This is a genomic window from Streptomyces sp. YKOK-I1 (assembly GCF_054660435.1).
Map to the genome: position 1 here is coordinate 3679310 of NZ_BAAGDR010000001.1, position 459222 is coordinate 4138531.

Here is a 459222-nt window from a genome sequence, read left to right on the forward strand (position 1 = left end):
GCGGCGACGCCAACATTACACGGTCCAGGGGGTGGACCACCAAATCGTTTCCGTTCTGTCCATTTTGGCCGGAATGTCAAGCGGTGACGAACGAATAGAACCGCTTGAGCGTGCAGTGCTCCTCGAGCAGCCGGCCGTAGATCGGCTCGCCCTCCAGCTCGCGGTACGTCTCGATGGGGTCGCCTTTTATGATCAGCGCCCGTGCGCATTCCTCGCACCAGTACTGGTAGTCGGGGTTGACCGGCTCCATGTCACGGACGATCGGGGTGCCGCTGCCGCACCAGTCGCACTTCCGCCTGTGTGCACCCATGAATCAGCTCCAGCTGTGGCCGCAGGCCGTGCACACGTAGGAGATCCCGCCGTTGTCGCCGAGAACCTGGGCCACGAACGCCGAACCGCAGGAAGGGCAGCTGAGCCGGGTGGCCTTGCCCCGTGTCAACGCCGCTCCGGAGAGGTGGCCGACCTCTCCGAGGATGCTCGCAGGCATCGCTACTCCCTCCCGTCGGGCCGCGCCCCCTTCCGGCCGTTTGATTCTGCCACGGCCGGGCCAATACGGTCAGCGACGCCGCAGTACCAGTCCGGACACATCGGCGCCTCCGCAGAGGTATACGCCTGGTGAGGCGCTTCCGACTCAAGTGCGCTTCGCTCAGAGGTGGCAGGAACGAGAAGGACCCCGTCCGATCGAGTCGATCGGACGGGGTCCTGTCGCTGTGGAGCTAAGGAGAATTGAACTCCTGACCTCCTGCATGCCATGCAGGCGCTCTACCAACTGAGCTATAGCCCCATCTGTTCTCCCCGCTCCCGCGGGCCGAACAAGAAGAACTTTAGCCTGCGACCTGCCGGAAAGCGAAATCGGCTCAGTCGTCGTCGCCGAGCACCGGTTCCGGCAGGGTGCCGGCGTTGTGCTCGAGCAGGCGCCAGCCGCGGGCACCGTCACCGAGGACGGACCAGCAGCAGTTGGAGAGGCCGCCGAGGCTCTCCCAGTGGTGTGCCTCCAGGCCGAGGAGGCGGCCGATCGTGGTGCGGATGGTGCCGCCGTGGCTGACCACGACGAGCGTGCCGTCCTCGGGCAGCTTCTCGGCGTGCCGCAGCACCACGGGCGCGGCCCGGTCGGCGACCTCGGTCTCCAGTTCGCCGCCGCCGCGGCGGACCGGCTCGCCGCGCTTCCACGCCGCGTACTCGTCGCCGTACCGGTCGACGATCTCCTCGTGCGTCAGCCCCTGCCACACCCCCGCGTAGGTCTCGCGCAGGGCCTCGTCGTGGGTGATCTCCAGACCGGTGAGCACGGCCAGCTCGGCGGCGGTGGCCGCGGCGCGCGAGAGGTCGGAGGCGACGATGGCGTCCGGCTTGAGGGAGGCCAGCAGCCGGGCGGCACGGCGGGCCTGGGCGACGCCGGTCTCGGTCAGCTCGACGTCCGTGGTGCCCTGGAAGCGCCGCTCCACGTTCCACGCGGTCTGGCCGTGCCGCCACAGGATGACGCGCCGGCCCCGGCCGGGGCCGCGGTCGGCGGCGCTCACCGCGGTTCCCCGAAGCCGGCGGTGTCGTCCTCCTCGGCCCGCAGCTTGGCGTACTCCGCGGCCTTGCCCTTGGTGGCCCGGGCGTCCTCGGGCAGCTCCAGCTCGGGGCAGTCCTTCCACAGCCGCTCCAGGGCGTAGAAGACGCGCTCCTCGCTGTGCTGGACGTGGACGACGATGTCGACGTAGTCGAGGAGGACCCAGCGGGCCTCGCGGTCGCCCTCGCGGCGGACCGGCTTGGCGCCGAGCTCCTTCTGCAGCCGCTCCTCGATCTCGTCGACGATCGACTTGACCTGACGGTCGTTGGGCGCGGAGGCCAGCAGGAAGGCGTCCGTGATCGACAGCACGTCGCTGACGTCGTAGGCGATGATGTCGTGCGCGAGCTTGTCGGCGGCCGCCTGGGCGGCGGCGGTGATGAGCTCGATGGAGCGGTCGGTGGCGGTCACTGCGTGGCTTTCCGTCGGCGGTCGTTTGCCCTCAAGGGTCTCACGGACCACCGACGGCCCCCCACGCGATTAAGGGATCACCAGGTCGCGAGGGGGGGTGCTGCCGCAGGGGGACCTAGGACGACGAAGGGTCGTAGTCCTGGCCGAGGACGACGGACACGTCCGCGTTCCCGGAGACCTTCCCCTTCTTCACCGTGCTGGTGGGCAGGCCCAGGGTCTTGGCGACCTCGGTGGCGTTCTCCTTGTCGGCGGCGTCCGCGTACAGCACCTGGGAGGCGCTCTGCGCGGCCGAGGCCGTGCCGCCGTCCAGGAAGGTGAAGCCGCCGTTGAGGAGCACCACGCGCGCGTCCTCGGTGTCGGCCTTGGTGCCGCTGGCGTTCTGCACGGAGACGCTGACGGCCGCGTCCTTGTCGGGGCTCTTCGCGGTGCCGCCGAGGACGTCCTTGACGACGCTCGCGCTGTCGTCGGCGCTGAGCGTGCCGTCCGCCTGGACCGGCAGCAGGGCGGTCTTGTAGTCGCCGCCCTTGGCGAGGTCGGAGAGCTTGGCGAGGAAGGTGCCGAGGTCCTTGTCGGTGAGGGAGGGGTCCAGGATCTGGGCGAGCGTCTCGACGGTGGTGGTCGCGGCCGACGCGTCGGAGGACACCTTGCGCAGGATGCCCTGCATGACCTGCCCGAACCGCTCCAGCTGGGCGTTCTGGGCCTCGCCGGAGGCGCGGTAGGTGGCGTAGGCGACGGCCATCTTGCCACTGAGTGTCTGGTCCTCGCCCTTGTTGACGAGGGGGGCCTGGCCCTTCTTCTTGGCGGCCGGGTCGGGGACGTCGGTGTCGGTGTCGACCTCGATGTTGCCGACGAGGTCGACCAGGTTCTGCAGATAGGGGGTGTCCAGCCGCCAGGTGCCCTCGATGTCGGTGCCGAGGACGGTGTCCAGGGCGTCGCGGGTGCCGTCGGAGCCGTCGTCGTCGACGGACTTGGCGAGGGTCGTGGTGGTGCCGTCCGTGTCGGTGAGGACGAGGGAGTTGGGCAGCAGGACGGTGGTGCCCCGCTTGGTGGTGGTGTTGTCGACCAGCAGCGCCGTGCTGGTGCCGCCCCCGGAGGTGTTGTGCAGGTGGACGACGATCACGTCCCGCTTCTGGGCAGAGCTCGCGGTGGTGGTGCCGGCCTTGGAGCCGGAGGACGAGGACAGTCCGGGCAGCTTCCCGGCGAACCAGAGGTAGCCCACGCCGCCGACCGCCACCAGGGCGAGGACGACGGTGAGCGCGACGATCCGGCTGCGGGCGCGGCGCTTGGCCTCCTCGCGGCGCTCGGTGCGGTTCTCGGTGAAGTTCAGCCAGTCGATGACGTCCTCGGAGTCGCCGTCGGGCTCCTCCACGAACGCGAACTGCGCGGTGTGGTACTCCCGGCCGTCCCCCTCGGGCGTCTCGTCACCGGCCCGCTCGTCCGTCCCCGCCGTCTCGTCCTCGGCCGGTGGTCCGGCCTGCTGCGGGATGTACGCGGTCTGCTCGGCGGTACGGGGCTGCTCGGCCCGCGGCTGCTGTCCGCCCACGACGGTCTGCCCGTAGGGGTCGTAGGAGGCGTAGCCGGCACCGGTCTGCTGCACCCCGGTGTCGTACGGGTCGTAGGGGGGTGCCTGCTGACCGCCCTGGGCGTACATGTCGTACCCGTAGCCCTGCTGGTTCTGGTACCCCTGCTGCCCCTGCTGCCCGTAGGGGTCGTAGCCCTGCTGCTGGGGCGGCTGGGCGGGCGTCACCTGCCGGTAGACCGGCTGCCCGTACTCGTCGTAGCCCACGAGCTCGTAGGGGTCGCCCCCGTACGGGTCGCCCCCGTACCCCGCGTCATATCGGTCGTTCACCGGTACCCCTCTCGGCTCACTCGCCGCGGTACAGCTCGCGCTTGTCGATGTAACGCACGACTCCGTCCGGCACCATGTACCAGATGGGGTCTCCCTTGGCGACTCTCGCACGGCAGTCCGTCGAGGAGATGGCCAGCGCGGGAACCTCCACGAGGGAGACGCCGCCCTCCGGGAGACCGGGGTCCGTGAGGTGGTGGCCGGGCCGGGTGACCCCGATGAAGTGCGCCAGGGAGAACAGCTCCTCGCTGTCGCGCCAGGTCAGGATCTGGCCGAGGGCGTCGGCACCGGTGATGAAGAAGAGGTCCGTGTCGGGGTTGAGGGCCCGCAGGTCGCGCAGGGTGTCCACGGTGTAGGTGGCACCGCCGCGGTCGATGTCGATACGGCTGACCGAGAACTGGGGGTTCTCGGCGGTCGCGATGACCGTCATCAGATAGCGGTCCTCGGCCGGGGAGACCCGGCGGTGGCTCTTCTGCCAGGGCTCACCGGTCGGGACGAACACGACCTCGTCCAGGTGGAACTGCGCGGCGACTTCGCTGGCCGCCACGAGGTGTCCGTGGTGGATCGGATCAAACGTTCCGCCCATGACGCCCAGACGGCGCTTGCCCGGGTTCGACGGGCCGGTAGGCATGTCCTGCTCTCCCATGCGTGCAGACCCTACCGGCCCGTCCTGAGGGCACCGGCCGGCCGATGCCCGAAGTACCCCGGTATCCACCCCGGTATGAACACGGTGTGCCTCAGCGGTCGCGGTTGAAGCGCGTGGTGATCCAGAGCAGGAGCATCAGGACGATGAAGGCGCCACCGCCGGTGACCAGCGGGTTCAGGCTCTCGTGGTTGCCACCGTGCTCCTCGCCCTCGGCGGCGAGGGTGACCAGCTGGGCGGCGGCGCTGTGAAGGCTCATCTTCGGGACGACCTATCCGGTGTGGGCGGGATAAAGATGTCGGCCCATCGTATGCGGGGCGCTCCGCGGCGATCACGCCGACTCCGCCAATGGGAACCTTCGCGCGGACTCAGTCGTCCTTCCGCTTGTAGCCCCGCAGTACGAACCACGCGGTGAGCACACAGCCCAGGATCATCACGATCAGTACGACACGGAGAAGGTTCCCCGCCCCCTGCTGCTGGGCGGCCTCGGTCAGCCAGGCGGCCGCGGGGTGCTGCTCCATGGTTCGGGACTCCTTCGGTGTAGTGCCCGTCCACGGTAACTCCGCCTAGGCTGGGCTCTGCTTCGGGGGCGCAAAGGGCCGCACAAGGGTCCGCAAAGGGCGGGCCGCACCACAAGGGCCACACAGACGCACATGGGGGAGTACATGTCCGACGACGGCCGCCAGAACAACGGCTCCGAGAACGTGCCGAGCAGGCAGCGCACCCGGTTCCCCGGGATCTCCTCGCGCGCGTACGAGCACCCGGCCGACCGCTCCGCCCTGGTGGCGCTGCGCAAGCTGAGCGGGTTCGACACGGTGTTCAAGGCGCTCAGCGGGCTGCTGCCCGAGCGGAGCCTGAGGCTGCTGTTCCTGTCCGACTCGGTGCGGGTCTCCGACCAGCAGTTCACGCACCTCAACGACATGCTGCGGGACGCCTGCTACATCCTGGACCTGGAGAAGGTCCCGCCGATGTACGTCAACCAGGACCCGCAGCCGAACGCGATGTGCATCGGCCTGGACGAGCCGATCATCGTGGTCACCACCGGTCTCGTCGAGCTGCTCGACGAGGAGGAGATGCGGGCCGTCATCGGCCACGAGGTGGGCCACGCCCTGTCCGGGCACGCGGTGTACCGCACGATCCTGCTCTTCCTGACGAACCTCGCCATCCGGGTCGCCTGGATCCCGCTGGGCACCATCGCGATCATGGCGATCGTCACGGCGCTGCGCGAGTGGTTCCGCAAGTCGGAGCTGTCCGCCGACCGCGCGGGCCTCCTCGTCGGCCAGGACCTGAAGGCCTCGATGCGCGGCCTGATGAAGCTGGCCGGCGGCAACCATCTGCACGAGATGAACGTGGACGCGTTCCTGAAGCAGGCCGAGGAATACGAGGAGAGCGGCGACCTGCGCGACTCCGTCCTGAAGATCCTGAACGTCCTGCCCCGTACGCACCCGTTCGCCACGGTCCGGGCGGCGGAGCTGAAGAAGTGGGCCGAGTCCCGCGACCACCAGCGGATCATGGACGGCCACTACCCGCGCCGTGACGAGGACAAGAACACCTCGGTCTCCGACTCCTTCCGCGAGTCCGCCTCCCACTACGCGACCAACATCAAGACCTCCAAGGACCCGCTGATGAAGCTGGTCACCGACATCGCGGGCGGCGCCGGCGGCCTGGGCGGCCGGGTGCGGCGGGGCTTCGACGGCTTCACGAGCACGCCGGAGAGGAACGAGGGGAACGAGGGGAACGAGGAGCCCCCGGCGGCCAGCGCCCCTTAAGGGCGCGAGGCCGTATCGATGTGCGGCTCCGCCGCGTGGGCGCGACCAGCCCCCACCGGCCCGCAGCCTCAGAACTTCGGCTCCGCACTGGCCGCCAGCGTCCCGCACAACTGCATCGCACCGCCGGTCGCAAAGGGGTCGGTCCCGGCCGGACCGCCCGCCTCGGCGGTCTGGCCGGCCAGCAGCGGCCGCAGACGGTTCGCGGAATCCTCCGCGCAGGACAGCGGCCCCGCCTGCACGGTCGCCGAGACGATCTGTGTCTGGCGGGTCCGCAGATCCTCCCGGTCGAACCGGAACAGCAGCTCACGGTGGACGGTGAACAGGGAGGCCGGCGCCTTCGCGTCGGCCCCGGCCGGCCGCAGCGCGTACACGAAGGTGTGGTCCGCGGTGACCTCCAGCGTCGCCGAGTCGGTCTCGGTGACGGTCAGCGTGCCCTGGACCCGGACCTTGCGGTCGGCCAGCTCCACCCGGGCGGGGTCGAAGCGCACCAGCCAGCCGGTCGGCGCGTGCCGCCCGTCGGCCGCCGGACGGCTGAAGCTCTCGTCGAACTGGTCGAGCTGCTCGGCGTCGATCAGCCCGCGCACCGGCTGTACCTCCTGCCCGGTGAGCACCTCCGGGTAGAGGGAGGAGCGCACCAGGTACTCCTTGGCGGTGGTCAGGGCGGTGACGACCTGGCTGTCGGAGAAGTGCGCGGTGCGCCGGGCGGCCGGCAGCGGGATCCCCTCGGCGCCGACGCGGAACTGCGCGGCCGGGCTGTGGGCGAACAGCGTCCCGGTGTCGGCGGTGCCGGGCACCGCTCCCTGCGGGGCCAGCGGGACGACGGTCATCCGCAGGGGTTCCACGGCCCGCCGGGTGGCGGAGCTCTGGTACGGGTTGCGTACGCCCATGTAGATCGCGGTGCCGAAGGCGACGGCGATCAGCAGGACCAGGATCAGGGCCTGCCGGGACAGGCCCCGGTGCAGGGGCGGGCGGCGGCGGACGGCGGGCGCGTGGTCGGCCATGCGCTCCAGGGCCGAGTACTCCTGGAGGCGGGCAGCGCGGACGAACGATTCGTCGAAGACGACGGATCGGTACTCGTCCTCTCCACCTCCGGGAGCGCCCTCGGGGGTCCCCTCCGGTGGGTCGCCAGGCCCGCTCATACTTTCAGGGTAGGTCGCGCGGGGCCCGGGTAAACGCCCCGCTGCGCGACAAGTTCTGACAGGTTCTCACCAGGTTGGCCGCGCCGGACGGGCCCGGGCCTCAGGGAGTGCGGGGTATCGCGGAGACCGTCGACCGGGACGGGGCGGCGGAGGCGGAGGGCGTGGCCGCGCCGCCTTGTTCCAGCCCCGTGGAGGCGGGCGGCGGCACCTGGTCCCGGCTGCTGGAGGAGGAGCCCCGGTAGACCGCCGCGAAGGCCAGCGCGACCATGCCGACGCCCATCACGACGGCGAGCATCCAGGCGACGGGGCGGTGCCAGCGGACCTGTTTGCCGTACGGCCCGAAGGGACCGTGGTGGCCGTCCGGGTCGTCGTCGTCCAGATCGTCGAAGTCCGGATCATGGCCGAAATCGCCGGGGCCGTCGGGGCCGTACGCGTCGTCGTAGCGGTCGCCGCGCGCGCGAGCGCGGCGGGCCTCGGCCTCGGAGGCCTCGGCTCTCGCCTCGGCGGCGGCCAGGAGGCGCTCCACGGCGGACGGCTCGTGCACCACGGCCGCCCGTACGAAGGCCTCGTCGAAGACCACGGAGGCGAACTCTTCGTCCGACACCCCGCGGTCGTGGTCGTCGTCGGGCTCCCAGCCGTCAGGGAACGGCGTGCCCCCCACGTCCTCCGGCACGGTTCCAGAGTAGACCTGGGGGGTCAATTTGGGCAGGCGGTAGGGAAATTCGTCCACCGGATGAGACGCCTCTCACGGCCCTTTCACGGCCGTCCCACAGCCGTCCCACGGCCGCCGCCCACGGCCGTGCGTCAGCGCCGTACGTGTCCGTCGCCGGTGACGATGTACTTGGTGCTGGTCAGCTCCGGCAGGCCCATCGGGCCCCGGGCGTGCAGCTTCTGGGTGGAGATGCCGATCTCCGCGCCGAAGCCGAACTGGCCGCCGTCGGTGAACCGGGTGGAGGCGTTCACCGTGACCGTGGTGGAGTCGACCAGCTGGGTGAACCGGCGGGCCGCCTGCTGCGAGGTGGTGACGATCGCCTCGGTGTGGCCGGAGGTCCACAGCCGGATGTGCTCGACGGCCTTGTCGAGGGAGTCGACGACGGCGGCGGCGATGTCGTAGGAGAGGTACTCGGTCTCCCAGTCCTCTGCCGTGGCCTCCACGACGGTCGCCTTGGAGTCCTTGGCGTACGCCAGGACCCTTTCGTCGGCGTGGACGGTGACCCCGGCCTCGGCGAGGGCGTCCAGGGCGCGGGGCAGGAACTCGGCGGCGATGTCCTGGTGCACCAGGAGGGTCTCGGCGGCGTTGCAGACGCTGACCCGCTGGGCCTTGGAGTTGATCAGGATGTCGATCGCCATGTCGATGTCGGCCTGGGCGTCGACGTAGACGTGGCAGTTGCCGGTGCCGGTCTCGATGACGGGGACCTTGGACTCCATGACCACGGTCTGGATCAGGGAGGCGCCGCCGCGCGGGATGAGGACGTCGACCAGGCCGCGGGCGCGCATCAGCTCGTGCACGGACTCCCGGCCCTCGCCGGGCACCAGCTGGACGGCGTCGGCGGGCAGCCCGGCGCCGCCGACGGCGTCCCGCAGGACCCGGACGAGGGCGGTGTTGGACTCGTAGGCGGAGGCGGAGCCGCGCAGGAGGACCGCGTTGCCGGACTTCAGGCAGAGGGCGGCGGCGTCCACCGTCACGTTCGGGCGGGCCTCGTAGATGATGCCGACGACGCCCAGCGGGACGCGGACCTGGCGCAGGTCGATGCCGTTGGGGAGGGTGGAGCCGCGGACGACCTCGCCGACCGGGTCGGGCAGGGCGACGACGTCCCGTACGTCGGAGGCGATGGCCCGGACCCGCTCCGGGGTGAGGGTCAGCCGGTCGATGACGGACTCGGCGGTGCCGGCCTCGCGGGCCCTGGCGATGTCCTTGGCGTTGGCCTCGACGATCTCGCTCGTACGGACCTCCAGCGCGTCCGCGATGGCGAGCAGCGCGTCGTCCTTGGCGGCCCGGGGCAGTGGCGCGAGGTCGGCGGCGGCCGCCTTGGCACGGTAGGCGGCCTGGGTGACCGGGGACATGGCGTCGTACGGGGAGAGCGTGGTCATACGGGAAGGGTAGTGCGCCGGGCGGAGGGGGCCATGGTTGTCCACAGGCCGTCCCAAGCACCGAGACGTACGCGGCGGGACGGCGGACGGAGACAGGGAGGTCAGAAGGGGTGAACGCCGACCGGGCTGGCCGGTCGGGGGCCGTAGCCCTCGGCGATGCGCTGGTGGTAGGTCTCCCGGTCGATCACCTCGAGGCCGACGATCTCCCAGGGCGGCAGCTGCGAGGTGCGCCGGTGCTCACCCCACAGGCGCAGCGCGACGGCGGCGGCGTCATGGAGGTCGCGGGCCTCCTCCCAGTAGCGGATCTCCGCGTGATCGCCCGCGTAGCGGCTGGTCAGGAGGAAGGGGTGGTCGTGGGCGAGCTGTTCGAGGGCGCGCCGGACCTCCCCCAGCGGGGCCTCCTCGCCGGAGACGCTGAGGGTGACGTGCCAGAGCCGGGGCAGATCGGCCGGTCCCTCGTACCGCTCCCCCGCCGCCACGCTGGTCAGCGCGCGTTCCTCGCCCGCCGCGCCGCCGCTCCCACGCGCCGCTGCCACCCCGGGGCGCACTCGTCTCACGACGGCCTCCTTTACGCAGCGCTCGTGCAACTGGTCTCCCTGAGACAAAGTTGAGCAGGCCGCACGGCTCCATGGGGCGGTTTCACGGAACGTCCCCCACCGGTACGGACCGTTCGGGGCTCTCCGCAGACAGCCGTTCGACGGCCTCAGGGGTGGAGGATCACCAGGTCGTCGCGGTGGACGACCTCCCGCTCGTACTCCGCGCCCAGCTCGCGCGCCAGCTCGCGGGTGGACCGCCCGATCAGCCGGGGGATCTCCTTGGCGTCGAAGTTGACGAGGCCGCGGGCCACCGCGCGTCCGGCGGTGTCGCGCAGCTCGACGGGGTCGCCCGCGCTGAACTCGCCCTCGACCCCGGCGATCCCGGCGGGCAGCAGCGACGTGCGCCGCTCGACGACGGCGCGCACCGCGCCGTCGTCCAGGGTGAGCGAGCCCTGTGGGGTGGAGGCGTGCTGCAGCCAGAGCAGCCGCTCGGCGGAGCGCTTGCCGGTGGGGTGGAAGTAGGTGCCGGTGTCCTTGCCGGCGAGGGCGTCGGCGGCGTGCACGGCGCTGGTGAGGACCACGGGGATGCCGGCGCCGGTCGCGATCCGGGCGGCCTCGACCTTGGTGACCATGCCGCCAGTGCCGACGCCCGCCTTGCCGGCGCTGCCGATCTCGACGTCCGCGAGGTCCTCGGGGCCGCGCACCTCGGCGATCCGGGAGGTGCCCGGCCTGCTGGGGTCGCCGTCGTAGACGCCGTCCACGTCGGACAGGAGCACCAGCAGGTCGGCGTGGACGAGGTGGGCGACGAGCGCGGCGAGGCGGTCGTTGTCGCCGAAGCGGATCTCGTCGGTGGCGACGGTGTCGTTCTCGTTGACGATGGGGAACGCGCCCATCGCGAGCAGCTTGTCGAGGGTGCGCGAGGCGTTGCGGTGGTGGGCGCGGCGGCTCATGTCGTCGCTGGTCAGCAGCACCTGTCCGACGCGGACGGCGTAGCGGGCGAAGGAGGCGGTGTAGCGGGCGACGAGGAGGCCCTGGCCGACGCTGGCGGCGGCCTGCTGGCGGGCCAGGTCGCGGGGGCGGCGGCGCAGGCCCAGCGGGGCGAGGCCGGCGGCGATGGCGCCGGAGGAAACGAGGACAATCTCACGTTCGCCGCCGCTGCGGATCTTGGCGAGGACGTCGACGAGGGCGTCGACGCGGTCGGCGTCCAGTCCCCCGGCTGCCGTGGTCAGCGACGAGGAGCCCACCTTGACGACGATCCTGCGGGCCTCGCCCACGGCCTGCCTTACGCCTGCCACCTTGTTCTTCGTCCCCTCGCGCGGCTGTTCCGGGCCCTTCCGGGCCTGCTCGCAATCTACGCGAACGGACCCCGGGGCCGCGCGCGAGTTCCAGCCCCCGGACGGTCCGTCAGCGTAATCGTTTGCTCACTCTTCGCGTACGGCAAAAAGGTTGTACCGGTTCCACATGGAATCTGAAGGGAATACAAATTTATTTTGAAGTTTGTGTCACCTACAGTTCGCCCTGTGAAGCGCATACTCCTCAGGTCGGGGAAGAGCCCCTTCGACGTGGTCCCCGTCGAGGAAGCCCTCCACCGCGACGTCTTTGCCACCAATTCGGGCAATCTGATATTCAGCGATGCCACGCACAAGATCCTCACTGTGCCCGGCAGCGCCGAGGTGGTGTCCAACGGCATCGCGACCCAGGTCAGCGCCGCGGGACGGATCAACGAGGAGTACGACGCGTTCGTCGTGCCGTTGGCCAACGCCTTCCGGCCGACGTTCGAGGCCCCGCTCAAGCGGCTGACGCAGCTGATCTCGAAGCTGAAGATCCCCGTCGTGGTGGTCGGCGTCGGCGCCCAGGCCGGACTGGACAACGACCCGGCGCGGCTGAAGTCCATGGAGTCCACCGTGAAGGGCTTCGTCTCCGCGGTGCTGGACCACAGCGCCTCCATCGGCGTGCGCGGCGAGTTCACCGCGAAGTACCTCACCGACATGGGCTTCAAGGACGTCGAGATCATCGGCTGCCCGTCGCTGTTCATGCACGGCGAGCGGCTCGAGGTGACCAAGCGGGTGGCGGCCATCACCCCCGAGTCCAGGATCTCCACCAACGGCTCGCACACCGCGGTGCGCGGCGGCCTGAGCAAGATCCTCAGACGGGCCCACGAGAACTACCCCCACCTGCGCTACATCGGGCAGAACCTCACCGACGCCCGTCAGCTGCACTGGCGCGACACCGACTCCCCGGCCGGCCGGGTCCGCGAGATGCCGTCCCACCCCGACCACCCGATGTACCGGGAGGACAAGGTCCGGGTGTACATCGACCCGGTCACCTGGATCGACGACCTGAAGGAGTTCGACTACTCGTTCGGCTCGCGCATCCACGGCAACATCGCGGCCCTGCTGGCGGGGACGCCGGCCACCGTGCTGGCCTTCGACTCGCGCACCCTGGAGCTGTGCCGCTACTTCGAGATCCCGCACCGGCTGCTGAGCGAGGTGCCCGCGGACATCGACCCGGCCGAGCTGTACGAGGAGGCCGACTTCAGCGCGCTCACCGGCAACCACCAGGAGCGGTTCGACCGGTTCACCTCGTTCCTCGACAAGAACGGGCTGGAGAACACCTTCACGCACGGCGACGGCGGCAAGGCCTTCGACGAACAGCTGCGCGCGCTGCGCTTCCCGGAGGGGCTGCGCCCCTGGAACGACGCGGATGTCGCCTCGCTGACGAGCCGGTTCGGCTGGCTGCAGCAGCGCATCACCGAACTGGACACCCACAACACCCAGTTGAAGCGGGAGCTGGCGAAGTCCCGGGCGGGGGCGAAGGCGGCCGCCAAGGCCGCCGCCGCCCTGACCTCCCCGACGCCCTCGATCTACCGCAGGGCGCGCCGGGTGATGGGCCGGGCGCTGAAGCCCGCGAAGTGACACCCCGGGCCCTCAGGCGGCCACCCGGCCGTGCGGCCCGGTCACCCGCTTCTTCAGCCGCCGCAGCTTGCGCCGCACCTTGCGGGTCGCGCCGCGCAGGAAGGTCTCGGCCGGGGTCGCCCGCCATCCCGGGTACGCCTTGGCCTCGCGCGGTTCGGCGAGGTAGACCCGGTCGGGGATCCCGTCCTTGCGGGAGCGGTAGCCGGGGTAGGCCAGATAGAGCTGGGTGCCGCCCTTCTTCAGGACGGCGCCGGGCTCGCGCTTGGCCTTCATGAACTCCAGGACGTCCACCAGGAGGTCCGGGCGCCGCATGGCCACCAGCTGGAGCCGCAGCCGCTCGTGGACCTTCAGCCGCTGGGCGACGCCCTCGTTCCAGTAGGCGTCCATCAGCGGTTCGGCCAGCTCGAACTTGGTGCGCCGGACGTCCTCGTCCTGCCGGAGGAAGACCGGGCCGAACTGCGGCAGCAGCGTGACCTGGAAGGGCCGCACCATGAGCACGTCCCGCTTCGGGCCGGGCGGGACCATCCGCTCCAGCAGGCCCATCAGGGCACGCGCGGAGTCGAAGCGCAGCTGGTAACCGCCGCTCTTGGTCACGTGTTTGCCGTCGTCGCGGCCCACCAGGTAGTAGCAGGTGTAGTCGGCGACGATCGAGACGCCGTCGGCCCGCAGATAGGCCTCCATCGTGAACAGCGCGTCCTCGCCGGTCCACAGCGACTCGTCGAAGCGCATGTGGTGGCGCTCCAGCAGGGCGCGGCGGAACAGCTTCTGGGCGCTGAGCGTGAACTTGATGTTGGAGGAGAAGACGTCCGTACGGTCCTGGTTCCTGCCCCACATCGACCGGGGGGCCTTGCGGTTGACGCCCTCGACCCTGCCGAGGCAGACATCGGTGCCGTTGCGGTCGGCCATGGCGACCATCCGCTCCAGCGCCTCGGCGCCGAGCCGGTCGTCGGCGTCCAGGAAGAACACGTACCGTCCGGTGGCTCTCTCCAGGCCGACGTTGCGCGGGCCGCTGGGCCCGCCGGAGTTCTCCTGACGGATCACCGTGACCCGCATGGGAGCGCGTGCGGCGAACTCCTCCAGGTGGTCCCCGGTGCCGTCCTCGGAGCCGTCGTCGACGGCCACGACCTCGATCCGCTCCGGGTCCAGCGTCTGTGCCTCGACCGACGCGAGGCATTCGACCAGATACGGCATCGCTTCGTACGCCCCGATGATCACCGTGACGTCAGGCTGGGCAAGAGTCACTTTTCCCTCGCATCACGCAACGGTTCCCCCTGTTCAATGTTCCGGCAACCCGATAGACGGTCGGCTCGGTCAAGGGGTTGTCCCCGCATCGGAAGGTGTTCCACATCACAGGACGCCGAAGGGCCCGGTCTCCGGAGAACGTCTCCGGGGACCGGGCCCTTCGTCACAGGGGCGTCAGCCTGCCGTAACACCGTTGGTCAGTTCAGCGCCGCCGCCGGTCGCCGTACCGGCCGCGCCGGCCGCGTCCTCCGCGGCGGCGGCCCGGGAGGCCTGGCCGACATTGCGGGCCTCGGCCTTGAGGGCGAGGTCGGCGACGGCGGTGTTGAACTGCGCGAGGGAGGTCGGCTCGTCGGGACCGAGCAGGTACTCCTTGAGCTCCTTGCGGTCCTCCGCCAGCGCGTCGGCGGCCGGGTCGCGCACCGCACCGAGCAACTGGTCCAGCTCCGCGGCGGAGTTGGTGAGGATCACCGCCGCGCGCACCGCGGTGTTCTGCCGCCGGAACTCCTCCGTCCCCAGCTCCGCGGAGTCCGTGACGGCGTACGGCTTGCCGCTCGCGATGAAGTCGGAGACCACGCTGGAGATGTCGGAGACCATCGCCTCGGCGGCGTTGAAGCAGTCGTACAGGCGCGGTTCGGCGCCGGTGACCACCCGGTGCTCGAAGTCGGGGAAGGACCGCCAGTAGGCGTCGTTCCACTCGGTGCGCAGCCGGGCCGCCTCCTCGTGCTTGCGCACGTCGACGATGCCGTCGCGGCTGGTCACCGCTTCGTCCGCCTTCTCGTCGAAGGAGAGCGAGAGGTCGTCCAGGCGGGCCTTGAGCCGGGTCAGCTCGGTCTGCGCCGCGGCCTGGGCCGCCGCGTCGCCCTGGAAGCGGGAGTCGCCGGCGCGCTGCTCGGCGGCCTTCTTGATGAGGCCGGTGATGCGGCGGTGCGCGGCGCCGGCCGCGGCGCTGCGGGTGCCGGTGAACGGGTGCGGCTTGTACAGGACGCGGACCGGGGGCTCGGCGGCGATCAGCTTCTTCACGATGTTCTCGCCGGCCAGCAGGATGGAGGTGTTGCCCGGGTTGTCGTCCCAGCCCTCCCAGGTGGGCGCGTACAGCACGGTCGGGATGCGGTCCTTCGGCGCGCCCTCCCAGGTCCTGATGGGCGCGAGCTGCGGGCGGCCGACCTCGACGATGTCCTCGTCGCGGATGCCGACGTCGGCGATGGCGTAGCGGTCGCGGCCGGCCCGGCCGGCGGTCCACACCTCGTCGTACACCTTGCTGAACGGGTTGACGCTGGCGAGCTTGTCGCTGTCGCCGTGGCCGATGAAGACGTGCTTCATGGTGGGCACGCGCAGCATGTGGATGTTCTTGCCGACGTTCGCGGCGTACAACGTGACCCGCACCATGGAGAGGTCCATGTTCATCAGGTGCACCCCCCCGGGCACGCAGATGACAGGGACCGTCGTGGGCGCCATCCGCTCCAGGACGGAGCGCTCACGCAGGATGATCAGCGGCCGGGTGTCCAGCTGCTCCATGGTCTCCAGCCACATGTTGACCTGGTAGGCGGACTCCTTGGAGCCGGAGAAGTACAGCACGGTCTCCGGGCGGTACTCGCGCAGCCAGGCGCTCACCGTGGCCAGCACCTTGTCGGGCTTCGGCGGCAGTCGGCGGGCGCGCAGGTGCGGCACCAGCAGGGCGACGTACAGCGCGCCGAGGAGCAGGGTGACGGCGACGCCCGCGTAGCCGGCGAGGTCGACGTCGGTGACGGCGCAGACGAGCAGACCGGCGACGGCCGCGAGGTCCAGGTGGAGCATCTTCTGCCCGGCCCGGGTCAGCAGCGCGCGCGGCGGGGCGTCCGGGACGGTCAGCCGGGAGGCCAGGTCGACGTTGCGGGTGACGACCGGCATCTGGCGGCGCTTGCCGATCAGGGTGACCAGGGCGCCGTGCGGGGCCTGGAGACCGAAGAAGAGCGTGAAGCAGGCGATCGCCGCGTAGAAGACCGGCTCCTCCGACAGGTCGAGCCGGGCCAGCAGCAGAATGAGCAGCAGCTCGCGGACCAGGAACCGGGTGGACAGGCCCGCCCTCACCTTGTTCAGCAGGCTGATGAGGTAGGTGCCCTTGCGGTGGAGATAGAGGTCCGCCAGGTACGTCACGGCGGCCACGGCGGCGAAGGCGGGGGTGCTCGGGACGAGCGCGGCCAGCATGAGGCAGGGGTAGCCCAGCATCATGAGGACCGCCGCGGCCAGTTCGGCCGCGCTGCCCACCCGGGCCACGCGAATGGCAGTGGATATCACGGAGAAACCTGCTCTGGGAGGGGTGCCGGTCATAGAAGCCTAAAAAGTCCGGAAAGTCCTTTGTGGAGGTCTCGGATTTCTTACGCTTCAGGCCTCTGTGAATTCTCCGTAAACAGGGAGCCACAGAGGCCTGAAATTCGATGGCTATTTGCGGTTGATTATGCCACGCCGTCCTGTCGGTCGAGCACCGAGGCCAGGGCCTGCTCGAAGCCGGAGGCCTTGCCCGCGGGGGCCGTGGGGTCCTGCTGGCGGACGTCGATGACGTGCCCGGTGAGCTCGGAGAGGAGGACGTCGAGCGAGGTGCGGGCGACGGCCTCGGAGGAGAGCAGGCTGCCCGCGGGCTCCTGCCCGAAGGCCTTGGTGCGCATGGGGGTGGCCGTGCGCTCCGGGTTCACGCAGTTCACCCGGATGCTGTCGCCGGCCCACTCGTCGGACAGGGCCTGGGTGAGGTTCACCATGGCGGCCTTGGTCGAGGAGTAGAGGCTGTACTCGGCGCGGCCGCGGGTGTAGCTGCTGGAGGTGTACAGCAGCAGCTGGCCCTTGGTCTCGGCGAGGTACTTGTAGGCCGAGCGGGCGATCTGCACCGGCGCCAGGTAGTTCACCTTCAGCGCTTCCTCGATGGTCGCGTTGTCGGTCTCGGCCAGCTTGCCGATGCGCAGCACCCCGGCGGTGTTGACGACGTAGTCGATGCGCCCGGTCTCGCTGTAGGCCTTGGACAGCGCGTCGTCGACCTCCTCCGGGTTCTCCACGTGCGTGCCGGTGGTGGAGCGGCCGAGGGCGTACACCGTGGCGCCGTAGGACTCGGCGAGCTCGGAGATGTCCTTGCCGATGCCGTAGGAGCCGCCGAAGACGACGACGGTCTTGCCGGTCAGCAGCTCGCGGTAGACCTCCTCGCCGTACGGCTCGGGGGTGGCGGTGGAGGCCAGCTGGAACAGCTTGTCGGCGATGAAGACGTCGACCGGCTGAGTGACCTTCATGTTGTACTCGTCGCCCGCGACGACGTGGATCGGCACGTCCGGCAGGTAGCGCAGGACGACCGTGCAGTCGTCCGTGGCCTGGAAGTTGGGGTCGCCGGCCGCGACCGCGTAGGCCCGCTTGATGGTGGACAGCTTGAAGGCCTGCGGGGTCTGGCCGCGGCGCAGCCGGGAGCGGTCCGGGATCTCCGTGATGAACTCGCCGTCCTCGCCGTGCGTCCGGGTGACGATGATGGTGTCGGCGGACGGGATGGCGACGTCGACGGCCTGGTAGCGCTCCAGGGCGGTCACGCAGTCGTCGATGACGCGCTGGGAGAGCAGGGGGCGTACGGCGTCGTGGAAGAGGACGTTGAGGTCCTCGCCCTCGGCCAGGCCCTCGCCCAGGGCGGTGATGGCCCGCTCGGTGGTCTCGTTCCGGGTGGCGCCGCCCTCGATGATCCTGGAGACCTTCTTGAACCCGGCCTTGGCGACGATCTTCTCGATGTCGGGCACATAGCCCGGCGCCATCAGCACGATGATGTCGTCGACCGAGTCGGCCTTCTCGAAGGTGGTCAGAGTGTGTTCGATGACGGCCTTGCCTGCGATCTTCAGCAGCTGCTTGGGGATCGACAGACCCACACGCTGACCGGTGCCACCGGCCAGGATCACTGCGGTCGTACGGGGCTTGGCTATGTGCTGGGACACCAGAGACCTACCTTGGGGCGACAGGGAACGGGGAAATGGTCCCACTTGCGGTTACCGCGATGCAAGGTGAGCGCCCTTCACTGCATATGTGCGCGCCACCCACCATTCACCTTGAACCGCTGGTGATTGGTAAGACGTGTACGGGACCCATGGGGATGCTCCCTGGAAATCCTGTGAGTAACTCCACAGGGGCGGAGTGATACCTGAGAGTAACGATGAACGATGCTCAGCGACGGCGCAGCCGCTTGAGGCAGCGATGCCCGAGGACTCGCACCAGTTCCCGGGAGGAGGTCTGGTGCACCCCGCGCGCGCCGGGCCGGCCCGCCCCCGCCTCGGCCACCGCGGCGAGCGCCCCGTACAGGGCCTGAGCGGCCACCTCGGGAGCCATTCGGGGGACCTCGCCGCCGTCGGAGGCGGCCGGTTTGGGCACCGCGGACAGCAGCGCCGGATCGCCGATGACCCGTACGCCCATTGCGGTGATGCGTTCGGCCATCTCGGCGCCGATCCCGGCGGCCGCCTCCACCGCCCACGCGGGGGTGGAGATCTTCACGTCCCGTGACGTCGGGCTGCACGCGTTCTTCATATGCATCACCGCGCCGTTGCGGATAAGTTTCGAATAAAGTTCGTCCGGCAGCCCATTGCCCCGGAATTCTTTATTGAGATTCCGCAGCATTTCGGTCTCGGCAAGGGTGAGAGAACGATTCGCGGTGTCCGGAACCGGCTGCAGCAGTTTGTCCGGAAGACCCAGCAGCGCCTCGAAGGTGCGCATCAGCCCCTCGCGGTCCCGGTCGTCCACCACGACGACGGTGACCCGGTCGGCGCCGACCACCCGCACCCACCGCTCGACGAGCCGGTCGTGCCGGTGACGCCGCCAGAAACTCGGGTTGGGCTTCTCGTACGGGGCCTTGCGGAGCATGTGCTCCAGCCACTCCTCGTAGCCCATGCGCAGCCCGTTCTGGACGTACTGCTGCCACTGCGAGGGCATGATCTTCGCCAGCGGCCGCAGGGTGACCAGGACATGCACCCGCTCACCGCCGAGCTGCTCGACGATCCGCTCGATGGCGGCGTCGTCGGGGGCGTCGGCGAAGAACTCGCTGCTGATCACGGAGGTCTTCCGGCCGCCGGCGGCCACCTGCTCCACGAGCTGCTGCCAGTGCCGCTCGGTGGGGGTGGTGTCCCCGATCATCCCGCCCCGGGAGCAGGCCGCGAGCACGGCCTGCATGGGGTGCCTGCTCGTGGCCGGGAAGTCGACGCCGTACTCCGGCATCGTCTCCTTGGCCCCGAAGAGGGCGCCCTGGATCGAGGTGGTCCCGGTTTTGTGCGGGCCGATGTGCAGCAGGCGGGTGCCGGCGGGCAGCGGGGCCGGTCGCGCGCTCTGCGGGGTGCGCTGCGCGGGCATGGCCGCGAGCTCGGCGCGCGCGTTCACCGGGGCGTCGTCTCTCGTACAGTCCGTCTCCATGGTCAAGGGACGGTAAGAGATGTTCCTGAGAGTGCGCTGAGAGGAGCCTGGGGCACAGATGAGCCTCAGGCTCCGGTCACACAGACTTCACGGCGTGCGGAGGGAGAAGAGCTCGTAGTGGCCGCGACGAGCCGGTAACCGCGAACCGGGAGTCGGCCGGGTTCTCCGGCCTGCACGGCGCCGTTCACCGGCGGTGCGGCGACAACGGCGGTCCGGGGACGAAGAACCCGCTGCGGGGCGAGCCGCAGCGGGTCCGTGAAGCGTGCCTCAGAAGGGCTCGAAGCCCTCGAACTCCTGGGTGGCCTCGTCGCGTTCGGCCTGGCGGTCGCGGCGGCGCTGGGCGGCCGGGCGGGGCTCGTCGAGGCGGTGGTCCTCACCGCGGCGGCCCAGCATCTCGGCGCCGGCCATGACGGTCGGCTCCCAGTCGAAGACGACCGCGTTGTCCTCGGGACCGATCGCCACCCCGTCACCGGCGCGGGCGCCCGCCTTCATCAACTCCTCCTCCACACCGAGGCGGTTGAGGCGGTCGGCGAGGTAACCCACGGCCTCGTCGTTGTTGAAGTCGGTCTGCCGCACCCAGCGTTCGGGCTTCTCGCCCCGGACGCGGTAGAGGCCGTCCTCCTCCAGCGAGACGGTGAAGCCGGCGTCGTCCACGGCCTTGGGCCGGATGACGATCCGGGTCGCCTCCTCCTTCGGCTTGGCGGCACGCGCCGCGCCCACCATGTCGGCGAGGGCGAAGGACAGCTCCTTCAGCCCCATGTGGGCGACCGCGGACACCTCGAAGACGCGGTAGCCCCGCGCCTCCAGATCCGGGCGGACCATCTCGGCGAGGTCCTTGCCGTCCGGTACGTCGATCTTGTTCAGCACCACGAGCCGCGGCCGGTTGCCGAGCCCGCCGTACTGCTTGAGTTCCTCCTCGATGATGTCGAGGTCGGAGAGCGGATCGCGCTCGGACTCCAGGGTCGCCGTGTCCAGCACATGCACGAGCACACTGCACCGCTCGACGTGGCGCAGGAACTCCAGGCCCAGCCCCTTGCCCTGGCTGGCGCCCGGGATGAGACCGGGAACGTCGGCGACGGTGTAGACGGTCGACCCGGCGGTCACGACACCGAGGTTCGGCACGAGGGTGGTGAACGGGTAGTCGGCGATCTTCGGCTTGGCTGCGGAGAGCACGGAGATCAGCGAGGACTTGCCGGCGCTCGGGTAGCCGACGAGGGCCACGTCCGCGACCGTCTTCAGTTCCAGGACGATGTCCTGGAAGTCACCGGGCTCGCCGAGCAGCGCGAAGCCGGGCGCCTTACGGCGGGCCGAGGCCAGCGCCGCGTTGCCGAGCCCGCCGCGACCGCCCTGGGCGGCGACGTACGAGGTGCCGTGGCCGACCAGGTCCGCCAGCACGTTCCCGGCCTTGTCCTGGATCACCGTGCCGTCCGGCACCGGCAGGATCAGGTCCTGGCCGTCCTTGCCGGAACGGTTGCCGCCCTCGCCGGGCTTGCCGTTGGTCGCGCTGCGGTGGGGCTTGTGGTGGTAGTCGAGGAGGGTGGTGATCGACTGGTCGACGACCAGGATCACATCACCGCCACGGCCGCCGTTGCCGCCGTCCGGGCCGCCGAGCGGCTTGAACTTCTCACGGTGGACGGAGGCACAGCCGTGGCCTCCGTTACCCGCGGCGACATGCAGCTCGACGCGGTCCACGAAGGTGGTCATGGTTCAGTGCCTCCAGAGCAGTACGGGTATTACTGGGTTAACACGCGAAAGGCGGACCCGCCTTCCCACCAGGGAAGTGAGGTCCGCCTCGCGAAAGGTTTCCGATCAGCCGACTCAGGCGACCGGAACGATGTTCACGACCTTGCGGCCACGGTGGGTGCCGAACTGCACCGAACCGGCCTCGAGCGCGAACAGCGTGTCGTCGCCACCGCGGCCGACACCGGCGCCCGGGTGGAAGTGGGTGCCACGCTGGCGGACCAGGATCTCACCCGCGTTGACGACCTGACCGCCGAAGCGCTTCACGCCGAGCCGCTGGGCATTGGAGTCGCGACCGTTCCGGGTGGACGATGCGCCCTTCTTGTGTGCCATGTCTCCTCAGTCCCTTACTTCGCAGCCGCGGGGATCTCAGTGACCTTGATCGCCGTGTACTGCTGGCGGTGGCCCTGACGACGGCGGTAGCCGGTCTTGTTCTTGTAGCGCAGAATGTCGATCTTCTGGCCCTTGTGGTGGTCCACGACCTCGGCCTGGACCTTGATGCCGGCCAGCACCCACGGGTCGCTGGTCACGGCGTCGCCGTCGACAACGAGCAGGGTCGAGAGCTCGACCGTGTCGCCAACCTGGGCGGTGGAAATCTTGTCAACCTCAACGATGTCGCCGACAGCAACCTTGTGCTGGCGACCACCGCTGCGCACGATGGCGTACACGCGGATCTCACTCTCTCGCTCGGAAACGGCACCCCCGCAGTCCAGCCGCCCGGGAAGAGTCACGGACGGCCTCTCCCTGTGCCACCGGCGGACCGGTGTCCGGGAGGAAGAGGTTTACGGGGATGTGGCGCGCCTAGGGGACACACCGACGGTCAAGGTTACGGGGCGGCTTTGCGGGGGTCAAACCGAGCCCCGCTCCTCTTACCGCTGCTCGATCTCCGGGTCCACGCACTCCTCGACTCCGAACTCCGCCGTGTCGAGTTCGAAGTCGAACGGCGCCGGAATACGCACCGGCCGCCCGAACGGCACGTTGGTCCGGGACCGGTACCCCTTGGGAGACGGATCCCACATGACATTGATCTCCCCGATCCGCATGTCGAGCAGCAGATACACCGGGACGATCTGTCCGTACGTCGCCATCTTGTCGAGCCAGTCGACGTCCTTGGTGGAGTCGGAGGTCAGCTCGGCGACGAGGGAGAGGGCGGAGGCGTCGGCGTGACGGCCGTCGGCTTCGAAGGCGGCTTCGTCGGCGACGAAGAGGTCGGGGCCGCAGGCGCGCCCGGAGTCGGGGAAGGTGAAGAGGAAGGGTGACGTCTCCGTCACGTACCCGTCAGGAGCATGGGCTTCCACCTGCGCACGCAGCTTGCGCATCGGACGCAGGTAACGCAGCCTCGACCACGGCGACACAACGATCTTCCCCCGGATGAGCTCGGCCCTGTAGCCGACAGGTGTATCCATCTCCTCCACGATCTGGAGCATCTCCTCGTAGGAGCCACTCGGCGGGGCGTCTATGGCCCGAGGACGCTCGGTCATGATGGTCACCACGATCCTCCACTGGTCACAGAGCGTGTCACTTTCACCACGATAGCGTTGGGTCACGGCCGCCGCGCGACCCTCGGCAAGGCTCACACCCCAGTCACCGGACGCTCGCTCCTCACCCCGACCTCGCACCACAGCAGCTTCCCGCCCTGCCCGGACGGGCCACCGCCGAGCGGATACCCGCCCCACGCTTGCGCGTAATGACATACGAGAAACAGTCCGCGCCCGCCGTCCGCCTCCGCCGGGACAGGTCCGACGGGCCCGGACCGCTTGCCGAAGGGTGGCGGAATGTGCGGGTTGGCGTCCCAGACGCCCACCCGGAGCCGGGTGCGGGTGAGGCCGCGCAGGCGGAGGGTGGCGGGGCCGGTGGAGTAGCGGTAGGCGTTGGTGACGAGTTCCGACGCCAGGAGTTCCGCCGGGTCCTGGAGTCGAGACATGTCATGGCTGGCGAGTACTGCTCTGAGCGTGACACGGGCGATGCGGGCGGCTCGGGGATCGTGGGGCAGTTGGAGGCTGTACGCCCAGTTTGGTGACGCTTCGCACTCCGACAGGGATACGGTGACCATGAACGCCTCCTGCGGTGGGGGGTGTTGGTCCGCTCGACAGCCCGGCCAGGCGGTGGCAGTGCCGCGACGCGGTGCGCTTCCGGCTTGCGGGCGGGGCCGGTTGGGCGGCTTGACCCTCACCGTAGGGCACTTGATGGACTACATTCCATTAAGTGCGGGGAAAGTAGCCCTTATTACCTTCGTGCGGGTGACCCACACGACGTACGTACAAACGGGAAGTCGCATCCCATGCCGCAACCGAGCCCTCTCCCCACCGCCCGGCGCCGCCGTCTCGGGGTCGAGCTGCGCAGGCTGCGAGAGCGGGCCGATCTGTCCGCCACCCAGGCTGCAACGTTGATCGGAGCAACCCAGTCACGTGTGAGCAACATCGAGGCTGGACGCTACGGAGTCAGCGCCGACCGCGTCCGCACCATCGCCCGGCACTACGACTGCACCGACGAACCCCTGATCGACGCCCTTGCCGCGCTGACGGGCGAACGCCGGCGCGGCTGGTGGGAGGAGTACCGGGACATCCTGTCCCCCCGCGTACTGGACCTGACCGAGGTCGAACACCACGCCACCGCGCTGCGCGTGGCCCACGTGATCAACACCCCCGGCCTGCTCCAGACATCCGACCACGCCCGCGCTCTGTTCAGCCACACGGTGCCGCCGCTGAAACCGCACGAGATCGAGCACCGCGTCTCACACCGCATCAAGCGCCAGGAGATCCTGCACCGCGACCAGCCCCCGCCCTACTCGGCGATCATCCACGAGGCCGCACTCCGCATGCGCGTCGGCGACCGCGCCATCGTCCGAGCCCAGCTCCGCCACCTCAACGAGATCAGCGAACTGGACCACGTCACGATCACGGTGATTCCCTTCGAGAGCGGCCCCTTCCACACCTCGGGCCAGGGCATCGACTACTTCCACGGCCCGGTGCAGCAACTGGACACTGTCCAGCTCGACACCGACCACGGAGCCGAACTCATCGACTCCCCAGCCCAGTTGGAGCGCTACCGCCTGATCCTGGACGGCACCACCCAGGCGGCCCTGGCTCCGGCCAAGTCCCGCGACTTCATCTCCCAACTCGCCCAAGACCTCTAAAGGAGCCCTCCATGCCCGAACTGCACTGGCAGAAGTCCACGTACAGCCAGGAGGCCTCTGCCTGTGTCTACCTCGCCGCCTCCCCCACCGGAACAATCCTCCTCCGGGAAAGCGACGAACCTGAGGCCTGCCTGGCCACCAGCAAAGATCCACTCGCTGCTTTGATAGCCAGCCTGCGAATACCGCCGAACTGATCAGCCATACCGTTTGCTCGCGACCCCGCCTGTCAACTTCTCGACTGTGTAGGCACGGAACTTTTCAACGCTCGGGGGTCTGGCGAAATGGGCAGAGCCAACCAGGTACATATCAACGAAATAGAAACGCGCCGCTTCGGCCTCGGCGAACAGCACTTCTCCACACTTGTCCACAGCCGAGACCGCGACAACAAGACCTTCCGCCGACGAATCAGACGTTGAATTCTCTTCCTTGACTGCGCGGACGGCCGTGCCGGGCAGGAAATCGGTGAGCTCCATGCCGCCGCCGAGCCGCACCCTCCAGAACACCCCCACCACCACAGCCGTCAGCTCCGAACGCCGGATCGCCGTGCCCACCTCCTTGTGGGCATGGCCCGGTTGGACATTGGCCACGTCTTCATCCAGCCCGACGGTCACCGGATCGAGAGCTCACTGCCAAAGACGTCCGCACCTGGCTCAACCAGCTCCGCACCACCTGCCAGTGCTGCGCACGTGGCATCGACGCCCGGCGCGATCAGCCCCGCTGCTGCGCCGCCGGCCTGTGCTGCCGCAAGGTGCTCTCCCCGCTGACGCTCACCTACATCCACTCGGTGCTCAAGTCCGCCCTGGAGCATGCCGTGCGTGAGGAAGAGATCCCGCGCAACGCCGCCCGCAACGTCCGCACCGGCACACCCCGGCCCCGACGCTCCGAACCCCTCACCACCGACGAAGCCCGCCGACTCCTCACCACGACCCGGGGTCACTGGCTGCACGCGCTGTTCGAACTCGCCCTCCACACCGGACTCCGCAAGGGCGAACTCCTCGGCCTGCGCTGGGAAGACCTCGACCTCGCCGCGGGCACCGCCGCAATCCGCCGCACCCTCCAGCGCATCAGCGCAGGCGGGCTCACCACGCTGCCCACCAAGACCCGGGCCTCCGAACGCCGTATCGCCCTCCCCGCCCGCTGCGTCCAGTCGCTGAAGCGCCACCACGGACAGCAGCAGATTGAGCGCGAGGCAGCAGGCACCGCGTGGCAGGACAGCGGACACGTGTTCACCACCGCGCAGGGCGCCCTGATCGACCCGACCAACCTCACCCGCGCCTTCACCACGCTCCTCCGCTATGCCGGCCTCCGCCGCATCCGATTCCACGACCTCCGCCACTCCACCGCCGCCCTGCTCCTGGAACAAGGCGTCGAACTCGTCGTGATCAAGGAACTCCTCGGGCACGCCCACATCGGCGTCACCGCCACTGTCTACGCCCACGTCAGGCTCCGCCTCCAACGCCAAGCCATCAATGCCCTCAGCACCTCGCTCGATGGCTCGGCGACCACCCAGACGGTCAGTAACGATGGTGACGAACTGCCGCCCTGCACCGCCCCCGTCCGCTGACGTTGCCGTCAATTGCTGCCGTCACGCGTCCCTGAGGCCCCGCCAGATCGAATCTGACGGGGCCTCATATTAGCTACCGGAACTTCAAGGAAATCAACTCGCCATTACAGACCGCACCCCAAGTCCGATCGGTTCGAAATGCAGTGGATCACCAAATTCGGAAGCCCGAGCCAAGCGTTCACCGCCAGATCTGAATTCAATCCGAATTTCCCATCCCTTGAAGCGCCCCAAAGATCGCCCACCCCACAGCCTGCACGTTTTCGCTGTAGAACCCATACCTATTGTGAAACGCCTCTTCCGATGAGCGGTTCAGGAAGGCGAATGCCAAGGAACCACACAGTGCCTGAAGGTCAGGGTGGGTTAGCGTCAAATCAATGCTTCCTCGCGACCGAAACTCCACTTCGCGCCGCCTCAGTTCAAGGAAACCCTCCGAGACTTCTCCGGCCACGACGGCAACGACTTCTGAAGAGTGACTGCCGCCGTAGAGATCGACAAGAACCCTTCTGACCAGCTCGAACTGACTCGGAGTAAGTGTGAGGACGTAGACATCACCCGAGCTCCTGAGCCCAACTCTTCGATACATGCGCCCTCACTTTACCGAATTGAAGATGCTATTGAACTCCTCCAACGACTGATGGTAGGCGTGAACCATGTAGGAGTTTTGGACGATCGTCACGCCTCGCCCGTTGGAGTCTTTTCTGGTCTCATCCCGCCTGGCTGTTGTTCCTGGCTTCCTCCGGTCGACATGCGTCATACCCAAATCCCGCTGACCGGTCAGGTAATTGGCCAAGCCGTTTACGTTGTCACCGATTCCGTTGATGGTGTGATCTGCGGCATCGCTGGCCGAGTTGCAACTCGGGCACATGCGCTGGATGTTGTAGTCAACTCCATCGGCAATATCGTTCCCGTAGGTGTCCTGAATTCTTGCATGCGCTGCGTCGTCGAGCCCTCCGCAGTTGTGAACCAGGACCGGTGTGGCGCCCGCCAGCACATAGTACGTATGCAGGTCGTCGACCGTCAGGTTGTACATGTGCTGGTCACCGGGGCGAGCAGTCACGGAGGCCACGTAGACGTGCTTGTTCGTGGCGGTGTTGAGTGCGTGGCCGACGGCCAGTTTCCCGGTGGGTACCCACTTGTGGAGGGTGTCGTCCCAGACCAGGTGCTTGGCTGTGGTGTGCAGAACGCTCAGCTTGCCGTCTTCCTGGCGGATGCTGAGGTCGACAAGGTCGTAGTCGTGGTTGATCCACACTGCGGAGACAGCACGTGAACCCTTGTGCTTGCCCGTTTTGGGATCTGCTGCTTGGACTTTGTCGCCGGGCTTGATCTCTCCGATGGGCTTCGACTTGCCGTCGGCGAGCAGCACCGGCGTAGCAGGGGTGAAACTCTTGCACGCGCCCCCTCGTCCGCGTGTGAGGAGAGCCACCAGCACGAAGGCGCTGATGCGACCGCTGGCATGTGCGCCGTCACCGTTCTTGTACTCGGTGTAGATGCTGACGCCGGTGTCCCACATGCCCTCGGCGGCAGGGATGCCTTGGAGGATCAGGGCGCCCAGAGGTGTGACGTTGGCACAGCTGATTGGAGCGCTTCCAGTGAGGCAGGACCCGGCTATGTCCAGGTCATTGAGACCTTGGTCGACCAAGCCCACGACCATGTCTGTGCCTTGGTCGATGAGTCCGGAGAGGAAGCCGCCGAGCCCGCTCGGGTGGTGGCCGCGGCCTCCGCCGCCTCCGCTGTGACTGCCACCGCCGCCCCCACTGCTGTGGTGGGTGCCGTAGTTGCAGGTGTAGTAGCAGCCGCCTGTTCCGGTACCGCCTCGGGGAACACCTGGTGTCGGGCTCGCCGCGCCGGCCGCGCCGTTCTTGCGCGGTTCGCTGTGGCCGGTGCCGTCGTCGATCCACAGTCCGGCGGGGTCGCTGTTGGTGACGGGGTTGTTGCGGGCGTACGCGTAACCGGCGAGTTGTTGGTCGTCGGTGGCTTCGAAGACGGGGTCCAGGCTGGCGAAGCGGCCGAGGGTGGGGTCGTACTGGCGGACGCCGAGCTGGGTGAGGCCGGTGTTGGCGTTGTCGGGGGCGTTCAGGAAGCCGCGGTTGTCGAGCCAGCTGACGGCGGTGCCGCGGGTGCCGCCGTAGGGGGTGAACTGGCGCCAGGTCGGGGTCTGGGCGGTGTTGTCCAGGTAGAGGCCGCTGGTGCCGTGGGGGTCGCTGATCTCGAACTTGTAGTTCGTGGTGGTGCCCGTGCGGACCACGGTGCCGCCGCCCGGCAGGGGGAGGTAACGGACGCCTGTGGTGGTGCTGCCGGTGAGGGTGAGCTGCTCGCCGGGGAGGTAGAGGGTGGTGCTGGAGGGGTCGGTCTGGAGCAGGACGTTGCCGTCGGCGTCGTAGATGTAGCCGGTGGTGCCCGTCTTGCCGCCGCTGACCTGGGTGAGCTGGCCGGCGTCGTTCCAGGTCAGGGTCTGGTTGCCCGACGCGACGGTGGTGCGGCCGGTGGTGTTGCCGGCCTTGTCGTAGGCGTAGCTGGTGGTCGCGGTGCTCGCGCCGCTGGCCGAGGTCGAGGACAGGGCGTGGGGCTGGACCGTGCCGTTGCCGTTGTAGTCGTAGGCGTAGCTGGTGGTGGTATCGCTGCCGCCGGTGGTGGAGTGCTCGATCTGGTGCTGGCGCTGCCCGAGGGCGTCGAAGTCCCAGCTGGTCCAGTACGCGGTGCCGCCTGCGAGCGGGTCGCCGACCTGGGCGTGGGAGCTGGAGGTCGGGGCGGCGTTGCAGTCGTCGGTGGCGGTCCAGGCCTGGGTGAGGCGGTCGAGTTCGTCGTACTGGTAGCACTGGGTCTCGGGGGTCGCCGTGGCGCCCAGGCGGGTGGTGATCTGCTTGGTGATGTTGCCGGCGGGGTCGTAGGTGTAGTTCTGCTCGTCGACCTTGGTCGGTGTGGTCGAGCGGGTCACCAACTGGTCGGTCAGTGCTCCCGTGTGGGGGTCGTAGGTGTTGGTGAGGAAGGCAGGGTTCGCGCTTGCGCCCAGGGTCTCCTGGAGCACCTGGCCGTAGGCGCTGTAGGTGGTGTTCTGGGCGTAGCCGTAGGAAGTGGTGCCCATTCCGTTGGGCAGGTCCAGGGCCGTGGCGTAACCGTGGCTGACGATCTCGTTGGGGAGGCCGCCGCCGAGGGGGTAGTTGTCGGTGTAGAGCAGGCCGGTGTCGGCGCTGTAGGTGTGGCGGAAGGTGTAGGTCTTGCCGCCCAGTGCACCGTGCACGGCGGGGATGGTGACGGACTGGCCGAGCGATTCACCGAAGGCGTTGAAGCCCAGTTGCTGAGTGGTGTAGGTGTTGCCGGCGTTGTAGGAGGTGGCGGTGGTGGTCTGCCCGATCGGGTTGGTGACGCCGGAGACTGCGTTGTCGTTGTCGTAGGTCCAGGCGGCCATCTGGTTGCCACTCGCGCCCGGGGCCTGTGCGGCGACCGTGGAGGCGTACTGGCCCAGCTTGCGGTTGAGGACGTCGTAGGTGTACGAGACGGTCTTGCCGCGGGCATCGGTGGTCTGGGTGAGGTTGCCCGCGGCGTCGTGGAGCATGCTGGTCGTGCCGGCGTCCGGGTCGGTCTTGGACGTCACCTGGCCCAGCAGGTTGGAGACCGTGGTCCAGGTGGTGCCCTTGGAGGTCACGGTGTTCTGCTTGCCGTGCCCGTCGTAGCCGTAGGTGATCGCGTTGTAGGTGCCACCGGTGACGGAGAACTGGCCGGTGAAGGTGTTGAGCGGGGTGGTCAGGGTCGGGCGGGCGCTGTAGGAGTCGACCTCGGTCGTGCGCCCCAGGGGGTCGGTGCGGGTGGTCTTGACCGTGCCGCCCGTCGGCGGGATGACGGTGGTGGCGTCCCCGCTGTAGACGGTGGTGGTCTTCTGCTTGAGCACCGAGTACTGCTCGGAGTCGTCGACGACCACGCGGCCCAGGCCGTCGAGGGTGTAGCGGTCCTGGTTGGGGACCTGGGAGTCCTGTATGGAAGCCGGTGCCAGGGCGGGGAGGGTGGTGGAGTCCCAGTAGGCGTTGTTCTTCTTCCACACCCAGCCGTGCGAGTCGTAGAACGACTCGGTGATGAGCCGACCGCCCTGCGGGGTCGGTGTCTGGGTCTGCCGGGTACGGCCGAGGGAGTCGACGAGGGTGTACGAGGTGACGTAGCCCAGGGAATCGTTCAGTGCCTGGGTGGTGGTGCCGGACTGGGCGGTCTGGGAGACCGTGTAGGTGTACTTGGTGTCGGCCGGGGCGGTGGTGGCGCGGTTGTGCTGCCAAACCTCGGTGGTGCGGCCGAGCGCGTCGTAGTGGACGGTGTCGGTGATCCCGTTGGCGTCGGTGGAGGTCAGAGCGAGGCCACGGGTGGGGTCGGTGGTGGTGCCGGTGGTCTGGTTCTTGGCGTTGGTGATCGTTGTGCCGGTGGTCAGACCGACGCTGTCCACGGTGTAGTCCGTGGTGGTCTTGTTGCCGCGCGCGTCGTAGCCGTCCTTGGGGCGGCCGTAGGTGTCGTAGGTGGCGCGGGTCTGGGTCTGCCAGGTGAACGCACCGCCGCTGTAGTCCGCGGCGTGCCGGGTCATGGTGATCTCGCCCTTGGTGGGCGCGGCCGTCTGCGGGAAGGCGGTGGCGAAGCTGGTGTCGTCGTAGTAGGTCCGGGTCGCGGAGACGACCTGGTCAGGACGGGAGACACCGGTCGGCGCGGTGAGGCTGTTGAGGGTTTTCGGCACGGTGGCCGGGGAGTTCTGGGTGAAGCCGGCGCAGGCGACCGAGTCGGTCTCCTTTGAGGCTTCCAGTCCGACCAGGTTGGCGGTCGTGTTGGCCGGGGCGTAGGTGATCGCGGTGCACTGGTCGTACTTGGCGTCGGCCGGCACCGTGTGGGTGTAGCTGTAGGTCAACAGCCCGAAGTTGTCGTTCGTACGGCTGGCCTCGTAGGTGTTGTCGGTCTCCGTGACCCGCCAGGTGGTGGTGCCGTCGCTGGTGACGGCCTGGCGGCCCCAGGTCTCGGCGACCGCGGTGGCGTGAGCGGTCAGGTCCGGCATGCCCGAGCGGGTGCGGGTGGCGGTGGCAGCGGAGATCCAGTACGAGGTCACGGTGGAGTTGTCCACGCTGCCGCCGACCCCGGTGTAGGCGGTGGTCTCCAGCGCGTTGCCCGCCAGTTGGTCGCTGTCGGCGTGCACGCCGCCCTGGGAGTCGGTGACGTTCACGGAGCGGCGACTGGAGGAGGAGAGCCAGTCGTCGTCCATGCCGCGGTAGTACGACGTGACCGCCTTGGTCTGGGGGTCGTTGGCGCCGTCGCCAATGCGGGTCTCGACGCTCGCGTAGCCGCGGAACTGGCCCCAGGTGCGGTACTTGGCCTTGACGACCTCGTTGTCGTCGTGGTGCCAGGCCGCGCCGCCGTTGTAGAGGTAGTTCGTCTGCTTGACGAGCGCTCCGCCGGTGCTGTCGGTCTCCAGGACCTGGGTGACGGCGTACTTCTCGAACCAGTCGGTGATCGGGTTGAGGTAGTCCTTGGGCGTCCAGGACACCGGATAGCACGACTTGGTGTTGGTCTTGGGGTCGGCCGAGGCCACGTACGCGGCGGTGCAGGTGTCCGGCGTGTCGTACGTGACGGAGGTCAGTCCGCCCATCTCGTTGGTGATGCCGGAGATGCGGTAGCGGTAGAGGCCGGGGAAGTTGGCTGTATCGACCCGGTTCTTGAGGTCCACGCCTGCGAACTTCACGTCCGGCAGGGTGATCGGCGAGGCGGAGCCCCCGGCCGTGGTGTCGTCGCCCTCGTGGGTGATCGAGGCAAGCCAGAGCGTGGGCGAGGTGCCGTCCCCGGTCGCCGGTTCCGTCTGGTGCAGGGTGTAGGTGTCGACCGCCTGGTACTTGGCGGCCGCGACGCTGTACTGCTGCACCTTGATCGAGGACAGACGGACGGTGGAGAAGAACGACGGCGCGTGTGCGGAACAGATCGCCCCCGAGATGCAGACCAGGTCATAGGGGACGTCCGGGTACTGGCTGGAGGCGTTGCCCGGCAGGAGCACGTCGCACGAGGCGAGGACACAGCGTGAGGCGGTGGTGAAGACGATCTGGTCAGGGACCGTGCCGTACGCCCCGGTGTCGCGGAAGCCGTAGTCGATCCGGGCCAGGTACGAATCCCGGACGTAGGAGACGTTGCGGGCGCCGTTCTCCTCGCCGTAGTAGTTGGTGTCCTGGGTGTAGTAGTACGCCATGGCGTTGGAGTGCGGGTCCACGACGTAGTCGAGGTGCCACTTGTAGGCCATGGTGCACACCGAGTCGCTGAACCCGGACGACTTGTAGCAGGGGTCACCGGAGTGCGCGGAGTACACCGGGACGCTGTCCACCGACTTGGTGGTGGCCTTGCCGGAGGACCACCCGGGCAGTTGGTTGCGGCCGAAGTAGTACTGGGTGCCATCCCGCTCGGTGACGATCCAGTAGTCCGTGTTGTAGGTACCGGATCCGTTGTTCGAGTCCGTGACGTGCTTGACGGTTGAGCCGTTGTCGTCGGAAGGCTTCCATGTCCCGCTGGTGCCGTCCTTCACCAGGGAGGTCGACGAGCCGTTCAGCGACAGGGTCAGGACCGGCCCGTCGTAGCACTTGTCGTCACTGGACACCGGTGAGGCACTGCCCTCCGGGCTGTCCGAGCAGGAGGTGAAGCTCTGCTCGACGTAGGAGTCGGGAGTGCCCCACCCGTCGCCCACCCAGGAGGACTGGGCCTGGGTGGAGGAGGTCTGTCCGTCCACCGAGCCCGAGTCGTAGGCCAGGCCGACCGACGGGTTCAGTGTCCCGGACGAGGTCACCGGCGCGATGGGGTAGCTGTAGGTGAACGAGCCCGACGAACTGCCGCCCGCCCAGGAGCCGGACGGTGCGAGAGCGGTCGCGTCGTAGCTACCCGCTCCCCCGCCTTCCGTGGTGCTCGTGGCGGTCGCCGCCAGCACCATCGCCTCGGCGCTGCCGGCAGAGGACGCCGTGTATGAGGCGGGCACGGCAGTCGTGCGGCCCGACGCTGAGGCAGGGGTGGGGGATGCCTGGGGCTCGGCGCCCTGAAGGGTGAGGGTGGTCGCCAGTTCGTGTGTGGTGACACCCTGGTCGGTGGCCAGAGGAGTCTGAGTGCGGCAGGCGGCACGCTTGGGGGTGGTCAGCGCGCAGGCGGGAAGCCTGACCAGATGGAGGCGGTCGGCGTAGTTACCGCCGTAGGCTCCCGCGAAGGCGCTGTAGTCCAGGCCCAGTTGCACCTTGCCCCGGCCGCCGGTCGCGGGCTGGACGGCAAGGACGACGCCTGCCACGCCGAGCTGGGTGGCGTCCTGGTGCGGCAGGACGCGTACCGAGACCTTGTCCGGTCCCTGGTAGGAGCCCTTGGTCGGGCCCACAGAGCGGGCCCACACCGGCGTACCGGCGGCCGACCCCTTGACTCCTTGCTTCGCTCCCGTCTTCGGGGCGGACAACGTGGCGGTGCCGGTCGCGGCCTCCGGCCAGTGGGCTTTCGCCGCGTGGAAGACCTTCTTGGTGTGGTCCTTGACCTTGAGCTTGCGCGGGTTGAGGGTCGTGACCCCCTTGACCGACCGGGTCTGCTGCACTGCCGGGGCGCCAGCGCGGTCCTTGGTCGCGGCGGCCGCAGGGACCGCTGTCGGTACGGCCAGAGTCAGTGCCACCACGGCGCCGACGATCCGTTCCCGTGTGCCGATCTGACGTGCAGTCCGTCTCAGCCACGCTGTCCTGGCCATGATCGTTCCCCCCAACTCGCCCCGTACGCAGGCACAACGGCACCGCGACTTGATCAAGCCGCAGCTGCGCGGGCGACTATCGCAGAACACCTGAGCCGCGGGACAGTGACCAATTCCGACAACTCCCCGCAACCGGACACCAAGAATTCACAAAACTTCACTCTCGACTCGGACATGTACGGTCATCCAGCAATCAATCAGGTCTGCCGCAGATAAAGAAAAGTCGGTCCACTGGATCACCGATCGACATGAACGGTCCTGTCCGACCTGACCCGGGGGTATCCAAAGGTGAGACCGACCCTGCGCAGCAAGATGCTCAGTGCGGCACTGGCTGCCGCGCTGAGCACGCTGTCCCTCTCCGGCGCGGTGACAACCGCCCGCGCCGACGCCATAACTGAGACCCCGTCATCGCAATTGCCCCTGGGCGAGGCGAAGGCCTCGGCGCAGGCGCAGGCCACCGGCAAGGCCGTGTCTGTGGCCGCGGCGACCACGTCGACGGAATCGGAAGTGGCCAATCCGGACGGCACGTTCACCTTGACCCAGTCGGTCGCCCCGGTACGCAAGTACGAGTCCGGCGACTGGAAGACGCTGGACTCCACCCTGGTCCGGCACGATGACGGCACCGTCACCCCGGCCGTGACCACCTCGGATCTGACCCTGTCGGGGGGCGGGGACGACCCACTGGCCGTGATGTGGGACCGCGGCCGCTCGCTGTCCCTGACCGTGCCGACCTCGATCGGCACGCTGCCCGCCCCGGTCCTGAGCGGTTCCAGCGCCACCTACCCCGACGTCCTGGACGGGGTGGACCTGAAGGTCACCGCCGATACCCAGGGCGGCTTCTCCGAGGTCCTCATCGTCAAGAACGCCGACGCGGCCGATGATCCGGCCCTGGACACGCTGGCCTTTCCGGCCGAGACGAAGAACGTGGCGCTGGCCACCGACGCCGCAGGCAACATCATGGCCACGGACGCCGCCGAACGCACCGTCTTCTCCGCCCCGGCGCCGCTGATGTGGGACTCCGCCACCGCACAGGCAGCCACCCCGAGCGCACTGTCCACCGGCAAGCAGGCCCTCTCCGCCGCCACCGAGCAAACCCTTGCCGACACCGGCGGGCCGGTGGCCTCCTCCGCCGAGGAGCCGGGCGCGGGAGCGCACATCGCGCCGGTCGCCGCGTCCTACGCCTCCGGTCACATCCGCCTGACCCCGGACGAGGCCCTGCTGTCCGCTTCGTCCACCGTCTACCCGGTGTACATCGATCCGACGTACAGCGCCGGCGGCACGCTGACCAGCTGGACCTGGGTCAACTCCGCCTACCCGGACGTCAGCTACTGGAAGGACACCAGCGCCACCGGAATGCACGTGGGCTATCAGGGCTGGGAGACCCCGTACCACAAGTCGCGGGCGTACGCGAAGCTCTCGGTGGACAGCCGGATCTTCGGCTCTCACATCATCGACTCAAGCGTCTACGCCACCGAGACCTATGCGCCCTCGTGCACCGCAACCGCGGTGGAGCTGTGGCAGACCGACTCGATCAACTCTGCAACCACCTGGAACAACCAGCCGGACTGGAACACCCAGTGGGGCACAAAGACCGTGGCCTACGGCTACTCCCCCTCCTGCCCGGCGCACTCGCTCGGCTTCGACGTCCGGTCGCACATGCAGGACATCGCCACCGCCGCGAACCTGAGCAACGTCACCCTGGGGCTGCGGGCCGACGACGAACTGGACAAGTACGGGTGGAAGAAGTTCGACCACGCCACCATCTCGATGTCCACCACCTACGACCACGAGCCCAACAAGCCCTCGTCGATGGTCACCTCACCGGCCACCACCTGCACCAGCACCGTCAAGACCACTGGTGACGGAGACATCACGCTCTACGCGAAGGTCTCCGACCCCGACGGCGGCACCCTGTCCAACACCTTCAACGTCATCAAGACGTCCGGCAGCACTCAGATCGCCAAGTCCACCGTCTCCGCCGCCTCCGGGAAGAACGCCGCCTACATACTGAAGAAATCGGTGCTGGAGGCCGCAGCCGGCGGCTCCGTCCTCGGCGTGTCGTGGAACGTGACCTCCTCCGACGGAAGCTACTCGTCACCCGTCTCCTCCACCTGCAAGTTCAAGTTCGACCCCAGCCGGCCCGGCGCTCCGGTGATCACCGACGCCTCCTCGAACGAATGCGGCAACGACGCCAGCACCACCACCTATCAGGTCGGCGCCGTAGCCGGCTTCACCCTCGCGCCCAACGACTCCGGTGGAGCCACCGCCGGCTACCTCTACCAGCTCAACGGCGCCACCCCCGTCTCCGTGGCCAGCGCCGGCGCCAGTACCTCCATCAGCGTCACCCCGACCCGGGGTACGAACGTGCTGACCGTCACCGCGGTCTCGGCCGGTGGCAACATCGGCGACACCGCCAACTGCATCCTCGCCGCCGCGCCCGCTGCCACCGCCGCCGACGGCGACCTGACCGGTGACGGCCTGCCCGACCTGACCGCCGTGGGCGCCCAGGCGGGCCTTTCCAGCGGGTTGTGGCTGGCCCACGGGATCTCCGACGGACAGCTCACCACCAGCGCCAGCGACCTCGGCGCCGAAGGCACCGGAGTCAACTCGGCCGGCTCGCCCACGGACTGGAACGGCACCCAGGCCATCACCGGCCACTTCAACACCGGCGACGGATTCAACGACGTCCTGGACTACAACCCCGCCACCGGCCGCGGCACCGTGCTCTACGGCAGCGGCGACGGCTCACCCCTTTCGCCCGACAGCGGCAACCAGGCGAACGTCAACTCCATCACCTTCACCAACGGCAGCGGAGACAAAGCCACCAGCATCGCCGCCGGCGGCAACCTTTACCACACCCTCAACGACGAGCCCCCCACCGGCTACCCCGACCTGCTCCTGATCGTCGACGGTGTGCTGTGGGACGAGCCCGGCGTCACGTTCCCCGGCACGTTCGTCGGCATCGACAACGCGGTGTGGCTGACCGACACCAACCCCACCGGCTCCGGCGACTGGACCGGCTGGAGCCTCACCACCAGCCTCGTCGGCGGAATGCCCGCGCTGTTCGCCCGCAACACCAGCACCGGCGCGCTGTACTACTACACCCCCGACCAGCTCAAGGGCCTTGCCTTCGGAGAAACGGTCACCCCTCTGCAGGTCGCGAGCAGCGGTTACAGCTCCGCAGCCCTGCCCGTCCTCCAGGCCTCCGACCTCAACAACGACGGCACCCCGGACCTGCGCACCGTCTCCGTCGGCGGAAGCAGCACCACACGGATCTTCAACGCGACCGCCAACACCCTGACCGCGCAGACCGCCCAGACCCTCGTCGCTCCCACCCACACCTGGCCTCTCAACGACGGCGCCGAGGGCAGCGCGGCCACCGCCGCCGACACCGCCGCCGGCCTGGATCTCACCGGCGGCACCGCAGCCACCTGGGACACCGACGACAACGTCTTCTTCCCCTCCAACCTGGCTCTGGACGGCACCTCCACCAGCGCCATGACCTCGAGCGCGGCACTGTCGCTGTCGAGCGCGTTCACCCTGTCTGCCTGGGTCAAGCCCGCTGCCGTGGGCGGCGTCATCGCCTCCCAGGACGGTGTCCACAACTCCGGCTTCCTGCTCTACACCCAGTCCAACAAGGAATGGGCCTTCTGCCTCGCCACGTCCGACGCCACCCGCGCCTACGACTGCATCGCCGGCGGCACCGCCATCATCGGCCAGTGGAGCCACCTCACCATCACCTACGACCCGACCACCAAGGCGATGACCCTGTACGTGGACGACCGGCCGGTGGCCCGCGGCTCCCACACCGCGATCGCAGGCTTCACCGGAAACTTCGCCCTGGGCAACGACCTGGCCAACGACGTGCGCGCCGCATACTTCCGCGGCAATCTCGCGGACGTGCAGGTGTGGAACGGGACAGCTCTCACCAGCACCCACGTCGCCGCCATGGCCAATGTCGCCCTCCCCAAGGCCCCGTTCGCCTTCACCGACGTCGCCGACTACAACGGCGACGGCAAGGTGGACGTGGTCGCCGCCGACGCGGCAACCGGCAGCCTGTGGCTGTACCCAGGCAACGGCAGTGGTGGCTGGTCCACCTCAGCCGTGTACATCGGCTCCGGCCTCTCCGGCTACACCTCAGCCGGAATCGGCGACTTCAACACCGACGGCTACGCCGATATCGTCGCCATGGCACCCAGCGGCACCCTGCGCCTGTTCCCGGGCGATGTGGGACACGATCTGCTCACCCCGGTCGCCAACTTCGCCAGCGGCTGGAGCGGCTACGCCTTCGTCGGCGTCGCCGACTTCAACCGTGACGGCAAACCCGACGTCATCGGCCGCCACCCCGACGGCACCCTGCGCATGTTCCCCGGAACCGGCACCGGCGCCGGCCTGGGTTCGGCCGTGCAGATCGGCACCGGCTGGACCAACTACACCTTCGCCGGCGTGGCCGACCTCAACGGCGACTCCAACCCGGACGTCATAGCCCGCGACACCAGCGGCGACCTGTGGCTCTACCCCGGCAACGGCAGCAACGGCTTCGGCACCCGCAGCCAGATCGGCAGCGGCTGGAACCCGTACACGTTCGTCGGGATCGGCGACTTCAACAGCGACGGCAACCCCGACGTCATCGCCCGTGACGACGCCACCGGCATCCTCTGGCTCTACCCCCGCACCGCCACCGCCTTCAGCACCCGCCAGCAGATAGGCACCGGCTGGTAGGCCCGAGGCCCCCGGGGCCACCGAGCCTTCGTGACGAGGTCTCGGCGGCCCCGGGCCATGCTCGTGGCGTGGTCCGCAGAACGAAGTGGGTCGTCTACTGCTCTGTGACGCCGACACTCATCAACGCGCGGCGCCGCATTCAGGGCGCGGGCACGAGGTACCCGATCAGCGCCGGGCACTGATCACGGCCTTTGCCGACGGGCCGCCCGCCCCGGGCGGGTGTCCCCTCCCCGTATGCTCGCCGGATGAGGGACGCACACCGGAAGGCGAACAAGTGAACTACAGGGTCCAGCCCAGCGCGCAGGTCGACGAGAGTGCCGAGATCGGTGCCGGCAGCAGTGTCTGGGACCTCGCGCAGATCCGTGAGGGCGCCCGCCTCGGCGAGGGCTGCGTGATCGGCCGGGGCGCGTACGTCGGCTCGGGCGTGCACATGGGCGACAACTGCAAGCTGCAGAACTACGCGCTCGTCTACGAACCCGCCGAACTCGGCGACGGTGTCTTCATCGGCCCCGCCGTGGTCCTCACCAACGACCACAACCCGCGGTCCGTGGACCCCGACGGCAAGCAGAAGCGCGGCGGCGACTGGGAGGCCGTCGGCGTGAAGATCCTCGACGGGGCCTCGATCGGCGCCCGCTCGGTCTGCGTGGCGCCGCTGGTCATCGGCCGCTGGGCGATGGTCGCCGCGGGCGCCGTCGTCACCAGGGACGTGCCCGACTTCGCCCTCGTGGTGGGCGTCCCCGCCCGGCGGATCGGCTGGGTCGGCCGCGCCGGCGTCCGCCTCACCGAGCACGAGGGCGAGAGCGGCGTGTGGGAGTGCCCGAGGACGGGCGAGCTCTACGACGAGAAGGACGGCGTCCTCATCGAGCGCGCCGGCTGAGACGGGCCCGCTGAGCCCCGGGGCCCGTACCGGGCCTCATCCCGCTGGGCGTGGCTCCGAACCCCGTACCGGGTGCCATGCCCAGTGGCGGTCCACGACGAGGGGCAGCCCCAGGACGACCGGCATCCACATCAGCACCCCGAGCCGGTCCGCCTCCTGCACCAGCGGATGGCCGGCGACCGCGAACGCCCCGCTCAGAGCGGTCGCCGCGGCGAGCAGGCCGAGCCCCTCGCCGTACCGGGCCAGCGCCCACACCGCGAGCGCGGTCAGGACCAGGAAGTAGGGCAGCCCGGCCTGCTGGGCCACCCAGTCCCGCCAGAACCGGACGGAGAGGCCGAACAGGTCGCCCCACGGGTCGGCCACCTCGGGCAACCGGAAGTGGTGGGTGAAGGTGTCCTGGAGGGTCACCTCCGTGGACGGCAGCGCCAGCGCCTTCATCGCCACGGCCACCGATGCCGCGGCCACCGCCGACACCCCCGCGAGGACGGCCGTCCCCCGGTGCCGCAACGGGCGCGACCAGCACAGGGCACCCGCCGCGGCCGCCGCCACGAGTCCCGCCAGCGCCAGGACCGACGAGTAGCGCGTCACCGCGCCCACCCCGTACCCCAGGACCGTGACGGCCGCCGCCACGGGCAGGGCCCGGCGGCGCAGCAGCATCAGGCCGCCCCAGAGCACGGTGAGCGTGCACAGGGTGAACAGCCCCTCGCTCAGCGCCTGGTTGCTCCACCAGCCCAGCGGACTGGCGAGGAACGCCACCTGCCCGGTGAGCGCGGCCGCCCGGCCGAGCCCCGCGCCGCGCCGCAGCAGCCCGAAGACCAGCAGGGAGCCGCCCGCGGCCGTGAGCAGGCCCAGCACCCACATGCCGTCGAGCACACCGAAGGCGCCGACGAAGGGCGTCGCGAGCAGCGGATAGCCGGGGCGGGCGGCGAAGATGGCCTGGTAGCGGGGGTCGGCGGTGGTGATGTCCCGGGCGTCCGCCCAGCGCTCGCGGCACTCGCGGACGGCGGCCGCCACCAGGGCCCGCTCGCTTTGGAGGTTCACCGGCTGGAGCCGTGCCTCCTGCGCCTCGCGTTCGGCCCGGCTGGTGCAGAACGCGGCGAGCGCCGTGCGATGGGCCTCCGCGCGGGATGCGCCGAGGTACTGCTCGGCCGCGCGGGCATAGCGGTAGGAGTCGGGGAAGAGCGTCCACCGGGGACCGGCGGCGAGCTGGAGGACGGCGTACACGACGCAGACCAGCAGGGGGAGGGCGGCCCGCAGCCGACGGGCGCGGGCCGCGGCACGCACCGAGGCGGACACGGTGCGGACGTCCGACACGGACGACTCACCCGGCATGCGACGGACACCCCCGAGAACGACAAGAGAACGGCAGGAGAAACGACAAGAGAACGGCAAGGGAAACGGCCCCGGTCCACGTGGCCGGGGCCGCATCCTACGACGGTCGGCTGTGTCAGCCGCCGATCACGACCCGGCGCACACCCTTCCACGCCTGCGGGTCCGTCGTACGACGTCCGTCGACGAGGACCGTGACGTCCGGCAGGTCCGCCGGGGCCAGGGTGCGGTACTCGGCGTGGTCGGCCTGGAGGATCGCCGCGGTGACCTTCTCGCCCGCGTGCGGGGTGAGACCGTGCGCGGACAGCTCCTCGGCCGTGTACATCGGGTCCGAGACGTACGGCACCGCGCCGCGCGCCTTGAGGGCCTCGACCGTCGGGAAGACGCCCGAGAAGGCCGTCTCCTTCACCCCGCCGCGGTAGGCGGCGCCCAGGACGAGGACGTTCACGCCGGTGAGGTCGCCGTAGGCGGCCGCCAGCAGGTCCACCGCGTACTCCGGCATCGCGGCGTTCGCCTCACGCGCGGAGCGCACGACGGTCGCCGACGGGTCGTTCCACAGGTACATCCGCGGGTAGATCGGGATGCAGTGGCCGCCGACCGCGATGCCCGGCTGGTGGATGTGGCTGTACGGCTGCGAGTTGCAGGCCTCGATGACCTTCTTGACGTCGATGCCGTTGCTGTCCGCGAAGCGCGCGAACTGGTTCGCCAGACCGATGTTGACGTCCCGGTAGGTCGTCTCGGCCAGCTTCGCCAGCTCGGAGGCCTCGGCGGTGCCCAGGTCCCACACCCCGTTGGCCTGCGGCAGGTCGGCGCGCTCGTCGAAGTCGAGGACCTGCTCGTAGAACGCGACGCCACGGGCGCTCGACGCCTCGTCGATGCCGCCGACCAGCTTGGGGTAGCGGCGCAGGTCGGCGAAGACCCGGCCGGTGAGGACGCGCTCCGGGGAGAAGACGAGGTGGAAGTCCTCGCCCGCGGTCAGGCCCGAGCCCTCGGCGAGCATCGGCGCCCAGCGGGTGCGGGTGGTGCCGACCGGGAGGGTCGTCTCGTACGAGACCAGCGTGCCGGGCCTGAGGCCCTGGGCGATCGCCTTGGTCGCCGCGTCCATCCAGCCGAAGTCCGGGGTGCCCTCGGCGTCCACGAACAGCGGGACGACCACGACGACGGCCTCGGACTCGGCGACCGCGGACGCGGTGTCCGTGGTCGCGCTCAGCAGACCGGCGTCGACGGCCTGCTTCAGCTTGACGTCGAGGTCGTGCTCACCGGGGAACGGCTCGACACCGGCGTTGACCAGCTCGACGACCTTCTCGTTGACGTCCGCGCCGATGACCCGGTGGCCCTTGGAGGCGAACTGCACCGCCAGCGGGAGCCCGATCTTGCCGAGCGCTACTACACAGATGTTCATGGAGGGTCGCTACTTCTTCCTTTTGGAACGGGACTTCAGTTTCCGGACAAGGCCCCCCAGCGCCCGCCGGACCACAGTCCTCTTCGGGGGGTACATCTGGGCCGTGTCGACGACCACGCGCCCCTTCGGGTTGACCAGGGCCGACGCGCGGTACGGGTCGTCGTCCCGGCCCCACTTGCGGGCCAGCGGCATGGGCAGCCCCTTGCCGCTCACCGGGATCTCGTACGTCGAACCGGCCACGTCGACGTACACGCGCACGCCCCACTTGCCGGTGGCCGGCTGCAGCGGGACACGGGCGTGCAGGACGGTTCCGGCACCGTTCTCGGCGGGCTCCACCCGCATCTCGCCCACCACGGGCGCGAGTTCGTGCCCCGGCTTCAGCCGGCGCGCGCCCGGCTTGTCCGCCGACTTGGGCATCGCGCCCTTGACCAGGCGCAGGGACAGGCCGGCCCCCTCGACATCGCCCAGGACCGGCACCCGTACGGACGCGGTGTAGGCGAGCTTCTCGCCCTCCTGCTCCCAGGCGGAGTCCAGCAGCACGGTGGCCTTGGCGAGACGGCCCGGCACGGCCTCCCCGACCAGCTCGTAGACCCGGTCGGACACCCCGATCCGGGGGTCGCGGAAGCCCGGGTAGCGGGCGTAGGCGCGCTCGCCCTCCACCACGAACGGGGGCGCCCCGTGCTCCTTCTCCGCGGAGATCGCCTCGGCGAGCTCGTCGATGGCGACGGCCTGCGCCAGCGCGATCCGCACCCGGCGCTTGACGTCCATGGCGTCCCGGACGCCGTCGGTGAAGTAGGCGTCCGCGAGCCGGCCGACGCCCGTGCAGAGCTGCCGCTGCAACTCCCGGTCCAGGGACGGGAAGTCGTCCTGGACGAGCTTGGCCAGTTCCCAGGTGAAGTGCCGGCGCAGTACGGCGTCCCGGTCGGGGCCCGCCTCGATCAGCCCGGCCGTGAAGTCCACGATCTCGGCCGCCGCCCGCAGCCGCGCCAGATGGTCGGCGCGGTAGGTGATGTTGCTGGCGTCGCCGCGCTTGACCGCGTAGTAGCAGGTGTAGTCGGCCACCACCGAGATCTTCCGGGCGCGCACGCACGCCTCGATGGTGAACGGCTGGTCGCTGCCCACGGGCAGGTGCTCCGGGAAGCGCAGGTGGTACTTCTCCACCATGTCCCGCCGGAACAGCTTGGTGTTGGCCAGGGTGAACGGCAGCGCGGAGGCGTACAGGCTGACGTCCGCGACGTTCTCCTTGTACAGCGCCTGGTGCACGTACCGGCCGTTGGTGCCGACCATCTTGCCGACGACGACGTCCGAGTCGTTCGCGTCGGCGCACTTCACCATGCGCTCCAGCGCCTCCTCGCCGAGGTAGTCGTCGGAGCCGATGAAGTAGACGTAACGGCCGGTGGCCACGTCCAGCGCACGGTTGCTGGGCGCGGCCGGGCCGCCGGAGTTCGGCTGGTGGATCACCTTGACGGTGTCCGGGTACAGCGCCGCGAACCGGTCCAGCTCGCGGCCGCTGTCGTCCGTGGAGCCGTCGTCGACGGCGACGACCTCCAGGCGCTCTCGGCCGATGCTCTGCCCGATCAGGGAGTTCAGGCACTCCGTCAGGTAGGGCATCGTGTTGTACACCGCGACGACGACGCTGACGTCCGGTGTGCCGCTCATGCCCCCGCCTCCACCGGTCTGCGCTCGGCCGCCGGACGGACCGCGCTGCCGGGGAGCAGCCGGGTGTAGACCTGGTCGAGCAGCTCGGCCTGGGCCTCCCAGGTCCACTCGTCGAGCAGACCGTCCTTGTCGTACACGTCCCGGTAGCGGGCCGTGTCACCGAGCACGGACTTGACCGCGCGCACGTAGTCCTCGATGTCCTCGGCCTTGAAGACCTCGCCCTGGCCGGTGCGCTGGACCATCTCGCCCATCGTCTTCACATCGGAGACGATCAGCGGCAGCCGGGCGTGCGAGTACTCGAAGAACTTGGTGATGAGCGCGATCTCGTGGTTCGGCCAGTGGTGGATCGGGATGACCCCGAGGTCCGCCGAGGCGAGGAAGCGCACCACCTGGTAGTGCGGCACGTACGGCAGGATGTGCAGCCGGTCGGAGACGCCCAGTTCCTCGGCGCGCTCCCGCAGGCCGCGCATGTACTCGGACTCGGTGTTGAGCACGACGAACGCGGTGTGCACCTCGGCCAGCTGCGGCAGCGACTCGACCATGATGTCGAGACCCCGCTGCGGGGCGGCGGCACCGCTGTACACGGTCAGCGGCACGTCCAGGCCGATGCCGCACAGCTCCCGCAGGTCCGGGACCGGCTCGGCGGCCTGCTCCGGGGAGATCTCCGCGTCGGGCGCGTTGAGCACGACCGACGGACGCTCCTTGAGGTGGTGCCGCTCCTGGAGCATCCCGGCGAGCGTGTCGGACACCGTGGTGACGGCGTCGGCGTGGCGCGAGTACTCCAGCTCGTGCGCGACCTGCGCCTTGTGCCAGCGCGGGTGCGGGTTCCACGGCTTGATGCCGGGCAGGAACTCGTGCGCGTCCCACACCAGCTTGACCTTGCTGCCACGGGCCCGGGCGCGCAGGGCGGCACGGGCGCCGACGCCCAGCATGCGGAAGTCGTTGGCGTGGATCAGGTCCGGGTCGAGGTCGTCGATGACCTTGCCGTACGCCAGCTCCAGGTCCCACAGGTGCGGGTCGAGCTTGCGCCAGCTGCGGGTGCCCATCGTCCGGTGCCAGAACGCGGTGGTGAACCGGTCCAGCGGACCTTCCATCTCCTTGCGGCTCTTCTCCAGCTTGGCGGTCTTGCGCGCCCGCAGGTTCACCCAGTTCTGCACGAACCGGGAGGCCACCCGGGGCAGCACCAGCCGCAGCCTGGTGAGGAACGAGCCCTCCTGCTGGGCGAGGATCAGCCGGATGTTGAGGTCCGCGCGCCAGGCCTTGATCTTCTGCCGGCGGTACGCGGCCAGCGGGCCCGGCTTGTACGCCAGCGGCGAGCGCAGCACGGCCCGGCGGTACTCATGACGGCGGCGGTGCATCGGACCCGGCACCGGCAGCAGACGCACCTGCGCCTTGCCGATCTCCCAGGTCGTCTCGCTCTTCCCCTTGCCCTTGCCGAGCAGGATCACGTCCCACCCGGCCTCGGCGGCCGAGCGTGCTTCCTTCTGCACGCGCGAGTCGCCGTTCACCCCGTTGTCGACGAGCATGACGATGCGTCCACGCACCGCCGGCTGCGCCGACGTTTGTTCAGCTGCCATGAGTTGCCAGGTCCTCCACCTGAAGGGAAACGCTGCGGTTCTGTGTAGCCGACTCCAGCACGGCGGCCGCCACCTGAACAGTGCGCATTCCCTGGCGCAGGGTGCAGATGTCGGCGTCCTTGCCGAGCACCGCGTCCCGGAACAGCTCGTGCTCGACGAGCAGCGGCTCACGCTTGGGTATGGCGTACCGGATCATGTCGCCCTCGGACACCCCGCGGAAGGCCTGCAGGGCCTCCCACTCGGTGGTGACCGCGGCATTGGAGTGGAAGGTCAGGTCGGCGGTGAGGGTGTCGGCGATGAAGCAGCCGCGCTCCCCCGTCACCGAGGTGAAGCGCTCCTTGAGCGGGCTGAGCCAGTTCACCAGGTGGTTCACCATGGTGCCGTCGTCGAGACGGCCCACCGCGGAGACCATGTCCTCGTGGACGCGGCCGCTCTTGGAGACGGTGTGGGCGGCGATGGACACGTACTCGCGTCCGGTCACCCAGCCGGTCAGGTCGATGTCGTGGGTGGCGAGGTCCTTGACCACGCCGACGTCCGCGATACGGTGCGGGAACGGGCCCTGACGGCGGGTCACCACCTGGTAGACGTCACCGAGCTCACCGGCCTCCAGGCGGGTGCGCAGCGAACGCAGCGCCGGGTTGCAGCGCTCGATGTGGCCGACACCGGCGACCAGGGAACGCGACTCGAACGCCTCGACGAGGCGGCGGGCGCCGTCCACGGTCTCCGCGACGGGCTTCTCGATGAGCGCGCACACCCCGGCCTCGGCGAGCGCCAGACCGACCTGCTCGTGCAGGTGGGTGGGGCAGGCCACGACCGCGTAGTCGACGCCGAGGGCGATGAGCTCCTCGACGGTGTCCAGGATCGGCGCGCCCTGGGCGGCGCCGAACTTGTCGCCCATCGGGTCGACGACACCGACCAGGTCGACGCCCTCCAGACCGGACAGGACGCGGGCGTGGTGGCGGCCCATGGAACCGAGGCCGACGAGCCCCGCGCGCAGCGGCTTCCCGTTGCTCACAGCTGCTCCCCCAGCGTGTTCACGGCGGCGGCGATCCGCTCGAGGTCGCTCGCGGACAGCGAGGGGTGCACGGGCAGCGACACGACCTCGGCGGCGGCGCGCTCCGTCTCGGGCAGGTCCCAGGTGCGGCCCGCCTTCTGGTCCGGCTCCCAGTACGGCTTCAGCCGGTGGATGGGGGTCGGGTAGTACACGGCGTTGCCGATGCCGGCCTCGGTCAGCCCGGCCATGACGGCCTCGCGGTCGCCCTGGATGCGCACGGTGTACTGGTGGTAGATGTGCCGGGCGCCCTCGGCGACCTTCGGCGTGACCACGTTCGGCGCGCTGATGTGCTCGGTGAGGTACGCGGCGTTGGCGATGCGCTGCTCGGTCCAGCCGTCGAGCTTGCCGCGCTGGACGCGGCCGATCGCGGCGGAGACGTCCGTCATCCGGACGTTGGCGCCGACGATCTCGTTGGCGTAGCGCTGCTCCATGCCCTGGTTGCGCAGCAGGCGCAGGGTGCGGGCGACCTCGGCGTCACCGGTGGAGATCATGCCGCCCTCGAGGCTGTGCATGTTCTTCGTCGGGTAGAAGCTGAAGGTGCCCGCGGCGCCGAAGGCACCGACGGGGGTGCCGTTCAGGGCGGCGGCATGGGCCTGGCAGGCGTCTTCGACGACGGCGAGGCCGTGCTGCGCGGCGATCGCCATGATCCGGTCCATCGCGGCGGGGTGCCCGTACAGGTGGACCGGCATGATCGCGGCGGTGCGCGGGGTGATGGCCGCCTCGACCGCGGCGGGGTCCAGACAGAAGGTGTCGGCGTCGATGTCGGCGAAGACCACGTCGGCCCCGACGAGCCGCACCGCGTTGGCGGAGGCCGCGAAGGAGAACGACGGCACGATCACCTCGTCGCCCGGACCGAGGCCGAGGGCCAGCAGCGACAGGTGGAGGGCGGAGGTGCCGGAGTTGACCGCGACGCAGTGACGCCCGGCCACCAGCTCCGAGAACTCCTCCTCGAAGGCGGCCACCTCGGGACCCTGGACGACCCGGCCGCTGCGCAGAACGCGCACCGCTGCCTCGATCTCGTCCTCGTCGATCACGGGTCTGGCGGCCGGTATGAACTCATGGGCGTCGGTCATCGACGTACCCCTCCTCTACGGCGACCTCTAAGGCGCACCACGTCATGCGGTCGGGAAGGGCCATGTCGATGTTCAGCACGGCCGCATCCCTGGTTGTCCATGGCCGCCTGTGGGCGGATGGACGGCTTGTACACAGGAGCCCGCCCCCCGAGGGTTCCTTGCGGGATTCAGCCGTACCCGGTACGGGACCGGTTGTGCTCATCGGCTGTGGTCACGGTGTGCATGTCTTTGGCCACCGGGACCAGACTGCACGTTACCAGCACGGGGACGGCAATTTTCCCGAGTGTTACCACAGAGAAACCACCGCCCCGGGTGCCCGATATCACAAGCAAGACACAGCGTAACTCTACGGTAAACACAGTGCGACGCGAGGTGAGCAGGTGGGCGGGGCGGACGGACGGCGACGCGGGCGCCCGGTTCGCACCGGACGCCCGCGTCGTGGTCGCACCGCAGGTGAGAGGGTCAGTCCTCGGTCGCCTGCGCCGCCGCCGTCTTCTTCGCGACCGTCGCCTTGGCGGCCTTCTTGGCCGTCGTCTTCTTGGCGGCGGTCTTCTTCGCGGCCGTCTTCTTGGCCGTCACCGTCTTCTTGGTGGCGGCCTTCTTCGCCGTGGCCTTCTTCGCCGTCTTGCGGGCGGCCGTCTTCTTGGCGGGAGCGGCCTCCTCACCGGCGACGCCCTCGGCCTCGGCGGCCTCCGCCCCGGTGACCTCCGCCGTCACGGGCTCCGCCTCGGCGGCCTCCGCGTCGGTGGCCTCCGTCGTGGCGGACGGGACGACCACGACGGCCGTCTCCTCGGGCGCGGTCGGCGCGGTGGCCTTGCGCACGGCACGGCGCCGCGGGCGGGCCGGGGCCGCGCTCTCGGCGACCGGCTCGGCCTCGACGACCGGCTCGGCCCCGACGGGCTCCGCCTCGGCGGCCGGGGCCTCCACGGCGGGCTCGACGACCGTCACCACCGCGGCCTCGGCACCGGCGGGCGAACCGGCCGGCGCGGACACCTTGCGGGTGGCGCGACGACGGGTACGGCCCTTGGGCGCGGCCTCCTCCGCGGCGGGCGCCTCGACGACCGGGTCCCCCACCGCGACCGGCTCGGCCTGCGCGGCCGGGGCCTCGGCCGGCTGCACCGGACGCGCGGCCTCCGCCTCGGCGGTCACGGCCTGCGCGGTGGGCACCTCCACGAGCGCCTCGACAGGGGCCTCGGCAGGCGACTCGACCGGGGCCTCGACCGGGGCCTCGGTGAACTCCTCGGCCGGCTCCTCCGTGGCGAACACCTCGCCACGGCCTCCCCGGCGCGCGGCGCCCTTCGGCGCACCGGCCGGAGCGGACGCCCGGCGGCTCGCCCTACGGCGGCTGCGCCCACGCGTGGCCGCGGCCTCCGCCTCGGCGACGCTGCTGTACAGCTCCTCGTCGGGGGCGAACTCCGGGGGCGTCAGCGCGATCGGTGCAGCCACCTCGGCGGCGACCTCGGCCTCGCTCTCGGCCTCCTCCTCGGCGCCCACCAGCGGCTCGGCGGTCTCGACGGCCACGGCCTCGTGCTCGTGCTCATGGGCGTCGCCGCCCCGGCCGCGCTTCTTGCGCTTGCCGCCGCCACCGACCGAGGTCGGCTGCTCCATGTGGACGATGACACCGCGGCCGTTGCAGTGGACGCAGGTCTCGGAGAAGGACTCCAGCAGACCCTGGCCCACCCGCTTGCGGGTCATCTGCACGAGGCCCAGCGAGGTCACCTCGGCGACCTGGTGCTTCGTACGGTCGCGGCCCAGGCACTCCAGCAGACGGCGCAGCACCAGGTCCCGGTTGGACTCCAGCACCATGTCGATGAAGTCGATCACGATGATGCCGCCGAGGTCGCGCAGCCGCAGCTGGCGCACGATCTCCTCGGCCGCCTCCAGGTTGTTCCTGGTGACCGTCTCCTCGAGGTTGCCGCCCTGGCCGGTGAACTTGCCGGTGTTGACGTCGACGACGACCATCGCCTCGGTCCGGTCGATCACCAGCGAACCGCCGCTGGGCAGCCAGACCTTGCGGTCCAGCGCCTTGGCGAGCTGCTCGTCGATCCGGTAGGTGGCGAAGACGTCGACCTCGGAGGTCCACTTCGACAGCCGCTCGGCCAGGTCGGGCGCGACGTGCGAGACGTACCCGTGGATGGTCGACCAGGCCTCGTCGCCGCTGACGACGACCTTGGAGAAGTCCTCGTTGAAGATGTCGCGGACGACCCGGACGGTCATGTCCGGCTCGCCGTACAGCAGCGACGGCGCGTTCGAGCCGCCGCCGTTGCGGGACTTCTTCTGGATGTCCTCCCACTGCGACTGGAGGCGCTCGACGTCACGGCGCAGCTCGTCCTCGCTCGCGCCCTCGGCGGCGGTGCGCACGATGACGCCCGCGTCCTCGGGGACGATCTTCTTCAGGATCGTCTTCAGCCGGGCCCGCTCGGTGTCGGGCAGCTTGCGGCTGATGCCGGTCATCGAGCCCTCGGGGACGTACACGAGGTAGCGGCCCGGGAGGGAGACCTGGCTGGTCAGCCGGGCGCCCTTGTGCCCGATCGGGTCCTTGGTCACCTGAACGAGCACGGACTGCCCGGACTTCAGCGCGGACTCGATGCGGCGCGGCCCGTTGGCCATGCCGAGCGCCTCGAAGTTGACCTCACCGGCGTACAGGACGGCGTTGCGGCCCTTGCCGATGTCGATGAACGCGGCCTCCATCGACGGCAGCACGTTCTGGACCTTGCCCAGGTAGACGTTGCCGACGTACGAGGTGGACTGCTCCTTGTTGACGTAGTGCTCGACGAGCACGCCGTCCTCGAGGACGCCGATCTGGGTGCGCTCGCCGCTCTGGCGGACGACCATCACGCGCTCGACGGCCTCGCGGCGGGCCAGGAACTCGGCCTCGGTGATGATCGGGACGCGTCGGCGGCCCTGCTCACGGCCTTCGCGGCGGCGCTGCTTCTTGGCCTCCAGACGCGTGGAGCCCTTGATGGACTGCACCTCGTCGGACGGCTCGGCGGGCTTGCGGGGCTCACGGACCTTGACGACGGTCCGCTCGGGGTCGCCGTCGCCCGGCTCGACGTCGGCGCCGCTGTCTCCGGCGCGACGACGACGGCGGCGCCGGCGACGGCTGCCCGCGGTGGAGCCGCCGGCCTCGTCCTCGGCGTCCTCGGCGTCCGCGGCGTCCTCTTCGGTCTGCTCGGCCGTGTCCTCGGCGTCCTGCTCGGCCTGCTCGGCGGCGAGTTCGTCGGACTCGGCGTCCACGCCGTCGGTCTCGTCGGCGGCCTCGCCCCGGCGGCGGCGACGCCCACCGCGGCGACGGCGACGGCGCGAACCGGTCTCCTCGCTCTCCTCGTCGCCCTCGCCCCCGTCCTCGGCGGCCTCGTCGGCCTCCTCCGGCTCGGTCTCGTCCGCCGCCTCGGCGACGGGCGCGGGCTCGGGCTCGGCCCGCTCGGCGGTCTCGGTGTCCTCCGCGAAGGCGGCACCCCGGCGACGACGGCGACGGCGCGAGCCGGCCTGCTCCTCGGCGGGAACCTCCTCGGTGGGCAGCTCCTCGGTCTCCTCGGCCTCGACCGGCTCCTCGGCGGACGCGGCGGCAGCCTCGGCGGCGGCGCGCTGAGGCGTCTGGAACTGCGGCTCGGCGAACACGGGCGCCTGGAACACGGCGACCGCGGGCCGCGCGGGCCGGCGCGGCGCGTCGCCCTCGCCGTTGCGCACGGGCGCGGGCTCGGAGAACCCACCGGCGGCCCGGCGCACGACGCGCCGACGGGCCCGTCGGCCACCGGCCTCCTCCTCGGCGGGAGCCTCGGAGACGACCGGGGTACGGATGGTGGCACCGACGGCCGGGGCCTGGGCGGCGGCGGTCCGAGCGGTGGAGACCGGAGCCTGGGCGGCGGCCTCGGGGGCCTTCGCCTCGGCGGCGGGCTCGGTGACAGCGGGCTCGGCAGCGGCGGGCTCGGTCACGGCGGTCGCGGCCGGCTCGGCCTCGGCCTCGGCGGGCGCGGTCACCCGGCGGGTGGCACGACGCCGGGCACGCGGCGCGGGGGCGGCCTCCTCGGCGGCCTCCGCGACGACCTCGGTGACGACCTCCGCGGGGGCGGCCGGGGCCTCGGCGGGCTCCTCGGCCACGGACGGCTCCGTCTCCGCGCTCACGGCGGTCTCGGCCTCGGCCGAAACCGGCGCACCGGCGGGCGCGGACGCCCGACGGGTGGCCCGACGGCGGGCACGCGGCGCGGCAGCGGCCTCCTCGGCCACCGGAGCCACGGCCTCCACCTCGGCGGGAGCAACGGCCTCAGCCACAGCCTCGGTCTCGGCCTCGGCCGAAACCGGCGCACCGGCGGGCGCCGACGCACGACGCGTGGCCCGACGGCGGGCACGCGGCGCGGCAGCGGCCTCCTCGGCCACCGGAGCCACGGCCTCCACCTCGGCGGCGGCAGCGGCCGCCGGCACCACCGTCTCGGCAGCGGCCTCGGCCGCCTCGGCATCGGCCTCGGCCGAAACCGGGGCACCGGCGGGCGCCGACGCACGACGCGTGGCCCTACGACGGGTACGCGGCGCGGCAGCGGCCTCCTCGGCCTTCTCCACCGCGGCCTCCTCGGCCTCTTCGGTCTTCTCGATGTGCTCGGTCACGGCGACCTCTTCGGTCTCGTCGACCTCGTCCGCCAGCTTCTCGGCGGTCTCCACGGCCGGTATGGCCGGCGCGGTGATCTCCGCCGCGGCCTCGGCGCCGCTCGGCGGTCCGGCCGGGCGGGAAGCGGCACGGCGCCGACGACGCGGCGGCAGGGTGTCGCTGGGGGTGTTGTTCTGTTCTTCGGAACCCTGGGTGGGTTCGGTCGGTTCGAGCATGCGGGTGGGTCTCCCGTCAGGCTCCCGGGCGCCGCACCGGGCCCGGCGCCGATCACGAGGGATCGGTCGCCGTTGACGTCCGCGGCTCGCGCACCTGCGCGCTGCCGCCGTCCGGGGCGCGGCCGCCGCACGGGAGCTCTCTGTGTCCTGTCTCGCCGGTTCCGTAGCCCTGTTGCGACGGCCTGGCGAAAGTCTTCTGGTGGGTGCGCTGCCCGACCCAGGTGGCTCCCGAGTACGAGGGCTGCGCTACGACGCCCGTCCCGATGCGGAACCTTCCGTGCGTCGACGCCTTCGCGGCGGCAGTCGTCAGGCCGTTGTCAGGGCCTCGGCTGCCTCGCGGTCGGGCGCGAGCGGGTCGGTCACGGCGCCGGTCTCTTCATCGAGCAGCCCCTGCGCCAGCCTGGTCACCGCTGCGGGGACCGGCGGCGCCAGGTCGGCCACGGCGCGGAGACCGGACAGGACGTCGTCGGGTCGTACGGCAGGCGTCACGTGCCGAACAACCAGCCGCAGTATCGCACAGGCCCGGTCGGTCGGCCTATCAGCCGCTTCACTCTGTGTTTCGAGACGGACGACCGCCGGGCGGGCGTCGAAGGTGCGCATGCCGTTCTTGGTCATGCGCTGGACCTCGACGGACCCGGCGGAGTTGAAGACCTGGACGGCGCGTTCGGCGTCGGCCGGGTCGACTCCGTCGAGCCGCAGCTCCCACACCGAGGCCGTGAGCCGGTCGGCGAGGCCCGAGGTGCGGGCCTCGACCGCGTCGACGATGTCGAGCCCGGTGGGCAGCGACTCGTCGAGCAGCGCACGCAGCGTCTGCGGTTCGCGGGCCGCGGTGAGCGCGATCTCCAGGTACTCCGCCTCACTGCCCGTGCCGGTGGGTGCGGCATTGGCGTACGACACCTTCGGGTGCGGCGTGAACCCCGCCGAGTACGCCATCGGCACCTCGGCACGGCGCAACGCGCGCTCGAAGGCACGCTGGAAGTCACGGTGGCTGGTGAACCGGAGGCGGCCGCGCTTGGTGTAGCGCAGTCGGATGCGCTGCACCGCGGGTGCGGGCGGCGGGCCTTCGGGCTGTCGCTTGCCCAGTGTCGTTCAGTCCTTCGTGAGGTTCGTGAGAGCGGTCGTACTGCTATCAAGAGTACGTGTGCCGAGCGGCGTCGGTTCCCGCCGGAGCACCGCTTCCCTCTCCCGGGTCCGCACGCCCCGCTCCCGGGGTTCCCCGAACAGCATCCGCCGTGCGTCGGCCCGTGTCCGCCGGGCCGTCTCGCGCGCGGAGGCGAGGACCTGCCGGGTCACCCGGCCCACGGCGCGCACGGCCTGCGCGGCGGGCTTCAGGACGGTGTCGCGCACGGCGTGTCCGACCGGGGTGAGCACGGTCCGGTACACCCAGCGCACCGGCTCCACGAAGACCCACCGCAAGAGGGTGGCGAGGAACCGTCCCACAGCGCGCGAGAGGTGCCCCGCGATCCGCCAGGCGTGCCCGAGCGCGTCGGCGACCTCACGGGCGAGGACACCCAGGAAGCGCCCGACGGGGACGAGCACCCACCGCCACAGCCCGAGCGCGCACCGGGCGGCGGTCCGTCCGACCGGCGCGAGGATCCACTCGTACGCCCACCGCGCGGGGACCACGACCAGGTACCGGACCAGCCACAGCACGGGCACCACGACGGCGTACCGCACGCACCACAGGACGGGCACGACGATCCCGTACCGCACCAGCCACACGACCGCGTGGCCCGCGGGCGTCAGCACGCGCGCGTACAGCCGGACGATCCCCGCTCCTACGCCCAGCGCCAGCCACCGGGCGGCGTGGCCGACCGGGGTGAGGACGTACCGGTACAGGGCGACGGCGGGGACGACCAGCAGCACCTTCCCGAGCCGGACCAGGGCCCGGCCGGCCGGGACGAGGACGTACCGCCACAGCCCCACCAGCGGCCGTACGAACAGCACCTGCCCCAGCCACAGCAGGGCCCGGCCCAGCGGCCGGAGCAGGGTGTCCCGCAGGAGGCGGCCGGTGACGACCAGCGCGTCCCAGGCCATCCGCACGGGCACGACCAGCACGAGCACCACGATCCGCACCGGCAGCCGGATCGCGACGACGAGACATCCCTCCGGCTGATCCGGCTCGGCGGGCGGTTTCTGCAGGTCCATACCGGTGTGGACGCCGCGGACCGCTCACTGGATGCACCGGATCAGCCGGACGGATGACAAGAGTGTGCCCGGCGTGGGCGGTTCAGGACCTGCCGCGGCCCTGCGCCTCGGCGTTGGCGTTGGCGATGGCTTCCGCCTCGGCCTCGGCCAGTTCGATGGCCACGCCCAAGGCCTGCGCGATGTGGCCGGCCGCCGACATCACGCGTGCGCTGCCCACGACGGGCGCGATGGCGACGAGGACGTCCTGGAGCTCCTCGACGGTGAGTTCGGCCTTGACCGCCGGGTCGATGTGCGCCAGGTAGGAGACGGCCGGAGCGTCGACGGCCACCAGGGCGGCGATACGGGTGAGGATGAGCGTCCGTTCGTCCATGTGACAGCGCTCGATGGAGTCGACGGTCATGGCGGCGAGCGTGTCGAGGACGGGGGTGTCGGATGCGGTTGCCATAACGGGTCACCTTTCTGTGTGGTGCGGGGTCGTTGTCGGCTGTGAGCGGCCCCTGACCAGGGCCTTTCCCAGCTCCCACAGCGCCAGCAGGGCCACGGCCGGAAGCAGCGCCCAGCCGAACTGCTCCAGGTCGATCTCGGTCGTCCCGAGGAGCCGCTGGAAGCCGTCCATCTGGGTCACCAGCACGGCGAGCACGAACTCCACGAGCATCGCGATGTTCATCTGCCTGCTGTCGAAGCTGGCGGTGGTGAGGACGGTGTCCGTCTCGCTGCGGCACTCCAGCGCGGCCACGATCAGACAGAGCGCGAACGACGTGAACGCCATGGACTGGCCGATCTCGACGCTGTCGAAGCGCGAGGTGCCGAGCTGGATCAGACAGAGCAGGCCGATCGTGATCGCCAGTCCGGAGAGCCCGACGGTGGCCATCACTCCCGTGGTCAGCACCGGTTCGCCGCGCGGGCGCGGCCGGCGCGCCATGAGTCCCGGGCTCTGGCGGTCGAAGCCGAGCGCGAAGCCGAAGGCGGCGTTGACGAAGAAGTGGATCCACAGGACCTGCGCCGGGGTGAACGGCTCGCCCGCCGCGATGTCGAACAGCGTCGCGCCGAGGAAGGTCAGCACGAACACGACCAGCAGCACCAGCACGAACCGGATGTACTTGGTGAGGTTGTCGTAGATCTTGCGGCCCTGTTCGACGGCGAAGACGATCGTGGCGAAGTTGTCGTCGGACAGCACCACGCGGCCGGCGTTCTTGGCGACCTCGGTCCCGGACCCCATGGCGATCCCGACGTCGGCGGCCTTGATGGCCGGGGCGTCGTTGACGCCGTCCCCGGTCATCGCCACCACATGCCCCTTCGCCTTCAGCGTGTCGGCGAGCAGCACCTTGTGCTCGGGGGCGACCCGCCCGACCACGCCGATGTCGTCGATCCGCGCGAGCCGCTCCTCCTCCGGCAGCGCGGCGAAGTCGGCGCCGAGCATGGCCTCGCCCTCGATGCCGAGCTGCCGGGCGATGGCGGCCCCCGTGACGACGTCGTCGCCGGTGACCATCCGCACCCGGATGTGGGCCGCCTGCGCGTCGGCCACCGCGGCCCGCGACTCCTCCCGGGGCGGGTCGACCATGCCGACCAGGCTCGTCATCTGCAACTCGGTGACATACGCGAGGAGGTCGCCGTCGGCGTCGAAGTCCGCCGGGTCGAGGTCCCGCCGCGCGGCCGCCATCACCCGCAGGCCCTCGCCGCCCATCCGCTCGACATGGGTCTGCGCCCGCGCCCCGGCGTCCTCGTTCCACGGCACCGCCGTCCCGCCCGCGAGCGCCGTCGCGGCCCGGTCGATCACCGCGGGCGCCGCCCCCTTCACGAAGCAGCGCACGACCGGGCGGCCCGTCTCGTCCGTCGCCTCGTTGAAGGTGGCCATCAGTTTGTACGACGGGTCGAAGGGCAGCGTGGCCAGCCGGGGCAGGCGCTCCCGGGTGGCGTCGATGTCCAGCCCGGCCTTGTGCCCGAGCACCAGCAGCGCGCCCTCGGTGGGGTCGCCGACCACCTCGCCCCCGACGAGTGTGGCGTCGTTGGCGACCAGGTACGGCAGGATCGCCTCCTCCATGTCGGGCGCCGAGCCGACGGGGTGCCGGATCCTGCCCTCCAGGCTGTACCCGGTGCCGGAGACGGTGTAGCGGTCGCCCGGGTCGAGCACCTCGACCACCGTCATCTGGTTCATGGTGAGCGTGCCGGTCTTGTCGGAGTTGATCGCCGAGGTGAAGCCCAGCGACTCCACCGACGGCAGGTCCTTCACGATGGCCTCGCGCTTGGCGAGGTCGACCGCGCCGATCGACAGGATCGTCTGTGTCACCGTCGGCAGGGCCTCCGGGATGGCGGCGATGGCCAGCGAGACCGCGCTCACGAACAGCGCGTCCCACGCCGTACCGCGGCTGCGCCCCAGCACGAACATCACGATCATCGTCAGTCCGGCCGTCCCCGCGATCCACAGGGTGAGCCGGTCCAGCTCCCGGGTCAGCGGCGAGGCCTCCCGGCCGGTGCTCGACAGCATCCCGGAGATACGCCCGAGTTCCGTCTCGGCCCCGGTGGCCGTGACGATCACGGTCGCGCTGCCGTGGGTGACGGGGGTGTTCATGAACGCCATGTTCGTGCGGTCCCCGGGCGCCGGATCCGCCCCGAGATCCGCCCCGGTCAGCGTCCCGGCATCCTTCACGGCGGGCACGCTCTCGCCGGTCAGCGCGGACTCGTCGATCTGGAGGGCGTTCGCCACGACGATCCGCCCGTCGGCCGGCACCTCGTCGCCCGCCGCGAGCAGCACCACATCGCCGACGACGACCTCCTCGGCCGGGATCTCCGACTCGGCCCCGTCCCGGCGCACCCGCGCGGTCGCCTTCATCATCGACTTGAGGGCGTTCATGGCGCTCTCCGCCTTGCCCTCCTGCCGCATCCCGACGACCGCGTTGAGGACCGTGAGCACCAGCAGCAGGACGCCGGTGCTCCACTCCTTGATCGCCAGGGAGACCACGGCGGCGGCCACCAGCACGAGCTGCATATAGCTGCGGTACTGGGCGAGGTAGCGGCGCCAGCCCGGCACCGGCTGCTCCTCCGGCAGCGCGTTCGGGCCGTTCGCCCGGAGCAGTTCGGCCGCCCGGCCGGCGGACAGCCCTCGCTCGGGCTCCGCCCCGAGGGCGGCGGCGACCTCGTCCGGGGGCAGCGCGTACCAGGCCCGACCGCTCGCGACCCGCCGGCGTGGCTGCGGCTGCGGCTGCGGGGCGCGGGCCGGGGCGCTCATACCCGCCCCCCGCGCTTCTTGCCCTTGCCCTTCGCGGCGTACGGGTCGGCCGGCTCGCCCTCGGGGGCCTGGCGCTCCAGTTCGCGTTTGACCTCGGCCAGCTCCCGCCGGGTCTCGTCGTCGACCTCCGGATAGCGGGGGTCGATGCCGATCAGCGTGTGGGCCAGCACCGCGCTCACACACACCCGCGCGAACCACTTCCGGTCGGCGGGAATGACGTACCAGGGCGCCCAGGTGGTGCTGGTCGCCGACAGCATCTTGGAGAACGCCTTCTGGTAGTCGTCCCAGCGGGCGCGCTCACGGACGTCGGCGGGCGAGAACTTCCAGTTCCGCTCGGGGACGTCGATGCGCTTGAGGAAACGGGTGCGCTGTTCTTCCTTCGACAGGTTCAGGAAGAGCTTGACGACGGTGAAGCCGTTGTCGGTGAGATAGCGCTCCCAGTCGTTGATCTCCCGGTAGCGCCGCTTCCACACGTCCGCACCGCGGGCCGCGTCGGGCAGCTTCTGGCGTCCGAGGTGCTCCGGGTGCACCCGCACCACCAGCACCTCCTCGTAGTGGGACCGGTTGAAGATGCCGATCTCCCCACGCCCGGGCAGTTCGCGGTTGTAGCGCCAGAGGAAGTCGTGGTCGAGCTCCTCGTCCGAGGGCACCTTGAAGGAGGCCACGCGCACACCCTGCGGGTTGACCCCGCTCATCACATGCCGGATCGTGCCGTCCTTGCCGCCGGCGTCCAGCGCCTGCAGACACACCAGCAGCCCGTGCGTGTCCTGCGCGGCCAGCCGCTGCTGATAGTCGGCGAGCAGCTCGACCCCGCTCCGCAGCAGCTCGACGCCTTCCTTCTTCTTGCGGATCCCCGCCTTGTACCGCGGATCGAAGTCCTTCCCGAGCCGCACCCTGCGGCCGGGCGCGACCCGCAACGGACTGACGAACTCCGCGATCCGCTCGGCCCTCTCGTCGCCCATCGCCCGCTCGTCCCTTCGCCACCGTGTCCCCCGATCCCCTCAGCAGGATCACCGCCCGGGCCGTCGCCGACCTCACCCGCCAAGGGTGGTTCCCCCCGGCGGTCGGGCGGGCTGCCGGGAGGCTTTCGAGGCGCGTTCGCCCGGCGCCCGACGGCCGCCGATGACCCGTGGCTAGGTTGGGGCCATGGCGGGTGACTGGAGGACGGATCGGATCGGGGCTGCGCTGCGAGGCGAGAACCCGACCGTGCTACGGCGGCTCGAGTCGGGGTTCGCGGTGATCGGCGACGTTCAGTTCCTGCCGGGTTACTCGGTTCTCCTCGTGGACGAACCAGGGGTTCAGCGGCTGTCGGATCTGCCGAGGGCGGGGCGGCTGTCGTTCCTGTCCGACATGGACCGTCTCGGAGAAGCCGTCGAGCGCGTCTGCCGACGCCTGGACCCCGGCTTCCGCCGGGTCAACCTGGAGATCCTGGGGAACACCGACCCGTTCCTGCACGCCCACGTCTGGCCACGGTTCACCTGGGAGCCGGCCGAGCTGGTGGGCAAGCCCGTGTGGCTGTACCCGGCCGACCGGTGGAGTGACGAGGGGTTCAGGCTGGGGCCGCAGCATGACGTGCTGCGGGACGAGATCGGGAGCGAACTCGATCGCCTGTGTTCGCAGGCTTGAGGGAAAGGATCGCCTGTTCCCTTCCCGCTCCAGGCATCACAGGCAGCTCGGCCACTTCAGACACTTCAGAACGTCAGATACTTCAGGCGCTGAGGCGCTCGACGAGCCTCGTCAGGGTGTCGAAGGCGGGCTTGGGAGAGTAGTCGTCCGTGGTGAGCCCGAATTGATGGAACAGCCCCGTTCGGGCGCTGTCGGCATCTCGCAGCGCGAAATGCGTGTAGCCGCTCAGACGCAGCCGCTTCGACTGGGCGGCGATCACCTCCACCACGGTCTCGACGACGTCGGCCTGCCGGCGCGGGTGGCGTTCGGGTCCGGTGGGCCAGCCGTGCTCGGTGATGTGCAGCGGCAGGTGTCCCAGGCCGGCGGGCGCCAGCACCGAGTCACGGTGGTGACGCAGCAGTGCCTCGACGGTGCGCGCGAGGTCGGACGCGTCGACGGGTCGGAAGACGTCGGGAAAGAAGTCCAGGCCCACGTAGTCCAGATCGGCGCGGAAGTCCTCTCCCCCGAGGCTGGTCAGGTCGGTGACGAAGGAGACCGCCGGCCCGAAGAGAGGGGCGGTGTTGAATCCGGCCCGCAGGTCGGTGTACCCGAGTTCACGTGCTCGCGCCTTGACGACGGAGACCCCGCGGACGATCGCCTCGCGCACCGCCGGGTAGTAGCCGTCCAGCGTCGGGTTCGACGTGACGTCGGGCTCTTCCGCCACTTGCAGCGTGCTCGTGACCGCGCCGTACTGCTCGACCAGCTCGCGCAGGAAGGCGCAGTAGCCGTCGACGTCCCCGGCTGCCGACCGGTACTGCGCCACCAGGTCCAGACGGCGCCCCCGGACCGCGTATCGGGCTGCGGCGACCGGCGCCGCGGTGGCGTGCGGCTCACCGAGGCGGGTGGCGTCGTCGAAGCTCAGGTAGGCGCGCACCAGGAACGGGCGCCCCGGTCGGCCCTGAAGACGGTCGAGCGCACTCGACACGAGGGCCGGGTCATCGGGCGGACCGTCGGCCAGGCCCCCGGTGTCGTCACCCGCGGCTCCGCCCGGATAGATCCCGAAGAGCAGGCCGTCGTACACCGTCGATGTCATGCGTCGGCTTCCTTCCGGTCGGGCGTCTCAAGGGGTGCGGAGATCGCTGCCGCAGCGGTCGGCCACGCCAGTGAGCCGGTGCGGATCTCGTCCATGACCGAGTCGATCCATGTCATCTCGGCGCGAGCGAGGCACAGCGCGTATTCGGCTTCGATGACGTGCAGTCGGGGTACGCCGGCCGCCAGGGCCGCCGCGAGACGGTCCTCATCGGCGGCCGTGCGGTGCCGGAGGCGTTGGGCGCGCTCGCCCAGTGCCTCCACCGCGCCGCTCGGCCCGAGGGCGCCGAGATAGGTGACCGCGCCCAGGAACTGCGAGAACTCGCGCTCCGGGTTGCGAATCTGGGAGTCCAGCCGTCGTACGAGTTCCTCGTGGCCCTGTTCCGTGAGGGCGTAGACGGTCCTCTCCGGACGGTTTCCCGAGCGCTCCTGCCCCTGCGAGGCAAGCCATCCGGCTTCGGTCAGGGCGGAAACGGTGTTGTAGAGCGTGCCCCGCGTGATCGCGGACGCGTGGCTGTCGCTGCGTTGTCGCAGTTCGGCAAGCATCTGATGCGGGTGCGAGGGCTGTTCCAGCAGGAGTCCCAGCACGGCCAGGACGACGGGGTTGTCGAGAGCGCGACGTGGCATAGTCGAACTCTACCAGTCCAAATAAACTATTCAGGTCGCCGGGACAGGATCAGCCGGCGTCGCTCCCGGTCGACGTCCATGACGACGACCGACACCTCCTCACCGACCTCGACGACATCCTCCACAGCCGCCACAGGCGCCGAACTGAGCTCGGGCAGTCGCACCAGACCCTCGACACCGTCCTCGACCTGGACGAGAACGCCGAACGGGACCAGCAGGGTGACGCGCCCCCGCAGTCTCTGCCCCACTGCGACGCGGTCGGCGAACGCAAGGAACGGGTCCGGCCGCATGGCCTTCAAAGACAGCCGGGCCTCACCGTTCGTGGTGTCGAACAGCAAGAACTCACACCGCACCCGCTGCCCGACCTCGACGACCTCGGACACCGTCTCGGAACACCGCCAGGACAGTTCGGGGTACGTGACGAAACCGACGCCGGGATGGACCGGATGGGCAGGGCCCTCGTCCAGCGCCACGAACACGCCGAACCGCTCGATCGACGCCACCGTGCCGGCCAGGCTCTCACCACGCCGAAGCCGCTTGAGGAACCCCCAGAGCTCCGGGTGCTCGGTGGCCGCCATCGACAGCTGTACCCGACCCGCGTCCCGGTCCACGGCCATCACCTCGGCAGTGATCCGCTGCCCCACCTCCGCCACCTCGGCCAAGCGCCGACGCCAGGAACCGTCCAACGCCCCGACCCGCCCGAGCGGCCGGGCGGCGAAACCGTCCAGGATCACCGACGCCTCGGACCGGGTGACCTCCGCGACCGTCCCGGAGCGGAGATCACCGACCTGGACCCCCGCCAGAAACCGCACGACACTCTGATCAACCGACGCATCCCCCATGCAGCCCAGGCTCGCACAGGAGCCGTGAACGGACTCCACGTCGTCGCACGGAAGACCGTCACCCCTCGTCGGCGATGCGCGCGCCGGTGGAGGCATCGAGCGCAACGTCCCGCCGGCCACTGGCCAGTCGAGGCGCATGGGCGTCATGACCTGGTCCGTGTACCGCCGATACACCACCGTGTGGACCATGGCCGGACCGTCACCGAGGGATCGGATGCGCTGATGAACCACGTGCGGGCGCGGTTCGCCCCAGCGGTGATCTTCAGGCGGCTTCCGTCCCTCAGGCACCCCACTCGTTGCGGGAGGGAAACGACTGGGCCGAGACCCACGGCGGTTGACGTGACGTCAGGCCAGGTCGGGCCAGGACCTGTCGACGCAGCTCGGCCAGCGTGGACGCGTGGTCCATCTCAGGCAGCCGCGGTTGTCCGGACTCGGGCGGAACCCGGCCGCTCCTGAGTCTGGGCACCTCGCTCCATATGGACGATCGATACCTCGAAGCTCAGGAACTCTTCCACACGGCCCTCAACGTCCCACCCCTTCATCCCTTCACCAAGCCGACGCCACCAAAGGCCTCGCCGAAGTCCGCATTACCCGGTGGGTCGAAATGTGCCAACAGGCCCTCGACAAGATCGACGGCAGTACGTGAAGGGCCGACTGGCACACGGCTCGCGCTCTCCAGGACCGCGCTCCCCCATCCCGCGACGAGACGGCGACTACGGCTGAGTCAAGAGCGCACTCGAGCGCTGGACCCACTCCACCTCGGACCGAATGCCCGCACGGCCCCCAGGAGTCGGCAGGGGCTTTCCGGGGCCCTCTCGGGCGGGCGTACCTTCACGGTTCCGAGAGAACCGAGCGCCGCGGCCACCTCATCCTCTGTGACCTCCGCCGCAGCGCCTCACTCACCTCAGTGCCCGTGCGCGTGCCCGTGCCCGCTCGTCGCCGTCTCCTTCTTGACCGTCAACGGGAGCAGAAGGAGGCCAAGGCCCTGCTGCCGGACGACGCGCCCAGGGCGTTGCTCTCCATCCGCCTGTCAGTCCTCACCGACGAGACGACCTCCCCCATCCGACAGGAACTCGATCTGCGGAAGCTCGCCCTGGAGCGAGGCCGCCGAGTCATCGGTGTCGCCAGCGACCTGAACGTGTCGGCGACGAAGGTCCCGCCGTGGAAGCGCAAGGAGCTGGGCGACTGGCTCAACAACCGCGCGCCGGAGTTCGACGAGATCCTTTTCTGGAAGCTGGACCGCTTCGTACGACGCCTCACGGACCTCAGCACCATGATCGAGTGGTGCCTGAAGTACGGGAAGAACCTGCTGTCCAAGCACGACTCGATCGATCGGACCACGACGGCCGGAAAGATCATGGTCACGATCATCGGCGGAATCGCCGAGATCGAGGCGGCCAACACCAGCACGCGCATCACGAGCCTGTGGGACTACGCCAGGACTCAGACGGATTAGGTCGTGGGCAAGCCGACGTACGGCTACGAGACGACGGAGAACGAGGACGGCAGAGTCGTCCTCGCCATCGATGAAGAGACATACAGAGCACTGCACTGGTGTCGCCGCGCCGCCCTGCGGCCGAAGCCCGCATCCGCGCGACGCATGTCCAGGGTGCTCATCCGTGCCGGAATCTGCGGACCGGGCCTGACGCTCCGCCGGCTCAGGAACCCCGGGCTGATGGGGTACCGAGTGGAGGAGAACAAGGTCGGTGGCGTACGCCGCTCGAAGATCGTGCTGGGCAACGACGGGAAGCCCATCCGTGTCGCGGACCCGATCTTCACGGAAGAGGAGTTCGAGACCCTGCAAGCGGCCCTGGACCGGCGAGGGAAGAACCAGCCCACCCGCGCCCCCGGCGGAGCGACACGGTTCCTGGGGGTGCTGCTCTGCGACGACTGCGGCAGCAACATGACCGTTCAGAAGACCACGCACAAGGGCCGGCAGTACGAGTACTTGCGATGCGGCATGTGCAAGAGCGGGGGCCACGGCGCACCGAACCCCCACCACATCTACAGCAAGTTCGTCGAAGACGTCCTCAAGGTTCTCGGCGACGACCCCGTCATGGTGCGGGAGTACCGCCAGGGCGCCGAAGCCCGCAAGGAGCAGAAGCGTCTTGAGGAGTCCATCAGCTACTACATGACCGGCCTCGAACCCGAAGGGCGTTTCACGAAGACCCGCTTCACGCGGGAGCAGGCCGAGAAGACCATGGACGACCTGATCAAGCAGTTGGAGGCCATCGACCCCAAGTCGACCAAGGACCGGTGGGTGGCCGTGCACAACGGCAAGTCGTTCCGGGAACGGTGGGAGGAGGGCGGCATGGAGGCCATGGGCGCCGATCTTCTCCGGGTGGGCGTGAAGTGCAGGATCACGCACCAAGGTGAAGGGGGTACGCGCTCCGCACGTCCATATGAAGCTCTTGATCCCCAAGGACGTTCGGGACCGTCTGATACTCAAGGAAGACGACTTCGCGGAAGCCTTCTGAACTCAGTCGCGACGACAGAGCGCAGCCGCCTGCCGAATGAACGGGAGGCGGCTACGGAAGGCCCTTGATCGCGGGTGAAGTGGTCACCCCTCGCCAGCGATGCGTTCGCCGGTAGCAGCGTCGATCACTATGTCCTGCTTGCCGCTACCGACCAGCCAGACCGGTCGCCACTTCCCCTTGATCTGCTGAGCAAGGAGCGAGGTGGAGTCACTCGGAAGTCCCGTCGCGTCCTCTGCCAGGGTCCTGGCCTTGGCTTCGTCGACAGTGACTCGGGGAAGTGCCGGATCGTCGACAGTCCGGGCGGTGAATCCGATCACCCGTCCTGTGGTGGTGATGGTGAGGTCGAGGCGCATGGGCATCATGACCTTGTCCGCGTAGCGCCGGTACACCACCGTGTAGGCCATGGTCGGACCGTCGCCAATGGAGCGGATGCGCTGATCGCTCCCTGCGACGTTCTGCGGGAACCACTTACGAGCGAACCGTTCAGCCTCTGCCGACACTTCCTTCTCATTGAGGCTGCCCTCATCTCCACGGGTGTTCGAGGACCAAGCACTTTCCAGGGTCTTCTCCGGCCATGTCCCAGAGATGGTGCCGCGGTTCGTCTCAGCGGTGATCTTCAGACGGCTTCCGTCCTTCTCGGTCGCAGTCCCCCGCACCTCCGTGTCGCTCCCGAACACGCCCTTGGCCGCCGTAGCAATCCACTCGTCGGCTTCAACGGCGGATTCGGCAAGGTCGCGCCTCTCGTCATCCATGGCGACGACGTCGACCGAATCGATCCGCGACTGGAAGACGCCCCCGACGGCCGCCACGGCGACCACAGTAAGCGACAGCCCCCAGACCAGGTCGCGCATGGGCTTGACCGGCGATTGCCGCCGCCAGTACAGCCATACGGCGCCTGCCAAGGCCCCCAGCGCAGCGCCGGTCGCGTTGGCCGCGAGGTCGGTCACACTGCACGAGCGCCCCAGATGGCCCACCGACTGGGCGAGTTCCACCACCCCGCTGAGGGCCCCGAAGGCAGCCGCAACCGTCACCGGCCTCCGGAAGAGCAGGACGGCCAGAAACGCACCAGGTGCGAAGAGCGCGATGTTCAGCAGAGAACTCGCCGACGTGAACAGGTGGGTGGGCAACCCGGTGTCACACTGCCAGGACTCCAGACCGGCGTCACCCGGCAGCAGAGTCACAGCCAGGATGCCGGCCAAGTAGGCCGCCAGAGCCGTCCTCAGGGGCCACGGCTTCTTCCTCGCCTTAGCCACAAGCGCCGTGGGCACCGCGACTAATACAGCGAGGATCAGGAAGGAGGCGATGAGGCCCGGTACGGCGGAGATGGACGCTTCAATCACGTTGGAGCCTTCGAAACACACAGCCGGGGTGCTGGTCAGGCACCCCGGCCGTTGCGGAAGTGGGCTAGCAGACCTCGAGGTTGGGCGTGTAGTAGTTGCCGGTGCTCGCCTTCATGTAACCAGCGATCGAGCAGTCCTCAACTTCGGACTTCCGCTTGCCGCCCCAGCTGTGCGACAGCGTCTGGCCTGAGGAGATCGACTTCTGGGTGTCCAGGAACAGCGCGTTCCCCGTCGTCATCGCGAGCTGAATCGTGACCTTACTGCCACCGGTCTTCTTGTAGGTGGTGGACGAGTAGTACAGAGCGCAGTTGCCGCTCACGAGACAGCCATCGTCTCCGTTGATGGTCAGCACCCCGTTGGACAGCTGCGTGCTCTTGGAGCCGAAGGCGAAGGCGCTCGTTCCCGTCAGTACGAGCGCGCCCGTCATCGCAGCGACAATCAGCTTCTTCCTCAACACTCTCTTTCCCCCTTCGTCTGGCTCAGATCATGCATTGATTGCAAGATCAACAACACGAGACACTAGACAGCCGAAACTTGACAGGACAAGGTCAAATGTCAAGGTTGACTCAAAGGCGATTCACAGACTGGCGTGATCTCGCTGGCCGGGGTACGTACGGGCGGCAGGCATGCACAGAGCTGCTGGCAGCTTCGACATCCGTCACCCACGCTCACGCAAACCACGAAGCCGGGTCGAACGGCTCTTCGGTGCCATCGTCGTCCACGATCACGATTTCACTTTCGATCACGGTGGCGGCACTACTCTCGGCGTTCCCCGGCGAGGGCAAGGGGCTGACGTGGGTACCGCGCTTGGGGAGAAAAGTCGTCGTCAGAGCAATCCCCCCGCTCGTTGGGCTTCCACAGCAAGCCGTCTGGAGTCCGCAAGGTCTTCGGCGATCCCGGCGGCAATGAGGGCAGCGGGGGGCCGGAGCCGACGTAGCGCCAGTTGTGTTCGGTGATCGCGTCGGGGTGTCGGTATGGCCCTTGTGGTGGGCGCGTTCGGCGCGCAGTGCTGCGTAGGTGGTGGAGTAGGCGCGGGATTTGGTGAGGATGTGGCCGCGGTAGCCGAGGGTGTGGGTCCACGGGCGGAGGCGGAGGGGTTCGTACTCGGGGAGGCCGCCGAGGCGCCAGCAGGCGCGCATGAGGGTGCGGACGTGGGTACTGACGGGTACCGACTCGATATCGGCCCAGGTGGTCAGGGGATGGTCGAGGCCGGCGCCGGTTTCGCTCGCTCCCTTGGTCACGTACTTGGCGACGTACGCGGCCACGGCGTCGCCATCAGGGCCTTCGCCGTCGGTGCGCAGGGGCCGGGCGTCGATCTGCTCACCCCAGCGCAAGACCCGCTCACCCACGGCCGGGCTGTAGGACGAGTGGACCAGGACGCGCCGGGCCGACTTGCGTACGGCATCGATGAGGAGCGGAACAGTGCCCCAGGCCGGGGGTTCGCCGTCGCATCCGATCGGTCCGTCGAGGCGCACGACGGCATGGACATGGACGGCCTCCCGTTTCTGGTACTCGGCGACGCGGGCGAAGGAGAGCCGGGCGTGTTCGGCGAAGCGGGACTGCACGAGGTCGGCTGAGGAGGCGAGGCGCCGCCGGACGTCGATGACGAAGCGGTCCCACAGCTTCGAGGCGTGCGCGTGCCAGAGGACGTGCCGGAGAGGTGGACCGGGTGGGCGCATCCGCCGGTTGCGGTGATCTGCTCCAGCCAGCGGGCGAACTTGGGGTCTTGGGCGAGGCGGATGGCGTCGCGGTCGGTTTCGGGGAGTTGACGCAGGCGCGCCGCGCGGTCAAGGGCGGCGCGCCGGTCAGCCGGGGTGTGCTCCGGGGTGATGGTGGTGACCTTCCAGGGCGAGCCGCCGAAGCGGCACAGATGCGAGTTGGTGGCGCGGGGTCGGTCATGGGGACCAATCCCTTGCGGTCGGGTGGCGGGGGGCAGCGCACTCGATTTCGACGGTGAAGATTGCTGCGGGGACACTCTGGAAGTCATGTCGAATATTCGGGAGGGGATACCCTTCCAAGATGCCCTGGCAGGGGACTTTCCGGGGGTGATCGCGATCATTTCCGGCACGATTTACCGTGAAGAAATTATGACCCTGACTCCCGACTCCTTTTTTGCAGCGTGGATAGGCTGGTTCACGACCGACGGATCCAATGGGGTTGCATGCGTTTATTCGCGCACTTCGCCGCCCTCAGCAAGTTGAGGGCCGCAGAAAGAGCCTCATAGCGCGCATCCACTACCGGTCACGCAATCGCTAGGCCCCTCGATAAGCCAATTCACGGGCACTGATGGCACAATATATTTCAGCTTCTTTGGCCCCCTCGATCGATTTACAAGAAAAGAAAATCTAGCCAAGGCGAGAACCGCAGCTTATCCCGCTAGTCCATCCGCGGTGGCACGTGGTTCGGGCTGGCGAGATGAACCGATGCCGAATGCGGATCCTGGCTGCCACTTCGACGCGGTGAACTTCGAGCCCTAGGGGTCCAACCTAAACTCAGTGCTGGTTGTTACTCCTCGACTAACCATAAAAGGACTAATTTCCTGCGCGGCGCTCGCCCCACGCTTACCCTTTGGGTCCCAATCGGAGATCTGAAATTTCGTAATAAGATCTGGTGCCGATTTCGACGAAAATGTAACGATGGTGCGCACCACCGGCCTGTCGCCAAGGTATTCACGGAACCAGTTAGAGGCCGGCACCGACGCTTCGAGGCAACTTGGGAAATTCCAATCGCGCCCACTACCCTTCGGGCATTTCTTAATATTCAGCTCATCCGCATACACTAGCAGCGAAAGTTGAACGGTAAGCCTCAATTTCTGCTGCTCATCATTCCTGACATCGAATACAACCGTTGTCGAGATCTTCTGACCAGGGGTTAGATGTCCCCCAGGTCTGATCAATCGACCAACTTTCAAAACTCCTCTATATGGACCGCCATCCGCCCACGGAACACGGTTCCTCTTAACGGCACCCCGAACTTCACTAAGCATCATAGGGTGGTCCCCTGCACCCACATCGTGCCCGCTTACAGAATAGACGGAGCCGAGAGTGCTCAGTGCAGCCTTCCCTACATTCTCCAGGGTGACAGTGCCACGCATTTGACTCACCACCCCTTCACGTCGCACCTCTTCGAGTTCAGCCTGAACATTCACGGTAGGACGCTCATGGGCCGGAAGGTAGAAGGTTTGATACCAGAATTGAATTAGACTCGCGAGCGGAAGTAGTGCGATGGCTGCAGCCCAGGCTGAATGCAGGTACTCAGGTCTAGTGACAAGGGCCGTGAAGGAAATTGCCACTGCCACAAAAAGCAGCGCACCAAAGAGGACAGTTAGGGCAACGTCACCCAAATCGTGCACCAAGCTTTTCATTTCCAACAAGATCGGCACAATGAACATCGGAATCATTGACGCCTGCCCGACCAGAACAGAGGGGAATCCCCAGGGCTTTCTCCGGACGGCAGGATTGAGCCTGACCTCCCTGAAAAGCTCAACGGCGGCAGCGAGATTAACGAACGCGACGATGACTCGCAGAAATCCCCAAGGGATTTGGGGATCACCATATGCGGTAATATCAACCATTCCGCTGACCACAAGAATTACAGAGTCCAATACGAGCGCGCAGCAAAGTACCCATAGCATGCAGCCAGGCTAGTTCGACCCGAAGATTTACCAGACAGCCATGCCGTTAGCGCTCCAGGAATTACGCCGTTGGAGGCACGCCCAGTAATCCGTCCGGCCAGGTGTCACGTGTGGCCACGAGAGTCTGTGGTGGGCCTGATTAGAACGCTTTGCATGAGCAGTGTCAGCAGCATCCTTCCGTGCTGTCAAAGGCTTATCGGTCGGGCGCAAATCGGGCAGGCAAGAACAACCCCCCTCTCCGCGTGCGCTGACGTGGCCCATTCAGTGGACCCGACTTCTGTCCAAAAAGATGAGCTGCTGGCGCCGAGAAGCATCCAACTGCCCGCCTATCCAGGCCCGCGCTTGCTTCGTACTCTCCACATCGGCAACGGCGGCCCCATCGTGTCCTGAGCAGTCCCTGCCGTAGCCCCATGGCGAAGGGCTCGCACGGGCTGCCGCCAGGTCGCTCCACAGGCGGCTGAGACGTTTACAGGCTTCAGATCCACTCCACCTCAGACTGGATTCCCAAAGAGCTCCCAGGCGGCGGCAGCGGCGTTCTAGGAACGTCCTGGGCAGTCGGCCGAGCCTCCACCAACCCGAGAGAGCCGAGCGCCGCGGCCACCTCATCCTCTGTGACCTCCGCCACAGCCTCAGCGATCCGCCGCAGCGCCTCGCTCACCTCAGTGCCCGTGCCCGTGCGCGTGCCCGCTGGTCGCTGTCTCCTTCTTGACCGTCAGCGGGAGCAGCTTCTTGCCCGTGGGGCCGATCTGGATGGTCGTGTCCATGGCGGGGCATACACCAACAGCTCTAAATCCAGTACCGTGGAGCCATGGGAACACGGACGAGGAAGCGCAGCACAACTCACTTACCGGCGTACGACGTTGAGACCGAGTGGACCGCGGCGGACATGACGGTCCTGGAGGACCTGAAGAAGGCCGAGACGCTGTTGCCGGACGACGCCCCGAGGGCGTTGCTCTCCATACGCCTCTCGGTGCTCACCGACGAGACGACCTCCCCCATCCGCCAGGAACTCGATCTGCGGAAGCTCGCCCTGGAGCGAGGCCGCCGAGTCGTCGGAGTCGCCAGCGACCTGAACGTGTCGGCGACGAAGGTCCCGCCATGGAAGCGCAAGGAGCTGGGCGACTGGCTCAACAACCGCGCGCCGGAGTTCGACGAGATCCTGTTCTGGAAGCTGGACCGGTTCGTACGACGCCTCACGGACCTCAGCACCATGATCGATTGGTGCCTGAAGTACGGGAAGAACCTCCTGTCCAAGCACGACTCGATCGACCTGACCACGACGGCCGGAAAGATAATGGTCACGATCATCGGCGGTATCGCCGAGATCGAGGCGGCCAACACCAGCACGCGCATCACGAGCCTGTGGGACTACGCCAGGACGCAGACGGATTGGGTCGTGGGCAAGCCGACGTACGGCTACGAGACGACGGAGAACGATGATGGCAGGGTCGTCCTCGCCATCAATGAAGAGGCGTACAGAGCACTGCACTGGTGTCGCCGCGCCGCCCTGAGGCCGAAGCCCGCATCTGCGCGGCGCATGTCCAGGGTCCTCATCCGTGCCGGAATCTGCGGACCGGGCCTGACCACGTCGACGATGCTCCGTCGGCTCCGGAACCCCGGCCTGATGGGGTACCGCGTGGAGGAGAACAAGGTCGGAGGCGTACGCCGCTCGAAGATCGTGCTGGGCAACGACGGGAAGCCCATCCGGGTGGCAGACCCGATCTTCACGGAAGAGGAGTTCGAGAGCCTGCAAGCGGCCCTGGACCGGCGAGGGAAGAACCAGCCCACCCGCGCCCCCGGCGGAGCGACACGGTTCCTGGGGGTGCTGCTCTGCGATGACTGCGGCAGCAACATGACCGTCCAGAAGACCACGCACAAGGGCCGGCACTACGAGTACCTGCGATGCGGCATGTGCAAGAGCGGGGGCCACGGCGCACCGAACCCTCACCACATCTACAGCAAGTTCGTCGAAGACGTCCTGAAGGTTCTCGGGGACGACCCCGTCATGGTGCGGGAGTACCGCCAGGGCGCCGAAGCCCGCAAGGAGCAGAAGCGCCTTGAGGAGTCCATCAGCTACTACATGACCGGTCTCGAACCTGAGGGGCGCTTCACGAAGACGCGCTTCACTCGGGAACAGGCCGAGAAGACCATGGACGACCTGATCAAACAGTTGGAGGCCATCGACCCCGAGTCGACGAAGGACCGGTGGGTGGCCGTACACAACGGCAAGTCGTTCCGGGAGCGCTGGGAGGAGGGCGGCATGGAGGCCATGGGCTCCGATCTTCTCCGGGTGGGCGTGAAGTGCAGGATCACGCGAACCAAGGTGAAGGGGGTACGCGCCCCGCACGTCCACATGAAGCTCTTGATCCCCAAAGACGTGCGGGACCGCCTGATCCTCAAGGAGGACGACTTCGCCGAGGCTTTCTAGTCTGCCGAGATCCTGGACGCCAGCGAGACAATCGCGGTGCGAAGTCGGTCGTCGTCCTCCTCATCACGCCATCGCACGACAGAGATCAGGACGCCGTTATCGCGAGCCTCGGCCGCTGCACGTGCACCATGCGGGCCGAGGCGAGCGTTCGACACGACCAACAGAGGTGCCGCGGAGGACGCCGCCCTACCAACGAATTCTTGGACCCGTGTCAGGGGAATCGCCGCGTCCTGTCGCTGGTGCCCGAGCACAGCGACAGCGATCACACGGTCTACTGGCATGTGTATGAGGTAGTCGTGACCGTAGTCGTAAGACGACTGCGTGATGGTGACTCCCGCGTCTACACAGCGAAGGATCGCTTCGTGGACGCGTCGCTCGTACAGCTCTCGCGAGAACTCACGCACCGCTGGATCTCTCTCAGCGGCGGGATCGACTGTCGTGAGCGTGTCGACTACGCGTTGAGCTTCTTCCGTCGGCGCATCCCTGGCATCGACGAGTACCTGACGTCTGCGGGCACGGGCGAACTGCACCTGTGTCTCACCATGCCCAAGGCTGTACAGCGGATTCCCGCTGATCAGCATGAACACCAGGATGACGCCAGCGATGATCAGAACGGCGCTGCCTGCCTGATTGTCCGAGAGGAAGACCGCGACTGCCCCTGCGCCCACCATGGGGAGCCCGACAACACCTGCCGTGACACGCCCCCAAAGGGGAAGAGGATCGGTATCGAGCGGGTCAGGCCCCTCTTCGGCGTTCTCCTCATTCTCTGCGGGCATGTCGTGACCATAGCGCCGCTCAGCCCAGCATCAAGTGGGTTGGAACCACGACGCCGGATCAAACGGTTCTTCCGTCCCGTCCTCGTCCACAATCACGATCTCACTTTCAATCATGGTGGCCACACCGCCCTCACTGCCCCCTGGCAAGGGCAAGGGGCTGCATTGCGGCGAAGCACGGTTGGGAGGTGCGGTTGTCAGCCCCATCCCCCCTCTTGCTGTGCCTCCACACCAAGCCGCCGGGACTCCGCAAGATCTTCGGCAACGCCTGCCGCGATGAGAGCAGCGCCCGGGGTGTGGCCGGAGCCGACGTATCGCCAGGCCCGTTCCGTGATCGCGTCGGGGGTGTCGTCGTGACCCATGTGCTGGGCGCGTTCGGCGCGGAGTGCGGCGTAGGTGGTGGAGTAGGCGCGGGATTTGGTGAGGATGTGGCCCCGGTAGCCGAGCGTGTGAGTCCAGGCCCGAAGGCGGAGAGGTTCGTATTCCGGGAGGCCGCCGAGGCGCCAACAGGCGCGCATGAGGGCACGGACGTGTGCGCTCACGGGGGCCGATGCAATGTCGGTCCAACTGGTAAGCGAGTGGTCGATGCCGGCGCCGGTCTCGCTCGCTCCCTTGGTGACGTACTTGGCGATGTACGCAGCCACAGCGTCGTCATCGGGGCCGTCGCCGTCGATGCGCAGTGGCCGGGCGTCCATCTGCTCACCCCAGCGCAAAACCCGATCACCCACGGCCGGGCTGTAGGGAGAGCGGACCAGGACCCGCCGCGCGGAGGCGCGTACGGCATCGGTGAGAAGGTCGGTTGTGGCCCAGGCCGGGGGTTCGTCGTCGGATCCGTTCGGCCCGTCGAGGCGGACGACGGCATGGACGTGGACGGCCGCGCGCTTCTGGTACTCGGCGACGCGGGCGAAGGAGAGCCGGGCGTGTTCGGCGAAGCGGGACTGCACGAGGCCGGCGGAGGAGGCCAGGCGCCGCCTGACGTCGATCACGAAGCGGTCCCACAGCTTGGAGGCGTGTGCGTGCCAGAGGACGTGCGCCGCGTAGTCGTAACAGTCGGGGCAGAGCGGTTGTCCGACGACCGGGGCATCCGGGGCGTGGGGGGTGCCACAGCCGAGGGGACGTCCATGCTCGCAGTTGCGGCGGTCGTGTCGGGGTCGACAGATGTCGCCTGCCCGGTGGACCGGGCCGAAGGACGGTGCAGTCAGGGTGACGAAGAGCCGGGGCCGGTAGCGGACCGTCGCGGGGACGTTCTTGCCGCCGAGAAGTCCGACGCGGACCAGGTGGAAGGTGTCGCCCGCGTGGAGACGGGAGCAGGCCGGGCAGATGGTTGCACGGCGGTTGCGGCAGCGGACGAGGAGCCGTTCGCCGGGTTCGTCGCGGGTGTCGTAGTGGCGGAGGATCTCGCCTGTCGCGCCGTCCAGGATGGTGGTGGAGCCGGAGAGGTGGACGGGGTGGGAGCATCCGCCGGTTGCGGTGATCTGCTCCAGCCAGCGGGAGAACTTGGGGTCTTGGGCGAGGCGTAGGGCGTCGCGGTCGGTTTCAGGAAGCTGACGCAGGCGCGCCGCACGGTCGAGGGCGGCGCGCCTGTCAGCCGGGGTGTACTCCGGGGTGATGGTGGTGACCTTCCGGGATGGGCCGCCGAAGCGGCCGGGACGATGGTGGGTGGTGCGCCGTGGGGCATGCGGATCACTCCCTTGCGTTGGTCGGGTGTGGAGACGGGTTCAGCGGATGGTGCCGGTGCCCCGGCAGACGCGGCAGCGCCGGATGCGTCCGGTCCAGGTCCTACGGGCTCCGTCGCCCTTGCAGTACGGGCACCTCACACGAGGCATAGGCATGGCGGGACGTCCTCTCTGCTCAGGTGTGGGAGAAGCCGCTGATGAACCAGGTCACGAGCCCGTGGATGGTGAAGATCACCGGGGTCTGGCCGAGGTAGACGCCGAAGAGGCCGACGCAGACCGCTTCCCAGGCGCGCACGTCGCGGGAGCGGACGAGGAGGACGGTGACGATCCCGAAGATCACCGCGAACGTGAACGCCGTACCTTCGCTGATCACTTGCTCTCTCCTTCCAGCGCCACGAGTGCGCGGGTGACGAGGGACAGTTCCGGAGTCATCGCCGAGTACTTGCGGGCCGTGGCCACGGCCTCATCCGTCGGGGTGAGGTGGGAGCGGGCGCGGCTCCAGCCACCCTCCGGACCGGTGCACACCGCCACCCCGCGCTCTTCCGATGTGATGGCTTGGGCGACGGCCACGGCGTCCTTGTTGAGGTCGCCGAGGGTCATCTCGGCGGTGCCGGGGTCGTTGACCCGGTGGCAGATGCGGCCGCCGAGCTGGGCGCGCAGGGCGGTGACGCCGGGGCCGAGGTCGGATCCGACGCGTTGGCCGGCCACCACCAGGTGGATGCCGAGGGCGGCACCGAGCTGGGCCAGTCGCAGCAGGAGCGTGGAGCACTGTTCGGCTTCCGCCTTGCTCTCGCGGGTGCCGTCGGACAGGTACAGTTCCGCGATCTCGTCGACCAGGACCACGACCGGCACGGGCCGGAGCTTGTCGGGCAGCTCCCAGATGGAACGGACCCCGGCCGACCGACAGGCACTCATCCGGTCCTGCATGTCGACCACCAGCGCGGACAGCACCGCTACCGCCTCACGGCGGCAGGTGGCCAGCGCGGTCAGCCGTGCGGTGAACAGGCCGAGTTCCATGCCGCCCTTGCAGTCGATGCCCACCAGAGCGACCCGCTGTGTGGCGAGCTGGGTGATGAGCCGCGCCAGCAAGGTTGACTTGCCCGAGCGAGTGGCCCCGGTGATCAGCCAGTGCGGCACCAGCCGCAGGTTCATCACCCACGCCCCGCCCGTCTCCAGCGCGCCAATCAGCGCGGAGAGAAGTTCGGCCGGAGCCGTGGCTAAGCCCGGCCGCTCCAGCGGATCACTCGCCATGGCGGTCAGCAGCACGAGGCCGCGTTCCGGCGAGGTCACCCGCACGGCATGGACCTTCCACGCGTGCACGAAGGCGTCCGCCGCCTTCAGATAGGTCGCCGGGGTCTGGCCCGCGTGCAGCCGCACCAGCACCGACAACCCCATCGGGGTGACGTGCGGGAAGGAGCAGCGCGGAGCCACCGGCCGCACCGGGTCACCCTTCACCAGCAGGTGACCGACGAGCGTGCGCGCCGGAAGCCGGGACACCGCCAGGTCGTTGAGCACGGCGACCCGCCGCCAGGTGGACACCACCCGCCACGCGGTCAGCGGGTAGCCGACGAGGTACCAGTGCCAGACGGGCCGGTGCCGGCGCACCAGGTCACCGGCCACGAGCATCCAGGCGAGTACCGCCAGGGCGAGGGCGATGATGTACGGCTCCATCACGCCTCACCGCCCTTGCGCTGCGCCGCCGGGGTGGCGGGCACGGGCGTGATCGCATCGGCGCGGAAGCTGACGCCGTGCCGGTCGCCCATCGACCACATGAACGCCACCAGTCCGGTGACCTTCACGATCTGTCCTTCCTCGATCCCGGTCGGCTGACCGCTGACGGCGATCTCGATGACGGAGATCCGCCGCCGGTCCTGCCGCACGGTCACCGCCACGGTGTAGACGGGGTTGCCCTCCCGGTCCTTCTTCACCTCCTGCGTCTCGGAGTTGCTGATCTTCACTTCCGGCGCGATGGCGCACCGCAGTACGCCCAGCCGCGCCGTGTCCACGGGAATGGACTGCATTTCTTCGGCCTCCATAGCCAGTCGAGACGCCAGACCTCTCCTGACGTCACTCGTCCTTACGAGTGAAGAGTGTGGAGTACTGTACGGCGAGAGCGCAACTACTTATGCTGACGAGTGACGCCGCACGTGCGACGTGCCTATGACCCCGACCCGTCGGAGATGCCCAGATGTCGGAGATCCAGCGCCCCGGAGCCCTCTACCAACAGGTGGCCGCCGCCATCCGCGAAGCGATCCTCAAGGGCGAGTACGAACCCGGCGCCCCGCTCCCCTCGGAAACGCAACTCATGGCCCGCTACCAGGTGTCGCGTCCGACTGTCCGCAACGCCGTCGCTGCCCTGCGTGCCGAAGGCCTGATTGACGTCCGCCACGGCAAGGGCAGCTTCGTACGCTCTGACAGCGGACCCGTTGCCGGTATCTCCCGCTACGTTGGCAAGACACCTGCCGGGCACTTCACGCTGTACGGCGTAGCCGCCTGGCGGCAGACCGAAGAGCCGAGTACCTACCGCACCCACGCCACCGAAGTCACAGCCCACCAGCTGGAACTCAAGGTGGAAGAAGCACTGTTCGGCTGTGACCGGCTGTTGATCGACCCGGCCACCGGAGCGCGGGCGATGCACCGCATGCTGATCCCGTTCGCCACGGCCGAAGCCGTACCCGCTCTCGCCGAGGCACCGGACGCCGACCCAGCAGCGGTGTACGCGCTGCTGACGAAGGCCGGGCACGAGCTGTGGTGGTCCGAGTCGGTACGGGCCCGCATGCCGCTGCCCGACGAGCGCACCGCCCTGCGCCTGCCCGATGCGACCCCGGTCCTGCACGTCTCCCGCGTCACCTGCGGCACCGACGACCAGGCCCTGATCCTCGAAGAACTCCGCATCGGAGCCGACCGCACCGAGCTCACCTACCGGATCACCGCCGACAAAGAGCCCACCCAAGGCCGCCCGGCGTGATCGCCAATGGCAATCGGTCGAAACACTCTTCACTTCCTCAAGGGCGCGCCTGCGGCGCGCCGGGGCGCCCGGCCGCCCCGGCCGGGCGTGCGGCGTGACCGCCGGTCCCGGCCGAGCGCCGGACGCCCCACACGACAGCACGCCCAAGGAGTCGAGGCGGCGACCGGCCGCCGAGGGCCGGAGCCCACGGGGCCGGGGGTCGCCGGCCGGAGAGGCTTTAGGCAGCCACCATGGGGCGAGCCTCGAAGAACAGGGGGCCCATCGGGCACAACCGCGGGCAGGTGCACCACCTGCCCGATTCGCCTGAGCAGCGTAAGGCCCCCTGTTCACTCGCCCCATGGCAGCTCCCGCCCAAAGTCTCTCCGGCCGACGACGTGCCCACGTTCCCCACCCACCAGCGGGAACACCACTCATCGCGCACCGCCGTCACTATCGGCAAGTGCCTCCAGGAGCCCGGCAAGTCGATCCATGGCGCCCGGCAGGCCGACCAGCCGCACGACTCCGCGCCCGTCGTCACCCGCCGACGCGACGGCCCGCGCCTCCGACAGCTCCAGCCCGACCCCGAGCAGGGCCGTGTTCAACCGGTCCGCAACCACACGCGCTGCCCGCCAGCCCGCCATGTAGTCGACGCCGGGTACCCAGAGATCGAAGTCCTCCCCCACCACGTTCAGGCCGTCATCCGGCCCATTCTCGCCAGTACCGATTGCCTCGCTCACTTCAGACCCCGATCTAGGTAACGGATCGTCAACTTCCTTTGACCGGGGCAGAAATGCAGCACGACGGCCCCGGTACCATCAGGCACCGGGAACCGCCGTGTTCCCAGCCGGGCCACCCTTCGCTTTCCAGGGCTGATGGGGTGGCCCGGTCTCGGTATTGGGTTGTGAAGCGCGGCCCCTCAGCTCAGGGGATTGGGAGAGCCCCGGCGAGGGGCCGCGCCTCTTGGCCGGAGTGGTCGCCTCCAGCCGGGACCGGGCCGTCGTCCGCTCCCGATCGCGTGGGAGTGGCAGGGGTGACGGCCCGGAGATCAGCAGGGTTTTCGTTCACTGGCGTCGCCGTCACGGTCGAAGCGGCACCAGATGGTCTTGCCGCCCTGATCACCGGGGCGCCACCAGACCGACGAGGCCAGACGCTGCACGATGAACAGTCCACGGCCGTTGTCCGGCAGGACCGCTTCCGACAGCTCACCCGCCAGACCGGGCGAGAACGCGTCTCCCAGCGGCAGGAGTGGAGGCGAGGAGTCCTCATCCGCGACGCCGATGAACACCCACCTGGGCCAGACCTTGAACGTCATGTCGATGCGCCGGGCACCTCCAGGACGAGCGAGGCCGCGTTCCGGCACCACGTGGTTCACCACGTTGCCAACCAGCTCGGAGACAACCAGCCGGGCGTCTTCCACGAACTCGACCGCGCCAGCGTCGTTCAGGAACACGGCCGTCATGTCGCGGGCGACCCGCGCCGTATTGGGTGACTCGGCGAACAGCGTGGCCGACAGGAAGTGCCCGCCGTCCGACGGATTCGGCGCGGCGAACCAGTGGTCGAACGCGTCCACCTCACGTGCAAGGCGTTCAGCTCTGCTTGCCTCCATCACATCCCTCTCCGGGCCCGGTACGACCTCTCACGGCATGGCTTGCATCACGCAAGCCAGTACACGGGCAGAAGGGCATGACCGGGAGCGTTCACCAGGGGGTTCACATGAACACCGGCAAACGTAAAGGGGGTTCACCAATGAACCCCCTTGAGTGAAACTCCTGTGACAGGATGAACACTCGCCGTCATTCTCGGGTTGGCAGGGGAGCATGAACCGGGAGCCGAACGCGCACTTAATCGCAGCCATGGCCGAAGCCCAGGTCTCGAACAAGGGACTGGCCAAGCGCATGCAGGACGCTGCCGCCCAACGCGGCATCAGTCTCGGCACAACCCACATCGCGGTGCAGCGATGGCGCGACGGTTCAGGCATCAAGCCGGAGACAGCAGCGGTCATGGCGGACGTGTTCTCCGTCAAGCTCGGACGACGAGTCTCCCCCGGCGATCTCGGCTTTTTCGACCACACCAGGGCAAGCGCACCGGAGCCGACCGGCTATCCCAGCACGCTTCCCGAAGCCCTCTCCGTCCTTGACGGACTTGCCCAGGAGCGCGCCGACGCGCCCGCCCCAGACCGGCTGATGGTGGCGGACGCCGACCTCAGCTCAGCAGTCCTGTCATGGATGATCGCCCGCCCCGACGGCATCGAGGCCGACCGGCCGGCGCAACAGCGCGTCGGTATGCGCGACGTACGCGCGATCAGGGACGCCGCCGCCACCTTCATGCAACTCGACTTCAAGTACGGCGGAGGCCACGGTCACCGCGCGTTACGGCACTACTTCCGCTACGAGGTCCTGCCCCTGCTGAGCGTGAGCTACAGCGAGAAGGTGGGAACGGCTCTGTTCGGCGCCGCAGCCGAGGTCTCCCAGTTACTGGCGTGGACCGCGTACGACACCGGCAACCACCGGCTCGCACACCGCTACCTAACATCCACGCTGCGCCTGTCCCAGGTCATCGACGACCGCATGTTCGGCGCCCGCATCCTCGGCAACCTCAGCCACCAGGCGAACTACCTGGGCAACCACACCCAAGCCATCCAACTCGCCCGCGCAGCCGTCGAGGGCGCCAAAGGACGAGCCACCCCACGCGCCATGGCGAACTACTCGGCCATGGAAGCCCGCGCCCTGTCCAACGCAGGCGACCGCGTCGCAGCCACCCGCGCCATGAACGAAGCCGCACGACACTTCGAGGCCGCCGACACCGCCGAAGACCCGGCATGGCTCGCCTACTTCGACGAAGCCGAACTCATGGGCGAACTCTGCCACTGCTTCCGCGATCTCAAGATGCGACGCGAAGCCGTCGAACAGGCCCAGCGCGCCGTGGACAGCACCGACCCGAAGTACGCCCGCACCCTCGGCTTCTGCCGCATGGTCCTGGCCCAGAGCCAGCTACTCAACGGCGAATTGGAAGCCGCCCTCACCACCGCAAGCCTCGCAGTCGAGGGCGGCGACTCCCTTCAGTCCTCACGCTTCCAGCGCTACGTCACAGACTTCCAGCGCGAGGCCGGCGCGCACGCCACGGGCCCTGCCATAGCCGCCTTCAACGAGAAGGTACGCGACGCTTTCGCCCGCCTGGACGACGACGACTAACAGCTACCAGGGCCGCCAGTCCCGAGGCGCCTGATCATCCCGGAGGCCGGCAATACGCCGCCGGTACTCAGCCGCAGTCTCCTCGTTCTCCCGCACGTTCTGCATCAGCCACGTCGTCATACCGAACTCTTGCAGCCCGCGCAGAGTCTCGTACCCATGCCAGTCGTACAGATCCCGCCCGTACGCCGCAACGAAATCGCCGTACTGCACGTCGGTCTGCCAGCCAAGACTGTGATGCTCAACCGCCGTCACCATGAGATCCCACTCAGGATGATCGAAGCAGAACGCCTCGAAGTCGATCAGGACCACGCGCCCCTGGTCGTCCACCATGAGGTTCTGCACATGCGCATCCCCGTGCACCGGCCCCTTGGGCGACTCAAACCGCAGCTCCGCGTACTTGTCCCGCAGTTCCCGCCACCGCTTCCGCAGGAAGGCCCGGTCATCCTCAGGGATCGCAGCCTTGTCGATCCGCAGTTCCTGCTTCCCGAAGGGATCGAACGACGGCAAAGCGAGGCCGGCGGGAACGGTCAGCGAGTGCAGATCCCGCAAGATGCCCCCCAACTCCCCATACGTCGCCTTGCGGTCCCCCTCAACGATCAGATGCCAGAACGTCACCGGGTGCCCGTCGATCAGGAGAGGCTGTTCCACATCCTCAACGATGCGAGCAGCCGAGAACCCCTCCGCCGCCAACCACCGGGCAACAGCCACCTCTTTACGAGCCGTGGACGCCCACTCCGCGCCCCGCGCGATACGAACGACCACCGGCACCGAGGCCAGCCGGAACAGCGCGTTCTCCCCGAAGCGGATCAGCCCCGCGCCCCTGTCATCAAGCCCCGCCCTCCGGCACGCAGCACGTAACACCCGCGCAGCCCCAGCCGACGTGAACCCCTCATCCGTGCGAGCAGCGTCAACCGCCATGCCCGTACCAGCTCCCCTAGTCGCGCGCGATCAACCAACGCACGCCCACGGGTGACCAACCCGACGCACGCCGGACACGACAACGACCGTACCGAGGAAACGGCCACAAAAGCGAGGGAGCACAGTGAGCAAACACGTCCCACGCTCCGGAATCGGTTGTCAGAGGCGACGTGCTACTCGGAGTTTGGAACGGCTTCTAGGAGATTCGGAATCCCACACGCACTGGCGAGCAGATCGGCATAAGCCGTGAGAATGCGGCGCGTCTCCCGTAGAGCCGCGCGCAGCTCTTCAGACTCGGACCAGGCGCGTTCGTGATCGCGACGGGATCGGTCGCCAGGGCGACGGCTCTCCCAGTCTTCCAAAGCCGGATGCCAGCTAGCCAGCAACGGACGGATACCGAAATTGAGCATCGCAACCGAAAGGTAGCCGAAGTTGTACTGCCCGTTGCGCTTTGGTTCAGCTACTTCAGGTCCGTGCCTGCGCAACACATCACGTGTTGTCTCGAACAGGGAATAGAGGCTGTTCATTGCCTCCCGCAACAGGCCTTCCTCAGCCCGCAAGGGGACTACCGACACACGGGTAACCAATTCCACATACAGTTCCCAAGCGGCGAGCCGCTCAGCGTCATTCGGCTCCCAAGTGCCCGAAATTTCCAGTACATGCAGATTAAGCTTCACATCGACACTTTTAGGCGCTCGCACCATTCCCACACCTCAAATCCAATAGATGACTTCGAGATCGACACGGAGAATTGTTGACTGATTCGACCGACACGTGGGCGGGCACGACAGGAATCACGTAGACGTCATTTTACCCCGCCTAAAAATCCTGAAATTCCATTCAGAACCCCATGTCGTCATCCAGATACGACCACTGAGCTTCCCTAGCAATCTTAATTTCAATATCCTTGAGGGACTCCTGCAGTTCAACCCTTTCACTGCGGGACACAGCTTTATTATCGAGAATACCGCGAATCGCATCGCGTTTCAGCATGAGATGTACCGGCAGGTCTTGCTGCGAGATCTTTGCGATATATCCAAGCGCTTCATCGAATTGCCCTTGCGTGATAGACAAGCGCGCGCGTAGACCATGGCGGACATCAGGCTTCTGCAGACGATAACCCTGGTCGAGACGATCCAGAACCTCAACCGCTTCACTTGCTCGATTCGTCCTTATTGCGCAACGGACAAAGTTGGCAAGGATCTCGAACGAAGGCCGGTCCGAAGAATTGCATGCAGTCTCAGCTTTTTTGTACGCTTCTTCTGGGTTATTGAAGGCATATTCAACCCGAGAGGCTCGATGATTCCAAAAAACTGGCTCATCCACCTCATACAGCAAGCCGAGTAGCTCCCGGGCCTGCTCTTCGTCCTTCCGCATACAGGCAATCCTGATGCGTAGGTCAATTAGAAACTTGTTATCTGGTTGCTTGGATTGCGCCAGCGCGATGTGCTCCTCCGCGCGGTCGAGATTTCCCAGTTGCAGATAGCAGTCCGCCATATCGCGGTGTACCGCAACACCTCCCCGGCCGAAACTCAGGGCCTTTTCGTAGCAGTGGACCGCTTGTCTGTGGTTTCCTCGATGCCTATCCAAAAACCCGTTGAGATAAAAGGCATCCGCAAATTGCCCCAGGCGCTTAAATTGGCCGATTTGAGTCTCCGCAGACTCGTAGTCCCCCAGCTTGATCATGGACTGGGTCAGCAGGATCCGCGCGGAGTGCAGGTTTGGGTGGGACTCAATAACGGTCTGAGCCGCATTCCGTGCACTCTCGTAATCGCGATTCTCGTGGTAAAATCGCTCGGCTAGGCGCACATAGTCGGCGGCGAACGAATGAGCTCGCCTCGATTTCTCACGTCCGGCCAAGTTAAGAGCTCGGAAGAGGACACGCTGCAATGCAAGGTAGTCGCTTCCGCCAACTGACACCTTGAGGAAATCATCGAGCGCCTCAGACACCGCAGCATATTCTGCTGGAGTACACGACCTATATTCCCGCTGGACGGCTGTAGCAACTGGGCCCGAGATTTCGTACCATCCTGCATCGCTCGGGACTATCAATGAAACATCAATGAGGCGCATCAACGCCTCGCCAATTTCTTCCTCGCTCACTCCTACCACAGTTTGCAGAATGGGAAGCGGGAGCGGGCTGTTAGCGGAGATGATGCGCAGGATCTTCCGCTCCAACTCACTTATGGAGCTGTTCCGCAGGTACTTAACAAAGGGCCGCGCGCCAAACTCGCTGAGCAGAGCGTTCTGCCCGATCGCGACGTCTGGCCCGTATGAGCGGACAAGCTCCAAGGCATACGTCACCGAGGGGGGATAACCGCGCACCGCAGCGGTTATCTTACGAGCAGCATCGGTCGCAATTTTGAGCCCCCAGGCTCGGGACACGAGGGCAATTAGCTGGTTGACGTCTGAGTCGGTCAACTGACGGACGTCGACCACAGGCAGACTCAGATCATATTCCAACAATGATCTTCGATCCGGGCGGCGATTTGTCATCAATGCCATGGTCACATCGGAATAATCCTTCAGTGAGGTAAGGATCAGCCGGATAGCCTCAGAGATTCTCCCGTCCGCATCAAGTAGTCCCCCTTCGTCATAAAGAACTGGCATCTCTCGAAACTGCGCAGTCATTTTCACAAAGGCGTCAAAAGCGAGCCTCAATGCATCTCTGTCGGTGTATCCTTCAACCTCTCTGACAATGGAGATCGAATCTTCAGGTGTTCCCGCAGATTGGATCTGGGCCTCGACCTTTGCTGCAAGTGTCTGAATGCTATCACCTGGCTCGACCTGGATAGGGACCAAGCGTTCAAAATTCAAGGACGTGCGAGCAACATTGGAAAGTACGGTCTTACGTCCGATCCCTAGCAGCCCGCACACACAGACAACCTGGGGCAACTCCATTGATTCAAAGGGAACAAAAGCTCTTTGCAGTTCCGTGATCTCTTTCCCTCGTCCGACGAAGAAGGAGTGCTGATTCTCACGTACCAGATCATCTACAAGACTGCTGATCTTCCGAGCCACTGGGGCCGAAGATGCCGAGGTGATTGACTTAGCTCGATTCAACCAGTCGGGGATCTCATCCCGCCTGATTGTTTGATCCATCAGCACAACAAGGGTTTTCTTGATTCTACCAAGAGCGCTATGCAACCTCGCTTCATCCACTTCATGCCGCACCCATTCGGAATTTAAAGAGCTTCGAGTCAGGAAGAGCACGAAGAGACCGGACTCTCTGATAGCGACATCGATGGAAGACAGGATGTCGTACCCTGAGGAGAAACTGTGCTTATCGATATGAACGAACGGGCGACCTACCTGTGAAGCGACTTCGCTGACGAATTTCTCATCCTTCGTCGAATAAGAGAAGAATGCTTTGATCACGATTCGCTCACCCCGATAGGCTTGGGCGGAACTCGAACTAGCGGGTCCTCGGCTCCAGTTAGAGAGAATCCGCTCCCCCTCAGGCTACGCCTAATGAGGGCAACTTGGCAGCTCCGTCACGATAATTCCTACAAAGGGTCACGGTGAAGACACGTGCACCGCTGAGGCGAGATTCGCCCTGCACACCCCCGACAGGGCTGCGTTGCCGCAGGCTCACTCCCGTGTGAGGCCCTACGCCGATGACGATGCCACTCGCCCATCGGCACGAACAGCCGAACCGCTCGATCGCCGCTACCGTGCCGCCTGAATCTCGCCAAGACGAAGCCGTTTGAGAAATGCTCTGGGCTCGAGGTTCTCCGCGGGTCCCATCGGCAGCCTGCCCGACCCGCGTCCAGATCCACAGCAACTCCTGACGGCCCGATAGTCCGATGCTTCCCCCCATACCGCCCAGGCTCCCATGAAGGGCCACTAAACCCACTCCACCTCGGACTGAATGCCCGTACGGCTCCCGGGTGCCGGCAACGGCGTTCTCGGAACGTCCCGGGCAACCCGCCGCGCCTGCTGTACCCCGAGAGAGCCAAGCGCCGCGGCCACCTCATCCTCCGTGACCTCCGCCACAGCCTCAGCGATCCGCCGCAGCGCCTCACTCACCTCAGTGCCCGTGCCCGTGTCCGCTGGTCGCGGCGTCCTTCTTGACCGTCAGCGGCAGCAGCTTCTTGCCGCTGTTGCTCAGTTGTGGCCATGTGTCGTACTGGGGACACACGCCGCAATCGAAGCACGGGGTCCAGCGGCAGTCCTCGACCTCCGTCTCGTCGAGGGCGTCCTGCCAGTCCTCCCAGAGCCAGTCCTTGTCGAGGCCCGAGTCCAGGTGGTCCCAGGGGAGGACTTCCTCGTAGGTGCGCTCGCGGGTGGTGTACCAGTCGACGTCCACGCCGAAGGGGGCGAGGGACTTGTCGGCGCAGGCCATCCAGCGGTCGTAGGAGAAGTGCTCGCGCCAGCCGTCGAAGCGGCCGCCGTCCTCGTAGACCGCGCGGATCACGGCGCCGATGCGCCGGTCGCCGCGGGAGAGGAGGCCCTCGACGATGCCGGGCTTGCCGTCGTGGTAGCGGAAGCCGATCGAACGGCCGTACTTCTTGTCGCCGCGGATCTTGTCACGCAGCTTGGTGAGGCGGGCGTCCGTCTCCTCCGCCGAGAGCTGCGGGGCCCACTGGAAGGGGGTGTGGGGCTTGGGGACGAAGCCGCCGATCGAGACCGTGCAGCGGATGTCGTTGGAGCGGGAGACCTCGCGGCCCTTGGCGATCACGTTCATCGCCATGTCGGCGATCTGGAGAACGTCGTCGTCCGTCTCCGTCGGCAGGCCGCACATGAAGTACAGCTTCACCTGGCGCCAGCCGTTGCCGTAGGCCGTCGCGACGGTACGGATCAGGTCCTCCTCCGAGACCATCTTGTTGATGACCTTGCGCATGCGCTCGGAGCCGCCCTCGGGGGCGAAGGTGAGGCCGGAGCGGCGGCCGTTCCTCGTCAGCTCGTTCGCCAGGTCGACGTTGAAGGCGTCGACACGGGTGGAGGGGAGGGAGAGGCCGATCTTGTCCTCTTCGTAGCGGTCGGCCAGGCCCTTGGCGATGTCGCCGATCTCCGAGTGGTCCGCCGAGGACAGCGACAGCAGGCCGACCTCCTCGAAGCCCGTCGCCTTCAGGCCCTTCTCGACCATCTCGCCGATGCCCGTGATGGAGCGCTCGCGCACCGGGCGGGTGATCATGCCGGCCTGGCAGAAGCGACAGCCGCGCGTGCAGCCGCGGAAGATCTCCACCGACATGCGCTCGTGGACCGTCTCGGCGAGCGGGACGAGGGGCTGCTTCGGGTACGGCCACTCGTCGAGGTCCATGACCGTGTGCTTGGAGACACGCCACGGCACGCCCGAGCGGTTCGGTACGACACGGGAGATACGGCCGTCCGGGAGGTACTCGACGTCGTAGAACGCCGGGATGTAGACGCCGCCGGTCTTCGCGAGGCGGAAGAGGACCTCCTCGCGGCCGCCGGGACGGCCCTCGGCCTTCCACTCCTTGATGATCCGCGTCATGTCGAGCACGGCCTGCTCGCCGTCGCCGATGACGGCGGCGTCGATGAAGTCGGCGATCGGCTCGGGGTTGAAGGCGGCGTGGCCGCCTGCGAGGACGATCGGGTCGTCCAGCCCGCGGTCCTTGGACTCCAGGGGGATCCCGGCCAGGTCCAGGGCCGTCAGCATGTTCGTGTAGCCCAGCTCCGTGGAGAAGGACAGGCCGAACACGTCGAAGGCCTTCACCGGGCGGTGGCTGTCGACCGTGAACTGCGGGACGCCGTGCTCCCGCATCAGCGCCTCCAGGTCCGGCCACACGCTGTAGGTGCGCTCGGCGAGGACGCCCTCCTGCTCGTTCAGTACCTCGTAGAGGATCATGACGCCCTGGTTGGGCAGACCGACCTCGTAGGCGTCCGGGTACATGAGCGCCCAGCGGACGTCACAGGACTCCCACGGCTTGACCGTGGAGTTGAGCTCGCCCCCGACGTACTGGATCGGCTTCTGCACGTGCGGGAGCAAGGCTTCGAGCTGCGGGAAGACCGACTCGACAGACATCGCGGCGTTACCTTCGTGAGCTGACAGGGTGGCCATCCAGCCTAACGCGCCCGGAGCACTCCCCCGCCCGCGAAAATCGCGATCAAAGCCGGTCTAAACCTCCATCGAGCCGATGGTCTTCTTCCACTCCCCGGGGACGGCCTCCTCGACCCGCTCCGCGCGCCGCTCCTCACGGGCGTAGAGCACGCCGTACGTGAACCCGTTCTCCCCCGCCGCGTGCGCCACGGCGGACAGCTCGCGCAGGGTCGTCCGGGCCATCACGCTGTCCTGGTGGTCGCCGAGCAGGCTCTGCAGCGACTTCATGGACTTGACCAGGTCCTTCGCCGGCCGGCCGAGGGCGGGCCCGGACGTCTCCGCCGCGTAGCGCGTGCGCTTGGCCTTCTTGCGGGCCTCGTGCAGGGCGAGGTCGCGGTCCGTGCCCGGCGGCTGCTCCACGGCCTCCTCGATCAGCGCGGACACCTTCGCGAAGTCCTTGCGCACGGCCTTGGCGAGCACGCTCTCCGGCTTCTTGGCGGCCGCCTTCAGCACCGGCGGATCGGCGACGAGCGCGTCCAGGGTGTCGAGGAGCGTCAGATAGCGCGCGGAGTCCAGTACGGCGAGCAGCCGGCGCCTCGACCCCTTCTCGCCGGCCTTCGACCATTTCCTCAGCCGTTCCCGGACCGGGCCGGCGACCAGGGTGGGCGGCAGTTCGTCGAAGGCGGCCGTCAGCCGCTCGGCCAGCACCTCGTGGTCGCGGCCCACGCCCAGCTCCCCGGCCAGCCATTTCAGCTCGGCGGCGACCGGGTCGGTGACGTCCTGGTCGAGGACCCTGCCGAAGGAGCGGAAGGTGCTGCGCAGTCGGCGGGTGGCGACCCGCATGTCGTGCACCGACTCCTCGGCGTCCTGGCGCACCGCCGGGTCCAGCTCGACGATCGCGTCGCGCTGGGCGCGGACGTACGCCAACACATGGTCCCCGGCGGTGACGGGCTCGCCGGGGCCGTCGTCCTCGGGGCGCGGATGTCCGCCCTTGGTCTCCGCGAGGGCCCGCGCCAGCTTCGACGCCGACTTCGACGGCCGTACGCCCGCCTTGCGCAGCCGTTTCTCCACCTTGTCGAGGAGGGCCGGGTCACCGTCGTCGGCCAGCTCCACCTCGATCTCGCTCCACTGGGCGCTGCCCTGCCCGCCGAACAGCCGCTCCGCCCGTACGGTGTCCACGCTCGCCTCGGCCAGCAGTCTGCCGTCGGCGTCCACCAGGTCCCGTACGTCCCGTGCGGAGCGCAGCCGGACCACCGCCACCAGCTGTCCCTCGCGCACCCGGGAACGCACCAGTCCGGCCAGCTCGTCCGGGACCGTGTCGGAGAGCGGGGCGCGGATCTCGTCCCGGACCCCGGGGCCGACCGGCAGCTTCAGGTGCCAGCCGGCGTCGGAGCCGCCCGTGCGGCGGCGCAGGGTGATGGAGGCCGAGGCCAGGCGCAGGTCGGAGGTGTCGTAGTAGGTCGCGTCCAGCTCGGCGGTGCCCTTGTCGAGGACGCTCGCCACTCCGGCGACGCCGGTCAGGTCGGGCAGCCCGCTGTCATCGGATTCGTACTTGCGCTCGATCTCGCGTTTCGTCTCCGCCATGAAATGAATCTAGTCGCAGTCGGGCCGGGACGGCAGGGTCAACTTCCGTTGAATTCGCGACCAAAGGCTGGAAAACCCACGTTCACGCGGACATCGGCCGCTGCACCCGGATCGACTGCAACAGCCCCATCGCCACCCACACGGCGAACATCGACGAGCCGCCGTACGACACGAACGGCAGGGGCAGACCGGTCACCGGCATGATCCCGAGCGTCATCCCGATGTTCTCGAACGACTGGAACGCGAACCACGCCACGATCCCGGCGGCGACGATCGTGCCGTACAGCTCGGTCGTCTCGCGGGCGATGCGGCAGGCGCGCCAGAGGATCACCCCGAGGAGCACGATGATCAGGCCCGCGCCGACGAAGCCGAGTTCCTCGCCCGCCACGGTGAAGACGAAGTCCGTCTGCTGCTCGGGGACGAACTGGCCGGTGGTCTGCGAGCCGTGGAACAGGCCCGCGCCGGTCAGCCCGCCGGATCCGATCGCGATGCGCGCCTGGTTGGTGTTGTAGCCGACGCCGGCCGGGTCGAGGCTGGGGTTGGCGAAGGCGGCGAAGCGGGCGATCTGGTACTCGTCGAGGATGTGCAGCTGCCAGACGGCGACCGCGCCGGCCGCGCCCGCGCCGAGCAGTCCGAAGACCCAGCGGTTGGAGGCGCCGGAGGCCAGCAGCACCCCCAGCACGATCATCACCATCACCATGACCGACCCGAGGTCGGGCATGAGCATCACGATCAGCATCGGGACGGAGGCGAGACCGAGCGCCTGGACGACCGTGCGGTGGTCCGGGTAGAGCTTGTCGCCGGCGTCGACCCTCGCCGCGAGCAGCATCGACATGCCCAGGATGATCGTGATCTTCACGAACTCCGAGGGCTGGAGCGAGAAACCGCCGCCGAACACGATCCAGGAGTGCGCGCCGTTGACCGTCGAGCCGAGCGGGGTCAGCACCAGCAGGATGCCGAGCAGCGAGAGGCCGTAGAGGACGGGCACCGCGTTGCGCAGGGTGCGGTGGCCGAGCCAGATGGTGCCGATCATCAGGGCGATCCCGATGCCGGTGTTCATCAGATGGCGGATCAGGAAGTAGTACTGGTCGCCCTGGTTGATCTCGGTGCGGTTGCGGGTCGCGGAGAAGACCAGCACCGAGCCGATCAGGGAGAGGGCGACGGCCGACAGCAGTATCGGCCAGTCGAGTCGGCGGGCCAGCGAGTCACGGGCGAGGACCCGGGTCCAGCCGGCCCGCGCGGGCCCGTATCCGGAGACGGAGAAGCTGTTCACGCCGGTCATGCGAGCGACCTCCTGCCGACCGACCGCCGGCCTGCGGCGCCCCCGCATCCGTCCCGTCGCCGCCGTCGTCGTCGGCGGGTGTTCTGGTTCGTGGTGTTCTGCTGGGTGGTCCCGGCCGGCTGCGAGGCGTCCGCCTCGGGGGCCTTCTCCTGGCTGGCGCGCTGGTCCTTGGCCGGGTCCTTGGCGACCTTCGGGGCCTTGATCGTGCCGTCTGTCTGCACGGTCGGCAGGCCCTTCTGCGGGGTGGGCAGCAGGGCGTTCTTCTTGTCGATCGAGCCGTCCGCGGAGACGCCGTAGAGGGCGTTGTAGATGTGGCGCACGGCCTCACCGGAGGCGCCCGAACCGGTACCGGCCTGGGCGATGGTCATGATGACCGTGTAGTCCTTGCTGTAGGTGGCCAGCCAGGACGTGGTCTGCTTGCCGTAGACCTCCGCGGTACCGGTCTTGGCGTGCAGCTCGATCTTGTCCTGCGGCCAGCCGCCGAACTTCCAGGCGGCCGTACCCCGGGTGACCACGCCCGCGAGGGCGTCGTCCATGCCGGCCAGGGTCGCCTTGCTGATGGGCAGCTTGCCCGTCTTCTTCGGCTTGATCTCGGTGACGGTCTTGCCGTCGGCACTGATGACCGCCTTGCCGATGGACGGCTGGTACATGGTGCCGCCGTTGGCGAGGGCGCCGTAGATCACGGCCTCCTGGATCGGTGTGACGAGGGTGTCGCCCTGGCCGATGGAGTAGTTGATCGAGTCGCCCTCACGCATCTTGTTGCCCTCGAGGCAGTTCTCGTAGGCGATCTTCTCGACGTAGGTGCCGTTCTTCTTGCCGTACTTGCACCAGGCGCTCTTGTTGGCCTTCCAGTAGGACTCCTTCCACTGGCGGTCCGGGACCCGGCCGGTGACCTCGTTCGGCAGGTCGACGCCGGTCTCCTTGCCGAGGCCGAACTGGTGGGCCGCCTTGTAGAAGTAGTCCTTGGGCTCACCCTTCTTGGGGTTGATGCCGCCGTCCTTCTTCCACTCGCGGTCCGCGAGGGCGTAGAAGACGGTGTCGCAGGAGACCTCCAGGGCGCGGCCGAGCGAGATCGGGCCGAAGTTCTCGCCCTCGAAGTTGTTGAAGACCTGGCCGCCCACCGAGTACGAGCTGGTGCACGGGTAGCCGCCGTCCCAGACATAGCCGGCCTCGACGGCGGCGGCCGTGGAGACCACCTTGAACGTCGAGCCGGGCGCGGCCTGACCCTGTATGGCCCGGTTGAGCAGCGGGTAGTCGGAGTTCTTCCCGGTGAGCTTCTTGTAGTCCTTGGCCGAGATGCCGCCCACCCAGACGTTCGGGTCGTAGGTGGGCGCGGAGGCCATGGCGACGATCCGGCCGGTCTTGGCCTCCATCACGACGACGGCGCCGGAGTCGGCCTTGTAGTTGGTGCCGGTGATCTTGTCGAACTGCTGGCGGGCGACCTTCATCGCGTTGTTCAGCTCGTACTCGGCGACGCGCTGGACGCGGGAGTCGATGCTGGTGACCAGGTTGGAGCCGGGCTCTGCCGGGGTGGCCTCGGCCTGGCCGATGACCCGGCCGAGGTTGTCGACCTCGTAGCGGGTGACGCCGGCCTTGCCGCGCAGCACCTTGTCGTACTGGCGCTCCAGACCGGAGCGGCCGACCTGGTCGGAGCGCAGATAGGGCGAGTCGGTGTCCTGGGCCTTGGTGATCTCGTCGTCGGTGACCGGTGAGAGGTAGCCGAGGACCTGGGCGGTGTTGGACTTGCCGGGCGCGGGGTAGCGGCGCACGGCCTCCGGCTCGGCGGTGATGCCGGGGAAGTCCTCGGCGCGCTCACGGATCTGCAGGGCCTGCTTGGCGGTGGCCTCGTCGGTGATGGGGATCGGCTGGTAGGGCGAGCCGTTCCAGCAGGGCTGGGGGGTCTTCGCGTCGCACAGCCGGACCTTCTGCATGACCTCCGTGGGGTCCATGCCGAGGACGCCCGCGAGCTTGGTCAGGACCGCCTTACCGTCGTCGTCCTGCTTGAGCAGGTCGGTGCGGGAGGCGGAGACCACCAGCCGCGTCTCGTTGTCCGCGAGGGGCACTCCGCGCGCGTCCAGGATGGAGCCGCGCACGGCGGGCTCGACGACCTGCTGGACGTGGTTGCCGGAGGCCTCCTTGGCGTAGGCCGCGCCCTCGCGGATCTGGAGGTACCACAGCCGGCCGCCGAGGGTGCCGAGGAGGGAGAGGACGAGGATCTGGATCACGACGAGCCGGATCTGGACACGTGGCGTCCGGCCGGTCTCGGGAATGTTGGTCACTGCGGCTGCCTCCCCCTCTCAGTGAGCGAACACATGTGCGCGGCTGGATGTGCGTACGAATGATGAACGATCAGCCTGTGAGGCCGCGTTCCGCCCAAAGTGACCCGTTCGGGTGAACTCATGCGCTCTCACAGCCGCTTGACCCCCTTGATGCGCCCGGCCCGGGTCGCCCGCGACTTCGCCGCCTTCAGCTTGAGGCCGCCGCGCTGGCCGCCGATCTTCAGGCCCGTCCCGGAGGACAGCCAGCCCGAGGAGATGTCCGAGCCCTTGGACGCGGAGTTGGTCTCGGCGAGCGGATCGTTCTCGGCCCGCCGGGCCAGGAACATCACGCCCGGGACCACGAAGGGGGCGAGCAGCAGGTCGTACAGGGCGGCCGAGAACAGCAGCCCGGTCAGGCCGACATGACGGGCCGCCGTGTCGCCGACGAGGGCTCCGACGCCGGCGTAGAGCAGGGTGGAGCCGACCGCGGCGGCGACCACGACGACCATCGGGCCGGTGGCCGACTTGATCTGGCCGGTCTCCGGCTTGACCAGTCCGGCGAGATAGCCGATCACGCAGAGCACCAGGGCGTACCGCCCGGCCGCGTGGTCGGCGGGCGGCGCGAGGTCGGCGAGGAGGCCCGCGCCGAAGCCGATGAGGGCGCCGCCGACATGGCCGTACACCATGGCGAGGCCCAGGACGGTGAGGAGCAGCAGATCGGGGACCGCGCCCGGGAGGTGGAGGCGGGCGAGGACGCTCACCTGGATCACCAGGGCGACGACGACCAGCGGGACGGAGAGCAGGATCCGGTTGACGCGCATGGGGGTTGTCAGCTCCTACTGCTGCTCTTGCTGGCCATCGGCGTTCGGGGTCACGGTGACGGTGACCGTCGGGGTGGGCACCGGCTTGGGTTTGGCCGGGAGCACGGTGTCGCGCGGGTCCTTCTTCGGGGTCTCGACGACCACGCCGACGATGTCCAGCTTGGTGAAGCTGACGTACGGCGTGACGTAGAGGGTGCGGGTGAGGTCGCCGCCGGAGGGGTCGACCCGGGAGACCACGCCGACCGGGACCCCCGGCACGAACGGCTTGTCGGCCTGCGAGCCGAAGGTGACCAGACGGTCGCCCTTCTTCACGTCCGCCTTGCCGTTGAGGAGTTCGACGCGCAGCGGGCTGTCGCCCTGTCCGGAGGCGAAGCCGAGTTCGTCGTTGCCCTCCATGCGGGTGCCGACGGTGAAGTCGGGGTCGTTGGCGAGGAGCACGGTCGCGGTGTGCGGGCCGACCGTGGTCACCCGGCCGACGAGCCCGTCGCCGTTGAGGACGGTCATGTCGCGCTTGATGCCGTCGCTCGCGCCGACGTCGATGGTGATCGTCCAGGAGAAGCCCTGGGCCGCTCCTATCGCGATGACCTCGGCGCCCTTGATGCCGTACTGGCCCTCGCCCGCGATCTTCAGCATCTTGTCGAGCTGGGCCAGCCGGCTGCGGTTGCGGTCGTCGCTGCCGAGCTTCGCCTTGAGGGCCGCGTTCTCCTTCTCCAGCAGCGCCATCCGGTCGTGGCGCTCACCGGAGTCGCGGACCGCCGAGACGGCGTTGCCGACCGGGTCCACCGCCGAGGACACCCCGTCCTCGATCGGGCCGAAGACCGCGGCCGCGGCCTGCCGGGCACCGTCGACCGGGGAGTCCTCACCACCGCGGATGTCCACCGTGATCAGTGCGAACGCGATGGCGATCAGCAGCACCAGGAGCAGCCGGCTCTCTCGTGTGTCCCTCACGTGCGGCGGCCGTGCCCTTCCTCGATAGAGAAATCACTACACAGGAATTCGGGTAGCCCCGGGCCAGGATGACCAAGGGCGCTTTGTGGGAGCTTATGCCGGAATGTCAACGATCCGCCGCACGAGAGGGGATCATCCCGTACGGCGGAACCGAAGCGTTACGTCATCTGCGGGGCGCGGCGTCCAGAACCTGCTGGAGCGCCTCGAACTCCTCGACGCACTTGCCGGAACCGAGCGCCACGCTGTCCAGCGGGTCCTCGGCGATGTGGATCGGCATACCGGTCTCCCGGCGCAGCCGCTCGTCCAGACCGCGCAGCAGTGCTCCGCCGCCGGTCAGAACGATTCCGCGGTCCATGATGTCGCCGGACAGCTCCGGCGGACACTTGTCCAGCGTGGTCTTGACGGCGTCGACGATCGCGTTGACGGGCTCCTCGATCGCCTTGCGCACCTCGGCGGCCGAGATGACGACGGTCTTGGGCAGCCCGGAGACGAGGTCCCGGCCACGGATTTCGGTGTGCTCGTCGGAGTCGAGGTCGTACGCCGAGCCGATGGTGATCTTGATCTGCTCGGCCGTGCGCTCACCCAGCAGGAGGCTGTACTCCTTCTTGATGTGCTGGATGATCGCGTTGTCCAGCTCGTCGCCCGCGACACGGATGGACTGGGCGGTGACGATGCCGCCGAGCGAGATGACCGCGACCTCCGTGGTGCCGCCGCCGATGTCCACCACCATGTTGCCCGTCGCCTCGTGGACCGGCAGGCCGGAGCCGATGGCCGCGGCCATGGGCTCCTCGATGATGTGCACCTGACGGGCGCCGGCCTGGGTCGACGCCTCGATGACGGCGCGGCGCTCGACGCCCGTGATGCCCGAGGGCACACAGACGACGACCCGCGGACGAGCCAGATACCGCCGCTTGTGGATCTTCAGGATGAAGTAGCGGAGCATCCGCTCGGTGATCTCGAAGTCGGCGATCACGCCGTCCTTCAGCGGCCGCACGGCCACGATGTTGCCCGGCGTGCGCCCGATCATCTTCTTCGCTTCGGCGCCGACCGCGAGGATGCCACCGGTGTTGGTGTTGATCGCGACGACGGACGGCTCGTTGAGTACGATCCCGCGACCCCTGACGTACACCAGCGTGTTGGCGGTCCCGAGGTCGACAGCCATGTCACGGCCGATGAACGACATTGAGTTCCCCATCAGGATTCGACTGGCCTTCCATGAGCTTTTGAGGGCTTTTCAGGTCGGCGAGGTGGGTGCTGTGACGTGAAGGCTTCCATCGTAGACGCGCCTTCTCGGACACTGCGGAAGGGTCCTGGCCATTGTCAGCAGATGCTGTGTGGGTTCGCTTCCGGAGACGGGCGTTCGGGGAGTCTCGTTCCCTCGATCGCCCGTCTCAGTCGTCTCGGAACGGTTACGCGCGCCCCGGGAAGAAGATCTTGATCTCGCGCTCGGAGGACTCCTCGGAGTCGGAGGCGTGGATCAGGTTCTCGCGGACGATGACGCCGTAGTCGCCGCGGATCGAGCCGGGAGCCGCCGCGATCGGGTCGGTCGGGCCGGCCAGCGCGCGCACACCCTCGACGACCCGGTCGCCCTCGACGATCAGCGCGACGACCGGACCGGACGCCATGAACTCCACCAGCGGCTCGTAGAAGGGCTTGCCCTTGTGCTCGCCGTAGTGCTGCTCCAGCGTTTCCTGGTCCAGGGTGCGCAGCTCCAGCGCGGTGATCCGCCAGCCCGCCTTGCGCTCGATACGGCTGATGATCTCGCCGGTCAGGCCGCGACGGACCGCGTCGGGCTTGAGGAGGACGAGGGTGCGCTGGCTCACGGGGGGCTCCTAATGGATCAAGGGTCGTGCGGGGTGTTCGAAGGTTACAGGGCGTGTCCGAAAACCTGTTACGCAGCGTCAGGCGCGGAGGAGCCGGACTGCGCCGCGAATCTCGCCTTCGCCTCGTCGACCTTGCGCCCATAGTGCACCGACGCCCACCACAGGCCGGCGAACAGCACCCCGATGATGAACATCATCGGGACGAAGTAACCGGACGCGACCAGCGCGATCTGGAGCGCCCAGCCGAGGGCGACGCCCCCGGGCCGGGTGACCACGGCGCACAGCAGCACGCTGAGGAGCATCGCGATCCCGCACACCGTCCACACCGTGGCCATGGACAGGTCGGGTTCCTTCATGGCGACCAGACCGGCGAATCCGATGATGAAGAACTCGCCGATCAGGGTCGAGGAACAGAGCGTACGCATGACGGGGTGTTCAGCCCTTCCCGAGGAGCAGCCGGGCCTCGCCGACCGTGATGACGGAACCGGTGACCAGCACACCGCCGCCGGCGAACTCGCCCTCCTCCTCGGCGAGCGTGATCGCCGCCTCCAGGGCGTCCGGCAGCCGCGGCTCGACCTGGACGCGTTCGTCGCCGAACACCTCCACGGCGATCGCGGCCAGCTCGTCGGCGTCCATGGCGCGGTGGCTGGAGTTCTGGGTGACGACGACCTCCGCGAAGATCGGCTCGAAGGCCTCCAGCACGCCGCGGACGTTCTTGTCGCCGCTCGCCCCGACCACGCCGATCAGCCGGCTGAAGTCGAAGGCCTCGCCGATGGCGTCGGCGGTCACCCGCGCGCCGGCCGGGTTGTGGGCGGCGTCCAGGACGACGGTAGGGGAGCGCCGTACGACCTCCAGCCGGCCCGGCGAGGACACGGCCGCGAAGGCCTTGCGGACGGCGTCGACGTCGAGCGGTTCGGGCCGCTGGGCGCCGACGCCGAAGAACGCCTCGACGGCGGCGAGCGCGACGGCCGCGTTGTGCGCCTGGTGCTCGCCGTGCAGCGGGAGGTACACCTCGGGGTACTCGCCGCCCAGCCCGCGCAGGGTGACCAGCTGTCCGCCGACGGCGACCTGGCGCGCCACGACACCGAACTCCAGCCCCTCGCGGGCCACCGTGGCGTCGACCTCGACGGCCTTCTTCAGCAGCACCTGGGCCGCGTCGACCGGCTGCTGGGCCAGGATGACCGTGGCGTCCTGCTTGATGATCCCGCCCTTCTCCCCCGCGATCTCGCCCGGGGTCTCCCCCAGCCGGTCGGTGTGGTCGAGGTCGATGGGCGTGACGACGGCGACGTCGCCGTCGATGACGTTGGTGGCGTCCCAGGAGCCGCCCATGCCGACCTCGACGACGGCGACGTCGACCGGGGCGTCCGCGAAGGCGGCGTACGCCATGCCGGTCAGCACCTCGAAGAAGGAGAGCCGGTACTCCTGCTGGGAGTCGACCATCTCGATGTACGCCTTGATGTCGTCGTACGTCTCGATGAAGCGTTCGGCGGAGATCGGGGCGCCGTCGAGGCTGATGCGCTCGGTGATGGACTGCACGTGGGGGGAGGTGTAACGGCCGGTGCGCAGTTCGAAGGCGCCGAGCAGGGCCTCGATCATGCGGGCGGTGGAGGTCTTGCCGTTGGTGCCCGTGATGTGGATCGAGGGGTACGTCCGCTGCGGCTCGCCCAGGACATCCATCAGCGCGGCGATCCGGCTGACGGACGGCTCCAGCTTGGTCTCGCCCCAGCGGGTGGCCAGGTCGGCCTCGACCGCGCGGAGGGCCTTGTCGACCTCGGGGTCCTCGGGGCGGGTCGGGACGTCAGCGCTCGGGGCTCCGCCCTGGGTGCGCAGGGTGCGGCTGCCGGCCTCGATGACCGCGAGGTCGGGGTCGCGGTCCGTCTCGGCTTCGATGATCTCGTCGAAGGGGTCGCTGTCGCTCACGAGGTCAGTCTAGGCCGGGGCCTACGGAGGAGGGTGGCTGGTCCCGTCCCGCGGGCGCGGGGAGTCTGTGGCTGGTCGCGCCCACGCGGCGGGGCCGCATAGTGATGCGGCCCCGCGCCCCTTCAGGGCGCTTACGCCTCGGGCAGCCTTTCCAGCTGGGCCCCGATGCGGGCGATGTCCTCCTCCGCCTTCGCCAGGCGGCCCCGGATCTTGTCGACCACGTTGTCCGGGGCCTTCGCCAGGAAGGCCTCGTTGCCGAGCTTGGCGTTCGCCTGGGCCTTCTCCTTCTCGGCCGCCGCGAGGTCCTTCGCGAGCCGCTTGCGCTCGGCCGCCACGTCGATCGTGCCGGAGAGGTCGAGGGCGACCGTGGCGCCGGCGACCGGGAGGGTGGCGGTGGCCGAGAATGCCTCGCCCTCCGGCTGGAGGCGCAGCAGCTGGCGGATGGCGGCCTCGTGGGGCGCCAGCGCCGTGCCGTCGAGGGTCAGACGGGCCGGGACGCGCTGGCCGGGCTGGAGGCCCTGGTCGGCGCGGAAGCGGCGGACCTCGGTGATCACCGACTGGAGGCTCTCGATCTCCTGCTCGGCGGCCGGGTCCCGGAAGCCCGAGTCCGTCGGCCAGTCGGCGATGACGACCGACTCGCCGCCGGTCAGCGTGGTCCAGAGGGTCTCGGTGACGAACGGGACCACCGGGTGCAGCAGCTTCAGGGTGACGTCGAGGACCTCGCCGAGGACGCGCTGGGAGACCTTCGCGGGCTCGCCGCCCGCCTGGAACGTCGTCTTGGACAGCTCGACGTACCAGTCGAAGACCTCGTCCCACGCGAAGTGGAAGAGGGCGTCGGAGAGCTTGGCGAACTGGAAGTCCTCGTAGAACGCGTCGACTTCGGCGATGACCGAGTTGAGGCGGGAGAGGATCCAGCGGTCCGTCGCCGACATCGCGGAGGCGTCCGGCAGGGGGCCGTCCACCGTCGCGCCGTTCATCAGCGCGAAGCGGGTGGCGTTCCAGATCTTGTTGGCGAAGTTGCGGGAGCCCTGGACCCAGTCCTCGCCGATCGGGACGTCGACGCCCGGGTTGGCGCCGCGGGCGAGGGTGAAACGGAGGGCGTCGGAGCCGTACTTGTCCATCCAGTCGAGCGGGTTGACCGCGTTGCCGAAGGACTTCGACATCTTCTTGCCGAACTGGTCGCGGACCATGCCGTGCAGGGCGATGGTGTGGAACGGCGGGGTGCCGTCCATCGCGTACAGGCCGAACATCATCATCCGGGCGACCCAGAAGAAGAGGATGTCGTAGCCGGTGACCAGGACGGAGTTCGGGTAGAACTTCGCGAGCGACTCGGTCTGTTCGGGCCAGCCCAGGGTGGAGAAGGGCCACAGGCCGGAGGAGAACCAGGTGTCGAGGACGTCGGTGTCCTGACGCCAGCCCTCGCCGCTCGGCGCCTCGTCGTCCGGGCCGACGCAGACGACCTCGCCGTTCGGGCCGTACCAGACGGGGATGCGGTGGCCCCACCACAACTGCCGCGAGATGCACCAGTCGTGGAGGTTGTCGACCCAGTCGAAGTACCGCTTCTCCATCTCCTGCGGGTGGATCTTGACGCGGCCGTCGCGGACCGCGTCACCGGCGGCCTTGGCGAGCGGGCCGACCTTGACCCACCACTGCATGGACAGGCGCGGCTCGATGGTGGTCTTGCAGCGGGAGCAGTGGCCGACGCTGTGGACGTACGGCCGCTTCTCGGCGACGATCCGGCCCTCGGCGCGCAGGGCGGCGACGATGGCGGAGCGGGCCTCCAGCCGGTCCAGTCCCTGGAAGGGACCGTGGGCGGTGATGACGGCGTGCTCGTCCATGACGGTGAGGGACGGCAGGTTGTGGCGCTGGCCGATCTCGAAGTCGTTCGGGTCGTGCGCCGGGGTCACCTTGACGGCGCCGGTGCCGAACTCCGGGTCGACGTGGGTGTCGGCGACGACCGGGATGGAACGGTCCGTCAGCGGCAGCCGGATCAGCTTGCCGATCAGGTGCCGGTAGCGCTCGTCGTCGGGGTGGACGGCGACGGCGGTGTCACCGAGCATCGTCTCGGCGCGGGTGGTGGCGACGACGATGGTGTCGTCCCCCTCGCCGTACTTCATGGAGACGAGCTCGCCGTCGTCGTCCTGGTACTCGACCTCGATGTCCGAAATGGCGGTCAGACAGCGCGGGCACCAGTTGATGATGCGCTCGGCGCGGTAGATCAGCTCGTCGTCGTAGAGGCGCTTGAAGATGGTCTGGACGGCCTGGGAGAGGCCTTCGTCCATGGTGAAGCGCTCACGGGACCAGGCGACGCCGTCGCCGAGGCGGCGCATCTGGCCGCTGATCTGGCCGCCGGACTCGCCCTTCCACTGCCAGACCCGCTCGACGAACGCCTCCCGGCCGAGGTCGTGGCGGGACTTGCCCTCCTTGCCCAGTTCGCGCTCGACGACGTTCTGGGTGGCGATGCCGGCGTGGTCCATGCCGGGCTGCCACAGCGTCTCGAAGCCCTGCATGCGCTTGCGGCGGGTGAGGGCGTCGATGAGGGTGTGCTCGAAGGCGTGCCCGAGGTGCAGGCTGCCCGTGACGTTCGGCGGCGGGATGACGATGGTGTACGGCGGCTTGTCGCTCTTCTCGTCCGCCTCGAAGTAACCCCGCTCCACCCAGCGCTCGTACAGCGGCCCCTCTACGTCGGCCGGCGCGTACTGGGTCGGCAGTTCGGTGGGGGGCGCTGATGGCTGCTGATGAGCGTTCTCGGTCACGGGGCCAGTTTAGGGGTGTCACGGGGCCGTCCCGAAACGTGTTTGCCGTGTAACGGTCGGGCCCCCACCGCCGAGCAGGTACTGGGTTTAAGCCAGGATGTGAAAATCACATAAGCATCTGGAGGGGAACCCAGAATGAGTCAGCACCAGCCGGGCCCGTACGGCGGGCAGCCCCAGCAGCCCGGCCCGTACGGCGGCCAGCCCGGCCCCTACGGCCAGCCCCCGCAGGCGCCCCAGCCCGGCTACGGCTACCCCCAGCAGCCCCCGGCCCCGCAGCCCGGTTACGGCTACCCGACGCAGCCCCCGCAGGCCGGCCCCTACGGCCAGCCCCCGCAGCCGGGACCCTACGGCCAGCCCCCGCAGCCGGGACCGTACGGCCAGCAGCCGCCGACCGCGGCCGGCTACGGCCAGCAGCCCCCGTACGGCCAGGCCCCCTACGGCGTCCCGCAGCCCCCGGTGCCGAGCGGAGGCGGCGGCAAGAAGGCCGGCATCATCCTCGGCGCGGTCGCGGTGGTCGTCGCGATCGGCGTGGGCGCGTTCTTCGTCCTCGGCACGGGCAGCGGCTCGGGCGGCCTGGAGGACGACGGCGCCCACAAGCTGGCCACTCCGGCCACCGTGCTCTCCGACTACAAGCGGGCCTCCGACGACGGCGCGAGCGCCGGTGACGACTCGGCGTCCGATCTGGAGAAGAGCGGCGTCAAGAACGGCAAGACCGTGCTCGGTGTCTACTCCACGGCCGACCTGAGCGGCTACGACCCCTCCGACCCGAGCACCGCGCCCGACGCGACCGAGCTGGCCACCGCCAAGGGCATCACCTTCGCCGGCGCCTACGGCACGATCGCCGACCCCGAGAAGGCGCTCGACACGTTCTTCGCCAACTTCAAGAAGTCGTCCGAGGAGAGCTCCTCCTCCAGCAGCAGCGGCTCGGACGCCAAGCTGGTCGGCGAGCCCGAGGAGGTCGACCTCGACGGCGCGGTCATGAAGTGCCAGGCGGCCACCGGCACGAACACGCTGACCAAGCAGGAGAAGACCGACTGGTTCTGCGCCTGGGCCGACTACAGCACCATCGCCATGGTCTCGCCGGGTGACGCCACGAAGGGGGTCACCAAGGACGTGGCGGCCGACCTCACCACGAAGCTGCGCGACGAGGTCCGCGTCAAGGCGTGACCCGTCGGCGGTACATGCGAAGGGGCCCCGGTCGGTCGACCGGGGCCCCTTCGCATGTACCGCGGGTGCTCTGTCCCTGCCTTACGCCGTCTTCTGCTCGCCCGAGCCACGGCCGCCGCGCTGCTCGCGCGGGATCAGGGTCGGGTTGACGTTGGAGCGGACGACGTCGGCCGTGATGACCACGCGGGCCACGTCCTTGCGGGAGGGGACCTCGTACATCACCGACATCAGGACCTCCTCCATGATGGCGCGCAGACCGCGGGCGCCGGTCTGGCGGAGGATGGCCTGGTCGGCGATGGCCTCCAGCGCCTCGCGCTCGAAGTCCAGCTCCACGCCGTCGAGTTCGAACAGCCGCTCGTACTGCTTGACCAGCGCGTTGCGCGGCTCGATCAGGATCTGGAGCAGGGCCTCGCGGTCGAGGTTGTGGACGCTCGTGATGACGGGCAGACGGCCGATGAACTCGGGGATCATCCCGAACTTGACCAGGTCCTCGGGCATGACGTCCTCGAACTGGTCCTTGGCCTCCAGCTCCCGCTTGGAGCGGATCGTCGCGCCGAAGCCGATGCCCTTGGCGCCGGCCCGGGACTCGATGATCTTCTCCAGGCCCGCGAAGGCGCCGCCCACGATGAACAGCACGTTCGTCGTGTCGATCTGGATGAACTCCTGGTGCGGGTGCTTGCGTCCGCCCTGCGGCGGGACGGAGGCCGTGGTGCCCTCCAGGATCTTCAGCAGCGCCTGCTGCACGCCCTCACCGCTCACATCGCGCGTGATGGAGGGGTTTTCGCTCTTCCGGGCAACCTTGTCGATCTCATCGATGTAGATGATCCCGGTCTCGGCCTTCTTGACGTCGTAGTCGGCGGCCTGGATGAGCTTGAGGAGGATGTTCTCGACGTCCTCGCCAACGTACCCCGCCTCGGTCAGCGCCGTGGCGTCGGCGATGGCGAACGGCACGTTCAGCATGCGGGCGAGGGTCTGTGCGAGGAGGGTCTTGCCCGAGCCCGTGGGGCCGAGCAGGAGGATGTTGGACTTCGCCAACTCGATGGCGTCGTCGCGGCCCTGGGCTCCGCCGTTCTCACCGGCCTGGACCCGCTTGTAGTGGTTGTACACCGCGACCGAGAGGGCTTTCTTCGCGGCCTCCTGGCCGACGACGTACCCCTCCAGGAACTCGTAGATCTCGCGGGGCTTGGGGAGTTCCTCCCAGCGCACCTCGCTCGTCTCGGCGAGTTCCTCCTCGATGATCTCGTTGCAGAGATCGATGCACTCGTCGCAGATGTACACACCGGGCCCTGCGATGAGCTTCTTGACCTGCTTCTGGCTCTTGCCGCAGAACGAGCACTTGAGCAGATCGCCGCCGTCACCGATGCGTGCCACGGTGTGCTTCCCCTTCGCCTGGGAGACGCCTGGACACTTTCGAATCCAGCGGCTCCTGGTGCTGCCTTATTCCGACGGTACCTTGCCGGGACCCCCGTTCGGGCCCCCCTTGGCACGGTTCACTTCCGCGTGGACCGTGTCACACCGTGCCAAGGGGTACGGACGAGAGGGCCCAGTGCGTCAACGCAGAGAGCTGTTGTTCATCTTCCGGGTGGAGATGATCTGGTCGATCAGGCCGTACGACAGGGCGTCCTCGGCCGTGAGGATCTTGTCGCGCTCGATGTCCTCGCGGATCTTCTCGATCGGCGTGGTCGAGTGCTTGGCCAGCATCTCCTCCAGCTGCGCACGCATCCGGAGGATCTCGTTGGCGGCGATCTCCAGGTCGGAGACCTGACCGCGGCCCGTCTCACTGTACGGCTGGTGGATCAGCACGCGCGCGTTCGGCAGGGCCATGCGCTTGCCCGGCGTACCGGCCGCCAGCAGGATCGCGGCGGCGGACGCCGCCTGGCCCATGCAGACCGTCTGGATGTCGGGCTTGACGAACTGCATCGTGTCGTAGATGGCCGTCAGCGCGGTGAAGGAACCACCGGGGCTGTTGATGTAGACCGAGATGTCCCGGTCGGGGTCCATCGACTCCAGGCACAGCAGCTGCGCCATGACGTCGTTGGCGGAGGCGTCGTCGATCTGCACGCCGAGGAAGATCACGCGCTCCTCGAAGAGCTTCGCGTACGGGTCGTACTCGCGGATGCCCTGGGAGGTGCGCTCGACGAAGCGGGGGATGACGTAGCGGGACTCGGCGCGGGGGCCGGTGTACTCGGCCGCCGTGCGGGCGTAGAGGCCGCTGCCGGGGAAGTCGTTCACGGTGTCTCCTGGAGAGAGGGTGGGGCGGTGGGCTGGGAGGGGCGGGCGGGACTCTGACGGCAGGGTCCCTCTGGGTCTTCGACGGCGGCGTCCGACCGGGTTCCGGGCGGGTTCCGGTCCCGGCGGCCTCGGCCACCACGGCGGGTCCGGGCCGTTTGCGGCGGCCTCGGTCCTTCCGGTGGCCCGGGTCCTTCCGTGGCCTCGGTCGATCCGTGGCCTCGGCCGATCCGTGGCCTCGGCCGGTTCCCGGTCGGCTCCACGAGGGCCTCGGGGACTCCGTGGGGGCCCTGACGGGCTCCACGGGCTCCACGGGGGCCTCGTGACCCCTGCGGGGCCCGTGAAGGCCTTCACGGGGCTCATGGGGCCTTTAGGAGGCCTCATGGGGCCTCATGGGGCCTGCCGAGCTCTCGCGGGACCTGCGGGCCACCCGGGGGCGCCGGCCCTTCCGGAACCCGCGAGCCCTGTCGGGACCCGCGGGCCCTGTCGGGACCCGCGAGCCCTTCCGGAACCTGCGAGCCCTTCCGGAACCTGCGAGCCCTTCCGGAACCTGCGAGCCCTTCCGGAACCTGCGAGCCCTTCCGGGACCTGCAAGCCCTTCCGGAACCTGCAAGCCCTTCCGGGACCTGCAAGCCCTTCCGGGACCTGCGAGCCCTTCCGGAACCTGCAAGCCCTTCCGGAACCCGCGAGCCCTTCCGGGTCGGCCCTTGCGGGGCGTGAGGCCTTTCGGGGGTCGCGGGGCGGGACCGTCCGGGTTGTCGGGCCGCCGGGACTGCCGGGACCGGTGAGGTCCGGTGAGGTCCGGTGAGGTCCGTGACACCCACAAGTCTCCATCGACCGTGGTGGGATCGTGCGGACCCGGCGTCCCGGGAGGTCACCCGGGTTCGACCGGCCTTGCCCCCGGAGGGAACCGGTGCCGTCGGTCGTGGTCCTACGCCGCCCCGGTACCGCCACCGCCCGGCATGCCCGCGGCCGTGGGGATGACGTCGTCGATGAGGCCGTACTCCTTGGCCTCGAACGCGTCGAACCAGCGGTCGCGGTCCGAGTCGCGGGTGATCTGCTCGACCGACTGGCCGGTGTGCTGCGAGGTGAGCTCGGCCATGCGCTTCTTGGTGTGCAGCAGCCGCTCGGCGTGGATCTTGATGTCCGAGGCCGAGCCGGCCAGGCCGGCGGAGGGCTGGTGGATCAGGATCTCGGCGTTCGGCAGCGCGAAGCGCTTGCCGGGGGTGCCCGCGCTGAGCAGGAACTGGCCCATCGAGGCAGCGAGGCCCATGGCGATGGTCACCACGTCGTTCTTGATGAACTGCATGGTGTCGTAGATCGCCATGCCGGCCGTGATCGAGCCGCCGGGGCTGTTGATGTAGAGGTAGATGTCCTTGTCCGGGTCCGCGGCAAGGAGCAGCAGCTGTGCGGTGATCTTGTTCGCGATGTCGTCGTCGACCGGCTGGCCGAGGAAGATGATCCGCTCGCCGAGCAGCCGGTTGTAGACCTGGTCGCCGAGGCCACCACCGATGGAAGGCTCGCCGGCGGCGTAGGGCATCAGATTCGTCACGTCTCCACCTGCTCGTCTTACGACGGCGCCGGGCCGTCTCACGTGTACTGCCGGGGGCAACGGGGACTCCCCTGCCCTCGTATTCATGGACCCTAACGCGCGGGTCCCGCCGGAGAATCCCGGAGAGGTGGGTGTTCGCCGGGGGCGTAGCGGCGCGTAGTCGCGCGAGTAACGGAACGAGCCCCGGAACACAAGGTTCCGGGGCCCGTCACAGCGAGGCGGTGGTGCGGATCAGGCGTCGGCCTTCTCGTCGCCCTCGGCGTCGGTCTCGGCGGCACCCTCGACGGCCTCGACCGTCTCGGTGGCGGCCTCGACCTCGTCCTCGTCGTCCAGGTCGACGATCTCGCCGTTGGTGTCCTTGACCGTGGCGGACTCGACGACCGTGGCCAGGGCCTTGCCGCGGGCGACCTCGCCGACGAGCAGCGGAACCTGGCCGCCCTCGACGACCGCCTGGGCGAACTGGTCGGGGGACATGCCGGAGGAGGCGGCGCGGCGCATGAGGTGCTCGGTGAGCTCCTCCTGGTTCACGTTCAGCTTCTCGCGCTTGACGAGCTCGTCCAGGACGAACTGGGTCTTGATGCCCTTGACCGCGGCCTCACGGGTCTCGGCGTCGAACTCCTCGGCGGTCTTGCCCTGGATCTCCAGGTACTTCGCGAGGTCGAGGCCCATCTGGCCGAGCTGGTGGTGCTCCAGGTTGTGCTTGCGGGTGTTGATCTCGTCCTCGAGCAGCTTCTCGGGGACGGGCACCTCGACGAGCTCCAGCAGCTTCTCCAGGACGCGCTCCTGGGCCTGCGTGGCCTGGTCGTACTGCTTCATGTTCTCGAGGCGCTTGCGGCTGTCCGCCTTCAGCTCCTCCAGGGTGTCGAACTCGGAGGCGAGCTGCGCGAACTCGTCGTCCAGCTCGGGCAGTTCGCGAGCGGCGACCTGGGTGACCTTGACGGTGACCTCGGCCTCCTTGCCGGCCGCCGAGCCGCCCTTGAGCTCGGAGGTGAAGGTGGCCTCGCCACCGGCCTCCAGGCCCTTCACGGCGTCGTCGATGCCCTCGAGGAGCTCGCCGGAGCCGATCGTGTAGGAGACGCCCTCGGCGACGCCGTCCTCCAGGACCTCTCCGTCGACCTTGGCCTCGAGGTCCACGGTCACGACGTCGCCGTCCTCGGCGGCGCGCTCGACCGGGGAGGTGGAGGCGAAGCGCTCACGGAGCTGCTCGACCGACTTGTCGATGTCCTCGTCGGTGACCTCGACGGCGTCGACCTCGACCTCGATGGAGGAGAAGTCCTCGGGGAGCTCCAGGGCGGGGCGGACGTCGACCTCGGCGGTGAAGTTCAGCGTCTCGCCGTCCTTCAGCTCCGTGATGTCGACCTCGGGCTGGCCGAGGACGTCGATCTCCGCCTCGTTGACCGCCTCGGTGTAGAACTTCGGAAGCGCGTCGTTGACCGCCTCCTCCAGGACCGCACCGCGGCCGAACCGCTGGTCGATGACGCGGGCAGGGATCTTGCCCTTGCGGAAGCCCTTCACCGTGACCTGCTGGTTGATCTTCTTGTACGCCGCGTCGAGGCTGTCCTTGAGCTCCTCGAAGGGCACCTCGACAGTGAGCCGAACCCGGGTCGGGTTCAGGGTCTCCACGGCGCTCTTCACGGTTCGGTCTCCTTGTGGCTGACTTCTTGGGGTTCGCCGGAGCCCGACAGGCCCGGCGATTCGCCGCCCGGGAGAGTTCACCGGCCGGGTGGGCCGGGACACACGAGCGCGCAGCTTGCATAGTAACCGCAGCGGGTGAGCCACCCAAAAGTCGATCACCGGCCAGGTGCGGGGGGCGATCACGCAGGTGGACGACGCGGGTGATCGCGCAGGTGGTCGGGGTGGCGGGATTTGAACCCACGGCCTTCCGCTCCCAAAGCGGACGCGCTACCAAGCTGCGCCACACCCCGTCTGGTGCGACACGTAGGGTACATGCCCGCAGGCCGTCTGACCGCCGCATTTGCCGAGCACGGGGGAGCGGGCGGGGGCGCGCGCCGGGAAGGGATGTGCGGGCGGCGGCGTCGACCCGCTACGATGCGTGCAGTGCCGCGGTCTGCTGACCTGCGGCGCGCGCTGTGCGGGCGTAGCTCAATGGTAGAGCCCTAGTCTTCCAAACTAGCTACGCGGGTTCGATTCCCGTCGCCCGCTCTCTACGGCTCAGGGCCAGGTCAGAGGATCACTCCTCCGCCTGGCCCTGATCGCTTTCCGGGGCGGCGTTCAGTCCGTCGCGCCCCCTGCGTGCCTCTTGCGCTTTCGATCCTGCTCTTTCTTGGCTTTCCGCTTCTTCTTCCGGCCCTTGTCGACGAGGCCGCTCACCGCATCAGCGTCCAGGCGATCGCGCTCGGCACTGGTGTGCTGATAGGTCAACGCGGCACGGGCGCTGCTGTGACGCATGCGCGCCATCAACTGCGGCGCCAGGGGCAATCACCCCCATGACATCCGAGATGCTCACCGGCACGGAGGCCGACCCGCGCCGACAGGTCAGCTCGACAAAGGCACTCCGCCCTGTTCACACCTTCGGCCAGTGCGCCGCGACCAGCACATGTACGGTGTTCGGCCCTCCACGGCGTTGATGCTCAAGGCCCACAAGGTCTGACTCCAGGCCGCCACGTCCGCAACCGCGCCCCGAACAGTCGACGCCGTAATCCGTATAGCCGCATTTGCCCCTCTTGGGGTAGCCGACCGTGCCTTGAGGTGGGAGATCTGTCTTGTAGCGCCCAACCATCCCTCGACGCCCTCCTGAGAGAGGAAGTCCCGCCCATGGCTTCGATCCCTGTAAAGCCCGGCAGGTACAAGATCCACGCCCACATCATCGGCCCCACCAGCCTGTTGACCGCCACCGAGTACGCCGTCAAGTACGGCGCCCCCGTCATCACCGACCGCTTCAACCCGCTCCCGATCGAGCAGGAGTGGGTCATCGACCACCCCGAGGCCGGGCAAGAGATCGAGCCCGGGTCACCGTACGTGATCCACCTCGCCTACCACCCCGCCGCAGGCCTCGCCGTCACGGAGGAGAAGCTCTTCGTCAACAGCGTGCCGCGCACTGAATGGACCAAGTTCACCTTCGATTCGGTCGTCGGCGGAGTCAAGATCCTTTCGGACAAGGGCCTCAGCATGCGCGCCGGACACCGCGGCGCCCAGATCGAACTCGTCGCGCCCAAGCCCGAATTTCAGGAGACCTGGACCCTGGAGTACGCGGGCCCGATCCCGGTGGAGTAACACCGGACCACGGGGTGGCCGACTGTCGCACCGTCAGCCACCCCATTTTGCGTTTTGTCCCAAAACCCGGCAATCCTGCGGTCTCGCACCGGGCCCAGCTCTTCGAGTGACGCACACCGCGACCCTGTGCAGGCGCCCGTGGATGCGCAATCACCGGGGTGGCGCTGAAACGGCACGCATGCCAGATGGCCGGTCCGAGCCCAGCTCCGAAAACCGTCCGTCTCCGGCATGGCCGACGCAACGTCGGATGAGACGGTCACAACCACGTCAGTGTCCAATGAAGGACTGTGGCGTCATCCTGCGTCTTGCCCCGTGGCCAGCGCCGCCCCCAAGGATCGGCGACCTCAGCTTCCCGCACGCGGCAGATCAACTCATCAGGCCCAGACGAGCCGAGAACGGCCAGCGTCTCTTGCCAGGTGACGAGTTCGAATCGGTCGACGAGCCGGGTCGCGCCGTCGCTCAGCAACGTGACGGACGCCAGCGATTCCAGCGGCACCCCCCCGGTGAGAGCACGTTCGGCCGCTTGCGGATCAGGGCCAGCGATCCACAAGCCACCCGGCCGGTTGCGGAGCCCCGTAAGGGCGTCCCGGTAGTCGGCCAGGGCGGCGGCATGCTCGGGTGAGCCGGTAGGCGGCGCGTCGACCGGTCTGCGCAGCCGCTTGCCGACGTCGTCCAGACGCCGGTCTGTGACGACGGTCGTCCCTGCGCCCCTGTCCGCCAGGAGGAGGGACGAGTCACCGAGCACGAGGTACTGCAGAGCTCCCGCGTCGGCACGGACGGCGACGACCGTACTCGTCGGACTGGCCCTATAGGCGAGGTCGCAGCCGTCCTCGTGCAGGGACCGGACGGTGCGGATCGAGTCGGCCAGGCACTGAGCCAGAGGGCCGGGCGGGATGCGCCGTGATGGTGCTCAGCAGCAACCCGCCCAGCGTCGCGGAGAACCAGGCGACGCCATGTGTGCACCCGGTCTCCGCCCCAGCCACGCCGGCACCGTCGAGCAGGACAGCCGCACCGGGAGCGGCAGCGGCGAAGTCCTCGTTCTCCCGGCCCGGCTCGGCGGGCTGTGAGGCGAGGGTGACCCTCACGCCGAGGTCTCCTCGTCGTGCCGGTAGAGGGGGGTGAGGAGTTCGACGGATTGCGGTTCGCTGCTCTGCGGGTCGTACTCGACACCCACCAGAGTGGAGAACCGGTGGTCGCCCACCTGGCCCCACAGGGCGTTCAGGTCGGACGCGAGGAGCTGGACCACACCGAGTGATCCTTGCGTATGGATACCGGCGATCGCGAGCAACGAGCCCTTGCCGTCGGAGCGGGGCAGCCTGCCGAGGTACCCGACGTCGCATGAGCGGGCCGGGTCGCTGTCCTGCCCTGATCGGTACACGGTGCCGGTCCGCCGGTCGGAGACGGGGGTCCTGGGCGTACGTATCCCACATCTGCTGAGACATCCGCGGATCGCAGACGACGACCAGGCCATCACGGTTGAGGTCAATCTCCCCGCTCACCGGCACGTGCTCCGAGATGACGTCGAGGCCGTACGACCGTGCGAGGTCTTCCAGGCTCTTGCCCGAGCTGACGTCGTCCACGGCGACAACCGTGCGCCCGCGTTCGTCGTCGCGCCGCAGCGGAGTCGCGACCGTGACCGCGCCCCGACCGAGGAAGGCACCTTCCGGCGCCGGTCCGGTGTGGCGGATCTGGTGGATTCGCCCACGGCTCAGACCGGCCTTCACCGCGATCTGCGCGTACGACAGCCCCTGCGCATGGAGGTCCTGAACCACGCGCCGACGGAGGCGGGCGAGTTCGGTCACCTCCTGCTGTGCGTCGGCCAACCGGGTCGTGACCTCACGCAAGAGCAGGTACGGATCATCGATCGCCATGATCCTCTGCAACTCGTCCGGCATGACCACACCTCCAAGAAGGGCCGCCCTCCTCCACCGGGCTTCTCACGCTGCGGACCTGGGGCTCATCTGGGGCACGCTCTCGAACACGTGCCGGGCGTACTCCGCACTTTGGAGCATGGCCGGCAGGACGACGCATGGGAACGAGCGGATCAGCCGAGCGGACCGGACCGCTCCATCGAGGACGGCCCCGGCCTGAGCCTCGTCCGCGGTTACCTCGGCGGTGTCCGGCGCAGCTTCCGCCGCGGCCAGGATGTCGCGCACCTCGCGAGCGGTCGAGTCGCCGAGGTCGAGGGCACGCGACAGGCGGCCCAAGACGTCGTTGCTGGGGACCATACGGCCGTTCTCCACCTTGGAGACGGTCGGTTGCCCCACACCGGCCCGTTGCGCCAGCACGGCGCCAGTCAGACCGGCTCCCACACGAAGTCCTCGAAGACGCACCCCAAGCGCCTGCATGCGCTCCCGCCGCTCACTCCCCATACCCAGGGTTCTACACCACGGGGCAGCGGACGCCGGATGCATGAGCAGTGATGATCGCCAGTTTCAGACGCCCGACGAAGGTTGTCCAGTCCCAGGTGATGCTTTACGGGTTGGCGTCGGGTGATGCTTGACGTCTGCCCTAGACGGTCTTCCGGCGGTTGTGTTCGCCGGACTTGCGGACGACCACCTCCTTCCTGGTCACGCGAGGAACGGTGGTGATCAGCTCGGTTCCGAGGAAGACCCGGATGGAGTCCTCCGCCAGGTGGGCGGTGACGACCTGCCGGGCATAGCCGCGGCCGAGCTGGAGGCGCTGGAGCTACGGTGATCACAGCGGCCGTGAGAGCGGCGTACGAGAAGCTGAAGGGCAGGTCAAGGGGGGACGCCTGGAGCTCCGTACCTTCCGCCGACGAGGCAACCAGGTTGGCCATGTCCCGCCTGAGTCAGCATTACGACGTTGCCATCGAGAAGCTCACAGTCGTGCAATCGAGCGTCGATACAGAGAGCCAGCGATACGAGTTGGCGTTCGTCCACGAAGACGGCAGGAAGTTTGGGGCCACCGTGGGGGCTCTCGCCGAGATGCCATCTTGCACACGGGTATGGAGTGAAGCAACGACACCGATGCCTCGCCCTCTGCCGACACCGCCGGATGCAGGTCACTGACGCCAGCGGTTCGACTCGGTTGCCGAGGTTCCATCGGCTCACGGGTTCGTGATCGCCAAATGAGGCTAAATCGCGACCTACTAGGACCCGGTCAGATCCGCTCACACTCGAACACATGGGGGCGACGAGGGATGGTGACCAGTCCGTATGTCTTCGCTGCGGGGAGGCCGGCGGCTCCGTGCACGAGCGCGGGCGGATCAACCTCATGGCGAGCTACTGCGAGAAGTGCTGGAACGTCCTCGCCAACGAGATGGCCGAGGCCGACGGTGCCACAGCCGCCCCCAGGCCCGATCCCGACCCCGACGACACGACTTGGATCGAGCCACCGGTTTGCCCCGAATGCGGCGCTTCCGTCCGCGTATACCCCACCAACTACGACCGATGGGTCAGCCTGGCCATGGGGGAACTGCCCGCCAAAGACGTCCCAGAGGCCTTCAGATGGCGTTTGACAAGGCTTCCGACCCGATCCCCCATCCCGGCCGATATCGTCGCCGTACGGGTCCGTGGAATCGATCCGTTGCCGAGCGAACCCGTGGTGCCGGCCCACAGCATGATGTGCGTCCCCGAGTGGGGCGAGCCGTAGATCACGCCACACCGAGCGGGAGCACGGCCCGAGGGAGCGCAGGTCAGCGAGTCGCCAGCTCAGGACCGGTCCACGTACGCGATCTTCCAAACTAGCTACGCGGGTTCGATTCCCGTCGCCCGCTCTGAAACCGAAGGCCCGGCCGGGAGGCTTGATTCCTCCCCCGGGCCTTCAGTGTGTCCCGGGGCCGCCGCTACCGTGGGGGGTACGGGTGGGTCGCACACGGACGGGGGCTGTGGTGGTCGAGCTGGGGGTTCTGTTCGGGGTCATGATCGCGTCGGCGGTCTTCCTGATCGTCAAGCTGCTGCGCCGGGGGAACCGTGCCACCGAGAACGCCGACGGGCTCCTCATCGAGCAGGACCGCCGGCTGCGGGCACACCACGACCGCGTCTCCTACAACGCGATGTCGATGGGCGGCACCTCGCCGACCCAGAGCGACAGTTACCGCCACCTCTAGGTGCCCCCGGCCTCAGAAACTGATCGAGTTGATGGTGTCGGCCAGCGAGTTGAGGAAACGGTTGATCGACGGCGCCATACCGCTGGAGGCGAGGAAGAAGCCGAAGAGGATGGCGACTATGGCGGGGCCCGCCTTGATGCTGCCTCCTCTGATCAGCACCACCAGGATGATCGCCAACAGCAGCACCACTGACAGTGAAATCGCCACGACTGATCACACACCCTCGATTGGTCCGCACTCCCGAGACCATCGTGCCACCAACACGGCCTTCCCATGCGGCCCGTGACGCATCATCGCGGTGACCGTTCGGGGACGGCCGTGTCGCACAGTAATTCGCGGCGTGCCCGGCTCGGGAATTGAGGGAGATCGTTTCCGTCTCCACACACCATGTGCGCGACTAATTCGAATTGAGGCCGACGGCACGTCAACAACGGCCACACAACGGGTGTTATGCACCTTTTAGTACGGATTAATCCTGACATCTAGGACAGATGCCGGGTACGGACGCAGCCAAGCGCGCGCCATTATCGAGAATGACCTGGGGCGTTTTACGAATACGCACAAGCAACGCTAGGGTGCCTCAAATGTTCCACGCCGTCTCGTCTCTTGTTCCAAGCCCGCGCCCGCCGAAGAACCTGAACGACCAGCACCACCCGTCACGCGACGCGTTCTTCGACAACGCCAAGTACCTGGCGATCGTGCTGGTGGCCGTGGCCCACGCCTGGGAGCCGCTCAAGGGCGACAGCCGGCTGCTCCAGGCGGCGTACCTGGTCGTGTACACCTTCCACATGCCGGCGTTCATCGTCGTCTCCGGGTACTTCTCCCGGAGCTTCGACGCGAGCCCGAGCCGGGTGAAGCGGCTGGTCACCGGGGTCGTCGTGCCGTACGTCGTCTTCGAGACCGGCTACTCGCTCTTCAAGCGCTACGGCGACCACAGCCCGGGTCAGGAGATCAGCCTCCTCGACCCCTACTACCTGACCTGGTTCCTGATCGCGCTGTTCATCTGGCGGCTGACCACTCCGCTGTGGAAGACCCTGCGCCATCCGCTGCCGGTCGCGCTCGGCATCGCCGTGCTGGCGTCCGCGAGCCCGGACATCGGGGACGACCTCGATCTCCAGCGGGTGCTGCAGTTCCTGCCGCTCTTCGTGCTGGGGCTGTGTCTGCGGGCCGAGCACTTCCGGCTGGTGCGGCGGCGTGCGGTACGCGTCGCGGCCGTGCCGCTGTTCGCCCTCGCGCTGGCCTTCTCCTGGTGGGCGGTGCCGCGGATGAACCCGGCATGGTTCTACCACCGGGACTCCGCGCAGGAGCTGGGCGCCCCGTGGTGGGTCGGGCCCGTGATGCAGCTCGCGCTGTTCGGGTGCTCGTTGGTGCTGACCGCCTGTTTCTTCTCCTGGGTGCCGGGGCGGACGCTGTGGTTCACCTCGCTCGGGGCGGGGACGCTGTACGGGTATCTGCTGCACGGGTTCCTCATCAAGGGGGCGGAGTACCGCGGGTGGTTCGACCAGCCCTGGTTGCATCGGCATGCCGGTGAGGTCGCCGTGAGTGTCCTGATCGCCGTGGCCGTCACGCTGTTGTGCACCTCGCCCGTGCGGCGGGTGTTCCGGTTCGTGATCGAGCCGAGGATGGAGTTTGCGTTCAGGGGGGATCCCGTACGGGGTGCGCGGGCGCGCGAGCGGGAAAAGACGTCCGCCTGAGGTAGGGGTGGGGGCTGTGCATCGGCGGGTGCGGGTGGTGCCTCGCTTCTCGCGCCCACGCGGCGGAGCCGCATATCGATACAGCCCCGCGCCCCTTACGTCAGTTGCCCTTGAGGTGTCTCATCAGTTGCTCGAAGTCCTTCCAGCCCGACAGGTCCGACGGGTTGCCCGGGAAGGGGTAGTACAGGGCCGGGCGGGTCTTGGGGCCCAGCTCGCGGGGCTTCTCGCGCGAGGGCGTGCGCCTCGCCCGGTCGCCCGGCATCGTGCGGACCTCCTCGGCGCCGAGGACGAAGGCGTACGGGACTCCCGGGCCCTCGAAGCGGGGCGGGACCGCGAGGTCGCGGCGGGCCCTGCGGACCTGGACGAGCATCGACTGGAGGTCGTGGCGGGTGGCCAGGGTCTCCGCCGCCTTCATGATCGAGGCGTCCATGGGGACGGTCTCGCCCGGGCCGTAGCCGAAGGCGAGGGTGACGTCCTCCTCGACGCCTCCCTTCGTGCGGGAGACACGGACCGTCGCCAGGGCCGGGCGCTCCGGGGTGCCGACGACCACCAGCCAGGTCGGCGCCGGTGCGCGCTCGAACGCCACGTCCGTCACCTGGCGCAGCGACCAGGGCAGATTGGCGGGTTCCTCGGTGCCCCAGCCGGCCGGCGGCTCGCCGGTGATCTCGCGCCAGACCGCCTCCAGGGCGCCGCCGAGGACCAGCCGGTCGTCGGCCGGGTGGACGCAGCGGAAGGAGATCGCGAGCTGGCGTTCGCCGGAGTCGGCGATCTCCCGGGTGAAGGACTCGGCGACCGGGGTGCGGGGGTCCTCGGGGGTGGCCTCGGCGGACTCGACGGTCACGAACAGGCCGTTCGCCCACCGCAGGACCGCGCCGGACAGGCCGTCGTAGTAGCCGCACTGCTCGTCCTGCACCACCCAGCGCGAGGGCCAGCCGGGCAGCGCGTTACGGACCGTCGGGGAGAGGCGGGTGCCCGCCGGGGTGACGATCTGGAGGCCCAGTCCGGCGTCGGCGGCGGCCCGGAAGGTGTCGGCCAGCCAGGCCGTCATCGCCACCACCGGGCGGTCCTGGATGACCACGGCGACCTTGTCGGTGAGCACGTCGACGGCGGGCTGCGCGGCGGCGGGCACGGGGACGGCGGTCATGCCCTCGGTGTTCACCACGGCGAGGGAGGAAGCGGCCTCGCGGGGCCAGGCCGTGCCGCCGACCAGAGTGGCCACGCGGGCCGCGAAGGTGCCGGCCAGGGCCTCCGCCTCGCGCACCCCGGTGGTGGCGCGGGCCTCGGTCCACCAGTACGGGACCTCCGGTTCGTCGGCGCCGAGGAGCCGGTGGGCCTCTCCCCTGACCTGGACCAGCAGCGGGGCCTCCACCGAGAGCAGGGGGCGGCCCTGCTCGTCGTGCAGCCGGACCAGCGCGCCGTCCTCCTCCGCGCCGACCAGGGTGTCGGGGCCGCCGGAGAGCAGTCCCGCGATCACGCTGAGCGGATCGGGCATCCTCTTCGTCAGCACGACGACGTCCTTCGTCATCGGTTCTCCCCCTCGGCGCCGCGGTCGTTCGTCATGGGTCTGTCTACCTCGTCCCCGCGTGGACGGTCTGGATCAGTCGGTTCGGCTCGCCCCTGCGGACCAGCACACCGCGGCCGGGCGGCTGCTGGGAGGCGTAGACACCGGTGAAGAGCTGGCCCTCGCTGCGGTCGCCGGACATCACCAGCGCCGCCGCGCCGGACTCGCGCAGCCCCATCAGCAGCGGCTCGTACAGGCCCCGGGAGGCGCCCGCGACCCGTCGGGTCAGGACGAAGTGCAGGCCGATGTCCTGGGCCGAGGGGATGTACGGGAGGAAGGGGGCGAGGGGCTGCTGGCCCGCGGTGGTGAGGACGTCGTAGTCGTCGACCAGGATCACGATCCGCGGGCCGGAGAAGCTGCCGGGCTCCAGGTCGGAGGCGTCCGTGCTCTCGTCGGGCAACCGCTTGTCGAGTTCGGTGGCGATGCCCGCGGCCAGGCCGGCGGCGAGCTTGGCGTTGTAGGCGTAGCCGCCCCGGTACTCCTCCGGGATCGCCCCGCGCAGACCGCGCCGCGGGTCCATGATGCCGAAGACCAGCTCGTCGTCTCCGTAGCGCTCGATCAGGCCCCGGGCGATCACCTTGAGCAGGTTGGTCTTGCCGCACTCGCTGTCGCCCATGATCAGCAGGTGCTGGTCGTGGTGGAACAGGTCGAGCAGGACCGGCGCCAGGTGGGTCTGGTCCAGGCCGACGGCCACCCGGCGGGGTTCGGCGGACGGGCCGGGCAGCAGGTGCGGTTCGAGGAGGTGCGGCAGGACCCGGACGGGCTGGGCGACCTCGCCGGTCCAGGTCGCCCGGACGGTCCGGGCGGCGCGCTCCAGGACCGCGCCGAGGTCGGCGGTGTCGGCCAGACCGTCCGTGCGGGGCAGCGCGACCTGGGCGAACAGCTTGCCGTCGGTGAGGACCCGGCCCTTCTCCTCGGGCGAGAGGGTCTGGGCGAGCTTGCGCTCGATGCTGGACTCGCTCGGGTCGTTCAGCCGCAGCTCGACCCGGGTGCCGAACTGGGACTGGGTCGCGATCCGCACGTCGTTCCAGCGGAGCATGCCCGCGACGACGTGGATGCCGTAGCCGCCGCCGCGCTTGAGGATGTCGACGACGGCGTCGTCCAGGTCCTCGAAGTCGTCGCGCAGCGCGCCGAAGCCGTCGATCAGCAGCACGATCTCGGTGGAGGCCAGCTCGGGGAGGCGGCCCGCCGCGCGCAGGGTGCGCAGCTGTTCCAGCGAGTCGATGGTGTGGATCCGGAAGAGTTCCTCGCGCTGGTCGAGCATGCCGCGCACGGAGTCGATGGTGCGGGCGGCGCGCTCGCGGTCGGCGCGGCCCGCGACCCCGCCGACGTGCGGGAGTCCGGCGAGCGCCTGGAGGCCGCCGCCGACCAGGTCGAGGCCGTAGATCCCGACTTCCCGCGGGGTGTGGGTGAGCGCCAGGGAGAGGGCGAGGGTGCGCAGCAGGGTGGTCTTGCCGGACTGCGGGCCGCCGATGACCGCCGCGTGGCCGCCGGCCATGGTGAGGTCCAGGTACCACTGGCCCTGCCACTGCCTGGTGGGGTCGTCGAGGACGCCCAGCGGGACCTGGAGCGGTCCGCGCCGCTTGGCGAGCTGGGTGCCGCGCGGGCCGACCTCGAGGGGGCCCGCCACCTTGTCGAGGGCGACCGCGTCGGGCAGCGGGGGCAGCCAGATCTGGCGTACCGGGCGGGCCCCGGCGCCCTCGATCTGCCCGACCATGACCCCCATCTCGGTCGGCCCGGTCTCCCGGCGCCGCATCTGCGGCTCCTGCGGGGCGGCGCCCTCCTCCTGGCCGAGGGTGTTGTACGCCTCGTACTCCAGGGCGAGCGGGCCGGTGTCCTCCTGCTCGCGGCGCACCGGGCCGCTGTAGGCGCCGGAGACGTAACCGGCCTTGAAGCGCTCGTAGTGGCTGGTGTCGACCTTGAGGTAGCCGAAGCCGGGCAGCGGCGGCAGGTGGAAGGCGTCGGTGGTGTCGAGGACCGTGCGGGACTCGTCGGCGGAGAAGGTGCGCAGACCGAGCCGGTACGACAGATAGGTGTCGAGGCCCTTGAGCTTGCCGCCCTCGATGCGCTGGCTGGACAGCAGCAGGTGGACGCCGATGGAGCGGCCGATACGGCCGATGGACAGGAACAGGTCGATGAAGTCGGGCTTGGCGGTGAGGAGTTCGCCGAACTCGTCGATGACCACGAAGAGGTGCGGCAGCGGGTCGAGGTCGGGGCGCTTCTCGGCGCGCAGGGCGGCGTAGTGGCCGATGTCGGCGACGTTCCCGGCGTCCTTGAGGACCTGCTGGCGGCGCTTGACCTCGCCGGCCAGGGAGGCGTGGACGCGTTCGACCAGGCCCGCCTGGTTCTCCAGGTTGGTGATGACGCCGGCCACGTGCGGGAGGTCGGCGAAGGGGGCGAAGGTGGCGCCGCCCTTGTAGTCGACGAGGACCATGGCGAGGTCCTCCGGCGGGTGGGTCGCGACCAGGGCGAGGACGAGGGTGCGCAGCAGTTCGGACTTGCCGGAGCCGGTGGCGCCGACGCACAGCCCGTGCGGGCCCATGCCCAGCTCGGAGGACTCCTTCAGGTCGAGCAGGACGGGTTCGTGGGAGTCGCTGACGCCGATGGGGACGCGCAGGAAGGCGCGTTCGCCGCGCGGCGCCCACAGCCGGGTCAGGTCGAGGTCGGCCACGTCCTCGATGCCGAGGAGTTCGGCGAAGTCGACCGGCCCGGAGAGCGGGGCGTCGGCGGCCATCGAGTCGGCGGACAGCCTGAGCGGGGCGAGCATGCGGGCGAAGCCCTCGGCGAAGGGCACGCCGATCTCGTCGACCGTGCCGTGGGCGCCGATCGGCTCCTCCTCGCGGAGGTCCTCGATGGCGATCCGCTCGCCGTCGACGGTGATCCGCACCCCGACGCTGCCCGGTTCCTGCACCCGTTCGTCGAGCAGGTGCAGGATGGTGATGCCCATCTCCCGCAGACCGACGGCGTCGTCGGGGCGGGGCAGGTCGACGGCGTCGTCGCCGTGCGCGTCGGCGACGACGAGCAGCCGGGAGGTCATGCCGAGGGCGTCCTTGCCGGAAAGACCGCGGCGCACCTCGGCCGCGAAGGAGGCGCGGCGGCGCAGCTCGGGGCCGATCTGCCGGGCCAGTTGCGGCACGGAGGGCGCGATCCGGCGGGCGGCGACGGGGCCGTCGTACTGCTCGGAGTCGAGGAGGTGGGGCAGCCACTTCGCCCATTCCCAGTCGGCGATCCGGTCGCCGGGCGCGGCGAGCGCGAACGCCACGTCGTCGGGGGCGTGGGTGGCGGCGGCCTGGACGAGCAGCGCGCGGGCGACGCGGAGGGTGTCCTCGCGGTCGCCGATCACGCTGATGTTGCCGACGCGGTCCAGCGGCACGGTGAGCGGCAGGTCGGTGCCGGTGCGGAAGCGGGTCATCAGCGCGGACGCCTCGTTCAGCATGAACTGGTCCGGCGGGGTCAGCACGGACGAGCCCTGCTGACCGACCTTCAGGTCCCGGACCGGCATCTCGCCGGTGCCGACCCGCACCCGCAGGAAGTCGCCGTCGACCCGGCGGCGTTCCCACAGCCGGGCCGGGTCGCGGACGATGTCGTAGAGCGCGTCCGGCGGCGGGTTGAGCACCTGGGCGGTCTCGGCGCGCTCCCGCTCCTCCTTGGACAACTCCTCGCGCAGGTCCTCCAGATAGGCGAGGTAGGCCTCGCGCTGGGTGCGGCGGGTGCGCTGGGCCTTGCCGCGCTGGGAGAAGACCAGGGTGAGGGAGCCGACGAGGGTGACGACGAGGATGATCGCGCCGAGCCCGGCGAACTGGCTGTTGCGCACGACCGTCATCATCACGACGGAGGACATCACGCCGGCGACGGGCAGCAGCGAGGTGGCGACGGAACCCGCCTTGCCCTCGGGCAGGTTGGGCGGGGCCTCTATGGTGCGCGGCTCGGAGGCGGCCGGCGGGCGGGTGGTGCGCGCCGGGCGGTGGATCAGTCGGGTACTCATCGTCTGTCCTTCGGGGTTCCCTGCGAGGGGGCCTTTCGAGGGGTCCTGTCGAGGGTCAACGGCGCTTCTGGGACAGTTCGAAGACCTCGGCGGCCAGCCGGGTGGCGGCCAGCCGGGTCGGGCGGGCGAGCAGATCGGTGCGGATGGCGCCGCCGGCCGCGAGATGCCGGTCGTACGGCAGGACGCGGACGCTCGCCCCGGTCGCCTTGAGCTGCTCGGCCGCCCTGTCCAGGTCGAGGCCGGGGTGCGGGGCCGTCTCGGTGAGGACGACGACGGTCGTGGTGGTGATGTCGCGGGGCAGTGCGCGCATCCACTCCAGCACCGAGCGAGTGCTGGCGACGCCCTCCAGGGTGGCGGGCGCGGTGAGCACCCGGGCCTGCGCGGCGGACAGCGCGGTACGGGCCACCTCGGCGGGCAGCGTCTCGCAGTCGACGACGGTCACGCCGAAGTAGCGGCGCAGCGAGACCATGACCCGCTCGTAGCCGCGGGTGTCGAGCATCGCGCCGACCTGCCCCTGGCTGCCGGGCAGCAGCCAGGCGTTCTCCGGGAGCTGGACGAGGTAGCCGGTGATGTCGAGCAGTGACATCTGCGGCTCGACGAGGGCGGCGAGGTCGCCGGTGGTCCAGCGCAGGCTCTCCGCGCCGAGCCGCAGCGGCAGCGAGCCGAGCGCCGGGTCCGCCTCGACCAGCAGGACCGGGTCCTGCCGGTAGTGGGCGTAGGTCGCCCCGAGGAGGGCGGCGACGGTGGTCTTGCCGGAGCCGCCGCGGATGGAGGTCACGGCGATCTGCCGGCCGGTGGTGACCGTCCGCTGGAGCGTCTCGGCGGTCGCGGTGGTCTCGGCGACCTCGCGCGCGGCGGAGGACGAGACGGTCCGGCGTACGGCGCGCAGGGCGCGGGTGGCGAAGGGCTCGCCGTGCCGCGGCTTGAGCCCGGTGGCGGCGAGCCGCTTGTCGACGACGGGGCGGGTGTCGGGGGCGGCACGGCGGGGGCTCTGCTGCGGGGCGGTCTGCGGGTGCTGTTCGGCGTACGACTGCTGGGGCTGGGGCTGCTGCGGAGGGTAGCCGTAGGCGGGCTGCGGCGGGTGCTGATGCTGTTGTTGCTGCTGCTGCGGGTAGCCGTAGCCCGGGGTCTCGGCCTGCGGGCCGGGCGCCTGGGGGTTCTCCGCCGCAGGCTGCTGCGCGGGTACGCCGGGCCGCGGACCCTGCGGTCCGCCGCCCCTCAGGTCGCGCAGCACGTCGTTCTGCCAGTTCTCACCGCTCGGCATGTCGCCCTTCTCCCAGACCTCAGAACTTGTCGAGCAGTTGCCCGTAGATGCCGAACACGCCGACGGCCAGCGGGAAGAGTCCGATCACCCCGAGGGACTCGACGAGATCGGCCAGCCGCCGCAGCCGGATCCGGACGTGTTCGGGCGGTTCGATCGCGAGGACCAGCAGCGGCAGCAGCGCGGCGGCCCCCAGCAGGGCCAGCGCACCGGCGCCGCCGGCCTGGTCCAGCCACAGCACGGCGAGCCGTACGACGAGGACGGCGGCCGCCCCGAACAGCGCCACGACCTCCACGACCAGCGGGAAGGCACGGGCCCGGGACAGCAGCACCACGGCGGTGAGCGAGGCCAGGGTCACCGTCCAGGCGCTCGGCCGGTCGGCGGTGGTCAGCAGCCAGCCGCCGCCGGCCGCCGAGGCGGCGGTGACCACGGTGGCCAGCGCGAGCCCGCGGTGCGTGGCGGCGAGCGCGTTGGAGACCTGATGCCGGCTCACCGACACCCCGGTGGACCGCTTGTCGTCCAGGCCGGTGAGCCCGGAGGCCATCAGCGCGAGCCGCGGCAGCAGCCCGAGCAGCACCACCGAGAACACCGTCATCACGGCGCCGAGCCGGTCCGGACGGTCCTGTACGGCGGCGACGGCCTCCCACACGGCGGCCATGGCGACGGCCGCCCCGGCCCCGATGAGCCCGCCCCGGCCGAGGGGCGAGAAGTAGGCGAGGAGGACCATGCTGAGCACGGCCGCGGCGACGACACCGGCGAGCCGGGCCTCACCGGACCAGTCGTAGGCGTCGGCCGCGGTCCACGCGGTGAGCAGACCGAGTCCGCCGGAGGCGGCCAGCAGCGCGGTGGCGAGTCCGAGGTTGCCCCCGCCGATCTTCGCGACGACCGCGCCGGCCAGCAGGAACGCCACGGTGGCGACGGCGAGCGCGGTGGCGACGGACTCGGGCGCGAACTCCCCGCGGGCCAGGACGGCGGCGGCCACGGCGAACACGACGGTGGCGACCCCGGCGCTGATCCGGCGTGCGGCCGGGCGCCAGCGCCAGGCGTGCAGATCGAGGTCGTCGGCGACGAGGTCGGTCACGTCGTGCACGACGGGTGCGGGCGGCGCGGCGTGGGCGCGCACCAGCTGGAGCACGGCGCCGTCGGCGACCTGGGCCGAGGACAGCGTGGCGTCGTTCGGCAGCACCGAGCCGTCGGAGGTCACCAGTTGACGGGTGGTCGGCCGGGAGGCGACCCGGTCGTCGAGCAACCGCAGTATGTCGGGGAGCAGTTGGCCGATCGGCGTGTCCGACGGAAGTACGAGGTCGGCGCGCCGCCGTTCACCGATCAGGGTGATACGGCTGAGCTGGGTCCGAGACGTCGTCGCAGTGCTCACCACTCACCGGAACCTATCATCGCGTCTTTCCGGCCAACGGGCCGATTTACCGTGCACCGGTCACGCATGCTCGTCCTCTGCTCGTCCTCTTCACCGCTTCTCCCCACTCGCGCCTGCGGAGGGGCTGTTGCTCGCGGGGTCGTACACCTGCTCCTGCTGCTGTTGCTGCTTCTCCTGCTCGGCCTTCTGCTTGGCCAGCGTGGCCTGCAGGAAGGACCAGCCGACGCAGCCGGCGCAGAGTACGGCCGCGATCGCTATGCCCGCGAACACCTTGCCGAGCCGTTCGTCCAGCGTGCGCCGGCCGCGCTGGGCGCCGAACAGCAGCGCGTCACGCATCCGGCGGCGCCGCACCGCCACCGACTCGAGCAGTTGGCTGTCGTAGTCCCGTGCCATTCGTCGTCGTCCTGTGCGTAGCTTTTTGTGGTGTGCCGTCAGTCCTGCGGGGTGAGGCCGAGGTACTGCCTCATGGCGCTGTACTTCCGCTCCAGCCGGGTGCGGGTCGCCTCGTCGAGTACGGCGAGCCGGTCCGGGTCGGCGTTGTGCGCGAGGTCGGCCGCCTTGACCAGCCGGGCGCCGGGGGTGGCGAGGATCCGCCGCGCGTACGCCTCGGGCGGTTCACCCGCCCGCTTGGTCATGGCGAGGACGACGTCCTTGGTCCGCGGATCGAGGTCGGCCTCGCTCAGCCACTCCTCGCTCAGCGCATGGTCCTCGACGGCGTCGTGCAGCCAGCCCGCGGCGATCAGTTCCGCACCGCCGCCCCGGGTGCGTACGCCCTCGGCGACGGCCCGCAGATGCTCGGTGTACGGCCGTCCGGCCTTGTCCGTCTGCCCGGCGTGCGCGGCACACGCGACGGCCTCGATCTCGGCGAGGCTCATCGTCACGGCGCGCACCTCGGGTCGTGCCCGTGGTGCAGCATGCAAATTCCCCCTTACTTTGCCCGTGCAACATAAGGCACGGGAGGCGGGGGCGTACACCCGGGGTGCGGGTTGTTTCCCCCGACGGCCTCCGATGCACGGGAAACCCCGGGGCCGGCTTGCGGCCCGTGCTGCCCCGGCCCGGTCTGCTTCCTGAAGGTCATCAGCATCAGGGAGGGGGTCGTCGTACGTGCCAGGCGCGCAGTGACGCTCCGACGGCGTCCAGGAGGCCGTCCTTCGCCGCGTCGGCGATCATGCCCTCGCTGATGCGTTCGCCGACCAGCACCGTGGTGGCGGCGCGGACGGCGTCCGCCGGAGCGAGCCGGCCGTCCGGGTCCGGCGTGGGCAGCGGGGCCTCCGTCCACCGGTACTCGGGCGTGACGGCACCGACGGCGTACAGCGCCGCGCGGACCCGCATCAGCGCCTCGCTGTAGCGTGGATACGCCACGTGGATGGTCCCGTTGGGCTGCTTGCCGCCTCCGGCCCACTCGACGGCTCGGTCCTCGTCGGTAAGCGCGTCGTAGGCGTCTGCCAGCTCACGCCAGCTGTGGTGGGCGGCATCGCGGAGCTGGGCCAGCAACCAGTGGTCGTCGGCCTCGGTCACGGTGCGGGCGAGTTCCCCGACGACCTCCTTCGAGGAGGCACCGACGACCTTCCCGGCGCCCTTCGCCCGGGCGAGCCCGGCCACCACGACGGCCGGCGCGGCCTTCCGCTGCCCGGCCTCGAACACCTGCTGCGACCACTTCCCCTCCAGCTCCCGCACCCGGGAGGTACGCGCGGCACGGCGCGCCCAGCCGATGTCGGGGGCGGTGTGATCGCCCCAGACGTACCCGACGGTCTCTCCGTCGTCGGCGGTGACGGGGAAGTACCAGACGGGATGGCGGGGGTCGGGGAGGGGTACGGGGGCCGGTTGCCCGCTACTCACTCGCGGCCAGGTCCTCGACCACTCCGGCGTTGGGTGCGTCGGTCAGGGAGTCCGGCAGAGCCCTCCCCTTGTTGCCCTCCGGGTCGGCCAGCAGCTCCGCGAGGGCCTGGGACGGCAGAAGTCCTCGCTCCTTGGCGTCCTCCAGCCTGGCGTGCCAGATGCCGCCTTCGGAGTACGCCCGGGGCCCGGCGGCCTGTCGCGGCTCCCAGGTGGCGGCATCGTCCTCGTCGCCGGCCCACACGTACCCGAGGACCACACCGGTCTCCTTGTCGACCACGGAGAAGTACCGCACCGGCTTGTCGGTGCCGGTGGCGTAGCGCGGCGGTCCCGGCGACACGAGGTTGAACATCATGTCGTCGTCGAAGCGCGGGTTGATCGGTTGTTCACTGCTCATGGTGTCCACGTTCCTTTTCCTCGGGTCGATCTGCAACGCAGGAGGCTACGGCCTCGGCAGAACCTCCCCGTAGACGTGCCATTTGCCGTCGGCCTCGTCCATGAACACCCGCGTCACCTTGAACTGCGTACCGCGGGCGAGGAGCAGTTCCCGCTCACCCTTGACCAGGGTGATGGACTCCAGCCAGAGAGCCGGGGTTCCCTTCGGCACCCGCAGATGCATCCGCACCGGTTTGGCGTCGAAGGGCGGTGGCGGCGTCTTGCCGAGCGCTGTGGAGGTGAACGCCTTGTCGTCGAAGACACCACCCTGCATGTCCAGCGGCGACTTCAGGTTGAGGTGGTCGATTCCGGTGCCACGCACCACCATGATGTCCTCGGGCACCGGACGGGCGTGCATGACCTCGTCCATGTTGTCGATGGTGTCCAGGATGTGCTGGGGCGCGTCCGTGCCGTAGCGGAGACGGTTGTTGATCGGGTCGTAAGCCGAACCCGTGTAGGTGACCAGCCCGCTCTTCCTCTCCGCGGGGAGGCCGTCCATGAAGTCTTTCCAGTTCGCGTGGCCGTAGTCCAGCCCTGCCTTGTTGCTGACGCTGGGCGCGGGGTTCGTGCCGTGCGCGAGTTCGGCCTCGGCCACGGCGTGCTTCTGGGCATCGCTCAGACCACCGAACTCTGCCTTCGACATGGCCGGCTTGTACTCGAACGGCTCCCCCGCCCCGGGGTGCCCCGGCACGTCCGTGCCCGGGTGGCCCGAGGTGACCGGTACGTCGCCGCCGTGGTGGGCGCCGGCGTCCGCGGCCCCGTCCCCGACGTCCACGTGGTCCCAGGCGCCTGCGTGGTCACCGGTGTGCGCCGCGCCGTCGCCGTGGTCGGCGCCGTGCGAGGCGTCGTCGGTGTGGCTGGCGCCGTGCGAGCCGTCGTGCGGGTGGGCGGCAGGGCTGTCGTGGCCGCCGGTGTGGGGGGTGGTGGGGTCGTGCGGGGTGCTGGTCGGCACGTCGTGTGTCGCGGTGTTCGCCGGGGTGTCGTGGTACCAGGCCGACGGGGTCGTACCGGAGTGCGCACCCGCCGCGACCGCGTCGCCCGTGCTGTGCGGGATGCCGCCGTGGATACCGTCGCTCGTCGCGTGCACACCGCCGGTGTACGACCCGGTGCTCGCCGTGGAGTGCGGGGTACCCCCGTAGATGCCGTCGTTCGTCGCATGCGCCCCGGCGTACGCCCCGCTGTCGGCCGTATGCGCGGCGTACGACGGTGTGGCGCCCGGGGTCTGGGTCGTCCAGTGGGACGGGAGCCCGGAGGGGGTCTGGTACGACGCCGGTACGGACTCGTGCGGGACCGGCGTGGTGTCGATGGTGCCGTCGGGCGAGAGGAGGTTGCCGTTCGGGTCCAGCAGACGGCCGTCGGGAAGGTGGACCGAGCCGTCCGGCAGTGTGGGCATGTCGATCTTGCCGAGGCCCTTCAGCCCCTTGGCGATGTCGCCGATCTTCGACAGCCCGGCGCCCGCGCCCTTGGCGATGTACGTCATCGGGTCGATCACGCGACCCGCCTTGCCGGCTACCGACAACACCTTCGCGACCGCGCCCGCCTTGCCGGCGCCCGCCGCGGCGCCGCCCGCGCCGCCGGTGAAGACCGTGGTCAGGACGTTGAAGGTGACCGCACCGGCCGCCCGGCCGGGGTTCTTGCCCCACTCGTCCCAGGCGACCAGCGCCTTGCCCGTCTCCTTCATCGCCGTACGCGAATCACGGATCCAGGAGGGCAGTTTGTCGTCGGGGATGAGCCAGAAGGCCGTGCCCACCCCGGGGATGGACGCCAGCGCGAGACCCGTCGCCAGCTGCGCGAGGCCCTTCCACGCCTGGCCCATCGCGTCCCAGCCGCCGAAACCGACCAGCGTCCCCAGGCCCTTGATCGTGCCCCAGATGCCGTCCACGATCAGGCCGTCCCACACGAAGGACTTCACCCAGTGGCCGACCTCGTACCAGTGGTGCTTCTCGTCCACCGGGTCACCCCAGGGAAGCTTCGCGTTCTTCAGGTCCTCCGCGTTGAAGCCGTACTGGTCCTTGCGCTCCGAACCGTCGCCCGCGACCATCTGGGTCCCGCCCCAGATCCCGGTGATCTTGTTGTGGCAGGTCCGCTCCGCCGCCCAGAACGCCGCCACCGTCGCCGTGATGTCGTCCCGGATGCCGTTGTGCTCGTCGACCTTGTCCTCGTCGTACTCCCACTCGTCGTCGTCCTTCACGGAGTCGACGAAGGTGGTCGCCTTGGTCTTGAGCTCCTTGAGCTTGGAGACGAGGGGGCGGATCTCGGTGGCGTAGGAGGAGAGGGCGGACGACACCGTCTCCAGGTCCGTCCCGAAGTCGTCGGCCCGGTCCTGCACCGGCTTGGTGGTGCCGAAGAGCTGCTCGGCCTCGGGTGCGTGGTAGAACGCCGACAGGCCCTGGAACTGGGTGTTGACGTCCTTGCCGGTGTCCCGGACGTTCCCGGCGTCCTTCTTCAGACTCGCGTGGTCCAGTTCCAACTGCGCCAGGTCACCGGTGAACTGGGGGATCTGCTCGGGCTTGATCACGCCTTGCCCGCCCCCGGGATGTCCAGCTTCGGCGCCTTCAGCGTGTTGCGCTGCGCCTCCAACGCCATCTGCTCATCACCGTTCAAGTACGCGGTGGTGGCGTCCACCACGCCCTGGAGCGACTTCCCGGCACGGGCCGCCACGAACGACAGGTCCTTCGACGCACGCTCCGCGTACTGCGACAACGCCAACGCCACCAGACCACCCTGCGCCTGCTCACCACCCGCCGCCGGAGCATCCGCCGAAATCGTCCCCGCACTCGACGCCGCCGACGTCAGATGCTCACCGAACGCCGTCGCATGCTTCTGCAAGTGCGACGCCGTCTCACCCGTCGTCTTCACCACACCCGAAATACCCTGCGGTTGCAGATCCCAGCCCGGCATCAGTCAGTCCCCCGTTCTCCGACGACTCAGCCGATGTTGTCCACCGCGGACTTCGCCCGCTGGATCGTCGACTGCGCCGTACCGTCGTTCTGCTCCAACGTCGACTTCAACAGCCCGATGATGTTCCGCACCTCAGTCGACGCACGGTTCCACCGCTGCTCCTTGCCGTGGTACTCATCCGCCACACCATCAGCCGTGAAGTCAGCCATCGCCGCCTTCACCTGACGATCACGCTGACCGATCACCTCCTCCAGCCGCGCCACCACCGCCTGGATGTTCCCCTGCGCATCCGCCGACGCACCCGTGTCGTACGACCGACGATCCGAACCCGCACCAGCCATCACAAACCACTCCCCCTGGACTCAGCGAGCGCCGAACCGCGCCGCGTCGAAGTTCGCCGCCGACATCTGCTGCCGCGCGTTGTCACCCTGCTCCTGATCACCCGACGAGAACGCCGAGTCCATCCCCGACTGACCACCCAGGATCCCCGACAACGACGCGTTCAGATCGTTCGCGATCTCATCCGCACGCGCCTTGAACTGATCGAACATCGCACGGCCCGTACCGTTGAACTTGCCCTCCAACGGCGTCGCCGCCTGCACCAACTGCTTGATCAACGAACCCAGATCATCACTCGACCCACGCGAATCACGCTGCAACGTCGACAGCGTCTGCGCACCCATGTCGAACTTCATGAAGGCCCCCGTTCGGCTCACTTGACTCACATCACGCGCACTGCACGCAGACCCATCCCTATCAACTGACCGATTGCCTATGCAATCGAGGGTGACGATCCGCACAGAGACACCACAAGCCCATGACCAACACATGGGGACACACAGGCCAGTTCACCCTGAACCGCCCCCCACTGGCTCCACGCCCTCGTCCCGGTTCGGACCGTGCCGCAGGCCGTCCTCGTAGCATTCCAGGCTGACGAGCGCACCATCCTGGTGCTCCACGGCCTCGCCCGTGAAGAGCTCGCCCCGGAACAGCAGGCGCTGATACGGATCGGTGCAGCCGGTTCACGTCCGCTCAGAGCATGTCGGTGAGGTCGGGGCCCAACCCGTCGATCAGGTCGGGCATCTCCAACCCGTACCCCTCCGCCCGCCCGAAGTACGTCGGATCACCGGCCTCGGCGGCCACACCGAGCATCGATTCGAGTTCCTGAAGGGCGGCGGCAAGACGAGGAGCATTTCGCCTCTGCACATCCGGGTGCGGAACCCCACCGAAGTCGCAGTAGCCCCAGACATCATGGAACACGGCGACTTCCGCGGCCAGATGGCGCTCATCGGCGTAGACGGTGAGTCCGACGAGACCGGGCTCGCTGTGCTCCGCGCCTCCCGCGTCGATCCAGGTGCCCGTGCCGGAAACGCTCAGCGCGCCGATCTCGGCGTCCGGGAACCCCACAGGGCGACACTGCTGAATACGCTGAGCGAGTTCAGCCTCATTCAGTTTTCCCCGAAGCGCGAGACCCGTGGTGACACCGACACTGCCACGCCCGGCGACGAGCCACTGCCACTCCAGCGTGTCCGGCTCCAACAGACCATGGTCACGCAGGAGGGAAGACATCCGTACAGCGGTCACCAAGGCGGAGTCCAGACCTGGCGGCGCGAACGCGTCCAGCTCCCATTCCCACGAGGCGCACTCAGCAGGTGCGCGCATCAACGTAGACATGCGGATTCCTTAGGGATAGATCTGGCCGCCGGGCGGAATGGTGACCGAGCCGTCCCGGAATCGGATCTGGAAAACCGCTCCGGTCTTCTGAGCGTAGAACTCGACGTCCTTGACGGTTGACTCGGTGAGAGCGGCTCGCGTGTCGTGCACGTCCAGAATGGCGACCTTGGGGCCGTCGATCTCGCCGCCCAGCTGCTTCTGAGCGATCTTACGCGCCGCGGAACCGATGCCGTGCTCATGCTGCACGTCCTTGAGCTGGCATCCGTACTTGATCTCGTCTCCCGACTTCACGAGAACGTCGAGATCCAGATTCTCCTTCGGCAGCTTGTGCTCGAAGGCCAGATCCTCCACCCCGTGCGCTCTCAGTTCTGCCGCGTACTCCATCGCCTGGTGAACTGCGGGGAGCATCCCCTTCTGCTTGGTCTGGTTGAGCAGTTCCCGGTAGCCCGGGCAGTCGGCGAAGTCCCCGCGAGCGATGTGCTCGGCCACTCCGGCACCGTAGTCCCCCTTGCGCAACTGGGTGAGCAGGCGCTGCTGATCCTGCGCCGACATCTTCGCTCGGTCCAGCGCCGCCTGGACCCCGGCTTCCTGGTCCAGCGTCATGGGGCCGGTCGGAGGACTGGCCGCGTGGTCACCCTCGCCGACCCTTTCGGGGTCATGGAAAGGTTCGTGCCCGCCACCCGGGGTGTCTCCCGGAACACCGCCCTCGCCGGATCCGCCCGGGCTGCCCTCGTGGCCGCCTGGCGTGCTGCCGCCCTCATGACCGTGTCCCGCCGAGCCGGTCTGCTCATGTGTGCCGGTGGTCGGGCCGTCGTGGTGTGATCCCGGACCGTCGCCGTGATGGGTTCCGGGGCCATCGCCGTGGCCGGTGGGTGACTCATGGCTCGCGGAGGGGCCCGCACCATGCTCGTGGGCCGAGCCACCGGGGAGGTGGTCGCCCGTGTGGGCAGCCGGTGTGGTGGTCACGTCATCGCCGACGCGGCCGACGTCGCCGAGGTTGGTGTCGAGGCTGTTGCCGAGGTTGATGTGCTGGGCCCCGGACTCCGCCGCGTGGGTGCCGGCGCCGACGAGGGCGGGTTCCTTGGCCGGGGTGTCGACTCGGGGGACGTCGGAGCCCGAGGTGGGGTTGTCGGGTTGGTCGACGATGTCGCCGGGGCCGTCCTGGGCCTCCTTGAGGACGGTGCCGTTCTCGTCGAGGAGGTTGCCCTGCGGGTCGTAGTAGCGGGCCGGGGCGCCCGCGTCCGTGGGCAGCTTGACCGAACCCTCCGGCAGGGCGGGGGTGTTGTCGGGCAGTTTGAAGTTGCCGTCCGGGAGCCTGGTCACGCCGTCCGGGACCGCCGCGCCCTCGGGCAGGTGGATCGTGCCGTCGGGGAGGTGGACCGTGCCCTCGGGGAGCGTGATCGCGTTGTCGGGCAGCTTCGGGATCTCGATGTCGCCGATTCCCTTGAGCCCTTTGGCGATGTCGCCGATCTTCGACAGGCCCGCACCCGCGCCCTTGGCGATGTACGTCATCGGGTCGATCACGCGACCCGCCTTGCCGGCCACCGACAACACCTTCGCGACCGCGCCCGCCTTGCCGGCACCCGCCGCGGCGCCGCCCGCGCCGCCGGTGAAGACCGTGGTCAGGACGTTGAAGGTGACCGCACCGGCCGCCCGGCCGGGGTTCTTGCCCCACTCGTCCCACGCCACCAGCGCCTTGCCCGTCTCCTTCATCGCCGTACGCGAATCACGGATCCAGGAGGGCAGTTTATCGTCGGGCAGGAGCCAGAACGCCGTGCCCACCCCCGGGATCGAGGAGATGACCAGGCCCGTCGCGAGCTGCGCGAGGCCCTTCCACGCCTGGCCCATCGCATCCCAGCCGCCGAAACCGACCAGCGTCCCCAGGCCCTTGATGGTCCCCCAGATACCGTCCACGATCAGGCCGTCCCAGACGAACGACTTCACCCAGTGGCCGACCTCGTACCAGTGGTGCTTCTCGTCCACCGGGTCACCCCAGGGAAGCTTCGCGTTCTTGAGGTCCTCCGCGTTGAAGCCGTACTGGTCCTTGCGCTCCGAACCGTCCCCGGCGACCATCTGGGTCCCGCCCCAGATCCCGGTGATCTTGTTGTGGCAGGTCCGTTCCGCCGCCCAGAACGCCGCCACCGTCGCCGTGATGTCGTCCCGGATGCCGTTGTGCTCGTCGACCTTGTCCTCGTCGTACTCCCACTCGTCGTCGTCCTTGACCGACGCGACGAACGTCGACGCCTTCGTCTTCAGCTCCAGCAGCTTCGAGACGAGGGGGCGGATCTCGGTGGCGTAGGAGGAGAGTGCGGAGGAGACCGTCTCCAGGTCCGTCGCGAAGTCGTCGGCCCTGGTCTTCACCGGCTTCGTCGTCGCGAAGAGCTGTTCCGCCTCGGGTGCGTGGTAGAACGCCGACAGGCCCTGGAACTGGGCGTCCACATCACTGCCGGTGGTCCGGACGTTCCCCGCGTCCTTCTTCAACGCGGCATGATCCAGCTCCAGTTGGAACAGATTGCCGGTGAACTGCGGAATTTCCTCCGGCTTGATCACGCCTTGCCCGCCCCCGGGATGTCCAGCTTCGGCGCCTTCAGCGTGTTGCGCTGCGCCTCCAACGCCATCTGCTCATCACCGTTCAAGTACGCGGTGGTGGCGTCCACCACGCCCTGGAGCGACTTCCCGGCACGCGCGGCCACGAACGACAGGTCCTTCGACGCACGCTCCGCGTACTGCGACAACGCCAACGCCACCAGACCGCCCTGCGCCTGCTCACCACCCGCCGCCGGAGCATCCGCCGAGATCGTCCCCGCACTCGACGCCGCCGACGTCAGATGCTCACCGAACGCCGTCGCATGCTTCTGCAAGTGCGACGCCGTCTCACCCGTCGTCTTCACCACACCAGAAATACCCTGCGGTTGCAGATCCCAGCCCGGCATCAGTCAGTCCCCCGTTCCCCGACGACTCAGCCGATGTTGTCCACCGCGGACTTAGCCCGCTGGATCGTCGACTGCGCCGTACCGTCGTTCTGCTCCAACGTCGACTTCAACAGCCCGATGATGTTCCGCACCTCAGTCGACGCACGGTTCCACCGCTGCTCCTTGCCGTGGTACTCATCCGCCACACCATCAGCCGTGAAGTCAGCCATCGCCGCCTTCACCTGCCGATCACGCTGACCGATCACCTCCTCCAGCCGCGCCACCACCGCCTGGATGTTCCCCTGCGCATCCGCCGACGCACCCGTGTCGTACGACCGACGATCCGAACCCGCACCAGCCATCACAAACCACTCCCCGTGAAAAGAAGAAAGAACCCGACCGACCAGAAGCGCCGAGTCTCAGCGAGCGCCGAAACGCGCCGCGTCGAAGTTCGCCGCCGACATCTGCTGCCGCGCGTTGTCACCCTGCTCCTGATCGCCCGACGAGAACGCCGAGTCCATCCCCGACTGACCACCCAGGATCCCCGACAACGACGCGTTCAGATCGTTCGCGATCTCATCCGCACGCGCCTTGAACTGATCGAACATCGCACGGCCCGTACCGTTGAACTTGCCCTCCAACGGCGTCGCCGCCTGCACCAACTGCTTGATCAGCGAACCCAGATCATCACTCGACCCACGCGAATCACGCTGCAACGTCGACAACGTCTGCGCACCCATGTCGAACTTCATGTCGAAACCGCCTCCCCCGGTGAGGTCTGTCTGTCACGTCCGTGACCGTACGCACCTCCATCTGTAGCAAGTCCTCGGTTGCCGGTGCAATCGCGAAGCCGCAGTAGTTACAGGGGTGGCACAAACGGACGTTCAGGGGACCGGATGCGCTGCCGGTGCCACCGCCGTCGGGCCCTCACGGCACACCAGCAGCAGAGCCCGGTCATCGTTGACGTCCTTGGCGACCGCCTCGATGAGATGCCAGGCGGCGCCCTGGAAGCCGCCGGCGACATAGCGGTCGGCCTCGCCGGTGAGACGGTCGATGCCCTCGACGATGTCGCGGTCGGAGGTCTCCACCAGTCCGTCGGTGAAGAGCATCAGGACGTCTCCAGGGCGCAGGGAGCCCTTCACGGGGTCGAACTGGGCGCCCTCGTAGACGCCCAGCAACGGTCCCTCGGCGGCCTTCTCCTCCCAGCGGCCGCTGCCCGCGCTGAGCTGGAGGCCCGGCGGATGTCCGGCCGAGTAGAGCTCGTAGTCGCCTGAGTCGAGGTCCAGGACCAGGTGGATGGAGGTGGCGAAGCCCTCGTCCCAGTCCTGGCGGAGGAGGTAGCCGTTGGCGGCGGGGAGGAAGGCGTGCGGCGGCAGGGAGCCGAGGAGGCCGCCGAAGGCACCCGACAACAGCAGCGCCCGCGATCCGGCGTCCATGCCCTTGCCGGAGACGTCCGTCAGGACGACCTCCATGGTGCGGCCGCCGTTGGTGCGGGCCGCGACGACGAAGTCACCGGAGAAGGACTGGCCGCCGGCCGGGCGCAGGGCCATCTCGCGGTGCCAGCCGTGCGGCAGCTTCGGCAGCTTGCTCTGGACCCGGATGCGTTCGCGCAGGTCGAAGAGCATGGTGCCGCCGCGTCTCCAGGGCACGCCGACCCGGCTGCGGAACTGGGCGATGAGCAGGCCGAAGAAACCGCATGCGGCCACGACCAGGACCACGCCCGGGGTGACCCGGGAGGGTCCCTGGGTGTACGGGCCGAGCTGGACGGACTCGACGATCAGCGCGGTGGCCGCCGCCGCGTACAGCCCGAGCAGGCTGGACGGGCGCAGCAGCAGACCGCCGGCGACGATCGGCAGGACCAGCGCGGCCGGTGAGCACCACACCGAGTTGGCGAGCGTGGTGGCCGCGATCAGCGGGACGGTGAGCAGCAGGAAGGCCAGCGCGATCCAGTCCGAACCGTCGCCGCGGAAGTAGTCGACGGCGCTCCGGCGCACGCCGGTGCGGACCCGGTGCATCAAGTGCTTCAACCGGGCCGTCAACGTCTCGGCTTCCGCGCGCCGCTGTCGTCCTTCTGCCATTAGTTCGGGACCCTATCCATCCAACCCGCCGCTTGGCACGGGAGGTCCCACTTGTCCCCCGTCCGAGGTTCAACTTCACAGTGAACTTCATGGAAAGCGCTCACGTGGCACGGAGGGAGAAATTCCCTGGCTCGTCCCGCAGTGGACTGCTAGGCATGGATGCATGACGACTGGGGCGACGACGACAGGGTCTACGGGCCGCGCGACCTCTTCTGACGCTGCCACGGCTCCTGGGGCCGAGCTGCGCGTGCTGCGGTCGGAGGACTGGGACCGGTGGTACGACGTGCTGCTGCGCGCCTTCGGCGGGGCCGCGGAGCCGGCCGAGGAACGGGAGTTGTGGCGTCGGCTCACCCCCTGCGAGCGGTCCGTGGGCGCCTGGGACGGTGCGGAGCCGGTCGGTACGGCGGGGGCGTTCGACTTCCGGCTGACCGTGCCGGGCGGGGCCTCGGTGCCCGCGGCGGGCGTGACCATGGTCGGGGTGAGCGCCACCCACCGGCGGCGGGGGCTGCTGACGTCGATGATGCGGCGCCAGCTGGACGACGTCCGGGCCTGGGGCGAGCCGCTCGCCGTCCTGACGGCCTCGGAGCCGGTGATCTACGGCCGGTTCGGCTACGCGGCGGCGACGTTCGGCCTGCACGCCGAGATCGACACCGGCCGGGTCCGCCTGTCCGTACCGGCCGGTACGGACGACGTACGGCTGACGTACGCCGATCCGCGCGCGACGCTGGACACCTGCGAGGCGGTGTACGCGCGCACGGTGACCCTGCGGCCCGGGATGCTGGACCGGCGGCCCGGCTGGGAGGAGCTGGCGGTGCTGGCGGCGGAGGCCGAGCGGGACGGGGCGTCGCCTTTGCAATGCGTGCTCGCGGAGCGGGAGGGGCGGGTGACCGGTTACGTCCGCTTCCGGGTGCGGCCGCAGTACACGGACAGCGGGCACAACGGTCAGGTGCAGCTCCAGGACCTCGTGTCGCTGGACCCGGTGTCGGAGGCGGCGCTGTGGCGGTTCCTGTTCGGGATCGACCTGACGAGTTCGCTGAAGGTACGGGGGCGGCCGCTGGACGAGGCGTGGCAGTACCAGGTGTCCGACATCCGCCGGTGCGAGCTGCGGGTGCGCGACCAGTTGTACGTACGGCTGGTGGACCTGGGCGCGGCGCTCCAGGCGCGGACGTACCAGGCGCCGGTGGATGTGGTGCTGGAGGTCGAGGACGCGTTCTGCCCGTGGAACGCGGGGCGTTGGCGGCTGTCCGGCGATCCGAAGGGCGCGGTGTGCGAGCGTACGACGGACGCGGCCGACCTCGCCGTGTCGGTGCGGGAGCTGGGGGCGGCGTATCTGGGCGGGGTGAGCCTGGCCGCGCTCGGGGCGGCCGGGCGGGTGCGTGAACTGCGGGAGGGGGCGCTGGCGGCGGCCGCCGCGGGGTTCGGTTCGGCGGTGGCGCCCTGGCTGCCGCACGGCTTCTGACGTCCCGCCGGTCCCGCCGGTTTCAGTTCTGCTGGCAGGTGGGGCACCAGAAGAGGTTGCGGGCGGCGAGGTCGGCGGTGCGGATCCCGTCGCCGCAGAGGTGGCAGGGCAGGGTGGCCCGGCGGTAGACGTACACCTCGCCGCCGTGGTCGTCGACGCGCGGCGGGCGGCCCATCGCCTCGGGCGTGTGCTCGGGGCGGACGGTGTCGATGCGGTTGTTGCGGACGCCCTCGCGCATGAGGGCGACGAGGTCGGCCCAGATCGCGTCCCACTCGGCGGGGGTGATGTCCCGGCCGGGGCGGTACGGGTCGATGTGGTGCCGGAAGAGGACCTCGGCGCGGTAGACGTTGCCGACGCCGGCGATGACCTTCTGGTCCATGAGGAGCGCGGCGATCGTCGTACGGCTGCGGGAGACGCGGGCGTAGGCCCTGGCGGGGTCGGCGTCGGGGCGCAGCGGGTCGGGGCCGAGCCGGGCGTGTATGGCCTCTTTCTCGGCGTCGGTGACCAGGGCGCAGGTCGTGGGGCCGCGCAGATCGACGTAGGCGGTGGTGTTCGCGAGGCGCAGACGGACGGTGTCGGTGGGTGGTGGCGCGGGGGCGGGGCCGAAGGCGACCTTGCCGAAGAGGCCGAGGTGGATGTGGATCCACTCGTCGTCGCGGAAGCCGAGGAAGAGGTGCTTGCCGTGGGCCTCGGTGCCGGTGAGTCCGGCGCCGTCCAGGAGCGCGGCGGCGTCGGAGAACTTGCCCTGCGGACTGGTCACCCGGGGTGCCGTTCCGCGGAACCGGTCACCGTAGTCCAGCGCGAGCCGGTGGATCGTGTGCCCCTCTGGCACGGTCGCCGTGTCCTTCCTCGGTGGGAGGGCGGAGGTCCTCGGACCCCCGCCCCCGCCGCCTGCCGCTCTCGGTCCTGGCTGTCAGTCCTGCTGTCAGTCCTGCTGTCAGTCCTGCTGCGGGTGGTGGGCCGGGATCGCCGGGAGGTCGCCCGTCGTCTCGTAGCCGGCCAGCATGTCGATACGGCGGATGTGGCGCTCGTCGCCCGAGAACGGGGTGGCGAGGAAGGTCTCGACGAACTTGGTGGCCTCGTCGGTGGTGTGCATCCGGGCGCCGACGGCGACGACGTTGGCGTCGTTGTGCTGGCGGCCGAGGGACGCGGTCTCCTCGCTCCAGGCGAGGGCCGCACGGACGCCCTTCACCTTGTTCGCGGCGATCTGCTCACCGTTGCCGGAGCCGCCGATCACGATGCCGAGGGCGTCCTTGTCCGCGGCCGTCCGCTCCGCGGCGCGGAGGCAGAAGGGCGGGTAGTCGTCCTGGGCGTCGTAGATGTGGGGGCCGCAGTCGACCGGGTCGTGGCCCGCCGCCCTGAGCCATTCGACGAGGTGGTTCTTGAGTTCGAAGCCGGCATGGTCCGAGCCGAGATACACGCGCATGGGACGAGTGTGTCATGCGGGTCGCCGGGCAGCGGCGCCGGGCGGCGGCGCCCGCCCTCGCGCAAGCCGGAGCACCGCGCAGGTCAGAGCACCGCGCAGGTCAGAGCACCGTGAAGCTCTCCTTCACCTCGTCGTACGTCTTCAGGGCGTCCGCCTCCACCGCCGGCCGGTACCAGGTGTTGATCTGGTACGACTTCCCCGCCTGGTCGAAGCCGAGGAGCCGGGCGTGCCAGCGGGCGCCCTGGAGCGTGAAGGTGTACTCCCAGACGACCGCCGGGCGGCCCTTGTACGTCGTCTCCTCCAGGCGGATCTTGCGGTAGTCGCGGCCTTGCCGGGCGTTCTGCTCCGAGGTCCGCCAGGTGTCCATCAGATCGCCGCGGGCGAGGGCGGACTTGGCGGCGAGCTCCTGGGTGCCGTCGGGCGAGGTGTAGTGCACCTCGGCGCCCGTCTTCACGTCCCGCCGCCAGCCCTTGGGGGTCGCCCAGGCGTACCCCCCGGCCTCCTGGTGCGCGCCCGGCGGCAGACTCGGCGGCCTGGACGTCCCCTCGACGGTGGCCGAGGGGCTGCCGGACGCCGGGGAGGCCGGCGCGGACGGTGACGGCTTCGGCGAGGCCCCGCCGCCCGCCCGGTCCCCGTCCCCGCCCGACCAGGGCGCCAGCACAAGGACGACGCCGACGACCACCGCGACGAGCCCGGCCCCGGCCAGGACCCACCCCCTCCCGCGGGCGGCGACGGCGGGACCGGAAGCGGATTCCGCCGCCCGCGCCCGCCCGTCCGGCGCCTCCGGAGGCACCCCCGCCCGGGTGGGGCTGCGCAGGGCGCGGGTCGGGGGTTCGTCCGGGTGGGCCACCGGGCGGAGGGACTCCTCCAGCGCGGGCAGGGAGGGGCGGGCCTCCGGGGTCTTCTCCAGGAGGGCGCGCAGGACGCCGGTCAGCGGGCCCGCCCCGGCGGGGAGGGTGGGCTCCTCGTAGAGGACCGCGTGCAGCGTCGCCAGCGTGGTGTCGCGGGAGAACGGGGAGTGACCGGCCAGCGCCGCGCAGAGGGTCGCGCCGAGGGACCAGACGTCGGACGGCGGTCCCTGCGGGCGGCCCGAGATGCGCTCCGGGGCCATGTAGTCCGGGGAGCCGACCAGCATGCCGACCATGGTCAGCGCCTTGGCGTCCTGGATCGCCGCGATGCCGAAGTCGGTGAGGACGACCCGCCCGCCCCGCTCCACCAGCACGTTCCCCGGTTTGATGTCCCGGTGCAGGACGCCCCCCGCGTGCACCTGCCGCAGCGCCTGCACCAGCCCGAGGCCGATCCTGGCGGTCTCGCGCGGCCCCAGCGGCCCCTCCTCGGCCATGACCCGCTCCAGCGAGCGGCCGGCCACCAGCTCCATGACGATCCACAGGCGTTCGCCCTCGTCGACGACGTCGTAGACCCGCACCACGTTGGGGTGGTCGATACGGGCGGTGGCCCGGGCCTCGCGCAGGGTGCGCTCCCGGCGGGTGCGGCCGTCCTCGGGGTCGAGTCCGTCGATCCGCATCTCCTTCACGGCGACCTGCCGGTCGAGCACGTCGTCGGTGGCCCGCCACACGCGTCCCATTCCCCCCTGGCCGATACTCTCGACCAGCCGGTAGCGCCCCGTCACCAGCAGCCCCGGAACACCCCCGCTCACCGAATTCCCGGGATTCCCAGAATTCACCGAACTTCTCGGGTCTTTCGGACTCCCCCCCATTCCCGGCAATTCCCTGCGCCCCCTCCCCTTTCCCATACCGCCAACACAATGGTCACACTTCGCGGCGTATCTGCATAGTGCGGAGAAATCTTGTGGTACCTCTTCAGGTACTGCGCATTCTGACGCAGCCAAAGGGGGGACGAACATGAGTTCTCGCCGTTCGGCGACCATCGTCGGCTCACTCACCGCCGCTTCACTGGCGACGGTGCTGATCTTCGCCGCCCCGGCAGGCGCGGACAGCGACAAGGGGGGAAAGGCCGTCGACGAGGCTCCGACGGGCGTGCGGCTGACCACACTGCTGCCCGAGCGGATCTCGGTCGACAACGACTCCGGAAAAACCTCCCTCACCGCCACGGTGAAGAACGGGGGGACCAAGGACAGCGGAGAGATCAGGATGTGGATCGTCGGATTCGACGGCCTCACGGTGACAAACGTCCAGGGCTGCACGGCGATCGCCGAGAAGGATCTCCCGGACGGTTCGAACAGCGGTTTCTCCTGCACCGTCGACCGGCTCGCGGCGGGCGACTCGAAGTCGTACTCCGTCGACGCCACCTTCGCGCTCGACAAGACCGGAAGGATCTGTCTGCCCGTGCAGAGCGCCGACGGGAAGAAGACGTTCTGGCAGCAGGGCCCGGTGCCGTTCGGTACGACGAACCCGGCGCCGAACGCCCCCGCCACCCCGCTGCTGCTCGGCACGGACAACACCCCCACGGCACCCGGCGGCGACGAGCTGCCGAAGACGGGCGCGGGCGAGGACCTGCTGCCCCTCGGCGCGACCGGGATCGCCCTGCTCACGGCGGGCACGGCCGGACTGTGGTGGACCCGGCGCCGCCCGCAGGGCTGACACCTGTTCCCTCCGGAAACGCGGAAGAGGTCCGCCGGGTCGCGTCACGACCCGGCGGACCTCTTCCGCACCGACCGAGTGTCAGCGGTCGGCGAACTTCCAGGCCGTGGGCAGCAGCCCCATCGCCAGCAGCGCCTTGACCGCGTCGCCGATCAGGAACGGGGTGAGGCCGACGGAGACGGCGGTGGTGAAGGGGATACCGGCCGCGTAGGCGAGGTAGGGGACGCCGACGGCGTAGATGATCGCCTCGCCGACCAGCATCGCGCCCGCGGTGCGCCACACGCCGCGGTCCGCGCCCCGGCGGGCCAGCGCGCCCACGGCGGCGGACGCGAGGATCATGCCGACGATGTAGCCGAAGGAGACGGACAGGCCGGAGGAGCCGTCCGCGAACCACGGGACACCGGCGAGGCCGGCCAGCGCGTACAGCACGAGCGCGGAGACACCGCGGCGGGCCCCGAGGGAGGTGCCGACGAGGAGCGCGGCGAAGGTCTGTCCGGTCACCGGGACCGGGGAGCCGGGGACGGGCACCGCGATCTGGGCCGCGAGGCCGGTGAGCGCGGCTCCGCCGAGCACGAGCGCGACGTCACGGACGCGGGACGCGGGCAGGAGGTCGGCGAGGACCCGTCCGGGGCTGGCGCTGGCGGCGGCGGTGCTCATGGGGACTCCGCGGGGAGAAGGGGAGGTCGGGGACACCGTGACGCTATCCCAGGGGTCCTCGGGCACCCACCGTCAGTGGTCGACAAAGAGGGCGGCGGGAGCTTGATGGGATCTTCACAAAGGATGCCCGCTACACCGTTCCGGGCGTGACAACGATCACTGAGGTGACGAGGTGTGTCTCACCGGCCGCCATGTCAGGGGATTGTGAACACTCACCAAAGGAATCCTAGTGCTCTGGTCGGATTCACCTTTCCTGCCCTACGCTTCCAGACATGGTTGCCCAGGCCCTGAACCACACGTCGCGTCGCTATGTCGACCTGCGACGCCAGGGCACGGCCACCTGTCGCCGCCCGGTCTGAGGCGGGCCCGGCCCGCCTCGGCCTCCGAGACATGTCGGCCCCCCCCTGCTCCGAGGACGGTCAACCATGCCCCGTACCGCGGCACCCCCCGCTCCCCGTACATCCCCCGTCCCCCGGGTCGCCGACAGCGACCGGCGGCGCACCAGTGCCAGTGTGATCCTGCGGTCCGTGCTGGAACACGGCCCGGTCGCCCGCTCCACCATCGCCCGGCTGACCGGGCTGTCCCCGGCCGCTGTCACCGACCACTGCACCCGGCTCACGGCCCTCGGCCTGATCCGGGAGTCGGCCGCGCCCCGGCGCAGCAACGGGGCCGGCCGGCCGCACGTCCCCGTCGACCTGGACGACTCGCGGTGGGTGGTCGGCGGGGTCCATGTGGCCGTGCCGTACACCACGGTCGCGCTGCTCGACCTGCGCGGACGGGTGCTGGCGCGCCGCGAGGTGAAGCACCGCGGCACCGAGCCGTACGAGGTGCTGGCGCGGGCCGCCGAGGGGCTGGCGGCGCTGCTGACGGAGGCGGCGGACAGCCGGCCGCTGGGGGTCGGGGTCGCCGTCGGCGGCTGGGTGGACCGGGACTCGGGGACCGTCGTCGAGCATCCGCTGCTCGGCTGGCGCGAGGTGCCGGTGCGGGAGCTGCTCGGCGCGCACACCGGGCTGCCGGTCCATGTCGACGGGCACGCGCGGGCGTTGGTGAACGCGGAGCGGCTGTTCGGGCGGGTGCGCGGCAGCCGCAGTGTGCTGCATCTGTTCGTGGGGAACGTGGTCGACGCGGCGTTCGCCACCCATGACGAGGTGCACCACGGGCCCCGTTCCCAGGCGGGGGCCGTCGCGCATCTGCCGCTGACCGGCGGCACCGAGCCCTGCTCCTGCGGCCGGACCGGCTGCCTCCAGGTCGAACTGAGCGAGCGGACGCTGTGCCGGCGAGCCCGGGAGGCGGGGGTCGCGGACGGGGTGAACCCGATGGCCGTGCTCGCCGCGGCGCAGGCGGGGAACCCGGTGGCGGTCCGGCTGCTGCGGGAGCGGGCCCGGATGACGGGACGGGCGGCGGGGCTGCTGCTGGACGTCCTCAACCCGGAACGGGTCGTCGTCACCGAGGTGGGCGTGCTGCACCGGGAGGACTGCCTCGCGGCGCTGCGGGCGGAGGTGGGGGCGGAGCGGGCGGGGAGTGTCGTGCCGACGAGCTTCGGGAACTCCGTGCTCGCCGTGGCGGGCGGCGCGGTGGCCCTCGACGTGCTGTACCGGGATCCGCTGACCGCGTCGCCCGTACCGAATTAATTCAGAAACTCCGAATGTTGACAGGCATCGCACGCGGAACGGACGATGATTCCATGAGCTGTCGCACTCTCTGTTGCTGACGCCCCGGTGCGCCGGGAGCGCGCCCTTCCTCCTGCGTTTCCCGCAGTCTTTTCCCGCGTGAGTTCCCTTTTCCGCCCGTGGAATTCCGCATGCCTTTTTTCACCGCTTTCCCCTGAGGGGTACTCCCATGTCTTCGTCCCTTGACCGCCGCCTGTTCCTCACCTCGCTGCTCGGTGCCGCCGCCGGTGTCGCCGGGCTCAGCGGCTGCGCCGAGAGCAGTGCCGCCGCCACCGGCAAGGGCACCGCCACGGCCCCGCTCGCCACGAAGGTGCCCGCCGGCACCAGCCTGAAGATCGCCTCGTACCTGAACACGCAGCAGCTCCAGTTCAAGCTGGCGAAACTGCCGGACCTGCCGTTCACGGTGTCGAGCTGGGTGAACATCGGGGCCGGTCCCGATGTCATCAACGCCTTCCGGGCGAAATCCCTGGACCTGGCGAACAACGCGGGCATCCCGCCGATCCAGGCGCATTACCAGGGCTATGACGCGAAGATCGTCGCGATCAACATCACCCGGAAGCCGAATTATCTCTTCGCCACCAAGCCCGGCAGCGACATCCGCACGGTCGAGGACTTCAAGGGGAGGAAGCTGGCGTTCTCGCAGGGCCAGGCGCAGGGTGTCGTCCTGCTGCGGGCGCTGAAGAAGGCCGGCCTGAAGTACGACGAGGTCACGCTGGTCCCGCTGACCAGCAACCAGTTCCTGACCGCCCTGCAGTCCGGTCAGGTCGACATCGCCCCGCTCGCCAACAGCCAGGCTCCCGCCTACCTCCAGCAGTACGGCTCCAAGGGCGCCCGCTCGATCACCACCGACGTCGTCGACCTGCTGAACCTGCTGTGGGCGCCGGTGTCGGTGCTGGGCGACAAGGCGAAGGCGGCCGCGATCGCCGCGTACGTCCCGCAGTGGGCCAAGGGCCAGGTATGGCAGTACGAGAACCCCGGCATCTGGAACGAGGAGTTCTACGTCAGGACGCAGAACCTGACCTCCGCCCAGGCCGAGGCGATCTCCGACCTCGCCAACAAGCCGCTGTTCCCGCCGAGCTGGGACGAGGCGATCGCCTGGGAGCAGGAGACCGCCGATCTGCTCGCCGAGGGCGGCTTCGTGAAGAAGTTCGACGTCTCCTCCCTCTTCGACCACCGCTTCGAGGGCATCGCCGCGAAGTCCGTACCCGCCGAGTACCGGAGCTGACCGCCATGACCACCACCACGCTGGGCACGGCCGCCCCCGTCGCCGTGGCCGAGCGGCCGCCCCGCCGGCGCCGCCGCAGCCTCTCCCCCGGTAAACGCCTGCCCGCCGCCCGGCTCGCCGGGCCCCTCCTGCTGATCGCCCTGTGGGCCGCCGCCTCCGCCGCGGGCCGGCTCGACCCCGGCGCGATCCCGGCGCCCTGGACCGTCCTCGGGACGGGCGCCCGGCTGTGGACCGACGGGACCCTGCCCACCGATGTCCTCACCTCCCTCGAACGCGCCGGGTACGGCTTCGCGATCGGGCTGACCGCCGGGGTGGTGCTGGCGCTCGTGTCCGGGCTCAGCCGGACCGGGGAGGCGCTGATCGACGGGACCGTGCAGCTCAACCGGGCGATCCCGGTGCTCGGGCTGATCCCGCTGTTCATCCTGTGGCTGGGCATCGGCGAGACCTTCAAGATCGCGATCATCGCGATCGTCGTCTACATCCCGATCTATCTGAACACGCATGCCGCGCTGTCCGGCATCGACCACCGGTTCGTCGAACTCGCCGAGGTGCAGGGCCTGTCGAGGCTGCAGTTCGTCCGGCAGATCGTGATCCCCGGCGCCCTGCCCGGATTCTTCGTGGGACTCCGGCTCGGCGTCACCGGATCCTGGCTCGGTCTGGTGGTCCTGGAGCAGATCAACGCCACCAGCGGCCTGGGCTACATGATGTTCCAGGCCCAGAACTACGGCCAGTCGGACGTCATCCTGGTCGGTCTGCTGATCTACGGCGTCTTCGGCCTGGTCTCCGACAGCGCGGTCCGCATCGTCGAACGGAGGGTGCTGTCGTGGCGCCGCACACTGAGCAACTGACCCGTCCCGCCGTACGGTTGCGGGGCCTGGCCCGGTCCTTCGACGGACGGACCGTCCTCGACGGCATCGACCTGGACATCCCCGCCGGACAGTTCGTCGCCCTGCTCGGGCACAGCGGCTCCGGCAAGTCCACCCTGCTCCGGGCGGTCGCCGGCCTGGACCACGAGGTCGCCGGGAGCGGGGAACTGACGGCGCCCGAGCGGGTGTCGGTCGTCTTCCAGGACTCCCGGCTGCTGCCCTGGCGGCGGGTGCTGGACAACGTCCTGCTGGGCACGGACGGCGAGGAGAAGGGGCGGGCGGCCCTCGCCGAGGTGGGGCTCGCCGGCCGGGAGCGGGCCTGGCCGAACGAGCTCTCCGGCGGCGAGGCACAGCGCGCCGCACTCGCCCGCTCGCTGGTCCGGGAGCCCGAACTGCTGCTGGCCGACGAGCCGTTCGGCGCGCTCGACGCGCTCACCCGGATCAGGATGCACGCCCTGCTGCGGGAGCTGTGGAAGCGGCACCGCCCGTCGGTGCTGCTCGTCACCCACGACGTGGACGAGGCGATCGTGCTCGCCGACCGGGTCCTCGTCCTCGACCACGGCCGGATCGGCCTCGACCTGACCATCGACCGCCCCCATCCGCGCTCGTACCGCGATCCGCTGCTGGGCGAGTACCGCGAGCGGCTGCTGGCCGCGCTGGGCGTCACGGAGGACCACCAATGAGTTCGAGAAAGCTGCACCTCAACGCGTTCCTGATGAACACCGGGCACCACGAGGCGTCCTGGCGGCTCCCGGAGAGCGACCCGCACGCCCATGTGGAGCTGGACCACTATGTCGAGCTCGCGCGGACCGCCGAGCGCGGCACCTTCGACTCCCTCTTCCTGGCCGACGGACCGCAGCTGTGGAGCAGTGTCGCGCAGCGCCCGGCCGGGGCGCTGGAGCCGCTGACGCTGCTCACCGCGCTGGCGACCGCGACCCGGCACATCGGGCTGATCGCGACCGCCTCCACGTCCTACAACTCCCCCTACAACCTGGCCCGCACGTTCGCCTCACTGGACATCATCAGCGGCGGCCGGGCGGGCTGGAACATCGTCACCACGGCGGGCGCGGAGGCCGCCCGCAACTTCGGCCTGGACGCGGAGCCCGCGCACGCCGAACGGTACGCGCGGGCCGCCGAGTTCCTGGACGTGGCGCTGAAGCTCTGGGACAGCTGGGAGGACGACACGATCCTCGCCGACAAGGCGTCCGGGGTGTGGGGCGACGACGCCAAGATCCATCCGCCCCGGCACCGGGGAACGTACTTCAGCGTCGAGGGCGCCCTCAACGTCCCGCGCAGCCCGCAGGGTTACCCGCTGCTGGTGCAGGCCGGGTCCTCGGAGGACGGCAAGGCGTTCGCGGCCCGGTACGCGGAGGCGGTGTTCACCGCGCAGCAGACGCTGGCCGACGCGCAGGCCTTCTCCGCCGACCTCAAGGCGCGCACGGCGGCGGCCGGCCGCGACCCCGGGCACCTCAAGGTGCTGCCGGGCATCGTGCCGGTGCTCGGCTCCACGGAGGCGGAGGCCCGGGCGAACGAGCAGCTGCTGGAGGACCACATCGTCCACCGGCACGGGGTGGCCAACCTGGAGCGGCTGCTGCAACTGCCCCCCGGCGCCCTGGAGCTGGACGCCGAGCTGCCGGACGGCCTGCCCTCCGAGGACGCCGTCGAGGGCGCCAAGAGCCGCTACACGCTGGTGGTGGAGCTGGCCCGCCGTGAGCGGCTGACCGTACGGCAGCTGATCGGGCGGCTCGGCGGCGGGCGCGGGCACCTCACCTTCGCGGGGACGCCCGAGCAGGTCGCCGACAAGATCGAGACCTGGTTCACCCAGGGCGCCGCCGACGGCTTCAACATCATGCCCGCCGTGCTGCCCTCCGGTCTGACCGCCTTCGTCGACCAGGTCGTCCCGATCCTGCGCGCCCGCGGCCTGCTCCGTACGGAATACGGCCCCCGCCGGACCCTGCGCGAGCGCTACGGCCTGCCGCGCCCCGCCAACCAGTACGTCAAGACACCCGCCCTGGTCTGAGAGGACACCCCCATGACACTCGACATCCGCAAGCTCACCGCGAACATCGGCGCCCACGTCTTCGGCGTCGACATCTCCAGGCCCCTCGACGAGGAGACCTACGCCGCGCTCCGCGAGGCGCTCAACGTCCACAAGGCGCTGGTCTTCGACGAGGTGAACCTCGACGACGAGTCCCACCAGGCCTTCGTGCGGCACTTCGGCGAGGTCACCACCGCCCACCCGACCGTGGCCTCGGTCGACGGCGCGCCGAACGTGCTGCCCGTCGACAGCGAGCGCGGCCGGGCCGCCAACCACTGGCACACCGACGTGACCTTCGTCCTCAACCCGCCCCAGGCCACCACCCTGCGCAGCCTGACCGTCCCGCCGTACGGCGGCGAGACGCTGATCGCCAGCTCCGCGGCGGCCTACCGCGATCTGCCCGAGCCGCTGCGGCGGCTGGCCGACACCCTGTGGGCCGAGCACACCAACGACTACGACTACGCGGTGCCCGACGAGGCCCTCGACGAGGCACAGGCCGCCGCCCGCGCCCAGTTCACCTCCATCACGTACCGCACGGTCCACCCGGTGGTCCGCGTCCACCCGCTGACCGGGGAACGCGGCCTGTTCATCGGCGGGTTCGCCCAGCGGATCGTCGGTCTGTCGGTCGCCGAGTCCCGCAGGATCCTCGATCTGCTCCAGTCGTACGTGACCCGGCCCGAGAACGTCCTGCGCCACCGCTGGTCCGAGAACCAGCTCGTCGTCTTCGACAACCGGATCACCCAGCACTACGCCATCGACAACTACGACGGCGCACCGCGCCGGCTGCACCGGGTGACGGCCGCCGGAGACGTGCCGGTGGGCGTCGAGGGCAAGGAGAGCCACTCGATCGAGGGCAGCGCGGCGCACTACTCGGCCGTGGCGGCCTAGGCACGGTCCGGTCCGTACCGGACCCGCCCGGGGACGCGCGCCAGGGGCCAGCGCGCGTCCCCGGGCCGGCCGGGACGGGAGGCTCGGGTCAGGGCTTGCGGCCCAGGCCGCCGTGCTGGCCGATCGGGGTGGTGTCGGCGCCGGGGGCGGGGTGCCACAGGGGGACGGAGACGACTCCCGGGTCGACCAGGTCCAGGCCCTCGAAGTAGCCCTCGATCTGGTCGACCGGGCGCAGGAAGTAGGGGACCGCGCCGGTCTCGTTGTAGGCGTCCTGGGCCTGTTCGTAGACGGGGTCGGTGCCGCGGGAGCCCTCGTTGAGGGAGAGGTAGCTGCCGGAGGGCAGCCCGTCCAGGAAGGCGCGGACGAGGTCGCGGGCCCGGTCGTAGCCGTCGACGTGGCCGAGGATGCCGCTGAGGATCAGGGCCGTCGGCCGGGAGAGGTCGAGGGTCCGGGCGGCCGCCTCCAGGATGCGCTCGGGCTCGTAGAGGCTGAGGTCCTCGTAGGCGGTCGTGCCCTCGGGGCTGGAGGTGAGCAGGGCGCGGGCGTGGGCGAGGACCAGGGGGTCGTTGTCGACGTAGACGATCTTCGACTCGGGGGCCAGGCGCTGGGCGACCTCGTGGGTGTTGTCGACCGTGGGCAGCCCGGTGCCGACGTCGAGGAACTGGCGGATGCCCGCCTCCTCGACCAGGTGGGTGATGGAGCGGCCGAGGAAGGCGCGGCTGCTGCGGGCGATGGTGACGATGCCGGGGAAGACGGCGGTGTAGGCGTCACCCGCCGCCTCGTCCACCGGGTAGTTGTCCTTGCCGCCCAGCCAGTAGTTCCAGATGCGGGCCGAGTGGGGTACCGAGGTGTCGATCTCCGTCATGGAGCCCATGGTGCCCCCGCGAGGGCTGCTCGCGGGGGCGAACCTGCGCAGGAGTTGTCACAGATTGCTGAAGTCAGGGCCCTTGGTACGGGTGCGCTTGATCTCGTAGAAACCGGGGACCGAGGCGACCGCGACGGTGCCGTCCCAGAGGCGGGCGGCCTCCTCGCCCTTCGGGGCGGGGGTGACGACCGGGCCGAAGAAGGCGATCTGCTCGCCGTCGGGGCCGGGGACGGCGATCACCGGGGTGCCGACGTCCTGGCCGACCTTCTCGATGCCCTCCTTGTGGGAGGCGCGCAGCTGGGCGTCGAACTCGAAGTCGCTCTGCTCGGCGTACTCGATGAGGGAGGCGGGCAGGCCCACGTCCGCCAGCGCGCCGGCTATGGCCTCGACCGTCGGGCCCTCGCCGTTGTTGTGGATACGGGTGCCGAGCGCGGTGTAGAGCGGGCCGAGGACGTCGGCGCCGTGCAGCTGCCAGGCGGCGGTGACCACGCGCACCGGCTGCCAGGCCTGGACCGCGAGCATCTCGCGGTACTCCTCGGGCAGCTCGTCCAGCTTGTCCTCGTTGAGGACGGCGAGGCTCATGATGTGCCAGCGCACCTCGATGTCACGGACCTTCTCGACTTCCAGGACCCAGCGGGAGGTCATCCACGCCCAGGGGCACAGCGGATCGAACCAGAAGTCGACGGGGGTCTTCTCGGACATGTGTCTCCTCGGGAGATCTTCAAGGGAACTTCGAGAGAAAGGTGCTACCCCGCGTCAACACCGTCACGTGCGGCACGCATTCCCCGCTGCTGCGGTCAGGGGCGCGTGGCAGGATCACTCCTGTCCGTGTCACCCCTGTCCGTACACCGTCCGGCCACCCACGAGGGAGTACCGCCTGTGCCCGGTGAGAACCTGTCCCGCGACGAGGCCCGGGAGCGGGCCGCCCTGCTGTCCGTCGACGGGTACGACGTGTCCCTCGACGTGCGTTCGGCCGTGGACGACTCCGCAGGGGAGCGCACCTTCCGCTCGGTCACCACGATCCGCTTCCGCTGCAACGAGCCGGGCGCCGCGAGCTTCGCCGATCTGATCGCGCCGAGTGTGACGTCCGTCTCCCTCAACGGCCGCGATCTGGACCCGGGCGAGGTGTTCGACGGTTCCCGGATCCTGCTGGAGGACCTGGCCGCCGACAACGAGCTGGTGGTCGACGCGCGGTGCGCCTACTCGCGCACCGGCGAGGGCCTGCACCGGTTCGTCGATCCCGAGGACGGCGAGGTCTACCTCTACACGCAGTACGAGCCGGCCGACTCCCGCCGGGTCTTCGCCAACTTCGAGCAGCCCGACCTCAAGGCCCCGTTCCGCTTCGAGGTGCGGGCGCCCGAGGAGTGGACGGTGTGGAGCAACGGCGCCGGTGAGCGCGCCGACGGGGTGTGGCGGTTCGCGGAGACGAAGCCGATCTCGACGTACATCACCTGTGTGGTGGCGGGCCCGTACCACTACGTCACGGACTCCTACAGCCGTGACCTCGGGGACGGCACGACCCTGGAGATCCCGCTCGGCGCGATGTGCCGCAAGGGTCTCGCGCCCTACTTCGAGGCCGAGGACGTCTTCCTGATCACCAAGCAGGGTCTGGACTTCTTCCACGAGCACTTCGACTATCCGTACCCCTTCGGCAAGTACGACCAGGCGTTCGTGCCGGAGTACAACCTGGGGGCGATGGAGAACCCGGGGCTGGTGACCTTCCGGGAGGAGTACATCTTCCGGGGCAAGGTGACCCGGTTGTCGTACGAGCACCGGGCGAACGTCATCCTGCACGAGATGGCGCACATGTGGTTCGGCGACCTGGTCACCATGGAGTGGTGGGACGACCTGTGGCTGAAGGAGTCCTTCGCGGACTTCATGGGCTCCTTCTCGATGGTCGAGGCGACCCGCTTCACCGAGGGCTGGATCACCTTCGCCAACCGCCGCAAGGCCTGGGCGTACCGCGCCGACCAGCTGCCCTCCACCCACCCGGTCACCGCCGACATCCGCGACCTGCAGGACGCCAAGCTCAACTTCGACGGCATCACCTACGCCAAGGGCGCGTCCGTCCTCAAGCAGCTGGTGGCGTACGTCGGGCGGGACGCGTTCCTGGAGGGCGCCCGCCGCTACTTCAAGCGGCACGCGTACGGCAACACCCGCCTCGGCGACCTGCTGTCGGTGCTGGCGGAGACCAGCGGCCGGGACATGGGGGCGTGGGCGCGGTCCTGGCTCCAGACGGCCGGGGTGAACTCGCTGACCCCGCAGGTGCTGCTGGACCCCGAGGGCCGGATCGCCGAGCTCGCCGTGGTGCAGGAGGCCCCGGAGTCGCACCCCGAGCTGCGGCCGCACCGGGTGGCGATCGGCCTGTACCGCCGGGAGGAGGGCGCGCTGGTGCGGTACGCGCGGGTCGAGGCGGACGTCGACGGTCCGCGCACGGTCGTCACGGAGCTGGCCGGCGAGGCGGCCCCGGAGCTGGTGCTGGTCAACGACGACGACCTGACGTACTGCAAGATCCGCTTCGACGAGACCTCGCTGGAGACGCTGCACACGCACCTCGGCGACATCGCCGACCCGCTGGCCCGCGCCCTGTGCTGGTCGGCGCTGTGGAACCTGACCCGGGACGCGCTGCTGCCCGCGCGGGACTTCATCGCCCTGGTGCTGCGGTTCGCGGGGCGCGAGTCGGACATCGGGGTCCTCCAGATGCTGCACGCCTGGGCGGACTCGGCGCTGACGCACTATGTGGCGCCGCCGCTGCGGGCGACCGGGGCGCGGCTGCTCTCCGAGGGCGCCGAGCGCGAGCTGTACGCGGCCGGGCCGGGCAGTGAGCACCAGCTGGCGTGGGCGCGGTTCTTCGCGCAGACGGCCGAGGACCAGGGCGGTTTCGAGCTGCTCCAGGGTCTACTGGACGGCACCTCGGTGATCGAGGGGCTGGACGTCGACCAGGAGCTGCGGTGGACGTTCCTGGAGCCGCTGGTCGCGCACGGGTACGCCGACGAGAAGGCGCTGGAGGCGGAGCTGGCCCGGGACGACACCGCGTCCGGCCGGCGCCACCAGGTCCGCTGTCTGGCCGCGCGTCCCTCGGCGGCGGTCAAGGCGCAGGCGTGGGCGCAGGTGGTGGAGTCCGAGGAGCTCTCCAACGCGCTGACCGAGGCGACGATCGCGGGCTTCGCCCAGCCCTCCCAGCGGGAGCTGCTCGCGCCGTACGCGCAGAAGTACTTCGCGGCGATCGGGCGGGTGTGGTCCGAGCGGTCCATCCAGATCGCGATGACCGTCGTCAAGGGCCTGTACCCCTACCTCCAGGACTCCCCGCAGACCCTGGTGGAGACGGACGTCTGGCTCGCCGCCCACGACGCGGCGCCCCCGGCGCTGCGCCGGCTGGTCCTGGAGGCCTGGGACGACCTGGCCCGCGGCCTGCGCGGCCAGGCCTGTGATGCCAGGGCCGAAGAACACCACTAGCTCTGGCCATGGATTCCGTCGGCGGTGACCGTTACGGAATTCGGCCAATCGGACCCGTAACCCCTGGAACCCGCCCGACGGGACCAGGGGTTTTCGATGCCTACTCGGCACCCGAACACCCGTCCTTTAGGGCGAGCTTGTCCGGGTTTGTCGACGGGCGTGTAACAGCGGTTAAAGGAGGGATCGGGCGCGGAATCCCCGTTGCATGAACCACAACACGCCGCTCCCCCCGGCCTCCCCCCGCCCGCTGCGCCACCTCTCCCACGACGGCCGACGCCGGGTGCTGACGGCCGCCCAGCTCCGCTCGCACGGCGTCTCCGGCGCCGAGGCCACCGAGCAGTGCCGCCCCGGCGGCCCCTGGCAGCAGCTCCTGCCCGGCGTGTTCATGCTGCACCAGGGGCCGCCGACCAGTGAGGAGCGGCTGCACGCGGTCCTGCTGTACGCGGCCCGCGAGCTGCCGGAACCGGCCGGGGTACCGGCCCAGCCGGACGCCGACGGCCCGCACCGGCCGACGTACCGGGAGGCGATGATCACCGGCCTCGCGGCGCTCACCCTGCACGGCTTCGGCTCCGCCCCCGCGCTGTCCTCCCTGGAGCGGATCGACGTCCTGGTCCCGCGGCTGCGCCGGCTGCGCTCGACGGGCTGCGCCCATGTCGTCCGCACCGCGAGCCTGCCGGTCCCCGAGCAGGCGACGGGCGTACCGGTGGCGCCCGTCCCCCGGGCACTGGCCGACGCGGTGGCGGAACTGACGGACGCGGGCGCGGTACGGCGGCTGCTGTCGGAGGCGGTGCGCGGCGGCCACTGCGAACCGGCCGCCGTCGTACGGGAGTTGAACAACGCCAAGCTGCTGGGCCGGCCGCATGTGGTGGACGCGGTGGACTCCCTGCTGGCCGAGGGCCGGGCGATCGCCGAGGACCGCCTCTACCGGATGGTCGTCGAGTACGGCCTCCCCGACCCGGTCTGGAACGTGGACCTGCGCCTCCCGGGCGGCCCGCACCTCGGCGGACTCGACGCCTACTGGCCGGAGCAGGCGGTGGCGGTGGAGCTGGACACGCGGGCGCCTCGCCAGGATGAGGACGCGATGTGGTCCGAGTACGCCCGCAAGCGCGAACACCTGGAGCGGCTCGGCATCACCGTCGTGTACATCACCCCGAAGAAGCTGCGGGACGCGAGGGAGCAGCAGGCGGCGGTGGTCCGTACGGCGCTGATGGCCTCGGGGGACCGCGAACCGGCCGCGTATGTCGTGGTGCTGCCCCGGTAGTGAGCGACCGGGCAGCGGATCAGGAGGGGAGCGGAGGGGCCACCGGCGACCGGCGGCCCCTCCTCGTGTCGTACACGCGGTCGATGAGGGCCGCGTACGAGGCGATCATGCGGGTACGGCTGAAGCGTTCGCGGCTCGCGGCGAGGGCGGGGGCGTAGACGTCCCGGTTCGCCACCGCCTCCGACCAGGCCGCCGCGATCGCCGCCGGGTCCGGCTCGGTCACCAGGCCGTGGCCCGCGACGATCGCCGCGCTGTCGCCGACGTCCGTCGAGACCGGGACCGCGCCGCACATCATGCCCTCGATCAGGCACAGCGGAGCCGCCTCGCCCCAGGAGGAGGTGAGGGCCACCACGTCGGCGCCGGCGTACACGGTCTCCATGTCGTGCCGTACGCCGAGCAGCCGCAGCCGGCCCCGGCCCTGCTCCCGCCCCTCGAACGCCTCCGCGATGTCGGCCGCAAGGCCCGGGTTCGCGGCCGACATGCCCGCCCCGCACATCAGGACGTGTCCCTCGGGGACCGCGTCCAGCCAGGCGCTCGCCGCCGCCAGGAACAGGGGGACGTTCTTCATGCCGTCGTAGCGGGCGGCGAAGACGACCACCGGGGCCTCGGCGGGGACGTCCAGGGCGGTGCGCAGGGCCAGCCGGCGGGCCGGGTCCGGGCGGAAGCGGATCAGGTCGACCCCGTTGGGGATCACCTGGAGCAGCCCGGCCGGCACCCCCGCCGCCTCGTACGCCGCCCGGGTCGACTCGGCGCAGCACACGGCCGCCGCGACCGTGCCGTCGGCGATCCCGGCCTTGAGGTCGTGCAGGGCGCGGCCCTGGTTCTCCGGGTCGGAGCGGTGCAGACAGACCACGACCGGGCGGCGCGGCAGGCCCGCCTGGCGCAGCAGGGCGAGCGGCTGCTCCTTGAGGGAGAGGATCACATCGGCGTCGGCCGTCGCCCGAGCGGTGTCGGCGAGTTCCGGCCCGCTGAAGGCGGCCGGATCCGTCCCCCCGATCCCGAACGTACGACCGAGGGAGGTGACGCCCACGTCGGCGCCGGTGAGCGCCCGGTAGCAGGCGTCGTCCTCCATCCGCTGACGGGTGGCCTCGCGGTGCACCTCGCCGTGGATGCTCAGCACCCGGTGGTGCTGGCCGCCCTCCCGCAGTCCCAGCACCACATCGCTGTGCACGATCCGGGCCCCTCCGGAGAAGAACCCCTCGTAGACCGACAGCACCCGCAGTCCGCGTCCCGTACGCACAACACCACCGCCTTGCACCGATATCCAGCCACCCCCGCGCAGCGCGGGCTAGCCGATATGAGGCGGTACGGACGTTTCGTTCGCGTGAACGGGACGTCACATGTCTTCGTCCGATCGATGACGGCCCGGATGGATCACTCCCGCCGGGCCGGTTCCGGCGGAATTCTTCCGGTAGATCACCGCCGGATCCGGACCCCTTTCGTCACCTCTTCTTCAGCACCAGTTCCGTGTTCCGGTCCTTCGCCCCGCCGCTGAGCCGTGCCCCGTCGAAGCGGGCGTTCGCCGACAGCTCGCGGTAGAGGGCGGCGAGGCCCGTCTGGGAGAGGTCGGTGAAGTCGGTGCGGTGGGGGGCGGCGGACTCGATCAGCGTGGTGTGGAGCGAGAGGGTGCCGTCCTTGTTGTCGACCAGCTCGATGACCCGCGCGAGCTGCGGGAACTCCACGTGGGAGGCCGTGGAGACCTCCCAGAAGGTGCCTGCCGCGCCCTGGTGGGGGGTGATGTCGTTGCGGTGGATGTGCCCGTTCACCCAGGCGACGACATTGCGGTGACGGCCGAGGAGCGCCGTCAGTTCGGCGCCGGTGTGGCGGCGCTCACGGGGGTGGGCCGGGTCGGGGCGGGTGTTGGACATGCTCTGGCTGGTGTGGTGACTGAAGACGATCGCGTACGTGTCCCGGTGGGCGCGCAGGGTCGCGTCCAGCCACTTCAGCTGGGCGGTGCCGATCGAGCCGTTGTAGTGGCCGCCGGGGTCGGTGGTGTCGAGGCTGATGCCGAGCACGTTCTCGGCGACGGGGAAGGTGTAGTACTGCGTCCCGGCGGCCAGGTTGCCGGCGGTGTAGCCGTGGCCGACGGGGCCCGCTCCCATGTACGCCGGGTCCAGGTGGGCCTTGACGTGCTCGGCGGGGGTGTAGGGGGCGCGGCGCTCGTCGGGGGTGACGGTGCGCATGGCGCGGGTCTTGGACTTCAGCAGGTCGCGGATGACCGTGCCCCGGGGGTCCTTGTCCTGGCTGATGCTCTGCTGGAGCCGGGCCGCCTCGGCGGCGGTCAGCTCCATCAGCTTGCGGCCGCCGACCGCGTACTCGGCGAGCCAGGAGTCGCCGTGCGCGTAGCAGCCGAGCGGCATCGCGTCGTGGTTGCCGACGGTGGAGTACCAGGGCAGGGTCAGGCCGGGGCTGTTGACCTCGCGGACCGCGGCGGCGAGGAAGCCGTCGAGGCGGGGGAAGCCGCGCTGCTTGTAGGCGTCGCGGGAGGTCGCGTCGGGCTGCCAGTACAGGGGGATGCCGCTGTTCTGGACGCCCTCGTAGCGGCGCGGGTCACCGGAGTTGGGGCTGATCCGGCCGCCGCTCATCACGGTGAGGTACCAGTCCAGCTCGGTGTGGGCGTTGTTGTCGGTGTTGTCGCCGGTGGTGACGACGAAGTCCAGCGGGGCGCCGGTGACGGGGGCGGCCCGCAGTGAGTTGACGCGTTCGATCAGCGAGACCGCGCCCTGCACGGTGAGCGCCTCGTGCGGCCGCCAGGCGATGTCGCTCGCGGCGCGCAGGTACTCCAGGCGCAGCGGGTGCTGGCTGTCGATCAGGTGCAGGTCGGTGAGCTGGACGAAGGCGGCGAGGCTCGTACGGCGGCCCGCGCGGCCGGACCGGGCGGCGGCGAGGTCGGTGCGCACGACGCGCTTCCAGCCGGCGGCGCTCGCGAGGCGGTGGTAGCCGGAGCCGGAGCGCGGGGCGGCGACCGAGGCGAGGGTGGTGCCCTTGGTGTAGGGGGCGAGGGGGGCGGCGGCGGGAGCGGCGGAGGGGCTCGCGGAGCCCGCCGCGGTCCCGGCGGCCGGGGCCGGTGCCTGTGGGGGCACGGAGGCGGCCTGGCTGTCGGTGGGCCGCAGGGCGTAACCGACGCCCGCGGAGACGGAGACGGCCGCGGAGGCGGCGAGGACGGTACGACGGTCGACCCCCAGCGCGGAGGACGTGACAGAGCGTGAGCGCGACATGGCGCGATCTCCCCGAGTGCGAACGCGTCGACAGTGGACGCGGGGCGGTCGCAGCCGCGAACGTCCCGCTCGTATCGGATGCTCGACACCGGGTATGGCCTGCGCGTGAACGCCTCCGCAACGTGAAGCGCCGATCGCCGTACGTGGATCACGGGCGCCGGGGAGCGCCCTCGGTTGCTCCTCGCACCGCCGGGAAACAGCCGGGTAACAGCCGGGAGGCGGTCACTCCGTGTTCATCTCACGGGGTAACCGGGGGGGTCCGCCGGGACGAACACCCGTCCGTCCACGGGCCGTTCGCGCCACAGCGTCAGCGCGATGTCGACCAGCCGGACCCGGGTGAGGTCCGCCACCGCGTCCAGGTCGTGCCAGGCGGCCATGTCCGTGGAGCCGTTCACCTCGTTGCGCAACTCGCCACCGGTGACCCGCCCCTCGTAGACGATCCGCAGCCCGTGGTGGTCGACGGGGCCCTGGAGACCCGCCCAGCTGCCGAAGACATGCCGGGAGGAGTCCAGCCCGAGCAGGCCCGTCACCTCGACCCGGTAGCCGGTCTCCTCGTCGAGTTCGCGCACGACGGTGTCCAGCGGGTCCTCGCCGTGGTCCATGCCGCCGCCCGGCAGCACCCACTCGTGGCCGCCGCCGTCGGCCGGTGAGCGGGCGAGCAGGACCTGACCGTCACGGACGACCACGGCGTAGGCCGCCACCCTCAACTTCTTGCGCACAGAAGGACGTTAACCCAGGAGGGGAAAGACTCGCACAGTCTTGAAAGGTTGCCCCAAACGGAGAGTGCAACTCTACCGATACTCGATCCCCGCCCGCTCACCGGCGAGCCGCTCCCGTTCACACTGCTGAACACGCGGGTCATGCAGGAGGGTGCCGGTGCGGGATTCACCGTCAACGCCGACGAACCCGCCATACAGCGAGGCGACCAGGCTGGGTGGCGGGTACATCTGCGACCGCCAGCTTGTCGATCCCCACTCGAACTCAGGCGGATCCGAGCCGCGCTCACCCGCGAAAGGCCCGGCGAGCACCCCGAGTTCGACGACCTCGACTGAGTCCCACCCCACCGGCGCCACCGCGCGCGGTCACGGGAGGCTCGGCTGCCCGCCGCGCGCGAAATAGTGGATCCTCGCATTGGGAACCCGCCCCGACGGTGTCCGAGCCTCGCCGTCCGGTCACCGTTCGAGCCGTCGTTCAGTCGCCTGCCGTCCTAATTCCGCCGATGTTGATGTCGCTGCAGCTGCGCTCTATGAACTCGCCCACGGCGAAGCTCGCCGCACGGGCGTCTTCCTCGTCCTCCGGATCGAAATGGTCGTACCAGTCGAGGAGCGTGGCGAAATCGTCATGGACACCGCCGGGCGCGTAGTCGCTCAGGTCCTCGAGGACATGGTGCTTCTCGTGGAGGCCCATATCGTGCGCGGTCTGCAAGTCCAGTGGCGCCGCGGTGTGGCAGAAAGCGGCCTGCGTCTTGGCGTCTGGAAAATCATCCGCCGTGGCCCACTGGTAGCCCAAGACGCCTACAAGGATACCGGCAACGACTGCCGCCACGCCTACCCTCAGGCCTGTGCGACGAGATATCACGTACCCGCCTTAATGGCGTTCAGGTCGTGCTGGTCGAATCTCCAATAGGCTGCGGTGGTGGCCCGCATGCACGAATTATTGTCAGTGTCATTCGACGCCTTCCGGTGTCCCAGGTCTGCAGTGTGCCCGAACTCGTGGCAACCCATGGTGAGCCATTCCAGGTCGTCGTGATACTGGGCGGTGTTGAACTGGACGGTGAATACGTCGCAGGACGTCCAGAGTGCGTTCCAGTTCTTGCATCTCGTTTGCCCCGCCCACGTCACACCGTCGGTCTTATAGTCGTAGACCACGATGTCCCCACCGCCCCAAGAGGTGGTGATGACGCTCCTCTCGAGCTGCTCCTTCCCCCATTCCATGGCTCCTTGACCCTTCGTCGTCAGATCGGATCCCTTGACCGCCTGGCTCCTGTTGTCCGGGTCGAAGCCATCGTTGTCATGGCTCGCGTACGCCGGCGAGGAGAGGGAGGCAAAGAGCACCGAAGCCACTACAACCCAGCGCAAATGTGTGCGCGACATTGCGTCTCTCATTTCAGGTGGAGGAGGGGTACGGAGTGGGTTCCGAGCCGTCGTTGGTACCCAAATCCGTGGGCTCTCCGGTCGCGGAGGCCGTCGGGATCGGCGAGCTCTCGTACCCGGAGGGCGCGGCCGCCGGCATCTCGGCCGGGGCCGGCAGGTCCTCAGGCGGGTTCTTGGTGTCGTAGAGCTTCCTAAGGTAGACAGCCAGCGAGGGATAGTCGAAGGACGCCATGTCCTGACTCAAGGCCGATTCCGGCTCCGCCGAGGTGTAGAGCCACTCGCTGGCGTCGATCTCCGCCCGCCCCTCCGTGGACATGACGTTCCAGCGAGTCGGGTCGCTGGTGCGTCGCAGGAAGAACAGGTACTCCTTGCCGACTTCGCTCCAGGAGTAATTGTTGACCTGATATCCGTCGCCACTGGCGTCCCAGCCCCATTCCTCAACCTTGATGGGGTCCGGGAACTTGTACATACCGTTCCGCGAGAAGGCCTCGGTGACCTTGAGCGTCACGTCTCGAGCCTGAGTGGCCGCGCTTTCCTCGCCCGGTTCGGCAGTTTCGTCTGCACCCACGATGCGTCCGGGATTCACCTCGGTCACTGTCGCACGGACCACGGCGGCCGAGGTCACAGCCATCTGCCCAACGCTGTTGAATTCCACGCCCTCCAAGGCATGCGCAACCACCTCTGGCCTCGAGTCCAGTGTCCTGGCCTCGGCGCTTGGCAGCAGGGTCAGGCCTCCGGCCACAACAACTGCGGTAGCCACTGCAGCGCCCCACGCAACCCCTTTCTGAAAATGGCGTTGCCGCATTCCCACTTCGCCCTCCCCGGGTTCCCGAAAACTTCATGATCACGATCACAGAGATCCTAAAGCGTTGACCGGGTCATGGCAAGGATAAATCAAAGCGCCCGCCCATCTGACGCCGCCCAGGCTTCCGGAATTCTTCATTCCGCCCTACCGGGCCGCGAGCCACCTCCACCACTGAGCTTCTTCAGTGTTGCCGCTCCAGGGTGAGGATGGCCTTGGCAATTGACGTCATGCGGTTGGGGCCACATCGGGATCTGCGGAAGATGCGCCAGGACTTCAGCCTTGCAACGCCGCGTTCGACGGGTGCCCGTGCTGCGGCCAGGGCCCGGTTGCGGGTCTTGTCGGTGGGGGTGAGCTCCTGGAAGGGCCTGCGTTTGATGCCGGTGGTCAGCCACGGGCCGGCGCCCTGGTAGGCGAGATCGGCCAGGATGGGAACGCCCTGGCGTTCGCAGATCCGGATGATGCGGTGGGTGCGGGCGGCGGTCAGGTCGTGGGTGCGACCCGGCAGGGCGGGCGAGAGCCACAGCAGCCGGCCGCCGGGGTCGGTGACGACCTGCAGGTTCACGCCGTGCCGGCGGTGCTTGGCCGAGTAGTCGGCGCGGCCGTCGCCGACCCGGTCGCATTCGGCGAGGGTGCCGTCGAGCAGGATGAAGTCGGGTTCGTGCTCGCGCAGCGTCTTCAGCAGCCCCGGTGCACGTGCGGCGAGCAGGTCGACGACCGCGCCGGTGTAGGCGTGGGCCGTGGACTCGCTGATCCCGAACCCAGCGGCGATCTTCGCGAGAGTGGTGTGTTCGCGCAGGTACACCAGTGCCACCATCGCGCGCTGGGACGGACGGAGCTTGCAGCGCCGGTCGCCCTCACGGGTGACGATCAGCATCGTTACCCACTCCACGAGTACATGCGGCAGGTCGAGTGCGGCAGGATGGATGACCAACGAGGCCCCCGAGCAGCGTGATTGAGACGTCAGACATCTCGATCAACAGCCTGGGGGCCTCGCTTGTTGCGCTTCACGGCCCATCACCCGATCGGTGGCCAACTCGAAGAAGCTCACTGTGCCGAATGAACCGGTTCGTTCCTTACAACGGCTAACACAAAGAGGTGGATCGCTCCTGGCTGCCGTGTCCGGGGCGGGAGTTGAGCGTTCGGTCCGGTGTGGGGACGTCACCGTGGATTGTGTCGGATGAGCTGCGGGATCACCTGGAGCCGCTACTACCGCAGCGTGAGCGGCGCTTCCGCTATCCGGGCCGCAAGCCGCTGCCGGACCGGGACGTGCTGAGCTGTGCTGTGCGGGATCCTGTACGTACTGCACACCGGGATCCAGTGGGAGTACCTGCCGCAGGACCTCGGCTTCGGCTCGGGCATGACGTGCCGGCGCCGTCTGCGGGACTGGAACGAGGCCGGCGTCCGGCAACCGCTGCACGAGGTCCTGCTCGCCAGGCTCAACGCAGCTTCCCGGTTGGACCGGTCCCGCTGCGTGGTCGACTCCTCCCACATCAGAGCGCTAAAAGGGGGATCCACACGGGCCCTTCGCCGGTCGACCGGGCCGGGTCGGCTCGAAACACCACCTGATCACCGACGGGCACGGCACCCCGCTCGCAGTCCGGCTGACCGGAGGCAACCGCAACGACGTCACCCAGCTCCTGCCCCTGCTCGACGCGATCCCGCCGGTCCGCGGCCGGGTCGGGCGGCCCCGCCGCAAGCCGGACTCGCTGTTCGCCGACCGCGGCTACGACCACGACATCTACCGCGACCAGGTCCGCGCCCGCGGCATCGTGCCCGCGATCGCCCGGCGCGGCACCCTGCACGGCACCGGACTGGGCACCTACCGCTGGGTGGTCGAGCGAAGTTTTGCGTGGCTGCACGGCTTCCGACGTCTGTGCATCCGCCGGTGGGAACGGCGAGCCGACATCCACGAAGCGTTCCTCAAACTCGCCTGCTGCCTCATCACCCACCGACAACTCGACTCATTGAGCCCTTTCAGCGTGGCCACTGATCGGGTGATGACGTCGGCGTCCGCAACGCACAAGGCTCCAGTGCCGTTGAGAGAGGTGTTCGACGTCTCAACTCTTCGGCGCAGGAGTCTTGTTGGTTGCCTATCCTGCCGTACTCGACCTGCCTCACGCCCTGGTCGAGTGGGTCACGATGCTCATCGTCACCTGAGAGGGTGACCGCCGCTGCAAGCTCCCGCCGCACCAGCGTGCGCTGGTCGGCCTGGTGTACCTGCGCCGGCACGACACCCTCGCCCAGCTCGCCGCCGGTTTCGGTATCTCGGTGGGCACCGCCCACGCCTACACAGCAGCCGTCACCACCCTGCTCGCCGACCGCGCGCCGGGACTCCTGCGCGCCCTGCGCGAGGCCGACCCCGACTACGTCCTGCTGGACGGCGCACTCGTGGAGTGCGACCGGGTCGGCGACAGCCGGGCCGACTTCTCCCAAAAACACCGACGCCACGGCGTGAACGTGCAGGTGGTGACCGAACCGTCCGGTCAACTGCTGTGGATCTCCCCCGCACTGCCCGGCCGCGCGCACGACCTCACTGCGGCCCGCACCCACCGGATCATCCGGATCTGCGAACGCCAGGGCGTCCCCATCCTCGCCGACCGCGCCTACATGGGAGCCGGCCCGTGGGTGACAACACCGCTCAGACGCCCACCGAACGGCGACCTCACACCGACTCAGCAGACCGTCAACCGTGCGCTATCCGCAGCACGGGCGCCGGTCGAGCGCGGTGTCGCACGACTGAAGTCGTGGCGGATCTTCCGCAAGGCACGGTGCAGCCCGAACCGAATGTCGTCAGTCGCGGCAGCAGTCCTCACCCTGGAGCGGCAACGCTGAAAGGCTCATTGTGTTAGTGCGGTTGAACTCGGGTTGTCGTGGGTGTGAGTGATAGCCCGGTTCCGGCGAGGCATCCGTCGATCAGGTCGGGGTGGTGCTGGATCGCTCTCAGGCCGCGTCGGATGGTCTGGATCAGGTGTTCGGGTGTGGTGAAGGCGGTGTTGGAAAGCCAGCTGCGCCGCAGCAGGGACCAGATGCCCTCGACGGGGTTGAGGTCGGGTGCGTAGGACGGCAGCTGGTAGACGGTGAGCCAGTCCCGTCCGGCGATGAGCTGCCGCATTCCGGCGGTGAGGTGGACATTGAGGATGCCCCTATGTTGCGTCAAGCGGCAGAAGCAGAGGCAGCAGGGGGCGATGCCGACTGGATCCCACGGTAGATCTCGCGGGCGACGTAGCGTTTGAGGCAGCGGATGATCTCTCGTTGGGACATGCCCTGTTTCGTGCGTCGTTCGAGGTAGAGCTGTGTGCGGGCATCACGGCGAAGTCGGGTCACGACGATGCGGTAGAGGGCGGCGTTGGCCTGCCGGTTGCCTCCGCGGCTCAGCCTCCGACGCTGGGTCTTCCCAGAAGACTGCTCGACGGGGCTGACGCCGCATAGAGCGGCGAACGACGCCTCACTACTCAGCCGCTCCGGGTTGTCGCCAGCGGCGATCAGAAGGGCAGCGGCACTGTCGGGCCCGACCCCGATGACGTCCAAAAGCTGCGGATGGCAGTGGCGCACAGCCTTGGTGACCCGGTGAGCGAGCTCCTTTCACCTCGGCGGTCAGCTGCTGGATGCGCCGGGCCAGCAGCCGGAGCGTGAAGACGGCCGCATCGCCGGTCTCGGGAAGGTCGGCGCATCTGGCGATCAGAGCCGTGTTGGTGAGCTTCGAGAGTGCCTCGCGCAGCGCGGGATCAACTCCGAGCAGCACAGCCTTGAGCTGGTTTCTTCGCCTGCGTGCGAGCCTTGACGGCCGACTCCTTCGCCAGCCGCAGCACGCGCATGTCGACCGCGGGGCCCTCACCAGTCTTGGGCGTGACGTCAGCGGGTCCGGAAAGCACTGCGCGGGCGGCGGCCTCGGCGTCGACGGCGTCGGTCTTGCCGCGCTTGCGGCGGATGGCGCGGTCCGGCTGACTGACCTCGACAATCTGCAGATTCTCCCGACTCAGGAAGCGTGTCAGGGCTGCTCCGTAGGATCCGGTGCATTCCACACCGGCTCGGCGTAGGGCACCGAAAGAGCATGCCCAGGCCAGGAGTTGGCGGTATCCGGCGGCCGTGGCCGGGAACTCCTGGTGGGCCAGGAGCGCCCCGAGCACGGTGATCACGGCGGCGACATGCACGTCCTTGTGGGTGTCCACCCCCAGGATCACGTCCTCTGCCGGCGTTTCTTCCTGCTGTGCGGGCAGAGTCGGCTAGGGCAAGCTGATGATGGTCACGCGGCCTCCTCGATCGTCGCGGGGCTGTGGCCGACGTCGGGCCGGCGGGCGGTCAGAACTGTGACGGTGCCTTGTGCGGCAAGGCCCCTATCGAGACACGCTCGCAGGTCCGGCGGCAGCAAGCATCGCCCGGAACCACGGGCCGACAGATCCTCAACAAGGCAGGCTGGCCAGTTGTCCCACGGGTCAGACCCCTGGCCCCGGACGGCGCCCCATGAGTCTCACAGTTGTCCCAGATGAGGACGATCGGGCCGCCGAGCTGCTGGTGGGCGGCGATGAGCAGGTCGCGGTAGTCGGTCCGGGCGAAGCTCTTGCGTCCGTCGCGTCGGCCGTCGTCGCGGCGGGGCCGGCAGATCAGCCGGGAACGTTCGCCGGGCTCGTAGCAGGACAGGGCCGCGATCGAGATGCGGCGGCGTTATCGGCCTCGGACCCGGATGACAGGCGTGCGGCCACGGCGGGCCCAGGTGCGGGCGATGGGCGGCGTCATCGAGAAGCCGGACTCGTCTTCGAAGACGATCCAGGCGTCGAGCGCCGCCGCGAGGCTTCCACCTGCGGCCAGGTCTCCTTCACCCAGCCGGTGACCCGGTCCTCGTCACGCTCGACGGCCCGTCCGGCCGGAACCTGGCAGGAGAAGCCGTGACGGATCAGCAGCTTGCGTACCCCTTGCAGGGTGTAGCTCTTGTGGAAGCGCCGCCCGATCACGCTCTTGATTCTCGACAGGGTCCACCGCCGGTCCGGCCAGCCGTGCGCCACCAGCCCCTTGGCCAGCTCGGCTTCCAGCACCGCGAACTGTGCCTCGCTCAGCCGTGGAGGCGAGGCCGAGCCGGCCGAGCGCAGGGCCCGCGGTCCGCCCCTGGACCACGTCCGCCGCGGCCGCTGGACGGAGCGCACGCTGACCCGTAACTCCTTGGCGATCGCCGAACTCGGCTCGCCCGAGGCAAACCGCTCGGCGGCCCGCATCCGGATGCCTTCGCGGAACCGCCTGCGCTCATCGCTCAGGCCACCGCCCTGCGTGAGGACGGCGTACCGCGAGGATCAAGCTCTGTCAGCATCTACGACAACCCGAGTTCAACCGCAGTAGCCGTTGTAAGTCGTCGAGCAGACCTTCTCCCTGCTGCACCAGTTCAAACGCCTCGCGATCCGCTGGGAACGACGCCTGAACCTGTACGACGCCTGAACCTCGCTGTCCACGGCGGCGTTCGGCCCGGCGACCATGATCGCGTCCGAGGCGAAGGTCGGTGATCTGAGGGGGCGGTCTCTATCCCGTAGCCCGCCACCGGCGCCTACGCCTACACCATGGCGGTCTCGGGCTGCTCGGTCCCGGCCGGGACGAAGCTGGCCACAGGCGCCACGGCGTCGGTCTCCTCGACCGCCCCCGCCGCGGCAGCCGCTCCGGAGCGATGCGCCATCTTCGACCCAACCCAGCTGGCCAACGCCTACAGCACACCATCACGGGCCTGGGCGACGTGGCGATCGAGGAGGTCACGCCGTGATCCACTGGCAACAGAGGCGGGTCCGTCGTCTTGTGACGGCCCCGGTCTCTCGCCGTGTGCTGGGCTCAGCCACCGCCGTCGCACTCCAGGTGCCGTGCTTCCGGCAGCGCCCGCTCGACACGCAGGCGCGCCGCCTCCAGGGCGTCGCTGGCGGGCCCGGTCCGGCCCTCGGGATAGGCCGGATCACCCGCTCGGTAGCTGTCCGGACCTTCTCCGGGCAGACTCGAGACCAAGACAAGCATGCGCACACCGGTCTTGTAGTACGCCGGGACTTTGGCCCCCTGGTCGGTGAACGTCAGCCGCCGCTCGCCGCTCGTCGGCTTGTAATAGCGTTCCACGTCCAGAATGACTCGATACCGGTCGCCCCCGCCCACCAATTCGACCCGCTCCACCGTGCCCTCCACGACAGAGCTGGAGCAAGCGATGAGCCCTTCGTAGGTGAGCAGGGCATCGGACCCGCCGTCCACGGCGCCGTTGTGCGCCACAAGATACGCCGTGCCAGTACCCAGCAGCACGGCAGCGACTGACGCTGCAAGGCCAAACGCACCCCACTGTCGCCGTCGTCGCCGAGGCACCGTAACGACCGGCATCGGCACACACTCCGGCTCAGACCACTCAGCGGCTTTCCGGGCCAGCCCGTCTCCAATCCGCCGCAGCTGCTCCTGCACGACGGCCATGTCCCGTTCCGCAGCCACGTATCGATCCGCCGAGTCCCCCTCCCGCGCGGATGAGGGCTCGCCCAGCAGGACCGCCATCAGCTCGTCGTCCTTCGCCATCCTCATACCACCTCTTCCACGTGCAGCCGTTCACGCAGCAGCTTCGCAGCCGCGTGCAACCTGCTCTTGACCGTCCCCAGGGGGATCGCCAGTTGCTCGGCAATCTGCGGGACGGAGAGGTCCGCGTAGTAGCGCAGGACCAGTACCTGCCGCTGGGTGGCGGACAGGGAGGCAAGCCCCTCGGCAACCGCGAGCGCTTGCAGGCTGGCCTCCGTGCCGTCTTGGATCTGATCGTCCAGTGCACTCAGCAGGGTAAGTCGCTCGCGCGCGCGCTCTTGCCGACGCTTGATGCGATGCCAGTCCACAGCGAGGTTCGAGGCCACCACCACGGCCCAGGCCCCGACATCGCGCGGTGGATCCTCGCCCCGCGCACGACGTTCGAGCAGGCGTAGTCGCACCTGCTGGAGCCCATCCTGGAGATCGTCTTGAGGGACCCCACCGAGCGCCAGGACGGCGCGGACCCGGTCGGCCTGCACTGCGTCCAGCCGGTCCGCGTTCCCCTCCGCGTCCCGCGGTCTCCTGATCGGCACGCGTCATCTCCCTCAGTCGTGTTTCTCCTATGACGTGGGAGCATCACAGATCGTTCGATCACCATTCACAACCGAGCCCACGCACCTGGGGCGGGATCCAGACGAGCATCTCCCGTTCGGGAGCGATGTCGTTCTCGCCCACAAATGTCGCTCCCGGACCCCTCCGCGAACGGCGTAGGCCACCACCCTCACCCTCTCGCACCGCACGTCGACCCACAGGACTTCCACAGGCAACGCGCGTTTTTCACACAGGGTTCGCGTAGAGGGTTTTCCCCATAGATCCATATCGTTTCGGTCAACACTCCCCAAACAACCGTCTGTTGCGTAAAGCTTTCCGCTCGTCCGGGACCGCGTCCCGGGCGTTCTCGATCAGGTATGACCAGCCCGGTCGACTGTTCCTTTACCAACAAGGGATGCCGATGACTTTCACCCCCGAGCGCGAACCGATATCCGGCACCAGACGCGCGGCCCGCCTCGCCGCGGCCGTCGGCCTGGTGGCCGCGCTGTCCGCGGCCGGACCGATACCCCTGGCGTTCGCCGCCGACGCGGGCAACGCCCCGGCCGCCGCCGACCCGGGCGTGAAGTCCGCCCACGACAAGCTCGGCTCCGACGACGCCGGACTGCTCGCCGAGGCCAAGGCCGAGGGCGACAAGACCGTCACGATGATGGTCGCGACCGCGCCGGGGAAGACCGAGCAGGTCGCCGAGCAGCTGGACGCGGTGAACGGCGGGATCGTCGGCCGGACCTTCGACAAGGTCGGCTACGTCCGCGCCACCGTCCCCACCGCGAAGGCGGACGCCGCGATCGCCGCCGCCGCGAAGCTGACCTCCGTGCACGCCATCGACCTGCGCCAGGACATCGCGCTGGACGACCCGACGCCGAGCGCGGACACCGCCAAGGGCGCCAAGTCCTCGTCCAAGACGAAGACCTACGCCGCGCCGAACAAGAAGACCCCCGCCGAGAACCCGTACAACCCGTCCTTCGAGACGGGCGCCGTCGACTTCGTGAAGAAGAACCCGAAGGCGGACGGCCGCGGTGTCACCATCGGCATCCTCGACTCCGGTGTGGACCTCGCGCACCCCGCGCTGCAGAAGACCACCACCGGCGAGCGCAAGATCACCGACTGGGTGACGGCCACCGACCCGGTCTCCGACGGCGACGCCACCTGGCGCGAGATGCTCACCTCTGTCAGCGGCCCGCAGTTCTCCGTAACCCCCCGCGGCGGCACCGCCGAGACCTTCAAGGCCCCGGCCGGCTCGTACAAGTTCAACTACTTCTACGAGTCCATCACCGCCGGCGGCGACGAGAAGGGCGACGTCAACCGGGACGGCGACACCACCGACGCCTTCGGTGTCCTCTACGACGCCGCCACCGGGACCGTCCGCGTGGACGCGAACGACAACCTCGACTTCACCGACGACGCGCCGATGAAGCCGTACAAGGACGGCTACCAGGTCGGCTACTTCGGGACCGACGACCCGGCGACCGAGGTCGCCGAGCGCATCCCGTTCGTCGTCGAGACCCGCAAGGACGTCGTCTACAACGCCGCCGGCGACAAGGCCGACTTCGTCAACATCGGCATCATCGAGTCCGAGCACGGCACCCATGTCGCCGGCATCACCGCCGCGAACAGCCTGTTCGGCGGGAAGATGAACGGCGCCGCGCCCGGCGCGAAGATCGTCTCCTCCCGGGCCTGCACCTGGACCGGCGGCTGCACCAACGTCGCCCTCACCGAGGGCATGATCGACCTGGTCGTCAACCGCGGCGTCGACATCGTCAACATGTCGATCGGCGGTCTGCAGGCCCTCAACGACGGCAACAACGCCCGCACCGAGCTGTACACCCGCCTCATCGACACCTACGGCGTCCAGCTCGTGATCTCCGCGGGCAACGAGGGCCCGGGCGCCAACACCATCGGCGACCCCGGACTGGCCGACAAGGTGATCTCGGTCGGCGCGGCCATCTCCAAGGAGACCTGGGCCGCCAACTACGGCTCGCAGGTGACCAAGAAGTACGCGCTGCTGCCGTTCTCCTCGCGCGGCCCGCGTGAGGACGGCGGCTTCACGCCGACGCTCGTCGCGCCCGGCGCCGCCATCAACACCACCCAGACCTGGCTGCCCGGCGGCCCGGTCGCCGAGTCCGGCTACACCCTGCCGGCCGGCTACTCCATGCTCCAGGGCACCTCGATGGCCTCCCCCCAGGCCACGGGCGCCTCGGCGCTGCTGATCTCCGCCGCCAAGCAGAAGCACATCGCCCTCAGCCCGGCGGACCTGCGTACGGCGCTGACCTCGACGGCCGGCCACATCAAGGGTGTGCAGGCCTACGAGGAGGGCGCGGGCCGCATCGACATCGTGGACGCCTGGAAGGCCATCAGGAAGGGCGCCACCGCCCACGACTACACTGTGAAGGCCCCGGTCGACACCGCGCTCGACCAGGCCCTGAAGACCCCCGGCTTCGGCACGGGCGTCTACGACCGTGAGGGCGGTCTGAAGGCCGGTCAGAAGAAGACCTACGAGGTCACCGTCACCCGGACGACGGGCGCCGACAAGGCGGTCCGGCACGAGCTGAGCCTGACGAACAACGCGGGCGGCGCCTTCCGGATCCTCGGCTCCGACTCGGTGAAGCTGAAGCTGAACAAGCCGGTCACCGTGAAGATCCAGGCCGCCCCGAGGTCCGCCGGGATCAAGAGCGCGATCCTCGAGGTCGACGACCCGAGGACCGAGGGCGTCGACAAGCAGATCCTCAACACGGTCGTCGTCTCCACCCCGGTGAAGTACGCCTTCCACGCCGCGAACACCGTGCAGCGCAACAGCTCGCAGCACTACTTCCTGACCGTGCCCGAGGGCGCGAAGTCGCTGGAGGTCGCGATCGGCGGGCTGAAGGACAAGAGCCAGACCCGGTTCCTCTCCATCCACCCCTACGGTGTCTCGGTCGAGGACAACGGCACGCCCTACTGCTACAACAACTACCTCGACGGCAACGGCTGCAAGCCGGACGTCCGCTCCTACGCCGACCCGCAGCCGGGCGTCTGGGAGATCGAGGTCGAGTCGCGCCGCACCTCCCCGCTGCTCGACAACCCCTACAAGCTCGACGTCACCGTCTACGGCGCCGCGTTCGACCCGGCGACCGTGACCGTGCCGGAGGCGAAGATCGGCGAGCCCGCCACCGCCTCCTGGAAGGTGACGAACGGTTACGCGGCCGTCGACGGCCACCTGGTGGGCGGCCCGCTCGGCTCCTCGAAGACGACCCGCCCGACCATCGCGCAGGGCGAGGACCAGACCACCACGGTCGACGTCCCCGCGGGCGCCAAGTCCCTCGACGTCCGGATCGGCAAGGTCTCCGACGCCTCCGCCGACCTGGACCTGGTGGTCCTGGACGCGAGCGGCAAGCAGGTCGGGATCTCCGCCGACGGCGACTCGGAGGAGGCGGTCTCCCTCGCCTCGCCCGCCGCCGGCACCTACACCATCGTGGTGTCGGGCTACGCGGTCCCGGCCGGGACGACGGCGTACGACTACTTCGACGTCTTCTACGCCGCCTCGCTCGGCACGATCTCCGTCGACGACTCCACGCCGGTGAAGCTGGCCACGGGCGCCTCGGCGCAGGTCTCCGCGAAGGTCACCGCCGCGGCCGCCGCGCCGGAGGGCCGGGCCTTCTTCGGCCAGGTCCAGCTGGTGAACGCCCGGGGCACCGTCACGGGCTCGGGCAACGTGGCGATCGAGAAGGTCACCCCGTAACGCCCGTATGAGAGGACCGAGGGGCGGGTGTCCGGGGGGACACCCGCCCCTTCGTCATTCGCAGGCCGTGCCCGACGTCTGCGGCAGGGCCTGGGCGAGCGCCCTCCGCCCGGAGGCGACGTCCTGCTCGCCGACCGCCCAGACACCGGGCGTGTCCGACCCCTTCGCCAGAGAGACCAGGACATGGTCACCCTCGCTCACCAGCGGATCCATGGTCCGCGGCAGGTCGAACCTGACCACGCTGTCCGCGGGCTTCTCCGGTTTGTACGCCCGCGTCACCCGCAGCGTGACCCGCTCACGGTCCGTGCCGGACACCGGCACGACGTGCGTGACATCGCCCTCCACGACCAGCCGGGCGCAGGCCAGGTAGCCCGGGTCGCCCAGCGGGTTACCGGAGTCCTCCGCACCCGAGGCGGCAGCCTTCGCCCCGCTGTCCGAACTCGACTGGACATCGGCCACCCCGTGACCGAGCTGGACCACCGTCCATCCGGCCCCGCACGCCAGGGCACCGGCGGCGGCGACTCCCACGGCCCGCAGGACGAAGCGGCGCGGCCGGCGCGGAGGCCGGCGCAGCGGCCGTACGACCGTCCGCGCGGGTTCCTCGGCCGACTCCGTGAGCGCGTCCGCGAGGAGACCGAGCTGCACCCTGAGCAGCGCCACGTCCGCCGCCGCGGCGCGGTGGGCGGCCAGGAGGGCGGGGTCGTCGCGGGCCTCCTCGGGCAGGGGGTCGCCGGTGATCGCGGCCATGAGGGGATCCATGCCGTCGTACCCCTCGACGCTCTCGTACTCCTGTCCGGGCATGTCACACCACCTCGTCCTCGTGCAGGCGGGCGCGCAGGGCCCGGACCGCCGTGTGCAGGCGGCTCTTGACCGTGCCCTCCGGGACGCCGAGCTCCCGGGCGATCGAGGCGACCGGCAGATCGGCGAAGAAGCGCAGGACGACGACCTGGCGCTGGGCGTCGGGCAGATCGTCCAGGCCCTGGGCGACGGCGAGGGAGAGCACGCTGGTGTCCTCGCCCGAGGGGTGCTCGTGCTGGCGCAGCGAGGCCAGCCGCTCGCCGAGGCGCTCCTGGCGGCGCCGGGCGCGGTGCCAGTCCATGGCGAGGTTGGAGGCGACGACCGCCGCCCACGCGGAGACGTCCCGCGGCTCCTCCTGCCCCTTGGCGGCCCGCTCCAGCAGCCGCAGACGTACCTGCTGTACCCCGTCCGGCAGGTCCGCCTGCGGCACCCCGCCCAGCGCGAGCACCGCCCGCACCCGGCGTTCCTGCGCCCCGTCCAGAGGATCACCTTGGTCGGCCCCCTGGACGCGACGGGCGATTCTGCGCAGCACGAACACCCCTCCCCTCGCCGCGTTTCTCCTACGACGCCGCAGGAGGCGCAAACGTTCGGAGGCGTACGTCACATCCCCGCGCGGGGCCGTACGGCTTGCGGCACGGCGTGACCGTAGGGCGAATTCCTCCAGATCAACAGGGGTGCGACGGAAGTTCCGCAACCGTTGATCAGGTCGGGGCGTCCCAGCCCTCGGGCATGCAGCGCAAAGAATTGGACAGGTGGACCGGGGTCGGCCGCATGATGGAAAAGCCCCGGTCAAGTGTGAGAGTCAAGGAGTCGCCGTGAGGGTCGGAATCGTCGGAGCCACCGGTCAGGTCGGCACGGTCATGCGCAGGATCCTCAAGGAGCGGGCTGCATCTTCCCCCCTTGGCCCGGTCACGGAGCTGCGACTGTTCGCCTCGGCCCGGTCGGCGGGCACCGAGCTGGACGGCGTCACGGTGGAGGACGCGGCGACCGCCGACTACAGCGGCCTGGACATCGTCCTGTTCTCGGCCGGCGGCGCGACGTCGAAGGCGCTGGCGGAGAAGGTCGCCGCGCAGGGCGCGGTCGTGATCGACAACTCCTCCGCGTGGCGCAAGGACCCCGAGGTCCCCCTGGTCGTGTCCGAGGTGAACCCGCACGCGATCGCCGACCGTCCCAAGGGCATCATCGCCAACCCGAACTGCACGACGATGGCCGCGATGCCGGTCCTGAAGCCGCTGCACCAGGAGGCCGGCCTGGAGGCGCTGGTCGTCGCCACCTACCAGGCGGTGTCCGGCTCGGGCGTCGCGGGCGTGGCGGAGCTGCACGGCCAGGCGCAGAAGGTCGTCGCCGACGCGGACAAGCTGACGCACGACGGCGAGTCGGTGGACTACCCCGAGCCGCAGGTCTACCAGCGCCCGATCGCCTTCAACGTCGTCCCCCTGGCCGGCTCGATCGTCGACGACGGCCTGGGCGAGACCGACGAGGAGCAGAAGCTCCGCAACGAGTCCCGCAAGATCCTGGAGATCCCGGACCTCAAGGTCGCCGGCACCTGCGTCCGCGTCCCGGTCTTCTCCGGCCACTCCCTCCAGGTCAACGCCCGCTTCGCGCGCCCCCTGTCCGTGGCGCGCGCCACCGAGCTGCTCTCCTCCGCCGAGGGGGTCGTCCTCACCGACATCCCGACGCCCCTCCAGGCGGCCGGCAAGGACCCGTCGTACGTCGGCCGTATCCGTGCCGACGAGACGGTCGACCACGGCCTCGCCTTCTTCGTCTCCAACGACAACCTCCGCAAGGGGGCCGCGCTGAACGCGGTGCAGATCGCGGAGCTCGTGGCGGCGGAGCTGAAGGGCTAGTCCCTGCGGACCTCGTAGAGGAAACAGCCGTACTCGACGGCCCTGATGTGGACGAGCGCCACGTCGGGGTCGTCGAACGCGTTCCGGAAGGCGCGGGGGAGGTCGCCGTCGGTGACCAGCTCCCCGCCGAGGATGTGCCCGGCGGCCGAGTACCGGCGCACGGTGCGGTGCGCCTCCGTGAACGGCAGCCCGCCACCGGCCGGCCCCGGGCAGCCCCGGCCGTGCACGAAGACGGGCCCCTGCTCGTCGTAGGCGCCCGGCTCGGCCCCGGTGAGGGCCGCCCAGCGGCGCAACGGCGCGTACGACACCAGCGCGATCGTCTCCCCCTCCTCGCTGCGGCGCAGACAGCAGCGCAGGGGCGCGCCGCCCTCCCGGTCGACGAAGGCCACGGCCCGCCGCCCGGCGTCGTCGAGGGTGCACAGCGCCTCGACGACGTCCGGCGGAACGGGGCGTGGGGTGAACCTGAGGCCTGTGGTGCTCGCGGTTTCCGTCATACGTCCCAGCCTCGCGCCGTGTCGGGCGTGTCACCGGCGGAATCCGGACGTCGAGCCGCCGAGCTGTGCTACGGTCGTGGTGTTGCAGTTGTGGTACCCATGAACCTATGTGCGCCTGCTGGGAATGTTTTCCTTCAGGCGCATTATTTGTTTTACCGGCATTCTCCGGATGGGGCCTCTGCTTATAGAACGCCTACCGAAGGAGAAAACAATGGCGCAGGGCACCGTGAAGTGGTTCAACTCCGAAAAGGGCTTCGGCTTCATCGCCCAGGACGGCGGCGGCCCCGACGTCTTCGCCCACTACTCGAACATCGCGACCCAGGGCTTCCGTGAGCTGCAGGAGGGCCAGCGGGTCTCCTTCGACGTCACGCAGGGCCAGAAGGGCCCGCAGGCGGAGAACATCGTCCCCGCCTGATCGCCGGACGCGTATTCCGCTCACCGGGGTCCGCACCGTCATGGTGCGGACCCCGGTTTGTGCTGTTTCCAGGAAGGCAGACCCCCGCATGTCCCGCAGACCCCGGAAAACGAACCGGCGTCCCTCGTCACCTCCACCGTCCACCTCGTCGCCGAGGGAATTCCGGCTGCCGGAGAACACGACGCCGGCCCTTCCCGCCGTCGAGGACTTCGCGGCCCTGGACATGCCCTCGGGGCTGCTGAAAACGCTCACCACGCAGGGCGTGACCGCGCCTTTCCCGATCCAGGCCGCCACCCTGCCCAACTCGCTCGCCGGACGTGACCTGCTGGGGCGGGGACGCACCGGCTCGGGCAAGACCCTCGCGTTCGGGCTGGCGCTGCTGGCCCGCACCGCCGGGCTGCGGGCGGAGCCGAAGGCGCCGCTCGCCCTGGTGCTGGTGCCCACGCGGGAACTCGCCCTCCAGGTGACGGACGCGCTGACGCCGTACGCCACGGCGGTGAACCTGCGGCTGGCCACCGTGGTCGGCGGGCTGTCGATCACCAAGCAGGCCGATGCGCTGCGGCGCGGCACCGAGGTGGTCGTGGCGAGCCCCGGCCGGCTCAACGATCTCGTGGAACGCGGGGACTGCGTCCTCGACCAGGTGCGGATCACGGTGCTGGACGAGGCCGACCAGATGACCGACATGGGCTTCCTGCCGCAGATCACCAAGCTGATCCGGCAGGTGCGGGCCGACGGCCAGCGGATGCTGTTCTCGGCGACCCTGGACGCCAACATCGACCGGCTGGTGCAGCAGTTCCTGACCGATCCCGTGGTGCACTCGGTGGACCCGTCCGCGGGCGCGGTGACCACGATGGAGCATCACGTCCTGCACCTCCAGGACGAGACCGACAAGAAGGCCGTCACCACGCGGATCGCGGCCCGTGACGGCCGGGTGATCCTCTTCCTCGACACCAAGCGGTCCGCCGACCGGCTCGCCAAGCGGCTGCTGTCCGTCGGCGTCCGCGCGGCGGCCCTGCACGGGGGCCGCTCCCAGCCGCAGCGCAACCGCACGCTGGAGCAGTTCAAGAACGGTCAGGTCACCGCGCTGGTGGCGACGAACGTCGCGGCCCGGGGCATACACATCGACGACCTCGACCTCGTCGTGAACGTCGATCCGCCGACCGACCACAAGGACTACCTGCACCGGGGCGGCCGTACGGCCCGGGCCGGCGGCTCCGGCAGCGTGGTCACCCTGGTCCTGCCGGAGCAGAAGCGGGACGTGACGCGGCTGCTGTCGGACGCGGGCATCCGCCCCCGGACGGCCCGCATCACGTCGGGCGACACGGAGCTGGCCACCCTCACGGGCGCCCGCGAACCGTCCGGCGTCGCGGTCACGATCGAGCTCCCCCAGCCGGTCGCGCCGCCCGTGTCCCGCCGCCGCACCGGAACCGCCACGTCGACGACCGGCACGAGACGCCGCCGCGGCGCATCCGGCACGGCGACGGCCGACACCGCCGCCCCGGACGCGGCACGCGGTTCCGCCCGCCGACCGACGCGGACCGGTCAGCCGACCGCCCCCGCCGAGACGAGCGGACGCGGCGCCGGCCGCCGGGCCAGGGCCGAGGAGAGCGGCCGCACCACCGCCCGCCGGGCCGCGGCCGAAGCGAGCGGACAGGGCACCGCCCCGGCGAACGGCAAGGCCGCGCGCGGATCCGGCGGAGGCTCGGGCACCACCACCGGCACGGGCGGCCGCGGCACCACCCGCCGAACCACCTCCGGCCCGCCCGGCACCACCCCCTCCACCAAGCCGGGCCGCGGCACCGGCGGCGCGACGTCCGCAACGGCTGCACGCGGCTCCGGCGGCCCCACGACCGGAACGGCGGGACGCGGCTCCGACCGCCGGACCGCCACCGGCACGGCGACCGGCGGCACCCGCGGCTCCGGCCGCCGGACGGGCAACCGCGGCACCGGAGCGGCGGGCGGCTCTGCCGGAGCCGGGGGACGCGGCACGGACCGCCGGAACGACCGTCGTGGCGCATAGGGGCGGCAGCACCTGAGCAGCAACCCCTGGGGGGCAGCGGCTACCCGGCCCGGGGCACGGTGAGGACGAGACGCCTACACCTCCAACCGACCGGGCCCGGGGCCGACGCCCCACCTGAGCACCAACCCCCGACAGGCAACGGCTGCCCGGGCGCGGTGGCGCCTGTGCGTCCAGCCGACCGGGCCGGGGCCAGTGCCCCTGGGGGCTGCGCCTTGGAGCGACGGCTGTCTGCTGCACGCGCTCCGGGGCCATGCCCCACCCGAGCCGACTGCGTCCCGTCGGTGCCCGGCCCGCGAGGCCCAGGGCAGAGCGCGTCGTGGCACCTTCGGGGGCGGTGTCGACGGCCCGTGCAGTCCCCGGCCAGGGACGGCGGTGCCGGTCAGTGGGCTGCGCTCCCCGTGGTGGTGCCCCAGCCCGTGCGAGCGCCAAGGGCGGTGTCCGTCCGTCGGTCGTGTCTCAGGGGTGGGCCTCCCCGTAGCGGGGCCCTGTTGGTGCTCCTTCAGTCGACCGAGTCGGGTGGGTGGGTAGGGAGGGCTGTCAGGGACAGGGTTGCGGCCAGGAGGAGGGGGGCCGTGGGGCCCAGGGTGTCGGACAGGCGGCCTCCCGTGAAGGCGCCCAGGGCGATCGCCGTGTTGAACAGGCCTGCGACCAGTGCGGACGCCGCCTCACGGGCAGAGCGGGGCACCACGGCCGACAGCCAGGTCTGGGCCGACACCGACACTCCGCCGTAGAGGAAGCCCCAGAGGAGGAGGAGTACCGCTGAGGCGGGGAGTGAGGCCTGCGCCGGGACGAGGAGGACCATCACCGAGGCCAGGGCCACCGCCAGGAAACAGAACGTACGGCGCGGGTCGCGGGCCGCGAGGGCGCCGACGACGAAGGTCCCGACGACGCCGACGACGCCGTATCCGAGGAGGAGCGGGCCGATGCGGCCCGGGCCCAGTCCGGGGACGCGTTCGAGGACGGGGCGGACGTACGTGTACGCGGCGAAGTGACCGGTGACCAGGAGGCCGGTCGCGAGCAGGCCGCGGCGCAGCCGCGGGGAGGCCGCCAGCAGGCCCAACTCGCGCAGACGTATGGGCTGTTCGGCGGGGAGTGGGGGGAGGGCGGCGGCCAGCGCGGCCGCCACGACGACCGCCAGGCCCGCCGGTGCGACGAACGCCCAGCGCCAGCCCGCGGACTCGCCGAGGAAGGTCCCGGCCGGCACCCCCAGCACGGACGCGACCGCGATCCCGCTGAAGACGACCGAGGTGGCCCGCGCGACCGAGGCCGCCGGAACGAGCCGTACGGCGAGCCCGGCCGCGACCGCCCACACCCCGCCGATGCAGATCCCGACCAGCGCACGGGCGGCCAGCAGGACGAGGACGGAGGGGGCGAGCGCGGACAGCAGGTCGGCCGCCGCGAGCAGGAGCAGCAGCGCACACAGGACCCGCCGCCGGTCGGCCCGCCGCACGGCGACCGGCAGCAGCGGCGCGGTGACGGCGGCGACCAGCCCGGGCAGGGTGAGCGCGAGCCCGGCGGTCCCGGCGGAGACGCGCAGCCCGTCCCCGAGCGAGGTGAGCAGACCGACGGGCAGCATCTCGGTGGTGACGACGCAGAAGGTGGCCCCGGCCAGGGCGAGGACGGCGGCCCAGGGCCGAACGGGGGCGGGGGACGTGTCGGAGGTGCCGTCCGAGGAGACGGCGGTGGGGGGAGTGGAGGACATGCTTCCACCATTCATCGCCCCGCGCCCGCTTCCCATCCCCGTCCCGGGGAGCGGACGGACCGTCACCCCGGGAAGGCGCCGGTCGCCCCTCCAACGCGCCCGTCGGACCACCCGTAACGTCGTCGCCCCGGGCACCCGACCCGTGGAAGGATGGCGCAACCCACCCATAACGAGGAGATGACCGCGTGCCTGGCACAAACCTGACTCGCGAAGAGGCGCAGCAGCGGGCGAAGCTGCTCACCGTTGACTCGTACGAGATCGATCTGGATCTCTCCGGCGCGCAGGAGGGCGGTACCTACCGGTCCGTGACCACGGTGCGCTTCGACGTCGCCGAAGGCGGCGCGGAGTCCTTCATCGACCTGGTCGCCCCGGCCGTCCACGAGGTCACGCTCAACGGCGATCCGCTGGACGCGGCGGAGGTCTTCCAGGACTCCCGGATCGCGCTGCCGGGCCTGCTGGCGGGCCGTAACGTCCTGCGGGTCGTCGCCGACTGCGCGTACACCAACACCGGCGAGGGTCTGCACCGGTTCGTCGACCCGGTCGACGAGCAGGCGTACCTGTACACACAGTTCGAGGTGCCGGACGCCCGCCGGGTGTTCGCCTCCTTCGAGCAGCCGGACCTCAAGGCCACCTTCCGGTTCACCGTGAAGGCGCCGTCCGGCTGGACCGTCATCTCCAACTCCCCGACGCCCGAGCCCAAGGACGACGTCTGGGACTTCGAGCCGACGCCCCGGATCTCCAGCTACATCACCGCGCTGATCGTGGGGCCGTACCACTCCGTGCACAGCGTGTACGAGAAGGACGGCCGGTCCGTCCCGCTCGGCATCTACTGCCGGCCCTCCCTCGCCGAGTTCCTCGACTCGGACGCGATCTTCGAGGTGACGCGGCAGGGCTTCGACTGGTTCCAGGAGAAGTTCGACTACGCGTACCCGTTCAAGAAGTACGACCAGTTGTTCGTGCCGGAGTTCAACGCGGGCGCCATGGAGAACGCGGGCGCGGTCACCATCCGCGACCAGTACGTCTTCCGGTCCAAGGTGACCGACGCGGCGTACGAGCTGCGCGCCGAGACCATCCTGCACGAGCTGGCCCACATGTGGTTCGGCGACCTGGTCACCATGGAGTGGTGGAACGACCTGTGGCTGAACGAGTCGTTCGCCACCTACACCTCCATCGCCTGCCAGGCCTACCACCCCGAGTCGCGCTGGCCGCACTCGTGGACCACCTTCGCCAACTCCATGAAGACCTGGGCCTACCGGCAGGACCAGCTGCCGTCCACCCACCCGATCATGGCCGAGATCCGCGACCTGGACGACGTCCTGGTCAACTTCGACGGCATCACGTACGCCAAGGGCGCGTCCGTGCTGAAGCAGCTCGTCGCCTACGTCGGCATGGACGAGTTCTTCCAGGGCGTCCAGGCGTACTTCAAGGCGCACGCCTTCGGCAACACCCGCCTGTCCGACCTGCTCGGCGCCCTGGAGGAGACCTCCGGCCGCGATCTGAAGGCCTGGTCGAAGGCGTGGCTGGAGACGGCCGGCATCAACGTCCTGCGCCCCGAGATCGAGACGGACGCGGACGGTGTCATCACCTCGTTCGCGATCCGCCAGGAGGCCCCGGCGCTCCCCGCGGGCGCCAAGGGCGAGCCCACCCTGCGGCCGCACCGCATCGCCGTCGGTCTGTACGACCTCGACGAGGCGAGCGGCAAGCTGGTGCGCGGCGAGCGCGTCGAGCTGGACGTCGACGGTGAGCTGACCGCCGTACCGCGGCTGGTCGGCACACGGCGTCCCGCGGTCGTCCTGCTCAACGACGACGACCTGTCGTACGCCAAGGTCCGTCTCGACGAGCAGTCCCTCGCCTTCGTCACCGAGCACCTCGGCGACTTCGAGTCCTCCCTGCCCCGCGCCCTGTGCTGGGCCTCCGCCTGGGACATGACCCGGGACGCCGAACTGCCCACCCGCGACTACCTGTCCCTGGTGCTGTCGGGCATCGGCAAGGAGTCCGACATCGGCGTGGTGCAGTCGCTGCACCGTCAGGTCAAGCTCGCCATCGACCTGTACGGCGCCCCGGCCACCCGCGAGGCCCTCCTCACCCGCTGGACCGACGCCACCCTGGCCCATCTGCGGACGTCCGCCGCGGGCAGCGACCACCAGCTGGCCTGGGCCCGCGCCTTCGCCGCCACCGCCCGTACGCCGGAGCAGCTGGACCTGCTGGAGGCCCTGCTGGACGGTTCGCAGACGATCGAGGGCCTGGCCGTCGACACCGAGCTGCGCTGGGCGTTCGTGGAGCGTCTCGCGGCCGTGGGCCGGTTCGACGAGGCGGAGATCGCCGGAGAGTACGAGCGCGACAAGACCGCCGCCGGTGAGCGGCACGCGGCGACCGCCCGGGCCGCCCGTCCGACGCCGGAGGCCAAGGCGGAGGCCTGGGCGCAGGTCGTGGAGTCCGACAAGCTGCCCAACGCGGTCCAGGAGGCCGTCATCGGCGGGTTCGTCCAGACCGACCAGCGCGAGCTGCTCGCGGCGTACACCGAGAAGTACTTCGAGGTGGTCAAGGGCATCTGGGAGTCCCGTTCGCACGAGATCGCCCAGCAGATCGCGATCGGCCTGTACCCGGCGATCCAGGTCTCCCGGGAGACCCTGGCCCGGACGGACGCCTGGCTGTCCGCCGCCGAGCCGAACGCGGCCCTGCGCCGCCTGGTCTCGGAGGCCCGCGCGGGCGTGGAGCGCGCGCTGAAGGCCCAGGCGGCGGACGCGCGGTAGTCGTTCGCGCGGCAGCCGTTCGTACGGCAGTCGTTCCCAAGGTGGTGAGGGCGTCCGGTGGCACACCGGGCGCCCTCGCTCATGTCAGTCTGCGCGCGGGGGCGGTCGTGGAACTGGCCGGACGAGGGGTGCGGGCCCCCTCCGTCCGTTTCGCGCCGTCGGTGCACGGCCGGGGCGACCGCCTGGGTTTCGTCCCGCGGTTCAGCTCCCTCGCCCGGGCGAGGAGGGCATACCCCTGCGGGACATCGCCGCCTCCATCGGGCGTCATCTCGGCCTGCCGGTCGCCCCGCTGGGAGCCGACGGGTCCGGGGCTCCTCGCGGACCTCGACGAGGGGCACTACTTCGGCGGGTGGCAGTCGGCGAGGGCGGACATCCGCGCGCGGATGTCGTCGGCTTCGGGCATGCCGAGTCCGGTGTACAGGGCCAGCGCGCGCTCGTAGCACGGGACGGCCCGGCGGGTGTCGCCGAGGGCGTGGTGGGCGTCCCCCAGGCCGCTGTGGGCGCGGGCCTGCTGGCCGGGGTTGCCGATGTCCTCCGCGATGGCGAGGGCATCGGTGTGGTGGCTGAGGGCGTCCAGGGGACGGCCGGCGGCCCGGGCGGCCTCGCCGAGGCCGTTCAGCGCCCTGGCCTCACCGTCCCGGTCGCCGTTCTGACGGTAGAGGGCGAGCGCCTGCCGGTGGCACTCGGCGCCCTGCGCGGGCCGGTCGAGCCGGGTGTGGACGATACCCAGGCTGTGCAGCGCCCCGGCTTCGCCGTACCGGTCGCCGACCTCCCGGAGCAGGATCAGGGCCTGCTCCTGGTGGCGGGCCGCCGAGTCGAGCCGGTCGAGCCGCGTCTCGACCGTGCCGAGGTCGTTGAGCGCATGGGCCTCCAGATACCGGTTGCCGGTCCGGCGGAGCAGCTCCAGGGCCTGCTGGAGCCGGTCGGCGGCCTCCCCGTAGCGGCCCAGCTGGCCCTCGACGGTGGCGAGGTCCTTCAGCACGATCGCCTCGCCCAGACGGTCCCCGGCCTTCCGGTACAGCGCCAGCCCCTGTTCGAGGTGGCCGACGGCCGACCGGAAGCGGCCCAGCCGCTCGTCGACGAGGCCGAGGTTGACGAGCGCACGGGCCTGGCCGGTGTCGTCGTCGGCCTGCCGGAACAGCGTCAGCGCCTCCTGGAGGTGCCGCCGCGCCGGTTCGTGCCGGGCCAGTTGCCAGTGCGCGGTGCCGATGCCGAGCAGTGCGCGGGCCTCGTTCACCGGATCGCCGATCAGCCGGGCGGCGTCCCGGGCGTGCCCGTGGATGGTGAGGCCGTCGGTGTGCCGGCCGGTGATGAGGTGCCGGTACAGGGTGAGGGAGAGCCGGATGGCGTGGCCGGGCCGGCCGTGGGTGGCGGTGTGGGCGGACATCGCCGTCAGACACGCCCGCTCGGCGTGCAGCCAGGCGCGCGCGGCGTCGGGGTCGGACAGGTCGGGGACGGCGGCCTCGGGGGCGGGGGGCCGCAGATGGCCCTCGGCCGGGTGCAGGCAGGTCATGGCGGCGGCCGCGGCGGCGAGGTAGTGGTCGAAGAGCCGGTCGAGGGCCGCCTCGCGGGCCTGAGGGGTGTCCTCGGCCGTGGCGAGCCGGGTGGCGTAGGCGCGCAGCAGGTCGTGCATGCCGTACCGGCTGCCGTCCCCGCGCTGGACCAGATGGGCGCGGGCGAGGGCGTCGAGGGTCCGGCGGGCGTCCGCCGGGTCACTGCCGGTCAGCGCGGCGGCGGCGTGGGCGTCGAGATCGGGGCCGGGGTGCAGGCCGAGCAGCCGGAAGGCGCGTGCCGCGTCCGGCGCCAGCTGCCGCAGCGACCACGAGAACACCGCGGTGACGGCGGCCCGGGGGTCGCCGTCCGCGTCGAGCAGGTCCAGTCGCCGCTGCTGGTCGGTGAGTTCGCAGACGAGGTCGGCGAGCGGTGTGGCGGGGCGGGCGGCGGCGAGTTCCGCGGCGACCCGCAGCGCCAGCGGCAGCCGGGCGCACTGTGCGGCGAGGGCGTCCACGGCGTCGGGTTCGGCCTCGGCGCGGGGGCCGACGAGCCGGCGCAGCAGGGCGCGGGCGGCGTCGGCGGGCAGCAGATCGAGGTCGAGGCGGTGGGCGCCCTCCCGGGCGACCAGTCCGGCCAGGCTGTCCCGGCTGGTCACCACGACGGCACAGGTGCCGGTGCCGGGCAGCAGCGGGCGGACCTGTTCGACGGTGGCGGCGTTGTCCAGGACGATCAGCATCCGCCGGTCGGCGATCTCACTGCGGTAGCGCGCCGCCCGGTCGTCCGGCTCCGGCGGGACCTCCTGGCCGGGGACCCCGAGCGCGGCGAGGAACCGGACCAGCGCGTCGGCGGCGGTCATGGGCCGCTCGGGGTCGTAGCCGCGCAGGTTCACATAGAGCTGGCCGTCCGGGAAGCGGTCCCGGATCCGGTGCGCCCAGTGCACCGCCAGGGCCGTCTTGCCCACGCCCGCCGTCCCGGACACCGCCGAGACCACCACGGCGGCCGGCCGGTCCGTGGCCGCGACCAGGATCTTGTCGAGCCGGGCCAGTTCCTCGTCACGACCGGTGAACCCCGCGGCTTCCATGGGGAGTTGCGCGGGGATGCTCCTGGGCCGCCCGGGGACGGTACCGGTGGCGGTGGCGGGCGGTGTGCGCTCGGCCCGCGGTCCGGCGGCCTTCCCGCCGAGGATCGTGCGGTGCGCCTGCTGTGCCTCGGTCCCGGGGGCGGTGCCGAGTTCCTCGGCCAGCCGCTTGCTCAGGGCGGTGTAGCAGGCGAGCGCCTCCGGGGCGCGCCCGGCGGTGTGCAGCGCGCGCATCAGCGCCACGGCGAGCGGCTCGACCAGCGGGTGTTCGGCGACCAGGGCGGACAGCGCGTCGACCACCACGAGGTGTCCGCCGACGCGGAGTTCGGCGTCCGCCCAGTCCAGGACGGCGTAGATCCGCTGCTGCGTCCAGCTCTCCCGGGTCCGGGCCGCCCAGTCGCCGGGGAGTCCGGCGAGCGGCTCGCCCCGCCACAGCCCCATCGCCTCCCGCAGCACCGCCACCCGCTCCGCGGCGGATCCGCCGGTCTGCCGGGCCGTCGTGACCAGGCCGCGGAAGCGGTGCGCGTCGACCAGGTCCCGCGGGATGTCGAGCCGGTAGCCCCCCGAACCGCGCAACAGGGGCTGCCGCGCGGGCGTCCCGTCGCCGTCACTGTCACTGTTGCCGTCGCTGTCGCCGTCGCCGTCGCCGTCGCCGTCGCCGAGGTGAGGCATCGCCTCCGCGAGCACCCGGCGGATCCGGGCGACATGGGCGTAGAGCGTGGCCCGTACCTGGGCGGGCGGTTCCTCGCCCCAGACCCGGTCGATCAGTGTCTCGGCGGAGACCCAGCGGCCCGCGTCCACGAGCAGCGCCGCGAGGAGCGTGCGCCGTTTGGCGGGTCCCAGGTCCACCGGCCGGCCCGACACCCATAACTCCACGGGCCCCAGCAGCCGAAATCCCGTCACGCCGTCTCCCCTGCCCCCGTCCCGTGCCCGCCGCACGCCCCCCGCCGCGCGTTCCCCACCGGGCGTCACCCAACCACCCCACCACCTGCGAAGCAAGATTCCCGCAAGCTTCTCGGTCACCACCCCCCTCCATGGTGTCTCTGGCACGACCGCACCACAGCACCACAGCACCACAGCACCACAGCACCACCGCACCACCGCACCGGAGAAACGGCCGGCCCTCCCCGGCCCCACGAGCAGCAGCGTGCCGTACGGGGGACGGCACGCTGCTGCTCTCAGCCGACGTGGGTGGCCAGCGCGGCCTCGATGGCGGGCGCGTCGGCGGCGTCGGACGCCCAGGCCACGTATCCGTCGGGGCGCACGAGGAGCGTCGTACGGCGGTCACTCGCCCAGTGTCCGACCGAGAGCCGGCCCGCCCGGTCGGCGGTGCGGTCGGAGGTGCCGTCCGCGGTGCCGTCCGGGGTGATCAGGACGAACCGGCCGCCGCGCAGGGCCTCGTGGAGACGTCCGCCGCCGGCCAGGACCACGTCGGGGACACGGGTGCCGGTGAGGCGGTGGGAGCCGCGCGGGGCGGGGTAGCGGTAGCCGATGCCGGTGATCCGGCCGACCGCGCGGCGGCGGGCGGGGGCCACGGTGTTCAGGACGGCCGTGAGGCAGCCGCGCAGGGCCAGGGTCCAGGGGCGCTTGGCCATCGCCAGCCGGACGATCCCCCCGCTGCTGCGGAGCACGGACCGGCCGACGGGGTGGCGTTCGGCCTGGTAGGTGTCGAGCAGGTCCGGGCCGGTACGGCCGTGGAGCACCTGGGCGAGCTTCCAGCCCAGGTTGGCCGCGTCCTGGAGTCCGGTGTTCATGCCCTGGCCGCCGGCCGGGGTGTGCACGTGTGCGGCGTCGCCGGCCAGGAAGACCCGGCCGACGCGGTAGGCGCGCGCCTGGCGTTCGTCGCTGTGGAAGCGGGACATCCAGCGGGCGTCGTACATCCCGAAGTCCCGGCCGAGGGCGCGGCGGGTGATCTCCTTGACCTCCTCCAGATCGAGGGGCTCGCTGTCGGGGACGTCGTGGGCGCGGTTCCAGCCGATCACCCGGTAGTAGCCGTCGCCGAAGGGGGCGAGGAAGGCGAAGGCGTCGCCGACGGTGTCGACGGTGAGCAGCGACTCGGGCTCCTGAGCGAGCCGGACGTCCGCGAGGACGACCGAGCGGATGACGGAGCGGCCGGGGAAGTCGAGCCCGAGGGCGTTCCGTACGGCGCTGCGCATGCCGTCGGTGCCGACGGCGTACGCGGCGCGCAGCTCCTCGGTGTCCCCGGCGGGCGTGCGGACGGTGACGGTGACCCCGTCCGCGTCCTGCGCGAGGCCGGTCACCTCGGTCTCGTACCGGAACGCGACCCCGGCCTCCGTCGCCCGCCGCAGCAGGGCCTTCTCCACCTCGTACTGCGGGATGACGAGGAGGTGGTTGAAGCGGGAGGGGAGGGTGTCGAGGGCGATGGTGAGCCGGCCGAAGAGCCGGAGCCGGTCGAGGGGGCGGCCGGCCTGCTCGACCTCGTCGGCGAGACCGCGGGCGTCGAGCTGTTCGAGGGTGCGGGCGTGCAGGACGAAGGCACGGGAGAGGTTGCTGATCTTCCGGGAGCGCTTTTCGAGGAGGGTGACGGGAACGCCGGCGGCGGCGAGATCACCGGCGAGGAGCAGACCGGTGGGTCCGGAGCCGACGACGATCACGTTGCCGGTGGTGCCAGTCATCTTGACCTCCTAAGATGCCAACGCTTGTTGGTCAACGCTTGTTGGCAACCATAGGAACCGCGAGAAGGAATGTCAACACTCGTTGGCCAACACTCGTTGGCCAACACTTGTTGACCCACGCACGTTGGCCTACGCTCGTTGACATGAAGGGCAGCAACAGCAGCAGCACAGATTCCGCTTCCGGTTCCGGCACCCCTCGCCGCCGCTCCGACACCACCCGCACCGCGATCCTCGACGCGGCCCGCGAACGCTTCGCCGCCGACGGCTACGAGAAGGCGACCATCCGCGCCATCGCCAAGGACGCCGCCATCGACCCCTCCATGGTCATGCGCTACTACGGCAACAAGGAGGGCCTGTTCGCGGCGACGGTCTCGGTCGACCTGAAGCTGCCCGACCTCTCCGCGCTCCCCCGCGAGGACACCGGCCACGCCCTCGTCACGCACTTCCTCAGCATGTGGGAGCGGAACGAGGTGCTCACGGCCCTGCTCCGGGTCGGTGTGACCAACGAGGCGGGCGCCGAACGGATGCAGGGCATCTTCCGCGACCAGCTCCTGCCGCTCGCCCGCACGGCCTGCCCCGACCCGGTACAGGCCCCCACCCGGGCCGCCCTGGTGGCGACCCAGCTCCTCGGCCTGGCCCTGACCCGCTACGTCCTGCGCCTCCCGCCCACCGTGGCCCTCCCCCGCGAGGAGATCGTGGCCTGGCTGTCCCCCACGATCCAGCGCTACCTGACGGCTCCCCACCCGTAGCACGCAAAAAGGCGCCGCCCCCGTCGCCCGGTCGCAGGGGATGCGCGGGCGGTGGGGGCGGCGGCCTCAGGTGGGGTGGGGTGCCGAGGGGCGGAAGGTCAGGCCTTGGCCTTGGCCTTGCCCGGCTTGAAGACGCGGTGGTCGGGGTTGGACTTGTCCAGGACCATGACCAGGCCGGTGATGACGGCGAAGATCACGATCGGGAGCACGACGTAGAGGCCCAGCGTCTCACCGACGCTCAGGCCGGTGCCGGGGTCGTCGCCGTCGTCGCGGGTCAGCGCGAGCGCGGGGGACGACATGAGCAGCATCATCAGCGTCGTACCGGCAGCCAGGGCGCCGGCGCGCAGGGCGTTCTTCTTGTCCACAGAGCAAAAGTAGCGAACGCCTCGCGGGGCCGCGCGCCCGGGGTGCCGTACGGGAGTCGGTCAGTCCCCCGCGGCCTCCCGGAGGACGTCGAAGAGGGTGTGCAGCCGGGGTGCGGCGGCCAGGTCCTCCAGGGCCACCGGGCGGCCCGCGCCGTCGGCGATCGGCAGGCGCCAGTTCGGGTACTGGTCCCAGGTGCCCGGCAGGTTCTGCGGGCGGCGGTCGCCCACGCCGTCCGGGAGCCAGACGCCGATCATGCGGGCGGGGGTGCGCAGCAGGAAGCGGTGCAGGGCCTGGACCTCGGCCTCCTCGGAGGAACGGTCCCCGCCGCCCGCGCTTCCGGACAGCAGCCCGAGGCGGGTGAGCAGGGCCAGCCACTCCCCCGTGTCGGCGGCGGCCTCCGCGCGTTCCTCCTCCAGGGGTCGGGTGAGCAGGCCCAGGCGGTCGCGCAGTTCGACGTGCTCGCCGGTGAGGCGGGCGGCGGTGGACGGCAGGTCGTGGGTGGTGGCGGTGGCGAGGCAGTCGGCGCGCCAGCGCTCCGGGGGCAGCGGGCGCCCGTCGCCGTCCCAGTCCCGCTCGAACCACAGGACGGACGTCCCGAGCACCCCGCGGGCGCGCAGCGCCTCCCGGACGCCCGGCTCGACGGTGCCCAGGTCCTCGCCGATCACCACCGCACCCGCCCGCGAGGCCTCCAGCACCAGGACGGCGAGCATGGCCTCGGCGTCGTAACGGACGTACGTGCCCTCGGTCGGCGCCTCCCCCTGCGGGACCCACCAGAGCCGGAACAGGCCCATGACGTGGTCGATGCGCAGGGCGCCGGCGTACCGGAAGAGGCCGCGCAGGAGGCGGCGGTACGGCGCGTAGCCGGACTCGGCGAGCCGGTCGGGGCGCCAGGGCGGCAGGCCCCAGTCCTGGCCGCGCGCGTTGAAGGCGTCCGGCGGGGCGCCGACGGACATCCCGGCGGCGAAGTACTCCTGCTGCGCCCAGGCGTCCGCGCCGGACGGATGCACCCCGACCGCGAGGTCGTGCACGATCCCGATCCCCATCCCGGCCTCGCGCGCGGTGCGCTGGGCGGCGGTGAGCTGGGTGTCGGTGAGCCAGGCGAGCCGGGAGTGGAAGTCGACCCGGTCCATCAGTTCGCGCCGGGCGCGGGCCGTCCCCGCCGAGCGGGGGTCCCTGAGCTCCTGCGGCCAGTGGCTCCACCGCGACCCGTGCACCTCGGCGAGCGCGCACCAGGTGGCGTGGTCCTCCAGCGCCTGCCCCTGGTCGGCGAGGAAGTCGCAGTAGGCGGCCCGCCGGCCGGGCCCGAGCGGCACCGCGGCGACCAGCTCCAGCGCCTGCCGCTTGGCCTCCCACACGGCGTCCCGGTCGATCAGCTCCCCCTTCTCCAGCACCGCCTCCCGCAGCCGCGCCCCGCGCTCCGCCGCCGTGCGGTCCTCGGTGTACGCGTACTCGGGGACCTCCTCGACGCGCAGATGCACGGGGTCGGGGAAGCGGCGCGAGGACGGCCGGTACGGCGACGGATCGGTCGGCGCCCCCGGTACGGCCGCGTGCAACGGGTTGACCTGCACGAACCCGGCGCCGAGGACCCGTCCCGCCCAGTCGGCCAGCTCCCCGAGGTCACCGAGGTCCCCCATGCCCCAGGAGCGGCGGGAGAGGAGGGAGTACAGCTGGACGAGGAGTCCGTACGAGCGTTCCGGCGGCGTGGGCAGCCGGGGCGGGGCCACGACCAAATGGACGTGGGCGGTGCGGCCGTCGGGCGCGGTGGCCGTCAGCCGGTGCACCCCGGGCGGCAGCCCCTCGGCGGTGTCGTGGACCTCGCCCCCCTCGGTCTCGACGCGCAGCCGGGTACCCCCGGGGAGGGCGGCGAGCGCGTCGCACGGTCCGCCGCTCCAGCTCACGACCGTCGGCGGCAGCAGGCGTGCGGCCAGCTCGCGCTCCCGTACGCCGAGGGCGTCCCGTACGGCCTGCGGGGTGTCCGCGTCGACGCCGAGCGCGGCGAGCGCGCGGGTGACGGCGGCGGGCGAGGCGGTGACCGTGCGGTCGGGGGCGGGCCGGTAGGAGGTGGCGACACCGTGCAGCGCGGCGAGCCGGGCGAGTTCGTCGCCGAGGGGTGCGGTCATCTAGGGCCTCGTGGTGTCGGTGTCCACGGTGGCGAGCGGCGGCTCGCTGGTGAGGGGCTCGGCGTCGGGCAGCGGGGGCTCGCTGGTCAGCGGGGGCTCCGCGCAGGCGCCTTCGGCGCCGAAGGCGGACGGGCGGGGTGCGTCGAGCAGGCCGGCGGAGGCTTCCGCCGGGCGTTTGGAGGGGGCGGGCGCGATCACGGTGGGCTCCTCGTGGGGTAGGGCGTCGGTCATCGCAGGCCTACCCAGCGGACGCGAGGACAGACGTCCCGTCCAACTCGTGATCCCCGCACCGGGACACGGTCGCTCCCTCCTCCGCCCGTGCCCCCCCCGTGAACCGGTCGCGGGACCGTCGTCGATAGAGGGGGTGTGAGACTGTTCCGCCCCATGAGGGGCCACGGGGAGAGCGATACGGACGCGGCGCTGCTGCGGGCCGTGGCGGACGGGGATGCGGGGGCGTTGACCGCGCTGTACGACCGGCATGCCGGGTGGGTGTACGCCCGGCTCGTGCGCCGGTGCGCGGATGCCGAGGTGGCGCGGGAGGTGCTTCAGGACACCTTCGTGACGGTGTGGCGCTCGGCGGCCGGGCACCGGGGCGGGGAGGCGGGCGGCTGGCTGTGGACCATCGCCGCCCGGCGGCTCGTCGACACCCGGCGGGCGCAGGAGCGGGCCGGGCGGATCGAGACGGCTCCCCTGGACACCTCCACCCCCTCCGCCGAGACGCCCTCGGCCGAGGAACGGGTGCTGGCCGGGCTGGAGTTCGGCGATGTCGGCACCGCCCTGGACCGGATCTCGCCCGAGCTGCGGGAGGTGCTGCGCGCGACCGTCGTCGACGGGCTCACCACCCGGGAGGCGGCCCGGCTGCTCGGCATCCCCGAGGGCACGGTCAAGACCCGCGCGCAGCGCGCCCGCGCCGAACTGCGCACCGCCCTGGCTCAGTTGAGCCCCGCACCGGCATCGGGAGGCCTGGTGTGAACACCGATGACCTGAGTACCGGTCGGATGAAGAACGATCGGTGGCACGTGTCCGGCGACCTCGCCGCCCGCTACGCCGACGGCACCCTCCCGGAGGCCGACGCCTGGTCCCTGGAGAGCCATGTGGAGCGGTGCGCGGCGTGCGCGGCGCGCGTCTCCGCGGCGGTACGGCGGCTGCCGGCGCCCGCACTGGCCCTCGCGGCGGTACGGGAGGCCGTACGGGAGGCCGTACGGGACGAGACGCTGGCGCAGAAGGCCGTACCGGAGGAAGTGCCCGCGCCCACGCCGCCCGCCCCCCGGGCCCGTCTGTGGTCCTCGTTCCTCGCGCGGGCCGTGTGGACCGCCGGGCCCGCCGTGCGCGGGGGCTGGCTGCCCGCGGTGCTGCTGGTCGCGCTGGGGGCGCTCGGTCTGGCCTACGGCGCGGACGTCGACGGCGTACGGCCGCTGCTGCTCGCCCTCGCGCCGGTGGTGCCCGTGGCCGGGGTCGCCGTGTCCTACGGCCGGTACGCCGATCCGCTGCACGAGATCGCGGCGGCCACCCCCTCCGGCGGACTGCGGCTGGCGCTGACCCGGACGGCCGCCGTCCTCGGGGTCAGCGTGCCGCTGCTCACCGTGACGGGCCTGCTGCTGCCCGCCTCCGGCGCCCCGGGCGCGGCGGCCTGGCTGCTGCCGGGCCTCGCGCTGACCCTGGCCTCGCTCGCGCTGTCCGGATACGTCGGCTGCCGTACGGCGACGGCCGTGACCGGCGGCGGGTGGCTGGCCGCCGTCCTCGCCCCCGTCCTGGCCTCGCCCGGCGGCACCCCGGTCACCCGGCTCGCCGAGCAGCTCTCGCGCTGTCTGGACGGTGCCCCCGCGCAGGGGGCGTGGGCGGCCGCGGGCGTGCTGTGCGCCGCCGTGCTGGCCGCCCGCCGCGGCGCCTACGACGGGCTGGACCGACGGTGAGCGCCCGCCCATGAATCTCAAGAACCCCATGAACGCCATGAACTCTGTGAACCCTGGAGATCGTGAAGTGAGCACCATACGGGTGTCCGGGCTGCGTGTCCGGCACCGCAGGACCGTCGCCCTGGACGCCGTGGATCTGGATCTCGGCGTCGGTGTGCACGGTCTGCTCGGCCCCAACGGTGCCGGGAAGACGTCCCTGATCCGGGTGCTGGCCACCGTCGCGCGGCCGGACGCCGGGCGGGTGGAGATCCTCGGGGAGGACGTCGGCGAGCCCTCCCGGCGCGGTGCGGTGCGCGCCCGGCTCGGCTATCTGCCGCAGGATTTCGGCCACTACCCGGGCTTCACGGTGCGCGAGTTCGTCGCGTACGTGGCGTGGCTGAAGGAGATGCCGGTGGCCGGGACCCCGGCCGCCGTGGAGCGGGCCGTCGAGCGGGTGGGTCTCGGGGACCGGATCGACGCGAAGGTGCGGACGCTGTCCGGCGGCATGGTCCGCCGGGTCGGCATCGCGCAGGCCGTCGTCAACGACCCGGACGTGCTGCTGCTCGACGAGCCGACGGCGGGCCTCGACCCGGAGCAGCGGGTGGAGTTCCGCGCGCTGCTGCGGGAGCTGGGCTCCACCTCGACCGTGATCGTCTCCACCCACCTGGTGGAGGACGTGGCGGCCGCCTGCACCGAGGTCACCCTGCTGGACGCGGGGCGGGTCGCCTACCGGGGGACCCCGGAGGCGCTCAGCGCGCTGGGCGAGGCGCCGGGGGTGGGGGACAGCGTCATCGAGCGCGGCTACACCGCCGCCCTGCGGGCCCACCGGACCGGGCTGGAGGCGGCGCGATGAGCCTCGTACGGGAGAGGGCGGCGCTGCGGCCGGTCCTGACGCATCCGCTGCGGGCCGAGGCGGCCCGGGGGTTCGCGCCGTTCGCCGGGGCCGTGGCCTTCCTGTTGCCGGCCGTGGTGCTGGGCTTCGCGGCGGACCGCTGGCAGGGCGGCTGGGCGGAGACCCGTACCGAGCTGCACAGTGTGCTGCTGATCGTCCTGCCGCTCGGGGCCGCCGCGGGCTGCTGGCAGGGCGGGCGGGAACGCCGGCGGGGTACCGAGGAGCTGTGGGGCACGGCCGTGCGCGGGCCGCTGGCGCGGTTCCTGGCGTCGGCGCTGCCGCTCGCGCTGTGGGTGACGGGCGGGTACCTGCTGGCGGCGGCCGGGGCGGTGCTCGCGACCTGGCCGTACGCCACGGGGGACCGGCCCCACGCGGACCTGTTGCCGACGGACGCGGTGGCACTGGCCGCTCTCGTCGTGGCCGGCCAGGTCGTGGGGCGGCTGGTCCCCTGGCGGTTCGCGGCCCCGCTGCTGGCGCTCGGCGGGTATGCGGCCCTGGGCCTGTCGGGGCGGGCGGGCACCGGCCCGGGTCGCTTCCTGAACCCGGCGTCCGCGGTGTCGGAGGGGCTGGTTCCGGCGGGCCGGCAGCCGTGGGCGATGGCGGTGTGGGTGGCGGGGCTCGCGGCGGCCGCCGTGCTGGCGTACGCGGCGCGGCGCCGGTGGACGGCTCTGGTGCCGCTGGCGGCCGCGGTCGCGGCGGGCGTGCTGCTGGTGCGGACGGGGGACGGGCTGTGGCGGCCGAACCCGGCCGAGCGCGCGCAGGTGTGCACGGCGTCGACCACCCCTGAGATCTGTGTCAACGCCCGCTACGGCGAGCTGTTGCCGCAGGTCACGGCCGCCCTGTCGGGGGTCACCGGCAAGCTGGAGGGGGTGCGGAACCTGCCGGTGCGGTTCGAGGACCGGGTGGGTGAGCCGCGCGCGGGGGAGGCGCAGCTGCCGATGCTCACACCGATCGGCCGGTCGGTGGTGCGGGGGCGGCTGACCGATCCGGCGCAGTACGCGTGGGAGGCGGTGACGATGCTCCAGGACCGGGGGGACTGCGGGGAGCAGGACCGGAGGGTCGCCGTGGCGGACGACGCCGTGCAGCACTACCTCGCGGCGAGCCCGGCGGAGGCGTACTTCGACGCGTTCGACGCGCGGGGCGACGCGGAGCGGCGCGCGGCGCTGGCGGAGCGCAGGGCGGCCCGGGAGCGGCTGGCCTCGATGGGGGCAAAGGCCCGCCGGGACTGGCTGTCGGCGTACTTCGCCACGGTCGGCGACTGCGGCGCCGCGAGCCGGGTGCCGGTCCTGTGAGCGCGTCGCGGCCGGCCGCCGGCCTCCTGCTGTACGCCCGCTCCCGGGCCGTCCCGGGCACGCTCGCCGTGCTCGCCGGGACCGCCGTCCTCGCTCTGGGGGCGGCGGCCCGGACGGGCTCCGGCACGGATCCGGGCCTGCTGCCGCCGGTCGTGGTGCTGGCGCCGCTGCTGGCGGCGGCGGTGACCGGGGCGGGCCTGCGGTCCGCGTCGGAGGAACTGGACCGGACGGCCGTACGCCCCTGGTGGCCGCGTCGGCTGGGGCTGCTGCTCGGGCCGACGGCGCTCGCGGCGGTCCTGCTGCCGCTCGCGGTGCCCGGGGACGGGCCGGCCGTGCTGCGCAATCTGCTGGGCTGTACGGGCCTGGTGGCGGCCTCGGCCGTCCTGGTGGGCGCCCGGCTGAGCTGGCTGCCGGCGGCGGGCTGGGTGGGCGCGGTGTGCCTGGCGTCGGACGGGGTGCGCGGCCGGGCGGTGACCGGGTGGGGCTGGCCCGCTCAGCCGGGGGACGTGCCGGCGTCCTGGCTGGCGGCCGGGGGCCTGTTCGCGCTGGGCACGGCCCTGTACGCCGTACGAGGGGCGCGTCCCGAAGGGCCCCGTGGCTGAACCGGGCGGGCGCCGGTGCCACGGGGCATGAAGAAGCCCGGATCGTCAGGCGGAGATGCCGTCGATCCGGGCCAAGGCGTCGTCCGCGCCGTACGGCTGCAAGTAGGGCAGCCAGCGCGGGTCCCTATGGCCCGTGCCGATGATGCGCCAGGCGAGGCCGGTGGGCGGGGCGGGTTTGTGGCGCAGCCGCCAGCCGATCTCGACGAGGTGCCGGTCGGCCTTGACGTGGTTGCAGCGACGGCAGGACGCCACGACGTTGTCCCACACGTGCTTGCCCCCGCGGCTGCGCGGGATGACGTGGTCGACGCTGGTTGCGACGCCACCGCAGTACATGCACCGGCCCCCGTCCCGCGCGAAGAGCGCCCGACGGGTCAGAGGAACGGGCCCCCGATAGGGAACCCGGACGAATCGCTTGAGCCGGACCACGCTGGGTGCGGGGACTGTGACGGTCGCGCTGTGCAGGAAGGCGCCTGACTCTTCCAGGGAGACGGCCTTGTTCTCCAGGACGAGGACGAGCGCGCGGCGGAGCGGTACGACGCCGAGCGGCTCGTACGACGCGTTGAGGACCAGGACATGCGGCACGGATGCCTCCTTGGGCGTCGGCGGCGCGTGGCTCGCGCCGGGACGATCTGCAGTCAGTCTCTCCTCTGGCCTGGCGGACGCGCCACCATGTCCCGGTAACGGGCTGGGAGTGTTTTCGACCACACCCGGATACATCCCCCGGATCATGGCCTGTTCAAGCGCAGGTGAGGCCTGTCTCTCCTTGCCGCATCGGACGGACCCACACACAATGCCCCGTTAGTGTGGTGGTTCTGCCCGTCCGGTGACCCTTTCGTGATCTGTACGACCTTGACGACCTGACCATCGCACCGGAGGCGGACCGCTGCACCTGGAGGTACCTGCCGTGTCCTTGCCCGCCGTCCTACTGGCCGCCGGCTCCTCGCCCTCGCCGACCCCCTCGGAGTCGCCGACCGTGAGCGTCCCGTCGCTCCAGGACGCCCAGGAGAGCGCGACGAACGCGGCCAGCTGGGTCGAGCAGAACTGGTCGACGTGGCTCGCGATCGGTCTGCGCGTCCTGTTGATCCTGGTGATCGCGGCGGTGCTCAGAAAGTTCGTGCTGCGGGCGATCACCAAGCTCATCGACCGGATGAACCGCACGGTCGAGTCGGCCGTCGAGGGCTCCACGCTGGGCGGGCTGCTGGTCAACGCCGAGCGGCGGCGCCAGCGCTCGCAGGCGATCGGGTCGGTGCTGCGCTCGATGGCGAGCTTCCTGATCCTCGGCACGGCGGCGCTGATGGCGCTGTCCGCCTTCGAGATCAATCTCGCCCCGCTGCTGGCCTCGGCCGGTGTCGCGGGTGTGGCGATCGGTTTCGGCGCGCGCAACCTGGTCACGGACTTCCTGTCCGGCGTCTTCATGATCCTGGAGGACCAGTACGGCGTGGGCGACCAGATCGACGCGGGCGTCGCCAGCGGCGAGGTCATCGAGGTGGGGCTGCGGGTGACCAAGCTGCGCGGCGACAACGGCGAGATCTGGTACGTCCGCAACGGCGAGGTCAAGCGGATCGGCAACCTCTCCCAGGGGTGGGCGACGGCCGGCGTCGACGTCACCGTCAAGGCGTCGGAGGACCTGGACCGGGTGAAGGCCACGCTGGACGAGGTCGCCGAGAAGATGAGCAAGGAAGAGCCCTGGAACGAGCTGCTGTGGAGCCCGATCGAGGTGCTGGGCCTGGACAGCGTGCTGCTGGACTCGATGGTGGTCCGGGTCTCGGCGAAGACCATGCCGGGCAAGGCCCTGAAGGTGGAGCGCGAGCTGCGCTGGCGCGTCAAGCGGGCGTTCGACGCGGCGGACATCCGGATCGTGGGCGGCGCGACCGCTCCCGCCGAGGAGGACCCGGTCGACCCGACGGCGGTCGTCGCGGCCCCGTCGGTCTTCTCCAACGCGGACTCGCCGCAGGCGGCGGCCGCGTCGCCGATCGCTCCGCAGCGGGCGGTGACGCCTTCCGGTTCACCGAAGTAGGGGAACGGTTTCGGCACGCTCGTTCGAGTGAACGACAGGGGCATCCTGCGCCGACTGGCCGCCGGGTGCCCCATCGTTCTGCCGGGGCACCCAGCGCGGGCTTAGCCTGGCAACAGCGCGACGAGGAGAACCAGGGATGAGCGCCGAACCCATCATGGAGACGGTCATGACGCACGTGGACCCCATCGACCTGTTGAGCGCGATCGAAGAGGCAGCCCCCATGCCGATTCGACCGGAGTACGTCGAGGGGATGGCCATCGTGCCGCCGACGCCGAACGACAATCACAACCATGGCGCACTGGAACTGGCCTTTCAGTTCCGCACGTCCGGTTTCCCCCTCGTGGGTATGGGCAATGGCTATCGCGCCGCCCACAAGGACGGCAAGACCATGGGCTTGCTGATTCCGGACTTCTACCTCCGCCGCCGCAGGCCGACCGAACTCGACGAGTCGTACCGCAAGGCACACAAGGGCTGGTACCCCATCGACATGATCGCCCTCGTAGGCGAAGTCACCTCCACCAACCACGAGACCGACACCGGCCCCAAGCTCCGCACCTACGCCGCCGCCGGCATCCCGGTCTACGTCCTCATCGACCGCCACGCCAAGACCGCCCACTGCTACATCGACCCGGTCCTCCCCTCCGACGACCCCACCGAGGCCTACTACGCCACCGACACCAAGGTCGACCTCGGCGATCCGCTGCCCCTCCCGGCGCCCTACCCGACCCTGGACACGGCCCCGTTCCTCGACGCCGACATCTAAGGATCTTCACAGGCGCCCCACCTATCCCCCGCATCACATCACCCCATATCGTCACTCTGATACCGGGCCCTTGTTCTGGAGCGCAACGCCCAGGGGCCCGCTCGAATGTGGGGATACATGAGGAAGCTCGCCATAGGCACCGCCCTGACCGGTGCCCTGGCCCTGGGGGTTCTGGCCGCACCGGCCGCGCAGGCGGACTCGCCCGCGCTGACGTTCGCCGGTGTGAAGGTCAACAACGGCAAGAAGATCGTCGTGGGCACCACCGCCAAGGTGAAGGTGCCGGTCACGTACACGCTGACCCGCCCGGCCGACCTGACGATCGACTACACGAACAACTTCGCGGGCGTCCTGCTCTACCGCGGCACGCTCGCCGAGCAGGACAACTCGATCGAGCCGGACACCGCGCCGACCTGCACCACGACCGCCACCACCGACACCACGGTGACCGCGTCCTGCACCGAGACCCTGGTCATCGACCCGTGGGACAGCCTCTACGAGGCCGCCGACGCCGGCACCTGGAAGGCCGCGGGCTTCTACGGCCACGGCGCCACGGACCTCGACGACTCCGACGGCCACATCAGCTTCGAGTTCGGTTACGACATGTGGGCGAACACGGCGACCGCGAAGATCCAGCGCGCCGCGAAGCTCACCGTCAACGCCACGCCCGAGCCCGTCAAGAAGGGCCGGACGCTCACCGTCAAGGGCAAGCTGACCCGCGCGAACTGGGAGGAGGGCACCTACACCGGCTACCAGGGCCAGAAGGTGGCCCTCCAGTTCAAGGCCAAGGGCGCGAGCTCCTACAGCACCGTCAAGACGATCACCTCCGGCACCGGTGGCGCCCTGTCCACCACCGTGAAGGCGAGCAAGGACGGCTACTACCGCTTCACCTTCGCCGGCACGGCCACCACCGCGGCCAAGACGGCCGCCGGCGACTACGTCGACGTGAAGTGAGCACAGGCGTGAAGTAGTCACAGCAGCACCCCGCACCGCCCCCGAGGTAACGACTGCGTTGCCTCGGGGGCGGTTTCCGTTTTCCTGCCTTGACGCCCCCTTCGTGCCGGGCTTACCTTCCCTTCCACCGATAGGAAACTTTCCTAACAGTGACCGGAAGTGGACTTGTCTCCCGCGTCACTGAAAAGCTGGGCAGTCCAGAAAGGCAGGTGTCGATCCCCATGGCAGGAACCGCCGGTACGCCGGGCACCCCGCGCGTCCTGCGCGCCATGAACGACCGCGCCGCCCTCGATCTCCTCCTCGCGCACGGCCCCCTGTCCCGCACCCGCATCGGCAAGCTCACCGGCCTGTCCAAGCCGACCGCCTCCCAGCTGCTCGCCCGCCTGGAGGCGGCGGGCCTGGTCCTCGCCACCGGCACCACCGAGGGACGACCCGGCCCCAACGCCCAGCTCTACGAGGTCAACCCGGCCGCCGCCTACGCCGCCGGCCTGGACGTCACCCCCGAACGCGTCCTCGCCGCCGTCGCCGACGTCACCGGCCGGACCGTGGGCACGTACGAGGTGCCCACCCCCGGCAGAAGGACCGCCGGGACCGTCGTACGACAGGTCACCGAAGCCCTCGACGGCGCCGTGAAGGCCGCGGCGCTGACCCGGGACGACGTACGGCGGCTCGTCGTCGCCACCCCCGGCGCCTTCGACCCCACCACCGGCCGGCTGCGCTACGCCTCCCACCTCCCCGGCTGGCACGCGCCGACGCTGCTCGACGAACTCGCCGCAGCCCTGCCGATGCCGGTCGAGTACGAGAACGACGTCAACCTCGTCGCCGTCGCCGAACAACGCCTCGGCGCGGCCCGCGGACACGACGACTTCGTCCTCGTCTGGAACGAGGGCGGACTCGGCGCCGCCCTCGTCCTCGGCGGCCGGCTGCACCGCGGCTGGACCGGCGGCGCGGGGGAGGTGGGTTTCCTGCCGGTTCCGGGAGCACCCCTGGTCCGGCACGTCACCAAGGCCAACAGTGGCGGCTACCAGGAACTGGCCGGCTCCCAGGCCATCCCCCGGCTCGCCCGTGAACTCGGGATGACCGGCATCCCCGACGGCCCGTACGCCGAGGTCGCCGCCGCCCTCCTGCACCGCGCCGCGGCCGAGGACACCGTCCTGAACCGGCTGCTGCTCCAGAAGTACGCGACCCGGCTCGCGACCGGTCTCGCCTCGCTCGTCTCCGTCCTCGACCCCGAACTCGTCGTCCTCAGCGGCGCCTCCCTGACCGCCGGCGGCGAGGTGCTGCGCGCCCTCGTCCAGGCCGAACTGGAGGAACTGGCCGCGTCCCGGCCCCAGCTGGTCCTGGGCGACGTCACCGAACGGCCCGTGCTGCGCGGCGCGCTGGAGAGCGCGCTGGCGGCCACCCGCGACGAGGTCTTCGACACCTCGCGCTAGACACCCCGTCACACCGCACTTCCCTCACCCCTCTTCGCAGATCACCTCACCCTGCCCTGCCCCCGGGAGGTCCCGTCATGTCCGCACGCATCCCCTCAGTCGCCCGAAAGGCGGCTTTCGCCCTGACCGCCTCGACCGCGCTGCTCCTCGGCACCACCGCCTGTACCGGCCAGGCGTCGTCCTCCGGCGCGAGCGACGACGCGTCCAAGGAGCAGACCATCACCTTCTGGCACGCCTGGAGCGCGCCGAACGAGGTCAAGGCCGTGAAGGACCTGGTCGCCGGCTTCGAGAAGGCGCACCCCAACATCCATGTGAACGTCGTCGGCAACATGACCGACGACAAGATCAACCAGGCCCTGCGCGCGGGCGGCAGCAAGGCGCCCGACGTGATCTCGTCGTTCACCACCAGCAACGTCGGAAAGTTCTGCTCCTCCGGCGCCCTGGTCGACCTCAACCCGTTCTTCAAGAAGTCGGACATCGACCCGAACGCCACCTTCCCGAAGGCGATGAACGACTACACCCAGTACCAGCTCGACCGCTGCGCGGTGCCGCTGCTGGGTGACGCCTACGGCCTCTACTACAACAAGACCGCGTTCGAGAAGGCCGGCATCACCAGCCCGCCGAAGACCTGGTCCGAGTTCGAGGCCGACGCCAAGAAGCTGACGATCACCCAGGGCGACACGTACAAGCAGCTCGGCTTCATGCCGAACTACCACGGCTGGGAGACCACGACCGAGCACTACCTGGGCCAGTTCTCGCCGACCTACTTCGACAAGTCCGGCAAGTCGACGATCGCGACCGACCCGGCCGTCGCCGACGCCTTCACCCTCCAGAAGAAGCTCGTCGACGACCTCGGCGGCTTCAAGAAGCTGGAGAAGTTCCGCTCCGGCCTCGGTGACGAGTGGGGCCCCAAGCACCCCTTCCAGACCGGCCAGGTGGCCATGCAGCTGGACGGCGAGTGGCGCCTCGGCATGGCGCTCGCCGCCAAGCCGGACTTCGAGATCGGCGTGGCCCCGCTGCCCGTCCCCGACGACCAGGCGGACCAGTACGGCAAGGGCTACATCACGGGCACCATCGCCGGTATCGCCGCCACCAGCAAGAAGCAGAACGCGGCCTGGGAGTTCGTCAAGTACATCACCACCGACACCGACGCGGTGGTGGGCTTCTCCAACGCCATCCACAACGTGCCCTCGACGCTGGACGCGCTGAAGTCGCCGAAGCTGAAGTACGACCCGCGCTTCAAGACGTTCCTGGACATCGCCGCGAACCCGAACTCGACCACCTCCCCGGCCTCGGTCAACGGCGGCGTCTACCTCACCACCGTCCAGCAGCTCGGCTACGACTACGAGAGCGGCAAGCTCACCGACCTGTCGGCGGGCCTGAAGAAGGCCGCCGCGCAGATCGACACGGACATCGCGCAGGCGAAGTAGCGATGAGCGCCCTCACCCTGCGGGTGAAGCGCCGCCGGTCGGCGCTGCGCACCCTGGCCTTCCTCTCGCCCTGGCTGATCGGCTTCGCGGTCTTCTTCGCGTACCCGATGATCTCGACCGTCTACTTCTCGTTCATGCACTACGACGGCTTCAAGCCGCCGACCTGGAGCGGCACGAAGAACTGGACGTACGTCTTCGAGTCCTACCCGTTCTTCTGGCCCGCCCTGCGCAACACCCTCTGGCTGGTCGTGATCATGGTGACCCTGCGGGTCCTGTTCGGACTCGGCATCGGGATGCTGATCACGAAGATCAAGACGGGGACGGGGGTCTTCCGCACCCTCTTCTACCTGCCCTACCTGGCCCCGCCGGTGGCGGCCACCATGGCCTTCGCCTTCCTCCTCAACCCCGGTACGGGACCGGTCAACTCGATCCTGGAGAGGATCGGCATCCCGGCCCCGGGCTGGTTCAACGACCCGGACTGGTCCAAGCCGGCCCTCACCCTGATGTTCCTGTGGGGCGTCGGGGACCTGATGGTCATCTTCATGGCCGCCCTGCTCGACGTACCGAAGGAGCAGTACGAGGCGGCCGAACTGGACGGCGCGTCCGCCTGGCAGCGGTTCCGGTTCGTCACCCTTCCCAACATCTCGCCGATCATCATGTTCGCCGTCGTGACCGGTGTGATCGCGGCGATGCAGTGCTACACCCAGCCGCTGGTCGCCGGAAAGGTCGCCTCGGGAGTGATCCAGGGCGCGGGCACCATGTTCGAGCCCGGCTACCCCGAGCACTCCACGCTGACCCTCCCCCAGCTCGTCTACAACCTCGGCTTCCAGCGCTTCGACTACGGCTCGGCCTGTGTCGTGGCCCTGGTCCTGTTCGTCCTGTCGATGGCGTTCACCGCGCTGTTGATGCGGCGCCGGGGCGGTCTCATCCAGGCAGGTGACTGACATGACCCAGGTACTGGAACGGCCGGCTGAGCTGAAGAGTGCCGCCTCGCCCGCCGAGCGCACCGCGCGCCGCAAGGCGCTCCTGGAGTGGATCGCGATCCACTCCCTCGGCGTGGCCGCGGCCCTCTTCTTCACCCTCCCCTTCGTGTTCGTCCTCCTGACCTCCCTGATGAGCGACTCGCAGGCGCTCAGCCGGGACCTGATCCCGCACACCTGGGAATGGGCCAACTACCGGAAGGTCTTCGACACCCCCGGCTTCCTCACCTGGTGGAAGAACACCCTGATCTACGCGGGACTGGGCACCGTCCTGACGGTCGTCTCCTCGATCCCGGTGGCGTACGCGCTCGCCAAGTTCCGCTTCCGGGGCCGCAATCTGACGCTCATGCTGGTGATCTCGATGATGATGCTGCCGCCGCAGGTCGTCGTCATCCCGATGTACCTGTTCTGGGCCAAGCAGCTCGACCTCTCGGGCACCCTGTGGCCGATGATCATCCCGCTGGCGTTCGGCGACGCGTTCTCCATCTTCCTGCTGCGCCAGTTCCTGATGACGATCCCGAACGAATACCTGGACTCGGCGAAGGTCGACGGCTGCGGCGATCTGCGCACCCTGCTGCGGATCGTCCTGCCGATGGCGAAGCCCGGGATCGCCGCCGTCGCCCTCTTCCAGTTCTTCAACGCCTGGAACGACTACTTCGGCCCGCAGATCTACGCCTCGGAGAACCCGGGCGCATGGACCCTCTCCTACGGCCTGGAGTCCTTCAAGGGCGCGCACCACACCGACTGGAACCTCACCATGGCGGCCACCGTGCTGGTCATGGCCCCCGTGATCCTCGTGTTCTTCTTCGCCCAGAAGGCGTTCGTCGAAGGTGTCACCCTCACCGGAGTGAAGGGTTAACAAGGCATGAAACTCACCGTGGTAGGCGGCGGTTCGACCTACACCCCCGAGCTGATCGACGGCTTCGCCCGGCTGCGCGACACCCTGCCGCTGCAGGAGCTGGTCCTGGTCGACCCGGCCGCCGACCGCCTGGAACTCGTGGGCGGACTGGCGCGGCGGATCTTCGCCCGGCAGGGCCACCCCGGACGGATCGTCACCACCTCCGACCTGGACGCGGCCGTCGACGGCGCCGACGCCGTCCTGCTCCAGCTGCGCGTCGGCGGCCAGGCGGCCCGCGAACAGGACGAGACCTGGCCCCTGGAGTGCGGCTGCGTCGGCCAGGAGACCACCGGCGCCGGCGGCCTGGCCAAGGCGCTGCGCACGGTCCCGGTGGTCCTGGACATCGCCGAACGGGTCCGCCGCACCAACCCCGGCGCCTGGATCGTCGACTTCACCAACCCGGTCGGCATCGTCACCCGCGCCCTGCTGAAGGAGGGCCACAAGGCGGTCGGCCTGTGCAACGTGGCGATCGGGCTGCAACGCAAGTTCGCCGCCCTGCTCGACACGGCACCCGCCGACATCCACCTGGACCACGTAGGCCTCAACCACCTCACCTGGGAGACCGGCGTACGCCTGGGCGGCCCGGAGGGCGAGGACGTCCTGCCGGGTCTCCTGGCCGCCCACGGCGACACGATCGCCGGCGACCTGCGCCTGCCCCTCCCCCTGCTGCGCCTCCTCGGCGTGGTCCCGTCCTACTACCTGCGCTACTACTACGCCCACGACGAGGTCGTACGAGAGCTGCGCACGAAGCCGTCCAGGGCGGCCGAAGTGGCGGCGATGGAACGGCAGCTGCTGGAGATGTACGGCGACCCGGCCCTCGACGAGAAGCCGGAACTGCTCGCCCAACGCGGCGGCGCCTACTACTCCGAGGCGGCGGTGGACCTCGCGGCCGCGCTGCTCACCGGCGCCGGCAGCCCGTACCAGGTGGTCAACACCCTGAACGACGGCACGCTGCCCTTCCTGCCCGACGACGCGGTGATCGAGGTGCAGGCGGCCGTGGGCCAGAAGGGCCCCTCCCCGCTGCCCGTGGCCCCCGTGGACCCCCTGTACGCGGGTCTGATGGCGAACGTGACGGCGTACGAGGACCTGGCCCTGGACGCGGCCCTGCGCGGCGGCCGGGACCGCGTCTTCAAGGCCCTCCTCGCCCACCCCCTGATCGCCCAGCACGCGTACGCCGACGAGCTGACCGACCGACTGATCGCACACAACCGGGAGCATCTCGCGTGGGCCTGACCGCAAGCGTCCTCGCCATCGACGCGGGCAACAGCAAGACCGACGTGGCGGTGGTGGCCGCCGACGGGGAGGTGCTCGCCACCGCCCGCGGCGCCGGCTTCCGCCCGCCCGCCGTCGGGGTCACCGCGGCCGTGGACGCCCTCGCCGACACCGTCACGCGCGCGTACGCCTCCGCCGGCGTCACCTCGGTGACCCATGTCTCCGCCTGCCTGGCCAACGCCGACCTGCCGGTGGAGGAGGAGCAGCTGGCGGCGGCCCTGCACGCACGCGCGTGGGGCGCCACCGTGGACGTCCGCAACGACACCTTCGCCATCCTGCGGGCCGGTGTGCCCGACCCCCGGGGCGTGGCCGTGGTCTGCGGCGCCGGCATCAACTGCGTCGGCATGCGCCCCGACGGCCGCACCGCCCGCTTCCCGGCCCTGGGCCGGCTCTCCGGGGACTGGGGCGGCGGCTGGGGCCTGGCCGAGGAGGCGATCTGGCACGCGGCCCGCGCGGACGACGGCAGGGGCCCCGCCACCGCCCTGGCCCGCACCCTTCCCGCCCACTTCGACCGCCCCGACATGTACGCCCTCATCGAGGCCCTCCACCTGGAGCGCATCCCGGACCTGCGCCGCCACGAACTGACCCCGGTCCTCTTCGAGACGGCGGCCCGGGGCGACTCCGTGGCCCGCGGGATCGTCGACCGCCTCGCCGAGGAGGTCGTCGCGATGGCGACGGTCGCCCTGACCCGCCTGGACCTCCTGGAGGAGGAGACCCCGGTCCTCCTGGGCGGAGGCGTCCTGACGGCAGGTCACGACCAACTGGATGACGGCATACGGGAACGCCTGACGGCGCGTGCGCCGAAGGCGGTGGCGGAGGTGGTACGCGCGCGCCCGGTGCTGGGCGCGGCGCTACTGGGCTTGGACAGACTGGGAGCGAGGGTGAAGGCGCAGGCAAGGCTCCGGTCACATTTCGACAAGGGCTAGGCGCAACCCCCTCAGGGGCGCGGGGAACTGCGCGACCAGCCACGACGCACCCGCACCCCGGACACAACACCCACCCCCACGAAGGAACCGAACACCCGCCGAACGCGTATTCATGAACAGGGGTGACTGCGATCTGATCAAGATCGAGTGAAGGCCGGTGTGCAATGTCACTCCCGCCAGCGATACTTGCGGCGAGGCATGACCATGGGGGAGGTCAGAAACGTGGCAGAACCGGCAACAGCCGCTCCACCGACACGCCGTACGGCGTTCGCGGAGGGCGTGGACAAGGCCCGCGCCGCGGCGACGACGGAGCCGGGCCGGCTCCGGATCATCGGCGCCGTCCTCGCCCTCCTCGTGGTCGCGTTCGGCGCCGTCACCGCCTGGCAGACCGCCGACCGCGCCGCCGCGGCCGACGACGTGCTGCACAAGAGCCAGCCGCTGAGCGCGGCCGCGGCCGACATCTACCGTTCGCTGGCCGACGCCAACACCGCCGCCTCCAGCGGCTTCCTCGCGGGCGGCCAGGAGACGGCCACCTCCCGGAAGCAGTACGAGGAGGACATCGACAAGGCGGCCGCCGAGCTGGTGCGGGCCGCCAACAGCTCCGACCCGGACTCCCCCTCCGCCGACGCCATCACCAAGCTGAACACCCTGCTCCCGGAGTACAAGGGCCTGGTCGAGCGCGCGCGGACGTACAACCGTCAGGGCTTCCCGGTCGGCGGCGCCTATCTGCGCTACGCGAACCAGAAGATGCAGGACGAGATGCTCCCGGCGGCGCAGCGGCTCTACACCAAGGAGAACCAGCGCCTCGAGGACGACTACGCCGACGCCACCCCCTACCCGTGGGCGGCGATCGCGCTGGGCGTCCTGGCGCTGGCCGCCCTGGCGTGGGCGCAGCACCGCAACTACCGCCGTACGAACCGGGTCCTCAACCACGGCCTGGTCTCGGCCACCGCGGCCGCCACCGTCGTCCTGCTGTGGCTCGTCGTCGGGCACAGTGTGGCCCGCGCGGGGCTGAACGACTCCTACGACCACGGCGTCCGCTCGCTGAACGTGCTGCACGACGCTCGGATCGCGTCCCTGAAGGCGCGCGGCAACGAGAACCTCACGCTGGTGGCGCGCGGCGCCGAGACCGAGAAGATCGCGGTCGACGGCGGCGAACCCAAGACGGTCGACAAGTACGACAACGACTTCACCACCGAAATGAAGGACCTCGCCACCGGCCTCACGCAGGCGGCGAAGCTCGCCGACGACCAGGCGGGTGAGAAGCCGGTCACCTCGGCGGAGGGCAACATGGCGGTGTGGAAGCAGCGCCACCTCGCGGCCCGCGAGCAGGACGACTACGGCAACTACGAGCAGGCGCTGGCCCTGGTGATCGGTGACAAGGGCGCGACCGCCGAGTGCTTCGACAGCGTCGACAAGAACCTGGCGAAGGCGCTCGCGCACGAGCAGAAGGAGTTCCAGGTGGCGGCCGGGGACGGTCTGGACGCGATGACCGGTCTGACGGCCGGCGCGGCCGTCCTCGCGGTGCTGGGTGCGGCGGGCGCGGTCCTCGGCATCGGCCGCAGGCTGTCGGAGTACCGGTGAGAGGGGGCATGGCGATGCGCGCACGACGTGTGCGGGACGGTCTGAAGGGCTGGGGTGGTGTGGGGGCGATGGCGTCCGTCTGCGCCCTCGCGCTGACCGGTGTGCTGCTGCTGCCGCTGACCACCGGCCACCGGGGCGACGGCTCGACGGGCCTGGCGGGCCCGCGGATCGCCGCGGGGAGCCCGGCGGCGGACGCCAAGTGCCAGGACCCGGAGAAGCAGACCCTGCCGCCGTCGAGCGCGGACGGCCCGACGATCGACGCGATCAAGGCCCGCAAGGGCGAGAAGCGCAAACTGATCGTCGGCGTCGACCAGAACAGCTACCGCTGGGGCTACCGCGACCCGAACAACGCGGGCGCGGAGCTGGAGGGTTTCGACATCGACCTGGTGCACCGGATCGCCGAGGACATCCTCGGCGACCCGAAGGCGGTCCAGTTCAAGGCCATCCCGACCAACCAGCGCATCCCCGCCCTCCAGGACAAACAGGTCGACATGGTCGTCCGCACCATGACGATCAACTGCGACCGCATCGAGCAGGTCGCGTTCTCCGCGCCCTACTTCAAGACCGGGCAGCAGGTCCTCGCCCCCAGGTCCTCCACGATCAAGGGGTACGACGGCACCCTGGCCGGCAAGAAGATCTGCTCGGCGGCCAGTTCGACGGCCCTCCAGCGACTCACCGCGGACAAGGCGTCGGGCCGCATACCCAAGAGTGTGAATCTCGGCACGGTCGTCCCCAGCCAGCTGGACTGCCTGGTGCGGCTCCAGCTCGGCGAGGTCGACGCGGTCGTCACCGACGGCGCGCTCGCGGCGAGCCAGGCCGCCCAGGACCCGACGGTGCAGCTCAAGGGCGAACCGTTCACGACCGAGTACTACGGCGTGGCCATGAACCTGGAGGCGAACGACCTGGTCAGCCGGGTCAACCAGATCCTCGTGAAGTACCGGGCGAACGGCTGGCAGGCGTCGTACGACAAGTGGCTGTCGGCGACACTGGACAGTGACGCGGCGCTGTCGGAGCCGCCCCCTCCCGTGTATCTGCGCAAGAGCTGACGGACCGACAGGCGGGGTACGTACCTGAGCAACTACCTACACAGCAGTGGAGAGGTGATCGATGGGCGTCACGGGAGCCCCCGGGCCGGTGATGGACCGGGACGAGGTCGACCGTGCGCTGGCGCGGCTCGGCGCGGAACACGAGGCGATCGAGACCTCGCTCCTCGCCCTGCAGGACCACGCGGGCCGACGGCTCCTGGAGGGCGCCCGGCTGACCGGGGTCACCGAGCGGCGCTGGGGGGCCGCGGAGGCACAGATCACCCTGCTGTGGGCGTACTTCGACGCGTACACGGACGCGTTGCGCTCCGCGCGGGAGATCCGCTCGCGCCGCCGCTGGGCCAGCCGTGAGGACCTGGTGGAGCTGACGGAACTGCTGCGCGGCGAGTCCGTCACGGTCGCCGGCTCGGCCACGGCCACGGCGAACGCGCCGACGCTGATCGGCACCGGCAAGCTCAGCCAGAGCTTCTCCCTGGCCGCCCTGGTCGACACGATGAACGAGCTGTACGCCTCGTCGCTGGACATGGTGGTCGCCGCCGACGCGGTGTGGTCGGCGCTGCCCGCGCGGATCGATTTACTGGCCGCGGAGCTCCAGCGCACCCGGCAGCTCGCGCACTCGGTGGGCGTGCGCCCGGGCGAGCATCCGGCGGGCGACGACCTGGAGCGCATCACGGGCACGCTGACGCGGCTGCGCGAGGAGGTGGTGTCGGACCCGCTGGCGTACTGGGTGCCGACGCAGGGCAGTTCGGCGCCCGGCGGCGGCCGTCCGGACACCACGGTGTACGACCGTGAGGCGCGCGCCCTGGAGGACGTACGGCGGGAGATCGACGCCGTGCTGACGGTCCGCCAGGACGCCGAGCAGCGGCTGGTCCGGCTGCGGGACGTGCTCAGCCGGGCCGACCGCACCCTCGCCGAGGCGCGCACCGCGCGCGGGGAGGTCCTCGCCAAGATCGCGGCGACGGAGGTGCCGGTGGTCAGCGGCCCGCCGACCGTGCTCCAGGAGCAGCTCGCGACGGCCGCCGAGTACCGGCGGCACGCGCAGTGGCACCGGCTGTCCCCGCTCCTGGAGTCGCTGGAGCAGAAGGCGGAGGACGAGCTGCTGCGCGCCCGCGAGTCGCTCACGGCGGTCACCGCGCCGCTGGCGGTGCGCGCGGAGCTGCGCGGCCGGCTCGACGCGTACAAGGCGAAGGTGGCCCGGCACGGTCTCGCCGAGGACCCGTTCCTCATCGAGCGCTACGACGCGGCGCGCCGCATGCTGTGGAGCGCGCCCTGCGATCTGCGCGTCGCCGAACAGGCCGTCCTGCGCTACCAGCGGGCGGCCGCCGAACTGCTGTCCGCCCCGCGCGTACCGGAGCAGGGCGGGCCTCAGGACCACAGGGGGGAGCGGTAGCCATGAGTCAGGCGGGGCAGGCGTGTCAGCGGCCGGGCTGCGAGGGGTTGTACGAGGACATGGGCGGCGGCGAGCTGTACTGCGACACGTGCGGGCTCGCCCCGGTCGTGTCGGCGGGGGGCCTGGACGGCTCGCCCGGCAGCGGCGGCGGCCGCGGCAGTTCCAGCACCCCGGCCAGTTCCCGCAGCGCGCGCAGTGCGCGGACGTCGTCGGAGTCGGCGAAGTCGCGCCGCTCGGTGTCGGGGCGGCTCTCGCGCTCCCTGTCGGGCAAGGCGACGGGCCGCTCGGTGTCGGTGCGCAGCTCCGGCTCGTCGGCCGGCTCCTCCGGGCGGGCGCGGCTCGGGGTCGGTCTGGTGACGGTGCCGCAGGTGCCGCGTCCGGACCCGCGCGCGATGGTGCTGGACGACCCGGAGGTGCCCGAGCGCAAGCGGTTCTGCTCGCGCTCCGACTGCGGTGCGCCGGTGGGCCGTTCGCGCGGTGACCTGGCGGGGCGCACGGAGGGCTTCTGCACCAAGTGCGGCAACCCATACTCGTTCGTCCCGAAGCTGCGGGGCGGGGACGTCGTGCACGGCCAGTACGAGGTCGCGGGCTGTCTGGCGCACGGCGGTCTGGGCTGGATCTACCTCGCGGTGGACCGGGCGGTCGCGGACCGCTGGGTGGTGCTGAAGGGCCTGCTGGACACGGGCGACCAGGACGCGATGGCCGCCGCGATCTCCGAGCGGCGCTTCCTCGCCGAGATCGAGCACGCCAACATCGTGCGGATCTACAACTTCGTCGAGCACCTCGACCAGCGGACCGGCTCGCTCGACGGCTACATCGTCATGGAGTACGTCGGCGGCAAGTCGCTGAAGGAGATCGCCAACGACCGCCGCACCGCCGACGCCAAGCGGGACCCGCTGCCGGTGGAGCAGGCGTGCGCGTACGGCATCGAGGCCCTGGAGGCGCTCGGGCATCTGCACAGCCGCAACCTGCTGTACTGCGACTTCAAGGTCGACAACGCGATCCAGACCGAGGACCAGCTCAAGCTGATCGACATGGGCGCGGTGCGCAGGATGGACGACGAGGAGTCGGCCATCTACGGCACGGTCGGCTACCAGGCGCCGGAGGTGGCGGACGTCGGCCCGTCGGTGGCCAGCGACCTCTACACCGTGGGCCGCACGCTGGCCGTCCTGACCTTCGACTTCCAGGGTTACACGACGGTCTTCGCCGACTCGCTGCCCGACCCGGACACCATCGAGGTCTTCCGCCGGTACGAGTCCTTCTACCGGCTGCTGGTGCGCGCCACCGATCCCGATCCGGCCCGCCGGTTCGCGTCCGCGCAGGAGATGGCCGAGCAGCTGACGGGGGTGCTGCGGGAGGTCGTCTCGGTGCAGAGCGGCAAGGCCCGGCCGGCCCTGTCGACGCTGTTCGGGCCCGAGGTGAGGGTCACGGACAGCGAGCTGTTCCCCAAGCTGGACGGGGAGGTGTCCCGGCTCGGCACACGGGTCGTCACCTCGCCGCGGCCGTGGGGCGGTTCGGCGTCCGCCGGATCGGCGTCCGGCGCCCCGGCCCTGGCTGCCGCGTCGGCCTCCGGCGCTCCGGCACGGGGGGTCTCCGGCGCCGGTGGTCCCGCCCCGGCCCGGCCCGCCGCCTCCGGGGGCTCCGGGGGCTCCGGGGGCTCCGGCGCCCTGGTGACGACCGTCGCCGCGCCCGCCGCCGGGCTCGCGCTGCCCGTGCCGCATGTGGACCCGGCCGACCCCAACGCGGGCTTCCTGGCGGGCCTTTCGGCGTCCGCGCCGGGCGAGCTGATCACGGCCCTCACGGCCGCGCCGGCCCCGTCCGTGGAGACCCGGCTGCGGCAGGTCCGCGCCTGGCTGGAGAACGGCGACCACCAGGCGGCCCTGCAGTCCCTGTCCACGCTGGAGGGCGAACGGCCCGACGACTGGCGGGTGGTCTGGTACCGGGGCGTGGCCTCGCTGGCCACCGGCGACCACGAGGGCGCCGCGCTCGCCTTCGACGCCCTCTACGACGCGTTCCCGGGCGAGCCCGCGCCCAAGCTGGCGCTCGGTCTGTGCGCCGAGGTGCTGGGCCAGTTGGACAACGCGGCCGAGTACTACCGGCTCGTGTGGTCGACCGACCCGAGCTATGTGAGCGCGGCGTTCGGCCTCGCGCGCGTGCAGCTCGCGGCCGGGGACCGCCGTAGTGCCGTACGGACGCTGGAGTCGGTGCCGGAGTCGTCCATCCACTACACGGCGGCCCGGGTCGCCGCGGTGCGGGCCCGCCTCAGACAGCGGACGGCGGTCGCCGCCGACGTACCCTTCCAGGAGGATCTCACCGCGGCGGCGGCGCAGGTCGAGGCGCTGGAGGCGTACGGCCTCGACCCCACGCGGCGGGAGCAGTTGTCCGCGGAAGTCCTCGGCTGCGCGCTGGACTGGATACTCTCCGGGGGCCAGGGCTCCGGCCCGGACGCCCGGCGGCCGCTGCTCGGCGCGCAACTCGACGAGCGGGGGCTGCGCTTCGGCCTGGAGCGCTCGTACCGCACGCTGGCCCGGCTGGCGACGCGCGGTGAGGAGAGGATCGACCTGGTGGAACGTGCCAATCGTTACCGCCCCCGGACGTGGGTGTAGTTGATGTCCCAGATGCCCCGGCAGGCCGCCCTGCCGACGTGTCCGAGCTGCGCGGAGCCGCTCGACGCGGGTGACCGTTACTGCGGCGCGTGCGGATTCGACCTGTCGGTCGTTCCGCGCCGCCCGGACGACCACCCGACCCTCGCGATGCACGGCACGGCCGCCCCGGCGGCTCCGGCCGCGCCGGCCGCCCCGGAGGCCCTCGCGGCGTGGGCCATGCCCGCGGCGGCACCCCACGTCGGCGCCCCGACTCCCGTACGGACAGCGGGAGTCGACGCGGAGGCGCCCGCGGCGCCGCCCACCGGCGGCGTGCGGTTCGACCGGCCCGCCGAGCCCGAGGAGTATCCGTTGCAGGCACCGGACCCACGGGCCGCCGCCGAGGCCGGCGCGGTCAAGGTGTGCGTGGCCTGCCGGGCCGGGCGGGTCGACGACGACGGGTACTGCGAGAACTGCGGACACGCCCAGCCGCGGGAACGCGACCACATGGAACTGGAGTCGGGCCCGGTGGCCGCCGTCAGCGACCGCGGGCTGCGCCACCACCGCAACGAGGACTCCTTCAGCCTCGGCCGCGCCACGCTGCCCGACGGCTCCCCGGCACTCGTCGCGATCGTCTGCGACGGCGTCTCCTCGGCCACCCGCCCCGACGACGCCTCGATGGCCGCGGCCCGGGCGGCGGGCGACGCGCTGCTGGCGGCCCTGCCGCAGGGCGCCCATCCGCAGGCGGCGATGCACGAGGCGATCGTCGCCGCCGCGAACGCGGTCAACGCGCTGGCCGGCGAGCCCGCCACCGCCCGCGAGCACGCCCCGCACCAGAACTCCCCCGCCTGCACCCTGGTCGGCACGGTCGTCACCGCGGGACTGCTGGTCGTCGGCTGGGTCGGCGACAGCCGCGCCTACTGGGTGCCGGCCGACCGCGCCACGCCCCCGGCCCGGCTCACCGAGGACGACTCCTGGGCCGCACAGATGGTCGCCGCGGGCCTGATGAGCGAGGCGGAGGCGTACGCCGACGAGCGCGCCCACGCGATCACCGGCTGGCTCGGCGCCGACGCCTATGAACTGGAGCCGCACACCGCGTCCTTCAAGCCGGACCGTCCCGGTGTGGTGGTGGTGTGCACCGACGGTCTGTGGAACTACGCGGAGGCGGCCGAGGAGATGGCCGAGGTCGTCCCGCTAGACGCCGCCGTACGACCGCTGCACTGCGCCCAGGTCCTCGTCGGCCACGCCCTGGACGGCGGGGGCCACGACAACGTAACAGTGGCCGTCGTACCGTTCCCCGCACCGCCTCAGGGGGCAGGAATCGCCTGAGGGCGCAAACGGGGACATCCACGGGTGACACGCCCACGGGCCGGAGGGGACCGGTCCGCACCTTGCGAGGGGGATTCGATCAGCCATGGCCAATTTCTCGAAATCGAACGTGCCGCAGTTCTCGGTGGACGTCTACCAGAACGAGTACCTGCCGGAGGGCGGCCGTGAGGTCAACGCGATCGTCACGGTGACCGCGACCGGCGGCGGCACCGTCGGCACCGCGGTCACCGCACCGCATCTGTACGCGCCCGGACAGGGCCCGTCGGCCGCCGTGGCGATCATGGTGGACTGCTCCGGCTCGATGGACTACCCGCCGGCGAAGATGCGCAACGCGCGGGACGCCACCGCCGCCGCCGTCGACACCCTGCGCGACGGAGTGCGGTTCGCGGTGGTCGGCGGCACGCACATCGCCAAGGAGGTCTACCCGGGCGGCGGGCGGCTCGCGGTGGCCGACGCCACCACCCGTGCGCAGGCCAAGCAGGCGCTGCGCCGGCTCAGCGCGGGCGGCGGCACCGCGATCGGCACCTGGCTGCGGCTGGCCGACCGGCTGCTGTCCTCGGCCGAGGCCGGCATCCGGCACGGCATCCTGCTCACCGACGGCCGCAACGAGCACGAGTCGCCCCAGGAGCTCAAGGCCGCCCTCGACGACTGTGCCGGCCGGTTCACCTGTGACGCCCGTGGCGTGGGCACCGACTGGGAAGTGAAAGAAGTCACAGGGATCGCCTCCGCCCTGCTCGGCACCGCCGACATCGTCGCCGACCCGTCCGGTCTCGCCGCCGACTTCACGCAGATGATGGAGACGGCGATGGGCAAGGAGGTCGCGGACGTCGCGCTGCGCCTGTGGACCCCGGTCGGCACCACCATCAAGTTCGTCAAGCAGGTCGCGCCGACCGTCGAGCAGCTCACCGACCGCCGCACCGAGGCGGGCCCGCGCGCGGGCGACTACCCCACCGGTTCCTGGGGCGACGAGTCCCGCGACTACCACGTGTGCGTCGAGGTCCCGGCCGCCCACGTGGGCCAGGAGATGCTGGCCGCACGGGTCTCGCTGGTCGTGCCGCAGCCGGACGGTACGGTCCAGAACCTGGGGGCGCAGGGGCTCGTACGGGCCGTGTGGACGGACGACATGGCGGCCTCGACGTCCATCAATCCGCAGGTCGCGCACTACACGGGTCAGGCCGAACTGGCACAGGTCATCCAGCAGGGTCTGGACCTGCGTAAATCAGGTGATATGGATGGAGCGACGGCCAAACTGGGCCGTGCCGTCCAGCTCGCGAGCGTCTCGGGGAACGCAGATACTGCGAAACTGCTTGCGAAGGTGGTGGACGTGGTCGACGCCACGACAGGTACTGTGCGACTGAAGGCGAAGGTCGCGGAGGCCGACGAGATGACTCTCGAGACCCGGTCCACAAAGACTGTTCGTGTAAAGAAGTGACGTATAAGCGACCGAGCGACGTACCAAGCAATGAAGGAGAGGGGGACGCGCCGACATGCCGACCTGCCCGAACGGACACCAGTCGGGTTCCGACGACTGGTGCGAGGTCTGCGGTCACCGCATGGCCGGTGCCGTACCTCCGCCCCCGCCGCCCCCGCCCCCCACGAGCGGCTACGGTTTCCCGCCCCCGCAGAACACCCGGCCCGGCCACGAGCCGGAGCTCTGCCCGCAGTGCCGTACGCCCCGTGAGGGCGGTGCGCCGTTCTGCGAGGAGTGCCGGTGGAACTTCCTCACCAACACGGCGACCTCCTACACCCCGGCCGCCCCGCGCCCACCGGCCCCCGGCCCGGGTGGGCCCGGCGGTCCCGGTGGCCCCGGCGGGCGTTTCCAGGGGCCGCCGCCGTCCTTCGGCGGCAGCGACTCCTTCGACTACCAGAGCTCACGGCCCTCGCAGGTGAACCGGCCCGCCGAGCCGATCCCGCCCTTCGGCGGGGAGCCGGCCCGGCCCTCGGGTCCCGGGGGGACGGCCGGCGGCCCGGGCGCGTTCGGCCGCGAACCGTCGGGCCCCGGTGGTCAGGGCGGTCCGGGTGCGTACGGGCGTGAGCCCGGGGTCACGTCCCCCGGGCCCGGCGCGTTCGGGAACGCCCCCGGAGGTCCCGGGGCGTTCGGACGCGAGCCCGGCGGTCAGGGAGGTCAGGGAGGTCCGGGTGCGTTCGGACGCGAGCCCGGCGGTACGGCCGGCGACCCCGGGGCGTACGGGCGTGAGCCCGGGGTCACGTCCCCCGGGCCCGGCGCGTTCGGGAACGCCCCCGGTGGACCGGGTGCGTTCGGACGTGAACCGTCCGGTCCGCCCGGTCCCGGCGGTACGGCCGGTGGGCCCGGGGCGTTCGGGCGTGAGCCCTCCGGTCCCGGTGGCCGGCCCTCCGCCGACCCCTTCGGCCGTGAGCCGTCGGGTCCGCCCGCGGATCCCTTCCGGCGTGAACCCTCGGGCCCCGGCGGTCCCGGCGGCCCCTCCCCGTTCGGTGCCGACCCCTCGCGTCCCGGCCCGCCGCCCGGTCAGGGCGGTCCCGGTGGTCCCGGGATCCCGCAGGCCTTCCAGCCTCCCGGCCCGTCGGGCCGGACGGCGCCGCCCGGGTTCCCCCAGGAGACCGGCCGGCCGCAGCCCGGCGGCCAGGGCTTCGGCGGCGCCGACGACGACTGGGTGATCTCCCCGCCCGGTCAGGGCCAGGGCCCCGGCGGTCAGGGCGGCGGTGGCTACGGCTACCCGCAGCCCGGTTCCACGCAGGCACCGCCCCCGCCCGGCCCGGCGTTCCCGCAGCAGCCGGCGACCTGGACGGCGACCATCGGCCCGGACCGCGCGTACTTCATGGCGATGATGCACCGCTCCGGCCCGGAGGCGGCGGGGCTCAACCTGCCCGCGTACTCGCCCGAGCAGCAGCGCACGCTCACCGGCAACCAGGTCACCATCGGCCGCCGTCGGCACTCCACCGGCGAGACCCCCGACATCGACCTGTCGGTGCCGCCGGAGGACCCGGGCGTCTCGCACCAGCACGCGGTCCTGGTCCAGCAGCCGGACGGCACCTGGGCGGTCGTCGACCAGAACTCGACCAACGGCACGACGGTCAACGGCGGGGAGGAGCCGATCCAGCCGTTCGTCCCGGTACCGCTCCAGGACGGCGACCGGGTGCATGTGGGCGCCTGGACGACGATCACGGTCCGCCGGGGCTGAGCACGGCCCGCTCGTCGGGGGCCAGGGGGCGTCTCCCCGGTCTTCGAGGATCAGGGAGCGGCGTCCGGTGCGTGCTCTGGGGTCCCCCCGGCCGAAGGCTGGGGGAGTGCCGGGCATGAGCACCGGTACTGGGCGTACCCGGGCTCGTGCCCGGTGCGGCGAGTGGGGGTGCCCCCTCTGGGGGAGCGTGCCGGGCGTCGCGAGCCCTCGAAGACCGGGGAGAGCCCCCTAGGGTTCGACGAGCCGCGCCCCCGACGAGTCCGGCAGGGGCCAGGCGTACGGCCCCTCCGGTTCGTCCAGCCACGCCCAGGCCCGCCGTGCGCCGACCGTGACGCCGTAGCGCCGCCGGTCCGGCATGCCCTCGCGCTCCCAGAGGGCGTACGCCTCCTGCGGTTCGAGGCTGCCCCGGGTGAGCGCCAGCAGGAAGCGGAACAGGTCGCTCTCCCCGGCCCGCCGCGGCACCCCGCTCGGCACGGCCGGCTCGGGTGCGGGGCGGCTCGCCCCGCGCAGGGGCACGAAGTAGGCGGGGGTGTGCAGGAAGTGCCCCTCGGCGTGCACGGCGTCCCGTACCGTCAGCGCGACCAGGCCGGTGGCCAGCGGGGTCAGGACCAGCGCACCCGGCCGGCACTGGGCGATCCAGGCGCGCGGCACGGACGCGAGCCGGCAGGTCGCGATGATCCGGTCGAAGGGGGCGCGCTCCGGCACCCCGCGCGCGCCGTCCCCGGTGACGACGGTCGGGTGGTAGCCGGCCGCTTCGAGATGGCGGCGCGCGGACTCGGTGATCTCCGGGTCCAGGTCGACGGTGGTGACGTGGTCGTCGCCGAGCCGGTACGACAGCAGCGCCGCGTTGTAGCCCGTGCCCGCCCCGATCTCCAGCACCCGGTCGCCGGGCTCGACCCGCAGCTCGGCCAGCATCAGCGCCATCAGCGAGGGCTGGCTGCTGGAGGTGAGCAGCTCGCCGTCGCGCAGCCGGGTGGCCAGCGGGGTGTCCTCGTAGGCGCCGCGCACCCAGCGCTCACGGGTGCGCGGGTCGGGGCTCTCCCCCCAGCACCGCTCGAACCCGCCCGCGGCACCGCTGACGTAGTAGTACGGCACGAAGAGGTGGCGCGGGACCGCCCCGAACGCCTCGCGCCAGCCAGGATCGGCGGCGAAGGCCCCGCTCGCCTCGACGGCGCGCACCATCGCGGCCCGCGCCGAGGCGGCGAGGTCGTCGAGACCCCGGTCGAGCCCGAGCCCGCCCATGCGCCCACCCATGCCTGCGCCCATGCCTCCACTGTGCTGCGGAACGTGCGGGGAGGCGAGCGGCCGGGGCCTGGTCGGGGGGCGGACCGGGACCTCGTCGGGCGGTCCTAAGCCTTCCGTCCTCGGTCCCCCCGTCTGAGACCATGGGGAGGTGAAAGAGATTCGGCGCGGCACGCTTCAGGAGCAGACCTTCTACGAGCAGGTCGGTGGGGAGGAGACCTTCCGCCGGCTGGTGCACCGTTTCTACCAGGGCGTGGCCGGGGACCCGCTGCTCAAGCCCATGTACCCCGAGGAGGACCTGGGCCCCGCCGAGGAGCGCCTCGCGCTGTTCCTGATGCAGTACTGGGGCGGTCCGACGACGTACAGCGAGAACCGCGGCCACCCGCGGCTGCGGATGCGGCACGCCCCGTTCGTGGTCGACCGGGCGGCGCACGACGCCTGGCTGAAGCACATGCGGGACGCGGTCGACGAGCTCGGGCTCTCCGAGGAGCACGAGGAGACGCTGTGGAAGTACCTGACGTACGCCGCCGCGTCCATGGTGAACGCGGCCGACTGACGGTTCCCCTGCCGTAACCGGACAGAAATCCCGTAAGGGTATTGACGGGCTCCCGACCCGCTGTCATGGTTACCCCCATCGAGACATCAGATGTCTGACGTCAGATCTCCACCTCACGACTGTACGGTGGCTCCAGACCCGCACCCGCCCTCCGGAGGCCCAACGATGTCGCTCTCCGAAGACCTCGCCGAACGCCTGCTCAGCGAGATCATCGACGGCACCTACCCGCCGGACGCCGCACTCCCCCCGGAGGGCGAGCTCGCCGAACAGGCCTCCGTGAGCCGGCTCACCGTCCGCGAGGCCGTGAAGCAGCTGCGCGCACAGAACGTCGTACGGGTCGTACGGGGCCGTGGCACCTATGTGAACGCGCCGGACCGCTGGACCGCGCTGGAGCCGGTGGTGCGCGCCGCCTCCCACTCCTCCCACGCGTCGCTCTCCGAGCGGCTGATCGAGGCCCGCCGTCTGATCGAGAACGGCGCCACGGAGCTGGCCGCGCTCCGGCGGGGCGAGAGCGATCTCGCGGAGCTGCGCGAGCATCTCGCCACCATGCGGGAGGCCGCCGACGAGCACGACACCGAGAAGTTCGTGCAGGCCGACATCGACTTCCACGCCACCGTCATGCGGGCGACGGGCAACCTGTTCGTCCCCCTCCTCTTCGAACCCTTCGGCGCGCTCCTCGCCGAGGGCCGCCGTGAGACCTCCGCCGTCCCCCAGATCCGTGTCAACGCCATCGCCCACCATGAGCAGGTCCTGCGCGCCCTGGAGTCCGGCGACCCGGACAAGGCCCGCGAGGCGATGAACGCCCATATGCACCAGACGGCGACGGACTACCGCACCCACGTACAGAAGAAGCAGTCGTCCTGACCCAGCTGCGGGCACCCCCTCCCCCAGCCGCAGGCACCCCTCCCCCATCCCAGGAACCGCCATGTCCCTACCCCGCCATGCCCTCCCCGAGCCCGAAATACTGGCAGATATCCCCCAGGTGAGGACGGTCGACCCCGCCGAGGTGGCCGCCCGTCTGGCCACGGCCCCCCGTCTCGCCGTCCTCGACGACGACCCCACCGGCACCCAGACCGTCAAGGACATCCCGGTCCTCACCACCTGGACCACCGACGACCTGCGCTGGGCCCTGCGCCAGGACAGCCCCGCCTTCTTCGTCCTCACCAACACCCGCAGCCTCTCCCCCCAGGACGCCGCCACCCGCAACCGCGAGATCGCCCGCGCCCTGCACGAGGCCTCGCGGGCCGAGAACGTCCCGTACGTCATCGCCTCCCGCGGCGACTCCACCCTGCGCGGCCACTACCCCCTGGAGACGGACGTCCTCGCCGAGGAACTCGCCGCGACCGGCGCCGCCCCGGACGGAGTCGTCCTCGTCCCCGCCTACATCGAGGCGGGCCGGCTCACCGTCGACTCGGTCCACTGGATGCGCACCCCGGACGGCCTCCTGCCGGTCGGCGAGAGCGAGTTCGCCCGCGACGCCACCTTCGGCTACACCTCCTCCGCGCTGCCCGACTGGGTGGAGGAGAAGACCAAGGGCCGTGTCCCCGCCGACAAGGTCCTCCGTATCACCCTCGCCGACCTGCGCACCGGCGGCCCCGGCCGGGTCGCCGCACTGCTCGCCGGCCTCCACGACGGCGCCCCCGCGGTCGTCGACGCCGTCTGCGACGACGACCTGCGCGTCCTCGCCCTCGCCCTGGCCGAGGCGGAGGAGCGGGGCACCCGGCTGCTGCACCGGGTCGGCCCGTCCTTCGTCCGCGCCCGCGCCGGCCAGCCCGCCCACCCCCCGCTCACCGCCTGCGACCTCGCGCCCCTGCGCGCCGACGCCCCGCACGGGCTGATCGTGGTCGGCTCGCACGTGGGCCTCACCACCCGCCAGCTGGACCGGCTGCGCGAGACGACGACGGACCTCGCCGAGTTCGAACTCGACGTCACCCGGCTCCTCGACCCCGCCCGGCGCGACGCCCACGTCCGCGCGACCGCCGAGGCCGCCGCGACCGCGATGGCCACCGCCGACACGGTCGTCCGCACCACCCGCACGGTCGTCACCGCCACCGACCCGGACGAGAGCCTCGCCATCTCGCGCAGCGTCTCGGCCGCGCTGGTGGAGACGGTCCGGCTGATCACCGCGGCCCGCCGCCCCGCGTTCGTCGTCGCCAAGGGCGGCATCACCTCCAGCGACACCGCCACCGCCGGTCTGGAGATCCGCCGCGCCTGGGCGCGGGGCACCCTGCTGCCCGGCATCGTCTCGCTGTGGCAGCCCGTGGACGGCCCCGCCGCCGGCATCCCCTACATCGTGTTCGCGGGCAACGTCGGCGGCGACGACGCCCTCGCCGACGCGCTCACCCTGCTCAGGAGCGCCGCCCGATGCTGCTGACCGGCCCCGACGGCCTCACGGCCCTCACCGCCGCCCACGACCACGGCCGCGCGCTGCCCGGCTTCGTCGCCTACAACCTGGAGACCGTCCAGGGGATCGTCGCGGCGGCCGAGGCCCACCCCGGCCACCCGGTCCTGATCCAGGCCGGCTCCAGCCCCTTCCGGCACGCGGGCCGCGACCCCCTGATGCGGCTCGCCCTGGACGCGGCGGACGCCTCCTCCGCCCGCATCGGCGTCCACCTCGACCACAGCCGCGACCTCGACGAGATCACCGTCTGCCTGGAGGCCGGCTACACCTCCGTCATGGTCGACGGCTCCCACCTCCCCTTCGCCGAGAACATCGCCCTCACCCGCGAGGCGGTGCGCCGGGCCCGCGACCACGGCGCCTGGGTGGAGGCCGAGCTGGGCGCCCTGCCGGGGGACGAGGACGTCTCGACGAACGCGGCGGCCTGCGCGGCCGGGCTGACCGATCCGGCCCAGGCGGCGGAGTTCGTCGCCGCGACAGGGGCGGACGCGCTGGCGGTCGCGGTCGGCAACGTCCACGGCTTCACCACCGAGCCGACCCGCCTCGACCTGGACCGTCTGTCCGCGATCCACTCCGCGGTCCCCGTCCCCCTGGTCCTGCACGGCGCCAGCGGCGTCCCGCGGGCCCAGCTCCACGCGGCGCTCGCCCGGGGCGTCGCCAAGATCAACGTCAACGCGGAACTCCGGCGGGCGTACCTCGACGCGATGTCCGCGGCGCTTCCCTGCGCGCTTCCCGGTTCGGACGCGGTGAGCGTGTGGTCGGCGGGCCGCGCCGCGGTCGCTGAGGCAGCATCGCGAGTGATCAGCACGCTGGCCTGACAACGGCCGTCGTTCGTCTGCGGGCCGCCGTGGCCGATCGCGCAGTTCCCCGCGCCCCCAGAGGGTTGCGGTCGCCTGCCCTGAGATCCGCCGTAGCTGCGCCCACCCCCGGCCGGCACCAGCCAACCCGTACCCCCTCCGCCCCCTCCCCGGAAAGGCCCCACCCCCGATGACCCCCCGTCCCCGTACCGCAGTGATCGGTCTCGGTGCCATGGGCCTCCCCATGGCCACCCGCCTGGCCGCCCGTCTCCCCGTGACCGCCTACGACATCTCCCGCTCCCGCCTCGACCGGCTCGCGGCAGCGAACGGCACCCCCGCCCCCACCCCCGCCGACGCCGCCCGCCAGGCGGACGTCGTCCTGCTCGCCGTACGCGACCAGTCACAGGTCGACGCCGCGCTCTTCGGCGCGGACGGCGCCGCCGGGACCCTCCGCCCCGGCGCCGTCGTCGTCCTCACCAGCACCGTCGGCCCCGAGCCCGCCCGCGCCACCGCGGCCCGCCTCGCCGAGCAGGGCGTCCTCACCGTCGACGCCCCGGTCAGCGGCGGCCCGGTCCGCGCCGGCGCCGGCGATCTGCTGATCGTCGTGGGAGCCGAGGACAAGGCCCTCGACCTGGCCCGCCCGGTCCTGGAGCTGCTGGCCTCCACCCTCACCGTCGTGGGCGGAAACCCCGGTGACGGCCAGTCCCTCAAGGCGATCAACCAGCTCCTCGCCGGCGTCCACATCGCCGCCGCCGCCGAGGCGATCGCGCTGGCCCGGGGCCTCGGTCTCGACCCGGCCACCGTCGTGGAGAGCCTCCGGCACGGCGCCGCCGGCTCGTTCATGTTCGCCGACCGCGGCCCCCGCATGGTCGAGACGTACGCGAACGGCTCCGCCCCCGAGGTGAAGTCCCGTCTCGACATCTTCGTGAAGGACATGGGCATCGTCACCGGCATCGCGAAGGACGCCCATGTGCCCGTCCCGCTCGCCTCCGCCGCCCAGCAGCTCTACCTCCTCGGCGAGGCCGCCGGCCTGGCCGCCCACGACGACTCCTCGGTCGTCACCGTTCTCTCCCCCAAGGCCCCCGCCACCCCCGTCCCCTCCGAGGAGGGCATCAGATGAGCCACACCACTCTGCTCCTCATCGCCGCCGTCGGCGTCGCCACGCTGCTCCTGCTCATCCTGCGGGCCAAGGTGCAGCCGTTCGTCGCCCTGGTCGTCGTCTCCATCGGCGTCGCGCTGAGCGCCGGCGTCCCGGCCGCCGACCTGGTGAAGACCATCGAGGAGGGCATGGGCTCCACCCTCGGTCACATCGCCACGATCATCGCCCTGGGCGCGATGATCGGCCGGATCATCGAACTCTCCGGCGGCGCGGCGTCCTTCGCCCACTCCCTCATCGACCGCTTCGGCTCCAAGCGCACCCCGCTCGCGCTCACCGTCGCCGGTTTCGTCCTCGGCATCCCGGTCTTCTTCGAGGTCGGCCTGATCATCCTGATGCCGATCGCGTACGGCGTCGCCCGCGCGTCCCGCAAGCCGCTCCTCGGCTACGCCCTCCCGATGGGCGCGGCGATGCTCACCGTGCACGCCTTCCTGCCGCCGCATCCCGGCGCGGTCGCCGTCACCCAGGCGATCGGCGCCGACCAGGGGCTGGTCCTGCTGCTGGGCATCCCGGTCACCGCGGTCGTGATCCTCCTCGGCTACCTGATCTCGCGCCGGATGACCCGCCGCGAGTACCCGATGGACCCGGCGGTGTACGCGGAGGTCTACGGCGAGGAGCCCACCGGCGGTCCGGCTCCGACGGCCCCCTCGGTGCCCGCGGCGGACGACGGGCACGGCACCGCCGTCCTCACCCGGCCCGCTCCCGCCACGACCACCGAGGCAGCCCCGGCCGCCCCCTCCTTCGGCATGGTCCTGGCCCTGATCGTCACCCCGATCCTGCTGATCCTGGCCGGCACCCTGGGCCAGAACCTCCTCGCCGAGGGCTCCACGCTCCGCGCGGTCCTCACCGTCCTCGGCGCCCCGATGGTGGCCCTGCTGATCGACGTGGCGCTCTGCGCGTACCTGCTCGGCGCCCGCCGCGGCTGGGACCGTACGCGCATCGCGAACGTCATGGGCTCCGCGCTCCCCACCGTCGCCATGGTGATCCTGGTGGCGGGCGCGGGCGGGGTCTTCGGCAAGGTGCTGGTGGCCAGCGGCATCGGCGACGCGATCGCCGACGTCCTGGACCGGACCGGCCTGCCCGCGCTCTTCCTGGCCTTCCTCACCGCGCTCGCCCTGCGCGCCGCCCAGGGCTCGACGACGGTGGCGCTGATCACGACGGCGGGCATCCTCACCCCGCTGCTCCAGCGCGCCGACCTGTCGACCGGCCAGCTCTCCCTGGTCGCGCTGGCGATGGGCGCGGGCGGTCTCGCCGTATCGCACATCAACGACGCGGGCTACTGGATGTTCACCCGGCTGGCCGGCCTGGACGTGGCCTCCGGACTGCGCACCTGGACGGTCCTGACGACCACGATGGGCGTCATCGGCTTCGGTCTGACGGCCGCGCTGTGGCCCCTGGTGTGACCGGGGCGCCGGACGTCAGCGGACGCTGACGTCCAGGGTCCCGAGCGAACCCGCACGCCGTACCGCGATCGAGCCGTACGGCGTGCGCAGGCGCAGCCAGGACCCGAGCGAGAGCAGCGCCAGGTCGCGGTCCCCGGTCGAGGGGCGCAGGAAGCCCAGGGACTGGGCCGCGTGCACGGCCCGTACCGGAAGGGCGGTGTCGCCGACCGTCCGGGACCAGATCTCCCGTCCGATCCGGTCGAGCGCGGCGCGGGTACGGCCTTCGGGGGCGAGTTCCTCGGTACGGCCCCGGAACTCGGCGACGGCCGCGCCGACCAGCGCCCGCAGCGCGTCGGGCGCCGGGAGTCCGGGCTCGGCGCGCCAGCCGCCGCGCGGCGGCAGGACACCGGCCCACGGCGGCCCGGTGACGGCGGGCGGCACGGCGGCCGTGGCCGCGGTCTCGTCCACCGTCTCCAGCAGCTGCCCCGCGGACACGGTGGCGTCCAGGGTGACGTCGAGGCCGTCCTCGTACGGCTTGGCGAGGCGTACGGCACGGATCGCGAGCACCTCGAAGGAGGGCGGCCGGCCGAACACGGCGAGTGCCGTCCCGGCCGCCTGGAGGCGCACTGCGGCTCCACGGTCGTAGTGGAGCAGCCGGGAGAGGAAGGCCGCGAGGTCCGCCGCCTCCCCCTCGTCGGCGAGGTGGAGCACCGTCATGCGGCGACGGCCTCCTCGGCGTCGTCGCGGTACTCGTTCAGGAACTCGCGTTCCTCCGCCGTGATCCGGCGCGGTCGCTGTGCCGCGAAGTCGAACGGCACGATGACCGTCGACGCGGTGACGTAGACCTGGTCGCCGTCCTTCACCTCGTAGGTGAGGGTGAAGGACGCCGCCCTTATCTCCGTGACCCACAGCTCGATGTCCACGGGCGAGTGCCGGTGGACGAGCTGGCGCTTGTAGTCGATCTCGTGGCGCGCCACCACGGACCCCTGCTGGAAGTCCTTCTCCGGGCGGAACAGGAAGTCGATGCGGGCCTCCTCCAGATAGCGGAGGAACACCACGTTGTTGACGTGGCCGTACGCGTCCATGTCCGCCCAGCGCAGCGGGCAGCGGTAGATGTGCCGCAAGATCGATCAGCCCCGGGTCAGCTTCTTGTAGGTGGCGCGGTGCGGACGTGCGGCGTCCGCGCCCAGCCGCTCGATCTTGTTCTTCTCGTAGGACTCGAAGTTGCCCTCGAACCAGAACCACTTGGACTCGCCCTCGTAGGCGAGGATGTGGGTGGCGACCCGGTCGAGGAACCACCGGTCGTGGGAGACGACCACGGCGGCACCCGGGAACTCGAGCAGCGCGTTCTCCAGGGAGGACAGGGTCTCGACGTCGAGGTCGTTGGTCGGCTCGTCGAGGAGCAGCAGGTTGCCGCCCTGCTTGAGGGTGAGCGCGAGGTTCAGGCGGTTGCGCTCACCGCCGGAGAGCACGCCGGCCGGCTTCTGCTGGTCGGGGCCCTTGAAGCCGAAGGCGGAGACGTACGCCCGCGAGGGCATCTCGACCTGGCCGACGTTGATGTAGTCGAGCTCGTCGCTGACGACGGCCCACAGCGACTTCTTCGGGTCGATGTTCTCGCGGCTCTGGTCGACGTACGAGATCTTGACGGTCTCGCCGACCTTGATGCTGCCGGAGTCCGGGGTCTCGAGGCCCTGGATCATCTTGAAGAGCGTGGTCTTGCCGGCGCCGTTCGGGCCGATGACGCCGACGATGCCGTTACGCGGCAGCGTGAAACTCAGGTCGTCGATGAGGACCTTCTCCCCGAAGGCCTTGGAGAGGTTGCTGACCTCGACGACGATGGAACCGAGCCGCGGGCCCGGCGGGATCTGGATCTCCTCGAAGTCCAGCTTCCGCATCTTGTCGGCCTCGGCCGCCATCTCCTCGTACCGGGCGAGACGGGCCTTGGACTTGGCCTGACGCCCCTTGGCGTTGGACCGCACCCACTCCAGCTCTTCCTTGAGCCGCTTGGCGCGCTTGGCGTCCTTCTGCCCCTCGACCTTGAGACGGGTCGCCTTGGTGTCGAGGTAGGTGGAGTAGTTGCCCTCGTAGGGGTGGGCGCGACCGCGGTCGAGCTCCAGGATCCACTCGGCGACGTTGTCGAGGAAGTACCGGTCGTGGGTGACGGCGACGACGGTGCCGGGGTACTTGGCGAGGTGCTGCTCCAGCCACTGCACGGACTCGGCGTCCAGGTGGTTGGTCGGCTCGTCGAGGAGCAGCAGGTCGGGGGCCTCCAGCAGCAGCTTGCACAGCGCGACGCGGCGGCGCTCACCACCGGAGAGGTTGGTGACGGGCCAGTCGCCGGGCGGGCAGCCCAGGGCGTCCATGGCCTGCTCCAGCTGGGTGTCCAGGTCCCACGCGTTCGCGTGGTCCAGGTCCTCCTGCAGCTTGCCCATCTCGTCGAGCAGCGCGTCGGAGTAGTCGGTCGCCATCAGCTCGGCGACCTCGTTGAACCGCTTGAGCTTGCCCATGACCTCGGCGGCGCCGTCCTGCACGTTCTCCAGGACGGTCTTGGACTCGTCGAGCGGCGGCTCCTGGAGCAGCATGCCGACGGTGTATCCGGGCGACAGGAACGCGTCACCGTTGGAGGGCTGCTCGAGCCCCGCCATGATCTTCAGAACGGTGGACTTACCGGCGCCGTTCGGGCCGACCACACCGATCTTCGCGCCGGGCAGGAAGCTCAGCGTTACGTCGTCAAGGATGACCTTGTCGCCGTGTGCCTTGCGCGTCTTGCGCATGGTGTAGATGTACTCAGCCAAGAGAAACCGTCCGGCAGCTTGAAATCTGGCAGTGGGCAGATACACCCCATCTTGCCGGACGGCTACCCCTGGGGGGAAACCCGTTCGGGCGGGGGACGCTGACCTGGGGTTTCGGGGTTGACGGCTGAGGGTGGTCTGTCGCCTTCGCCGCGGGCGGCGACTTGGGCGCGTGCTCGCATCCCGACGGTCAGGTGGCCCTGGTGTCGTCCGTCCGCTCGCCCTCCGCCTGGGACGGCTCGGTCCTGGGGACGTCGGGGTGCTGCTCCACGGCCGCCCTCTCGGCCGGTTCGTCACGCTCGCCCTCGGCCTGGGAGGGGGTGCGGGAGTACAGATAGCGGTCGTAATCCGAGGCTCCGGTCTTCATGGCGGGCCTCCCTTGTCTGCTCACCTCCTATGGTCCTCCTTCGCTCGCGGCCAGGGCGAGTGCGGGGTGCGGCGGGGGCACGGGGCAGCACCTCAGGGATGATCCTGAAGGCGTGTCCGGGCTGATGGGCGTGACCGTGTGTCGGCCCTCGCCCACCGGCGGTCGGTGCGTGCAAACCCGTTCGGCCGGGGGCCGGCCGGGTGGTCTCGGGCGGGACGGGGTCCGTCGGCCTCGTTCCGTCCTCTCAGGTGCCCGTGCCGTCGGTGGGCGGCAGGAGTGCGGCCAGTTCGGTGCCGTCCGGGCGGTGGACCGCCTCGGCCGCCTCGCGCAGCACGGCTCGCTCGACGTCGTCCGTGGTGGCGATGAGACGGATCACCACGCCGTCCTCGGGCACCGCGTATTCATGGCTGCCACCTGACGTGCGGTACCAGGCGTCGCCGTCGCGCTCACAGGTGACCTTCCCGTCCGACGCCTCGCCCAGCGGCTGCTCGGGGCAGTTCTCCGCCGTCAGCGTGCCGTGCCCCGCGAAGAGGCCGAACTTGGCGGCACCCTGCTCGGACCGATACGCGGCGGCGAACTCGTCCTCGTACGCGCCGACCGACGCCTGGAACACGGTGTAGCCGGAGACCTCGGTGACATAGACGAGCTCGGGCGCGACGCCCCAGCCGCGCGCGGCGGCGTCCAGGCCGGCGGCCGTGCCGCTCTCCTTGTCCGCGTCACATCCGGTGAGGAGAACGGGCAGCAGGAGAAGGGGGAGCAGCGCACGCGCGGGTCTCAACATGCGCGCATCCTTTCGCATGCACATGCCACAAGCGCAACGGATTTCCGTCGCTACGGCCGGCCGGACAGGAATGGCAGGGAAGGCATCGCGGGCATGGGAGGCATCGCGGGCATGGCAGGCATGGGGAACCTGTAGGGGAAGGGGTGGTTGTGGGGTCTGTGGGGCTTGTGGTGGTTGTGCTCCTTGCAGTGCTTGGTGTGCTTGATGGTGGTGGGGTCGGTGGCGGTGTGCGTCGTGCTGTCGCCGCCCCCGGTGGCCGTGACGGTGTCGACCCCGTGCTCCGTCCTGCAGTTGCACGGCACGTCGGCGACGAGCGTGATCGGCGGGTAGACGGCCCCGGCGGCTAGGACGTCACTGCGCGTGCAGGTGAGGGTGGCCACGGAGCAGGTCCAGCCGGTGCCCGAGATGCTCGCGGCCGTCAGCCCGTCGGGGAGGACGTCCTCGACGGTGACCGTGCTGCCGTCGGTGGGGCCGGGCCCGTCGTTGCCGACCGTGATGGTGTACGTGCCCTGCTGCCCCGCCGTGAAGTCCCCTTCGTGCGTCTTCTTGACCGTCAGGGACGGCTTTCGGGGGCACAGGGCGGCCGGGTTGCTCGTCGCGGCCTGGTTGCCCGTCCAGCTGTTCGCCGTCCCGGCCGTGCCGGTGCCGGTGGTGAGGTCCTCGCAGTCGTAGGTCGCGCTGCCCTGCAGCACGTTGCCGGTGACCGTGTTGCCGCCGTTGCCGCCCTCGTCCTCGATGAGGACGCCGTCGTGCCCGCTGCCGGTCACGCTGTTGTCCGAGACGGTGGAATTCGTGAGTGAATTCGGGCCTGCGGAAATGCCGTCGCGCGTGACGTTCTGAATGGTGTTGTCGCTGATCTGAACCTGATCGCTCGGCACGTCGACGAAGGTCTCCGAGCGAATTCCCTCATTGCTTCCCTGGATGTTGTTGCGCAGAACCTGGAGCCCGTGGTTGTCGTCGCCGATGAAGATCGCGGCTCCGGTGTTGCCGACGGCCTGGTTGTCGGTCACCAGGCTGTCGTTCGAGCGGAAGATGTTCAGGAGCGCCGCGTCCTGGTGCGAGACATTGTGATGGATGTTGACCCGCACGGTGTTCTGGTACTTGTCGAGGGTGATCGCGCCGTTCTTGTTCTGGAAGAAGGCGTTGTTGTCGATCAGCGCGTTGTCCAGGCCCTGGTCGGAGTAGATGCCGTTACCGGCTGCCGGCTGAACCCCGAATCCCGTGTTGTTCAGGCGAATGCAGTTGTTCGCGACCTCGGACTGTGTCGCGCCACTCGTGTTGTAGTACATCCCCGCCGGGTTGCCCTGGATCACGTTGCTCGTGACCAGGTAGCCGGAGTGACCGACGACCGTGTTGATGCCGTAGCCGCCGAAGGTGGAGCCCTGGTTGTTCTGAACCGTGAAGCCCCGGAACTGGATGTTGTCCTCTCGCAGGTTCACGATCCCCTCACCGATGGGATTCGTGGCCTCGATGATGGAATCGACCGCCGGATCGGGTTCCGCGAACTGATCACAGTTCACCGGGAGAGTGGTCTCGCCCTCGAGCGTGATATCCGGCTTGGTGACGTTGACGATTTCGCTGTAGGTGCCGGGGCAGACGTGGACCGTGTCACCCGCAACCGCCGCGGTCAAGGCGGCCCCGATCGAGGTGTAGGTGGATCCCGGGCAGTTCGCCGTCGGCCCGACGGCGGAGACGATGAGCGTGGACGCGGCATAGCTGGGTGCAGCCGGCAGTGCCGCGGCCACCGCCGCGACCGCCGGCAAAAAGGCATACGCCTTTCTCATTTCCTCACCTGTTTCATCCTGCGATGCAACCTCTGCGATACAACCTGGCGAGGAACATTCCGAGCTCACGTTCGATGGAATCAAAAACACAGGGGGACGACTCGAACGCTCGGAAAAAATCACACTATTGAACCATCTCCCCCGTGCCGTCGCCTCGTTGCGCCCACCTCCGTTCAGGCGGGGGCCAGGAGGTTCATCAGGGTGAGTCCGGCCGGGTCGACGACGGCTGTGATGCGGGTGATCCGGGCGGCGGTGACCGTGAACGTGCGGACCGAGAGCGGGGTGCCGTCCTCCTGCCAGGAGACGACTCCGGGGAGGCCGCCCACCAGCGCCTCCCGGCCTCGTACGGATGCGCCCGCGGCGACCTTGGTGGCGCCGAGGGTGACGACCGCTCCGGCGGGAGTGTCGACGGTCAGTCCCACCTCGGGGTCGAGCAGCCGCAGCAGTTCCTCGAAGTCGCCGCGGCGGGCATCTTGGTGGCGCCGGTGGTCCTGCCGAGAATCCGGCCGATCTCCTCCGAGGAGGAGCGCGCGGCCCTCTCCCTGTTCGACGAGGGGCAGTTGGGCGCGATCATCCTGGAGATCTCGCTGACCAACTTCTTCAACCGGATCAACCGCACGATCCGGGAACAGGCCGGCAAGAGCTGGTGAGCCGGGGCCACCGGTCGGGGATTGGCCCGCGACCCCGGTGGAACGCGGCTGGCAGACTGCGGCTCCCGTGCTGTGCCGTGCTGTGAGGAGGAGCCGTGCAGGTCGCCGTGGTCACCTTTGACGGGTTCAACGAGCTCGACAGCTTCATCGCCTCCGCGTTGATCAACCGGTGCCGGAAGGACGGGCTGGAGGCGTTCATCACCACGCCGACGCCCGTGGTCACCTCGATGAACGGTGTCGAGGTGAGCGGGCAGCGGCCGTTGGAGTTCGTGACCGAGGCCGATGTCGTGCTGATCGGCAGCGGGATCAAGGCGCGGAAGGTGGCCGCCGACGACCGGCTGCTCTCCCGGCTGCCGGTCGATCCCGCGCGCCAGCTGGTCGGTGCGCAGTGCTCGGGCGCGCTGGTGCTCGCCCGGCTCGGGCTGCTGGACGGGACGCCCGCCTGCACGGACCGCCAGAGCCGGCCGTTCGTCGAGGCCTGCGGGGTCACCGTGCTGGACGTGCCGTTCCACGCCGAGGGGAACATCGCCACCGCCGGCGGCTGTCTGGCCTCGCAGTACCTCGCCACCTGGGTGATCGACAGGACGGTCGGCGAGGATGCCGCACGGGGCGTCCTCGACTACGTCGCCCCCGTCGGGGAGAACGCGCGGACCGTGGAGCGCGCCCTGCGTGCCGTCCGTAGCGGAGAGGCCGCCGCGCTGCGCTGACGTCCGGCCGTCAGCGGGGCCGCCCGCCCCGGTCCTCCCTCAGGCGTTCTCCTTGCGGCCCGCCAGCACCAGGGCCGTGCCGCCGATCACCACCAGGCCGATGGCCGTGCCCGCGATGATCGGGGTGGCGCTGGAGCCGCCCGTCTCGGCGAGGTTGGTGTCGGTCGCGGTGGTGCCGCCGACGGTGGCCGGGCTGGGGTCGCTGAGGGTCTGGGTGGTCACGTTCGCGGTCTCGGCGGTGCGGGTCTGACAGTCCAAAAGGCCGGTGAAGCGGGTCTCGGCGCCCCGGAGGCCGGTGATCGTGAAGTCGTAGGGCTGGTCCTCCTGGAGCGGGATCGTCACCGTCCGGGTGGCGCCCGCCGGGATGGCGTGCTCGGCGTCCATCAGCTCGAAGGTGAAGGCCGCGTCGCCCTGGTTGGCCACGGTGATGTCCACACCGCTCTTGGCGCAGTTCTTCGCCGCGGACAGGGCCGGTACGGCGCCCTGCTCCGCCCAGGTCGCGCTCGCCGTCGCCGACACGGTCGACTCGCTGGAGCCGGCCAGGATCTGCGTCTGGCTGCGGCTCTCGGAGGTGAAGGCGCGGCCGACGGGGATGGTCGTGGAGGCCTGGACCGTGAGTTCTGCGGAGCCGGGCTCGGTGTCGGCGGGCACGTCGAAGAACAGCCGGCTGCCGTTCTTCGCGGTCGTGACCGGCTTGCCGTCCTGGCCGACGATGCGCACCCCGGTGATACCGGCGTCCAGTGGCGGCGTGACCGTCACCGCGCTCGCGTCGGTGCGCACGGTCACCGGCCCGATGGGCTCGCCGGGGTGGCCCGAGACGGCCGGCGCGTCGAGGGTCAGGGACGCCTCCGGCTCGGCCGTGTCACGGGCGGCCTTCTGGAGGTAGTCCGCGAGCTGTTCGGCCTGCGGGTCGACGGCGTCCACGTCCGCGCCGTCCGAGTAGCGCCAGATCGCCACCTGGGTGCCCGCCGCCGCGTCCTGCTCGGTGAGTCCCCCGGCGATGCCGGCCTTCGTCGCCAGTGAGGCCAGATCGTTGACCTGGGGGTAGGAGTTCTGCAGGATCCAGCGGATCCTGCCCGCGTCGTCGTTGGCGCCCAGCGAGGTGCCGCTCCACGGCGTCTCGTGGTACTTCGCGTCCCGCTGGGTGGGGTTGTGCAGGTCGACGCAGTACGTCTGGAGGGTGCCGCCGCCGTCGACGGACATCTCGAACAGGCCCGCCGAGATCTCCTGGTCCCCGCCGTCGTCGTGGAGGACCGCGGCGCCGTACGTCTTGAGGCCGCCCATGGTGGCGGTGGCTCCGCCCGGGGTCTGCGTGGTCTCGTCCGCGGCGGCCGGGCTCGCGGCGGCGATCATGCCTGCGGCGGCGACGAGTCCACTGACCAGCGTCGACGCGGCAAGGCGGGCAGCGCCGCGCGTGCGCGCGAACGGCGCGGAGAACGAAGAAATCAACGTAATTCCCCTTCGAGCAGGACTCGTTGACCTGGGGGTACGGTCCCGCCAGAAGCATCAGAAGCCCCGTGAGCCACGATCGGCATCCTAGAGACGCCCGCGCACCCGGTTTCCCGGTCATGTCATCGGATGGGTGATCCGAATCGGAATCGTTATCCCCAAGATCGCCAACAGGCGTGCTGCGAGCGGCGCTTGTCGACAAATCCACCGGGCAGCGCCGATGGATCCGCCGACGAGCCGCCCACCCGTCAACTCGGGGCACCGCCCGGCGTCACGTCAGCCGGCTTCGCGTCACCCGATCTCATGTCGCCGCCACCGCCTCACGCGGCTGTTGGGCTTCCGCCCCGCCGGGGTCCGTCGCCGGTGCGGGTGTCTCCCAGTCGGGTTCGGGCTGTGCGGGGGCGCCGACGGCGGCCGGTTCGGGCCTGGCCGAGCGCCGGAAGGCCGAGGTGCCGCGGGCGATGTCATGGCCGATCGAGACCGCGTCGATGTCGGCCGAGGTCCAGTTCTGCTGCCCTTCCCGCGTCTCCGTGCGCACCTTGAGCCGGCCCTGCACGATCACCGGATCGCCGACGTTCAGCGACGCCGCCGTGTTCACGGCCAGCTGCCGGTTGGCCCACACCGTGAAGAAGTTGGTGTGCCCGTCGACCCAGGTGCCCTTCTCGCGGTCCCAGTAGCGCGCGGTCACCGCCAGCCGGAACCGTGCCGACGGCCCCGCCGCGAGCTCCCGGTAGACCGGCTGCGTCGCCACGTTCCCCACCGCGCACACGATCGTCTCGTTCATGTCCCGAACCCCTCCCGTCGCCCGGCCGTCCCGCCGGGCGGACACGCGTACGGGCCCGTCCCGTACGGCTGCCTCGCCGCGCCGACCGCGTCCGTCGCGATCGCCGCACCGCCAGACTGCCGCCGCCGGACCGAGCCCGCAGCGCCCTGTGGACCACCGCCCGTCTGTGGACAACTCCGCCACCCGGACGAGTGAGCCAGGCAGATCCAGATGTGGATCACTCCCCGCTCAGCGCACCCCCGCCCCCACCACCCTCCCGTACTGCTCCCGTACCTCCCGGTACCGCAGCAGCTCCGCCGCCAGGGGATCCAGGACCCGGGCCCGGCCGCAGCCGGCGGCTGCCTCCCGCAGTCGGCGTTCCGCGTCCTGCCCGTACCGCCGGGCCGGGCCCCGGGCCGCCAGCCGGCAGCTCCACTCCACCAGCGGACCACCGACGATCCCGGCCACCATCAGCAGCACCGGCACCCCCAGGTTCGGGTCCATGACCCCGGCGATCTGCCCCACCAGCCACAGCCCGCCGACGACCTGAAGCAGCGTCATGGCCGCCTGCGCCAGCACCGCCACCGGCCACCACCCCGGCCGCGGTGGCCGTCCGGGCGGCAGTCCGGCCCGTGCCGCCAGCTCGTCCAGCGCCTCGGGCAACCCCTGGGAGCCGCGTACGGACGCCTCCCGCACCGCCTGCGCCCAGGGCGCGGGCAGCCCGGCGGAGGCCCGTTCGGACACCGTGCGCACCGCCTGCTCGACCCGCTGGCGGGCCGTGGCCTCCTCGTCGGCCTGGGCGCGGGCCGGGAGCCGCCCGGTGACCGGGTCCCCGCCGGACTGGCACCAGCGCCACAGCCGCAGCCACGGCGTCCCACAGGCCCGGCCCGCGTTGCGCAACCAGGCCCGTTCGGCCGCCTCGCCCGCCGCGGTGGCGCCCACCGCGTCCGCGAGCCGGTCGGAGAACTCCTCCCGCGCCTCCTCGCTCAGCCCGGTGCGCAGCCCGGTGACGTAGACGGGCCGCAGCCGGGCCGCGGCGGCGTCCACGTCGGCCGAGACCCGGCGGCCCGCCGCACCGCGCTCGGTGACGAACTGGCCGAGCAACTCGCGCAGTTCGCCCACCCCGTCCCCGGTGAGCGCGGACATGGCAAGGACGGTGGCGCCCGGTTCGCCGTACTCGCCGAGGGCGATGCCGTCCTCGTCGAGGAGCCGGCGCAGATCGTCTAGGACCAGTTCGGCGGCCTCGCCGGGCAGCCGGTCGACCTGGTTGAGGACGACGAACATCACCTCGGCGTGCCCCGCCAGGGGCCGCAGATACCGCTCGTGGAGCATGGCGTCCGCGTATTTCTCGGGGTCCACCACCCACACGACCGCGTCGACCAGCTTCAGGATGCGGTCGACCTGTTCGCGGTGCTGTACGGCGGCGGAGTCGTGGTCGGGCAGGTCGATCAGGACGAGCCCGCGCAGCTGGGCCTCCGCCTCCGGGCTCTGCACCGGGCGCCGGCGCAGCCGGCCCGGGATGCCGAGGCGGTCGATGAGGCTCGCGGCGCCGTCGCTCCAGCTGCACGCGATGGGCGCGGCGGTCGTCGGGCGCCGTACGCCGGTCTCGGAGATGGGCACCCCGGCGAGGGTGTTGAAGAGCTGGGACTTGCCGCTGCCGGTGGCGCCGGCGAGGGCGACGACGGTGTGCTGCCCGGAGAGCTTGCGCCGCGCCGCCGCCTCGTCGAGCACGTGGCCGGCCTCGGCGAGGGTCCTGTTGTCGAGACGGGTGCGGGACAGGCCCACGAGTTCGCGCAGCGCGTCGAGCCGGGACCGCAGGGGGCCGTCGTAGACGGGCGGGCCCGCGGCCGGTGCGGCGCCGGGGCGGATCCCCGCCGCGGCGGCCTGCTCGCCGCCCACGCCCTCGTTCACCCGGCGCGCGATGAGACCGTCGTCCCAGGCGCCGATCGCTTCGGCGACGGGGTCGTCCTCGTCGGCGCCACCGGCCTGCGCGCGCGACGCGGCCCGCTCGGGGGCGCCCTCGGAGGCGTCCTGCGACCCGCCCCGCCCACCGTCCTCGGGCCCCTTGTCGTCGCGGTCGGCCGCGTGGGCGGTGCGTTCCGAGCGATCCGAGCGATCCGTGTGGTCCGTGTGGTCCGAGCGATCCGTGTGGTCCTCGTCAGTGACGGCGGTCACCGGTCACCTCTCCTTCTGCAGTACGGACAGCGCGGCGATGAGTTCGGCCTGGGGCTCGGCGTGGACGTCGAGTCCGTCGAGAGGGGCGAGGCGGCGCTCGCGTTCGGCGTGCAGAACGCGGTCGAGGTGTTCGGTGAGCAGCCGTCCGCCGCGGTCGCGCAGCCGCAGCGCCCCGTGTGCGCCGAGCCGTTCGGCGAGGCCCTCGCCCGCGGTGCGGGCCCGGCGGCCGCCCAGCAGGGCGGTGGCGACGAGGGCCGCGACCGCCTCGGGGTCCGGTGCGGCGCCGCGTTCCAGAGCGCGTACCTCGTCCTCCGCGCACTCCTCCAGCTCGCGCCGCCACCGCCGTACGGCCATGCCGATGCGGTGTTCGGCGTGTTCCGGGGTGGACTCTGCGTCCGTCAGGGCCGGTGCGGCGGAGGCGGGTTCGCGGCGCCAGGCCTCGTCGACCCGTTCGTCGGCGGCGGTGACGGCGCACAGCAGGAGGGCGGCCAGGCTCTCCGCGAGGGCGTCGAGGAGCTCGCCCGCGGTGCAGTCCAGGGGGAAGGCCCGCCAGCGTTTGAGCGCGTCCCCGGCGAGGACGGCGCCGTTCTGCAGACGGCCCCGCACGCGCGCGTACTCGCTGTCGTACGCCTTCTCCACGGCCGTGGTGAGCCGCAGGGCGGCGGCGTACTGAGCGGCGGCGGCGCCGGCGAGTTCCGGCATCCGCGACTTCAGGGAGTCGAGGACGCCGTGGGCGGTGCGGGCGAGGACGTGGTGGCGGGCGCCCGGGTCCTGGGCGTGGTGGACGAGCCAGGCCCGCAGCGGGGCCACGGCGGTGGCCGGGAGCAGCCCGCCGCCCCAGGCGGACTCGGGGAGTTCGGGGACGGTGAAGCGGGGGACGTCACCGAGGCCGGCCTTGGTGAGCAGGGCGCCGTACTGCCGGGACACCTCGGCGACGACCTGGTGGGGGACGCGGTCCAGGACGGTGACGAGGGTGGCGTCGTACTCCTTGGCGGTGCGCAGCAGATGCCAGGGCACGGCATCGGCGTAGCGGGCGGCCGTGGTGACCATCACCCAGATGTCGGCGGCGCAGATCAGTTCGGCGGCGAGGGCGCGGTTGTCGGCGATGAGGGAGTCGATGTCGGGGGCGTCGAGGAGGGCGAGGCCGGGCGGGAGGGTCTCGGCGGTCTCGATGCGCAGGACGCGCCGCCCGTCCTCGCCGGGCAGCAACAGGTCGTCCGTGGGCTCCTGATGGGGCACCCACACACGCGTGAGGCCGGGCAGGACGCGCATGCCGCTGAACCAGTGATGGTCCTCCGGATGGCAGACCAGCACCGGGGTCCGGGTCGTCGGCCGCAGCACGCCCGCCTCGCTGACGCGCCGTCCGACCAGGGAGTTGACGAGGGTGGACTTGCCCGCACCGGTGGAGCCGCCGATGACGGCCAGGAGTGGTGCTTCGGGCTGTCTGAGTCGGGGCACCAAGTAGTCGTCGAGCTGGGCGAGCAGTTCGTCGCGGTTGGCACGCGCGCGTGGCGCGCCCGCCAGGGGCAGCGGGTAGCGTGCGGCGGCGACACGGTCGCGCAGGGCGGAGAGTGCGTCGAGCAGTTGAGGCCGTACGTCCAAGGTCACCACATGCGAAGAATGCCCAATTTTAGGGGATTTATGAAGCATATAGGCATGTCTGCGCGCCGATAGGACACAAGGGACGGAAGGGGCGACTGGGACACAGGCACAGCCCAGGCATAACGAGTGCACAACACCCGGGTTGCGAGACGCCAAAAGCGATGCACGATTCGCACCTGCCTGCGATTATCAGGACCGCTTCACCGAACCTCCACATTGAGCCACGGAGGCGAAGCAACCGGGACAAGGAACCGGGAGCCCTATCCTTGTCCCCGGCAACGTCACGGATCGCCCCACACCCGGGCAGCACGTACGAGGCCACCCCATCCGGCCCCCGTAGCTCAGTGGATAGAGCAGGCGCCTTCTAAGCGCTTGGCCGCAGGTTCGAGTCCTGCCGGGGGCGCAAGTCTCCGCCCTCCCCCCGGGAGGGCTTTTTTCACGCCGTTCGGGCGTCTGCCGTCACCGCCAGCGCCGCCGGATGGACGCCGTCCACCGTGAGGTCCGTCAGGGTCGTGCGCGGGTGATCGGCGAGTGCGTCCGGCCAGGTCAGTACCGCCGGGGCGGCGTGGGGGCCGGACAGTTCGAGTTCCCGCAGCGGCGCGCGCAGGCCCACGCCGAGCGCCTTGAGCACCGCTTCCTTCCGTGTCCAGGTCCGCAGGAAGGCGGGGCCCCGCTCGTCCGGGGGGAGGGAGTACAGGGCGGCCGACTCGCGGGGGGAGAGTGCCGTACGGGCCGCGGCGTCGACGTCGAGGGCGGTGCCGGCCTCCTCGACGTCCAGGCCCACCCGCGCGCCCCGGCACACGGCCACCCCGACGACGTCGCCGCTGTGGGTGACCGAGAAGTCGTACTCCGCGGGGACCGCCAGCCGGGGCTTGCCGTGCGGTCCGCCGCAGGTCGGGCAGACGCGCCGCAGGGGTACGTCCTCGGGGGGTACGCCGAGCAGCTCGCCCAGGAGCCTGCGGCTCAGCGCGCAGCCGACGAGGAAGCGGTTCCGGGAGGCGGGGGCCACCGTCGCCGCCCAGCGGGCGCGCTCCACGGGGTCGAGCGTGTCCAGCAGTTCCTCGTGGGCGTCGGCCGAGCGCGCCCACGAGACCTGCACGGAATGCATGACGGCGACGGGGACGATGGAGAAGAGCTAGTGCACGGCGCGCAGCATGCGCGTCACGTTGATCTTCGTCGGCGAAAGGCCCAGCTCCACGCTCTGCATCATCCGCTCGCCGTTCAGCCGGCCGTACGCGAGCAGGTCGACGTTCGCCAGGCTGAATTCGGGCCAGGTGTGAATGCTGAGATGCGAGGCGGAAAGCAGGAGAATGGCGGTCACGGCGCCGTTCGGGAAAACGTGCGACGCCTCACCGAGTACCGTGGCGTTTCCCTTTTCGGCGGCCGTGCGCAGCACCTGGAGGAGGCGCTCCTCGTCGGTCAGGATGCTGTGGTCGCTCACCCATACGTCGACGGCATAAGAGCACAGATCGTCGACGTTTATGCCCTCGGTGGCGAGGTCGGTGGAGTTGGTCATGGGGAACCGGGGGTGAGGAACCGCTGCCCCCGTCTCCTTTCAGATAGATCAGCGCTGGTCCGCGCGGCTGAAGAGGAAGGTCGCGAGGCCGGTTACTGGCGCTCGGTCGGGCCAAGCCTAGCATCCGGGGCGCTATGGGGCTCGCGAGCGCGTCCCGTCAAGGGGGCGGGAAGACCGGGGGCATATTCGGCCGGAAAACGATGCGGTGAATTCCGGTAAACCTTTCCGTCCGGGCGCGCGGAATGCCGCCCGCAGGAGCGGTGCGGGACTGTCGCCGGAATTCGCATTACCGCTTCGCATTCCCGGCCGCCGCACCGAGTCCGATCGGGGCGCCTACCAGCCCGTATACTCGATACCCACGGAATCCATCAGCTTCTCTGGAGCAGCATTGTGACGAACGCGCGTCGGCACCCCCGGAGTACCACCGCCGATCAACTGCTCACGGAAGTCGCGGACGCCGTCCGGCTTCAGGAGGGCCCGCCCGGAGTGCGGTCCGTGCTGCGTGCGCTGCGCCGTCTGGCCCCCGCCTCCACCAAGGACCTCAGCCGGGCCACCGGTCTGCCGGTACCGATCGTGGCCGCCCTGGGGAACGAGCTGCGGCGCCGTGGTCTCGTCACCAGGGAGCGCCCGTCCCGGCTGACCGAGGCCGGCTCGGACCTCGTCGCGCAGCTCGGCATGGACCTCACCATGGACGCCACCTGCGGCACCTGCGACGGCCGTGAGCTGGTGATCCCCGAGGTGCTCGACCAGGCCGTACGGCGGCTGCGGGCGCTCATGGAGTCCGGTCCCGCCGCCGACATGGCGATCGACCAGTCGCACTGCACGGCCGAGACCAAGGTGCGCCGGGTGCTGGCGCTGCTGACGGCGGGCGCGCTGCCGGGCGGCTCGCTGCTGCTCATCGGCGACGACGACCTGGTGTCGCTGGCCGTGGCCGTCGTGGGCGACGTGCTGGGCGGGCCGATCGTCGAGCGGGTGACCGTGGTCGACATCTCCGGCGAGATCCTCGACTACATCCAGAAGGTGGCGGGGGGACTGGGCACCCGGGTCGAGACGGTGCGGCACGATCTGCGCCAGCCCCTGCCCGGGCATCTGCACGGACAGCACGACGTCGCGATGACCGACCCGCCGTACACCCCCGAAGGCGCCCGGCTCTTCCTGTCCCGCGCCGTGGAGGGACTGCGGCCCGGCCCCGCGCACAGCGTCTTCTTCTCCTTCGGCGGCAAGAGCCCGGACGAGATGCTGGAGGTCCAGCGGGAGATCATGGCCCTGGGCCTGGTCACCAACGGCTACATCCGCAACTTCAACGAGTACGAGGGCAGCGGCATCCTCGGCGGTGTCGGCTTCTTCCAGCAGCTCCTCACCACCACCTCCACCGCCTCCCGGCAGGGCGACTACGGCGGTCCCCTCTACACGGGCGACAAGCGGACCCGGCAGCGCGAGTACGAGTGCGTGGCCTGCGGCCACAAGGTCCGGGTCGGCCCCGGCGCCCGCTGGACCCAGGTCGCGGCCCTGCGCGCCGAGGGCTGCCCGAACTGCGGGAAGGGGCCGTTCCGGCCGGGACGGCTGGTATCGGAGGCGCCGGACGCGGCGCAGACCTCACAGGCGGCGCAGGCCTCGCAAACGGCGCAGGCCTCGCAGGCGGCGGAGCGGTCAGAGGTACGGCAGCAGCAATCTCCCGTACCCGCCGCGCCCGCCGCCCCCGTCGCCCCCGCCACGCCGTCCACCCGCACGATCGGCTGGCACCCCCCGGCCCCCGAGGACCGCGCCGCCCTCGAGAAGCGCGCACATCCCTATGTCACCCGGCAGGCCGACGAGCGCGATCTTCCGGCGATCGGGGCGTTCGAGGCGGAGATCGCCCGGGTCTCCTTCGGCGAGGACGCCATCGACGACCCGGTCCGCTGGGCGGCCCGCCTCGGCAAGGCGATGGAGAAGTCGAAGCAGGGCATGATCGTCGCCGGGCGGCCGGGCGAGGAGCCCGTCGGCTGGTGCTGGGTGAGCATCAACCAGAACGCGATGACCGGCGACCGCTACGCCAACTTCCGCTCCCTGGCCGTCTCACCGGTGGACAACCGCAGCGACGTCGCCGAACTCCTGCTCACCGCGGGCCTGGAGTTCTGTCTCGCGGGCGGCATCACCGAGGTCACCGGCCGGGTCCATGTCGGCAACGTCCCGATGCGCACGGTCTACCGCAAGTTCGGCTTCGACCCCACCAGCCTCTCGATGAAGCTGTTCCTGCCCCGGGGTGAGCGATGACCGCCGTCGACGCCGACCACGTCAAGTGTGTCGTCTGGGACCTCGACGGCACCCTCTGGGACGACATCGCCGTCGAGTCCCCCACCGACGAACTGCCCGTCCCCCGCCCCGAGATGCTGGCCGCGATCGACGCGCTCGCGGCCCGCGGCGTGCTCAGCAGCATCGCGAGCCGCAGCGCGCCCGCCGTGCTCGACCGGCTCACGGCTGGCCGGCCCGAGGTGCGCGAGCGGTTCCTCGCCCCGCAGGTGTCCTGGCAGGACAAGAGCGAGTCGCTGCGCAGGATCGCCGAGAGCCTCGGGATCGCCGTGGACGCCCTCGTCCTGGTCGACGACTCGCCCTACGAACGCGCCGAGGTCGAGGCCCTGCTGCCCGCCGTGGGCACCCTCGCCCCCGAGGACGTGCCCGCGCTGCTGGCCGCGTTCGAGGGCCGCGAGGTCACCCCCGAGTCACGCGCCCGGGTCGACCGCTACCGCACCGAGGAGGCCCGCCGGGCCGAGGGCGAGCGCTTCCACGGCAGCCGGGAGGAGTTCCTGAGCTGGTGCGCCATGCGGCTCACGCTCGGCGCGGCCACGCCCGAGGAGATCCCGCGCGCCCTGGAGCTCGCCGCCCGCACCCACCGGCTGAACTCCTCCGGGCTCACCCCGGAGCGGCTGCGCGAGCTGGCCGCCTCGGACGGGCACGAGCTGTACACGGCACGGATGACGGACCGTTTCGGCGCGTACGGCATCATCGGCGCCGCACTCGTCGACCGCACCGGCGCGAGCCCGAACGCGGGTGCGGGCACCGACACCGGCACCGACACAGGCACCAGCACCGGCACCTGGTCCGTCCCGCTGCTCGCTCTCTCCTGCCGGGTCGCCGGCCGGGGGGCGGCGGCGGCCTTCCTGTTCTGGCTGATGGGACGGGCGCGGCAGGCGGGTGCCGAGGAGTTCCGGGTGACCCTGCGCCCGACGGACGCCAACCTGGAGATGCGGATCCTGCTCCGCCAGGCGGGGCTGCGCCGGGTGGACGACACCGAGGGCGTGACGCCCGACTCGGCCGTCCTCGGGCGCGCGCTGCACGGCGAGCTGCCGAAGCCGCCCCCCTATCTGCATGTATCCGACCGAGAGGACGCCGAGGCGTGACCGACATCCAGGACCCGCCCGCGGTGGAGCGGGAACTGCGCTCGATGATCGCCGAGGCCGCCCGGCTGGACCCGGACGTGGTGCGCGAACTCCCCGCGGACACCGCGCTGTTCGGGCCGGAGATCGCCCTCACCTCGCTGGCCGGGGTGACCCTGCTGGGCGCGATCGACGCCCGGTTCGGCGTGGACGTCGCCGCGCTGGACCTGAGCCTGGACAGTCTGGAGTCGATCGCCACGCTCGCCGGCTTCGTCGCGACACACCTCCGGGCCGCATAGGCACCCGTCTGTACGTCTCTCCTGTTCAAAAAGGGTGATCCGGACCGACGCGCCGTGACCCTGCCGGGGTGGCCGCGTTGAACGGCGTGTGCGACAGCGTTCCCTGCTGCCGCACGAACCGAATCACCTAAAGGAGAACGTGATGTCTCGCATCGCGAAGGTGGCGGCCGTTGCCCTCGGCACCGGCGCCGCAGTGGTCAGCGGGGCCGGCCTGGCCATGGCGGACGCGGGTGCGCAGGGTGCGGCCGTTGGCTCGCCGGGCTTCCTGTCGGGCAACGTCGTCCAGGTTCCGGTCCACATCCCGGTCAACGTCTGCGGCAACACCCTCAACGGGCTCGCCCTGCTGAACCCGGCCTTCGGCAACACCTGCGCCAACGTCAGCGGCCACGACAAGGGCAAGGAGCACGGCGGCGACTACGGTCACGACCGCCACGGCAGCAGCTCCAGCAACGGTGGCGGCAAGCGCGGCGGCGCCGGCTACGGCGACTGACGCACGCGTCCCCACGCATCGGCAGAGCCCCGGCACCTCGAGCGCCGGGGCTCTCGCCTGTCCCACGTCAGGCCCACGGGACTACAGGCCTACAGGCCTACGCGTACCGGTAGATCCCCGACACGTCCTCCAGCTGATCCGGTGTCACGTTCCACGGCGGCAGCTTCTCCTTGCGGGAGACGACCCGGCGGTGCTGCCGGCTCGCCGGGCCGGGTGGTTCCGCGGGCAGGTAGCGGTGGACGCGGTGACGGGCCTGCCAGCGGGTCCACACCAGGTCGACGAAGGCGTGGTGGAGCCAGAACACGGGGTCGTTGACGGAGGCGCCGCCCAGCATCTCGCCGCCGACCCACCGGTGCACCCGGTTGTGGTTGCGCCAGGCGACGCTGCCCCGGCCGGTGCCCCAGCCCTCCAGCTTGTTGCGGAAGCCCTCGGTGACCGTCGAGTCCCAGGGCGCGGTGTCGTAGACCGGGTCCTTCAGGGCCCACTCCAGTTCGGCCGCGGTGGGCAGTTCGATGGGTCCGGCGGAGCGGCCGAGGTCCCGGGTGAGGAACTCGCCGTCGGTGATGTTCTCCTTCAGGGTCCAGTTGCCGGTGGCGTAGGCGAACGGCCCGGTGGTGACCTGGCGGTCGGAGGCACGTCCGTTGCCGCCGAGGAGGTCCGCGGTCCAGGGCGCGGCGGTCGCGGTGCGGTCGCGCGTCCAGTCCCAGTACGGCACGGTCACCGAGGGGTCGACCCGGCGCAGCGCCCTCTCCAGCTCCAGCAGGAAACGCCGGTGCCAGGCCAGGAAGGAGGGCGCCATGTGGGCCGTACGCAGGCCGCCCTCGCCGTCGGAGACGTAGTAGTCGATGTGCGTCCGTACGAACTCGTCGTACTCGCCGCGCCGTTTGATCTCCAGCATCGCCTTCACGAACCGTCGGCGTTCGTCGGCGGTCAGGGTGCTGACGTCCTTACGCGTATAGACCATGGCGTCCCCCCATGTCGTGCGGGTGACCGCCGTACGCCGGGCCGTCGCTCTCGCGCAGCATCTCGCCCGGGCCGAGTTCGTCCACGGCGGCGCGGGCGGCCTCCAGCGGGGTGCGGTACGAGCGGTAGTGGTCGACCATGCTGAGCCAGGTGCCGTCGGCCCGGCGCATCAGGTGCAGCGGGCGGCCGTCGACGGTGACCTCCCACTGGGCGCCGTCGGCGGCCGAGCGGCCGGCCGGGGTGAGGACGCCCTGGATACGGCGGCCGCGGTAGACCTCGTCGAATCCGGTGCCGGCCGCGTCGTCCGTGCCGCCGGTGCCGCCCGTGTCGTCCACCGGGCCGGGCCAGGCGGCGGCGACGACCGGGACGAGCGCCAGGCCGGCGGCGACGCCGAGCAGCCCGCGCAGTGTCTCCCGCCGGGTACCGGCTCTGGCCGGACCGGGCTGCCTGGTGGATCCGGGTACTCCGTCGACGTCGGCGACCATGGGGTGCTCCTTCTCGTGTGCGGTTGTCCGTAGCGGTAACCGCCCGGCGGCCCTCCTGGTCACCTCGCAGCGCCCGAAGCACACGGACGGGCCCGGACGGGAGGCCGTCCGGGCCCGTGAGCGTGCGGTCGTCGTCCGCGCCGGGGTCAGAGACCCTGCCCCAGTCCGAGATGCGCGACCGGGACGGCCTGCGCCACGGGGGCGAGGACGCCCGCCTGGGGCAGCTTCGGCTCCGGCAGGCCGAAGTTGTCCGGGTTCGGCGGGGTGAGCGGGGCGTCCAGGGCCAGGCCGGGGCCGAGGGTGCGCAGCTCGGTGGCGGGGGCGTCGAGGCCGAGGTGCTGGAAGCCGTTCCCGAGGACCTCCGGCAGGGGTGCCCGGACGTCGGCGCCGGGCAGACCGGCGCTGACGGGGAGCTGGGGGACGGCCCGCTCCGGGATCAGCCGGCCCTCGGTATGGCGCGGGCCCTCGGGCGAGCCCGGCGTCGGCAGCGGGACCTCGCCGCCGATCTCGGGCAGTTCCATGCCGAGGGAGTTCTCCAGGCCGTTCAGCGGGACGGGGACGGGGACCGTGCCGATCGCCGCGGCGGGGGTCGCGGCGGCGGCTCCGGCCGCGGCGGCGACACACGTCAGCGCGGCGGCGAGGGTTCCTCGGATGGTCGGCTTCATCTCGGGTACGGGCCCTTTCGTCAAGTTCTGGGGGCTGTGCGTCTGTAGCGGGTAACGAGCCCGAAATCGCCACCCGTGCACAATTCCCCCGACTGCCGCATTGGCGCTACGAGCACATCGTCAGCTCGTCCAGAAATCCCACCAGCGGGTCAGGATCAGCATGCCGACGACGCCGAGATGCAGCAGCGGCAGGACCCAGGTGAACTCCGCGAAGAAGACGCGCACGGCCTGCGGTGCCGGCAGGAACTCCCGGCGGACGTCGAGGGAGACGACGTACCAGAACAGCACGATGGTGGCGATCCAGGCCAGGCAGCACCACAGGCACAGCGCGTTGATCCGGTACAGGGACTGGAACTGGAGCCAGGTCACGAACCCGACGCCGAAGAGGCAGCCGGCGGTGAAGGTGAGCCAGTACCAGCGGGGGAAGGCGGCGCCGGCCAGCAGGCTCATACCGACGCACACGACGACGCCGTAGGCCACCAGGCCCAGCATCGGGTTGGGGAACCCGAACGCCGAGGCCTGGTCGCTCTTCATGACGCTGCCGCAGGACACCACCGGGTTCAGGCTGCACCCGGGGACGAAGTCCGGGTTCTCCAGCAGCTTGAACTTGTCGAGGGTGATGACCCAGGAGGCCAGCAGCCCGGCCGCGCCGCACAGCACGAGCAGCACGGCGTGGCCGCGGCCGGCGCCCGCCGCCCGCCCGGGTCCCGCCGCCCGCCCGGACCCCGGTGCCGCGGGCTCCGGCCCGGCCGCCCCCGGCACCGGTGTCAGCCGCGCAGGCTGCGGGCGGGCAGCACGATGTGGGCCGCCGCGGTGAGAGTCTCGTCGGCGCCCGCGAACGCGGCCAGCGCCTCGGGTTCGACGGGCCGGCCGGGGACGGCCTCGGGCCACGGGCGGGTGGTGAAGACGAGGTAGGCGTAGCCACGGGCCTCGACGGCGTCGAGCCACTCGGGCGGCGGCACGCACTGGGCGTTGAGCATCGGCATGTTCAGGACGGCCGAGCCGGCCGTGACGAGCAGCGTGACCGGCAGGCTGGGCCGCTCGGCGCCGTCGACGAGGTCACCGCCGACGGGCAGGCCGTTGTCGTCGAGCAGCCGCTCGATGGCGACGGCGGTGGTCTCGGCACCGCCGTCCGGCGCGTCACCGAGGGAGTAGGCGAGCAGGTACGGCATGTCGCTGCCGTCGGGGGCCTCGCCGCTCCACGGCATCACGACGAGGGTGCCCAGGTCGGCCACGCTGAAGGGGCGGGTTGTGCTTGGGGTTGAGGTCACCGCGCGACCTTATAAGCGCCGCGGCGGGCGGCCGGGGGTGTTCTCACCCGACCGGGGGACGCCGCGGGGGTGCTCCACACGAACGAGGGACGCCGGTCCCGCCCGTACGGGACCGGCCCCGCGCAAGGGGGTGGGTCAGCCGTTCAGGGGGAGCCCGCCGAGCAGCTTGGTGTGCTGGTTGAGGGTGCCGGCCGCGCCGTTGACCGCGTTCAGCAGGGAGCCCTTGTTCTCGGTGTCGAGCGCGTTCGACTGCTGCTGGAGCGGCATCACGTCCCGGGCGGTGAGATCGCCCTTGGTGAGGGTGTTCACGGCGCCGTTGAGGCTGGTGGGTGTGAGGTCGGCGGTGCTGTGGGCGAACGCGGGTGCGGCGGCGCCGGCCAGGACGACGGACCCTGCGACGACGACGGCGGCCTTGAGGGACTTCATCGGGTTCCTTCCGAAGGGACAGGTACGCAAACCGAAGGGACAGGTATGCAAAGGGGCGACGCCGAACGGCCGCTCTCCCGGGGGGAGGGCGGCCGTTCGACGAGGACGTGAGGTGACGTCAGTCGTTGACGCAGGTGTTCCCGAAGGCCGGGTTCAGCAGGCCGACGATGTCGACGGTGTTGCCGCAGACGTTGACCGGGATGTGGATCGGGGCCTGGACGACGTTGCCCGAGAGCACGCCCGGGGAGTGCTCGGCGACACCGCTCGCGCCGCTGTCGGCGGCGGCGATGCCGGAGGCGCCGGCGACGGCCGCAGCGGCAACGGAGGTCAGGACCAGGCCCTTCGCGATACGCGACATGGAGAAGTGCTCCTTGGGGTTTTGACACCAATCACCCGGGCGGGGATGCCCGGCGCTGTGTCAACGCGCTGCGCCGCCCGGGGTTGTGCCGCCAAAGGAGTGAACTGATTCGCCCATGTGCTCGATCGCCACCCGGTCGCACCGCTCCCACCTCGGCCTCCGGCGCGCCGGTCTGCCCATCCGACGATGTGTTGAACACGGTGATCAGCGGGCCGGGGCGGCTCCGGCGGCGCACAGCCCGGCGCACACCGACGTCATGGGCCGTTGCGGTGACGTGTTCGATCTCGGCGCGGGTTGCGGCCCGGTGGTGACCAGCGGACGTTCAGGCTCGTTTTCCACCGGGACGCGGCGTGGACCGGGGGCGCTCTTCGCGGCCACCGGGACACGGACGAAGGAGTCGGCGCGTTCCGGCCCGTCCCGAGCGCCACCGTGAGCGAGGAAACCGCGCGATGCACCAGCCAGAACCCGACGTCGGAACCCGGGTCCTGCATCTCACCCAGCCTGTGGACGGCGGCGTCGCCCGCGTCGTCACCGACCTGACGCGGGCCCAGCTCGCCGCCGGGCTGCACGTCACCGTGGCCTGCCCCGACAGCCCCTTCGCCGACGGCCTGCGCGCACTGGGCGCCCAGGTGCGGCGCTGGGAGGCGACCCGGTCCCCCGGGCCCTCGCTGCCGGGTGAGGTACGACGGCTCGTACGCCTGCTCGACCAGGTACGCCCCGCACTGGTGCACGCCCACAGTGCGAAGGCGGGACTGGCCGGCCGGCTCGCCGTGCGGGGGCGGATCCCGACGGTGTTCCAGCCGCACGCCTGGTCCTTCGAGGCGGTCGGCGGGGCCACCGCCGCGCTCGCCCTGAGGTGGGAGCGGTTCGGCGCGCGCTGGGCCGGCCGGCTGGTGTGCGTGAGCGAGGCCGAGCGCGCGACCGGGCTCGGCGCGGGGATCACCGGCCGGTGGAGCGTCGTCCCCAACGGTGTCGACACCGAGCGGTTCCACCCCGGCGCCGCCGACGCCGTACGCGCCGCCCTCCTGCCGGAGGTGGACCCGGCCGCGCCGCTCGCGGTGTGCGTCGGGCGGCTGTGCCGGCAGAAGGGGCAGGACCTGCTGCTCGAGGCCTGGGCGGACGTCGTACGGCGGCTGCCCGCGGCGCGGCTGGTGCTCGTCGGGGACGGACCGGACGCGGAGCGGCTGCGGGCCGGGGCGCCGCAGTCGGTGCTGTTCGCGGGGGCCATCGACGACACCGTCCCCTGGTACCGGGCCGCCGACCTGGTGGTGCTGCCCTCCCGCTGGGAGGGCATGGCGCTGGCCCCGCTGGAGGCGCTGGCCTGCGGGCGGCCGGTGGTGGTGACCGAGGTGGACGGCGCCCGGGAGAGCCTGCCGGCCGCGCTCGTCCCCGACTGCCTGGTGCCCGCCGGCGATCCGGCGGCGCTGTCCCGGGCCGTCGCCGCGCTGCTGTCCGACGCGCCGCTGCGGGCCTCGCTCGGCGAGCAGGGGCTCCGTCACGTCCTGTCCACGCACGATGTGCGGCGCACGGCGGCCGCGGTCGCGGACGTGTACCGCGACCTGCTCCGTCCGAGGCCCGTGCCCCGGGTCGTGCCCACCGAGTCCAGGGAGTCCATCCACCCGTGACTGCGGAAAGTACTGCGCAATCGACCGCCACTCCGCCCGGCGTCCAGGGCGGCTATCCGCCCCTGTCGGTCATCCCCCGCCCGGAGAGCACCGGCGCGGGCCTCCGGTTCCCGGCCCGGCGGCCCCCGGTGCGGGCCGCCGCGCCCCCGCTGCTGCTGCTCGCCGACGGCCTCGCCGCGCTGGCGGGCGGGGCGGTGCTGCTCGGGGCGGGCCATCACCGGGCCCTGATGGCGGTGCTGGCGGCACTGGCCTTAGCGGTGCGGCCCCGGCGCCGGCCACCGGTGCGCGGTGTGCTGGACGAGCTGCCCAGCGTCTGCGGCCGGATCACGGTGGCCTGGCTGGCGCTCGGGGCGCTCGTCGCGGCCTGGCACCCGGCGCACGCGCTCACCGCGCGCACCCTGGCCACCGGCTTCGCCGTACAGTCCCTGACGGCCTGTGCCGGCCGGGCGCTCGTCCATCTGCGCCGCCGCCGGGCGATGGTCCGGCATCCGCGCGCCGCGCTCGTCATCGGGCCCGCCGCGACCGCCCAGCGGGTGGCCGCCGCGCTGCTGCGCCATCCGCGCTGCGGGGTGCGGCCGGTGGGGGTGGTCGCGGAGCGGCCGGACGGCCCCGACGGGCTGCCGGTGCTGACCACCGGTCAGGAGGTGCAGCGGGCCCTCATCCAGAACGGCGTCCGGGACGTCCTGTGCGTCCACCCCGCCGTGCGCTCCAAGCAGGGCCCGCTGCTGCGGGCGCTGACCGCTTCCGGTTGCACGGTGTGGGAGGTCGACGCCGACTCGCCCTCGTACACCGGCCGGGAGCAGCTCGCCGGGTTCGCCTGCCGCCGGCTGGACCTGGGGTCCGGGCGGCGCGGCAGCCTCGGCAAGCGACTCCTCGACGTCCTGGTGTCGGGGACCCTGCTGCTGCTGATCAGCCCGCTGCTGCTGGTGTGCGCGGCGGTGCTGCGGTGCGCCGACGGGCCGGGGGTGGTCTTCCGTCAGGAGCGCGTCGGCAAGGACGGGCTGCCGTTCACGCTGCTGAAGTTCCGCACCCTGCGGCCGGTCGACGAGCACGAGTCCGCGACCCGGTGGAGCGTGGCCGGGGAGGTGCGGATGAACCCGTTCTGCCGGTTCCTGCGCAAGACGTCGCTGGACGAGCTGCTCCAGTTGTGGAACGTGCTGCGGGGCGATATGAGCCTGGTCGGACCCCGTCCCGAACGGCCCTTCTTCGTCGGTCAGTTCAGCCAGACCTATCCCGGATACGCGGCCCGGCACCGGATGCGGGTCGGCATCACCGGGCTCGCCCAGGTGTACGGGCTGCGCGGCGACACCTCGATCGAGGACCGGGCGCGCTTCGACAACGCGTACATCGACAACTGGTCGCTGTGGCAGGACGTGTGCATCCTGGTGCGCACGGCGGCCGCCCTCGTGCGACCGACCGGGAGCTGAGCCCGCCCATGACTCAGCCCATGACGCAGGTGCTGCCCCTCCCGGGTGCCGCCCGGTCCGTGTCGCCAGTGCTGCCGGTCGTCGCCGTGATCGCTCTGCTGGCCCTGCCCGTCCCGCCCGGCGGGGAGGGCGGCGCCGGGCCGGCGGACGCGGTCTCCGCGCTCGCCGTGCTGTGCTGCCTGGTCCGGCTGGTACGGCAGCGGCGGCGCCCCCTGTCCCGTACGGCCGCCGTGGTGCTGGGGCTGCCGGTGGCGGGGCTCGCGCTCGCCGCGGCGGGCGCGTCCTCGCCGGGCGAGGGGCTGACCGGCCTCGGCCGCTATCTCCAGGTGTTCGTGCTGGTCCCGGCGGCGGTGCTGCTGCTCGTCCGGGACCGGCGTGATCTGCGGGTGCTGGCCTGGGCGTTCGTGGCGCTGGCGGGCTGGCAGGGCGCGGTGGGCGTCCATCAGTTCGTCACCGGGACCGGTGCCTCGTACCAGGGCGAGACGATCCGGGCGGTCGGCACGTTCGGGCCGCAGGACGTGATGGGCATGGCGACGGTGGTGTCCTTCGGGCTGGTCTGCGCGGTGGGGCTGGCCCTGGGCCGGACCTCGGCACGGCAGCGGACGGTCGCCGCGCTCGCCGCGCTCGCGCTCTGCGTCCCGCTCGCGCTGTCCTTCAGCCGGGGTGCCTGGATCGCGACCGCGGTGACCTGCTCGGTGCAGCTGGTGCTGGCCGGGCCGGTGCGGGCGCTGAAGGTGGGGGCGGTCGGGGTCGCGGCCGGGGTGGTGCTGGTCGGCGGCTTCGGGGTGGGCTCGGCGATGCTCCAGGAGCGGGTCGGCAGCATCACGCAGGTCACGGACGCGCCGGACCAGTCGGTCACCGACCGGTACACGATGTGGGCGGCGGCGGTCGGCATGTGGCGCGAGCATCCGCTGACCGGGGTGGGGCTGAAGGGCTTCCCCGAGCACCGCGACGCGCACGCCTCGCTCGCGCTGTCCTCCGGAAGTGACACCGACGGCGCGGGTTCCGGTTTCGTACGGCAGCCGCTGCTCTCCCCGCACAACATGTACCTGCTGATCCTCAGCGAACAGGGCCTGATCGGGCTGCTGGCCCTCGCCGGAGGCTGGCTGGCGCTCCTCCTCCTCGCCCTGCGCGGCCTGCTCCGGGTCCGCCGCGCCGGCCCCGGCCTGGACTGCGCCCTCACCGCCTGCGGCCTGCTGGTGTGGCAGCTCGTCGACTTCGTGTACGCCGACATCGGCGGCCCCTCGACCGTCCTGACCGCCGTGGTCCTCGGCCTGGTGGCGTGGTGGGCACTGGTGGGAGAAGGGGGCGCGGCAGGGGCGCGGGCTTCGGCAGCCGGGGAGTCTTCGGCGGGTACGCGGGCCCCACGATCCGACGAGCCTGCGGGAAACACGCAAGCCGCACGAGCCGGGCAGGCCACGGCTGGTACACCGGCCCCACGAGCCGGGCAGGCCACGGCTGGTACACCGGCCCCACGAGCCGACGAGGCCACGGCAAGCACGCAGCCCCCACAAGCCGAGGAAGCCACGGCAAACACGCAGGCCCCACGAGCCGAGGAAGCCGCAGCAAGCACACAAGCCCCACGAGCCGACGAGGCCGCGGCAAGTGCGCCGGTCGGGACGGGCGCGGGGCGTACGGGAGTGTCAGGCGTCGGTGGGACCGCGCTCAGTGCACGCGCCCCAGAAACCGACGGGGCCGGCGCGCACGCGCCAACCCCGGGAGCCGGGACGGGCACGGCGCATACGCGAGCGCCAGGGGCCGGGGAGGGGGCGCCCGGTGTCTGTGTCCCGCAAGTCGACGGGGGTGGCGCGTGGGAGCCGGGGGCGTCTGGTGTGCGTGCCTCGGACGTCGGTGAAGCCGTGGTGCGTGCGCGGGGCGGGGAGGGTGGGGCGTGAAGGTGTTGTCCTTGCGGGTGTCCCGGCGGACGCCTCGTCCCGTTGGCGGGGCGGTCATGCCCTCGGCGCGGGGCGCCGGGGAGGCCGGGGCGGGTCCGGGGGACGGTGGGGCCGCCGGGCTTCCGCCGGCCTCCGGGGGGTTTCTCGCCAAGGCGGCGCTCGTCACCGCCGTGCTCTCGGTCGCCGGGTCGCTGCTCGGGCTGGTCCGGGACCAGGCGCTGGCGCGGCTGTTCGGGGCGGGCAGTGACACGGACGCCTTTCTCGTGGCGTGGACCGTGCCGGAGTTCGCGGCCACGCTGCTCATCGAGGACGGGCTGGCGTTCGCGCTGATCCCCGCGTTCAGCATGGCGCTGGCCCGGCGGGCCCAGGGCGCCCCCGGCGACCCGGTCCGCGCCCTGGTCGCGGGCACGCTCCCGCGGCTGTCGCTGGCGTTCGTCGCGATCGGCGCCCTGCTCGCCGGCATCGCCCCCCAGCTGGTCGGGATCCTCGCCCCGGGGCTGCCCGACCCGGCGCTCGCCGTGGACTGCACCCGGCTCACCGCGACCTGTGTGGTCAGCTTCGGCCTCGCCGGGTACTGCAGCGCCGCCCTGCGCGCGCACCGGCGGTTCGTGGCACCCGCGGCGATCTACGTGGCGTACAACGTCGGCATCGTCACCGGGATGTTCGCGCTCGGCGGGCGGTGGGGGGTGCGCTCGGCGGCGGCCGGCGTCGCGGTCGGCGGGGTACTCATGGTCCTCGTGCAACTGCCGTCGCTGGCAGGGCAGTTGAGGAAGGGGGCCGCTGCCAGGGAGGGCGCCGGGGAGGAGCCCCGGCCGCTGGACACCGCGCTGCTGACCACCGTGCTGCTCTTCGCCCTGTGCCGGCAGTCCCAGGTGCTCATCGAGCGGTTCCTCGCCTCGAACCTGCCCGCCGGGGCGATCTCGCACCTCAACTACGCGCAGAAGGTCGCGCAGATGCCGATGATCCTGTCGGTGATGGTCTGCACGGTGACCTTCCCCGTGGTCGCGCGGGCCCTGGCCGAGGGCGACACCGAGCGGGCCCGGACCCGGGTGGAGCGGGACCTGTCGCTGGCCGCGTGCATCGTGCTGCTCGGCACCGCCGCCGTGGTGGCCTGCGCCCCGCAGATCATCGAGATCCTCTTCCAGCGGGGCGCGTTCACCGCGCGGGACACCGCGGCCACGGCCGGGGTGATGCGGGTGTACGCGCTGGGGCTGCTCGGCCAGACCCTCACCGGCGTCCTCGTCCGCTCCTACTTCTCCGGCGGCCGCGGCCGCTGGTACCCGGTGGGCGCGATGGCCACCGGGATCCTGGTGACGTCCGGCGTCGGCGCGCTGAGCGTCAGCCCCTGGGGGGTGTACGGGATCGCCGTCGCCAACGCGGCCGGCATCACCGTCACCGCGCTGGTCCTGCTGGCCGGCACGGGCCCCCGCAGCGTCCCGCTGCACACCCGGGCCGTGCTGCTCGAACTCGGCCGCCCGGTGCTCGCCGCGCTGTTCGCGACCGTGGCGGGCCTCCTCGTCGCCGCCCGCTGCACGGGCACCCTCACGGGGCTCGTCGCCGGCGCGCTCACCGTGACCGCCGTCTTCGTCCTGCTGGGCCGGGCCCTGGGCGTCCAGGGCGTCGCCCGCGCACTCCGTTCCGTACGTTCCGCGACCCGGAGGCTCTCCCATGGCCGCTCCTGACCCCACCAGACGCAGCTCCGTCCCCTGGGTGGCGATGTACCACTCGGTGACCGAGGACCGCGCCGACGACCCGTACCGCGTCACCATCACACCCGAGCGGCTGGACCGGCAGCTCGCCTGGCTGGCCCGGCGGGGCCTGCGGGGCGTCTCCATGGCCGAGCTGCTCGCCGCGCCCGCCCCCGGCGGACTCGTCGGCCTCACCTTCGACGACGGGTACGCCGACTTCCTCACCCACGCCCTGCCCGTCCTGCGCCACCACGGCTGCACGGCCACCCTGTTCGTGCTGCCCGGCCGGCTCGGCGGCGACAACGCCTGGGACCCGCTCGGCCCGCGCAAACCGCTGCTCACCGCCGACGGCATCCGGCGGGCCGCCGCCGAGGGCGTCGAGATCGGCTCGCACGGCCTCACCCACCTCGACCTCACCCGCGCCGACGACCCCACCCTGAAGGCGGAGACCGCCGGCAGCCGCGACGCCCTCGCCGACCTGCTGGGCACGGCCCCCGCCGGCTTCTGCTACCCCTACGGCACGATCGACCGACGGGCGGTGGACGCGGTACGGGACGCCGGATACACCTACGCCTGCGCGATCGACCCCGGCCCGCTCACCGGCCCGTACGCCTTCCCCCGCGTCCACGTCGGCCAGAACGACACCTCCGCGCGCCTCTTCCTCAAGTACCGGCTGCACCCGCTGCGCCGCCGCCGGGTCGAGGCGCAGCGGTGAGGGTCCTGCACATCATCACCGGCCTCGGCGTGGGCGGCGCCGAGCAGCAACTGCGGCTGCTGCTGCCGCATCTGCCGGCCGACTGCGAGGTCGTGACGCTGACGAACCCGGGCGCGGTGGCCGAGGGGCTGCGGGCCGACGGGGTCCGGGTCGTCGACCTCGGGATGCGCGGCAACCGCGACCTGGCCGCGCTGCCCCGCCTGGCGCGGATCATCCGCGACGGCCGCTACGACCTCGTCCACACCCATCTCTACCGGGCCTGCGTCTACGGCCGCCCGGCCGCCCGGCTCGCCGGGGTGCGGGCGGTCGTCGCCACCGAACACTCCCTGGGCGGCACCCAGCTGGAGGGGCGGCGGCTGACCGCCGGGGTCCGGGCGCTGTATCTCGCCAGTGAGCGGCTCGGCCGCGCCACGGTCGCGGTCTCCCCCGCGGTCGCCGGACGGCTGCGCGGCTGGGGCGTGGCGAACACCCGGATCGCGGTGGTGCCCAACGGCATCGACCTGGCCCGCTTCCGCTTCGACGCGGCCGCCCGCGAGCGGGCCCGCCGGCAGCTCGGCCTGCCGCCGGACGCGTATGTCGTCGGCGGCATCGGCCGGCTGGCCACGGGCAAACGCTTCGACATCGCCGTCCGCGCCCTCGCCGGGCTGCCCGCCGACTCCCGGCTGCTGCTGGTCGGCGGCGGCCCCGAGGAGGAGGCGCTGCGCCGCCTCGCACGTCAGTCGGGGGTCGGGGACCGGGTCCTGCTCACCGGCGAACGCCCCTACGCCCCCGACGGCACCCCCGGCCCCGATCTGCCGTCCCTCGTCTGCGCGATGGACGTGCTCGTCTCCCCGTCCCCCGAGGAGACCTTCGGCCTCGCCGTGGTCGAGGCGCTGGCCTGCGGACTCCCCGTGCGCTACGCCTCCTGCCCCGCCCTCGACGGCCTCACCGCCCCCGGCGCCCACCGGGTCACCGGCGGCGCCGAGGCGTTCGTCCGCGCGCTCACCGAGGCCCGCGCCGCACCCCCCGGCCCGCGCACCGCGCCCGAGGCGGCCCACCGCTACGACATCGCCCGCAGCGCCGGCCGGCTCATGGACGTGTACACGGCCGCCGTCACCGGACGGCCCCTGCCGTCCCCCGCCTCCGCCGCCGCTTCCCCGACACCCCAGGGAGTCAGTTCCGCATGACCTCGCATCCCCGCCGCCGGCCCTCCGCACTCCGCCGTGCCAGGACGCTCCCGCCGTGGTCCCTGCTGGCCGCCGGAGCCGTCGCCGGCGGTCTGGCCGGCGGCGCGTACGGCGCCCTCACCCCGCCCGAGTACACGGCCACCGCCTATGTCGTCGCCGTGCCCACCGAGAAGTCCGACCCGGCGTCCGCGCTGGGCTTCGCACAGGCCTACGGGCGGGTCGCGACCCAGCTCGCGGTGCTCGGGGACGCCGAGGCGGCGGCGGGGGTGCCGGCCCGCACGCTGCAGCGCCATGTGACGACGGCGACCTCGCCGGACGCCCCGATGGTCTCCATCACGGCCACCGCCCCGCGCCCCGGGCTGGCCGCCGCCATGGCCAACGCGGTGTCCCGCTCACTGACCGAGCACGCGCTGAGCACCCGGAAGACCACCAACGTCGAACTCCAGCAGTTCGCCCGCGCGGTCGAGCCCACCGACCCGTCCTCGCCGTCCCCGGCGCTGACCTCCCTCGTGGGGGCGAGCGCGGGCGGGCTGCTCGGCGGGCTGGTGCTGCTGGTACGGCCGCGCCGGGAGCGGGAGACGCCGGGCGCCCCGACCGCCGTACCGGCCCCGGCCGCGCGGGACGACGTATTCCACGGAGCGCTGTGAAAACGCCGTACGCCACCGAACTCCTCACCGAGGAGCGGGACTTCGCCGGGCTCGCGCCCGCCTGGGACCGGCTCTACCGGCGGTGCGCGACGGCCACCCCGTTCCAGAGCCACGCCTGGCTGCACTCCTGGTGGCTGTCGTACGGCACCCCCGGCCGGCTGCGGCTGCTCGTGGTCCGCGACGGCGCCGAACCGGTCGCCGTCGCGCCGCTGATGGCCGTCCGCCGCCCGGTGCCCTCGCTGGTCCCGCTCGGCGGGGCGATCTCCGACTACGCGGACGTCCTCGTCGACGACGGCCACGGCGAGCGGGCCGTCGCCGCGCTCACCGCGGGCCTCGCGGCGGCCGCCCGCACGGCCGTCATCGACTTCCGCGAGGTCCGGCCGGGCGGTGCGGTCGAGCAGGTGTACGAGCGCTGGCGCGGGCCGCGCCGCCGGGTGGGCGACTCGATGTGCCTGGAGCTGCCGGCCCTGCCCATGGACGAGCTGGTCGCCCGGCTGCCCTCGGCGAAGGCCCAGCGGGTGCGGGCCAAGCTGCGCAAGCTGACCGCGCTGGGGGTGGAGCGGCACGCCGTACGGCCCGACGAGGTGGACGCGGCGCTGCACCGGCTCCTCGACCTGCACCGGCTGCAGTGGCAGGACCGCAAGGTGACCGGCGAGCATCTGCGGCCGCGCTTCTGTGAGCACCTGGTGCGCTCGGTCGGCCCGATGGTGCGCTCGGGCAACGCGGTGGTCACCGAGTTCCGGCTGGACGACGACGTGGTGGCCGTCGATCTGACCCTGCTGTCGCACCGGCTGGCGGGCGGATACCTCTACGGCGCCCACCCCCGGCTGCGGGAGCGCAAGGCGGACGTGGCGGTGATGCTGCTCGACGCGTGCGCCGAGCACACCCGGGACGGGGGGCGGGCCGCGCTGAGCCTGCTGCGCGGCGACGAGCCGTACAAGCATCACTGGCGGCCCGAACCGGTCGTCAACCAGCGGCTGCTGCTGGCCCGGCGGCGGACCGCCCCGCTGCTGTCGGCGGTCGTCTGCGACGTGGCCGCCCGGCGGCGGGGCAAGGAACTGCTGCTGCGCTGGGAGCGGCGGAAGGAGCGCGCCGGTGACGGGGGGACCTGACGGGGTCCCGCCCGCCCCGGTGGGTTCAGCGGGCGGGCGACCACCAGCCGAGCCGCAGACAGAGCCGGCCGCCGAGCCGGCTCTCCAGCCAGTTCCCGAGCACGATCGGCGTGCAGTCGTCCGGGCGCCGGGGGGACGTGGGCGTCGTCGGGGCGACCGGGATCACGGGGGTCTCAGGGGCCTCAGGGGCCTCAGTGCTCTCGGAGGACAGGAGGGAGCGGTAGACCGCGGACGCGCGCGGGTTCCTGCGGCACTGCCACACCCCGTGCGGGCAGTAGTCGGTCAGCGTGTGGTAGAGCGCTCCGTGCCGGTCCATCCAGTCGAGCATGCGGCGCATGTACTCCGCGTTGTCGCCGTTGCGGAACAGTCCCCACTCGGGATACGAGACGGGCTTGCCGTGCGCCCGGGCGAAGTCGACGTGCTCCTGGAGGCCGAGCGGCTCGGACACCTGCTCGTCGAAGGAGAGTCCGCTCGGCTGGTCGTAGGCGTCCATGCCGATGATGTCGACCGTGTCGTCCCCGGGATAGCACTCCGTCCACGGCACGGCGTCCCGGCCCCGGGTGGGCGCGAAGTCGAACCGGAACCGCTGGTCCGCCGTCGCGCGCATGGCGGTGACGATCCGGTTCCAGTACGCCTTCCAGGCCTCGGGGTCCGGGCCGCAGCGGTGGGTGTACGTGGTGCCGTTCATCTCCCAGCCGAGCACGATCACCGTGTCCGGCACCCCGAGCCCGACCAGCCGCTCGGCGAGGGCGCGGAAGTGCTGGTCGAACTCCCCGGCCGCGCCCCGCTGGAGCAGATCGCGGACCTCGGGGTCGGAGACGCCCTCCTCGTTGCGTTCCAGCATGGGCACGTTGAGGACGAGCATCCGGTCGTCCTTCTCCCGCCGCCAGTGCGCCCACACGTCGAGGAAGCCGGGCGGGCCCTCGATGTTCCGCCACTGATCACCCGGCAGATAGGTGTGCCCGACCCGCAGCTCGGCCCCGCCCAGCCAGGCGCTGAGCCGGGCGATCCGGGCCACCCCGCGCGCCCCGAAGTCGAGGTAGGCGCCGAAGGCGGGGGTGGGGGCGGTCGTGGGCGTGGGGGCGGTCGTGGGCGTGGGGGTGGGGGTGGGCGTGGGGGTGACCGGCGGGAGCGGGGTCGGGGAGACGGGGGGCGTGGGCTCGGTGGCCGTCGGGTCGGGGATCGCCGGGTCGGGGGGCGCGGTGTCCGCGGTCGGGTCGGTCAAGGCGGTGGGGGCGGTGGGGGCGGTGGGGGGTGCCGGCGGGGTGCCGGGGTCCTGCGGGGGTGCCGCCTGCCCGGTCTGCGCCGGCGTCGTGCTCGGCACCGGGGCGGGGTCGGCGACGGCGGGTCCGGGGCCGGAGGCCAGGACCACCGACACGGCGGCCGCCGCCGTGGCGACGGCGAAGGCCGGCCGCCGGGACCGGGCGCGTCGCTGCTGTGAGGCCATGCCGGCTCCCTCCTCACTGCGGGGGTGAAGTTGCCCTACTGATACGTAGTCATATGAAAGTCACACAAAAAGATGTGCCGCCACCGCCGTTACGGCTTTCGAGTGCCCTGCTCGCCCGAACCGGTGATCCGGCCCCACCACAGGAGCGCAATGCCCGTGTCGCAGCTCGACACCCGCGTCCCCGCCGTACTGCTGCGGATCGACCGGAACCCCTTCCACCACGGAACCCTCGGCGCCGTACGCTCGCTCGGCCGGGCCGGGATCGAGGTGCACGTGGTCGCCGACGCGACGGGAAGCCCCGTGGGCAGATCCCGTTTCGTACGCCAGTTGCACCCCCCGCCGCCGCCCGGCGCCGCGCCCGCCGACATCGCCGCCGCCCTGCTGCGCGTCGCCGCCCGCATCGAACGGCCCGCCGTACTGATCCCCATGGACGACGCGGGCGCGGTCGCCGTGGCCCGGCTGCGCGAGGAGCCGACGTCCGGCTGGCTGCTGCCGCAGCAGCCCGGTGCGCTGCCCGAACAGGTCGCGGACAAGGCCGAGTTGGCCGCGCTGTGCGCCGCGGCCGAGGTACCGCACCCCGAGACGGCCGTCCCCGACAGCGCCGGGCAGGCCGTCCGGGCCGCCGGGCGCCTCGGGCTGCCGCTGGTGGCGAAGTGGAGCCGGCCCTGGCTGCTGCCGGCCGGCAGCGGACTGCGCAGCACGGTCGTCGTGCGCTCCGCCCAGGACGCGCGCGAGCTGTATCTGCGCTCCGAGGAGGCCGGCAGCCGGCTGCTGCTCCAGGCCTTCCTGCCGCCGGGCCCGGACCGGGACTGGTTCTTCCACGGGTACGCCGACCGCCGCGGCGCGCTGCACGGCGGCGGGACGGGGCGCAAGCTGTGTGCCTGGCCGCGCGGGGCCGGGCTGACGGCGGTCGGCGAGTGGACCGAGAATCCGCAGGTCGGCGCGCTCGCCGAACGGCTCGTCGACACGCTCGGCTACCGGGGCGTCCTCGACCTGGACTTCCGCCGGTGCGGCCGTACCGGCGCCTATCACCTGCTCGACTTCAACCCCCGTCCCGGCGCGCAGTTCCGGCTCTTCGCCGACGCCGCCGGACTGGACGTCGTACGCGCCCAGCACCTGGATCTGACCCACCGTCCGCTGCCGGCCGGGGAGCCGTTGCCGGGGCGGACCTTCGTGGTCGAGAACTACGCGCCGCTCGCCGCGCTGCGTCCGGCCCCGCAGGGCCGTGAACTGGCCTGGTACGCCGGGGACGATCCCGCCCCCGGACGGGCGATGCGGCGGCTGTGGTGCGCCCATGTCACCCGGCGCCTGCGGGACCGCCTCCCCCGCTCAGGAATGCCGGGACCCCGTCCCGCCGCCCTGCTGGGCCGGGTGCCCGCGCCCGCGCCACGCCCCTCGGCGGAACAGACGGACGACGAGAAGGCGGGCAGCCGCTGACGGGCGTACGGGATCCGTACGGCGCGGGTGCCGGGCGCGAGCGCGTCCGGCACCCGGCGCGGTCACCGGCGGGAGGCGGTCCGGCCTCGCCGGTACAGGAGGGCACCGCCCGCGATCAGCGCGGCGCTGACACCCGTGGCCGCCAGCATCGCCTCACTGCCGGTGTGGGACAGCTCCGGCGGCTTGTGGGGCGGGTAGGTGTGCTCCGGCGGGGTGGTGTGCGGGGGGTGGGTGTGCGGCGGGTAGCTGTGGGTCGGCGGGGGCGTGTACGGCGGCTTGGTGTGCGGGGGCTTGGTGTGCGGGGGCTTGGTGTGCGGGGGTTTCGTGTGCGGGGGCTTGGTGTGCGGCGGGTGCGAGCCGTGGCTGGAGTCCTCGTCCCCGTGCCCGTAGTCGGAGCCTCCGTTGCCGTGGTCGCCGTAGCCGGAGTCATGACTGGGCTTGCCGTGACCGGGCTTGCCATGCTCCCCGTGGCCGGGCTTGTCGTGGCCCGGCTTCTCGTGACCGGGCTTGTCGTGGCCGGGCTTCCCATGCCCCGGCTTCTCGTGACTGGGCTTGCCATGCCCCGGCTTCTCGTGACCGGGCTTGCCATGCTCCCCGTGGCCGGGCTTCTCGTGACCGGGCTTGTCGTGGCCCGGCTTCTCATGCCCCGGCTTGCCGTGGCCCGGCTTCTCATAGCCACCGTGGCTGGGGCTCTCGTGACCGCCGTAACCGGGCTTGTCATGGCCAGGCTTCTCGTGCCCGGGCTTCTCGTGACTGGGCTTGCCGTGGCCCGGCTTCTCGTAGCCACCGTGGCTGGGGCTCTCGTGATCGCCGTAACCGGGCTTGTCATGGCCGGGCTTCTCGTGACCGGGCTTCTCATGCCCCGGCTTCTCGTAGCCAGGCTTCTCATGACCCGGCTTCTCGTGGCCCGGCTTCTCGTGGCCGCTGTGGTCCGGCTTCTCGGAGCTGCCGTGGTCGGAGTCCTCGTCGCCGTAGCCTCGGTGGGCGGAGTCCTGGTCGCCGGACGACGACGTCTCGTGGGTGTGGCTCGTGGGTTCGGCCGCCTCGGGCGCGTCGGGGCTGCTCGACACCACGCCCGGCGCGCTCGTGGCCGTACCGTCCTCGTGCGTGTCCGCGACGGCGGCACCTCCGCACAGGTACAGGATGCTCGTCGCGGCGGCGGCCGCGACCATCCCCTTTCTCAGGGTCTGTCGCACTCTCGTTGTCTTCCTGCTCGAAGAAGTGGGAAAGCCGGCCCCGGAACGCGTGGAAGCTGTCCCGGGACCGGCCTCGGCCCAGCCGGAGGGCTGGGGTGGCGTGGCGTCAGCCGTTGCTGCAGTGGTTGCCGATGGCCGGGTTCAGCACCCCGATCACACTGAGCGTGTTGCCGCACACGTTGGCGTTGACGTCGATCGGGATCTGGACCACATTCCCGGACAGGAAGCCCGGGGAATGGGACGCGACGCCGACGGTCTCGTTGTCGGCGAACGCCGGAGTGGCGGCGCCCAGGGCCAGAACCAGGCCCGCGACGACAGCAGCACTCTTCTTCATGACATTTCCCTTCTCTGCGGCCATGCCTCGTTGACGGTCGGAACCGACAGGCTGCACACGAGAGATTGACGGCGAGGGAAAGCGGCGAACGCGTGCGGTCGTGGTATTCACTCGAATGTCTTCATATAAAAAGCCGGACGGCCCGCACCGATGTGCGGGCCGTCCGGGACGGGTGGCGCCGGCCGTCAGCCGTTCTGCGCGCCGTTGCCCGAGAGCGCGGAGATGTCGTCCAGGATGTGCGACGCCGGCTCGTCGCCCTTGGCCTGGGTGGAGTTCTCGGCGCACTGCTGGTTCTGCTGCGCCGACAGGATCGGGATGTCCTGGGCGGCGATACCGGCGATCACGCCCAGCCCGATGGCGTTGAGCTTGGCGGGCAGGCCGATGCAGAGCTTGTTCAGGGAGCTCTGGACCAGCGTGGCCTGGGGGCTCATGTCGCCCTTGGTCACCGAGTTGCCGAACGCCTCGCGCGCGCCGTTGCCGCTGGCGGAGGTGGTGCCGGCGTCGTCGCCGATGGCAAGCGCCTGAGGCGCGACCGCCGCCGACACACCCACGACGGAAGCGGCGACCGCCGCCACGGCCATTGCCTTCTTCAGCATTTCGCTTTTCCTTTCCCTGTCCCGGCTCCGACGCCGGGACCATGTGTCTGCGCCCGACTCAACCCGGGGCGCCGGGAATGGTTGCGGCGCTTCACCCAATAGGAGTTCCGCCGCCGGTCGATTCCTCGGAGAAATGGGCCATCGGAGTGAAGGGCAGCAACCAAACACGGCGGGGGCAGTTGATCAGATCGCTCCGATGGCCGGGGTTTCTCCAGAAGGGACTAGCAAGTGATCAAGAAGGTACTGGCCACCGCCGCGGTCGCCGCTTCCGTCGTCGGCATCGGCGCCGCCGCCGCAGCTCCGGCGCTCGCCATCGGCAACGACAGTGGCACGACCTCCGCCAGCGGCAACGGCGCCAGCCAGTCGTTCGGCAACTCGGCCACCTTCGGCAACATGAGCCCGCAGATGGCCCTCATCCAGGGTTCCCTGAACAAGCCCTGCATCGGCCTGCCGGCCAAGCTCAACCTGGGCGGCATCGGCGCCATCGGCGCCGCGATCCAGGACATCCCGATCCTGTCGGCCCCGCAGAACCAGCAGTGTGTCGAGAACTCCACCCAGGCCAAGGGCGACGAGCCGCTGTCGCACATCCTGGACGACATCTCGCTGCTCGCCGGAAACGGTGCGGCCAACCACTGAGTTCCCCGCCGCGCTACGCCGATCGGGGCACAGTGCGCAACATTCTCCGAGGGGTGCCCGTTGTCGATCGTGCAACGTCCCCTAGGAGTCCGCTTCTCGAAAGGGCAAGATCATGAAGAAGCTGTGGGCAACCGCGGCTGTCGCCGCCTCCCTGGCCGGTATCGCGGTGGCCTCCGCGCCGCAGGCGCTGGCCATCGGCGATGACAGCGGCACCACGTCCGCGAGCGGCAACGGCGCCTCGCAGGAGTTCGGCAACTCGGCCACGTTCGGCGACATGAGCCCGCAGCTCTCGCTGGTCCAGGGGTCGCTGAACAAGCCGTGCATCGGCCTGCCGCTGAAGGCCAACCTCGGCGGAGCCGGCCTCCTCGCCGGCATCGCGGCCCAGGACATCCCGATCCTGTCGGCCCCGCAGAACCAGCAGTGTGTCGAGAACTCCACCCAGGCCAAGGGCGACGAGCCGCTGTCGCACATCCTGGACGACATCTCGGCCCTGTCGGGCAACGGCGTCCAGAACGGCTGAGCTTCGGCCTGACGTACCGCACGGCGGGTCACCGGTTCCCCGGTGGCCCGCCGTTCGTGTGTCTCACTTGCGGTACAGGTCCTCTATCTCCTGCGCGTACTTCTCGGTCACCGCGTGCCGTTTCATCTTCAGGGACGGAGTGAGCAGACCGTTGGCCTCGCTGAACTCGCCCTCGATCAGGGTGAAGGCGCGGATCGACTCGGCGCGGGAGACGGCCTCGTTGGCGTAGTCGACGGCCCGTTGGACCTCGGCGCGCATCCGGGGGTCGCGGGCGAGTTCGGCGAGCGGGGTGCCGGCGGGCAGTTCGCGGACCTCCAGCCAGTGGGCGACCGCGTCGGGGTCGAGGGTGATCAGGGCGCCGACGAAGGCGCGGTTGTCGCCGACGACCAGGCACTGGCCGACGGGGGTGCGGCTGCGCAGCCGGTCCTCCAGGACGGCCGGGGAGACGTTCTTGCCGCCGGAGGTGACCAGCAGGTCCTTCTTGCGGCCGGTGATGGTGAGATAGCCGTCCTCGTCGAGGGCGCCGAGGTCGCCGGTGGCGAACCAGTCGTCGGTGAGGACCTCGGCGGTGGCGGCCGGGTTGTTCCAGTAGGCGGGGAAGACGACCCCGCCCTTGATCAGGACCTCTCCGTCATCGGCGATGCGGACGGCGGTGCCGGGGACGGGCTGGCCGACCGTGCCGGGCCGCGGTCTCAACGGGGGGACGAGGGTCGCCGCGGCGGTGGTCTCGGTGAGGCCGTAGCCCTCGTAGACGATGATGCCGGCGGCGTAGAAGAACAGGCTCAGGGTGCGGTCGAGCGGGGAGCCGCCGCTGATGGCGTACCGCATCCGGCCGCCGAGTTCGTTCCGGATCCGGCGGTAGACCAGCAGGTCGTACAGGGCCCAGGCGGCGTAGAGGCCGGGGCCGGGGCCCTTGCCGCGGTCGAGGAACTTACGCAGGTACGCCTCCGCGAAGCGGACTGCGACGCGTTCGGCGCGGTCGAAGGAGGCGCCGCGGCCGATCTTCTCGGCGGTGGCGCGGCCGGCGTCGTGGATGCGCTCGAAGAGGTAGGGCACGCCGACGAGGAAGGTGGGCCGGAACTCCTTGAGCGCGGGCCGCAGTTCGTCGGGTTTGACGCTCGGGAAGTGGCCGGTCTCGATCCGGGCCATCAGGCAGGCGATCTGCAGGGTGCGGCCCATGATGTGGGCGAGGGGCAGGAACAGCAGGGTGGAGGCGGTCTCGCCGGTGACCTCCTTGAAGATCGGGTGGAGCAGTTCGAGGAGGTTGGCGGCCTCGGCGTGCAGGTTGGCGTGGGTGAGGACGCAGCCCTTGGGACGGCCGGTGGTGCCGGAGGTGTAGCAGAGGGTGGCGGTGGTGTCGGGGGTGAGGGCGGCGCGGCGCTTGGTGACCTCCTCGTCGGGGAGGTCACGGCCGAGGGCGGTGAGGGTGCCGACGGCGTCCGCGTCGAGTTCGAGGATCCGCGGGGGCCGGGGGTGGTGGGCCGTGCCGGTGGTGGCCGTCGCCGCGTTCTCGGCGTTCTCCACGACGACGAGCGTGGCTCCGGAGTCACGGACGATCCAGTCGACCTGGTCGGCGGACGAGGTGGCGTAGATCGGCACGGTCAGTCCGCCGGCCGCCCAGACGGCGAAGTCCAGGAGGGTCCACTCGTAGCGGGTGCGCGACATGATCGCGACCCGGCCGCCCGGTTCGAGGCCCTGGGCGATCAGGCCCTTGGCCACATCGGTGACCTCGGCGGCGAAGACGGTGGCGGTCACCGGCCGCCAGTCGTCGCCGTGTCTGCGGCGCAGCACCACCGCGCCCGGGTCCTCGGCCGCGTTGGTGAACGGCAGGTCGGCGATGCTGCCCGTGGCGGGCGGCTCCACCAGGGGCGCGGTGCGTGCCTCGCGTACGGCGCCGGAGGCGTCGCGGGTCACCTCGACGCGGGTGCGGGAGGCGAGGTCGGTGCGTCGCTTCGCCCGCTTGAGATCCTTGCGTACGCCCATGACGGCTCCCGTGTCGTGGTGCGGCTGGCAGGTGGTGGTGGGTCAACTTACCCGCAAGTAAGGAAAAATCAACGCCCGCGGTCCAGGTCCGGGTCCAGGCCGCCGATCCGGTCCGCCCGGTCGATGGCCTCGGCGAGACCCCGTACGTCCCGGTCCTCCGTGCGGTCGGCCAAGTCGTGTGCGCGTGCGGACAGTTCGGTGAGGGTGGGAGCGTCGGGCAGCGGCGTCCCCGCATGGCGGAGGGTGTCGGCGAAGTAGGCGGCCGTCGCCGTGACCTGGAAGCGGGCGGGGGCCGTGGACAGCGACTCGTGGAGGGCGTCGGCCGTCAGGCTGCCGGTGTTCTCGTGCGGGGTGCGGGTGTCGGGGTCGAGCCAGTGGACGGTGGCGGTGGCGAGCCGGCCCTCGGCGCCGGGCCGGGTGCGCACGGCGTAGAGGGCGGTGACGGTGTGGCCGGGGCCGACCTCGCCGCCGTCGACCCGGTCGTCGCGGAAGTCGTCGTCGGCGACCGCGCGGTCCTCGTAGCCGACGAGCCGGAAGTCGGTGACCGTGTCGGGGTCGAAGGCGACCTGGGCCTTGGCGTCGCGGGCGGTCAGCTCGATGTTCTGCGGGAGGTCGTCGCAGAACACCTCGCGGGCCTCGTCCTCGGAGGAGACGTAGGTGGTGTGGCCGTCGCCCTTGTCGGCGAGGCGTTCCATGAGGGCGTCGCCGTAGTCGCTGCCGACACCGACGCCGAAGAGGGTGATGCCGTGCTCGCGGCGGTCGGTGTCGATGCGTTCCAGGATCGCGTCGGCGTCGGTCTCGCCGGTGTTGGCGAGGGCGTCGGAGACCAGGACGACCCGGTTGGTGGCGCCCTCGCGCAGGCCGTCCACGGCCGTGTCGTAGCCGGTCTCGACGCCGGCGCCGAGGTTGGTGGAGTCGTCGGGGCGCAGCCGGTCGACGGCGTCGTGGACGCGGGCGCGGTGGTCGCCGAGGCGGGTCATCGGCAGGACGGTCTCGGCGTCGGCGCTGAAGGTGACGATCGCGACGGAGTCGTCGTCGCGCAGCCGGTCGGTCATCGTGTCCAGGGAGTGCCGGGCGAGGTCCAGCCGGCCCGGCTCGCCCATCGAGCCGGAGACGTCCACGACGAAGGTGAGGGCGGCGGGCGGGCGGTCGCTCCCGTCGTCGGCGGCCCGGGTGGCGAGGCCGACGCGGACGAGGGACCAGCCGTCGTCGCCGGTGCGGGCGCCGTCCACGGTGACCGAGAAGCCGTTGCCGTCGGGGCGGTCGTAGTCCTGGCGGAAGCTGTTGACGAACTCCTCGGGGCGCACCGTGGACGGGTCGGGCAGCGCGCCGTCGGCGAGGGTGCGGCGGGCGTAGCCGTAGGAGGCGGTGTCGACGTCGAGGGCGAAGGTGGAGAGGTGGTCGCGGGCGGCCTCGTCGCCGTCCACCTCGGTGGCGGGTGCGCTCGGCGCGGGGAAGGCCTGGCTGCCCCGGGCCGCCCCGTCGGAGGCGGCTTTGCTGCCCGAGGAGTCGTCGGCGCCGCAGCCGGTGAGGAGGAGTGCGGCGGCGAGTGTGAGCAGTACCGGTGCGCGATGGGTTTTCATCGTCCGTGCCCCCTGTGTCCGTCGATGTCTGTGACTGTGACGGGACAGGGGGCCGGAACGTGCGGCCCGGGAGGTTGCGGGCCGGTTGCGAATCGGTCTAGGACACGGTTCGGTCTAGGCCACGGTTCGGTCTAGGACACGATGTCCTTACGGGCGAACCCCCGGAAGGCCAGGGCGAACAGGACGAGGGCGTAGGTCACGGAGACGGCGGTGCCCTGGAGCATGCCGGACCACTCGGGGGTGGGCTGGACGGCGTCGGCCCAGGCAAACTGCCAGTGCGCGGGGAGGAAGTCACGCCAGTCGCCGAGGGCGGTGACGGCGTCCAGGACGTTGCCGATGATGGTCAGTCCGACCGCGCCGCCGACCGCGCCGAGGGCGGCGTCGGTCTTCGTCGACAGCCAGAACGCGAGCCCGGCGGTGACGAGTTGGGACACGAAGATGTATCCCACGACGACGACCAGGCGCTGGGCCGCGGTGACCGCGTCGAGCGTGCCGCCGGTGGGCAGCTCCAGCGGTCCCCAGCCGTAGGCGGCGGTGCCGACGGCGAGGGCGACGACCGGCAGCAGGATCATCGCGGCCAGACTGAGGCCGAGGCCGACGACGAGCTTGGACCACAGCAGCCGGGCCCGCGGCACGGGGGCGGCGAGCAGATAGCGCAGGGAGGACCAGCCGGCCTCGGAGGCGACCGTGTCCCCGCAGAACAGGGCGACCGGGATGACCAGCAGGAAGCCCGCCGACACGAACAGGTTGACGGCGGCGAAGTTGCCGGCGGAGGCGGTCGCGGTGTCCATCAGGGTCACCGTGTTGTTGCGGCCGCCCGGTTCGCCGCCGACGGCGAACGCGATCAGCAGCACGAACGGCAGGGCGGCGAGGATGCCGCCCATGACGATCGTGCGGCGGCGCTTGAGCTGGCGGGCCAGTTCGACGCGCAACGGCAGGGTGCGGCCTGAGTGGTAGCCGGAGGCGACCTCGGTGAGCGTGCTCATGCGGAACCTCCGATCAGGGTGAGGAAGGCGTCCTCCAGGCGGCGGTGCGGGCCGACCGACTCGACGGGCACGTCCAGCCGGACGAGTTCGGCGACCAGGCGCTGGGCGCTGCCGTCGGCGTCGAGCCGTACGAGCAGGCCCTCGTCGGTGCGGTCCGCGGAGGCGATGCCGGGCAGGGCCGCCACCTTCTCCAGGACGGGCTCCTCCACCGGGGCGGCGGTGCCGACCAGGAGGGTGTCGCCGGAGCCGACGATCGCGCCGACCGGGCCGGCCTGGACGAGCCGGCCGCGGTCCATGACCACGAGGTGGGTGCAGGACTGTTCGACCTCCGCCAGCAGATGGCTGGAGACGATCACCGTGCGTCCGGCGGCCGCGTACCGGATCATCACCTCGCGCATCTCGCGGATCTGCGGCGGGTCGAGTCCGTTGGTCGGTTCGTCGAGGATCAGCAGGTCGGGCAGGCCCAGCATGGCCTGGGCGATGGCGAGGCGCTGGCGCATGCCCTGGGAGTACGTCCGTACGGCGCGGGCCAGGGCGTCGCCGAGGCCGGCGATCTCCAGGGCCTCTTCCATGTGGGCGTCCTCGGCGGGGCGGCCGGTGGCCTTCCAGTACAGGTCGAGGTTCTCCCGGCCGGTGAGGTGCGGCAGGAAGCCCGCGCCCTCGACGAAGGAGCCGACCCGGGAGAGGACGGGGGCGCCGGGGCGGACGGCGTGGCCGAAGACCCTGATCTCGCCCTCGTCGGGCTTGATGAGGCCCATCAGCATGCGCAGGGTGGTCGTCTTGCCGGCGCCGTTGGGGCCGAGGAGGCCCAGCACCTGACCCTTCTCCACCTGGAAGGAGAGCTCGCGGACGCTGTAGCGGTCGCCACCCGCGTACTTCTTGCTGAGGCCGGCGATCTGCAGCGGGACCTCGGCCAGCTCCGGGTCGGGGGCCGGCATGGCGGTGCGGCGACGGCCGGTCAGCAGGAGCAGCAGCGCGAGGCCCGCGCCCGCGAGGGGCAGCCACCACACCCAGGAGGGCAGGGGGGCGGCGGCGGTCGTGACTCCGGGTGCCGTCGGAACCCGCAGCTCGCTCTTCAGGGAGACCGTGTACGTCGCCGGGGAGGCCGGGGAGGCGTAGCCGAGGTCGGTGGAGGCGAGGACCAGGCGCAGCCGGTGGCCGTCCTCGATGTCGTGGTCGATCGCCGGGAGGGTGATCGTGACGTCCTGGCCGGTCTTGGCACCGTCGACGCGGACCGGTGAAACCAGTTGGGAGGGCAGTTGCTGGGTGCCGTCGGGGCCGACGTCGTACACCTTGGCGAAGAGCACGACCTGGCCGTCGGTGGACTGCACCTGGACGGTGACGGTGGGGGAGCCGGTGATCCGCAGGTCGCCGGTGACGGGCGCCGACTCGAAGGAGGCGAACTGGCCGGGGAAGTCGAGCGAGACGCCGACGCCGAACGCGGAGAGCTGGCCGAGCCCTGAGCCGCCCAGGCCGGGCAGCGCGGAGATCGCGGGCGGGCTGGCCCCGGCCGGGTTGTCGAAACTCTGCTCGCGGCCGGTCAGCGCGATCTTCCTGCGGTCGTTCTCCAGGCCGGTGTAGGTGTCGCCGCTCGCGCCGCGCAGCGGGACGGTCCCGTCGGTGGAGTCGACGCCTCCGGTGCGCGTGACGCGGAAGGCCGGGCCGGTGTCGACGCCCTTGTCGTCCTTGAGATAGCGGTCGAACCAGGCGGTCACCCGGGCCTGCACGCGGCTGGTCTCCAGGTTGCCGCCGTCGTGGCCGCCCGCGATCCAGTCGACGTCCACGGGTGCGCCGTTGGCCTTGATCGCCTTCTCGGCGGCGTCCGCCTGGGCGAGGGTGAAGAGGGAGTCGGCCTGGCCCTGCACCAGGAGGGTGGGGACCTTGATGCGGTCGGCGACGGCGGACGGCGAGCGCTCCTCGAGGAGCTTGCGGGCGGCCATGTCCGGGCTGCCGGCCTCGGCGACCCGGTTGTACATCGCGCACAGCGCGGGCTCGAACTTCTCGCAGCCGCCGGCCGTGTTGAAGAAGATGCCGGTCCACAGCTTCTTGAACACGCCGTTGGGGAACAGGGCGTCCGCGAGGTTCCAGTAGGTGATCGAGGGGGCGATGGCGTCGACCCGGTCGTCGTACCCGGCGGCGAGCAGGGAGATCGCGCCGCCGTAGGAGGCGCCGGCCAGGCCGACGCGCGGGTCGCCCTTCTTGTCCAGCTCCACCTGGGGCTGCTCGGCGAGCCAGTCGATCAGCTTCGAGACGTCGGCGACCTCGCCCTTCGGGTCGTTCAGCCCGATCTTGCCGGTGGACTTGCCGAAGCCGCGCGCCGACCAGGTGAGGACCGCGTACCCGTCCCGGGCGAGGTCCTCGGCCTGCTGCCGCAGGTCGTCCTTGCTGCCGCCGAAGCCGTGGCCGAGGAGGACGGCGGGGCGGCGGCCGGATGCGCCGGAGGTGAAGTAGGAGGTGTCCAGGCGTACGCCGTCCACGGACATCATCTGATCGCTTTGGCGCACCGCGGGCCGGTCGTCGTCATCGGCGACGGCCGTCCACGTACCGGCACCGGCGAGTACGACGACGGCGGCCGCGGCGGCGAGGAGCCGTCGCGGCCGCCGTGGTCCTCGCAGACCGGGCAGTCGAAGATCCATGCTTCAACGGTACGGGGTCAACCTGTCGGGGAGTTGTCGACCGGAGGCCGAACTGCCCGCCCTCCCAGGGGCGTACGTGAGCCCCCGTACGTACACCAGGCGCGGTATCAGGCCTGCGCGTCCTCGGGCAGGGTCACCAGCCAGCGGGTGTCGGGGCGGGGGCGGAGATAGAGGGCCCAGTAGAGGGTGGCGGCGGCGGTGATGCCGCCGGTCCACAGGAGGTAGCTCGTCTCCTGCTGGGTGAGGATGTAGGCGAGTACGGCGATCAGCAGGACCGGCACGGCGGGCCACAGGGGCATGCGCCAGGCGGGGGTGTCCTTGTGGTGGCCGCGGCGGGAGAGCAGGGCGGCGACCGCGACGAGCAGGTACATGCCGGTCACGGAGACGCCGGTGACGCCGTAGAGGGTGTCGAGGTTCACGAAGCACAGGGCGGCGCCGGGGACGCCGACGGCGAGGGTGGCGACCCAGGGGGAGCCGAAGCGGCCGAGCTTGGCGAAGACGCGGTTGACCGGTCCGGGCCAGGCCTGGTCGCGGGCGGAGGCGAACAGGACGCGGGAGTTCTGGATGACCATCACGATGCCGGCGTTGATGATCGCCAGGGCTACGCAGAGGCTGACGAAGGTGCCGACGGCGGAGTTCGACCAGGCGGTGACCATGGAGCTGATGTCGCCGCCGGTGAGCTGGGCAAGGTCGGAGGCGCCGAAGGTGATGGCGACGACCGGGACCAGGATGATCACGGAGGAGATGGCGAGGGTGGTGAGGACGGTGCGGGCGACGTTGCGGCGCGGGTGCTCCAGCTCCTCGGAGAGGTAGACGGCGGTGGAGAAGCCCTGGGTGACGAAGAGGGCGATGGCGAGACCGGAGACGACCAGCATCGCGGTGACGGTGTCGGTGCCGCCGTGGGCGTCCGCGACCCGCATCGAGACCAGGCTGCCGGGGCCGCGGTGGCCGTGCGCGAAGCCGAGGACGGCCACGACGGCGGCGGCGATGACCTCCAGGACCAGGAAGACGCCGGTGATCCAGGCGTTGGCGCGCAGGTCGAGCAGGCCGGCGAGGGTGGCGAGCAGCATGACGCCGGCGCCCGCGAGGGCGGGGTCGAGGTGGACGACCGGGGCGAGGTAGTCGGCGGTGCCCATCGCGATCACCGGTGGGACGATCATCACGACCAGCAGGGAGAGGACGAAGACCAGCCAGCCGGCGAGGCGTCCGGCCAGCGTCGAGACCATGGCGTACTCGCCGCCCGCGCTGGGGATGAGGGTGCCCAGCTCCGAGTAGCAGAACGCCACGGCGATACAGAGCAGCGAGCCGATCGCGATCGTGAGGGCGGTCGCGGTGCCGAGCGAGCCGAACAGGTCCGGGACGACCACGAAGAGGGTGGAGGCGGGGGTCACGCACGAGAGGGTCAGCAGGGTCCCGCCCACCACGCCGATGGAGCGCTTGAGCTTCTGAGGGCCGTGGGGCGCGTCGACGACGGTGTCGACGGGGCGGAGCGTGTCGGTCATGCGCGGTTCCGATCGCCAGGGGCAGCAGATTGCGCTGATGGAATCCCAACGAAAACCGACGCGTCAATAGCCGTTCACCTACGAAATCCGTAGATCAAAACGGCTTTCGGCCTCGGATACGGCACATCCCCGGGGGAATTCGCCCCATCCCGCCGTACGGGAACCGTAGGTGCCGGGACACAAAAAAACGGGGCCGTCCGCTATGCGGACGGCCCCTGCTGCCGCGTCAGTGGTTGCGCGGGAAGCCCAGGTCCACGCCGGACGGGGCGTCCGCCGGGTCGGGCCAGCGGGTGGTGACGACCTTGCCGCGGGTGTAGAAGTGCGTGCCGTCGTTGCCGTAGATGTGGTGGTCGCCGAAGAGCGAGTCCTTCCAGCCGCCGAAGCTGTGGTAGCCGACGGGGACCGGGATCGGGACGTTCACGCCGACCATGCCGGCCTCGATCTCCAGCTGGAAGCGGCGGGCCGCGCCGCCGTCCCGGGTGAAGATCGCGGTGCCGTTGCCGAACGGGGAGCTGTTGATCAGCGCCACGCCCTCGTCGTAGGAGTCCACGCGCAGGACGCACAGGACGGGGCCGAAGATCTCGTCCTGGTAGGCCTTCGCGGTCGTCGGGACCTTGTCGAGGAGCGAGATGCCGATCCAGTGGCCGTCCTCGAAGCCGTCGACCGTGTAGCCGGTGCCGTCGAGGATCACCTCGGCGCCCTCCGCGGCAGCGCCCGTGACGTAGGACGCCACCTTGTCGCGGTGGACGGCGGTGATGAGCGGGCCCATCTCCGAGGTCGGGTCGTTGCCGGGGCCGATCTTGATCTTCTCGGCGCGCTCGCGGATCTTCTCCACCAGCTCGTCGCCGATCGCGCCGACCGCGACCACGGCCGAGATCGCCATGCAGCGCTCGCCCGCCGAGCCGTAGGCGGCGGAGACGGCGGCGTCGGCCGCCGCGTCCAGGTCGGCGTCCGGCAGCACCAGCATGTGGTTCTTGGCGCCGCCCAGGGCCTGGACGCGCTTGTGGTTCGCGGAGGCCGTGGTGTGGATGTAGCGGGCGATCGGGGTCGAGCCGACGAAGGAGACGGCCTTGACGTCCGGGTGCTCCAGGAGGCGGTCCACCGCCACCTTGTCACCGTGGACGACGTTGAACACGCCGTCGGGCAGACCGGCCTCGGCGAGCAGCTCGGCGAGCTTCAGCGAGGCCGACGGGTCCTTCTCGGACGGCTTCAGGACGAACGTGTTGCCGCAGGCGATGGCGATCGGGAACATCCACATCGGGACCATCGCCGGGAAGTTGAACGGCGTGATGCCGGCGACGACACCGAGCGGCTGGCGGATGGACGAGACGTCCACCCGGCTGGCCACCTCGGTGGACAGCTCGCCCTTCAACTGCACGGTGATCCCGCACGCCAGGTCGACGATCTCCAGGCCGCGCGCGACCTCGCCCAGCGCGTCGCTGTGCACCTTGCCGTGCTCGGCGGTGATCAGCTCCGCGATCGCGTCCCGGTTCGCGTCGAGCAGCGCCCGGAACTTGAACAGGATCGTGCTCCGCTTGGCGAGCGAGGAGGTGCCCCAGGTGGCGTAGGCGTCCTTGGCCGCCGCGACCGCCGCGTCGACCTCGTCGACCGTCGCGAACGCGACCTTGGTGGTGACCGCGCCGGTCGCCGGGTCCGTGACCGGACCGAACGTGCCCGACGCGCCTTCGACGGTCTTGCCGCCGATCCAGTGGTTGACGATCTTCGTCATGACCGAGTACTCCTTCACAGATGGCGGCGTCGGGTGGAGACGTGCCGTTCGTACAGCTCTCGTGCCTTCACCGCGGACGATCGGGTCGCGGTCTCGGCGACAGGTACATCCCACCAGGCCTGCGCGGGCGGCGGGCCCGACACAGTGTCGGCCGTTTCGGTCTCCACGTAGACACAAGTGGGAGTGTCGGCGGCGCGCGCCTCGGCGAGGGCCTCGCGCAGCTCGCGGACGGTCTTCGCGCGCAGCACGCGCATGCCCAGGCTCGCCACGTTGGCGGCCAGGTCGACGGGGAGCGGCGCACCCGTGAAGGTGCCGTCCTCGGAGGTGAAGCGGTAGGCGGTGCCGAACCGCTCACCGCCGACGGACTCCGAGAGCCCGCCGATCGAGGCGTAGCCGTGGTTCTGCACGAGCAGGATCTTGATCGCGATCCCCTCCTGCACGGCCGTCACGATCTCCGTCGGCATCATCAGATACGTGCCGTCGCCGACCAGCGCCCAGACGTTCCGCTCGGGCGCGGCCATCTTCACTCCGATGGCCGCCGGGATCTCGTACCCCATGCAGGAGTAGCCGTACTCCAGGTGGTACTGGTCCCGGGAGCGGGCCCGCCACAGCTTGTGCAGATCGCCGGGGAGCGAACCGGCCGCGTTGATGATCACGTCGGACTCGTCGGCGAGGGCGTCGAGCGCGCCGAGGACCTGCGGCTGGGTGGGGCGGGCGTCGGGCTCCTCGGCCTCGTAGCAGGCGTCGACGCGCTGCTCCCAGCGCTCCTTGTCCTCGGTGTACTCGGTGACGTACGCGTCCGCGACCCGGTGCGCGTGCGTCCTCAGCGCCGCCGTCAGCTCCGCCAGGCCGCTGCTGGCGTCCGCGACCAGCGGCTGTCCGGCGAGCTTGTGGCCGTCGTAGGGGGCGATGTTGAGGTTGAGGAAGCGCACCCCCGCGCCCTGGAACAGGGTGTTGGAGGCGGTGGTGAAGTCGGTGTAGCGGGTGCCGACGCCGATGATCAGGTCCGCGGTGCGGGCCAGTTCGTCGGCGGTGGCGGTGCCGGTGTGGCCGACGCCGCCCACGTCCTGGGGGTGGTCGTAGCGCAGGGAGCCCTTGCCGGCCTGGGTGGAGGAGACCGGGATGCCGGTGGTCGAGGCGAACTCGGCGAGGGCCTCCTCGGCGCGGCTGTGGTGGACACCGCCGCCCGCGACGACCAGGGGGCGCTTCGCCGCGCGGATCATCCGGACCGCCTCGGCGAGTTCGGTCGGGTCGGCGCCCGGGCGTCGTACGACCCAGGTGCGCTCGGCGAAGAACTCCTCCGGCCAGTCGTACGCCTCGGCCTGCACGTCCTGCGGCATCGCGAGGGTGACCGCGCCCGTCTCCACGGGGTCGGTGAGGACCCGCATGGCCTGGAGGGCCGCCGGGATCAGGGCCTCCGGGCGGGTGACGCGGTCGAAGTACCTGGACACCGGGCGCAGCGAGTCGTTGACCGAGACATCGCCCGCGTACGGCACCTCCAGCTGCTGGAGCACCGGGTCGGCGACGCGGGTGGCGAAGATGTCGCCGGGCAGCAGCAGCACCGGGAGGTGGTTGACGGTGGCCAGGGCGGCGCCGGTGACCAGGTTGGTCGCGCCGGGGCCGATGGACGTCGTCACCGCGTGGGTGGAGAGCCGGTTCGACTGGCGGGCGTAGCCCACGGCCGCGTGCACCATGGACTGCTCGTTGCGGCCCTGGTGGAACGGCATGTCGTCGCCGTACTCGATCAGCGCCTGGCCGAGGCCGGCCACGTTGCCGTGGCCGAAGATGCCCCAGGTGGCGCTGATCAGCCGCTGCCGTACCCCGTCGCGTTCGGTGTACTGGGCGGCGAGGAAGCGCACCAGGGCCTGGGCCACTGTGAGCCTGATGGTCATCGGTAACCCTCCGTGTGGTCCGGGTGGAAGCAGATCCGCCACTCGCGGTTCTCTCCGGGGCCCGCCATGACGTTCAGGTAGTACATGGCGTGGCCGGGCTGGGCGATCGACGGGCCGTGCCAGCCGTCGGGGACGAGGACGGCGTCACCGGAACGGACCTCGGCGAGGACCTCGGATCCGCCCTCGCGGGAGGGGGACACGCGCTGGTAGCCGAAGCCGTGCGGGCCGTCGATCTCGAAGTAGTAGATCTCCTCGAGCTCGGCCTCCTCGCCCGGCCGGTGCTCGTCGTGCTTGTGCGGCGGGTACGAGGACCAGTTGCCGCCGGGGGTGATCACCTCGACGGCGATCAGCCTGTCGCAGTCGAAGGCGTCGGCGGAGGCGAAGTTGCGCACATGGCGCAACCGGTTGCCGCTGCCGCGCTCTTCGACGGGGACCTCCGGCGCGGGGCCGTAGCGGGCGGGGAGTTGTCGCTCGCACTTCGCTCCTGCCAGGGCGAAGCGGCCTCCCGCGCCGGAGGCGATCGTGACCCGGGCGTCGCGGGGAACGTACGCGAAGTCGGAGACCGACGCGAACACGCTTTCCCTGCCCAGGAGTTGGAACTCGTTCTCGTCTGTTTGCACGGTACATCCGCCTTCGAGCGGAAGCACGATCCACTCGCTCTCACCGGTGGTGAGGGTGTGGCTGCCGCCCGGGGCGAGCTCGATGATCCTCAGACTGCTGTAGGTCCAGCCGGCCCGCTTCGGGTCGATGTCGAGGGCGAGTTCACCGTCGGCGGTGGTCCCCTTGGGGAGGTACAGGTCGTTGCTCATGCGGCCCTCACAGCAGTCCTACGGCGGTGTCCACGGCGGCGGCGACGTCCCCGTCCGCCGGGTACAGCAGCGAACGGCCGACCACCAGGCCCCGGACGGTGGGGAGTTGCAGCGCCCCGCGCCACTTCTCGTACGCCCCGTCCTGGTCCTCGCCCACTTCCCCGCCCAGCAGCACGGCGGGGAGGGTGGAGGCCTCCATGACCTCGGCCATGTCGTCGGGGTTGTCGGTGACGGGGAGCTTCAGCCAGGTGTAGGCCGAGGTGCCGCCGAGGCCGGAGGCGATGGCGATGGACTTGGTGACGGCCTCGGCGGAGAGGTCGTTCCTCACCTTGCCCTCGGGGGTGCGGCGGCTGATGAACGGCTCGACGAAGAGCGGCAGCCTGCGGGCCGCCATGTCGTCGATCGCGCGGGCCGTGGACTCCAGGGTGGTGAGGGAGCCCGGGTCGTCGTAGTCGATCCGTACGAGCAGCTTGCCCGCGTCGAAGTGGAGGCGCTCGATGTCCTCGGGGCGGTGGCCGGTGAACCGGTCGTCCATCTCGAAGACGGAGCCCTGGAGGCCGCCCCGGTTCAGCGAGCCCATGACGACCTTGCCGTCGAGGGCGCCGAGCAGCAGCAGGTCGTCGAGGATGTCGGCGGTCGCGAGGACCCCGTCCACGCCGGGCCGGGACAGCGCCAGGATCATGCGTTCCAGCAGGCCGGCGCGGTTGGCCATGGCCAGCTTGTCGCCGCCGACGCCGAGCGCGCCCCGGGCGGGGTGGTCGGCGGCGACGATCATCAGCCGGCCGGAGTCGTTGAGGAGCGGCCGGCGGGGGCGGCGGGCGGCGGCCTCGGCGATCGCCTCGGGCCGCTCGGCGCGCAGCCGGACGAGTTCGGAGATGTCGACGCTCACAGGACGGCCCCTGCCTCGACGGCGGCCTCGATCTCGTCGCCGGTCGGCATCGCGGAGGAGCACTCCAGACGGGAGGCGACGATCGCGCCGGCCGCGTTGGCGTGCCGCATGATCTGCTCCAGGTCCCAGTCGGCGAGCAGCCCGTGGCAGAGGGAGCCGCCGAAGGCGTCGCCCGCGCCGAGGCCGTTGAGGACGTTCACGGGCAGCGGCGGGACCTCGGCGGACTCACCGCTGCGGTGGACGGCGAGGACCCCCTTGGGGCCCTGCTTGACGACGGCGAGCTCGACGCCCGCGTCCAGCAGCGCCTGGGCGGCGGCCCGCGGTTCGCGCACGCCGGTGGCGACCTCCACCTCGTCGAGGTTGCCGACCGCGACGGTGGTGTGCTTGAGGGCCTCGGCGTAGAACGGGCGGGCCGCGTCCGGGTCGGTCCAGAACATCGGGCGCCAGTCGAGGTCGAAGACCGTGGTGCCGGCCTTGGCCCGGTGTGCGAGGGCGGCGAGGGTCGCCGTCCGGCTGGGCTCCTCGCTCAGGCCGGTGCCGGTGATCCAGAAGATGCCCGCCTCGCGGATGGCGTCGAGGTCCAGCTCGTGGGCGTCGATCTCCAGGTCCGGGGCCTTGGGCCTGCGGTAGAAGTACAGCGGGAAGTCGTCCGGCGGGAACACCTCGCAGAAGGTGACCGGCGTCTGCAGGCCCGGCACCGCGGTGACATAGCGGTCGTCGACGCCGAAGCCGCGCAGGGCCTCGTGGAGGTACGTGCCGAAGGGGTCGTCACCGGTGCGGGTGATCACGGCGGTGGACCGGCCGAGGCGGGCCGCGGCGACCGCGACGTTGGACGCCGAGCCGCCCAGGAACTTCCCGAAGGACGTGACCTGCGGGAGCGGCACACCCGTCTGCAGCGGATAGAGGTCCACCCCGATCCGCCCCATGGTGATCAGGTCGTACGCCATCGAGTTCCCTTCGTGTCGGCTCGGCCCGTTCGGGCCCTGCCCCGTGTCGGCTCTCCACGGTTTTGTAGTCCGGCTCCGGGCACCCTGTCAATAGTTTGTCCAGACATTCGGACCAGGCCTTGACACCCCTGAGGAGAGCCCGCACGCTGGCGCCCATGACGTCGTTGTCACCTCAGTCACCTCAGTCCTCACTTTCCCGCATTCGGATCGGGTCGGCCCCCGACAGCTGGGGCGTCTGGTTCCCGGACGACCCGGTACAGGTCCCCTGGCAGCGCTTCCTCGACGAGGTCGCGCAGTCCGGCTACGAGTGGATCGAACTGGGCCCCTACGGCTATCTGCCGACCGACCCGGCCGTCCTCACCGAGGAGACCGCCCGGCGCGGCCTGAAGGTGTCGGCCGGCACGGTCTTCACCGGGCTCCACCACGGCGAGGCCGTGTGGGAGAAGACCTGGGCGCATGTCGCGGACAACGCGGTGCTCGCGCAGGCGATGGGGGCGAAGCACCTCGTCGTCATCCCGTCCTTCTGGCGGGACGACAAGACCGGCGAGGTGCTGGAGTCCGACACCCTCACGCCTGAGCAGTGGCGCAACCTCACCACGCTGACCGAGCGGCTCGGCAAGGAGGTGCAGGAGCGGTACGGGCTCCAGATCGTCGTCCACCCGCACGCCGACACCCACATCGACAGCGAGGAGAACGTCGTCCGCTTCCTGGACGGCACCGACTCCGACCTCGTGTCGCTGTGCCTGGACACCGGGCACTACGCGTACTGCGGCGGCGACAGCGTGAAGCTGATCGAGACGTACGGGTCGCGGATCGGGTACCTCCACCTCAAGCAGGTGGACCCGGAGATCCTCGCCGATGTGAAGGCCAAGGGGACGCCGTTCGGGCCGGCCGTGGCCCAGGGCGTGATGTGCGAGCCCCCTGCGGGGGTGCCGGCGCTCGGTCCCGTCCTGGAGGCCGCGGGGAAGCTGGACGTGGACCTGTTCGCGATCGTGGAGCAGGACATGTACCCGTGCGAGCAGGACAAGCCGCTGCCCATCGCTCAGCGGACCCGGGCGTTCCTGAGGTCGTGCGGGGCGTAGGTCGTATGTCGTGTGCGGGTTGTGGGGGCTGGTCGCGCCCACGCGGCGGAGCCGCATATCGATACAGCCCCGCGCCCCTGGGTGGGCTGGTGTCGCCGCCTCTAGCATGGGTGCCCATGACTCCGCGCGCGATACGCGTCCACTCCGGTCAAGGGGCCGGTGGGTCCTGGGAGTTCGCCACCGGGGTTCCCCATCCCCGGCTGCGGCCCGGGGTGATGAGCTATCGCGGGATCAGGCTCGCCCTGTCCCGGCCCCGGCGGCGGCTCGAGACGCCCATCGGGGCCTCGACCCTGTTGCTGGGGTTCGATCAGCCGGTCCGGATCTCCCGGGCCGGGCGGGATCCGGACACCTTGGTGTCCGTGTACTGCGGGCCCACCACCACACCCGCCGTCGGAGAGCACGGCGGGCGGGTCTCCGGCGTGGAGGTGCTGCTGACACCCTGGGCCGCGTTCACCCTGTTCGGGACACCGCAGCACGAGCTGGCCAACCGGACCGTCGACCCCGACGAACTGCCGCACTCCCTCGCCACACCCCTGCGGGAACTCGCCGCCGCGCTGGCCGCGCTGCCCTGCTGGGCGGAGCGGTTCGGGCTGCTGGACGAGGTCTTCGCCCGGTGGTGGGAGGCGGGGGTGCCGAGTTCCGAACGGGTGGTGCGGGCCTGGTCGCTGCTGGTGCGCACGGGGGGCGCGATCCCGGTGCCCCGGCTGGCCGAGGAGGTCGGCTGGAGCGTACGCCAGCTGGAGAGCCGGTTCCGGGAACAGATCGGGCTCGGCCCCAAGGCCGCGGCGCGGGTGCTGCGGCTGCAACGCGCCCGTCGGCTGCTGGCCGCCGGCCGGAGCGCGGCGGAGACCGCCGCCCAGTGCGGCTTCTACGACCAGGCCCATCTCAGCGGTGAGTTCAAGGCGATGACGGGCTGTACGCCGAGGGAGTTCGCCCAGGCCAGACGGTCGCCGGCACCGGCCTCCCCGACGGCGGACCGGATGAGCGGGGAGGCGACCAGCCTGGTGCTGCCGGTCCGGCCGGGCGATTGGTCCGTACCGGGTGCGCATTTTTCCAAGACCCGGCGGGTTGGCTGAATACAGGCTGGGGTCCTGCCAGTTGATCCGGTCGTCCCGGGGGGATGGCGGGGACGGAGTGGGCCGGGCCTGTCGCAGCGGGCCCGGCCCCGCTCTGTCCTGGGCCGCGGTACGGGTTGTCAACGCGCCACTCCCGCCGACCCCTCGCGCACCTTCGCGTCACCTTCGTCACAAATGCCCCCTCCCTGTCACACATGTCACGCCTACGCGGGTCTTCTGTCACGCACGGTCGACAGCTGTGTTCACACAGTCACTCTGCGTCGTTCACCGGGCACAGGCTTGGTGATCGCCAGCGCAGCGCCGGGCTCCCCCGGGCGGCCTCCCGGCCGCCACCCCCGCGCGCGCAGGGAGGTGCAACGCATGACCGACCGAAGGCTCTGGTCCTACAAGGAGATCGCGGCGCACATCAGGGTGCAGCCGGACACCGTACGGTCCTACCGCAAGCACGGACTCCTCCCCCCGCCCGACCGTGTCGACGGCGGAAAGCCGTACTGGTTCGCCGCCACCGTCCACGCCTGGGCCGCCGCCCGGCCGGGCAACCGCGGACGCAGATCCGACTGACCTCCTCCTTCCCCGCCCCGTGCCCCACGTGCCCCGACCTCAGCTCCACGGCTCGATGACGGTGACCCCGGACCCCGGCGCCGTCCCCATCCCCGCCAGCGCCCGCGGTACGGCGTCCAGGGTGATCGTCGAGGTCACCAGGAGGTCGGGGCGCAGGACCCCGGCGCGGACCGCCTCCAGCATCGCCGGGTAGGTGTGCGCGGCCATGCCGTGGCTGCCGAGGATCTCCAGTTCGAGGGCGATGGCACGGGCCAGCGGGACGGGCGTGGTGCCCTCGGGTGAGGGCAGCAGGCCGACCTGGAGGTGCCGGCCCCGGCGCCGCAGTCCGTTCACCGAGGCGGCGCAGGTGGCCGGGGAGCCGAGGGCGTCCAGGGAGAGATGGGCGCCGCCGCCGGTGAGGTCACGGACCGCCGCCGCGGTGTCCGCCACGCCCGTCGCGTCCACGCACTCCGCCGCGCCGAACGTCCGCGCCAGCTCCAGCGCCCGCGGCGACACGTCCACCGCGACCACCCGGGCCCCGCTCGCCGCCGCGATCATCACCGCGGACAGGCCGACCCCACCGCAGCCGTGCACCGCGACCCACTCCCCCGCCGCGACCCGGCCCTGCTGCACGACCGCCCGGAACGCGGTGGCGAACCGGCAGCCGAGGGAGGCCGCGGTGCCGTAGGACAGGTCGTCCGGGATCGCGACCAGGTTCACATCGGCGTGGTCCAGCGCCACGAACTGGGCGAAGGAGCCCCAGTGCGTGAAGCCGGGCTGGGTCTGGCGCTCGCACACCTGGTGGTCGCCGACCGCGCATGCCCCGCAGGTTCCACAGCCGCACACGAAGGGGACGGTGACCCGGTCGCCGGGGCGCCAGCGGGTGACCCTTTCGCCGGCCTCCTCGACTACTCCGGCGAGTTCATGCCCGGGGACGTGCGGGAGGACGATGTCCGGGTCGTGGCCCATCCAGCCGTGCCAGTCGCTTCGGCAGAGGCCGGTGGCTTCTACGCGAACGACCACTCCGTGGGGGGCCGGTCGGGGGTCGGGCAGCTCACGTACCTCAAGGGGTTCGCTGTACCGCTCGTAGACCACCGCTCGCATCTGCGCTCCCGTCGCCGTTTCCGTCTGCGGGTACATCGTGGCTGGTCGCGCCCCCGCGGCGGAGCCGCATGGTGTCACGTCCCGCGCCCCTGGGTGGGTTATCGTCGCCCTCGCTCAAGCCGAACCGTTCGTGGAACCTGCGCAGGGGCGCCGGGGCCCACCACGTCGCTCGGCCCGTGAGGCGCATGATCGCCGGGACCAGGAGGCTGCGGATCACCATCGCGTCCATCAGGACCGCGAGGGCGATGCCGAGGCCGAGCATCTTGGTGTTGGTGACACGAGAGGTGCCTATCGCGACCATCACCACGGCCAGGATGACCGCCGCCGCCGTGATCAGCCCGCCCGTGCGCTGCAGACCGAGGCGGACCGCGCGCTCGTGGTCGCCGGTTGCGTCGTACTCCTCCTTGATGCGGGAGAGCAGGAACACGCCGTAGTCCATGGAGAGACCGAAGGCCACGCAGAACATCAGGACGGGCAGGGTGGTCTCGATGGAGCCGGGGCTGGTGAAGCCGAGGAGGCCGGAGAGGTGGCCGTCCTGGAAGACCCAGACCACCGCGCCGAACATCGCCGTCAGACTGAGCGCGTTGAGCAGCACCGCCTGGAGCGGGATCAGCACGCTGCCGGTGAGGAGGAAGACCAGCAGCAGGGTGACGACGGCGACGAAGGCTCCCGCCCAGGGCAGTTGTGCGCCGATCGCGTGCTTGGAGTCGACCAGGACCGCCGCCGTGCCGGTCACCTTGGTGTCGAAGGGGGCCTTCAGGGCGCGCAGGTCACCGACCAGGTGCTGGGCCGGGTCGCCGACGGCCTCGCCCTCGGGCTGCACGGTGAAGTACGCCGTGTCGCCCTTGACCAGGGGGCCGTCGACCTGGACCACCTCGGGGAGAGCGGCGACGCGTGCCTTGTAGGCGGTGTACTGCGCCTCGGTCGCCTTCCCCTCGGCGAGGATCTCCAGGCCGCCGCCGGGGCTGCCCGGGAAGCCGTCCCTGATGTGCTGCTGCACCACGTGGGACTCGGCGGAGGAGGGCAGCTGGCGGTCGTCGGCCGTGCCGAACCTCACGCCCAGGAAGGGCAGTCCGAGCAGGATCAGGACGGCCGTCGTCCCCAGGGCGAAGAACGGGGCCCGCCGCATGACCAGGTCCGCCGCGCGGGCCCAGCCCCGGCCGCCCCCGGCGGTCTCGGCACCCGCGGCCTTCGGCCCTCTGCGGAACGCCCGTCGCAGGTCGAGGGCGTTGACCCGGTCGCCCAGCAGGACGAGGGCTGCCGGGAGGAGGATCAGGGCGGCCGCGGCGGCCAGCAGGACCACCGCCATGCCGGCATACGCGAAGGAGCGCAGGAAGTACTGGGGGAAGACGAGCATCGCGGCGAGGGAGACGGCGACCGTGAGCGCGGAGAACAGGACCGTGCGCCCGGCCGTGCGCAGGGTGGTGGCGATCGCGCCGAGCGGTTCGGCGCCGGTGGAGAGTTCCTCGCGGAAGCGGCGGACGATGAACAGGGCGTAGTCGATGGCGAGGCCGAGGCCCAGGGCCGTGGTCAGGTTCATCGCGAAGACGGAGACGTCGGTGAACGCGGTCAGACCGCTGAGGACCGCGTTGGTGCCCAGGATCGCGACGATGCCGATGCCGAGCGGCAGCAGGGCGGCGACCGCGCTGCCGAAGACCATCACCAGCAGCACCAGGGTGATCGGCAGGGCGATCAGCTCGGCGCGGGTGAGGTCCTCCCGGATGGTGGTCTGCATCTCGTGCCGCACGGCGACGATGCCGCCGATCCTGACCTTCACCGGGCCCTGTTCGCCCCGGTAGGAGGGGGCGACGCGGTCGAGGGTCTCGCCCATGGTCTTCTCGTCGCCCGTGATGCGGGCCGCGATCAGCGCCTCGTGGCCGTCCTTCGCGCGCAGGGCGGGTGCCGTCGAGGGATCGGCGTCCCAGTAGGAGCCGACGCCCACGATCCCCTCCTCGGCGGTGAGCCGGGCGGTGAGCCGGGCTGCCTCGGCCCGGACCGCCGGGGTGTCCACCGAGGCCTCGCCCGCGTCGACGAGCAGCAGCAGATTGGGCTGGGACTCGGGGAACGCGCGCTCCAGGGTCTTGGTCGCGTAGGTGGACTGAGCGTCCGGATCCTCCCAGCCGCCGCTGCCCAGCCGGTCCGCGACCCCGCTGCCGGCCAGCACGGCGAGCACGGTGAGCACCAGGGCCGCGAGCAGGGTCAGTCTCGGCCTGGCGGTCACGAAGCGGGTCCATCCTCCGGGGCGGGGTGGGCTGTTGACTTCGGTCATCGTGCGGTGTCCCCTTCACCCTGCAAGCAGTCGTGAAAACCGTAAAATGGCAAACACGAGAGAGCGCTCGCGTTTCTGATCCCAAGAATGCGAGCGACCTCTCGCGTTTGTCAACCGCGTTCGAAGAGCTGGGGATAACCGCGTGCCCGAGAACCAGGAGAAGGAACAGCCGCGCCGCCGTCAGGCGCGCGGGGAGCGGCGCATCGCGCAGCTGCTGGAGGCCGCGGCCACCGTCTTCACCACCACCGGCTACACCGCCGCCAGCACCAACGCGATCGCCCGCGAGGCCGGCGTCTCACCGGGCACGCTGTACCAGTTCTTCCCGAACAAGGAAGCGATCGCCATCGAGCTGGGCGACCGGCTCATGCACCAGATGCGGGAGGCCTACGGCGAGGCGCTCGCCCCGGTCGACCCGGCGACCCCGGTGGAGGAGGCCGTGGGCGCGGCCGTCGACCGGTTCATCGCCTTCAACTGCGACCACCCGGTGTTCTTCGCCCTGATGCACGGCCCCGACGTCCCGGGCCGGATGACCGAGGAGCACGACGCGCTGCACGCGACCCTCCTCTCCCGCATCGAGGAGCTGCTCGCCTCGTTCCTGCCCGGCGCACCCTCCGCCGACCTCACCCGCACCGCCCACATGTGCCTGGGCCTGTACAAGGCGGGCCTGGAGCTGGTCCTGGGCCACGAGGGCGCCGAGCGCGAGGCGTACGTCCGGGAACTGAAGAACGTCCTGATCCGCTATCTGCAACCACTGGTCGGCGAGCACCCGGCCCGCACCCCCGCGGCCACCGCGACCCCTTAGCCGGGGCCCGCCGCCCGGACGGCCCTCCTCCGGACGACCGTCCCGGACTGCGGTCCAGGACATAGCTACATAAAGTGCCGGTAAATCCGCTCCGGGTGCACGCCCCTGCCCGGACGACCCTTGACGACGAGGGGATTTGCCGTGACCCACTCCCCGCCGCCCGGCGCGCCCCGGGCCCGCATCCCCGGACCGCAGCAGCCCCCTCCGCCGGCCCCGCGGATCCGTGCCGGGCTGTGGAAGCGCTGCCTGGGCGGCGGGCTGCTGCTGTGGGCGCTCACCGCGCTCGTCACGTACGCCACCGCGAACACCACCCTGCTGCCGACCCTGATCCTGCTCGGCAGCTTCCTCGTCCCGGTCTCCTTCGTGCTGTGGGCGTACGAGCGGCACGGCCGCGACCTGGGCGTCGGCCTGATCCTCGGCTGCTTCCTGACCGGCGGCACGCTGGGCGTGCTCGGCGCGTCGGTGATGGAGTCCCATCTGCTGCACCCCTCGCTGTGGAGGTTCGTCGGGGTGGGGCTGATCGAGGAGGCGGCGAAGCTCGGCGCGCTGATGTTCGTGGTGCGCCGGCAGACCCGGCTGCGGGGTCTGCGCGCCGGGGTGGTGCTGGGCGCGGCCGTCGGCTTCGGCTTCGCGGCCCCGGAGAGCGCCGGGTACGCCTTCGACGCGGCCGTCTCGACGGTCGGCGTCGACCTCGGCGCACTGCTGGAGACCGAGATCCTGCGCGGGGTGCTCGCCCCCTTCGGCCATGGGCTGTGGACGGCGGTCGCGGGCGGGGTCCTGCTGGAGTACCGCCGTCCGAACGGGCGTTTCCCGTTCGCCGCGCCCGTCCTCGGCACCTGCGTCGGCGTCGCGCTGCTGCACGCTCTGTGGGACTCCACCCACGGGATCGCGATCTGGCTGGTGGCCCGGCTGACCGCCGGCGGCCTGGACCGACGGCTCTTCGCCGCGGGGTACATCCCGCGGCCGACCACGGAGCAGCAGCATCTGCTCACGCTGTTCTCGGTCGGCGCGACGGTGCTCGTGGCCCTGCTCGGGGTGGCCTGGGTGCGCTCCCTGGCACGCCAGGATCCTTCTTGGAGAAATACCCCCTAGGGGTATAGGGTGGCGTCACTGGGAGACCTCTCAGGTCCCCGCCGGCCCCATCCGCCTCCCCGAGGAGAACGACATGACCGCTCAGACCGACACCGCGGGCTCCGTCACCACCGTCTACCAGGTGAGCGGCATGAGCTGCGGCCACTGCGAGGGCGCCGTCTCCGGCGAGATCTCCGGACTGCCGGGGGTCGCCTCCGTCACGGCGGTCGCCGCCACCGGTGAGGTCACCGTCGTCTCCGCCGCCCCGCTCGACGAGGCGGCCGTGCGCGCCGCCGTCGACGAGGCCGGTTTCGAGCTGGCCGACCGGGCCTGACCCGACCACCCCCACGGCCATGACGACGAGCACCGCCACCGACGCGCCGATAGCCGCCCCGACCGCCGAGGTCGAACTGCTGATCGGCGGAATGACCTGCGCCACCTGCGCGTCCCGGGTGGAGAAGAAGCTGAACCGGATGGACGGGGTGACCGCGACGGTCAACTACGCCACCGAGAAGGCGAAGATCAGCTACCCGCCCGGGACCGAGGTCGCCGACCTCATCGCGACCGTGGTGAAGACGGGGTACACGGCCGAGGAACCCGTCCGTGAGGAGCCCGCCGACGAGGGGACCGGGAGCACGGACGAAAGCGACCCCGAGCTCTCGGCCCTGCGCCACCGGCTCCTGGTCACCGTCCTCCTCGCGGCGCCCGTCGTGCTGCTCGCGATGGTCCCCGCCCTCCAGTTCGACTTCTGGCAGTGGCTCTCGCTGACGCTCGCCGCGCCCGTCGTCGTCTGGGGCGGCGCCCCGTTGCACCGGGCCGCCTGGACGAACCTGCGGCACGGCGCCGCCACCATGGACACCCTGGTGTCCGTGGGCACGCTGGCCGCCTTCGGCTGGTCGGTGTGGGCGCTGTTCCTGGGGGACGCGGGCATGCCCGGCATGCGGCACCCGTTCGAACTCACCGTCTCGCGCACGGACGGCGCCTCCGCGATCTATCTGGAGGTCGCCGCCGGAGTCACCGCCCTCATCCTGCTCGGCCGCTATCTGGAGGCCCGCTCCAAGCGGAGCGCGGGGGCGGCGCTCAGGGCCCTGATGGAGCTGGGCGCCAAGGACGTCTCCGTGCTGCGCGACGGGCGGGAGACCCGGATCCCGGCCGACCGGCTCGCCGTGGGCGACCGGTTCGTCGTACGGCCCGGGGAGAAGATCGCCACCGACGGCACGGTCGTCGAGGGCGTCTCGGCGGTCGACGCCTCGATGCTGACGGGCGAGTCCGTGCCGGTGGACGTCGGGCCGGGCGACTTCGTCGCCGGCGCGACCGTGAACGCGGGCGGGCGGCTCGTCGTCGAGGCCGCCCGGATCGGCGCCGACACCCGGCTGGCCCGGATGGCGCGGCTCGTCGAGGACGCGCAGAACGGCAAGGCCGAGGTGCAGCGGCTGGCCGACCGGATCGCGGGCGTGTTCGTGCCCGTGGTCATGGTGCTCGCGACCGCCACCTTCGGCGGCTGGCTCGGCGCGACCGGGGACACCGCCGCCGCGTTCACCGCGGCCGTCGCCGTGCTGATCATCGCCTGCCCGTGCGCGCTCGGGCTCGCCACCCCCACGGCCCTGCTGGTCGGCACCGGGCGCGGCGCCCAGCTCGGCATCCTCATCAAGGGGCCCGAGGTCCTGGAGTCCACCCGCCGCGTCGACACCGTCGTCCTCGACAAGACGGGCACCGTCACCACCGGCCGGATGACCCTCCAGGACGTGTACGTCACGGACGGCACGGACGAGACCGAACTGCTGCGGCTCGCGGGCGCCCTGGAGCACGCCTCCGAGCACCCGGTCGCCCGCGCGGTGGCCGCGGGCGCGGAGGAACGCGCCGGGGAACTGCCGGCGGCCGAGCACTTCGAGAACGTGCCCGGGCGGGGTGTGCGAGGGCGCGTGGAGGGGCGCGAGGTGGCCGTGGGGCGGCTCTTCGAGGACCTTCCGCAGAAGCTGGCCCGCGCCAAGGACGAGGCCGAGCGGGACGGCCGTACGGCCGTCGTCGTCGGCTGGGACGGAAGCGCGCGCGGGGTGCTCACGGTCGCCGACGCGGTCAAGGAGACCAGCGCCGAGGCGGTCCGGGAGCTGCGCGCGCTGGGGCTCACCCCGGTGCTGCTGACCGGGGACAACCGGGCCGTCGCCGAGGCGGTCGCGGCAGTGGTCGGGATCGACGAGGTGATCGCCGAGGTGCTGCCCGAGGACAAGGTCGACGTCGTACGGCGGCTCCAGGACGAGGGGCGGGTCGTCGCGATGGTCGGCGACGGAGTGAACGACGCGGCCGCGCTCGCCACCGCCGATCTGGGGCTGGCCATGGGCACCGGGACGGACGCGGCGATCGAGGCGAGCGATCTGACGCTGGTGCGCGGGGATCTGCGGGTGGCGGCGGACGCCATCCGGCTGTCCCGGCGGACCCTGTCCACGATCAAGGGCAATCTGGTGTGGGCGTTCGGATACAACGTGGCCGCGCTGCCGCTGGCCGCCGCCGGACTGCTCAACCCGATGATCGCCGGGGCCACGATGGCCTTCTCGTCGGTCTTCGTGGTGACGAACAGTCTCAGGTTGCGCACCTTTGACTGAGACCCCCTGGAGTCCTGCGCGAGCCTCACATAAGCTCTTCACAAGGCTCGCGCATCATCCTTACGCTTGGGCCTCGCTCGCTGTATCCGGGCTCTTGCGCATCTAACGGACATATGCAAGAGACACAGATCACAGTGATGTGAACGTAACCACCGAAGGGGTTCGAAGGTCTAAGTTGACGGTGTCGGAAAGCGTCTTGGGGGGCGCGGACCGGCATCTGGGGATGTCTTGGGGGACTTCCTCAGAGATGCGTTGCCGGGGCACGTACACCGGGAAGCTTTGAGCGGCCCTCCCAGCGTGCGCGTCCCGGCAGATCGCACACGCGGTAGTACGGCGGGTTCCACCCGTTGTGCTCAACCGCAGGCACAACAACCGCTCGACAACCGCATATCGACACAGCGAATTCAGGCGCTGTCCTCATAAACGCCCGGCCGGATCCCGTGGGGGGAATCCGCACCGGGACATGGGAAGGCGCCCTGGTCGTCGGCCCGTGGGGGGACTGACGCCGGGGCGCCTTCCGCTATGTCTTTGCCCAGGGGCGCGGGGAACTGCGCGAACGAGCCCCACTCAGCCGCACCTGTCATACGAACCGGCGGCGGGGAACCCGTGCGGCCCCCGCCGGAGGCGTCAGCGCTGCTCGACCGGAACGAAGTCGCGCTCGACCACACCCGTGTAGATCTGCCGGGGACGGCCGATGCGGGAACCCGGCTCCTTGATCATCTCGTGCCACTGGGCGATCCAGCCCGGAAGGCGGCCGAGGGCGAAGAGGACCGTGAACATCTCGGTCGGGAAGCCCATCGCGCGGTAGATCAGACCCGTGTAGAAGTCCACGTTCGGGTACAGATTGCGCTGGACGAAGTACTCGTCGGAGAGCGCGTGCTCCTCGAGCTTGAGGGCGATGTCCAGCAGCTCGTCGGACTTGCCGAGGGCCGAGAGGACATCGTGCGCCGCCGCCTTGATGATCTTGGCGCGGGGGTCGAAGGACTTGTACACCCGGTGGCCGAAGCCCATCAGGCGGACGCCGTCCTCCTTGTTCTTCACCTTGGAGATGAAGGAGTCGACGTCGCCGCCGCCCGACTGGATGCCCTCGAGCATCTCCAGCACGGACTGGTTGGCGCCGCCGTGCAGCGGGCCCCACAGCGCGTTGATGCCGGCCGAGATCGAGGCGAACATGTTCGCCTGCGAGGAGCCGACCAGGCGGACCGTGGAGGTCGAACAGTTCTGCTCGTGGTCCGCGTGCAGGATGAGCAGCTTGTCCAGGGCGGAGACCACGACCGGGTCGAGCTCGTACTCCTGGGCGGGGACCGAGAAGGTCATGCGCAGGAAGTTCTCGACGTAACCGAGGTCGTTGCGCGGGTAGACGAACGGGTGGCCGATCGACTTCTTGTAGGCGTACGCCGCGATCGTCGGAAGCTTGGCGAGCAGCCGGATCGTGGAGAGGTTGCGCTGCTTCTCGTCGAACGGGTTGTGGCTGTCCTGGTAGAAGGTGGACAGCGCGGAGACCACCGAGGACAGCATCGCCATCGGGTGGGCGTCGCGCGGGAAGCCCTTGTAGAAGTTCTTGACGTCCTCGTGCAGCAGGGTGTGCTGCGTGATGTCGTTCTTGAAGACGCTCAGCTCGTCGACCGTCGGCAGCTCGCCGTTGATCAGGAGATAGGCGACCTCGAGGAAGGTCGACCGCTCCGCGAGCTGCTCGATCGGGTAACCGCGGTACCGGAGGATCCCCTGCTCGCCGTCGAGGTACGTGATGGCGGATTTATAGGCGGCGGTGTTGCCGTAGCCGCTGTCCAGGGTCACCAGACCGGTCTGGGCGCGGAGCTTCCCGATGTCGAAGCCCTTGTCGCCGACGGTGCTGTCGATCACCGGGTAGGTGTACTCGCCGTCGCCGTACCGCAGTACTACAGAGTTGTCGCTCACGTCATCCCTCACCGACGTTGTGCCTCTTCTTCGAGGTTGCCCTGACTGTCTCTACCCTCCCCCATTTGGCGCAGGAGAGTGCACTCGGGGTCGACCATTGGGCTTATCGACGGCACTCAGTGCCGCCAACTTGCTCATCCTGCCGCCTTCGTCACGGTTGGGGAAGTGCTCTGTGACCTTTACGACTCGTTTGATCGATCATTTTTTGTGATGCGTTCGAGAACCGGGGGCGAACCGGGTGCTCAACGGCCCGAGAGCCGGAAATCGAGGGCCGTGCAGCGCCGGCCCGCCGAGACCGTGCGCACGGCCTGGCCGATCGCCTTGCGTGAGCCGACGAGGACGACGAGACGCTTCGCGCGGGTGACGGCCGTATACAACAGGTTCCGCTGGAGCATCATCCATGCTCCCGTGGTGACGGGGATCACGACGGCGGGATATTCACTTCCCTGTGAACGGTGGATCGTCACCGCGTACGCGTGGGCCAGTTCGTCCAGTTCGTCGAACTCGTACGGAACCTCCTCGTCCTCGTCCGTCAGTACCGTCAGGCGCTGGTCCACCGGATCGAGAGAGGTGACCACGCCCACGGTGCCGTTGAAGACACCGTTCTTCCCCTTCTCGTAATTGTTGCGGATCTGGGTGACCTTGTCGCCGACACGGAACACCCGCCCGCCGAACCGCTTCTCCGCCAGATCGGGGCGGCCGGGGGTGATGGCCTGCTGGAGCAGTCCGTTGAGCGTGCCGGCGCCGGCGGGCCCGCGGTGCATGGGCGCGAGCACCTGCACGTCCCGGCGCGGGTCCAGGCCGAACTTCGCCGGGATCCGGCGGGCCGCCACGTCCACGGTGAGCCGGCCGGTCTCCTCGGTGTCGTCCTCGACGAAGAGGAAGAAGTCCTTCATGCCGTCGGTGACCGGATGCTGCCCGGCGTTGATCCGGTGCGCGTTCGTCACCACGCCCGACTGCTGGGCCTGGCGGAACACCCGCGTGAGCCGCACGGCGGGCACCGGGCTGCCGTCGGCGAGCAGGTCGCGCAGCACCTCGCCCGCGCCGACACTGGGGAGTTGGTCGACGTCCCCGACGAACAGCAGCCGCGCGCCCGGCGGTACGGCCTTCACCAGCTTGTTGGCCAGCAGCAGGTCCAGCATGGACGCCTCGTCGACCACCACCAGGTCGGCGTCCAGCGGGCGGTCCCGGTCGTACGCCGCGTCGCCGCCCGGCTTGAGCTCCAGCAGCCGGTGGACGGTCGAGGCCTCGGCGCCGGTCAGCTCGGCCAGCCGCTTGGCGGCACGGCCGGTGGGCGCGGCCAGCACGACCTTGGCCTTCTTGGCGCGGGCCAGCTCCACGATCGAGCGCACGGTGAAGGACTTGCCGCAGCCCGGGCCGCCGGTGAGCACCGCGACCTTCTCGGTCAGCGCGAGCCGCACGGCCGCCTCCTGCTCGGGCGCGAGCTCGGTGCCGGTACGGCCCTTCAGCCAGGCCAGCGCCTTGTCCCAGGCCACCTCGCGAAAGCCCGGCAGCCGGTCCTCCTCGGTGCGCAGCAGGCGCAGCAGCTGGGCGGAGAGGGAGAGTTCGGCGCGGTGGAAGGGGACGAGGTAGACGGCGGTGACCTCCTCGCCGTCCTCGCCGGGGACCTTCTCCCGTACGACGCCCGGCTCGCCCAAGTCCTCGTCCGGTTCGGCCAGTTCGGCCAGGCACTCGATGACCAGACCGGTGTCGACCTGGAGCAGCTTCACCGCGTCGGCGATCAGCCGCTCCTCGGGCAGATAGCAGTGGCCCTGGTCGGTGGACTGCGACAGTGCGTACTGCAGGCCCGCCTTGACGCGCTCCGGGCTGTCGTGCGGGATGCCGACGGACTGCGCGATCCGGTCGGCGGTGAGGAAGCCGATGCCCCACACGTCGGCCGCCAGCCGGTAGGGCTGGTTCTTCACGACGGAGATCGACGCGTCGCCGTACTTCTTGTAGATCCGGACCGCGATGGAGGTGGAGACCTCGACGGTCTGGAGGAACAGCATGACCTCCTTGATCGCCTTCTGCTCCTCCCAGGCGTCGGCGATCTTCTTCGTGCGCTTGGGGCCGAGGCCGGGGACCTCGATCAGGCGCTTCGGCTCCTCCTCGATGATCGTCAGGGTGTCGACGCCGAAGTGCTGGGTGATGCGGTCGGCGAAGACCGGGCCGATGCCCTTGACCAGGCCGGATCCCAGGTAGCGCCGGATGCCCTGGACGGTGGCCGGCAGCACGGTCGTGTAGTTCTCCACGGTGAACTGCTTGCCGTACTGCGGGTGCGAGCCCCAGCGGCCCTCCATCCGCAGCGACTCGCCGACCTGGGCGCCGAGCAGCGCGCCGACGACCGTGAGAAGGTCGCCGGCGCCTCTGCCGGTGTCCACCCGGGCGACCGTGTAGCCGTTCTCCTCGTTGGCGTACGTGATGCGCTCCAGTACGCCTTCCAGCGTCGCGAGCCGCCGCTCTCCCGCCGGGGAGGCCCCCGCCTGATCGGTCATGATCCGACGGTACCGCCGGGGTCCGACAACGAGGGAGCGAGGCTGTTTCTACGTGCCCCTCTACGTGGTTCCACCGATGCCGCCGCACCGGTGGGTCCGTAGCCTTCGCCGGGCCGTGGGAGCGGCTCGGTGCGCCCTGCCCGCCCAGGGCGGCGACCGGTTGACGAGCGAGGGACAGGACCGTTGAACGGCTCAGGACGGATGATCGACGGGCGGTTCGAGCTGCTGGAGCGGCTCGGCTCCGGGGGCATGGGCACGGTGTGGCGGGCACGGGACGTCGTCCTGCACCGCGACGTCGCCCTCAAGGAGGTCCGCCCCCATGATCCGGGAGCCGCCGGCTCGGCCGACGATTCCGTGCGCGTGCAGCACGAGCGGGTGCTCCGCGAGGCCCGTGCGCTGGCCCGGCTCCGGCACCCCCATGTGGTGGCCATCCATCACATCGTCGACGCCGACCCGTACCCCTGGCTCGTGATGGAGTTCGTGCCGGGGATCTCCCTCCAGACCCGGCTGGAGCACGGCCCGCTCGCGCCCCGGGAGGCCGCGCGGATCGGCCGGGACGTGCTGGCCGCGCTGCGGGCCGCCCACGCCGCCGGCATCCACCACCGGGACGTCAAACCGGCGAACATCCTGCTGAGCGAGGGCCCGGACGGTTCCACGAGCGCGGTGCTCACCGACTTCGGCATCGCCGACCTCCCCGGGGTGAGCCCGCTGACCGACACGGGGCTGATGGTCGGCTCGCCCGAGTACATGGCGCCGGAGCGCGTCCGCGGGGCCGACGACGCCCCGGCGTCCGACCTCTGGTCGCTCGGCATCACCCTGTACGTGGCGGTGGAGGGGCGCAGCCCGATGCGGCGCGGCACCGGTCTCGCCACCCTCGCCGCGGTGCTCGGCGATCCGGTGCCGCCGCCGGTGCAGGCGGGCCCCCTGGCCCCGGTCCTCTCCGGGTTGCTCGCAGCGGATCCGCAGGCCCGGCCGGACGCGGCACGCCTGGACGCGATGCTCGCCGCCGTGGCCGACGACGCGACCGGGGCGCACGACCTGCCCGCGGCGGTCGCCGCGGGCAACCGGTCGGCCGGGGCGGACGGCCTCCGCACGGCGGGGGCCGGTGTCTCCCTCACGGACGCTCCCACAGCCGAGGGGACAGTGGCCGCCGGTGTCCCCCCGACCGCGGCGGCCACGAAACCGCTGGCTGTCGGCCCGGATCACCCTGCGGTGGACGCCTCGGCTTCGGCTTCCCCTCGGGCGGAGGGCTCGGCCGGGCAGCAGGCGTACGGCGCCCTGATGGCCGGAGAACCACCGGTCACCCACCGGACGCCGACCCGGCCCGCTCGCCGTGCCCTGTGGCCCGCCCCGCTGATGGTGGCGGCCGCGGTGGTCGTCCTGGCGGTGATCGCCGCGGCGTCGTACCGGTTCCTGACGCCGGCCACGCAGGCCGACGCCTCGGGGGCGGACCGCACCGGCGGCCCCGCCGCGACGGTCACCGCGACCGTCTCCGGGTCGGCGACGGCGAGCGGACGTCCGGGGAAGAGCCCCACCGCCAAGGGCTCCGCCGAGGCATCCGGCGGCTCGGCCTCCGCAGACCGAAGCGCCGCAGCGGCAGCGGCGGCGGCCGGCACCGGGGCGTCCCCCGGCTCGGGTACGGCAGCGCAGGAGACGCCCTCCGAAGCCGAGGCGACGACGACCACCGGCACGGGCGGCTCGGACGCCACGGACGCCACGGACGGCGCGGAGGCCTACGCGAACAGCTGGCTCGCGCTGCTCGCCAAGAGCCCGGTCGACGCGGGCACGGCCAAGCGGGACCAGAAGCTGGCGGCCGTACGCGCCCAGGTGCCCGCGGCGGAGGTGCTGCTCAGCGGCGACTTCGAGTCCCTGGGCGGGGCGTACTGGGTGATCTACGTCCCGCGGTCCTTCGGCAGCGGCGTCGCGGCGGTCGACTACTGCGCGAGCGTGGGCCGCACCACGGCCGATTCCTGCATGGGCCGCTATCTGAGCCATGACGCGGCGGACAGCCCCTTGAAGTGCCAGCCCGACGGCGCGGGCGGTGTCACCGGCCGCTGCACCGGCCCCTGACACCCGGGTAGCTTCCCTCACCTCGCCCCCCCTGGGATCACGATCCGGTCTCAGGGGCTTGCATCCTGCCGTGTAATCGATTCCAATCCTCCGTACACATCGATGTAATCGATTCCACGAGGAGGTGGAGCGGCGATGGCGAGCATCAAGGACGTCGCTGCCGAGGCGGGGGTCTCCGTCGCCACGGTGTCGCGCGTCCTGAACGACCATCCGTCGGTCAGCGAGGACGCACGCACGCGCGTGCTGGCCGCCGTCGAGGCCCTGGGCTACCGCCCGAACGCCGTCGCCCGGTCGCTGCGCACCGACCAGACCCGCACCCTCGGCCTGGTCATCAGCGATGTGATGAACCCGTACTTCACCGAGCTGGCCCGCTCCGTGGAGGAGGAGGCCCGCGCGCTCGGCTACAGCGTGATCATCGGCAACGCCGACGAACGGCCCGACCTCCAGGACCACCACGTACGGACCCTGCTGGACCGCCGGATCGACGGTCTGCTCGTCTCCCCCACCGACGGCGGCTCGCCGCTGATGCTCGACGCCGCGCGCGCGGGCACCCCGATGGTGTTCGTCGACCGGTGGATCCCGGGTGTCGACGTGCCCGTCGTCCGGGCCGACGGACGGGCGGCGGTACGGGACCTCGTCGCGCATCTGCACGGGCTGGGGCACCGCAGGCTCGCCATCATCGCGGGCCCGGCCGCCACCACCACCGGCAGCGAGCGCGTCGAGGCCTTCCGGGCCGCGATGGCCGAGTACGGGCTCCCGCTCCCGGACGCCTACATAGGGCAGGGCGACTTCCAGGCCGAGAGCGGACGCCGGGTCACCGACGGCTTCCTCGACCTGCCCGAGCCGCCCGAGGTCGTGTTCGCCACGGACAACCTGATGGCCCTCGGCGCGCTGGACGCCGTCCGCGCGCGCGGGCTGCGCGTCCCGGACGACCTCGCGCTGGCCGCGTTCGACGACATCCGGTGGTTCGTGCACACGGATCCGCCCATCACGGCGATCGCCCAGCCGACGGGGGAACTGGGCCGGGCCGCCGTACGCGCCCTGGTCGACCGCATCGAGGGGCGGCCCTCGCGGTCCGTCACCCTCCCCGCGCGTCTCGTCGTGCGCCGCTCGTGCGGCGAGGCCGCCGATTCCGCTGGCGCCTCTTCCGCTGCCGCCTCTTCCGCTGCCGCCTCTTCCCCGAAGGACCTGAGGAGCACCACGTGAGCCACCCGGACGAACTGCTGCGTATCGAAGGGATACGCAAGACCTTCCCCGGCGTCGTCGCGCTCGACAGCGTGGACTTCGATCTGCGCCGCGGCGAGGTGCACGTGCTGCTCGGCGAGAACGGAGCCGGCAAGAGCACCCTCATCAAGATGCTCTCCGGCGCCTACCGCCCCGACGCGGGCCGCATCCTGGTGGACGGCGCCGAGACCCGCATCCAGGGCGCGCAGGACGCCGAACGGCTCGGCATCGCCACCATCTACCAGGAGTTCAACCTCGTCCCCGACCTCACCGTCGCCGAGAACATCTTCCTGGGCCGCCAGCCGCGCCGCTTCGGCCTCCTCGACCGGAAGCGGATGGACGCGGACGCGGCCGAACTCCTCGCCCGCGTCGGTGTCGACGTCGAACCGGGCGCCCGGGTGCGCGACCTGGGCATCGCCCGGCTCCAGATGGTCGAGATCGCCAAGGCGCTGAGCCTCGACGCCCGCGTCCTGATCATGGACGAGCCGACCGCGGTCCTGACCACCGAAGAGGTCGAGAAGCTCTTCCGGATCGTCCGCAGGCTGCGGGACGACGGTGTCGGCATCGTCTTCATCACCCACCACCTGGAGGAGATCGCCGCCCTCGGCGACCGCGTCACCGTCCTGCGCGACGGCCGCAGCGTCGACCAGGTCCCGGCGAACACCCCCGAGGACGCACTCGTCCGGCTCATGGTCGGCCGGAGCATCGAGCAGCAGTACCCGCGCGAGCGTGCCGAGGCCGGGGCGCCGCTGCTCAAGGTCAGCGGTCTCACCCGGGCCGGTGTCTTCCGCGACGTCGACTTCGAGGTCCGGGCCGGCGAGGTCGTCGGACTGGCGGGGCTGGTCGGCGCCGGCCGCACCGAGGTCGTCCGGGCCGTCTTCGGCGCCGATCCCTACGACTCCGGCACCGTCGAGGTGCAGGGGCAGCCGCTCCGGCGACTGGACGTCAACGCGGCCATGGACGCCGGGATCGGGCTGGTGCCCGAGGACCGCAAGGGCCAGGGCCTGGTCCTGGACGCCACCGTGCAGGAGAACCTCGGCCTGGTCACCCTGGGCCGCTCCACCCGCGCGGGCTTCGTGGACCGGGCCGGGCAGCGGCGGGCCGCCGACCGGATCTCCGGGCAGCTCAAGGTCCGGATGGCCGGACTGCACCAGCACGTGCGGACGTTGTCCGGCGGCAACCAGCAGAAGGTCGTCATCGGCAAGTGGCTGCTGGCCGACACCAAGGTGCTGATCCTCGACGAGCCGACCCGCGGTATCGACGTGGGCGCCAAGGTCGAGATCTACCAGCTGATCAACGAACTGACCGCCTCCGGACACGCGGTTCTGATGATCTCCAGCGACCTCCCCGAGGTGCTGGGCATGAGCGACCGCGTCCTGGTGATGTCCCAGGGCCGGATCGCGGGCGAACTCTCCGCCCGGGAAGCGACCCAGGACGCCGTCATGGCGCTGGCCGTCAGCGCACCCCCGGCAACGGACGCAACGGCAACAGACACAACGGCAACGAACACAGCAGCAAAGGATGTGGAGGTCTCCCGTGGCCACTGACACGCTCAAGAGCAGTACGCACACGGGTGGTGCCCTCGCACTGCGCCGGATGCTCCTCGACAACGGCGCCCTCACCGCCCTGGTCGTCCTGGCCGTGGCGATGTCGTTCCTGTCCGGCGACTTCCTGGCCACCCAGAACCTCCTCAACGTCGGCGTCCAGGCGGCCGTCACCGCGATCCTGGCCTTCGGTGTCACGTTCGTGATCGTCTCCGCCGGCATCGACCTGTCGGTCGGCTCGGTCGCCGCGCTCTCCGCCACCGTGCTGGCCTGGGCCGCCACCGACCAGGGCGTCCCGGTGTGGATCGCGGTCCTGCTGGCTCTCGCCACCGGCGTCGGCAGCGGTCTGATCAGCGGCGCGCTCATCTCCTTCGGCAAGCTGCCGCCCTTCATCGCGACCCTGGCCATGCTGTCGGTGGGCCGCGGCCTCGCCCTGGTCATCTCGCAGGGCAGCCCGATCGCGTTCCCCGACTCCGTGTCCAACCTGGGCACCACCATCGGCGGCTGGCTGCCGGTGCCGGTCCTGGTGATGATCCTGATGGGCCTGATCACCGCCGTGGTCCTGAACCGCACGTACATCGGCCGCGCCATGTACGCGATCGGCGGCAACGAGGAGGCCGCCCGGCTCTCCGGCATCCGCGTCAAGCGCCAGAAGCTGGTCATCTACGCCCTGGCCGGCGCCTTCGCCGCCGTCGCGGGCATCGTCCTCGCCTCCCGGCTGGCCTCCGCCCAGCCGCAGGCGGCGTACGGCTACGAACTCGACGCCATCGCCGCGGTCGTGATCGGCGGCGCCAGCCTCTCCGGCGGGGTCGGCAAGGCGTCGGGCACCCTCATCGGCGCGCTGATCCTCGCGGTGCTCCGCAACGGCCTCAACCTGCTGTCGGTCTCCGCCTTCTGGCAGCAGGTCGTCATCGGCGTCGTGATCGCGCTCGCCGTCCTGCTGGACACGCTCCGCCGGCGTTCGTAGCCGTACGCCGCGCCGTGTCTCCGCCCTCAGTCCCCACGGTCCCCCCGCACCCGTACGCTCGCCCTCACCCGCAAGGAACCGTCATGCGCATCAAGCAGATCTCCGTCGCCACGGCCGTCATAGCCTCGCTCGCCCTCACCGCCACCGCGTGCGACTCCGGGTCGTCCGGCTCCTCCGACCTGAAGGTGGGTCTGTCGCTCTCCACCCTCAACAACCCCTTCTTCGTGCAGCTGAAGGAGGGCGCCCAGGCCGAGGCGAAGAAGGAGGGCGTCTCCCTCACCGTCACCGACGCGCAGAACGACGCCTCCCAGCAGGCCAACCAGATCGACAACTTCACCAGCCAGAGCGTGAAGTCGATCATCATCAACCCGGTGGACTCCGACGCCGCCGGCCCGTCCGTCAAGGCCGCCAACAACGCGAACATCCCGGTCGTCGCCGCGGACCGTACGGTCAACAAGGCCACGGTCGCCGCCACCGTCGCCTCGGACAACGTCGCGGGCGGCAAGCTCGCCGCCAAGACGATCGCCGAGGCCCTCGGCGGCAAGGGCACCATCCTGGTCCTGCAGGGCACCGCCGGCACCTCGGCCGCCAACGAGCGCGGCCAGGGCTTCACCGAGGGGCTGAAGGCCTACCCGGACATCAAGGTCGTCGCCTCGCAGCCGGCCGACTTCGACCGCACCAAGGGCCTCGACGTCACCACCAACCTGCTCCAGGCCCACCCGGACATCACCGGTGTCTTCGCGCAGAACGACGAGATGGCGCTCGGCGCGATCAAGGCCCTGGGCAGCAAGGCCGGCAAGACGGTCAAGGTCGTCGGCTTCGACGGCACGCCCGACGGCCTGACGGCGGTCAAGGCGGGCACGCTGTTCGCCTCGGTCGCGCAGCAGCCCAAGCTGCTGGGCCAGTTGGCCGTCGAGAACGCCGTGAAGGCCGCCAAGGGCAAGAAGGTCGACACGACGGTCAAGGTGCCTGTCAAGGTGGTCACCACGGCCAACGTCGCCGAGTTCGCCTCCTGACGTCGTCCGCGCACCAGTTGACGTCGTCCCGCCCGGGGACGCCGAACCGACGTAAGGAAACACAACGATGCACGGCTACGACCTGCTGGTCGTAGGGTCGGCCAACGCCGACCTGGTGATCGGCGTCGACCGCCGCCCGGCGGCCGGCGAGACGGTCCTCGGCTCCGACCTGGCCACCCACCCGGGTGGCAAGGGCGCCAACCAGGCCGTCGCGGCCGCCCGCCTGGGTGCCCGTACGGCGCTGCTGGCCCGGGTCGGCGACGACGCGCACGGTCGGCTGCTCGGCGACTCCCTGCGAGCGGCCGGCGTCGACACCGCCGGCATCCTCACCGGCGGGGCTCCCACCGGGGTCGCGCTGATCACGGTGGACCCGTCCGGGGACAACAGCATCGTGGTCTCACCGGGTGCCAACAGCCGGCTCACCCCGGCCGACGTCCGGGCGGCCGGGGACCTGTTCCGGGCCGCCCGGGTGGTCTCGGCGCAGCTGGAGATCCCGCTGGAGACCGTCGTGGCGGTCGCAGCGAGCCTGGCACCCGACAGCCGCTTCGTCCTGAACCCTTCCCCTCCCCGTCCGTTGCCCGCCGTGGTGCTCGCCGCCTGCGACCCGCTGATCGTGAACGAGCACGAGGCGCGGGTACTGCTCGGGGACCGCACGGGCCCCGAGCCCGAGGACTGGGCGCGGGATCTGCTCGCCCTCGGCCCGCGCTCGGTGGTCGTCACGCTGGGCGCGCGGGGCGCGCTGGTGGCGGACGCGGACGGGACCACCCGGATTCCGGCGGTGCGGGTCGCGGCCGTGGACACCACCGGGGCGGGCGACGCGTTCACCGCGGCGCTGGCCTGGCGGCTGGGTCTCGGCGAACCGCTCGCCGTCGCCGCCGCGTACGCCGCCCGGGTCGGGGCGGCCGCGGTCACCAAGGCGGGCGCCCAGGTGTCCTTCCCGACCGCCGAGGAGGTCGAGGCCCTGTGAAGAGGGCGGGCATCCTCAACCGTCATCTCTGCGGAGCGCTCGCCGAGTTGGGCCACGGGGACGGGGTGCTGGTGTGCGACGCCGGTATGCCGATCCCGGACGGGCCCCGGGTGGTCGACCTCGCCTTCCGGGCGGGGGTGCCGTCCTTCGCGGAGGTCGTGGAGGGCCTGCTGGCGGAGCTGGTCGTGGAGGGCGCGACAGCGGCCACCGAGGTCCGCGAGGCCAATCCGGCCGCGGCGGGGCTGCTGGAACGGCAGTTCACCCGACTGGCGTACGTCTCCCACGAGGAGCTGAAGGTGCTGTCGGCGGGCGCGCGGCTGGTGGTGCGTACGGGCGAGGCACGGCCGTACGCGAATGTGCTGCTGCGCTGCGGGGTGTTCTTCTAGCACCGCCCACCTGCGGGAACACCGCGGAAGCACCGCGGGAAACTTCGAGGGGCCCGGTCTGTCGACCGGGCCCCTCGGCTTGCCCCCCACTGCTGTCGAAACCCCCGCGATCCCCCCGGATCCCCCTCCAGAAGTCCCGACGCCACGTACGACACGCGAGGGCCGGGAAGGGTTGTACAGGTGATGCAGGGGCTTCCAGAAATTTCCCGACAGGCGATATGCCCGAAATATGTCACATGATGTTGTCGTCCCCCTCCCCCTCCCACGAGGAGTACGACCATGTCCGAGAAGACCGAGCCCCAGATCGGCCCGATCAGGATCGGCGACCCGCTCGACGCACCCACCCAACCGATCGACGTCCCCGATCACGAGGTGTGGGACGACATCGAGAAGGGTTTCGCCTGGGTCTTCCACGCCGGTGACGACCGCCGCCTCACCCGGCCGGTGATCATCGCCGACGGCTTCAACCACGGCAAGAGCGACCTCACCAAGCTCTACCAGTTCCTGGACGGCGAGGACTATCCCTTCCTCACCGAACTCCGCCGAAGCGGCCGGGACGTGATCCTGCTCGGCTTCGACAACCGCACCGCGTCCATCCTGGAGAACTCGAAGGCGGCCGAGGCCGCCATCCGCAAGGCCATCGAGCTCCGCGAGGGCTCCCAGCGGCTGATCGTCGGCGGCTTCAGCATGGGCGGGCTGATCACCCGCTACACCCTCGCCCGGATGGAGACCGACTTCCACGAGGACGAGCACCAGACGGGCGTGTACTTCTCGTTCGACACCCCGCACCGCGGCGCGACCATCCCCGTGGGCGTCCAGGCGTTCGCGTACCTGCTCCCGTACGGCCTGGACCTCAAGCCGCACCCGTTCGAGCAGCAGATGAACAGCGCGGCGGCCCGCCAGATGCTGTGGCAGCACTACGACAAGAAGACCCAGAAGATCGGGGTGGCCCCCGAACGCATGGCCCTGCTCAACGAGTTGGACCGCGTCGGCCAGTGGCCGCGGATCCCGCGCAAGCTGGCCGTCGCCAACGGCCGCGGCGACGGCATCGGGCTGCCCGACATCGAACCCGGCGAGGTCACGCTGCGGCTCGACGTCCGCTACCCCGGCACCACCTTCTACGCCCAGGCGCAGGGTGACGACGTGACGGTCGCCTACCTGAACCGGAAGTTCCCGCCGACCGAGCGGACGATCACGACCAGCGACTTCCCCGAGCTGGACGGCGCACCGGGCGGGACGCTCGCGACGTACGAGATCCTCGCCCACTCGATGATCGAGGCGGGCGGCGAGGCGGACCTGCGGCAACCGCACGTGTGCTTCGTCCCGTCGGTCAGCGCGGTCGACATCTCGGACTTCGCGCGACAGGGAGACCTGTACGCGCGGGTCGACGGCCTGGACCCGTCCCAGAGCGGCGTGGACGAGTTCCGCTGCTCGTCGGCGACGACCCCGCACACGCTCCCGACGGAGGAGTTGTGCACCTGGCTGATGGACCGGTTCTAGCCGTGTTCTAGCCGCGGTCTGACGGTGCGGCTGGGGCAGGGAGCGCCGCCTGCCCCAGCCGTGCCCCGGCCGTGCCCCGGCCGGTGGACAACGATCGGGCAATCCGCGAGTGCTTGACTCCGGCTCTGGCGGCTCGGACACAAGACCGCCACAGAGCCTGCAGGGCACGAACAAAGCGGAGAGACAAGCATGTTGAACACAGTGGCGTTAGACAGGGATCCGGGGCCGAGGCGTTTCGCGCGCCGGGGCTGGATGACGGCCTTCGCCGTCGGCCTCAGCCTGATGTTCTCGTTCTTCGGCACGGGCACCGCGTCGGCGGCGGTCCCCACCCTCGGGCCGGCCCACCTGAGCAGCCTGGCGACCGGGCGCTGCCTCGACGGCGGCCCCGCGAACGAGAGCGGCAAGGGAGATGTCTACACGAACGGTTGCCAGTCGGGGAACCAGTGGCAGCAGTGGCAGGTGGAGATCGTCTACCACGCCAGCTACGACGTCGTCATGATCCGTCACACGGCGACCAACACATGCCTGACCCAGCAGCTGGGCCTTGCCACGGTCCCCTGCAACGGCGGCGACGCCTCCCAGCTGTTCCAGGCGCAGGGCTCGGGCTGGAACGACGTCCAGCTCAGGGACCTGCCGCTCGCCAACTGCGTGGACGCCAACGGCAGCGGCGACGCGTACATGCTCGGGTGCAACGGGGGCCTGTACCAGCACTGGAAGCTGGGCTAGCCCCTCCGGGGCCGGAGGGGGCCGGCGTTCCGACGATTCCGGCTATCTCCCTCCGGCCCCTCGCTCATGCCGGGGGTACGGCGGCTTCGGGGGCGGGCGGCAGAGGATCGGCCACGAACGACCCCCGGGCCCGTACGGTCACCACCGAGTCCCGGTCGCGAAGGATTCGGGGGACCGGGTCAGCGGTTCAGGTCCATGATCCCGACGCCAAGCCCTTCGTACGGTTCCGGCGTGACCGTGGCGATCAGGCCGCCTGTCGGGAGTGTCTGGTTCGGGCGCGCGGTGTGGACGGCCGCCGAGACGCCGAAGTCGACGCCCTCGCGGCCCAGTTCGGCGATGGTCACCGCCATGGCGTAGTCGTCTTCGACGAGGTGGAGTACGTCCACCAGCACGCCCACGTGGTCGACCATCCCGGCACGGCGGCGCTCAGCCTCCAGGAGGCACAGGACCGGCACCCACAGGCGCATGTCACCGCTGGCGGCGGCCGCGTGGATCAGGCCGGAGACCTGCTTGTCCCCTCCCAGCGCCAGGAGTGTGGGGGTGTCGAGGACGTAGTGCTCGGTCTGGCTCAACGCGACGACTCCGCCTCGGCCAGGGCGGCACGCTGAGCGGCAGCGGCCTCCCGCATCTTGCGCCGCATCTCGGCGGACTCCTCGTCCGACACGTAGTGTCCGAAGCGCTCGGCAAGCAGCGCACGGGTGCGGTCGGCCCGTTCCCTGATCTGCTCGGGAGTCAGCATCTGAGCGGCTATGTCCTGCATGAGGGCACGAAGGCTGGTCCCTCGCGCCTCGGCGACGGCGGCGAGCTGATCACGGACTTCGGCGGGCACGCGGATCATGACATCGGACATGCAGCGAGTATACGTCACGTATACGGCCGGTCGGAGACCCGTTGAATCTCCGGCCGTCGTGAACCTCCGTGCCGTGTGCGCCAGGAAGGAACAGCTCCACCTCCGCGACCCAGGCGGAAAACGGGGCAGCCTCGGTGGCGGGCGGCAGGGGGTCGGAGACGAACGACCCCCGGGCCCGTACGGTCACCACCAAGCCCCGGTCGCGAAGGATGTCCAGGGCGCGGCGAACTGTACCGGGACCGACTTTGTACTCGTGCGTCATGGTCAGTTCGCCAGGTAGTCAAGTTCTCGTTGAACGTATACCGCTGTCCGCCACCACGCATCACTTAGTACTACTACCAACCACTACCTACCACTACCGCCACGCAGGTAGGGAAGGGTGAGAGCTTCCGGGCCGGGGCTGAGCCGACTACAGAGGAGTCGACCTGTGCGCAGCCTACTGGCCGCGATCCTGAGCCTCTTCCTGCCACCGCGCGGCACACACCGGGCCCTCGACGCGCCACCGATCGTCTCTCCGGGCGTTCCCGTCCGCCGGACGCGGCCGTACCCCGCGGACGTCATCCCAGCCGACGGACTGCCCCTCGTCCGGCCGTACCTCGCCGTCCGGGAACGCGAACGGGACGAACTCGACCGCAGGCGCCTCCAGCGGGGGCGGCGCCGTGCGGCGGTGCTCGCAACGCTGGGCCAGGACTACGTCCCGTCCGAGGCCGCCGCATGAGCGTGAGGAGGTTCCGTGGCGTCGGTTTCGACCCGGCCACCGGCAAAGAGGCGTTCGTGGTGGCGCGACCCGGTGGCTTCCTGGAGGAGCTGCCATCATGGCGGCGGACAGGTAGCGGTGACTACGTAACGGCTGTCAAGGACGGGAACCTGCCTTCCCCGCAGCGGTCTTGAGATAGGCGCCGAGGCTTTGGAGGTCCCTCCAGGTCTTCGGGTCGGTTCCGTCGCCCAGGGGATAGTGGAGGGCCGGGGACGCCGGTGAACCGAGGTGACGCGGTTGTACGGCGATCGGCGGGCGGCCCGCGCGCGGAAGGCCGATCTTCTGCACGTCGCGCGGCCCCAGGGTGAACGACACCGGGAGGGGTGGGCCCTCCACCCGCGGCGGCAGCGTGAGGTCGGCGCGGGCCGCGCGGACGGTGGTGAGCATCGTCGTCAGGCCGTGTTCCGTGACGAGGGTCGCGGCGAGGGACTCCACGGTGTCGAGCGGCATGTCCTGGGGGCGCTCGTAGCCGAGGGTGAGGGTGATCTCTTCGGCGACGCCTGCCGTCGTACGGGCGATGCGTTGCGTGGCGATGGCCGCCGGACGGCCGGGAGCGCCGACGGCGACGAGATGGATGGGGGCGGGGGTTCGGTCCCGGGCGAGGTCGGTCAACTGGTGCGGTGACCAGGGCAGGTTGGCCGGCTCGGCCGTGCCCCAGCCGACAGGCGGGGAACCGGTGAGGTGTCGCCAGGCCGCCTCCAGCGCGCGGCCGAGCACGAGCCGCTCGTCGGGCATGTGCACGGCGCGGAAGGTGAGGGTGAGCTGCCGGTGCCCGGTCGGCGCGGCCCCTACGGTGAACGCGTCGGCGAGCGTGCCGTCGATCGGCGCGAACGTGCCGCTCTGCCAGGCCAGTCGTACCCCGGCCAGACCGTCGTAGTAACCGCCCTGCGGATCCTGTACGACCCAGCGGTTGGGTGCCCCGCCGAGTGCGGTGCGCAGGGGCAGGGTGAGGCGGACGTGCGGAGGTGTGACGAGGTGGAGGGCGCGGTTCGACTGTGCCGCGGCTCGGAGGGTGTCGGAGAGCCACGCGGTGAGCGGGAGGAGCGGGCGGTCGGAGAGGACGACGGCGGTCGAGTCGGTCAGCGCGTCGACGGTCGGGAAGTCCTTGGCGCCGGGAGACTCGTCGGGGACGGTGACCCGGGCTGTATGGGCTGCGGCAGGCGGCCAGGTGGTTCCGCCGAGGAGCATGGTCAGGCGTCCGCACACGGACTCCGCCAGCGGCTCCGCCTCGGGGATCGCGGTGGAGGCGCGTACCTCGGTCCACCAGTACGGCGGCTCGGGAGGGGTGGTCCCGGCGCCCAGGAGGCGTTCTGCCTCACCTGGCAGGTGGACGAGCAGTGGGGCCTCGACGGAAACCAGCGGGCGCCCGGCAGCCGTGCAGAGATGGACGACCGCGCCGTCATCGGTGGCCGTCAGTTCGAGACCAGGGCCGCCGGCGTGGAGAGCGGCCATCAATGACGCCTGGTCTGGCATCTTCGGGGTGAGTGCGATGACGTCCTTGGTCACGCAAAGGCCCCGTTCTCGTTCATGGGCATGCGCCCCCGGGGAAGAGGACAGCGCGCGCCCGGTGTCCCCGGCCTGCCGTGCCGTGCCGCTCGCGCCGTCACGTCGGGAACTCTCCCACCCACGTACGCTCCAAGAGATGCTTGGGCAGATACTCGGATTCGACTTCGACGGCGATATCCGCGTCAAACGCCATGCAGGCGATGGCCAGCGGCCCCAGAGCCACAAGGCCCTCGCCACTCTTCGAACGCGCCTCGTTGTCGGTCCAGTATTCGCTGTGCCAGGTGAGCCCTTCCGCCAGAGCCGTGTTGAACGGTTCCGATTCCTGCCGCTGATAACGGTGGAAGATCTCCAGTGGCGGGTAGAGGATTTTCAGCATGAGTTCGGCACTGGCGATGTGGGGAGCCGCCGGGTCTGTGGCGTCGATCGCGGTGACCAGGGTGTTCCAGGTTTCGGGACGACCAAACCAGGCATTCTGCAGCGTTTCCACCCATGCATAGATGTACTCGTCGAACTCCGCGCCGGATGCCCGCAGAAACGAGACGGGCACACGGGCCAGTTTGTCCAGCCGTTCGTTCTCCCGGCAGATCACTGCCAGATAGTAGGCAGTCAGCCAATTCCCGGCGTGCAAATACTCCTGAGGCCCGGTTGCCGGGAGGTGCTTGATCTCGCCCCTGCTTCCGACGCGGCAGGGTACGGGGCCCTCCCCGGCCGCCCCCGAGATGAAAAGGCCCGAGCCGACCTGCATCGCGGTGACCCAGGCCTCCCACGTGGAGAATTCCTCCGCCGCGGGATCGGTCACACACATCCACTTGGCGACGGTCAGCGAATTTTCCAGCGCATCGAAACGGTCGAACTCAGATGTTTCGAGTTCAGAAAGCGCTTCGTCGGTGATTTGAACAATGGGCGCCATGGCCTTGGCCACGTTGTCCACGGGGAACTTGTGCCGAGGAATGCGGATGACCACGTGCCTCTCTTCTCGTCAGACCCTCAAGTGTTCCACTATAACGCCAGCATAGAGGGAACCGTTCGGGTCCCTGACCTTGACCAGGACGTACTGAAGCTTCCCCGCTTTGAGCGCGGCACGGAACTCACTGGCGAGTTCGGCATCGACGTCGCCACGTTTCGTCATCTCGGCCAGGATGGTTCGCAGGTACATATACGTACCCTGCTTCACCCGCATGCCCGCTGCGCCACCGTCGTCACCGAGACGCGGTTGTGCGGGGTCCTCAGGGTCGGCGCGCCCCTGTCGCCAGTCGAGGTCGTTTCCGGGTGCCTTGTCTTCGACGATCAGGATTCTGTCGTCCCCGAGCCTGTATGCCCCGTCGAACATGTCGGCTCCGTTGGCCGTCTTCGGGAGCTCGACCGGCTCGGCATCCGGGAACTCGTGCCGAATCGCGTGGAGCTTGGAGGCGTCCTCCCCCAGTCTTTCGGGGATCTTGCTGTTCGGAGGCACGTCACCAAGCTGTCTGGCATACGCCTCCTGCGCGGCGGTAAGGGCCTGTTGATTCGCTGTGGAGGGCGTCTTGTCGAACGCCCTCTGCGCGTTCATGAGTTCCCGGTAGGCCTGGCGGTCCGCGACCCTCCTGTCCAGAGCCGGCAAGACCTCGTCCGGTGTGGTGCTTCGCGGGAGCGGCTTCGCACCGAACCTGACTTCGGACGGGCCGCTCGGCAAGTTGTGCTTGGCCACCCAGTGGCCCTGAGGGTCCTTCGCGAGTTGCGGGAGCTCCACTCCGTCCACCAGCCCGATGTTGGGCCGTCGCCGTCCGAGGGTGTCGTAGTGATCCTTGAACCATTCAGGATCCCCGTTGGCCTTCCGGACATGCTCGTCCTGGATGACCTTGCGCTCCTCAGGACTCAGCTCGCGTTCTTGCCGCTCGCCCTGGGTGCCATCGCCGTGTGGGCGTTCGGGTCCCGAACCGGACTCAATGCCCCCGCCCGTTCCAGACCCGCCTCCTGGACCGTGCCCTGCGCCGCTTCCTCCCGCCGGGAGATTCTCGCCGGCACCCGGGTGCTGCCCGAAGTCCCGTGCACCGTTCTCCGCAGCATGCTCGGGCGCCCGCCCCGTGTCAGTGACGGAGTTCCGCCCTGCGTGGGCGCCGACCAGCTCAGGCTCTCGGACTTCCGCCACTGGTGTGGCACCCCGCTCGACGGCCGAGGGTTCGGCCGTCGCCTGGGAGACGTGTTCGCGGAGGGAGCCGTCCGCGTTGAGGAGGTGACCCTCGTCGGTCAGGTAGACGACGTTTCCTGTGGCGTCGTCGACGTAGGGGATCGCGTTGTCGGGGATCTTGGGGGAGCGGAGGGCGTCGGCCCGTTCCAGGAGGTCGAGCGTCGTGCCGGAGTGGAGGCTTTTCAGGGCTTGGAAGGATTCGCCGACCTTGCCGAAGGCGAAAGTGCCCGCCTTGCCGGCGTACGTCATCGGGTCGATGGCCCGGCCGATCTTGCCGGCCGTCGACAAGGCGCGGGCCGCCGCCGACGACTTGGCCGCGCCGGATGCCGCCGCGCCCGTGCCCTCGGTGCCGAGCAAGGTCAGTACGTTGAAGCCGACGGCGCCCGCCGCCCGGGACGGGTTCGTCTTCCAGGTGTCCCAGGCGACGAAGCCCTTGACTGTTTCCTTGTACGCCGTCCGGGAGTCCCGGAGCCAGGAGGGGAGCTGGTCGTCGGGGACCAGCCACCAGGTGCCGAGGGTGGCGCTGGTCAGAGCCGAGGCCGTGGCGAGCTGGGCCAGGCTCTTCCAGGCCCGGCCCGCCGCGTCCGCGCCGTCGGCGCCGAACAGGGTGCCCACGCCGTGGATCGTGGCCATCACGCCGTCGGTCCAGATGCCGTCCCAGACCTGGCCGGCCTGGTGGGTCAGCCAGTCCCAGCCCTCGTACTCCCGCTCGGCCGGGGCGCCCCACGGGGTCTCCGGCGCGTGGTCGAGGTCCTCCGCGCGGTAGCCGTACATGTGCTCGCCGTGCGAGCCGTCGTCGACGGTGGTCTTCGAGCCGCCGACCAGTGCGGTGATCTTGTTGTGGCAGGTCCGCTCGGCCGCCTGGAAGGCCGCGACCGTGTGGTTGACATCCCGCCAGAGTGCGTTGTTGCGGTCGACCTTGTCCTGGTCCTTGCGCCAGTCGTCGTCCCCGGACAGTGACGCGACGAAGGCGGTCGCGTCCGTCTTCAGGGTTGCCAGTCTGTCGATCAGCGGCTGGACTTCCGCGCTGTAGTCCGACAGCGCCGACGCGACCTTCTCCAGGTCGTCGGCGAAACCGTCCGCCTTCGTCTTCACCGGCAGGGTGGAGGAGAGCAGGTCGGCCGCGTCAGGGGTGCGGTAGACGGCGGAGAGGTTCTGGAAGGTGGTGTGGACGTTCGCGCCCGACGCCCGGAACTGCGCCGCGTTCGCGGTCAGCAGCATCACGTCCGTGTCCAGGGTGGACAGGTCCCCGATGAAGTGCGGTATGCCGGACGGGTCGATCAGGGTGGCCCCGTCGCTCACTTGGCCGCCCCCGGCAGATCGACCTTCGGCTCCGTGGCCGCCTCCCGCTGTGCCGTGGCCGCCATCGTCAGGTCGCCCTCGACGTAGTGGCCCGTGGCCTCGGCCGCGCCGTTCACGGACTTGGACGCGCGCTCCGCGATGTACACCAGATCACGCGTCCACCGATCGAGGAACTCCGCCAGCGCCGCGCCCACCAGGCCTGCCGTGCTGCTGTACGGGCCGTACTGGCTGGTGATCGTCCCCGCCGCCGAGGCCGCCTCCTCGAGGTTGCCCTGCATCGCCTGGCCCGTGTCCGACAGTGACGTCGCCGCAGTGCCGGTGTTCCGCAGAACACCGCGCACTCCGGCGACGTCTATGTCCCAGCCCGTCACACCGCTCCCCCCACCGGCAGTCCGTCGAACGCATTATCGCATGAGCAGTTGCAAAGCGACGGGATGTCAGACGGCCAGCCGTGGGTTCGGATGGTTGCGGGTCAGAGCACGTGCTGGGTGAACCTCTCCGCCGTCTCCGCCAGGACCTCGCGGCCGTCCCGCGCCCACAGGCCGTCGTTGAAGAGCTCCACCTCGATCGCGCCCGTGTAGCCCGCCGCCTCCACGTACGCCTTCCACTCGCGCATGTCGATCGCGCCGTCGCCGATCTGGCCGCGGCCGTTGAGGACGCCCTCGGGGAGGGGGGTGGTCCAGTCGGCCAGTTGGAAGGTGTGGATACGGCCGGCGGCGCCCGCCCGGGCGATCTGGGCGGGGGCCTGGTCGTCCCACCAGATGTGGTACGTGTCGACCGTGACGCCGACCTGGTGCGCCGGGAAGCGTTCCGCGAGGTCCAGGGCCTGGGTGAGGGTGGAGACCACGCAGCGGTCGGAGGCGTACATCGGGTGGAGGGGCTCGATGGCCAGCTTCACGCCGTGCTGTTCGGCGTAGGGGCCGAGGACCGACAGGGCGTCCGCGATGCGTTCGCGGGCGCCGTGCAGGTCCTTGGAGCCGGCCGGGAGGCCGCCGGAGACCAGGACCAGGACCTCGGTGCCGAGGGTCGCCGCCTCCTCCACCGCGCGGCGGTTGTCGTCCAGGGCCTTGGTGCGTTCGGCCGGGTCGATCGCCGTGAAGAAGCCGCCGCGGCAGAGGGTGGTGACCGTCAGGCCCGCGTCGCGGATCAGTTTGGCCGTCGCCTCCAGGCCGTACGTCCGGACCGGCTCGCGCCACAGGCCGATCCCGGGGACGCCCAGCTCCAGGCAGGTGTCCACCAGTTCCGGCATGGCGAGCTGCTTCACCGTCATCTGGTTGATGCTGAAACGCGCGAGATCGCTCACTGGTTCACCCCGTACAGGGCGAGGAGGGTCTTCATACGGTCCTCGGCCAGCTTCGGGTCGGGGAACAGGCCCAGGCCGTCGGCGAGTTCGTAGGCACGCGCGAAGTGCGGGAGGCTGCGCGCCGACTGCAGGCCGCCGACCATCGTGAAGTGCGACTGGTGGCCGGCCAGCCAGGCCAGGAACACCACGCCCGTCTTGTAGAAACGGGTGGGGGTCTGGAAGAGGTGGCGGGAGAGCGCGACCGTGGGGTCGAGCAGGGCACGGAAGCCCGCCCTGTCGCCCGTGTCCAGGACGCGGACCGCCTCCGCCGCCAGCGGGCCCAGCGGGTCGAAGATGCCGAGCAGGGCGTGACTGAAGCCCTGCTCGTCGCCCGCGATCAGCTCGGGGTAGTTGAAGTCGTCGCCCGTGTAGCAGCGGACGCCCTGCGGGAGGCGACGGCGGATGTCGATCTCGCGCTGCGCGTCCAGCAGGGAGACCTTGATGCCGTCGACCTTGTCGGGGTGCGCGGCGATGACCTCCAGGAAGGTGTCCGTCGCCGCGTCGAGGTCGGACGAGCCCCAGTAACCCTCCAGCGCCGGGTCGAACATCGGGCCGAGCCAGTGCAGGATCACCGGCTCGGACGCCTGGCGGAGCAGGTGGCCGTAGATCTCCAGGTAGTCCTCGGGGCCCGCGGCGGCCGCGGCCAGGGCGCGGGAGGCCATCAGGATCGTCTGGGCGCCGGCGGCCTCGACGAGGGCGAGCTGCTCCTCGTACGCCGTCCGGACCTCCGCCAGCGAACCGGAGGTGATCTGGTCGGTGCCCACGCCGCAGGCGATGCGGCCGCCGACCGCCTTCGCCTCGGCGGCGCTGCGGCGGATCAGCTCGGCCGCGCCCGCCCAGTCCAGGCCCATGCCGCGCTGGGCGGTGTCCATCGCCTCGGCGACACCGAGCCCGTGCGACCACAGGTGGCGGCGGAAGGCGAGGGTGGCGTCCCAGTCGACGGCGGCGGGGGAATCGGGGGTGGTGTCCGCGAAGGGGTCGGCGACGACGTGCGCCGCCGAGTAGACCGTGCGGGAGGCGAAGGGCGTGCCGGGGGTGAGGAGGAGCGGCTCGGTGCGGGGGTCGTACGTCCGCAGCGTGCCGTCGGGGGCGGGGAGCTGGATGGTCACAGCGCGATCTCCGGGACGTCGAGGCGTCGGCCCTCGGCCGAGGACTTCAGGCCCAGCTCGGCGAGCTGGACGCCGCGGGCGCCGGCGAGCAGGTCCCAGTGGTAGGGGGCATCGGCGTAGACGTGCTTGAGGAACAGCTCCCACTGCGCCTTGAAGCCGTTGTCGAAGTCGCCGTTGTCCGGGACCTCCTGCCACTGGTCGCGGAAGGAGTACGTGGCCGGGATGTCGGGGTTCCAGACCGGCTTGGGGGTGAGCGAGCGGTGCTGGACGCGGCAGTTGCGCAGACCCGCGACGGCGGAGCCCTCGGTGCCGTCAACCTGGAACTCGACGAGTTCGTCGCGGTTGACGCGGACCGCCCAGGAGGAGTTGATCTGGGCGATGGCGCCGCCCTCGAGCTCGAAGATGCCGTACGCCGCGTCGTCCGCCGTGGCGTCGTAGGGCTTGTCGCTCTCGTCCCAGCGCTGCGGGACGTGGGTGGCGGTGAGTGCCTGGACGGACTTCACCCGGCCGAACAGCTCGTGCAGGACGTACTCCCAGTGCGGGAACATGTCCACGACGATGCCGCCGCCGTCCTCGGCGCGGTAGTTCCAGGAGGGGCGCTGGGCGGTCTGCCAGTCGCCCTCGAAGACCCAGTAGCCGAACTCGCCGCGGATGGACAGGATCCGGCCGAAGAAGCCGCCGTCGATCAGGCGCTTCAGCTTGAGCAGGCCGGGCAGGAACAGCTTGTCCTGGACGACGCCGTGCTTGATGCCCTTGTCGTGGGCGAGCCTGGCGAGCTCCAGGGCGCCGTCCAGGCCGGTCGCGGTCGGCTTCTCGGTGTAGATGTGCTTGCCCGCGGCGATCGCCTTCTTGAGCGCCTCCTCGCGGGCGGAGGTGACCTGGGCGTCGAAGTAGATGTCCACGGTCGGGTCGGCGAGGACCTCGTCCACGTCCGTGGCCCAGTGCTCCAGGCCGTGCTGCTCGGCGAGCGCCTTCAGGGCGTGCTCGCGGCGGCCGACGAGGATCGGTTCCGGCCACAGCACGGTGCCGTCGCCGAGGTCGAGTCCGCCCTGTTCGCGCAGGGCGAGGATGGAGCGGACGAGGTGCTGGCGGTAGCCCATACGTCCGGTCACGCCATTCATGGCGATACGCACCGTCTTGCGTGTCACGTCGGTCCCTTCGTAGGCGTAGTACGCGGTGGTGTGCGCCGCGTACGCCTCTTCCTGATCAGCGTTACAGCAAGCGCTTTCTATCAAAGGAGAAGCTAGCCTCTGACCAGTGGTCCGGACAAGACCGTGTCCATCCCGAGTTGTTCGAGGGGGCGAACAACAGGGGGTTGTGGCCTTAGGGTCTGCTCGGACACGCCCGGAACCGCGACCGCGGCCGGCCTGTCTTACGTGGACGTATGAGTACGTGGACGTATGGGGACGTACGACGAGATGCGTGACCGGAGGACGAACAGATGACGGTGACCCTGGCGGACGTGGCGGCCCGCGCGCAGGTCTCGCCCGCGACGGTGTCGCGCGTGCTGAACGGGAACTATCCCGTCGCCGCATCCACCCGTGAGCGGGTGCTGCGGGCTGTGGACGAGCTGGACTATGTGCTGAACGGACCCGCGAGCGCGCTCGCGGCGGCGACCTCCGACCTGGTGGGGATCCTGGTCAACGACATCGCCGACCCCTTCTTCGGGATCATGGCCAGTGCGATCCAGGGGGAGATCGGGGGACCCGGCGGGCGGGCCGGGGGCGAGCGGCTGGCGGTGGTCTGCAACACCGGGGGCTCGCCGGAGCGGGAGCTGACCTATCTGACCCTGTTGCAGCGGCAGCGGGCCGCGGCCGTGGTGCTGACCGGCGGGGCCATGGAGAACGAGCCGCACGCGGCGGCGGTGGCGTCGAAGCTGCGCAAGCTGGGGGAGTCGGGGACGCGGATCGTGCTGTGCGGGCGGCCGCCGGCGCCGGACACCTCGGCGATCGCGCTCACCTTCGACAACCGGGGCGGCGGGCGGGAACTGACCGAGCACCTGATCGGGCTCGGACACCGGCGGCTGGGGTACATCGCGGGCCCCGAGGAGCGGACGACGACCCGGCACCGGCTCGAGGGGCACCGGGCGGCGCTGGAGGCCGCGGGGATCGAGGAGGATCCCCGGTGGACCGTGCACGGGCGGTACGACCGGCGGGCGGGGTACGAGGCCACGCTGGAGCTGCTGCGGCGGGATCCGAGCCTGACGGCCGTGGTCGCCGCGAACGACTCCGTCGCGCTGGGCGCGTGCGCGGCGTTGCGGGACTCCGGGCTGCGGATCCCGGAGGACGTGTCGGTGGCCGGGTTCGACGATCTGCCGTTCAGCATCGACGCGGTGCCCTCTCTGACGACGGTGCGGTTGCCGTTGGCGGAGGCGGGGGCGCGGGCGGGGCGGATCGCGATGGGGCGGGAGGAGCCGCCGCCCGGGGGGATCGCGACGGTGCGGGGGGAGTTGATGGTGCGGGGGTCCTCCGGGGTGCCGCGGGGGTAGGGCGGCGTCTGCCGGCTGCGTGCGGGGTGTTCTGGTGACCGTGCTTCCGGGGGCTGCCGCCCCCGGACCCCCGCTTCGGCCCTGAACGGGCCTCGTCCTCAAACGCCGGACGGGCTGAAACAGCCGACCCGGACCTCCCGCATGCCACCCCCGCACAATGGGCGGGGAATCGGGACGGCGCCCACCGGCCCTTAAACGCCGGACGGGCTGATTCAGTCGGCCCGGGGCGGGAAGGCGCCCGCTGTCAGGCACCACTCCAGTACCGGTGGCCAGGGGCCGTAACCCGCGTCCAGGTCCAGGTGGGCCGCTCCGGGGAGGATCGTGGCCGTGAGGCCCAGCGGGGTGCCGTAGGCGGCCTGGGCGCCCTCCGGGAGGTACGGGTCGTTGTCGCCTGCCACCAGGTGGGTGGGGGTGGGGAGGCGGAGCCCGGTCAGGGGCGGGGGTGTGAATTCCGCGATCTCCGGGTGACTGCGGATCACGGCGGCGGAGGGCGGGGCCACCAGGAGGACGCGGTCGGGGCCGGTGACGCCGGGGAGGGCGCGGGCGGCGGCGTGCAGCCAGAGGACCGCGGAGAGGCTGTGGGCGATCACGACCCGCTCGGAGGCGGTGGGGGCGAAATCGGTCAGGAAGCCCTCCAGTTCCGTCAGCCAGGTCTCCAGGGACGGGGTGTCCGGGTCGGGGAGCTGGGGGTACGTGACGGAGTGGCCGAGCGCGGTGAGGCGGTCGGCCAGCCAGTGCTGCCAGTGGGCCTCGGGGCGATGGTTCTGCCAGCCGTGGAGGATGAGGAAGGCGGGTGAGGGTGTGGTGGGCATGTTTTGATCATTGCCTCCCGCATCGGGCAGGTCCAGTTAATCTTCCGCGGTGGAACCGTTAAGCAACGCCTTCACTTTCGATCTGCGCCGCCTCACCGTCCTGCGCGAACTCCAGCGCCGCGGCAGCCTCGCGCTGACCGCCCAGGCCCTGCATCTCACCCCTTCGGCGATCTCCCAGCAACTCGCCGCCCTCGCCCGCGACCTGGGCGTCCCCCTCACCGAACGCGACGGCAGAGGCGTACGGCTCACCGGCCAGGCCCGGGTCCTCCTCGCCCACGCCGATGTCATCGCCGCCCAGCTGGAGCGGGCCCGCGCCGATCTCTCGGCGTACTCCGACGGAGGCCGGGGCACGGTGACCGTCGGCTGTTTCTCCAGCGGCATCCTGGGGCTGCTGCCCACCGTGCTGCGCGGCCTGCGCGAGCGGCTGCCGCAGCTGCGGGTCGATGTCGTCGAGGCCCAGCCGCCGGATCTGTTCACCGCGCTCGACGCCGGGCAGCTCGATGTCGCCGTGGCGGTCGACTTCGCCGCCGTGCCCCCGCACACCGACCCCCGCTACAGCCGCGAGGACCTCCTCACCGACGTCCTCGACATCGCCCTCCCGCCCGGCCATCGGCTCGCGGACCGCGCCGAGGTGCCCCTGCGGGAACTGGCCAGGGAGGTGTGGATCGTCGGCGACCCGGCGAGCTGCTGCGGTGCGGTGACCCGTTCCGTGTGCGCGGCGGCCGGATTCACTCCCGACATCCGGCACGCCGTCGACGACTGGGCCGCCGTGGCCGCCCTGGTGGAGGCGGGGGCGGGGGTGGCGCTCGTGCCCCGGCTGGTGCGCTCCGTCCACGTCCGGCGCGCGCCGGTCCTGCGCCCCGCCGAGGGCGAACCCCCGTCGCGGAACGTCTTCGTCGCCGTACGGGCGGGGTCGGAGGGGGATCCCGTGCTGGGCGCCGTACGGGAGGAGCTGCGGGCGGCGGCGGCAGCCGCCCTCGGCTGATCCGGGGCGCGGTTCAGCGCGTGGCGGCCGCCGTCCGGAAGGCCGCCACCCGGCGCTCCAGCGCCTCGCGCCGCCCGGGCCACTCCTCGGCCGTGATCGCGAAGATCGCGGAGTCGCGGAGGAGGCCGTCCTCCCCCGGGGCCCGTGAGATCGACCAGTTACGCAGGACGCCCTCGAAGCGGGCGCCCACACGCGCTATCGCCGCGCGGGAGCGGTCGTTGCGCGCGTCGGTCTTGAGGTCGACACGGGAGACGCCCCACTCCTCGAAGGCGTGGCGGAACAGCAGCAGCTTGGCCTCCGCGTTGATGCCCGTGCCCTGGGCGGAAGCCGCCAGCCAGGTGAAGCCGATCTCGACGGCGTCCAGCTGGTCGTCCGACCGCCAGCGGCGCGGCTCGCAGTACCCGGTGACGCCGACCGCGCGACCGGAGACGAGGGACACCTGCGCAAAGGGCACGAGTCGGCCGGACGCGGCGGCGTCGAGCTTCTCGTCGAGGTAGGAGGCGATCCTTTCGCCCCGCGGGACCTGGGTGAAGCCGTACGTCCCCCGGTTCTCCTCCGCCGCCACCGCCAGCCCCGCCGCGTGCCGCCTCTCCAGCGGCTCCAGGCGCACCAGCGTGCCCTGGAGCACCGGCCCCCGCAGTACGGAACTCACCCGACGATCTCCCCCTTCAACCGCGCGAACGCCTCGTGGAAACCCGGGAAAGTCTTGCGGACGCAGCCCGGGTCGTCGAACGAGATTCCGCGGGTGCGCAGGCCGGTCACCGCGAAGGACATGACGATGCGGTGGTCGCCGTACGTCTTGATCTCCGCGCCGCTCGGCGCCCCCGGCCGGATCTCGATCCAGTCCTCGCCGGTGGCCACGTCCACGCCGAGCCGGCGCAGGTTCTCCGCGCAGGCGTCGAGGCGGTCGCACTCCTTCACGCGGGTGTTGGCGACGTCCTCGATGCGCACTGGTCCCGAGGCGAAGGGGGCGATCGCGGCGAGGGTCGGCATGGTGTCGGAGATGTCCCGCATGTTCACGGTGGCGCCGTGGAGTTCGCCGGTACCCGTGACGGTGGTGCGGTCCGCGCCGATCTCCACCCGCGCGCCCATCCGGCGCAGCACCTCCACGAAGCCCAGGTCGCCCTGGAGGGCGCCCTCGCCGAGGCCGGCCACGGTGACCTCGCCGCCGGTGAGCGCGGCCGCCGCGAAGAAGTAGCTGGAGGTGGAGGCGTCGGGTTCGATCGGGTAGGTGGTGGCGCGGTAGCCGCCCGGCGGGACGACGTAGGTGTCGCCCTCGCGGGCGACCTCCACGCCGAAGGACCGCATCATCGCGATCGTGATCTCCACGTACGGCACGGAGACCAGGTCGGTGACGGTGATGCGCAGGCCGGTGCGGGTGAGCGGGCCCAGCAGCAGGAGCGCGGTCAGGTACTGGGAGGACTGGCCGGCGTCCAGCACCACCTCGCCGCCCTCGACGCCGTGCGCGGCGACGGTGAGCGGGTGGTGGCCCTCGGCCTCCTCGTGCCGCAGGTCCACGCCGAGGTCGCGCAGGGCGCGGGTGAGCGGGAGCAGGGGGCGGCGGCGCATCTGGGGCGAGGCGTCGAAGCGGTAGGTGCCGTGGCCGGCCGCGGCGAGGGTGGGCAGGAAGCGGGCGGTCGTCGCGCCGTCCCGGCAGTAGACGTCGGCCTCGGCGACGGCGGGGCCCTGGGGGCGGCCGTCGACCTGCCAGCTGTCCGGGGTGCGGCCGACGCGGTAGCCGAGCCGGGCCAGCCCTTCGGCGAAGCCCTCCGTGTCGTCCGAACGCAGGGGCCGCTGAAGGGTGGTGACACCGTCGGCGGCGGCCGCGAGGAACAGGGCACGGGCGGTGATGGACTTGGAACCGGGGATGTCGACGAGGGCCATGCCCTCATGATCCCGTGCGCGAACCCCCGGGTGTGGGCAAGTCCACGAGATGGACGACGGACGGACCGGGTACGCGAGGCGTCCTGGCCGGTGCCAGTGAGGTCAGGGCCACCCCGCCCACCAGGAGGGCCGCCGCGCACCAGCGCAGGCCGCTGACCGGCTCGCCGAGGAACAGGGCCGCCGACGACATGCCGAAGACGGGGACCAGGAGGGAGAAGGGCGCCACGGTGGAGGCGGGGTGGCGGCGCAGGAGCCGGCCCCAGGCGCCGAAGCCGAAGACGGTGGTGACCCAGGCGACGTAGACGACCGTGCCGGCGCCCTGCCAGTCGAGGGCGCGCAGGGCGGCCAGGTCCCGCGACGGGCCCTCCGTCAGAAGGGACAGGCCAAGCAGGGGCAGGACCGGGACCGTGCTCACCCAGACCATGAAGTTCAGGGAGTCCGGCGGGGACGCCTTGCGGGTGAGGACGTTGGAGACGCCCCAGCAGGCGGCGGCCGCGATGACCAGCGCGAACGCGCCGAGTGGGCCCGAGGTCCCCTCGTCCGCCGCCGCGACGCCGATGCCGGCGAGGGCCACGGCCATGCCCAGCAGCCGCAGCCGGGTGGGGCGTTCACCGAGGACGGCGAAGGCGACGGCCGCCGTGAACACCGACTGGACCTGCAGGACGAGCGAGGACAGACCGGCCGGCATGCCCGCGTCCATGCCGACGAACAGCAGGCCGAACTTCGCCACACCGAGCACCAGGCCCACCGCCACGATCCACTTCCACGCCACCTTCGGCCGGCCGACGAGGAACACCGCGGGCAGGGCGGCCACCAGGAAGCGCAGGGCCGAGAAGAGCAGCGGCGGAAAGTGGCCGAGGCCGATCTCGACGACGGTGAAGTTGACGCCCCAGACGGCCGCGACGAGCACGGCGAGGGCGATGTGGGCGGGTCGCATGCGTCGAGGATCACCCGCCAGGATCGTTAAGCACCAGCGATGTCTGCTGCACGATTGGATGAAGCAACGCTAATCACCGGAGGGTCTGGTGCTCGATCTCCAGCGACTGCGCGCCCTGCACGCCGTCTCCGTCCACGGCACCGTCGGCGCCGCGGCCGCCGCGCTCGGCTACACCCCGTCCGCCGTCTCCCAGCAGATCGCCAAGCTGGAGCGGGAGACCCGGACGGTCCTGCTGGAGCGCGAGGGACGGGGTGTCCGACTCACCGACGAGGCACTTCAACTTGCCGCCACAGCAAAGGAGTTGATGGCGATCGTCGAGCGGGCCGAGACCGAGCTGGAGGAGCGGCGCGGGGTGCCGGCCGGGCGGCTCACCGTCGCCGCGTTCGCCTCGGCGGCGCGCGGCCTGATGCCCCCCGTCCTCGCGGACCTCGCCCGCACCCACCCGGCCCTGGACACCCGGCTCGCCGAGATCGATCCGCATCTGTCGGTGGACCTGGTCGCCAAGGGCGCCATGGACCTCGCCGTCACCCATGACTGGGACATCGCCCCGCTGCCCGCGCCGGCCGGTGTGGAGCACGCGGTGATCGGGGACGACCTGTGCGACCTGCTGGTCCCCGCGGGCCATCCCTTCGCGGGCCGTACGGCCGTACGGCGGGAGGAGCTGGGCGGCGAGCGGTGGGTCGGCCAGCCGCCGGGCCGGGTCTGCCACGACTGGCTGGTGCGCACGATGCGCGCCGCGGGGCACGAGCCGGACCTGGTGCACACCGCCGAGGAGAATCCCACCCTCGTCGCGCTGGTCGCGGCCGGCCTCGGGGTCGCCCTGATCCCCCGGCTCGGACGCGGTCCGCTGCCCCCGGGGGTGGTGGAGGTCCCGCTCGACCCGATGCCGGTACGCCGGCTGTACGCGGTGTGGCGCTCGGGGGCGGCCCGGCGGCCGGCGATCGCGGAGACGGTACGGGTGCTGCGGGAGTGGTGGCCGAGGGTGTCGGCCCATGAGCGGGCATGAACACCACGAGCGGGCCGTCGTCGGCGCGCCCCCGTCCAATGCGCCGATGGCGGCGCCCGCGCGGGTAGCGTGCGCCCCAGCCCTCCCCTCACCCCCCACCCCGTGAAGGAGCGCGCCCATGCCCTCCCGACGTTCCGTCCTCGCCGCCGGCGCGGGCGTCACCGCCGCGCTCGCCGTCGGCGGTGCGGCCCGGGCGGACGACGACCGCCCGGCCGCCCTGCTGTCCCGGATGACCCTGGCGGAGAAGGCCGGCCAGCTCTTCGTGGCCCGGGTGTACGGCCACTCGGCGACCGAGCCCGACCCGGCCGACGCCGACGCCAACCTGGCGGAACTCGGCGTCCGCACCGCCGCCGAGCTGGTCGCGACGTACCACGTGGGCGGGATCGTCTACTTCACCTGGGCGCACAACACCCGCGACCCGCGCCGGATCGCCGAGCTGTCCGACGGCATCCAGCGCGCCGCGCTCGCGCAGCCGCGCGGTGTGCCCGTACTGATCTCCACCGACCAGGAGCACGGCATCGTCTGCCGCATCGGCAGGCCGGCCACCCTCTTCCCCGGCGCGATGGCCCTCGGGGCAGGCGGCTCCCGGACCGACGCCCGCGTCCTCGCCCGGATCGCCGGGCTCGAACTGCGCGCGATGGGCGTCCGGCAGAACTACTCCCCCGTGGCCGACGTGAACGTGAACCCGGCCAACCCGGTGATCGGCGTCCGCTCGTTCGGCGCCGATCCCGACGCGGTGGCCGCCCTGGTCGCCGAGGAGGTGCGGGGCTGTCAGGAAGCCGGGGTCGCGGCCACCGCCAAGCACTTCCCGGGGCACGGGGACACCGCCGTCGACAGCCACACCGGCTTCCCGGTCATCACCCACACCCGCGAGGTCTGGGAGCGGCTGGACGCGGTCCCCTTCCGCGCGGCGATCGCGGCCGGCGTCGACGCGATCATGACGGGCCATCTGCTGGTCCCCGCCCTCGACGACTCCGGCGACCCGGCCACCCTCTCCCGTCCCATCATCACCGGCATCCTGCGCGAACGCCTCGGCTACGACGGGGTCGTGGTCACCGACGCCCTCGGGATGGCGGGCGTCCGCACGAAGTACGGCGACGACCGGGTGCCGGTGCTCGCCCTGAAGGCGGGCGTCGACCAGCTCCTCGACCCGCCCGACCTCGCCCTCGCGCACGGCGCGGTCCTGAAGGCCGTACAGGACGGGGAACTCACCGAGGAGCGGCTCGACGCGTCGGTGCTGCGGATCCTGCGGCTGAAGGAGAAGCTGGGGCTGTTGGCCGAGCCGTACGCCGATCCCGACGCCGTCGGCCGGGTGGTGGGCCGCCCCGGTCATCTGGCCGAGGCCGACCGGATCGCCGTACGGACGACGACCCTGCTGGTCAACGAGGGTCCGCTGCTGCCGCTCTCGCCCCGGGCACACCCCCGGCTCCTCGTCCTGGGCGCCGATCCGGCCTCCCCGACCGGCACCACGGGCCCGCCCACCGCCGTCCTGGCCGACGCCCTCACGGCCCTCGGTTTCACGGCGACGGCGCTGTCCACCGGGACGGACCCGTCCGCCGGGACGATCGAGCGGGCGGTGACGGCCGCGGGCGCGGCGGACGCGGTGGTCGTCGCGACGTACAACGTCACCGCCGCGAGCCCCCAGCGCACCCTGGTCGAACGGCTGACGGCGACCGGCCGCCCGGTGGTGGCGGTCGCCGTGCGCAACCCGTACGCCGACGTCGAACTGCGCGCCGCCGCCCGGGTGATCGCGGGGGCGGCCGGGCCGCAGGGGAGGCTCCCGGTGCCGGTGCCACGGGCGGACGATCCGGCACGGGTGCTGTATCCCCTGGGGCACGGACTCACGTACTAGGCGTCAGGGGCGCAGGGTCGGCTCCCGTTCCACGTCGCGGACGTCCAGCTTCGCGTCGAACGTCGCCAGTGGCTTCGCCGCGGTGACGGCGGAGGCCGGGACGCCCGCCCAGGAGAGGACGCGGGCGGTGGCGAGGGTCTTCTCGTCGGCCGTCAGGCCCGCCACGTTCGCGCCGTGGTTGAGGCCGGGGGCCGTGAAGACGTAGGAGTCCTTCGCGCCCTTGCCGAGACGGAAGCGTTCCGCGCCCCAGGGGTCGTTCTGGCCGTAGACGAAGAGCATGTGGTGGGCGTGGTGCTTCACCCAGGTGTCGACGTCGCGCATGGCCCGGGGCTGGAACGTCATCGGGATCGCGCGCGGGACGAAGTTGCGCGGGGGCTGGTAGCCGTAACGGATGTACTTCTTCTCGATGTGCGGGAAGTGGATGGTGGGCGCTCCGAGCTGGGTGCCCGCCTGGTAGTAGTACGGGGTGTACGGCTCCAGGCCCTGGTCCGTGTAGAACGAGAAGCCCGAGATCGTGTCGATGGACGTCCAGATCTCGTCGTCGGTGGCGGTGGCCGCGTCCGCGGGGATCGTGTCGCAGTCCGCGAGCAGGCTGTACTGCCAGAAGCCCCAGACGTAGTCCAGGACGACGGCCTCGTAGGCGCGGTCCAGGCTGCCGACGGTGGTGAACGTGTAGCCGTTCTCCGCCGCGTAGGCCTCGTACTTCTTCTCCAGCGGCGCGCGGCGCACCAGCGCCTCGCGCTGCACCGCGTTCAGCCGGTCGCGGCACTCCTTGGTGCCGACCGTGGCGAAGAAGCGGTCGTAGGCCGAGTCCTCGTCGTTCACGACGTCGTTGGGGGCGACATAGGCCACCACGCCGTCCATGTCCCTGGGGTAGAAACGCTCGTAGTACGTCGCGGTCATACCGCCCTTGGAGCCGCCCGTGGAGATCCAGTTCTCGGGGTAGATCTTCTTCAGGGCCGTGAAGATGCGGTGCTGGTCGCTCGCCGCCTGCCAGATGTCCAGCTTGGTCCAGTCGGCCGGGTCGGGGCGGGACGGGGTGAAGAAGCGGTACTCCATGGAGACCTGGTTGCCGTCGACGATCTGGGTCGGCTCACGGCGGCTGGGGGTGGTGGAGACGTTGTAGCCACCGGTGTAGAAGACCGTGGGGCGGCTGACGTCCTTGTGCAGCACGGTGATCCGCTGCTGGAAGGTGCCGGCGGACGGGTTCCGGTGGTCGACCGGCTGGGTGTAGTTCAGGACGAAGTAGCGGTAGCCCGGATACGGCTTCTCCTGGATCAGGCTCATGCCCGGGACGGAGAGAAGCCGGTCCTTGATGTCCGTGCCGCCGGGGTCCGGCTCGGCAGCGGTGGCCGCCCCCGCCGTGCTCAGCGTGCCTATGAGCACGGTGAGGGCCAGCAGCCATCTGAGCGCCTTGCGCATGCGCGTGCACCCTTCCCTGTGAGACAGATGTGATCCGGAAGCTATCCGGGTCAACACCCGTCGCACCAGGGGGCGTTGGGATTCACGGGGCGAGCGCGGGGGTCAGCAGAGGATCCAGCCCGTGCTGACCGAGCCGGTGCCGACGGAGCCCTTCACCCGTACGCAGCGGTGTCCGGCGTGGGTCTGCACCGGTCCGATGCTGCGGGGGCGCACCCCCGCGGCGGGCACCGGGACGAGACCGCGCGCCTGCACGCTGACCGTCATGCGCCGGTCCCGGCCGGGGTTCTTCTGGAAGGTCATGGCGCAGACGGTGCCGTTGCGCTTGTAGACGTTCACATAGCCGGTGGTGAAGGTCAGGGTCCTCACCTTGCGCCCCTCGCAGCGCGCGGACGCGGCCCCGGCCTCGCCCGGCGCCGCGAGCGCCAGCAGCCCGGAGGCGGTCAGCAGGGCCATCCCGACCGCCAGCCGTCGCCTCAGCGCACCCCGTGCACCCCGTGCACCCGGCCCACCCCGCGCGTCTTTGCCCACGGTCCCCGACCCCTCCCACGTTCGCCGTACGCGATGCCACGCCCACGTGCCGTACCTCCACGTGTCGTACACGCGCTTGCCGTACTGATGTACGGACGCCCGGGACGCGCCGGAGGTTGCACGGCCGTCAGCGGGACGCGCCGACGGGCTCCTCCGGTTCGGCCGCGCCGACGAAGGTCCGCCACAGCCGGGCGTAGCGTCCGTCGAGGGCGAGCAGCTCGTCGTGGGTGCCGTCCTCCACGACCCGGCCGTGGTCCATGACGACCACCCGGTCCGCGCGCGCGGCGGTGGTCAGGCGGTGGGCGACGACCAGCGTGGTACGACGGCCCGCCAGACGGTCGGTGGCCTGGTTGACCTGGGCCTCCGTCGCCAGGTCCAGGGCGGCGGTGGCCTCGTCGAGGAGCAGGATGTCCGGGTCGACCAGCTCCGCGCGGGCCAGGGCGATGAGCTGGCGCTGGCCGGCGGAGAGGTTGCGGCCGCGTTCGGCGACGTCGTGGAGGTAGCCGCCGTCGAGGGTGGCGATCATCTCGTGGGCGCCGACCGCCCGCGCGGCCGCCTCGACCTCCGCGTCCGTGGCGTCCGGGCGGCCGTAGGCGATCGCGTCCCGGACGGTGCCGGGGAAGAGATACGCCTCCTGGGGGACGACCCCCAGCCGGTGGCGGTACGCGGTGATGTCCAGGGAGCGCAGATCGGTGCCGTCGACCGTGACCCGGCCGTCGGTGGGGTCGTAGAACCGGGCCACCAGCTTGACCAGGGTCGACTTCCCGGCGCCGGTCTCGCCGACGAAGGCGACCGTCTGTCCGGCGGGGACGCGCAGGTCGATGCCGCCGAGCGCCTCCTCCTCCGTGCCGTACGCGAAGCGCACGTTCTCGAAGGCGATCTCGCCGCGCAGGGAGGGGACCTCCAGCGGCGCGTCGGCCGACCGGGTGGAGGTCGGCTCCCGCAGCAGCTCCTGGATCCGGCCCAGGGATACGGTCGCCTGCTGGTAGCCGTCGAAGACCTGGGAGAGCTGCTGCACCGGGGCGAAGAACAGGTCGATGTACAGCAGGTACGCGACCAGGGCGCCGGTCGTCAGCGTCGCCGCGTCCACCCGGCCCGCGCCCGCGATCAGCACCGCCGCGGCGGCCACCGACGACAGCAGCTGGACGAACGGGAAGTAGATCGAGATCAGCCACTGCCCCCGGATCCGGGCCTGGCGGTAGCTGTCGCTGCGCTCGGCGAACCGCGCCCCGCCGTCCCGCTCGCGCCGGAAGGCCTGCACGATCCGCAGCCCGGACACCGACTCCTGGAGGTCGGCGTTGACCACCGACACCCGCTCACGGGCCAGCTCGTACGCCTTCACGCTCGCCTTGCGGAAGAAGTACGTGGCGACGATCAGCGGCGGCAGCGTCGCGAAGACGACCAGGGCCAGCTGGAGGTCGATCACCAGCAGCGCGACCATGATCCCGAAGAAGGTGACGACCGAGACGAAGGCCGTGACCAGGCCGGTCTGGAGGAAGGTGGAGAGGGCGTCGACGTCCGTCGTCATCCTGGTCATGATCCGGCCGGTCAGCTCGCGCTCGTAGTAGTCGAGCCCGAGGCGCTGGAGCTGGGCGAAGATCTTCAGCCGGAGGCTGTAGAGGACGCGTTCGCCGGTGCGGCCGGTCATCCGGGTCTCGCCGGTCTGCGCCGCCCACTGCACGGCCACCGCGAGCAGGGCGAGCAGCGACGCCGTCCAGACCGCGCCGAGCGCGAGCCGGCTGACGCCGTCGTCGATGCCGTGCCGGATCATGATCGGCAGCAGCAGTCCCATCCCGGCGTCCACCGCGACCAGAGCGAGGCTGATCAGCAGCGGGGCTCCGAAGCCGCGCAGCAGCCGGCGCAGGCCGTACGACTCCTCGGGGGTGACCGCGCGGGACTCGTCCACGTCCGGGGTGTCGGAGGCAGGCGGCAGCGCCTCCACCTGGGCGAGCAGCTCGGGGGTGGCCGGCATGCCCGCCAGCGCGGTGTCCTTCGGCTCACGGTCGCCGGTCCACAGCCGGGGCGTCACCCCGCGCTCGGCGTCGAACTCGGCGTCCAGCTCGTCGCGTACGGAGGTGTCCTGCGCGGCCTCGGCCGGCTGGGCGTGGCCGGGCGAGACGCCGCCCAGCTCGTCGGGGTCGGTGAGCAGGCGCCGGTACAGCGCCGAGCGCTCCTGGAGCTCCTCGTGGGTGCCGAGGTCGGCGAGCCGGCCGGCGTCGAGGACCGCGATGCGGTCGGCGAGGTTGAGGGTGGAGCGGCGGTGGGCGATGAGGAGGGTCGTGCGGCCCTGCATGACCTGCCCCAGCGCCTCGTGGATCTCGTGCTCGACGGCCGCGTCCACCGCCGAGGTCGCGTCGTCGAGGACCAGCAGACGGGGGTCGGTGAGGATCGCGCGGGCGAGGGCGACGCGCTGGCGCTGCCCGCCGGAGAGGGTCAGTCCGTGCTCGCCGACCCTGGTGGCGTAGCCCTCGGGCAGCTCGGCGATGAACCGGTCGGCCTGGGCGGCGCGGGCGGCGGCCTCGATCTGCTCGTCGGTGGCGCCTGGGCGGCCGTACGCGATGTTGGCGCGGACCGTGTCGGAGAAGAGGAAGGAGTCCTCCGGGACCAGGCCGATCGCGGCCCGCAGGGAGTCCTGGGTCAGCTCGCGGACGTCGTGGCCGCCGACCAGGACGGCGCCGCGCGTCACGTCGTAGAAGCGCGGCAGGAGCAGGGAGACCGTCGACTTTCCGGAGCCGGAGGAGCCGACGACCGCGAGGGTCTCCCCCGGGCGGATCTCGAAGCTGAGGCCGTCGAGGACGGGGTGGTCGGCGTCGTAGCCGAAGGAGACGTCGTCGAACTCGACGGTCGCGGGCGCGTCGGCGGGCAGGTCCTTGGTGCCGTCCGTCATCGACGGCTCGGTGTCGATCAGTTCCAGGACGCGCTCGGTGCCGGCGCGGGCCTGCTGGCCGACGGTGAGGACCATCGCCAGCATGCGGACCGGGCCGACGAGCTGGGCGAGGTAGGTGGAGAAGGCGACGAACGTGCCGAGCGTGATGTGCCCGCGGACGGCCAGCCAGCCGCCGAGCGCCAGCATCGCGACCTGGCCGAGGGCGGGGACGGCCTGGAGGGCGGGGGTGTAGCGGGAGTTCAGCCGGATGGTGCGCAGGCGTCCCGCGAACAGCCGGCGGCCGACCTCGCGGAGCTTGCCGGTCTCCTGCTCCTCCTGTCCGAAGCCCTTCACCACGCGGACGCCGCTGACGGCCCCGTCGACCACGCCCGCGACGGCCGCCGCCTGGGCCTGGGCGTACCAGGTGGCGGGGTGCAGCCGGCTGCGGGAGCGCTTCGCGATCCACCACAGGGCGGGGGCGACCGCGAGGGCGACCAGGGTGAGCGGCAGGGACAGCCAGGCCATCACCACGAGGGAGATCACGAAGAGGGCGAGGTTCCCGATGGTCATGGGGAGCATGAACAGCAGGCCCTGGATCAGCTGGAGGTCGCTGGTGGCCCGTCCGACGACCTGGCCGGTGGACAGCTCGTCCTGACGGCGGCCGTCGAGCCGGGTGATCGTCTCGAACATCTCCGTGCGGAGGTCGTGCTGGACGTCGAGGGCGAGGCGGCCGCCGTAGTAGCGGCGGACGTAGGTGGAGACGTAGACGAGCAGCGCGGCGACGATCAGCAGGCCCGCCCAGGGGGCCATGTCGCGGGTGTGGGCGCCGACGACGTCGTCGATGATCACCTTGGTGACCAGGGGGACGAGGGCCATCACGGCCATGCCGGCGAGGGAGGAGGCGAGGGCCAGCACGACGTCCTTCGGATACCGCCAGGCGTATCCGGCCAGCCGCCGTGCCCAACCCTGTTTTCCGCTCACGCCGGAGCCCTCCGATCACAGACCTGCTCTACCGGAAGGCACCAACACCGACGGCGGGGGATTTCATCCCACCGCAACAAACCGAGCGAGTGGTCAGACCCGTACCCGGAGGTAAGAGAAGCGGGTCGTCTGGGTCGCGTTCTGGTTGTCGTCGCTCACCAGGAGGACCCGGTACGTGCCCTTCTCGTGGCCCGTGACGACCATGCCCTCGATGTTGTCCAGGAGGGGGTTCGGCTGGGGCTGCCTGGCGGTCGCGCCGAGGGTGGGGCAGGTCACGAGGTCGGTGAGGAGGGTCTTCTTGATCAGGCGGACGTCCGGTTGGCCGGTGAGCGCGTCGACGGCGCTCGTGTCCGTGGCGTGGCGGGGGTCGGCCAGGTAGAGGCGGACCGTGTTGCCGACGCCGGCGGTGTAGCCGCGCTCCAGGACGAGGAGGCGGCCGTCGGGGAGGGCCTGCACCTCGGGGACGCCGAGGAAGGGGGCGTCGGTGCGGTAGGCGTACTGGGCCGACGGCGTGAAGTGGTCGCCCTTCGTGCGCCGCCAGGTCTGGAAGCGGACGATCCCCGCGGTGTCGCCGGAGATCGCGTACTCCATCGAGGCGAGGAGGGTGCGGCCGCCGGGGAGGAGGGTCAGGCCCTCGAAGGTCTGGTTGGCGGTCGCGCGGCCGGCGGGGGCGACGAGGAGGGCGGCGGGCACGGGGAGACGGTCGAGGATCGTGCCGTCGGTGCCGTAGCGGCGGATGGACGGCTCGGTCTCGGAGGTGATGAGCCGGGTGCCGTCCCGGTCGATCACGAGGCCCTCGGAGTCGAGCGCGGCGCCGTTCTCGTCGGCGAGCGCGACGGCCTTGCGCGGGGCGAGGGTGCGGGCGTCCAGGTCGAAGAGGGAGGAGCGGTCGGAGAGGGCGGCGAGGGAGCCGTCCCGGTCGAGCGCGAGGGCGGAGAGGTTCCCGACGAAGGTGCCGTCGTACGTCGTCTTGTCGAGGGCGTCGGAGAAGCGGTCCAGAAGGACCGCGGGCGAACAGGCGTGGGCGGCCGGGTCGTCGGCGTGCGCGGGCCCGGCGGCGGTGAGGGTGGCGGCCGCCGCCAGGCCGGCGGTGAGGGTGGCGAGTACGGTTCGCAGGCGCATGGGCGTCACCGTAGGACCGGTCGGTGACGTGCGGGGGGCAACTCGTTGAAGAGCAGGCCCTACAACGCGGCGAGGTCCTTGTGGATGACCTTCGCGACGCCCTGGATGGTCGTGATGCCGTAGTTCATGGTGCTGTTGTCCTGGGTGAGGACGGTGATCATGTAGTCGTGGCCGCCGCCCTTGAAGGTGCCGACGCTGTGGACGCGCCAGCCGTGCGTGGCCCGGGAGAGCCAGCCGTTCTTGACGTGCCAGGTGACGTTCGAGGGCCGGCCGTAGGGGGTGCCCCAGCGCTGCGAGGAGATGACCTTGCCCATCAGCGTGCTGATGTAGGAGCGCGAGGCGGTGGTGAGGACCGTGTTCGAGGCGGTGATCAGCTTGAGCAGCTTCTGCTCGTCGGTCACGGTGATCTGGGTCAGGCCCCAGTAGCCGTTCGCGCCCGGCTTGGTCTGGGTCATCCCGGCGGCGGCCAGGAAACCCTTGATCTTCGTCAGACCGAGCTGCCGCCACAGGGTGGAGGTGGAGGTGTTGTCCGACTGGGTGATCATCTTGGTGGCGAGCGACTTCTCGGTGCTGGTGAGCGCCCGGTCCGTCTTCTGCGCGTCCCACAGCAGGGTGGCGAGCACGGTCACCTTGACGACGCTGGCGGAGTCGTAGGCGGTGGAGGCCCGCAGGGTGCAGGTCGTCTTGGTGGAGCGGTCGTAGAGCCCGACCGCGACGGTGCCCTTGCGGTTGGCGAGGGCCGCCGTGATGTCCCTCTTCAACTTGGTGGCCAGCGCCGCCTTGCTGGACGTACAGCTGACGGCGGGTGTGACGGCCGTGGCGGGCGCGGCGGTGGCCACGCCGGTGAGGAGGACGCCGGTGCCGAGGGCGGTGGCGGCCAGCACCCTGCTGCGTCTGGGAGTCCGGTGAGTCATGCCCTGTTGACTCACCAGTTCGGGCGAATGGTTGTACGAGTCGCAGGGATTGGGCAAAGCGTGGGCAACCCGTTACCGGCCCCTGTGAGTCTTCACAGGCTGCGGCCAGGTCCGGCACAGCGGCCGCCCACAACGGACGTACAGCATGCGAAGAGTGACATCTGCCACCGATCCACTCCCCCCGCACGAGACCGTGTCCCCCGACTGGCCGCCGCCGACGCCGTCCGAGACGGCCCCCGCGGCGCCCCCACCGGACAAGGCGCCGCGCTGGTCCCTGCCCGCGTTGCTCGCGATCCTGGTCCTGGCGGCGGTGCTCTACGGCTGGAACCTGTCGGGCAACAGCCTCAACAGCTTCTACAGCGCCGCCATCTACAGCGGTACGAAGAGCTGGGAGGCGTGGTTCTTCGGCTCGCTCGACGCCGGGAACTTCATCACCGTCGACAAGCCGCCGTTCGCGCTCATGGTCATGGGCCTGTCCTGCCGGATCTTCGGTTTCGGCACCTGGCAGATGATGGCGCCGGAGATCGGGGCGGCGCTCGGCACGATCTGGATCCTGCACTCCTCCGTGAAGCGGGTGTTCGGGCATGCCGCGGCCACGATCGCCGCCCTCGTGCTCGCGCTGACGCCCATCACCGTCGCCATCAACCGCGACAACAACCCCGACACCGTCCTCGTGCTGCTGATGGTGGGCGGCGCGGCCCTCGCGCTGCGCGCCACGCGCGACGACCGGCTGCTGCCGCTCATCGGCTCGGCGGTGTGCTTCGGCCTCGCGTTCAACACCAAGATGCTCCAGGGCTACATCGCCCTGCCGGCCGTCTTCGCCGTGTACGTCTACGCCTCGAAGCTCGGCTGGAAGAAGAAGGCCGTCAACCTGGCCCTCGCGGCCGTGGCACTGGCCGTCTCCAGCTTCTGGTGGGCGACCGCCGTGTCCCTCGTGCCCGCCGACGACCGGCCCTACATCGGCGGTTCGACCGACGGCAGCGCCTGGGACCTGATCATGGGCTACAACGGCCTGGGCCGCGTCCTCGGCGGTGAGGGCAACGGCGGCGGAGGTGGCGGTGGAGGCGGCACCTTCGCCGGAACGGCGGGCGTCGGGCGGATGTTCAACGACATCCTCGGCGGCCAGATCTCCTGGCTGATCCCCTTCTCGGGCATCGCGCTCGTGGCCGGGCTCGTGCTGTGCGGGCGCGCCCCGCGCACCGACCTGACACGGGCCGCGCTGGTCCTGTGGGGCGGCTGGACCGTGCTGCACTACTTCACGTTCGCCCTCGCCGAGGGCACCATGCACCCCTACTACACGACCGCGCTCGCCCCGGGCATCGCGGCGCTCACCGGCGGCGGCGGGGTCATGCTGTGGCGCGCCTTCCGCGGCGGTGACGTCCGCTGGTCGTGGGTGCTGCCCGCGGGGCTGGCCGTGACCGGCGTCTGGGCGATCGTGCTGCTGCGCCGGGCCACCGGCTGGAACACCTGGCTGTGGCCGGTGATCGGCGTGCTCATGGTCCTGGCGATCGCGGGCCTGTTCGTGCTGCGGTCCGCGAGCTCCGGCACCCGGCTGCGGCTGCTCGGCGCGTCCGTCGCGGCGGCGGTCGTGGCGGCCCTCGCCGGTCCCACGGCGTACGCGGCCTCGCCCGCCTTCGGCAGCTCCAGCGGCATGATGGGCGGCACCAACCCGACCGCCGGCCCCTCCACGGGGGGCGGCATGGGCGGCGGTGGCGGCCGGGGCGGCTTCGGCGGCGGCAACGGCGGCAGCGGCGGTCCCGGTGGGCAGATGCCGGGCGGTACCCAGCAGGGCGGCGGCCAGGCGAGCGGTGAGTTCCCCGGCGGCGGCAACGGCCAGATGACTCCGGGCGGCGGCAACGGGGAGCTTCCCCAGGGCGGCGGCGCTCCCAGCGGCGCGCCGGGCGGTGGCCAGGACGGTCAGCAGGGCGGCCAGCAGGACGGTCAGCAGGGCGGCATGAACGGGGAGTTCCCCGGCGGCGCCCAGGGTGGCGGCGAGAACGGTTCGGCTCCGGGCGGCGGTACGAGTGGTGGCCCCGGCGGCGGCACGGGCGGCGGCGGTATGGGCGGCGGCGGTATGGGCGGTGCCGACAGCGAGCTCGTCTCGTACCTGGAGAAGCACCAGGACGGCGCCACCTGGCTGATCGCGGTGTCCAACTCGCAGAGCGCGGGCCAGATGATCCTGAGCACCGGCAAGCCCGTCATCTCGATGTTCGGCTTCACCGGCTCGGACAACGCGATGACCCTGGCCAGGCTCAAGGAGCTGGTGAAGAAGGGCGAGCTGCACTACATCCAGCTCGGCGGCGGCATGGGGATGGGCGGCAACAACAGCCAGAACCAGGAGCTGACGACGTGGGTGCAGAAGCACGGGACGGCGGTGAAGGAGAGCGAGTACAGCTCGTCGTCCGACTCGTCGAGCACCTCCAGCTCTTCCAGCTCTTCCAGCTCTTCCAGCTCCTCGATCTACCGGCTGGACCCGTCCGACGTGAGCTGACATGAGCTGAGCGGTACGGTACAGAACGGCCCCTGACATCCCGTCAGGGGCCGTTTTCGTAGGTTCACACACAGTCAACTCGCGTAGATGAGGGGCGATTTGCCGTTTCCGGTCACCGAATGGACACGCACAGTCCATTTACACGGCCGCATGTCCATGTCACGCTCCCGATTGCCGCCCCCAATCAACCCGCGTAGATCGGACACCCCACATGCTGGCGACACGCATCCGCCGATGGAAGTCGGTGGCGCTTGGCACCGCTGCCGTCCTGGTCGGCCTCACCGTGCCCGCGCTCACCGCGACCCCCGCCGCGGCGACGACGACGGCGTACGACTCGACGTACTACAAGAACGCGGTGGGCAAGACGGGTACGAGCCTGAAGTCGTCCCTCCACACGATCATCAGCACCGGCGTCTCGAAGATCTCGTACTCCGCGGTCTGGGACGCGCTGAAGGTCATCGACCAGGACCCGAACAACAGCAGCAACGTCCTCCTGCTGTACAGCGGTGTCTCGCGCAGCAAGTCCCTCAACGGCGGGGACGTCGGCGACTGGAACCGTGAGCACACCTGGGCCAAGTCCCACGGCGACTTCGGCGAGTCGGTCGGCCCCGGCACCGACCTGCACCATCTGCGCGCCTGCGACGTCCAGGTCAACAGCACCCGGGGCAACCTGGACTTCGACAACGGCGGCAGCACGGTCACGGGCGGCGGCGGCAGCAAGGTCGACTCCGACTCCTTCGAGCCGCGCGACGCCGACAAGGGCGACGTGGCCCGCATGATCCTGTACATGGCCGTCCGCTACGACGGCGGCGACGGCTTCGCCGACCTGGAGCCCAACGAGAAGGTCAGCAACGGCAGCAACCCGTACATGGGCAAGCTCTCCGTCCTCAAGGCGTGGAACGAGGCGGACCCGCCGAGCGCCTTCGAGGAGAAGCGCAACCAGGCCATCTACGACACCTACCAGCACAACCGCAACCCGTTCATCGACCACCCGGAGTGGGTCGAGGCGATCTGGTAGGACACCGCATCCCACAGCCCCGCCACAGGGCCCTCCCGGAGTGTTCCCGGGAGGGCCCTGTGTCATGGGCGTCTTGGTGGATCATGGTCGTGATGATCACCAGGGCGGGCGTGGAAGCGGGGAGGAACGAACCAGTGGGCTACTGCCTGGAGATGAGCACCGGTGACATGCGGGGTGTGATCCGGCTGCTCACCGCGGTGGAGCGGACGCAGGAACAGGAGCGGATGCTCGCCCTCGTGCGCGAGCGGTGCGAGAAGACCGACGCGCGACTGCGGGAGGAGCGCATCGACCTCCAGGTGTCGGTCGTGCGGGCGCTGGAGGAACTCGTCGAGGGCGGCCCGCCCCGTGCGGAGCTGTGTCCGGCCTACACGTACGCCTTCCGCGAGGCCGTGGCCCCGCACTTCTCCGACACGATCGGCATCGGGACGTGGCGCCGGCCGTCCTGGTTCTTCATGCTGGACAGCGAGCTCGCCCGGCACGGTGTCCCGCGGGAGGTCCTGCCCGCGACCTTCCTCTTCAGCGGACCGCCGCTGCGGCTGCCGCACCCCGGTGACGCGGTCCCGCAGATCGGTGTGCTGCCCGCCCAGCGGGCGGCGCTGCTGGCGGAGGCGTACGAGAGGGTGCTGAACCGGCTGGACCGCGAGTTCACCGAGACGGCGGGGCGGTTCGCCGAGCTGATGCGGTTCGAGGCGGAGGAGTGGGAGACGGCCCGCCGACTGGGCCGCAGGGACGACACGATCTTCTTCTGGTTCGGCTGAGACCCACCTGGCTCAAGCCGGTTCGTAGCGGGCCCTTCGGGCGAGCGGCTGGAAGCCCAGGCTCCGGAACAGTGCCGCGGACGCCGGGTTGTTGGCGTTGACGTCGAGGAAGGCCTCGTTCTCGCCGGCTGCCCGCATGCGGGTGAGCGCCGTGAGAGCGAGGCAGCGGCCGAGGCCACGGCGTCGCCAGGACGGGACCGTGCCCACCTGGATCACGAAGTCGCGGGCACAGGTGACGAAGCCGAGCGGGGCGCCGTCGGCCGAGCGGGCCAGCAGGGAGTACCGGGGGCGGAAGTCGTCGTCGCCCGCCGTCCAGTCGGTCCACCGGGACCGGGACCAGCCGGGGAATCCGGGGCGGTCGGCGAAGGAGACGCGGTAGGCCTCGAAGAACTCCGGCTGACTGTCGTCGCTCCACTCGGCCAGGACGACACCGGACGGCGGCTGAACCCGGGGGAAGGGTGCCGACAGGTCGCGGCGCATGACGTCCTCCGCGAACGTCCGGCGCAGGCCGCGTGCCCCGAAGACGGCGTCGGCCTGCGGGGTCAGTGACTCCGTCTCCACGCGGAGATCGCCGGCCCGCCGCCGAGCCGTCTCCAGCAGACGGTCGAGAAGGGCGGTGCCGATCCCCCGGCCCCGATGGGACGGGTCGACCTGGCCGGTCACCACGATCGAGCCGCCGGCCTCGCGGACCGAGCCCGCCGCGACCAGGGTGCCGTCGTGGAAGGCTCCGACGGCTGTGACACCCGGGCCCGCGTACCGTCCCCCGACGTACCCGGGGGACGCGGTGGCCGGGAGTCCGCCGTCCGCGGCCAGGCAGCGCACGGAGAGGTCCACGACGGTCGGCACATCCATGTCAGAGAGGTCAGCCCAGTCCATGCCCCTCAGGATGCCTCAGCCGAGGTGCGTCGGGGCGAACATCCGCAGCAGGGCCGGGAGAACGACCACCGAAGGGCCGGGAGTGGTCAGGGACTTGGTCAGGTCCTGCTCCAGGGTCTCCGGGGAGGTCGACAGGGCCGGGACGCCGAAGGACTCGGCGAGGGCCACGTAGTCGGGGCGGGTCAGTTCGGTGCCGGTGGTGGCGCCGAAGGCGTCCGTCATGTACTCGCGGAGGATGCCGTAGCCGCCGTCGTCGACGATGAGCCAGGTGACGGGGAGGCCGTACTGCTTCGCCGTCGCCAGTTCGGCGATCGAGTAGAGGGCGCCGCCGTCGCCGGAGACCGCGAGGACCGGGCGGGTGGGGTCGGCGGCGGCCGCGCCGAGCGCCGCCGGGTAGGCGTAGCCGAGGCCGCCCGCGCCCTGGGCGGAGTGCATGGTGTTGGGGCCCGCGGGGTCGAAGGCGGACCAGGCCCAGTAGGAGAGGATCGTCATGTCCCAGAAGGACGGGGAGTCGGCCGGCAGGGCCCTTCTGACCGACGTCAGCAGGTCCTGCTCCAGGGTGAGGTCCTGGGAGGCGATGCGCTCCGACACACGGGACAGGACGGTCCGTACGCGGGCCGGTGCCTCCGGGTCCTCGCGTCGGTCCACCGTCTCCAGCAGGGCCTGGAGGGCCAGCCGGGCGTCGGCGTGGATACCGAGGGCCGGGTGGTTGGACTCCAGTTTGCCGAGGTCGGCCTCGATCTGGACGACCCGGCCGCGCGGGGTGAACGTGTGGTAGTTCGAGGAGAGTTCGCCGAGGCCCGAGCCGATCACCAGCAGGACGTCGGCGTCCTCCAGGAAGTCCGTGGTGTGCCGGTCCTCCAGCCAGGACCGCAGGGACAGGGGATGCGTCCAGGGGAAGGCGCCCTTGCCGCCGTAGGTCGTGACGACGGGGGCCTGGATCCGCTCCGCCAGTTGCCTCAGCTTGCCCGAGGCGTCCGCGCGCACCACTCCCCCGCCCGCGATGATCGCCGGCCGGGCAGCGCGCGCGAGCAGGTCGGCGGCCACCGCGGTCAGTTCGGGGCGGGGCGGCAGGTCCTCGGGGAAGGCGTCCACCCCGGTGACGACGGGGATCGACGTCGGTGCGAGCAGCACGTCCTGGGGGATCTCCACCCACACCGGGCCGTGCGGGGCCGTCAGCGCCGACGTCCAGGCCGCCGCGACGGCCGAGGGGATCTGGGACGCGCTGCGGACCGTGTGGACCGACTTCACCACCCCCCGGAAGGACGCCGCCTGGTCCGGGAGTTCGTGAAGATAGCCGTGGCGGCCGCCGCCCAGTCCCGCCGTCGGGATCTGGCTGCTGATCGCCAGCACCGGCGCGGAGGCGGAGGCCGCCTCGTGCAGCGCGGCGAGCGAGGTCAGCGCGCCCGGCCCGGTCGACAGCAGCAGCGGGGCGGCCTCCCCGGTGATCCGGCCGTAGCCGTCCGCGGCGAAACCCGCGTTGTTCTCCACCCGCAGACCGACGTACCGCAGGGAGGAGCGGCGCAGGGCGTCGAACACGCCCAGCGCGTGCTGGCCGGGCAGCCCGAAGACCGTGGTCGCGCCGAGCGCGGCCAGGGTCTCCACGACGAGGTCTCCGCCGATGCGGCCGGGGGGAGGGTTGAGTGCGGCCTCCGTCTGCGCGGCCGTCGGGCGGAGCACCAGGTCGTGGTCGTGGGTCACTTCGCGCGGGCCTCGGCAATCTGACGGGACATGATCGTGGTCAGTTCGTACGCCGTGTGGGACGCGGCCACCGACGTGATCTCCGCGTGATCGTACGCGGGGGCCACCTCGACGACGTCGGCGGAGACCAGGTTGCAGGAGGCGAGTCCGCGCAGGATCTCCAGCAGCTCGCGGGAGGTCATACCGCCGGCCTCGGGGGTGCCGGTGCCGGGGGCGTGCGCCGGGTCCAGGCAGTCGATGTCGATGGAGATGTACAGCGGCCGGTCGCCGATGCGCTGCCGGAGCTGGTCGGCGACCTCGTCGGCGCCGCGCCGGTAGACGTCCGCCGAGGTGACGATGCCGAAGCCCATCTTCTCGTCGTCGGTGAGGTCCTGCTTGCCGTAGAGGGGGCCGCGGGTGCCGACGTGCGAGAGGGCCTCGGTGTCGAGGATGCCCTCCTCCACCGCCCGGCGGAACGGCGTGCCGTGCGTGTACTCGGCCCCGAAGTAGGTGTCCCAGGTGTCGAGGTGGGCGTCGAAGTGCAGCAGCGCGACCGGGCCGTGCTTCTTCGCCACGGACCGCAGCAGGGGCAGCGCGATGGTGTGGTCGCCGCCCAGCGTCATCAGCCGGGCCCCGGTGCCGAGCAGGTCGTCCGCCGCGGCCTCGACCGTCTCGACGGCCTCGTTGATGTCGAACGGGTTCACCGCGATGTCTCCGCCGTCCGCGACCTGCGCGAGGGCGAAGGGGGAGGCGTCCTGCGCCGGGTTGTAGGGGCGCAGCAGCCGGGACGCCTCACGGATCGCGTTGCCGCCGAAGCGGGCGCCCGGCCGGTAGGAGACACCCGAGTCGAACGGCACACCGACCACGGCCACGTCGGCGCGGCCGACCTCGTCGAGGCGGGGCAGCCGGGCGAAGGTCGCGGGTCCGGCGTACCGCGGGATACGGGAGGAGTCGACGGGTCCGCGAGGCGTGTCGTTGCCGCTCATGGTCACAGGCCTTCTTTCTGGGGGTGTCTCCACGGTAGGTGGCCGACCGACGGCCGCGAAGCGTACGTTTCATCCATACGGCGTCCAGGAAATGGAGGGAACGCACACCATGTCCGAGAAACCCGCGGTCCCCCTCACCCCACCGGTCCCGCTCGCCGCGCTGCTGGCCCGCGAGGACCTGGCGCTGCGGCAGATCGCCGGGCCCGTCGACGCCGGTACGGTCCTGCACGGGGCGCACACCTCGGAGATGGCCGACCCGTACCCGTATCTGCTGGGCGGTGAGCTGCTGCTGACGGCCGGGGTGCACATTCCGTCGACGGCCGACCCGGGCCCGTACTTCGACGCCTACGTCTCCCGGATCACGGCGGCGGGCGGGGCCGCCCTCGGCTTCGGGGTGGCGCCGGTGCACGACATCGTGCCGCGCGCGCTGATCGCGGCCTGCGACACCCATGGCCTCCCCCTGGTCGAGGTCCCGCCCCGGACGACGTTCGCGACCGTGGCCCGCGCGGTCTGGCAGCTCATGGAACGCGCCCGCACCGCCGAACTACGCCGTGTCACCGAGGCCCAGCAGAGCCTCGCCGCGGCCGCCGCCCGCCCCGACCCGGTCCCGTCCGTCCTGCGCCGGCTGGCCCAGCGGATCGGGGGCAGGGCCGTCCTGTACGGCCCGGAGGGCAGTGAGATCGCGACGGCGGGCGGTCCGTCGGACACCGACGGCTCCTTGTCCGACCTGGCCCACCGGCTCACCGCCCGCGCCTCCGCCACCGCCAGCGCCACCACGCCCACCGGCACCCACCTCACGGCCTACGCCCTGAGCCAGGACTTCGTCCTGACGGTGGCCACCCCCACCCACACACCCGGCGACCACACCATCGCCCAGGTGGCGGCGGTCCTGCTGACCCTCCTGACCGGCGCCCAGGAGACGGGCTCGGCAACGGCCCGCACGTCGGCCCTGGTCAGACTGCTGCTGGGGGCGGCGCCGGAGGAGGTGGCACCACTGCTGGGCAGCGGCGACCGGTGGTACGTGGTACACGCCTCGCCTTCTGAGCGACGGGAGGAGGCCAGCTCCGGGGCGCGGGGCCCTGTCGATATGCGGCTCCGCCGCGGGGCGCGGCCAGCCACAACGCACCCGCACGCGCCGGACCAGCTCTCCGCCACCACACTGGGCGCAGCCCTCGGCTCCCCCCTCATAGACCTCACACCCGACGCCGTCCGCATCCTCGTACCAGCCGACCGCACCCCCGAACCCCAGCCCGGCTGGACCCTCGGCATCAGCGACAGCGCACCCGCCCACCACCTCGCCACAGCCGACGCGCAAGCGTCCCGCGCCCTGGCCCGCGCCCGCGCGACCCGCACCCCCGTGGCCCGCCACACACCCCCCAAGGCCTTCACCTCCCTGCTCCCCCCAGGAGAAGCCGAGGAACACGCCCGCGCCCTCCTGGCCCCCCTCGCCGCGACCCCGGCCCTGAAGGAAACCCTCCGCACCTGGCTCTCCCTGCACGGCAGCTGGGACAGAACGGCCGTCGCCCTCGCCGTGCACCGCAACACGGTCCGTCAGCGGATGGCCCGCTGCGCGAGCCTGCTGGGGACGGATCTGGACGACCCGGACGTCCGGGCGGAGCTGTGGTTCGCCCTGCGCGTGATCGACCAGTGACGCATGTCCCAGCGCCCGGAACGGTGACGACGGCCACAGTCCGCTGCCCCACAATGGGGACCATGCCGATACCCGGGACCCCCAGCCGCGCCGAACTCGTCGACCACCTCGTCAGAACCCGTATCGCGGGTGAGGTCGCCACGCCGCGCGAGAACAACCTCTCCCACTACCGCCAGCTCGCGAACGGCAACCGGAACTACTGGTTCGGTCTGGAACTCGGCGACCGCTGGACGGACGAGCAGGACGTGCTCGCGGTGATGGCGGAGCGGGTGGGGGTCAACGACGACGCCGAGCACCGCTACGGCCAGGACACCATCGACCCGGAGCTGACCGTGGACGGTCTGGACCGGATGGCGGCGCGGCTGCGCAAGGCCGCCGAGGGGCGGCAGCGGGTGCTGTTCGCGACCGGTCACCCGGGCGGTCTGCTGGATGTGCACCACGAGACCTCCGCCGCGCTGCGGGCGGCCGGCTGCGAGATCGTGAAGATCCCGGAGGGGCTCCAGACGGACGAGGGGTACGTCTGGCAGGTCGCCGGGGTGGCGGTGCTGGAGCACGGGGCGACGCTGTGGCACACCCACTCGGGCGCGCCGATGAAGGCGATCCTCACCGCGCTGGAGCTGACGGGCCGCCCGCTGCCGGATCTGGTGGTCGCCGACCACGGCTGGGCGGGGTACGCCGGACAGCACGGCGTGGACTCCGTCGGGTACGCCGACTGCAACGACCCGGCGCTGTTCCTCGCGGAGGCCGAGGGAACCGTACAGGTGGCGGTCCCCCTCGACGACCATGTGCCCAACGCGCGCCACTACGACCTGATGGTCGCGTACCTGCTGGCGGAGGCCGGGCTCGAGGAGGGCTAGCTAGGCCCTCGGGACGCGGACCACGCCCTCCTGGATCACCGAGACCGCGAGTTGTCCGTCCTGCGTGTAGATGCGGGCCTGGCCGAGGCCGCGTCCGCCGGACGCGGACGGCGACTCCTGGTCGTAGAGCAGCCACTCGTCGGCGCGGAACGGGCGGTGGAACCACATCGCGTGGTCCAGGGAGGCCCCGACGACGTCCCCGACGGCCCAGCCGCCGCGCCCGTGCGCGAGCAGGATGGAGTCGAGGAGGGTCATGTCGGAGACGTAGGTGGCGAGGACGACGTGCAGCAGCGGGTCGTCCGCGAGCTTGCCGTTGGTGCGGAACCAGACCTGGCTGTGCGGTTCGCGCGGCTCGCCGAACCTGCCGTAGGGCGGGTCGTCGACGTACCGCAGGTCGATCGCCTCACGGGCCTCCAGGAACCGCTCGACGACCGCGGGGTCGAGATGGTCGTAGCCGCGCAGCCGTTCCTGGCCGGTGGGGACCGTCTCGGGGTCGGGGGCGGGCGGCATGGGGGCCTGGTGGTCGAGGCCCTCCTCGTACGACTGGAAGGACGCCGACAGCGCGAAGATCGGCCGGCCGTGCTGGACGGCGACCGCGCGGCGGGTGGTGAAGGAGCGGCCGTCGCGGATCCGCTCGACGTTGTAGACGATGGGCGCGCCCGGGTCGCCCATGCGCAGGAAGTACGCGTGCAGGGAGTGGGCGTGCCGGTCGGCGGGGACCGTACGCCCGGCGGCGACCAGCGCCTGCGCCGCCACCTGTCCCCCGAAGACCCGGGGGACGACGGCGGAGCGGGACTGGCCGCGGAAGATGTTCTCCTCGATCTGCTCGAGGTCGAGCAGATCGAGGAGATCCTGAAGTGCCTGACTCATGGCTTCTAGTTGTACCGGCCAGTAATTGCCGGGACCTTACAGACCCATGTCCTTCGCGATGATCGACTTCATGATCTCGCTGGTGCCGCCGTAGATCCGGTTGACGCGGTTGTCGGCGTACAGACGGGCGATCGGGTACTCGTTCATGAATCCGTAGCCGCCGTGGAGCTGGAGGCAGCGGTCGATGACGCGGTGGGCGACCTCGGTGGTGAACAGCTTGGCGGAGGCGGCCTCGGCGGCGGTCAGCTCGCCGGCGTCCAGGGCCTCGGTGGCGCGGTCCACGACGGCCTCGGCGGCGTCCACCTCGGCCTGGCAGGCGGCCAGCTCGAACTTGGTGTTCTGGAAGGACGCGACGGTCTGGCCGAAGACGGTGCGCTCCTTGACGTAGTCCTTGGCGAACCGGACGGCGGCCCTGGCCTGGGCGTAGGCGCCGTAGGCGATGCCCCAGCGCTCGGAGGCGAGGTTGTGGCCGAGGTAGTAGAAGCCCTTGTTCTCCTCGCCGAGGAGGTCCTCGACGGGGACCTTGACGTCGACGAACGCCAGCTCGGCGGTGTCGGAGGTCTTCAGGCCCAGCTTGTCGAGCTTGCGGCCGACGGAGTAGCCCTCGGCCTTGGTGTCGACGACGAAGAGGGAGATGCCGTGACGGCGGTCCTCGGCGGTCGGCGCGGAGGTGCGGGCGCAGACGATCATGCGGTCGGCGTGCACGCCGCCGGTGATGAAGGTCTTGGCGCCGTTGAGGACGTAGTGCGTGCCGTCCTCGGAGAGCTTGGCGGTGGTGCGCATGCCGGCGAGGTCGGAGCCGGTGCCCGGCTCGGTCATCGCGATGGCCCACATCTCCTCGCCGGAGACGAACTTCGGCAGGAAGCGCTTCTTCTGCTCGTCGGTGGCGAGGAGCTTGATGTACGGCAGGCCGAGCAGGACGTGCACGCCGGAGCCGCCGAAGGTGATGCCGGCGCGGGCGGTCTCCTCGTAGAGGATGGCCTCGAACTTGTAGGAGTCGATGCCGGCGCCGCCGTACTCCTCGTCGACGCGGATGCCGAAGACGCCCAGCTCGGCGAGCTTGTAGTAGAAGTCGCGCGGCGCCTGGCCGGCCTCGAGCCACGCGTCGTAGACGGGGACGACCTCGGCCTCGATGAAGGCCCGGAGGGTCTCCCGGAACGCCTCGTGATCCTCGTTGAACACCGTACGGCGCACCGCCGCCACCTCCACCTGGCTCAAAGGGTCCATATCTAAGCGCTTGCTCAGATGATTACCGTACCGGTGGGTAGGGAGAGGAGTCCAGAGCCTTCGGGGCACAGCGCCCGTAACGCTCGTCACGCCGACGACGGCACAGCCGCGCCTCCGTCAGGCGCCCGCCGCAGCGAACGCCCCCCGCGCCATCCGGTGCAACAGCACCGCCGTCGCCGTACGGCCCGGGACGGAGCCGGGGCGGGCCAGGTGCGGGGTGGAGTTCAGCAGGCCGAAGACGGAGTGGACGGCCGAGCGGGCCGCCGGTTCGGTGAGGGCCGGGTAGATCTCGCGGACCACCTCCACCCACAGCTCAACGTACTGCCGCTGGAGCTGGCGGACCAGCTTGCGGTCGCTGTCGCGGAGGCGGTCCAGCTCCCGGTCGTGCAGGGTGATCAGGGGGCGGTCGTCGATCGCGAAGTCGATGTGCCCCTCGATGAGCGAGTCGAGGACCGTCTCCGCCGCACCCCCGTCGGCCTCCGCCAGACGGCGCTTCGCGCCGGTCAGGAGCTGGCCGCTGATCCCCACCAGCAGCTCGGCGAGCATCGCGTCCTTGCCCGGGAAGTGCCGGTACAGGCCCGGGCCGCTGATACCGACCGCGGCTCCTATCTCGTCGACCCCGACGCCGTGGAAACCCCGCTCGGCGAACAGCCGCGCGGCCTCCTTGAGGATCTGCTCGCGGCGGGTGGGGGCGTCGGTTCTGGTGGCCATGGAAGTAATTCTAGACAGCGAGGTTAGCGCTCGTTAACCTGATGGAAATGGTTAACGCTCATTAACAGACGATCCTCGTGACGGACGACGGGTGAGGGGAACCGCAGGATGGAGCAGGCACCGGAGCTGACGAGCGCGGCAGACCCCGCGTCTTTGGCCTGGCTGGCCAATGAGCGGGCGCACCGCGAGCTCGTCGGGGAACTGCATGCCAAGCTGGCCGCCGCCCGGCTTGGGGGCGGCGAGCGGGCGCGGGCGCGGCACACCGCGCGCGGCAAGCTGCTGCCCCGGGACCGGGTCGACGGGCTGCTCGACCCCGGCTCGCCCTTCCTCGAACTCGCGCCGCTCGCGGCCGACGGGATGTACGAGGGGCAGGCCCCGGCGGCCGGGGTGATCGCCGGGATCGGGCGGGTCAGCGGGCGCGCGTGCGTGATCGTGGCCAACGACGCCACGGTCAAGGGCGGCACCTACTACCCGATGACCGTGAAGAAGCACCTGCGGGCGCAGGAGGTGGCCCTGGAGAACCGGCTGCCCTGCCTCTATCTGGTGGACTCGGGCGGTGCCTTCCTGCCGATGCAGGACGAGGTCTTCCCCGACCGCGAGCACTTCGGGCGGATCTTCTACAACCAGGCCCGGATGTCGGCGGCCCGGATCCCGCAGATCGCGGCCGTCCTCGGGTCCTGCACGGCGGGCGGGGCGTACGTCCCGGCGATGAGCGACGAGGCCGTCATCGTGCGCGGCCAGGGCACGATCTTCCTGGGCGGTCCCCCGCTGGTGAAGGCCGCCACCGGTGAGGTCGTCACCGCCGAGGAGCTGGGCGGCGGCGAGGTGCACTCGCGGATCTCCGGGGTCACCGACCACCTCGCCGAGGACGACGCGCACGCGCTGCGGATCGTGCGCACCATCGCCGCCACGCTCCCCGCGCGCGGGCCGCTCCCCTGGGAGGTCGCGCCGGTCGTCGAGCCCAAGACCGACCCCTACGGGCTGTACGGCGTGGTCCCGGTGGACTCCCGTACCCCCTACGACGTACGGGAGATCATCGCGCGCGTGGTGGACGGCTCGCGGTTCGCCGAGTTCAAGGCCGAGTTCGGGCAGACCCTGGTCACCGGCTTCGCCCGGATCCACGGCCACCCGGTGGGGATCGTCGCCAACAACGGCATCCTGTTCTCCGAGTCCGCCCAGAAGGGCGCCCACTTCATCGAGCTGTGCGACCAGCGCGGGATCCCGCTGGTGTTCCTGCAGAACATCTCCGGGTTCATGGTCGGCAGGGACTACGAGGCGGGCGGCATCGCCAAGCACGGCGCCAAGATGGTGACGGCCGTCGCCTGCACCCGCGTGCCGAAGCTGACGGTCGTGGTCGGCGGGTCGTACGGCGCGGGCAACTACTCGATGTGCGGCCGGGCCTACTCCCCCCGCTTCCTGTGGATGTGGCCCAACGCCAAGATCTCCGTCATGGGCGGCGAGCAGGCCGCGTCGGTCCTCGCGACCGTCAAGCGGGACCAGCTGGAGGCCGGGGGCGAGAGCTGGCCACTGGAGGAGGAAGAGGCCTTCAAGGCCCCGATCCGCGACCGGTACGAGCGTCAGGGCAGCGCCTACTACGCCACCGCCCGGCTCTGGGACGACGGCGTCATCGACCCGCTGGAGACCCGCCAGGTGCTCGGCCTCGCCCTGACCGCCTGTGCCCACGCGCCCCTGGGGGACCCCCAGTTCGGCGTCTTCCGGATGTAAGGGGCTTGCCACCGATGTTCGACACAGTGCTGGTCGCCAACCGGGGCGAGATCGCCGTCCGGGTCATCCGTACGCTGCGCTCGCTGGGCGTGCGCTCGGTGGCGGTCTTCTCCGACGCCGACGCCGACGCCCGGCACGTACGGGAGGCCGACACGGCCGTACGGCTCGGTCCGGCGCCGGCCGCCGAGAGCTATCTGTCGGCGGAGCGGCTGCTGCAGGCCGCCGCCCGCACCGGCGCCCAGGCCGTCCACCCGGGGTACGGCTTCCTCGCGGAGAACGCGGCCTTCGCGCGCGCCTGCGAGGAGGCGGGGCTGGTCTTCGTCGGGCCGCCCGCCGAGGCCATCTCCCTCATGGGCGACAAGATCCGCGCCAAGGAGACGGTGCGGGCGGCCGGGGTGCCGGTCGTCCCCGGCGGACGCGACCCCGACCTCGCCGCGGCGGCCCGTGAACTGGGCGCGCCCGTCCTGCTCAAGCCGTCCGCTGGCGGCGGCGGCAAGGGCATGCGGCTGGTGCGGGACCTGACCCTGCTGGAGGAGGAGATCGCCGCCGCCCGCCGGGAGGCCCGCGCCTCCTTCGGCGACGACACGCTCCTCGTCGAGCGCTGGGTGGACCGCCCCCGGCACATCGAGATCCAGGTCCTGGCCGACGGCCACGGCAACGTCGTCCACCTCGGCGAGCGCGAGTGCTCGCTGCAGCGGCGGCACCAGAAGGTGATCGAGGAGGCGCCGAGCGTGCTCCTCGACGAGGGGACCAGGGCCGCGATGGGCGAGGCGGCCGTACAGGCGGCGCGCTCCTGCGGGTACCGGGGCGCGGGCACGGTGGAGTTCATCGTCCCCGGCGGCGACCCCTCCTCGTACTACTTCATGGAGATGAACACCCGCCTCCAGGTGGAGCATCCGGTGACCGAGCTGGTCACGGGCCTCGACCTGGTGGAGTGGCAGCTACGGGTCGCGGCGGGCGGGAAGCTCGACCTCGCCCAGGAGGACGTACGGCTCACCGGGCACGCGATCGAGGCGCGGATCTGCGCCGAAGATCCCGCGCGCGGGTTCCTGCCGTCCGGCGGCACGGTCCTGCGGCTGCGTGAACCGCAGGGCGACGGCGTGCGCACCGACTCCGGGCTCAGCGAGGGCACGGAGGTGGGCAGCCTCTACGACCCGATGCTGTCCAAGGTCATCGCCTACGGCCCCGACCGCCCGACCGCGCTCAGGAGACTCCGCGCCGCCCTCACGGAGACGGTGACCCTGGGCGTGCAGACCAACGCCGGGTTCCTGCGCCGGCTGCTGGGGCATCCGGCGGTGGTCGCGGGCGAGTTGGACACGGGGCTGGTGGAGCGGGTGGTGGACGACCTCGTCACCCCGGACGTACCGGAGGAGGTGTACGAGGCGGCGGCGGCCGTACGGCTGGAAGGGCTGAAGCCGGAGGCGGGCGGCGGGTGGACGGACCCCTTCTCGGTGCCGAGCGGCTGGCGGCTGGGGGGTACGCCGAAGCCGGTGGGCTTCCCGTTCCGAGTGACGGGAGCCGAACCCGTCGTACACGAACTGCGCGGCACCCACACCGTCACCGACGACCGGGTCTCGGTCACCCTCGACGGTGTCCGCCACACCTTCCACCGCGCCGCCGACTGGCTCGGCCGCGACGGTGACGCCTGGCACGTCCGGGACCACGACCCGGTGGCCGCGTCCCTCACCGGGTCCGCGCATGCCGGTGCCGACTCGCTCACCGCGCCCATGCCCGGGACGGTGACGGTCGTGAAGGTCGCCGTCGGGGACGAGGTCGCCGCCGGTCAGAGCCTGCTGGTGGTCGAGGCGATGAAGATGGAGCACGTCATCTCCGCCCCGCACGCCGGCACGGTCGCCGAACTGGACGTCACCCCGGGCACGACGGTCGCCATGGACCAGGTGCTGGCCGTCGTCACCCCGTACGAGGAGGTCGCGGAATGACCGCTGCAGGGCTCCCGATGACCGTGCCCGCCCAGGATCTGCCCGTCCGGGTGCGGATCCACGAGGTCGGCGCGCGCGACGGGCTGCAGAACGAGAAGTCGGCCGTGCCGACCGGGGTGAAGGCCGAGTTCATCCACAGGCTGGCCGACGCGGGTCTGACGACGATCGAGGCGACGAGCTTCGTGCACCCCGAGTGGGTGCCCCAGCTCGCCGACGCCGAGGACCTGTTCCCACAGGTCGCCGATCTGCCCGTGGCCCTGCCCGTGCTGGTGCCGAACCAGCGCGGGCTGGACCGCGCCCTCGCGCTCGGCGCCCGCCGGGTCGCCGTGTTCGCCAGCGCCACCGAGTCCTTCGCCAAGGCCAACCTCAATCGCACGCTCGACGAGTCGCTCGCCGTGTTCGAGCCGGTCGTGCGGCGGGCGAAGGACGAGGGGGTGCACGTCCGCGGCTATGTCTCCATGTGCTTCGGCGACCCCTGGGAGGGCGCCGTGCCGCTGCACCAGGTCGTCCGCGTCTGCCGGGCGCTGCGGGACATGGGCTGCGACGAGCTGAGCCTCGGCGACACCATCGGGGTCGCGACCCCGGGCCATGTCCTCGAACTGCTCTCCCTGCTCAACGAGGAGGGCATGCCGACGAACGTCCTCGGCGTGCACTTCCACGACACCTACGGGCAGGCGCTGGCCAACACCTACGCCGCCCTCGAACACGGCGTCACCACCGTCGACGCCTCCGCGGGCGGCCTCGGCGGCTGCCCGTACGCGAAGTCCGCCACCGGCAACCTCGCCACCGAGGACCTCGTGTGGATGCTGCACGGTCTCGGCATCGACACCGGGGTCGATCTCGGCCGCCTCGTCGCCACCAGCGTGTGGATGGCCGACCAACTGGGCCGACCCAGCCCGTCCCGCACCGTCCGCGCCCTCTCCCACAAGGACCAGTGATCAGCATGGACCACCGTCTCAGCCCCGAGCTGGAGGAACTCCGCCGTACGGTGGAGGAGTTCGCGCACGACGTGGTGGCGCCGAAGATCGGCGACTTCTACGAGCGGCACGAGTTCCCGTACGAGATCGTCCGCGAGATGGGCCGCATGGGCCTGTTCGGGCTGCCGTTCCCGGAGGAGCACGGCGGGATGGGCGGCGACTATCTGGCGCTCGGCATCGCCCTGGAGGAGCTGGCGCGGGTCGACTCGTCCGTGGCGATCACCCTGGAGGCGGGTGTCTCGCTGGGCGCGATGCCGATCCATCTGTTCGGTACCGCGGAGCAGAAGCGCCAGTGGCTGCCGCGGCTGTGCTCCGGCGAGATCCTGGGCGCGTTCGGGCTGACCGAGCCCGACGGCGGCAGCGACGCGGGCGCGACCCGGACGACGGCCCGCCTCGACCCGGAGACGGACGAATGGGTGATCAACGGCACCAAGTGCTTCATCACCAACTCGGGCACGGACATCACGGGGCTGGTGACGGTCACGGCGGTCACCGGGCGGGGGCCCGACGGGCGGCCGCTGATCTCCGCGATCATCGTCCCGGCGGGCACCCCGGGCTTCACGGTAGCCCAGCCCTACTCCAAGGTCGGCTGGAACGCCTCCGACACCCGGGAGCTGTCCTTCTCCGACGTCCGGGTGCCGGCGGCGAACCTGCTGGGTGAACAGGGGCGCGGGTACGCGCAGTTCCTGCGGATCCTCGACGAGGGCCGGATCGCGATCGCCGCGCTGGCCACCGGGCTGGCGCAGGGCTGTGTGGACGAGTCGGTGAAGTACGCGCGGGAACGGCGGGCGTTCGGTCGGCCGATCGGCGCCAACCAGGCCATCCAGTTCAAGATCGCGGACATGGAGATGAAGGCGCACACGGCCCGGCTGGCGTGGCGGGACGCGGCCTCGCGGCTGGTGGCGGGCGAGCCGTTCAAGAAGGAGGCGGCGCTGGCGAAGCTGTACTCGTCGACGATCGCCGTCGACAACGCGCGGGACGCCACCCAGGTGCACGGCGGGTACGGGTTCATGAACGAGTATCCGGTGGCCCGGATGTGGCGGGACTCCAAGATCCTGGAGATCGGGGAGGGGACGAGCGAGGTGCAGCGGATGCTGATCGCCCGGGAGCTGGGGCTCGCGGGCTGACCGGAAGTCATCTCTTTTACACCGTCAACTTGCCGTCAATTCCGGCAAGTTGACGGAATCTTAGCGTGCACAGACATCCCACAGCTTCGGGATCACATCACCCCGCCCTGGACAAGATCTGAGGTTAGGCTAACCTATCTTCGAACTTGTCCGGCGGTGATCCGCACGTTCGAAAGCAGCCACTTCCATGCCCAACGCCAGAGCCAACCACCTCACCCGCCGCGGCATCCTCGCCGCCGGTGGCGCCCTCGGCCTCGGTGCCGTGCTCGCGGCCTGCGGGGACGACGACGCGAAGAGCAGTGGCTCGGACTCCTCGGCGAGCGCCTCCGCCAAGTCCGGTCCCTGGACCTTCAAGGACGACCGCGGCACCACCGTGAAGACCGACGCGATCCCGGCGAACATCGTCGCGTTCACCGGTGTCGGCGCCGCCCTCCACGACTACGGCATCCAGGTCAAGGGCGTGTTCGGCCCGACGAAGACCACCGACGGCAAGGCCGACGTCCAGGCCGGCGACATGGACATCTCCAAGGTGACGATCCTGGGCAACGTCTGGGACGAGTTCAACGTGGAGAAGTACGCCGCCCTCGCGCCCGACGTCCTCATCTCCACGATGTTCGACGACGCCGGCACCCTCTGGTACGTCCCCGAGGCGTCCAAGGACAAGATCGCCAAGCTCGCGCCGAGCGTCGGCGTCTCCGTGTACGACCGTCAGCTCACCGCCCCGCTGGAGCGGATGTGGGAGCTGGCCGAGTCGCTCGGAGCGGACATGACCGCGGCGAAGGTGACCGACGCGAAGAAGCGGTTCGAGGCTGCGGCAACGCGGCTGCGCGCCGCGGCGAAGGCCAAGCCCGACATCAAGGTCATGGCCGGGTCCGCCAGCGCCGAGCTGTTCTATGTCTCCGGCTCCAACCTGTCGATCGACCTGGAGTACTTCAAGGCGCTCGGCGTGAACTTCGTGGAGCCGCCGGAGAGCGCGAAGAAGGAAGGCGGCGGCTGGTACGAGTCGCTGAGCTGGGAGAACGTCGACAAGTACGCGGCGGACATCATCATGATGGACGACCGGACGTCGGCACTGCAGCCTTCGGCGATCACCGAGGCGACGTGGAAGAAGCTGCCCGCGGTGAAGGCGGGGCAGGTCATCGGGCGGTCGCCGGAGCCGATCCTGTCGTACGACAAGTGTGTGCCGCTTCTGGAGAACCTCGCCGAGGCTCTTGAGAACGCGAAGAAGGTCAGCTGATCGCTCCGCCGGGCAGTGTGGGTGACTGCGGGTCCGTTGTGGCTGGTCGCGCAGTTCCCCGCGCCCCTGAAAAGCCTTGCCCTGACCCCCACTCTGCAGGAGCGCCCCCATGACCACGGCCGTTGCCGCCCCGTTCCGTTTCTTCTCCCTCCGGGTCGCGCGGACGCGGCGGCTCGGTTCGTCTCTGGTCCGAGTGAGTCTCGCCGGAGAAGACCTCCGGCACTTCCTCTCCGACGGGCGTGACCAGTCGCTCTCGCTCTTTCTGCCGCATCCGGGGCAGGACGCGCCCGCCGTTCCCTTCGAGCTCGGGGACGGATGGTGGCAGGGGTGGCGGGAACTGCCGGACGACGTACGGGCCGTGATGCGCTCGTACACCCTGCGCGCCCTGCGGCGGGATCCCGACGAGATCGACATCGACTTCGTGCTGCACACCCCCGCCGGGCCCGCCTCCGCCTGGGCCGCGCGGGCCGAACCCGGAGACCGGGTGGTACTGCTGGGGCCCGCGCTCTCGGACAACCGGGCCATTCGGTTCCGGCCGCCGCACGACACCGATCTGGTGGTGCTGTGGGGTGATGAGACCGCGCTGCCTGCCATCTCGGCGATTCTCGAGTCGCTGCCGTCCGGGCAGCGGGTGCGCGCCTGGATCGAGGTGCGCGACACCGGCACTGTGCGGGACCTGACGACCCTGGCGGACGCCGAGATCACCTGGGTCGGCGCCGGGCACTCGCTCGATGTCGTCCGGGCCGCTCAACTGCCGCCCGCCGCACGGCCGTACGTCTGGATCGCCGGCGAGTCCGGGACCGTGAAGGCCCTGCGGCGGCATTTCGTGCAGGAGTGCGGGATCGACCGGCGTCGGGTCACCTTCGTCGGGTACTGGCGTGAGGGGCTGACGGAGGAACAGCTGCGCGAACGCGAGTGAGCGAGTGAGCGAGTGACGTGATCACAGTCACGAGAGGGGCGGAGCTTCCCGGTTGTTAATTAGGTTAGGCTAACCTAAGTTGAACCCGGGGCTCCGCCCCTCAGTCCGTCCCGCAGCGGACCCGTCCCCACCCCCGGAAGGCTCCCCATGCGCTCGCACCTGCTCAACGACACCACCGCGGAGCAGTACCGCCGCTCCGTGACCGAAGGAGTCGAGCGGGTGGCCGCCAAACTCGCCGCCACCGACCGTCCGTTCACCGGCGTCACGGTCGACGCCCTCGCCCCCCGCATCGACGGCATCGACCTCGACCAGCCCCTGTACGACACCGCCGCGGTGCTCGACGAGCTGGAGGAGGTCTACCTCCGCGACGCGGTCTACTTCCACCACCCCCGCTACCTCGCCCACCTCAACTGCCCGGTGGTCATCCCCGCGGTGCTCGGCGAGGCGGTGCTCTCCGCCGTCAACTCCTCCCTGGACACCTGGGACCAGTCGGCCGGCGGCACCCTCATCGAGCGGAAACTGATCGACTGGACGACCGAGCGCATCGGCCTCGGCCCGGCCGCCGACGGCGTGTTCACCTCCGGCGGCACCCAGTCCAACCTCCAGGCGCTGCTGCTCGCCCGGGAGGAGGCCAAGAGCGACAGCCTGGCGAAACTGCGGATCTTCGCCTCCGAGGTCAGCCACTTCAGCGTGAAGAAGTCCGCGAAACTGCTGGGGCTGGGACAGGACGCGGTCGTGTCGATCCCCGTCGACCACGACAAGCGGATGCAGACCGTCGCGCTCGCCCATGAGCTGGAGCGCTGCAAGAAGGCCGGTCTCGTCCCCATGGCCGTCGTCGCCACCGGCGGCACCACCGACTTCGGCTCCATCGACCCGCTGCCCGAGATCGCCGAGCTGTGCGAGCAGTACGGCACCTGGATGCACGTCGACGCGGCCTACGGCTGCGGACTGCTCGCCTCCCTGAAGTACCGGCACCGCATCGACGGCATCGAGCGCGCCGACTCCGTCACCGTCGACTACCACAAGTCCTTCTTCCAGCCGGTGAGTTCCTCCGCCGTCCTGGTCCGGGACGCCGCCACGCTGCGGCACGCCACCTACCACGCCGAGTACCTGAACCCGCGCCGGATGGTGCAGGAACGTATCCCCAACCAGGTGGACAAGTCCCTGCAGACCACCCGCCGGTTCGACGCCCTGAAGCTGTGGATGACCCTGCGCACCATGGGCGCCGACGGCGTCGGACAGCTCTTCGACGAGGTGTGCGACCTGGCCGCCGAGGGCTGGGGGCTGCTGGCCGCCGACCCGCGCTTCGACGTCGTCGTACGGCCCTCGCTGTCCACCCTCGTCTTCCGTTACATCCCCGCCGCCGTGACCGACCCGGCCGAGATCGACCGCGCCAACCTCTACGCCCGCAAGGCCCTGTTCGCCTCCGGTGACGCGGTGGTCGCGGGCACCAAGGTCGCGGGCCGTCACTACCTGAAGTTCACCCTGCTCAACCCCGAGACGACCGCGGCCGACATCGCCGCCGTCCTCGACCTGATCGCCGGCCACGCCGAGCAGTACCTGGGAGAGTCACTTGACCGCGCTTGCTGAAGCCAGCCGCACCCATGACTTCGTGGGGATCGGGCTCGGCCCCTTCAACCTCGGCCTCGCCTGCCTCACCGAGCCGATCGACGCGCTCGACGGCGTCTTCCTGGAGTCCAAGCCCGACTTCGAGTGGCACGCCGGGATGTTCCTCGACGGCGCCCACCTCCAGACGCCGTTCATGTCGGACCTGGTCACGCTGGCCGACCCGACCTCGCCGTACTCCTTCCTCAACTACCTGAAGGAGAAGGGGCGGCTCTACCAGTTCTACATCCGCGAGAACTTCTACCCGCTGCGCGTCGAGTACGACGACTACTGCCGCTGGGCGGCCGGCAAGCTGAGCAGCGTGCGCTTCTCGACGACCGTCGCCGAGGTGACGTACGACGAGAGCGAGGCGCTGTACGCCGTGCGCACCACGGCCGGGGACGTCTTCCGCGCCCGCCGGCTGGTTCTCGGCACCGGCACCACCCCGTACGTCCCGGAGGTCTGCCGCGGCCTGGACGGCGGGCTGTTCCACAACGCCGAGTACATGCGGCGCAAGGCCGAGCTCCAGGCGAAGAAGTCGATCACGATCGTCGGCAGCGGACAGAGCGCCGCCGAGATCTACCACGAGCTGCTCGCCGAGATCGACGTCCACGGCTACCAGCTCAACTGGGTCACACGTTCCCCGCGGTTCTTCCCGCTGGAGTACACCAAGCTGACCCTGGAGATGACGTCCCCGGACTACATCGACTACTTCCGGGCGCTGCCCGAGGAGACCCGCTACCGGCTGGAGAAGCAGCAGAAGGGGCTGTTCAAGGGCATCAACTCGGACCTCATCGACTCGATCTTCGATCTGCTCTACCAGAAGGACGTCGAGTACGGCGACCGGCCCGTCCCCACCCGTCTCCTCACCAACTCCTCGCTGAACAGCGCCCGTTGGGAGGACGGCGCATACCGGCTCGGCTTCCGCCAGGACGAGCAGGGCAAGGACTACGAGATCGCCACCGAGGGCCTGGTGCTGGCCACCGGCTACCACTACGAGCCGCCCGCGTTCCTGGAGCCGGTCCGCGACCGCCTGTGCTTCGACGAGCACGGCCGCTTCGACGTGGCCCGCAACTACGCCGTCGACACCACCGGCCGGGGCGTGTTCCTGCAGAACGCCGGCGTGCACACGCACTCCATCACGTCCCCCGACCTCGGCATGGGCCCGTACCGCAACAGCTCCATCATCCGTGAGCTGCTCGGCAGCGAGTACTACCCGGTCGAGAAGACCATCGCGTTCCAGGAGTTCTCGGTATGACCTTCACCTTCCGCCCGCTCGACCCGCTGCGGGACGCCGAGCTGCTGCACTCCTGGGTGACGCATCCCAAAGCGGCCTACTGGATGATGCAGGACGCCTCGCTGGTGGACGTCGAGCGCGCCTACATGGAGATCGCCGCCGACCCGCACCACCACGCCCTGCTCGGCCTCGACGAGGACGGCACGCCGGTCTTCCTGATGGAGAAGTACGACCCCGTCCACCGCGAACTGGTCGGCCTGTACGAGCCGTTGCCGGGCGATGTCGGCATGCACTTCCTCACCCCGGCGACCGACGCGCCCGTGCACGGCTTCACCCGCGCCGTCATCACCGCCGTGATGGCACACCTCTTCGAGGACCCGGCCACCTCCCGGGTCGTCGTCGAGCCGGACGTCGCCAACACGGCCGTCCACGCCCTGAACGAGGCCGTCGGCTTCGTCGCCGCACGCGAGATCGAGAAGCCGGAGAAGCGGGCGTTGCTGAGCTTCTGCACCCGGGAGCGGTTCACGGCCGCCGTGGGGGTGGCCGCGTGAGCCTCTCCGACGCCGTGGCGCACCTGTCCCCCGAACGCTGGGAGACGGCCAACCGCCTCCTGGTCCGCAAGGCCCTCGCCGAGTTCGCCCACGAGCGGCTCATCACCCCCGAGATCACCCCCGAGGAGCGCGACGGGCGGTACGTCGTCCGCAGCGACGACGGTCTGACCTCCTACCGCTTCACCGCCGTCCGCCGTGCCCTCGACCACTGGCAGGTGGACGCCGACTCGATCACCCGCACCCGGGACGGCGCCGAACTCCCCCTCGCCGCACTGGACTTCTTCATCGAGCTACGGAAGACCCTCGGGCTGAGCGACGAGATCCTGCCGGTGTACCTGGAGGAGATCTCCTCCACCCTCTCCGGCACCTGCTACAAGCTCACCAAACCCCCCATCACCTCGGCGGAACTGGTCCACGCAGGCTTCCAGGCCATCGAGACCGGCATGACCGAGGGCCACCCCTGCTTCGTCGCCAACAACGGACGGCTCGGCTTCGGCGTCCACGAGTACCTGTCGTACGCCCCCGAGACCGCGAGCCCCGTCCGGCTGGTGTGGCTGGCCGCGCACCGGTCCCGGGCGGCCTTCACCGCGGGTGTCGGGATCGCGTACGAGAGCTTCCTTCGGGAGGAGCTGGGCGCGGCGACCGTCGAGCGGTTCGACGGGATCCTGCGCGAGCAGCGGCTCGACCCGGCCGACTACCTCCTCATCCCGGTCCACCCCTGGCAGTGGTGGAACAAGCTCTCGGTCACCTTCGCCGCCGAGATCGCGCGCGGGAACCTGGTGTGCCTGGGCGAGGGCGACGACGAGTACCTGGCCCAGCAGTCCATCCGGACCTTCTTCAACTCCTCGCACCCCGGGAAGCACTATGTGAAGACGGCGCTGTCCGTCCTCAACATGGGCTTCATGCGCGGACTCTCCGCCGCGTACATGGAGGCGACGCCGGCGATCAACGACTGGCTGGCCCAGCTCATCGACAACGACCCGGTGCTGAGGTCCACCGGTCTGTCGATCATCCGGGAGCGGGCGGCCGTCGGCTACCGGCATCTGGAGTACGAGGCGGCGACGGACCGCTACTCGCCGTACCGCAAGATGCTCGCCGCGCTGTGGCGCGAGAGCCCCGTGCCCTCCCTCCAGGACGGCGAGTCGCTCGCGACCATGGCCGCCCTGGTCCATGTGGATCACGAGGGGAAGTCGGTGGCGGGGGCGCTCGTCGCACAGTCGGGGCTCGCGCCCACCGAGTGGCTGCGCCACTACCTGGAGGCGTACTACACCCCGCTGCTGCACAGCTTCTACGCCTACGACCTGGTCTTCATGCCGCACGGCGAGAACACGATCCTCGTGCTGCGCGACGGGGTCGTGCAGCGGGCGATCTACAAGGACATCGCCGAGGAGATCGCGGTGATGGACCCGGACGCGGTGCTGCCGCCCGAGGTGCGGCGCATCCGGGTCGAGGTGCCCGAGGACAAGAAACTGCTGTCGATCTTCACGGACGTCTTCGACTGCTTCTTCCGCTTCCTCGCGGCGAACCTGGCCGCCGAGGGGGTCCTGGCGGAGGACGACTTCTGGCGCACGGTCGCCGAGGTCACCCGCTCCTACCAGGAGGCGAACCCCGAACTCGCCGACAAGTTCCGCCAGTACGACCTGTTCGCCCCCGAGTTCGCCCTGTCCTGCCTCAACCGGCTCCAGCTGCGCGACAACCGGCAGATGGTGGACCTGGCCGACCCCGCGGGCGCCCTCCAGCTGATCGGCACCCTGAAAAATCCCGTCACGGGGTTCTGATCAGGACGGCGGGTTCCCCCGAGTACGGTCCTCGGGGGAACCCGTCCGTCCGCACAGTCCCCGCACAGGAAGCGGCACTACGGTCCTCACCTTGCCGTGCCCGCTGCTTTCGGGGAGCCGACGTCATGTCCGAGCACATTGCACAGCAAGCCCCGCACCATCCACCGGCCGGGCCCGGGCCCCTGCCGGAGCACGCTGTCGCCGTCCACGCCTACGCGGAGGCCTTCTGCGCGAAGCCGCGCGACGCCACCGACCTGGCGGCCCAGGTCCTCGCGCGCGGGCCTCGGCAACCGGGCCCCGCCTTACGCACCGCCCTGCTCGCCGACGTACGGCGCGCCGCCCACGGCTGGCTGCGCGACGAGCGCTCGGCGCTGCTGCGCCCGGAGTTCCGCGCCTGGTCCCGGGAGGCCGCCGACGCCTTCGGGCCGGTGGACACCCTGCGCCGGGTCGAGCACGGTTCGGTGGTCCTGGCCGCGTTCGAGCAGCTCGCCGACCAGTCACGGGCCGCGCTGTGGCTGTGTCTGGCCGAGGAGGACGAGTCGGCGCAGGCGGCCCGGCTGCTGCACACCACCGAGGAGTTCGCCGAGTCGCTGGCGCAGTCGGCCCGCGGCCGGCTCGTCGACACCGTCCTGCGGGTCCGCGCCGACCGCACCGCCGACCCGCGCTGTGTCCACTACGGCGGCATGCTGGGCGCCATCGCCCGCGGCACGCACCGCGAGGCTCCCGCCGATCTCCGGCACCACCTCGACGCCTGCCGGTTCTGCGCCCATGACCTGCGGCTGCTGCGCACGCTCGCCTCGGGCGCGGCGGAGGATGCGCGACGGCTGCTGGTGGACCAGGTGCTGGTGTGGGGCGGTCCGGCCTATCGCAGGGCCCGGTCGGCGGGGCGGGCAGCGGCGGCGGGCAGGGGGCCGGCCGGGCCGTCCGTGGCACCCGAGGAGCAGGCGGTCTCCCGTTCCTCGGGCCGTCGGCGCAGACGGACGGTGTGCACCGTGGCGGTCACCGTGGTCCTGACCGCCGTCCTGACCACCGCCGTGCTGCGGGAGCTGTCCGGCTCCGACCCCGCCGCGGGCGCCGAGCAGGCCGCGGCCGGGACTTCCCCCTCCGCCGCGTCGCCCTCCCCCTCGGCGACCGGCGCCTCCGCCGCCCCGGTCGTCCTCAGGAGCGTGGCCAACGGGCGCTGTGTCACCGGCCCCGCGGGGAGCGCCTCCCCCGACGACGACCCCTCCGACGACGATCCCTCCGACGGCGACCCCCCGTCCCGGACCCAGGGCCCGGTGTTTGCCCCCGATCCCGTCCTGGCCGCCTGCGACGGCGGCGAGGACCAGCGGTGGCGGGTCGTCGCCCTGGACGACGGCGCGGTGGCCCTGGTGAACATGGCGTCGCTGCTCTGCCTGGACATCGCGGGCGAGCGGGTCGCGGGCGACGGGATGCAGCAGCGGCCGTGCGCGAACGAGGTGGCCGACGCGCCCTTCCCGGAGGACCAGGCGTTCCTGGCGGAGGCGGCGGGTGACGACGCGTTCGCCCTCGTCTGCCAGGACAACCCCGACATCGCGCTCGGGGTGCGCTCCGGGGAGGTCCGGATGCGGTCGACTGCCGCCGTGGGCAAGGCGGTTCGCTTCTCCCTCGACGGTGTCGACGACGCGACGGGAGACGCGTTGGGGCTCTGACGGCCCGGTGTCAGAATCACCCCATGGCGGAAATCCTCCAGAAGGACGGCACCTGGGTCTTCGACGGTGACGCGCTGCGGCTGACGCCGGGCCGGGACAAGGGCGTCGGGCTGCTGCGCAAGGAACTCGGCGAACTCGTGGTCCCGCTGGGGGCGTTGGCGGGGATCTCGTTCGAGCAGGGCAAGCGGAGCGGGCGGCTCAGGCTCCGGCTGCGGGACGGCGCCGATCCCCTGCTGCACGCCACCGCCGGCCGGCTGGCCGAACCGCACGATCCGTACCAGCTGCTCGTGGACTCCGACCGGTACGGGGTCGCCGAGTACTTCGTGGACGAGGTGCGGCACGCGCTGCTGCTGGACCGGGTGCCGTCCGGTCCGGTGGACGCGTTCCTGCTGCCCGGCCCGGCCGTGCCGCTGTCCTTCTCCGCCGGGGACGGCACCGCGAGCTTCGACGGCGAGCAGGTGCGGCTGGAGTGGAACTGGAAGACGGAGGACGCGAAGGCGGCCGCCGGGACCCGGACGATCCGGGTCGAGGACGTCATGGGCGTGGAGTGGCAGCCTGCGGTCGGCCTGGAGAACGGGCATCTGCGGTTCACGGTGCGCCACGCGCCCACGAAGGCGCCCCCGAAGTACGACCCGAACGCGGTGGAGCTGTGGGGCTTCAAGAAGGATCCGCTGATGGCACTGGTCGCGGCGGCCGTGCAGGCCCGGCTGCCGCATCCGGCGAGCGCCCCCGAGAGCGCCGCACGGCCCGCCGCGCCGCCCGTCGGCCCCGGTCCCGGTCCCGAGGTCCCCGCCCAGGTCGGCGGCGACGACCACGACGCACTGCTGCGCCGGCTGCGGGAGCTGGGCGCGCTGCACCGGGACGGAGTGCTGACGGACGAGGAGTTCACCCTGGCCAAACAGGCGGTCCTCAGGCGCTTGTGACGCCGGTGAGGACCGCCCGCCGCGGAGCTACTTGGCCTTGCGGGCCACCGTGAAGTGGTCGATGCGGTCGCCGGTCTCGGCGATGCCCTGGACCTTCAGGGTGGTGTAGCGGCCCTTCGGCGCGGGGGTGACGTCCACGCGCAGGAAGGAGTAGTTCAGGTAGCGGACCCGGGACCAGGCGACGGTCTCGTTGACCTTGCCGTCCTTGGTGTTGACGAAGGACGCCACCGAGTCGACCTCGTTGAGGTGGCCCTCGTAGGAGTCGGGGGCGGTGAAGGCGTACAGGCTGCGGCCCGCGGCGCCCGCCGTGACGTAGACGACGCCCTCGGTCTCGGGGTACGCCGTGCCGCCGATCGGGAGCTTCTTGGTGACCGTGTCGCCCTTGATCACGTCGGTGCGCTCGTACTGGTGGTTGTGACCGTTGATGACCAGGTCCACCTGGTACTTGTCGAACAGCGGCACCCACTCCTGGCGGACACCGCCCTCCGAGGCGTGCGCGGTGGAGGTGCAGTACGCGCAGTGGTGGAAGAACACGACGACGAAGTCGACGTCCTTGGAGGCGCGGAACTTCTTCAGCTGCGCCTCGAACCACGTGGTCTGGGTGCCGCCGGAGATGCCGAGGTTGGCCGGGATCTCGAAGGAGACGTCGTTCGGGTCCAGCGAGATGATCGCGGTGTTGCCGTAGACGAAGGAGTAGACGCCCGGCAGGTTCGCCTTGTCGGGGCCGTTGTCCGGGAGGTTCCAGCGGGCTTCCTCGCCGCCGTAGCCGCCCGGCGAGTACCAGGCCTCCATGTCGTGGTTGCCGTACGACACCATCCACGGCACCGACTTGGCGACGGACTCGGTCTGGGCGAGGAACTGGTCCCAGGTGCGCGAGTCGAAGCCCGTGTCGGTGGCCTTGCCCTGGCCGGCCGGGTCGCCGTAGGCGATGTCTCCGGCGTGCAGGTGGAAGGAGGGGTTCTGGCCGAGGATCAGGCTGTCGTTGGCGAGGGCGTGGTAGCTGACGCCCTGGTCGCCGAAGGCCGTGAAGGTGAAGGGCTCGGCGCGGTCGGGGGCGGTGGTGAAGGTGCCCAGGGTGCCCAGCAGGTGCGCCTCGGCCGGGTCGAAGCCCTGGTGGCCGACGCCGTAGTAGTACGTGCGGCCGGGGCGCAGATGGGTGAGCTTGGCGTGCAGGTAGTACTGGGTGTGGTCGCCGGACGCGCCGACCCCGGCCGGGGTGTGGAGGCTGCGGACCTCGGCCTCGATCTTGCGGGAGAGGTCCCAGGGGTGGGCGCCGATGCGGATGAAGGGCTTCTTCACGGCGACCGGGACCTGCCAGGAGACGGTGATCTCCGTGCGGGGGTCGTTGCCCCAGGCGAGGTGACGGCCGAAGGGGGCGACGAGCGAGCCGTCGACCTCCTCGGTGTGCGACAGGGGCTGCGTGGGAACGGCGGCCTGGGCCGTGGCCCCGGTCACGAACGCGCCACCGGTGACGGCGCCCAGGGTGACCGCGCCACCCCTGATCATCGTGCGCCGGGAGAATCGTGCGCGCAGGTACTCGTGCTGCTCGGCCATGCTCATGCGCTCGGCGAGCTGGTCGGGTACGCCCATGCGAGGAGTGTCCATGAGGTCTGAAAATCGTCGCCCCGGGCGACGGACCGCAAGACGCCAAATGGACGGTTCACGAACAGGCGCTCATAACACATTCAAGGTTCCCCCAAGGCCCCTTAACAGAGCCCTGCCCGAAATCGGGCAGATTTCTTGCGAAACCCGCTCCCGTACCTCAGGATCTACCGGGTGCACGACGAACTGGTTGATCATCTGATGCGGTCCACGCCCCTCCAGCGGGGCGAGGCGCTGCGGGTGATCCAGGACGTGCTCGCCTTCTTCGACGAGACGACCGAGGACTACGTCCGTCGCCGCCACCGCGAACTCCAGGCCGACGGCCTGGTGAACGCGGAGATCTTCGAACGGATCGCGGCGGACCTTCAGTACCGGGCGGTCGCGCCGCCGGAGCTGTCCGTACGGCAGCTGCGGCGCATCGTCTACGGGTGACTCACCCACGGGAGACCGCGGGTGACGGAAACAGCTTGGGGATACCTCTTATATGTGCGGAATCGTCGGATACATCGGGAAGCGTGACGTGGCCCCGCTGCTGCTGGAAGGCCTGCAGCGGCTGGAGTACCGCGGCTACGACTCGGCGGGCATAGTCGTCACCACCCCGAAGACCGCGGGCCTGAAGATGGTCAAGGCCAAGGGCCGGGTCCGTGACCTGGAGGCCAAGGTCCCGGCGCGCTTCAAGGGCACCACCGGGATCGCCCACACCCGCTGGGCCACCCACGGCGCCCCCTCCGACGTGAACGCCCACCCGCACATGTCGGCCGACCACAAGGTCGCCGTCGTCCACAACGGCATCATCGACAACGCCTCCGACCTGCGCCGCAAGCTGGAGGCGGACGGCGTCGAGTTCCTCTCCGAGACCGACACCGAGGTCCTCACCCACCTCATCGCCCGCTCCCAGGCGGAGACCCTGGAGGAGAAGGTCCGCCAGGCCCTGCGGGTCGTCGAGGGCACCTACGGCATCGCCGTCATGCACGCCGACTTCTCGGACCGGATCGTCGTCGCCCGCAACGGCTCCCCCGTCGTCCTCGGCATCGGCGAGAAGGAGATGTTCGTCGCCTCGGACATCGCCGCACTGGTCGCCCACACCCGCCAGATAGTCACGCTGGACGACGGCGAGATGGCCACCCTCAAGGCCGACGACTTCCGCACCTACACCACGGAGGGCACCCGCACCACGGCCGAGCCCACCACCGTGGAGTGGGAGGCCGCCTCCTACGACATGGGCGGCCACGACACCTACATGCACAAGGAGATCCACGAGCAGGCCGACGCCGTGGACCGTGTGCTGCGCGGCCGCATCGACGACCGCTTCTCCACCGTGCACCTCGGCGGCCTCAACCTGGACGCCCGCGAGGCCCGGCAGATCCGCCGCGTGAAGATCCTCGGCTGCGGCACCTCGTACCACGCGGGCATGATCGGCGCCCAGATGATCGAGGAGCTGGCCCGGATCCCCGCCGACGCCGAGCCGGCCTCCGAGTTCCGCTACCGCAACGCGGTCGTCGACCCCGACACCCTCTACGTGGCCGTCTCCCAGTCCGGTGAGACGTACGACGTCCTCGCCGCCGTCCAGGAGCTGAAGCGCAAGGGCGCGCGGGTCTTCGGCGTCGTGAACGTGGTCGGCTCGGCGATCGCCCGCGAGGCGGACGCCGGTATCTACGTCCACGCCGGCCCCGAGGTCTGCGTCGTCTCCACCAAGTGCTTCACCAACATGACGGTGGCCTTCGCCCTCCTCGCCCTGCACCTCGGCCGCACCCGCGACCTGTCGGTCCGCGACGGCAAGCGGATCATCGAGGGGCTGCGCAAGCTGCCTGGGCAGATCGCGGAGATCCTCTCCCACGAGGAGGAGATCAAGAAGCTGGCCGAGGAGTTCACCGAGGCCCGCTCCATGCTCTTCATCGGCCGTGTCCGGGGCTACCCGGTGGCCCGTGAGGCCTCCCTCAAGCTCAAGGAGGTCTCCTACATCCACGCGGAGGCCTACCCGGCCTCCGAGCTCAAGCACGGCCCGCTCGCGCTGATCGAGCCGGCCCTGCCGACGGTCGCGATCGTCCCCGACGACGACCTGCTGGAGAAGAACCGCGCCGCGCTGGAGGAGATCAAGGCCCGCAGCGGCCGGATCGTCGCCGTGGCGCACCAGGAGCAGGAGAAGGCCGACCGCACGATCGTCGTCCCGAAGAACGAGGACGAGCTGGACCCGATCCTGATGGGCATCCCGCTCCAGCTCCTCGCCTACTACACGGCGAAGGCCCTGGGCCGCGACATCGACAAGCCGCGCAACCTGGCCAAGTCGGTCACGGTCGAGTAGTCCGCACAGGCCGTACGAGGTACAGCGCGCCGGGCGTGAGGAATCGCCCGGCGCGTTCTCGACGTGGTCGGGGCCGCGCAGCGGGTGCGCGCTCCCGGCGCTGCCTGGCGGCTCCCGTCGGCGCAGCCCGGCGGCCCGGGGTGTCGCCCGACGTGTCCTCATCCCCGCGGCGTGAAGATCAGGTTCCGCGTCCTGGGGGGCCGGGGCTCGTGCCACGGGACCAGGGTCCCGTCAGCCTCGGTGACCCAGTGACAGTCGTGGCCGAGCGGGTCGAACTCCGCGGTCAGCGTCTCCAGGGGCGCGTCGCGCAGGGCCTCCGGCATCACGGTCGGCCGGTCGCCGTGCAGGACCGCCGGCTCGTGGCCCTCCACATCGATCAGGTTGCCGGAGAAGCGGACGCCGATCCGGCCCAGCCCTCCGCGCCGGACACACCGGCCTGGTGGAGCCTGACGTTCCGGACGCCGTTGGAGCGGACGTTCCCCGAGAGCCGGAAGGCGTGGATCCTCGCGGCGGGGTTGGCGAGCGCGGCAACATACCGACAGGGAACGGACCCCGCGCGACGTCGTCGGTCGCGGGGTCCGCCCGGTAGGCCGGGGGGCTGCCCGAACTCCCCGGCGTCGGCTGCCGTTTCAGCCGGCGGCCGTCACACCGCGGCCGGCAGCCCGTCGCGGGAGCACGGTGGGCCAGTGGGCCATCGCCGCCGTGGCGGCGTACCAGGCGACCGCTCCCGCCGCGACGGCGAACCAACCGCCCACCTTGGTGAGCGAGTCGTTGCCGGCGAACGCGGCGACGGCCATCAGCACCAGCGCCACCAGGAACAACCCGTAGGTCCCCCGGGTGAGTTGGTCCCCGCCCGCCGCGGCGAGGGAGAGCACGACGAGGGCGAACAGGAGCAGGAAGAGCCCGGCGGCGTTGTCGGAGGCCTGGGAGCCGGCGGAGACGGCCCAGGTGAACCAGAACGCGCCGAGAACGGTGAAGGCCGTGCCGCTCGCCGTATCGCGGTCGCGCAGGGCCAGCAGGCCGGCGACGAACAGGGCGACGCCGCCGATGTAGTGAGCGATGGTCACGGCGTCCGCCGCCGTCACGCCGTCGAGCAGGTCGGTGTACCCGAGTCCGAACGCCAACAGGGTGATGCCCAGGGCGAGTCGGCCGACGATCGTGGTGGTGCTTCCCGCGGAGACGTCATTGTCCACGGCGGGCTCCCTTCATGCGGTTGTGCGATGCGCGGTGACCGATATATGCCCTTCACAAGGGCACAAACACCTGCGGGAGCAGGGGAATTCGGGGGGCGCGCGAACACCGTACGAAGGAAGCGCGGGAGAGTTGCGCGGGAGCCGTGAGAGGGCTACGGGATGACGACGACCGGCCGCTTCGCCCGCTTGGCGAGGCGTCCGGCGACGGAGCCGAAGATCCGGCCCACGATGCCGTGCGTGGAACCCACGACGATCGCGTCCGCCTCGTACTCCCGTCCCACCTCTTCGAGTTCGTGGCAGATGTCGCCGCCGCGCTCGACCAGGATCCACGGCACCTCGGCGAGGTACTCCGCGCAGGCGAGCTCCAGTCCGAGCACCTCGGTGCGGTGGTCCGGCACGTCGACGAAGACCGGCGGCTCGCAGCCCGCCCACACGGTCGTGGGCAGCCGGTTGGCGACATGGACGATGATCAGGCCCGCGCGGGAGCGGTGGGCCATGCCGATGGCGTACGCGAGGGCGCGTTCACTGGAGGTGGAGCCGTCGAAGCCGACGACCACGCCGTGCTTGAAGGCGGGATCGCAGGTGGGGCGTGCCTCTTCCGCCGCCAGGGGCTCGGCCGCCGTGGGGTCGGCGACGGGCCGCTTGCGGTCCGCGGGTTCGAAGAATTCGTGACCGGCCATGGCTGTCTCGGCGTATCGATCCTTGTATGGGTTGGACGGCTGGAGCGTCGGAGCTGTGTCCGGGAATTGTCTTCCCCACCCCATACCCCCAAGGGTACGGCGCCACTCCTCCTACGCCCAGACCCCGAGCACCCTCGGTGGGGGTTCCAGGGAGCATGCACGAGGGGGCGCCCGTAACGCAATGGTTGCTGCCCCGTACAGGCGGTTTGCACAGGATTCACTTACCCGTGGCCGACCGGAGGGGGCTCCGGAGTGACCGACCGGCCCCGCCCGCGTTGAGCACCGTGCGCCGGGAGCCGCCCCGGCCGCACCCTACCCGCCGCCCGAGGGAGGAACCCGCTCCATGCCGCCGTCGCGCCCGCCGTCCGCCCCCCGTCCCGGCAGCGAGCGCACCACGACCGATCTGATCCGCTGGGCGGCCTTCTGCTGCGTCCTCGTCCCGGTGGTCCTCCTCTGGTACGGCACCTCCCTCGCCGGCGCAGCCGGGACCGCCCTGGGCCTCGCCGCCGTTACGGCCGTCTGCCGGCTGCTGCTGCGGCAGTCCGAGCGGGGCGCGGCCCGGCTGCTCGCCGAGGAGGAGGATGCGCGGGGCGCCGGGACCGGGGAACACGCGCCGCAGGCGCACCACCGGGGGCGCGGTCAGCGCACCGGAACGGGGTCCCACCGTGGCGGTCGTCACTCCGGGGGAAACTCACCGGCCGGTTGACCGGTTTTCACGCACCGGAACGGCGCTTTTCAGCCAACTTCCGTCCCCTGTGCATCCCTTGCCGTAACCACCCCCCACCCCCCGTGCCACCTGCGCGTATAACCCCCCGGGAGCCCTGCGCACCCTACGGGGATTGGCCACTACGACGAGGCGCACTTCCCTGCACGCTCCCCGAGTGCAACGCTTCGTGATCGAATGCTTCACGCCAAGTTGCCAAGTCGACAATCCGCCGGGTGCCGAACTGGCCACTCCGGCGACGCGCGACACAGTAGATTCGATCTTGACTGTCTACGGCGGGGGACTCGTGCAGGACCGAGGGGAAACGTGCAGGAGCGACACAACCGAGGAGCCGCGACCACCGAGGGGGGCTTAGCAGGATGAGCCACGACTCCACTGCCGCGCCGGAAACCGCGGCCCGGAAGCTTTCCGGGCGACGCCGCAAGGAGATCGTCGCGGTGCTGCTGTTCAGCGGCGGCCCCATCTTCGAGAGTTCCATTCCGCTGTCGGTGTTCGGGATTGACCGCCAGGACGCCGGCGTGCCGCGATATCGCCTCTTGGTGTGCGGCGGCGAGGAAGGCCCGCTGCGGACCACAGGGGGCCTGGAACTGACCGCGCCGCATGGCCTGGAAGCGATCTCACGGGCGGGCACGGTCGTCGTGCCGGCCTGGCGTTCGATCACTTCTCCGCCACCGGAGGACGCGCTCGACGCGCTGCGGCGGGCGCATGAAGAGGGTGCCCGCATCGTGGGCCTGTGCACCGGCGCGTTCGTGCTGGCCGCCGCGGGTCTGCTGGACGGCCGCCCGGCCACCACCCACTGGATGTACGCACCGACGCTGGCCAAGCGCTATCCGTCGGTGCACGTCGATCCACGAGAGCTCTTCGTGGACGACGGCGACGTCCTGACGTCGGCGGGCACGGCCGCCGGCATCGATCTCTGTCTCCACATCGTGCGGACGGACCACGGCAACGAGGCGGCCGGCGCGCTGGCCCGGCGTCTCGTCGTCCCCCCGCGCCGGTCGGGCGGCCAGGAGCGCTACCTCGACCGGTCTTTACCGGAGGAGATCGGCGCCGACCCGCTCGCCGAGGTCGTCGCCTGGGCGCTGGAACACCTCCACGAACAGTTCGACGTGGAGACGCTGGCCGCGCGCGCGTACATGTCGCGCCGCACCTTCGACCGCCGCTTCCGGTCGCTGACCGGCAGCGCGCCGCTCCAGTGGCTGATCACCCAGCGGGTCCTGCAGGCACAGCGCCTGCTGGAGACGTCGGACTACTCGGTGGACGAGGTCGCGGGCCGCTGCGGCTTCCGCTCCCCCGTGGCGCTGCGCGGCCACTTCCGCCGCCAGCTCGGCTCGTCCCCGGCCGCCTACCGGGCGGCGTACCGGGCGCGCCGGCCGCAGGGCGAGCGGGTACTGGAGGCCGAACCGCCGTCACCGGCGGGTCCGCCCCCGTCCCTCCACCCGGAGGGCCCGGGCCCGGTCCCTCCCCAGATCAGGCGCACGGCCGGCTCCGGCGCCCTGGGCCCCGGCCTCGCGTCCGACCACGCACGCGAGGCGTACGCGACGTCCCGGGCGAGTCTGCCGGGGCAGCGAAGCGGGATGTAGCAGCGTGAGCGGGGCGGCGGGGACGATGATCATGTCGGCCCCGCCGCCCTCAGCCGTTCCCCTCCGGGGGCGGAGCCCCCAGGGCGCGAGCACCAGCACAGGGACGCCACAAAAGCGGACCTCCGCTTTAGGGTGGTCGCATGAACGATCGCATGGTGTGGATCGACTGCGAGATGACCGGCCTCTCGCTGTCCGACGACGCGCTCATCGAGGTTGCCGCCCTCGTCACCGACTCCGAGCTGAACATCCTCGGCGAGGGGGTGGACATCGTCATCCGGCCGCCGGCCAAGGCACTGGAGACGATGCCGGAGGTGGTGCGCCAGATGCACACCGCGTCCGGCCTGCTGGACGAGCTGGCCGGCGGCACGACCCTCGCCGAGGCCGAGGCCCAGGTCCTCGCCTACGTCCGCGAGCATGTGAGGGAACCCGGCAAGGCCCCGCTGTGCGGCAACTCCGTCGGCACCGACCGCGGCTTCCTCGCCCGTGACATGGCGACCCTCGAGGGCTACCTCCACTACCGGATCGTCGACGTCTCCTCCGTCAAGGAGCTGGCCCGCCGCTGGTACCCGAGGGCGTACTTCAACAGCCCCGAGAAGAACGGCAACCACCGCGCCCTCGCCGACATCCGCGAGTCGATCGCGGAGCTGCGCTACTACCGCGAGGCCGTCTTCGTGGCGCAGCCCGGCCCCGACTCCGACACCGCGAGGGCGATCGCCGCGAAGCACGTGCTGCCCGCCCGGTAGGGCGCCGGGAACGGCCCTCGGACGGCCCCGGGAAAAGCCGTGCGCGAGCACCCCTTCGGACCCTGTACACTTTTTCTCGGCCGGTCGGAGACGACACAAAGTCAACAGCCGGTCTTGGTGGGTGTAGCTCAGCTGGTAGAGCACCTGGTTGTGGTCCAGGATGCCGCGGGTTCGAGTCCCGTCACTCACCCTGAGTCATCAGCCGGTGACTTCCCGAAAGGGAGGTCACCGGCTGATGCGTTTCCAGGCCGTCCTCCACCCCGACCACCACGCCTCCGCCGTCGTGGCCCGACCCTGCCGTGTGACTGCCGCCGGTTCAGGGACGCGGGTGCGGTGCCTCGCCCGGTAGCCACTGCAGGGCGAACCAGAGCTCCATCCGGGCCCCGGGGTCCTGGAGGTCGACCTCCAGGAGGTCGGCCAGCCGCGCCAGACGGTGGCGGACGGTGTTGCGGTGGACTCCCAGGAGCGCCGCGGTGCGGTCCCAGCTGCCGTGGAGGGTGAGCCAGGTCCGCAGGGTGTCGAGGAGGACCGGAGCGCCTGGCGGGCCGGCCCGGTCCAGACGGGCGAAGCGGGTGCGGGCGAGTTCGCGGGCGTCGGACGGGTCGACGAGTGAGTGGAGGGTGAGGGGATCGGTCGTGTGGACGACGGCGGGTGTCCCGGCGGCGAGGGCGCGTTGCAGGGCGCGTTCGGCCTGGGTGTCGGCGCGGGGCAGATCGCGTGCGGGCGCGGGTGCGCTGTAGCCGAGGACCCAGCCGAGCTCGGCCGCCAGGGCGGGCACCTGCGGCCGGGCGTCGGCGGCGCAGGGGACCAGCGCCTTGAGCCCAGGGCCGTCGATACGCACGTACGGGGTGCCCAACAGGGTTGCCAGGGCGGCCAGCCGCGGCACGCCGACGGAGGGCGGCGCCCCGGCGGCATCGGCGTATCGGCCGTGGACCACCGTCCAATGACCGTCCGCCGCCCCGCCCACCGGCCCGTCCGGGACCAGCTCGGCGGTGACCTCGGCCGGCGTGGCCCCGAGCATCAGCCGTACCAGCGCGCCGACGCCGTGGGTGTCGGTGCTCAGCGCGTGCCGCGGGCCGGTGAGCAGGGCCAGCAGGACCGTCGCCGTGCCGGTCACCGCGCGGTGCACGGCGGTGGGGGGCTCGGTCGCGGCCTGTCCGAGGGCCAGCGTCACTGCGGCCGTACGCCCGCCGCCGGCGGGCAGGGTGTGGACGGTGAGGTGGCTGCCCAGGTCGGCGTCGTGGGTCGCGGCCGCCGTCGGACCGCTGTCCCGCCGCAGCGTGCGGACCGCGAGGTCGCGCAGCAGGTTCGGCGACGCGGGGCGCCGGCCCGCCGAGAGGAGTTCGGTGCCCTGGGCGTCGTAGAGGACGCACCACGCCCCGGTGTGGGCGGCTAGCTGGCCGAGGACGGCGCGGAGGGCGTCCGGGCGGGCGGCGGCCGAGGCCAGCGCCGACTGGGCCCGGGAGATCTCCCGCAGCTCGCGGGTGCGGGCCTCGCCGATCGCGGCGTAGACGGCCTGGCCGACGGCGACGAACGGGGTGGCGGGCGGGAGACGCAGGAGCGGCAGGCCGTGCCGGTCGCAGGCACGGACGAGTTCGGACGGCACCTCGGCGTGCACGGGAGCCACGCCGAAGCCGAGCGCGGCGACTCCGGCGGCGAGGACCCGTCGTACGTAGGTGTCGATGCCGTCCGCGTCGTCGGGAAGCCGTACGCCGGAGGTGAGGAGGAGTTCACCGCCGACGAGATAGGGCGTGGGGTCGTCCAGCTCCGTGGTGCCGACCGCGCCGGCCAGGCGGTCCCCGGCCGCCGGACCGGCGACCTGCGTGAGACCGAGGCCCGGGTCGGCGAGCAGCACACCGAGGCGCACGGACGGCTGCTCGGCGGCGGCGGTCCCATGTGCGGATTCGTCCAACGAGCGTCTCCAGATCAGACAGAAGCGGCACTTCAGTAGCAGTACACCCCCTGGCTACGGTCATGTCACCCCCCACTCCCCCTCCCCACTTCCTCTCCTCCCCCGGAGGTTCCCGTGACCGTCGACTATCTCGTCATGGCCGCCTACCTGCTCGGCATCATCGGTGTCGGCTGGTGGGGCAGACGCCGTGCCGCCTCCAAGAGCGACTTCCTGGTCGCCGGGCGTCGGCTCGGCCCGCTCATGTACACCGGCACCATGGCCGCCGTGGTCCTCGGCGGCGCCTCCACCATCGGCGGGGTACGCCTCGGATACAGCTACGGCCTCTCGGGTGCCGCCATGGTCGGCGCCATCGGCCTCGGACTGCTGGCGCTGAGCGTCTTCTTCTCCGCCCGCATCTCCCGGCTGCGCGTCTACACGGTCGCCGAGATGCTGTCGCTGCGCTACGGCGACGCCGCGAGCGTGATCTCGGGCGTCGTCATGTGGATCTACACCCTCATGCTGGCGGTGACCTCGACGATCGCGTACGCCAGTGTCTTCGACGTCCTCTTCGACGTGCCGCGCTGGGTCGCGGTGGTCGTCGGCGGCACGATCGTCGTCGGCTACTCGGCGCTCGGCGGCATGTGGTCCATCACGCTCACCGACATGGTGCAGTTCGTCGTGAAGAGCGTGGGCGTGCTCGTGCTGCTGCTGCCCATCGCGGTGGTGAAGGCGGGCGGCTTCGGCGCCATGGCCGACCGGCTGCCGGGCGGCTACTTCTCCCTCACCTCCATCGGCGGGCAGACCATCGTCACCTTCGTGCTGATCTACACCTTCGGCATGCTGATCGGGCAGGACATCTGGCAGCGCGTCTTCACCGCGCGCAGCGACAGGATCGCGGCCTGGGGCGGCACCGTCGCCGGTGTCTACTGCCTGGTGTACGCCGTGGCCGGCGCGTTCATCGGCATGGCGACCAGGACCCTCTACCCGAACCTGGCCGCCGCCGACCAGGCGTTCGCCACCATCGTCAGGCACGCCCTGCCGACCGGTGTCCGCGGACTGGTCCTCGCCGCCGCCCTGTCCGCGATGATGTCCACCGCCAGCGGCGCCCTGATCGCCTCCGCGACCGTGGCCCACCAGGACATCTGGGCCCGGCTGCGCCGCCGTACGGCATCGGCCGACCACGAGGGGATCGGCTCCAACCGGCTCGCCATCGTCGTCCTGGGCGTGGCCGCCATGGCGATCGCCTGTGTCCTCGGGGACGTCATCGAGGCGCTCACCGTCGCCTACAACCTGCTCGTCGGCGGCCTGCTGGTACCGATCCTCGGCGGGCTGGTCTGGCGGCGCGGCAACCTGCCGGGCGCGCTGACCGCGATGGTCGCGGGCGGGACGACGGTGATCGTCTTCATGGTGACCGACGGCCTCCTCGCCAACGAGCCGATCTACTACGGCCTCCTCGCCGGCCTCGCCGCCTACGTCGCCGTCAGCCTGGTGACCCGGCCTACCGACGAGACGGTCCTGGAGACCTGGCGCCGGCGCCTGGCGGGCGAGCCCACATCCACCCCGGCCGCCACGGCCCCGGAGCTCAGCGCGGCCTGACACCCACCACCCGATCGCACCCGCACCCGCACCCGCACGTGCCGTACGCCTCTGCCCCGGAAAGGCCCTCCATGCCCACCCTCAGCACGGAAGAACTCCGCCTGCGCCGCGAACTCGCAGCCGTCTACCGCCTGGTGGCCCACTTCCGGATGACCGATCTCATCTTCACGCACATCTCGGTGCGGCTCCCCGGCCCGGAGCACCACTTCCTGATCAACCCCTACGGGCTGCTCTTCGAGGAGGTCACCGCCTCGAACCTGGTGAAGATCGATCTGTCCGGCCACCCCGTCGAGGAGACCCCCCACCCCGTCAACCCGGCCGGTTTCGTCATCCACAGTGCGATCCACGCGGCCCGCCCCGACGCCCGGTGCGTGCTGCACACCCACACCAGGGCGGGGTGCGCGGTCGCCGCCCAGGAGGAGGGCCTGCTCCCGCTCAACCAGATCTCCATGGAGTTCTACGGCAGGCTCGGCTACCACTCCTACGAGGGTGTCGCCCTCAACCTCTCCGAGCAACGGCGAATGGTCGCCGACCTCGGCGGCCACCCGGCGATGATCCTGCGCAACCACGGCCTGCTGACCGTCGGGGAGACCCCGGCGCAGGCGTTCCTGCGCATGTACTACCTGGACAAGGCCTGCGAGATCCAGACGACCGCTGCCGCCGGGGGTGCCAAGCTCGTCGTTCCCGATCCCGAGACCTGCGAGCTCACTGCCCGCCAGCTCACCGGCGAAGCCCACGACTCCGACCTCCAGGACGACACGGCCTACGGCCTCGCCTGGTCGGCACTGCTCCGGCTCGTCGACCGCATCGCCCCCGGCTACCAGGACTGACCGGCCTTCGGCCATCTCCTCAGAGTGAACCCGACCCGGCCCGGCAGTCTGAAGACTGCACAATGATGCCAGTATGAGGCTGATTCCTGCGTTCCAGACCCTGCTGTAGGGACTCCGGCCACCCTGATCCCTCACAACGCACAGTCACCCCGGTCACACGTCGGAAGGGTCGTGCGAGTAGCAGTGGACACAGGAGGAGCCCGATGAAGACCGACCGCACTGATGTCGAGGTCGATGTGGAGGGCGTGGACGCAGGCCCTTCGCTCAGCCGGCCACAACGGTGGCGCACGATCGCCGGCACGGGGATGGGCAACGCGCTCGAGTGGTACGACTGGAACGTCTACGCGATTTTCGCGCCGTTCATCGCCGTGCAGTTCTTTGACCCGAGGAACTCGTTCTCCGCGCTGCTCTCGACGCTCGCGGTGTTCGCCGTGGGATTCGGGATGCGCCCGATCGGCGGCCTCCTGTTCGGCTGGTTCGCCGACCGGCGCGGCCGAAGGGCGTCTCTGCTGTTGTCGATCGCCCTCGCCTCCGCCGGGAGTCTGCTGATCGGTGTCGCTCCCACGTACGCGGGCGTGGGTGTGGCCGCATCGGCGGTACTCGTGCTCGCCCGGCTCCTTCAAGGGCTTGCATACGGCGGAGAGATCGCCGCTTCGCACACCTATATCGCCGAAATGGCTCCGCCGCGCCGTAGGGGTCTGTGGTCGAGCAGCATCTACATCTCCGGCTACGCGGCCATCCTCCTGGCCACCCTGCTCGGCGCCACGATGACCAGCGTGCTCTCCAAGGAGGAGATGGCCGGCTGGGCCTGGCGGGTGCCGTTCATCGTCGGCGGGGCACTCGGGATCCTCACCCTCCTCCTGCGCCGCACGCTGAGCGAGACTCCCTCGTACGAGCAGGCCAAAACCGCGGAACGGGCCGGATCCCGGACCTCGCTCGCACGGGGCATCTGGGACAACCGCACCGCGGCCCTCCGCGTCATCGGGCTCGTCGTCGGCGGGACCACGTTCGTCTACACGTTCGTGGTCGCCGCTCCGACGTACGCGATCACCGTGAAGCACATGCCGCCGTCCGCCGCACTGTGGTCCGGCGTTGTCGCCCTGGCCGTGATCATCGCGGCGCTGCCGCTCGCGGGGGCGCTGTCCGATCGCATCGGGCGACGGCCGAACCTCCTCATCTTCACGTGGGGTGCGGCGGCGGCGACCTTTCCGCTGAACCGCCTCATCCAGGGCGAGGCATGGCAGCTCACGCTGGCCATGTCGATCGCAGGCGTTCTGATCGCGCTGGGGACGTCGATCCTTCCGGCGGTCCTCGCCGAGCTGTTCCCCACGCAGGTGCGTGCCTCGGGGATGGGGGTGCCGTACTCGATCGCCGTGGCGCTCTGCGGCGGCACCGCACCGTACCTGCTGACCTGGTTGGCCGGTCGGGGGCACACCGACCTCTTCCTCGGCTACACCGTTGCCCTGCTGCTGGTGGGGGCCGCCGTCGTCTTCTTCATGCCCGAGACCAAGGGGAAGGCGCTGGAGTAGGCGGGACACGAATCCCGGCACGGGCCGGCCGGCTGGGGCCCACGACCCTGTGGGCCCTACAGCCGGTCGGCCCACGGGTCGATCGGAATGGCTTCGACCGCCCGGCTGTCCGGGGCCAGGATCTGGCCGTACAACTTCTCCTGGCGCAGCACAATGTTCCGGTCGACGATCCGCGCATACGGGGCATCGCGCAGGATCCGGGTGATGTGCTCATGCAGATCGGAGACCTGCCGCAGACCGATGGTGACCAGCAGGTTGCGCTTGTCGGCGAGGGCCAGGCACGTGCGGACCTCCGGCCTTCGGCCCAGGACCTGCCCCGCCTCCTCGATCCGGTCGTCGGGCACGCTCAGCCAGAGCAGGGCAGAGCTGGGCCAGCCGGTCAGGACCCTGGCGACATCACAGCGGAATGCCAGTTCGCGGCGGGACATCAACGCCGTCAGCCGCCGCTGTACCGTGCGGGCGGACATCCCCAGCGCCTCGCCGACCTCGGCATAGCTGCGCCGCCCGTCGGTGCTGAGCTCACGGAACAGCGCACGGTCGGTGATTCCGAGAGAACGCGCCTTTTCCGCGGACCGCTCCGGATAGGCCTCGCGCAGCCGACCGACCTGGTTCTGGCCGAGCACATGCAGCCGCCAGCGCCCGGTGGCCTCGAACAGCCGGGTCACGAAGTAGCTGTGGATCCGGGCCACCCCCTCCAGCTTCGGCAGCCCGACGAGCAGCAGGTCGGACAGGGTCGGGAAGTCGGCCGCGACAACGATTGCGGACAGATCGTTCTCACCTGCCACGTGCTCGACCGACACGATGCAGCTCGACCGGGCCATAGCCGCGGCGACGGCTGCATTCGCCCCCCGCTCGCACTGGATCTCGACGACCGCGAGGGACAACTGCCTCGCCTCGTGCGGGCCGAGCGTGACCGACACCCAGGCCATGCCGTCCTGCTGCAACCGCGCCCAGCGCCGCGCCGCGGTGACCGGGTCGATCTCCAGGACCCGGCCGATCAGTGTCCACGAGGCACGCGGGTTGACCTGCAGGGCGTCCAGCAGCGCCAGGTCGTCTTCGCTGAGCACACTGTCCCTTTCCGGCGCCTGAGGGGCACCTGCTGTCCATTTACTTCTATCCAGACCTTCGCATTGTCCATCGTGACATGGTGCCGATACAAGGTCGCTGCCGGAGCCCCGAGGGGCTTGACCGGAGGACATGCGCGCAGGAGGAGGGCCATCACGTGGACGGGAACGCAGGGGACTCGGCGGACACTCAGCAGCAGTACGACCTGGTGCTGTCGGGGGGCCGGGTGATCGATCCGGAGACCGGTCTTGACGCCGTGCGGCACGTCGCGGTCAACGGCGGACGCATCGCCGCCCTCTCCAAGGAGCCACTTCACGCCCGTCGCGTGGTCAACGTCTGCGGACACGTGGTCGCGCCGGGCTTCATCGACCTGCACAGCCACGCCCTGACCACGACTTCCATGCGGCTGCAAGCCCTGGACGGTGTGACGACCGTCCTCGAACTCGAAGGCGGCTCCACCTGGCTGGAAGGCGCCTACCGCGACGCCGCACAGGACGGACGCCCCATCAACTACGGGTACTCCGCCTCCTGGGCGGCGGCACGGATGTCCGTCATGGACGGGCTGGACCCGCGCACCATGACCACGCTCGCCGCCCACCTCGGCGGAACACGCTGGGGCGCCGTGGGCAGCCCGGACGACATCCGCCGGATCCTCGACATCCTGGAAGGCGACCTCGAACTCGGCGCGCTCGGCATCGGCGTCCTTCTCGGCTACGCCCCCGACTCCGCCCACCGCGAGTACCTCGAGGTGGCACGACTGGCGGCCCGGCACGGCGTACCGACCTTCACCCACGCCAGGCACGGCAACGACGCAGAGCCGGGCACGGCTCTGCAAGGCGTCCAGGAGGTCGTCGCGGCCGGGCTCGGCACCGGCGCGCACATGCACCTGTGCCACATGAACAGCACCTCGCTCCGGCAGATCGACGTGGTGACCGAACTCGTCGGCAACGCCCGTGCACGCGGCGTACAGGTGACCACCGAAGCGTATCCGTACGGCGCGTCGATGACCGCGATCGGTGCGGCCTTCCTGCATCCGGACAACCTGCCCCGGCTCGGCATCACGCCCTCCCACATCATCTACACCCCCACCGGGGAGAGGCCGGCCGGCGCCGGGCGACTGACACAGCTGCGCGCCCAGGACCCCGGCGCACTGGCCGTCATCGAGTACCTGGACGAATCCCGCATGGACGAACGCGACATCATGCGCCGCGCCCTGCTCTTCGACGACACGATGATCGCCTCCGACGCGATGCCGCTCCAGGGCGCCGGCGGGATACCGCTGACAGGAGCGGAATGGCCGCCGCCGGCCGGGGCGGTCACCCACCCCCGCAGCACTGGTACCTTCGCCCGGACCTTGCGCGTCCTCGTCCGGGAAACCGGACTGCTCTCCCTGCCGGAAGCGATCCGCCGCGCCACGCTGCTCCCCGCGCAGGCGCTGGAACGCGCAGCCCCCGACGCCCGCCGCAAGGGCAGGCTGCAGCCCGGCGCCGACGCCGACGTAGTCGTCTTCGACCCGCTCACGGTCCACGACCGGTCCACCTACCAACACCCCACGCGGTCCTCACAGGGATTCCGGCACGTCCTGGTGGGCGGGGAATTCGTCGTACACGACGGCGAGATCAACCTCGCCGCGATGCCCGGTCGGCCGCTGCGCGGAAGCAAGGCGTGAACGCCCATACGCGCCGACGGGGCGGACACGTCCGTGTCCGAGGCACCGCCGAGCCGTACCAGCGGGCCCTCGTGTGCCAAGACCTGGAACCCGTGATCCCCGACCGTGCGGCCCGGCAGGGGGTCATGACAGCCATCCACCTGCAGGCCGCCACGGTGACTGCGGCGCCCATGGCCGTGGACGCCACTGCTGTCCTCGCTCGCGCCGTCGTCCAGGAGTCGCCGAGGCCGTCGCCGCCGTCGAGGGAGCCGTCGTGAACCCGCGTGTACGACAACTGACCGGCGTCGAGGAGATGCTGGCGGCGACCGACCTGATCACCAGGGTGTGGCAGGCGGAGGTTCCGCCCGTGCCGTTCCCCTTCATGCGGGCGCTCAGCCACGCCGGGGCACAAGTCCTGGGCGGTTATGTCGAGGGGCGGCTGGCCGGCGTGGCCGTGGGGTTCCTCGGCTGCGACACCGAGGGGACACTGCTGCATTCACATGTGGTCGGCGTCGAAAAGCAGTGGCGCGGCACCGGTGTGGGCCGGGCGATCAAGCTCGGCCAGCGTGACTGGTGCCTGGAGCGAGGCATCAGGCGAATGGCATGGACCTTCGACCCGCTGCGGGTCCACAACGCCTGTTTCAACCTGGCCCGGCTCGGCGCCGCGGGTGTCTCCTACCACGCGGACTTCTACGGGGCGATGAACGACGACTTCAACCGGGGCGTCCCCACCGACCGGGTCCTGGTGCACTGGGACCTGGCGGAGGCCGAGACCGGCCAAGCGCGATCCCCCGCCTCCCCGGCCGTCGGCCTCGTGCTGGACATCGGCGAGGACGGGCGGCCGGTACGCCGCGCTCCCTCCCACCTCCCCGGCGGGGCAGTGCGGCTGCGCGTACCGTCCGCGCCGCCGGCCGACCCGTCGCTGGTCCTGGACTGGCGGCTCGCGTTGCGCGAGGTGATGGAGCCGCTGCTGCACACCGGATACCGCTGGACGGGCGCAGGCGGAGACGGCACCTATCTACTCACCACGGCCCGCCGAGGCCCGAGCGCCTGCGCAACGTCCACCGACCGAGACCCGACCGAAGCAACCCCGGAAACCCGAGGATCATCCCGATGAACATCGAGGCCGTCGAACTGCGGCGGGTCGCCATCCCGCTGGTGTCCCCCTTCCGTACTTCCTTCAGCACGCAGACGCAGCGCGACGTGCTGCTGATCCGGGTGGTCACCGACCAGGCCGAGGGCTGGGCCGAGTGCGTCGCGCTCGCCGATCCGCTGTACTCCAGCGAGTACACGGACGCCGCGCACCGCGTGATCGCCGACCATTTGCTGCCGCCGCTCTTCGCGGCCGATCGCGTCAACGCCGACCTGGTGGCCCCGCTGCTGGCGCCGGTTCGTGGCCACCGTATGGCCAAGGCGGCCGTGGAAACGGCCGTACTCGACGCCCAGCTGAAGGCCGCCGGGGTTCCCCTCAGCCGCCACCTGGGCGCGACCGCGACCCACTGCGACTCAGGCGTGTCCGTCAGCATCCACGACGAGATCCCCGCCCTGCTTGACGCGGTGGCGGGCTGTCTCGAGGCCGGGTACCGCCGGATCAAGCTCAAGATCGAGCCCGGCTGGGACATCGAGCCGGTCGCCGCGGTCCGCGAGCGCTTCGGCGACGACCTGCTCCTGCAGGTGGACGCCAACTCCGCCTACACCCGTGGCGACGCCCGCCACCTTGCCCGGCTCGACGCGTTCGGGCTGCTGATGATCGAGCAGCCGCTCGACGAGGAGGACATGGCGGGCCACGCCCAGCTCGCCAGGGTCACGCACACCCCGATCTGCCTCGACGAGTCAGTGGTGTCGGCGCGGGCCGCGTACGAGGCCATCCGCACAGGCGCCTGCGCGATCGTCAACATCAAGCCGGGCCGGGTGGGCGGCTACCTGGAGGCGCGGCGCGTCCACGACGTCTGTGCAGCCGCAGGGATCCCCGTCTGGGCAGGCGGCATGCTGGAGACCGGCATCGGCCGGGCGGCCAACCTCGCCCTGGCCGGCCTGCCGGGCTTCACTCTGCCCTCGGACATCTCGGCCTCCGACCGCTACTTCGAGCAGGACCTCACCGAGCCGATCACGATGACCGCCGACGGCCGCATCGAAGTTCCCACCGGCCCCGGTATCGGCGTCGCGCCGATCCCCGAGGTGCTGGAGGAGTTCACCGTCTCCACGCAGGTGCTCAAGCCGTGACCCTGCTCGATGAACTGACCGCGCGCACGGAGGAGATGGTCCAGGACGTCCTCGGCCTGTGCCTGGTGGAGTCGCCGTCCGACGACTTCGCCCGGCTGGCCGAGGTCGCGGAGCACACCGCCGAGCTGGGCGCCCGTGTGACCGGGCGCGCTCCCGAGTGGATCAACGAGCAGGACCGCCCCGCACTGTACTGGGAGCCGGAGCCGGGCGGCGTACTGATGCTCGGCCACCTCGACACGGTGTGGCCGGTCGGCACCCTCGCCCGCTGGCCGAAGCCCCCGCGCACCGAGACCACGCTCTCCTGCCCGGGCGTCTTCGACATGAAGGCCGGGGTCGTGCAGGGCCTCTACGCGATGGAGGCGCTCGGCGCCCCGGCGGGCTGCGGCATGCTGCTGACCACCGACGAGGAGATCGGCTCCCCGGTCTCCCGGCCGCTGATCGAGAAGGTCGCTGCCCGTGCCGGGGCGGTGCTGGTGCTGGAGGCCAGCGCCAACGGTGCCCTCAAGACCGGCCGTAAGGGCGTCAGCCAGTACCTGGTACGGGTCTCGGGGCGGGCCGCGCACGCCGGCTTGGAACCTGAGAGGGGCGTCAACGCGTTCCTGGAGCTGGCCGAACAGGCACGCACCGTCGCCTCGTTCGGCTCCGGCGGGGTCACCGTCACGCCGACCCTCGCCGCCGCCGGCACCACGAGCAATACCGTGCCGGCCGAGGGCCGCTTCCATGTGGACGCCCGAGCCACCACCCGCGCCGAACAGGACGCCCTGCACGCCCGGATGACCGCGCTCACCCGGGTGCTGCCCGGCGCCGAAGTCACCGTCGAGGGCGGCCCCAACCGACCGCCGATGGAGGCCGGCCAGGCCACGCACCTGCTGGACCTCGCCCGCGCGACCGCCTCGGACCTCGGTCTGGGGGACATCCGCGCGGTCAGCGTCGGTGGCGCATCCGACGGCAACCTCACTGCCGGGATCGGAATCCCCACCCTGGACGGCCTCGGCGCGGTCGGCGCGCACGCACACGCCGAGGGCGAGTACACCGTCATCGCCGAGATGCCCCGCCGGTCGGCCCTGGTCGCCGGCCTCATCGCTTGCCTGTTGGCGGCCTGAAGAGACCACCTCAGCGCGTGACCGCCAAGGTCGGCCGGGCGGCAGCGCGGCATGGCAACCCCTGCCCCTGGCAGGCACCTGGGCCGCGGAGAACAACGTCGAGATCGCCTGCCTAGGACGAGGCCCGCCCCACCAGGTCCGTCGCCAGGACCACCTGGCGGCGTTCCAGGCCGCGGGAGGCCGCCGGGCGGCGGTCCGCGATCTCGGTGAGGAGGAGGTCCAGCATGCGCCGCCCCATCTCCTCGATCGGCTGGCGCACACTCGTCAGGGGCGGGTCCATGTGGCGGGCGATGGCCGAGTCGTCGTAGCCGACCAGGGCCACGTCCTCGGGGATACGGCGGCCCGCCTCGCGCAGGGCCTGGCGGGCGCCCGCCGCCATCACGTCGGAGCCGGCGAACACCGCGTCCAGCGACGGGTGGCGGGAGAGCAGCGCCATCATGGCCCGGTGCCCGCCCTCCTCCGTGAAGTCGCCGGGCTCGACGAGCCCCTCGTCCGCCGCGTACCCGGCGTCCCGCAGGGCGTCGCGGTAGCCGTCGACGCGGCGCTGGGCGCCGTACACGTCGAGGCGGCCGGTGATGTGGGCGATCCGGGTGCGGCCCCGGGCCAGCAGGTGCTCCACGGCCGACCGGCCGCCGCCGTAGTTGTCGGAGTCCACGGAGGGCAGCGTCTCCCCGGCGGACCTCGGACCGCTGATCACCGCCGGGATCTCCAGCTGGGCCAGCAGGTCCGGGAGCGGGTCGTCGGCGTGCACCGAGACCAGCAGGACCCCGTCCACGCGGTGCGCCGCCAGGTACTGGGCCAGGCGCTGGCGCTCCCGGTCGCTGCCCGCGAAGATCAGCAGCAACTGCATCTCGGTGTCGGCGAGTTCGGCGCCCACACCGCGCAGCATGTCCGAGAAGTACGGCTCGGCGAAGAACCGGGTCTCCGGCTCGGGCACGACGAGCGCGATCGCGTCCGTGCGGTTCGCGGCGAGGGCGCGGGCGGCCGTGTTGGGGACGTAGCCGAGTTCCGCGACCGCCGCCTCCACCGCCGCGCGGGTCGCGTCGCTGACCCGGGGCGACCCGTTGATCACCCGGGAGACCGTGCCGCGGCCCACGCCGGCCCGGGCGGCCACCTCTTCGAGGGTGGGCCTGCCACCGCTGCGGCCCCGCGCTCCGTGGCTTGCCATGGGCTCCGCCTTCCCGCCGTCGTCATCACGCTGGCCTGGAATCTAACAGTCCCGACCACTCGGCCCGTCCGGAGCCCATCAGTCGGTTATGTGCCGAACTGGACTAAATGTGCATCACTCGCCGGGGTTAGCTAACAGCCGGATAACTGAACGCACCTCTCCGTGTTCCCACCCTTGACACCCCCGCCCGAACCGACGACTCTTCAACACATCACTTGTGGGAGCGCTCCCACGGTACCTGACACATACACATCCCGCACGTTCCCCGCCCGAGCCGCAGCGAGAAACAACGGGCCCAACAATGCAGTTGGCCGGGGGGTCGGCACGTCAGGGCAACAGGAGGACGCAATGCGCGCACGTACCCGAACCGCCCGCCGGGTGGTGGTCCTCGCGGCGGTCGCGTCGCTGGGCGCCGGGCTGCTGGCCGGCTGTGCCGACGACGGCGGCGACGACGCAACCGACGGTTCGTCGTCCGGCGGCGGCAAGGGCAAGACCACGATCACCCTGGGGCTTTTCGGCACCTTCGGCTTCAAGGAGGCCGGGCTCTACACGGAGTACGAGAAGCTCCACCCCGACATCAAGATCGCCGAGAACGTCACGGAGAAGAACGAGAACTACTACCCGGCGCTCGTCAACCACCTCACCACCAACAGCGGCCTGATGGACGTCCAGGCCATCGAGGTGGGCAACATCGCGGAGGTCGTGGCCACCCAGGCGGCCAAGTTCGAGGACATGTCGAAGGTCTCGGGCGTCGACAAGAGCCAGTGGCTGGACTGGAAGTGGTCGCAGGCCACCACCAAGGACGGCCAGACGATCGGCCTCGGCACCGACGTCGGCCCGATGGCCATCTGCTACCGCAAGGACCTCTTCGAGCAGGCCGGTCTGCCCACCGACCGCGAGAAGGTCGGCGCGCTGTGGGCGGGCGACTGGAACAAGTTCGTCACCGCCGGCGAGCAGTACAAGAAGAAGGCCAAGGCGGGCACGTTCTTCATGGACTCCCCCGGCGGCCTGCTCAACGCCGTCCTCAGCAGTGAGAAGGAGAAGTTCTACGACTCCTCCGGCGAGATCATCTACAAGTCGAACCCGGCCGTGAAGGCCGCCTTCGACCTGAGCGCGAAGGCTGCCGAGGAGGGCCTGGTCCAGGCCCAGTCGCAGTTCACGCAGCCCTGGAACACGACGATCGCCCAGAGCAAGTTCGCCACCATCGCCTGCCCGCCGTGGATGCTCGGCACCATCAAGGCCAACGCCAAGGCCGAGGACGCCGGCAAGTGGGACGTGGCCGTCGCGCCCAAGTCCGGCAACTGGGGCGGCTCCTTCCTGGGCGTGCCCAAGAGCGGCAAGCACGTGAAGGAGGCCGAAGAGCTCGTCAAGTGGCTGACCGCACCCGAGCAGCAGGCGAAGCTCTTCAAGGTGCAGGGCAACTTCCCGAGCGCCCCGGCCACGTACACGATGCCCGAAGTCACCGGCGCCAAGAACGCGATGACCGGTGACTCGCCGGTCGGCACGGTCTTCTCCGAGGCCGCCAAGACCGCCCCGGTGCAGGTGATCGGCCCGAAGGACCAGATCATCCAGCAGGGCCTGTCCGACAACGGCGTCTTCCTCGTCACGAAGGGCAAGTCGGCGAAGGAGGCCTGGGAGACGGCCACCAAGACCATCGACAACAACCTGGACAAGTGACCCGTATGGCCACCCGCCACGACACCGCCGCGCCCCCCGCGAAGGAGGGGGGCGCGGCCCCGGGCCGCGTGCCCGCGGAGGCCACGGAAGCCGGGCGGCGGCGCCGTGACCGGCTCTCGCGCCGCTGGCAGCGGGACATCCGCTGGTCCCCTTACGCCTTCGTCTCGCCGTTCTTCGTGCTGTTCCTCGCGTTCGGCCTGTTCCCGCTGATCTACACGGGCTGGGCGTCGCTGCACCAGGTGGAACTGACCGCGCCCACCGACATGACGTGGGTGGGGATGCGCAACTACACGCGCATCTTCGACGACGACTTCTTCTGGAACGCGGCGCGGAACACCCTGACGATCGGGATCATCTCGACCGTTCCGCAGCTGCTGATGGCCATGGGCCTCGCCCACATCCTCAACTACAAGCTGCGCGCCTCGACCTTCTACCGGGTCGCGATGCTCGCGCCGTACGCGACCTCGATCGCGGCCGCCTCGCTGGTCTTCGTGCTCCTCTTCGGGCGCGACTACGGCATGATCAACTGGGTGCTGCACTTCGCCGGGATCGACGCGATCGACTGGCAGAACGACAAGTGGCCGTCACAGATCGCCGTCTCGTCGATCATCATCTGGCGGTGGACCGGCTACAACGCGCTGATCTACCTGGCCGCGATGCAGGCGATCCCGCAGGACCTGTACGAGTCGGCGGCGCTGGACGGCGCCAGCCGCTGGCGGCAGTTCCTGCACGTGACGCTGCCGTCGCTGCGGCCGACGATCCTGTTCACGGTCGTCGTCTCCACGATCGGCGCCAGCCAGGTCTTCGGCGAGCCGCTGCTGTTCGACGCCAACAAGGGCGCCTCGGGCGGCGCGGAGCACCAGTTCCAGACGCTGGGCCTGTACCTGTACGAGCAGGGCTGGGTGAACCAGCACCTGGGCCGGGCCTCGGCGATCGCCTGGACGATGTTCCTGATCCTGATCGTGATCGGCATCGTCAACTACGTCATCTCGCGCCGGCTGCGCGCCAGTAGTTAGGAGTACCGGCCGTGACGACGACGACAACGACCGCGAAGTCCGCGGAACCCGACGACGCCGTGCCGACGGCCCGCAAGGTGCGCCGGCCCAGGTCCGCGCGGGCCGGCGGGCAGATGCACGGCGGCCCGATCACCTACATCGTCCTGGGCGTGTTCACCTTCGTGTCGCTGTTCCCGCTGCTGTGGACGGCGATCGCCGCGTCCCGCGACAACAACCGGCTGGCGGAGAACCCACCGCCGTTCGTGTTCGGCTCCAACCTCATGCACAACGTGGACGTGGCCTGGAACGACGCGAACCTGGGCAAGGCCTTCGTCAACACGACCTTCGTGGCCGGGACTTCGGCGGCGACGATCGTGTTCCTCTCCACGGTCGCCGGTTTCGCCTTCGCCAAGCTGCGGTTCAAGGGCAAGGGCGCGCTGATGCTGATCGTGATCGGCACGATGATGGTGCCGCCTCAGCTGAGCGTCATCCCGCTGTACATGATGGTCGCCAAGCTGGAGTGGACCGATCAGCTCCAGGCGGTGATCCTGCCGTCGCTGGTGAGCGCGTTCGGTGTGTTCTTCATGCGGCAGTACCTGATCCAGGCGCTGCCCGACGAGATCATCGAGGCGGCCCGGGTGGACGGCGCGAGCAGCTGGCGTGTCGTGTGGCACGTGGTGTTCCCGGCGGCGCGCCCCGCGATGGCGGTGCTCGGCATGCTGACGTTCGTCCAGACGTGGAACGACTTCCTGTGGCCCTTCCTGGTCCTGAGCCAGACCGGCAACCCCACCGTGCAGGTCGCGCTCGCGGGCCTCGGCCGTGGGTACACCCCGGACCAGTCCCTGATCATGGCGGGCGCTCTGGTGGGCACGCTGCCGCTGCTGGTGATCTTCGCGATCTTCGGCAAGCAGATCGTGGGCGGCATCATGCAGGGCGCGGTGAAGGGCTGACCTCTCGCGATACGGGGGCCGGGTCACCGCCGCCCCGGCCCCGTCCACCCCACTTCCCCCCAATCTCGTCGGCCTCGACGGCCTCGACGACCATCCATGGGAGCGCTTCCATGACTGATCCCGTCACCCCTGTGACCTTTCCTCCCGCCTTCCTCTGGGGCGCGGCGACCTCCGCGTACCAGATCGAGGGGGCGGTGCGGGAGGACGGCCGCACCCCTTCGATCTGGGACACCTTCAGCCATACGCCGGGCAAGACCCTCGGCGGCGAGCACGGTGACATCGCTGTCGACCACTACCACCGCTACCGCGAGGACGTCGCGCTGATGGCGGAGCTGGGCCTGAGCGCGTACCGCTTCTCCATCTCCTGGTCCCGGGTCCAGCCGACCGGCCGGGGTCCGGCCGTGCAGGTGGGCCTGGACTTCTACCGCCGGCTGGTCGACGAGCTGCTGGCGAAGGGCATCAAGCCCGCCGTCACCCTCTATCACTGGGATCTGCCGCAGGAGCTGGAGGACGCGGGCGGCTGGCCGGAGCGCGACACGGCGTACCGGTTCGCCGAGTACGCGCAGATCGTCGGCGAGGCGCTGGGCGACCGGGTGGAGAACTGGATCACCCTGAACGAGCCCTGGTGCAGCGCGTTCCTGGGCTACGCGTCCGGGGTGCACGCGCCCGGCCGCACCGACCCGGCGGCGTCCCTGCGCGCGGCCCACCATCTCAACCTCGCCCACGGCCTCGGCACGACGGCGCTCCGCGCGGTGATGCCGGCCCGCAACTCGGTGGCGATCAGCCTCAACTCCTCGGTCGTACGCCCCCTTTCGGAGTCGCCCGCCGACCTCGCGGCCGTCCGTAGGATCGACGACCTGGCCAACGGCGTCTTCCACGGCCCGATCCTGAAGGGCGCGTACCCGGAGACGCTGCTCGATGCCACCTCCTCCCTCACCGACTGGTCGTACGTCCTCGACGGCGACCTGCGGGCGATCCACCAGCCGCTGGACGCGCTGGGCCTGAACTACTACACGCCCACGCTGGTCTCGGCGGCGCGGGAGCAGCCGAAGGGCCCGCGCACGGACGGCCACGGCGCGAGCGACCACTCGCCCTGGCCGGCTGCGGACGACGTCGCGTTCCACCAGACGCCCGGGGACCGCACGGAGATGGGCTGGACGATCGACCCGTCGGGCCTGCACGAGCTGATCATGCGGTACACGAAGGAAGCCCCCGGTCTGCCCCTCTACATCACGGAGAACGGCGCGGCCTACGACGACAAGCCCGACGCGGACGGCCGGGTCCACGACCCGGAGCGGATCGCGTATCTGCACGGCCATCTCTCGGCGGTGCGCCGGGCCATCGCCGACGGCGCGGACGTGCGCGGCTACTACCTGTGGTCCCTGCTGGACAACTTCGAGTGGGCGTACGGCTACGGGAAGCGGTTCGGGGCGGTCTACGTGGACTACGCGACGCTCACCCGCACGCCGAAGTCGAGCGCGCACTGGTACGGCGAGGCGGCCCGCACGGGCACCCTCCCGTCCCCGTCACCCGAAACCACCTGACCCGGGGGAGGGGAGGGGCGCGGCACGTCGAGGGGGCGTGCCGCGCCCCGGTGGTTTCTCAGGGGACCGCTCAGAGGGTGCCCGGTGCCGCGAGCCACTGGGTCGGCTGCCCCGTCACCGACGCGATCGTCTCGAAGTCGTTGTCGTAGTGCAGCAGGGTCAGCCCCTGGAGCTCGGCCGTCGCGGCGACGAGCAGATCCACAGCACCCGCGCTGCGGTGCCGTCCCTTCTCGGTGAGTTCCCGTTGTACGTCCCATGCTCGCGTGACGGCCCGGTCGTCCAGAGGGGTCCAGCCGAACACCGCATCCAGGTCCCGAACCAGTTCGGCCCGGTCCTCGGCGTTCCTCGCGCTGTAGAGAAACTCGACCTCGGTCAGCGGGCAGCGGGCGATCAGCCCCTCTTCCAGAGGTTTCTCCCAGAGGGCGCGAGCCGGCTGCTTCAGGATGCGCACCAGTGCGCTGGTGTCGACGAGGAAGGCGGCCGCGCTCATCGACGGTAGTCCTCCTTCTCCAGCAATACGTCGAAGTCGCCGGCGTCCGCCCGCGCCGCGAGCCGGGCCAGGGCGAGCGCACGCTTCTTGCGCTCCACCCCTTCCTTGAGCGCGGCGGTGACCGTGTCCTTCTTGGTCTTGGTACCGAAAGCTATGGCCGCCTCGGCCAGCAGGTCCTCGTCGATGTCGATCAGCGTCTTGGGCATGAGAACCTCCTGGATATCCGAAGCTTCTTCGAGTATATCCACCGGACCGCGATCAGCGGTTCCCCAGCTCGAACCAGGTCGCCTTGCCCGGCCCCGGCCCATGGGTGCAGACACCCCAGGCATCGGCGCCGTAGGAGATGAGCTGGATGCCGCGGCCGCCTTCGTCATCCGGATCGGCGGCCGACGTGCGGACGACGGGCAGGCCGGGCGCGGCGTCTTGGACGAGCACACGCAGGCAGGCGGCATCGGCCCAGCCGGCGTGGAGGGTGACGGGGTCGGCGCAGCCCTTGTCGGTACAGGCGTTGATGGCGTTGGTGACGGCCTCGGAGGTGAGGAGCACCGCGGTGTCGGTGAGTTCGGGGTGGGGAGAGTTGACGAGGATGGTGCGGACGGTGTCGCGGGCGGCGCGGACCCAGGCGGGGTGGGGCGGGAAGGTGAGGGTGACGCTGGGCGGGTCTTCCATGGGGGCTCCCGTGTCGGTGGTGCCGTGGCGTTCCACGCGGTGACCAGGTCCGGGCCTCGGCAAGTGGGGTGAGGGCGGGGGTACTTCCTCGTGGGGCTTGTCGTCGACGGTAGAAGCACGCTTGGTGAAGTTACAACCGTGTACGCCGACTTACGCCCTCATGGGTGACGGCCGCCCAAGCGGGTGGACGATCCCACGGGCGCCAAGAGACACTGCGCCGCATGCCGCCCAGGACGAACCCGAGCGAACGCCAGCGACGCCTGGGCGTGGAACTGCGCAAACTCCGTGTACGGGCCGGACTGTCAGGAGACGTCGCAGCCGACGTGATCGAGGCCGAACGCACCCGGATCAGTCACATCGAGAGCGGCAGGGTCGACGTTCCCCGCAACGGCCTGTACCGGTTGCTCCGCGCTTACGGATGCCCTGAGGGCGCTTACTTCGAGAGCCTGATGGAGATGGCGCACGAGAGCGGAAGGGGCTGGTGGGGCGAGTACAGCGACACGATCGGTCCGGCAGCTCGGGATCTGGCCGAACTCGAATCCCGTTCAACCGTGCTACGGACGCACGAGCCGATGCTCATCCCGGGAATGCTGCAGACCGAGGAGTACGCCCGTGCCGTCCTCGCGACCACCGAATCGGATGCCCGACGAGCCTCCCGTTACACCCAGTTCCGCCTGGCGAGACAACGTGTGCTGGCCGGCGCATCCCCGCTGACGTATCACGCGGTCGTCCACGAGACAGCACTCCACACACGTGTGGGCGGACCCGCGGTCATGCGCAGGCAACTCCTGCGGCTGATCGAGGTGTCTCGCCTGCCGCATGTGACCGTACAGATCTTCCCGTTCGAGGCCGGAAACTACGCGGCCCACACCCAGTCGTTCGTCCTCTACGGCGCTTCGGCCCCCGAGCTGGACACGGTCTACCTGGAGCATCCGACCCAGTCGCTCTTCCTCCGGGATGGAAAGCAACTCGACGAGTACGCCAAGATGTTCGAGCGGCTCTCGGAACTGGCGCTGCCCCCGGTCGACCCGGAGTCGGCACCGGAGTCACACGAGTCCCGGGACTCGCTGAGCCTCGTCCAGCACGTGATGTACACCTTGTGAGAGGAACGCATGCCCCAACTCACCTGGCAGAAGTCCTCGTTCAGCTCAGGCGGTGAGGGAAACTGCATAGAGCTGGCCGTGTCCGCCCCCGCCCACCTCCACCTCCGCGAAAGCGACCACCCCCACGAGATCGCCACCGTCGCCCCCGACGCCCTCGCGGAACTTCTGCGCGCCTTGAAGTCCGGCACCCTCACCCGCTGAAGTCGGGGGACGCCAGCGGGAAGGAGGCCCGTCGGCGCCACCGTGTCCCGTCGTGGACCAGCAAGTCGACCGCCGAGACCCGCGTGACGACGGGGAGACCGGCGAGCAGGTCGGCCTCGGCCTTCGCCACGACCGCCTCGTCCTGACCCTGGGCGACGGTCAGATGCGGGACGACTTCGTCGAACTGCCCGCCGAACGGCGGGTGTTCCGGCCACCGTTCCACGATCGCCTCGGTGAGGCCCCTGAAGCCGGCGCCCGTTTCGGGGGCGAGATACAGCACTCCGGGGAACCGGCCGCAGTGGTCGAACCGGGCCTCGAAGGACTCGTACCGGCCCAGTACCTCGCCGATCGCGGCACACACACCCTCATCGATGCGGCCCGCGTCGAGAAACGGGAAGAGCACGGTGACATGCGCCGGAACACCGGCACGGGCCGAAGGGTCGAGCCGGTCACGCCACGCTCGCACCAAGGGCTCCGCCTCCGGAACCCGCACGATCAGCCCCGACTGCCCTGCCCGGAATCGCTGAGCGTCGTCATCCGCCATCACAAGAGTTTTCCCGCCGAGCCCCCACCCCTCCCCTCGACGAGCACGGCCAGGCCGTCCAGGACGCGGGCCAGGCCGAAGGTGTACGCGTGTTCGGGGCTGTGGGCGCTGCCGTGGGCGGTGCCCGCCGCCGTGCCCACGCGGGTGGCGGTCGGGTAGGTCGCGGGGTCGAGGACCTGGGCGAGCAGGGGGCCGTTGGCGGCCCACCACTGTGCGTCGTCCATCGCGCTGTCCCGTCGGGCCTCACGGGCCTCGGCCGCCGAGCGGGCGTGAGCCCGGACGAAGTCGAGGAGGTAGGTCAGGGCGTCGTCCCGCTCGACGTCGTCGAGGCCGCACTCCTCCAGCGCCGACAGCTCGTGTTCGTACTTCGCCATCAGCCCCGGCCCGAGCGGCGGCCGGCCCGTCGCGACCGACGCGGCCCACGGGTGCGCCTCGAACAGGGCCCGGTTCTCCTCCGCCACCGCGGCCAGCCGCTCCCGCCAGGGCCGCCCCGCGGTGTCGGTCCGGGGCATCCGGGCGTAGACGGCGTCCAGCATGAGGTCCAGCAGTTCCGCCTTGCCCGGCACATAGGTGTAGAGCGTCATCGGCGCCACCCCCAGCCCCTGCGCCACCCTTCGCATGGTCGGCGCCTCCAGCCCCTCGGCGTCCGCCAGGTCGAGCGCGACGTCGACGACCGCGTCGATGCTGAGCCGCTGCCGCGGTCCGCGCCGGGGGACGTCGGCCGGGACGCGCCAGAGCAACTCCAGGGTGCGGGCCGGATCACCGGCGCTGCTTCTCTCGACAGGCACGGGCCCATTCTCACCCATGAGGCATCTTCGTACGTAGTACAGTGTACAAAGTACGGAGTATGCGTCCCGTTCTCTCTGTTCAAGGAGCCCCTGTGCCGATCACCGCCTCCGCCGTGTCCCTGAACGTCGACGACGTGGCCGCGTCCAGCGCCTTCCTCACCGAGCACTTCGGGTTCCGGGAGGAGGCGGCCGCCGACGGGTTCGTGTCGCTGAGCCGTCCGGACGCCGGTATGAACGTCGTCTATCTGCGGCGCGGCCTCGCGTCGCTGCCCGAGGACCAGCGCGACGACCACGCCGACGGGGTGATCCTCGCCTTCGTCGTGGACGACCTGGAGGCCGAGCTGGCCCGGCTCACCGACGAAGGGGTCGCCATCACGATGCCGCTGACCGAGGAGCCCTGGGGCGAGCGCGCTTTTCAGGTCACCGACCCCAACGGGGTCATCGTCCAGCTCGTCGACTGGGTCAGCGCAGAACGGTGAGCGTGATCGTGACCGCGAGGGCGACGACCGCCGCGGCCGCCCACAGCAGCGCGGCCTTGCGCTGCCGGCTGAAGCGGTCGATGACCTTGATGTCGCCGGAGGGGAGGCGGAAGGCGTAGTAGACGTGGTCCGGGTCCGCGGGGGTCTCGACCCTGGCGAGGGGGAGGAGCGCGATGGTGACGTGGCGACGGACCTCGCGCGCCCGGGGCGCGAGGAGGGGCGCGAGCCGCTTGGCGTGGCCGTCCTCCAGGAAGCCCGGGAGGTCGTCGTCGGGGCTCGTGAGGGTCGCCCGGTACCAGTCGCCGGTCTTCAGCTGCCCGGGGTGGCGCTTGACGGGCAGGGCGTCACGGCGGGGCTCGTGGGTGATCGTGGCGCCGGTGCAGACGGTGAGGCGGCCCGTGGCGTCGCACTCCCGGTGCTCGACACGCCGGTCGCCGTCGCACGTCCCGCAGACCACGTCCCCCTTCCCGCGGCAGGCCGGGCACTCCCGCCGCCAGTCGCCCGAGCACTTCGGGCAGGCCACGTCCGCCGCGTGGCACCGCTTGCACTCGGCGGCCCGCTCCCGCGTCCCCTCCTTGCGGGGACGGGTGCCGTCCCGGGCCCGGCGCGTGCGGGGCGTGCCGGTGCCGTCGCACTCCCAGCAGGTGTCCGGACCGCCCCGGCACACCTCACAGTCGATCCAGGGAGGGCAGTCGGTCCTGCCCCGCCCCTCGCACGCCGCGCAGTCCTTCCGGCCGTCCACGCAGCCCCCGCACGGCACCTCGTCCAGCGTCCCCTCCCGGACCAGGTGCACGACCTGGCGCCGCGAGGGGTCGGCGGGCGGCTTCGCGACGTACGCGTCGAGGTCTGTGTAGGTGGGGCGTTCGGCGATCGTTCCGTTCCGGCTGAGCGGCCCCTTCGCCGTCCGGGGGCCCTCCTTGCCCCGCTCCTCGATCGAGCGGTGGATCTCGCACTCCAGGACCGACTCCCAGCTGAGCGAGGCCGCGCCCGGGTCGGTGAGCCGGGTGCTGATCCGGCGCCCGGCCAGCTGCCGTTCGACGGCTCGCAGGATCTCCTCGTCGGACGGTCTCCTGGCCAACGGAAGCTCCCCTCGCCGACGGGTCACACACGCGAGAAGAGCAGGGTAGGAGGCCCCCAAGTCGACGACAAGGGGGCCTGGTTCACCGGGAGCGCACGGCGGCTACACCGCGCGCGGCTCCCGTACGACCGCCACCCCGCCCGGGGGCACGGACACCGGACCGTCCAGCACCGGCTTGCCGCCCAGCAGTTCCACCGACCCGGCGGCGACGGCGATCTCCGCCCCCGCGCCCGCGTGGTCGATCAGGAACAGGTAGTCGGCCTCGGCGCCCCGGCGCCGGACCGCCTCCACCCCCGGCGGCAGCACCGCGTCCAGCACCGGCCGTACGTCCGCCTCCTCGCGGATCCGGTGCAGCAGCGCGGCCAGGGTCTCGGCGTCGGGCAGGGTCCCCACGTACCAGGCGGTGCCGGTGCCGTAGCCGTGCCGGGTGATCGCCGGGACACCGGCCAGCTGGCCGTCGGTGTACGAGGCGACGGCCTGCGCTCCGGCGAGCCGCACCCGCTCGGACCACAGCGCCCCCGAGCCACCGGAGTCCAGCGCGACCTCCTGCCCGGGCAGCAGCGGGAACAGCTCGTCGGTCCGCACCCCCAGCGCCTCGCGGAACGCGCCCGGGTAACCGCCCAGCCGCACATGGCAGTTCTGGTCCACGGCCCCGCTGTGGAAGCCCACCACCAGGGTGCCGCCGCGCTCGGCGAAACCGGTGAGGTTCGCGGCTCCCGCATCGTGCACCAGGTACAGGCTCGGGGCCAGGACCAGGCGGTACGCCGACAGGTCCGCGTCCGGCCGGACGAAGTCCACGGCGACGCCCGCCCGCCACAGCGGCTCGTACCAGGAGCGGACGACCTCCAGGAAGCGGACCGCCTCGCTGGGCTGCGAGGGCAGTTCCAGCGCCCACTTGGCGTCCCAGTCCCAGACGATCGCCGTCTCGGCGGTCCCGGTGCTGCCGCGCACCTCGGCGAGCGCCCTGAGGTCCGCGCCGAGTGCCACCACGTCCCGCCAGATCGCGCTGTCCGTGCCGGCGTGCGGCAGCATCGCCGAGTGCCACTGCTCGGCGCCCGCCTTCGCGGCCCGCCACTGGAAGTAGGCGATGCCGTCGGCGCCGCGCGCCACATGCGCGAGCGCGTTGCGCCTCAACTCGCCCGGCGCCTTGGCCCGGTTGACGGGCTGCCAGTTCACCGCGCCGGTGGAGTGCTCCATGAGCAGCCAGGGGCCGCCCGCCAAGGACCGTACGAGATCACCGCTCATCGCGATGTCGATCTCCGACTCGGGGTCGGTCGAGCGCAGGTAGTGGTCGTTGGAGACGATGTCCAGCGCGGGAGCCCAGCGCCAGTAGTCCAGCGCGTCGAAGTTGTACATCACCATGAAGTTGGTGGTGGCGGGGATCGCCGGGGCGGCCTCGGCCAGCACCTCGCGCTCCGCCGTGCACAGCGACAGCAGCTCGTCGCTGCAGAAGCGGCGCCAGTCCAGCCGGTGGGCGGGGTTGGGCACCGCGCCCGTGGCCCGGGGCGGGATGATCTCGTCCCAGTCGTAGTACCACTGGCTCCAGAAGGTGGTGCCCCAGGCGTCGTTGAGCGCCGCGAGGTCGTCGGCGTACTTCGCCCGCAGCCAGCGGCGGAACGAGGCGGCGCTCGTGTCGCAGTAGCACTCGGCGTTGTGGCAGCCGTACTCGTTGTGGACGTGCCACATGACGACCGCCGGATGCGCGGCGTACCGCTCCCCCAGCGCCCGCGCGATCCGCAGGGCGGCCTCGCGGTAGGCGGGGCTCGACGGGCAGAACGTCTGACGGCTGCCGTACGCCAGTCCGCGGCCGTCGCGGTCCACCGGCAGCGCCTCGGGGTGCGCCGTGAAGAACCAGGCCGGCGGGGCCGCCGTCGGGGTCGCGAGGTCGGCGGCGATGCCGTGGGTGTACAGCAGGTCGAGGACGCGGTCGAGGCGCGCGAAGTCGTACACGCCCTCGGACGGCTCCAGCAGCGCCCAGGAGAAGATGTTGACGCTGACCATGTTCACCCCGGCCTCGGCCATGAGGCGCACATCCTCGGCCCAGACCTCCTCGGGCCACTGCTCGGGGTTGTAGTCGCCGCCGTACGCGATCCCGGGGACCTTCAGTTCTCGTTCCATCACTCGCCTCCCGACAGCAGCCGGCGCGTGGTGTCCACGCCCCATGGATCAAGGGAGAGGAGACGGTCGCCCGAGGCCCTCAGGCCGCCCGTCGCCTCCACGTGCGCGGCCCATCGCTCGCGCGTCTCCACCGCCGGACGGGCCAGCAGGCAGTCCGGGTCGTTGGTCCAGAACCGGCCGTGCTGCCACTGCCGGGCGGCGCCGGTGAACTCGGCCGCGTCCTGCCCTGGCCGGCTGAAGTCGCCGCCCTCGGGGGCGCGGTGCGGTGCCGTGTCCGGGCTGACCCGCATCGCGTCGAACAGGCCGATCGACGGCAGGAGCGGCGCGCCGCAGCCCAGCAGGTAGGCCTCGGGGCCGAGCGCGGCACGGATCAGCGCGATCCCGTCGCGGTACGCCGTCAGCGGGTCCACGGGGGCGTGTCGTACGCCGTCCAGGGCGCCCGCGTACAGGAAGTCGGCCTTGAAGTAGTCGTAGCCCTCGGCGCGCAGCGTGCGGAAGACCTCCGTCAGGTACGCCGCCGCCCCGGGGTGGGTGGTGTCGAGGACGTACAGCTCGCGGCCCCGGTGGTGGCCGGCGTGCGCGGGGGCGCCGTCGGTGGAGCGGACCAGCCAGTCGGGGTGCCCGGCGGCGAGTTCGCTGCCCGGGTCGACCAGGAAGGGCGCGGTCCGGATGCCGGCGCGGCGGCCCCGGGCCCGGACGGCCTCCGCGAGCCCGCGGCGGGAACGGAAGCGCCCGGAGAGGGTCAGCCAGTCGCCGACGGCCTTCTGGTGGCCGTCGTCGATCTGGACGACGTCGATCGGCAGGTCCAGGGTGTCCATCGCGCGGAGGTTCTCGTGGATGTCGTCCTCGGTGACCTCGGCGCCGTACGCGTGCCGGGAGCACCAGACGGTGGGTGCCGGGCGCGGCGCGGGGACGCCCAGGCCGGACGCCCACTCGGCCAGCACCGCCTGGATGTCCGGGCCCGTGAACTCCTTCACCGGGCGGTCGGCGCTGATCTCCGCCACCGGTCCGGCCGGGGTGAGGCGGATGGAGGGCACCTCGTGGACCGGGTCCGGCGCGGCCCACAGCCGGACGGGCGAGCCGTCGCCGGGGTCGAGGGCGAGCAGGCCCTCACCCTGGAAGACCCCCGCGGGGACGGTGGCCCCGGGGCGGTGGCCGACGGTCGCCGAGGCGGCGTCGGCCGGGCGGTGGGGGCGGGCGTCGAGGGCGTAGGCGCCGCTCGGGCTCCGGGACTGCCGGCCCTCCTCGTGGACACGGGCACGCCGTGGGTCCACGGGGACGGCGGCCACCGGGGTGAAGGGGTGGTGCACGGGGGTCTCTTTCGGACGGGAGGGCTCAGCCCTTGTTGGCGCCGAGCGTCAGGCCGCTCACGAACTGCCGCTGGAGCGCGAAGTACACGATGAGCGTGGGGATCGCGGTGAGCAGGGCGCCGGCGGCGACCAGGTTCGGGTCGGTGAAGTACTGGCCGGAGAGGTTGTTCAGGGCCGAGGTGATCGGCATGTTCTCGCCGGTGGAGATCAACACGATCGCCCAGAAGAAGTCGTTGTAGATCCAGATGGAGAGCAGGGTGGCGAGGGCGGCCATGGCGGGCTTGCACAGCGGCAGCACGATCTGCCAGTACAGGCGCCACACGGACGCGCCGTCGACCAGGGCGGCCTCGGTCAGCTCGTGCGGCAGGGAGCGCATGTAGTTGCTGAGCACGAAGGCGCAGAAGCCGGACTGGAAGGCCACATGGATGAGGACCAGGCCGAGCGCGGAGTCGTACAGCTTGCCGCTCACGGTGATGCCGGGCAGGTCGATCAGCAGGTACAGCCGGTACAGCGGGGTGATGATCACCTGCTGCGGGAGGAGGTTGCCCGCGGTGAAGACCAGGAGCAGGAACAGGTTGACCCGGAAGTCGAAGCGGCTGACGTAGAACGCCACGCAGGACGACAGGAACAGGGTCACCAGTACCGCGGGGACCGCGATGAGCAGCGTGTTCCCGAAGTAGTGGACCATGTCCGACTGGGTGAAGGCGTTGGTGAAGTTGTCCAGGCTGAGCTTGTCGGGCCAGGACACATAGCCCTTCTCGCTCGTCTCGGCGTACGGCCGCAGGGCCGCGAACAGCGCCCACAGCAGGGGGGCGAGCCAGGCCAGCGAGGTGACGATCAGGAACGTGTGCAGCAGGATCCGGGCGGGGCGGACTGGGGTGCGCTGCTTCAGGGGCAGGCTGGGGGTGCTCACGCGCTCCGCTCCTTCCGGAAGGTCGAGATCAGATACGGGATGATCACCGCGAGGGAGATCAGCAGCAGGACGACGGCGATCGCGGAGCCGTATCCGATGCGGCTGGACTCGCCGATGATGTTGTTGGTGACCAGGATCGAGAGCAGCTCGGTGCCCTGGGCGCCCTTGTTGAAGACGAAGACGAGGTCGAAGGCGCGCAGGGCCTCGATGATCGTCACCACGAGCACCACGGTGTTCGTGGGCCGCAGGGTGGGGAAGATGACGTTCTTGAACGTCTGCCACTCGTTGGCGCCGTCCAGCGAGGAGGCCTCGCGCAGGGACGGGTCGACGCCCTTCAGGCCGGCCAGGTAGAGGATCATCATGTAGCCGGTGTGCCGCCAGCAGGCCGCGACCAGGATCGCCCAGAGGTTGAGGTTCGGGTCGCCGATCCAGTCGATGTAGTGGCCGGGCTTGTTGGCCCCGATGATGCTGTTGATCAGGCCGGTGTCGGGGTTGTAGACGAGCTGCCAGACGAACCCGGTGACCGCCAGCGAGACCACGACCGGCAGGAAGTAGGCGGTCTGGTAGACGCGGCTGAAGCGGATCTTCTTGTCGAGCTGGACCGCGAGGAAGAGCCCGAGCGGGGTCGGGACCAGGATCAGCACGACGAACCAGATGACGTTGTGCTGGACGGCGGGCCAGAACTGCGGGTTGTTGGTGAACAGCTCCTTGAAGTTGTCCAGCCCCACCCACTTGATGGAGTCGAAGCCGATGCCGTCCCAGGTGGTGAAGGCGAGGGCGATGGAGGCGAGGGCCGTGAGCCAGACGAGGGTCACGTGCAGGATCGTCGGCACGCCGGCCATCAGGCCGAGCGTGAGCCGGTCGCGGCGGGTCAGCAGGCGGCGGTGGCCCTGCGGAGCCCGCTTCTTCTTCGCGGCAGCGCCCGGAGGCGGCACGGCGGCCGCCTCCGGGGGCTGGGTGGGCGTGTCAGTAGTCATGTCGCTGAGGTCGCTGCTCCGCTGCTGGTCAGTTGGACGCGAAGATCGTCTTCTTCTGGCGCTCGATCGAGGTGAGCAGGCTGTCGATCCCCTTGGGGTCGCGGACGAACTTCTGCAGCGCGGGCTGCATGACCGTGGAGGTGAAGTCGGGGCGGCTGTCGCGGTCCATGAACTGCGTCAGGCTCTTGGCGCCCGAGATCATCTCGTACGCCTTCTTCTGCAGGGCGGTGTACGAGGAGGTGTCGGCCTTGCTGGAGGCGGCGACGACGCTGGAGTCGGCCTTGAGGTAGATCTGCTCGGCCTCGGGGGTGCCGAGGAACTCCAGGAGCTTGGTGACGCCCTCCTTGTTCTTCGGGGCCTTGGAGACCATGAAGCCGTCGGTGGGGGCCTCGACGGTGTCCTGGCCGTACGCGGAGTTGATCTCCGGGAAGGCGAAGAAGTCCAGGTCCTCCAGGTCGGCCGCGTTGGTGAACTGCTGGGCGACGAAGGAGCCGAGGAGGTACATGCCGGCCTTCTTCGACACCAGCGTCTGGGCGGCGTCCTGCCAGGTACGGCCGAGGGAGCCCTCCTGGTGGTACGGCAGCAGCTCGGCCCAGTGGTCGAAGGTGGCCTTGACCTTGGCGTCGGTCCAGGCGGCCTTGCCCGCCATCAGCTCCACGTGGAAGTCGTAGCCGTTGAGCCGGAAGTTGATCTGGTCGAAGGTGCCCATCGCCGGCCAGGCGTCCTTGTCGCCGAAGGCGATCGGGGTGAGCCCGTCCTTCTTCATCTGCTTGCACAGCGCGACCAGCTCGTCCCAGGTGGTGGGGACGGTGTAGCCGTGCTGCTGGAAGACGCTCTTGCGGTAGAAGAGCGCCCAGGGGTACGTGTACAGCGGCACGAAGTAGTACTTGCCGTCCGCGCCCTTGCTGAGCTTCTTCATGGCGTCGGGGAAGTTGTCCCCGATCTTCGCCCACACGTCGTCGATGGACGAGGTCAGGCCCTTGGCCGCGAAGAACTGCATGCGGTAGCCGGCGAACCAGTTGAACACGTCGTCCGGGGTGCCCTGGAGGTAGGAGTTGATCTGCTCCTGGAACGTGTTGTGGTCCTTGGTGTTCACGTCGACCGCGATCCCGGACTGCTTCTTGAAGGCCGCGTAGATCTCGGCGAAGGCCTTCTTCGGGACCGCGTCGGACGCGTTGGAGCCGAGGCTGACGGTCTTCGGGTCGGAGGAGGTGCCACTGCCGCCGCAGGCGGACAGCAGCGGGATGCCGGCACCGAGGACGGCCGCGCCGCCTATGCCGCGCAGCAGGGTGCGACGGCTCGGGGAGGGGAGGTGGAGGCGGCCGGAGGGGGAGAGGTCGTGCATGAATCGGCTCCTGACAGCAAGGTTCGGTCATGGAGGTCGGGCTGAAACCTTCCGGTCTTAATCGACCAGAAATCAACTTGACCGAACACGGGGTGGCGCAATAACAGCCGTATGTCCGCTCATGCGTCAAGAGCCGATGGCTTCATTTGTCGAAACGTAATCGACACACCTTGATCACCTTCTTGATCACTTTCATGATCATTTCCTGGTCACCCGAGGGCGACGAAGGCTTTCGAGAACGCCGCGTCACCCTGGACGATCGAGCTGCAGGTGGCGTCGGCGGAGCCCTTGGCCCCACCCGGGCACTGCCGGTCCCGCGCCGCCGACCACATCGACAGCCACGCGAGCCCCTTCGACTTCGCGAAGGCGACGAGCTGGGTGGCGTCCTCGACCTTGAAGACCTCCGTGGCGACATCGTTCACCCCGATCATGGGGGTGACCGCGACCGCCTTCCAGGCCGCGCTGTCGCTCAGCCCGAACACGCTCTTGACCTGCGCCTGGGTAGCGGTGGCCGCCTGCTCGGCATAGGTGCCCATGTCACCGCTGTACGCCGGACCGTAGTCCATCGCCATGACATTCACAGTGTCGACTTTCACACCATTTGCCTTGGCGTCCGAGAGCAAAGTCACGCCGTCCTGGGTGAGCCCCTCCGGCATCACCGGGAGAGTGAAGGAGACGTCCAGTCCGGGGTGCTGCCGCTGGAGCTTCGCGATCGCCTGGGCACGCCGGGTGTTCGCCGCCGCGTTCGGCAGCGCCCCGCCCTCCACGTCGAAGTCGACCTTGGTGAGCCGGTAGGCGTCCACGACCTTCCCGTACGCCGCCGCCAGCGCGTCCGCCGAGGAGCAGACCGTGGCCAGCTCGGAGCCGCTCGCCCCGCCGAAGGAGACCCGGACGTCCCCGCCCTTCGCCCGGAGCCCCCCGATCTGCGCGGCCACCGCGTCGCTCGCGAGGTCCGTCACCCCGCCCCACTTCGGCGTACAGCCGCCGCCGTCGGTCACGAACGCCAGGTTGTAGTCCTTCACCCCGGTCGCGGCGGTGTGCGCGAGGAGGTCGAAGGCCGGGTAGAGGGAGGTGTCGACGTAGGGGGCGAAGGGCGCGGAGGCGGCGGTACCGGAGCCGGTGCTCGCGCCGGCGCTCGGGGACGGCGAGGCGGGGGCGGACGGGGGCGCGGAGGTCGGCGCGGACGTCCCCGTGGGCGCCGTGGTGGGGGTGGCGCTCCCCGTCGGCCGTCCGCTCGGCTCGGGGGTGGCCCCCTGGTCCGCCGCGCACACGGCCCCGTCGATCCGGCAACCGACCGGGTCCCCCGTGCCGTTGACCACGAACCCGACGGTGACCGACTCCCCGACGGCCAGCCCGTCGGTGTCCCACTTCGGCGGGGTCACGGTGACATGCCGCCCGCCGACCGTCGACTCGGCGTTCCAGAGCGAGCCGAGCCTCGCCCCCGCCGGCAGATCGAACTCCAGCTTCCAGTCCGCCTTCACCCGCCCGCTGTTGTTGGTGACGACGTACTGCGCGGTGTACCCCGTCGACCAGTCACTGGTCCTGGTGTACGCCGCCCCGACCCCGGCCGCCTGCGCGGTCCCGGCGACGAACACGGCCCCACCCCCCACCACCGCCGCGGCGACGACCCCGCCGATCACCTGGTTCCTGCCGCTGACCTTGCGCCGGTGACTGCTCATGGACGTGCCTGCCTTCACTGCTCGTGGGGTGAGGTGCGGCAGCACGCTAGCGATCCCGAACCGGGCAAAGTGCCCGATAGGGGCGGGGGTGAAGGATCTTAGGCCGCGCTTAAGCCGGCCATCGGAGCCGATTAAAGGTCGAGCCCCATTCGGGCTCTTCCGCGGCTCATCCGGCCGCCGTCCGGCGTCGTCTGCGCACGGTTCCCCGGTGGCCCCTGCGGAGGGGCTCGGGGGTGTTCAGCTGGAGCCAGATGCGGATCTCCGTGCCGCCGAGGACCGAGCGGCCGATGCGGACGTCGCCGCCGGTGGACTCGGCGAGGCGGCGGACTATGTCCAGGCCCAGGCCGGTGGAGCCGGTGGCGCCGGAGCCGCGGCCGCGGGCCATCGCCGTCTCGGGGTCGGGGATGCCGGGGCCCGCGTCCGAGACCAGGACGATCACCGCGTCCTCGCCGTTGTGGACGTCGACCGCGAAGGCGGTGCCCTCCGGGGTGTGCCGGAAGACGTTGCCGAGGAGGGCGTCCAGGGCCGCGGCCAGGTCGGCGCGGGCCACGGGTATGCGGACCGGGCGGTCGACCCCGGCGGTGCGGACCTTGCGGCCCTCGTCCTCGGCGAGCGCCGACCAGAACGCCATCCGCTCCCGGACCACCTCCGCCGCGTCGCACCCCGCCCCCGCGCCGGGCGCCGTCGTCTGCGGCTTGGCCTCCCGGGCCGTACGGATGATCGTGTCGACCTCGCGCTCCAGCTGGGCCACCGCCGTGCGGGTCTGCTCGGCGGCCGGGGAGTCGCCGAGGGAGGCCGCGTTCAGCCGGAGCACGGTCAGCGGGGTGCGCAGCCGGTGGGACAGGTCGGCCGCCAGCTCGCGTTCGTTCGCCAGGAGCTGGACCACCTGGTCGGCCATCGCGTTGAACGCCACCGCCGCCCGGCGCAGTTCGTCAGGTCCCTCCTCAGGGACCCGGGCCCCGAGCTTCCCCTCCCCCAGTTCGTGCGCCCCTTCCACCAGCCGCCGGGCCGGCTGCACCATCCGTACGCCCAGCCGGTCGGCGACCGCGACCGAGCCGAGGACCAGTGCGATCCCGACCCCGGCCAGCACCGCCCACGCGGTGCCGACGCCGTTGGTGACCTCGGACTCCGGGACGTACACCTCGACCACCACCGTCCCCAGGCCCAGCGCGACCGGCTGGAGCAGCACGGAGCCGCCCGGCACCTCGGCGGTCGAGGCGCGGCCCAGCTTCCGTACGGCGGCGACGTCCGCCTCGGATGCCCGCCGCCGGCCGAGGTCCACTGCGGCCCGGCCGTCACCGGCCGGTAGGTGCACGGCCATCCCGTCGTCCGACCCGGCCGAGGCGACGACGCGCTCCAACTCCTCCCGGTCCGTGGTGATGGACAGGGCCGGGACCACCACCGCGGCCTCCCGCTCGGCGTTGGAGAAGGCGCGGTCGCGGGCCATCTCCCGGACGACGAGACCGAGGGGGACGGCGAAGGCGACCACCACCATCGTGGTGACCGCCAGGCAGACCCTGACCAGTGCCCATCTCATCGCACGTGCCCCGCTTCCCCCGGTGGTTCGAGCTTCACGCCGACGCCGCGCAGGGTGTGCAGATAGCGCGGGCTGGCCGCCGTCTCCCCCAACTTCCGCCGCAGCCAGGACAGATGGACGTCGATCGTCTGGTCGTCGCCGTAGGACTGCTGCCACACCTCGGCGAGCAGCTCCCGGCGCGGGACGACGACACCGGGCCGGCCGGCCAGGAAGGCCAGCAGGTCGAACTCACGGCGGGTGAGGTCGAGACGTACACCGTCCAACTCCGCCTGGCGGCGCAGCGGATCGACGCTCAGACCGCCCACCCGCAGGACGCTGGAGGGCGGGGGCTCGCCGGCTGAGGAGCGGGCCCGGCGCAGCACCGCCGCCATCCGCGCCGACAGGTGCTCCACCGAGAACGGCTTGGTCAGGTAGTCGTCCGCGCCCGCGTTCAGCAGCCGGACGATCTCCGTCTCGTCGTCGCGCGCGGTGGCGATGATGACCGGCACATCGGTGATGCCGCGCAGCATCTTCAGGGCCTCGGAGCCGTCCAGATCGGGCAGTCCGAGGTCCAGGATCACCACGTCGAAGCGGAAATGGGCGACCTCGCGCAGCGCCTCCAGCGCGGTGCCGACGCTGCGCACCAGGTGCGAGGCGTCGGTCAGATGCCGGATGAGCGCCGAGCGGACGAACTGGTCGTCCTCGACCACGAGCACACGTGCCATGCGCCGCACCGTACGCCATGGCCGCGGACCCGGCCGGAGCCTGTGGACAACTCCGCGGCTGTGGACGAGCGGTGGGCCCTCCGTGCGACACCAGTGCGAAAGCTGCGGCAAGATGGCCCGCTATGCGGAGCGGACTCATGCACGTACTGGCCTGGACGCTCGCCACGGGCGCGGCGGTCACCCTGTCGTGGTGGGGCGTCCACACCGTGATGGCGGGCACGGCCTACGACCCTCCGCGCGCCCTTCCGCTGACGGTGAGCGAGGTGACCTCCACCGCTCGCGCGTCGGACCCCCCGCCCGCCCCGAGCACCGGCCCGGCCGGCTCGCCCACGCCGTCCCCCTCCTCTTCCTCTTCCCCCTCGCCGACGGCCCGCCCGGCGGCCACGGCCCCAAGCCGCACCGCCACCGCCCCGGCCACCCCGAAGACCACCCCGGCCGGGACGGTCAAGAGCTACGACACCGAGGGCGGCCGGGTCGTCCTGGACCTCACCGCGACCTACGCGACCCTGGTGTCCGCCACCCCGGCGTCCGACTGGTCGGTGCAGGTGTGGAAGACGGAGTCGTGGATCCGGGTGGACTTCGCCTCGGGCGCCGACCGGGTGTCGGTCTTCTGCACCTGGCACGACGGGCCGCCGCGGGTCGACGTACAGACGTACTGAGCGAACACGCGGGGCACGAACCAACAAAAACCACCACGGTCTAGCGGAACACCGAGGGCGGCGGGGCCGGGGAGGCGACCGCCGCCGCGTCCGTCACCGGGGTCGCTCCGCCGGTGAAGTCGAGCAGCGGGCGGCCGTGCTCGACGCGGGCCGGATGCGGGTCGGAGGCCACCCGGCGGGTCAGCTCGGCGATCGGCAGGGGGAGGTCGCCGGCCAGGAGCACGGCATTGCCGAACCGTTTCCCCCGGAGCACCGTGGGGTCGGCGACCAGGGCCAGGTCGGTGAAGCGGGCGGCAGCGGTGGCGATCTGGCCGCGCAGATGGGCCAGCGGCGGGCCGTCGGCGATGTTGGCGGCGTAGCGACCGCCCGGCTTCAGCGCCCTGCGGACCTCGTCGAGGAACTCGGTCGAGGTGAGGTGGGCGGGGGTGCGGGCGCCGCTGAAGACATCGGCGACCACGAGGTCGGCCCAGCCGTCCGGCACCTTGCCGAGCCCCTCCCGCGCGTCCACGGACCTCACCCTGATCCGGGCCCCCGGATCCAGCGGGAGTTCCCGGCGCACCAGGGCGACCAGGGCGGCGTCGCGCTCGACGACCTGCTGGGTGGAGCGGGGGCGGGTCGCGGCCACGTACCGGGCGAGCGTGAACGCGCCGCCGCCGAGGTGCACGACGTGCACCGGCCGGCCGGGCGGCGCGGCGAGGTCGACGACATGGCCGAAGCGGCGCTGGTACTCGAAGGAGAGACGCGCCGGGTCGTCGAGGTCGACGTGCGACTGCGGCGCCCCGTCGATGAGCAGGGTCCAGGCCCGCGCCCGGTCCCGGTCGGGCAGCAGCTCCGCGAGCCCCCCGTCGACGGCCTCGACGACGGCCGCCGTGTCGGCGCCGCGCTCACGCCGGGTGTTCCTGGACTTCCCCATGAGGGCATCTTCGCAGGCGGTACGGCCGACTCACGCATGCGCGGCGGATCACCTCACCGGCAGTTGTCCGCCGCCTCGATCGTCCGGGCCGCCTCGCCCAGCGCCCGGCGCAGCACCGCCGGATCGGTCGCGAGGTCCGCCTCGCCGGGCGGCACCAGCCAGTCCGAGCCCCGCACCGGCGGCCCGGGGTCGCGTCCCGGGCCGCGTCCGTCGGTCTCCGTCTCCGTGCAGACGCTTCCCGGCAGGTCCCAGGCGGCGGCGGTGCCGGGCGGCACCAGGAAGCCGAGGGTGTCGCCGCCGTCGTCGTGCAGCACGGGCCCCACCCCCTCGGCGGCGCCCCGGCGCAGGATGTCGACCGCCTCCAGCCCCTGCCGGGTCGGCACCGTCACCAGGTCGCACGCCGGGCCCCCGGGCCCGAACGCCGACGACGGCGTACAAGGATCGTTGCTCCGGCTGGTCTCCATCCCGGCCTCCACCACACAGCCCGCTCCTGCAGTCCACAGCATTCAACGCACGGCCGCGTCAACGGCTACGGCGGAAGTCCGCCGCAAAGGATGGCAGTTCATGGCAGATCGTGGATGAGATATCCGGTTTGTAGCCAAACACAGCATGGCGGCCCCACCACAGCAGGTACGTTCTTGCTCGCTGGACATCAGGGTGATCACCGCCGAAAATCGGCCAAGCCACCCCGATTCCGGCATGGTTCGACGGTTCGCATGAGAGGACCCGGCCATGGCGTCGTCAACGGTGACCCCACCCCGGCCCGACCGGCCACCACGGCCCAACCTCGCCTTCCGGCAGCTGCGTGGACAACGCTCGCCGGCCGAGTTCGCCGCACTGGTACGGCGGGCCGCACGCGAGATCGGCGAGCGGGTCAGCTGTGACGCGCGCTACATCGGGCGGGTCGAGGCAGGGGAGATCCGCTGCCCCAACTACGCCTACGAGCGGGTCTTCCTGCACATGTTCCCCGGCCGGACGCTCTCCGACCTGGGGTTCGCGCCCCGGGCGTCCGTCCGCGGACGAGGAGCGCGCGCCGCCGGGGACGCGCCCCCCGTGCACACCACGAACCCGGCCCTCACCACCAGTGAGACGCGGGAGGCGGGTGAGACACGCGGGGCGCGTGAGCCGTATGACACGCAGGACCCGTACGACACGCACCACAACCACGAGGAGAGCGACGTGCTGCGTCGCGCATTCATGACCGGCGGAGGCGCCACCGTGGCCTCCGCCTCGCTGGGCCCCCTGGGCCTCGCCGTCCCGCCCCCCCGGTCCCGCCCGGGCGGGACCTCCCACGCCCCGGCCGCCGCGCGCCCGGTGCGCCGCGTCGGGTCGAGCGAGGCCGGCGCCCTCGAGGACGCGGTCCGCAGAATCCGACTGCTGGACGACCGGCACGGCGCCGACGGCCTCTACCGTCGCGCGGCCGCCCCGCTGCGCGCCGCCTACGCGCTGCTCGACGCCGGCACCACCCGGCAGACGACCGCCGACCGGCTGCACTCGGGCGCCGGTGAACTCGCCATCTCCGTGGGCTGGCTGGCGCACGACTCGGGCCGCTTCGACGACGCCCGCTCGCACTACGCGGAGGCCCTCGCCACCGCCCGGATGACCGGTGACCAGGCGCTGGAGGCGCACGCCTTCTGCAACACCGCGTTCCTCGCGCGCGACGCCGGGCGCCCCCGCGAGGCCGTACGCGCCGCGCAGGCCGCCCAGCGCGTCGCGCGCCCCCTCGGATCGCCCCGGCTGATGTCCCTGCTCGCGCTGCGCGAGGCGGGCGGCTGGGCCGGGCTCGCCGACCGGGCCGGCTGCGAACAGTCCCTCGCCCGGGCGCACGCCCTCTACGAGCGGGGCCCCTCCGACGCCGACCCCGAGTGGATGACGTTCTACGGCGAGGCCGAGCTGGCCGGGCTCGAGGCGCAGTGCTGGTCCGCGCTCGGCGACTGGACCCGGGCGGCCCGGCACGCGGGACGCGCGGCGGATCTCCAGGACCCGCACTTCACCCGCAACATCGCGCTGTACACGGCCGAGCTGGCCGACGACCTGGCCCGCGGCGGGCGGCCCGGCGAGGCAGCGGTGGCGGGCCTGCGGGTGCTGGATCTGCTGGGCCAGGTCCAGTCCTCGCGGATCCAGGGGATGCTGGCGGGCACGGCGCGGGTGCTGCTGCCGCACCGGCGGGCCGGCGGGGTGCAGGAGTTCCTGGACCGGCACGCGTCGACACCGCGATCGGTGTGACCCACCCCCATGCGCTACGGCACGAGGTGACCGAGGTCGTTCCAGCTCTCGATCGCCGCTTCGCCGTACGCCCAGCCCAGGACGGACAGCGAGGTCGGGTTCAGCCGGATGCGGGCGGCGAAGTCCAGCGGGAGGCCCAGCCAGCGGGCGCCGATGGAGCGGAGGACATGACCGTGGGCGAAGACCAGGACGTCCCGGTCCGCCGACCGCGCCCACGCGACGACCTCGTCCGCGCGCGCGGTGACCTCGGCGAGCGACTCCCCCTCGGGGACGCCGTCCCGCCAGATCAGCCAGCCGGGCCGGACCGTCTGGATGTCGGCCGGGGTCATGCCCTCGTACGCGCCGTAGTCCCACTCCATGAGGGTGTCCCAGTGCGTCGCCCGCTCGCCGAAGCCCGCCAGGTCGCAGGTCTCCCGCGCGCGGGCCAGCGGACTGGTGCGTATCTCGGCGTCCGGCAGCCCGTCGAACGGCGTCCGGTGCAGCCGCTCGCCGAGCAGCTTCGCGCCCCGGCGGCCCTCCTCCAGCAGCGGTACATCGGTCCTGCCGGTGTGCTTGCCGGACAGCGACCACTCGGTCTGTCCGTGCCGGGCCAGCAGGATGCGCGGTGCCATGAGGGACCTTTCCGGGGAAACCCTGGGACGTCTCAGGGGAGAAATCGGAGGCGGGACCCCTCCATCATCGCTCACCCTGAAACGGGGCAACCCGGCGGGCGATCCCGGCGTCTTTGAGGGCCGGGGGCGCCCCGTGGGGGCGCGCGCATACGCCGTAAAGTGACACGTCCCGCGACCACGGGCGCAGCGACACCACAGCGACACCACAGCGACACGAGGGGGAGGCGATCGGATGCCGCAGACCGAGACACCGGGCACCGAGGCGGCCCCGCGGATCCGGCTGCGCTGGTGGACGGAACTGCCGCTGATCCTGCTGGTGTACGCCTGCTACTCGGCGGGCCGGCTGCTCGCGCGCGGGGACGTGACGACCGCCGTCGACCACGGCCTGGCGATCCTGCGCGTCGAGAAGTTCCTGCACATCAACGCCGAGCACCCGCTGAACCGGCTGTTCACCCGCGAGGCCTGGCTCGGCGTCCCGGCCGACTTCTGGTACGCGTCGCTGCACTACCTGGTGACCCCGGCGATCCTGGTCTGGCTGTTCCGCTCCCGCAGCCTGCGCTACCGGGCGGCCCGCACCTGGCTGATGACGTCCACCTTCATAGGTCTGATCGGCTTCACCCTGCTGCCCACCTGCCCGCCCCGGCTGCTGTCGGCGGAGCACGGCTTCGTGGACACCATGGCCCAGTACAGCTCGTGGGGCTGGTGGGGCGGCGAGGCCAGCGCACCGCGCGGGCTCGGCGGGATGACCAACCAGTACGCGGCGATGCCGAGTCTGCACGTCGGCTGGTCCCTGTGGTGCGGGGTGATGCTGTGGCGCCACGGGCGCACCCGCACGGCGCGCACGGCCGCCGTGCTCTACCCGCTGCTGACGACGATCGTGGTCATGGGCACCGCGAACCACTACTTCCTCGACGCGGTCGCGGGCGCGGCCGTGATGGGCGTCGGCCTGCTGCTGGCACCGCTCGTGATGCGGACCGCGGACCGGCTGCGGATCGCGTCCGCCGCCAGGGTCCCGTCGCTCGCGGCCCGGATCCCGGCCCAGGCGACCGACTCCCCGGCGGTCTCCCCGGCGGTCTCCGCGACGGCCTCCCCGGTGGCGGCCGCGGGCACCGCAGCGACCGCCTCCCCGGACACAACCGCCCCGATTGTCAGTGGCGGATGCCAGACTTCGACGGGTGAACGAATTCCACGGCAGCGCGAGTCACGGTTCGGGGCGGGAACCGAACCGGGTGCCTCCCCCTCGGACGCAGGGGACGGCGCTCCGGCAGCGGCTCGCTGAGCTGCGCGGCCCCGACGTAGCGGCCAAGGCGCTGGACGCCCGTGCCCTCGCGGCCCTCGCCGCCAACCCCGGCTGCAAGCGGCGCGCGATCCTCGACGGCGCCGGGGTGAACAAGGCGGCGCTGGCCGAGGCCCTGGGCTCCCCGTCGGCCTTCGGCCAGTCCCAGTTCGCCCTCACCCGCGGCAACGCGTTCGAGGCGAAGGTCAAGGCGGACGGCGGCGCGGAACTGCTGCGGCTCGTGCACGAACGGCTGGACCCGGGCGCCGAACCGCCCACCACCAAGAGCACCCCCGACCTCACCGCCTCCGGCCCCGAGGGCCGTACCGCGCGCACCGCGCTGGCGCTGCGCGAGGCCACCGAGCAGGCCCTCGGCACCTGGACGTTCCTCGACCACCCGATGCTGGCCCTCGACGTCGCCGGCTCCACCGCCTTCCTGGAGCCCGACGCGGTGGTGGTGCACCCGGACGGCCGCTGGACGGTCGTGGAGATCAAGTCCTTCCCGATGCTGGACGGTTCGGCCGACCCCGCGAAGGTGGGCGCCGCCGCCCGTCAGGCCGCCGTCTACGTGCTGGCCCTGGAGCAGGTCGCCGCCCGCCTCGACCCGCCGCCCCGGGTCCGCCACCGGGTCCTGCTCGTCTGCCCCAAGGACTTCTCCAACCTGCCCACCGCCTGCGCCGTGGACGTCCGCAAGCAGCGCGCGGTCACCAGCCGCCAACTCGCCCGCCTCACCCGCATCCAGGACATCGCCGACGCCCTCCCCGAGGGCACCTGCTTCTCGCCCGAGCTGCCCGCCGAGCAGCTCACGGCGGCCGTCGAAGCGGTCCCGGCGGCCTACGCGCCCGAGTGCCTGGCCGCCTGCGAGCTGGCGTTCCACTGCCGCGCCCGCTCCCGCGCGGCCGGCGCGGTGACCACCCTGGGCCGCTCGCTGCGCGCCGAACTGGGCGGCCTGAGCACCGTCGAGGACGTCCTGTCCGCCGCCCGCGGCGAGTCCGGGGACCCGGACGACCCGGCGGTCACCGCCCTGCGCCGCGCCGCACAGCTGCGCACCGAGGCCCTCGCCGGCCGGGGGGCGATGTGTCGCTGATCGCCACCCTCGCCCGCCTCGAGGCCGTCACCACCGGCCGCGCCCACCCCATGGCCACCGTCCGGCACCGCCATCTGTCCGACCGGCCGCTGGTGTTCGTGCCGCTGACCACCGCCGGTGAGGCCGGGGCCCCGCTCGGCGCGCTCGTCGGCACCGACCGGGACGCGCCGCGGCTGCTCGTCGTACCGCAGCCCCGCGACCGCGACCTGAGGTTCGCGTTCCTCGCCGAACTCGCCGACGTCGTCCTGCCGTACATCGACACCTACGCCGACGCCGTGGAGGCCGCCGAGCGGGGCGAGACCGATCCGGAGACGGGCAAGCGCGTCAAGGTCGAGGTCGAGCTGTGCGCCGACGCGCCCCAGCTGATCGTCCCGAGCCGCGCCGGCATCGAGTACGTCCGCCTCCTCGGCCGCTCCATGCGCTTCCGGCGTACGGCGGAGCAGGACCCGGAGTCGCCGCATCCGGCGCCCCCGCGCGTACCGCTGCTCGGCCGGTGGCTGACGCACTTCGGGGAGCGGGCCCGGGTGCCCGGCTCCTCGCTGCTGCTCGCCCTCACCGAGGTCCTCGGCCGGCACTGGGCGACCGGCCAGTCCAGCCTGGAGGACCAGCACCTGGGCGCGCTGCTCGCCTGGATCGACCCTCCGCAGGGCGTGACGGGCGCCGAGGCGGCGGGGCGGGCCGAGCTGGGCCGGGACGCCGCCGGACAGCTGCTGTGCCCGCCCGCCGGACCGGCCACCGACCCCGCCTTCGACAACAAGCTGCTCGCCCCGGCCATCGAGCGCTACGACCGCGCGCGGACCGGGTTCGCCGCGGCCGAGGACGGGCTGGAGGCCGACGACCGGCTGGGCGCACTGGCCGCCGCCGAGCGGGAGATCCGCGAGCTGGTGCTGAGCCGGACCCTGCCCACCTGGCAGGCCGTGTGGCGGGGGCTCGACCTGCTGCGGGAGCTGCCCGAGGGGGCGCACGGCGAGGAGCGGTGGACGCGCGACCGCTGGTCGTTCACCGGCCACCGCGACCGGGTCGCCGCGGGCGAACCCCCGCAGCCGCGCCGCGACGACGCGGTGACCGCGGCGAACAAGCTGGCCACGCGCGAGCGGGAGCAGGCCCGGCTGGAGGCGCAGGAGGCCCTGGACGACCCGCTGGTGATGGCCGGGCGGCGGCTGGCCGGGGAGGCGTTCGCGGGTGAGGTCGTGGACGTCACCATGGCGTACAGCGAGGGCAAGCGGCCGAGCCCCCGTCCGCTGGTCACCGTCCGGACCGACGACCGGCCGCATCTCGGGGAGCGGGCGAAGGCGTACCGGTCGCTGGGCGGGAAGCCGCAGGCGGCGGAGTGCGTGGAGCGGCCGGAGGACGGGCTGCTGGTGCTGCGGATCGTCGACCGGATGGGCCGCGGCAAGGAGCCGGAGCAGGGGTCGGTGCCGGAGAAGGGCGACCTGCTCTGCTTCACGCTCTTCGCACACGAGCAGCGGGGCGGCGCCAAGCTGCCGGACCCGGAGGAGACGCCGTGGACGCATGGCGGACCGCCCGGTGAACAGGTGCCCGAAGCCCCCGACTCCGTCACCCAGGAGGACGTCCTGTGACCACCGAGGCCGCCCTCGACCCCGGTACGGCGGCGACCCGCGCCACCGACGCGATCCTGCGCGACACGCTGCACGGCACCGCGCGCGGGGTGGTCGTGGACTCCCCTCCCGGCGCCGGGAAGTCCACGCTCGTCGTCCGGGCGGCGCTGGAACTCGCCGAGGCGGGGCGCCCCTTGATGGTGGTGGCGCAGACCAACGCGCAGGTCGACGATCTGGTGCTGCGGCTCGCCGAGAAGAGCCCCGGGCTGCCGGTGGGGCGGCTGCACAGCAGCGACGCCGACCCGTACGACAAGGCGCTGGACCGCCTGGAGAACGTGAAGAAGTCGGCGAAGGCCGCCGACCTCTCCGGCCTGCCGGTGGTCATCTCCACCGCCGCCAAGTGGGCGCATGTGAAGGTCGACGAGCCGTGGCGGCACGCGATCGTGGACGAGGCGTACCAGATGCGCTCGGATGGGCTGCTGGCCGTGGCCGGGCTGTTCGAGCGGGCGCTGTTCGTGGGCGACCCGGGGCAGCTGGACCCGTTCGCGATCGTGGGCAGCGAGCAGTGGGCGGGGCTGTCGTACGACCCGTCGGGCTCCGCCGTGACCACCCTGCTGGCGCACAACCCGGACCTCCCCCAGCACCGGCTGCCGGTCTCCTGGCGCCTCCCCGCCTCCGCGGCCCCGCTCGTCTCCGACGCCTTCTACCCGTACACCCCGTTCCGCAGCGGCACCGGGCCCGGCGACCGGCGGCTCTCCTTCGGCGTGCCCTCGGACGGCTCGGGCACCGACCGGGTGATCGACGAGGCGGCGGAGTCGGGCTGGGGCCTGCTGGAGCTGCCCGCGCGGCACACGCCCCGCACCGACCCCGAGGCGGTCAGGGCGGTGGCGACGGTCGTACGGCGGCTGCTGGACCGGGGCGGCGCGGCCACCTCGGAGCGCTCCCCGCACCCCACCCCCGTGACCGCGGGCCGGATCGCCGTCGGCACCGCCCACCGGGACCAGGCGGCGGCGGTCCGGGCGGCGCTGGCCGAGCTGGGCGTGGCGGACGTCACGGTGGACACCGCGAACCGGCTCCAGGGGATGGAGTTCGACGTCACGGTGATCCTCCACCCGCTCTCCGGCCGCCCCGACGCCACCGCCTTCCACCTGGAGACCGGCCGCCTCTGCGTCCTCGCCTCCCGCCACCGCCACGCCTGCATCGTGGTGTGCCGCGCGGGGGTGGGCGACCTCCTGGACGACTACCCGTCCACAGAACCGGTCCAACTGGGAACCCTCGTGAAGTTCCCGGACGGCTGGGAGGCGAACCACGCGGTCCTGGCACACCTCGGGGAACACCGGGTGCCCTGGACACCGTAAAACAGGGGAACACACGTGCCCTGGACGCCGTGAAGACACGGGAACACCGGGTGCCCTGGACGCCGTAAGGGCAGGGGAACACACGTGCCCTGGGCGCCGTGGAGGCAGGGGGACGTCGGGAGGCCTGGAAAGGGTGGAGGCGGGGGAACATCCCGGGGTGCGGATTCCTTGAGAGTGCGGGGCCGAGGGCCTCTTGCGCCGCCGGGGGACAATGGAAGGTGGTCCGCATCGGAACGCGCGAACGCACAGACGTACGAGGAGGAGAAGACATGGCGGAGCCCACGCCGCGTCGGAACGAACCGCGGCTACGCCCCGCGCCCCTGCTCTTCGAGCCGGCGGAAGCGGCCGGTGATCCGGAGCACTTCTTCGATCTGGAGTCGATCGACGACCCGGGCGCGCTGCTGGCGAGGGCGACGGAGCTGACGGTCGCGTTCCAGGCGGCCGCCGACCGGGCGCTGGAGTTCCAGGCCGTCGCGGCGGCCCAGCTCGCCGACCCGCGCCGCTTCGACCGGCTGACGCCCGCGGACATCGCCCTGCGGGCCGAGTGGACCGAGGACTACGCGAAGAAGATGGTCGAGTTCGGCCGGGACCTGCTGCGGGGCGACACCGAGGGCCGCGGGCCGGTGGACCCGCTGTAGGCCGGCGGGACCCGCATCACCCGAACGGCATATGCCAGGCGGGCAAGATACTCGCTTCCCCACTCCCTGTCCCGGTTTTCCGCAACTCTCGGGAGCCGCTTCCTCACAGCCGGTAGACAGGTGGGCATGAGCAGCGCATGTGTCACCGCGGACGGCGCCGTCTGGCTGGCCTCCGCCGGAACGTATCCGCGCAGCACCCTCGCCCTCTGGGAAGAGCGGCCGGACGCCCCGGTCGTACTGCCCTGCGGTTCCGTGTTCGACATCGTGAGCGCGCCGGCGATGTTCGGGCGGCTGATGCTGGACCGGCTGTGGGGCGAGGGACCGGGCTCCGGGCCGGTGGCGGTGCTCCGGGGGCGGACGCTGCTGTTCGCCGCGCCGGGCACGGCCCAGCGGCTGCCGTCGCTGCTGGAGTGGGAGGAGTGGGGCACCCGCGGCCGGCGGGACGGCCGTGCGGGATGCGTGCCGCCGCTGCTGTGCCACGGCACCGGCGACGCGGTGACCGTGCCCGCGCTCGCACCGGAGCGGGAGCAGGGACCCACCCGCTGGATGGTCGCCCCGGACTGCCGCCACCCGTGGCTGCCGGGCCCCGAGGTACTGCTCTGGGCGGCCGTCCGGGCGGCCCGCGCGGCCGTGCGGATATCGATTTTTCCTCCCCAGGATCAGGGTGCTAATGTCTACGACGTCAGCAGGCGCCGCTAGCTCAGTTGGTTAGAGCAGCTGACTCTTAATCAGCGGGTCCGGGGTTCGAGTCCCTGGCGGCGCACGACGTCGAGGGCGAGGCTTGTTCGCAAAAAGCGCGAACCAGCCTCGCCCTCGTCTTTTTCTGCGCGGCTGCGCCGCGCGCGGTGGGGGCTCCGCCACCCACACCCCCTCGACGTCGGACCAGCCGCCCGGCGTCTAGACGCGCGGCAGCGTGATCTTCACGTTCCAGGCCCCCGTGGGGGTGCGGCTCTCCGCCTGCACCTGTACGCCGGTGCCCGGCACCGTGAAGTTCTCGCCGAGGGCGACCGGGGCGTCGGCGAGGGGCGGGTAGACGGAGGATTCCCAGCAGGCCTCGGTGCGCGGGTGGGCGTCGATCACCTCGACCGGGCCGCGGCCGGACTGGGCGTCGCCGCTGATCCGGTAGACGAGGATGCCGGAGCGGCAGGCGGCGTGGTCGTTGCCGAGGGGGCCGCGGGCCTCGAAGGCGAGGACGGAGCCGGGGCCGGTGCGGACGACGGCCAGTTTGGCGCCGTCGCCGAGGCCGAAGGCGGGTGCGCCGGAGGTGCCGGTGACGGGGACCCCCGGGCCGGCGCCGAGCGGTTCCAGGGTGAGGCGGGTCGGCCCCGCCTCCCTCACGCACACCACCTGGCGCGGCGCCAGCCAGCCCAGCTTCCACTTGTGCCAGCCGAAGAGATCCGGGGCGAGTCCGAACTGGCTGCCCATCAGGTCCCAGTCGCCGACGTAGGTGTCCCAGTCGCCCTTGCCGTCGACCGGCCGGTGGTAGAGGTCGGGCAGGTCGAACACATGGCCGGTCTCATGGGCCAGGACGAGACGGTCCGGGGGGTGCTGCTCGAAGACCGTGACGACACGGCGGATGTCGGTGCCGTCGGCATGCAGGGGCTCGTCCAGGTTGACGACCTTCGTGGCGTCGGAGTCCACTCCGGGCGCGTCCGGGTCGGCGACGAAGTAGACCAGGTCGTACCGGGAGAAATCGACCGTGGGGTCGGCGGCGGCGAGCGCGTCGTGCAGATAGGCGGCGCGGCGCTCGGCGTTCCAGTCGCGCTGTATGGCGTACGCGGTGGACGGCTTCGGCATCCGGATCCAGCGCTTCAGGGGGTGGGCGCGCAGGGTGAACCGCCCGTAGGACGCCTGCCGGAAGAAGCGGCTGGTGGCCGGGAAGTGGTCGGCGGCGAGTTCGGCGGGGGTGGTGTCCGGGGCCCGGTCCGGGAAGGACAGGAAGACCATCACCGCGTCGAGGGCGCGGGTGGGCCGGGGGTAGGCGGTGTTCCAGGTGTCGAGCCCCTCGGAGTGGTGGGCGTCGGTGCGCTGGAGGGCGCAGGGCGCGGCGGAGAAGGGTTCGGCGATGGAGGGGCCGGTGGCCAGGGAGATCGCGGCGATCGCCGAGAGCGTGGTGCACAGGGCCGCGGTGCTGCGCAGTCGGGGGCGCGGGAACGTTCGCGGCACTTCGGACCTCCGGGGGCGGTTCGCGGGACACCGCCCCCAGCCTGTTCGACTTTGTCGCGCTATGCCCTGTTTGTCTGCCCCAGAAGAGTGAGGAGGGAGAAAGCGGGCATCAATCCCGACACCCCCGGAATTCTCACGGTCCGTCACAAGCGATCGAGCGTCCGCAGAAGCGGTCCACCTGCGGGCAGAAACGATCTGTCAGAAAGGTGGGGTGTTCCGGGACACTGGGCAGTGGCTGCGCAACTCCGGGGGCAGCATCTATGATCGGCACACTTTCCTGCCAGGACAGCGATCGAGTGCACTGCGGGAGCGAGCGGTGAGCGGAACGTCCGAAGGGTCGACGCCCGCGGCAGACCTCGACCGGTCCGCCGTCACGGAGCGTGACAGTCATGCCGCTACTTGTGCGGAAAGCCTGGACGGAGCCGACCCTCCGGCCTACCGTTCCGTGTTCGCGGCGGCGCCTCTGGCCATGGCCTTGGTCGATCGTGAGGGCCAGGTCGTGGACGCCAACCAGGCGCTCGGCGACCTGCTCGGCGGCGACGGGGCGAGCCTGGTCGGGCGGGTCGCCGCCGATCTGCTGGACCTCGCCTCCGACGCCCGCACCTGGCACGCCTACCGTGAGGTGCTCCGCGGCCGCCAGGCGAAACTGCGCTGCACCCGGCGGCTGAAGCACCCGGACGGGCGCACGCTCTGGGCCCAGGTCACCGTCGCCCCGCTGGACGAGGGCGGGCCGGGGGTGCTGCTGTCGGTCGCCGACGTGAGCGACCGCCGTGACCTCCAGGCGAGGCTGCGGCACCTCCAGATGCACGACCCGGTGACCCGGCTGCCCAACCGCGCCCTGTTCTTCGAGCGGGTGTCGGCGGCCCTGGAGGCGGAGTCGTACGAGCAGAGCGGGACCGGCCGGATCGGCCTGTGCTACCTCGACCTGGACGGGTTCAAGGCGGTCAACGACACCCTCGGCCACCGTGTCGGCGACCGGCTGCTGGCCGCCGTCGCCGAGCGGCTCACCGAGTGCGCGAAGGACGCCGGGCAGAACCGGCCGAGCGAGCCGCTGGTGGCCCGGCTGGGCGGGGACGAGTTCGCGCTGCTGGTGGAGGACTCGACCGGCACCGAACAGCTCGCCGATCTCGCCGAGTCCGTGCTGAAGGCGCTCCAGGCGCCCTTCGACCTCGCCGGACAGCGGATGAACGTCTCCGCGTCGATCGGGGTCGTCGAACGGCACGCCGCCGGGACCACCGCGACCGCGCTGATGCAGGCCGCCGACACCACGCTGTACTGGGCGAAGGTGGACGGCAAGGACCGCTGGACGCTGTTCGACCCGGAACGCAACGCGCATCTGATGACCAGCCAGGCCCTCGCCTCCACCCTGCGGCCCGCCATCGAGCGCGGCGAGTTCCGGCTGGAGTACCAGCCCCTGGTCGGTATGTCGGACGGACGGCTGCGCGGGGTGGAGGCGCTGGTGCGCTGGGACCACCCGCGGTTCGGATCGCTGCCGCCGAATCGGTTCGTCGCGCTGGCCGAGGAGGACGGTTCGATCGTCCCGCTCGGGCGATGGATTCTGGCCACCGCCTGCCGTCAGGCCCGCGCCTGGCAGCTGGACCGGCCGGAGGAGCCGCCGCTGTTCGTGAGCGTCAACGTGGCGGTCCGTCAGGTGTGGGACTCCGACCTGGTGGCGGACGTGGCGGAGATCCTCGCCGAGACCGGGCTGCCGCCGCACCTGCTCCAGCTGGAGCTCACCGAGTCGGCCGTCATGGGCTCGGCGGGCCGCCCGCTCCAGGCCCTCCAGGCCCTCAGCGACATGGGGGTGCACATCGCCATCGACGACTTCGGCACCGGCTACTCCAACCTCGCCTATCTGAGCCGGCTGCCGGTCTCGGTCCTCAAGCTGGACGGGTCGTTCGTCCGCGGCTTCCAGTACGAGGGCACGGGCGCGGCGCCCAACCCGGCCGACGAGGTCGTCGTCGAGGCGATGATCGACCTCGCCCACCGGCTCGGCCTCACCGTCACCGCCGAGTGCGTGGAGACCGCCGCCCAGGCCAACCGGCTGCGCAGCATCGGCTGCGACACCGGCCAGGGCTGGCTGTACTCGCGCGCGGTGTCGCCGGACCGCATCTCCGAGCTACGGGCGTCGGGCCCGGACCGGGCGGCACCGGTGGGGGCGCCGCAGAACCCGTAGGGGCGTCCCCGGGCACCGGCTCTCAGCCGGCCGCCGGCAGTCCGTACGCGTCCGCGACCAGTTCGTACGACCGCAGCCGCAGCTCGCCGCGGTGGGCGTGGCTGGTGAGCATCAGCTCGTCGGCGCCGGTGCGCTTGTGCAGGTCGTCGAGGCCGGTACGGACCTCGTCGGCGGTGCCGTGGACGATGTTCGCCGTCCAGGAGTCGACGAACTCCCGCTCCAGCTCGCTGAACGTGTGCGCCTCCGCCTCCTCCGGGGAGGGGAAGAGACCGGGGCGGCCGGTGCGCAGCCGGACCATGTTGAGGCCGGTCGCGAGGACCTGGCGGCGGGCCTCGTGCGCGTCGTCGGCGGCGAGGACGGAGACGCCGATCAGGGCGTACGGCTCGGAGAGCACCGCGGACGGGCGGAAGGACTCCCGGTAGAGGTCCAGGGCCGGGACGGTGTTCTGCGCGGAGAAGTGGTGCGCGAAGGCGAAGGGCAGACCGAGCAGTCCGGCGAGCCGGGCGCTGAAGCCGGAGGAGCCGAGCAGCCAGACCGGCGGCCGGTGCCGGGACTGCACACCCCCGGGCGAGGTCGCCTGGACCGGTCCGGGCACGGCGTGGATACGGCGGTAGCGGTGCCCGTCGGGGAAGTCGTCGTCCAGGAACCGGGTGAGCTCGGCGAGCTGCTCGGGGAAGTCGTCGGCGCCCTCGTGCGGGGTGGCCGTCCGGCGCAGGGCGGCGGCGGTGGCGCCGTCGGTACCGGGGGCGCGGCCGAGGCCGAGGTCGATCCGGCCCGGCGCGAGCGCCTCCAGGGTGCCGAACTGCTCCGCGATGACGAGGGGCGCGTGGTTGGGCAGCATGACGCCGCCCGAGCCGAGCCGGATGCGGTCGGTGTGGGCGGCGAGGTGGGCGAGGATCACCGCGGGCGAGGAGGAGGCGACGCCGGGCATCGAGTGGTGCTCGGCGACCCAGTAGCGGTGGAACCCGCGGGACTCGGTGAGCCGGGCGAGGTCGACGCTGGTGCGCAGCGCGTCACCGGCGGTGCGCCCGGAGCCGACGGTGACCAGGTCGAGGACGGAGAGCGGGGCGGGGGCGGTGCCGTGAGCGGCGGCCCGTATACCGTCCGCCACCACACGTCCCGAACCGATCCCGTCCGCCACGATCCCGTCCGCCGCGGCCCTGGCCGACCCGGTCCCAGCCGACGCGGTCCCGTGCGCCGCCGTCCCGGTCGCCGCGGTCCTGGCCGACCCGGTCCCGTGCGCACCGGTCCCGTGCGCACCGGTCCCGTCTGCCGCCGTCCTTACCGACGCCGTCCCAGCCGCCGCCGTCCCAACCGTCGAGGTCCCGGCCGCCGAGGTCCCAGCCGCCGCCGTCCCGGTCGCCGAGGTCCCGGCCGACGCGGTCCCGTGCGCACCGGTCCCGTCTGCCGCCGTCCTTACCGACGCCGTCCCAGCCGCCGCCGTCCCAACCGTCGAGGTCCCGGCCGTCGAGGTCCCAGCCACCGCGGTCCCGTGCGCACCGGTCCCGTCCGTCACCGTCCCAGCCGTCGCCGTCCCGTCCGTCACCGTCCCAGCCGTCGCCGTCTCGTCCGGTGTCGTCTCGTCTGGCGCCACGGGGTCCTCCTGTTGTCGGGCTTGCGGTGTCCTTCCTGTGGTAACAGGAGGGTGTCCCCGTTTATTCCCCCCGGGGAGGGAACCGTCGGCTCACACCTGCACGATCGGCTCCCGGGTGAACAGCGTTCCGAGTCCCGGCGCGTTCACCCGCCGGTCCGTCAGCCGCAGCCCCTCCCAGACGGTCACCTGGTTCGCGGTCAGGACGGTTTTGCCCAGCTCCCGTTCCAGGGCCGGGAGGCAGGCGACGGTGTGCAGGGCGGTGTCGGGCAGCAGCACCGCCTCGGCGCCGGACGCGTCGGCGGCCCGCGCGAGGGCGAGCACCTCCGCCTCGTCCCAGGCGCCGGCCCGCTCCGCCGTGACCCCGGCGGCGTGCACCGAGGTCACCTCCAGCCCGCCGGCCCGCAGGAACTCCGCGAACAGAGCGGCGGTCCGCGCCGGGTAGGTGGCCGCCACCGCGACCCGCGCGGCCCGCAGTTCCCGGGCCGCGTGCACGAAGGCGAACGAGGTGGAGGAGGCGGGCATGCCGGCGGCCGTGGCCAGGGTGCGCACCTGGTCGTGGGCGCCCTCCCAGCCGTAGTCGAAACTGCCGCGCGTGGAGGCCCAGACGATCGCCTCCGCGCCCGACAGCCGCAGTTGCTCCACGCCCGCCGCGAGCCGGTGCGGCGCGCCGAGGCGCAGGGAGGCGTCGATGGGCCCGCCGTCCTCCCCGCCGTCCTCCCCGGGGTCCGCGCGGACGAGGTCCACCCGGATGTCGCCGGCCAGGAGCTGCTCGATACGGGGGTAGTCGTCCTCGGCACAGTGGCCCGGGTGGAGGAATCCGAGTGCGGTCATGACGGCCTTCCTGCTGCTGCTCTTCTTCCGGAGGTACCCGGGTACCCCGCGTGCGCAGCCCACGGCCTCCATCCTCACCTGGTTGGCGGTCCGGACGTGTTGACGGCCGTGGAGCGGGGTGCGACCGTGTTCCGTCCGCGCACGTCAGGCCCTTGGTCATGAAAAGGCACCGGATGGCCGCCGTCCCCACGCTCCTCGTGCTCGACGCGGAGCCCCTCCCCCGCCTCGGCCGGCTCACGGGCCGGGTGCGGGTGCTGCACGCCGACGGCTCCACCCTCGGCGCACTGCTGCCGCAGGCCGACGTCCTGCTGGTGTGGGACACCGCCTCGGACGCGGTGCGCACCGACTGGCCGGGCGCGGGGCCGCGACCGCGCTGGGTGCACACGGCGGGCGCGGACGTGGACCGGGTGCTGTCGCCGGAACTGGCCGCGTCCGACACGGTGCTGACGAACGCGCGCGGGGTCTTCGAGGAGCCGGTCGCCGAGTACGTCGCCGCGCTGGTCCTGGCGATGGCGAAGGACCTGCCGGGGACCTGGGCGGCGCAGGCGCGCGGCGAGTGGCGGCCCCGGGAGAGCCGGCAGGTGGCCGGCACCCGGGCCGTGGTCGTCGGGTCGGGCCCGGTCGGCCGGGCGATCACCCGCACCCTCAAGGCGCTCGGCGTCACCACCGCGCTGGTGGGGCGGGTCCCGCGCACCGGCATCCACGGCCCCGACGATCTGGACCGGCTGCTCGCCCGCGCGGACTGGGTGGTCGCGGCGGCCCCGCTCACCGAGCTGACCCGGGGTCTGTTCGACACCCGCCGCTTCGGCGTGATGCAGCCCTCGGCCCGTTTCCTGAACGTCGGCCGCGGCGGCCTGGTCGTCGAGGAGGCTCTCGTACGGGCCCTGCGCAGCCGCTGGATCGCGGGCGCCGCCCTGGATGTGTTCGGCGCCGAACCCCTGCCGCCCGACAGCCCGTTGTGGCAGGTCCCGGGCCTGCTGGTGTCCCCGCACATGAGCGGCGCGGCGGTCGGCCGGCACGACGAGCTGGGGGCGCAGTTCGTCGAACTGTTCGAGCGCTGGGCGGCGGGCCGGCCGCTGCGGAACGTGGTCGACAAGGCGCGCGGATACGTCCCCGGCCGCTGACGGTCCGCACACTCCCCTCACACGACGTCCCCGCATATCCGGTGGCCGCCCGGGTAGCCGCGCGGCCATGGCTCCACCGAACAGACAACCCACACACCACGACAACCCCACCCGTCGGTCGCTGCTCGCGGGGGTGGCGGCGCTCGGCGCGCTGGGCGCCGCGGGCTGTTCGCGCGTGGCCACGGCGTCCACCGCGGACGGCGGCGACCTCCTCGACCGGCTCCGCGCCGCCGGGGTCGTCCGGCTCGGCATCGCGGGCGAGATCCCCTTCGGGTACATCGACAGGGACGGGCGGCTCACCGGGGAGGCGCCCGAACTGGCGGAGGCGGTCTTCAAACGGCTCGGGGTGGACTCGGTGCAGCCCGTGCCCACCGAGTTCGGGTCGCTGATACCCGGGCTGAACGCCCAGCAGTTCGACGTGGTGGCCGCCGGGATGTACGTCACCCCCGAGCGCTGCGCGCAGGTCCTGTTCGCCGACCCCGACTACCAGATGCTCGACTCGTTCGTCGTGCGCAGGGGCAACCCCGAGGGGCTGGACACCTATCAGGACGTCGTGCAGAAGAAGGCGAGGTTCGCCACCGGCACCGGGTACGCGCAGATCCAGCACGCGGTGGCGGCGGGCTACCAGGAAAGCGACATCCTGATCGTGCCCGACCAGGTCGCCGGGCTGAACGCCGTGGAGACCGGGCGGGCCGACGTGTTCGCGGGAACGGCCGTCACCACGCGCGACGTGGTGAGGAAGTCCCGCAAGGCCGAGGCGACCGAGCCCTTCGCGGCCGTCGTCGACGGCAAGCCGACCGTCGACGGAGGCGCCTTCGCCTTCCGGCTCACCGAGACCCGGCTGCGGGACGCCTTCAACACCGAGCTGCACCAGCTCAGGAAGAGTGGCGAACTGGCCCGCATCCTGCGGCCCTTCGGATTCACGAAGGCCGAGATGACGGACCTGACCGCGAAGGAGCTCTGCGGCGGATGACCACGGGACTGTGGGAACTCGTGCTCCGAGGGGTGTGGACGACCCTCCAGCTCCTCGTGTTCAGCGCCGCGCTGGGGGCGGTCGTGGCGTTCACCGTGGGGATCGCGCGCACCCACCGGCGCCGGCCGGTCCGTTTCCTCGCGGGCTGCTACACCGAGGTGTTCCGGGGCACCTCGGCGCTGGTGATGATCTTCTGGGTGTTCTTCGTGCTGCCGCCCGCCTTCGGCTGGCAGCTGGTGCCGATGTGGGCGGGCACGCTCGCGCTCGGGCTGACCTACGGGGCGTACGGCGCGGAGATCGTGCGCGGGGCGCTCGGCGCGGTCGATCCGGCGCAGCGGGAGGGCGGCATCGCGCTCGGGTTCACGCCCGGGCAGCGGCTGCGCAGGATCCTGCTGCCGCAGGCGGTGCCGGAGATGATCCCGCCCTTCTCCAACCTGCTGGTCGAGCTGCTCAAGGGCACCGCCCTGGTGTCCGTGATGGGCATGGGCGACCTGGCGTTCAGCGGCAATCTGGTCCGCCTGGCGCTCCAGGAGAGCGCGGAGATCTACACGTACGTCCTGCTCCTCTACTTCGTCATCGCGTTCCTGCTGACACGGCTGATGCGCGGACTCGAACACCGGCTGAAGGCGGGGCTGCGATGAACTGGGACTGGAACGCCGTACGCGACTTCATGCCGCTGCTGTGGGACGGGACCCTCGTCACGCTCCGGGCGCTGGCCCTCGGGTCGCTGATCTCGTTCACGCTGGGGCTGCTGTGGGCGCTGCTGATGCGGACGCCGACCCGGTTCGTGCGGTGGCCCGTCGGGGCCGTCACCGAGTTCGTGCGGGACACCCCGCTGCTGGTGCAGCTGTTCTTCCTCTTCTACGTGCTGCCCGAGTGGGGGCTGACCCTGTCGGCCATGACCACCGGGGTCGTGGCGATCGGGCTGCACTACTCGACATACACCATGCAGGTCTACCGGGCCGGCATCGAGGCGGTGCCGGCCGGGCAGTGGGAGGCGGCGACCGCGCTGAACCTGCCGAGGGGCCGCACCTGGCGGGCGGTGATCCTGCCGCAGGCGGTCCGCCGGGTCGTGCCGGCGCTCGGCAACTACGTGATCGCGATGCTCAAGGACACACCGCTGCTGATGGCGATCACCGTGCTGGAGATGCTCGGCCGGGCGCGGCTCTTCTCCCAGCAGCACTTCCGGTTCACCGAGCCGCTGACGGTGATCGGCGTGGCCTTCGTCGTCATCTCCGTCCTCGCCTCCTTCCTTCTGCGCACCCTGGAGCGACGCCTTGTCCGTTGAGATCAGCAACGTCACCAAGCGGTTCGGCGACCACACCGTCCTCGACCGGCTGGACCTGTCCGTGAAGGCTGGCAGCCATGTCACCCTCATCGGCCCGTCCGGGTCCGGAAAGACGACCATCCTGCGGATGCTGATGACCCTCACCGCGCCCGACTCGGGCACCATCACGGTGGACGGTCAGCCGCTGTTCCCCGCCACGGAGAAGCAGCGCCGCGCGGTGCGCCGGCAGATCGGCATGGTCTTCCAGCAGTTCAACCTGTTCCCGAACATGAGTGCCCTCAGGAACGTCACCGAGGCCCCGGTCACCGTGCTCGGGCTGGCGAAGGACGAGGCGGAGGAGCGGGCCCGCGGGCTGCTGGACCTGGTCGGGCTGGCCGACAAGGTGTACGCGCGGCCGTCGCGGCTCTCCGGCGGGCAGCAGCAGCGGGTGGCGATCGCGCGGGCGCTGGCGATGCGGCCGAAGGTGCTCCTCCTGGACGAGGTGACCTCCGCCCTGGACCCCGAGCTGGTCGCCGGGGTCCTCGACGTCCTCAGGGACATCGCCTCCACCACCGACATCACCCTGCTCTGCGTGACCCACGAGATGAACTTCGCCCGGGACATCTCCGATCAGGTACTGATGTTCGACGCGGGGCGGGTCGTCGAGGCGGGTCCACCGGAGCAGATCTTCGGCGCGCCGGAGGAGGAGCGGACCCGGGAGTTCCTGAGCGCGGTGCTGTAACGGGGCAGGTCGCGCGCGGGGCCGGAGCGGCTGGTCATGCCTTTGGCATATGCCAGAGGGTCAGTGCCGCAGTTGAGGGCACCAAGGGCACGCCATATTCTCGCCAACAACCCCTCCCCTCCGGCTCCTTGGCCGTTATCGTGGAGATGATTCGCTGCCAGGATCACCGCTCATGGATCACCGCTCATGGATCACGGCCAGAGGAAGCGACCAGGGGGGAACACCGTGGCGCTGAAGCACGAGCCGACCGCGCCGTACCACTCGGCTCAGGACGCCCTGCGCGTCCTGGAGACGGTGGCCCGGCACTCCACCGGTGTCACCGACGCCGAGCTCGCCCGCGAGACCAGCCTGGACACGGAGCGGCTGACCGCGCTCCTGCGCATGCTGCGCCGCGAGGGATACGTCGAGCAGGTCACCGACGGCGCCTATGTCACCGGAGACGCCCTGACCCGCCTGGGCTCCGCCCACGGCCACCAGCAGGCCCTGCGCGAGCAGCTCCAGCGCACCCTCGACCGGCTGCGCGACTCGATCGGCGCCGCCGTCTACGTCAGCCGGTACGTGGACGGCGAGGTCACCATCGCCCAGTACGCCGACAGCCCCGCCACGCCCGCCGTCCACGAGTGGTTCGACTTCCGCTCCTCGGCGCACGCCACCGCGCTCGGCAAGAGCCTGCTCGGCCAGCTCGACCACAACGGCCGGCGCGACCACCTCTCCCGGCACAAGATGGCCCGTCTCACCTCGCGCACCATCACCAGCGACCGGCTGCTCCTGTCCCGTCTGGAGGCCCAGCCGCCCACGGTCCCGCATCTCGACCTCCAGGAGTACGCGATCGGCACGGTCTGCGCGGCCGTCCCGATCACCGCCGGCTCCTCCGTGGGCTGTCTCGCCCTGTCCCTGCCCGTCGCCCACGCCCACCGCCTGCGCCACGCGGCCGACGCCCTGAACCGGAACGCGGCCCCGGTCCTGCTCTCCCTCGCGATCTAGGGAGGCAGCCCCCTAGGGCCTGTCGTCACATTCCCGCCTGCCCCGCGACGCCATGCACGCACTCTCGGCGCACCGGGCCCTGACCCGAGTACGTCCAGTACGCGAGTCAGGGCCCGGCACGCCGAGAGCACGCACCTGACGCCGCGGGGCCGCCCTTCGGGCGACGGCGGGAATGTGACGACAGGGCCTGGGGGCCGCCGTTCCGGGCGCCGGTGCTACGGGGTGGCGACGAACCGGAACTCCGGTCCGTAGCGCTTCGCGGGATCGTTCGGAAGAGGCATGTCCATCAGCTTGAGCGCGGGACCCTTGAGGGCGAACATATGACCGACCGCGTCGCCCAGGTGCGCGTCGGCGTCCTCCGGCCGGTCCTGCTCCCAGGCCTTCTCCAGCGCGTGCAGCATCTCGCTGAAGGCCGTGTTGCCCTTGTCCAGCTCGGCCCGCGCGGCCGCGTCGGGGACCGTGCCCGGGTCGTTCGCCCAGCCGCCCTTCGGCACCCTGCCCATCGGACGGGCGTTCGGGAACGGGATGGGGTCGCCCTGGAAGTCCCACTTCGGGGGCGTCTCCTGGATCTTCTTCAGCTTCCGGCCCCGGAAGATCTCCCGGAAGACGTAGTAGTGGGACAGCTCGCCCGCGTGCCCGGGGAAGGGGTTGTCCGGGGTCTTGTCCGTGCCCTCGCCCTGTTCCTTGATGACGGTGATCGCCTGCTCGACGTCGGCGAAGGTCCTGATCGGGAAGAGGCTGTTCCCCTCCCCGTGGTGCCCCATGCTCCTGGTCACCTGACGGGTGCCCCTGATCTCCCCCTGGTGCACACGGAAGGCCTCCAGGATCGCCGTGTAGAAGGCGCCGATCGAGGCGAACGTCTCCTCGGCGGCCGCGAACTGGGCGAGCGGCTCCTCCGGCGCCTCGATCTGCGAGTACATCTCGACCGAGTCCGTCGTCAGCCCACCGAGGTAGACCTCCAGATCGGGATTGATCTCGGGCCGCACCCCACCGGGCAGCGGACAGGGGTACGGCGCCAGCACGCTCTCGTCGGCGAGGCGCGGGCTCCCGCCGATCGTGGTGAGCAGGTTGCAGACATGCCCGAGGTGCGACATCTCGTCGAAGACGATCACGCGGATGGCGGCGGCCGCCGCCTTCCCGGAGTCGGTGTCCTGGAGCAGCGACCACATGCCGCACAGGTAGGGCGGCAGGGTGGCGAGCTCCAGCATGATCGCCTGCTGCAGGGCGTCCTTCAGCCAGGGCAGGGAGCGCTGCTCCGGGGGCGTTCTCAGCAGGCGGACGATCCCGTCACTGCTGTAGTCGAGCTCCACGGTGGTCACGGCGGACCCCTTTCGGGTCGGTGGAACGAAGAGATCTGGTGCCACCACCATCGAGCGAGAAAGGGGACCGGCATGTGACATATGACTATGTGGTCACGTGGTTCACCCACGCGGAGGGGCGCACGCCCCGGTGCTCGGCCGGTGGTCCGGAGCACCGCTCGGGACCAGGTAGTATTTTCTCTGTCGCCACCGCCGAAGGGCGGACGGCGGGAGTCATGCGCCGCTAGCTCAGTTGGTTAGAGCAGCTGACTCTTAATCAGCGGGTCCGGGGTTCGAGTCCCTGGCGGCGCACACTGGAAGGGCCTCTCGTGGAGACACGAGGGGCCCTTCGGCATCCCCGCCGGTCAGCGGCCGGTAGCCGGACTCCCCCGGCGGGCGCCACCACACCGGGTCCGCGCACCGCACCCCCTCCCGCCTCAGCAGCGCACGGTGGATCTTGTTGGTGGCGGTGACGGGCATCCGCTCCACCACCCGGACGAACCGGGGCGCCATCTTCGTCCCCAGGTCCGGCTGGGCGGCGAGGAACGCGGCGAAGGCGGCCGGCTCGAACTCCCCCGCGAGCGTCGCCATCACCTGGTCCCCGGTCACCGGGTCCGGCACCGCGTACACGGCGACGGCGTCCGCCCCCTCGTACCGGGCGAGGATGTTCTCGATCATCGCGGCGGCCAGGTTCTCGCTGTCCACGCGGATCCGGTCGTCCGTGCGCCCGGCGAAGTAGAGGTAGCCGTCGGGGTCGCGGTAGAAGAGGTCGCCGGTCCAGTACAGGCCGTCCCGGCGCCGCTCGGACTCGGCCGCCGGGTTGCGCCAGTACCCCTCGAACGGGTTCGGGCCGCGGTTGACCAGCTCCCCGATCGCCTCGTCCCCGTTCAGCAGCCGCCCGGCGGTGTCGAAGCGGGCCGGCGGGCACTCGTCCCCCGACTCCGCGTCGAGGACGGCCAGCCCGGGGCCCGCCCGCCCCACCGCGCCGGCCGGTGTCCCCGGCGTCCACTGCACCGCCGCGCCGCCCTCCGAGGAGCCGTACCCCTCCACCAGCCGCACCCCGAACCGCCGCTCGAAGGCCGCCGCGTCCACCACCCCGGCCTCCGTCCCGAAGCCGAGCCGCAGCACATGGTCCCGGTCGGCCGGGCCCGGCTCGGTGGCCAGCAGGTACTGGATCGCCCGGCCGACATAGGTGAAGTACGTCGCCCGGTGGCGCCGTACGTCCGCGAGGAACGCGGAGGCGGAGAAGCGGCGGCGCAGCGCCACCCCGGCCCCGGCGGCCAGCGCGGGGGCCCAGTCGGCGATCACCGCGTTGCCGTGGAACATCGGCATGCAGATGTAGTGCACATCGTCCGGTACGACGGAGAACTGCGCCGCCAGGGACCGGCCCGCGGCGGCCAGCCGGCCCTGGGTGCAGATCGCGGCCTTGGGCGCGCCGGTCGAACCGGAGGTGAAGTAGAGCAGGAGACGGTCGGCGGGGCGGGCCCGGGACGGGTCCGGGCGGGCGCCCGCGAAGGGGGCGAGGAGAGCCCCGTACTCCTCCGTGTCCGTCACCAGGACACGGACCCCGGGGAGGTCGAGCCCGGCGAGCAGCGGGAGACGGACCCGCTCGGTGATCAGCAGCGCGCACTCGGTGTGCAGGATGTCCCGGGCCAGTTCGGGGCCCCGGCGGGTGGGATTGATCCCGGCGACCGCGGCACCGGCGAGCGCGGCGGCGGACAGCCACAGGGGGAACTCCGGGGTGTTGTCCAGCAGCACCCCGAGATGCGGTGCGGCGCCCGGCGGCAGCAGTTCGGCGAGGAGCGCGGCCCGGGCGGCGGCGCCGGCCGCGATCTCGTGATGGCTGAGCACCGTGTCCTCGCACCACAGTCCCGGCCGGTGGTCGTCCCAGCGGTGCGCTACGAGTGCGGCGACGGACTCCATGGGGGCGCACGGTAGCTGACATGGCGTCAGATGACTATGCCGGAGAACGCCCGCGTGCCGCTGTCGATCCGGCCGCGTCCCGTTCGACATCCTGAGGGAGGACGCGATCGTCCTCCGGGGAATCGTTCTCCGAGGAGGCGACAGGACCTGATGAGGACACCCATGGACCAGCTGCTGCGCGTGCAGAACTTCACCATCTCCGGCGACGGTGTCGCCGCCGGCGAGGACCAGAGCCTGGAGCGGCCCTTCGGCCACGCCGTCGATCCGGCGCGGCTCTTCTCCTGGGCCGGCGCCACGGCGAGCTGGCCCAACCGCACCGAGCCCGGCGGAACCCGGGGCCTCGACGACTACTTCGCCCGGGACTTCGGCAACAACATCGGCGCCGAGATCATGGGCCGCAACAAGTTCGGACCCCAGCGCGGCCCGTGGCACGACCACGAGTGGCGCGGCTGGTGGGGTGAGGAGCCGCCCTTCCACACGCCGGTGTTCGTCCTGACCCACCACCCGCGTCCGTCGTTCACGCTCTCCGACACCACGTTCCACTTCGTGGACGGCGACCCCGCCACCGTGCTCGCGCAGGCACGGGAAGCCGCGCGGGGCAAGGACGTCCGGCTCGGCGGCGGTGTGACCACCGTCCGGGAGTTCCTCGACGCCGACCTCGTCGACACGCTGCACGTGGTCGTCGCACCGGTGACGCTCGGGTCCGGGCTGCGCCTGTGGGACTCGCCCGAGGAGCTGCTGGACCGGTTCCACCTGGAGGTGGTGCCCAGCCCGAGCGGCGTGACGCACCACCTCTTCTGGCGCAGATGACACGAGTGGCACGAGAGACGGCTAGGGCCCGACGTCGCTCCAGGCGGACATCTCCGCCTGGGCGCCGATCATGAAGGCGACGCAGGCGGCGAGCACCAGGCCGAGGAAGACCAGCAGACAGCCGGACTGCGCGAAGAGCAGCCCGTGCGCAGGGGGGTGGGCGGTGGCTCGCTCGGGACGGTCGGCGGGGTGGAAGACGGTGACGATGTCCCCCTCCAGGACCGTCCCCGGGCCGTTCTCCTCCTCGAACCGGACCGTGCGGCCCTCGCGGGTGGTGAACTCGTAGACATGGTGCAGGACCGTCGTCACCCGGCGGTGCTCACCGCTGCTGGTCCTGGTCGTCGTGTACGTCCGCAGACAGCGCGCCTCGGCCGTCAGACCGCTGCCCCAGGCCCGGGCGACCCGGCGCGAGCGGCTGATCACGGTGTACATCGCGAAGAGAACGCCCACGATCATGATCGACGGGACGATCAGAAAGAAGATGTCCATAAGAGCCCCCCGAACTCCGGTCACCGGCCTGCGCGGCCGGTGTGCAGGGAACGTACCCGTGCGCGGGGCGGGGTTGACTCAAGAGAAGCTCAGAACTACGGACCGGTCACCAGCAGTTTGATCATCAGGACGACACCGGCGCCGAAGAGGACCAGGGCGAAGGCCATGGACGCCGTGTCCTTGCCGGGCTGCGGCGCGGACGCGGTGGCCTTCTCCGGGTCCTCGGCCGTGTAGTACACGAGGACCTCGTCACCGGTCTCCCGGGTATGGGGGCCGCCGCCCTCCTTGAACACGACGCCGCGGCCGTCGGCGGTGGTGTAGGTGTACTCGTGCCACTGTGTCGTGCGGGGCACGTTGTTGACGACCTGCGTGGTCCGCCACTGCCGCACCACCCGCGCCTGCGCGGTCAGCCCGCTCTCCCAGGCCGCCCGCCGCTGCCGCGTACGGCGCACGATCGCGTACGCCGCGGCGACGAAGCCGACGACGAGCAGGACGAAAACGACGTTGACGGCCTCCATGCGGCCCGCACCCCCGTACCTCGACGCCAGGACCCGCGTGCGCCCGTCGAGGGCGCACGCGGACCCGGACCCTACCCGACGGCCCCTCAGAAGGTGACGTCGGAACAGGCGTAGAAGGCGTTGCCGGTGTCGGCGATCGTCCAGACCGCGAGGATCACATGACGGCCGGACAGGCCCGACGGGAGCGTGCCGCTGTGCGAGAGGGTGGCGGGCGGACGCTGGCCGTTGTAGGGGACGGTGAGGAACGGGGTGAGGTTGAGGTCGGAGCGGGCCAGGTTGTGGTTCTGGTTCCAGCCCTGCTTGGTGACGTAGTACTTGAAGTCGGTCGTGGCGTGCATCGCGGTGAACTGCCAGCGGAAGGTGTAGCTCTGACCGCCGGTCACCCTGGTGGCCGGCCACGCCCCGCCCGAGGGGGTCTTCGGGCTGTCGAGCTGGGCGAAGCGGGTGTTGTTCGCGGAGCAGATCGATCCGTCGGCCGCCCCTGAGCCCGGGAAGCCCTTCGGACCTTCGACGCTCTGCGGCTCCCACTGGATGTCGCCGCAGTTCGTGACCGTGCCGTTCTGACAGAGCTTCTGCCGGCTGATGGGCAGATCGGTGTAGCCGTGACCGCTCGCGCCGCCGGACGAGAGCACGAAGGCTCCCGCCGTGGTGAGCCCGAGCGCGGCGGCGTACCACTTGGTCTTTTTGCGCATGCTGCCGCTCCTGGAGAACGTGGGGAGTTCACTGAGCCGAGCCGTGCAGGTCTAGACCAAGTCCGAGATTATTGCCGTTTCATGGACATGTCCAGACCAATCACGGGGCCTGTTCCCCGCGGCCCGCCGCGAACGCCACCGTCAGGTCCTTCACCAGCGCCTTGCGCTCGTAGTCGTCCAGCTCCACCAGACCGCGCATGGTCAGCCGGGTCACCGTGTCCTCCACCGAGTCGACCACCGAGGTCAGCACGGTCGCCCGGTGCTGGGCGTCGAGCGCGGCGATCCGGCGCCGGTGCATCGCGGCGGCGACCTCCGGGGCGTACTCGATCCGCAGCGGCTGCACCGAGAACACCTCCACGCCGATCGCGCCCGCGTCCCGCGCGACCCGCCGGGTCAGCGCCTCCCCCGCCGCCTCGACCGACCCCCGGCCCGCCCCCGGCGGCTCCACCGGGATCCGGGCGAGCGCCGCCTCCACGCACTCCCGCAGATACGTCTCGTGGTCCTCGACGCCCAGCGTGGCCCGCGCGGTGTCCCGCACCCGCCACACCACGAGGACGACCACCCGCAGCGCGACCCCGCTGCCGTCGGCCGCGTGCATCGGCTCACTGCGCCAGTGCCGCAGCCGTACGTCGACCTGCCGGCGCAGCAGCAGCGGATTGACCCACAGCAGACCGGTACGGCGGACGGTCCCCCGGTAGCGCCCGAACAGCCCCAGCACCCAGGCCCGCCCGGTCCGCCCCCGCGCCAGCCCCCCGAACCCGAACAGCCCCAGGGCCCCCGCCCCCGCGTACGCCGCCCACTGCGCCGGACCGAGCCCGGCCCCCGCCCACGCGGGCAGCCGCAGCGCCTGCTCCACCAGCGGCGGCAGCACCCCCGCCCACCAGGAGGTCGCCACACAGCCGGCCGCCCCGCAGGCCCCGGCGAGCACCCCGGCCGCACCGGGCAGCACCCGCGCGGCCCGCTCCACCAGGTCAGGGTCGACCTCGGCCTGCGGCCGCGCCTTCGCCGCCACCGGCCGTCTGAGCCGCGGCGGCTCCCCGCTCCGGCTCCCCACCACGCCCGGTCCCACCGCGGCCGGTCCCACCGCGACCGACCGCGGCCCGGCCTCGTCGCGGAACAGCAGATGGACGGGGATCTCGGTGGTCGCCTCGTTCTGGATGAGCCGCCCGCCGCGCGGTGGGTCGTCCGAGGGGTTTCCCGGCTCAGGTTCAGGTGTGGGTGAAGTGGTCTGGTGCATTACGTGCCTCCAGCCTCCGCGCCAGATACGCCATGACAGTGAGTGGACGGCCGGGACGGCCTCCTACGCGAACAGCCGCCGCCAGGTCTCCGGCCCCGGGTAGCCGTCCGCCGCACCGCCGCGCCAGCCCTGGGCCCGCTGGAACGCCTCGACGGCCCGCCGGTCGGCCTCGCCCCAGCGCGGTCCCGGACCCTGGGCGTAGTACCTGCCGAACCCTTTCTGCACGAGCTGCCTCCCCAACTGCGTGACGTACGGGTTGTTCGCCCCCGGCCGGAACACACCCCGGCCCGGAAAGGCCAGGGCGCGCGAGGAGGGAGGCGGGGACGCGGGGGCGGGTGCGGGTGCGGCGGGGGCGATGTCCCGGCCCCCTCCCGTGCTCAGCAGACGCCAGGTCTGGGGACCGGGCAGACCGTCCGCCTGGGCGCCGCGCCAGCCCTGGGCCTGCTGGAACGCCTGGGTGGCCCGGCGGTCCGCCTCCGACCAGCGGGGGCCGGGCCCCGAGACGTAGAAACGGGCCCCGCCGCGCGCCACGAGGAGCCGGCCGAGCTGGGTGACGTACGGGTTGTCCGCCCCGGGACCGAAGAACGACGGGCCGGGGTAGGCCACAGCCGGCCCGGCGCCCCCGGGGACGGCCGACTCCGGACCCGACGCCTCCGTGCCCGACCCCGCCACGAGGCCTTTGTAGCGGTACGGGACATAGCGGTCCGCATGGCTCCAGTAGGCGTAGGGGGTGGCCTGGCGGCGGGCGGTCGGGCGGGTCTGTTCGTAGGCGAGGTAGTAGGTGTGGGTGTAGTCCGTCCAGCCGCCGAAAAGGACGACGTGCGAGCCTTTCTGCGGGTCGGCCGGATTGTGGAAGAGAAGAATGTCGCCGGGCTGGAGTTCCTCCTTGGAAATACGCGTCCCGTACTGGTCGAGGGTGCCGGTCCACTCGTTTCCGGGCAGCCGCCAGGCCATCGAGACGAAACCCGAGCAATCCTGCCGGTAACCGTCGGACCAATACGCGCTCATGCTGTACGGCACCTGCGCCGCGACCCATTCCCTGGCCCGTCGGATGATCTCCGCGCGGGTCGTCGCCGGGGTCTGCACCGTGGCCGTCGGCTGAGCGGGCCGCCCGCCCGGACCGTGCAGCGGCGCCTTGCCGCCCTGAGGAGTGTCGGGCTCGTCACCTGCGGGAATCACCGGCCGAGCGGGGCCCTGCGGGGCGGCGAGGGCGGGTACGGCGTGACCGGCGCCGAGCGTCGCGGCCGCCGCGGTGGCGACGACGAGGGTGCGCCGGGCGGCCGGGTGACCGCCGAACCGGGAGGACCCCCACGCGGGCGAACAGGGATTCACCCGGCGCCAGTGCGCGCATCCGGGGCAGTCGCAGTCACTCGCGGGATCGAATTCCTCGAATACCGGAGTCTCCATGCGATTCCCCTCACACTCCAGATGGAAATGTCCGCGGCTGTGCACGTCCGCCAGTTTCTCAACTGTCCTCCCGGCGCGCATGCTGACGGTCCGAATGATGTACAGCGGCCCGGTGGGGAGGATGGCCGGGACGGGGTGGTCAAGGACACCCTCCGGCGTCCTGTAGAGTTGCGACGTCAGCAGGCGCCGCTAGCTCAGTTGGTTAGAGCAGCTGACTCTTAATCAGCGGGTCCGGGGTTCGAGTCCCTGGCGGCGCACAGACGGCAGAGGCCCCTCGCGGAAGCGGGGGGCCTTTCGCGTGGCGCCGTCGAAGGCCGCCGTGATCAGCGGGCGAGCCCCAGCGCGTACTCGGGCCACCACGTGCCCGCCTTCGGACCCCCCTTGCACTCCCCGTCCGACTCCCCCGGACCCTTCACCCACAGGTAGGCGTCCACCAGAGGGTCGGCCGTCCTCGTGGTCGGCGGGGCGCCCAGGGCCCGGCCCGGGGGGTTGCACCAGCGTTCCGCCGGGTCGCCCGCACGGTAGGGGCCGTTGCCGTTGCGGCTGGTGTCGACGACGAAGTGCTTGCCGCCGACCGCGGCGGAGAGCCGTCTGCCGTACGCCAGGGAGTCCCCGGTGGAGTAGAAGTTGGCGACATTGACCGCGAAGCCGTCGGCCCGGGCCACGCCCGCCCGCAGCAGCGCCCGGTCCATCCCGTCCGTCCGGCCCCGGCCCGCGTTGCCCGCGTCCAGGTAGACCTTGGTGTTCTCGAGGGACTTGAGGGTGGCGACCGCGCCGTCCAGGAGGGCGTAGCGCTCCTCGCGCAGGGCGGCCGGGGTGCAGCCGTCGACCAGGTGGAGGAGCGCGTCGGGCTCCACGACGACGAGCGCGGCGCGGTCGGCGATGCCCCGGGCCACCGCGGCGATCCAGGCGCGGTAGGCGGCGCCGTCCGCCGCGCCGCCCCGGGAGTACTGGCCGCAGTCGCGGTACGGGATGTCGTAGAGGACGAGCAGCGGGACGCGGCCCGCCCGCTCGGCGGCCTCGGTGACACCGCGGGCCCGCGCCTCCGGCTCCGCACCGCCGAGCCACTCCCCGGTCGCCCGCCCGGCGATCCGCCCGACCGCCGCCGCCTCGGCCTCCCTGCCCTGGCTCTCGTACACGGCGAACTGCCGGGCGGCCGGACTGCCCGGGTCGGCCCAGAAGGGGTCGTCGACGGCCGGGGCCTCCGCGGACACGGCGCCTCCAGTCCCGCCCGCTCCACTCCCGCCCGCTCCGGGGGCGGTGTTCCCACGGGGCGCGCCTCCCGTCACGCCGGCCCCGGGGGCGACGCCCCCGGACACGGCCTCCCTGGCCGTGGCCTCCCCGGCCCCGGTTCCCCCGGCCGTGCTCGTCCCGGTCCCGGTTGCCCCGGTCCCGCTCGTCCCGGCCGCACTCGTCCCGGTCCCGCTCGTCCCAGTCTCAGCCGCCCCGGCCGCGCTCTCCCCAGCCCCGATCGTCCCAGTCTCGGTCGTCCCAGCCGCGCTCGTCCCCGCCGCACTCGTCCCGGTCCCGGTTGCCCCCGCCGCGCTCTCCCCGGTCCCGGCGCCTCCGTGGGCGCCGGACTCGGTGGCGTCGCCTCCCGGCCTGCCCGGGGTGCATCCCGTGCCCGTGAGCAGCAGGACCGCGCCCAGCAGGGCCGTGGCCCCCCTCCTGACGTCCATCCGGATCCCCCTCGCGCGCTCAGGTGCGGCCGGTCAGGTACGCCGACACGATCACGTTCGCCGTGTAGCTGCGGCTCACCCGGTCGAAGGTGCCGCCGCAGGTGATCAGACGGAGTTCGGCGCGGTCCGCCTGCCGGGTGCCGTAGGCCTGGCGGGCGTCGAAGTCGGCACGCTGGACGACCTCGACCTCGTCCACGGTGAACTCGGCGACCCTGCCGTCGTCGCGGACCACCCGGATCGTCTCGCCCGCCCGCATGGTGCTGAGCTTGTAGAAGACGGCGGGGCGGGTCTCGGTGTCGACGTGCCCGACCATCAGGGCGGTGCCCTTGGCACCGGGTTTCACACCGGCCGCGTACCAGCCGACGACGCCCGCCTGGTCGAACGGCGGCGGGTCGATGCCGCCCTCGGCGTCCAGGCCCCGCGCGACGACCGGGGCCTGAACGCCCAGCTCGGGGATGTCGATGCGCTGGGGCAGCGCGGAGGTGAGCGGCGTGGCGGCGGGCGGCAGATCGGCGTCCGCCGGGCGGCCCACGGCGGCCACGTCACCCGTGGTCGGCGCGGACGCCCCCGGCCGTACGTCGGTCACCTCACGCCCCCACAGCCACAGCCCGAGCAGCAGCACCGCCCAGGCCACTCCGGTGACCAGACGGCCGGAGGAGCGTTCGGGGTCGGCCATGGCTCAGCCCGTCCCGCGGCTCCGGCGGGCGGCACGCGTGGCCCGGGCGCCCCGGTACGCCACCACGGCCGCCGCCACGCCCGCCAGCACCAGCCCGGTGACGGTCTGCGCCGTACCGGGGCCCTCCACCCGGGCCTCGTCGGCGGCGGCGAGCGGCGCGGTGCCGCCCCCGCCCGCGTGCACGGGGGCGATCGGGGAGGCGGGGGTGTCGCCGGGGACCGTCGGCCGCAGGGGCGACGGCGACGGCTTCCGGCCCGACGCCACGACCGTGATCCGGCCCTTCACCTGGAAGTCGACGCAGGTGATCCGTACGTCGTAGGTGCCGGCCGTGGTCGAGGAGCGGACCTGGGTCTCGCCGACGAGGGTGCCGCCCGTGCCGACCAGGTGGGCGTCGGCGACGAAGGCCGTCGAGGCCGCGGTGGCGGTCTTCCCGCCGCAGCCGCTGACCTTCAGGACGACCTCGGCGCCGGGTGTCGGGGTCTCGGGCGTCACGGAGACGCTGCCGCCCTTGCCGCCGCCGTCCTCGGCGAAGGCGTGGGCCGTGGGAAGGAGTACCGCGGCGGCGGCCGCGGCACCCGCACAGAGCGTGACTTTCAGTGAACTCATCGTGAACCTCCAGCTATCTGGAGACTCCCCCGCGGAGACCCGGTGCGCATCCTCTGGCGGGGTCTCACTGCTCCGTACGGGTGGGTCGGGGCGCCGACCGGGTTTCAGGTGTCTCAGATCCGGTCGACGAGGTCCGCGATCGAGTCGACGATCTTCGAGGGGCGGTACGGGAAGTTCTCCACCTGCTCGGGCCGGGTCAGACCGGTGAGCACGAGGAAGGTCTGCATCCCGGCCTCCATGCCGGCCAGCACGTCGGTGTCCATGCGGTCGCCGATCATCGCGCTGGTCTCGGAGTGCGCGCCGATCGCGTTGAGGCCGGTGCGCATCATCAGCGGGTTCGGCTTGCCGGCGAAGTACGGCTGCTTGCCGGTCGCCTTGGTGATCAGCGCGGCGACGGCCCCGGTGGCCGGGAGGGGGCCCTCGGTGGAGGGGCCGGTCTCGTCGGGGTTGGTGCAGATGAACCGGGCGCCGTCGTTGATCAGCCGGACCGCCTTGGTCATGGCCTCGAAGGAGTAGGTGCGGGTCTCGCCGAGGACCACGTAGTCGGGCTCGTGGTCGGTGAGGATGTAGCCGATGTCGTGCAGGGCGGTGGTGAGGCCGGCCTCGCCGATGACGTACGCCGTGCCGCCCGGCCGCTGGTCGTCCAGGAACTGGGCGGTGGCGAGGGCCGAGGTCCAGATGTTGTCGATGGGCACGTCCAGGCCCATGCGCCGGAGCCGGGCGTGCAGGTCGCGCGGGGTGTAGATGGAGTTGTTGGTCAGGACCAGGAACGGCCTGCCGGACTCGCGCAGCTTCTTCAGGAAGGCGTCGGCTCCGGGGATCGGGACGCCCTCGTGGATGAGCACACCGTCCATGTCGGTGAGCCACGACTCGATGGGCTTGCGGTCTGCCATGTGCGGGATCTCCTGCCGTGCGCGGATGCGGCCCCAGCCTAATCACCGCCCGATCTTGAGGGAATGCCCGGAATCGGAACATCCGGGGACGGGGACCACAGCGGCTCAGTTGCGGCGGCGGGCGAGCAGCAGGGCGATGCCGGCGGCGACGAAGCAGGCGGTGGCGGCGAGGAGGGCGGAGGTCGAGCCGAAGCCGCTGCGGGCGAGCTCGGCGGCCTCGTCGGCGAGGGAGGGGGTGCCGGTGGCGCGGGGAGGGAGGGAGGAGTCGGAGGGGGGAGGGGCGGGGGTGGTCCCGGGCGCGGTCGCGGCGGCGCTCCCGGTGGGCGCCTCGCTCGCGGGAGCCCCGGTCTCGGGCGCGGCGCTCTCCCGGGGCTCGCCCTCGACGGTGAACCGGTAGTCGTTCGACTGTCCGATCCAGTCGCCGTCGTCGCCGTGCCGCTGGACGAGCGCCGCGTTGGCGGTGATGTCGTCGGGCGCGGTGTCCGAGGTGAGCGCGAGCCGTACCTCGACGGTGAGGGTCTCGCGGGGGGCGACCGTGAAGCCGGGGAAGGCGCCGGGTTCCCCGTCGGGCCCGTCGGTGAAGGCGCCGACCAGTTCGTCCTCGTCGGTCGTCTCGAAGCGGACGGGATGCGGCCGGCCGTCCGCGTAGAAGTCCAGCTGCGGCTGGCCGGGCTGCAGGGCGCGCCCGGAGTCGACGAGCACGACGACCGGGTGGATCCCGGCGCAGGTGCGGTCGGTGGTGTTGGTGAGGTCGAGGTACCAGGTGCCGTAGCCGCCGCCCGCCCGGTAGGAGCCCGGGCCGCCGTGCAGCCGGGTGGTGAGGGGGAACGCGGCGGCGTCGGAACCGGCGCAGGACGCGCCGTCCTCGGCGTGCGCGGGCACGGCGAGCAGGGCTGCGGTCGCGGCGGCGACGGCGGCTGCGGTCGCGGCACGGCGGAGGGCGTCGGGCGTGGACACTCGCATGGTCATGTGAGCCTGCCGGGCGGGCGGGGGCGGGGGACGCCGACACGGCCGTACGACTATGCGATGGTCGGGTTTTTCACCCCTTCGGTGCAGCGCTCGGCGCTGCACCTCGCTGCACCTCGCTGCACCTCGCTGCGGCGCCCGGTGGCGTGTGTCGCCGTGGGCGCCCTCAGCCGTCCCCCCGTCCGAACACCGGCGCGAGCAGGAGCTGGGCCGCTCCGTCGGCGACCGCCCGGTCCCCGCCCGGGGCGAGCCGCACCGGCACGGCGCCCTCGGGCGAGCCCTCGCGACGCGCGCGGTCGGCGAGCACCGAGGTGACCCCGCGGACGAAGGGCCCCGGTGCCGCCGTGACGGTCCGGCCGCCCAGCAGGACGAGGTCGATGTCGAGCAGCCCCACGAGGTTGGAGGCGCCCTCGCCGAGCACCCGGGCGGCCTCGCTCACGTCGCCCTTGCCGATGGCCGCGAGGCACAGCGCCTCGACGCAGCCCCGGTTCCCGCACGAGCAGTGCAGCCCGTCCATCTGGATGACCTGGTGGCCGAACTCGCCGGCGCCGGTGCGCGCGCCCCGGTGCACGGTCCCGCCGATCACCAGCCCGGCCCCGAGTCCCGTACCGAGGTGGAGGTAGGCGAAGGAGCCGCGCTCGCCGCCGACGGCGAGTCCGAGGGCGGCGGCGTTGGTGTCCTTGTCGACGACGACCGGCACGCCGAGGCGGTCGGCGAGGGCGTCGCGCAGGGGGAAGCCGTCCCACTCCGGGAAGCCGGTGACACGGTGGAGCACCCCGTGGACGTGGTCGAGCGGGCCGGGCAGCGCCACCCCGACGCCGAGCGGCGAACCGCTCGCGGCATGCCCCAGCTCCCCGGCCTCCCGCACCACCGTCTCCAGGACCGCCTCGGCGCCCGCGCCCAGGTCCAGCGGCACCCGCCGCTCCCCCACCACGCTCCCGTCGAGATCGGTCAGCACGGCCCGCAGTTCGTCGCGGTCCAGATGGACGCCGACGGCGTGCCCGGCGCCCGGGACCAGACGCAGCAGGGTGCGCGGTTTACCACCGGTCGAGGCGCGCTGGCCCGCCTCCGCCGCGAATCCCTCCTCCCGCAGCCGGGCGGTGATCTTGCTGACGGCCTGCGGGGTGAGTCCGGTGCGGTCGGCCAGCTCCAGCCTGCTGATGCCGTCCCGGCCGGCCACCCGCAGCAGGTCCAGTACCAGCGCGGCGTTGTGGTTGCGCAGGTCCGGCAGGTTCACGCCGGCCGTGCGCCCGCTTCCGTTCGTCCCGTTCACCCCTCCATTCTCCTCCCTGCTTGCACTTTGGCAACAGCGTTGCGAAAGTGGGTCCCATGACTGGACGCAAGACTGGCGAGACCCCGGTGCGCGTGGGCCTGATCGGCTACGGCCTCGCGGGCTCGGTCTTCCACGCCCCGCTGATCGCCGCCACCGAGGGCCTGACCCTGGACACGGTGGTCACCTCGAACCCCGAGCGGCAGGACCAGGCCCGCACCGAGTTCCCGGACGTACGGCTCACCGCCACCGCCGAGGAGCTGCTCGCCCGCGCCGACGAGCTGGACCTGGTCGTCGTCGCGTCCCCGAACCGCACGCACGTCCCGCTGGCCACGGCCGCCCTGAAGGCGGGCCTGGCCGTCGTCGTGGACAAGCCGGTCGCCGGCACCGCCGCCGAGGCGCGCGGGCTGGCCGCCCTCGCCGACGAGCGGGGCCTGCTCCTCTCCGTCTTCCAGAACCGCCGCTGGGACAACGACTTCCTGACCCTGCGCGCCCTGCTGGCCGACGGCGAGCTGGGGGACGTACGACGGTTCGAGTCCCGCTTCGAGCGGTGGCGGCCGCAGCCGAAGGGCGGCTGGCGGGAGTCCGGCGACCCCGCAGAGATCGGAGGTCTGCTGTACGACCTCGGCAGCCATGTCGTCGACCAGGCACTGACGCTGTTCGGCCCCGCCGCCTCCGTGTACGCCGAGGCGGACGTCCGCCGCCCCGGCGCGGAGACCGACGACGACACCTTCATCGCGCTCACCCACACGAGCGGGGTCCGCTCCCACCTCCACGTCTCCGCCACCACCCCCCAACTCGGCCCGCGCCTGCGGGTACTGGGCTCGACGGCGGGCTATGTGAAGTACGGCCTGGACCCGCAGGAGGCGGCGCTGCGCGAGGGCGGACGCCCCGGCCCCGGCTGGGGCGAGGAACCCGAGGAGCTGTGGGGCCGCGTCGGCGCCGGGGAATCTCCCCTGACCGGCGGCGGACGACCCGTACGGACCCTCCCCGGGGACTATCCCGCCTACTACGCTGCGGTGGCCAAGGCACTGATCGACGGCGGACCCAATCCGGTGACCGCCGTCGAGGCGGCCGCCGCCCTCGACGTCCTGGAGGCGGCCCGCCGTTCGGCACGAGACGGAGTGGCGGTGACGCTGTCATGAGCACCCACGAGCTGACCCCGAAGTTCACCCCGGAGATCACCCCGAGCCTGGAGGAGCTCCAGGCGCAGGAACGACGGCTGGTCTTCCGCCAGTTCACCCACGAGGACGCGTGGGCGCTCGGCTCGCTCCTGGTGGAGATGGCCCGTGAGCGCGAGGCCCCGCTGGCGGTCGACATCCACCGCTCCGGCCAGCAGCTCTTCCACGCGGCCCTGCCCGGCTCCACCCCCGACAACGACGCCTGGATCGACCGCAAGCGCCGCGTGGTGGAACGCTTCGGCGCCTCCTCCTACCTGGTGGGCACCCGCTACCGCGCCAGGGGCACGACGTTCGAGGAGTCCTCCCGCCTCGACCTGGACACGTACGCGGCCCACGGCGGCTCCTTCCCCGTCACCGTGGAGGGAGTGGGAGTGGTGGGCGCGGTGACGGTGTCGGGCCTGCCCCAGCTGGAGGACCACCGTTTCGTGGTCGAGGCCCTGGAACGGTTCCTGGAGAAGTACCTGTAGGCGAGGCGCCTTCTTCTCGGGGGCGCGGGGAACTGCGCGATCAGCCACAACCGGACCGCAGCCGGCGTACCACCGCGGTTCCCCGGCCCCCGAAGCGGAGCGCTCAGGCGTCCTTGAACTCCTGCCGCTGCCTGCCCAAGCCGGAGATCTCCAACTCCACGACATCCCCGGCCCGCAGGAACGGCTTCGGCTCGGGCGCGCCCAGCGCGACCCCCGCCGGCGTCCCCGTGTTGATCACGTCCCCGGGGTAGAGCGTCATGAACTGGCTGACGTACCGCACGACCTCCCCCACGGGAAAGATCTGCTCGGCCGTGGTCCCGTCCTGCTTCAGCTCCCCGTTGACCCACAGCCGCAGCGACAGCCCCTGCGGATCACCGATCTCGTCGGCGGTCACCAGCCACGGCCCCAGGGGGTTGAACGTCTCGCAGTTCTTCCCCTTGTCCCAGGTCCCGCCCCGCTCGATCTGGAACTCCCGCTCGGACACGTCGTGCGCCACCGCGTACCCGGCGACATGCGCGAGCCCCTCCTCGGCCGACTCCAGATAGCGGGCCGTACGCCCGACGACGACGGCCAGCTCCACCTCCCAGTCGGTCTTGGCGGACCCGCGGGGGACGAGCACGGTGTCGTACGGCCCGACGACCGTGTCCGCCGCCTTGAAGAAGATCACGGGCTCGGCCGGCGGCTCGGCGCCGGTCTCCCGGGCGTGGTCGTGGTAGTTCAGCCCGATGCACACGATCTTGCCGATCCGGCCCAGCGGCGGCCCGATCCGCAGCCCGGTCGCGTCGAGTTCGGGCAACTCGCCGGCCTCGGCGGCCGCGCGGATCCGGCCGAGCGCGGCGGCGTCGGCGAGCAGCGCGCCGTCGATGTCGTCCACGACACCCGACAGGTCCCGCAGGGTTGCGTCGGCATCGAGCAGCGCGGGACGCTCCGCGCCCGCCGTACCGACTCGCAGCAGCTTCATGATCACCATCTCCGGGTGCAGCCATCGGATGACTGGTCGATCCTCCAAGCTGGGCGTGCGCTCCGCAATACCCGGTTCACGTACTGGACCGTCACCAGGCTCACCGGTAGAGCACCGCTCGCTCGACCGCGCTCCACGTCGTGCTGGTGATGACGTACAGCGCGGCGGCGAGCGGGACGACGGCCACGGTGACCAGGGTGAAGAAGGACAGGAACGGCATGACCTTGGTGATCGCGCCGACGCCCGGCACGTCCTGGCCGGTGCCGGTCTCGGGCAGCGGGACCCGCCTGGCCCGCAGGAAGTTGACCGTGGCGACGGCCGCGACGACGGCGAACAGCGCCAGGTACACCAGTCCGGCCGGCCCGAACGGCCCGTCGCCGCCCAGCGCGTCGGCCCAGCGGTCGCCGAGGGGCGCGGCGAGGAGCCGATGGCCGAGCAGGGCGTTGGTCTCGCCACCGATCGAGGTGCTGGAGAAGAGGTGGTAGAGGAGGAAGAAGGCGGGCGCCTGACAGAGGCTGGGCAGCAGCCCGGACAGCGGCGACACCTTTTCCTCGGCGTGCAGGTCGAGCACCGCCCGCTGGAGCTTCTCGGGGTGGCGCGCGTGCTTCCTGCGCAGCTCGGCGATCCTCGGCTGGAGCGCCGCCCGGGCCTTCTGGCCACGGGCCGCCGCCCTGGACAGGGGATGGACGAGGAGTCGTACGGCAGCCGTGAACAGGACGATCGCGGCGGCCGCCGCAGCGGCGCCGAACAGCGGCTGGAGCAGGTCGGCGAGGTGCTCGACCAGGGTGGCGAAAACGGACATGGGTGAGGAGCCCTCCGGGGGTCTCGTCGTGCCGGAACTGCGGAAAAGGGCGGCATGACGACCCGCGCGGGGCCACGGGGAGAAGAAGGACGTGCCCTACGCGGCGGTCGCCGTGAGGGCACGGCCGGGGGCTCGGGGGCGGGGCCGGCCGGAGGCGTCCGGATCGCGTTGCGGCAGGAAGGCCGTGCGCCGGGCGCGGTCCCTGATGGCCGTGCGCACCCGGGTGGGCGGTACGGCGGGCGCGCTGCGGGACGCGACCAGGGCGCAGACCGCGAACGCGGAGGAGGCGGCGGCGGTCGCGGCGAGCGCGACGGCGGCCGAGAGACTGCCGGTGTCGAGGAGGAGGACGTCGAGGACGAGGAAGAGGAGCAGGGGCGCGGAGCGCGCGGTGAGCCGCTTGCGGATCACGTTCCCCCCTCCGTGGATGTTCTCGGATCTTACGGCTGACCGGTCTCGATCGGTTCCAGCAGCCGCTTGGGCTTCAGGAGCGCGCGGCTGACCGGGTCGGCCGGATCGGGATCGAGCGCCGGACCCGGCACCATGAGGACGTCCGGGACCGGTACCGGGGTTCCGCACACGGGGCATTCGCCGTAGGGGCCGAGTTCGGTACGGCACGCGGCGTGCTCGAAGACGCGCAGCCGGGCCTCGCCGTAGTGCTCGCGGCCCCACAGGCCGAGGGAGCGCAGGGTGGGCCACAGGGCGATACCGCGGTCGGTGACGACGTACTCGTCACGCGGCGGGGACTCCTGGTAGCGGCGCTTCTCCAGGACGCCCTCGGCGGTGAGCGCCTGGAGGCGGGCGGCCAGGACGGCGCGCGGGATGCCGAGGTGGACGAGGAAGTCGTTGTAGCGCCGGACGCCGTAGAGCGCGTCGCGGACGACGAGGAGCGTCCAGCGCTCACCGACGACCTCCAGCGCCCGGGCAGCCATGGGCTCGGGAGCCCAGCAGACCCTGCGGTACGTCGGGTCCTGCGCCGGGGTGGCCCTGACCATCGCCCTGGTCACCGGTACGGGCGGCGGACCCGCCCGGGGCGCGGACGTGGCGATGGCGGTGTCGGCGGGGCTGGCGGTGCTGGGGGCGGTACTGGTGGGGATCGCGCACCGGACGGGCGGGGCGCGGGCGGCGTGACCCCTGCCCCTTCCCCCAACCCGCCGCTTGTATCAAGGGTTTGACACAAGAAGCCGCTCCCGGCATCTTGTACTCACCACTTGATACAAGCATTCCACCGGGGGACGACATGATCGACACCGTCACGCCCGACAGACTCCTGGCCCGTGCCGACCTCTGCGCCCGCTGGGCCGGGCTCGCGCTCGGGGCGGCGGTCGCCCAGGGGCTGGCCACGATGGACAGCGACGACATGGCCATGCCGTTCGTGGCCGCCGTCACCGCCTTCGGACTGTGCGCGGTGGGCGGGGTCCTGCTCGGCGACTCCCTCACCCCCGCCCCGCAGGACCGGGTCCGCAGGGCCGCCCTCTCCCCGCGCCGGGTCCGCGACCACGTACCGCCCCGGATGGCCCGGCTGCTCCTCCTGCAGTCGGCGTTCCTCGTCCTGCTGCTGACGGTCGGGGTCGCCGCGGCCGACGCCGACCGCGCGGGCCACAACGGCCGGGCCCTCGCCGTCACCTGCGCCGTGGGCCTGACCCGCCGGCTCACCCCCTGGCCGGGCCTCTACTACGCCACCCCGGTCCTGATCTCCGTCACCCTCGGCACCGCCGCCTGCGCCTGGGCCCTGCGCCGCATCGCCCACCGCCCCGGCGAGAACCGACAGCGCCACGACCGCAGTTGGGCGATCACCGCGGCCTGGGGCCTGCTCGTCTCCAGCCAGCTGCTGCTGGTCCTGGGAATGATCGGCAGGGTGCTGTTCTACTCGCGGTGCGCCGGCATGCTGGGCAACGTCACCGCCCTGGTGATCTACCCGCTGGGCCTGCTGAGCCTGTTCGCCCTCGGCTGGTCCGTGTTCACCATCGTGGTCCCCCGGGCCGTCGACGATGAGTGAGGCCGCCGTCCGGGTCGACACGACCAGCCAGGTTCCGCCGTACGAGCAGATCCGCGCACAGCTCGCCACCCTGATCCTCACCGGCCGGCTGACCGAGGGCGAACGCCTGCCGACCGTACGGCAGCTCGCCGCCGACCTCGGCCTCGCGCCCGGCACCGTGGCCCGCGCCTACCGCGAACTGGAGGCCGCCGAACTGATCCGCACCCGGCGCGGCGCCGGCACCCGCGTCGCGGCCCTCCCCACCGGGCCTGTCCGCTTCGACCCCGCCCAACTCGCCGCCCTGACCCGCGACTTCACCGCGGCGGCCCGGGCCCTGGGCGCGGGCACGGAGGCGATCCTGACGGCGGTGCGGGAGGCGCTGGGGAGGGAGGGTCGAGGGTGACCCTCACGCAGGGGGGTCACCGGCTGGCCTCCGTTTGCCGTGCGGGAAGGCTCAGGGAGAAGACCGAACCCGCGCCGGGTTCGCTGGCCGCCTCGGCCGTACCGCCGTGGGCGGCCATGAGCTGACGGACGATGGCGAGACCCAGGCCGCTGCCCCCGGTGCGGCGGCTGCGGGACTTCTCCGCGCGCCAGAACCGGTCGAAGACATGCGGCAGCTCCTCGGGGGCGATACCGCTGCCGGTGTCGGCGACGTCGAAGACGACCCGCTCGTCCCGCGAGTCGTACCGGGCGTCCCGGGCTCTCTCCCGCCGCGCGGTCAGGGTGATCGTGCCGCCGGCCGGGGTGTGGCGGATCGCGTTGGAGACCAGGTTGCCCAGCGCCTGCCGCATCCGGACGGGGTCGGCCTCCAGCCAGACGGCGTCCTCGGCCTTCGTCAGCAGGACGACCCCGGCCGTGGCCGCGGCGACCCGGTGCGCGGCGGCGACCTGGGCGAGCAGCTCGTCGGCGCGCACGGCTTCGGGGTGCAGCCGGAGCGTGCCCGCGTCGGCGGACGCGAGGTCCTGGAGGTCGTCGATGACGCGCTGGAGCAGCAGCGCCTCTTCGTGCAGGGAGTCGAGCAGATCCGGGTCCGGGTCGACCATGCCGTCCCGGGTGACCTCCAGCCAGCCGCGGATGTTGGTGAGCGGGGTGCGCAGTTCATGGGCGATGTCGCTGATCAGCGCCTTGCGCTGGGTCTCCAGCCGCTCCCGCCGGTCGGCGAGGTCGTTGAACGCCTCCGCCAGCACGCCGGTCTCGTCGCGCGTGGTGACGGGGACCCGCAGGTGCAGCTCGGGCGGCTGCTGGGCGGCCCGGGTCAGCGCGCGCAGCGGTCGGACGAGCCGGGTGGCGACCACCGCGGTCACCGCCACGGTGAGGGCGAGGACCAGACCGGCCGCACCGACGACCTTGGCCTTGTTGGCCGGTGACATGTCGAAGCGCGGCGCGCCGGTGTCCCCCGTCCCGAGGAACAGCTCGGCCGCCGGGGCGATGTACGGGTCGAGCTGGGCGCGGAACGCCCTGTCCACACACCCCTGCGCCGCCCGGCCGTCGGCGGTGTCCTGCCGGTCGTCGTACTTCTCGTAGACGGCCCGTGGCCGCAGGGTCCGCTCCCAGGGGCTGAACCTGACGAACAGGGGCGAGTCGAGCTTCACCTGCTCCTGGTCCGCACAGGACTGGGCCGCCTGCGTCAGCGCGTCCACGGCCTTCTTCTCCGTGGGCGTCTGCACATAGAAACTGTCGCCGACGCAGTGCTGCGAGTCGTTGCCGGTGACGGTCTCCCCCTCCTCGTCGATGAGCAGCGGACGCCCGGTGGACGTCTGGGTGAGCGTGCTCCGCACGCCGTCAAGGGTCAGGCACCGCTGCTGCTTCTCGGCCAGCGCCCGCAACTTGGCGCGCTCACCGGCCGTCAGCCGGAACGGCCCGACGGCCCGTGGATCGATGCCGCTGTTCTGCGCGCCGGGGTCGGTGAAGGTGTCGGTGTGCAGGGGGTCGACGGTGGCCGCCGCCCGGGGCGGCAACGAGGTGCCGTCCGCGGCGGAGTCGACGATGACCGTGCGGTCCACGGTGGTCAGGGCGATACGCCGGCCCGTCTTCGCGGACAGGGCGCGCACGGTGCCCTCGACCCCGCTCCAGTCGGCATGGGTGGCGGCGTACCCGCTGAGGCGCTGGAGAATGTCCATGTCGTCGGCGAGGACCTGCCCCTGTTCCTCGCGCAGGGCGCGGGTGGTGGTCTGGACGGCCAGCCAGGCGGTCGCCGCGACCGAGCACACGGCGATGAGGACCGAGGTGATCAGCAGCCGTACGAGGAGACGCTTGTGCAGCGGGACGCCCCGGCTCACGCGCGGTCCCCGCTGAGTTTGTAGCCCACCCCGAAGACGGTCAGCAGCCGGGCGGGTCTGCGCGGGTCCCGCTCGGTCTTCTTGCGCAGGTTCATGATGTGCACATCGATCGCCCGCTCGGTGGAGGCCCGGTCGATCCCCCGGGTGCACTGCAACAACTGCCGCCGGGAGAAGACCCGTTCGGGTTCGGAGGCCATGGCGAGGAGGATCTCGTACTCGGCCGGGGTCACCTCGACGAGCACACCGTCGCAGCGCACCTCGTGCCGCAGGAGATCGATGGAGACCCCCGCAGCCCGCACGACGGGGTCCTCGCTCCGGCCCGCGGCGCGCTCGCTGCGCCGCAGGACCGTGCGGATCCGGGCCATCAGCTCGCGCGGGCTGTAGGGCTTGGTCATGTAGTCGTCCGCGCCGATCTCCAGGCCGAGCAGCACATCGTCCTCGGTGGAGCGGGCGGTCAGCATGAGCACGGGGATGTCGTCGTCGCGGCGCAGCTCCCGGCAGACCGCGTACCCGTCGACGACCGGCAGCATCAGATCCAGCACGACGAGGTCGGGCCGGAGCCTGCGCGCCGAGGCGAGCGCGGCCGAACCGTCGTGGACGACGGCTGCGGTATGCCCCTCCTTCAGGAGGGAACGGCGTATCAGTTCCGCCTGCTTCTCGTCGTCCTCGGCCACCAGCACATATGCGCACACGCGGCCGATGCTAGGCGGACGGAGGTGCGAGCAGGCGGGACGAAGAGCCTTTGGAGAGGCTTCCCACATGCTCACGGCTTCCTGACATTCCTGTGCCGTGTCCTTCCCGCCCGGGCTCCTCAGCGGCTGAGCGAGGCGGCGTCGCCCATGACGACGACGGGGTCCAGGTCGGGGTCGAGCGCGCGCAGCAGCTCTTTCATACGGTCCTCGCGCAGGCTGACACAGCCGTGCGTGGGGCCGCCGTGGTCGACGTGCAACCATATGCCGCCGCCGCGGCCGGTGCCGAGCGGCCGGGTCGGGTCCAGGGGTGAAGTGCCCGGCGTGCGGTTGTAGTTGATGGCGATCACATAGTCGAAGGAGCCCGCCAGCGGCTCGCCCTCGAAGCCCGTGCCGGACACGGTGAAGCTGCCCGAGCGGTCGTACGGCAGCCGGGACCCGGGGTCGGGGAGCAGCCCGCCGGCGTCCGTGAGGCCGAAGACACCGATGGGTGAGCGCAGGTCACCGGCCATGTGGTGATCGCTCCACCCGTCGCGGGCGTTGTGCGCGGCCCAGCTCGCCCCGGCCCGCCAGCCGTCGTCGGTGCGCGTGTACAGCACCACGGTGGACTGCGACGAGTTCTCGTCCTGCCCGGTCACGACGACGGCCTGCCGGGTCTCGGACGGCACCTCGGCCAGGGTCTTGGGGCCGAGGCCCGGAAGCTCCTGCGGCAGTTGCCGCTCCACCGTCTTCGGGGCGTCCTGGAGGGAGACCTCGGGCAGGGACGACGGTGTGCTCGGCGGTGCGCTCCGCGCGGGTGCGGTCGACGCGTGGGCGGGGGCGGCCTCGGCACCGCCGCCGCAGCCGGTGAGCAGGAGCGACGCGGTCAGGACGGCGACCGGAAGGCACAGCGCCGCAGGTCGCGGGGCAAGGTGGCGGATGGACCTGATCATGCTTCGACCCTGACCGACACCTATGAGGAACTGGTCAGGTTCTGGTGCGCGTTCAGTCCCGGGGACGGGCCGACAGCAGCTTCCCCCACACCACCAGCCGGTAGCGCGAGGTGTATTCGGGGGTGCAGGTGGTGAGGGTGAGGTAGTGGCCGGGGAGGGTGTAGCCGTAGGCGGGCTCGGTCAGGGAGCGGGGCACGGGCCGGATGACTCCCGAGTCGCGGGGTGAGGTCCGCGGCAGGATCTTGTCGACGGTGTAGGTGTAGGTCGTGTTCCTCGTCTCCACCTCCACCGTGTCGCCCTTCTTGAGGCGGTCGAGGTGACGGAAGGGTTCACCGTGGGTGTTGCGATGCCCGGCGAGCGCGAAGTTGCCTGCCTGGCCCGGCTGTTGGGTGTGGGTGTAGTGGCCGACGTACCCCTTGTTGAGGACCTTCTGCTTGTCGGTGCCCTCGGCGACCGGAACGCGGAGACCCAGGCGGGGGATACGGAGGACGGCGTAGGCCTGGGAGGCGCGGGGGGACGTACCGGAGGAGGCCTTCGTGGCGCCGTCGGACCGCCCGCCCCCACCGTCGGAGCCCGGGGCGCCAGGGGTGGTGCCGCCGCTGCCGCCGCCGGTCCCGGTGCCGGCGGTGTCCCCGGGCCTCCCCCACTCCCGCTCCAGCGCCTCCACCTTCCGCTCGGCGCCCTCCCGCGCCTCCCGGTTGGTCCACCACAGCTGATGGGCGACGAGCAGAAGCACCAGCACACCGGCCGTCACCAGAAGTTCCGCTCCGCTCCAGAGCACCCGCCGGTACCGGGCACGCCGTCGCAGGGAGCTGTGCTGTACGAGGGGAATCCGCACGCTGCGCACCATCGGGGCACCATAAGGCCGTACGGACAAGGTCTCCAGACCCGCACATTCACGACCTGCGCGTTCGCCCCCTCGAACCCGCAGGATGCCTCCCCCCACCCCTTCCTCCACAGGTTGGAGAAAGGGCTGTCAGAACTCTCGACAACCCCACGCACCACACCCGATGCTTCGTTTCGGCCGCACGGGACCGGCCACAACTCGGAGCGGAGTAGCCATGATCCGACGCAGGACACTGCTGGCCGCCACCGGCGGCACGCTCTTCGGCAGCGCATTGGCGACGGGCACCGCCCACGCCGACGCGACCATCGCCGTCAACCCGTCGACGTCCTACGGCACCTGGGAGGGCTGGGGCACCTCGCTCGCCTGGTGGGCGAACGTCTTCGGCAACCGGACCGACTTCGCCGACGCCTTCTTCACGACCAACTCCGTGTCGTACAACGGCACGACCCTGCCCGGCCTCGGCCTGAACATCGCCCGCTACAACCTGGGCGCGTGCAGCTGGAACACGGTGAGCGGCGAGTCGATGGTGGCCTCCGCCAACATCCCCGCCTTCAAGCAGATCGAGGGCTACTGGCAGGACTGGAACAACGAGGACCCCACGTCCTCGGCCTGGAACTGGACGGCGGACGCCACCCAGCGCGCGATGCTGCAGAAGGCGGTGGCGCGCGGCGCGACGACCGAGCTCTTCGCCAACTCCCCCATGTGGTGGATGTGTCTGAACCACAACCCGTCCGGCGCCTCCGGCGGCGGCAACAACCTCCAGTCCTGGAACTACCGCCAGCACGCCTCGCACCTGGCGGCGGTGGCCCTCTACGCCAAGAACAACTGGGGCGTGAACTTCGCGACGGTCGACCCCTTCAACGAGCCCTCGTCCTCCTGGTGGACGGCGACGGGCACGCAGGAGGGCTGCCACATGGACGCGACGGTCCAGTCCGCCGTACTGCCGTACATGCGCAGCGAGCTGGACAAGCGCGGCCTGACCTCGACGAAGATCTCCGCCTCGGACGAGACGAGCTACGATCTCGCCCGCACGACCTGGAACTCCTTCTCCTCCACCACGAAGGGCTACGTCAACCGGGTCAACGTCCACGGCTACCAGGGCTCGGGCGGCCGCCGGGACCTCCTGTACACGGACGTCGTCACCACGGCCGGCAAGGCCCTGTGGAACTCCGAGACCGGCGACAGCGACGGCACCGGCTACACCATGGCCTTCAACCTCCTCTACGACTTCCGCTGGCTGCACCCGACGGCCTGGGTCTACTGGCAGGTCATGGACCCGACGGCGGGCTGGGGAGTGATCAAGTACGACGCGAGCACGCTGCAGGCCGGCGCGGTCGAGACGAAGTACTACGTGATGGCCCAGTTCAGCCGCCACATCCGCCCCGGCATGAAGATCCTGGACACGGGCGTCAGCTACGCGACGGCCGCCTACGACGCGACGGCGAAGCGCCTGGTGATCGTCGCCCTGAACACGTCCTCGTCGGCCCAGACCCTGACCTTCAACCTCTCGAACTTCACCACCGTGACCGGCGGCACCGGCGGCCTGGTCCCCCGCTGGTCCACCCTCACCACGGGCGGCGGCGACCTCTACACGGCCCGCTCGGACACCTACCTCAGCGGCAAGACGGTGGCCCTGTCCTTCCCGGCGAAGTCGGTGCAGACGCTGCAGGTGGACAACGTGACGATCTGACCGCGCGGAGCGATCCCCGGGGGCCTGTGTCCTGAGACACAGGCCCCCTGCTCCCCTGCCCTCGCCGGCCTGCAGATACCTCACCGGGTACCTGACCTTTGTCACCGGCGGGCAGTACGGTGTCGTGCATGCGCCCCGACACGCCCGCCGAAAACGTCGACCACACCGCCGAAGCGGCCCGCCTGGAGCGGACCGCCGGCCTGTACCCCGAGGACGCCGAGCCGCTGCTGCTCCAGGCCGCGGCCCACCTGGAACTCTCCGGCGACCGCCCCGCCGCGAGCACGCTCTACGACCGCCTGCTCTCCTCCGCGGACAGTCTGGACAACCCCCACCTGGTCCGCGCCCTCAAGGCCTCGAACCTCTGGGAGTACGGCCACGAGGCCGAGGCCCGCGCGATCATCGAGGGCATCCGCGCGGCCGCCCCGCGCGACGCGGCCCCCTGGGTGATCGTCGCGGAGTCCCTGGAGTCCCACGACGAGCTGGAGGCGGCGGAAGCGGCGTTCACGGAGGGCGCCCGTCTGCTCCTGACGGACGTACCGGAGCCCCCGTACGCGACGCATCCGTTGTTGTTCGGCCGCCACCGCGTCCGCCGGATGCTGGGCGCGGCCCACGACGAGTGGGACCTCCTGGCCGACACCCTGCACTCCTCCCCGGTCTCCCTGGACGAACTCCACGACCCCAAGCGCGTCTGGTCGCTGGGCTCGGACAACCCGGCCGAACTGGAGGCGGAGATCTCCCGCCTCCGAGCCGAACTCGGCACCTACCGCGAGGCCCTCTCCCGCCCCTTCCCGGTGGCGGTCCTGCACTGGCCGGCGGGCGAACTGTCGGAACTGGTGACGGCGTACCCGACCCTGTCGGCGGACTACCCGTCCCACGAGACCCACCTGGCGACGATAGAGGCGTCCCTGCGCGAGCTGGCCGCCTCCGGCACGGCGAACCTGGGGATCGTGACGGGAACGGTCCCCTCCTACGAGGCCTTCGCGGCGTCCGAGGGGGCTACGCCGGGCGACGGTGATCTGTTGCCCCAGTACGCGACGACTTTGGCGGCGCGGGGGCGGGCGGTTGCCTGGCCGCCGCAGCGGGGGGCGGTTTGTTGGTGTGGATCGGGCTCGGTTTATGAGGGGTGCCACGGACTCCAGGCCTGACCTCCACCCATCCGGCCCGGAGCGCGTCCGCATGGCCCGCCAGACAACAATCCTGGCGGGCTTTCGGTGTCTGTGACCATTGGCTCGACCCGATTCACTCGCGATAGACGGGTGGCGCGTTGGTGTAGGTGTGCCCGGTCGGGGCGGTCCAGGTGCTGACCCCTGTGTGAGGGTCCCGGACCACACTCCAGCCAGGATGATGGGTCTTGAGCCGATGATGGCGACGGCACAGCGGCTGCAGATTGTCCGGCGTCGTCTGCCCACCGCGCGCAGGGTGCCGATGATTGAGCTTCTTCAGAGGTGCCGCTCCAGGGTGAGGACGGCTTTGGCGATTGACGTCATGCGGTTCGGGCTGCATCGGGATCTGCGGAAGATTCGCCAGGACTTGAGCCGTGCCACGCCGCGTTCGACCGGTGCCCGTGCCGCGGCCAGGGCCCGGTTGAGGGTCTTCTCGGTGAGGGTGAGTTCCTGCAGTGGTCTGCGTTTGATGCCTGTGGTCACCCAGGGACCGCCGCCCTGGTAAGCGAGGTCGGCCAGGACGGGGACGCCCTGGCGCTCGCAGATGCGGATGATGCGGTGAGTGCGGGCAGCGGTCAGGTCGTGGGCCCGGCCCGGCAGTGCGGGTGAGAGCCACAGCAGCCGGCCGCCCGGATCGGTGACCACCTGCACGTTCACGCCGTGCCGGCGGTGCTTGTGGGAGTAGTCGGCACGTCCGTCGCCGACCCGGTCGCACTCGGCGAGCGTGCCGTCCAGCAGGACGAAGTCCGCATCGGCCTCGCGCAGGACCTTTAGCAGACCCGGCGCGCGTTCGGCGAGCAGGTGGATGACCGCACTGGTATAGGTGTGGGCGGTGGACTCGCTGATCCCGAACCCGGCAGCGATGTTCGCCAGCGTGGTGTGCTTGCGCAGGTACACCAGTGCCACCATCGCGCGCTGGGACGGGCGGAGCTTGCAGCGCCGGTCACCCTCGCGAGTGACGATCAGCATGGTCACCCACTCCACGAGCGCATGGGGCAGGTCGAGTGCGGCAGGATAGATGACCAACGAGGCCCCCGAGCAGCATGGTTGAGACGTCAGACATCTCGATCAACAGCTCGGGGGCCTCGCTCGTTGCGGTCCTGGACCGTCACCTGATCAGTGGCCATCTCGAAGAGGCTCATTGAACGGCCGCACATGGTCGAGATCGCAGCGGTGCGCGGGCATCCGACAGCTGGGGAACGCGCAGTGTTGATCCCGAGCGATCACATGGCGTTTGGTCTCAGCGGTCGGCCGATACGTAGTCGGATCGCTCTTGATCAGCAGCCCGCTTTCGGGCTCGGTGATCAAGCGCCGCCAAACGGTACCCGGCGCGAATGCCACCTCCCGCGCCTGACCGGCGGTGATCGGCCCGTACCCCTGCAGCTCGGCAGGCCCGTCGTCCGCTCCCAGAAGGATGTCGAAGGGCACGGTCACCTGCACCACGGCGGCAGCCCGCCCGGCCTCCCCACCCGCCGTCGGCGCACGACCTCGACCGACGACTAGCTCGAAGAGAGCGTCCGCACGCTTCTGCTCCAAGGTTCGCCCATCATTCCCGTAGCCCATGGCGCAGGTGTCCACGCTCTGCTGCATGAGGGCGGTCTGCTGAGCCGGAAGCACCGCACCGAACAAGGCCATGCCGTCGTCCTGCGGATAGTGCAGCACCATCCGCTCCCTCGCCCTCTGTCGGTGCCGCTGCTCGGCCCCCTCCGGATCCGCGCGGTGGATCGCTCGGCGAAGCGCAGCCCTGGTCCGCCCAGCAGCCTGCGCAGGCATCTTGTCCGCAAGCGCCACCTCAACCTGCTGCGCCACCTCGTCATCCACCACTTCCAACTGCTCGGCGACCGTCATCGCCTGCACATAGGAGATCCGCCCTTCCGCCAGCAGACCGGTGGTCACTCCATGCCGAGCGCTCAACAAGGTCGCCGTCTTCAGACGCCGCGCCGCGGTCTGATGAGCCAGCCGCAACGCACACGCCACCTCCTCCACCGCGCCGTCCCACGAAGCCGCGAAGACATCGTCCAGCCCTCCTCCCGCCGCGACGATGACAGCCTCGGGCGTTTCGGTGTGCGCGGCGATCGCCGCCAGCACCTCGACCTGCTTGGCCTGCAGCCACGCCATATGCCGCTCAATCACGACCAAGGCGTCAATCCGCCCACGCGCACTCAGCCGAGCCGGATCAAGACCATCGAGCTCGGCCGCAGTGCCCCCGCCCGGCCGCTGCTCCCGCAGGCCGGCCACCAACTCATCAGACAGCAGGAAGCCCCGAGCATCCACGTCCGCGACATCGGGCACGTTTGCCTGCCCGGCCACATCGGACCGCTCACCCACGGACACAAGACTCACCCCCCCCCAGACCGACCGGCACACCACAAAACGCTCCGCCCCCAAGAGCGGACCCACACCACCACTATCGATTACACAGAGTAATAACTCAAGGTCAGGCGGGTCACTCGGAAGGATGAACCCTGAGCCGCCCCTGGCGGCAGACCCCAACCGGGCCCCTGTCACCACTCGGCAGGAAAGCCGCCGACCCCACCCGGCATGCAGGCGAGACGCGACCGCGCCCACACGTATGCCCGCACCCACGCCCACAAGGAAGCCCACGCAAGCGACCCCCACCCGGGCCCCCGACTTCCCCTGGCAGCTCGCTGGCTTCTCCCCCGCGGAAGCACGACACTGCCGAAGAAACGAGTGGCCTACGGCGCCAGGCAGCTCCGTCCGGGCAGCCAAGTTCTCCAACAGCGAGCGCGCAGCCCGAGGCACTCTGCACGCTGTGGGCTGTGACCGGACAGCATCAATGCGACCGCAAGGGCACCCACAGCGGGGAACACTGTGTTGGTGTGACTCAAGGGAGGTTTATGACGACTGCCACAGCCCTATCATGTGAGCGTAAGCTAGAGGACTTTGAGCCCTGTTTTCAGGACGATCGCGCCTGATAGCACGACTCCCAGTACCGGCAGGCTTGCTCAGTTGAGGTGACGGGCCACTTCCCCCACACAGGCCCCGTCTTGTGTGCGAGGACGGCTTCATGGCCCAGATAGCCAGCGATACCTGGCAGTACGACGTACCGACGACCGGCAGCAAGCATCTGCCCCCTGACCCCGGCTACGGCAAGGCGCTCACCAATCAGGGGTACGGCTTCGAAGTTGCGGTCGCAGACCTCATCGACAACTCGATCGACGCGCAGGCTCGGAACGTCGTCGTACATTTCCTGCGCGACGACGAGCGAGTAACCAGCCTGCTCGTCGTCGACGACGGCAACGGCATGGATGATGAGGCCCTTGATGCTGCGATGACGGTCGGCCGTCGACGTAACTACGGAGACGCGTCTCTGGGCATGTACGGCACTGGCCTCAAGGCTGCGTCCTTGACCCATGCGCGATCCCTCAGCGTGATCAGCCGTACGCGCCGCAGTCGGGCGGCGGGACGCCAGCTGACAGCCGCGGGGCTTGAAGATGGCTTCCGATGTGACACCGTCGCTGGCGATTATGCCCAATCGCTGATAGACCGCTACGACGGAGTGATCCAGTGGCAGGGCACCATCGTGCGCTGGGACCACGTACACACATTTGAGACCGTGGAGAAAGGCAGCACCGAGCGGTTCCTTTCTGAGGCGATCAGCCGACTGGATACCCATCTTGGTCTCTACCTTCACAGGTTCCTGGCCCGTGACCTAAACCTCGACATCGTGGTCGAGCACGCTCACAGCCGGGAAGAACTGGAACACATTGGGGTTGAGCCACTTGATCCGTTCAGTTACAAGATTCCCGGCCGCCGCGGCTATCCGGCTGAGTTCACTGCCCCAGTCGAGGGTATCGGAGATCTGACACTCACAGCGCACATCTGGCCAGCCAAATCCAAGCTCCCCGGATATCGGGAGATCGGTTCGCCTTCACAACGCCAGGGCTTCTACTTTTACCGCCATGACCGTCTCGTTCAGGCAGGCGGCTGGAACGGGCACCGCACGGCCGAGAATCACCTCAACCTGGCACGTATCTCCGTAGACCTTCCCACAGGGAACAACAGCGTCTTCAGCCTGGATGTCAAGAAGGAAACGATCACCGCAACTCCCGCCTTTGCCCGCGGAATTGAAAAAGCAGCCGACGACGGAGGGCGAACCTTCCGAACGTATCTTGACGAGGCGGAGACGGCCTACCGCGAGGGAGCGTCACGCTCTGAGATCCAGCGTAAGCCGGTGGTCTACCCCGGGAAGGGGCTGGACCCGAGGATCCGCCGCACGATTCGCGAAGAGCTCCCGGAGAAGCCCGGCGAAGAACCAATCACGTTCAGTTGGGTCACCCTGCTGGAGGATCAATTCTTCGAAATCGACCGAGAAAACAACAGAGTACTCCTTAATAAAAACTACCGAGACGCATTTAACGCAGGAAGGCGGGGCGGCCTCAACGACGCCCCTGTCACCAAAACCCTCCTCTACCTCCTTTTGGAGGAATTCTTCACTCTCGGTCGCTTTGAGAAATCCCGACAGGACCGACTCGATTACTGGAATGCCATCCTGCTAAGCGCTGTCCTCAGTCAACGCGACCGCTTTGCCGAGTGACTCCTCACCCCGCGGCTCCGGACTCTCCCCGAGCCCTCCCAAAGGACTCCACCGCACCGTGACCGATACTCCCCACCTGCTCTACGAGATTCACTCAGCGGCCCTCGACGGCATGACCCGAGGACCGCAGCCTTTCCTGAAGTGGGCGTACCTCAATGCAGAGGAGGAGCACCCCGACGCTGATCTCAGCGAAGAGACCTTCCGGGCTCTGCTGGCTGCAGGCGATCTCGGCCTGACAGAGCTGTGGAGCCGCAAGCTCACAGACTGGGACTTTGACAATGAACCTCGCTGGGGAGAAGGTACACCCGCACGCACGGATGCACGTCGTCAACGCGTGTACGAGCGGCTCGGCTTTGGCGCTGACCTGCGCAAGACTCTCGATGTCACGGCCCCCATCGACAAGGAGCCCGGCTCGGACGTCATTGCCGTTGAGCCCACACCCTGGTACAACCCAGAACGCGCATCGCGGCACGCCTTCTACTGGCCCAAATACCGGGAACTGCTCGAGAAGAAGGGCTGGGACGCTGCCGCAATCGCGCACCTAAACGAAGCGACCAACTCCGTTGTTGAGCGCCTCGCCGACCCTGAGCAGGAAGTCCGACGACAAGCAAAGGGACTAGTCGTCGGCTACGTACAGTCCGGCAAGACTGCCAACTTCACCGGCGTCACAGCAAAAGCGATCGACGCAGGATATCGGCTCGTCATCGTGCTGAGCGGGATGTATAACCTTCTCCGCGCCCAAACACAGCGCCGCCTGGACAAGGAGTTGATCGGCCAGGAGAACATCCTCGGCCGTGCCGACCCGGCTGACCCGGACACGCTCGTGGGCATCGATTACATCGGCGACGACGACGAGTGGGACGAATTCGTTTCCTTCGGGGCCCGGCCGTCTGCACTCGATCGCTTCGACATTGATCGGCTCACCACGCGCGACAGCGACTACATGAGCCTCCAACGGGGAATCAGCGCCCTGGACTACGAGAAACGCATACGCACAGCACCCCTGTTTGATCCGCGCAATCTGCATCCTTCCGCTGCCCGCATCGTGGTCGTGAAGAAAAACGACAAGGTTCTGACCAAGCTCGTCAAAGATCTCAAGCAGGTGCACTCACTGCTGGGAGAAATCCCTGCCCTCATCATCGATGACGAGTCTGACCAGGCGTCAGTCAATACAGTCGACCCTAAGAAATGGGTAGCCGGAGACAAGAAGCGGTCTGCCATCAATAGGCTGATCTCACAACTGATCACACTGCTACCGCGGTCTCAATACGTCGGATACACAGCAACACCGTTCGCCAATGTCTTCATTGACGCCGGCGATGAGAAGGATCTATTCCCCAGCGATTTCCTGATCTCGCTCCGTCGACCGGAGGGCTATATGGGAGTTCAGGACTTCCATGACCTCAACTCGATAGTTGATCAAGAAGAGCTCACGGTAGCCAACTCCCATGAACTGGCGCATGTACGTGGCATCTACGACTCGACAGGCGACCGCTTGCAGGAAGCACTGAACGCCTTCTTGCTTGCTGGTGCGATGAAGTTGTACCGCAGCGACCGAGGCATATCTGAGAAGCCTTTCAGGCACCATACGATGCTCGTGCACGAGTCGGTTAGCCAAGCAGATCACACCGAACTCGCTCTCCGCATAAGCAAGCTGTGGCACAACTCAGCCCCGGTCAGTACTGCAGGGCTAGAGCGCCTCCGCACGCTCTACGAGAGTGACTTCATCCCTGTCAGTGATTCTCGTGCGAACGGTCTGCCAGTACCCGCCTCTTTCGCGGATCTGAAGCCGTACCTATCGCGCGCTCGGCAGCTGATCAACAAAGGAAGGAGCCCGGTCCTGGTTGTCAACGGCGACAAGGACAGCGACTACGCCAGGGAAGAGCTGGACTTCGACCGCACTCCGAACGTCTGGAAGATCCTCGTAGGAGGCACCAAGCTATCCCGTGGATTCACTGTGGAAGGCTTGACTGTCACCTACTACCGCAGAAAGACCAAGCAGGCCGACACACTGATGCAGATGGGTCGCTGGTTTGGTTTCCGGCCGGGGTATCGCGACCTGGTACGACTCTATATCGGCCGAGAAGAGCCCTACAGACGCGGAAAGAAACTCGACCTGTACGAGGCATTCGAGGCGATCTGCCGCGACGAGGAAGATTTCCGTGCTGAGCTGCGACGGTATGCCGGGAAGACAGTGGACGGATATCCGCTGGTAACACCGTCCCAGATCCCGCCATTGGTCTCGCAGCATCTGTCTTGGCTGAAGCCCACGTCCCGCAACAAGATGTTCAATGCTGAGGTCCGCGAGATCCGCTCACCTGGCCAGCCCATCGAACTCCTCACTTACCCGATGAAGGCCGACGCCACGGCCCGCAACACGAAGCGCTGGCTTCCGATACTCACTGCGCTCAGTCCTGCACCGACTGCCTGTCGGCTGTCCCCGGGCCCTATCAACTCCCTGACAAGGACCTTCCAGGCCTCTACAGCACTCATGTCCCACACGGATCTGCTTGGGGTTCTAGGCCCTCTGGAGTGGGAGGGTGAGAACCGCTTCATGCCGCACCTCAGGTATCTGTCGCAGCTGGATGGGCAGCTGGCAAAGGTAGACGACTGGCTCGTGCTCGTGCCCCACCTGACAGAGCGCCACCGGATCGAGGCTTCTGTACTGGGCCATGGCCCGTTTCCCTTGCATCGGCGAAGCCGCCAGGCCGACAAGGCGGCCTTTGGGCGTATCTCGCGCGATGTGCACCGCGCATTCGCACAGCAGTTGATTGACACCGCGCAGGCAGAGCCCTCACAAGTCGGGCTGCACTCTGTTGGTCCTCACCGCGGCGTGGTTCTGCTGTACCCCGTGGTCGAAGCGGACACCGACGCCGAAGTGCAAGCCACTGTCCACGGGGGCGTGATCGATCCCTCACGCGTCATCATGGCTTTCACGCTTCTCCCTCCCCGCTCGGCCATCGACTCCAAGCGCGAGCTTCTACGGTTCGGCGTCAAGGACCCGAACCAGCCGCAGGCCATCGTCATCGACGCTACCTAGCGCTAACCCTGCAACGTCAATCCATCAACACTCCGCCCTAGGACAGGAATTGCTTCCATTCGAGGAAGATGCCCGCACCGCGACCTGGATCGCCAACCAGGAACTGATGAATCAGGACCCCGAGCTCCGGAAGGTCCACGAGCACATCGCAGCTCTCGACCCAACTGGAGAGCGATTCGCCTCAGTGCTACGCGACACCATCGACCAGCTGCTCAACGGTGAGGCAACGGGTCGCTATGACTGGAAGAAGCTCTTCAAGACGGAGAAGACTCACGCTGGAACCCTCGTCGAAATTAACCTGCAGCGGGAGTTCAGGTTTGATGACGGATCCGATGTAGGACAGCATCCGATGGACTACCGGATCCAGGGCATCGATGTTGACTGCAAGTTTTCTCAGGACTTCGGTGGCTGGATGATACCGCCCGAGGCTATGGGGTACCTCTGTCTTCTCGTGTGGGCAAACGACTACGAAAGCCAGTGGAGCGCTGGCATCTTTCGCGTCCGCGAGGAATGGCTGAACACCGGAAGTAATCGCGACAAGAAACTGACTGTCAAGGCCGAGCATCGCGACAAGATCGCTTGGTTGTGGCGCAACGCAGAATTGCCTGAAAATGTCCTTCTCCATCTCCCCCCATCCACTCGCAAAGAAATCCTCATCGAGGGAAGTCGTAAGGGACAGAAGCGAGTTATCGAGTTGTTCCGTCGCGTCCAGAACCGGCGCATCGGCCGGGGGGCTATCCGCACAGCGGCTCAACAACTCGACTACATGGCACGGTTGCGCGAAGGTGATGGGAGGGCACGGACGGTCCTCCGAGAGGTGGGCATCGTGATCGTCGGCCCCTACAGCAAGCACCAGGCCATCGCTCGCCAGATTGGGGCGGAAGTGCCGCGGCGTGGAGAGTTCGTAAGCTTTCGCGTAGCTCAGGCCAGGCCTCATCATGGCGACCGGCCACGTGTCGAGTTGGACGGCAAATCCTGGGTTCTCGCCGACTCGGACGACCCGGAGGAAACAGCACCGCGGCTGCCCAAGGTCACCAACGAATCCGACACTTGATACCACGGGTATCGTGAGGGACATGAAGCAGAACGCGGCTGCAGACGAAGAACCCTGGGTGCCTCCAAGCGGCTCATGGGCTTCCTCCGCCGCCAGGCGAAGGAACATGCAGGCTATCCGCAGCCGTGACACCACGCCTGAGCGCCTGGTCCGAAGCCTTGTTCATGCTCAGGGTTTGCGTTATCGCGTGGCCGCAAGACCCTTGCCACACCTTCGCCGGACGGCCGACTTGGTCTTCCGCCCGGCGAAGGTCGCGGTCTTCATCGACGGCTGCTACTGGCATGGCTGCCCAGAACACTATGTATCCCCGAGAACAAACCCCGGCTACTGGTCGGACAAAGTGGCCCGCAATGTCACGCGCGATCGTGACACCGACGAGCAGCTCTATGCCGCCGGCTGGACAGTGCTCCGATTCTGGGAACATGAACCGGCCGAAGATTGCGCCGGCCGGATCGCAGCGACAGTGAGCCGTCTCAGGAC

At 70.9% G+C, this 459222-nt stretch carries 381 protein-coding genes, 8 tRNA genes and 14 pseudogenes (1 of these 403 running past the window's edge); 168 read left to right on the forward strand and 235 right to left on the reverse strand.

Annotation, left to right across the window (positions count from 1 at the left end; translation table 11 throughout):
• Positions 1 to 76: 76 nt before the first annotated feature.
• The 9 genes from ACYQ8Q_RS15970 to ACYQ8Q_RS16010 all read right to left on the reverse strand — a co-directional run bounded on the left by ACYQ8Q_RS15970 (position 77) and on the right by ACYQ8Q_RS16010 (position 4970).
• Positions 77 to 310 (reverse strand): hypothetical protein, encoded by a 234-nt coding sequence (locus ACYQ8Q_RS15970; RefSeq protein WP_003976229.1) that lies wholly within the window; start codon positions 308 to 310, stop codon positions 77 to 79.
• Between the two features lie 3 nt (positions 311 to 313).
• Positions 314 to 487: a hypothetical protein gene (locus ACYQ8Q_RS15975; RefSeq protein ID WP_107103374.1), complete on the reverse strand. Its 174-nt coding sequence runs from the start codon at positions 485 to 487 to the stop codon at positions 314 to 316.
• A gap of 224 nt (positions 488 to 711) precedes the next feature.
• Positions 712 to 784 (reverse strand) — tRNA-Ala (locus ACYQ8Q_RS15980).
• Positions 785 to 857: 73 nt separating this feature from the next.
• Positions 858 to 1517 carry a histidine phosphatase family protein gene (locus tag ACYQ8Q_RS15985; protein ID WP_460065539.1) on the reverse strand — a complete coding sequence of 220 codons (660 nt, stop codon included), beginning with the start codon at positions 1515 to 1517 and terminating at the stop codon, positions 858 to 860.
• Positions 1514 to 1960 (reverse strand): ribosome silencing factor, encoded by a 447-nt coding sequence (rsfS, locus tag ACYQ8Q_RS15990; RefSeq protein WP_460065540.1) that lies wholly within the window; start codon positions 1958 to 1960, stop codon positions 1514 to 1516. The genes ACYQ8Q_RS15985 and rsfS overlap by 4 nt, the downstream gene beginning before the upstream one ends.
• A gap of 115 nt (positions 1961 to 2075) precedes the next feature.
• Positions 2076 to 3809, reverse strand: coding sequence for an LCP family protein (locus ACYQ8Q_RS15995; protein ID WP_460065542.1), 1734 nt, complete (start codon positions 3807 to 3809; stop codon positions 2076 to 2078).
• A gap of 16 nt (positions 3810 to 3825) precedes the next feature.
• Positions 3826 to 4452: a nicotinate-nucleotide adenylyltransferase gene (gene nadD, locus ACYQ8Q_RS16000; protein ID WP_359279482.1), complete on the reverse strand. Its 627-nt coding sequence runs from the start codon at positions 4450 to 4452 to the stop codon at positions 3826 to 3828.
• A 91-nt stretch (positions 4453 to 4543) separates the two neighbouring features.
• Positions 4544 to 4708 (reverse strand): hypothetical protein, encoded by a 165-nt coding sequence (locus ACYQ8Q_RS16005; RefSeq protein ID WP_460065543.1) that lies wholly within the window; start codon positions 4706 to 4708, stop codon positions 4544 to 4546.
• Between the two features lie 109 nt (positions 4709 to 4817).
• The gene (locus tag ACYQ8Q_RS16010) at positions 4818 to 4970 is read right to left on the reverse strand and encodes a hypothetical protein (protein WP_359279481.1); all 153 of its coding nucleotides are present in this window, start codon (positions 4968 to 4970) and stop codon (positions 4818 to 4820) included.
• 144 nt (positions 4971 to 5114) lie between these two features.
• On the opposite strand from ACYQ8Q_RS16010, the gene ACYQ8Q_RS16015 reads away from it, so the two are divergent.
• The gene (locus ACYQ8Q_RS16015; protein ID WP_460073336.1) at positions 5115 to 6218 is read left to right on the forward strand and encodes a M48 family metallopeptidase; all 1104 of its coding nucleotides are present in this window, start codon (positions 5115 to 5117) and stop codon (positions 6216 to 6218) included.
• Positions 6219 to 6286: 68 nt separating this feature from the next.
• Here the strand turns inward: ACYQ8Q_RS16015 and ACYQ8Q_RS16020 are convergent, their stop codons facing one another.
• The 5 genes from ACYQ8Q_RS16020 to proB form a co-directional block, all read right to left on the reverse strand.
• Positions 6287 to 7357, reverse strand: a complete 1071-nt coding sequence (locus ACYQ8Q_RS16020; protein ID WP_460065545.1) for an SCO2583 family membrane protein — start codon at positions 7355 to 7357, stop codon at positions 6287 to 6289.
• Between the two features lie 100 nt (positions 7358 to 7457).
• Positions 7458 to 8030 (reverse strand): SCO2584 family spore wall biosynthesis protein, encoded by a 573-nt coding sequence (locus tag ACYQ8Q_RS16025; protein WP_460065547.1) that lies wholly within the window; start codon positions 8028 to 8030, stop codon positions 7458 to 7460.
• A gap of 131 nt (positions 8031 to 8161) precedes the next feature.
• Positions 8162 to 9448: a glutamate-5-semialdehyde dehydrogenase gene (locus tag ACYQ8Q_RS16030; RefSeq protein WP_460065548.1), complete on the reverse strand. Its 1287-nt coding sequence runs from the start codon at positions 9446 to 9448 to the stop codon at positions 8162 to 8164.
• Between the two features lie 101 nt (positions 9449 to 9549).
• Positions 9550 to 9996 (reverse strand): hypothetical protein, encoded by a 447-nt coding sequence (locus ACYQ8Q_RS16035; protein ID WP_460073338.1) that lies wholly within the window; start codon positions 9994 to 9996, stop codon positions 9550 to 9552.
• A gap of 155 nt (positions 9997 to 10151) precedes the next feature.
• A complete protein-coding gene (gene proB, locus ACYQ8Q_RS16040; RefSeq protein WP_460073340.1) occupies positions 10152 to 11258 on the reverse strand; it encodes a glutamate 5-kinase in 1107 nt (368 codons plus the stop codon).
• A 246-nt stretch (positions 11259 to 11504) separates the two neighbouring features.
• Between proB and ACYQ8Q_RS16045 the strand changes: the two genes are divergently transcribed.
• The gene (locus ACYQ8Q_RS16045; RefSeq protein ID WP_460065551.1) at positions 11505 to 12899 is read left to right on the forward strand and encodes a polysaccharide pyruvyl transferase family protein; all 1395 of its coding nucleotides are present in this window, start codon (positions 11505 to 11507) and stop codon (positions 12897 to 12899) included.
• Positions 12900 to 12911: 12 nt separating this feature from the next.
• On the opposite strand, the gene ACYQ8Q_RS16050 is transcribed toward ACYQ8Q_RS16045, so the two are convergent.
• The 9 genes from ACYQ8Q_RS16050 to ACYQ8Q_RS16090 form a co-directional block, all read right to left on the reverse strand.
• Positions 12912 to 14141, reverse strand: coding sequence for a glycosyltransferase family 2 protein (locus ACYQ8Q_RS16050; protein WP_460065553.1), 1230 nt, complete (start codon positions 14139 to 14141; stop codon positions 12912 to 12914).
• Positions 14142 to 14315: 174 nt separating this feature from the next.
• Entirely contained in the window at positions 14316 to 16415 is a 2100-nt protein-coding gene (locus tag ACYQ8Q_RS16055) for a hypothetical protein (RefSeq protein ID WP_460065555.1), read from the reverse strand.
• Positions 16416 to 16573: 158 nt separating this feature from the next.
• Complete coding sequence (locus ACYQ8Q_RS16060; protein ID WP_460065557.1) at positions 16574 to 18073, reverse strand: D-ribitol-5-phosphate cytidylyltransferase; 1500 nt, start codon at positions 18071 to 18073, stop codon at positions 16574 to 16576.
• Between the two features lie 226 nt (positions 18074 to 18299).
• Complete coding sequence (locus tag ACYQ8Q_RS16065) at positions 18300 to 19532, reverse strand: hypothetical protein (RefSeq protein WP_460065559.1); 1233 nt, start codon at positions 19530 to 19532, stop codon at positions 18300 to 18302.
• 267 nt (positions 19533 to 19799) lie between these two features.
• Positions 19800 to 21236, reverse strand: a complete 1437-nt coding sequence (gene obgE / locus ACYQ8Q_RS16070; protein ID WP_460065560.1) for a GTPase ObgE — start codon at positions 21234 to 21236, stop codon at positions 19800 to 19802.
• 114 nt (positions 21237 to 21350) lie between these two features.
• Positions 21351 to 21605, reverse strand: coding sequence for a 50S ribosomal protein L27 (gene rpmA / locus ACYQ8Q_RS16075; protein WP_003990207.1), 255 nt, complete (start codon positions 21603 to 21605; stop codon positions 21351 to 21353).
• A gap of 14 nt (positions 21606 to 21619) precedes the next feature.
• The gene (gene rplU / locus ACYQ8Q_RS16080) at positions 21620 to 21940 is read right to left on the reverse strand and encodes a 50S ribosomal protein L21 (RefSeq protein ID WP_007449531.1); all 321 of its coding nucleotides are present in this window, start codon (positions 21938 to 21940) and stop codon (positions 21620 to 21622) included.
• 201 nt (positions 21941 to 22141) lie between these two features.
• Positions 22142 to 22753 carry a Uma2 family endonuclease gene (locus tag ACYQ8Q_RS16085; RefSeq protein ID WP_460065564.1) on the reverse strand — a complete coding sequence of 204 codons (612 nt, stop codon included), beginning with the start codon at positions 22751 to 22753 and terminating at the stop codon, positions 22142 to 22144.
• A gap of 92 nt (positions 22754 to 22845) precedes the next feature.
• Positions 22846 to 23325 (reverse strand): ATP-binding protein, encoded by a 480-nt coding sequence (locus ACYQ8Q_RS16090; protein WP_460065565.1) that lies wholly within the window; start codon positions 23323 to 23325, stop codon positions 22846 to 22848.
• Between the two features lie 228 nt (positions 23326 to 23553).
• On the opposite strand from ACYQ8Q_RS16090, the gene ACYQ8Q_RS16095 reads away from it, so the two are divergent.
• On the forward strand, positions 23554 to 24408 hold the full coding sequence (locus ACYQ8Q_RS16095) for a helix-turn-helix domain-containing protein (protein ID WP_460065568.1): 855 nt from the start codon (positions 23554 to 23556) through the stop codon (positions 24406 to 24408).
• Between the two features lie 11 nt (positions 24409 to 24419).
• Positions 24420 to 24602 carry a DUF397 domain-containing protein gene (locus tag ACYQ8Q_RS16100; protein WP_460065569.1) on the forward strand — a complete coding sequence of 61 codons (183 nt, stop codon included), beginning with the start codon at positions 24420 to 24422 and terminating at the stop codon, positions 24600 to 24602.
• Here ACYQ8Q_RS16100 and ACYQ8Q_RS16105 read toward each other — a convergent pair whose 3' ends face one another.
• Positions 24603 to 25019, reverse strand: a complete 417-nt coding sequence (locus tag ACYQ8Q_RS16105; RefSeq protein WP_460065571.1) for a hypothetical protein — start codon at positions 25017 to 25019, stop codon at positions 24603 to 24605. It lies immediately after the preceding gene.
• Positions 25020 to 25027: 8 nt separating this feature from the next.
• Between ACYQ8Q_RS16105 and ACYQ8Q_RS16110 the strand changes: the two are divergent.
• A pseudogene (locus tag ACYQ8Q_RS16110) lies at positions 25028 to 25972 on the forward strand (tyrosine-type recombinase/integrase); the annotation flags it as partial.
• Between the two features lie 196 nt (positions 25973 to 26168).
• On the opposite strand, the gene ACYQ8Q_RS16115 reads toward ACYQ8Q_RS16110, so the two are convergent.
• Positions 26169 to 26555, reverse strand: coding sequence for a hypothetical protein (locus tag ACYQ8Q_RS16115; protein WP_460065572.1), 387 nt, complete (start codon positions 26553 to 26555; stop codon positions 26169 to 26171).
• 6 nt (positions 26556 to 26561) lie between these two features.
• Positions 26562 to 33611 (reverse strand): polymorphic toxin-type HINT domain-containing protein, encoded by a 7050-nt coding sequence (locus ACYQ8Q_RS16120; RefSeq protein WP_460065573.1) that lies wholly within the window; start codon positions 33609 to 33611, stop codon positions 26562 to 26564.
• A 357-nt stretch (positions 33612 to 33968) separates the two neighbouring features.
• Here ACYQ8Q_RS16120 and ACYQ8Q_RS16125 point away from each other — a divergent pair, with 357 nt between their 5' ends.
• The gene (locus ACYQ8Q_RS16125; protein WP_460065575.1) at positions 33969 to 38402 is read left to right on the forward strand and encodes an FG-GAP-like repeat-containing protein; all 4434 of its coding nucleotides are present in this window, start codon (positions 33969 to 33971) and stop codon (positions 38400 to 38402) included.
• Between the two features lie 274 nt (positions 38403 to 38676).
• The gene (locus ACYQ8Q_RS16130) at positions 38677 to 39279 is read left to right on the forward strand and encodes an acyltransferase (RefSeq protein WP_460065577.1); all 603 of its coding nucleotides are present in this window, start codon (positions 38677 to 38679) and stop codon (positions 39277 to 39279) included.
• A gap of 36 nt (positions 39280 to 39315) precedes the next feature.
• Here the strand turns inward: ACYQ8Q_RS16130 and ACYQ8Q_RS16135 are convergent, their stop codons facing one another.
• From ACYQ8Q_RS16135 to ACYQ8Q_RS16190, 12 genes are all read right to left on the reverse strand, one after another.
• Positions 39316 to 40611, reverse strand: coding sequence for a hypothetical protein (locus ACYQ8Q_RS16135; protein WP_460065579.1), 1296 nt, complete (start codon positions 40609 to 40611; stop codon positions 39316 to 39318).
• A 115-nt stretch (positions 40612 to 40726) separates the two neighbouring features.
• Positions 40727 to 42010, reverse strand: a complete 1284-nt coding sequence (locus ACYQ8Q_RS16140) for a nucleotide sugar dehydrogenase (RefSeq protein WP_460065581.1) — start codon at positions 42008 to 42010, stop codon at positions 40727 to 40729.
• 9 nt (positions 42011 to 42019) lie between these two features.
• Entirely contained in the window at positions 42020 to 43669 is a 1650-nt protein-coding gene (locus tag ACYQ8Q_RS16145; protein WP_460065582.1) for a glycosyltransferase family 2 protein, read from the reverse strand.
• Complete coding sequence (locus ACYQ8Q_RS16150; protein WP_460065583.1) at positions 43666 to 45246, reverse strand: glycosyltransferase family 4 protein; 1581 nt, start codon at positions 45244 to 45246, stop codon at positions 43666 to 43668. Before ACYQ8Q_RS16150 ends, ACYQ8Q_RS16145 begins: the two co-directional genes overlap by 4 nt.
• Positions 45236 to 46213, reverse strand: coding sequence for a Gfo/Idh/MocA family protein (locus ACYQ8Q_RS16155; protein ID WP_460073342.1), 978 nt, complete (start codon positions 46211 to 46213; stop codon positions 45236 to 45238). The genes ACYQ8Q_RS16150 and ACYQ8Q_RS16155 overlap by 11 nt, the downstream gene beginning before the upstream one ends.
• 44 nt (positions 46214 to 46257) lie before the next feature.
• Positions 46258 to 47373, reverse strand: coding sequence for a DegT/DnrJ/EryC1/StrS family aminotransferase (locus ACYQ8Q_RS16160; protein WP_460065585.1), 1116 nt, complete (start codon positions 47371 to 47373; stop codon positions 46258 to 46260).
• Positions 47374 to 47835: 462 nt separating this feature from the next.
• Positions 47836 to 52191 carry an Rne/Rng family ribonuclease gene (locus tag ACYQ8Q_RS16165; protein WP_460065587.1) on the reverse strand — a complete coding sequence of 1452 codons (4356 nt, stop codon included), beginning with the start codon at positions 52189 to 52191 and terminating at the stop codon, positions 47836 to 47838.
• 306 nt (positions 52192 to 52497) lie between these two features.
• Positions 52498 to 53232, reverse strand: coding sequence for a TIGR03936 family radical SAM-associated protein (locus tag ACYQ8Q_RS16170; protein WP_460065588.1), 735 nt, complete (start codon positions 53230 to 53232; stop codon positions 52498 to 52500).
• A 48-nt stretch (positions 53233 to 53280) separates the two neighbouring features.
• Complete coding sequence (locus ACYQ8Q_RS16175) at positions 53281 to 54339, reverse strand: hypothetical protein (protein WP_460065589.1); 1059 nt, start codon at positions 54337 to 54339, stop codon at positions 53281 to 53283.
• Between the two features lie 82 nt (positions 54340 to 54421).
• A complete protein-coding gene (locus ACYQ8Q_RS16180; RefSeq protein WP_460065591.1) occupies positions 54422 to 54784 on the reverse strand; it encodes a carboxymuconolactone decarboxylase in 363 nt (120 codons plus the stop codon).
• A gap of 6 nt (positions 54785 to 54790) precedes the next feature.
• Positions 54791 to 57565, reverse strand: coding sequence for a cation-translocating P-type ATPase (locus tag ACYQ8Q_RS16185; protein WP_460065592.1), 2775 nt, complete (start codon positions 57563 to 57565; stop codon positions 54791 to 54793).
• On the reverse strand, positions 57562 to 58527 hold the full coding sequence (locus ACYQ8Q_RS16190) for a polyphosphate kinase 2 family protein (protein ID WP_460065594.1): 966 nt from the start codon (positions 58525 to 58527) through the stop codon (positions 57562 to 57564). Before ACYQ8Q_RS16190 ends, ACYQ8Q_RS16185 begins: the two co-directional genes overlap by 4 nt.
• A gap of 184 nt (positions 58528 to 58711) precedes the next feature.
• Between ACYQ8Q_RS16190 and ACYQ8Q_RS16195 the strand changes: the two genes are divergently transcribed.
• On the forward strand, positions 58712 to 59191 hold the full coding sequence (locus ACYQ8Q_RS16195; protein WP_460065596.1) for an HIT family protein: 480 nt from the start codon (positions 58712 to 58714) through the stop codon (positions 59189 to 59191).
• Between the two features lie 82 nt (positions 59192 to 59273).
• Here ACYQ8Q_RS16195 and ACYQ8Q_RS16200 read toward each other — a convergent pair whose 3' ends face one another.
• From ACYQ8Q_RS16200 to ACYQ8Q_RS16210, 3 genes are read right to left on the reverse strand one after another with little or no spacing between them, the layout of a single operon-like run.
• The gene (locus tag ACYQ8Q_RS16200) at positions 59274 to 60263 is read right to left on the reverse strand and encodes a hypothetical protein (protein ID WP_460065597.1); all 990 of its coding nucleotides are present in this window, start codon (positions 60261 to 60263) and stop codon (positions 59274 to 59276) included.
• On the reverse strand, positions 60260 to 60886 hold the full coding sequence (locus ACYQ8Q_RS16205) for a PadR family transcriptional regulator (RefSeq protein WP_460065598.1): 627 nt from the start codon (positions 60884 to 60886) through the stop codon (positions 60260 to 60262). The genes ACYQ8Q_RS16200 and ACYQ8Q_RS16205 overlap by 4 nt, the downstream gene beginning before the upstream one ends.
• 26 nt (positions 60887 to 60912) lie before the next feature.
• The gene (locus ACYQ8Q_RS16210; RefSeq protein ID WP_460065599.1) at positions 60913 to 61866 is read right to left on the reverse strand and encodes a S1 RNA-binding domain-containing protein; all 954 of its coding nucleotides are present in this window, start codon (positions 61864 to 61866) and stop codon (positions 60913 to 60915) included.
• 787 nt (positions 61867 to 62653) lie between these two features.
• Here ACYQ8Q_RS16210 and ACYQ8Q_RS16215 point away from each other — a divergent pair.
• Positions 62654 to 64205: pseudogene (locus ACYQ8Q_RS16215) on the forward strand (recombinase family protein).
• 83 nt (positions 64206 to 64288) lie between these two features.
• Here the strand turns inward: ACYQ8Q_RS16215 and ACYQ8Q_RS16220 are convergent.
• The 4 genes from ACYQ8Q_RS16220 to ACYQ8Q_RS16235 all read right to left on the reverse strand — a co-directional run bounded on the left by ACYQ8Q_RS16220 (position 64289) and on the right by ACYQ8Q_RS16235 (position 69179).
• Complete coding sequence (locus ACYQ8Q_RS16220; RefSeq protein WP_460065601.1) at positions 64289 to 65545, reverse strand: VanZ family protein; 1257 nt, start codon at positions 65543 to 65545, stop codon at positions 64289 to 64291.
• Positions 65546 to 65609: 64 nt separating this feature from the next.
• Entirely contained in the window at positions 65610 to 65999 is a 390-nt protein-coding gene (locus tag ACYQ8Q_RS16225) for a hypothetical protein (RefSeq protein WP_460065603.1), read from the reverse strand.
• Between the two features lie 214 nt (positions 66000 to 66213).
• A complete protein-coding gene (locus ACYQ8Q_RS16230; protein ID WP_460065604.1) occupies positions 66214 to 67224 on the reverse strand; it encodes a replication initiator in 1011 nt (336 codons plus the stop codon).
• 794 nt (positions 67225 to 68018) lie between these two features.
• Positions 68019 to 69179 (reverse strand): hypothetical protein, encoded by a 1161-nt coding sequence (locus ACYQ8Q_RS16235; protein ID WP_460065606.1) that lies wholly within the window; start codon positions 69177 to 69179, stop codon positions 68019 to 68021.
• A gap of 886 nt (positions 69180 to 70065) precedes the next feature.
• Between ACYQ8Q_RS16235 and ACYQ8Q_RS16240 the strand changes: the two genes are divergently transcribed.
• Positions 70066 to 71607: a recombinase family protein gene (locus tag ACYQ8Q_RS16240; protein WP_460065607.1), complete on the forward strand. Its 1542-nt coding sequence runs from the start codon at positions 70066 to 70068 to the stop codon at positions 71605 to 71607.
• Here the strand turns inward: ACYQ8Q_RS16240 and ACYQ8Q_RS16245 are convergent.
• The 5 genes from ACYQ8Q_RS16245 to ACYQ8Q_RS16265 all read right to left on the reverse strand — a co-directional run bounded on the left by ACYQ8Q_RS16245 (position 71604) and on the right by ACYQ8Q_RS16265 (position 76077).
• Positions 71604 to 72383, reverse strand: coding sequence for a hypothetical protein (locus ACYQ8Q_RS16245; RefSeq protein ID WP_460065609.1), 780 nt, complete (start codon positions 72381 to 72383; stop codon positions 71604 to 71606). The genes ACYQ8Q_RS16240 and ACYQ8Q_RS16245 overlap by 4 nt on opposite strands.
• Positions 72384 to 72577: 194 nt before the next feature.
• Entirely contained in the window at positions 72578 to 73933 is a 1356-nt protein-coding gene (locus tag ACYQ8Q_RS16250) for a replication initiator (protein ID WP_460073344.1), read from the reverse strand.
• A gap of 298 nt (positions 73934 to 74231) precedes the next feature.
• Entirely contained in the window at positions 74232 to 74429 is a 198-nt protein-coding gene (locus ACYQ8Q_RS16255; protein ID WP_460065610.1) for a hypothetical protein, read from the reverse strand.
• The gene (locus ACYQ8Q_RS16260) at positions 74426 to 75727 is read right to left on the reverse strand and encodes an FtsK/SpoIIIE domain-containing protein (protein WP_460065611.1); all 1302 of its coding nucleotides are present in this window, start codon (positions 75725 to 75727) and stop codon (positions 74426 to 74428) included. The genes ACYQ8Q_RS16255 and ACYQ8Q_RS16260 overlap by 4 nt, the downstream gene beginning before the upstream one ends.
• Positions 75727 to 76077 carry an SCO3933 family regulatory protein gene (locus ACYQ8Q_RS16265; RefSeq protein WP_460065613.1) on the reverse strand — a complete coding sequence of 117 codons (351 nt, stop codon included), beginning with the start codon at positions 76075 to 76077 and terminating at the stop codon, positions 75727 to 75729. The genes ACYQ8Q_RS16260 and ACYQ8Q_RS16265 overlap by 1 nt, the downstream gene beginning before the upstream one ends.
• 167 nt (positions 76078 to 76244) lie before the next feature.
• Between ACYQ8Q_RS16265 and ACYQ8Q_RS16270 the strand changes: the two genes are divergently transcribed.
• On the forward strand, positions 76245 to 77024 hold the full coding sequence (locus ACYQ8Q_RS16270) for a GntR family transcriptional regulator (RefSeq protein ID WP_460065616.1): 780 nt from the start codon (positions 76245 to 76247) through the stop codon (positions 77022 to 77024).
• Positions 77025 to 77434: 410 nt separating this feature from the next.
• Here ACYQ8Q_RS16270 and ACYQ8Q_RS16275 read toward each other — a convergent pair whose 3' ends face one another.
• Positions 77435 to 77740 carry a hypothetical protein gene (locus ACYQ8Q_RS16275; RefSeq protein ID WP_460065618.1) on the reverse strand — a complete coding sequence of 102 codons (306 nt, stop codon included), beginning with the start codon at positions 77738 to 77740 and terminating at the stop codon, positions 77435 to 77437.
• 308 nt (positions 77741 to 78048) lie between these two features.
• On the reverse strand, positions 78049 to 78609 hold the full coding sequence (locus tag ACYQ8Q_RS16280; RefSeq protein WP_460065619.1) for an ATP-binding protein: 561 nt from the start codon (positions 78607 to 78609) through the stop codon (positions 78049 to 78051).
• A 211-nt stretch (positions 78610 to 78820) separates the two neighbouring features.
• Between ACYQ8Q_RS16280 and ACYQ8Q_RS16285 the strand changes: the two genes are divergently transcribed.
• On the forward strand, positions 78821 to 80194 hold the full coding sequence (locus ACYQ8Q_RS16285) for a sporulation protein (protein ID WP_460065620.1): 1374 nt from the start codon (positions 78821 to 78823) through the stop codon (positions 80192 to 80194).
• A gap of 3 nt (positions 80195 to 80197) precedes the next feature.
• On the opposite strand, the gene ACYQ8Q_RS16290 is transcribed toward ACYQ8Q_RS16285, so the two are convergent.
• From ACYQ8Q_RS16290 to ACYQ8Q_RS16355, 14 genes are all read right to left on the reverse strand, one after another.
• Entirely contained in the window at positions 80198 to 81112 is a 915-nt protein-coding gene (locus tag ACYQ8Q_RS16290) for an aminoglycoside phosphotransferase family protein (RefSeq protein ID WP_460065621.1), read from the reverse strand.
• A gap of 173 nt (positions 81113 to 81285) precedes the next feature.
• Positions 81286 to 81816 carry a hypothetical protein gene (locus tag ACYQ8Q_RS16295; RefSeq protein WP_460065623.1) on the reverse strand — a complete coding sequence of 177 codons (531 nt, stop codon included), beginning with the start codon at positions 81814 to 81816 and terminating at the stop codon, positions 81286 to 81288.
• A 136-nt stretch (positions 81817 to 81952) separates the two neighbouring features.
• The gene (locus ACYQ8Q_RS16300) at positions 81953 to 84490 is read right to left on the reverse strand and encodes a tetratricopeptide repeat protein (protein WP_460065624.1); all 2538 of its coding nucleotides are present in this window, start codon (positions 84488 to 84490) and stop codon (positions 81953 to 81955) included.
• Between the two features lie 652 nt (positions 84491 to 85142).
• Positions 85143 to 87101, reverse strand: a complete 1959-nt coding sequence (locus ACYQ8Q_RS16305) for a TIGR03960 family B12-binding radical SAM protein (RefSeq protein WP_460065625.1) — start codon at positions 87099 to 87101, stop codon at positions 85143 to 85145.
• 93 nt (positions 87102 to 87194) lie between these two features.
• Positions 87195 to 88700, reverse strand: a complete 1506-nt coding sequence (locus ACYQ8Q_RS16310) for a CYTH and CHAD domain-containing protein (protein ID WP_460065627.1) — start codon at positions 88698 to 88700, stop codon at positions 87195 to 87197.
• Positions 88701 to 88782: 82 nt separating this feature from the next.
• Positions 88783 to 89982 carry a rod shape-determining protein RodA gene (gene rodA / locus ACYQ8Q_RS16315; protein WP_055631763.1) on the reverse strand — a complete coding sequence of 400 codons (1200 nt, stop codon included), beginning with the start codon at positions 89980 to 89982 and terminating at the stop codon, positions 88783 to 88785.
• A complete protein-coding gene (gene mrdA / locus ACYQ8Q_RS16320) occupies positions 89979 to 92261 on the reverse strand; it encodes a penicillin-binding protein 2 (RefSeq protein ID WP_460065630.1) in 2283 nt (760 codons plus the stop codon). Before mrdA ends, rodA begins: the two co-directional genes overlap by 4 nt.
• A gap of 128 nt (positions 92262 to 92389) precedes the next feature.
• Positions 92390 to 93061, reverse strand: a complete 672-nt coding sequence (gene mreD / locus ACYQ8Q_RS16325; protein ID WP_460065631.1) for a rod shape-determining protein MreD — start codon at positions 93059 to 93061, stop codon at positions 92390 to 92392.
• 15 nt (positions 93062 to 93076) lie between these two features.
• A complete protein-coding gene (gene mreC, locus ACYQ8Q_RS16330; RefSeq protein WP_460065632.1) occupies positions 93077 to 94009 on the reverse strand; it encodes a rod shape-determining protein MreC in 933 nt (310 codons plus the stop codon).
• Between the two features lie 163 nt (positions 94010 to 94172).
• Positions 94173 to 95192, reverse strand: coding sequence for a rod shape-determining protein (locus ACYQ8Q_RS16335; RefSeq protein ID WP_030779466.1), 1020 nt, complete (start codon positions 95190 to 95192; stop codon positions 94173 to 94175).
• 226 nt (positions 95193 to 95418) lie between these two features.
• Positions 95419 to 95832: a nucleoside-diphosphate kinase gene (gene ndk, locus ACYQ8Q_RS16340; protein ID WP_460065633.1), complete on the reverse strand. Its 414-nt coding sequence runs from the start codon at positions 95830 to 95832 to the stop codon at positions 95419 to 95421.
• Positions 95833 to 95900: 68 nt separating this feature from the next.
• Positions 95901 to 96257: a DUF4233 domain-containing protein gene (locus ACYQ8Q_RS16345; protein WP_460065634.1), complete on the reverse strand. Its 357-nt coding sequence runs from the start codon at positions 96255 to 96257 to the stop codon at positions 95901 to 95903.
• A 10-nt stretch (positions 96258 to 96267) separates the two neighbouring features.
• Positions 96268 to 97752 carry a bifunctional tetrahydrofolate synthase/dihydrofolate synthase gene (gene folC, locus ACYQ8Q_RS16350; RefSeq protein WP_460065635.1) on the reverse strand — a complete coding sequence of 495 codons (1485 nt, stop codon included), beginning with the start codon at positions 97750 to 97752 and terminating at the stop codon, positions 96268 to 96270.
• Positions 97753 to 97883: 131 nt separating this feature from the next.
• On the reverse strand, positions 97884 to 100508 hold the full coding sequence (locus ACYQ8Q_RS16355) for a valine--tRNA ligase (protein WP_460065637.1): 2625 nt from the start codon (positions 100506 to 100508) through the stop codon (positions 97884 to 97886).
• Positions 100509 to 100643: 135 nt separating this feature from the next.
• Here ACYQ8Q_RS16355 and ACYQ8Q_RS16360 point away from each other — a divergent pair, with 135 nt between their 5' ends.
• Complete coding sequence (locus ACYQ8Q_RS16360; RefSeq protein WP_460065638.1) at positions 100644 to 101675, forward strand: hypothetical protein; 1032 nt, start codon at positions 100644 to 100646, stop codon at positions 101673 to 101675.
• 81 nt (positions 101676 to 101756) lie between these two features.
• Here the strand turns inward: ACYQ8Q_RS16360 and clpX are convergent, their stop codons facing one another.
• The 5 genes from clpX to ACYQ8Q_RS16385 form a co-directional block, all read right to left on the reverse strand.
• Positions 101757 to 103046, reverse strand: coding sequence for an ATP-dependent Clp protease ATP-binding subunit ClpX (clpX, locus tag ACYQ8Q_RS16365; RefSeq protein ID WP_359005211.1), 1290 nt, complete (start codon positions 103044 to 103046; stop codon positions 101757 to 101759).
• A 180-nt stretch (positions 103047 to 103226) separates the two neighbouring features.
• Complete coding sequence (locus tag ACYQ8Q_RS16370) at positions 103227 to 103907, reverse strand: ATP-dependent Clp protease proteolytic subunit (protein ID WP_067244226.1); 681 nt, start codon at positions 103905 to 103907, stop codon at positions 103227 to 103229.
• A gap of 928 nt (positions 103908 to 104835) precedes the next feature.
• Positions 104836 to 105444, reverse strand: coding sequence for an ATP-dependent Clp protease proteolytic subunit (locus ACYQ8Q_RS16375; protein WP_030967072.1), 609 nt, complete (start codon positions 105442 to 105444; stop codon positions 104836 to 104838).
• A gap of 243 nt (positions 105445 to 105687) precedes the next feature.
• Entirely contained in the window at positions 105688 to 107091 is a 1404-nt protein-coding gene (gene tig, locus ACYQ8Q_RS16380; protein ID WP_460065641.1) for a trigger factor, read from the reverse strand.
• Between the two features lie 213 nt (positions 107092 to 107304).
• Positions 107305 to 107381, reverse strand: a tRNA-Pro gene (locus tag ACYQ8Q_RS16385).
• A gap of 167 nt (positions 107382 to 107548) precedes the next feature.
• Here ACYQ8Q_RS16385 and ACYQ8Q_RS16390 point away from each other — a divergent pair.
• Positions 107549 to 107619: transfer RNA gene (locus ACYQ8Q_RS16390), tRNA-Gly, on the forward strand.
• A gap of 69 nt (positions 107620 to 107688) precedes the next feature.
• On the opposite strand, the gene ACYQ8Q_RS16395 is transcribed toward ACYQ8Q_RS16390, so the two are convergent.
• Entirely contained in the window at positions 107689 to 107865 is a 177-nt protein-coding gene (locus ACYQ8Q_RS16395; protein WP_460065643.1) for a hypothetical protein, read from the reverse strand.
• 366 nt (positions 107866 to 108231) lie between these two features.
• Here ACYQ8Q_RS16395 and ACYQ8Q_RS16400 point away from each other — a divergent pair, with 366 nt between their 5' ends.
• The gene (locus ACYQ8Q_RS16400; protein ID WP_460065645.1) at positions 108232 to 108690 is read left to right on the forward strand and encodes a hypothetical protein; all 459 of its coding nucleotides are present in this window, start codon (positions 108232 to 108234) and stop codon (positions 108688 to 108690) included.
• Positions 108691 to 108946: 256 nt separating this feature from the next.
• On the opposite strand, the pseudogene ACYQ8Q_RS16405 reads toward ACYQ8Q_RS16400, so the two are convergent.
• The 3 pseudogenes from ACYQ8Q_RS16405 to ACYQ8Q_RS16415 all read right to left on the reverse strand — a co-directional run.
• Positions 108947 to 109775: pseudogene (locus ACYQ8Q_RS16405) on the reverse strand (integrase).
• Positions 109772 to 110585: pseudogene (locus ACYQ8Q_RS16410) on the reverse strand (sigma-70 family RNA polymerase sigma factor). Before ACYQ8Q_RS16410 ends, ACYQ8Q_RS16405 begins: the two co-directional pseudogenes overlap by 4 nt.
• A 51-nt stretch (positions 110586 to 110636) precedes the next feature.
• Positions 110637 to 111062: pseudogene (locus ACYQ8Q_RS16415) on the reverse strand (helix-turn-helix domain-containing protein); the annotation flags it as partial.
• Between the two features lie 838 nt (positions 111063 to 111900).
• Here ACYQ8Q_RS16415 and ACYQ8Q_RS16420 point away from each other — a divergent pair.
• Positions 111901 to 112305, forward strand: a complete 405-nt coding sequence (locus ACYQ8Q_RS16420; protein ID WP_460065647.1) for a DUF6083 domain-containing protein — start codon at positions 111901 to 111903, stop codon at positions 112303 to 112305.
• Positions 112306 to 112540: 235 nt separating this feature from the next.
• A complete protein-coding gene (locus ACYQ8Q_RS16425; protein WP_460065648.1) occupies positions 112541 to 112762 on the forward strand; it encodes a hypothetical protein in 222 nt (73 codons plus the stop codon).
• Between the two features lie 12 nt (positions 112763 to 112774).
• On the opposite strand, the gene ACYQ8Q_RS16430 is transcribed toward ACYQ8Q_RS16425, so the two are convergent.
• Complete coding sequence (locus ACYQ8Q_RS16430; protein WP_055635087.1) at positions 112775 to 112969, reverse strand: hypothetical protein; 195 nt, start codon at positions 112967 to 112969, stop codon at positions 112775 to 112777.
• A gap of 377 nt (positions 112970 to 113346) precedes the next feature.
• On the opposite strand from ACYQ8Q_RS16430, the gene ACYQ8Q_RS16435 reads away from it, so the two are divergent.
• A complete protein-coding gene (locus ACYQ8Q_RS16435; RefSeq protein ID WP_460065650.1) occupies positions 113347 to 114456 on the forward strand; it encodes an acyltransferase family protein in 1110 nt (369 codons plus the stop codon).
• Between the two features lie 100 nt (positions 114457 to 114556).
• On the opposite strand, the gene ACYQ8Q_RS16440 is transcribed toward ACYQ8Q_RS16435, so the two are convergent.
• From ACYQ8Q_RS16440 to ACYQ8Q_RS16525, 18 genes are all read right to left on the reverse strand, one after another.
• Positions 114557 to 115981 carry a DUF6177 family protein gene (locus ACYQ8Q_RS16440; RefSeq protein ID WP_460065652.1) on the reverse strand — a complete coding sequence of 475 codons (1425 nt, stop codon included), beginning with the start codon at positions 115979 to 115981 and terminating at the stop codon, positions 114557 to 114559.
• Between the two features lie 43 nt (positions 115982 to 116024).
• Positions 116025 to 120002 (reverse strand): type VII secretion protein EccCa, encoded by a 3978-nt coding sequence (gene eccCa, locus ACYQ8Q_RS16445; RefSeq protein ID WP_460065653.1) that lies wholly within the window; start codon positions 120000 to 120002, stop codon positions 116025 to 116027.
• Between the two features lie 55 nt (positions 120003 to 120057).
• A complete protein-coding gene (locus ACYQ8Q_RS16450) occupies positions 120058 to 121266 on the reverse strand; it encodes a nucleotide-binding protein (RefSeq protein WP_460065654.1) in 1209 nt (402 codons plus the stop codon).
• 19 nt (positions 121267 to 121285) lie between these two features.
• Entirely contained in the window at positions 121286 to 122641 is a 1356-nt protein-coding gene (gene eccD, locus ACYQ8Q_RS16455; RefSeq protein ID WP_460065656.1) for a type VII secretion integral membrane protein EccD, read from the reverse strand.
• An 87-nt stretch (positions 122642 to 122728) separates the two neighbouring features.
• A complete protein-coding gene (locus tag ACYQ8Q_RS16460) occupies positions 122729 to 123031 on the reverse strand; it encodes a hypothetical protein (RefSeq protein WP_460065658.1) in 303 nt (100 codons plus the stop codon).
• Between the two features lie 38 nt (positions 123032 to 123069).
• A complete protein-coding gene (locus ACYQ8Q_RS16465; protein WP_460073346.1) occupies positions 123070 to 123513 on the reverse strand; it encodes an HD domain-containing protein in 444 nt (147 codons plus the stop codon).
• 208 nt (positions 123514 to 123721) lie between these two features.
• Positions 123722 to 124477 (reverse strand): DUF6508 domain-containing protein, encoded by a 756-nt coding sequence (locus tag ACYQ8Q_RS16470; RefSeq protein ID WP_460065660.1) that lies wholly within the window; start codon positions 124475 to 124477, stop codon positions 123722 to 123724.
• Complete coding sequence (locus tag ACYQ8Q_RS16475) at positions 124470 to 124871, reverse strand: hypothetical protein (protein WP_460065661.1); 402 nt, start codon at positions 124869 to 124871, stop codon at positions 124470 to 124472. Before ACYQ8Q_RS16475 ends, ACYQ8Q_RS16470 begins: the two co-directional genes overlap by 8 nt.
• A 45-nt stretch (positions 124872 to 124916) precedes the next feature.
• On the reverse strand, positions 124917 to 127427 hold the full coding sequence (locus ACYQ8Q_RS16480; protein WP_460065663.1) for an ADP-ribosyltransferase: 2511 nt from the start codon (positions 127425 to 127427) through the stop codon (positions 124917 to 124919).
• Positions 127424 to 127810 (reverse strand): DUF6507 family protein, encoded by a 387-nt coding sequence (locus ACYQ8Q_RS16485; RefSeq protein WP_460065664.1) that lies wholly within the window; start codon positions 127808 to 127810, stop codon positions 127424 to 127426. The genes ACYQ8Q_RS16480 and ACYQ8Q_RS16485 overlap by 4 nt, the downstream gene beginning before the upstream one ends.
• Before the next feature lie 26 nt (positions 127811 to 127836).
• Complete coding sequence (locus ACYQ8Q_RS16490; protein ID WP_359290079.1) at positions 127837 to 128151, reverse strand: pore-forming ESAT-6 family protein; 315 nt, start codon at positions 128149 to 128151, stop codon at positions 127837 to 127839.
• Between the two features lie 21 nt (positions 128152 to 128172).
• The gene (locus tag ACYQ8Q_RS16495; protein WP_133911612.1) at positions 128173 to 128505 is read right to left on the reverse strand and encodes a hypothetical protein; all 333 of its coding nucleotides are present in this window, start codon (positions 128503 to 128505) and stop codon (positions 128173 to 128175) included.
• Between the two features lie 337 nt (positions 128506 to 128842).
• Positions 128843 to 129484 carry a hypothetical protein gene (locus ACYQ8Q_RS16500; protein WP_460065665.1) on the reverse strand — a complete coding sequence of 214 codons (642 nt, stop codon included), beginning with the start codon at positions 129482 to 129484 and terminating at the stop codon, positions 128843 to 128845.
• Positions 129485 to 129493: 9 nt separating this feature from the next.
• Positions 129494 to 132034, reverse strand: a complete 2541-nt coding sequence (locus ACYQ8Q_RS16505; protein WP_460065666.1) for a hypothetical protein — start codon at positions 132032 to 132034, stop codon at positions 129494 to 129496.
• Positions 132031 to 132417, reverse strand: coding sequence for a DUF6507 family protein (locus tag ACYQ8Q_RS16510; protein ID WP_460065664.1), 387 nt, complete (start codon positions 132415 to 132417; stop codon positions 132031 to 132033). Before ACYQ8Q_RS16510 ends, ACYQ8Q_RS16505 begins: the two co-directional genes overlap by 4 nt.
• A gap of 26 nt (positions 132418 to 132443) precedes the next feature.
• The gene (locus tag ACYQ8Q_RS16515) at positions 132444 to 132758 is read right to left on the reverse strand and encodes a pore-forming ESAT-6 family protein (RefSeq protein WP_359290079.1); all 315 of its coding nucleotides are present in this window, start codon (positions 132756 to 132758) and stop codon (positions 132444 to 132446) included.
• A gap of 57 nt (positions 132759 to 132815) precedes the next feature.
• A complete protein-coding gene (locus ACYQ8Q_RS16520) occupies positions 132816 to 133148 on the reverse strand; it encodes a hypothetical protein (RefSeq protein ID WP_133911612.1) in 333 nt (110 codons plus the stop codon).
• 132 nt (positions 133149 to 133280) lie between these two features.
• Positions 133281 to 134474 carry a SpoIIE family protein phosphatase gene (locus tag ACYQ8Q_RS16525; RefSeq protein WP_460065668.1) on the reverse strand — a complete coding sequence of 398 codons (1194 nt, stop codon included), beginning with the start codon at positions 134472 to 134474 and terminating at the stop codon, positions 133281 to 133283.
• 247 nt (positions 134475 to 134721) lie between these two features.
• On the opposite strand from ACYQ8Q_RS16525, the gene ACYQ8Q_RS16530 reads away from it, so the two are divergent.
• Complete coding sequence (locus ACYQ8Q_RS16530) at positions 134722 to 135933, forward strand: GNAT family N-acetyltransferase (protein WP_460065670.1); 1212 nt, start codon at positions 134722 to 134724, stop codon at positions 135931 to 135933.
• A gap of 22 nt (positions 135934 to 135955) precedes the next feature.
• On the opposite strand, the gene ACYQ8Q_RS16535 is transcribed toward ACYQ8Q_RS16530, so the two are convergent.
• The 3 genes from ACYQ8Q_RS16535 to ACYQ8Q_RS16545 form a co-directional block, all read right to left on the reverse strand.
• On the reverse strand, positions 135956 to 136765 hold the full coding sequence (locus ACYQ8Q_RS16535) for an Fpg/Nei family DNA glycosylase (RefSeq protein ID WP_460065672.1): 810 nt from the start codon (positions 136763 to 136765) through the stop codon (positions 135956 to 135958).
• Between the two features lie 105 nt (positions 136766 to 136870).
• Entirely contained in the window at positions 136871 to 137359 is a 489-nt protein-coding gene (locus ACYQ8Q_RS16540; RefSeq protein WP_460065673.1) for a ribose-5-phosphate isomerase, read from the reverse strand.
• A gap of 100 nt (positions 137360 to 137459) precedes the next feature.
• Positions 137460 to 138944: a protein kinase domain-containing protein gene (locus ACYQ8Q_RS16545; RefSeq protein WP_460073347.1), complete on the reverse strand. Its 1485-nt coding sequence runs from the start codon at positions 138942 to 138944 to the stop codon at positions 137460 to 137462.
• Positions 138945 to 139221: 277 nt separating this feature from the next.
• Here ACYQ8Q_RS16545 and ACYQ8Q_RS16550 point away from each other — a divergent pair, with 277 nt between their 5' ends.
• On the forward strand, positions 139222 to 139920 hold the full coding sequence (locus tag ACYQ8Q_RS16550; RefSeq protein WP_460065675.1) for an LPXTG cell wall anchor domain-containing protein: 699 nt from the start codon (positions 139222 to 139224) through the stop codon (positions 139918 to 139920).
• Positions 139921 to 140001: 81 nt separating this feature from the next.
• Here ACYQ8Q_RS16550 and ACYQ8Q_RS16555 read toward each other — a convergent pair whose 3' ends face one another.
• Entirely contained in the window at positions 140002 to 140577 is a 576-nt protein-coding gene (locus tag ACYQ8Q_RS16555) for a biotin transporter BioY (RefSeq protein WP_460065676.1), read from the reverse strand.
• A gap of 425 nt (positions 140578 to 141002) precedes the next feature.
• Here ACYQ8Q_RS16555 and ACYQ8Q_RS16560 point away from each other — a divergent pair, with 425 nt between their 5' ends.
• The 6 genes from ACYQ8Q_RS16560 (at position 141003) to ACYQ8Q_RS16585 (ending at position 147264) form a co-directional block, all read left to right on the forward strand.
• On the forward strand, positions 141003 to 142208 hold the full coding sequence (locus tag ACYQ8Q_RS16560) for an ROK family protein (protein ID WP_460065678.1): 1206 nt from the start codon (positions 141003 to 141005) through the stop codon (positions 142206 to 142208).
• Between the two features lie 208 nt (positions 142209 to 142416).
• Positions 142417 to 143472, forward strand: a complete 1056-nt coding sequence (locus tag ACYQ8Q_RS16565; protein ID WP_460065679.1) for an ABC transporter substrate-binding protein — start codon at positions 142417 to 142419, stop codon at positions 143470 to 143472.
• A gap of 5 nt (positions 143473 to 143477) precedes the next feature.
• Positions 143478 to 144320 carry an ABC transporter permease gene (locus ACYQ8Q_RS16570; RefSeq protein WP_460065681.1) on the forward strand — a complete coding sequence of 281 codons (843 nt, stop codon included), beginning with the start codon at positions 143478 to 143480 and terminating at the stop codon, positions 144318 to 144320.
• Entirely contained in the window at positions 144296 to 145021 is a 726-nt protein-coding gene (locus tag ACYQ8Q_RS16575; protein WP_460065682.1) for an ABC transporter ATP-binding protein, read from the forward strand. The genes ACYQ8Q_RS16570 and ACYQ8Q_RS16575 overlap by 25 nt, the downstream gene beginning before the upstream one ends.
• Positions 145018 to 146358, forward strand: a complete 1341-nt coding sequence (locus ACYQ8Q_RS16580; protein ID WP_460065685.1) for an LLM class flavin-dependent oxidoreductase — start codon at positions 145018 to 145020, stop codon at positions 146356 to 146358. The genes ACYQ8Q_RS16575 and ACYQ8Q_RS16580 overlap by 4 nt, the downstream gene beginning before the upstream one ends.
• Before the next feature lie 12 nt (positions 146359 to 146370).
• Positions 146371 to 147264, forward strand: coding sequence for a TauD/TfdA dioxygenase family protein (locus ACYQ8Q_RS16585; RefSeq protein ID WP_460065687.1), 894 nt, complete (start codon positions 146371 to 146373; stop codon positions 147262 to 147264).
• An 88-nt stretch (positions 147265 to 147352) separates the two neighbouring features.
• Here the strand turns inward: ACYQ8Q_RS16585 and ACYQ8Q_RS16590 are convergent, their stop codons facing one another.
• Positions 147353 to 148129, reverse strand: a complete 777-nt coding sequence (locus ACYQ8Q_RS16590) for an SAM-dependent methyltransferase (protein WP_460065689.1) — start codon at positions 148127 to 148129, stop codon at positions 147353 to 147355.
• A gap of 57 nt (positions 148130 to 148186) precedes the next feature.
• A complete protein-coding gene (locus tag ACYQ8Q_RS16595) occupies positions 148187 to 148831 on the reverse strand; it encodes a mycothiol-dependent nitroreductase Rv2466c family protein (protein ID WP_460065691.1) in 645 nt (214 codons plus the stop codon).
• Between the two features lie 177 nt (positions 148832 to 149008).
• On the opposite strand from ACYQ8Q_RS16595, the gene pepN (ACYQ8Q_RS16600) reads away from it, so the two are divergent.
• On the forward strand, positions 149009 to 151585 hold the full coding sequence (pepN, locus tag ACYQ8Q_RS16600) for an aminopeptidase N (RefSeq protein ID WP_460065693.1): 2577 nt from the start codon (positions 149009 to 149011) through the stop codon (positions 151583 to 151585).
• A 205-nt stretch (positions 151586 to 151790) separates the two neighbouring features.
• Positions 151791 to 152846 carry a hypothetical protein gene (locus ACYQ8Q_RS16605; protein ID WP_460065695.1) on the forward strand — a complete coding sequence of 352 codons (1056 nt, stop codon included), beginning with the start codon at positions 151791 to 151793 and terminating at the stop codon, positions 152844 to 152846.
• A 19-nt stretch (positions 152847 to 152865) separates the two neighbouring features.
• Here the strand turns inward: ACYQ8Q_RS16605 and ACYQ8Q_RS16610 are convergent, their stop codons facing one another.
• The 7 genes from ACYQ8Q_RS16610 to ACYQ8Q_RS16640 all read right to left on the reverse strand — a co-directional run bounded on the left by ACYQ8Q_RS16610 (position 152866) and on the right by ACYQ8Q_RS16640 (position 159893).
• Entirely contained in the window at positions 152866 to 154062 is a 1197-nt protein-coding gene (locus ACYQ8Q_RS16610) for a glycosyltransferase family 4 protein (RefSeq protein ID WP_460073349.1), read from the reverse strand.
• Between the two features lie 226 nt (positions 154063 to 154288).
• Positions 154289 to 156064, reverse strand: a complete 1776-nt coding sequence (locus tag ACYQ8Q_RS16615) for a TIGR03767 family metallophosphoesterase (protein ID WP_460065696.1) — start codon at positions 156062 to 156064, stop codon at positions 154289 to 154291.
• A gap of 233 nt (positions 156065 to 156297) precedes the next feature.
• Positions 156298 to 156783, reverse strand: coding sequence for an NUDIX hydrolase (locus tag ACYQ8Q_RS16620; RefSeq protein ID WP_460065698.1), 486 nt, complete (start codon positions 156781 to 156783; stop codon positions 156298 to 156300).
• A gap of 472 nt (positions 156784 to 157255) precedes the next feature.
• A complete protein-coding gene (locus ACYQ8Q_RS16625) occupies positions 157256 to 157573 on the reverse strand; it encodes a hypothetical protein (RefSeq protein WP_460065700.1) in 318 nt (105 codons plus the stop codon).
• A gap of 65 nt (positions 157574 to 157638) precedes the next feature.
• Complete coding sequence (locus ACYQ8Q_RS16630) at positions 157639 to 158157, reverse strand: hypothetical protein (RefSeq protein WP_460065701.1); 519 nt, start codon at positions 158155 to 158157, stop codon at positions 157639 to 157641.
• Between the two features lie 13 nt (positions 158158 to 158170).
• Positions 158171 to 158917, reverse strand: coding sequence for a hypothetical protein (locus tag ACYQ8Q_RS16635; protein ID WP_460065703.1), 747 nt, complete (start codon positions 158915 to 158917; stop codon positions 158171 to 158173).
• 226 nt (positions 158918 to 159143) lie between these two features.
• Positions 159144 to 159893 (reverse strand): transposase, encoded by a 750-nt coding sequence (locus tag ACYQ8Q_RS16640; protein WP_460065705.1) that lies wholly within the window; start codon positions 159891 to 159893, stop codon positions 159144 to 159146.
• A gap of 179 nt (positions 159894 to 160072) precedes the next feature.
• Between ACYQ8Q_RS16640 and ACYQ8Q_RS16645 the strand changes: the two are divergent.
• Together ACYQ8Q_RS16645 and ACYQ8Q_RS16650 are read left to right on the forward strand one after the other, a co-directional pair.
• Positions 160073 to 160905, forward strand: a pseudogene (locus ACYQ8Q_RS16645) (IS5 family transposase); the annotation flags it as partial.
• A 139-nt stretch (positions 160906 to 161044) separates the two neighbouring features.
• Positions 161045 to 161794: pseudogene (locus ACYQ8Q_RS16650) on the forward strand (transposase).
• Positions 161795 to 161807: 13 nt separating this feature from the next.
• Here ACYQ8Q_RS16650 and ACYQ8Q_RS16655 read toward each other — a convergent pair.
• The 5 genes and pseudogenes from ACYQ8Q_RS16655 to ACYQ8Q_RS16675 all read right to left on the reverse strand — a co-directional run.
• A pseudogene (locus ACYQ8Q_RS16655) lies at positions 161808 to 162098 on the reverse strand (transposase); the annotation flags it as partial.
• A 17-nt stretch (positions 162099 to 162115) separates the two neighbouring features.
• Positions 162116 to 163179, reverse strand: a pseudogene (locus ACYQ8Q_RS16660) (IS110 family RNA-guided transposase).
• Positions 163180 to 163417: 238 nt separating this feature from the next.
• Positions 163418 to 164208 (reverse strand): annotated as a pseudogene (locus tag ACYQ8Q_RS16665) (winged helix-turn-helix domain-containing protein); the annotation flags it as partial.
• A gap of 559 nt (positions 164209 to 164767) precedes the next feature.
• Positions 164768 to 165478: a hypothetical protein gene (locus ACYQ8Q_RS16670; protein WP_460065706.1), complete on the reverse strand. Its 711-nt coding sequence runs from the start codon at positions 165476 to 165478 to the stop codon at positions 164768 to 164770.
• A gap of 2 nt (positions 165479 to 165480) precedes the next feature.
• Entirely contained in the window at positions 165481 to 166008 is a 528-nt protein-coding gene (locus tag ACYQ8Q_RS16675; protein ID WP_460065708.1) for an RNA polymerase sigma factor, read from the reverse strand.
• A gap of 419 nt (positions 166009 to 166427) precedes the next feature.
• Here ACYQ8Q_RS16675 and ACYQ8Q_RS16680 point away from each other — a divergent pair, with 419 nt between their 5' ends.
• Positions 166428 to 169742, forward strand: coding sequence for a S8 family serine peptidase (locus ACYQ8Q_RS16680; protein WP_460065709.1), 3315 nt, complete (start codon positions 166428 to 166430; stop codon positions 169740 to 169742).
• 54 nt (positions 169743 to 169796) lie between these two features.
• Here the strand turns inward: ACYQ8Q_RS16680 and ACYQ8Q_RS16685 are convergent, their stop codons facing one another.
• Together ACYQ8Q_RS16685 and ACYQ8Q_RS16690 are read right to left on the reverse strand one after the other, a co-directional pair.
• Positions 169797 to 170543, reverse strand: a complete 747-nt coding sequence (locus ACYQ8Q_RS16685; protein WP_460065711.1) for a hypothetical protein — start codon at positions 170541 to 170543, stop codon at positions 169797 to 169799.
• A 1-nt stretch (position 170544) separates the two neighbouring features.
• Positions 170545 to 171072: an RNA polymerase sigma factor gene (locus tag ACYQ8Q_RS16690; protein WP_460065712.1), complete on the reverse strand. Its 528-nt coding sequence runs from the start codon at positions 171070 to 171072 to the stop codon at positions 170545 to 170547.
• Between the two features lie 283 nt (positions 171073 to 171355).
• Between ACYQ8Q_RS16690 and ACYQ8Q_RS16695 the strand changes: the two genes are divergently transcribed.
• Complete coding sequence (locus ACYQ8Q_RS16695; RefSeq protein WP_460065714.1) at positions 171356 to 172387, forward strand: aspartate-semialdehyde dehydrogenase; 1032 nt, start codon at positions 171356 to 171358, stop codon at positions 172385 to 172387.
• On the opposite strand, the gene ACYQ8Q_RS16700 is transcribed toward ACYQ8Q_RS16695, so the two are convergent.
• The gene (locus ACYQ8Q_RS16700) at positions 172384 to 172881 is read right to left on the reverse strand and encodes a DUF1203 domain-containing protein (RefSeq protein WP_460065715.1); all 498 of its coding nucleotides are present in this window, start codon (positions 172879 to 172881) and stop codon (positions 172384 to 172386) included. The genes ACYQ8Q_RS16695 and ACYQ8Q_RS16700 overlap by 4 nt on opposite strands.
• A gap of 211 nt (positions 172882 to 173092) precedes the next feature.
• Between ACYQ8Q_RS16700 and ACYQ8Q_RS16705 the strand changes: the two genes are divergently transcribed.
• Entirely contained in the window at positions 173093 to 173296 is a 204-nt protein-coding gene (locus ACYQ8Q_RS16705; protein ID WP_020943502.1) for a cold-shock protein, read from the forward strand.
• An 88-nt stretch (positions 173297 to 173384) separates the two neighbouring features.
• Positions 173385 to 175316: a DEAD/DEAH box helicase gene (locus ACYQ8Q_RS16710; protein WP_460065717.1), complete on the forward strand. Its 1932-nt coding sequence runs from the start codon at positions 173385 to 173387 to the stop codon at positions 175314 to 175316.
• A 499-nt stretch (positions 175317 to 175815) separates the two neighbouring features.
• Here ACYQ8Q_RS16710 and ACYQ8Q_RS16715 read toward each other — a convergent pair whose 3' ends face one another.
• A complete protein-coding gene (locus tag ACYQ8Q_RS16715) occupies positions 175816 to 177018 on the reverse strand; it encodes an MFS transporter (RefSeq protein ID WP_460065719.1) in 1203 nt (400 codons plus the stop codon).
• 185 nt (positions 177019 to 177203) lie between these two features.
• On the opposite strand from ACYQ8Q_RS16715, the gene pepN (ACYQ8Q_RS16720) reads away from it, so the two are divergent.
• A complete protein-coding gene (pepN, locus tag ACYQ8Q_RS16720; RefSeq protein ID WP_460065721.1) occupies positions 177204 to 179771 on the forward strand; it encodes an aminopeptidase N in 2568 nt (855 codons plus the stop codon).
• 337 nt (positions 179772 to 180108) lie between these two features.
• Here the strand turns inward: pepN (ACYQ8Q_RS16720) and ACYQ8Q_RS16725 are convergent, their stop codons facing one another.
• Both ACYQ8Q_RS16725 and ACYQ8Q_RS16730 read right to left on the reverse strand, forming a co-directional pair.
• Positions 180109 to 183207, reverse strand: a complete 3099-nt coding sequence (locus tag ACYQ8Q_RS16725) for an AfsR/SARP family transcriptional regulator (RefSeq protein ID WP_460065722.1) — start codon at positions 183205 to 183207, stop codon at positions 180109 to 180111.
• Between the two features lie 314 nt (positions 183208 to 183521).
• Positions 183522 to 184979, reverse strand: a complete 1458-nt coding sequence (locus ACYQ8Q_RS16730; RefSeq protein WP_460065724.1) for an FAD-dependent monooxygenase — start codon at positions 184977 to 184979, stop codon at positions 183522 to 183524.
• Between the two features lie 143 nt (positions 184980 to 185122).
• On the opposite strand from ACYQ8Q_RS16730, the gene ACYQ8Q_RS16735 reads away from it, so the two are divergent.
• Positions 185123 to 185728: a TetR/AcrR family transcriptional regulator gene (locus tag ACYQ8Q_RS16735; RefSeq protein WP_460065726.1), complete on the forward strand. Its 606-nt coding sequence runs from the start codon at positions 185123 to 185125 to the stop codon at positions 185726 to 185728.
• A 98-nt stretch (positions 185729 to 185826) separates the two neighbouring features.
• Here the strand turns inward: ACYQ8Q_RS16735 and ACYQ8Q_RS16740 are convergent, their stop codons facing one another.
• Genes ACYQ8Q_RS16740 through ACYQ8Q_RS16750 form a run of 3 tightly spaced genes read right to left on the reverse strand, consistent with a single transcriptional unit; the run spans position 185827 to position 188445 of the window.
• On the reverse strand, positions 185827 to 186093 hold the full coding sequence (locus ACYQ8Q_RS16740; protein WP_460065727.1) for a hypothetical protein: 267 nt from the start codon (positions 186091 to 186093) through the stop codon (positions 185827 to 185829).
• A gap of 60 nt (positions 186094 to 186153) precedes the next feature.
• Positions 186154 to 188214, reverse strand: a complete 2061-nt coding sequence (gene malQ, locus ACYQ8Q_RS16745) for a 4-alpha-glucanotransferase (protein ID WP_460065729.1) — start codon at positions 188212 to 188214, stop codon at positions 186154 to 186156.
• Positions 188215 to 188445, reverse strand: coding sequence for a hypothetical protein (locus ACYQ8Q_RS16750; RefSeq protein ID WP_460065731.1), 231 nt, complete (start codon positions 188443 to 188445; stop codon positions 188215 to 188217).
• 153 nt (positions 188446 to 188598) lie between these two features.
• Here ACYQ8Q_RS16750 and ACYQ8Q_RS16755 point away from each other — a divergent pair, with 153 nt between their 5' ends.
• From ACYQ8Q_RS16755 to ACYQ8Q_RS16775, 5 genes are read left to right on the forward strand one after another with little or no spacing between them, the layout of a single operon-like run.
• Complete coding sequence (locus tag ACYQ8Q_RS16755; protein WP_460065732.1) at positions 188599 to 189186, forward strand: RNA polymerase sigma factor; 588 nt, start codon at positions 188599 to 188601, stop codon at positions 189184 to 189186.
• A gap of 26 nt (positions 189187 to 189212) precedes the next feature.
• Complete coding sequence (locus ACYQ8Q_RS16760) at positions 189213 to 190127, forward strand: zf-HC2 domain-containing protein (protein WP_460065734.1); 915 nt, start codon at positions 189213 to 189215, stop codon at positions 190125 to 190127.
• A gap of 37 nt (positions 190128 to 190164) precedes the next feature.
• Positions 190165 to 190959 (forward strand): ABC transporter ATP-binding protein, encoded by a 795-nt coding sequence (locus tag ACYQ8Q_RS16765; RefSeq protein ID WP_460065735.1) that lies wholly within the window; start codon positions 190165 to 190167, stop codon positions 190957 to 190959.
• Positions 190956 to 192290, forward strand: coding sequence for a hypothetical protein (locus ACYQ8Q_RS16770; protein WP_460065737.1), 1335 nt, complete (start codon positions 190956 to 190958; stop codon positions 192288 to 192290). The genes ACYQ8Q_RS16765 and ACYQ8Q_RS16770 overlap by 4 nt, the downstream gene beginning before the upstream one ends.
• The gene (locus ACYQ8Q_RS16775; RefSeq protein WP_460065738.1) at positions 192287 to 192892 is read left to right on the forward strand and encodes a hypothetical protein; all 606 of its coding nucleotides are present in this window, start codon (positions 192287 to 192289) and stop codon (positions 192890 to 192892) included. The genes ACYQ8Q_RS16770 and ACYQ8Q_RS16775 overlap by 4 nt, the downstream gene beginning before the upstream one ends.
• 45 nt (positions 192893 to 192937) lie before the next feature.
• Here ACYQ8Q_RS16775 and ACYQ8Q_RS16780 read toward each other — a convergent pair whose 3' ends face one another.
• Positions 192938 to 193474, reverse strand: a complete 537-nt coding sequence (locus ACYQ8Q_RS16780; RefSeq protein ID WP_067244152.1) for an HNH endonuclease — start codon at positions 193472 to 193474, stop codon at positions 192938 to 192940.
• Between the two features lie 322 nt (positions 193475 to 193796).
• On the opposite strand from ACYQ8Q_RS16780, the gene ACYQ8Q_RS16785 reads away from it, so the two are divergent.
• From ACYQ8Q_RS16785 to ACYQ8Q_RS16860, 16 genes are all read left to right on the forward strand, one after another.
• The gene (locus ACYQ8Q_RS16785) at positions 193797 to 194909 is read left to right on the forward strand and encodes a mechanosensitive ion channel family protein (protein ID WP_460065739.1); all 1113 of its coding nucleotides are present in this window, start codon (positions 193797 to 193799) and stop codon (positions 194907 to 194909) included.
• A 136-nt stretch (positions 194910 to 195045) separates the two neighbouring features.
• Positions 195046 to 195672 (forward strand): Uma2 family endonuclease, encoded by a 627-nt coding sequence (locus ACYQ8Q_RS16790; RefSeq protein WP_460065741.1) that lies wholly within the window; start codon positions 195046 to 195048, stop codon positions 195670 to 195672.
• A gap of 117 nt (positions 195673 to 195789) precedes the next feature.
• Entirely contained in the window at positions 195790 to 196623 is an 834-nt protein-coding gene (locus ACYQ8Q_RS16795; protein WP_460065743.1) for a hypothetical protein, read from the forward strand.
• A gap of 221 nt (positions 196624 to 196844) precedes the next feature.
• The gene (locus tag ACYQ8Q_RS16800; RefSeq protein ID WP_460065744.1) at positions 196845 to 198056 is read left to right on the forward strand and encodes an ROK family transcriptional regulator; all 1212 of its coding nucleotides are present in this window, start codon (positions 196845 to 196847) and stop codon (positions 198054 to 198056) included.
• Between the two features lie 77 nt (positions 198057 to 198133).
• Positions 198134 to 199486 carry an ABC transporter substrate-binding protein gene (locus tag ACYQ8Q_RS16805; protein WP_460065746.1) on the forward strand — a complete coding sequence of 451 codons (1353 nt, stop codon included), beginning with the start codon at positions 198134 to 198136 and terminating at the stop codon, positions 199484 to 199486.
• Positions 199487 to 199488: 2 nt separating this feature from the next.
• Complete coding sequence (locus ACYQ8Q_RS16810; RefSeq protein WP_460065747.1) at positions 199489 to 200430, forward strand: carbohydrate ABC transporter permease; 942 nt, start codon at positions 199489 to 199491, stop codon at positions 200428 to 200430.
• A 1-nt stretch (position 200431) separates the two neighbouring features.
• Complete coding sequence (locus ACYQ8Q_RS16815; protein WP_460065748.1) at positions 200432 to 201325, forward strand: carbohydrate ABC transporter permease; 894 nt, start codon at positions 200432 to 200434, stop codon at positions 201323 to 201325.
• A gap of 6 nt (positions 201326 to 201331) precedes the next feature.
• Entirely contained in the window at positions 201332 to 202597 is a 1266-nt protein-coding gene (locus ACYQ8Q_RS16820) for a 6-phospho-beta-glucosidase (RefSeq protein ID WP_460065749.1), read from the forward strand.
• Positions 202588 to 203562 carry an N-acetylglucosamine kinase gene (locus ACYQ8Q_RS16825; RefSeq protein WP_460065750.1) on the forward strand — a complete coding sequence of 325 codons (975 nt, stop codon included), beginning with the start codon at positions 202588 to 202590 and terminating at the stop codon, positions 203560 to 203562. Before ACYQ8Q_RS16820 ends, ACYQ8Q_RS16825 begins: the two co-directional genes overlap by 10 nt.
• Positions 203563 to 203784: 222 nt before the next feature.
• On the forward strand, positions 203785 to 205146 hold the full coding sequence (locus tag ACYQ8Q_RS16830) for a hypothetical protein (RefSeq protein ID WP_460065752.1): 1362 nt from the start codon (positions 203785 to 203787) through the stop codon (positions 205144 to 205146).
• Between the two features lie 14 nt (positions 205147 to 205160).
• Positions 205161 to 206192, forward strand: a complete 1032-nt coding sequence (locus tag ACYQ8Q_RS16835) for a glutamate ABC transporter substrate-binding protein (RefSeq protein ID WP_460065753.1) — start codon at positions 205161 to 205163, stop codon at positions 206190 to 206192.
• 61 nt (positions 206193 to 206253) lie between these two features.
• Positions 206254 to 207579, forward strand: coding sequence for a hypothetical protein (locus ACYQ8Q_RS16840; RefSeq protein WP_460065755.1), 1326 nt, complete (start codon positions 206254 to 206256; stop codon positions 207577 to 207579).
• A gap of 2 nt (positions 207580 to 207581) precedes the next feature.
• A complete protein-coding gene (locus tag ACYQ8Q_RS16845) occupies positions 207582 to 210185 on the forward strand; it encodes a serine/threonine-protein kinase (protein WP_460065757.1) in 2604 nt (867 codons plus the stop codon).
• Entirely contained in the window at positions 210186 to 211490 is a 1305-nt protein-coding gene (locus tag ACYQ8Q_RS16850; RefSeq protein WP_460065758.1) for a PP2C family protein-serine/threonine phosphatase, read from the forward strand.
• An 85-nt stretch (positions 211491 to 211575) separates the two neighbouring features.
• Positions 211576 to 212922 carry a vWA domain-containing protein gene (locus ACYQ8Q_RS16855; protein ID WP_460065759.1) on the forward strand — a complete coding sequence of 449 codons (1347 nt, stop codon included), beginning with the start codon at positions 211576 to 211578 and terminating at the stop codon, positions 212920 to 212922.
• A 55-nt stretch (positions 212923 to 212977) separates the two neighbouring features.
• On the forward strand, positions 212978 to 214651 hold the full coding sequence (locus ACYQ8Q_RS16860) for an FHA domain-containing protein (protein ID WP_460065761.1): 1674 nt from the start codon (positions 212978 to 212980) through the stop codon (positions 214649 to 214651).
• A gap of 228 nt (positions 214652 to 214879) precedes the next feature.
• Here the strand turns inward: ACYQ8Q_RS16860 and ACYQ8Q_RS16865 are convergent, their stop codons facing one another.
• Positions 214880 to 215893 carry a methyltransferase domain-containing protein gene (locus tag ACYQ8Q_RS16865; protein ID WP_460073351.1) on the reverse strand — a complete coding sequence of 338 codons (1014 nt, stop codon included), beginning with the start codon at positions 215891 to 215893 and terminating at the stop codon, positions 214880 to 214882.
• Positions 215894 to 216044: 151 nt separating this feature from the next.
• Between ACYQ8Q_RS16865 and ACYQ8Q_RS16870 the strand changes: the two genes are divergently transcribed.
• The 6 genes from ACYQ8Q_RS16870 (at position 216045) to ACYQ8Q_RS16895 (ending at position 222203) form a co-directional block, all read left to right on the forward strand.
• Positions 216045 to 216449: a globin gene (locus ACYQ8Q_RS16870; protein WP_460065763.1), complete on the forward strand. Its 405-nt coding sequence runs from the start codon at positions 216045 to 216047 to the stop codon at positions 216447 to 216449.
• A 165-nt stretch (positions 216450 to 216614) separates the two neighbouring features.
• On the forward strand, positions 216615 to 217313 hold the full coding sequence (locus tag ACYQ8Q_RS16875; RefSeq protein WP_460065764.1) for a FadR/GntR family transcriptional regulator: 699 nt from the start codon (positions 216615 to 216617) through the stop codon (positions 217311 to 217313).
• A 61-nt stretch (positions 217314 to 217374) separates the two neighbouring features.
• Positions 217375 to 218823: a four-carbon acid sugar kinase family protein gene (locus tag ACYQ8Q_RS16880; RefSeq protein WP_460065765.1), complete on the forward strand. Its 1449-nt coding sequence runs from the start codon at positions 217375 to 217377 to the stop codon at positions 218821 to 218823.
• Positions 218814 to 219665, forward strand: a complete 852-nt coding sequence (locus ACYQ8Q_RS16885; RefSeq protein WP_460065766.1) for a class II fructose-bisphosphate aldolase — start codon at positions 218814 to 218816, stop codon at positions 219663 to 219665. Before ACYQ8Q_RS16880 ends, ACYQ8Q_RS16885 begins: the two co-directional genes overlap by 10 nt.
• A 169-nt stretch (positions 219666 to 219834) precedes the next feature.
• Positions 219835 to 220764 carry an NAD(P)-dependent oxidoreductase gene (locus tag ACYQ8Q_RS16890; RefSeq protein WP_460065768.1) on the forward strand — a complete coding sequence of 310 codons (930 nt, stop codon included), beginning with the start codon at positions 219835 to 219837 and terminating at the stop codon, positions 220762 to 220764.
• Positions 220761 to 222203, forward strand: coding sequence for a GntT/GntP/DsdX family permease (locus ACYQ8Q_RS16895; protein WP_460065769.1), 1443 nt, complete (start codon positions 220761 to 220763; stop codon positions 222201 to 222203). Before ACYQ8Q_RS16890 ends, ACYQ8Q_RS16895 begins: the two co-directional genes overlap by 4 nt.
• A gap of 15 nt (positions 222204 to 222218) precedes the next feature.
• Here the strand turns inward: ACYQ8Q_RS16895 and ACYQ8Q_RS16900 are convergent, their stop codons facing one another.
• From ACYQ8Q_RS16900 to ACYQ8Q_RS16930, 7 genes are all read right to left on the reverse strand, one after another.
• Positions 222219 to 222899, reverse strand: a complete 681-nt coding sequence (locus tag ACYQ8Q_RS16900) for a hypothetical protein (protein WP_460065771.1) — start codon at positions 222897 to 222899, stop codon at positions 222219 to 222221.
• Positions 222896 to 223306: an acyl-CoA thioesterase gene (locus ACYQ8Q_RS16905; protein ID WP_460065774.1), complete on the reverse strand. Its 411-nt coding sequence runs from the start codon at positions 223304 to 223306 to the stop codon at positions 222896 to 222898. The genes ACYQ8Q_RS16900 and ACYQ8Q_RS16905 overlap by 4 nt, the downstream gene beginning before the upstream one ends.
• Positions 223307 to 223312: 6 nt before the next feature.
• Positions 223313 to 224977: an energy-dependent translational throttle protein EttA gene (gene ettA / locus ACYQ8Q_RS16910; RefSeq protein ID WP_460065775.1), complete on the reverse strand. Its 1665-nt coding sequence runs from the start codon at positions 224975 to 224977 to the stop codon at positions 223313 to 223315.
• 187 nt (positions 224978 to 225164) lie between these two features.
• On the reverse strand, positions 225165 to 225341 hold the full coding sequence (locus ACYQ8Q_RS16915) for a hypothetical protein (RefSeq protein ID WP_460065776.1): 177 nt from the start codon (positions 225339 to 225341) through the stop codon (positions 225165 to 225167).
• A gap of 244 nt (positions 225342 to 225585) precedes the next feature.
• Positions 225586 to 226122: a hypothetical protein gene (locus ACYQ8Q_RS16920; RefSeq protein ID WP_460065778.1), complete on the reverse strand. Its 537-nt coding sequence runs from the start codon at positions 226120 to 226122 to the stop codon at positions 225586 to 225588.
• 50 nt (positions 226123 to 226172) lie between these two features.
• A complete protein-coding gene (locus ACYQ8Q_RS16925; protein WP_460065779.1) occupies positions 226173 to 227975 on the reverse strand; it encodes a right-handed parallel beta-helix repeat-containing protein in 1803 nt (600 codons plus the stop codon).
• A gap of 104 nt (positions 227976 to 228079) precedes the next feature.
• Positions 228080 to 228328, reverse strand: coding sequence for a hypothetical protein (locus tag ACYQ8Q_RS16930; RefSeq protein ID WP_460065780.1), 249 nt, complete (start codon positions 228326 to 228328; stop codon positions 228080 to 228082).
• Between the two features lie 63 nt (positions 228329 to 228391).
• Here ACYQ8Q_RS16930 and ACYQ8Q_RS16935 point away from each other — a divergent pair, with 63 nt between their 5' ends.
• Together ACYQ8Q_RS16935 and ACYQ8Q_RS16940 are read left to right on the forward strand one after the other, a co-directional pair.
• Positions 228392 to 228556 carry a hypothetical protein gene (locus ACYQ8Q_RS16935; protein WP_460065781.1) on the forward strand — a complete coding sequence of 55 codons (165 nt, stop codon included), beginning with the start codon at positions 228392 to 228394 and terminating at the stop codon, positions 228554 to 228556.
• A gap of 95 nt (positions 228557 to 228651) precedes the next feature.
• Entirely contained in the window at positions 228652 to 229263 is a 612-nt protein-coding gene (locus tag ACYQ8Q_RS16940) for a DJ-1/PfpI family protein (protein WP_460065782.1), read from the forward strand.
• A gap of 39 nt (positions 229264 to 229302) precedes the next feature.
• On the opposite strand, the gene ACYQ8Q_RS16945 is transcribed toward ACYQ8Q_RS16940, so the two are convergent.
• The 4 genes from ACYQ8Q_RS16945 to ACYQ8Q_RS16960 all read right to left on the reverse strand — a co-directional run bounded on the left by ACYQ8Q_RS16945 (position 229303) and on the right by ACYQ8Q_RS16960 (position 235261).
• Positions 229303 to 230712 carry a TQXA domain-containing protein gene (locus ACYQ8Q_RS16945; protein ID WP_460065784.1) on the reverse strand — a complete coding sequence of 470 codons (1410 nt, stop codon included), beginning with the start codon at positions 230710 to 230712 and terminating at the stop codon, positions 229303 to 229305.
• A gap of 301 nt (positions 230713 to 231013) precedes the next feature.
• On the reverse strand, positions 231014 to 231496 hold the full coding sequence (locus tag ACYQ8Q_RS16950; RefSeq protein ID WP_460065786.1) for a single-stranded DNA-binding protein: 483 nt from the start codon (positions 231494 to 231496) through the stop codon (positions 231014 to 231016).
• Positions 231497 to 231724: 228 nt separating this feature from the next.
• Positions 231725 to 233650: a YfjP family GTPase gene (locus ACYQ8Q_RS16955; protein WP_460065788.1), complete on the reverse strand. Its 1926-nt coding sequence runs from the start codon at positions 233648 to 233650 to the stop codon at positions 231725 to 231727.
• 3 nt (positions 233651 to 233653) lie between these two features.
• A complete protein-coding gene (locus ACYQ8Q_RS16960) occupies positions 233654 to 235261 on the reverse strand; it encodes a dynamin family protein (protein ID WP_460065790.1) in 1608 nt (535 codons plus the stop codon).
• A gap of 321 nt (positions 235262 to 235582) precedes the next feature.
• Here ACYQ8Q_RS16960 and ACYQ8Q_RS16965 point away from each other — a divergent pair.
• Positions 235583 to 235655 (forward strand) — tRNA-Arg (locus ACYQ8Q_RS16965).
• A 33-nt stretch (positions 235656 to 235688) separates the two neighbouring features.
• Here the strand turns inward: ACYQ8Q_RS16965 and ACYQ8Q_RS16970 are convergent.
• Positions 235689 to 236360 (reverse strand): 4'-phosphopantetheinyl transferase family protein, encoded by a 672-nt coding sequence (locus tag ACYQ8Q_RS16970; RefSeq protein WP_460065793.1) that lies wholly within the window; start codon positions 236358 to 236360, stop codon positions 235689 to 235691.
• 27 nt (positions 236361 to 236387) lie between these two features.
• Positions 236388 to 236768 carry an S-adenosylmethionine decarboxylase family protein gene (locus ACYQ8Q_RS16975; protein WP_055639048.1) on the reverse strand — a complete coding sequence of 127 codons (381 nt, stop codon included), beginning with the start codon at positions 236766 to 236768 and terminating at the stop codon, positions 236388 to 236390.
• A 390-nt stretch (positions 236769 to 237158) separates the two neighbouring features.
• On the opposite strand from ACYQ8Q_RS16975, the gene ACYQ8Q_RS16980 reads away from it, so the two are divergent.
• The 4 genes from ACYQ8Q_RS16980 (at position 237159) to ACYQ8Q_RS16995 (ending at position 240910) form a co-directional block, all read left to right on the forward strand.
• Entirely contained in the window at positions 237159 to 239021 is a 1863-nt protein-coding gene (locus tag ACYQ8Q_RS16980) for a GNAT family N-acetyltransferase (protein WP_460065797.1), read from the forward strand.
• The gene (locus ACYQ8Q_RS16985; RefSeq protein ID WP_460065799.1) at positions 239018 to 240145 is read left to right on the forward strand and encodes an HAD-IIIC family phosphatase; all 1128 of its coding nucleotides are present in this window, start codon (positions 239018 to 239020) and stop codon (positions 240143 to 240145) included. The genes ACYQ8Q_RS16980 and ACYQ8Q_RS16985 overlap by 4 nt, the downstream gene beginning before the upstream one ends.
• Positions 240142 to 240420: an acyl carrier protein gene (locus ACYQ8Q_RS16990; RefSeq protein WP_460065801.1), complete on the forward strand. Its 279-nt coding sequence runs from the start codon at positions 240142 to 240144 to the stop codon at positions 240418 to 240420. Before ACYQ8Q_RS16985 ends, ACYQ8Q_RS16990 begins: the two co-directional genes overlap by 4 nt.
• Positions 240421 to 240562: 142 nt before the next feature.
• Positions 240563 to 240910, forward strand: a complete 348-nt coding sequence (locus tag ACYQ8Q_RS16995; RefSeq protein WP_460065804.1) for a chaplin — start codon at positions 240563 to 240565, stop codon at positions 240908 to 240910.
• Between the two features lie 97 nt (positions 240911 to 241007).
• On the opposite strand, the gene ACYQ8Q_RS17000 is transcribed toward ACYQ8Q_RS16995, so the two are convergent.
• The 7 genes from ACYQ8Q_RS17000 to ACYQ8Q_RS17030 form a co-directional block, all read right to left on the reverse strand.
• Entirely contained in the window at positions 241008 to 241874 is an 867-nt protein-coding gene (locus ACYQ8Q_RS17000; protein ID WP_460065806.1) for a tyrosinase family protein, read from the reverse strand.
• Complete coding sequence (locus ACYQ8Q_RS17005; protein ID WP_460065807.1) at positions 241858 to 242358, reverse strand: tyrosinase cofactor; 501 nt, start codon at positions 242356 to 242358, stop codon at positions 241858 to 241860. The genes ACYQ8Q_RS17000 and ACYQ8Q_RS17005 overlap by 17 nt, the downstream gene beginning before the upstream one ends.
• 146 nt (positions 242359 to 242504) lie before the next feature.
• Positions 242505 to 243023, reverse strand: a complete 519-nt coding sequence (locus ACYQ8Q_RS17010) for a hypothetical protein (protein WP_460065808.1) — start codon at positions 243021 to 243023, stop codon at positions 242505 to 242507.
• 120 nt (positions 243024 to 243143) lie between these two features.
• Positions 243144 to 243785, reverse strand: a complete 642-nt coding sequence (locus ACYQ8Q_RS17015; RefSeq protein WP_460065810.1) for a vitamin K epoxide reductase family protein — start codon at positions 243783 to 243785, stop codon at positions 243144 to 243146.
• A 5-nt stretch (positions 243786 to 243790) separates the two neighbouring features.
• Positions 243791 to 244294 carry a DUF5949 family protein gene (locus ACYQ8Q_RS17020; protein ID WP_460065812.1) on the reverse strand — a complete coding sequence of 168 codons (504 nt, stop codon included), beginning with the start codon at positions 244292 to 244294 and terminating at the stop codon, positions 243791 to 243793.
• A gap of 135 nt (positions 244295 to 244429) precedes the next feature.
• Positions 244430 to 244720 (reverse strand): hypothetical protein, encoded by a 291-nt coding sequence (locus tag ACYQ8Q_RS17025; protein WP_460065813.1) that lies wholly within the window; start codon positions 244718 to 244720, stop codon positions 244430 to 244432.
• 118 nt (positions 244721 to 244838) lie between these two features.
• The gene (locus tag ACYQ8Q_RS17030) at positions 244839 to 245078 is read right to left on the reverse strand and encodes a chaplin (protein ID WP_460065815.1); all 240 of its coding nucleotides are present in this window, start codon (positions 245076 to 245078) and stop codon (positions 244839 to 244841) included.
• A 449-nt stretch (positions 245079 to 245527) separates the two neighbouring features.
• On the opposite strand from ACYQ8Q_RS17030, the gene ACYQ8Q_RS17035 reads away from it, so the two are divergent.
• The 8 genes and pseudogenes from ACYQ8Q_RS17035 (at position 245528) to ACYQ8Q_RS17070 (ending at position 255353) form a co-directional block, all read left to right on the forward strand.
• On the forward strand, positions 245528 to 246703 hold the full coding sequence (locus tag ACYQ8Q_RS17035; RefSeq protein ID WP_460065816.1) for a glycosyltransferase: 1176 nt from the start codon (positions 245528 to 245530) through the stop codon (positions 246701 to 246703).
• Complete coding sequence (locus tag ACYQ8Q_RS17040) at positions 246700 to 248130, forward strand: exopolysaccharide biosynthesis polyprenyl glycosylphosphotransferase (protein ID WP_460065817.1); 1431 nt, start codon at positions 246700 to 246702, stop codon at positions 248128 to 248130. The genes ACYQ8Q_RS17035 and ACYQ8Q_RS17040 overlap by 4 nt, the downstream gene beginning before the upstream one ends.
• Before the next feature lie 20 nt (positions 248131 to 248150).
• Positions 248151 to 249470, forward strand: a pseudogene (locus ACYQ8Q_RS17045) (O-antigen ligase family protein); the annotation flags it as partial.
• A 611-nt stretch (positions 249471 to 250081) separates the two neighbouring features.
• Entirely contained in the window at positions 250082 to 251707 is a 1626-nt protein-coding gene (murJ, locus tag ACYQ8Q_RS17050) for a murein biosynthesis integral membrane protein MurJ (RefSeq protein ID WP_460065818.1), read from the forward strand.
• Positions 251694 to 252428: a polysaccharide deacetylase family protein gene (locus tag ACYQ8Q_RS17055; RefSeq protein ID WP_460065820.1), complete on the forward strand. Its 735-nt coding sequence runs from the start codon at positions 251694 to 251696 to the stop codon at positions 252426 to 252428. Before murJ ends, ACYQ8Q_RS17055 begins: the two co-directional genes overlap by 14 nt.
• Complete coding sequence (locus ACYQ8Q_RS17060; RefSeq protein WP_460065823.1) at positions 252425 to 253594, forward strand: glycosyltransferase; 1170 nt, start codon at positions 252425 to 252427, stop codon at positions 253592 to 253594. The genes ACYQ8Q_RS17055 and ACYQ8Q_RS17060 overlap by 4 nt, the downstream gene beginning before the upstream one ends.
• Entirely contained in the window at positions 253591 to 254241 is a 651-nt protein-coding gene (locus ACYQ8Q_RS17065) for a YveK family protein (RefSeq protein ID WP_460065824.1), read from the forward strand. The genes ACYQ8Q_RS17060 and ACYQ8Q_RS17065 overlap by 4 nt, the downstream gene beginning before the upstream one ends.
• On the forward strand, positions 254238 to 255353 hold the full coding sequence (locus ACYQ8Q_RS17070) for a GNAT family N-acetyltransferase (protein ID WP_460065826.1): 1116 nt from the start codon (positions 254238 to 254240) through the stop codon (positions 255351 to 255353). Before ACYQ8Q_RS17065 ends, ACYQ8Q_RS17070 begins: the two co-directional genes overlap by 4 nt.
• Before the next feature lie 25 nt (positions 255354 to 255378).
• Here ACYQ8Q_RS17070 and ACYQ8Q_RS17075 read toward each other — a convergent pair whose 3' ends face one another.
• Positions 255379 to 256800 carry a glycoside hydrolase family 26 protein gene (locus ACYQ8Q_RS17075; RefSeq protein ID WP_460065828.1) on the reverse strand — a complete coding sequence of 474 codons (1422 nt, stop codon included), beginning with the start codon at positions 256798 to 256800 and terminating at the stop codon, positions 255379 to 255381.
• A gap of 150 nt (positions 256801 to 256950) precedes the next feature.
• On the opposite strand from ACYQ8Q_RS17075, the gene ACYQ8Q_RS17080 reads away from it, so the two are divergent.
• The gene (locus tag ACYQ8Q_RS17080; RefSeq protein WP_460065830.1) at positions 256951 to 258237 is read left to right on the forward strand and encodes a carboxylate--amine ligase; all 1287 of its coding nucleotides are present in this window, start codon (positions 256951 to 256953) and stop codon (positions 258235 to 258237) included.
• Between the two features lie 62 nt (positions 258238 to 258299).
• Here the strand turns inward: ACYQ8Q_RS17080 and ACYQ8Q_RS17085 are convergent, their stop codons facing one another.
• From ACYQ8Q_RS17085 to ACYQ8Q_RS17095, 3 genes are all read right to left on the reverse strand, one after another.
• Entirely contained in the window at positions 258300 to 259433 is a 1134-nt protein-coding gene (locus ACYQ8Q_RS17085; protein WP_460065832.1) for a hypothetical protein, read from the reverse strand.
• A 106-nt stretch (positions 259434 to 259539) separates the two neighbouring features.
• The gene (locus tag ACYQ8Q_RS17090; RefSeq protein ID WP_460065833.1) at positions 259540 to 259767 is read right to left on the reverse strand and encodes a chaplin; all 228 of its coding nucleotides are present in this window, start codon (positions 259765 to 259767) and stop codon (positions 259540 to 259542) included.
• Positions 259768 to 259952: 185 nt separating this feature from the next.
• On the reverse strand, positions 259953 to 260363 hold the full coding sequence (locus ACYQ8Q_RS17095; RefSeq protein ID WP_460065836.1) for a rodlin: 411 nt from the start codon (positions 260361 to 260363) through the stop codon (positions 259953 to 259955).
• Between the two features lie 228 nt (positions 260364 to 260591).
• Between ACYQ8Q_RS17095 and ACYQ8Q_RS17100 the strand changes: the two genes are divergently transcribed.
• Together ACYQ8Q_RS17100 and ACYQ8Q_RS17105 are read left to right on the forward strand one after the other, a co-directional pair.
• Positions 260592 to 260999: a rodlin gene (locus tag ACYQ8Q_RS17100; protein WP_460065838.1), complete on the forward strand. Its 408-nt coding sequence runs from the start codon at positions 260592 to 260594 to the stop codon at positions 260997 to 260999.
• Between the two features lie 112 nt (positions 261000 to 261111).
• Complete coding sequence (locus tag ACYQ8Q_RS17105; RefSeq protein WP_460065840.1) at positions 261112 to 261519, forward strand: rodlin; 408 nt, start codon at positions 261112 to 261114, stop codon at positions 261517 to 261519.
• Positions 261520 to 261582: 63 nt separating this feature from the next.
• On the opposite strand, the gene ACYQ8Q_RS17110 is transcribed toward ACYQ8Q_RS17105, so the two are convergent.
• The 10 genes from ACYQ8Q_RS17110 to iolC all read right to left on the reverse strand — a co-directional run bounded on the left by ACYQ8Q_RS17110 (position 261583) and on the right by iolC (position 276475).
• The gene (locus ACYQ8Q_RS17110) at positions 261583 to 263502 is read right to left on the reverse strand and encodes an AMP-dependent synthetase/ligase (protein WP_460065841.1); all 1920 of its coding nucleotides are present in this window, start codon (positions 263500 to 263502) and stop codon (positions 261583 to 261585) included.
• Positions 263503 to 263570: 68 nt separating this feature from the next.
• A complete protein-coding gene (locus tag ACYQ8Q_RS17115; protein ID WP_460065843.1) occupies positions 263571 to 265085 on the reverse strand; it encodes a vWA domain-containing protein in 1515 nt (504 codons plus the stop codon).
• Between the two features lie 131 nt (positions 265086 to 265216).
• Positions 265217 to 266071 carry an ABC transporter permease gene (locus ACYQ8Q_RS17120; RefSeq protein WP_460065844.1) on the reverse strand — a complete coding sequence of 285 codons (855 nt, stop codon included), beginning with the start codon at positions 266069 to 266071 and terminating at the stop codon, positions 265217 to 265219.
• On the reverse strand, positions 266068 to 268707 hold the full coding sequence (locus tag ACYQ8Q_RS17125) for a CocE/NonD family hydrolase (RefSeq protein WP_460065846.1): 2640 nt from the start codon (positions 268705 to 268707) through the stop codon (positions 266068 to 266070). The genes ACYQ8Q_RS17120 and ACYQ8Q_RS17125 overlap by 4 nt, the downstream gene beginning before the upstream one ends.
• Before the next feature lie 107 nt (positions 268708 to 268814).
• On the reverse strand, positions 268815 to 270209 hold the full coding sequence (locus ACYQ8Q_RS17130) for an APC family permease (protein ID WP_460065847.1): 1395 nt from the start codon (positions 270207 to 270209) through the stop codon (positions 268815 to 268817).
• Positions 270210 to 270435: 226 nt separating this feature from the next.
• Positions 270436 to 271938: a CoA-acylating methylmalonate-semialdehyde dehydrogenase gene (gene mmsA, locus ACYQ8Q_RS17135; RefSeq protein ID WP_460065849.1), complete on the reverse strand. Its 1503-nt coding sequence runs from the start codon at positions 271936 to 271938 to the stop codon at positions 270436 to 270438.
• 14 nt (positions 271939 to 271952) lie between these two features.
• On the reverse strand, positions 271953 to 273830 hold the full coding sequence (gene iolD, locus ACYQ8Q_RS17140; RefSeq protein ID WP_460065851.1) for a 3D-(3,5/4)-trihydroxycyclohexane-1,2-dione acylhydrolase (decyclizing): 1878 nt from the start codon (positions 273828 to 273830) through the stop codon (positions 271953 to 271955).
• On the reverse strand, positions 273827 to 274639 hold the full coding sequence (gene iolB / locus ACYQ8Q_RS17145; protein ID WP_460065852.1) for a 5-deoxy-glucuronate isomerase: 813 nt from the start codon (positions 274637 to 274639) through the stop codon (positions 273827 to 273829). Before iolB ends, iolD begins: the two co-directional genes overlap by 4 nt.
• Positions 274640 to 274646: 7 nt before the next feature.
• Positions 274647 to 275528, reverse strand: coding sequence for a Cgl0159 family (beta/alpha)8-fold protein (locus ACYQ8Q_RS17150; RefSeq protein ID WP_460065854.1), 882 nt, complete (start codon positions 275526 to 275528; stop codon positions 274647 to 274649).
• Entirely contained in the window at positions 275525 to 276475 is a 951-nt protein-coding gene (gene iolC / locus ACYQ8Q_RS17155) for a 5-dehydro-2-deoxygluconokinase (RefSeq protein WP_460065856.1), read from the reverse strand. The genes ACYQ8Q_RS17150 and iolC overlap by 4 nt, the downstream gene beginning before the upstream one ends.
• Before the next feature lie 155 nt (positions 276476 to 276630).
• Here iolC and ACYQ8Q_RS17160 point away from each other — a divergent pair, with 155 nt between their 5' ends.
• The 3 genes from ACYQ8Q_RS17160 (at position 276631) to ACYQ8Q_RS17170 (ending at position 279194) form a co-directional block, all read left to right on the forward strand.
• Positions 276631 to 277557, forward strand: a complete 927-nt coding sequence (locus ACYQ8Q_RS17160; RefSeq protein WP_460065858.1) for a sugar phosphate isomerase/epimerase family protein — start codon at positions 276631 to 276633, stop codon at positions 277555 to 277557.
• Positions 277558 to 277673: 116 nt separating this feature from the next.
• Complete coding sequence (locus tag ACYQ8Q_RS17165) at positions 277674 to 278633, forward strand: helix-turn-helix domain-containing protein (RefSeq protein WP_460065859.1); 960 nt, start codon at positions 277674 to 277676, stop codon at positions 278631 to 278633.
• A gap of 360 nt (positions 278634 to 278993) precedes the next feature.
• Positions 278994 to 279194, forward strand: coding sequence for a MerR family DNA-binding transcriptional regulator (locus ACYQ8Q_RS17170; protein WP_460065861.1), 201 nt, complete (start codon positions 278994 to 278996; stop codon positions 279192 to 279194).
• A gap of 39 nt (positions 279195 to 279233) precedes the next feature.
• Here ACYQ8Q_RS17170 and ACYQ8Q_RS17175 read toward each other — a convergent pair whose 3' ends face one another.
• Positions 279234 to 280277 carry a zinc-dependent alcohol dehydrogenase family protein gene (locus ACYQ8Q_RS17175; protein WP_460065863.1) on the reverse strand — a complete coding sequence of 348 codons (1044 nt, stop codon included), beginning with the start codon at positions 280275 to 280277 and terminating at the stop codon, positions 279234 to 279236.
• Positions 280237 to 282546, reverse strand: coding sequence for an MMPL family transporter (locus ACYQ8Q_RS17180; RefSeq protein ID WP_460065866.1), 2310 nt, complete (start codon positions 282544 to 282546; stop codon positions 280237 to 280239). Before ACYQ8Q_RS17180 ends, ACYQ8Q_RS17175 begins: the two co-directional genes overlap by 41 nt.
• A 142-nt stretch (positions 282547 to 282688) precedes the next feature.
• Here ACYQ8Q_RS17180 and ACYQ8Q_RS17185 point away from each other — a divergent pair, with 142 nt between their 5' ends.
• The 4 genes from ACYQ8Q_RS17185 to ACYQ8Q_RS17200 all read left to right on the forward strand — a co-directional run bounded on the left by ACYQ8Q_RS17185 (position 282689) and on the right by ACYQ8Q_RS17200 (position 287019).
• Complete coding sequence (locus tag ACYQ8Q_RS17185; protein WP_460065868.1) at positions 282689 to 283348, forward strand: TetR/AcrR family transcriptional regulator; 660 nt, start codon at positions 282689 to 282691, stop codon at positions 283346 to 283348.
• 141 nt (positions 283349 to 283489) lie between these two features.
• Positions 283490 to 284440, forward strand: coding sequence for a PrsW family intramembrane metalloprotease (locus tag ACYQ8Q_RS17190; RefSeq protein WP_460065870.1), 951 nt, complete (start codon positions 283490 to 283492; stop codon positions 284438 to 284440).
• Between the two features lie 73 nt (positions 284441 to 284513).
• Positions 284514 to 284753: a heavy-metal-associated domain-containing protein gene (locus tag ACYQ8Q_RS17195; protein ID WP_460065872.1), complete on the forward strand. Its 240-nt coding sequence runs from the start codon at positions 284514 to 284516 to the stop codon at positions 284751 to 284753.
• Positions 284754 to 284772: 19 nt separating this feature from the next.
• Positions 284773 to 287019: a heavy metal translocating P-type ATPase gene (locus ACYQ8Q_RS17200; RefSeq protein ID WP_460065874.1), complete on the forward strand. Its 2247-nt coding sequence runs from the start codon at positions 284773 to 284775 to the stop codon at positions 287017 to 287019.
• A gap of 627 nt (positions 287020 to 287646) precedes the next feature.
• On the opposite strand, the gene ACYQ8Q_RS17205 is transcribed toward ACYQ8Q_RS17200, so the two are convergent.
• Positions 287647 to 288936, reverse strand: coding sequence for a citrate synthase (locus ACYQ8Q_RS17205; protein WP_460065876.1), 1290 nt, complete (start codon positions 288934 to 288936; stop codon positions 287647 to 287649).
• A gap of 242 nt (positions 288937 to 289178) precedes the next feature.
• On the reverse strand, positions 289179 to 291431 hold the full coding sequence (recD2, locus tag ACYQ8Q_RS17210; RefSeq protein WP_460065879.1) for an SF1B family DNA helicase RecD2: 2253 nt from the start codon (positions 291429 to 291431) through the stop codon (positions 289179 to 289181).
• 201 nt (positions 291432 to 291632) lie between these two features.
• On the opposite strand from recD2, the gene ACYQ8Q_RS17215 reads away from it, so the two are divergent.
• The 8 genes and pseudogenes from ACYQ8Q_RS17215 (at position 291633) to ACYQ8Q_RS17250 (ending at position 301831) form a co-directional block, all read left to right on the forward strand.
• Positions 291633 to 293501 carry a serine/threonine-protein kinase gene (locus ACYQ8Q_RS17215; protein ID WP_460073353.1) on the forward strand — a complete coding sequence of 623 codons (1869 nt, stop codon included), beginning with the start codon at positions 291633 to 291635 and terminating at the stop codon, positions 293499 to 293501.
• A 135-nt stretch (positions 293502 to 293636) separates the two neighbouring features.
• Entirely contained in the window at positions 293637 to 294707 is a 1071-nt protein-coding gene (locus ACYQ8Q_RS17220) for a LacI family DNA-binding transcriptional regulator (RefSeq protein ID WP_460065881.1), read from the forward strand.
• Positions 294704 to 296272 (forward strand): sugar ABC transporter ATP-binding protein, encoded by a 1569-nt coding sequence (locus ACYQ8Q_RS17225; protein ID WP_460065883.1) that lies wholly within the window; start codon positions 294704 to 294706, stop codon positions 296270 to 296272. Before ACYQ8Q_RS17220 ends, ACYQ8Q_RS17225 begins: the two co-directional genes overlap by 4 nt.
• Positions 296262 to 298252 (forward strand): annotated as a pseudogene (locus tag ACYQ8Q_RS17230) (ABC transporter permease/substrate-binding protein). The gene ACYQ8Q_RS17225 and the pseudogene ACYQ8Q_RS17230 overlap by 11 nt, the downstream one beginning before the upstream one ends.
• 67 nt (positions 298253 to 298319) lie before the next feature.
• Positions 298320 to 299219: a ribokinase gene (locus tag ACYQ8Q_RS17235; RefSeq protein WP_460065886.1), complete on the forward strand. Its 900-nt coding sequence runs from the start codon at positions 298320 to 298322 to the stop codon at positions 299217 to 299219.
• Positions 299216 to 299605 (forward strand): D-ribose pyranase, encoded by a 390-nt coding sequence (rbsD, locus tag ACYQ8Q_RS17240; RefSeq protein WP_460065889.1) that lies wholly within the window; start codon positions 299216 to 299218, stop codon positions 299603 to 299605. Before ACYQ8Q_RS17235 ends, rbsD begins: the two co-directional genes overlap by 4 nt.
• Positions 299606 to 299884: 279 nt before the next feature.
• On the forward strand, positions 299885 to 301105 hold the full coding sequence (locus ACYQ8Q_RS17245) for an esterase/lipase family protein (protein ID WP_460065891.1): 1221 nt from the start codon (positions 299885 to 299887) through the stop codon (positions 301103 to 301105).
• Positions 301106 to 301294: 189 nt separating this feature from the next.
• On the forward strand, positions 301295 to 301831 hold the full coding sequence (locus ACYQ8Q_RS17250) for an RICIN domain-containing protein (protein ID WP_460065892.1): 537 nt from the start codon (positions 301295 to 301297) through the stop codon (positions 301829 to 301831).
• Positions 301832 to 302010: 179 nt separating this feature from the next.
• Here ACYQ8Q_RS17250 and ACYQ8Q_RS17255 read toward each other — a convergent pair whose 3' ends face one another.
• Both ACYQ8Q_RS17255 and ACYQ8Q_RS17260 read right to left on the reverse strand, forming a co-directional pair.
• Complete coding sequence (locus ACYQ8Q_RS17255) at positions 302011 to 302403, reverse strand: PIN domain-containing protein (RefSeq protein WP_460065893.1); 393 nt, start codon at positions 302401 to 302403, stop codon at positions 302011 to 302013.
• Positions 302400 to 302681, reverse strand: a complete 282-nt coding sequence (locus tag ACYQ8Q_RS17260; RefSeq protein WP_460065894.1) for an Arc family DNA-binding protein — start codon at positions 302679 to 302681, stop codon at positions 302400 to 302402. Before ACYQ8Q_RS17260 ends, ACYQ8Q_RS17255 begins: the two co-directional genes overlap by 4 nt.
• Positions 302682 to 303108: 427 nt before the next feature.
• Here ACYQ8Q_RS17260 and ACYQ8Q_RS17265 point away from each other — a divergent pair, with 427 nt between their 5' ends.
• Positions 303109 to 303399, forward strand: a complete 291-nt coding sequence (locus ACYQ8Q_RS17265; protein ID WP_460065895.1) for a hypothetical protein — start codon at positions 303109 to 303111, stop codon at positions 303397 to 303399.
• A 135-nt stretch (positions 303400 to 303534) separates the two neighbouring features.
• On the opposite strand, the gene ACYQ8Q_RS17270 is transcribed toward ACYQ8Q_RS17265, so the two are convergent.
• From ACYQ8Q_RS17270 to ACYQ8Q_RS17300, 7 genes are all read right to left on the reverse strand, one after another.
• Positions 303535 to 304944, reverse strand: coding sequence for a DUF6177 family protein (locus ACYQ8Q_RS17270; protein ID WP_460065896.1), 1410 nt, complete (start codon positions 304942 to 304944; stop codon positions 303535 to 303537).
• 97 nt (positions 304945 to 305041) lie between these two features.
• Positions 305042 to 305908, reverse strand: coding sequence for an immunity 49 family protein (locus ACYQ8Q_RS17275; protein ID WP_460065897.1), 867 nt, complete (start codon positions 305906 to 305908; stop codon positions 305042 to 305044).
• A 15-nt stretch (positions 305909 to 305923) separates the two neighbouring features.
• Positions 305924 to 308206: a hypothetical protein gene (locus ACYQ8Q_RS17280; protein ID WP_460065899.1), complete on the reverse strand. Its 2283-nt coding sequence runs from the start codon at positions 308204 to 308206 to the stop codon at positions 305924 to 305926.
• Between the two features lie 203 nt (positions 308207 to 308409).
• Positions 308410 to 308784, reverse strand: a complete 375-nt coding sequence (locus ACYQ8Q_RS17285) for a DUF6507 family protein (RefSeq protein WP_460065901.1) — start codon at positions 308782 to 308784, stop codon at positions 308410 to 308412.
• A gap of 101 nt (positions 308785 to 308885) precedes the next feature.
• The gene (locus ACYQ8Q_RS17290; protein WP_460065902.1) at positions 308886 to 309716 is read right to left on the reverse strand and encodes a sugar phosphate isomerase/epimerase family protein; all 831 of its coding nucleotides are present in this window, start codon (positions 309714 to 309716) and stop codon (positions 308886 to 308888) included.
• The gene (locus ACYQ8Q_RS17295) at positions 309713 to 310864 is read right to left on the reverse strand and encodes a dihydrodipicolinate synthase family protein (RefSeq protein WP_460065905.1); all 1152 of its coding nucleotides are present in this window, start codon (positions 310862 to 310864) and stop codon (positions 309713 to 309715) included. The genes ACYQ8Q_RS17290 and ACYQ8Q_RS17295 overlap by 4 nt, the downstream gene beginning before the upstream one ends.
• Positions 310861 to 312012: a Gfo/Idh/MocA family protein gene (locus ACYQ8Q_RS17300; protein WP_460065907.1), complete on the reverse strand. Its 1152-nt coding sequence runs from the start codon at positions 312010 to 312012 to the stop codon at positions 310861 to 310863. Before ACYQ8Q_RS17300 ends, ACYQ8Q_RS17295 begins: the two co-directional genes overlap by 4 nt.
• Positions 312013 to 312305: 293 nt before the next feature.
• Between ACYQ8Q_RS17300 and ACYQ8Q_RS17305 the strand changes: the two genes are divergently transcribed.
• Positions 312306 to 313352, forward strand: a complete 1047-nt coding sequence (locus ACYQ8Q_RS17305) for a LacI family DNA-binding transcriptional regulator (protein WP_460065910.1) — start codon at positions 312306 to 312308, stop codon at positions 313350 to 313352.
• A gap of 212 nt (positions 313353 to 313564) precedes the next feature.
• Here the strand turns inward: ACYQ8Q_RS17305 and ACYQ8Q_RS17310 are convergent, their stop codons facing one another.
• On the reverse strand, positions 313565 to 314164 hold the full coding sequence (locus ACYQ8Q_RS17310; protein ID WP_460065912.1) for an RBBP9/YdeN family alpha/beta hydrolase: 600 nt from the start codon (positions 314162 to 314164) through the stop codon (positions 313565 to 313567).
• Between the two features lie 49 nt (positions 314165 to 314213).
• Here ACYQ8Q_RS17310 and ACYQ8Q_RS17315 point away from each other — a divergent pair, with 49 nt between their 5' ends.
• Positions 314214 to 315149: a LysR family transcriptional regulator gene (locus ACYQ8Q_RS17315; protein ID WP_460065914.1), complete on the forward strand. Its 936-nt coding sequence runs from the start codon at positions 314214 to 314216 to the stop codon at positions 315147 to 315149.
• Between the two features lie 13 nt (positions 315150 to 315162).
• On the opposite strand, the gene ACYQ8Q_RS17320 is transcribed toward ACYQ8Q_RS17315, so the two are convergent.
• Genes ACYQ8Q_RS17320 through ACYQ8Q_RS17330 form a run of 3 tightly spaced genes read right to left on the reverse strand, consistent with a single transcriptional unit; the run spans position 315163 to position 317970 of the window.
• Complete coding sequence (locus ACYQ8Q_RS17320) at positions 315163 to 315801, reverse strand: GNAT family N-acetyltransferase (RefSeq protein ID WP_460065917.1); 639 nt, start codon at positions 315799 to 315801, stop codon at positions 315163 to 315165.
• The gene (gene aroA, locus ACYQ8Q_RS17325; protein WP_460065921.1) at positions 315798 to 317033 is read right to left on the reverse strand and encodes a 3-phosphoshikimate 1-carboxyvinyltransferase; all 1236 of its coding nucleotides are present in this window, start codon (positions 317031 to 317033) and stop codon (positions 315798 to 315800) included. The genes ACYQ8Q_RS17320 and aroA overlap by 4 nt, the downstream gene beginning before the upstream one ends.
• 4 nt (positions 317034 to 317037) lie before the next feature.
• On the reverse strand, positions 317038 to 317970 hold the full coding sequence (locus ACYQ8Q_RS17330) for an EamA family transporter (RefSeq protein WP_460065924.1): 933 nt from the start codon (positions 317968 to 317970) through the stop codon (positions 317038 to 317040).
• 88 nt (positions 317971 to 318058) lie between these two features.
• Between ACYQ8Q_RS17330 and ACYQ8Q_RS17335 the strand changes: the two genes are divergently transcribed.
• Both ACYQ8Q_RS17335 and ACYQ8Q_RS17340 read left to right on the forward strand, forming a co-directional pair.
• The gene (locus ACYQ8Q_RS17335; protein ID WP_460065928.1) at positions 318059 to 318976 is read left to right on the forward strand and encodes a LysR family transcriptional regulator; all 918 of its coding nucleotides are present in this window, start codon (positions 318059 to 318061) and stop codon (positions 318974 to 318976) included.
• Between the two features lie 118 nt (positions 318977 to 319094).
• A complete protein-coding gene (locus tag ACYQ8Q_RS17340; RefSeq protein ID WP_460065930.1) occupies positions 319095 to 320828 on the forward strand; it encodes a glycoside hydrolase family 3 protein in 1734 nt (577 codons plus the stop codon).
• A 3-nt stretch (positions 320829 to 320831) separates the two neighbouring features.
• Here ACYQ8Q_RS17340 and ACYQ8Q_RS17345 read toward each other — a convergent pair whose 3' ends face one another.
• The 5 genes from ACYQ8Q_RS17345 to ACYQ8Q_RS17365 all read right to left on the reverse strand — a co-directional run bounded on the left by ACYQ8Q_RS17345 (position 320832) and on the right by ACYQ8Q_RS17365 (position 328661).
• Entirely contained in the window at positions 320832 to 322250 is a 1419-nt protein-coding gene (locus ACYQ8Q_RS17345) for a S28 family serine protease (RefSeq protein WP_460065933.1), read from the reverse strand.
• Positions 322251 to 322352: 102 nt separating this feature from the next.
• Entirely contained in the window at positions 322353 to 322703 is a 351-nt protein-coding gene (locus ACYQ8Q_RS17350) for a hypothetical protein (RefSeq protein WP_460065936.1), read from the reverse strand.
• Positions 322704 to 322905: 202 nt separating this feature from the next.
• On the reverse strand, positions 322906 to 326625 hold the full coding sequence (locus tag ACYQ8Q_RS17355; RefSeq protein WP_460065939.1) for an ABC transporter ATP-binding protein: 3720 nt from the start codon (positions 326623 to 326625) through the stop codon (positions 322906 to 322908).
• 93 nt (positions 326626 to 326718) lie between these two features.
• Positions 326719 to 327747 (reverse strand): esterase-like activity of phytase family protein, encoded by a 1029-nt coding sequence (locus ACYQ8Q_RS17360; RefSeq protein WP_460065941.1) that lies wholly within the window; start codon positions 327745 to 327747, stop codon positions 326719 to 326721.
• Between the two features lie 59 nt (positions 327748 to 327806).
• Positions 327807 to 328661, reverse strand: a complete 855-nt coding sequence (locus ACYQ8Q_RS17365; RefSeq protein WP_460065944.1) for a serine hydrolase — start codon at positions 328659 to 328661, stop codon at positions 327807 to 327809.
• A gap of 154 nt (positions 328662 to 328815) precedes the next feature.
• Here ACYQ8Q_RS17365 and ACYQ8Q_RS17370 point away from each other — a divergent pair, with 154 nt between their 5' ends.
• From ACYQ8Q_RS17370 to ACYQ8Q_RS17380, 3 genes are all read left to right on the forward strand, one after another.
• The gene (locus tag ACYQ8Q_RS17370; RefSeq protein ID WP_460065945.1) at positions 328816 to 331152 is read left to right on the forward strand and encodes a mannosyltransferase YkcB-related protein; all 2337 of its coding nucleotides are present in this window, start codon (positions 328816 to 328818) and stop codon (positions 331150 to 331152) included.
• A 211-nt stretch (positions 331153 to 331363) separates the two neighbouring features.
• On the forward strand, positions 331364 to 332170 hold the full coding sequence (locus ACYQ8Q_RS17375; RefSeq protein WP_460065947.1) for an endonuclease I family protein: 807 nt from the start codon (positions 331364 to 331366) through the stop codon (positions 332168 to 332170).
• A 92-nt stretch (positions 332171 to 332262) separates the two neighbouring features.
• The gene (locus tag ACYQ8Q_RS17380; RefSeq protein ID WP_460065949.1) at positions 332263 to 332928 is read left to right on the forward strand and encodes a DUF7691 family protein; all 666 of its coding nucleotides are present in this window, start codon (positions 332263 to 332265) and stop codon (positions 332926 to 332928) included.
• A 12-nt stretch (positions 332929 to 332940) separates the two neighbouring features.
• On the opposite strand, the gene ACYQ8Q_RS17385 is transcribed toward ACYQ8Q_RS17380, so the two are convergent.
• From ACYQ8Q_RS17385 to speB, 3 genes are read right to left on the reverse strand one after another with little or no spacing between them, the layout of a single operon-like run.
• Complete coding sequence (locus ACYQ8Q_RS17385; protein WP_460065950.1) at positions 332941 to 333804, reverse strand: GNAT family N-acetyltransferase; 864 nt, start codon at positions 333802 to 333804, stop codon at positions 332941 to 332943.
• 15 nt (positions 333805 to 333819) lie between these two features.
• The gene (locus ACYQ8Q_RS17390) at positions 333820 to 335505 is read right to left on the reverse strand and encodes a thiamine pyrophosphate-binding protein (RefSeq protein ID WP_460065952.1); all 1686 of its coding nucleotides are present in this window, start codon (positions 335503 to 335505) and stop codon (positions 333820 to 333822) included.
• Entirely contained in the window at positions 335502 to 336470 is a 969-nt protein-coding gene (speB, locus tag ACYQ8Q_RS17395; RefSeq protein ID WP_460065953.1) for an agmatinase, read from the reverse strand. The genes ACYQ8Q_RS17390 and speB overlap by 4 nt, the downstream gene beginning before the upstream one ends.
• A 109-nt stretch (positions 336471 to 336579) precedes the next feature.
• On the opposite strand from speB, the gene ACYQ8Q_RS17400 reads away from it, so the two are divergent.
• Both ACYQ8Q_RS17400 and ACYQ8Q_RS17405 read left to right on the forward strand, forming a co-directional pair.
• Positions 336580 to 338121, forward strand: coding sequence for a PucR family transcriptional regulator (locus ACYQ8Q_RS17400; RefSeq protein ID WP_460065956.1), 1542 nt, complete (start codon positions 336580 to 336582; stop codon positions 338119 to 338121).
• A 62-nt stretch (positions 338122 to 338183) separates the two neighbouring features.
• Complete coding sequence (locus ACYQ8Q_RS17405; protein WP_460065958.1) at positions 338184 to 338978, forward strand: phosphatase; 795 nt, start codon at positions 338184 to 338186, stop codon at positions 338976 to 338978.
• On the opposite strand, the gene ACYQ8Q_RS17410 is transcribed toward ACYQ8Q_RS17405, so the two are convergent.
• The 3 genes from ACYQ8Q_RS17410 to ACYQ8Q_RS17420 all read right to left on the reverse strand — a co-directional run bounded on the left by ACYQ8Q_RS17410 (position 338979) and on the right by ACYQ8Q_RS17420 (position 341786).
• A complete protein-coding gene (locus ACYQ8Q_RS17410; protein WP_460065961.1) occupies positions 338979 to 339848 on the reverse strand; it encodes an acyl-CoA thioesterase in 870 nt (289 codons plus the stop codon).
• A 36-nt stretch (positions 339849 to 339884) separates the two neighbouring features.
• Positions 339885 to 341042 carry an acyl-CoA dehydrogenase family protein gene (locus tag ACYQ8Q_RS17415; protein WP_359002721.1) on the reverse strand — a complete coding sequence of 386 codons (1158 nt, stop codon included), beginning with the start codon at positions 341040 to 341042 and terminating at the stop codon, positions 339885 to 339887.
• A gap of 150 nt (positions 341043 to 341192) precedes the next feature.
• Positions 341193 to 341786 carry an SACE_7040 family transcriptional regulator gene (locus ACYQ8Q_RS17420; RefSeq protein WP_460065963.1) on the reverse strand — a complete coding sequence of 198 codons (594 nt, stop codon included), beginning with the start codon at positions 341784 to 341786 and terminating at the stop codon, positions 341193 to 341195.
• A 108-nt stretch (positions 341787 to 341894) separates the two neighbouring features.
• On the opposite strand from ACYQ8Q_RS17420, the gene ACYQ8Q_RS17425 reads away from it, so the two are divergent.
• From ACYQ8Q_RS17425 to ACYQ8Q_RS17480, 12 genes are all read left to right on the forward strand, one after another.
• Positions 341895 to 343511, forward strand: a complete 1617-nt coding sequence (locus ACYQ8Q_RS17425; protein ID WP_460065966.1) for a carboxyl transferase domain-containing protein — start codon at positions 341895 to 341897, stop codon at positions 343509 to 343511.
• Positions 343512 to 343525: 14 nt separating this feature from the next.
• On the forward strand, positions 343526 to 345451 hold the full coding sequence (locus tag ACYQ8Q_RS17430) for an acetyl/propionyl/methylcrotonyl-CoA carboxylase subunit alpha (RefSeq protein ID WP_460065969.1): 1926 nt from the start codon (positions 343526 to 343528) through the stop codon (positions 345449 to 345451).
• Positions 345448 to 346389: a hydroxymethylglutaryl-CoA lyase gene (locus ACYQ8Q_RS17435; RefSeq protein WP_460065972.1), complete on the forward strand. Its 942-nt coding sequence runs from the start codon at positions 345448 to 345450 to the stop codon at positions 346387 to 346389. Before ACYQ8Q_RS17430 ends, ACYQ8Q_RS17435 begins: the two co-directional genes overlap by 4 nt.
• Positions 346390 to 346394: 5 nt before the next feature.
• Entirely contained in the window at positions 346395 to 347555 is a 1161-nt protein-coding gene (locus tag ACYQ8Q_RS17440; protein WP_460065974.1) for an acyl-CoA dehydrogenase family protein, read from the forward strand.
• A gap of 187 nt (positions 347556 to 347742) precedes the next feature.
• Positions 347743 to 348792 (forward strand): ABC transporter substrate-binding protein, encoded by a 1050-nt coding sequence (locus tag ACYQ8Q_RS17445; protein WP_460065976.1) that lies wholly within the window; start codon positions 347743 to 347745, stop codon positions 348790 to 348792.
• Positions 348793 to 348901: 109 nt separating this feature from the next.
• On the forward strand, positions 348902 to 349711 hold the full coding sequence (locus ACYQ8Q_RS17450; protein ID WP_460065978.1) for a siderophore-interacting protein: 810 nt from the start codon (positions 348902 to 348904) through the stop codon (positions 349709 to 349711).
• Between the two features lie 147 nt (positions 349712 to 349858).
• A complete protein-coding gene (gene desA, locus ACYQ8Q_RS17455; protein ID WP_460065980.1) occupies positions 349859 to 351301 on the forward strand; it encodes a lysine decarboxylase DesA in 1443 nt (480 codons plus the stop codon).
• Positions 351285 to 352574, forward strand: a complete 1290-nt coding sequence (locus ACYQ8Q_RS17460) for a lysine N(6)-hydroxylase/L-ornithine N(5)-oxygenase family protein (RefSeq protein ID WP_460065982.1) — start codon at positions 351285 to 351287, stop codon at positions 352572 to 352574. The genes desA and ACYQ8Q_RS17460 overlap by 17 nt, the downstream gene beginning before the upstream one ends.
• The gene (locus tag ACYQ8Q_RS17465) at positions 352571 to 353104 is read left to right on the forward strand and encodes a GNAT family N-acetyltransferase (RefSeq protein WP_460065985.1); all 534 of its coding nucleotides are present in this window, start codon (positions 352571 to 352573) and stop codon (positions 353102 to 353104) included. Before ACYQ8Q_RS17460 ends, ACYQ8Q_RS17465 begins: the two co-directional genes overlap by 4 nt.
• The gene (locus ACYQ8Q_RS17470; protein ID WP_460065986.1) at positions 353101 to 354882 is read left to right on the forward strand and encodes an IucA/IucC family protein; all 1782 of its coding nucleotides are present in this window, start codon (positions 353101 to 353103) and stop codon (positions 354880 to 354882) included. The genes ACYQ8Q_RS17465 and ACYQ8Q_RS17470 overlap by 4 nt, the downstream gene beginning before the upstream one ends.
• A gap of 125 nt (positions 354883 to 355007) precedes the next feature.
• A complete protein-coding gene (locus tag ACYQ8Q_RS17475; protein ID WP_460065988.1) occupies positions 355008 to 356552 on the forward strand; it encodes an RICIN domain-containing protein in 1545 nt (514 codons plus the stop codon).
• A gap of 23 nt (positions 356553 to 356575) precedes the next feature.
• Entirely contained in the window at positions 356576 to 357475 is a 900-nt protein-coding gene (locus tag ACYQ8Q_RS17480) for a DUF4429 domain-containing protein (protein ID WP_460065989.1), read from the forward strand.
• Positions 357476 to 357502: 27 nt separating this feature from the next.
• Here the strand turns inward: ACYQ8Q_RS17480 and ACYQ8Q_RS17485 are convergent, their stop codons facing one another.
• Entirely contained in the window at positions 357503 to 359065 is a 1563-nt protein-coding gene (locus tag ACYQ8Q_RS17485) for a purple acid phosphatase family protein (protein ID WP_460065990.1), read from the reverse strand.
• A 186-nt stretch (positions 359066 to 359251) separates the two neighbouring features.
• On the opposite strand from ACYQ8Q_RS17485, the gene ACYQ8Q_RS17490 reads away from it, so the two are divergent.
• Positions 359252 to 359509 (forward strand): hypothetical protein, encoded by a 258-nt coding sequence (locus ACYQ8Q_RS17490; protein ID WP_055632282.1) that lies wholly within the window; start codon positions 359252 to 359254, stop codon positions 359507 to 359509.
• A 52-nt stretch (positions 359510 to 359561) separates the two neighbouring features.
• The gene (glmS, locus tag ACYQ8Q_RS17495; protein ID WP_460065992.1) at positions 359562 to 361379 is read left to right on the forward strand and encodes a glutamine--fructose-6-phosphate transaminase (isomerizing); all 1818 of its coding nucleotides are present in this window, start codon (positions 359562 to 359564) and stop codon (positions 361377 to 361379) included.
• A gap of 158 nt (positions 361380 to 361537) precedes the next feature.
• Here glmS and ACYQ8Q_RS17500 read toward each other — a convergent pair whose 3' ends face one another.
• The 3 genes from ACYQ8Q_RS17500 to ACYQ8Q_RS17510 form a co-directional block, all read right to left on the reverse strand.
• The gene (locus ACYQ8Q_RS17500) at positions 361538 to 361750 is read right to left on the reverse strand and encodes a hypothetical protein (protein WP_460065994.1); all 213 of its coding nucleotides are present in this window, start codon (positions 361748 to 361750) and stop codon (positions 361538 to 361540) included.
• A gap of 258 nt (positions 361751 to 362008) precedes the next feature.
• Positions 362009 to 362572: a GPR1/FUN34/YaaH family transporter gene (locus tag ACYQ8Q_RS17505; RefSeq protein WP_460065996.1), complete on the reverse strand. Its 564-nt coding sequence runs from the start codon at positions 362570 to 362572 to the stop codon at positions 362009 to 362011.
• 152 nt (positions 362573 to 362724) lie between these two features.
• A complete protein-coding gene (locus tag ACYQ8Q_RS17510; protein ID WP_460065998.1) occupies positions 362725 to 363252 on the reverse strand; it encodes a universal stress protein in 528 nt (175 codons plus the stop codon).
• A gap of 343 nt (positions 363253 to 363595) precedes the next feature.
• Between ACYQ8Q_RS17510 and ACYQ8Q_RS17515 the strand changes: the two genes are divergently transcribed.
• The 4 genes from ACYQ8Q_RS17515 to ACYQ8Q_RS17530 all read left to right on the forward strand — a co-directional run bounded on the left by ACYQ8Q_RS17515 (position 363596) and on the right by ACYQ8Q_RS17530 (position 366492).
• Positions 363596 to 363958 (forward strand): hypothetical protein, encoded by a 363-nt coding sequence (locus ACYQ8Q_RS17515; protein WP_460066000.1) that lies wholly within the window; start codon positions 363596 to 363598, stop codon positions 363956 to 363958.
• Between the two features lie 377 nt (positions 363959 to 364335).
• Complete coding sequence (locus ACYQ8Q_RS17520) at positions 364336 to 365559, forward strand: helix-turn-helix domain-containing protein (protein WP_460066002.1); 1224 nt, start codon at positions 364336 to 364338, stop codon at positions 365557 to 365559.
• A gap of 140 nt (positions 365560 to 365699) precedes the next feature.
• The gene (gene orn, locus ACYQ8Q_RS17525; RefSeq protein WP_460066004.1) at positions 365700 to 366302 is read left to right on the forward strand and encodes an oligoribonuclease; all 603 of its coding nucleotides are present in this window, start codon (positions 365700 to 365702) and stop codon (positions 366300 to 366302) included.
• A gap of 117 nt (positions 366303 to 366419) precedes the next feature.
• Positions 366420 to 366492 (forward strand) — tRNA-His (locus tag ACYQ8Q_RS17530).
• 126 nt (positions 366493 to 366618) lie between these two features.
• Here ACYQ8Q_RS17530 and ACYQ8Q_RS17535 read toward each other — a convergent pair.
• The gene (locus ACYQ8Q_RS17535) at positions 366619 to 368214 is read right to left on the reverse strand and encodes a PucR family transcriptional regulator (RefSeq protein WP_460066006.1); all 1596 of its coding nucleotides are present in this window, start codon (positions 368212 to 368214) and stop codon (positions 366619 to 366621) included.
• 114 nt (positions 368215 to 368328) lie between these two features.
• On the opposite strand from ACYQ8Q_RS17535, the gene ACYQ8Q_RS17540 reads away from it, so the two are divergent.
• From ACYQ8Q_RS17540 to ACYQ8Q_RS17550, 3 genes are all read left to right on the forward strand, one after another.
• Positions 368329 to 369789 (forward strand): sodium:solute symporter family protein, encoded by a 1461-nt coding sequence (locus ACYQ8Q_RS17540; RefSeq protein ID WP_460066008.1) that lies wholly within the window; start codon positions 368329 to 368331, stop codon positions 369787 to 369789.
• A gap of 71 nt (positions 369790 to 369860) precedes the next feature.
• The gene (locus ACYQ8Q_RS17545; RefSeq protein WP_460066010.1) at positions 369861 to 370619 is read left to right on the forward strand and encodes a class II aldolase/adducin family protein; all 759 of its coding nucleotides are present in this window, start codon (positions 369861 to 369863) and stop codon (positions 370617 to 370619) included.
• Positions 370620 to 370822: 203 nt separating this feature from the next.
• Complete coding sequence (locus ACYQ8Q_RS17550; protein WP_460066012.1) at positions 370823 to 372148, forward strand: MFS transporter; 1326 nt, start codon at positions 370823 to 370825, stop codon at positions 372146 to 372148.
• A gap of 56 nt (positions 372149 to 372204) precedes the next feature.
• On the opposite strand, the gene ACYQ8Q_RS17555 is transcribed toward ACYQ8Q_RS17550, so the two are convergent.
• Positions 372205 to 373215: an Lrp/AsnC family transcriptional regulator gene (locus tag ACYQ8Q_RS17555; RefSeq protein WP_460066013.1), complete on the reverse strand. Its 1011-nt coding sequence runs from the start codon at positions 373213 to 373215 to the stop codon at positions 372205 to 372207.
• A gap of 155 nt (positions 373216 to 373370) precedes the next feature.
• Here ACYQ8Q_RS17555 and ACYQ8Q_RS17560 point away from each other — a divergent pair, with 155 nt between their 5' ends.
• The 4 genes from ACYQ8Q_RS17560 (at position 373371) to ACYQ8Q_RS17575 (ending at position 378187) form a co-directional block, all read left to right on the forward strand.
• On the forward strand, positions 373371 to 374882 hold the full coding sequence (locus tag ACYQ8Q_RS17560; protein ID WP_460066015.1) for an amidohydrolase family protein: 1512 nt from the start codon (positions 373371 to 373373) through the stop codon (positions 374880 to 374882).
• Positions 374883 to 375135: 253 nt separating this feature from the next.
• Positions 375136 to 375978, forward strand: coding sequence for a GNAT family N-acetyltransferase (locus ACYQ8Q_RS17565; RefSeq protein ID WP_460066018.1), 843 nt, complete (start codon positions 375136 to 375138; stop codon positions 375976 to 375978).
• On the forward strand, positions 375975 to 377084 hold the full coding sequence (menC, locus tag ACYQ8Q_RS17570; protein WP_460066021.1) for an o-succinylbenzoate synthase: 1110 nt from the start codon (positions 375975 to 375977) through the stop codon (positions 377082 to 377084). The genes ACYQ8Q_RS17565 and menC overlap by 4 nt, the downstream gene beginning before the upstream one ends.
• Positions 377081 to 378187, forward strand: coding sequence for a M20/M25/M40 family metallo-hydrolase (locus ACYQ8Q_RS17575; protein WP_460066022.1), 1107 nt, complete (start codon positions 377081 to 377083; stop codon positions 378185 to 378187). Before menC ends, ACYQ8Q_RS17575 begins: the two co-directional genes overlap by 4 nt.
• Positions 378188 to 378299: 112 nt before the next feature.
• Here the strand turns inward: ACYQ8Q_RS17575 and ACYQ8Q_RS17580 are convergent, their stop codons facing one another.
• On the reverse strand, positions 378300 to 379355 hold the full coding sequence (locus tag ACYQ8Q_RS17580; protein WP_460066023.1) for a LacI family DNA-binding transcriptional regulator: 1056 nt from the start codon (positions 379353 to 379355) through the stop codon (positions 378300 to 378302).
• 348 nt (positions 379356 to 379703) lie between these two features.
• Here ACYQ8Q_RS17580 and ACYQ8Q_RS17585 point away from each other — a divergent pair, with 348 nt between their 5' ends.
• From ACYQ8Q_RS17585 to ACYQ8Q_RS17600, 4 genes are all read left to right on the forward strand, one after another.
• On the forward strand, positions 379704 to 381032 hold the full coding sequence (locus tag ACYQ8Q_RS17585) for an ABC transporter substrate-binding protein (protein WP_460066024.1): 1329 nt from the start codon (positions 379704 to 379706) through the stop codon (positions 381030 to 381032).
• Between the two features lie 5 nt (positions 381033 to 381037).
• Positions 381038 to 382048 (forward strand): carbohydrate ABC transporter permease, encoded by a 1011-nt coding sequence (locus ACYQ8Q_RS17590; protein WP_460073355.1) that lies wholly within the window; start codon positions 381038 to 381040, stop codon positions 382046 to 382048.
• Between the two features lie 59 nt (positions 382049 to 382107).
• Positions 382108 to 382977 carry a carbohydrate ABC transporter permease gene (locus tag ACYQ8Q_RS17595; protein ID WP_460073357.1) on the forward strand — a complete coding sequence of 290 codons (870 nt, stop codon included), beginning with the start codon at positions 382108 to 382110 and terminating at the stop codon, positions 382975 to 382977.
• Positions 382978 to 383087: 110 nt separating this feature from the next.
• Positions 383088 to 384521, forward strand: a complete 1434-nt coding sequence (locus ACYQ8Q_RS17600) for a GH1 family beta-glucosidase (RefSeq protein WP_460066025.1) — start codon at positions 383088 to 383090, stop codon at positions 384519 to 384521.
• 70 nt (positions 384522 to 384591) lie between these two features.
• Here the strand turns inward: ACYQ8Q_RS17600 and ACYQ8Q_RS17605 are convergent, their stop codons facing one another.
• Genes ACYQ8Q_RS17605 through ACYQ8Q_RS17615 form a run of 3 tightly spaced genes read right to left on the reverse strand, consistent with a single transcriptional unit; the run spans position 384592 to position 385680 of the window.
• On the reverse strand, positions 384592 to 385011 hold the full coding sequence (locus ACYQ8Q_RS17605; protein ID WP_460066026.1) for a PIN domain-containing protein: 420 nt from the start codon (positions 385009 to 385011) through the stop codon (positions 384592 to 384594).
• On the reverse strand, positions 385008 to 385217 hold the full coding sequence (locus tag ACYQ8Q_RS17610; RefSeq protein WP_460066029.1) for a type II toxin-antitoxin system VapB family antitoxin: 210 nt from the start codon (positions 385215 to 385217) through the stop codon (positions 385008 to 385010). The genes ACYQ8Q_RS17605 and ACYQ8Q_RS17610 overlap by 4 nt, the downstream gene beginning before the upstream one ends.
• A gap of 52 nt (positions 385218 to 385269) precedes the next feature.
• A complete protein-coding gene (locus ACYQ8Q_RS17615) occupies positions 385270 to 385680 on the reverse strand; it encodes an ATP-binding protein (RefSeq protein ID WP_460066031.1) in 411 nt (136 codons plus the stop codon).
• Positions 385681 to 385901: 221 nt separating this feature from the next.
• Here ACYQ8Q_RS17615 and ACYQ8Q_RS17620 point away from each other — a divergent pair, with 221 nt between their 5' ends.
• Together ACYQ8Q_RS17620 and ACYQ8Q_RS17625 are read left to right on the forward strand one after the other, a co-directional pair.
• Positions 385902 to 386783 carry a helix-turn-helix domain-containing protein gene (locus ACYQ8Q_RS17620; RefSeq protein WP_460066032.1) on the forward strand — a complete coding sequence of 294 codons (882 nt, stop codon included), beginning with the start codon at positions 385902 to 385904 and terminating at the stop codon, positions 386781 to 386783.
• 9 nt (positions 386784 to 386792) lie between these two features.
• Positions 386793 to 386984, forward strand: a complete 192-nt coding sequence (locus ACYQ8Q_RS17625) for a DUF397 domain-containing protein (RefSeq protein WP_460066033.1) — start codon at positions 386793 to 386795, stop codon at positions 386982 to 386984.
• On the opposite strand, the gene ACYQ8Q_RS17630 is transcribed toward ACYQ8Q_RS17625, so the two are convergent.
• Positions 386974 to 387528 carry a 2'-5' RNA ligase family protein gene (locus ACYQ8Q_RS17630; RefSeq protein WP_460066034.1) on the reverse strand — a complete coding sequence of 185 codons (555 nt, stop codon included), beginning with the start codon at positions 387526 to 387528 and terminating at the stop codon, positions 386974 to 386976. The two genes, ACYQ8Q_RS17625 and ACYQ8Q_RS17630, sit on opposite strands and share 11 nt — an antisense overlap.
• Entirely contained in the window at positions 387528 to 388316 is a 789-nt protein-coding gene (locus ACYQ8Q_RS17635) for a TetR/AcrR family transcriptional regulator (RefSeq protein ID WP_460066035.1), read from the reverse strand. Before ACYQ8Q_RS17635 ends, ACYQ8Q_RS17630 begins: the two co-directional genes overlap by 1 nt.
• Positions 388317 to 388408: 92 nt before the next feature.
• Between ACYQ8Q_RS17635 and ACYQ8Q_RS17640 the strand changes: the two genes are divergently transcribed.
• Complete coding sequence (locus ACYQ8Q_RS17640) at positions 388409 to 388795, forward strand: VOC family protein (protein WP_460066038.1); 387 nt, start codon at positions 388409 to 388411, stop codon at positions 388793 to 388795.
• Here ACYQ8Q_RS17640 and ACYQ8Q_RS17645 read toward each other — a convergent pair.
• The 9 genes from ACYQ8Q_RS17645 to ACYQ8Q_RS17685 all read right to left on the reverse strand — a co-directional run bounded on the left by ACYQ8Q_RS17645 (position 388779) and on the right by ACYQ8Q_RS17685 (position 400456).
• Positions 388779 to 389873 carry a hypothetical protein gene (locus ACYQ8Q_RS17645; RefSeq protein WP_460066040.1) on the reverse strand — a complete coding sequence of 365 codons (1095 nt, stop codon included), beginning with the start codon at positions 389871 to 389873 and terminating at the stop codon, positions 388779 to 388781. The two genes, ACYQ8Q_RS17640 and ACYQ8Q_RS17645, sit on opposite strands and share 17 nt — an antisense overlap.
• A 102-nt stretch (positions 389874 to 389975) precedes the next feature.
• A complete protein-coding gene (locus tag ACYQ8Q_RS17650; protein WP_460066041.1) occupies positions 389976 to 391991 on the reverse strand; it encodes a beta-galactosidase in 2016 nt (671 codons plus the stop codon).
• Positions 391991 to 393301 (reverse strand): glycoside hydrolase family 36 protein, encoded by a 1311-nt coding sequence (locus ACYQ8Q_RS17655; protein ID WP_460066042.1) that lies wholly within the window; start codon positions 393299 to 393301, stop codon positions 391991 to 391993. Before ACYQ8Q_RS17655 ends, ACYQ8Q_RS17650 begins: the two co-directional genes overlap by 1 nt.
• Before the next feature lie 25 nt (positions 393302 to 393326).
• Positions 393327 to 394214 carry a carbohydrate ABC transporter permease gene (locus tag ACYQ8Q_RS17660; RefSeq protein ID WP_460066043.1) on the reverse strand — a complete coding sequence of 296 codons (888 nt, stop codon included), beginning with the start codon at positions 394212 to 394214 and terminating at the stop codon, positions 393327 to 393329.
• On the reverse strand, positions 394211 to 395191 hold the full coding sequence (locus ACYQ8Q_RS17665) for a carbohydrate ABC transporter permease (RefSeq protein WP_460066045.1): 981 nt from the start codon (positions 395189 to 395191) through the stop codon (positions 394211 to 394213). The genes ACYQ8Q_RS17660 and ACYQ8Q_RS17665 overlap by 4 nt, the downstream gene beginning before the upstream one ends.
• A gap of 28 nt (positions 395192 to 395219) precedes the next feature.
• The gene (locus tag ACYQ8Q_RS17670; RefSeq protein ID WP_460066047.1) at positions 395220 to 396536 is read right to left on the reverse strand and encodes an ABC transporter substrate-binding protein; all 1317 of its coding nucleotides are present in this window, start codon (positions 396534 to 396536) and stop codon (positions 395220 to 395222) included.
• Between the two features lie 209 nt (positions 396537 to 396745).
• Positions 396746 to 398215, reverse strand: a complete 1470-nt coding sequence (locus ACYQ8Q_RS17675) for a glycoside hydrolase family 18 protein (protein WP_460066049.1) — start codon at positions 398213 to 398215, stop codon at positions 396746 to 396748.
• Positions 398216 to 398381: 166 nt separating this feature from the next.
• The gene (locus tag ACYQ8Q_RS17680) at positions 398382 to 399752 is read right to left on the reverse strand and encodes a HAMP domain-containing sensor histidine kinase (protein ID WP_460066050.1); all 1371 of its coding nucleotides are present in this window, start codon (positions 399750 to 399752) and stop codon (positions 398382 to 398384) included.
• Positions 399749 to 400456, reverse strand: coding sequence for a response regulator transcription factor (locus tag ACYQ8Q_RS17685; protein ID WP_460066051.1), 708 nt, complete (start codon positions 400454 to 400456; stop codon positions 399749 to 399751). Before ACYQ8Q_RS17685 ends, ACYQ8Q_RS17680 begins: the two co-directional genes overlap by 4 nt.
• A gap of 122 nt (positions 400457 to 400578) precedes the next feature.
• Between ACYQ8Q_RS17685 and ACYQ8Q_RS17690 the strand changes: the two genes are divergently transcribed.
• The gene (locus tag ACYQ8Q_RS17690; RefSeq protein ID WP_460066052.1) at positions 400579 to 401115 is read left to right on the forward strand and encodes a hypothetical protein; all 537 of its coding nucleotides are present in this window, start codon (positions 400579 to 400581) and stop codon (positions 401113 to 401115) included.
• 40 nt (positions 401116 to 401155) lie between these two features.
• Here the strand turns inward: ACYQ8Q_RS17690 and ACYQ8Q_RS17695 are convergent, their stop codons facing one another.
• Together ACYQ8Q_RS17695 and ACYQ8Q_RS17700 are read right to left on the reverse strand one after the other, a co-directional pair.
• A complete protein-coding gene (locus tag ACYQ8Q_RS17695; RefSeq protein WP_460066053.1) occupies positions 401156 to 402028 on the reverse strand; it encodes a spermidine synthase in 873 nt (290 codons plus the stop codon).
• A 53-nt stretch (positions 402029 to 402081) separates the two neighbouring features.
• On the reverse strand, positions 402082 to 402492 hold the full coding sequence (locus ACYQ8Q_RS17700; RefSeq protein ID WP_460066054.1) for a hypothetical protein: 411 nt from the start codon (positions 402490 to 402492) through the stop codon (positions 402082 to 402084).
• A gap of 268 nt (positions 402493 to 402760) precedes the next feature.
• Here ACYQ8Q_RS17700 and ACYQ8Q_RS17705 point away from each other — a divergent pair, with 268 nt between their 5' ends.
• Complete coding sequence (locus tag ACYQ8Q_RS17705; protein ID WP_460066055.1) at positions 402761 to 404254, forward strand: hypothetical protein; 1494 nt, start codon at positions 402761 to 402763, stop codon at positions 404252 to 404254.
• A 14-nt stretch (positions 404255 to 404268) separates the two neighbouring features.
• On the opposite strand, the gene ACYQ8Q_RS17710 is transcribed toward ACYQ8Q_RS17705, so the two are convergent.
• Positions 404269 to 404865 carry a histidine phosphatase family protein gene (locus tag ACYQ8Q_RS17710; protein WP_460066056.1) on the reverse strand — a complete coding sequence of 199 codons (597 nt, stop codon included), beginning with the start codon at positions 404863 to 404865 and terminating at the stop codon, positions 404269 to 404271.
• A 232-nt stretch (positions 404866 to 405097) separates the two neighbouring features.
• Here ACYQ8Q_RS17710 and ACYQ8Q_RS17715 point away from each other — a divergent pair, with 232 nt between their 5' ends.
• The 7 genes from ACYQ8Q_RS17715 to ACYQ8Q_RS17745 all read left to right on the forward strand — a co-directional run bounded on the left by ACYQ8Q_RS17715 (position 405098) and on the right by ACYQ8Q_RS17745 (position 411546).
• A complete protein-coding gene (locus ACYQ8Q_RS17715) occupies positions 405098 to 406144 on the forward strand; it encodes a phosphatase PAP2 family protein (RefSeq protein WP_460066057.1) in 1047 nt (348 codons plus the stop codon).
• On the forward strand, positions 406095 to 407228 hold the full coding sequence (locus ACYQ8Q_RS17720; RefSeq protein ID WP_460066058.1) for a hypothetical protein: 1134 nt from the start codon (positions 406095 to 406097) through the stop codon (positions 407226 to 407228). Before ACYQ8Q_RS17715 ends, ACYQ8Q_RS17720 begins: the two co-directional genes overlap by 50 nt.
• The gene (locus ACYQ8Q_RS17725) at positions 407219 to 408808 is read left to right on the forward strand and encodes a hypothetical protein (protein ID WP_460066060.1); all 1590 of its coding nucleotides are present in this window, start codon (positions 407219 to 407221) and stop codon (positions 408806 to 408808) included. Before ACYQ8Q_RS17720 ends, ACYQ8Q_RS17725 begins: the two co-directional genes overlap by 10 nt.
• Positions 408805 to 410145, forward strand: coding sequence for an AAA domain-containing protein (locus ACYQ8Q_RS17730; protein WP_460066061.1), 1341 nt, complete (start codon positions 408805 to 408807; stop codon positions 410143 to 410145). Before ACYQ8Q_RS17725 ends, ACYQ8Q_RS17730 begins: the two co-directional genes overlap by 4 nt.
• A 269-nt stretch (positions 410146 to 410414) precedes the next feature.
• The gene (locus tag ACYQ8Q_RS17735; RefSeq protein ID WP_460066062.1) at positions 410415 to 410783 is read left to right on the forward strand and encodes a hypothetical protein; all 369 of its coding nucleotides are present in this window, start codon (positions 410415 to 410417) and stop codon (positions 410781 to 410783) included.
• A 126-nt stretch (positions 410784 to 410909) separates the two neighbouring features.
• Positions 410910 to 411482 carry a bifunctional DNA primase/polymerase gene (locus ACYQ8Q_RS17740; protein ID WP_460066063.1) on the forward strand — a complete coding sequence of 191 codons (573 nt, stop codon included), beginning with the start codon at positions 410910 to 410912 and terminating at the stop codon, positions 411480 to 411482.
• Positions 411473 to 411546, forward strand: a tRNA-Lys gene (locus tag ACYQ8Q_RS17745). The genes ACYQ8Q_RS17740 and ACYQ8Q_RS17745 overlap by 10 nt, the downstream gene beginning before the upstream one ends.
• Positions 411547 to 411680: 134 nt before the next feature.
• Here ACYQ8Q_RS17745 and ACYQ8Q_RS17750 read toward each other — a convergent pair.
• Complete coding sequence (locus ACYQ8Q_RS17750) at positions 411681 to 412949, reverse strand: M6 family metalloprotease domain-containing protein (protein ID WP_460066065.1); 1269 nt, start codon at positions 412947 to 412949, stop codon at positions 411681 to 411683.
• A gap of 316 nt (positions 412950 to 413265) precedes the next feature.
• Here ACYQ8Q_RS17750 and ACYQ8Q_RS17755 point away from each other — a divergent pair, with 316 nt between their 5' ends.
• Positions 413266 to 415125 (forward strand): putative bifunctional diguanylate cyclase/phosphodiesterase, encoded by a 1860-nt coding sequence (locus ACYQ8Q_RS17755; RefSeq protein WP_460066067.1) that lies wholly within the window; start codon positions 413266 to 413268, stop codon positions 415123 to 415125.
• Positions 415126 to 415147: 22 nt separating this feature from the next.
• Here ACYQ8Q_RS17755 and ACYQ8Q_RS17760 read toward each other — a convergent pair whose 3' ends face one another.
• Positions 415148 to 416239: an LLM class flavin-dependent oxidoreductase gene (locus tag ACYQ8Q_RS17760; protein WP_460073359.1), complete on the reverse strand. Its 1092-nt coding sequence runs from the start codon at positions 416237 to 416239 to the stop codon at positions 415148 to 415150.
• A 570-nt stretch (positions 416240 to 416809) separates the two neighbouring features.
• Entirely contained in the window at positions 416810 to 417550 is a 741-nt protein-coding gene (locus tag ACYQ8Q_RS17765) for a maleate cis-trans isomerase family protein (RefSeq protein WP_460066068.1), read from the reverse strand.
• A 158-nt stretch (positions 417551 to 417708) separates the two neighbouring features.
• Here ACYQ8Q_RS17765 and ACYQ8Q_RS17770 point away from each other — a divergent pair, with 158 nt between their 5' ends.
• The 6 genes from ACYQ8Q_RS17770 (at position 417709) to ACYQ8Q_RS17795 (ending at position 422640) form a co-directional block, all read left to right on the forward strand.
• A complete protein-coding gene (locus ACYQ8Q_RS17770; protein WP_460066069.1) occupies positions 417709 to 418674 on the forward strand; it encodes a D-2-hydroxyacid dehydrogenase in 966 nt (321 codons plus the stop codon).
• Positions 418675 to 418741: 67 nt separating this feature from the next.
• Complete coding sequence (gene ehuB / locus ACYQ8Q_RS17775) at positions 418742 to 419647, forward strand: ectoine/hydroxyectoine ABC transporter substrate-binding protein EhuB (RefSeq protein ID WP_460066071.1); 906 nt, start codon at positions 418742 to 418744, stop codon at positions 419645 to 419647.
• Positions 419644 to 420288, forward strand: a complete 645-nt coding sequence (ehuC, locus tag ACYQ8Q_RS17780; protein ID WP_460066072.1) for an ectoine/hydroxyectoine ABC transporter permease subunit EhuC — start codon at positions 419644 to 419646, stop codon at positions 420286 to 420288. Before ehuB ends, ehuC begins: the two co-directional genes overlap by 4 nt.
• A complete protein-coding gene (gene ehuD / locus ACYQ8Q_RS17785) occupies positions 420285 to 420935 on the forward strand; it encodes an ectoine/hydroxyectoine ABC transporter permease subunit EhuD (protein WP_460066073.1) in 651 nt (216 codons plus the stop codon). The genes ehuC and ehuD overlap by 4 nt, the downstream gene beginning before the upstream one ends.
• Entirely contained in the window at positions 420925 to 421656 is a 732-nt protein-coding gene (locus ACYQ8Q_RS17790) for an amino acid ABC transporter ATP-binding protein (RefSeq protein ID WP_460066074.1), read from the forward strand. The genes ehuD and ACYQ8Q_RS17790 overlap by 11 nt, the downstream gene beginning before the upstream one ends.
• Positions 421657 to 421881: 225 nt before the next feature.
• Positions 421882 to 422640 (forward strand): IclR family transcriptional regulator, encoded by a 759-nt coding sequence (locus ACYQ8Q_RS17795; RefSeq protein WP_460066075.1) that lies wholly within the window; start codon positions 421882 to 421884, stop codon positions 422638 to 422640.
• 215 nt (positions 422641 to 422855) lie between these two features.
• Here ACYQ8Q_RS17795 and ACYQ8Q_RS17800 read toward each other — a convergent pair whose 3' ends face one another.
• Complete coding sequence (locus ACYQ8Q_RS17800) at positions 422856 to 423959, reverse strand: ferritin-like domain-containing protein (RefSeq protein ID WP_460066077.1); 1104 nt, start codon at positions 423957 to 423959, stop codon at positions 422856 to 422858.
• Positions 423960 to 424176: 217 nt separating this feature from the next.
• Here ACYQ8Q_RS17800 and ACYQ8Q_RS17805 point away from each other — a divergent pair.
• Positions 424177 to 424250, forward strand: a tRNA-Lys gene (locus ACYQ8Q_RS17805).
• On the opposite strand, the pseudogene ACYQ8Q_RS17810 reads toward ACYQ8Q_RS17805, so the two are convergent.
• Positions 424216 to 425861 (reverse strand): annotated as a pseudogene (locus ACYQ8Q_RS17810) (AMP-binding protein). The gene ACYQ8Q_RS17805 and the pseudogene ACYQ8Q_RS17810 overlap by 35 nt on opposite strands.
• 162 nt (positions 425862 to 426023) lie before the next feature.
• Here ACYQ8Q_RS17810 and ACYQ8Q_RS17815 point away from each other — a divergent pair.
• Positions 426024 to 426671, forward strand: a complete 648-nt coding sequence (locus ACYQ8Q_RS17815; protein ID WP_460073361.1) for a dihydrofolate reductase family protein — start codon at positions 426024 to 426026, stop codon at positions 426669 to 426671.
• A 21-nt stretch (positions 426672 to 426692) separates the two neighbouring features.
• Here the strand turns inward: ACYQ8Q_RS17815 and ACYQ8Q_RS17820 are convergent, their stop codons facing one another.
• From ACYQ8Q_RS17820 to ACYQ8Q_RS17840, 5 genes are all read right to left on the reverse strand, one after another.
• The gene (locus ACYQ8Q_RS17820; RefSeq protein ID WP_460066078.1) at positions 426693 to 427160 is read right to left on the reverse strand and encodes a DUF3592 domain-containing protein; all 468 of its coding nucleotides are present in this window, start codon (positions 427158 to 427160) and stop codon (positions 426693 to 426695) included.
• Positions 427161 to 427255: 95 nt separating this feature from the next.
• Positions 427256 to 427678, reverse strand: a complete 423-nt coding sequence (locus tag ACYQ8Q_RS17825; RefSeq protein WP_460066080.1) for a hypothetical protein — start codon at positions 427676 to 427678, stop codon at positions 427256 to 427258.
• An 86-nt stretch (positions 427679 to 427764) separates the two neighbouring features.
• Entirely contained in the window at positions 427765 to 428370 is a 606-nt protein-coding gene (locus ACYQ8Q_RS17830; protein WP_460066081.1) for a lytic polysaccharide monooxygenase auxiliary activity family 9 protein, read from the reverse strand.
• Between the two features lie 100 nt (positions 428371 to 428470).
• Positions 428471 to 429607, reverse strand: a complete 1137-nt coding sequence (locus ACYQ8Q_RS17835) for an SPFH domain-containing protein (protein WP_460066082.1) — start codon at positions 429605 to 429607, stop codon at positions 428471 to 428473.
• Positions 429608 to 429670: 63 nt separating this feature from the next.
• The gene (locus tag ACYQ8Q_RS17840) at positions 429671 to 431014 is read right to left on the reverse strand and encodes a peptidoglycan-binding protein (RefSeq protein ID WP_460066084.1); all 1344 of its coding nucleotides are present in this window, start codon (positions 431012 to 431014) and stop codon (positions 429671 to 429673) included.
• A 183-nt stretch (positions 431015 to 431197) separates the two neighbouring features.
• Here ACYQ8Q_RS17840 and ACYQ8Q_RS17845 point away from each other — a divergent pair.
• Positions 431198 to 431271 (forward strand) — tRNA-Lys (locus ACYQ8Q_RS17845).
• 66 nt (positions 431272 to 431337) lie between these two features.
• Here the strand turns inward: ACYQ8Q_RS17845 and ACYQ8Q_RS17850 are convergent.
• The 6 genes from ACYQ8Q_RS17850 to ACYQ8Q_RS17875 form a co-directional block, all read right to left on the reverse strand.
• Positions 431338 to 432333: a glycoside hydrolase family 6 protein gene (locus ACYQ8Q_RS17850; RefSeq protein WP_460066085.1), complete on the reverse strand. Its 996-nt coding sequence runs from the start codon at positions 432331 to 432333 to the stop codon at positions 431338 to 431340.
• A gap of 379 nt (positions 432334 to 432712) precedes the next feature.
• Positions 432713 to 433369, reverse strand: a complete 657-nt coding sequence (locus ACYQ8Q_RS17855) for a class F sortase (protein ID WP_460066086.1) — start codon at positions 433367 to 433369, stop codon at positions 432713 to 432715.
• Positions 433370 to 433372: 3 nt separating this feature from the next.
• Positions 433373 to 433975: a hypothetical protein gene (locus ACYQ8Q_RS17860; RefSeq protein WP_460066089.1), complete on the reverse strand. Its 603-nt coding sequence runs from the start codon at positions 433973 to 433975 to the stop codon at positions 433373 to 433375.
• A 113-nt stretch (positions 433976 to 434088) separates the two neighbouring features.
• The gene (locus ACYQ8Q_RS17865; protein WP_460066091.1) at positions 434089 to 434868 is read right to left on the reverse strand and encodes an HAD-IIA family hydrolase; all 780 of its coding nucleotides are present in this window, start codon (positions 434866 to 434868) and stop codon (positions 434089 to 434091) included.
• A gap of 105 nt (positions 434869 to 434973) precedes the next feature.
• The gene (locus tag ACYQ8Q_RS17870) at positions 434974 to 435837 is read right to left on the reverse strand and encodes a hypothetical protein (RefSeq protein ID WP_460066094.1); all 864 of its coding nucleotides are present in this window, start codon (positions 435835 to 435837) and stop codon (positions 434974 to 434976) included.
• A 163-nt stretch (positions 435838 to 436000) separates the two neighbouring features.
• Complete coding sequence (locus tag ACYQ8Q_RS17875; RefSeq protein WP_460066097.1) at positions 436001 to 437107, reverse strand: ROK family transcriptional regulator; 1107 nt, start codon at positions 437105 to 437107, stop codon at positions 436001 to 436003.
• A 56-nt stretch (positions 437108 to 437163) separates the two neighbouring features.
• Here ACYQ8Q_RS17875 and ACYQ8Q_RS17880 point away from each other — a divergent pair, with 56 nt between their 5' ends.
• Positions 437164 to 438249 carry a Gfo/Idh/MocA family protein gene (locus ACYQ8Q_RS17880; protein ID WP_460066100.1) on the forward strand — a complete coding sequence of 362 codons (1086 nt, stop codon included), beginning with the start codon at positions 437164 to 437166 and terminating at the stop codon, positions 438247 to 438249.
• Positions 438246 to 438752, forward strand: a complete 507-nt coding sequence (locus ACYQ8Q_RS17885) for a heme-degrading domain-containing protein (RefSeq protein WP_460066102.1) — start codon at positions 438246 to 438248, stop codon at positions 438750 to 438752. Before ACYQ8Q_RS17880 ends, ACYQ8Q_RS17885 begins: the two co-directional genes overlap by 4 nt.
• A gap of 103 nt (positions 438753 to 438855) precedes the next feature.
• Here the strand turns inward: ACYQ8Q_RS17885 and ACYQ8Q_RS17890 are convergent, their stop codons facing one another.
• The 4 genes from ACYQ8Q_RS17890 to ACYQ8Q_RS17905 all read right to left on the reverse strand — a co-directional run bounded on the left by ACYQ8Q_RS17890 (position 438856) and on the right by ACYQ8Q_RS17905 (position 441444).
• Positions 438856 to 439713, reverse strand: coding sequence for a fumarylacetoacetate hydrolase family protein (locus tag ACYQ8Q_RS17890; protein WP_460066106.1), 858 nt, complete (start codon positions 439711 to 439713; stop codon positions 438856 to 438858).
• 100 nt (positions 439714 to 439813) lie between these two features.
• The gene (locus ACYQ8Q_RS17895; protein ID WP_460066108.1) at positions 439814 to 440515 is read right to left on the reverse strand and encodes a YidC/Oxa1 family membrane protein insertase; all 702 of its coding nucleotides are present in this window, start codon (positions 440513 to 440515) and stop codon (positions 439814 to 439816) included.
• 96 nt (positions 440516 to 440611) lie between these two features.
• Positions 440612 to 440923, reverse strand: a complete 312-nt coding sequence (locus tag ACYQ8Q_RS17900) for a DUF6412 domain-containing protein (protein ID WP_460066110.1) — start codon at positions 440921 to 440923, stop codon at positions 440612 to 440614.
• A gap of 29 nt (positions 440924 to 440952) precedes the next feature.
• Positions 440953 to 441444, reverse strand: a complete 492-nt coding sequence (locus ACYQ8Q_RS17905) for a winged helix-turn-helix transcriptional regulator (protein WP_460066111.1) — start codon at positions 441442 to 441444, stop codon at positions 440953 to 440955.
• Here ACYQ8Q_RS17905 and ACYQ8Q_RS17910 point away from each other — a divergent pair.
• The 3 genes and pseudogenes from ACYQ8Q_RS17910 to ACYQ8Q_RS17920 form a co-directional block, all read left to right on the forward strand.
• Positions 441428 to 441643 (forward strand): annotated as a pseudogene (locus tag ACYQ8Q_RS17910) (MFS transporter); the annotation flags it as partial. The gene ACYQ8Q_RS17905 and the pseudogene ACYQ8Q_RS17910 sit on opposite strands and share 17 nt — an antisense overlap.
• Positions 441644 to 441752: 109 nt before the next feature.
• Positions 441753 to 442511: a hypothetical protein gene (locus ACYQ8Q_RS17915; RefSeq protein WP_460066113.1), complete on the forward strand. Its 759-nt coding sequence runs from the start codon at positions 441753 to 441755 to the stop codon at positions 442509 to 442511.
• Positions 442504 to 442893 (forward strand): GntR family transcriptional regulator, encoded by a 390-nt coding sequence (locus ACYQ8Q_RS17920; protein ID WP_460066115.1) that lies wholly within the window; start codon positions 442504 to 442506, stop codon positions 442891 to 442893. Before ACYQ8Q_RS17915 ends, ACYQ8Q_RS17920 begins: the two co-directional genes overlap by 8 nt.
• Before the next feature lie 16 nt (positions 442894 to 442909).
• Here ACYQ8Q_RS17920 and ACYQ8Q_RS17925 read toward each other — a convergent pair whose 3' ends face one another.
• The 4 genes from ACYQ8Q_RS17925 to ACYQ8Q_RS17940 form a co-directional block, all read right to left on the reverse strand.
• On the reverse strand, positions 442910 to 444769 hold the full coding sequence (locus tag ACYQ8Q_RS17925; protein ID WP_460066116.1) for a sensor histidine kinase: 1860 nt from the start codon (positions 444767 to 444769) through the stop codon (positions 442910 to 442912).
• A complete protein-coding gene (locus ACYQ8Q_RS17930) occupies positions 444766 to 445461 on the reverse strand; it encodes a response regulator (protein WP_460066117.1) in 696 nt (231 codons plus the stop codon). The genes ACYQ8Q_RS17925 and ACYQ8Q_RS17930 overlap by 4 nt, the downstream gene beginning before the upstream one ends.
• A gap of 119 nt (positions 445462 to 445580) precedes the next feature.
• Positions 445581 to 446390: a L,D-transpeptidase family protein gene (locus tag ACYQ8Q_RS17935; RefSeq protein ID WP_460066118.1), complete on the reverse strand. Its 810-nt coding sequence runs from the start codon at positions 446388 to 446390 to the stop codon at positions 445581 to 445583.
• Between the two features lie 52 nt (positions 446391 to 446442).
• Positions 446443 to 447240, reverse strand: a complete 798-nt coding sequence (locus ACYQ8Q_RS17940; protein WP_460066120.1) for a class E sortase — start codon at positions 447238 to 447240, stop codon at positions 446443 to 446445.
• Positions 447241 to 447451: 211 nt separating this feature from the next.
• Here ACYQ8Q_RS17940 and ACYQ8Q_RS17945 point away from each other — a divergent pair, with 211 nt between their 5' ends.
• Positions 447452 to 448927, forward strand: a complete 1476-nt coding sequence (locus tag ACYQ8Q_RS17945) for a glycoside hydrolase (RefSeq protein ID WP_460066122.1) — start codon at positions 447452 to 447454, stop codon at positions 448925 to 448927.
• Between the two features lie 128 nt (positions 448928 to 449055).
• The gene (locus ACYQ8Q_RS17950; RefSeq protein ID WP_460066124.1) at positions 449056 to 450072 is read left to right on the forward strand and encodes a hypothetical protein; all 1017 of its coding nucleotides are present in this window, start codon (positions 449056 to 449058) and stop codon (positions 450070 to 450072) included.
• A 294-nt stretch (positions 450073 to 450366) separates the two neighbouring features.
• On the opposite strand, the gene ACYQ8Q_RS17955 is transcribed toward ACYQ8Q_RS17950, so the two are convergent.
• Positions 450367 to 451116: a transposase gene (locus ACYQ8Q_RS17955; RefSeq protein ID WP_460066126.1), complete on the reverse strand. Its 750-nt coding sequence runs from the start codon at positions 451114 to 451116 to the stop codon at positions 450367 to 450369.
• A 90-nt stretch (positions 451117 to 451206) separates the two neighbouring features.
• A complete protein-coding gene (locus tag ACYQ8Q_RS17960; RefSeq protein ID WP_460066128.1) occupies positions 451207 to 452418 on the reverse strand; it encodes a DUF222 domain-containing protein in 1212 nt (403 codons plus the stop codon).
• A 700-nt stretch (positions 452419 to 453118) separates the two neighbouring features.
• Between ACYQ8Q_RS17960 and ACYQ8Q_RS17965 the strand changes: the two genes are divergently transcribed.
• From ACYQ8Q_RS17965 to ACYQ8Q_RS17980, 4 genes are all read left to right on the forward strand, one after another.
• On the forward strand, positions 453119 to 454648 hold the full coding sequence (locus ACYQ8Q_RS17965; RefSeq protein ID WP_460066130.1) for an ATP-binding protein: 1530 nt from the start codon (positions 453119 to 453121) through the stop codon (positions 454646 to 454648).
• A 112-nt stretch (positions 454649 to 454760) separates the two neighbouring features.
• The gene (locus ACYQ8Q_RS17970; RefSeq protein WP_460073363.1) at positions 454761 to 457688 is read left to right on the forward strand and encodes a Z1 domain-containing protein; all 2928 of its coding nucleotides are present in this window, start codon (positions 454761 to 454763) and stop codon (positions 457686 to 457688) included.
• Between the two features lie 49 nt (positions 457689 to 457737).
• Positions 457738 to 458742, forward strand: a complete 1005-nt coding sequence (locus tag ACYQ8Q_RS17975) for a NaeI family type II restriction endonuclease (protein WP_460066132.1) — start codon at positions 457738 to 457740, stop codon at positions 458740 to 458742.
• A 22-nt stretch (positions 458743 to 458764) separates the two neighbouring features.
• Positions 458765 to 459222 carry the 5' portion of a very short patch repair endonuclease gene (locus ACYQ8Q_RS17980; protein ID WP_460066135.1) on the forward strand. Its footprint extends 13 nt past the window's final position, so only the first 458 of its 471 coding nucleotides appear in the window; it begins with the start codon at positions 458765 to 458767; its stop codon lies beyond the right edge, outside the window.

Coding starts and splice junctions, on each gene's coding strand:
- ACYQ8Q_RS16360 (WP_460065638.1), top strand. CDS start 100,644: ATGAGTCAGCACCAGCCGGGCCCGTACGGCGGGCAGCCCCAGCAGCCC.
- ACYQ8Q_RS16755 (WP_460065732.1), top strand. CDS start 188,599: ATGAGGGGCCACGGGGAGAGCGATACGGACGCGGCGCTGCTGCGGGCC.
- ACYQ8Q_RS17175 (WP_460065863.1), bottom strand. CDS start 280,277: ATGCGAGCGGTGGTCTACGAGCGGTACAGCGAACCCCTTGAGGTACGT.
- ACYQ8Q_RS17580 (WP_460066023.1), bottom strand. CDS start 379,355: ATGGCAAGCCACGGAGCGCGGGGCCGCAGCGGTGGCAGGCCCACCCTC.
- ACYQ8Q_RS17915 (WP_460066113.1), top strand. CDS start 441,753: ATGATCGACACCGTCACGCCCGACAGACTCCTGGCCCGTGCCGACCTC.
- ACYQ8Q_RS16915 (WP_460065776.1), bottom strand. CDS start 225,341: ATGAAGACCGGAGCCTCGGATTACGACCGCTATCTGTACTCCCGCACC.
- ACYQ8Q_RS16540 (WP_460065673.1), bottom strand. CDS start 137,359: ATGCGCGTGTATCTCGGCTCGGACCATGCCGGCTTCGAACTCAAGAAC.
- ACYQ8Q_RS17350 (WP_460065936.1), bottom strand. CDS start 322,703: ATGGCCCTGCTGACCGCCTCCGGGCTGCTGGCGCTCGCGGCGCCGGGC.
- ACYQ8Q_RS17000 (WP_460065806.1), bottom strand. CDS start 241,874: ATGGTCTATACGCGTAAGGACGTCAGCACCCTGACCGCCGACGAACGC.
- iolD (WP_460065851.1), bottom strand. CDS start 273,830: ATGACCATCAGGCTCACAGTGGCCCAGGCCCTGGTGCGCTTCCTCGCC.
- ACYQ8Q_RS16065 (WP_460065559.1), bottom strand. CDS start 19,532: ATGGAGACGGACTGTACGAGAGACGACGCCCCGGTGAACGCGCGCGCC.
- ACYQ8Q_RS16795 (WP_460065743.1), top strand. CDS start 195,790: ATGAGGAAGCTCGCCATAGGCACCGCCCTGACCGGTGCCCTGGCCCTG.
- ACYQ8Q_RS17360 (WP_460065941.1), bottom strand. CDS start 327,747: ATGCGCCTGCGAACCGTACTCGCCACCCTCACCGCCGGCCTGGCGGCG.
- ACYQ8Q_RS16095 (WP_460065568.1), top strand. CDS start 23,554: ATGCCGCAACCGAGCCCTCTCCCCACCGCCCGGCGCCGCCGTCTCGGG.
- ACYQ8Q_RS16765 (WP_460065735.1), top strand. CDS start 190,165: ATGAACTCTGTGAACCCTGGAGATCGTGAAGTGAGCACCATACGGGTG.
- iolB (WP_460065852.1), bottom strand. CDS start 274,639: ATGAGCAACGACCTGTACCTCCCCAAGGGGACCACCGCCGACGGTGAA.
- ACYQ8Q_RS16485 (WP_460065664.1), bottom strand. CDS start 127,810: ATGCCGGGCTGGGATCTGCAACCGCAGGGTATTTCGGGTGTGGTGAAG.
- ACYQ8Q_RS17340 (WP_460065930.1), top strand. CDS start 319,095: ATGCCCTCCCGACGTTCCGTCCTCGCCGCCGGCGCGGGCGTCACCGCC.
- ACYQ8Q_RS16030 (WP_460065548.1), bottom strand. CDS start 9,448: ATGACCACGCTCTCCCCGTACGACGCCATGTCCCCGGTCACCCAGGCC.
- ACYQ8Q_RS16190 (WP_460065594.1), bottom strand. CDS start 58,527: ATGGGCGACGAGAGGGCCGAGCGGATCGCGGAGTTCGTCAGTCCGTTG.
- ACYQ8Q_RS16895 (WP_460065769.1), top strand. CDS start 220,761: ATGAGCCACACCACTCTGCTCCTCATCGCCGCCGTCGGCGTCGCCACG.
- iolC (WP_460065856.1), bottom strand. CDS start 276,475: ATGGCGTACGACCTGATCACCATGGGGCGGATCGGGGTGGACCTCTAT.
- ACYQ8Q_RS16150 (WP_460065583.1), bottom strand. CDS start 45,246: ATGGCAGCTGAACAAACGTCGGCGCAGCCGGCGGTGCGTGGACGCATC.
- ACYQ8Q_RS17620 (WP_460066032.1), top strand. CDS start 385,902: ATGCCGCCCAGGACGAACCCGAGCGAACGCCAGCGACGCCTGGGCGTG.
- ACYQ8Q_RS17485 (WP_460065990.1), bottom strand. CDS start 359,065: ATGGGCGTACCCGACCAGCTCGCCGAGCGCATGAGCATGGCCGAGCAG.
- ACYQ8Q_RS17550 (WP_460066012.1), top strand. CDS start 370,823: ATGAAGACCGACCGCACTGATGTCGAGGTCGATGTGGAGGGCGTGGAC.
- ACYQ8Q_RS16615 (WP_460065696.1), bottom strand. CDS start 156,064: ATGTCGCGCTCACGCTCTGTCACGTCCTCCGCGCTGGGGGTCGACCGT.
- ACYQ8Q_RS16200 (WP_460065597.1), bottom strand. CDS start 60,263: ATGACATCGACGGTGTACGACGGCCTGCTCTTCGGGATCTATCCGGGC.
- ACYQ8Q_RS16100 (WP_460065569.1), top strand. CDS start 24,420: ATGCCCGAACTGCACTGGCAGAAGTCCACGTACAGCCAGGAGGCCTCT.
- ACYQ8Q_RS16865 (WP_460073351.1), bottom strand. CDS start 215,893: ATGGGCGGGCTCGGGCTCGACCGGGGTCTCGACGACCTCGCCGCCTCG.
- ACYQ8Q_RS17895 (WP_460066108.1), bottom strand. CDS start 440,515: ATGTCCGTTTTCGCCACCCTGGTCGAGCACCTCGCCGACCTGCTCCAG.
- ACYQ8Q_RS16235 (WP_460065606.1), bottom strand. CDS start 69,179: ATGCTATGGGTACTTTGCTGCGCGCTCGTATTGGACTCTGTAATTCTT.
- ACYQ8Q_RS16290 (WP_460065621.1), bottom strand. CDS start 81,112: ATGGCGGTTGACGCTGCTCGCACGGATGAGGGGTTCACGTCGGCTGGG.
- ACYQ8Q_RS17095 (WP_460065836.1), bottom strand. CDS start 260,363: ATGCTGAAGAAGGCAATGGCCGTGGCGGCGGTCGCCGCTTCCGTCGTG.
- ACYQ8Q_RS17105 (WP_460065840.1), top strand. CDS start 261,112: ATGAAGAAGCTGTGGGCAACCGCGGCTGTCGCCGCCTCCCTGGCCGGT.
- ACYQ8Q_RS17600 (WP_460066025.1), top strand. CDS start 383,088: ATGACTGATCCCGTCACCCCTGTGACCTTTCCTCCCGCCTTCCTCTGG.
- ACYQ8Q_RS17820 (WP_460066078.1), bottom strand. CDS start 427,160: ATGGACATCTTCTTTCTGATCGTCCCGTCGATCATGATCGTGGGCGTT.
- ACYQ8Q_RS17375 (WP_460065947.1), top strand. CDS start 331,364: ATGCTGGCGACACGCATCCGCCGATGGAAGTCGGTGGCGCTTGGCACC.
- ACYQ8Q_RS17195 (WP_460065872.1), top strand. CDS start 284,514: ATGACCGCTCAGACCGACACCGCGGGCTCCGTCACCACCGTCTACCAG.
- ACYQ8Q_RS17090 (WP_460065833.1), bottom strand. CDS start 259,767: ATGAAGAAGAGTGCTGCTGTCGTCGCGGGCCTGGTTCTGGCCCTGGGC.
- ACYQ8Q_RS17235 (WP_460065886.1), top strand. CDS start 298,320: ATGCACGGCTACGACCTGCTGGTCGTAGGGTCGGCCAACGCCGACCTG.
- ACYQ8Q_RS17765 (WP_460066068.1), bottom strand. CDS start 417,550: ATGACCGCACTCGGATTCCTCCACCCGGGCCACTGTGCCGAGGACGAC.
- ACYQ8Q_RS17440 (WP_460065974.1), top strand. CDS start 346,395: ATGGACCACCGTCTCAGCCCCGAGCTGGAGGAACTCCGCCGTACGGTG.
- ACYQ8Q_RS17345 (WP_460065933.1), bottom strand. CDS start 322,250: ATGCGCAAGGCGCTCAGATGGCTGCTGGCCCTCACCGTGCTCATAGGC.
- ACYQ8Q_RS17630 (WP_460066034.1), bottom strand. CDS start 387,528: ATGGCGGATGACGACGCTCAGCGATTCCGGGCAGGGCAGTCGGGGCTG.
- ACYQ8Q_RS16525 (WP_460065668.1), bottom strand. CDS start 134,474: ATGGCAGAAGGACGACAGCGGCGCGCGGAAGCCGAGACGTTGACGGCC.
- ACYQ8Q_RS16265 (WP_460065613.1), bottom strand. CDS start 76,077: ATGCAGTCCATTCCCGTGGACACGGCGCGGCTGGGCGTACTGCGGTGC.
- ACYQ8Q_RS17515 (WP_460066000.1), top strand. CDS start 363,596: ATGCCGCCGTCGCGCCCGCCGTCCGCCCCCCGTCCCGGCAGCGAGCGC.
- ACYQ8Q_RS16845 (WP_460065757.1), top strand. CDS start 207,582: ATGAGTCAGGCGGGGCAGGCGTGTCAGCGGCCGGGCTGCGAGGGGTTG.
- ACYQ8Q_RS17945 (WP_460066122.1), top strand. CDS start 447,452: ATGATCCGACGCAGGACACTGCTGGCCGCCACCGGCGGCACGCTCTTC.
- ACYQ8Q_RS16210 (WP_460065599.1), bottom strand. CDS start 61,866: ATGCGCCTCGACTGGCCAGTGGCCGGCGGGACGTTGCGCTCGATGCCT.
- rpmA (WP_003990207.1), bottom strand. CDS start 21,605: ATGGCACACAAGAAGGGCGCATCGTCCACCCGGAACGGTCGCGACTCC.
- ACYQ8Q_RS16680 (WP_460065709.1), top strand. CDS start 166,428: ATGACTTTCACCCCCGAGCGCGAACCGATATCCGGCACCAGACGCGCG.
- ACYQ8Q_RS17970 (WP_460073363.1), top strand. CDS start 454,761: ATGACCCGAGGACCGCAGCCTTTCCTGAAGTGGGCGTACCTCAATGCA.
- eccCa (WP_460065653.1), bottom strand. CDS start 120,002: ATGAGTACCCGACTGATCCACCGCCCGGCGCGCACCACCCGCCCGCCG.
- ACYQ8Q_RS17670 (WP_460066047.1), bottom strand. CDS start 396,536: ATGCACGACCTCTCCCCCTCCGGCCGCCTCCACCTCCCCTCCCCGAGC.
- ACYQ8Q_RS17740 (WP_460066063.1), top strand. CDS start 410,910: ATGAGCAGCGCATGTGTCACCGCGGACGGCGCCGTCTGGCTGGCCTCC.
- ACYQ8Q_RS16510 (WP_460065664.1), bottom strand. CDS start 132,417: ATGCCGGGCTGGGATCTGCAACCGCAGGGTATTTCTGGTGTGGTGAAG.
- ACYQ8Q_RS17950 (WP_460066124.1), top strand. CDS start 449,056: ATGCGCCCCGACACGCCCGCCGAAAACGTCGACCACACCGCCGAAGCG.
- obgE (WP_460065560.1), bottom strand. CDS start 21,236: ATGACCACCTTCGTGGACCGCGTCGAGCTGCATGTCGCCGCGGGTAAC.
- ACYQ8Q_RS16015 (WP_460073336.1), top strand. CDS start 5,115: ATGTCCGACGACGGCCGCCAGAACAACGGCTCCGAGAACGTGCCGAGC.
- ACYQ8Q_RS16810 (WP_460065747.1), top strand. CDS start 199,489: ATGAGCGCCCTCACCCTGCGGGTGAAGCGCCGCCGGTCGGCGCTGCGC.
- ACYQ8Q_RS17035 (WP_460065816.1), top strand. CDS start 245,528: ATGCACCAGCCAGAACCCGACGTCGGAACCCGGGTCCTGCATCTCACC.
- ACYQ8Q_RS17400 (WP_460065956.1), top strand. CDS start 336,580: ATGTCCGAGAAACCCGCGGTCCCCCTCACCCCACCGGTCCCGCTCGCC.
- ACYQ8Q_RS16305 (WP_460065625.1), bottom strand. CDS start 87,101: ATGTCTGTCGAGTCGGTCTTCCCGCAGCTCGAAGCCTTGCTCCCGCAC.
- ACYQ8Q_RS17365 (WP_460065944.1), bottom strand. CDS start 328,661: ATGACTCACCGGACTCCCAGACGCAGCAGGGTGCTGGCCGCCACCGCC.
- ACYQ8Q_RS17815 (WP_460073361.1), top strand. CDS start 426,024: ATGGACCAGCTGCTGCGCGTGCAGAACTTCACCATCTCCGGCGACGGT.
- ACYQ8Q_RS17695 (WP_460066053.1), bottom strand. CDS start 402,028: ATGGGGAAGTCCAGGAACACCCGGCGTGAGCGCGGCGCCGACACGGCG.
- ACYQ8Q_RS16890 (WP_460065768.1), top strand. CDS start 219,835: ATGACCCCCCGTCCCCGTACCGCAGTGATCGGTCTCGGTGCCATGGGC.
- malQ (WP_460065729.1), bottom strand. CDS start 188,214: ATGACCGCACCCCTCGGCGACGAACTCGCCCGGCTCGCCGCGCTGCAC.
- ACYQ8Q_RS17330 (WP_460065924.1), bottom strand. CDS start 317,970: ATGCGACCCGCCCACATCGCCCTCGCCGTGCTCGTCGCGGCCGTCTGG.
- ACYQ8Q_RS16950 (WP_460065786.1), bottom strand. CDS start 231,496: ATGAACGAGACGATCGTGTGCGCGGTGGGGAACGTGGCGACGCAGCCG.
- ACYQ8Q_RS17880 (WP_460066100.1), top strand. CDS start 437,164: ATGACTGGACGCAAGACTGGCGAGACCCCGGTGCGCGTGGGCCTGATC.
- ACYQ8Q_RS17430 (WP_460065969.1), top strand. CDS start 343,526: ATGTTCGACACAGTGCTGGTCGCCAACCGGGGCGAGATCGCCGTCCGG.
- ACYQ8Q_RS17450 (WP_460065978.1), top strand. CDS start 348,902: ATGACCACGGCCGTTGCCGCCCCGTTCCGTTTCTTCTCCCTCCGGGTC.
- menC (WP_460066021.1), top strand. CDS start 375,975: ATGAACATCGAGGCCGTCGAACTGCGGCGGGTCGCCATCCCGCTGGTG.
- ACYQ8Q_RS17435 (WP_460065972.1), top strand. CDS start 345,448: ATGACCGCTGCAGGGCTCCCGATGACCGTGCCCGCCCAGGATCTGCCC.
- ACYQ8Q_RS17215 (WP_460073353.1), top strand. CDS start 291,633: ATGATCGACGGGCGGTTCGAGCTGCTGGAGCGGCTCGGCTCCGGGGGC.
- ACYQ8Q_RS17010 (WP_460065808.1), bottom strand. CDS start 243,023: ATGAAGCCGACCATCCGAGGAACCCTCGCCGCCGCGCTGACGTGTGTC.
- ACYQ8Q_RS16310 (WP_460065627.1), bottom strand. CDS start 88,700: ATGGCGGAGACGAAACGCGAGATCGAGCGCAAGTACGAATCCGATGAC.
- ACYQ8Q_RS16885 (WP_460065766.1), top strand. CDS start 218,814: ATGCTGCTGACCGGCCCCGACGGCCTCACGGCCCTCACCGCCGCCCAC.
- ACYQ8Q_RS16920 (WP_460065778.1), bottom strand. CDS start 226,122: ATGTTGAGACCCGCGCGTGCGCTGCTCCCCCTTCTCCTGCTGCCCGTT.
- ACYQ8Q_RS17965 (WP_460066130.1), top strand. CDS start 453,119: ATGGCCCAGATAGCCAGCGATACCTGGCAGTACGACGTACCGACGACC.
- ACYQ8Q_RS16435 (WP_460065650.1), top strand. CDS start 113,347: ATGTTCCACGCCGTCTCGTCTCTTGTTCCAAGCCCGCGCCCGCCGAAG.
- ACYQ8Q_RS16570 (WP_460065681.1), top strand. CDS start 143,478: ATGACCACCACCACGCTGGGCACGGCCGCCCCCGTCGCCGTGGCCGAG.
- ACYQ8Q_RS17665 (WP_460066045.1), bottom strand. CDS start 395,191: ATGACTACTGACACGCCCACCCAGCCCCCGGAGGCGGCCGCCGTGCCG.
- ehuD (WP_460066073.1), top strand. CDS start 420,285: ATGAACTGGGACTGGAACGCCGTACGCGACTTCATGCCGCTGCTGTGG.
- ACYQ8Q_RS16375 (WP_030967072.1), bottom strand. CDS start 105,444: ATGCCCTACGCCGCCGGCGAGCCTTCCATCGGTGGTGGCCTCGGCGAC.
- ACYQ8Q_RS16345 (WP_460065634.1), bottom strand. CDS start 96,257: ATGCGTACGCTCTGTTCCTCGACCCTGATCGGCGAGTTCTTCATCATC.
- ACYQ8Q_RS17605 (WP_460066026.1), bottom strand. CDS start 385,011: ATGAGCGCGGCCGCCTTCCTCGTCGACACCAGCGCACTGGTGCGCATC.
- ACYQ8Q_RS16705 (WP_020943502.1), top strand. CDS start 173,093: ATGGCGCAGGGCACCGTGAAGTGGTTCAACTCCGAAAAGGGCTTCGGC.
- ACYQ8Q_RS16735 (WP_460065726.1), top strand. CDS start 185,123: ATGAAGGGCAGCAACAGCAGCAGCACAGATTCCGCTTCCGGTTCCGGC.
- ACYQ8Q_RS16205 (WP_460065598.1), bottom strand. CDS start 60,886: ATGCCACGTCGCGCTCTCGACAACCCCGTCGTCCTGGCCGTGCTGGGA.
- speB (WP_460065953.1), bottom strand. CDS start 336,470: ATGAGCGGCAACGACACGCCTCGCGGACCCGTCGACTCCTCCCGTATC.
- ACYQ8Q_RS17080 (WP_460065830.1), top strand. CDS start 256,951: ATGCCCGTGTCGCAGCTCGACACCCGCGTCCCCGCCGTACTGCTGCGG.
- ACYQ8Q_RS17465 (WP_460065985.1), top strand. CDS start 352,571: ATGACCTTCACCTTCCGCCCGCTCGACCCGCTGCGGGACGCCGAGCTG.
- ACYQ8Q_RS16450 (WP_460065654.1), bottom strand. CDS start 121,266: ATGCCGAGCGGTGAGAACTGGCAGAACGACGTGCTGCGCGACCTGAGG.
- ACYQ8Q_RS16180 (WP_460065591.1), bottom strand. CDS start 54,784: ATGGCAACCGCATCCGACACCCCCGTCCTCGACACGCTCGCCGCCATG.
- ehuB (WP_460066071.1), top strand. CDS start 418,742: ATGGCTCCACCGAACAGACAACCCACACACCACGACAACCCCACCCGT.
- ACYQ8Q_RS17825 (WP_460066080.1), bottom strand. CDS start 427,678: ATGGAGGCCGTCAACGTCGTTTTCGTCCTGCTCGTCGTCGGCTTCGTC.
- nadD (WP_359279482.1), bottom strand. CDS start 4,452: ATGGGAGAGCAGGACATGCCTACCGGCCCGTCGAACCCGGGCAAGCGC.
- ACYQ8Q_RS16175 (WP_460065589.1), bottom strand. CDS start 54,339: ATGGACCTGCAGAAACCGCCCGCCGAGCCGGATCAGCCGGAGGGATGT.
- ACYQ8Q_RS16085 (WP_460065564.1), bottom strand. CDS start 22,753: ATGACCGAGCGTCCTCGGGCCATAGACGCCCCGCCGAGTGGCTCCTAC.
- ACYQ8Q_RS16815 (WP_460065748.1), top strand. CDS start 200,432: ATGACCCAGGTACTGGAACGGCCGGCTGAGCTGAAGAGTGCCGCCTCG.
- ACYQ8Q_RS16790 (WP_460065741.1), top strand. CDS start 195,046: ATGAGCGCCGAACCCATCATGGAGACGGTCATGACGCACGTGGACCCC.
- ACYQ8Q_RS16565 (WP_460065679.1), top strand. CDS start 142,417: ATGTCTTCGTCCCTTGACCGCCGCCTGTTCCTCACCTCGCTGCTCGGT.
- ACYQ8Q_RS17675 (WP_460066049.1), bottom strand. CDS start 398,215: ATGAGCAGTCACCGGCGCAAGGTCAGCGGCAGGAACCAGGTGATCGGC.
- ACYQ8Q_RS17870 (WP_460066094.1), bottom strand. CDS start 435,837: ATGACCATGCGAGTGTCCACGCCCGACGCCCTCCGCCGTGCCGCGACC.
- ACYQ8Q_RS16495 (WP_133911612.1), bottom strand. CDS start 128,505: ATGAAGTTCGACATGGGTGCGCAGACGCTGTCGACGTTGCAGCGTGAT.
- ACYQ8Q_RS16550 (WP_460065675.1), top strand. CDS start 139,222: ATGAGTTCTCGCCGTTCGGCGACCATCGTCGGCTCACTCACCGCCGCT.
- ACYQ8Q_RS17445 (WP_460065976.1), top strand. CDS start 347,743: ATGCCCAACGCCAGAGCCAACCACCTCACCCGCCGCGGCATCCTCGCC.
- ACYQ8Q_RS16545 (WP_460073347.1), bottom strand. CDS start 138,944: ATGGGACGCGTGTGGCGGGCCACCGACGACGTGCTCGACCGGCAGGTC.
- ACYQ8Q_RS16490 (WP_359290079.1), bottom strand. CDS start 128,151: ATGGCTGGTGCGGGTTCGGATCGTCGGTCGTACGACACGGGTGCGTCG.
- ACYQ8Q_RS16335 (WP_030779466.1), bottom strand. CDS start 95,192: ATGTCGTTCATCGGCCGTGACATGGCTGTCGACCTCGGGACCGCCAAC.
- ACYQ8Q_RS16115 (WP_460065572.1), bottom strand. CDS start 26,555: ATGTATCGAAGAGTTGGGCTCAGGAGCTCGGGTGATGTCTACGTCCTC.
- ACYQ8Q_RS17710 (WP_460066056.1), bottom strand. CDS start 404,865: ATGGCACCGCGCATCCTGCTGGCCCGGCACGGACAGACCGAGTGGTCG.
- ACYQ8Q_RS17830 (WP_460066081.1), bottom strand. CDS start 428,370: ATGCGCAAAAAGACCAAGTGGTACGCCGCCGCGCTCGGGCTCACCACG.
- ACYQ8Q_RS17860 (WP_460066089.1), bottom strand. CDS start 433,975: ATGAGTTCACTGAAAGTCACGCTCTGTGCGGGTGCCGCGGCCGCCGCC.
- ACYQ8Q_RS17410 (WP_460065961.1), bottom strand. CDS start 339,848: ATGAGTCAGGCACTTCAGGATCTCCTCGATCTGCTCGACCTCGAGCAG.
- ACYQ8Q_RS16395 (WP_460065643.1), bottom strand. CDS start 107,865: ATGCGTCACAGCAGCGCCCGTGCCGCGTTGACCTATCAGCACACCAGT.
- ACYQ8Q_RS16280 (WP_460065619.1), bottom strand. CDS start 78,609: ATGGAGGCAAGCAGAGCTGAACGCCTTGCACGTGAGGTGGACGCGTTC.
- ACYQ8Q_RS16700 (WP_460065715.1), bottom strand. CDS start 172,881: ATGACGGAAACCGCGAGCACCACAGGCCTCAGGTTCACCCCACGCCCC.
- ACYQ8Q_RS17220 (WP_460065881.1), top strand. CDS start 293,637: ATGGCGAGCATCAAGGACGTCGCTGCCGAGGCGGGGGTCTCCGTCGCC.
- ACYQ8Q_RS17715 (WP_460066057.1), top strand. CDS start 405,098: ATGCCGCAGACCGAGACACCGGGCACCGAGGCGGCCCCGCGGATCCGG.
- ACYQ8Q_RS16840 (WP_460065755.1), top strand. CDS start 206,254: ATGGGCGTCACGGGAGCCCCCGGGCCGGTGATGGACCGGGACGAGGTC.
- ACYQ8Q_RS16005 (WP_460065543.1), bottom strand. CDS start 4,708: ATGAGCCTTCACAGCGCCGCCGCCCAGCTGGTCACCCTCGCCGCCGAG.
- ACYQ8Q_RS16590 (WP_460065689.1), bottom strand. CDS start 148,129: ATGACGGAGATCGACACCTCGGTACCCCACTCGGCCCGCATCTGGAAC.
- ACYQ8Q_RS16875 (WP_460065764.1), top strand. CDS start 216,615: ATGTCGCTCTCCGAAGACCTCGCCGAACGCCTGCTCAGCGAGATCATC.
- ACYQ8Q_RS16285 (WP_460065620.1), top strand. CDS start 78,821: ATGAACCGGGAGCCGAACGCGCACTTAATCGCAGCCATGGCCGAAGCC.
- ACYQ8Q_RS17125 (WP_460065846.1), bottom strand. CDS start 268,707: ATGGATCTTCGACTGCCCGGTCTGCGAGGACCACGGCGGCCGCGACGG.
- ACYQ8Q_RS17310 (WP_460065912.1), bottom strand. CDS start 314,164: ATGCCCACCACACCCTCACCCGCCTTCCTCATCCTCCACGGCTGGCAG.
- ACYQ8Q_RS17025 (WP_460065813.1), bottom strand. CDS start 244,720: ATGAAGTCCCTCAAGGCCGCCGTCGTCGTCGCAGGGTCCGTCGTCCTG.
- ACYQ8Q_RS16295 (WP_460065623.1), bottom strand. CDS start 81,816: ATGGTGCGAGCGCCTAAAAGTGTCGATGTGAAGCTTAATCTGCATGTA.
- ACYQ8Q_RS17425 (WP_460065966.1), top strand. CDS start 341,895: ATGGAGCAGGCACCGGAGCTGACGAGCGCGGCAGACCCCGCGTCTTTG.
- ACYQ8Q_RS17590 (WP_460073355.1), top strand. CDS start 381,038: ATGGCCACCCGCCACGACACCGCCGCGCCCCCCGCGAAGGAGGGGGGC.
- orn (WP_460066004.1), top strand. CDS start 365,700: ATGAACGATCGCATGGTGTGGATCGACTGCGAGATGACCGGCCTCTCG.
- ACYQ8Q_RS17385 (WP_460065950.1), bottom strand. CDS start 333,804: ATGGACTGGGCTGACCTCTCTGACATGGATGTGCCGACCGTCGTGGAC.
- ACYQ8Q_RS16760 (WP_460065734.1), top strand. CDS start 189,213: ATGAAGAACGATCGGTGGCACGTGTCCGGCGACCTCGCCGCCCGCTAC.
- ACYQ8Q_RS17475 (WP_460065988.1), top strand. CDS start 355,008: ATGTCCGAGCACATTGCACAGCAAGCCCCGCACCATCCACCGGCCGGG.
- ACYQ8Q_RS16580 (WP_460065685.1), top strand. CDS start 145,018: ATGAGTTCGAGAAAGCTGCACCTCAACGCGTTCCTGATGAACACCGGG.
- ACYQ8Q_RS16595 (WP_460065691.1), bottom strand. CDS start 148,831: ATGTCCGAGAAGACCCCCGTCGACTTCTGGTTCGATCCGCTGTGCCCC.
- ACYQ8Q_RS15975 (WP_107103374.1), bottom strand. CDS start 487: ATGCCTGCGAGCATCCTCGGAGAGGTCGGCCACCTCTCCGGAGCGGCG.
- ACYQ8Q_RS16460 (WP_460065658.1), bottom strand. CDS start 123,031: ATGGCACGGGACTACGACAGCCAACTGCTCGAGTCGGTGGCGGTGCGG.
- ACYQ8Q_RS17250 (WP_460065892.1), top strand. CDS start 301,295: ATGTTGAACACAGTGGCGTTAGACAGGGATCCGGGGCCGAGGCGTTTC.
- ACYQ8Q_RS17480 (WP_460065989.1), top strand. CDS start 356,576: ATGGCGGAAATCCTCCAGAAGGACGGCACCTGGGTCTTCGACGGTGAC.
- desA (WP_460065980.1), top strand. CDS start 349,859: ATGCGCTCGCACCTGCTCAACGACACCACCGCGGAGCAGTACCGCCGC.
- ACYQ8Q_RS16185 (WP_460065592.1), bottom strand. CDS start 57,565: ATGAGCGCCCCGGCCCGCGCCCCGCAGCCGCAGCCGCAGCCACGCCGG.
- ACYQ8Q_RS17940 (WP_460066120.1), bottom strand. CDS start 447,240: ATGGTGCGCAGCGTGCGGATTCCCCTCGTACAGCACAGCTCCCTGCGA.
- ACYQ8Q_RS17180 (WP_460065866.1), bottom strand. CDS start 282,546: ATGACCGAAGTCAACAGCCCACCCCGCCCCGGAGGATGGACCCGCTTC.
- ACYQ8Q_RS16730 (WP_460065724.1), bottom strand. CDS start 184,979: ATGACTGGCACCACCGGCAACGTGATCGTCGTCGGCTCCGGACCCACC.
- ACYQ8Q_RS17110 (WP_460065841.1), bottom strand. CDS start 263,502: ATGGGCGTACGCAAGGATCTCAAGCGGGCGAAGCGACGCACCGACCTC.
- ACYQ8Q_RS16515 (WP_359290079.1), bottom strand. CDS start 132,758: ATGGCTGGTGCGGGTTCGGATCGTCGGTCGTACGACACGGGTGCGTCG.
- ACYQ8Q_RS17075 (WP_460065828.1), bottom strand. CDS start 256,800: ATGGCCTCACAGCAGCGACGCGCCCGGTCCCGGCGGCCGGCCTTCGCC.
- mreD (WP_460065631.1), bottom strand. CDS start 93,061: ATGCGCGTCAACCGGATCCTGCTCTCCGTCCCGCTGGTCGTCGTCGCC.
- aroA (WP_460065921.1), bottom strand. CDS start 317,033: ATGGCCCTCGTCGACATCCCCGGTTCCAAGTCCATCACCGCCCGTGCC.
- ACYQ8Q_RS16260 (WP_460065611.1), bottom strand. CDS start 75,727: ATGGAGCCGTACATCATCGCCCTCGCCCTGGCGGTACTCGCCTGGATG.
- ACYQ8Q_RS17420 (WP_460065963.1), bottom strand. CDS start 341,786: ATGGCCACCAGAACCGACGCCCCCACCCGCCGCGAGCAGATCCTCAAG.
- ACYQ8Q_RS16270 (WP_460065616.1), top strand. CDS start 76,245: ATGTCGGAGATCCAGCGCCCCGGAGCCCTCTACCAACAGGTGGCCGCC.
- ACYQ8Q_RS17615 (WP_460066031.1), bottom strand. CDS start 385,680: ATGGAAGACCCGCCCAGCGTCACCCTCACCTTCCCGCCCCACCCCGCC.
- ACYQ8Q_RS17865 (WP_460066091.1), bottom strand. CDS start 434,868: ATGGCAGACCGCAAGCCCATCGAGTCGTGGCTCACCGACATGGACGGT.
- ACYQ8Q_RS16855 (WP_460065759.1), top strand. CDS start 211,576: ATGGCCAATTTCTCGAAATCGAACGTGCCGCAGTTCTCGGTGGACGTC.
- ACYQ8Q_RS16400 (WP_460065645.1), top strand. CDS start 108,232: ATGGCTTCGATCCCTGTAAAGCCCGGCAGGTACAAGATCCACGCCCAC.
- ACYQ8Q_RS16900 (WP_460065771.1), bottom strand. CDS start 222,899: ATGACGGTGCTCCACCTCGCCGACGAGGGGGAGGCGGCGGACCTCGCG.
- ACYQ8Q_RS16670 (WP_460065706.1), bottom strand. CDS start 165,478: ATGGCGAAGGACGACGAGCTGATGGCGGTCCTGCTGGGCGAGCCCTCA.
- ACYQ8Q_RS16500 (WP_460065665.1), bottom strand. CDS start 129,484: ATGTCTACGTTGATGCGCGCACCTGCTGAGTGCGCCTCGTGGGAATGG.
- ACYQ8Q_RS17935 (WP_460066118.1), bottom strand. CDS start 446,390: ATGATCAGGTCCATCCGCCACCTTGCCCCGCGACCTGCGGCGCTGTGC.
- ACYQ8Q_RS16880 (WP_460065765.1), top strand. CDS start 217,375: ATGTCCCTACCCCGCCATGCCCTCCCCGAGCCCGAAATACTGGCAGAT.
- ACYQ8Q_RS16985 (WP_460065799.1), top strand. CDS start 239,018: ATGACCGCCGTCGACGCCGACCACGTCAAGTGTGTCGTCTGGGACCTC.
- ACYQ8Q_RS16440 (WP_460065652.1), bottom strand. CDS start 115,981: ATGACGAAGGACGTCGTCGTGCTGACGAAGAGGATGCCCGATCCGCTC.
- ACYQ8Q_RS17170 (WP_460065861.1), top strand. CDS start 278,994: ATGACCGACCGAAGGCTCTGGTCCTACAAGGAGATCGCGGCGCACATC.
- ACYQ8Q_RS17260 (WP_460065894.1), bottom strand. CDS start 302,681: ATGTCCGATGTCATGATCCGCGTGCCCGCCGAAGTCCGTGATCAGCTC.
- glmS (WP_460065992.1), top strand. CDS start 359,562: ATGTGCGGAATCGTCGGATACATCGGGAAGCGTGACGTGGCCCCGCTG.
- ACYQ8Q_RS17685 (WP_460066051.1), bottom strand. CDS start 400,456: ATGGCACGTGTGCTCGTGGTCGAGGACGACCAGTTCGTCCGCTCGGCG.
- ACYQ8Q_RS17920 (WP_460066115.1), top strand. CDS start 442,504: ATGAGTGAGGCCGCCGTCCGGGTCGACACGACCAGCCAGGTTCCGCCG.
- ACYQ8Q_RS17065 (WP_460065824.1), top strand. CDS start 253,591: ATGACCTCGCATCCCCGCCGCCGGCCCTCCGCACTCCGCCGTGCCAGG.
- ACYQ8Q_RS16605 (WP_460065695.1), top strand. CDS start 151,791: ATGAACCACAACACGCCGCTCCCCCCGGCCTCCCCCCGCCCGCTGCGC.
- ACYQ8Q_RS17130 (WP_460065847.1), bottom strand. CDS start 270,209: ATGACCGACACGCTCCGCCCCGTCGACACCGTCGTCGACGCGCCCCAC.
- ACYQ8Q_RS17115 (WP_460065843.1), bottom strand. CDS start 265,085: ATGAAAACCCATCGCGCACCGGTACTGCTCACACTCGCCGCCGCACTC.
- ACYQ8Q_RS16240 (WP_460065607.1), top strand. CDS start 70,066: ATGACGGTCCTGGAGGACCTGAAGAAGGCCGAGACGCTGTTGCCGGAC.
- ACYQ8Q_RS16140 (WP_460065581.1), bottom strand. CDS start 42,010: ATGAACATCTGTGTAGTAGCGCTCGGCAAGATCGGGCTCCCGCTGGCG.
- ACYQ8Q_RS16090 (WP_460065565.1), bottom strand. CDS start 23,325: ATGGTCACCGTATCCCTGTCGGAGTGCGAAGCGTCACCAAACTGGGCG.
- ACYQ8Q_RS17840 (WP_460066084.1), bottom strand. CDS start 431,014: ATGGAGACTCCGGTATTCGAGGAATTCGATCCCGCGAGTGACTGCGAC.
- ACYQ8Q_RS17200 (WP_460065874.1), top strand. CDS start 284,773: ATGACGACGAGCACCGCCACCGACGCGCCGATAGCCGCCCCGACCGCC.
- ACYQ8Q_RS17380 (WP_460065949.1), top strand. CDS start 332,263: ATGATCACCAGGGCGGGCGTGGAAGCGGGGAGGAACGAACCAGTGGGC.
- ACYQ8Q_RS17905 (WP_460066111.1), bottom strand. CDS start 441,444: ATGGCTGCCCGGGCGCTGGAGGTCGTCGGTGAGCGCTGGACGCTCCTC.
- ACYQ8Q_RS17510 (WP_460065998.1), bottom strand. CDS start 363,252: ATGGCCGGTCACGAATTCTTCGAACCCGCGGACCGCAAGCGGCCCGTC.
- ACYQ8Q_RS16835 (WP_460065753.1), top strand. CDS start 205,161: ATGCGCGCACGACGTGTGCGGGACGGTCTGAAGGGCTGGGGTGGTGTG.
- ACYQ8Q_RS17585 (WP_460066024.1), top strand. CDS start 379,704: ATGCGCGCACGTACCCGAACCGCCCGCCGGGTGGTGGTCCTCGCGGCG.
- ACYQ8Q_RS16975 (WP_055639048.1), bottom strand. CDS start 236,768: ATGACCAACTCCACCGACCTCGCCACCGAGGGCATAAACGTCGACGAT.
- ACYQ8Q_RS16630 (WP_460065701.1), bottom strand. CDS start 158,157: ATGTCGCGCACACATTTGCGCTGGGTTGTAGTGGCTTCGGTGCTCTTT.
- ACYQ8Q_RS17245 (WP_460065891.1), top strand. CDS start 299,885: ATGTCCGAGAAGACCGAGCCCCAGATCGGCCCGATCAGGATCGGCGAC.
- ACYQ8Q_RS16995 (WP_460065804.1), top strand. CDS start 240,563: ATGTCTCGCATCGCGAAGGTGGCGGCCGTTGCCCTCGGCACCGGCGCC.
- ACYQ8Q_RS16820 (WP_460065749.1), top strand. CDS start 201,332: ATGAAACTCACCGTGGTAGGCGGCGGTTCGACCTACACCCCCGAGCTG.
- ACYQ8Q_RS16750 (WP_460065731.1), bottom strand. CDS start 188,445: ATGACCGACGCCCTACCCCACGAGGAGCCCACCGTGATCGCGCCCGCC.
- rodA (WP_055631763.1), bottom strand. CDS start 89,982: ATGACCGGCGTGAACAGCTTCTCCGTCTCCGGATACGGGCCCGCGCGG.
- ACYQ8Q_RS16860 (WP_460065761.1), top strand. CDS start 212,978: ATGCCGACCTGCCCGAACGGACACCAGTCGGGTTCCGACGACTGGTGC.
- ACYQ8Q_RS17625 (WP_460066033.1), top strand. CDS start 386,793: ATGCCCCAACTCACCTGGCAGAAGTCCTCGTTCAGCTCAGGCGGTGAG.
- ACYQ8Q_RS17545 (WP_460066010.1), top strand. CDS start 369,861: ATGCCCACCCTCAGCACGGAAGAACTCCGCCTGCGCCGCGAACTCGCA.
- ACYQ8Q_RS16195 (WP_460065596.1), top strand. CDS start 58,712: ATGGCGGGTGACTGGAGGACGGATCGGATCGGGGCTGCGCTGCGAGGC.
- ACYQ8Q_RS17735 (WP_460066062.1), top strand. CDS start 410,415: ATGGCGGAGCCCACGCCGCGTCGGAACGAACCGCGGCTACGCCCCGCG.
- ACYQ8Q_RS16685 (WP_460065711.1), bottom strand. CDS start 170,543: ATGCCCGGACAGGAGTACGAGAGCGTCGAGGGGTACGACGGCATGGAT.
- murJ (WP_460065818.1), top strand. CDS start 250,082: ATGCCCTCGGCGCGGGGCGCCGGGGAGGCCGGGGCGGGTCCGGGGGAC.
- ACYQ8Q_RS17890 (WP_460066106.1), bottom strand. CDS start 439,713: ATGAAGCTGCTGCGAGTCGGTACGGCGGGCGCGGAGCGTCCCGCGCTG.
- ACYQ8Q_RS17855 (WP_460066086.1), bottom strand. CDS start 433,369: ATGGCCGACCCCGAACGCTCCTCCGGCCGTCTGGTCACCGGAGTGGCC.
- ACYQ8Q_RS17680 (WP_460066050.1), bottom strand. CDS start 399,752: ATGAGATGGGCACTGGTCAGGGTCTGCCTGGCGGTCACCACGATGGTG.
- ACYQ8Q_RS17770 (WP_460066069.1), top strand. CDS start 417,709: ATGAAAAGGCACCGGATGGCCGCCGTCCCCACGCTCCTCGTGCTCGAC.
- ACYQ8Q_RS16145 (WP_460065582.1), bottom strand. CDS start 43,669: ATGAGCGGCACACCGGACGTCAGCGTCGTCGTCGCGGTGTACAACACG.
- ACYQ8Q_RS16475 (WP_460065661.1), bottom strand. CDS start 124,871: ATGAGCAGTGAACAACCGATCAACCCGCGCTTCGACGACGACATGATG.
- ACYQ8Q_RS16800 (WP_460065744.1), top strand. CDS start 196,845: ATGGCAGGAACCGCCGGTACGCCGGGCACCCCGCGCGTCCTGCGCGCC.
- ACYQ8Q_RS17005 (WP_460065807.1), bottom strand. CDS start 242,358: ATGGTCGCCGACGTCGACGGAGTACCCGGATCCACCAGGCAGCCCGGT.
- ACYQ8Q_RS17885 (WP_460066102.1), top strand. CDS start 438,246: ATGAGCACCCACGAGCTGACCCCGAAGTTCACCCCGGAGATCACCCCG.
- ACYQ8Q_RS16970 (WP_460065793.1), bottom strand. CDS start 236,360: ATGCATTCCGTGCAGGTCTCGTGGGCGCGCTCGGCCGACGCCCACGAG.
- ACYQ8Q_RS16710 (WP_460065717.1), top strand. CDS start 173,385: ATGTCCCGCAGACCCCGGAAAACGAACCGGCGTCCCTCGTCACCTCCA.
- ACYQ8Q_RS17030 (WP_460065815.1), bottom strand. CDS start 245,078: ATGTCGCGTATCGCGAAGGGCCTGGTCCTGACCTCCGTTGCCGCTGCG.
- ACYQ8Q_RS16770 (WP_460065737.1), top strand. CDS start 190,956: ATGAGCCTCGTACGGGAGAGGGCGGCGCTGCGGCCGGTCCTGACGCAT.
- ACYQ8Q_RS17700 (WP_460066054.1), bottom strand. CDS start 402,492: ATGGAGACCAGCCGGAGCAACGATCCTTGTACGCCGTCGTCGGCGTTC.
- ACYQ8Q_RS17305 (WP_460065910.1), top strand. CDS start 312,306: ATGACGGTGACCCTGGCGGACGTGGCGGCCCGCGCGCAGGTCTCGCCC.
- recD2 (WP_460065879.1), bottom strand. CDS start 291,431: ATGACCGATCAGGCGGGGGCCTCCCCGGCGGGAGAGCGGCGGCTCGCG.
- ACYQ8Q_RS17165 (WP_460065859.1), top strand. CDS start 277,674: ATGACTCCGCGCGCGATACGCGTCCACTCCGGTCAAGGGGCCGGTGGG.
- ACYQ8Q_RS17160 (WP_460065858.1), top strand. CDS start 276,631: ATGACGTCGTTGTCACCTCAGTCACCTCAGTCCTCACTTTCCCGCATT.
- ACYQ8Q_RS17835 (WP_460066082.1), bottom strand. CDS start 429,607: ATGCACCAGACCACTTCACCCACACCTGAACCTGAGCCGGGAAACCCC.
- ACYQ8Q_RS17120 (WP_460065844.1), bottom strand. CDS start 266,071: ATGAGCACGCTCACCGAGGTCGCCTCCGGCTACCACTCAGGCCGCACC.
- ACYQ8Q_RS16135 (WP_460065579.1), bottom strand. CDS start 40,611: ATGCCGGGTGAGTCGTCCGTGTCGGACGTCCGCACCGTGTCCGCCTCG.
- mmsA (WP_460065849.1), bottom strand. CDS start 271,938: ATGACGAAGATCGTCAACCACTGGATCGGCGGCAAGACCGTCGAAGGC.
- ACYQ8Q_RS16160 (WP_460065585.1), bottom strand. CDS start 47,373: ATGACCGACGCCCATGAGTTCATACCGGCCGCCAGACCCGTGATCGAC.
- ACYQ8Q_RS16805 (WP_460065746.1), top strand. CDS start 198,134: ATGTCCGCACGCATCCCCTCAGTCGCCCGAAAGGCGGCTTTCGCCCTG.
- ACYQ8Q_RS16165 (WP_460065587.1), bottom strand. CDS start 52,191: ATGCTCGAACCGACCGAACCCACCCAGGGTTCCGAAGAACAGAACAAC.
- ACYQ8Q_RS16585 (WP_460065687.1), top strand. CDS start 146,371: ATGACACTCGACATCCGCAAGCTCACCGCGAACATCGGCGCCCACGTC.
- ACYQ8Q_RS16245 (WP_460065609.1), bottom strand. CDS start 72,383: ATGCCCGCAGAGAATGAGGAGAACGCCGAAGAGGGGCCTGACCCGCTC.
- ACYQ8Q_RS16230 (WP_460065604.1), bottom strand. CDS start 67,224: ATGCGCCCACCCGGTCCACCTCTCCGGCACGTCCTCTGGCACGCGCAC.
- ACYQ8Q_RS16520 (WP_133911612.1), bottom strand. CDS start 133,148: ATGAAGTTCGACATGGGTGCGCAGACGTTGTCGACGTTGCAGCGTGAT.
- ACYQ8Q_RS17405 (WP_460065958.1), top strand. CDS start 338,184: ATGCCGATACCCGGGACCCCCAGCCGCGCCGAACTCGTCGACCACCTC.
- ACYQ8Q_RS17650 (WP_460066041.1), bottom strand. CDS start 391,991: ATGGAACGAGAACTGAAGGTCCCCGGGATCGCGTACGGCGGCGACTAC.
- ACYQ8Q_RS17610 (WP_460066029.1), bottom strand. CDS start 385,217: ATGCCCAAGACGCTGATCGACATCGACGAGGACCTGCTGGCCGAGGCG.
- ACYQ8Q_RS16155 (WP_460073342.1), bottom strand. CDS start 46,213: ATGGGCCGCCACCACGCCCGCGTCCTGTCCGGTCTGGAGGGCGTCGAC.
- ACYQ8Q_RS16555 (WP_460065676.1), bottom strand. CDS start 140,577: ATGAGCACCGCCGCCGCCAGCGCCAGCCCCGGACGGGTCCTCGCCGAC.
- ACYQ8Q_RS17705 (WP_460066055.1), top strand. CDS start 402,761: ATGGCGTCGTCAACGGTGACCCCACCCCGGCCCGACCGGCCACCACGG.
- ACYQ8Q_RS16560 (WP_460065678.1), top strand. CDS start 141,003: ATGCCCCGTACCGCGGCACCCCCCGCTCCCCGTACATCCCCCGTCCCC.
- ACYQ8Q_RS16715 (WP_460065719.1), bottom strand. CDS start 177,018: ATGTCCTCCACTCCCCCCACCGCCGTCTCCTCGGACGGCACCTCCGAC.
- ACYQ8Q_RS17520 (WP_460066002.1), top strand. CDS start 364,336: ATGAGCCACGACTCCACTGCCGCGCCGGAAACCGCGGCCCGGAAGCTT.
- ACYQ8Q_RS16010 (WP_359279481.1), bottom strand. CDS start 4,970: ATGGAGCAGCACCCCGCGGCCGCCTGGCTGACCGAGGCCGCCCAGCAG.
- ACYQ8Q_RS15970 (WP_003976229.1), bottom strand. CDS start 310: ATGGGTGCACACAGGCGGAAGTGCGACTGGTGCGGCAGCGGCACCCCG.
- ACYQ8Q_RS16465 (WP_460073346.1), bottom strand. CDS start 123,513: ATGAGCCTCGCCGAGATCGAGGCCGTCGCGTGTGCCGCGCACGCCGGG.
- ACYQ8Q_RS16020 (WP_460065545.1), bottom strand. CDS start 7,357: ATGAGCGGGCCTGGCGACCCACCGGAGGGGACCCCCGAGGGCGCTCCC.
- ACYQ8Q_RS17690 (WP_460066052.1), top strand. CDS start 400,579: ATGCGGAGCGGACTCATGCACGTACTGGCCTGGACGCTCGCCACGGGC.
- ACYQ8Q_RS17055 (WP_460065820.1), top strand. CDS start 251,694: ATGGCCGCTCCTGACCCCACCAGACGCAGCTCCGTCCCCTGGGTGGCG.
- ehuC (WP_460066072.1), top strand. CDS start 419,644: ATGACCACGGGACTGTGGGAACTCGTGCTCCGAGGGGTGTGGACGACC.